General features: G+C 40.0%; 376 protein-coding genes, 23 tRNA genes, 6 rRNA genes, 2 other RNA genes, 15 pseudogenes and 1 riboswitch (1 of these 423 only partly in view). Of the genes and pseudogenes, 265 read left to right on the top strand and 157 right to left on the bottom strand.

The window, feature by feature from the left end; all coding sequences use genetic code 11:
- Together cysE and uvrD are read left to right on the top strand one after the other, a co-directional pair.
- A protein-coding gene (gene cysE / locus L0B53_RS06680; protein WP_235061369.1) for a serine O-acetyltransferase crosses the window boundary here: on the top strand, positions 1-246 show its 3' portion. Its footprint begins 579 nt before the window's first position; the window shows 246 of its 825 coding nt (coding positions 580-825); its start codon lies beyond the left edge, outside the window; the stop codon is at positions 244-246.
- A gap of 116 nt (positions 247-362) precedes the next feature.
- On the top strand, positions 363-2540 hold the full coding sequence (gene uvrD / locus L0B53_RS06675) for a DNA helicase II (protein WP_235061368.1): 2178 nt from the start codon (positions 363-365) through the stop codon (positions 2538-2540).
- A 75-nt stretch (positions 2541-2615) separates the two neighbouring features.
- Here uvrD and rarD read toward each other — a convergent pair whose 3' ends face one another.
- On the bottom strand, positions 2616-3530 hold the full coding sequence (gene rarD / locus L0B53_RS06670) for an EamA family transporter RarD (protein ID WP_235061367.1): 915 nt from the start codon (positions 3528-3530) through the stop codon (positions 2616-2618).
- 185 nt (positions 3531-3715) lie between these two features.
- Here rarD and recQ point away from each other — a divergent pair, with 185 nt between their 5' ends.
- A complete protein-coding gene (gene recQ, locus L0B53_RS06665; protein WP_235061366.1) occupies positions 3716-5560 on the top strand; it encodes an ATP-dependent DNA helicase RecQ in 1845 nt (614 codons plus the stop codon).
- Between the two features lie 92 nt (positions 5561-5652).
- Here recQ and L0B53_RS06660 read toward each other — a convergent pair whose 3' ends face one another.
- The 3 genes from L0B53_RS06660 to L0B53_RS06650 form a co-directional block, all read right to left on the bottom strand.
- A complete protein-coding gene (locus L0B53_RS06660) occupies positions 5653-6507 on the bottom strand; it encodes an ion transporter (protein WP_235061365.1) in 855 nt (284 codons plus the stop codon).
- Between the two features lie 157 nt (positions 6508-6664).
- Positions 6665-8170, bottom strand: a complete 1506-nt coding sequence (glpK, locus tag L0B53_RS06655; protein ID WP_235061364.1) for a glycerol kinase GlpK — start codon at positions 8168-8170, stop codon at positions 6665-6667.
- A 123-nt stretch (positions 8171-8293) separates the two neighbouring features.
- Positions 8294-9133, bottom strand: a complete 840-nt coding sequence (locus L0B53_RS06650; protein WP_235061363.1) for an MIP/aquaporin family protein — start codon at positions 9131-9133, stop codon at positions 8294-8296.
- A gap of 546 nt (positions 9134-9679) precedes the next feature.
- Between L0B53_RS06650 and zapB the strand changes: the two genes are divergently transcribed.
- Positions 9680-9922, top strand: a complete 243-nt coding sequence (zapB, locus tag L0B53_RS06645; protein WP_235061362.1) for a cell division protein ZapB — start codon at positions 9680-9682, stop codon at positions 9920-9922.
- 301 nt (positions 9923-10223) lie between these two features.
- Here the strand turns inward: zapB and rraA are convergent, their stop codons facing one another.
- From rraA to priA, 7 genes and pseudogenes are all read right to left on the bottom strand, one after another.
- Positions 10224-10739, bottom strand: coding sequence for a ribonuclease E activity regulator RraA (gene rraA / locus L0B53_RS06640; RefSeq protein ID WP_235061361.1), 516 nt, complete (start codon positions 10737-10739; stop codon positions 10224-10226).
- 234 nt (positions 10740-10973) lie between these two features.
- Entirely contained in the window at positions 10974-11879 is a 906-nt protein-coding gene (locus L0B53_RS06635) for a 1,4-dihydroxy-2-naphthoate polyprenyltransferase (RefSeq protein ID WP_235061360.1), read from the bottom strand.
- 302 nt (positions 11880-12181) lie between these two features.
- The gene (gene hslU, locus L0B53_RS06630) at positions 12182-13510 is read right to left on the bottom strand and encodes an HslU--HslV peptidase ATPase subunit (RefSeq protein WP_235061359.1); all 1329 of its coding nucleotides are present in this window, start codon (positions 13508-13510) and stop codon (positions 12182-12184) included.
- Positions 13511-13521: 11 nt separating this feature from the next.
- Positions 13522-14055 carry an ATP-dependent protease subunit HslV gene (hslV, locus tag L0B53_RS06625; RefSeq protein ID WP_235061358.1) on the bottom strand — a complete coding sequence of 178 codons (534 nt, stop codon included), beginning with the start codon at positions 14053-14055 and terminating at the stop codon, positions 13522-13524.
- Between the two features lie 174 nt (positions 14056-14229).
- Positions 14230-14655, bottom strand: coding sequence for an SPOR domain-containing protein (locus L0B53_RS06620; protein ID WP_235061357.1), 426 nt, complete (start codon positions 14653-14655; stop codon positions 14230-14232).
- A gap of 255 nt (positions 14656-14910) precedes the next feature.
- Positions 14911-15915, bottom strand: coding sequence for a DNA-binding transcriptional regulator CytR (gene cytR / locus L0B53_RS06615; protein WP_235061356.1), 1005 nt, complete (start codon positions 15913-15915; stop codon positions 14911-14913).
- A gap of 206 nt (positions 15916-16121) precedes the next feature.
- A pseudogene (gene priA / locus L0B53_RS06610) lies at positions 16122-18319 on the bottom strand (primosomal protein N').
- A 268-nt stretch (positions 18320-18587) separates the two neighbouring features.
- Between priA and rpmE the strand changes: the two are divergent.
- Positions 18588-18800 (top strand): 50S ribosomal protein L31, encoded by a 213-nt coding sequence (rpmE, locus tag L0B53_RS06605; protein ID WP_235061355.1) that lies wholly within the window; start codon positions 18588-18590, stop codon positions 18798-18800.
- A 102-nt stretch (positions 18801-18902) separates the two neighbouring features.
- Here rpmE and metJ read toward each other — a convergent pair whose 3' ends face one another.
- Positions 18903-19220, bottom strand: a complete 318-nt coding sequence (gene metJ / locus L0B53_RS06600; protein WP_235061354.1) for a met regulon transcriptional regulator MetJ — start codon at positions 19218-19220, stop codon at positions 18903-18905.
- Positions 19221-19452: 232 nt separating this feature from the next.
- Here metJ and L0B53_RS06595 point away from each other — a divergent pair, with 232 nt between their 5' ends.
- From L0B53_RS06595 to metF, 3 genes and pseudogenes are all read left to right on the top strand, one after another.
- The gene (locus tag L0B53_RS06595; protein ID WP_235061353.1) at positions 19453-20613 is read left to right on the top strand and encodes an O-succinylhomoserine (thiol)-lyase; all 1161 of its coding nucleotides are present in this window, start codon (positions 19453-19455) and stop codon (positions 20611-20613) included.
- A gap of 9 nt (positions 20614-20622) precedes the next feature.
- Positions 20623-22008, top strand: a complete 1386-nt coding sequence (locus tag L0B53_RS06590) for an aspartate kinase (RefSeq protein ID WP_235061352.1) — start codon at positions 20623-20625, stop codon at positions 22006-22008.
- A 209-nt stretch (positions 22009-22217) separates the two neighbouring features.
- Positions 22218-23155, top strand: a pseudogene (metF, locus tag L0B53_RS06585) (methylenetetrahydrofolate reductase).
- A 164-nt stretch (positions 23156-23319) separates the two neighbouring features.
- Here the strand turns inward: metF and L0B53_RS06580 are convergent.
- The 3 genes from L0B53_RS06580 to argE form a co-directional block, all read right to left on the bottom strand.
- Complete coding sequence (locus tag L0B53_RS06580; RefSeq protein ID WP_235061351.1) at positions 23320-23889, bottom strand: PadR family transcriptional regulator; 570 nt, start codon at positions 23887-23889, stop codon at positions 23320-23322.
- A 430-nt stretch (positions 23890-24319) separates the two neighbouring features.
- Positions 24320-26950, bottom strand: coding sequence for a phosphoenolpyruvate carboxylase (gene ppc / locus L0B53_RS06575; RefSeq protein WP_235061350.1), 2631 nt, complete (start codon positions 26948-26950; stop codon positions 24320-24322).
- A 196-nt stretch (positions 26951-27146) separates the two neighbouring features.
- The gene (argE, locus tag L0B53_RS06570; protein ID WP_235061349.1) at positions 27147-28286 is read right to left on the bottom strand and encodes an acetylornithine deacetylase; all 1140 of its coding nucleotides are present in this window, start codon (positions 28284-28286) and stop codon (positions 27147-27149) included.
- A 295-nt stretch (positions 28287-28581) separates the two neighbouring features.
- Here argE and argC point away from each other — a divergent pair, with 295 nt between their 5' ends.
- The 4 genes from argC to argH all read left to right on the top strand — a co-directional run bounded on the left by argC (position 28582) and on the right by argH (position 33650).
- Complete coding sequence (argC, locus tag L0B53_RS06565; RefSeq protein WP_235061348.1) at positions 28582-29586, top strand: N-acetyl-gamma-glutamyl-phosphate reductase; 1005 nt, start codon at positions 28582-28584, stop codon at positions 29584-29586.
- A 12-nt stretch (positions 29587-29598) separates the two neighbouring features.
- Positions 29599-30393 carry an acetylglutamate kinase gene (argB, locus tag L0B53_RS06560; RefSeq protein WP_311197315.1) on the top strand — a complete coding sequence of 265 codons (795 nt, stop codon included), beginning with the start codon at positions 29599-29601 and terminating at the stop codon, positions 30391-30393.
- Between the two features lie 98 nt (positions 30394-30491).
- Positions 30492-31706, top strand: a complete 1215-nt coding sequence (locus L0B53_RS06555) for an argininosuccinate synthase (RefSeq protein WP_235061346.1) — start codon at positions 30492-30494, stop codon at positions 31704-31706.
- A gap of 66 nt (positions 31707-31772) precedes the next feature.
- A complete protein-coding gene (gene argH, locus L0B53_RS06550; protein ID WP_235061345.1) occupies positions 31773-33650 on the top strand; it encodes an argininosuccinate lyase in 1878 nt (625 codons plus the stop codon).
- Positions 33651-33822: 172 nt separating this feature from the next.
- Here the strand turns inward: argH and L0B53_RS06545 are convergent, their stop codons facing one another.
- Positions 33823-35289, bottom strand: a complete 1467-nt coding sequence (locus L0B53_RS06545) for a dihydrolipoyl dehydrogenase (RefSeq protein WP_235061344.1) — start codon at positions 35287-35289, stop codon at positions 33823-33825.
- 123 nt (positions 35290-35412) lie between these two features.
- Positions 35413-36153, bottom strand: a complete 741-nt coding sequence (locus L0B53_RS06540) for a glutathione peroxidase (protein ID WP_235061343.1) — start codon at positions 36151-36153, stop codon at positions 35413-35415.
- Between the two features lie 199 nt (positions 36154-36352).
- On the opposite strand from L0B53_RS06540, the gene oxyR reads away from it, so the two are divergent.
- Positions 36353-37252, top strand: a complete 900-nt coding sequence (oxyR, locus tag L0B53_RS06535) for a DNA-binding transcriptional regulator OxyR (protein WP_235061342.1) — start codon at positions 36353-36355, stop codon at positions 37250-37252.
- A gap of 72 nt (positions 37253-37324) precedes the next feature.
- Here oxyR and L0B53_RS06530 read toward each other — a convergent pair whose 3' ends face one another.
- A complete protein-coding gene (locus tag L0B53_RS06530) occupies positions 37325-39949 on the bottom strand; it encodes a penicillin-binding protein 1A (RefSeq protein ID WP_235061341.1) in 2625 nt (874 codons plus the stop codon).
- A gap of 145 nt (positions 39950-40094) precedes the next feature.
- Between L0B53_RS06530 and L0B53_RS06525 the strand changes: the two genes are divergently transcribed.
- The 12 genes and pseudogenes from L0B53_RS06525 (at position 40095) to L0B53_RS06470 (ending at position 52199) form a co-directional block, all read left to right on the top strand.
- The gene (locus tag L0B53_RS06525; protein WP_235061340.1) at positions 40095-41603 is read left to right on the top strand and encodes a hypothetical protein; all 1509 of its coding nucleotides are present in this window, start codon (positions 40095-40097) and stop codon (positions 41601-41603) included.
- Positions 41604-41606: 3 nt separating this feature from the next.
- Positions 41607-42848, top strand: a complete 1242-nt coding sequence (locus L0B53_RS06520; RefSeq protein WP_235061339.1) for a hypothetical protein — start codon at positions 41607-41609, stop codon at positions 42846-42848.
- Complete coding sequence (gene pilQ / locus L0B53_RS06515) at positions 42845-44161, top strand: type IV pilus secretin PilQ (RefSeq protein WP_235061338.1); 1317 nt, start codon at positions 42845-42847, stop codon at positions 44159-44161. The genes L0B53_RS06520 and pilQ overlap by 4 nt, the downstream gene beginning before the upstream one ends.
- Before the next feature lie 204 nt (positions 44162-44365).
- A complete protein-coding gene (aroK, locus tag L0B53_RS06510; RefSeq protein ID WP_235061337.1) occupies positions 44366-44884 on the top strand; it encodes a shikimate kinase AroK in 519 nt (172 codons plus the stop codon).
- Positions 44885-44931: 47 nt separating this feature from the next.
- Positions 44932-46019 (top strand): annotated as a pseudogene (gene aroB / locus L0B53_RS06505) (3-dehydroquinate synthase).
- 137 nt (positions 46020-46156) lie between these two features.
- Positions 46157-46501 (top strand): hypothetical protein, encoded by a 345-nt coding sequence (locus L0B53_RS06500; RefSeq protein WP_235061336.1) that lies wholly within the window; start codon positions 46157-46159, stop codon positions 46499-46501.
- Positions 46502-46632: 131 nt separating this feature from the next.
- Entirely contained in the window at positions 46633-47466 is an 834-nt protein-coding gene (dam, locus tag L0B53_RS06495) for an adenine-specific DNA-methyltransferase (RefSeq protein ID WP_235061335.1), read from the top strand.
- 123 nt (positions 47467-47589) lie between these two features.
- Positions 47590-48264 carry a ribulose-phosphate 3-epimerase gene (gene rpe, locus L0B53_RS06490; protein ID WP_235061334.1) on the top strand — a complete coding sequence of 225 codons (675 nt, stop codon included), beginning with the start codon at positions 47590-47592 and terminating at the stop codon, positions 48262-48264.
- Between the two features lie 35 nt (positions 48265-48299).
- Entirely contained in the window at positions 48300-48977 is a 678-nt protein-coding gene (locus L0B53_RS06485) for a phosphoglycolate phosphatase (protein ID WP_235061333.1), read from the top strand.
- Positions 48978-49067: 90 nt separating this feature from the next.
- Complete coding sequence (gene trpS / locus L0B53_RS06480; RefSeq protein ID WP_235061332.1) at positions 49068-50075, top strand: tryptophan--tRNA ligase; 1008 nt, start codon at positions 49068-49070, stop codon at positions 50073-50075.
- 138 nt (positions 50076-50213) lie between these two features.
- Positions 50214-50792 carry an aminodeoxychorismate/anthranilate synthase component II gene (locus L0B53_RS06475; protein WP_235061331.1) on the top strand — a complete coding sequence of 193 codons (579 nt, stop codon included), beginning with the start codon at positions 50214-50216 and terminating at the stop codon, positions 50790-50792.
- Between the two features lie 168 nt (positions 50793-50960).
- Positions 50961-52199, top strand: coding sequence for an aspartate aminotransferase family protein (locus tag L0B53_RS06470; protein WP_235061330.1), 1239 nt, complete (start codon positions 50961-50963; stop codon positions 52197-52199).
- 111 nt (positions 52200-52310) lie between these two features.
- On the opposite strand, the gene L0B53_RS06465 is transcribed toward L0B53_RS06470, so the two are convergent.
- The 6 genes from L0B53_RS06465 to L0B53_RS06440 all read right to left on the bottom strand — a co-directional run bounded on the left by L0B53_RS06465 (position 52311) and on the right by L0B53_RS06440 (position 59076).
- Positions 52311-52997, bottom strand: a complete 687-nt coding sequence (locus tag L0B53_RS06465; RefSeq protein WP_235061329.1) for a DUF2057 family protein — start codon at positions 52995-52997, stop codon at positions 52311-52313.
- Positions 52998-53086: 89 nt separating this feature from the next.
- Positions 53087-54100: a porin gene (locus tag L0B53_RS06460; RefSeq protein WP_235061328.1), complete on the bottom strand. Its 1014-nt coding sequence runs from the start codon at positions 54098-54100 to the stop codon at positions 53087-53089.
- 597 nt (positions 54101-54697) lie between these two features.
- Positions 54698-55330 carry a cAMP-activated global transcriptional regulator CRP gene (gene crp, locus L0B53_RS06455; protein WP_235061327.1) on the bottom strand — a complete coding sequence of 211 codons (633 nt, stop codon included), beginning with the start codon at positions 55328-55330 and terminating at the stop codon, positions 54698-54700.
- A gap of 357 nt (positions 55331-55687) precedes the next feature.
- On the bottom strand, positions 55688-56560 hold the full coding sequence (locus L0B53_RS06450; protein ID WP_235061326.1) for a phosphoribulokinase: 873 nt from the start codon (positions 56558-56560) through the stop codon (positions 55688-55690).
- 280 nt (positions 56561-56840) lie between these two features.
- On the bottom strand, positions 56841-57080 hold the full coding sequence (locus L0B53_RS06445) for a YheU family protein (RefSeq protein WP_235061325.1): 240 nt from the start codon (positions 57078-57080) through the stop codon (positions 56841-56843).
- A 76-nt stretch (positions 57081-57156) separates the two neighbouring features.
- Entirely contained in the window at positions 57157-59076 is a 1920-nt protein-coding gene (locus tag L0B53_RS06440; protein WP_235061324.1) for an ABC transporter ATP-binding protein, read from the bottom strand.
- Between the two features lie 420 nt (positions 59077-59496).
- Here L0B53_RS06440 and kefG point away from each other — a divergent pair, with 420 nt between their 5' ends.
- The 4 genes from kefG (at position 59497) to slyD (ending at position 62891) form a co-directional block, all read left to right on the top strand.
- Positions 59497-60060: a glutathione-regulated potassium-efflux system ancillary protein KefG gene (kefG, locus tag L0B53_RS06435; RefSeq protein WP_235061323.1), complete on the top strand. Its 564-nt coding sequence runs from the start codon at positions 59497-59499 to the stop codon at positions 60058-60060.
- Positions 60057-61871 carry a glutathione-regulated potassium-efflux system protein KefB gene (kefB, locus tag L0B53_RS06430; RefSeq protein WP_235061322.1) on the top strand — a complete coding sequence of 605 codons (1815 nt, stop codon included), beginning with the start codon at positions 60057-60059 and terminating at the stop codon, positions 61869-61871. Before kefG ends, kefB begins: the two co-directional genes overlap by 4 nt.
- Before the next feature lie 22 nt (positions 61872-61893).
- Positions 61894-62100, top strand: coding sequence for a YheV family putative zinc ribbon protein (locus L0B53_RS06425; protein ID WP_235061321.1), 207 nt, complete (start codon positions 61894-61896; stop codon positions 62098-62100).
- A gap of 224 nt (positions 62101-62324) precedes the next feature.
- Positions 62325-62891: a peptidylprolyl isomerase gene (slyD, locus tag L0B53_RS06420; RefSeq protein ID WP_235061320.1), complete on the top strand. Its 567-nt coding sequence runs from the start codon at positions 62325-62327 to the stop codon at positions 62889-62891.
- Between the two features lie 121 nt (positions 62892-63012).
- Here slyD and L0B53_RS06415 read toward each other — a convergent pair whose 3' ends face one another.
- Positions 63013-63234, bottom strand: a complete 222-nt coding sequence (locus tag L0B53_RS06415) for a SlyX family protein (RefSeq protein ID WP_235061319.1) — start codon at positions 63232-63234, stop codon at positions 63013-63015.
- 568 nt (positions 63235-63802) lie between these two features.
- Between L0B53_RS06415 and fkpA the strand changes: the two genes are divergently transcribed.
- The 9 genes from fkpA to tuf (L0B53_RS06370) all read left to right on the top strand — a co-directional run bounded on the left by fkpA (position 63803) and on the right by tuf (L0B53_RS06370) (position 71393).
- Positions 63803-64615, top strand: coding sequence for an FKBP-type peptidyl-prolyl cis-trans isomerase (gene fkpA / locus L0B53_RS06410; RefSeq protein ID WP_235061318.1), 813 nt, complete (start codon positions 63803-63805; stop codon positions 64613-64615).
- Positions 64616-64844: 229 nt separating this feature from the next.
- The gene (locus L0B53_RS06405) at positions 64845-65570 is read left to right on the top strand and encodes a transcriptional regulator (protein ID WP_235061317.1); all 726 of its coding nucleotides are present in this window, start codon (positions 64845-64847) and stop codon (positions 65568-65570) included.
- A complete protein-coding gene (gene tusD / locus L0B53_RS06400) occupies positions 65567-65959 on the top strand; it encodes a sulfurtransferase complex subunit TusD (RefSeq protein WP_235061316.1) in 393 nt (130 codons plus the stop codon). Before L0B53_RS06405 ends, tusD begins: the two co-directional genes overlap by 4 nt.
- Positions 65960-66178: 219 nt before the next feature.
- On the top strand, positions 66179-66544 hold the full coding sequence (tusC, locus tag L0B53_RS06395) for a sulfurtransferase complex subunit TusC (protein WP_235061315.1): 366 nt from the start codon (positions 66179-66181) through the stop codon (positions 66542-66544).
- Positions 66545-66553: 9 nt separating this feature from the next.
- A complete protein-coding gene (gene tusB / locus L0B53_RS06390; protein ID WP_235061314.1) occupies positions 66554-66844 on the top strand; it encodes a sulfurtransferase complex subunit TusB in 291 nt (96 codons plus the stop codon).
- A 177-nt stretch (positions 66845-67021) separates the two neighbouring features.
- Positions 67022-67396: a 30S ribosomal protein S12 gene (gene rpsL, locus L0B53_RS06385; RefSeq protein WP_235061313.1), complete on the top strand. Its 375-nt coding sequence runs from the start codon at positions 67022-67024 to the stop codon at positions 67394-67396.
- 91 nt (positions 67397-67487) lie between these two features.
- Positions 67488-67958 (top strand): 30S ribosomal protein S7, encoded by a 471-nt coding sequence (rpsG, locus tag L0B53_RS06380; RefSeq protein WP_235061312.1) that lies wholly within the window; start codon positions 67488-67490, stop codon positions 67956-67958.
- Positions 67959-68042: 84 nt separating this feature from the next.
- Positions 68043-70145: an elongation factor G gene (gene fusA, locus L0B53_RS06375; protein ID WP_235061311.1), complete on the top strand. Its 2103-nt coding sequence runs from the start codon at positions 68043-68045 to the stop codon at positions 70143-70145.
- A gap of 63 nt (positions 70146-70208) precedes the next feature.
- Entirely contained in the window at positions 70209-71393 is a 1185-nt protein-coding gene (tuf, locus tag L0B53_RS06370) for an elongation factor Tu (protein ID WP_235061306.1), read from the top strand.
- Between the two features lie 179 nt (positions 71394-71572).
- Here tuf (L0B53_RS06370) and L0B53_RS06365 read toward each other — a convergent pair whose 3' ends face one another.
- Positions 71573-72016, bottom strand: a complete 444-nt coding sequence (locus tag L0B53_RS06365; protein WP_235061310.1) for a GNAT family N-acetyltransferase — start codon at positions 72014-72016, stop codon at positions 71573-71575.
- 73 nt (positions 72017-72089) lie between these two features.
- Between L0B53_RS06365 and murB the strand changes: the two genes are divergently transcribed.
- Positions 72090-73133 (top strand): UDP-N-acetylmuramate dehydrogenase, encoded by a 1044-nt coding sequence (gene murB / locus L0B53_RS06360; protein ID WP_235061309.1) that lies wholly within the window; start codon positions 72090-72092, stop codon positions 73131-73133.
- An 18-nt stretch (positions 73134-73151) separates the two neighbouring features.
- A complete protein-coding gene (birA, locus tag L0B53_RS06355; protein ID WP_235061308.1) occupies positions 73152-74120 on the top strand; it encodes a bifunctional biotin--[acetyl-CoA-carboxylase] ligase/biotin operon repressor BirA in 969 nt (322 codons plus the stop codon).
- A gap of 113 nt (positions 74121-74233) precedes the next feature.
- Here birA and coaA read toward each other — a convergent pair whose 3' ends face one another.
- Positions 74234-75178: a type I pantothenate kinase gene (gene coaA / locus L0B53_RS06350; RefSeq protein ID WP_235061307.1), complete on the bottom strand. Its 945-nt coding sequence runs from the start codon at positions 75176-75178 to the stop codon at positions 74234-74236.
- A gap of 193 nt (positions 75179-75371) precedes the next feature.
- Here coaA and L0B53_RS06345 point away from each other — a divergent pair.
- From L0B53_RS06345 to rpoC, 12 genes are all read left to right on the top strand, one after another.
- Positions 75372-75447: transfer RNA gene (locus L0B53_RS06345), tRNA-Thr, on the top strand.
- A 12-nt stretch (positions 75448-75459) separates the two neighbouring features.
- Positions 75460-75544, top strand: a tRNA-Tyr gene (locus tag L0B53_RS06340).
- 36 nt (positions 75545-75580) lie between these two features.
- A tRNA-Gly gene (locus L0B53_RS06335) sits at positions 75581-75655 on the top strand.
- A 192-nt stretch (positions 75656-75847) separates the two neighbouring features.
- Positions 75848-77032 carry an elongation factor Tu gene (gene tuf, locus L0B53_RS06330; protein WP_235061306.1) on the top strand — a complete coding sequence of 395 codons (1185 nt, stop codon included), beginning with the start codon at positions 75848-75850 and terminating at the stop codon, positions 77030-77032.
- A 231-nt stretch (positions 77033-77263) separates the two neighbouring features.
- Positions 77264-77641: a preprotein translocase subunit SecE gene (gene secE / locus L0B53_RS06325; protein WP_235061305.1), complete on the top strand. Its 378-nt coding sequence runs from the start codon at positions 77264-77266 to the stop codon at positions 77639-77641.
- Positions 77642-77652: 11 nt separating this feature from the next.
- Positions 77653-78198: a transcription termination/antitermination protein NusG gene (gene nusG / locus L0B53_RS06320; RefSeq protein ID WP_235061304.1), complete on the top strand. Its 546-nt coding sequence runs from the start codon at positions 77653-77655 to the stop codon at positions 78196-78198.
- A 128-nt stretch (positions 78199-78326) separates the two neighbouring features.
- On the top strand, positions 78327-78755 hold the full coding sequence (rplK, locus tag L0B53_RS06315; RefSeq protein ID WP_235061303.1) for a 50S ribosomal protein L11: 429 nt from the start codon (positions 78327-78329) through the stop codon (positions 78753-78755).
- Between the two features lie 4 nt (positions 78756-78759).
- Positions 78760-79464 (top strand): 50S ribosomal protein L1, encoded by a 705-nt coding sequence (rplA, locus tag L0B53_RS06310; RefSeq protein ID WP_235061302.1) that lies wholly within the window; start codon positions 78760-78762, stop codon positions 79462-79464.
- A gap of 240 nt (positions 79465-79704) precedes the next feature.
- Complete coding sequence (gene rplJ / locus L0B53_RS06305) at positions 79705-80199, top strand: 50S ribosomal protein L10 (RefSeq protein WP_235061301.1); 495 nt, start codon at positions 79705-79707, stop codon at positions 80197-80199.
- A gap of 54 nt (positions 80200-80253) precedes the next feature.
- Complete coding sequence (rplL, locus tag L0B53_RS06300; protein WP_235061300.1) at positions 80254-80616, top strand: 50S ribosomal protein L7/L12; 363 nt, start codon at positions 80254-80256, stop codon at positions 80614-80616.
- 248 nt (positions 80617-80864) lie between these two features.
- The gene (gene rpoB / locus L0B53_RS06295; protein ID WP_235061299.1) at positions 80865-84893 is read left to right on the top strand and encodes a DNA-directed RNA polymerase subunit beta; all 4029 of its coding nucleotides are present in this window, start codon (positions 80865-80867) and stop codon (positions 84891-84893) included.
- Positions 84894-84983: 90 nt separating this feature from the next.
- The gene (gene rpoC, locus L0B53_RS06290) at positions 84984-89195 is read left to right on the top strand and encodes a DNA-directed RNA polymerase subunit beta' (RefSeq protein WP_235061298.1); all 4212 of its coding nucleotides are present in this window, start codon (positions 84984-84986) and stop codon (positions 89193-89195) included.
- 308 nt (positions 89196-89503) lie between these two features.
- On the opposite strand, the gene L0B53_RS06285 is transcribed toward rpoC, so the two are convergent.
- Together L0B53_RS06285 and rsd are read right to left on the bottom strand one after the other, a co-directional pair.
- Positions 89504-90466 carry a transposase gene (locus L0B53_RS06285; protein WP_235061297.1) on the bottom strand — a complete coding sequence of 321 codons (963 nt, stop codon included), beginning with the start codon at positions 90464-90466 and terminating at the stop codon, positions 89504-89506.
- A gap of 482 nt (positions 90467-90948) precedes the next feature.
- Complete coding sequence (rsd, locus tag L0B53_RS06280) at positions 90949-91428, bottom strand: sigma D regulator (protein WP_235061296.1); 480 nt, start codon at positions 91426-91428, stop codon at positions 90949-90951.
- Positions 91429-91699: 271 nt separating this feature from the next.
- Here rsd and hemE point away from each other — a divergent pair, with 271 nt between their 5' ends.
- A complete protein-coding gene (gene hemE, locus L0B53_RS06275) occupies positions 91700-92767 on the top strand; it encodes a uroporphyrinogen decarboxylase (protein WP_235061295.1) in 1068 nt (355 codons plus the stop codon).
- 106 nt (positions 92768-92873) lie between these two features.
- Here hemE and L0B53_RS06270 read toward each other — a convergent pair whose 3' ends face one another.
- Positions 92874-93809: a D-2-hydroxyacid dehydrogenase gene (locus L0B53_RS06270; RefSeq protein WP_235061294.1), complete on the bottom strand. Its 936-nt coding sequence runs from the start codon at positions 93807-93809 to the stop codon at positions 92874-92876.
- A 77-nt stretch (positions 93810-93886) separates the two neighbouring features.
- Between L0B53_RS06270 and L0B53_RS06265 the strand changes: the two genes are divergently transcribed.
- From L0B53_RS06265 to L0B53_RS06255, 3 genes are all read left to right on the top strand, one after another.
- Positions 93887-94480: a YjaG family protein gene (locus L0B53_RS06265; RefSeq protein ID WP_235061293.1), complete on the top strand. Its 594-nt coding sequence runs from the start codon at positions 93887-93889 to the stop codon at positions 94478-94480.
- Between the two features lie 242 nt (positions 94481-94722).
- Positions 94723-94995, top strand: a complete 273-nt coding sequence (hupA, locus tag L0B53_RS06260) for a nucleoid-associated protein HU-alpha (RefSeq protein WP_235061292.1) — start codon at positions 94723-94725, stop codon at positions 94993-94995.
- A gap of 38 nt (positions 94996-95033) precedes the next feature.
- The gene (locus tag L0B53_RS06255; RefSeq protein ID WP_235061291.1) at positions 95034-95753 is read left to right on the top strand and encodes a DUF1481 domain-containing protein; all 720 of its coding nucleotides are present in this window, start codon (positions 95034-95036) and stop codon (positions 95751-95753) included.
- A gap of 254 nt (positions 95754-96007) precedes the next feature.
- Here L0B53_RS06255 and purD read toward each other — a convergent pair whose 3' ends face one another.
- Both purD and purH read right to left on the bottom strand, forming a co-directional pair.
- On the bottom strand, positions 96008-97324 hold the full coding sequence (purD, locus tag L0B53_RS06250) for a phosphoribosylamine--glycine ligase (protein ID WP_235061290.1): 1317 nt from the start codon (positions 97322-97324) through the stop codon (positions 96008-96010).
- 72 nt (positions 97325-97396) lie between these two features.
- Positions 97397-99030 (bottom strand): annotated as a pseudogene (gene purH / locus L0B53_RS06245) (bifunctional phosphoribosylaminoimidazolecarboxamide formyltransferase/IMP cyclohydrolase).
- A gap of 191 nt (positions 99031-99221) precedes the next feature.
- Here purH and zntR point away from each other — a divergent pair.
- Positions 99222-99628 (top strand): annotated as a pseudogene (gene zntR, locus L0B53_RS06240) (Zn(2+)-responsive transcriptional regulator).
- Positions 99629-99995: 367 nt separating this feature from the next.
- Here the strand turns inward: zntR and L0B53_RS06235 are convergent.
- Complete coding sequence (locus L0B53_RS06235; RefSeq protein WP_260115568.1) at positions 99996-100955, bottom strand: TDT family transporter; 960 nt, start codon at positions 100953-100955, stop codon at positions 99996-99998.
- Positions 100956-101530: 575 nt separating this feature from the next.
- Between L0B53_RS06235 and L0B53_RS06230 the strand changes: the two genes are divergently transcribed.
- The 3 genes from L0B53_RS06230 to L0B53_RS06220 all read left to right on the top strand — a co-directional run bounded on the left by L0B53_RS06230 (position 101531) and on the right by L0B53_RS06220 (position 104781).
- Entirely contained in the window at positions 101531-102130 is a 600-nt protein-coding gene (locus tag L0B53_RS06230; RefSeq protein ID WP_235061288.1) for a Crp/Fnr family transcriptional regulator, read from the top strand.
- Between the two features lie 655 nt (positions 102131-102785).
- Positions 102786-103025: a hypothetical protein gene (locus L0B53_RS06225; RefSeq protein WP_235061284.1), complete on the top strand. Its 240-nt coding sequence runs from the start codon at positions 102786-102788 to the stop codon at positions 103023-103025.
- Between the two features lie 817 nt (positions 103026-103842).
- Positions 103843-104781 carry a bile acid:sodium symporter family protein gene (locus L0B53_RS06220; RefSeq protein WP_235061282.1) on the top strand — a complete coding sequence of 313 codons (939 nt, stop codon included), beginning with the start codon at positions 103843-103845 and terminating at the stop codon, positions 104779-104781.
- A 113-nt stretch (positions 104782-104894) separates the two neighbouring features.
- On the opposite strand, the gene L0B53_RS06215 is transcribed toward L0B53_RS06220, so the two are convergent.
- Both L0B53_RS06215 and L0B53_RS06210 read right to left on the bottom strand, forming a co-directional pair.
- Positions 104895-105056, bottom strand: coding sequence for a hypothetical protein (locus tag L0B53_RS06215; RefSeq protein ID WP_235061280.1), 162 nt, complete (start codon positions 105054-105056; stop codon positions 104895-104897).
- Between the two features lie 352 nt (positions 105057-105408).
- Positions 105409-106086 (bottom strand): DUF3313 domain-containing protein, encoded by a 678-nt coding sequence (locus tag L0B53_RS06210; protein ID WP_235061279.1) that lies wholly within the window; start codon positions 106084-106086, stop codon positions 105409-105411.
- 133 nt (positions 106087-106219) lie between these two features.
- Here L0B53_RS06210 and L0B53_RS06205 point away from each other — a divergent pair, with 133 nt between their 5' ends.
- On the top strand, positions 106220-106690 hold the full coding sequence (locus L0B53_RS06205) for a TetR/AcrR family transcriptional regulator (RefSeq protein WP_235061278.1): 471 nt from the start codon (positions 106220-106222) through the stop codon (positions 106688-106690).
- Between the two features lie 158 nt (positions 106691-106848).
- On the opposite strand, the gene L0B53_RS06200 is transcribed toward L0B53_RS06205, so the two are convergent.
- The 12 genes from L0B53_RS06200 to galU all read right to left on the bottom strand — a co-directional run bounded on the left by L0B53_RS06200 (position 106849) and on the right by galU (position 117221).
- The gene (locus tag L0B53_RS06200; RefSeq protein WP_235061277.1) at positions 106849-107109 is read right to left on the bottom strand and encodes a hypothetical protein; all 261 of its coding nucleotides are present in this window, start codon (positions 107107-107109) and stop codon (positions 106849-106851) included.
- 484 nt (positions 107110-107593) lie between these two features.
- Positions 107594-107827 carry a hypothetical protein gene (locus L0B53_RS06195; protein ID WP_235061276.1) on the bottom strand — a complete coding sequence of 78 codons (234 nt, stop codon included), beginning with the start codon at positions 107825-107827 and terminating at the stop codon, positions 107594-107596.
- A 190-nt stretch (positions 107828-108017) separates the two neighbouring features.
- On the bottom strand, positions 108018-108179 hold the full coding sequence (locus tag L0B53_RS06190) for a hypothetical protein (protein ID WP_235061275.1): 162 nt from the start codon (positions 108177-108179) through the stop codon (positions 108018-108020).
- A gap of 324 nt (positions 108180-108503) precedes the next feature.
- Complete coding sequence (gene fis / locus L0B53_RS06185; protein ID WP_235061274.1) at positions 108504-108800, bottom strand: DNA-binding transcriptional regulator Fis; 297 nt, start codon at positions 108798-108800, stop codon at positions 108504-108506.
- Positions 108801-108823: 23 nt separating this feature from the next.
- Complete coding sequence (gene dusB, locus L0B53_RS06180; protein ID WP_235061273.1) at positions 108824-109789, bottom strand: tRNA dihydrouridine synthase DusB; 966 nt, start codon at positions 109787-109789, stop codon at positions 108824-108826.
- A 140-nt stretch (positions 109790-109929) separates the two neighbouring features.
- On the bottom strand, positions 109930-110820 hold the full coding sequence (gene prmA / locus L0B53_RS06175) for a 50S ribosomal protein L11 methyltransferase (RefSeq protein ID WP_235061272.1): 891 nt from the start codon (positions 110818-110820) through the stop codon (positions 109930-109932).
- Between the two features lie 280 nt (positions 110821-111100).
- On the bottom strand, positions 111101-112561 hold the full coding sequence (gene panF / locus L0B53_RS06170; RefSeq protein ID WP_235061271.1) for a sodium/pantothenate symporter: 1461 nt from the start codon (positions 112559-112561) through the stop codon (positions 111101-111103).
- The gene (locus tag L0B53_RS06165; RefSeq protein ID WP_235061270.1) at positions 112554-112877 is read right to left on the bottom strand and encodes a YhdT family protein; all 324 of its coding nucleotides are present in this window, start codon (positions 112875-112877) and stop codon (positions 112554-112556) included. Before L0B53_RS06165 ends, panF begins: the two co-directional genes overlap by 8 nt.
- A gap of 396 nt (positions 112878-113273) precedes the next feature.
- Positions 113274-114617: an acetyl-CoA carboxylase biotin carboxylase subunit gene (gene accC, locus L0B53_RS06160; RefSeq protein ID WP_235061269.1), complete on the bottom strand. Its 1344-nt coding sequence runs from the start codon at positions 114615-114617 to the stop codon at positions 113274-113276.
- 13 nt (positions 114618-114630) lie between these two features.
- Positions 114631-115074 carry an acetyl-CoA carboxylase biotin carboxyl carrier protein gene (accB, locus tag L0B53_RS06155; RefSeq protein ID WP_235061268.1) on the bottom strand — a complete coding sequence of 148 codons (444 nt, stop codon included), beginning with the start codon at positions 115072-115074 and terminating at the stop codon, positions 114631-114633.
- 706 nt (positions 115075-115780) lie between these two features.
- Entirely contained in the window at positions 115781-116071 is a 291-nt protein-coding gene (locus tag L0B53_RS06150) for a helix-turn-helix transcriptional regulator (RefSeq protein ID WP_235061267.1), read from the bottom strand.
- A gap of 280 nt (positions 116072-116351) precedes the next feature.
- Entirely contained in the window at positions 116352-117221 is an 870-nt protein-coding gene (gene galU, locus L0B53_RS06145) for a UTP--glucose-1-phosphate uridylyltransferase GalU (RefSeq protein WP_235061266.1), read from the bottom strand.
- A 228-nt stretch (positions 117222-117449) separates the two neighbouring features.
- Between galU and L0B53_RS06140 the strand changes: the two genes are divergently transcribed.
- Positions 117450-118490, top strand: coding sequence for an MFS transporter (locus L0B53_RS06140; RefSeq protein WP_235061265.1), 1041 nt, complete (start codon positions 117450-117452; stop codon positions 118488-118490).
- Between the two features lie 304 nt (positions 118491-118794).
- On the top strand, positions 118795-119361 hold the full coding sequence (locus L0B53_RS06135) for a single-stranded DNA-binding protein (RefSeq protein WP_235061264.1): 567 nt from the start codon (positions 118795-118797) through the stop codon (positions 119359-119361).
- A 123-nt stretch (positions 119362-119484) separates the two neighbouring features.
- On the opposite strand, the gene L0B53_RS06130 is transcribed toward L0B53_RS06135, so the two are convergent.
- Entirely contained in the window at positions 119485-120363 is an 879-nt protein-coding gene (locus L0B53_RS06130) for a DMT family transporter (RefSeq protein WP_235061263.1), read from the bottom strand.
- 376 nt (positions 120364-120739) lie between these two features.
- Between L0B53_RS06130 and csrD the strand changes: the two genes are divergently transcribed.
- From csrD to tldD, 9 genes are all read left to right on the top strand, one after another.
- Positions 120740-122707: an RNase E specificity factor CsrD gene (gene csrD / locus L0B53_RS06125; RefSeq protein WP_235061262.1), complete on the top strand. Its 1968-nt coding sequence runs from the start codon at positions 120740-120742 to the stop codon at positions 122705-122707.
- Positions 122708-122923: 216 nt separating this feature from the next.
- Complete coding sequence (locus L0B53_RS06120; protein WP_235061261.1) at positions 122924-123967, top strand: rod shape-determining protein; 1044 nt, start codon at positions 122924-122926, stop codon at positions 123965-123967.
- 226 nt (positions 123968-124193) lie between these two features.
- Positions 124194-125144, top strand: a complete 951-nt coding sequence (gene mreC / locus L0B53_RS06115) for a rod shape-determining protein MreC (RefSeq protein ID WP_235061260.1) — start codon at positions 124194-124196, stop codon at positions 125142-125144.
- Positions 125145-125633: a rod shape-determining protein MreD gene (gene mreD, locus L0B53_RS06110; RefSeq protein ID WP_235061259.1), complete on the top strand. Its 489-nt coding sequence runs from the start codon at positions 125145-125147 to the stop codon at positions 125631-125633.
- A gap of 2 nt (positions 125634-125635) precedes the next feature.
- Positions 125636-126217 carry a nucleoside triphosphate pyrophosphatase gene (locus tag L0B53_RS06105; protein WP_235061258.1) on the top strand — a complete coding sequence of 194 codons (582 nt, stop codon included), beginning with the start codon at positions 125636-125638 and terminating at the stop codon, positions 126215-126217.
- A gap of 93 nt (positions 126218-126310) precedes the next feature.
- Positions 126311-127780, top strand: coding sequence for a ribonuclease G (rng, locus tag L0B53_RS06100; protein ID WP_235061257.1), 1470 nt, complete (start codon positions 126311-126313; stop codon positions 127778-127780).
- A gap of 169 nt (positions 127781-127949) precedes the next feature.
- The gene (locus L0B53_RS06095) at positions 127950-131825 is read left to right on the top strand and encodes a YhdP family protein (protein ID WP_235061256.1); all 3876 of its coding nucleotides are present in this window, start codon (positions 127950-127952) and stop codon (positions 131823-131825) included.
- Positions 131826-131859: 34 nt separating this feature from the next.
- Entirely contained in the window at positions 131860-132672 is an 813-nt protein-coding gene (locus L0B53_RS06090; RefSeq protein WP_235062187.1) for a carbon-nitrogen hydrolase family protein, read from the top strand.
- Positions 132673-132806: 134 nt separating this feature from the next.
- Positions 132807-134255, top strand: a complete 1449-nt coding sequence (gene tldD, locus L0B53_RS06085; protein WP_235061255.1) for a metalloprotease TldD — start codon at positions 132807-132809, stop codon at positions 134253-134255.
- A 134-nt stretch (positions 134256-134389) separates the two neighbouring features.
- On the opposite strand, the gene thiQ is transcribed toward tldD, so the two are convergent.
- The 7 genes from thiQ to leuA form a co-directional block, all read right to left on the bottom strand.
- Positions 134390-135085, bottom strand: coding sequence for a thiamine ABC transporter ATP-binding protein (thiQ, locus tag L0B53_RS06080; RefSeq protein ID WP_235061254.1), 696 nt, complete (start codon positions 135083-135085; stop codon positions 134390-134392).
- A gap of 166 nt (positions 135086-135251) precedes the next feature.
- Positions 135252-136841, bottom strand: a complete 1590-nt coding sequence (gene thiP, locus L0B53_RS06075) for a thiamine/thiamine pyrophosphate ABC transporter permease (RefSeq protein ID WP_235061253.1) — start codon at positions 136839-136841, stop codon at positions 135252-135254.
- On the bottom strand, positions 136841-137863 hold the full coding sequence (gene thiB, locus L0B53_RS06070; protein WP_260115567.1) for a thiamine ABC transporter substrate binding subunit: 1023 nt from the start codon (positions 137861-137863) through the stop codon (positions 136841-136843). Before thiB ends, thiP begins: the two co-directional genes overlap by 1 nt.
- A gap of 126 nt (positions 137864-137989) precedes the next feature.
- Positions 137990-138088: riboswitch (TPP riboswitch) on the bottom strand.
- 140 nt (positions 138089-138228) lie between these two features.
- Positions 138229-138831, bottom strand: a complete 603-nt coding sequence (gene leuD / locus L0B53_RS06065; RefSeq protein WP_235062185.1) for a 3-isopropylmalate dehydratase small subunit — start codon at positions 138829-138831, stop codon at positions 138229-138231.
- 23 nt (positions 138832-138854) lie between these two features.
- Complete coding sequence (gene leuC, locus L0B53_RS06060) at positions 138855-140261, bottom strand: 3-isopropylmalate dehydratase large subunit (protein WP_235061252.1); 1407 nt, start codon at positions 140259-140261, stop codon at positions 138855-138857.
- Positions 140262-140385: 124 nt separating this feature from the next.
- On the bottom strand, positions 140386-141474 hold the full coding sequence (leuB, locus tag L0B53_RS06055; RefSeq protein WP_235061251.1) for a 3-isopropylmalate dehydrogenase: 1089 nt from the start codon (positions 141472-141474) through the stop codon (positions 140386-140388).
- Position 141475: 1 nt separating this feature from the next.
- Positions 141476-143047, bottom strand: coding sequence for a 2-isopropylmalate synthase (leuA, locus tag L0B53_RS06050; protein ID WP_235061250.1), 1572 nt, complete (start codon positions 143045-143047; stop codon positions 141476-141478).
- Positions 143048-143647: 600 nt separating this feature from the next.
- On the opposite strand from leuA, the gene L0B53_RS06045 reads away from it, so the two are divergent.
- From L0B53_RS06045 to ilvN, 3 genes are all read left to right on the top strand, one after another.
- The gene (locus L0B53_RS06045) at positions 143648-145477 is read left to right on the top strand and encodes a long-chain fatty acid--CoA ligase (RefSeq protein ID WP_235061249.1); all 1830 of its coding nucleotides are present in this window, start codon (positions 143648-143650) and stop codon (positions 145475-145477) included.
- Positions 145478-145851: 374 nt separating this feature from the next.
- Positions 145852-147573: an acetolactate synthase 3 large subunit gene (locus tag L0B53_RS06040; protein ID WP_235061248.1), complete on the top strand. Its 1722-nt coding sequence runs from the start codon at positions 145852-145854 to the stop codon at positions 147571-147573.
- A complete protein-coding gene (gene ilvN / locus L0B53_RS06035) occupies positions 147570-148064 on the top strand; it encodes an acetolactate synthase small subunit (protein WP_235061247.1) in 495 nt (164 codons plus the stop codon). The genes L0B53_RS06040 and ilvN overlap by 4 nt, the downstream gene beginning before the upstream one ends.
- Positions 148065-148345: 281 nt before the next feature.
- Here ilvN and pykF read toward each other — a convergent pair whose 3' ends face one another.
- Entirely contained in the window at positions 148346-149758 is a 1413-nt protein-coding gene (pykF, locus tag L0B53_RS06030; protein ID WP_235061246.1) for a pyruvate kinase PykF, read from the bottom strand.
- A gap of 539 nt (positions 149759-150297) precedes the next feature.
- Here pykF and L0B53_RS06025 point away from each other — a divergent pair.
- From L0B53_RS06025 to L0B53_RS06010, 4 genes are all read left to right on the top strand, one after another.
- Positions 150298-150438: a hypothetical protein gene (locus L0B53_RS06025; RefSeq protein ID WP_235061245.1), complete on the top strand. Its 141-nt coding sequence runs from the start codon at positions 150298-150300 to the stop codon at positions 150436-150438.
- Positions 150439-150513: 75 nt separating this feature from the next.
- The gene (gene tnaA, locus L0B53_RS06020; protein ID WP_235061244.1) at positions 150514-151932 is read left to right on the top strand and encodes a tryptophanase; all 1419 of its coding nucleotides are present in this window, start codon (positions 150514-150516) and stop codon (positions 151930-151932) included.
- 388 nt (positions 151933-152320) lie between these two features.
- Positions 152321-153538 (top strand): aromatic amino acid transporter, encoded by a 1218-nt coding sequence (locus tag L0B53_RS06015; protein WP_235061241.1) that lies wholly within the window; start codon positions 152321-152323, stop codon positions 153536-153538.
- 2174 nt (positions 153539-155712) lie between these two features.
- Entirely contained in the window at positions 155713-156948 is a 1236-nt protein-coding gene (locus tag L0B53_RS06010; RefSeq protein WP_235061239.1) for a site-specific integrase, read from the top strand.
- A 269-nt stretch (positions 156949-157217) separates the two neighbouring features.
- On the opposite strand, the gene L0B53_RS06005 is transcribed toward L0B53_RS06010, so the two are convergent.
- Positions 157218-157838: a hypothetical protein gene (locus tag L0B53_RS06005; RefSeq protein WP_235061238.1), complete on the bottom strand. Its 621-nt coding sequence runs from the start codon at positions 157836-157838 to the stop codon at positions 157218-157220.
- Between the two features lie 185 nt (positions 157839-158023).
- Between L0B53_RS06005 and L0B53_RS19500 the strand changes: the two are divergent.
- The 6 genes and pseudogenes from L0B53_RS19500 to L0B53_RS05980 form a co-directional block, all read left to right on the top strand.
- Positions 158024-158182 (top strand): annotated as a pseudogene (locus L0B53_RS19500) (tyrosine-type recombinase/integrase); the annotation flags it as partial.
- 250 nt (positions 158183-158432) lie between these two features.
- Positions 158433-159413, top strand: a complete 981-nt coding sequence (locus L0B53_RS06000; RefSeq protein WP_235061237.1) for a hypothetical protein — start codon at positions 158433-158435, stop codon at positions 159411-159413.
- A gap of 113 nt (positions 159414-159526) precedes the next feature.
- Positions 159527-160426, top strand: a complete 900-nt coding sequence (locus L0B53_RS05995) for a hypothetical protein (RefSeq protein ID WP_235061236.1) — start codon at positions 159527-159529, stop codon at positions 160424-160426.
- A 71-nt stretch (positions 160427-160497) separates the two neighbouring features.
- Positions 160498-160707, top strand: coding sequence for an AlpA family transcriptional regulator (locus L0B53_RS05990; RefSeq protein WP_235061235.1), 210 nt, complete (start codon positions 160498-160500; stop codon positions 160705-160707).
- 11 nt (positions 160708-160718) lie between these two features.
- Positions 160719-160979 carry a hypothetical protein gene (locus tag L0B53_RS05985; protein ID WP_235061234.1) on the top strand — a complete coding sequence of 87 codons (261 nt, stop codon included), beginning with the start codon at positions 160719-160721 and terminating at the stop codon, positions 160977-160979.
- Positions 160964-162523, top strand: coding sequence for a replication endonuclease (locus tag L0B53_RS05980; RefSeq protein ID WP_235061232.1), 1560 nt, complete (start codon positions 160964-160966; stop codon positions 162521-162523). The genes L0B53_RS05985 and L0B53_RS05980 overlap by 16 nt, the downstream gene beginning before the upstream one ends.
- 33 nt (positions 162524-162556) lie before the next feature.
- Here the strand turns inward: L0B53_RS05980 and L0B53_RS05975 are convergent, their stop codons facing one another.
- The 7 genes from L0B53_RS05975 to rpsU all read right to left on the bottom strand — a co-directional run bounded on the left by L0B53_RS05975 (position 162557) and on the right by rpsU (position 171050).
- Positions 162557-163012 carry a hypothetical protein gene (locus L0B53_RS05975; RefSeq protein ID WP_235061230.1) on the bottom strand — a complete coding sequence of 152 codons (456 nt, stop codon included), beginning with the start codon at positions 163010-163012 and terminating at the stop codon, positions 162557-162559.
- Positions 163013-163015: 3 nt separating this feature from the next.
- Positions 163016-166000 carry an RNA-directed DNA polymerase gene (locus L0B53_RS05970; protein ID WP_235061228.1) on the bottom strand — a complete coding sequence of 995 codons (2985 nt, stop codon included), beginning with the start codon at positions 165998-166000 and terminating at the stop codon, positions 163016-163018.
- Positions 166001-166186: 186 nt separating this feature from the next.
- Positions 166187-166262, bottom strand: a tRNA-Ile gene (locus tag L0B53_RS05965).
- 210 nt (positions 166263-166472) lie between these two features.
- Positions 166473-168365 (bottom strand): RNA polymerase sigma factor RpoD, encoded by a 1893-nt coding sequence (gene rpoD / locus L0B53_RS05960; protein ID WP_260115566.1) that lies wholly within the window; start codon positions 168363-168365, stop codon positions 166473-166475.
- A gap of 58 nt (positions 168366-168423) precedes the next feature.
- Positions 168424-170166: a DNA primase gene (dnaG, locus tag L0B53_RS05955; protein ID WP_235061220.1), complete on the bottom strand. Its 1743-nt coding sequence runs from the start codon at positions 170164-170166 to the stop codon at positions 168424-168426.
- A 185-nt stretch (positions 170167-170351) separates the two neighbouring features.
- On the bottom strand, positions 170352-170795 hold the full coding sequence (locus tag L0B53_RS05950; protein ID WP_235061218.1) for a GatB/YqeY domain-containing protein: 444 nt from the start codon (positions 170793-170795) through the stop codon (positions 170352-170354).
- 39 nt (positions 170796-170834) lie between these two features.
- Entirely contained in the window at positions 170835-171050 is a 216-nt protein-coding gene (gene rpsU, locus L0B53_RS05945; protein ID WP_235061216.1) for a 30S ribosomal protein S21, read from the bottom strand.
- Positions 171051-171231: 181 nt separating this feature from the next.
- On the opposite strand from rpsU, the gene tsaD reads away from it, so the two are divergent.
- Entirely contained in the window at positions 171232-172248 is a 1017-nt protein-coding gene (tsaD, locus tag L0B53_RS05940) for a tRNA (adenosine(37)-N6)-threonylcarbamoyltransferase complex transferase subunit TsaD (RefSeq protein ID WP_235061215.1), read from the top strand.
- A 108-nt stretch (positions 172249-172356) separates the two neighbouring features.
- Here the strand turns inward: tsaD and plsY are convergent, their stop codons facing one another.
- Positions 172357-172959, bottom strand: coding sequence for a glycerol-3-phosphate 1-O-acyltransferase PlsY (plsY, locus tag L0B53_RS05935; RefSeq protein WP_235061214.1), 603 nt, complete (start codon positions 172957-172959; stop codon positions 172357-172359).
- A gap of 206 nt (positions 172960-173165) precedes the next feature.
- On the opposite strand from plsY, the gene folB reads away from it, so the two are divergent.
- The 3 genes from folB (at position 173166) to L0B53_RS05920 (ending at position 174874) form a co-directional block, all read left to right on the top strand.
- Positions 173166-173519 carry a dihydroneopterin aldolase gene (folB, locus tag L0B53_RS05930; RefSeq protein WP_235061213.1) on the top strand — a complete coding sequence of 118 codons (354 nt, stop codon included), beginning with the start codon at positions 173166-173168 and terminating at the stop codon, positions 173517-173519.
- Complete coding sequence (gene folK / locus L0B53_RS05925; protein ID WP_235061212.1) at positions 173516-174004, top strand: 2-amino-4-hydroxy-6-hydroxymethyldihydropteridine diphosphokinase; 489 nt, start codon at positions 173516-173518, stop codon at positions 174002-174004. Before folB ends, folK begins: the two co-directional genes overlap by 4 nt.
- 66 nt (positions 174005-174070) lie before the next feature.
- Positions 174071-174874, top strand: a complete 804-nt coding sequence (locus L0B53_RS05920) for an undecaprenyl-diphosphate phosphatase (RefSeq protein WP_235061211.1) — start codon at positions 174071-174073, stop codon at positions 174872-174874.
- Positions 174875-175088: 214 nt separating this feature from the next.
- Here the strand turns inward: L0B53_RS05920 and cca are convergent, their stop codons facing one another.
- A complete protein-coding gene (cca, locus tag L0B53_RS05915) occupies positions 175089-176195 on the bottom strand; it encodes a multifunctional CCA tRNA nucleotidyl transferase/2'3'-cyclic phosphodiesterase/2'nucleotidase/phosphatase (RefSeq protein ID WP_235061210.1) in 1107 nt (368 codons plus the stop codon).
- An 89-nt stretch (positions 176196-176284) separates the two neighbouring features.
- Between cca and L0B53_RS05910 the strand changes: the two genes are divergently transcribed.
- Both L0B53_RS05910 and L0B53_RS05905 read left to right on the top strand, forming a co-directional pair.
- Positions 176285-178000 carry an AAA family ATPase gene (locus L0B53_RS05910; RefSeq protein ID WP_235061209.1) on the top strand — a complete coding sequence of 572 codons (1716 nt, stop codon included), beginning with the start codon at positions 176285-176287 and terminating at the stop codon, positions 177998-178000.
- A 5-nt stretch (positions 178001-178005) separates the two neighbouring features.
- The gene (locus L0B53_RS05905; RefSeq protein ID WP_235061208.1) at positions 178006-178845 is read left to right on the top strand and encodes a general secretion pathway protein GspB; all 840 of its coding nucleotides are present in this window, start codon (positions 178006-178008) and stop codon (positions 178843-178845) included.
- Between the two features lie 145 nt (positions 178846-178990).
- Here L0B53_RS05905 and L0B53_RS05900 read toward each other — a convergent pair whose 3' ends face one another.
- The 3 genes and pseudogenes from L0B53_RS05900 to L0B53_RS05890 form a co-directional block, all read right to left on the bottom strand.
- Complete coding sequence (locus L0B53_RS05900) at positions 178991-179599, bottom strand: TIGR04211 family SH3 domain-containing protein (protein ID WP_235061207.1); 609 nt, start codon at positions 179597-179599, stop codon at positions 178991-178993.
- A gap of 125 nt (positions 179600-179724) precedes the next feature.
- A complete protein-coding gene (locus L0B53_RS05895) occupies positions 179725-180993 on the bottom strand; it encodes an inorganic phosphate transporter (RefSeq protein ID WP_235061206.1) in 1269 nt (422 codons plus the stop codon).
- 33 nt (positions 180994-181026) lie between these two features.
- Positions 181027-181706, bottom strand: a pseudogene (locus tag L0B53_RS05890) (TIGR00153 family protein).
- Positions 181707-182153: 447 nt separating this feature from the next.
- On the opposite strand from L0B53_RS05890, the gene L0B53_RS05885 reads away from it, so the two are divergent.
- Positions 182154-183671: an inorganic triphosphatase gene (locus tag L0B53_RS05885; RefSeq protein ID WP_235061205.1), complete on the top strand. Its 1518-nt coding sequence runs from the start codon at positions 182154-182156 to the stop codon at positions 183669-183671.
- 61 nt (positions 183672-183732) lie between these two features.
- Here the strand turns inward: L0B53_RS05885 and L0B53_RS05880 are convergent, their stop codons facing one another.
- Entirely contained in the window at positions 183733-184521 is a 789-nt protein-coding gene (locus tag L0B53_RS05880; RefSeq protein ID WP_235061204.1) for a potassium channel family protein, read from the bottom strand.
- A gap of 231 nt (positions 184522-184752) precedes the next feature.
- Here L0B53_RS05880 and glnE point away from each other — a divergent pair, with 231 nt between their 5' ends.
- Positions 184753-187641: a bifunctional [glutamate--ammonia ligase]-adenylyl-L-tyrosine phosphorylase/[glutamate--ammonia-ligase] adenylyltransferase gene (glnE, locus tag L0B53_RS05875; protein WP_409202831.1), complete on the top strand. Its 2889-nt coding sequence runs from the start codon at positions 184753-184755 to the stop codon at positions 187639-187641.
- A gap of 68 nt (positions 187642-187709) precedes the next feature.
- Here the strand turns inward: glnE and lpxL are convergent, their stop codons facing one another.
- Both lpxL and tolC read right to left on the bottom strand, forming a co-directional pair.
- Entirely contained in the window at positions 187710-188681 is a 972-nt protein-coding gene (gene lpxL, locus L0B53_RS05870) for an LpxL/LpxP family Kdo(2)-lipid IV(A) lauroyl/palmitoleoyl acyltransferase (RefSeq protein ID WP_235061202.1), read from the bottom strand.
- 443 nt (positions 188682-189124) lie between these two features.
- Positions 189125-190419: pseudogene (gene tolC, locus L0B53_RS05865) on the bottom strand (outer membrane channel protein TolC).
- A gap of 144 nt (positions 190420-190563) precedes the next feature.
- On the opposite strand from tolC, the gene nudF reads away from it, so the two are divergent.
- From nudF to idi, 8 genes and pseudogenes are all read left to right on the top strand, one after another.
- The gene (gene nudF, locus L0B53_RS05860; protein WP_235061201.1) at positions 190564-191175 is read left to right on the top strand and encodes an ADP-ribose diphosphatase; all 612 of its coding nucleotides are present in this window, start codon (positions 190564-190566) and stop codon (positions 191173-191175) included.
- Positions 191176-191285: 110 nt separating this feature from the next.
- A pseudogene (locus L0B53_RS05855) lies at positions 191286-191692 on the top strand (DUF1249 domain-containing protein).
- 2 nt (positions 191693-191694) lie between these two features.
- Entirely contained in the window at positions 191695-192516 is an 822-nt protein-coding gene (gene cpdA, locus L0B53_RS05850; protein WP_235061200.1) for a 3',5'-cyclic-AMP phosphodiesterase, read from the top strand.
- Position 192517: 1 nt separating this feature from the next.
- Positions 192518-193096 (top strand): esterase YqiA, encoded by a 579-nt coding sequence (gene yqiA / locus L0B53_RS05845; protein ID WP_235061199.1) that lies wholly within the window; start codon positions 192518-192520, stop codon positions 193094-193096.
- 109 nt (positions 193097-193205) lie between these two features.
- Positions 193206-195089, top strand: a complete 1884-nt coding sequence (gene parE / locus L0B53_RS05840) for a DNA topoisomerase IV subunit B (protein ID WP_235061198.1) — start codon at positions 193206-193208, stop codon at positions 195087-195089.
- Between the two features lie 138 nt (positions 195090-195227).
- Entirely contained in the window at positions 195228-197489 is a 2262-nt protein-coding gene (gene parC / locus L0B53_RS05835; RefSeq protein ID WP_235061197.1) for a DNA topoisomerase IV subunit A, read from the top strand.
- Positions 197490-197664: 175 nt separating this feature from the next.
- Positions 197665-198390 carry a 1-acylglycerol-3-phosphate O-acyltransferase gene (locus L0B53_RS05830; RefSeq protein ID WP_235061196.1) on the top strand — a complete coding sequence of 242 codons (726 nt, stop codon included), beginning with the start codon at positions 197665-197667 and terminating at the stop codon, positions 198388-198390.
- Between the two features lie 72 nt (positions 198391-198462).
- Positions 198463-199005, top strand: coding sequence for an isopentenyl-diphosphate Delta-isomerase (gene idi / locus L0B53_RS05825; protein ID WP_235061195.1), 543 nt, complete (start codon positions 198463-198465; stop codon positions 199003-199005).
- Positions 199006-199081: 76 nt separating this feature from the next.
- Here the strand turns inward: idi and L0B53_RS05820 are convergent, their stop codons facing one another.
- The 4 genes from L0B53_RS05820 to argF all read right to left on the bottom strand — a co-directional run bounded on the left by L0B53_RS05820 (position 199082) and on the right by argF (position 202748).
- Positions 199082-199468, bottom strand: a complete 387-nt coding sequence (locus L0B53_RS05820; protein ID WP_235061194.1) for a RidA family protein — start codon at positions 199466-199468, stop codon at positions 199082-199084.
- Positions 199469-199815: 347 nt separating this feature from the next.
- Positions 199816-200283 carry an aspartate carbamoyltransferase regulatory subunit gene (gene pyrI, locus L0B53_RS05815; RefSeq protein ID WP_235061193.1) on the bottom strand — a complete coding sequence of 156 codons (468 nt, stop codon included), beginning with the start codon at positions 200281-200283 and terminating at the stop codon, positions 199816-199818.
- Between the two features lie 12 nt (positions 200284-200295).
- A complete protein-coding gene (gene pyrB / locus L0B53_RS05810; RefSeq protein WP_235061192.1) occupies positions 200296-201225 on the bottom strand; it encodes an aspartate carbamoyltransferase in 930 nt (309 codons plus the stop codon).
- A gap of 518 nt (positions 201226-201743) precedes the next feature.
- Complete coding sequence (gene argF / locus L0B53_RS05805) at positions 201744-202748, bottom strand: ornithine carbamoyltransferase (protein ID WP_235061191.1); 1005 nt, start codon at positions 202746-202748, stop codon at positions 201744-201746.
- Between the two features lie 292 nt (positions 202749-203040).
- On the opposite strand from argF, the gene rraB reads away from it, so the two are divergent.
- The gene (gene rraB / locus L0B53_RS05800; protein ID WP_235061190.1) at positions 203041-203475 is read left to right on the top strand and encodes a ribonuclease E inhibitor RraB; all 435 of its coding nucleotides are present in this window, start codon (positions 203041-203043) and stop codon (positions 203473-203475) included.
- Between the two features lie 127 nt (positions 203476-203602).
- Here the strand turns inward: rraB and degS are convergent, their stop codons facing one another.
- Together degS and zapG are read right to left on the bottom strand one after the other, a co-directional pair.
- On the bottom strand, positions 203603-204676 hold the full coding sequence (degS, locus tag L0B53_RS05795; protein WP_235061189.1) for an outer membrane-stress sensor serine endopeptidase DegS: 1074 nt from the start codon (positions 204674-204676) through the stop codon (positions 203603-203605).
- Positions 204677-204914: 238 nt separating this feature from the next.
- Positions 204915-205460 (bottom strand): Z-ring associated protein ZapG, encoded by a 546-nt coding sequence (zapG, locus tag L0B53_RS05790; RefSeq protein ID WP_235061188.1) that lies wholly within the window; start codon positions 205458-205460, stop codon positions 204915-204917.
- A 145-nt stretch (positions 205461-205605) separates the two neighbouring features.
- On the opposite strand from zapG, the gene zapE reads away from it, so the two are divergent.
- The 9 genes from zapE to sspB all read left to right on the top strand — a co-directional run bounded on the left by zapE (position 205606) and on the right by sspB (position 212832).
- Complete coding sequence (zapE, locus tag L0B53_RS05785) at positions 205606-206718, top strand: cell division protein ZapE (RefSeq protein WP_235061187.1); 1113 nt, start codon at positions 205606-205608, stop codon at positions 206716-206718.
- Between the two features lie 221 nt (positions 206719-206939).
- Positions 206940-207368 carry a 50S ribosomal protein L13 gene (gene rplM / locus L0B53_RS05780; protein WP_235061186.1) on the top strand — a complete coding sequence of 143 codons (429 nt, stop codon included), beginning with the start codon at positions 206940-206942 and terminating at the stop codon, positions 207366-207368.
- A gap of 16 nt (positions 207369-207384) precedes the next feature.
- Complete coding sequence (gene rpsI, locus L0B53_RS05775) at positions 207385-207777, top strand: 30S ribosomal protein S9 (protein WP_235061185.1); 393 nt, start codon at positions 207385-207387, stop codon at positions 207775-207777.
- A 406-nt stretch (positions 207778-208183) separates the two neighbouring features.
- Positions 208184-208681: a hypothetical protein gene (locus L0B53_RS05770; protein WP_235061184.1), complete on the top strand. Its 498-nt coding sequence runs from the start codon at positions 208184-208186 to the stop codon at positions 208679-208681.
- A gap of 371 nt (positions 208682-209052) precedes the next feature.
- A complete protein-coding gene (petA, locus tag L0B53_RS05765; RefSeq protein WP_235061183.1) occupies positions 209053-209643 on the top strand; it encodes a ubiquinol-cytochrome c reductase iron-sulfur subunit in 591 nt (196 codons plus the stop codon).
- The gene (locus tag L0B53_RS05760) at positions 209643-210857 is read left to right on the top strand and encodes a cytochrome bc complex cytochrome b subunit (RefSeq protein WP_235061182.1); all 1215 of its coding nucleotides are present in this window, start codon (positions 209643-209645) and stop codon (positions 210855-210857) included. Before petA ends, L0B53_RS05760 begins: the two co-directional genes overlap by 1 nt.
- The gene (locus tag L0B53_RS05755) at positions 210854-211591 is read left to right on the top strand and encodes a cytochrome c1 (RefSeq protein ID WP_235061181.1); all 738 of its coding nucleotides are present in this window, start codon (positions 210854-210856) and stop codon (positions 211589-211591) included. The genes L0B53_RS05760 and L0B53_RS05755 overlap by 4 nt, the downstream gene beginning before the upstream one ends.
- 105 nt (positions 211592-211696) lie before the next feature.
- The gene (sspA, locus tag L0B53_RS05750) at positions 211697-212335 is read left to right on the top strand and encodes a stringent starvation protein SspA (protein WP_235062184.1); all 639 of its coding nucleotides are present in this window, start codon (positions 211697-211699) and stop codon (positions 212333-212335) included.
- Entirely contained in the window at positions 212335-212832 is a 498-nt protein-coding gene (sspB, locus tag L0B53_RS05745) for a ClpXP protease specificity-enhancing factor (protein ID WP_235061180.1), read from the top strand. The genes sspA and sspB overlap by 1 nt, the downstream gene beginning before the upstream one ends.
- Before the next feature lie 112 nt (positions 212833-212944).
- On the opposite strand, the gene L0B53_RS05740 is transcribed toward sspB, so the two are convergent.
- The 4 genes from L0B53_RS05740 to L0B53_RS05725 are packed head-to-tail and all read right to left on the bottom strand — an operon-like array spanning position 212945 to position 216291.
- Entirely contained in the window at positions 212945-213511 is a 567-nt protein-coding gene (locus tag L0B53_RS05740) for a BON domain-containing protein (RefSeq protein ID WP_235061179.1), read from the bottom strand.
- Between the two features lie 3 nt (positions 213512-213514).
- Positions 213515-214108 (bottom strand): phosphoheptose isomerase, encoded by a 594-nt coding sequence (locus tag L0B53_RS05735; protein WP_235061178.1) that lies wholly within the window; start codon positions 214106-214108, stop codon positions 213515-213517.
- A gap of 4 nt (positions 214109-214112) precedes the next feature.
- Positions 214113-214481, bottom strand: a complete 369-nt coding sequence (locus tag L0B53_RS05730) for a YraN family protein (RefSeq protein ID WP_235061177.1) — start codon at positions 214479-214481, stop codon at positions 214113-214115.
- Positions 214459-216291 (bottom strand): penicillin-binding protein activator, encoded by a 1833-nt coding sequence (locus L0B53_RS05725; protein ID WP_235061176.1) that lies wholly within the window; start codon positions 216289-216291, stop codon positions 214459-214461. Before L0B53_RS05725 ends, L0B53_RS05730 begins: the two co-directional genes overlap by 23 nt.
- A 60-nt stretch (positions 216292-216351) precedes the next feature.
- Here L0B53_RS05725 and rsmI point away from each other — a divergent pair, with 60 nt between their 5' ends.
- Together rsmI and rnpB are read left to right on the top strand one after the other, a co-directional pair.
- Positions 216352-217212, top strand: a complete 861-nt coding sequence (gene rsmI, locus L0B53_RS05720; protein ID WP_235061175.1) for a 16S rRNA (cytidine(1402)-2'-O)-methyltransferase — start codon at positions 216352-216354, stop codon at positions 217210-217212.
- A gap of 91 nt (positions 217213-217303) precedes the next feature.
- Positions 217304-217689: RNase P RNA component class A (gene rnpB / locus L0B53_RS05715), an RNA gene on the top strand.
- Positions 217690-217788: 99 nt separating this feature from the next.
- On the opposite strand, the gene L0B53_RS05710 is transcribed toward rnpB, so the two are convergent.
- From L0B53_RS05710 to mutY, 15 genes are all read right to left on the bottom strand, one after another.
- A complete protein-coding gene (locus L0B53_RS05710) occupies positions 217789-218442 on the bottom strand; it encodes an isochorismatase family protein (RefSeq protein ID WP_235061174.1) in 654 nt (217 codons plus the stop codon).
- A 29-nt stretch (positions 218443-218471) separates the two neighbouring features.
- On the bottom strand, positions 218472-219821 hold the full coding sequence (gene pssA, locus L0B53_RS05705) for a CDP-diacylglycerol--serine O-phosphatidyltransferase (protein WP_235061173.1): 1350 nt from the start codon (positions 219819-219821) through the stop codon (positions 218472-218474).
- A 168-nt stretch (positions 219822-219989) separates the two neighbouring features.
- Positions 219990-221018, bottom strand: a complete 1029-nt coding sequence (gene rsmC / locus L0B53_RS05700; RefSeq protein WP_235061172.1) for a 16S rRNA (guanine(1207)-N(2))-methyltransferase RsmC — start codon at positions 221016-221018, stop codon at positions 219990-219992.
- A 222-nt stretch (positions 221019-221240) separates the two neighbouring features.
- Entirely contained in the window at positions 221241-222326 is a 1086-nt protein-coding gene (locus tag L0B53_RS05695; RefSeq protein ID WP_235061171.1) for an AI-2E family transporter, read from the bottom strand.
- A 609-nt stretch (positions 222327-222935) separates the two neighbouring features.
- Positions 222936-223011, bottom strand: a tRNA-Asn gene (locus L0B53_RS05690).
- Positions 223012-223017: 6 nt separating this feature from the next.
- Positions 223018-223093: transfer RNA gene (locus tag L0B53_RS05685), tRNA-Phe, on the bottom strand.
- 81 nt (positions 223094-223174) lie between these two features.
- Positions 223175-223250 (bottom strand) — tRNA-Thr (locus L0B53_RS05680).
- Positions 223251-223291: 41 nt separating this feature from the next.
- Positions 223292-223367 (bottom strand) — tRNA-Asn (locus L0B53_RS05675).
- A gap of 41 nt (positions 223368-223408) precedes the next feature.
- Positions 223409-223484, bottom strand: a tRNA-Phe gene (locus L0B53_RS05670).
- A gap of 81 nt (positions 223485-223565) precedes the next feature.
- Positions 223566-223641, bottom strand: a tRNA-Thr gene (locus L0B53_RS05665).
- Between the two features lie 41 nt (positions 223642-223682).
- Positions 223683-223758, bottom strand: a tRNA-Asn gene (locus tag L0B53_RS05660).
- 41 nt (positions 223759-223799) lie between these two features.
- Positions 223800-223875 (bottom strand) — tRNA-Phe (locus tag L0B53_RS05655).
- Positions 223876-224019: 144 nt separating this feature from the next.
- Positions 224020-225147, bottom strand: a complete 1128-nt coding sequence (gene mltC, locus L0B53_RS05650) for a membrane-bound lytic murein transglycosylase MltC (RefSeq protein WP_235061170.1) — start codon at positions 225145-225147, stop codon at positions 224020-224022.
- A gap of 44 nt (positions 225148-225191) precedes the next feature.
- Entirely contained in the window at positions 225192-225464 is a 273-nt protein-coding gene (locus L0B53_RS05645; RefSeq protein ID WP_235061169.1) for an oxidative damage protection protein, read from the bottom strand.
- Between the two features lie 207 nt (positions 225465-225671).
- A complete protein-coding gene (gene mutY / locus L0B53_RS05640; RefSeq protein WP_235061168.1) occupies positions 225672-226736 on the bottom strand; it encodes an A/G-specific adenine glycosylase in 1065 nt (354 codons plus the stop codon).
- Between the two features lie 147 nt (positions 226737-226883).
- On the opposite strand from mutY, the gene trmB reads away from it, so the two are divergent.
- Positions 226884-227600 carry a tRNA (guanosine(46)-N7)-methyltransferase TrmB gene (gene trmB, locus L0B53_RS05635; RefSeq protein WP_235061167.1) on the top strand — a complete coding sequence of 239 codons (717 nt, stop codon included), beginning with the start codon at positions 226884-226886 and terminating at the stop codon, positions 227598-227600.
- A 211-nt stretch (positions 227601-227811) separates the two neighbouring features.
- Positions 227812-228732, top strand: coding sequence for a glutaminase B (gene glsB, locus L0B53_RS05630; RefSeq protein ID WP_235061166.1), 921 nt, complete (start codon positions 227812-227814; stop codon positions 228730-228732).
- 164 nt (positions 228733-228896) lie between these two features.
- On the opposite strand, the gene hemW is transcribed toward glsB, so the two are convergent.
- From hemW to L0B53_RS05565, 13 genes are all read right to left on the bottom strand, one after another.
- Positions 228897-230060 (bottom strand): radical SAM family heme chaperone HemW, encoded by a 1164-nt coding sequence (gene hemW / locus L0B53_RS05625; protein ID WP_235061165.1) that lies wholly within the window; start codon positions 230058-230060, stop codon positions 228897-228899.
- On the bottom strand, positions 230057-230653 hold the full coding sequence (locus tag L0B53_RS05620) for an XTP/dITP diphosphatase (RefSeq protein WP_235061164.1): 597 nt from the start codon (positions 230651-230653) through the stop codon (positions 230057-230059). The genes hemW and L0B53_RS05620 overlap by 4 nt, the downstream gene beginning before the upstream one ends.
- Before the next feature lie 277 nt (positions 230654-230930).
- Positions 230931-231224 carry a DUF167 family protein YggU gene (yggU, locus tag L0B53_RS05615; protein ID WP_235061163.1) on the bottom strand — a complete coding sequence of 98 codons (294 nt, stop codon included), beginning with the start codon at positions 231222-231224 and terminating at the stop codon, positions 230931-230933.
- Positions 231224-231772, bottom strand: a complete 549-nt coding sequence (locus tag L0B53_RS05610) for a YggT family protein (protein WP_235061162.1) — start codon at positions 231770-231772, stop codon at positions 231224-231226. The genes yggU and L0B53_RS05610 overlap by 1 nt, the downstream gene beginning before the upstream one ends.
- 24 nt (positions 231773-231796) lie before the next feature.
- Positions 231797-232615: a pyrroline-5-carboxylate reductase gene (proC, locus tag L0B53_RS05605; protein WP_235061161.1), complete on the bottom strand. Its 819-nt coding sequence runs from the start codon at positions 232613-232615 to the stop codon at positions 231797-231799.
- A 143-nt stretch (positions 232616-232758) separates the two neighbouring features.
- Positions 232759-233472, bottom strand: coding sequence for a YggS family pyridoxal phosphate-dependent enzyme (locus tag L0B53_RS05600; protein WP_235061160.1), 714 nt, complete (start codon positions 233470-233472; stop codon positions 232759-232761).
- Positions 233473-233542: 70 nt separating this feature from the next.
- The gene (gene ruvX / locus L0B53_RS05595; protein WP_235061159.1) at positions 233543-233974 is read right to left on the bottom strand and encodes a Holliday junction resolvase RuvX; all 432 of its coding nucleotides are present in this window, start codon (positions 233972-233974) and stop codon (positions 233543-233545) included.
- Positions 233971-234534 carry a YqgE/AlgH family protein gene (locus L0B53_RS05590; protein WP_235061158.1) on the bottom strand — a complete coding sequence of 188 codons (564 nt, stop codon included), beginning with the start codon at positions 234532-234534 and terminating at the stop codon, positions 233971-233973. The genes ruvX and L0B53_RS05590 overlap by 4 nt, the downstream gene beginning before the upstream one ends.
- Positions 234535-234979: 445 nt before the next feature.
- Entirely contained in the window at positions 234980-235930 is a 951-nt protein-coding gene (gshB, locus tag L0B53_RS05585) for a glutathione synthase (RefSeq protein WP_235061157.1), read from the bottom strand.
- Positions 235931-235946: 16 nt separating this feature from the next.
- On the bottom strand, positions 235947-236678 hold the full coding sequence (rsmE, locus tag L0B53_RS05580; RefSeq protein WP_235061156.1) for a 16S rRNA (uracil(1498)-N(3))-methyltransferase: 732 nt from the start codon (positions 236676-236678) through the stop codon (positions 235947-235949).
- Positions 236679-236834: 156 nt separating this feature from the next.
- On the bottom strand, positions 236835-237554 hold the full coding sequence (gene endA, locus L0B53_RS05575) for a deoxyribonuclease I (protein ID WP_235061155.1): 720 nt from the start codon (positions 237552-237554) through the stop codon (positions 236835-236837).
- Between the two features lie 433 nt (positions 237555-237987).
- Positions 237988-238545 (bottom strand): DsbE family thiol:disulfide interchange protein, encoded by a 558-nt coding sequence (locus tag L0B53_RS05570; protein WP_235061154.1) that lies wholly within the window; start codon positions 238543-238545, stop codon positions 237988-237990.
- A 140-nt stretch (positions 238546-238685) separates the two neighbouring features.
- Positions 238686-239390: a multiheme c-type cytochrome gene (locus L0B53_RS05565; protein ID WP_235061153.1), complete on the bottom strand. Its 705-nt coding sequence runs from the start codon at positions 239388-239390 to the stop codon at positions 238686-238688.
- Between the two features lie 392 nt (positions 239391-239782).
- Here L0B53_RS05565 and nrfA point away from each other — a divergent pair, with 392 nt between their 5' ends.
- Positions 239783-241216 (top strand): ammonia-forming nitrite reductase cytochrome c552 subunit, encoded by a 1434-nt coding sequence (gene nrfA / locus L0B53_RS05560; protein WP_409202820.1) that lies wholly within the window; start codon positions 239783-239785, stop codon positions 241214-241216.
- A 93-nt stretch (positions 241217-241309) separates the two neighbouring features.
- Here nrfA and L0B53_RS05555 read toward each other — a convergent pair whose 3' ends face one another.
- From L0B53_RS05555 to metK, 3 genes are all read right to left on the bottom strand, one after another.
- Complete coding sequence (locus tag L0B53_RS05555; RefSeq protein ID WP_235061152.1) at positions 241310-241939, bottom strand: hypothetical protein; 630 nt, start codon at positions 241937-241939, stop codon at positions 241310-241312.
- A 110-nt stretch (positions 241940-242049) separates the two neighbouring features.
- Complete coding sequence (locus L0B53_RS05550; protein WP_235061151.1) at positions 242050-242583, bottom strand: SprT family zinc-dependent metalloprotease; 534 nt, start codon at positions 242581-242583, stop codon at positions 242050-242052.
- A gap of 385 nt (positions 242584-242968) precedes the next feature.
- Positions 242969-244120 (bottom strand): methionine adenosyltransferase, encoded by a 1152-nt coding sequence (gene metK, locus L0B53_RS05545; RefSeq protein ID WP_235061150.1) that lies wholly within the window; start codon positions 244118-244120, stop codon positions 242969-242971.
- A gap of 343 nt (positions 244121-244463) precedes the next feature.
- Here metK and tkt point away from each other — a divergent pair, with 343 nt between their 5' ends.
- The gene (gene tkt, locus L0B53_RS05540; protein WP_235061149.1) at positions 244464-246458 is read left to right on the top strand and encodes a transketolase; all 1995 of its coding nucleotides are present in this window, start codon (positions 244464-244466) and stop codon (positions 246456-246458) included.
- 132 nt (positions 246459-246590) lie between these two features.
- Here the strand turns inward: tkt and L0B53_RS05535 are convergent, their stop codons facing one another.
- Entirely contained in the window at positions 246591-247415 is an 825-nt protein-coding gene (locus L0B53_RS05535; protein ID WP_235061148.1) for a Cof-type HAD-IIB family hydrolase, read from the bottom strand.
- Positions 247416-248038: 623 nt separating this feature from the next.
- Here L0B53_RS05535 and L0B53_RS05530 point away from each other — a divergent pair.
- The 3 genes from L0B53_RS05530 (at position 248039) to L0B53_RS05520 (ending at position 251443) form a co-directional block, all read left to right on the top strand.
- Positions 248039-249202: a phosphoglycerate kinase gene (locus tag L0B53_RS05530; protein WP_235061147.1), complete on the top strand. Its 1164-nt coding sequence runs from the start codon at positions 248039-248041 to the stop codon at positions 249200-249202.
- A gap of 155 nt (positions 249203-249357) precedes the next feature.
- Positions 249358-250434 (top strand): class II fructose-bisphosphate aldolase, encoded by a 1077-nt coding sequence (fbaA, locus tag L0B53_RS05525; RefSeq protein ID WP_235061146.1) that lies wholly within the window; start codon positions 249358-249360, stop codon positions 250432-250434.
- A 301-nt stretch (positions 250435-250735) separates the two neighbouring features.
- Positions 250736-251443, top strand: coding sequence for an oxidative stress defense protein (locus tag L0B53_RS05520; protein WP_235061145.1), 708 nt, complete (start codon positions 250736-250738; stop codon positions 251441-251443).
- 125 nt (positions 251444-251568) lie between these two features.
- Here L0B53_RS05520 and serA read toward each other — a convergent pair whose 3' ends face one another.
- The 5 genes from serA to zapA form a co-directional block, all read right to left on the bottom strand.
- Positions 251569-252798 carry a phosphoglycerate dehydrogenase gene (gene serA / locus L0B53_RS05515; RefSeq protein WP_235061144.1) on the bottom strand — a complete coding sequence of 410 codons (1230 nt, stop codon included), beginning with the start codon at positions 252796-252798 and terminating at the stop codon, positions 251569-251571.
- Positions 252799-253078: 280 nt separating this feature from the next.
- Complete coding sequence (gene rpiA, locus L0B53_RS05510; protein WP_235061143.1) at positions 253079-253738, bottom strand: ribose-5-phosphate isomerase RpiA; 660 nt, start codon at positions 253736-253738, stop codon at positions 253079-253081.
- An 80-nt stretch (positions 253739-253818) separates the two neighbouring features.
- A complete protein-coding gene (locus tag L0B53_RS05505; protein ID WP_235061142.1) occupies positions 253819-254442 on the bottom strand; it encodes a 5-formyltetrahydrofolate cyclo-ligase in 624 nt (207 codons plus the stop codon).
- Positions 254443-254473: 31 nt separating this feature from the next.
- Positions 254474-254654, bottom strand: a non-coding RNA gene (ssrS, locus tag L0B53_RS05500) — 6S RNA.
- 275 nt (positions 254655-254929) lie between these two features.
- The gene (gene zapA, locus L0B53_RS05495) at positions 254930-255235 is read right to left on the bottom strand and encodes a cell division protein ZapA (protein ID WP_235061141.1); all 306 of its coding nucleotides are present in this window, start codon (positions 255233-255235) and stop codon (positions 254930-254932) included.
- Positions 255236-255621: 386 nt separating this feature from the next.
- Here zapA and L0B53_RS05490 point away from each other — a divergent pair, with 386 nt between their 5' ends.
- The 3 genes from L0B53_RS05490 (at position 255622) to L0B53_RS05480 (ending at position 258782) form a co-directional block, all read left to right on the top strand.
- Complete coding sequence (locus tag L0B53_RS05490) at positions 255622-256188, top strand: YecA family protein (RefSeq protein WP_235061140.1); 567 nt, start codon at positions 255622-255624, stop codon at positions 256186-256188.
- 189 nt (positions 256189-256377) lie between these two features.
- Complete coding sequence (gene ubiH / locus L0B53_RS05485) at positions 256378-257565, top strand: 2-octaprenyl-6-methoxyphenyl hydroxylase (protein WP_235061139.1); 1188 nt, start codon at positions 256378-256380, stop codon at positions 257563-257565.
- Positions 257566-257576: 11 nt separating this feature from the next.
- A complete protein-coding gene (locus tag L0B53_RS05480) occupies positions 257577-258782 on the top strand; it encodes an FAD-dependent 2-octaprenylphenol hydroxylase (RefSeq protein WP_235061138.1) in 1206 nt (401 codons plus the stop codon).
- A gap of 155 nt (positions 258783-258937) precedes the next feature.
- On the opposite strand, the gene L0B53_RS05475 is transcribed toward L0B53_RS05480, so the two are convergent.
- Both L0B53_RS05475 and ygfZ read right to left on the bottom strand, forming a co-directional pair.
- On the bottom strand, positions 258938-259138 hold the full coding sequence (locus L0B53_RS05475) for a DUF1107 family protein (RefSeq protein WP_235061137.1): 201 nt from the start codon (positions 259136-259138) through the stop codon (positions 258938-258940).
- A 343-nt stretch (positions 259139-259481) separates the two neighbouring features.
- Positions 259482-260345 carry a tRNA-modifying protein YgfZ gene (gene ygfZ, locus L0B53_RS05470; protein WP_235061136.1) on the bottom strand — a complete coding sequence of 288 codons (864 nt, stop codon included), beginning with the start codon at positions 260343-260345 and terminating at the stop codon, positions 259482-259484.
- 165 nt (positions 260346-260510) lie between these two features.
- On the opposite strand from ygfZ, the gene L0B53_RS05465 reads away from it, so the two are divergent.
- Together L0B53_RS05465 and L0B53_RS05460 are read left to right on the top strand one after the other, a co-directional pair.
- A complete protein-coding gene (locus tag L0B53_RS05465; protein WP_235062182.1) occupies positions 260511-260771 on the top strand; it encodes a succinate dehydrogenase assembly factor 2 in 261 nt (86 codons plus the stop codon).
- Positions 260731-261213 (top strand): protein YgfX, encoded by a 483-nt coding sequence (locus L0B53_RS05460; protein ID WP_311197307.1) that lies wholly within the window; start codon positions 260731-260733, stop codon positions 261211-261213. The genes L0B53_RS05465 and L0B53_RS05460 overlap by 41 nt, the downstream gene beginning before the upstream one ends.
- A 160-nt stretch (positions 261214-261373) precedes the next feature.
- Here L0B53_RS05460 and nadB read toward each other — a convergent pair whose 3' ends face one another.
- Positions 261374-262984 (bottom strand): L-aspartate oxidase, encoded by a 1611-nt coding sequence (gene nadB / locus L0B53_RS05455; protein ID WP_235061134.1) that lies wholly within the window; start codon positions 262982-262984, stop codon positions 261374-261376.
- Positions 262985-263379: 395 nt separating this feature from the next.
- Between nadB and rpoE the strand changes: the two genes are divergently transcribed.
- From rpoE to acpS, 10 genes and pseudogenes are all read left to right on the top strand, one after another.
- Positions 263380-263952 (top strand): RNA polymerase sigma factor RpoE, encoded by a 573-nt coding sequence (gene rpoE / locus L0B53_RS05450; RefSeq protein WP_235061133.1) that lies wholly within the window; start codon positions 263380-263382, stop codon positions 263950-263952.
- A 29-nt stretch (positions 263953-263981) separates the two neighbouring features.
- Positions 263982-264671 carry an RseA family anti-sigma factor gene (locus tag L0B53_RS05445; protein ID WP_235061132.1) on the top strand — a complete coding sequence of 230 codons (690 nt, stop codon included), beginning with the start codon at positions 263982-263984 and terminating at the stop codon, positions 264669-264671.
- A gap of 56 nt (positions 264672-264727) precedes the next feature.
- Positions 264728-265663, top strand: a complete 936-nt coding sequence (gene rseB / locus L0B53_RS05440) for a sigma-E factor regulatory protein RseB (RefSeq protein WP_409202830.1) — start codon at positions 264728-264730, stop codon at positions 265661-265663.
- A 34-nt stretch (positions 265664-265697) separates the two neighbouring features.
- Positions 265698-266183, top strand: coding sequence for a SoxR reducing system RseC family protein (locus L0B53_RS05435; RefSeq protein WP_235061130.1), 486 nt, complete (start codon positions 265698-265700; stop codon positions 266181-266183).
- A gap of 77 nt (positions 266184-266260) precedes the next feature.
- Positions 266261-268057, top strand: a complete 1797-nt coding sequence (gene lepA / locus L0B53_RS05430) for a translation elongation factor 4 (RefSeq protein WP_235061129.1) — start codon at positions 266261-266263, stop codon at positions 268055-268057.
- A gap of 34 nt (positions 268058-268091) precedes the next feature.
- Positions 268092-268988, top strand: coding sequence for a signal peptidase I (gene lepB, locus L0B53_RS05425; protein WP_235061128.1), 897 nt, complete (start codon positions 268092-268094; stop codon positions 268986-268988).
- Positions 268989-268998: 10 nt separating this feature from the next.
- Entirely contained in the window at positions 268999-269676 is a 678-nt protein-coding gene (gene rnc, locus L0B53_RS05420) for a ribonuclease III (RefSeq protein ID WP_235061127.1), read from the top strand.
- 17 nt (positions 269677-269693) lie between these two features.
- Positions 269694-270587: pseudogene (gene era / locus L0B53_RS05415) on the top strand (GTPase Era); the annotation flags it as partial.
- Between the two features lie 107 nt (positions 270588-270694).
- Positions 270695-271405 (top strand): DNA repair protein RecO, encoded by a 711-nt coding sequence (gene recO / locus L0B53_RS05410; RefSeq protein WP_235061125.1) that lies wholly within the window; start codon positions 270695-270697, stop codon positions 271403-271405.
- A gap of 28 nt (positions 271406-271433) precedes the next feature.
- On the top strand, positions 271434-271817 hold the full coding sequence (gene acpS, locus L0B53_RS05405) for a holo-ACP synthase (RefSeq protein ID WP_235061124.1): 384 nt from the start codon (positions 271434-271436) through the stop codon (positions 271815-271817).
- 7 nt (positions 271818-271824) lie between these two features.
- Here acpS and barA read toward each other — a convergent pair.
- Positions 271825-274610, bottom strand: a pseudogene (gene barA / locus L0B53_RS05400) (two-component sensor histidine kinase BarA).
- Positions 274611-274736: 126 nt separating this feature from the next.
- On the opposite strand from barA, the gene rlmD reads away from it, so the two are divergent.
- The 13 genes and pseudogenes from rlmD (at position 274737) to rpoS (ending at position 289063) form a co-directional block, all read left to right on the top strand.
- Positions 274737-276053, top strand: a complete 1317-nt coding sequence (gene rlmD, locus L0B53_RS05395; protein ID WP_235061123.1) for a 23S rRNA (uracil(1939)-C(5))-methyltransferase RlmD — start codon at positions 274737-274739, stop codon at positions 276051-276053.
- 372 nt (positions 276054-276425) lie between these two features.
- Positions 276426-278645 (top strand): GTP diphosphokinase, encoded by a 2220-nt coding sequence (relA, locus tag L0B53_RS05390; RefSeq protein WP_235061122.1) that lies wholly within the window; start codon positions 276426-276428, stop codon positions 278643-278645.
- Positions 278646-278808: 163 nt separating this feature from the next.
- Positions 278809-279612 carry a nucleoside triphosphate pyrophosphohydrolase gene (gene mazG / locus L0B53_RS05385; protein ID WP_235061121.1) on the top strand — a complete coding sequence of 268 codons (804 nt, stop codon included), beginning with the start codon at positions 278809-278811 and terminating at the stop codon, positions 279610-279612.
- Positions 279613-279721: 109 nt separating this feature from the next.
- Positions 279722-281362 (top strand): CTP synthase, encoded by a 1641-nt coding sequence (locus L0B53_RS05380; protein ID WP_235061120.1) that lies wholly within the window; start codon positions 279722-279724, stop codon positions 281360-281362.
- A 187-nt stretch (positions 281363-281549) separates the two neighbouring features.
- A complete protein-coding gene (gene eno / locus L0B53_RS05375) occupies positions 281550-282854 on the top strand; it encodes a phosphopyruvate hydratase (protein ID WP_235061119.1) in 1305 nt (434 codons plus the stop codon).
- Positions 282855-283134: 280 nt separating this feature from the next.
- On the top strand, positions 283135-283437 hold the full coding sequence (gene ftsB / locus L0B53_RS05370) for a cell division protein FtsB (protein WP_235061118.1): 303 nt from the start codon (positions 283135-283137) through the stop codon (positions 283435-283437).
- 123 nt (positions 283438-283560) lie between these two features.
- Positions 283561-284246: pseudogene (gene ispD / locus L0B53_RS05365) on the top strand (2-C-methyl-D-erythritol 4-phosphate cytidylyltransferase).
- A 12-nt stretch (positions 284247-284258) separates the two neighbouring features.
- On the top strand, positions 284259-284738 hold the full coding sequence (ispF, locus tag L0B53_RS05360; RefSeq protein ID WP_235061117.1) for a 2-C-methyl-D-erythritol 2,4-cyclodiphosphate synthase: 480 nt from the start codon (positions 284259-284261) through the stop codon (positions 284736-284738).
- Positions 284738-285784, top strand: a complete 1047-nt coding sequence (truD, locus tag L0B53_RS05355; protein ID WP_235061116.1) for a tRNA pseudouridine(13) synthase TruD — start codon at positions 284738-284740, stop codon at positions 285782-285784. Before ispF ends, truD begins: the two co-directional genes overlap by 1 nt.
- Positions 285785-285786: 2 nt before the next feature.
- On the top strand, positions 285787-286566 hold the full coding sequence (gene surE, locus L0B53_RS05350) for a 5'/3'-nucleotidase SurE (RefSeq protein WP_235061115.1): 780 nt from the start codon (positions 285787-285789) through the stop codon (positions 286564-286566).
- Positions 286554-287183: a protein-L-isoaspartate(D-aspartate) O-methyltransferase gene (locus tag L0B53_RS05345; RefSeq protein ID WP_235061112.1), complete on the top strand. Its 630-nt coding sequence runs from the start codon at positions 286554-286556 to the stop codon at positions 287181-287183. Before surE ends, L0B53_RS05345 begins: the two co-directional genes overlap by 13 nt.
- Positions 287184-287210: 27 nt before the next feature.
- On the top strand, positions 287211-288080 hold the full coding sequence (locus L0B53_RS05340) for a peptidoglycan DD-metalloendopeptidase family protein (protein WP_235061111.1): 870 nt from the start codon (positions 287211-287213) through the stop codon (positions 288078-288080).
- A 47-nt stretch (positions 288081-288127) separates the two neighbouring features.
- Entirely contained in the window at positions 288128-289063 is a 936-nt protein-coding gene (gene rpoS, locus L0B53_RS05335) for an RNA polymerase sigma factor RpoS (protein WP_235061110.1), read from the top strand.
- A gap of 227 nt (positions 289064-289290) precedes the next feature.
- Here the strand turns inward: rpoS and mutS are convergent.
- Positions 289291-291921: pseudogene (mutS, locus tag L0B53_RS05330) on the bottom strand (DNA mismatch repair protein MutS); the annotation flags it as partial.
- 345 nt (positions 291922-292266) lie between these two features.
- Here mutS and pncC point away from each other — a divergent pair.
- The 20 genes from pncC to luxS all read left to right on the top strand — a co-directional run bounded on the left by pncC (position 292267) and on the right by luxS (position 309138).
- Complete coding sequence (gene pncC, locus L0B53_RS05325) at positions 292267-292773, top strand: nicotinamide-nucleotide amidase (protein ID WP_235061109.1); 507 nt, start codon at positions 292267-292269, stop codon at positions 292771-292773.
- 183 nt (positions 292774-292956) lie between these two features.
- Positions 292957-294000: a recombinase RecA gene (gene recA / locus L0B53_RS05320; RefSeq protein ID WP_235061108.1), complete on the top strand. Its 1044-nt coding sequence runs from the start codon at positions 292957-292959 to the stop codon at positions 293998-294000.
- A 39-nt stretch (positions 294001-294039) separates the two neighbouring features.
- A complete protein-coding gene (gene recX, locus L0B53_RS05315) occupies positions 294040-294480 on the top strand; it encodes a recombination regulator RecX (RefSeq protein ID WP_235061107.1) in 441 nt (146 codons plus the stop codon).
- A 355-nt stretch (positions 294481-294835) separates the two neighbouring features.
- Positions 294836-297418 (top strand): alanine--tRNA ligase, encoded by a 2583-nt coding sequence (alaS, locus tag L0B53_RS05310; RefSeq protein WP_235061106.1) that lies wholly within the window; start codon positions 294836-294838, stop codon positions 297416-297418.
- 647 nt (positions 297419-298065) lie between these two features.
- A complete protein-coding gene (gene csrA, locus L0B53_RS05305; protein WP_235061105.1) occupies positions 298066-298263 on the top strand; it encodes a carbon storage regulator CsrA in 198 nt (65 codons plus the stop codon).
- A 511-nt stretch (positions 298264-298774) separates the two neighbouring features.
- A tRNA-Ser gene (locus L0B53_RS05300) sits at positions 298775-298867 on the top strand.
- A gap of 15 nt (positions 298868-298882) precedes the next feature.
- Positions 298883-298959 (top strand) — tRNA-Arg (locus L0B53_RS05295).
- A gap of 62 nt (positions 298960-299021) precedes the next feature.
- Positions 299022-299098: transfer RNA gene (locus L0B53_RS05290), tRNA-Arg, on the top strand.
- 8 nt (positions 299099-299106) lie between these two features.
- Positions 299107-299199: transfer RNA gene (locus tag L0B53_RS05285), tRNA-Ser, on the top strand.
- Between the two features lie 22 nt (positions 299200-299221).
- Positions 299222-299298, top strand: a tRNA-Arg gene (locus L0B53_RS05280).
- A gap of 91 nt (positions 299299-299389) precedes the next feature.
- Positions 299390-299466 (top strand) — tRNA-Arg (locus L0B53_RS05275).
- Positions 299467-299568: 102 nt separating this feature from the next.
- Positions 299569-299645 (top strand) — tRNA-Arg (locus tag L0B53_RS05270).
- 103 nt (positions 299646-299748) lie between these two features.
- Positions 299749-299825, top strand: a tRNA-Arg gene (locus L0B53_RS05265).
- Positions 299826-299994: 169 nt separating this feature from the next.
- On the top strand, positions 299995-300231 hold the full coding sequence (locus L0B53_RS05260) for an OadG family protein (protein WP_235061104.1): 237 nt from the start codon (positions 299995-299997) through the stop codon (positions 300229-300231).
- A 53-nt stretch (positions 300232-300284) separates the two neighbouring features.
- On the top strand, positions 300285-302111 hold the full coding sequence (gene oadA, locus L0B53_RS05255) for a sodium-extruding oxaloacetate decarboxylase subunit alpha (protein WP_235061103.1): 1827 nt from the start codon (positions 300285-300287) through the stop codon (positions 302109-302111).
- A 9-nt stretch (positions 302112-302120) separates the two neighbouring features.
- Complete coding sequence (locus tag L0B53_RS05250) at positions 302121-303251, top strand: sodium ion-translocating decarboxylase subunit beta (RefSeq protein ID WP_235061102.1); 1131 nt, start codon at positions 302121-302123, stop codon at positions 303249-303251.
- Between the two features lie 165 nt (positions 303252-303416).
- Positions 303417-303881, top strand: coding sequence for a YqaA family protein (locus L0B53_RS05245; protein ID WP_235061101.1), 465 nt, complete (start codon positions 303417-303419; stop codon positions 303879-303881).
- A gap of 9 nt (positions 303882-303890) precedes the next feature.
- The gene (locus L0B53_RS05240) at positions 303891-306770 is read left to right on the top strand and encodes a pitrilysin family protein (protein WP_235061100.1); all 2880 of its coding nucleotides are present in this window, start codon (positions 303891-303893) and stop codon (positions 306768-306770) included.
- 155 nt (positions 306771-306925) lie between these two features.
- Positions 306926-308503 carry a glutamate--cysteine ligase gene (gshA, locus tag L0B53_RS05235; RefSeq protein ID WP_235061099.1) on the top strand — a complete coding sequence of 526 codons (1578 nt, stop codon included), beginning with the start codon at positions 306926-306928 and terminating at the stop codon, positions 308501-308503.
- Positions 308504-308619: 116 nt separating this feature from the next.
- On the top strand, positions 308620-309138 hold the full coding sequence (luxS, locus tag L0B53_RS05230) for an S-ribosylhomocysteine lyase (RefSeq protein ID WP_235061098.1): 519 nt from the start codon (positions 308620-308622) through the stop codon (positions 309136-309138).
- Positions 309139-309303: 165 nt separating this feature from the next.
- On the opposite strand, the gene bamE is transcribed toward luxS, so the two are convergent.
- From bamE to nadK, 3 genes are all read right to left on the bottom strand, one after another.
- Positions 309304-309663 carry an outer membrane protein assembly factor BamE gene (bamE, locus tag L0B53_RS05225; protein ID WP_235061097.1) on the bottom strand — a complete coding sequence of 120 codons (360 nt, stop codon included), beginning with the start codon at positions 309661-309663 and terminating at the stop codon, positions 309304-309306.
- A 163-nt stretch (positions 309664-309826) separates the two neighbouring features.
- A complete protein-coding gene (gene recN / locus L0B53_RS05220) occupies positions 309827-311494 on the bottom strand; it encodes a DNA repair protein RecN (protein ID WP_235061096.1) in 1668 nt (555 codons plus the stop codon).
- 174 nt (positions 311495-311668) lie between these two features.
- Entirely contained in the window at positions 311669-312550 is an 882-nt protein-coding gene (gene nadK, locus L0B53_RS05215; protein ID WP_235061095.1) for an NAD(+) kinase, read from the bottom strand.
- 195 nt (positions 312551-312745) lie between these two features.
- On the opposite strand from nadK, the gene grpE reads away from it, so the two are divergent.
- The 11 genes from grpE to rrf (L0B53_RS05165) all read left to right on the top strand — a co-directional run bounded on the left by grpE (position 312746) and on the right by rrf (L0B53_RS05165) (position 325491).
- Positions 312746-313366 carry a nucleotide exchange factor GrpE gene (gene grpE / locus L0B53_RS05210; protein ID WP_235061094.1) on the top strand — a complete coding sequence of 207 codons (621 nt, stop codon included), beginning with the start codon at positions 312746-312748 and terminating at the stop codon, positions 313364-313366.
- A gap of 218 nt (positions 313367-313584) precedes the next feature.
- The gene (gene dnaK, locus L0B53_RS05205; protein ID WP_235061093.1) at positions 313585-315501 is read left to right on the top strand and encodes a molecular chaperone DnaK; all 1917 of its coding nucleotides are present in this window, start codon (positions 313585-313587) and stop codon (positions 315499-315501) included.
- A gap of 87 nt (positions 315502-315588) precedes the next feature.
- On the top strand, positions 315589-316731 hold the full coding sequence (gene dnaJ, locus L0B53_RS05200) for a molecular chaperone DnaJ (RefSeq protein WP_235061092.1): 1143 nt from the start codon (positions 315589-315591) through the stop codon (positions 316729-316731).
- Between the two features lie 206 nt (positions 316732-316937).
- The gene (locus L0B53_RS05195) at positions 316938-317735 is read left to right on the top strand and encodes a M48 family metallopeptidase (RefSeq protein WP_235061091.1); all 798 of its coding nucleotides are present in this window, start codon (positions 316938-316940) and stop codon (positions 317733-317735) included.
- Positions 317736-317979: 244 nt separating this feature from the next.
- Positions 317980-318537 carry a Tfp pilus assembly protein FimT/FimU gene (locus tag L0B53_RS05190; protein ID WP_235061090.1) on the top strand — a complete coding sequence of 186 codons (558 nt, stop codon included), beginning with the start codon at positions 317980-317982 and terminating at the stop codon, positions 318535-318537.
- A 69-nt stretch (positions 318538-318606) separates the two neighbouring features.
- Positions 318607-318930: a prepilin-type N-terminal cleavage/methylation domain-containing protein gene (locus tag L0B53_RS05185; protein WP_235061089.1), complete on the top strand. Its 324-nt coding sequence runs from the start codon at positions 318607-318609 to the stop codon at positions 318928-318930.
- A gap of 219 nt (positions 318931-319149) precedes the next feature.
- Positions 319150-319656 (top strand): hypothetical protein, encoded by a 507-nt coding sequence (locus L0B53_RS05180; RefSeq protein ID WP_235061088.1) that lies wholly within the window; start codon positions 319150-319152, stop codon positions 319654-319656.
- Positions 319657-319659: 3 nt separating this feature from the next.
- Positions 319660-320022, top strand: a complete 363-nt coding sequence (locus L0B53_RS19565; RefSeq protein ID WP_409202819.1) for a prepilin-type N-terminal cleavage/methylation domain-containing protein — start codon at positions 319660-319662, stop codon at positions 320020-320022.
- Positions 320023-320473: 451 nt separating this feature from the next.
- Positions 320474-322019 (top strand): 16S ribosomal RNA (locus tag L0B53_RS05175).
- A gap of 313 nt (positions 322020-322332) precedes the next feature.
- Positions 322333-325226: ribosomal RNA gene (locus tag L0B53_RS05170) — 23S ribosomal RNA — on the top strand.
- Positions 325227-325375: 149 nt separating this feature from the next.
- Positions 325376-325491 (top strand): 5S ribosomal RNA (gene rrf / locus L0B53_RS05165).
- Together the 16S, 23S and 5S rRNA genes form the textbook arrangement of a ribosomal RNA operon.
- A gap of 377 nt (positions 325492-325868) precedes the next feature.
- On the opposite strand, the gene L0B53_RS05160 is transcribed toward rrf (L0B53_RS05165), so the two are convergent.
- From L0B53_RS05160 to rdgC, 3 genes are all read right to left on the bottom strand, one after another.
- A complete protein-coding gene (locus tag L0B53_RS05160; protein WP_235061087.1) occupies positions 325869-326510 on the bottom strand; it encodes a YfaP family protein in 642 nt (213 codons plus the stop codon).
- A 474-nt stretch (positions 326511-326984) separates the two neighbouring features.
- Positions 326985-327524, bottom strand: coding sequence for a hypothetical protein (locus L0B53_RS05155; protein WP_235061086.1), 540 nt, complete (start codon positions 327522-327524; stop codon positions 326985-326987).
- 502 nt (positions 327525-328026) lie between these two features.
- The gene (rdgC, locus tag L0B53_RS05150; protein WP_235062180.1) at positions 328027-328932 is read right to left on the bottom strand and encodes a recombination-associated protein RdgC; all 906 of its coding nucleotides are present in this window, start codon (positions 328930-328932) and stop codon (positions 328027-328029) included.
- A gap of 119 nt (positions 328933-329051) precedes the next feature.
- On the opposite strand from rdgC, the gene L0B53_RS05145 reads away from it, so the two are divergent.
- From L0B53_RS05145 to phoU, 9 genes and pseudogenes are all read left to right on the top strand, one after another.
- Positions 329052-330293 carry an exonuclease SbcCD subunit D C-terminal domain-containing protein gene (locus L0B53_RS05145; RefSeq protein ID WP_235061085.1) on the top strand — a complete coding sequence of 414 codons (1242 nt, stop codon included), beginning with the start codon at positions 329052-329054 and terminating at the stop codon, positions 330291-330293.
- Positions 330290-334111 (top strand): AAA family ATPase, encoded by a 3822-nt coding sequence (locus L0B53_RS05140; protein ID WP_235061084.1) that lies wholly within the window; start codon positions 330290-330292, stop codon positions 334109-334111. The genes L0B53_RS05145 and L0B53_RS05140 overlap by 4 nt, the downstream gene beginning before the upstream one ends.
- 246 nt (positions 334112-334357) lie before the next feature.
- Positions 334358-335050: a phosphate regulon transcriptional regulator PhoB gene (gene phoB, locus L0B53_RS05135; RefSeq protein ID WP_235061083.1), complete on the top strand. Its 693-nt coding sequence runs from the start codon at positions 334358-334360 to the stop codon at positions 335048-335050.
- 63 nt (positions 335051-335113) lie between these two features.
- Positions 335114-336406 (top strand): annotated as a pseudogene (phoR, locus tag L0B53_RS05130) (phosphate regulon sensor histidine kinase PhoR); the annotation flags it as partial.
- A gap of 114 nt (positions 336407-336520) precedes the next feature.
- A complete protein-coding gene (locus L0B53_RS05125; RefSeq protein WP_235061082.1) occupies positions 336521-337522 on the top strand; it encodes a PstS family phosphate ABC transporter substrate-binding protein in 1002 nt (333 codons plus the stop codon).
- Positions 337523-337697: 175 nt separating this feature from the next.
- Positions 337698-340283, top strand: a complete 2586-nt coding sequence (locus L0B53_RS05120) for an ABC transporter permease subunit (protein ID WP_235061081.1) — start codon at positions 337698-337700, stop codon at positions 340281-340283.
- A gap of 92 nt (positions 340284-340375) precedes the next feature.
- Positions 340376-341908, top strand: coding sequence for a phosphate ABC transporter permease PstA (gene pstA / locus L0B53_RS05115; protein ID WP_235062179.1), 1533 nt, complete (start codon positions 340376-340378; stop codon positions 341906-341908).
- A gap of 13 nt (positions 341909-341921) precedes the next feature.
- Positions 341922-342743, top strand: a complete 822-nt coding sequence (pstB, locus tag L0B53_RS05110; protein WP_235061080.1) for a phosphate ABC transporter ATP-binding protein PstB — start codon at positions 341922-341924, stop codon at positions 342741-342743.
- A gap of 26 nt (positions 342744-342769) precedes the next feature.
- Positions 342770-343468 carry a phosphate signaling complex protein PhoU gene (phoU, locus tag L0B53_RS05105; RefSeq protein WP_235061079.1) on the top strand — a complete coding sequence of 233 codons (699 nt, stop codon included), beginning with the start codon at positions 342770-342772 and terminating at the stop codon, positions 343466-343468.
- 30 nt (positions 343469-343498) lie between these two features.
- Here phoU and L0B53_RS05100 read toward each other — a convergent pair whose 3' ends face one another.
- A complete protein-coding gene (locus tag L0B53_RS05100; protein ID WP_235061078.1) occupies positions 343499-343951 on the bottom strand; it encodes a methylated-DNA--[protein]-cysteine S-methyltransferase in 453 nt (150 codons plus the stop codon).
- A 120-nt stretch (positions 343952-344071) separates the two neighbouring features.
- Positions 344072-344674 carry a peroxiredoxin C gene (locus L0B53_RS05095; RefSeq protein ID WP_235061077.1) on the bottom strand — a complete coding sequence of 201 codons (603 nt, stop codon included), beginning with the start codon at positions 344672-344674 and terminating at the stop codon, positions 344072-344074.
- Positions 344675-344945: 271 nt separating this feature from the next.
- On the opposite strand from L0B53_RS05095, the gene L0B53_RS05090 reads away from it, so the two are divergent.
- Positions 344946-345842, top strand: a complete 897-nt coding sequence (locus L0B53_RS05090) for a hydrogen peroxide-inducible genes activator (RefSeq protein WP_235061076.1) — start codon at positions 344946-344948, stop codon at positions 345840-345842.
- A gap of 89 nt (positions 345843-345931) precedes the next feature.
- Here L0B53_RS05090 and L0B53_RS05085 read toward each other — a convergent pair whose 3' ends face one another.
- Positions 345932-346372 (bottom strand): CBS domain-containing protein, encoded by a 441-nt coding sequence (locus L0B53_RS05085; protein ID WP_235061075.1) that lies wholly within the window; start codon positions 346370-346372, stop codon positions 345932-345934.
- 190 nt (positions 346373-346562) lie between these two features.
- Between L0B53_RS05085 and L0B53_RS05080 the strand changes: the two genes are divergently transcribed.
- From L0B53_RS05080 to L0B53_RS05050, 7 genes are all read left to right on the top strand, one after another.
- Positions 346563-347585, top strand: a complete 1023-nt coding sequence (locus L0B53_RS05080; RefSeq protein WP_235061074.1) for a trypsin-like serine protease — start codon at positions 346563-346565, stop codon at positions 347583-347585.
- Positions 347586-347689: 104 nt separating this feature from the next.
- On the top strand, positions 347690-348751 hold the full coding sequence (queA, locus tag L0B53_RS05075; protein ID WP_235061073.1) for a tRNA preQ1(34) S-adenosylmethionine ribosyltransferase-isomerase QueA: 1062 nt from the start codon (positions 347690-347692) through the stop codon (positions 348749-348751).
- Between the two features lie 113 nt (positions 348752-348864).
- On the top strand, positions 348865-349992 hold the full coding sequence (gene tgt, locus L0B53_RS05070; RefSeq protein ID WP_235061072.1) for a tRNA guanosine(34) transglycosylase Tgt: 1128 nt from the start codon (positions 348865-348867) through the stop codon (positions 349990-349992).
- Between the two features lie 15 nt (positions 349993-350007).
- Entirely contained in the window at positions 350008-350340 is a 333-nt protein-coding gene (yajC, locus tag L0B53_RS05065) for a preprotein translocase subunit YajC (protein WP_235061071.1), read from the top strand.
- Between the two features lie 20 nt (positions 350341-350360).
- Positions 350361-352208 carry a protein translocase subunit SecD gene (secD, locus tag L0B53_RS05060; RefSeq protein ID WP_235061070.1) on the top strand — a complete coding sequence of 616 codons (1848 nt, stop codon included), beginning with the start codon at positions 350361-350363 and terminating at the stop codon, positions 352206-352208.
- Positions 352209-352219: 11 nt separating this feature from the next.
- Positions 352220-353167, top strand: coding sequence for a protein translocase subunit SecF (gene secF / locus L0B53_RS05055; RefSeq protein WP_235061069.1), 948 nt, complete (start codon positions 352220-352222; stop codon positions 353165-353167).
- Between the two features lie 138 nt (positions 353168-353305).
- Positions 353306-354997 (top strand): RluA family pseudouridine synthase, encoded by a 1692-nt coding sequence (locus L0B53_RS05050; protein WP_235061068.1) that lies wholly within the window; start codon positions 353306-353308, stop codon positions 354995-354997.
- 147 nt (positions 354998-355144) lie between these two features.
- Here L0B53_RS05050 and suhB read toward each other — a convergent pair whose 3' ends face one another.
- Positions 355145-355948 (bottom strand): inositol-1-monophosphatase, encoded by an 804-nt coding sequence (suhB, locus tag L0B53_RS05045; protein ID WP_235061067.1) that lies wholly within the window; start codon positions 355946-355948, stop codon positions 355145-355147.
- Positions 355949-356134: 186 nt separating this feature from the next.
- On the opposite strand from suhB, the gene trmJ reads away from it, so the two are divergent.
- From trmJ to L0B53_RS04940, 21 genes are all read left to right on the top strand, one after another.
- A complete protein-coding gene (trmJ, locus tag L0B53_RS05040; protein ID WP_235061066.1) occupies positions 356135-356857 on the top strand; it encodes a tRNA (cytosine(32)/uridine(32)-2'-O)-methyltransferase TrmJ in 723 nt (240 codons plus the stop codon).
- A 103-nt stretch (positions 356858-356960) separates the two neighbouring features.
- Positions 356961-357428, top strand: a complete 468-nt coding sequence (gene iscR, locus L0B53_RS05035; RefSeq protein ID WP_235061065.1) for a Fe-S cluster assembly transcriptional regulator IscR — start codon at positions 356961-356963, stop codon at positions 357426-357428.
- Between the two features lie 87 nt (positions 357429-357515).
- Positions 357516-358730, top strand: coding sequence for an IscS subfamily cysteine desulfurase (locus L0B53_RS05030; RefSeq protein ID WP_235061064.1), 1215 nt, complete (start codon positions 357516-357518; stop codon positions 358728-358730).
- An 88-nt stretch (positions 358731-358818) separates the two neighbouring features.
- On the top strand, positions 358819-359199 hold the full coding sequence (gene iscU / locus L0B53_RS05025) for a Fe-S cluster assembly scaffold IscU (protein WP_235061063.1): 381 nt from the start codon (positions 358819-358821) through the stop codon (positions 359197-359199).
- Between the two features lie 29 nt (positions 359200-359228).
- Complete coding sequence (iscA, locus tag L0B53_RS05020) at positions 359229-359552, top strand: iron-sulfur cluster assembly protein IscA (protein ID WP_235061062.1); 324 nt, start codon at positions 359229-359231, stop codon at positions 359550-359552.
- 34 nt (positions 359553-359586) lie between these two features.
- Positions 359587-360108, top strand: coding sequence for a co-chaperone HscB (gene hscB / locus L0B53_RS05015; protein WP_235061061.1), 522 nt, complete (start codon positions 359587-359589; stop codon positions 360106-360108).
- A gap of 55 nt (positions 360109-360163) precedes the next feature.
- Complete coding sequence (hscA, locus tag L0B53_RS05010) at positions 360164-362020, top strand: Fe-S protein assembly chaperone HscA (RefSeq protein ID WP_235061060.1); 1857 nt, start codon at positions 360164-360166, stop codon at positions 362018-362020.
- Between the two features lie 2 nt (positions 362021-362022).
- Positions 362023-362361, top strand: coding sequence for an ISC system 2Fe-2S type ferredoxin (fdx, locus tag L0B53_RS05005; RefSeq protein WP_235061059.1), 339 nt, complete (start codon positions 362023-362025; stop codon positions 362359-362361).
- 69 nt (positions 362362-362430) lie between these two features.
- On the top strand, positions 362431-362631 hold the full coding sequence (gene iscX / locus L0B53_RS05000) for a Fe-S cluster assembly protein IscX (RefSeq protein ID WP_235061058.1): 201 nt from the start codon (positions 362431-362433) through the stop codon (positions 362629-362631).
- A gap of 255 nt (positions 362632-362886) precedes the next feature.
- Positions 362887-364179, top strand: coding sequence for an aminopeptidase PepB (pepB, locus tag L0B53_RS04995; RefSeq protein ID WP_235061057.1), 1293 nt, complete (start codon positions 362887-362889; stop codon positions 364177-364179).
- 21 nt (positions 364180-364200) lie between these two features.
- Positions 364201-364632 (top strand): nucleoside-diphosphate kinase, encoded by a 432-nt coding sequence (gene ndk, locus L0B53_RS04990; RefSeq protein WP_235061056.1) that lies wholly within the window; start codon positions 364201-364203, stop codon positions 364630-364632.
- 284 nt (positions 364633-364916) lie between these two features.
- Complete coding sequence (locus L0B53_RS04985) at positions 364917-366035, top strand: bifunctional tRNA (adenosine(37)-C2)-methyltransferase TrmG/ribosomal RNA large subunit methyltransferase RlmN (protein ID WP_235061055.1); 1119 nt, start codon at positions 364917-364919, stop codon at positions 366033-366035.
- A 137-nt stretch (positions 366036-366172) separates the two neighbouring features.
- Complete coding sequence (pilW, locus tag L0B53_RS04980) at positions 366173-366724, top strand: type IV pilus biogenesis/stability protein PilW (protein WP_235061054.1); 552 nt, start codon at positions 366173-366175, stop codon at positions 366722-366724.
- Positions 366725-366825: 101 nt separating this feature from the next.
- Positions 366826-367863: a cytoskeleton protein RodZ gene (rodZ, locus tag L0B53_RS04975; RefSeq protein ID WP_235061053.1), complete on the top strand. Its 1038-nt coding sequence runs from the start codon at positions 366826-366828 to the stop codon at positions 367861-367863.
- Positions 367864-367878: 15 nt separating this feature from the next.
- Entirely contained in the window at positions 367879-369006 is a 1128-nt protein-coding gene (gene ispG / locus L0B53_RS04970) for a flavodoxin-dependent (E)-4-hydroxy-3-methylbut-2-enyl-diphosphate synthase (RefSeq protein WP_235061052.1), read from the top strand.
- Between the two features lie 202 nt (positions 369007-369208).
- Positions 369209-370477, top strand: coding sequence for a histidine--tRNA ligase (gene hisS / locus L0B53_RS04965; RefSeq protein WP_235061051.1), 1269 nt, complete (start codon positions 369209-369211; stop codon positions 370475-370477).
- 12 nt (positions 370478-370489) lie between these two features.
- Positions 370490-371101, top strand: a complete 612-nt coding sequence (locus L0B53_RS04960; protein ID WP_235061050.1) for a tetratricopeptide repeat protein — start codon at positions 370490-370492, stop codon at positions 371099-371101.
- A 106-nt stretch (positions 371102-371207) separates the two neighbouring features.
- The gene (gene bamB, locus L0B53_RS04955) at positions 371208-372359 is read left to right on the top strand and encodes an outer membrane protein assembly factor BamB (protein WP_235061049.1); all 1152 of its coding nucleotides are present in this window, start codon (positions 371208-371210) and stop codon (positions 372357-372359) included.
- 116 nt (positions 372360-372475) lie between these two features.
- Complete coding sequence (gene der, locus L0B53_RS04950) at positions 372476-373972, top strand: ribosome biogenesis GTPase Der (RefSeq protein ID WP_235061048.1); 1497 nt, start codon at positions 372476-372478, stop codon at positions 373970-373972.
- A gap of 167 nt (positions 373973-374139) precedes the next feature.
- The gene (locus L0B53_RS04945) at positions 374140-375036 is read left to right on the top strand and encodes an alanyl-tRNA editing protein (protein ID WP_235061047.1); all 897 of its coding nucleotides are present in this window, start codon (positions 374140-374142) and stop codon (positions 375034-375036) included.
- Positions 375037-375321: 285 nt separating this feature from the next.
- Positions 375322-375543, top strand: coding sequence for a zinc ribbon domain-containing protein (locus L0B53_RS04940; RefSeq protein WP_235061046.1), 222 nt, complete (start codon positions 375322-375324; stop codon positions 375541-375543).
- Between the two features lie 113 nt (positions 375544-375656).
- On the opposite strand, the gene xseA is transcribed toward L0B53_RS04940, so the two are convergent.
- Positions 375657-376988, bottom strand: a complete 1332-nt coding sequence (xseA, locus tag L0B53_RS04935) for an exodeoxyribonuclease VII large subunit (protein WP_235062178.1) — start codon at positions 376986-376988, stop codon at positions 375657-375659.
- Positions 376989-377154: 166 nt separating this feature from the next.
- Between xseA and guaB the strand changes: the two genes are divergently transcribed.
- Positions 377155-378624, top strand: coding sequence for an IMP dehydrogenase (gene guaB, locus L0B53_RS04930; RefSeq protein ID WP_235061045.1), 1470 nt, complete (start codon positions 377155-377157; stop codon positions 378622-378624).
- Positions 378625-378759: 135 nt separating this feature from the next.
- Here guaB and L0B53_RS04925 read toward each other — a convergent pair whose 3' ends face one another.
- Positions 378760-379218, bottom strand: coding sequence for an RNA methyltransferase (locus tag L0B53_RS04925; protein ID WP_235061044.1), 459 nt, complete (start codon positions 379216-379218; stop codon positions 378760-378762).
- A gap of 496 nt (positions 379219-379714) precedes the next feature.
- On the opposite strand from L0B53_RS04925, the gene tadA reads away from it, so the two are divergent.
- The gene (tadA, locus tag L0B53_RS04920; protein WP_235062177.1) at positions 379715-380203 is read left to right on the top strand and encodes a tRNA adenosine(34) deaminase TadA; all 489 of its coding nucleotides are present in this window, start codon (positions 379715-379717) and stop codon (positions 380201-380203) included.
- Positions 380204-380285: 82 nt separating this feature from the next.
- On the opposite strand, the gene L0B53_RS04915 is transcribed toward tadA, so the two are convergent.
- The gene (locus L0B53_RS04915) at positions 380286-380426 is read right to left on the bottom strand and encodes a hypothetical protein (RefSeq protein WP_235061043.1); all 141 of its coding nucleotides are present in this window, start codon (positions 380424-380426) and stop codon (positions 380286-380288) included.
- 392 nt (positions 380427-380818) lie between these two features.
- Positions 380819-382426 (bottom strand): membrane-bound lytic murein transglycosylase MltF, encoded by a 1608-nt coding sequence (mltF, locus tag L0B53_RS04910; RefSeq protein WP_235061042.1) that lies wholly within the window; start codon positions 382424-382426, stop codon positions 380819-380821.
- Between the two features lie 266 nt (positions 382427-382692).
- Here mltF and purL point away from each other — a divergent pair, with 266 nt between their 5' ends.
- Positions 382693-386601 carry a phosphoribosylformylglycinamidine synthase gene (gene purL / locus L0B53_RS04905; RefSeq protein ID WP_235062176.1) on the top strand — a complete coding sequence of 1303 codons (3909 nt, stop codon included), beginning with the start codon at positions 382693-382695 and terminating at the stop codon, positions 386599-386601.
- A 216-nt stretch (positions 386602-386817) separates the two neighbouring features.
- Here purL and L0B53_RS04900 read toward each other — a convergent pair whose 3' ends face one another.
- Entirely contained in the window at positions 386818-388080 is a 1263-nt protein-coding gene (locus L0B53_RS04900) for an HlyC/CorC family transporter (protein ID WP_235061041.1), read from the bottom strand.
- A 91-nt stretch (positions 388081-388171) separates the two neighbouring features.
- A pseudogene (locus L0B53_RS04895) lies at positions 388172-388968 on the bottom strand (inner membrane protein YpjD).
- A 133-nt stretch (positions 388969-389101) separates the two neighbouring features.
- On the opposite strand from L0B53_RS04895, the gene ffh reads away from it, so the two are divergent.
- The 7 genes from ffh (at position 389102) to tyrA (ending at position 395495) form a co-directional block, all read left to right on the top strand.
- Positions 389102-390481: a signal recognition particle protein gene (gene ffh, locus L0B53_RS04890; RefSeq protein ID WP_235061040.1), complete on the top strand. Its 1380-nt coding sequence runs from the start codon at positions 389102-389104 to the stop codon at positions 390479-390481.
- A gap of 188 nt (positions 390482-390669) precedes the next feature.
- A complete protein-coding gene (gene rpsP / locus L0B53_RS04885; protein WP_235061039.1) occupies positions 390670-390915 on the top strand; it encodes a 30S ribosomal protein S16 in 246 nt (81 codons plus the stop codon).
- Positions 390916-390931: 16 nt separating this feature from the next.
- Entirely contained in the window at positions 390932-391480 is a 549-nt protein-coding gene (rimM, locus tag L0B53_RS04880) for a ribosome maturation factor RimM (protein WP_235061038.1), read from the top strand.
- Positions 391481-391507: 27 nt separating this feature from the next.
- Positions 391508-392254 carry a tRNA (guanosine(37)-N1)-methyltransferase TrmD gene (gene trmD / locus L0B53_RS04875; protein WP_235061037.1) on the top strand — a complete coding sequence of 249 codons (747 nt, stop codon included), beginning with the start codon at positions 391508-391510 and terminating at the stop codon, positions 392252-392254.
- Between the two features lie 34 nt (positions 392255-392288).
- Entirely contained in the window at positions 392289-392636 is a 348-nt protein-coding gene (gene rplS, locus L0B53_RS04870; protein ID WP_235061036.1) for a 50S ribosomal protein L19, read from the top strand.
- A gap of 648 nt (positions 392637-393284) precedes the next feature.
- Positions 393285-394358, top strand: a complete 1074-nt coding sequence (locus L0B53_RS04865) for a 3-deoxy-7-phosphoheptulonate synthase (protein WP_235061035.1) — start codon at positions 393285-393287, stop codon at positions 394356-394358.
- Between the two features lie 9 nt (positions 394359-394367).
- Positions 394368-395495, top strand: coding sequence for a bifunctional chorismate mutase/prephenate dehydrogenase (tyrA, locus tag L0B53_RS04860; RefSeq protein ID WP_235061034.1), 1128 nt, complete (start codon positions 394368-394370; stop codon positions 395493-395495).
- Between the two features lie 267 nt (positions 395496-395762).
- On the opposite strand, the gene pheA is transcribed toward tyrA, so the two are convergent.
- The 3 genes from pheA to bamD form a co-directional block, all read right to left on the bottom strand.
- Complete coding sequence (gene pheA / locus L0B53_RS04855; RefSeq protein ID WP_235061033.1) at positions 395763-396941, bottom strand: prephenate dehydratase; 1179 nt, start codon at positions 396939-396941, stop codon at positions 395763-395765.
- 436 nt (positions 396942-397377) lie between these two features.
- Positions 397378-397719, bottom strand: a complete 342-nt coding sequence (hpf, locus tag L0B53_RS04850) for a ribosome hibernation-promoting factor, HPF/YfiA family (RefSeq protein WP_235061032.1) — start codon at positions 397717-397719, stop codon at positions 397378-397380.
- Between the two features lie 408 nt (positions 397720-398127).
- Positions 398128-398859, bottom strand: coding sequence for an outer membrane protein assembly factor BamD (gene bamD, locus L0B53_RS04845; protein ID WP_235062175.1), 732 nt, complete (start codon positions 398857-398859; stop codon positions 398128-398130).
- Between the two features lie 135 nt (positions 398860-398994).
- Between bamD and rluD the strand changes: the two genes are divergently transcribed.
- The 11 genes from rluD (at position 398995) to L0B53_RS04790 (ending at position 411693) form a co-directional block, all read left to right on the top strand.
- Positions 398995-399969, top strand: coding sequence for a 23S rRNA pseudouridine(1911/1915/1917) synthase RluD (gene rluD, locus L0B53_RS04840; protein WP_235061031.1), 975 nt, complete (start codon positions 398995-398997; stop codon positions 399967-399969).
- 32 nt (positions 399970-400001) lie between these two features.
- On the top strand, positions 400002-400814 hold the full coding sequence (pgeF, locus tag L0B53_RS04835) for a peptidoglycan editing factor PgeF (RefSeq protein WP_235061030.1): 813 nt from the start codon (positions 400002-400004) through the stop codon (positions 400812-400814).
- A 96-nt stretch (positions 400815-400910) separates the two neighbouring features.
- Entirely contained in the window at positions 400911-403484 is a 2574-nt protein-coding gene (gene clpB, locus L0B53_RS04830; protein ID WP_235061029.1) for an ATP-dependent chaperone ClpB, read from the top strand.
- Positions 403485-404050: 566 nt separating this feature from the next.
- A 16S ribosomal RNA gene (locus L0B53_RS04825) occupies positions 404051-405596 on the top strand.
- A 71-nt stretch (positions 405597-405667) separates the two neighbouring features.
- Positions 405668-405744 (top strand) — tRNA-Ile (locus L0B53_RS04820).
- Between the two features lie 44 nt (positions 405745-405788).
- Positions 405789-405864, top strand: a tRNA-Ala gene (locus L0B53_RS04815).
- A 331-nt stretch (positions 405865-406195) separates the two neighbouring features.
- Positions 406196-409091, top strand: a 23S ribosomal RNA gene (locus L0B53_RS04810).
- Positions 409092-409240: 149 nt separating this feature from the next.
- Positions 409241-409356: ribosomal RNA gene (gene rrf / locus L0B53_RS04805) — 5S ribosomal RNA — on the top strand.
- A 105-nt stretch (positions 409357-409461) separates the two neighbouring features.
- Positions 409462-409538, top strand: a tRNA-Asp gene (locus L0B53_RS04800).
- Positions 409539-409674: 136 nt separating this feature from the next.
- Positions 409675-410016, top strand: a complete 342-nt coding sequence (locus tag L0B53_RS04795; protein ID WP_235061028.1) for a hypothetical protein — start codon at positions 409675-409677, stop codon at positions 410014-410016.
- 480 nt (positions 410017-410496) lie between these two features.
- Positions 410497-411693 (top strand): MFS transporter, encoded by a 1197-nt coding sequence (locus L0B53_RS04790; RefSeq protein ID WP_235061027.1) that lies wholly within the window; start codon positions 410497-410499, stop codon positions 411691-411693.
- Positions 411694-411797: 104 nt separating this feature from the next.
- Here L0B53_RS04790 and dapD read toward each other — a convergent pair whose 3' ends face one another.
- From dapD to L0B53_RS04775, 3 genes are all read right to left on the bottom strand, one after another.
- Positions 411798-412829 (bottom strand): 2,3,4,5-tetrahydropyridine-2,6-dicarboxylate N-succinyltransferase, encoded by a 1032-nt coding sequence (dapD, locus tag L0B53_RS04785; RefSeq protein WP_235061026.1) that lies wholly within the window; start codon positions 412827-412829, stop codon positions 411798-411800.
- 304 nt (positions 412830-413133) lie between these two features.
- Positions 413134-413442, bottom strand: coding sequence for a YebG family protein (locus tag L0B53_RS04780; RefSeq protein ID WP_235061025.1), 309 nt, complete (start codon positions 413440-413442; stop codon positions 413134-413136).
- A 133-nt stretch (positions 413443-413575) separates the two neighbouring features.
- Positions 413576-414463 (bottom strand): LysR substrate-binding domain-containing protein, encoded by an 888-nt coding sequence (locus L0B53_RS04775; RefSeq protein WP_235061024.1) that lies wholly within the window; start codon positions 414461-414463, stop codon positions 413576-413578.
- 381 nt (positions 414464-414844) lie between these two features.
- On the opposite strand from L0B53_RS04775, the gene L0B53_RS04770 reads away from it, so the two are divergent.
- From L0B53_RS04770 to L0B53_RS04745, 6 genes are all read left to right on the top strand, one after another.
- Complete coding sequence (locus L0B53_RS04770) at positions 414845-415849, top strand: YeiH family protein (RefSeq protein ID WP_235061023.1); 1005 nt, start codon at positions 414845-414847, stop codon at positions 415847-415849.
- A gap of 23 nt (positions 415850-415872) precedes the next feature.
- Complete coding sequence (locus L0B53_RS04765; protein WP_235061022.1) at positions 415873-416301, top strand: universal stress protein; 429 nt, start codon at positions 415873-415875, stop codon at positions 416299-416301.
- Positions 416302-416525: 224 nt separating this feature from the next.
- Positions 416526-419963: an exodeoxyribonuclease V subunit gamma gene (recC, locus tag L0B53_RS04760; RefSeq protein WP_235061021.1), complete on the top strand. Its 3438-nt coding sequence runs from the start codon at positions 416526-416528 to the stop codon at positions 419961-419963.
- 172 nt (positions 419964-420135) lie between these two features.
- On the top strand, positions 420136-423813 hold the full coding sequence (gene recB / locus L0B53_RS04755) for an exodeoxyribonuclease V subunit beta (RefSeq protein ID WP_235061020.1): 3678 nt from the start codon (positions 420136-420138) through the stop codon (positions 423811-423813).
- On the top strand, positions 423813-426017 hold the full coding sequence (recD, locus tag L0B53_RS04750) for an exodeoxyribonuclease V subunit alpha (RefSeq protein ID WP_235061019.1): 2205 nt from the start codon (positions 423813-423815) through the stop codon (positions 426015-426017). The genes recB and recD overlap by 1 nt, the downstream gene beginning before the upstream one ends.
- Positions 426018-426084: 67 nt before the next feature.
- A complete protein-coding gene (locus L0B53_RS04745; protein WP_235061018.1) occupies positions 426085-426774 on the top strand; it encodes an HAD family phosphatase in 690 nt (229 codons plus the stop codon).
- On the opposite strand, the gene argA is transcribed toward L0B53_RS04745, so the two are convergent.
- The gene (argA, locus tag L0B53_RS04740; RefSeq protein WP_235061017.1) at positions 426771-428090 is read right to left on the bottom strand and encodes an amino-acid N-acetyltransferase; all 1320 of its coding nucleotides are present in this window, start codon (positions 428088-428090) and stop codon (positions 426771-426773) included. The two genes, L0B53_RS04745 and argA, sit on opposite strands and share 4 nt — an antisense overlap.
- A 277-nt stretch (positions 428091-428367) precedes the next feature.
- On the opposite strand from argA, the gene mltA reads away from it, so the two are divergent.
- Together mltA and tcdA are read left to right on the top strand one after the other, a co-directional pair.
- Positions 428368-429465 (top strand): murein transglycosylase A, encoded by a 1098-nt coding sequence (gene mltA, locus L0B53_RS04735; RefSeq protein WP_235061016.1) that lies wholly within the window; start codon positions 428368-428370, stop codon positions 429463-429465.
- Between the two features lie 149 nt (positions 429466-429614).
- A complete protein-coding gene (gene tcdA / locus L0B53_RS04730) occupies positions 429615-430433 on the top strand; it encodes a tRNA cyclic N6-threonylcarbamoyladenosine(37) synthase TcdA (protein ID WP_235061015.1) in 819 nt (272 codons plus the stop codon).
- Positions 430434-430467: 34 nt separating this feature from the next.
- Here tcdA and csdE read toward each other — a convergent pair whose 3' ends face one another.
- Together csdE and L0B53_RS04720 are read right to left on the bottom strand one after the other, a co-directional pair.
- Positions 430468-430902 (bottom strand): cysteine desulfurase sulfur acceptor subunit CsdE, encoded by a 435-nt coding sequence (csdE, locus tag L0B53_RS04725; RefSeq protein ID WP_235061014.1) that lies wholly within the window; start codon positions 430900-430902, stop codon positions 430468-430470.
- Between the two features lie 65 nt (positions 430903-430967).
- Positions 430968-432200, bottom strand: coding sequence for an aminotransferase class V-fold PLP-dependent enzyme (locus tag L0B53_RS04720; RefSeq protein ID WP_235061013.1), 1233 nt, complete (start codon positions 432198-432200; stop codon positions 430968-430970).
- A 499-nt stretch (positions 432201-432699) separates the two neighbouring features.
- Between L0B53_RS04720 and L0B53_RS04715 the strand changes: the two genes are divergently transcribed.
- The 3 genes from L0B53_RS04715 to rlmM are packed head-to-tail and all read left to right on the top strand — an operon-like array spanning position 432700 to position 435121.
- Entirely contained in the window at positions 432700-433605 is a 906-nt protein-coding gene (locus L0B53_RS04715) for a transcriptional regulator GcvA (RefSeq protein ID WP_235061012.1), read from the top strand.
- Positions 433606-433644: 39 nt separating this feature from the next.
- Positions 433645-434019, top strand: coding sequence for a DUF423 domain-containing protein (locus L0B53_RS04710; RefSeq protein ID WP_235061011.1), 375 nt, complete (start codon positions 433645-433647; stop codon positions 434017-434019).
- 28 nt (positions 434020-434047) lie between these two features.
- Positions 434048-435121 carry a 23S rRNA (cytidine(2498)-2'-O)-methyltransferase RlmM gene (gene rlmM / locus L0B53_RS04705; RefSeq protein WP_235061010.1) on the top strand — a complete coding sequence of 358 codons (1074 nt, stop codon included), beginning with the start codon at positions 434048-434050 and terminating at the stop codon, positions 435119-435121.
- Positions 435122-435207: 86 nt separating this feature from the next.
- Here rlmM and xni read toward each other — a convergent pair whose 3' ends face one another.
- From xni to L0B53_RS04690, 3 genes are all read right to left on the bottom strand, one after another.
- On the bottom strand, positions 435208-435978 hold the full coding sequence (gene xni / locus L0B53_RS04700) for a flap endonuclease Xni (protein WP_235061009.1): 771 nt from the start codon (positions 435976-435978) through the stop codon (positions 435208-435210).
- 257 nt (positions 435979-436235) lie between these two features.
- Positions 436236-437606 carry a nucleotide 5'-monophosphate nucleosidase PpnN gene (gene ppnN, locus L0B53_RS04695; protein WP_235061008.1) on the bottom strand — a complete coding sequence of 457 codons (1371 nt, stop codon included), beginning with the start codon at positions 437604-437606 and terminating at the stop codon, positions 436236-436238.
- Positions 437607-437703: 97 nt separating this feature from the next.
- The gene (locus L0B53_RS04690) at positions 437704-439980 is read right to left on the bottom strand and encodes a hypothetical protein (protein WP_235061007.1); all 2277 of its coding nucleotides are present in this window, start codon (positions 439978-439980) and stop codon (positions 437704-437706) included.
- A gap of 353 nt (positions 439981-440333) precedes the next feature.
- Here L0B53_RS04690 and syd point away from each other — a divergent pair, with 353 nt between their 5' ends.
- The gene (syd, locus tag L0B53_RS04685; RefSeq protein ID WP_235061006.1) at positions 440334-440891 is read left to right on the top strand and encodes a SecY-interacting protein; all 558 of its coding nucleotides are present in this window, start codon (positions 440334-440336) and stop codon (positions 440889-440891) included.
- A gap of 44 nt (positions 440892-440935) precedes the next feature.
- Complete coding sequence (locus L0B53_RS04680) at positions 440936-441709, top strand: Zn-ribbon-containing protein (protein WP_235061005.1); 774 nt, start codon at positions 440936-440938, stop codon at positions 441707-441709.
- 17 nt (positions 441710-441726) lie between these two features.
- Here L0B53_RS04680 and L0B53_RS04675 read toward each other — a convergent pair whose 3' ends face one another.
- Genes L0B53_RS04675 through L0B53_RS04665 form a run of 3 tightly spaced genes read right to left on the bottom strand, consistent with a single transcriptional unit; the run spans position 441727 to position 443456 of the window.
- Complete coding sequence (locus tag L0B53_RS04675; protein ID WP_235061004.1) at positions 441727-442002, bottom strand: hypothetical protein; 276 nt, start codon at positions 442000-442002, stop codon at positions 441727-441729.
- Positions 442003-442035: 33 nt separating this feature from the next.
- A complete protein-coding gene (locus L0B53_RS04670; protein ID WP_235061003.1) occupies positions 442036-442350 on the bottom strand; it encodes a DUF3301 domain-containing protein in 315 nt (104 codons plus the stop codon).
- 56 nt (positions 442351-442406) lie between these two features.
- Complete coding sequence (locus L0B53_RS04665; RefSeq protein WP_235061002.1) at positions 442407-443456, bottom strand: DUF3549 family protein; 1050 nt, start codon at positions 443454-443456, stop codon at positions 442407-442409.
- A gap of 249 nt (positions 443457-443705) precedes the next feature.
- Between L0B53_RS04665 and L0B53_RS04660 the strand changes: the two genes are divergently transcribed.
- The 3 genes from L0B53_RS04660 (at position 443706) to L0B53_RS04650 (ending at position 445401) form a co-directional block, all read left to right on the top strand.
- Positions 443706-444029 carry a YqcC family protein gene (locus L0B53_RS04660; RefSeq protein WP_235061001.1) on the top strand — a complete coding sequence of 108 codons (324 nt, stop codon included), beginning with the start codon at positions 443706-443708 and terminating at the stop codon, positions 444027-444029.
- Between the two features lie 78 nt (positions 444030-444107).
- Positions 444108-444842 carry a tRNA pseudouridine(65) synthase TruC gene (gene truC, locus L0B53_RS04655; protein ID WP_235062301.1) on the top strand — a complete coding sequence of 245 codons (735 nt, stop codon included), beginning with the start codon at positions 444108-444110 and terminating at the stop codon, positions 444840-444842.
- 109 nt (positions 444843-444951) lie between these two features.
- Positions 444952-445401, top strand: coding sequence for a flavodoxin (locus L0B53_RS04650; protein ID WP_235061000.1), 450 nt, complete (start codon positions 444952-444954; stop codon positions 445399-445401).
- Here the strand turns inward: L0B53_RS04650 and glnD are convergent.
- Positions 445398-448019: a bifunctional uridylyltransferase/uridylyl-removing protein GlnD gene (gene glnD, locus L0B53_RS04645; protein WP_235060999.1), complete on the bottom strand. Its 2622-nt coding sequence runs from the start codon at positions 448017-448019 to the stop codon at positions 445398-445400. The genes L0B53_RS04650 and glnD overlap by 4 nt on opposite strands.
- Positions 448020-448308: 289 nt before the next feature.
- Complete coding sequence (gene map / locus L0B53_RS04640) at positions 448309-449133, bottom strand: type I methionyl aminopeptidase (protein WP_235060998.1); 825 nt, start codon at positions 449131-449133, stop codon at positions 448309-448311.
- A gap of 397 nt (positions 449134-449530) precedes the next feature.
- Here map and rpsB point away from each other — a divergent pair, with 397 nt between their 5' ends.
- The 11 genes from rpsB (at position 449531) to lpxD (ending at position 461066) form a co-directional block, all read left to right on the top strand.
- On the top strand, positions 449531-450259 hold the full coding sequence (gene rpsB, locus L0B53_RS04635; RefSeq protein ID WP_235060997.1) for a 30S ribosomal protein S2: 729 nt from the start codon (positions 449531-449533) through the stop codon (positions 450257-450259).
- Positions 450260-450389: 130 nt separating this feature from the next.
- Positions 450390-451241, top strand: a complete 852-nt coding sequence (tsf, locus tag L0B53_RS04630; RefSeq protein WP_235060996.1) for a translation elongation factor Ts — start codon at positions 450390-450392, stop codon at positions 451239-451241.
- Between the two features lie 101 nt (positions 451242-451342).
- Positions 451343-452071 carry a UMP kinase gene (gene pyrH / locus L0B53_RS04625; protein ID WP_235060995.1) on the top strand — a complete coding sequence of 243 codons (729 nt, stop codon included), beginning with the start codon at positions 451343-451345 and terminating at the stop codon, positions 452069-452071.
- A gap of 119 nt (positions 452072-452190) precedes the next feature.
- Positions 452191-452748 carry a ribosome recycling factor gene (frr, locus tag L0B53_RS04620; protein WP_235060994.1) on the top strand — a complete coding sequence of 186 codons (558 nt, stop codon included), beginning with the start codon at positions 452191-452193 and terminating at the stop codon, positions 452746-452748.
- An 81-nt stretch (positions 452749-452829) separates the two neighbouring features.
- On the top strand, positions 452830-453591 hold the full coding sequence (locus L0B53_RS04615) for an isoprenyl transferase (RefSeq protein ID WP_235060993.1): 762 nt from the start codon (positions 452830-452832) through the stop codon (positions 453589-453591).
- Positions 453592-453617: 26 nt separating this feature from the next.
- A complete protein-coding gene (locus L0B53_RS04610; RefSeq protein ID WP_235060992.1) occupies positions 453618-454466 on the top strand; it encodes a phosphatidate cytidylyltransferase in 849 nt (282 codons plus the stop codon).
- Between the two features lie 3 nt (positions 454467-454469).
- Entirely contained in the window at positions 454470-455666 is a 1197-nt protein-coding gene (gene ispC, locus L0B53_RS04605; protein WP_235060991.1) for a 1-deoxy-D-xylulose-5-phosphate reductoisomerase, read from the top strand.
- Positions 455663-457015, top strand: a complete 1353-nt coding sequence (rseP, locus tag L0B53_RS04600; RefSeq protein WP_235060990.1) for a sigma E protease regulator RseP — start codon at positions 455663-455665, stop codon at positions 457013-457015. The genes ispC and rseP overlap by 4 nt, the downstream gene beginning before the upstream one ends.
- 32 nt (positions 457016-457047) lie before the next feature.
- Positions 457048-459486 carry an outer membrane protein assembly factor BamA gene (bamA, locus tag L0B53_RS04595; RefSeq protein WP_235060989.1) on the top strand — a complete coding sequence of 813 codons (2439 nt, stop codon included), beginning with the start codon at positions 457048-457050 and terminating at the stop codon, positions 459484-459486.
- Positions 459487-459502: 16 nt separating this feature from the next.
- Positions 459503-460012 (top strand): OmpH family outer membrane protein, encoded by a 510-nt coding sequence (locus tag L0B53_RS04590; protein ID WP_235060988.1) that lies wholly within the window; start codon positions 459503-459505, stop codon positions 460010-460012.
- 31 nt (positions 460013-460043) lie between these two features.
- Entirely contained in the window at positions 460044-461066 is a 1023-nt protein-coding gene (lpxD, locus tag L0B53_RS04585; RefSeq protein ID WP_235060987.1) for a UDP-3-O-(3-hydroxymyristoyl)glucosamine N-acyltransferase, read from the top strand.
- The last annotated feature ends 307 nt before the right edge of the window (positions 461067-461373 follow it).

The following is a 461373-nucleotide window of genomic DNA, read 5'->3' as shown; positions in this document are numbered from 1 at the left end:
CACCCTAAAATTCGTGAAGGCGTAATGATTGGAGCTGGGGCTAAAGTGTTGGGTAATATTGAAGTCGGTATCGGGGCTCAGATTGGATCTTGCTCTGTGGTTTTACAGCCTGTACCTGCTCACACCACGGTTGCTGGTGTTCCTGCCAAGATTATCGGTCGTCCAGATACTGAAAAGCCCTCTTTAGAGATGGATCAACAATTTAATCATCCTAATAACACCTTTTTTGGTGGTTCTGGTATCTAATATAATAAAACGATCGGGGTAAACCAGATTGTAATAGATAAGAATACCGCCTCCTACTCGCATCGCTAGGGGGTTTCGGTATATACTCACAATCATGTACAAATAACCAGTGAATAATGATGGACGTATCAAGCTTGCTTCACGGCCTTAATGATAAACAGCGCGAAGCTGTGGCCGCCTCTTTAGGAAATCATCTTGTTTTAGCCGGAGCCGGGAGTGGTAAAACTCGCGTCCTTGTCCATCGTATCGCTTGGTTACTTCAAGTTGAACAAGTGTCACCTTATGCAATCATGTCAGTGACCTTTACCAATAAAGCCGCTGCTGAAATGAAAGGGCGTATTGAAGAGTTGATGCGTGGCAGTGCAGCGGGGATGTGGAATGGCACTTTCCACGGTATTTGTCACCGAATTTTGCGTGCTCACTATTTGGATGCCAACCTTCCTGAAGATTTTCAAATACTAGACTCTGATGACCAGATGCGCTTATTACGTCGACTGATCAAAGCGCAAAATCTTGATGAGAAACATTGGCCAGCTAAGCAAGCTGCTTGGTACATTAATGAGAAGAAAGATGAAGGATTACGACCTCGTCATATCGACCCATATAATGATCCGGTGGCAAAAACGTGGTTACAAATTTATACCGCTTATCAAGAAGCGTGTGATCGTTCAGGGTTAGTGGATTTTGCGGAAATACTGCTACGGACTCATGAACTTTTACGTGATAAAAAGCATATTCGTGAACATTATCAATCTCGCTTCCAACATATTTTGGTGGATGAATTCCAAGATACCAACAATATTCAATACGCTTGGTTACGAATGATGGCAGGTAAAGACTGCTGTGTGATGATTGTTGGAGATGATGATCAGTCGATCTATGGCTGGCGTGGAGCAAAAATTGAAAATATTCAGAAATTTGTCACTGAATTCCATCAAGCTGAGACTATTTTCCTTGAGCAAAACTACCGCTCAACAGGTACCATTCTAAAAGCCTCTAATGAACTGATTGCTAATAATACCGAGCGAATGGGTAAAGAGCTTTGGACAGATGGCGTTGATGGTGATCCTATCTCACTTTACTCTGCATTTAATGAGTTAGATGAAGCCCGCTTTGTGGTGAGTAAAATTAAATCTCACTTTGATTCTGGTGGCACATTAACCGACTGTGCCATTCTCTATCGTAGTAATGCACAGTCACGTGTACTGGAAGAGGCTTTACTGCAACAGCGGTTACCATATCGAATTTATGGTGGCATGCGCTTCTTTGATCGTCAAGAAATCAAGGATACCCTCGCTTATCTTCGTTTAATCGGTAATCGCAATGATGATGCTGCCTTTGAGCGTATTGTGAATACTCCAACTCGTGGTTTAGGGGATCGTACCCTTGAGACGATTCGTAAAGCGGCTCGAGATCGTGGTGAAACCATGTGGCAGAGCTGTGTTGCTTTACTCAATGAACAAGTGTTAGCGGGACGTGCTGCAAACTCTCTGCGTCGTTTTATTGAATTGATTGATGCACTAGAAGATGACAGTCGAGAAATGGCTCTCTTCCAACAGACCGATTTAGTGATCCATAATTCGGGTCTTAAAGCGATGTATCAGCAAGAGAAGGGCGAGAAAGGCCAAGCTCGTATTGAAAACTTGGAAGAGCTGGTCACGGCAACTCGTCAGTTTGAAGTGCCAGAAGAGGCGGATGATATGAGTCCGTTATTGGCATTCTTATCTCATGCAGCTTTGGAAGCGGGTGAGGGGCAAGCGGATGCATTTGAAGATGCGGTACAGCTAATGACCCTCCATAGTGCAAAAGGGTTAGAGTTTCCACTGGTCTTTATGGTCGGTGTTGAAGAGGGAATGTTCCCAAGTCAAATGTCGGTTGAGCAAGCCGGACGTTTAGAAGAAGAGCGTCGTCTCTGTTATGTGGGGATGACCCGTGCGATGGAGAAACTTTACCTTACTTATGCTGAGATGCGCCGTCTTTATGGTAAAGAGATGTACCATAAGCCGTCACGCTTTATTAAAGAGATCCCTGAACACTTCGTTGAAGAAGTACGAATGAAGGCAAAGGTGAGTCGAACTCAATCGAGCGATAGCCGTTTTAGCAATACCAAACAGAACGCTAACTTTAACCAAACTGGATTCAATTTAGGACAAAGAGTGAGTCACGCTAAATTTGGTGAAGGTACCATTATCAACTTTGAAGGTACAGGCGCGCAGAGCCGTGTTCAAGTTGCATTTAATGGTGAAGGAATTAAGTGGTTAGTGACACAATACGCAAACCTTACACCGATGTAATGCTGTTCTTTATCGTTAAATAAAAAAGCACCGTAGGGTGCTTTTTTATTATTTGTGAAGATTTACATGTTTTCTCTAGCTTTCAGTTGCTGCTTTGATGTTTTTTCGATTTTTATGACCAATAATGCTGTCACTGGTAAAGACAACAAGTGCCGCGATAATAAAGATAAAGGTGATCCCTTTTTCTACGGTTAATGGCTCGTTATAAATTAGCGTTGCAAATAAGAACATCAAACTTGGACCAATGTATTGGAAGAAGCCTAGCGTTGATAGCTTTAAACGCGTCGCTGCAGCAGTGAAACAGAGTAAAGGCAAAGTGGTAACGACCCCTGCTGAAATCAATAAAATATTGAGCATCATCGGGTTTGCACTAAATTCAGAGGTTGATGAGTGAGCAAAAAAGAACAAATAAATACTGGCGACTGGCCATAAAATCATAGTTTCCAGCAGTAATCCACTTTTAGCATCAATATTGATTTTTTTACGTAGCAAACCATAAAAAGCAAAAGAGCAGGCTAACGTCAGGGCAACCCAAGGCAGTGAACCAAAGTTAATCAGCTCTATCGCCACGGCAATGACGGCTAATAATACCGCGAACCACTGTAATTTTCGTAACCTCTCTCCCAAGAAAATCATTCCTAATAACACATTGATTAATGGATTGATAAAGTAACCAAGGCTGGCATCTAGCATATGATTATTATTAACCGCCCAAATAAAGACTAACCAGTTAATGGCGATCAGAATTGATGAACAGAAAAGAAGCCCGACTTTTTTCGGCTGCTTAAAAACATTGGCAACATGGTGCCAATTTTTACCTATTGAGATAATTAAAATGAGGAAGAAAAAAGACCAGATAACTCGATGGCTTAAAATTTCTAATGCAGGGACTTCTGAGATCGCTTTGAAATAGATTGGCGCAATTCCCCACATTGTATAGGCGCCAAGTGCTAAAAATATCCCTTGTTTGGTTCTATCTTGTTGTTCCATCGTTAATAACTTACATAAAAATAATAGATTGCTAGTATATTGCGGTGTCGTGAAAATAGATAGCGATGAGATCTGACTTTAGGAAGATCTGAACTGTTACTTGGCGCAATAGCCGACTACCGTTACAATGGGCGGCTTATTTTTATTTGCTTACTCTTTTAAACTCTCTTTGATGGTATTTCACTTTGACGACTTCTGCTCTTGATTTAAATAGTACATCGGCGCCAACCAACCCAAGTTTAGATATCTTGCAGACCGTCTTTGGCTATCAAGCGTTTCGTGCAGGTCAACAAGATGCCATTGACCAAGTGACTAATGGCAAGGACAGTGTGGTCATCATGCCAACAGGAGGCGGTAAGTCTCTCTGTTATCAAGTTCCCGCACTGATGAATGATGGATTAACTTTAGTTATCTCACCATTGATCTCTTTGATGAAAGACCAAGTTGATCAACTTAATGCTGACGGTGTTGCTGCGGCGTGTATTAATTCAACCATTGATCGAGATAAGTTAATCGCGACCTATAATGCGATGCATCGTGGTGAATTAAAGCTAGTCTATGTCTCACCAGAACGTGTCTTGATGCGAGACTTTCTTGAGCGGTTAGAGTCCGTACATTTATCGTTAATTGCCATCGATGAAGCGCACTGTATTTCGCAATGGGGGCATGATTTTCGCCCTGAATATGCAGCATTAGGTGAGCTGAAAACCCTCTTTCCTGCTGTTCCGATGATGGCGTTAACCGCGACGGCTGATGATGCAACACGTAAAGATATTATCTCTCGCCTTAAATTGCATGCTCCGCATCTCTATTTAGGCAGTTTTGACCGTCCAAATATTCGCTATACCTTGATGGAAAAGCATAAGCCGATGGCTCAATTGCTCAATTACTTAAAAGGGCAGCGAGGACAAAGTGGGATCATCTATTGCAGTAGCCGTAAAAAAGTTGAACAGATCACCGCAAAGTTAAAAGATAACTATATTGCTGCGGGTGCTTATCATGCGGGATTTCCTGTCGAGGAACGTGCCAAAGTACAAGAGCAGTTCCAGCGTGATGACCTACAAATTGTGGTGGCGACAGTTGCGTTCGGTATGGGAATTAATAAACCCAATGTACGCTTTGTTATCCATAATGATATCCCTCGCAATATTGAATCCTATTATCAAGAGACGGGACGAGCAGGGCGAGATGGTCTGCCAGCTGAAGCAGTGATGCTTTATGATCCTTCGGATATTGGTTGGCTGCGTCGAATGTTAGACGAGAAAGAAGATGGGCCACAAAAGCAGATAGAGAACCATAAACTCAATGCAATGGGCGATTTTGCTGAAGCCCAAACTTGTCGTCGTCAGGTATTACTGAACTATTTTGGTGAATACCGCGAAAAGCCTTGCGGTAACTGCGATATCTGTCTTGATCCGCCACGGAAGTTTGATGCAACAGAACAGGCACAAAAGGCACTCTCTTGTGTCTATCGTGTCAATCAAGGTTTCGGGATTAATTATGTGGCTGAAGTGCTGCGAGGCATGAATAATCACCGTGTTCGCGAACTCGGACACGATAAACTCACCACTTATGGTATCGGCAAAGAGTATAGTCATGAGCATTGGGTGAGTATTTTACGTCAATTGGTTCACCGGGGCTTTTTAGGGCAAAACATCACGCGCAATTCAACTCTACAATTAACAGAAGAGGCTCGTCCTCTACTACGTGGTGAATTGGCATTAGAACTTGCTGTGCCAAGGTTAAGCGTGACGCCTCGTAGTAGTAAAGCCGATAAAATGGCCAATCGTCGCTATGACAAAAAGCTGTTTGCTAAATTACGTCAATTACGAAAAGCGATTGCTGATGAAGAAGATCTCCCACCGTATGTGGTCTTTAATGATGCAACCTTGATGGAGATGGCCGAGATGCTACCGATGTCTGAAGGCGAAATGTTAGCGGTTAATGGTGTAGGTGAACGAAAACTTGAACGTTTTGGTGGCCCTTTCCTTGATATGATTGAAGAGCATTTATTGGCGGGGCGTCAATAGCGTTCTATCCCTTCTTACTTGAAGTTGCTAGGTTGTTGGCTCCCTTCGTTTACCGACTAGCAACTCCAATTATTTTAACTAGAATTCAGCTTTTATTTCAAACTGTTATCCCCATCTATGACTCGGTTGTCTGGCTCAGCAAGTTCGCTACCACAAAATTTACAATAAATGGCATCTGATTCATGACCTGATTGATTACAATTGGGACACTTAACTAACTCTTTATGGACGTTCATCTCATTGTTTATCTGAGCCGTAATTATCCCCGTTGGTACGGCTAAAATGGAGTAACCCAGCAGCATAGTAAGCGATGCCAACCCTTTTCCTAGTGTCGTTTGTGGCACAATATCACCATAACCTACGGTGGTAATTGTCACTATTGCCCAGTAGATACTTTGAGGAATACTGGTAAAGCCATTCTCCGGCCCTTCTATAATAAAAATTAATGCACCAAAGATAGTGACTAAAATCCCAACGGTACTAAAAAAGATTAGAATTTTACGTCGAGCTAATAACAGTGAGCGTAGTAGGAGGTTTGAATCTTGTAGATAACGAACCAGCTTAAGAATTCGAAATATTCTCATGACTCGTAGCAGTCTGATGACGCCCATAAATGCGGCATCAGGGAAGATGATAGCGATATAAGTTGGAAGTATTGCGAGAAGATCAATCCCTCCGTAAAAGCTGGTGGCATAAGCTTTCGGTTTTGGTGAGCAGTAGAGTCTCAATAGATATTCAATGGTAAAGAGTGCAGTAAAAGTGTACTCAATATAGTGTAATTCGGTTGACCAATTAGCGACGACATTAGGTAGTGATTCTAGAATTAAAATCACTAAAGAGCTAACAATAGCGATAATTAAAGCGATATCAAAAATACGACCAGATCGAGTATGAGTACCGAAGATAATGACATAGAGTTGATGCTTTAAACGTTGATTTTTTAACATGAAGTATGGACTTTATAAGGGCAGCTATTTAATAGGATAGTAGAAGACGATTTTATTTCTTGTTCCAGAGTCGAAAAGAGGAGAGAACTAAGCATTTTAAATACTTATTCTCTCCGGTGTCGATTATGCTTTTCTTGATACTACCGCATACTTTGCTTTAAGATTTTTTAGACCAAGATTGAACAGCATTAACTGCACGAAGCCAGCCGTTATAGCGTTCTTGGCGTTTATCGTCATCTTCAACGGGAACAAATAAAGTATCAATTTCCGCATTATTCTTTAACTCATCTATATTTTGCCAAAAACCAACAGAGAGACCAGCAAGATAAGCGGCACCAAGAGCGGTTACTTCGGTGACTTTCGGACGAACAACTTCTGTTTTTAATAGATCTGATTGAAACTGCATTAAGAAGTTATTGGCAACGGCACCACCATCGACATTTAATTGGGTGAGTTGGATACCAGAGTCTGCCTGCATTGCATCAAGTACATCTCGAGTTTGATATGCAATACTCTCCAACGTTGCTCGAATAATATGGTTCGCATTTGATCCTCGTGTTAACCCTAAAATGGTTCCTCTGGCATAAGCATCCCAATAAGGCGCCCCTAATCCGGTAAAAGCGGGAACCACATAAACGCCATTCGAAGAGCTGACTTTATTGGCAAAGTATTCTGAATCTTTGGCATCAGTGATTAATTTCATCTCATCGCGCAACCATTGGATAGAAGCGCCACCCATAAACACCGCCCCTTCTAGAGCGTAAGCGACTTCACCTTTTTCATCGCAAGCCAGAGTGGTGAGTAATCCATTTTGCGAGGTGATTTTCTCCTTTCCGGTATTCATTAATAAGAAGCAACCCGTGCCGTAAGTGTTTTTTGCTTGTCCAGCCTCAACACACATTTGACCAAAGAGCGCCGCTTGTTGATCTCCCGCAATGCCTGAAATTGGGATTCGCGTGCCACCTTTGCCCCCAACATTGGTTTGACCGTAAACTTCAGAGGAGGATTTAACTTCTGGCATCATAGAGGGTGGAATGTTTAATGCGTCTAAGAGTTTTTGGTCCCATTGTAGGGTATTAATATTAAAGACCATGGTGCGAGAAGCATTGGTATAGTCGGTGACATGTACTCGCCCTTGGGTCATATTCCAGATTAACCAAGTATCGACAGTACCGAATAGCAAGTCACCTTTTTCTGCTTTATCGCGGGCACCTTCGACGTTATCTAAAATCCATTTTATTTTTGTTCCCGAGAAATAGGGGTCGACGACTAATCCAGTATTCTCTTGGATATAATTGGTTAATCCCTGTTTTTTTAGCTGCTCACAAGTTTCTGCGGTACGACGACACTGCCAAACAATCGCATTATAAATTGGTTTTCCTGTGGTTTTATCCCAAACAATTGTGGTCTCGCGTTGGTTGGTGATACCTATACCTGCAACTTGATAAGCTTCTATTCCTGCTTGTGCCATCGCCTCAATTAAGGTGGCACTTTGTGTTGCCCAAATCTCCATCGGGTCATGTTCAACCCAGCTTGCTGTTGGATAAATCTGAGTAAACTCACGCTGTGCTGTGGAAATGATATTGGCATCGTGATCGAGGATTACGGTGCGAGAACTGGTTGTTCCTTGGTCAAGTGCAATAATGTATCTTTTATCAGTCATAACAAAATCATCCTTTATAAAATTATGGATCTATCTCTAAATTGGTTTTTATCCCTTTGCTGCTCGAAGTCACTAGATTGTTGATTGCGTTTGTTCGCCGACGAGTTATTCCAAAGGCATAACTTATTGAGTGGCTTGTTGCTCATCACATTGATTAGGGATCGTGCACCCTCCTTTTTTAGGTTGATATTGACCAACAAACTTCGGATAAGCCCATGCTCCAAATGAGGCACCAGCGATAGGACCTAAAATTGGAATGATAAAGTAAGGGATCGATTTCCCACCACTTAATGCGCTGTCCCAGCCGGCAAAGAAAGCAAAAAGTTTAGGACCAAAATCACGAGCAGGATTCATGGCAAAGCCGGTTAGGGGCCCTAATGATCCGCCAATGACCGCAATAAGAATACCGATTAGTAATGGATTTAATGGGCCTCTAACTGCCCCATTATCATCATCACCTAAGGCTAAAATACCAAACATCAATACCATGGTGATCACAAATTCAACCGCAAAAGCCCCAAAAAGTGAAAGAGCTTGATGTGGATAGGTTGAGAAGATTCCAGCGGTAGCTAAACCGTCTATGCTGCCGCGAACAATATTTTCGGTGGCTTCAAATTCAGCAAAGAGAGAGCTATAAAGAGAGTAGATGAGTGCCGCAGAGCAGAAAGCGCCAAGTAGTTGCGAGCCAATATAAGGAAGGACTTTGTTACGATCAAAGCCATGAAATGCAGCTAACGCAATCGTGACGGCAGGATTGATATGTGCTCCTGAAACCCCAGCGGTACAATAAATGGCAATGGCGACACCAAGCCCCCAAATAATACTGACTTCCCATTGACCAAATTCAGCACCGGTTAATACCAGGGCAGCGACACAGCCAACGCCAAAAAATATTAATAATGCAGTGCCGATAAACTCGGCAATACACTCGCCAATAAGTGTTCTTTTCTCTATCTTATTCATATTAATTCCTTTAATTATTATAAATAAATATTATTAAATCAGTTGCTTATAATTCCATCTTGGCTAGGGTAGAGAAAAAGTGCGCGAACGAAATTGATCATCATCACTTTGCGAAAAATTTAAGATTAAAGGGAGGTGTTTATTTTTTCTTCTGTGAATGGTCTCGAGAAATAAGAACTTTTAATTAATCAATTGGGGCTAAATGAGGCGTGATTTAATATCAATATTTAAATAGAAAATAATAATTGAAAATTTGGTAATAGAAATGTCAGTAAATAGTCATTTTTATCTTAAAGAAAGTTCACTATCATTTAAATATTGGTAGTATACTTCAATGAGATAGATGCTTTTTGATGTTCACCTCTCTTTTAACAGGATGTATTGGTGAGCATATTAATTTATGTTTTCTTGATTGAAGGTTTCGCGGTGTTAGCCTCAACGATTCAGTCATTGAAGTCTAAGTTGAGTATTTATCTCGATGGTATTGAAGTGGGATTAATAAAAATCCTTTACTGTGAATTGTTGAAGTTATTCAGGTGATAGATTATGACTTTTGAAGTATTAGAAAAATTGGAAACAAAAGTGCAAATGGCAGTCGATACCATAGCACTACTACAAATGGAAATTGAAGAGCTCAAAAGTGCAAACGAAGAGTTAGTGCAAGAAGCTGGCGCGCTGCGTGAAAATAAAACTCACTTAGAGCAATCCAATGCAGAGATGCAACAAGAGCATGCAGCATGGCAAGATCGCTTACAAGGTTTGCTAGGTAAAATGGCTGACGTTGAATAAACAGACTCTTTTCACTTAAGAGTATAACGCTATCTCGTATTTAGAGGGCGTTACTCACTCTCTGGATGCGGAGTCGAAGTGCTCACTAAAGTCTGAGTGATACAAAAACGGAGCCAGTTGGCTCCGCTTGTTTATCTATACTTCCACACTTGAAGCTACTAGGTTGTTGACGTCTCTCGTTCGCCCCAATCATATAGTACACCTATACTAATAGAGTCGTACTCGCTTTCCGCCTACTAATAACTCCAATTGTTTTAAGTCTACTTACTTATCTATTTGTAATCAGTGGTACCAATGAAGATTATTCTTCTTCATCTGCAATGTTATCTTCTTCATCGCTATCTAGCGCATCAGGAGAGAGGATAATACCCGTGGAGTCCGCATAAATAAAATCTTCAGGAAGAAAGGTTACGCCACCGAAGTTAACGGGAACATCGACTTCACCGACACCATTTTGGTCTGCTCCTACCGGAATAGAAGTGAGTGCTTTAATGCCAATATCAAACTCGTCAATAAAATCAACTTCTCGAACACAGCCGTAAATCACCAGCCCTTCCCAATTATTGTCCATGGCTAACTGTGCTATATCAGCATCAACAAGTGCACGACGCAATGAACCACCGCCATCGACCAATAAAACACGCCCTTCACCATCTTGGTTTAAGGTTTCATTGAGTATGAGGTTATCTTCAAAGCATTTAATGGTGGTGATCTGTCCCCCAAAGGACGTTCGACCACCAAAAGAGCTAAACATGGGCTCAACCACATCAACTTGGTCAAGATAGATATCACAGAGTGCCGAGGTATTATATTCCATAAACTCACTTCTTATTGTTGCAAGAGAATGCGATGAATGTATATACCCTTCATACTTGAAGATGCTCGCTTGCTGACGGCTAGCAACGCCAATTATTTTAGGTATAGTAAAAGTATAACCTTGCTACTCTGCTTTTCAATGCAAACACTGTGGTTACTCTACATTAATCACATTGATTCTATTTGATGGTGCAATAATCGTTGAACTTTGGTGATCATTTCAGTGAAAAGAAGGTTAAATACTAAGAACCAGCCCGATAGAAAATAAGATATTAGTGATCAATGCACACTTTACAATGACTCCCATCATCGGTCGGATTGCTTCTCCGTTTGTTGATTGGTATACCGCTCGGCCATGCTTTATCAGCATTGGAATTGCAAAAATAAATAGCCAGCCAATCGGTGAATGGATCTCTATTATTGCAAATAAGGCCAAACAAATAACGGCAGTTGAGAGTAAAATAACGTGGTATTTACGTCCCCAGGTTGGCCCCATTCTGACGATTAAGGTCATTTTCCCACAGGTTTTATCGTTATCAATATCTCTTAAGTTATTGATGTTAAGTACTGCAACGGCTAATAATCCGCAAGCTGTCGCGGGTAAGATAACCGACATATCAACATAACCTGTGTGTAGGTAATAAGTCCCTGCAACACCAAGCCAGCCAAAGAATATCAGAACTGAAATATCCCCAAGCCCTCGATAGCCATAAGGTTTAGTCCCCATTGTGTAAGTGATGGAGGCGATAATGGCAAAAACCCCCAACAAGATAAAACCGAAGATATCTGTTGGATTAGAGAAGGCTAAGCTAATTAGATAGAGACCACTGATGATAGTCAGCACGATCGTAAAGGCAATGGCTTTTTTCATCGAAGTTTGAGTAATCAAGCCGGATTGAATTGCACGTTGTGGGCCTAGGCGATCATCATTATCAGTTCCTTGAACTGCATCGCCATAATCATTAGCTAAGTTTGAAAGGGTCTGGAGCAAAATTGCAGTAATCAGAGCCATGATTGCGATGGAAAGAGAGAAGTGAGCTTGCCAAGCAGCGATAGCACTGCCGGTAATAATTGAGGCAATTGCAAGAGGCAACGTTTTTGGTCTTGCGGCATCAAGCCAGATAGCGAATGTTGATTGCATAAGATCTTTTCTCAAAAAATTAATAGCGGGTATTATTGTTATTTTTGACCTAATGAGCAAATTTAGCGAGAAAATAACCCATTTTTATTGAAAAAAGTGATAAATAGTAAGAATTACAGGATAAATTAGTAAAAAATCATAATATTTCAGGACTTATTATGAAGTTAGGCGCATAAAAAAATGACATGTTTATGATCTATATCAATCATAACAACATGTCATTTTTATTAATCGTCCTTTTAAATGATAGTTAAGTGGTAAATCACCACTTAATTCAGTTAAAAAACCCCAATATAATTAAATTAAAGAATAAAGCGACTGAGATCCTCATCTTCAACTAATTCGCCAAGTTGCTTCTGAACATAAGCGGTATCGATAGTGATCGTTGAGCCACTTTGCTCTGTTGCATCGAAAGAGATCTCTTCCATTAGACGTTCCATCACAGTATGTAAACGACGAGCACCGATATTCTCTGTTTTCTCATTTACTTGCCAAGCGGCATTGGCTAAACGTTCAATGCCGTCTTGAGTAAATTCAATATCAACATTTTCAGTCTGCATTAGGGCTTGGTACTGCTCCGTTAGTGAAGCATTTGGTTCAGTTAAGATACGTTTAAAGTCGTTGCTGGTTAGTGCTTCTAACTCAACACGAATCGGTAAACGACCTTGTAATTCAGGAATTAAATCTGATGGCTTGGCAACTTGGAAAGCGCCTGAGGCGATAAACAAGATATGGTCTGTTTTCACCATGCCATGTTTTGTCGAAACGGTACAACCCTCAACAAGTGGCAATAAGTCGCGCTGCACACCTTCACGAGAAACATCACCGCTATTGTTCGATCCTTTACAGATCTTATCAACTTCATCCAAAAAGACGATACCGCTATTTTCTACTGCATCGATCGCTTTTTCTTTTAGCTCTTCTGGGTTGACTAATTTCGCAGCCTCTTCTTCTGTTGCCAGTTTCAACGCCTCTTTTACTTTTAGCTTACGTTTTTTAGTGGTATCGCCAGATAGGTTTTGGAACATCCCTTGAAGTTGGTTGGTCATCTCTTCCATACCAGGAGGCGCCATAATCTCAACACCGACTTGTGGTGCTGCGATGTCCATTTCGATCTCTTTATCGTCTAGTTGGTGCTCACGTAGCTTTTTACGGAATGCTTGACGAGTGGCAGAGTTAGTATCGCTTTTCTCATTCTTTCCCCATGCATCACGTGCTGGTGGAAGAAGCGCATCAAGAATACGCTCTTCGGCATTCTCTTCTGCGCGGAAGCTCATTTTATCCATCTCTTGTTGACGGATTAGTTTAATCGCTGAGTCGGTCAGATCACGAATAATCATCTCAACTTCTTTGCCGACATAACCGACTTCGGTAAATTTTGTCGCTTCTACTTTTATAAATGGTGCATTTGCTAATTTGGCTAAACGGCGAGCTATTTCAGTTTTACCCACACCGGTTGGACCGATCATTAAGATGTTTTTAGGGGTGACTTCTGCACGAAGTTCAACGGGTAATTGCATACGACGCCAACGGTTACGCAGCGCGATAGCAACGGAACGTTTAGCGTTTGCTTGACCAATAATATGACGATCAAGTTCGTGGACGATTTCTCTCGGAGTCATTGTAGACATATTGGTAAACCCTATTTTTGGTTGCTATCGAGTTCTTCGATAGTTTGAGTATGGTTAGTGAATACACAGATATCACCGGCAATTTTTAATGCTTTTTCTGCGATAACTCGCGCATCTAATTCGGTGTTTTCTAATAATGCCATTGCCGCTGCTTGGGCGTAATTACCACCTGAGCCAATCGCAATAAGATCGTGCTCTGGCTGAACAACATCGCCGTTACCTGTAATGATGAGAGAGGCCGTATGATCGGCAACCACTAACATCGCCTCTAGTTTACGAAGCATGCGGTCGGTTCGCCATTCTTTGGCGAGCTCAACCGCCGCTTTAGTTAGATGACCTTGATGCATCTCTAACTTGCGTTCAAATAGTTCGAATAAGGTAAATGCATCCGCTGTTCCGCCAGCGAATCCAGCTAATACTTTGTTGTTGTAGAGACGACGAACTTTACGCGCATTGCCTTTCATTACCGTGTTGCCAAGGGAAACTTGCCCATCACCTGCAATGACCACTTTGTCATTGCGACGTACAGATACAATAGTAGTCACGAAATAACCTCACTCTTTTTTCTGGTGGAATCCAGCTTTGTCTATAACTGTAAGATTGGGGCAATGTTGAATATTTCAATGGCAACAGAAAGGAGAAATAAAAAATGGAGCAATTAATGCTCCATTTATTCGCTTATTTAGTCAAACTAATCTTTATGGTGGTTCGATTTTGAGTTAATCCCATTCCCAATACCAAATAGCGCAGGGGGTGATTTTTGCTCGTTGCAGTGTGTGGCGATCCTGCTCAGCCTTACGCTTTTGTGGGTATGGCCCTAAAATAATACGATACCACGTTCCCTTTGTGCCAGTGCTGGCTTTAACTTGACTGTTTAATCCTTGGAAGGCGATCATTGCTTTACGTTGTTCGGCTTGATCTTTGGATTTATAAGCGCCGCATTGCATCAAATAACGATGGGTGGAGCCTGTCTTATCGACCGCTTCTACTGTCACTTCTTTGTTTTCTAATTCTTCAATGTAGCTCCACTTTTCAGTCGGCTTGGGTGGTAAATTGTCACTCTCTTGTCGGCTTGGTTTGGGTTTAGATACCTCTTTGACAGGAACAGGGGTATCCTCAATCTGTGGTGCTGGTGATTGAGTCAACGAATAGAGCCCATAACAAAAAAGGGAGAGGAGAATAACAGCGAAGAGAATAAATTTGATCGAGACTCGACGTTGTGTTGCGACTTGCTTCTTTTTAGCGCTACTTTTTTTGTGGTAGTTTTCTTTTTTGCACGACCACGACGTACATAATCTTTAGTTGCCACTCAGCTTTAACATATCTTATCGGTAGTGTGATTTATCTAATAATAGTCATTTATATCGATACTGACTAGTGCCGATATAAATTAAATATCATTAGCTTATCGGAGTTGATACACTTTCTCGAATCACTAATTGAGCATCTAATAAACGAGATCCTTTACTCACCTCTTTTCCTTGTAGGATATCCAGTAACATTAACATGGTTTCTCTACCGATATCGTATCGAGGTTGTGATACTGTTGTTAATGCTGGCTCGCAATACTCAGCAAAAGTAATGTCATCGAAGCCGATAATGGAAAGCTCTTCAGGAATTTTAATACCAAGTCTTTTTGCTTGCTGCATTGCACCAATGGCCATCATATCATTGTGACAAAATAGAGCGGTTGGTGGCTCGGGAAGTGTCAATAATGTTGATGCAGCGTGAGCACCTGAAGCAAAACTGAAATCACCTTCAAAAATATACTCTGGGTTTGGTGTAATACCGTAACGATGAAGTGCTTGCTCATACCCTTGATGACGGAAATGGGAAAGAGAGGCAGAAGATGCCCCCATAATCGTCGCAATACGTGTGTGACCTTTTTGAGTGAGATAATTAACAGCTTCAAATGCTGCGGTTAAATTATCGATATGAACGGTTGGGATCTCCAACTCTGGATTATATTCACAAGCCATCACCAGTGGTGGATAGTTTTTTTGCTCAGGCTTGCTAATGTCAAAAGGAAGATCTGAACCAAGAAGTAACATCCCATCAGCTTGTTTCGTATAAAAGAGATTTGCAAAGGCGTTATCTTTGGTGGTGTGTTGGCTACTGTCACCTAATAAGACTAAATAACCATGATCCATCGCTGCATCTTCAATACCACGAATAATCTCACTAAAGTAGGGATCACAGATGTCAGGGATAAGTGCAAGAATAGTTTTTGATTCATTACGGCGTAGGTTACGGGCTAATGAGCTAGGAGAATAACCCGTATTAATTACCGCTTGCTCTACTTTATGTCGGGTTGATGTTGAAACTTTATCTGGATCCATTAATGCTCTAGATACGGTTGCTGTTGACACGCCAGCTACCTGTGCAACATCCTTCATTGTCGCCATAATTATCATTCCTCTATATATAAACCTGCATAATAAGCCCACATTTAATATGGTTGTTTTATGTGCTATTGAAACACCATACTAACAATTGTCGATAATTCTAAACATGAATTGCTTAACATAACGTCAATTTTTGATGTGATCCCGATCTCGTTATAAAGAAATTATTAATTTTTTAATATGTGAAATATTTTATTTTCAGTAACTTAGCTCATATCTTGTGGATCGATATCAATCGTCCAGCGTACTTTTTTAGCTAAAGGAAGCAAACTAATCGCAGGCTTAGCGCTGGCAATGATTTGCTGCATTTTTGTTCTGTTAGGGGTTTGGAGGATCAGTTGCCAACGATATTTTCCTGCCCGACGCGCTAATGGGGCTGGAATTGGACCTAATACGGGCGTATTAACATCGTATAACGGGTGACTTTGAAAGATCCCTTTGATTTGCTGTAAGAGTTGCTCAACACTGTCACTGTCATTTGATTCTGCTCTAAAAAGTGCCAGTTGGACGTAAGGTGGCAGCATTGTCTGCTGTCTTTCTTGTAGCACGGTTTGGCTAAATGCAGGATAGCCTGACGTTAATAGTGTCTGTAATAATGGATGTTCAGGTTGATGAGTCTGCAGTAATACGGTTCCTGGTTTGCTGGCTCTTCCTGCACGACCGGCCACTTGAATAAAGAGTTGAGCTAATCTTTCTGGTGCTCTGAAATCGCTACTAAATAGCGCGCTATCTACATCAATTAAACCGACTAATGTAACGTTGGGAAAGTGGTGACCTTTTGCTAGCATTTGTGTACCAATCAGGATCTGATACTCATTATTATGAATCGCATTGAGATGGCTTTCTAACTCTCCTTTACGGCGAGTATTATCTCTGTCGATACGAATCGTTTTATATTCAGAGAAAAGCTCATTCAGTTGTTGTTCTAACTGCTCTGTCCCGACACCTACAGGCTGTAATTGTGTTGAACCACAGCTACCACACTGGTGCATAACAGGGCGTTGAATACCACAATGATGACAGCAGAGTTCACGATTATGTTGGTGATAAGTGTAGTGAGTATCGCAACGTGGACAATCTGCAATCCAACCACATTCATGACAGATAATCGTCGGTGAATAGCCTCGACGATTTAAGAACAACATCACTTGATTACCGGCATTAAGATGTTTTCTCATTTCAGCCAACATAGGTGCAGAAAGCCCAGCTTGAAGATAGAGACCTTTGACATCGATGATCTGATAAGTAGCAGCAATCGCATTTCCGGCGCGTTGTGATAAAACTAAGGAGTGATATTTACCTGTTTGAACATTATGTAAGGTTTCAATACTCGGCGTTGCTGAGCCTAAAATAATAGGAACTTTATGCTGGTTAGCCCGAAATACTGCCAGATCTCGAGCATGATAACGTAGGCTATCTTGTTGCTTGTAAGAGCTGTCATGTTCTTCATCGATAATGGCGATACCAAGGTCAGCAAAAGGAACAAAGAGGGCAGAGCGAGTACCTAATACTATTCCAACTTGATTATCTCTGGCATCTAACCAAGCTTGAAAACGTTCGGTATCATTTAAACCGGAGTGAATAACGGCAATTGGCACATTGAATCTGCGCTGAAAGCGACTAATGGTTTGCGGTGTTAAGCCTATCTCCGGGACTAATACTAACGCTTGTTGACCTTTTGCGAGCACAGACTCAATGACATTAAGATAAACCTCTGTTTTCCCTGAACCTGTCACACCATCTAATAGATAACAAGCAAAACTGTTTTGTGCATTGATGGTTGCGACCGCTAATGATTGCTCGTGGTTTAACCTTGGTTTCTCTTCTGTAACAGCAAGGTACTTATGCCATTGACAATCGCTAGCCGCTTCTGAAAAAGACTCAACCCATCCTTTTTTTCAACAGCCTTTAAAGTAGCGGTGCTGATCTCCTCTTCTATCAACTGTTGATGCTCAACGGGACGATTGGCCAAACGAGTTAAAATAGCCACTTGTTTTGGCGCTCTTTTTAGTGCGGTTAATGGTTGTTCTCTGCCTTGTTCTGTTAATCGCCATAAACGAAGCGAACTGCGTGTGGCAGGTTTCCCTTTTTTAAGATAACTCGGAAGTGCATTGGCAAAGGTTTCACCTAAAGGGTAGTGGTAATAATGACTTGCCCAACGCAAAAGAGAATAGAGCTTTTCTGGCCAAATAGGTTGTTGATCTAATGCGTCAATAATGGGTTTTAGCTTATCAAGGGAGAAATCACTTTTATCATCAACCGCAATGACAATACCAACCAACTTTTGTCGTCCAAATGGCACTAATACTCGTCCACCAATGACTGTAGAAAGATGTTGGGGAATTAAGTAATCAAAGTTGCGATCAAGAGGTACAGGTAGAGCAACATGGGCGATATTGGGCATAAAAAATATGGCTACCTAACAGTCAATAAAAGTGAAAAAAGTAGGGTATTGTATTATCTCTTTTATATTAACAGAGATAAATTAAGGTGAAACCGGTAAATAAGTCATTAATCGTTAAGATAGGGAAATAAAAAGCAGTAAAATAGTTGATCGAAATTGAGCAATTGATTACAATCCTGCGCCTTACATATTGTAAATTTTTTTAATGACGTACGGTGTCCGGCTTTGGATCGGAAGAGCGGTACGGCCTTTATATTGAGGTAACACCATGAAAACAGGTATCCATCCTGAGTACACTGCAGAAACTGCAAAATGTTCTTGCGGTAACACATTTGAATTCAACACTACTCTAGGTAAAAGCATCAACCTAGACGTATGTGACAAATGTCACCCATTCTACACTGGTAAGCAACGTGTTGTTGATACTGGTGGCCGTGTTGATCGCTTCAACAAGCGTTTCGGTATGGTTGGTAAAAAGTAATTTTACCCGAATACATAAAAAAAGGATGCTGATGCATCCTTTTTTTTATCTGTCATTTAAGCGTTGAGTCGTTAGTTGTTCAAGATCTGGTACTAAGACTAATTATTCGTTTGTATCTGTATCGAGTAATCCCATTTCATTCATCATATTTTTTGCTTCTGCTGGAAGGTCTTCAATACGATCTTTACGAATATCATTATCCGTTGGCAAAGGTTGTCCGGTGTAGGCGTGAAGAAAAGCTTCACAGAGCAGCTCGCTATTGGTTGCATGGCGTAAATTATTCACCTGACGACGTGTGCGCTCATCCGTTAATATCTTCAATACTTTTAATGGAATTGAAACAGTGACTTTTTTTACCTGCTCGTTTTTCTTTCCATGTTCCGCATACGGGCTAATATATTCGCCATTCCATTCAGCCATGTTACACCTTCTCTACAATCATTTGGGTTACTTGAGGCAATTTCGTCCAGATAACGATTGCCATTTTTTCGATATGATGAATTTTAACGGTATTTCTCGCTTTAAGCAAAGACATATAGACGTCTAGATTGTTGACGGTTTAAATAAAGCTGGTAATGTTATGTTTTACTCTTTAATTAGGGTAATTTATTTTGAGTATATTAATATTTTATTAATGAGGAAGGGATAACTCATGAAAGAGAAAAAACTAGCGACTATTGCCGTTCGAACCGGTATTGAATCTGATACGCAACATAACGCGGTTGTTCCACCTATTTACTTGAGCTCTAACTATAGTTTTCCTGAGTTTGGTTCTGTTCCTCAGTATGATTATTCACGCTCAGGTAATCCAACCCGTACCTTATTGGCTAAAACCTTAGCTGACCTTGAGCAAGGCGACGGTGCGGTTGTGACCAATTGTGGTATGTCTGCCGTTAACTTGGCAGCTTCGTTACTCTCTGTTGGCGATCTTATTATTGCGCCGCATGATTGTTATGGCGGAACTTATCGTCTGTTTGATGTCAGAGCAAGAAAGGGTGATTTTAAGGTTCTTTTTATCGATCAGAGTGATGAAGAGGCGTGGCAACAAGCATTGGCACAAAACCCAAAGATGATCTGGTTAGAAACGCCCTCAAACCCGCTGTTACGTGTTGTTGATATTGCTGATATCTGCCAAAAAGCGAAACAATTAACTGATTGCCGAGTGGTGGTTGATAACACGTTCCTCTCTCCGTTATTGCAACAGCCATTAACTTTAGGGGCGGATCTAGTTGTTCACTCCACAACAAAGTACATTAATGGTCATTCAGATGTCGTGGGTGGTGTGGTGGTTTCTAAAACGCCTGAAGATACTGAACAGCTAATTTTTATGGGTAACTGCATTGGCGCAACCAGTTCACCATTTGACTCATATTTGACACTACGTGGTATTCGAACCTTAGCCGTGAGAATGAGAGGTCATGAAGAGAATGCCGCTAAAGTTTTAACTTTGTTAGATCAACACGCTTTGGTCGAAAAAGTGTATCATCCAAGTATAGTGACGCATCCTGGCCATGAAATTGCGAAAAAACAACAAACGGGTTTTGGTTCAATGATAAGCTTTGAGCTTAATGGCAGCGAAACACAATTAAAAACATTTATCTCTGAGCTGAAATTATTTTCACTGGCTGAATCATTAGGTGGTGTTGAAAGTCTGATTGCTCATCCACGTACCATGACGCATCGTGCTATGTCAGATGAAGCTCAAGAAGAAGCTGGATTGTCACCAATGCTGCTACGCCTCTCTGTAGGTTTAGAAGATGGTGATGATTTAGTGGCAGATTTAACTCAAGCATTAAATAAAGCAATTCAATAGGACAAAACCATGCTAACTGAATCTACGATATTGTCTCAACCTACCGCAACCAGAGAGCTGCATAAGTTTGGTGGCAGTAGCCTTGCTGATCCTATCTGTTTTCAGCGTGTTATCTCTATCTTGACTGAGTTCTCGACTAGCGATGATCTTATCGTAGTTTCAGCTGCTGGTGACACCACTAATCGTCTGCTTGCATGGTTAGATACGCGTATTGAACACCCTGATCTTGCTGAGCAGCAATTAACTCAACTCTATGAATTCCAAAAGGGTTTAATTGAGCAGTTATTGCCGATTGAGCAAGCGAAAGATCTCACTACTCGACTACAGAGTGACATTACCGAACTGAAAAGTTATCAGAATCGCGCACTTTCTGAATCAAAAACCGCAACGATTATTGGGTTTGGTGAATGCTGGTCTGTTCGATTGTTGAGTGCATTACTTAATGTAAATCAACTTCCTGCGACGACGTTAGATTCACGACTCTTCTTACGTGCTGAGAAAGCGGTTCAGCCTGAGGTGAATCGTGGGTTATCTTGGCCTCTATTGATGGAGCAATTGACTCAGCATCATGGCCATCGAATTGTGATTACGGGCTTTATGGCGCAGAATCAAGCGGGAGAAACGGTACTTTTAGGACGTAATGGTTCTGATTACTCTGCTACGGTTATTGGTGCATTAGCTGAGGTCTTAAAAGTGACGATTTGGAGTGATGTTGCCGGCGTTTTCAGTGCCGATCCACGCAAAGTGAATGATGCTTGCCTATTACCGTTATTGCGATTGGATGAAGCGAATGAGTTAGCTCGCTTAGGCGCTCCTGTCCTTCATCATCGTACATTACAGCCTATTGCCCAAAGCACGACAGATTTAATGCTGCGCAGCAGTCATCGTCCTAATGTTGGCTCAACGAAGATTGAAAGAATATTAGCCAGTGGATGTGGGGCGAAAATAGTGACGGCATTAAATAATATTGCGGTGATCGATATTCAAATTCCTGAAAGTCACGATTTCGCCCATAATAAGATAGAACTAGAGCAGTTATTAGCTCACCATCAACTTTCTCCTTTAGTGCTGCATACCGATGAACAACAACAGGTTATCTCTGTCGCTTATAAGCAGGATTTAATGGCGAATGTGCACGATATTATCGTAAAAAGCAGTATTGATGGCGAAGTATCTATAAAAGAGCAGTGTGATCTTATTGCGATTGTTGGTGCGGGGGTGAGTAAGAATGAGCACCACTGCCACTTCTTTTATCAGCAGTTAGCCCAAGAGTCTGTCGACTTTATCGCGATGAGTGAAACTGAATTAAGTCTGATTGCCGTACTATCAACGAGTGATACCGATCGTTTAGTCTCTCATATTCATTCTGCGGTATTTCAAGCAACAGCAGACTAGTCGATCTTATTATTTAGGGTATCGACTACTGATGCTCTTTAATCGTAGTTTTAAAAACAGAGTGATTGTTAAGGATATTAATCATCTTTGTTATTTTTATTATCAATGAGCATTGACATCCTCTCTACATCGCGTAATGTTGTAGCCATATAGACGTCTAAAATGATTTGTAAGGACGTTGGCATTTCAATAAATTAAGGATGATCATTATGGCGTATTCACATGTAAGCCAATTAGATGCATTAAATCAGAATATCGCCGATCTTAATGGTGATATTAATGTTTCTTTTGAGTTTTTCCTCCAAGTAATGAAAAGATGGAGCAGACATTATGGCAATCTGTTCATCGGCTTAAATCTCTAAAACCTAAGTTTGTCTCGGTCACTTATGGTGCTAATTCTGGTGAGCGCGAAAGAACCCACTCGATTATTAAAGATATTAAATCTCAAACGGGGTTAATTGCCGCGCCTCACTTAACGTGCATTGATGCTTCAAAAGATGAATTAAGAACATTAGCGAAAGATTATTGGCAGAGTGGGATTCGTGATATTGTCGCACTTCGTGGCGATCTTCCGCAAAATAGTACTATTCCTGAGCTATATGCGTCAGATCTTGTTGCTCTACTTAAAGATATCGCTGATTTTGATATCTCGGTGGCGGCTTATCCTGAAGTTCACCCTGAAGCAAAAAGTGCCCAAGCAGATTTAATTAACTTAAAACGTAAAGTTGATGCTGGAGCAAATCGTGCGATTACTCAATTCTTCTTTGATATTGAAAGCTACTTACGGTTTAGAGATCGCTGTGTCACTGCAGGAATTGATGTGGAAATTATTCCGGGCATTTTACCTGTTTCTAATTTTAAGCAGTTACAGCGCTTTGCAGCAATGACTAATGTCAGAATTCCTGCATGGATGCAGACTCAGTTTAGTGGTTTAGATGATGATCCAACAACACGACAACTTGTTGGTGCTAATACGGCGATTGATATGGTCAAAGTGTTAAGTCGTGAAGGCGTGAAAGATTTCCATTTTTATACCTTAAACCGCTCTGAACTCACTTATGCTATCTGTCATATGTTAGGCGTGAGACCTGAGCTATCGCTTGAACCATCAGTCACTGAGACGCCAAAGATTATTACAACGGTTTAAGCTCATTAGTTCGGTATTATCCAATCAAGTGATATCAGAGTGGGTAAATACAAAAAAAGTCAGGTTAATCAATTCAATTGATCACCCTGACTTTTTTCATTTTTGACTGTTCATTGGCTCTAGCTTTTATTATTAATAATGAAAACGAGCGATGAAAAGTCAAATTATGCAACGTTAGCCGTGCTGTTTTCGTAGCTATCGATAGCACTAAGCTCTTCTAGAGACTCTTCTGCCCAGATGATCCACGATTGGTGTTGTAGAATACCACGGCGTAGTGTTAGACGATCTAAACGTGCTTGACGATCGAGCATTTTATAGTTGCTGTACTGACTCTCTTCGATCGCACGATATTGTGCAAGCGTTTGTGTTGATTCATTAATAAATTTCAGTAGATGCTTACGCATTGGTTCTGAATCATTAACGCTACAAGCCAATAATTTAGCGGATAGTTCATCACGAATCGTTGGGTAAGAGATTTCCTTTTTTAACCACTCCTGTAGATTCTGACGACCAAGTTCAGTAATTGAATAAACTTTGCGATCTGGCTTACCATCTTGTGGTTGTAGTTCGCAAGTTACCAGTCCTGATTTTGCCATTTTATTTAGCTCGCGATAAACCTGCTGGTGGCTCGCTTTCCAATATTCACCGATGTTCTGGCTAAATTGTTTAGTGATATCGTAGCCAGTAGAGGCATCTTTGCTGAGTGCTGTAAGTATTACGTGAGGTAGTGACATTTATCTATCATCCATAATTGATTTAAAGTTAAAAAGAAAATTTGAATAAAGGGGAATATTAAGAGAGTTCAAACTTTATATTTTTTAAGTTTTAGCTGTAAATCACTAAGGCCATCTACAAGATACATAGGCCTGAATCTTGGAAAGTTGGAGTAACAGGTGTGGTCAGTGATTAATCTAATTAATCTCATCGTTTACACTTGTTGCTATAACTTTTATAAGCAATCCTTGCTTTCTACTTTTTAATAATCCCTATAATAACAAGAAGATATATTACATTATATTTAAATGTAGTACATGAACTCTAGATGATATCGAGTAACTTTCTTCATAAAATGTGATATTTCGACAGTTTTCGATCAAAAAAATGGTCTTACCAATTGATAAGACCATTTTATGCGCTAGATTTCAGATTAAATTACTGGGTTTATTAGCCAGTGTTACGCATTCCTGCTGCAATTCCTGCAATTGTTACCATTAATGCCTCTTCCATCTCGTGAGATAGTTCATCCTGCTGTCGAGTACGGTAGAGTAATTCGGCCTGTAACATATTTAATGGCTTAGTATAGATATTACGTAGTCGGATTGATTCAGCACCCCAAGGGTTCTCTTCCATTAAGCTTGCTGTGTTTTCTATAGTTAATACTGCTTTAATATCTTTTGTTAGCTGCTCTCTTAAATTGACACCAAGTGGCAAGAACTGCGGTTCAACAAGACGCTCATCATAATAGCGAGCAATTTCGCTGTCAGTCTTGGTATAAACCATCTCTAGCATACCAAGGCGAGTTGAGAAGAATGGCCATTCACGACACATCTCTTCTAGTAACTGGCGGTGACCTTTATCAATTGAGTATTGAATCGCTTCACCAGCACCTAACCATGCAGGAAGAACTAAACGGTTCTGACTCCATGCAAAAATCCACGGAATTGCTCGTAAGCTCTCTACGCCACCGTTTGGATTACGTTTTGCAGGGCGAGAACCTAGTGGTAGTTTACCTAACTCTAATTCTGGGGTTGTTGCTCGGAAATAAGGCACAAAATCAGGTTCTTCTTGCACAACTTTTCGGTATGCTTCACAAGATATTGCGGAGAGTGATTCCATTAAATCACGCCACTCTTGCTTAGGTTCTGGTGGCGGGATTAAGTTGGCTTCAAGAATAGCGCTGGTGTAAAGGCATAGACTATTGATCGCAACATCAGGAAGACCTAACTTAAAGCGGATCATTTCACCTTGTTCTGTTACACGTAAACCACCTTTTAAGCTTCCTGGTGGTTGAGAAAGTAGTGCCGCATGAGCTGGTGCGCCACCACGACCAACCGTGCCACCACGACCGTGGAATAAAGTCAGTTTCACATTAGCTTCTTCACAAACCGTCACTAACTCTTCCATTGCACTATATTGTGCCCAACCCGCAGACATCACACCGGCATCTTTAGCTGAATCAGAGTAACCGATCATTACCATTTGGAAGTTTTTAATAAAACCACGATACCAATCGATGCTCAATAGTTGAGACATTACAGATTTCGCATTATTTAAATCATCTAATGTTTCAAATAACGGGCAAACATCCATACGGAAGTTACAACCCGCTTCTTGTAGTAACAGGTGAACGGCTAAGACATCTGATGCGGTTCTGGCCATTGAAATAACATAAGAGCCAAATGCTTCTCTTGGCTGTTTTGCCATAATCTTACAGGTGTCAAAAACTTCTTGAATGTCAGGTGATGGTTGCCAGTTTCTTGGTAGTAATGGCCGTTTTGATGAAAGTTCTTTAACAAGGAAAGCAATTTTATCTTGCTCACTCCATTGGTTGTAGTCACCAAGACCTAAATAGCGAGTTAGTTCTGCAATCGCATCTGAATGACGAGTACTTTCTTGGCGAACATCTAAACGAACCAGATTAATACCAAAGCAACGTACACGACGGATAATATCGAGTAACTGACCGTTAGCGATGATGCCTAAGCCGCTATCGTGCAGTGATTGATAACAGAGAGTAAGAGGTTCCCATAACTGCTCAACATGAGTAATCACTTCAAGATTAGGCGCATGTTCATTCTTTAGCTGAGCATTAATTACCGTTAAGGTGTTATTTAGCTGCGTGCGGAGTATTTTTAATACCGCACGGTAAGGTTCGTGTTGATTTTCACTGTAGTTTGCCAGTTCTTCATTACACTGAGTCATTGATAGCTCATCAATTAACTCTTGAATATCATTAAGGTATAACTCTGCGGCTTTCCAACGAGAGAGTAAGATAACTTCTTGGGTCACTTTTGACGTTACAAACGGGTTACCATCACGATCACCGCCCATCCAAGATGAGAAATGAACTGGGCGAGCATCGATTGGCAGCTTAATATCTAAACGTTCTGTTAATTTATCGTCAAGCTCACGAACAAACTCAGGAACGGCTTGCCATAATGAGTTTTCAATAACCGCAAATCCCCATTTTGCTTCATCAATGGGAGTTGGACGTTGTTTGCGAATAACATCAGAGTGCCAAGATTGATAAATTAACTGCTCAAGACGTAGCTCAGTTTTCTTGCGTTCTTTTGGAGATATTTCACTGAGCTCTAAGATAGAGAGACATTTGTTAATCTCAACCAGCTTATGGATCATCGTACGACGAGCGATCTCAGTTGGATGAGCGGTAAGAACTAACTCAATATCCAATTCATTAATCGCATTATGGATTTCGTTTTGAGTGATATTTTTGTGTTGCAGTTTACCGATGAGAGCATCAATGGAGTCTGGGCTGCAGATATTCTCTTCACAATGACGAGAGATAGTATGGTATTGCTCGGCTATGCTAGTTAGATTTAAGAATTGACTAAATGCACGAGCGACGGGAAGAAGTTGATCATCAGGAAGATCTCTTAACTCACCGACTAGTTGCTCTTGATCTTCAGGATTTCCAGGGCGAGCAGATTTAGAAAGTTTGCGGATTTTTTCTACTTTTTCAAGTAACTCTTTGCCATGAGCATCCTGAATTGTATTACCCAATAAATGGCCTAACATGCTGACATTGCTTTTTAGCGTTTCATACCTAGAATTCATATATCGTATCCATCTCGTAAATTAACTACAAATCAGTGAACTCCGTCACTGATTTTGGTATTTGATTACATCCTAGCCCATTTATTACATCAATTGTAAGAAAGAAACTACCACTTTATGATTATTATCAAACAAATAGAGTAATATTATGCAGATAATTGCTCTGGATCACTCTATTGTTGATTACTTTTTATACTTAGTTATAGCAATATTTACCTATCATTTGCTGTAAAACAGCAATTGTTGGTTGAATATACTTATGTTCTAAATATTCATTTGGTTGGTGGGCTTGGTTGATTGAACCAGGGCCAAGAACCAATGTTGGGCAGAGCTGTTGTAAGAAAGGTGCTTCGGTACAGTAGTTAACGGTCTCTGATTTTTGTTCAGTAATGATCTCTAAATCACGGATAAAAGTTTCTTCTCCAGCACATTCATAACCTGGGATTGGTTCATGGAGATGGGTAATCGAAAGTAAATTTGGCCATTTCTGTTCGATGTCAGCTAAAGATTGACGGATTTGATTCTCTAAACCGTCAATACTTAATCCTGGTAGTGGACGGAGATCAAAATGTAATTCACAACAACCACAGATTCGGTTTGGGCTATCTCCACCATGTATATGGCCTAAGTTTAGGGTTGGGTGTGGAATAGCAAATCCTGGATGATGATAGTCTTTGATTAGGCGCTGTTTTAATTGCATAAGGGCGAACATCACCTCGTTCATAATCTCAATCGCATTAATGCCATTAGCCGGATCTGATGAGTGACCTGATTTACCAGTGACACGAATAGATTGCGCAATATGACCTTTATGGCCATGGATAGGTTTTAAGCTTGTTGGTTCGCCAATAATACAATAATCAGGTTTGATGGTACTGCTCTCTGTGAAGTGGCGAGCACCAAGCATCGACGTCTCTTCATCACAGGTTGCCAAGACATAAAGCGGTTTGGTTTGACCAGAGAGATCAAACTCTTTGACTGCTTCAATAATAAAGGCAAAGAAACCTTTCATATCCGCAGTTCCTAAACCATAAAAGCGATCATGAGTTTCAGTTAACGCCAGTGGATCATAATCCCATCGCCCTTCATCGTAAGGAACAGTATCAGTGTGACCGGCTAATAGCAGTCCACCTGTACCTTCACCCTTCTTAGCTAGGAGGTTCATTTTGCCCTTTTCAACCTCTTCGATTTCAACCGCAAAGCCAAGATCTTCTAACCATTGGGCAAGATGAGTAATGACCTCTTGGTTTCCTTGATCCCAACGTTGGTCAGGAGAACTAATGGAAGAGGTAGAAATTAAGGTGTGGTAAATGTGGTTAAAAGTAGGAAATTGCATTTTTGTCTATATCCATAGTTGACAGCGGAACAAATAACAGGTAAAAACATAATAATTCAAGATCAATGAATAAAAAAGCATTATTCAGAGTCTGTTATTAAATTAGATTTCATATGAGTATAAAAGGATTTTGATTCTATGAACCAACTAAAGTGTATCTCTCACCTCTCTCTCCGACGATGATTGTTATCTATTACTTGGTGTAGTTATCGTGATTACTATATTCACAGTCCAAATCAAATAGTCAATAAAAAAGTCGCATTTAGAATAAAATTCACAACGGAATGATATCAATATGTTAAAAGCAGCAATTGTTGGAGCAAGTGGTTATACCGGAGCTGAGTTAGCAAAAATCGTTAACCGACATCCAAACCTGACACTTTCAGGGCTTTATGTTTCTCAGCAAAGTGTCGATAAAAATAAGTGCTTGTCAGAACTCTATCCTCAACTATCTGGCGTGGTAGAGCAACAAATTTTGCCATTAAATGATATTGCTGAAATTGCAGCAGATATTGATATCGTACTATTAGCAACTGAGCACAAAGTTAGTCATGATATTGCCGATCAATTTTTAGCGAAACAGTGTGTGGTTTTTGATCTCTCTGGCGCATTCCGAGTAAGAAGTGAATCTTTCTATCAAGAGTTTTATGGTTTTGAACACCAAGAATTAAATTGGTTGGAACAAGCGGTTTATGGTCTAGCCGAATGGAATCAAGAACAGATCAAAGAAGCTCAATTGATTGCTGTTCCAGGTTGTTATCCTACGGCATCACAACTACCTTTAAAACCGCTACTTGATGCAGGTTTAATTGATAAAAATCAATGGCCAGTGATTAATGCGGTGAGTGGTGTTTCAGGCGCTGGACGTAAAGCAGGGCTAAATAATAGTTTTTGCCAAGTCAGTTTACAACCTTATGGTATTTTTACTCACCGTCATCAGCCAGAAATTGCTGCACATTTGGATTGTGATGTGATCTTTACGCCTCATTTAGGTAATTTTAAACGTGGAATTCTGGCAACAACTAGCTGTAAGCTGAATAAAAATGTTACGATTGAACAAGTTTCTAACATTTTAACTGAAGCTTACCAAGATGCAGATTTAGTCCGTTTAAAAGGGCAACAAGCACCGGCTATCGACCACGTAGTAGATACACCCTATTGTGATATTGGCTGGCAGCAGAAAGGGGAACACCTGATTTTGGTTTCGGCAATTGATAATATTTTGAAAGGTGCAGCAGGGCAAGCAGTTCAGTGCATAAATATTCGATTTGGTTTTGAGCCAACTGCTGGGCTTTTATAAGGGAGATATATGATGAGTCATTTACCTTTAGTGATTAAATTAGGTGGCGCGGTCCTCTCTAACCAAGGGGTATTAGAACAGTTATTCTCTGCAATTAAAGATTATCAACAGCACTCTTCTCGTCCATTAGTTATCGTTCATGGTGGTGGTTATTTAGTTGATGACCTAATGAACAAGCTGTCTTTTGAGACGGTAAAAAAACAAGGGTTACGTGTAACGCCTGCGGAGCATATTCCTTATGTCACTGGTGCATTGGCGGGAACAGCAAATAAGTTACTGCAAGGTGTCGCGATTAAAAGTGGATTGTTGACCGTTGGTTTAGGTTTAGCGGATGGTGGGCTTTGTCAGGTTGAGCAGTTAGATCCTGAATTAGGTTCGGTAGGGAAAGTTTCTCCCGGTAACAGTGACGTCTTACAGCAACTTTTAACCACTGGCGTACTACCAATCATTAGTTCTATTGGTATCGATAGCCAAGGTGAGCTGATGAATGTGAATGCTGACCAAGCCGCGGTTGCTATCGCTGCAACACTGGATGCCGAGTTAGTTCTACTTTCGGATGTTCAGGGCGTGCTGGATGGTAATGGTGAGTTAATTCCATCGTTATCTCCCAATTACGCGAATGAATTAATTGAAAGTGGTGTGATTAGTGATGGCATGCTAGTTAAAGTGAAGGCGGCATTTGAGGCAAGTCATGCACTCGGTAAGCCGATAAAAATTGCAACGTGGCGTTATCCTGAAAAGTTAACGGCACTGTTTAAAGGTGAACAATTTCAGGGTGAAAATATAGGCACTCTGTTTTCTGCATAATTTAATCACTATTACCTCAATGGTATCAGTGAATAGCATATAAATATTTAGCCAGTACACGGACAGACCGTCATCATGGCATACAAGGAGAAGTAATAATGAGTTCAATTAAAAAAGTGGTATTAGCCTACTCTGGCGGTCTTGATACATCAGCGATCATTCCATGGTTAAAAGAGAACTATGATGGTTGTGAAGTGATTGCAATCGTGGCCGATGTAGGTCAAGGCGATGATGAATTATGTGGTATCGAAGAGAAGGCAATAGCATCAGGTGCATCATCTTGCTATGTCGCTGACCTAAAAGAAGAGATGGTTGCTGACTATATCTACCCAACGCTAAAAACTGGCGCTATCTATGAAGGTAAATATCTTTTAGGAACATCAATGGCACGTCCTATCATTGCTAAAGCGCAGGTTGATTTAGCCCTTGAATTAGGTGCGGATGCGGTTTGCCATGGTTGTACGGGTAAAGGTAATGATCAAGTTCGTTTCGAAAGCACTTATGCTGCACTTGCTCCACAGTTAACCGTTATTGCACCTTGGCGTGAATGGGATCTTCGTAGCCGTGAAGCACTGCTTGATTATCTTGCTGAACGTGAAATTCCAACAACAGCGACGCTTGAGAAAATCTATTCGCGTGATGCAAACGCATGGCACATCTCAACAGAAGGTGGTGTGTTAGAAGATACTTGGAATCAACCTAACGAGCTTTGTTGGGTATGGACTGTCGATCCAGAATTAGCGCCTAATGAGTCAGAAAGCGTGACGGTAACGGTAACTAAAGGTGCGGTAACTGCGATTGATGGTAAGCCGATGACCCCTTATGAGTCTTTAGTTTATCTCAATGATAAAGGTGTAAAACATGGTGTTGGCCGTATCGATATCGTAGAAAACCGTCTAGTGGGTATTAAATCTCGTGGTTGTTATGAAACTCCGGGTGGCACGATCATGATGGAAGCATTGCGTGCCGTTGAGCAGCTTGTTTTAGATAAAGATACTTATGAATTCCGTCAAGAATTAGGATTAAAAGCCTCTCATTTAGTTTATGATGGTCGTTGGTTCACACCACTATGTAAATCAATTCTTGCTGCGGCAGATGAGATTGCACAAGATGTTTCAGGTGAAGTGGTGATTAAGCTTTATAAAGGCCAAGCAACGGCAGTGCAGAAACGTTCAAACAACAGCTTATATAGCGAAGAGTTTGCAACATTTGGTGAAGACGATGTTTATGATCACAGCCATGCTGGTGGTTTTATCCGTCTTTATTCACTTGCTAGCCGTATCCGCGCATTGAATGAAACCAAAAATTCATAATTAGTGCGTCAACATACAAATAAAATAGATTACTAAGAAATAGTCAAAAGGACAGGAGCAGGGAATATGGCGCTATGGGGCGGACGTTTTAGTCAAGCAGCAGATATCCGATTTAAACAGTTTAACGATTCACTTCGTTTTGATTACCGTTTAGCGGAACAAGATATTGTTGGATCTATTGCATGGTCAAAGTCCCTACGTCAGGTTGGCGTGTTGACAGAAGATGAACAGCAGCAGTTAGAACTGGCATTAAATGAATTGAAATTGGCGGTGATGGAAGATCCAGAACAGATCTTACAATCAGGTGCAGAAGATATTCATAGCTGGGTCGAACAGCAGCTGATCAATCAAGTTGGGGATTTAGGTAAAAAGTTACATACTGGTCGTTCTCGTAACGATCAGGTCGCGACGGATCTAAAGCTCTGGTGTCGTCAACAAGGGCAACAACTGCTTCTGATGTTGAATAAGCTTCAGAGTCAATTAACCTCTGTTGCTCGTCAACATCAAACGACGGTGCTTCCTGGCTATACTCACTTACAGCGTGCGCAACCAGTGACGTTTGCTCATTGGTGTCTTGCGTATGTTGAGATGTTTGAGCGTGACTATTCACGTTTGGAAGATGCACTTCAGCGTTTAGATACCTGTCCATTAGGATCTGGTGCACTGGCAGGAACTGCCTATCCAATTGATCGTGAGCAGTTAGCGCAAAACTTAGGTTTCCATCGTGCGACTCGTAACAGTTTAGATTCTGTGTCTGATCGTGACCATGTCATGGAGCTGCTTTCTGTTGCCTCTATTTCGATGTTACACCTTTCGCGTCTTTCTGAAGATATGATTTTTTATAACTCGGGTGAGTCTAACTTTATTGAGTTGGCAGATACCGTAACGTCGGGTTCATCTTTGATGCCACAGAAGAAAAACCCTGATGCATTAGAGTTAATTCGTGGCAAATGTGGTCGTGTTTACGGCTCGATGACTGCGATGATGATGACGGTTAAAGCGCTTCCTTTAGCTTATAACAAAGACATGCAAGAGGATAAAGAAGGTCTATTTGATGCACTTGATACTTGGCATGAGTGTATGGAAATGGCCGCTCTCTGTTTCGATGGTATCAAAGTTAATAAAGAACGAACGTTAGAAGCGGCAATGCAAGGGTATGCCAATGCGACGGAGCTTGCTGATTACCTTGTTGCCAAAGGTATTCCGTTTAGAGAAGCACACCACATTGTTGGCGTTGCCGTTGTTACCGCCATTGAAAAAGGCTGTGCACTAGAAGAGCTTTCTTTGGCTGAGTTAAAAGAGTTCTCTCCTGTTATTGATAATGATGTTTACCCAATTCTGACGATTGAGTCTTGTCTTGAGAAGCGTAGCGCCTTGGGTGGTGTTGCACCAAATCAAGTCGATTATGCAGTAGAGCAAGCAGAAAAACGTATCGAAGCGCGTTACTCTTCAGAAGTGAAGATTCGTGGTGCGCGTCTTGATGATCTTAAAGCGATTGAGAGCATGGCGGCTTACTGGGCCGGAATGGGTGAAAACCTACCTTGGCAGCGTAATGAATTGGTGCGTGATATTGGTTCATTTGCAGTGGCAGAGAAGTATGGTCAAGTCACAGGTTGTGGTTCACTCTTTACTTATGATTCTGAGCTGGCTGAGATTCGTTCTTTAGGGGTTGAAGCGGGTTGGCAGAAGCAGTCTCAAGGGACTTCGATTGTTGAGCACTTATTATCGAAAGCTAAACAGCACGGTATTAAGAAGGTCTTTGTATTGACTCGTATTCCTGAGTTCTTTATGAAGCAAGGCTTCCAGTTGACGGCGAAATCACTACTACCTGAGAAGATTCTTGATGCATGTCAACAGTGCCCACACCTAAAAGTGTGTGATGAAGTGGCGTTAGAAATCTACCTTGATAATTCTGGTGTCGTGATTAAGCAGAATGTCGCTTAATATTTACTTGAAGTGAGTTTTGATCTGAACGTTGAAAGGCGTTTTGGTATAAGTTTTTCAATACGTTTTTTAATAAATTCGGATTAAGAAAAGTATAAAAAAAGCGCGGGTATGGTGGATATTGTTCCAACATATTCGCGCTTTTTTATTCAGTATGAACAGAGCGTTGTTCTTAACAGCCTGGGCCACAATCTAAACAGTGTTTAATCATCTCAGGGCCTAAATGAAGCTTAGCATTGAGATCTCGTAATGCCGTTCTGACACCTTCTTCAATTACTGGGTGATAAAAAGGCATATCTAACATCGCTGAAACCGTCATTTTCTGTTGATGAGCCCAAGCTAACAGGTGTGCTAAATGTTCTGCATCTGGACCTATCATTTCAGCACCAAGGAAGCGCCCCGTTCCTTGTTCACCATATAGATGAAGCATTCCCTTATTTTTTAGCATGACACGAGAACGACCTTGGTTTTCAAAGGAGACGACACCTGTCTCAAAGCAGCCACATGTATCAAGGCGAGTGGTGATCTCTTTGTAGCTTTCACCGACCATTGCAATCTGTGGGTCGGTAAATACGGCGGCAATTTTGCTGCGACGTAGTCCCGCTCTTATGGTTGGGAATTGTCCTGCGTTACTGCCCGCGATTCTTGCTTGATCAGCCGCTTCATGAAGGAGTGGAATCTGATTACTTGCATCACCAGCAATAAAAATGGAGTCAACACTTGTTTGCATTGTATATGGGTCAGCAGTGGGAACACCACGGTTATCAAGCTCTAATGAGGTATTTTCAATGTCTAATTTGTCAACATTGGGACGTCGTCCGGTTGCCGCTAAAACGTAATCGACTAACGCTAAACGAGATTCACCTTCTTTATCGATATAACTAATTTCTACGCCACTATCGGTTTTTACCATCGATTCAACATTCGCATTAGCATCAAGATAGAACTCTTGATTCATCGCTTTATCTGCATAAGCCATCACTTCAGGATCGGTTAATGGACCAACCTGACCGCCAACACCAAACATTAAGACATCAACACCTAGGCGATTTAATGCTTGCCCTAATTCTAAACCGATAACACCAGGACCAAATACGGCGACTGATTCAGGAAGGTCATCCCAATTAAAGACATCATCATTGATGATCAAGCGCTCTTCTAAGCTATTCCAAATTGCGGGCCATGCTGGGCGTGAACCGGTTGCGATCACAATACGTTTTGCTGTTATTTCATGCTGGGTTCCGGTTTTTTGATCATTAACAATAAGCTGATTATCGCTGACAAATTTAGCATAACCTTGAATCTTATCTGTTTCAGGGATCTCATCTACCCCTTCTAATACAAAGCCGACAAAACGGTCACGTTCACTTTTAACTCGTGCCATGACTTCTTTGCCATTGACGTCGATATCACCTTGAGGATAGACACCAAATCCTGGCGCTTTCTCTATCTGATGAACACTTTCAGCAGCAGCGATTAATAATTTTGACGGCATACAGCCAACACGAGCACAGGTTGTTCCATACTCACCACCTTCAATCATAACAACTGAATTGGAGTGCTCTTTTGCTGCACGATAAGCACCTAAACCTGCCGTTCCACCACCAATAATAGCAACATCTACATTATAACTTTTCATCTCTTTTTTTCCTTTGGGTTGTAAATAGGGTATTCAATGTGTCCCGGCAGAGTGATTATCAGCAGTTAATCTATTGTTTGAGACTAACTGCCGTAAAAAACAATTTAATCACTAAGAGATAAGTTATTTAGCTAGGTAGCTTTCTAAATCTTCGCTACCACCAATGTGTTGACCACCGATAAATACTTGAGGAACCGTTGTTCTTCCTGTTACTGCACGTAATGTGACTGTTGTTGCATCTTTACCTAATACCACTTCTTCATATTGAAGGTGAGCATCTGTTAGTGCTTGTTTGGCTTTTGCACAGAAAGGGCAGCCAGGCTTAGTGAATACAGTAATAGACTCTTGCGCTTTATGGTTTGGTGCAATGTGATTTAGCATCGTATCAGCGTCAGAAACTTTGAACGGGTCGCCTGGCTCTTGTGCTTCGATAAACATTTTTTCTACCACACCATCTTTAACTAACATGCTATAACGCCATGAACGGTCACCGAAACCTAAGTCGCTTTTATTAACTAGCATTCCCATGCCTTTTGTAAAGTCACCATTACCATCTGGAATGAAGGTGATATTTTCTGCTTCTTGGTCTTGTTTCCAAGCGTTCATCACGAAAGTATCGTTAACGGAAACACACAAAATATCGTCAACGCCGTACTTAGCAAATGTTGAAGCAAGTTCGTTATAACGAGGTAAATGGCTAGATGAACAAGTTGGGGTAAATGCGCCTGGTAAGCTAAATAAGATGACGGTCTTATTGGCAAAAAGCTCGTTAGTTGATAGGTCAACCCACTGATCGTCTTGGCGAGTGTGAAAAGTCACTTGTGGAACCGCTTGACCTTCTTTTGATACTAATTGTGTAGACATAATAGAACTCCATAAAATTTAAAATAATGTTTAATTTCAACGCATAGTCATTTTAAGTTTAGCTTTTAAATGACGATTAATACTCTCTATTTCTGTTTTGTTCTGCGTTGTTGATGGAGTTATTATCTATTAACTATTTCGATTGGGCTAATCGTTTGGTATTATTGATTCAATAGCTTAAATCTATGGAATGTAAATTATGAATATTAGGGATTTGGAATATCTTGTCGCTTTAGCGGAACAGCGGCATTTTAGAAAAGCGGCCGAGACGTGTTTCGTTAGTCAGCCAACCTTAAGCGGACAAATTAAAAAGCTCGAAGAGGAGTTGGGGGTTTCACTATTAGAGCGTACCAGTCGTAAAGTATTATTTACCGACAAGGGCTTGGAGTTAGTGGATCAGGCAAAGAATGTATTACGAGAGGTTTCCCTTTTCACCGAGATGGCAACTAAGCAAGGCAAGAGTATGAGTGGCCCAATCCATATTGGATTTATTCCTACCGTTGGTCCTTATCTACTTCCTTGGATTGTTCCTGTGATACGTGAACTGTACCCAGATTTAGAACTGTTTTTTCATGAAGAGCAGACTAATATGTTAGTGAAAAAATTGCACGAAGGTAAGCTCGATTGTCTGATTCTTGCAGCAGTAGAAGAGACCCAAGCTTTTATTGAAATTCCTCTTTATAATGAATCGATGGAATTGGCTGTTCCGAGTAATCATCAATGGGCAACAAATCAAGAAATTGATATGTGTGAGCTCAATGGAAAAACTGTTTTAATGTTAGGGGATGGCCATTGTCTTCGCGATCAGGCTTTAGGGTTTTGTTTTGCTGCAGGAGCAAAAGATGAACATAAGTTTAAGGCAACCAGCTTAGAGGCATTAAGAAATATGGTTGCAGCAGATGCAGGGATAACACTTCTTCCTAAACTGGCTGTAATGCAAGATCGATGTGGAGATAACATTCGTTATTTGAAAGCGGTCAACCCAACACCATCAAGATCAATAACGTTAGCTTATCGTCCAGGATCCCCTTTGAAAAGTCGTTATGAAAAGCTGGCAGAAACCATTGTTGATCAGATGAAAATCTTAAATATTGAGTGATTTAAATCAAAAAAAGAGCCACCCAAATTAATTGAGTGGCTCCTGTTTGATGATATGGATTAAAAAATCACTTTAGAATAACTCTTCAATTTCACCATCATCAGATTCAAAAACGTTACTGCTACCAAGGTCTTTAGTGACATACTCTGTTGGTTCAGTTCCTTTGATAAAATACTCAAAACGAGAGGTGCTATCACTGGCTTCAGTTAGTTTTCCTGTGGCTCTATCGATACGAACACGAACGATATTAGCAGGTAAATGTTTCTTCTCTGCAGGAACATCTTTTAACGCCACCTTCATAAAATCAATCCAAGCAGGCTCAGATGTTTTAGCTCCAGACTCGCCCCCATAGATTTGGTGTTTATCTAGGTTATTGTTGTAGCTTGAACGCCCTAATGCTTTATGACCATCAAAGCCAACCCAAGCTGTTGCAACAAGGTGGGGTGCAAAGCCGTTATACCAAGTATCTTTTGAATCGTTGGTGGTTCCTGTTTTTCCCCCAATATCGCGGCGTTTTAGAACTTGAGCTCGCCAACCTGTGCCATTCCAGCCTGTTCCTGCTCGCCAGTTACCGCCACCCCAAATATTGCTCTCCATCATTTCGCGAACTAGGAATGCATTTTGTGAACTAATAATACGTGGCGCGTAACGAGGCTGTTGCTCTGTTGCTGTCAGATCATCCGTGTTTGCGACTTGAGAGTTAGGAGCTTGAGTTGAAAGATCAGTCTCATTAAATGTCTTAACCTCAGTGTCAATTTCCGCTTTATCTTCAATACCTCGCTGATCACCATCGATCTTGCCATATTTATCGAGGTAATCTTGCTCAATCTGTTGACAATCAGTTTGACAGATGACTGTTGGATTTGCCTTATAAACCTCTTGATGATTAGCGTCGGTAATATGGTCGATATAGAACGGCTCTACAAGATAACCCCCATTTTTAAACGCCGCAAATCCTCGTGCAACTTCTAATGGTGTTAAGCTACCAGCTCCTAAGGCTAAAGAAAGCGCTTTAGGTAACTCATCTTTCTTAAAGCCAAAGCGGGTTAAATAATCAATGGCATTTTGGATCCCAACTTGTTCAAGAGTACGTACCGCCATGACGTTTTTAGATTGCGCTAAGCCGATACGGATACGTGTTGGACCATTATATTTTGGTGGTGAATTTTTTGGACGCCAAGTTGTTCCTTCACTCTTGTAGACTTTATTTATCGGGGCATCATTGATCAGCGTTGCCAATGTCATTCCCTGATCTAGTGCGGCAGAATAAAGGAACGGTTTGATACTAGAACCAACCTGACGAATTGATTGAGTGGCTCGGTTAAATTTATTGTGGGTGAAGTTAAATCCTCCCACCAATGCATCAACGGCACCATTTTCAGGATTAAGTGCAACAAAAGCGGTATTGGCATTTGGGACTTGGCTTAACTGCCAGTGACCATTAACTTCACGTACCCAGATTTGATCGCCGGGTTCAATGATTTCGGCGACAGTTTTTGGTGCGGGACCCTGTTTTTTATCGGTAATATAACGACGAGCCCATTTTAAACCATCCCAAGGGATCGTGATTTTATTGCCATCTTTAATGATAGCAGTCGCCGACTTTTCTTTTGGATCCTCAGCAACGACAACGGCGGGTTTTAATTCGCCGTAGCTTGGTTGTTTTCCAAGGAACTCGATAATATCTTCTTGGCTGAATGGCTTATCTTTTGCTTCCCAAACTCGACTGACTTCTCCTCTAAAACCATGACGCATATCATAGCTAAGCAGATTCTCTACCGCCGCTTTTTGAGCTGCGGCTTGTAGTTTTGAATCGATGGTGGTGTAGATGTTTTTACCTGAGGTATAAGCGGCTTCACCATAATTATCAATCGCCCATTGTCTTGCTAATTCTGCAACATAGGGAGCTTGTAGTTTGATCTCTGTTTCATGATAGCTAGCAACAATGGCTTCATTGTGGGCTTGATCGTATTGTGCCTGAGTAATGTATTTTTCATCTAGAAGACGGAATAACACCACATTACGACGTTCTGTTGCACGCTTTAATGAGTACAATGGGTTCATGGTTGAAGGGGCTTTAGGTAAGCCTGCAATGACGGCCATTTCACTCAAGGTTAATTGGTCAACATCCTTACCAAAGTAGACTTGTGCAGCGGCTCCAACACCATAAGCACGATAACCGAGATAAATCTTATTGAGGTAAAGTTCTAAAATCTCATTTTTTGATAAAACTTGTTCAATATGAAGCGCAATAAAGACTTCTTTGATTTTGCGCGTTAGCGTTCTTTCATTGGTCAAAAAGTAGTTACGAGCCAATTGCTGGGTAATGGTACTTGCCCCTTGTTTAACATGGCCAGATGTTCCAGCAACATAGATCGCACGAATAATACCGATGGGGTCGATGCCGATATGTTCATAAAAGCGACTGTCTTCAGTAGCAATAAAGGCGTGTTGCATCTCAAGAGGTATTTTATTTAAAGAGAGGGGGATGCGTCGCTTTTCGCCAAACTGCGAGATCAATACACCATCTTTGGTATAGATCTGCATAGGAGTATGCATTTCATCATTACGTAATTGTTCAATATCTACCGCGGTTGGCAAGCTAGGTTTTAGATAAAAATAGAGACCTATTATCGAGCCAACGCCCAAAATGGCGCAAATGATTGTAAAAATTATAAAGCGTTTTATGAACTTCACCGGAAATATCCCATTAATGTGTCGTGATCGGAGACGAATCTGTTATCAATCTACTTATTCTTTTCTCTTTTAATTTTACGTTATTTACCTGCTTTTATCTGTAAGTAATGTGAAAAATATTAAGGATGATCGGAGGAAATGGAAAATGAGAAAAAAACAGCGGATTTTTTTAACGCTCTTACCTGAAATTAATCAAATTAAAGTGATTGAAAATAGTGATGATAATATAAATGGCGGTTTTCATTTCGTTGATTTTAAAAGTGATTTGTTTGAATCGATTAGTTGTCACTTAAATAGTTATCTGAACAAGAAGATCAATGATTATCAAATATTATTATTTTTATCTGATCATCAAGTTATTAGTGTTCAACGTATTATCCCAACAATATTGACCGATGAACAACAATATAAATTGGCTCAACGTCAAGGCGATGAGTTAATCCCTAATGATGAGATAGTCACTGAATTTAGCCATTATCAAAATCAACAGCGTATACTTTTTGTTATTAAAGCTAAATGGTTTAAACGGTTATTAACTGCATTTAAAAGTGCAGGTTATAAGGTGGAGGCAATTGCTGTTCAACGTGATTTTTATCACTATTATTTACAACAAACGTATCGACAAAAAATCGTATTACAACAAGATAAAAGACCATCAGATATAAGGACAAAAGATAAAAAGCAACAAGAGGAGGGGGCGTTGTTATTTGTGATATTAAAAGATCAGATGTTATACCTTTATGTTGGTAATCAGAACAGTTGGTCATTTTATCACTATGAACCGTTGCCTGATTTACTCTCTTTAGATTTCGTTAATATTGGCAATGCAAAGCAGAAGAGTGACTGGCTGGCGAAAAAACTACAGATGCAATCACTTTATTTTAACGTTGATTTTTCTCTTTTGCCGATTTTTTGTCTTATTACTGATATTCATTGGCAGTCGATGACGGCTCAATTGTTGTCTACGTCAATTCCGCAAGTGACAGAAAACAAAATTACAATCTGGTATCAAGATAAGACCCCGCTATATTTATCCTCTTTTGTTGATGATGGCCTCTCATACACTATCTCTCAATCTCCGCAGTATTGTAATTTTATTAACTGGCGACAGCGGCAAATTATTTTTAAGCTTTATCGTCAGTTAATTCAATTTTTTATGATTATCAGTCTGTTATTGTTGTCTATTTTCCTCCTTGGTAATGAGTGGCGTCAAGAGGTTGCATATTTACAGCATCAACAACAAGCTGGAGATCCTCCTCAATATCAACAAGCGTACCAAGGATTGGTGAAACAACAGCAAGGATTAGATTTCCTAAATAGCCAGCTGATGATAGCGGATCAACATATCACATCAATACATCATCTTGAGCTTTTTTGGCGATGGCTTAATCGAGGTGGATATAAAGGTATAACAATTGAAAATTTAGTATTTTCTCGGCGAGATGAGCGAGTTTCAGAAGTGAAATTGACTCTACAGTTTAATCAAAAATACCCACTCTCTGATTTGATTGAAACGTTTGAGACGAGTCAGAGTATTAATCAAGTGAAGATAGATAAAGTGACTCAAAAAGATCAGACTGTTCGGGCTGAACTTTATTTTGAGATCCAATATTCTGAGGTTCAATACTCAGAAATAGTGTCGGAAGGTGGATAGCGGATGGTTAATCGACTGGACTCATTGGGATCGGCTTATTACCTTAAACTTCAACACGCTTTTATTGTGGCAAAAAAGCAGCTTTTGACGGCTTTCCAAGCGTGGTTGCAACTTAAGAGGCTCTATCGCGTTTTTATTTTGCTGTTCTTTTACCTGCTATTGAGTCTGGTTTTTATCTGGTTGTGGTTAAGTCCAGTTTTTCTCGAGCGACAGCAATTAAAACAACAGATCAGTCGACAGCAGGACCAGCAGATCTTGACGGAAAAGATGGTGCGACTAACTCAACAAATTAACGAAAAATATCAAGATATTGACGTAATTGAATTAGGTTTAATTGTTAATGAGCGACAAAATTTAATTTCCTCGACAATTCAGATGATGATGACTCAGTATGACTTAGTTGTTGTTGAACTAGGATGGTTAAACTGTAAAGCGAATAATGACTTATTTCAGCAGTGTAACTTACAACTATCATTGAGTGGCAAGTACCTAGATTTGAACCACTTTATGACTGAATTAAGTCAATATTTAAGTGAAAATAGTGGCTTGTCTATAATTGAACTCTCGTTGGTACCTAATCGCTTTGGAGATATTCACTTTAAAGTAACATTGAGTTTAATGGCGCGACTTCCAGACAAAAAGGTTGAACAAAATAGTTCACCTTCGATTTTATCTGATTTAGAAATAAAGCAGAAATATACCTTCTTAGATACGCTAAATAAGCAGTTGTTTGAGTATCAGGAGTTAAAAGTCAAGATAGACGCTAAAATGGCTATCGATATTGGAGAGGATCATTTTAAGGTGATAAATAATCCTTTTCTTTTTTATCCTGCCCGTAATATTGAAGATATGTCTAACCTTGGTGATTTTATGGAAAGCCAAAATAATGCAGTGATGAATAAGGCGAATTCGACAGAGGTTTGCCAGTCCATTTTAATACCTGAAGGTTGGCAGTACCGAGGATTTATTCATTTTAGTGCTCAAAACTACGCTTATTTAACTCATGATGAACAAGGAGCTTACTGGTTAAAACGACAAGATAAATTACCCTTAACAGAGTGGCAACTGAGTGAGTTGAATAAAAATCGGTTGATTTTTAAGTTTCAACAATCTTGCTTACAACCGCAGATTTTATATCGTGCAGGCTTCTATCAAAATGAAATTGATATCAATAGTCGAGATAAAAAAGAGGGCGAGACCAAGGAGAGTTCCAAGAACAGGTCCGATAAGGAGAGGTTAAAATGATTCGAATTACAGTGATATTGATAGTTATTTGTTGTTCTTTTGCTTTTAATTCTTATTTTTTTAACGTCTCTTTTTTTTATAATTCTATTTTAAATTCAGCATTGGCGAACGATGAGTTACCGTCGACAAATACACATATTTCCCTACAGTTTGATAATATCCCCATTCATCATGCGATTCAAAGCATTGCTGATAAAGGACGATTAAATATTATTATCAGTGATGATATTTCCGGTCGTATTACTTTAGATATTCGAGACCGCTCGCCGATAATGGCGCTAGATGCCATCTTGATATCTGCAAAATTAGCAAAAGTAGAACGCAATGGTATTTGGCATATTTATCCGTTGAATTCACCAATAATTAGTCACTCTGAAGTATTGAACCAACCTCAATCACAACAAAAGATCCGTCTAATCCCAATAAAATATAGTCTTGCTAATGAATTAAAGAAGGTCATTGCAGAAATGGCTATTCTTGGGGTTAACAGTAAAATGAGTGTTGATCAGCGAACAAATAGTCTGATTATACAATCCACACCTGAACATATTTTACGTGCTGAAAAACTGATAAAACAATTAGATATTGCAGTTAAACAGGTTGTTATTGATGCTCGAATTGTGATTGTCGATCAAGGCGTACTTGAAGAGTTTGGTGTTCGTTGGGGCCTTTCGGTTAAATCTCCTGTTGTTGCTATTTCTGGCGGTATTGAAGGTAATTATGCGAATCAATCGGGAAGTGATTTTGATCCTCAAAGCCATTTAAATGTCGATCTTAGTGCCAATAGCGGAAAGTCCTCATCAATTGCATTTCAGCTCGCTAGTCTTGGAAAACATGTACTTCTAGATTTAGAGCTTTCAGCCTTGGAGGCGGAGTCACGAGCTGAAATTATTTCTAGTCCTCGATTATTGGCCGCGAATAACCAAACCGCCACCATTGAACAAGGAACTGAAATTCCTTATCAAGAATCAACAGAAAGTGGCGCAACCAGCATTACTTTTCGAAAAGCCGTATTAAGCTTAGAGGTGACTCCGCGAGTGACATTTGATGGATATTTGTTATTAAATTTGGCAATTTCACAAGATCGGGTAGGGAATACCGTTAAAATTGGAACCGGTGAAGCGGTTTCTATCAACACTCAAAGGATCAATACCCAAGTTTTTGCTAAAGATCGAGAAACTATTATCCTAGGTGGTATTTATCAGCAACAGAGTTTGTCTGGTGTCGATAAAGTCCCTATATTGGCAGATATTCCTGCAGTTGGTGCTCTTTTTCAGCGAAAATATCAACAAAGTGAAAAAAAGAATTGCTGATTTTTATTACACCGACTATTGTGAAGCTAGGAAATTAGCATTGATTTAGACTATCTTGAGTAAATTACTTGCCAAGGTGGGTATAACCTTGAGATAATTTCTTGTCTTATCACAAGCAGTGTGAGGAATTTGGTACCTCGGGTATGTAAATCGTAAGATACCCTGGGGGTTTTTTGGCATTCCAAATATAATTGATGGCTGAAAATGGCTGAAAAAAGAAATATTTTCCTTGTTGGTCCAATGGGCGCCGGCAAAAGTACAATTGGTCGCCAGCTGGCACTACAACTACATATGGAGTTTTTAGACTCTGATAGTGTAATTGAAGAGCGTACTGGTGCAGATATTAACTGGGTTTTTGATGTTGAAGGTGAAGCGGGTTTCCGTATTCGCGAAGAAGGTGTCATTAACGACCTTACAGAACAACAAGGCATTGTTCTAGCAACAGGTGGCGGTTCAGTAATTAGTAAAGAGAACCGAAATCGTCTTTCTGCACGTGGTATTGTTGTCTATTTAGAAACAACCATTGAAAAGCAGTTAGCACGTACACAGCGTGATAAAAAGCGCCCGTTACTGCAAACTGATCAACCTCGCGAAGTTCTTGAAGCGTTAGCAGCTGAAAGAAACCCAATGTACGAAGATGTGGCAGATTATGTTGTCCGTACAGATGATCAGAGTGCAAAAGTAGTGGCAAACCAGATTATTAAGATGCTAGAAGAGCGTTAATTTGTTCTGTTAGTACGATATAAACTACCCAATGAGATAGGTAAATCATGGAAAAGATTAGTGTTAGCCTTGGAGATCGCAGCTATCCCATCTCAATAGACGCCGAGTTGTTAAGCAATTCGGCGTTGTTCTGTCACATTGATGCTAATGACCCCGTTGTTGTTGTCACCAATGAGACAGTCTCCCCCTTTATAGTCAGCAGCTAATTAAGACTTTGAATGAGCGTCAGTGTCAAGTCGCACTATTAGAGTTAGCTGATGGCGAGAAATACAAAACCCTAGAGACCTTTAATCAGATCATGACTTTCTTGTTAGAAGGAAATTATGGTCGAGATGTCACTTTAATTGCTTTAGGTGGTGGTGTGATTGGTGATCTTGTTGGTTTTGCTGCGGCAAGTTATCAGCGTGGTGTTAAGTTTATCCAAGTTCCAACAACCCTTCTTTCTCAAGTTGACTCTTCTGTTGGTGGAAAAACCGGTGTTAATCATCCATTGGGGAAAAATATGATAGGTGCGTTCTATCAGCCTCAAGCTGTGGTGATTGATATTGATAGCTTAACGACACTACCGCCGCGTGAATTCTCAGCAGGTATGGCTGAGGTTATTAAGTACGGAATTATTATTGATCAACCTTTCTTTCATTGGTTAGAGCAGAATTTGGATAAATTAATGAGTTTTGATAAAACGTCATTAAATTATGCAATTGCAAGATGCTGTCAAATTAAAGCGGATGTTGTTGCCGATGATGAGAAAGAGGCTGGCGTTCGTGCTTTATTGAACTTAGGTCATACTTTTGGTCATGCGATTGAAGCTGAGATGGGTTACGGTAATTGGCTTCATGGTGAGGCGGTTGCGGTTGGTATGGTGTTAGCTGCTGAAACATCTCAAGCATTAGGGCTGATTTCTGAATCTCAAACAGAGACAATGAAAGCACTGATCAAAGGTGCAAATCTACCGATAAAAGCACCCAAAGAAATGACTTATGAAAGCTTTATTAAGCATATGATGCGAGATAAGAAAGTGCTATCTGGGAAATTAAGATTAGTACTTCCTACATCGATTGGTTGCTCAAAAGTGGTTGATAATACGCCGAGTGAACTATTAAAGTCGGTGATTAATCGTCATCTTTCAGCATAATATTATTGATTAGTTGATTAGTTGAAATTTATTGCTCGATAAATATTTAGAAGCCAGAGCATCGTCAGCTAAAATGCGAATGCTTAATTGTTAGATATACTTATTAGTAAGCATGAATATTATTAAGAGAGGGTCAAATGAAACAGAAGCTATTATCAGTTATCGTATTGTTAATTATTGTTGTTTCAAGTTGGCTTGCTTTTAATGATGATGATTCGGCAGAGCCCGCAGTTTCTCAGTCCGAGATTAATACGACAGAGTCTGCGCTCAGCAGTACTCAAATAGTGCCAACATCTAATCTTGATGGTCAATCGACAACTTCAAACAAGCCAACGGTAGATACGGTTGAACAGCAATCTTTACCTCAAATGTTACCTGAGAAAGGGGTGACAATTGAGAGTAATCTTGAACATAGTCAGCGTATTGTCGTGCCTGATAAAGTGGTTGATGCGATGATGGATGAGCAACAAGTTAATAACTAATCATCCATTTTTTCTCTATCATTATTATTGGCTATAAATTTTTATAAAAAATATTCTGATTCACACAACAATCCCGTAAAATAGGGTACAATCCGCCCCCATTTATTAAATTAGAGATGAGTATAGACTGAATGAAAAAGCATCGTGCCTTTCTAAAATGGGCTGGAGGAAAATATTCCTTAGTCGAAGATATCAGTCATCATCTTCCTGCGGCTAAAAAGCTGGTTGAACCTTTTGTTGGTGCAGGCTCTGTTTTCCTTAATACCGATTATGATCACTATCTCCTTGCTGATATTAATCCTGATCTTATTAATCTCTATAATATTGTTAAGCAGCAACCTGAACAGTATATTTCGGACGCTAAAAAACTCTTTACCCCTGAATATAATCAGAAAGAGGTTTATTTAGCGCTGCGTGAAGAGTTTAACGCCACTAATAATCCTTATCGTCGTTCGATCCTTTTTCTCTATTTTAATCGTCATGGCTTCAATGGTTTATGTCGTTATAATAAGAAAGGCGGTTTTAACGTCCCATTTGGCTCTTATAAAAAACCCTATTTTCCAGAGAAAGAAATACTCTACTTTGCAGAAAAAGCCAAGAAAGCGACATTTGTCTGTGAAGGGTATGCCGAGACGTTTCGTCGAGCACGTAAAGGCGCGGTTGTTTATTGCGATCCTCCTTATGCGCCTCTTTCTAATACTGCAAATTTTACCAGTTATACCGGTAATGGCTTCTCATTAGATGACCAAGCTGCGCTTGCAGATATTGCAGAGAAAGCGGCAACGGTTCGTGGTATCCCTGTCTTAATTTCTAACCACGATACGACCTTAACTCGTCGCCTCTATCATGGTGCCGATCTCTCTGTGGTTAAAGTGAAGCGTACGATTAGTCGTAATGGTGGAAGCCGTAATAAAGTCAATGAGTTATTGGCACTGTTCCATGCGGATAAAACCGAAATCGTATAGATAACATCTTCTTCTTTGTAACTTCTGATCAGAATCAATAAATCCATTAAGACAGCGCAATCGATTTCGAGTAGAATTATTCTAATATTCACTCCGATAATATGTTTTGATTAGGGCTTAATTATGAAAGATTTTTTGATTGCACCATCAATTCTCTCCGCCGACTTCGCTCGTCTAGGTGACGATGTACAGAAAGTATTAGATTCAGGCGCGGACGTTGTTCATTTTGATGTAATGGATAACCATTATGTCCCTAACTTAACAATTGGCCCTATGGTGTGTCAGGCACTACGTGATTATGGTATTACTGCGCCTATCGATGTTCATTTAATGGTTAAGCCGGTTGATCGTATTATCCCAGATTTCGCCAAAGCCGGCGCCTCTATTATCACTTTCCATCCTGAAGCAACCGAACATTTAGATCGTTCTATCCAGTTGATTAAAGATCACGGCTGTAAAGCTGGGCTGGTGTTTAATCCTGCAACGCCTCTACATTATTTAGATTATGTACTTGATAAGATTGATGTCATTCTTCTGATGTCGGTTAATCCGGGCTTTGGTGGTCAATCCTTTATCCCTTCTACGCTTGATAAACTCCAAGAAGTTCGTGCGATTGTTGATGCAAGTGGTTACGATATTCGTATTGAAGTTGATGGTGGTGTTAAAGTCGATAATATCGGTGAGATTGCAGCCGCCGGCGCCGATATGTTTGTAGCAGGTTCTGCGATTTTCAATCAACCTGATTACAAAGCAGTGATTGATGAAATGCGTGTAGAGTTAGAAAACGCGACTAAATAGCGTTATAAAATAGATAACCTTGGATATTACCAATAATGAATAAACCTGAATTTATCGTTTTCGACCTTGATGGTACTTTGGTCGATAGCGTCCCTGATCTTGCTAATGCCGTTGATTTAGCGATGCAAGATATTGGTTATCCATCGGTAACCGTTGAACAGACGGCAACTTGGATTGGAAATGGTGCGGACTTATTGATTGCCCGCGCATTGAGCCAAAGTGTAACGCCAAATCCAGATATTGATCCTGAATTACAGAATAGAGCACGGGATCTTTTTAATGGTCATTATGGTGCCAGTGACCATAGTGCAACGACAGTTTACTCTGGAGTGATCGAAACCTTAACAACATTGAAAGCTCAAGGGATAAAAATTGCGCTATTGACCAATAAGCCATCACAATTTGTGGCTGCGGTGTTAGAAGAACAAGGGTTAGCGGACTTCTTTTGTCATGTTGTTGGTGGCGATGATTTCCCAGAGAAAAAACCAAGTCCAATGGCACTAAACTGGTTGATGGATGAGTTTAACTTTAAGCCTGAGCAAACGGTGATGGTAGGCGACTCTAAAAATGATATTTTAGCGGCACAGAATGCAAAATGTCGTTCAATTGGCGTCACTTATGGTTATAACTACGGTGTACCAATTGCGGAAAGTCAGCCAACCTTTGTTTGTGAACAATTTAATCAACTATTAGATGTTCTCAATCTCGGTTAATCGAGTTACAGTACTATCAATTAGACTATTTAAAACTTGCCGTTTACTTTATTAGTGGCGGCAATTATTTACCTTTAAGGAAACTTTATCATGAGTAAACCCATTGTATTGAGTGGCGTCCAGCCATCTGGTGAATTGAGTATTGGTAACTATATGGGCGCATTACGTCAATGGGAACAGATGCAGGATGATTACAATTGTCACTACTGTATTGTTGATCTACATGCCATTACGGTACGCCAAAAAGCCGAAGAGCTTCATGAAGCAACATTAGATGCATTAGCACTTTGTCTTGCTGTTGGTGTTGATCCAGAAAAGAGCACCTTGTTTATTCAGTCTCATGTTCCAGAGCATGCTCAGTTGAGTTGGTTATTGAACTGTTATACTCAAATGGGTGAACTAAACCGCATGACTCAGTTTAAAGATAAGTCTCAGCGTCATGCTGAAAATATCAATGCAGGTCTATTTAGCTACCCAGTTCTGATGGCGGCGGATATTTTACTTTATCAAGCGCAGCAAGTGCCTGTTGGACATGATCAGAAGCAACATTTAGAACTTTCTCGTGATATCGCTCATCGCTTCAATAATCTTTATGGTGAAACATTCCAAGTGCCAGAACCTTATATCCCAAGTGTTGGTGCGCGCGTAATGAGCCTACAAGATCCCCTAAAGAAAATGTCGAAATCCGATGATAACCGTAATAACGTGATAGGCTTGCTTGAAGATCCAAAAGCGATTGTGAAGAAGATTAAACGTGCGGTGACTGATTCAGAAGAGCCACCTCGTGTTCAATTTGATATTGCAAACAAACCGGGCGTTTCAAATCTGTTAGGGATTCTTTCTGGCGTGACAGGCAAAGATATCAAGTCATTAGAAGCAGAATACGAAGGTAAAATGTATGGTCATCTAAAAGGCGACACCGCTGATGCAGTTGTTGCGATGTTAGAGCCTTTACAGCAGCGTTATAAGCAGTTCCGTAATGACCGAGCTTTCCTTGATCAAGTGATGAAGTCAGGGGCAGAAAAAGCCTCAGCTCATGCCGCTATTACGTTAGAAAAAGCGTATAAAGCCGTTGGTTTTGTTGGCCGTCCTCGTTAATTTTTAATACGCAGCGGTATCTATTAAAGGTAACGACAAGCATATAATCAAGGTGAGTAAGAGCAATTTTACTTGCCTTTTTTATTGCCATTTTTTCCTGAGTGTTCAAATTTTATATTCAGAGTATTGAGATTTTTTATGTTATTGATAATCGACAATTATGACTCTTTTACTTATAACCTTTACCAATATTTTTGTCAGCTAGGTGCTGAGGTAAAAGTGATTCGCAATGATGAAATTGATTTAGCGGGTATCGCTGAACTAAATCCCACCCACCTAGTCATCTCTCCTGGACCTTGTTCACCCAATGAAGCTGGGATCTCTTTAGCGGCAATTAAAACCTTTGCAGGCAAGTTACCGATTCTTGGCGTCTGTTTAGGACACCAAGCAATGGCACAAACATTTGGTGCTAATATCATTCGAGCTAAAGAGGTAATGCATGGCAAAACCTCAACGATTCATCATGATCAACAAGGTGTATTTTCTGATTTACCAAATCCATTAACGGTGACTCGATATCACTCTTTAGTGATTGAAGAGCAATCTTTGCCGGATTGTTTTGAGATTACCGCGTGGAGCTATAACGCAAACAATGAACAAGATGAGATTATGGGAATTCGTCATAAAACCTTGGATTTAGAAGGGGTGCAATTTCACCCTGAAAGCATTAAGACAGAAAAGGGTTTAGCACTGTTAGCCAATTTTATTAATCGTTAGTATTTTAGATCTTTTTTATATAAAAAGTCATAAAATAAGCATAGATACTCATTTTTTGTTTATTTTCTCTCTTGTTTAGTTATTATGAATGAATAGTTTAGTTACGATGAACTAATATCAATAGAGAAGTAACTTTTGAGAATAAAAGCATAACTCAAGGAGAGAGAGATGGGACAGAGTGTTAAGCGTGCGGATTTTGATCAATACATGGTGCCATGTTATTCCCCAATGGCGATGATTTTGACCAAAGGTAAAGGCTCGTTGGTTTGGGATCAACAAGGAACCGAGTATATTGATTTTGCTGGCGGTATTGCGGTGAGCAGCTTAGGCCACTGTCATCCCGTGATGGTTAATGCATTGCAGCAGCAGTCACAAAAACTGTGGCATGTGAGTAATATTATGACTAACGAACCGGCATTACGTTTAGCCAAGCGACTGACAGAGCTCTCTTTTGCAGAAAAAGTCTTCTTTGCAAACTCTGGGGCTGAAGCCAATGAAGCGGCACTTAAATTAGCGCGTCGTTATGCACTAGAAAATTTCGGTGAGCAGAAGAATGAGATTATTGCCTTTAAACAAGGGTTTCATGGTCGTACTTTCTTTACTGTTACCGTGGGTGGACAGCCAAGTTATTCCGAAGGTTTTGGCCCTAAACCACAGGAGATCACTCACCTTCCTTATAATGATTTAGAGACACTTTCTCAACATATCTCAGATAAAACCTGTGCCGTTATGATGGAGCCATTGCAAGGCGAGGGCGGAATTATCGATGCGGAACCTCAGTTTTTAGCAGGCGTTAAAGCCTTGTGTGAACAGCATAATGCGCTACTTATTTTTGATGAGGTGCAGACAGGCAATGGCAGAACTGGCGCTTTTTATGCCTATCAAGCGTGTGGTGTGACGCCGGATATTTTAACCACCGCAAAATCATTAGGTGGTGGTTTCCCCATTGCCGCCATGATGACAACCTCGAATATCGCCAAACACTTAACTCCGGGAACTCATGGCACAACCTATGGTGGCAATGCATTGGCCTGTGCGGTTGCTGAAGCGGTTATTAATGAAACCTCCAAGCCTGAGGTACTATCTGGTGTAATGGTTCGTCAGCAGTGGTTTGAGCGTGAATTAGAAAAATTAAACAATCAATATCAACTGTTTGAAAACATTCGTGGTCGAGGGTTACTGTTAGGTGCGGTACTCAATGAGCAATGGCAAGGGCGTGCGGTTGATATTATGAATGCTGCCGCAGAACAAGGGGTGTTAATTTTAGTGGCAGGGTCGAATGTGTTACGTTTTACACCATCATTAATTATTGATGAGCAACAGATTATTAATGGTGTCGCTAAATTGGGTGATGCTATCGCTAAATTAATCGAAGTGGAGTCAGTGAAACACGCTGAGTCTGTATAGTTAATTAAATTTATAAAAATGGTCATTAACAAATAGGCCGCTAATGGTATTCCATCAGCGGCCTATTTTTTAACTCTTTTTTATGAGTGATTTTTATTTTTGAGTCAGAGATTAATCTTGATCGATCTGCCAGCGACGGAACTCCTTACGTTGCTCTGGTGTCGCTTTTAAATACCAAGCTTGTAGCTGTTTTAGTGCATTTTTGTCGGTATTTGGTGGCACTATTTTTTTCGCTGCCGTAGATTTGGCTGTAGCCGTTGTTGCTGTGATCGCTGCTGTCGTCGTCACTGCTGCAGTTGTCACTGCTGAAGTATCAATTGCTTGAGGCTCAACAAGCATTAAGCCATGCTTTTGATTATATTTAGTAATTAACTCTTCTAAATCATTGTAAGCCATAAAGCCACCTTTACTCGGCAGTACAGGAAGCTCAAGGGGCATTTTTTCGCCATCATTATGGCTAACGGCCCAGCCGACTTTATTGCCTGAGAATGCGCCTGCTGCAACGGTATAGTTAGCAAAGTATTTATGGCTAAGCTTGTAGCTACCTTCATTAACATCAATATTCCAAATTAATGGATCTGAAGTATAAGAAGACTTCGCTGAACCTCTCTTTAACGGTTGAGAGTATTCGATAATTAATTGATGACTACCCGCAGCTAAGTCAGCAAGCTGATCTTTATCTTTGAGTTTTTTGCCATCTAATGCCATTAAGTTAACACTATTTGGCAGAATGATTTCTGCAGCCATAGTGGAAACAGGCAGCATGATTAGCAGGGGTAGAATTATTTTTTTAAACATCCTGTTCTCCATTTTTTATCATGGCTAAAAAGCAAAAAGCCACTAATATATAGTGGCTTCAGTATATCATGTCATATGATAATTTATTATTAGAAGCTTACGCCCATACCAACAACATAGCCAGTATCTTCATCTTTAGCATCAGTAAAGCCAAGTTCTGCATAAGTCCAAACGTTTGAAGTCCAATTATATGTGGCATTGATATAGCCATTATTTTCTGTTGAATCTTCTGCGTCCATATCGTCACAATTAGTATCTCGGTAACCATAGCCAGCTGCAAATACAACTTTATCCATAGTATAAGTACCAGTTAAGCCGTACATATATACATCTTTAGACATTGAACCATCAGCATCAGTGTTTGAACCCGACGCTGTAGCAGCTAAACCTATGTTATCCATTAACTGGTAACGAACTTCAAGGTCATAGATTGTAATTTCAGCATTATCCATTTCACCTAGTTTTTTCTTCTCAGAGTAACCACCGTAAAGAGTTACATCTAATTTCTCCATACGGAAACCGATACGGCCATCAATATCGTAGTCGCCGTCAAAACCCTTATCTGCTTCATCTAATTCATTATTGCTAGTGCCGCCAGTACCATTTTGATAAGCATTATATGCTACTGCACCGTAGAACATGCCACCGTTGTCGTATACGTATTTTACAACTTGCTGACCATACATATTTTGGTCATCAACAAAACCAGCATAACCGAACTCGTAATCACCACCGATGCCAGAATCATCCAGTACTGTGTACTGCTCACCAAAAGTAAGAATACCGTAGTTAGTGAAGTGTAGGCCTACGAATGCTTCATCACGAACAAATTTGTTATCTTCGTTATCTGCATCGCCGTCGATACCTAATTTACCGCCAACAGCAAGCATGTCGTTTACTTGGTACTTAAGACCGAAACCGAAATCAGCATCATCAATACGGATTTCTGCATCTAAATCTTTATCTTTATCTTGGTAGTATTGAACGTCTAAATCACCGAAGATATCAACAGTTACGCCATCTTTGTTATAAATTTCTGCAGCGTTTACAGAGCCTGCCGCTAGAAGAGCTGGTACGGCTAGAGCTAAAAGAGTCTTTTTCATGAGTTTCCCATGCCTTTATTAGTTATCGGAATGTCAAAAGCTAAATCGCTAAATGAGCATTCGTTCCATTTCCCTGATAACGATTGTTTTGTAAAAAACAAAAAGTGTTTTACTAACCAAAACAATCACTTTGCAGCTATATTGTCTGGTGTTTATAAAAGTGTCAAATAGTTCAAAAAAAATAATAAAAAAACATAAATGAATATAAAACAAGGACTTATTGATGAAAAATGATGTCTGATAAGTTATTTTGTTATTTTGCTATATATTGTTCTTTTGTCTGTTTTCGATATTTTATACTGGTAATTTTACTGGTTTTGAATTTATATATTGCTAGTAATCCCATTTATGGGTTTTAAAGTTTCATAATTGAATCTAATAATTTTTTTTCATAATAATAAAAATATTGTGATCTTAGTCGAATATTCAGGTGGTCTTTAGGTTTTTTTATACTTTATAGTTTGATTATTAATCAGTTTCTGAAGAGGGGATACTTATTTATAGGCAATAAAAAACCGCAGGCTAAGCTGCGGTTTTTTATTTAGTGAGCAAGATCCAATCAGGAGATCGTTATCTCATCTCTTTCTGTTTTGTCGGTTAACGAGTGCCGTAAACAACAATCGTTTTACCATGAGCTGAAATTAAGTTCTGCTCTTCTAGCATCTTTAAGATACGACCCACTGTTTCACGAGAACAACCAACAATCTGTCCGATCTCTTGACGGGTGATCTTAATCTGCATGCCATCTGGGTGAGTCATCGCATCAGGTTGTTTTGCAAGATTCAATAGTGTCTGTGCAATTCGTCCTGTTACATCTAAGAATGCAAGATCACCGACTTTTTGGCTGGTTGTCTGAAGACGGCTTGCCATCTGCGCCGAGAGTCGCATCAAGATATCTGGATTAACTTGAATTAATTGACGGAACTTCTTGAATGAGATTTCAGCGACTTCACAAGGCGTTTTAGCTCGAACCCAAGCGGTACGTTCTGCGCCTTCTTCGAAGAGGCCAAGTTCGCCGATGAAATCCCCTTGATTAAGATAAGAAAGGATCATCTCTTTACCTTCTTCATCTTTAATCAAAACTGCAACTGAACCTTTTACAATGAAGTAAAGTGTTTCAGCTTTTTCGCCAGCATGGATCAATGTACTTTTTGACGGATACTTATGGATGTGACAGTGAGATAAAAACCACTCCAAAGTAGGGTCTGTCTGAGGTTTGCCTAAAACCATATCTATTTATTCCTCTACATGATTTGCTTCGTCATCTAGCTATAATTCGAATGTCACTTATATTTCCTCTATTCAGAGCTGAAAGTGATATTTATCGTTAATAAGGTAGATAGCAAGTGTGCTGATAATTTACCGTAAGATTCTATCCTTTTTTGTAAACTATTTCTTGATTTTAATACGGCATAACTGGTTATTAATGCGTCAAAAATGTGCGTGGGATCACGAAGATTCATTTAAGTTACATTCAGAAATGTGAAGCCTATTGAAATAGCGAGTAATATTGATTTGACGCTCATCATTTTGGCACGCTTAAATTGCATTAATATAGACTTAAAGTAAGAACGGTACACGATTTACTTATAAGTGAATACTGCCATGAGTGATTAGTTTCTCAATTAATGGGCGCATAATTAACTCCATCGCAAAGCTCATTTTGCCTCCTGGTACCACTAAGGTATCGTGACTTGAGACAAAAGAGCCTTCAATCATCGCTAACAGGTAAGGAAAATTGACCTGTTTTATTCCTCGAAAGCGGATTACCACAAAACTTTCATCAAGAGTTGGAATCGCAGTCGCATTAAGTGGATTAGAGGTATCAACGGTTGGAACCCGTTGGAAGTTGATGTGAGTTCTCGAAAACTGTGGCGTAATGTAGTTTAAGTAATCATCCATTGAACGAATAATCGAGTCTTGAACGGCTTCTGCAGAATGACCTCGTTCTCGAATATCTCGAACACTCTTTTGAATCCACTCTAAATTGACGATCGGAACCATGCCGATCAATAAGTCGACCTCTTTAGCGACATCGATATCATCGTGAACAATCCCACCGTGTAGACCTTCATAAAAAACTAAATCAGTCTCTTCTGGTAATTGCTGCCAAGGGGTGAAATTACCAGGAGTCAGTTGGTAAGGAACCGCTTCATCAAAGGTGTGGAGATATTTACGGTACTTTCCTGTACCATCTTCTCCGTATTGCTGAAAGAAGGTTTCTAATTGTCGAAAGTCATTGGCTTCAGGACCAAAATAACTGATATGGCGCCCCTGTGCTTTGGCTTTACGGATCTCATTATCCATCTCAGGGCGAGTAAATCGGTGGAAGCTATCGCCTTCTAACCATGCTGCGTTAATATCAAGGGCGGCAAACATTTTGCGGAAGGCTTCTTTGGTGGTGGTAGTTCCTGCGCCTGAAGAACCGGTTACGGCAATGATAGGATGCTTAGCTGACATGATAACTCCTTTAATCGATATGTTCTCTTATTCGTTGAGAGGTCTATACCCTTCATACTTGAAGTCGCTAGGTTGTTGGCTGTATTCGTTCGCCCCAATTATATCGTACATCTATACTCACGGGGCCTTACTCACTTGCCGCCTACTAGCAGCTTCTATTATTTTAGGTATATTTTCTTGCCGCATTTTTATAGCTTAATTTACTGACGAGGGATTGCTCTATAATGTTGAGAATCTTTGCAATCTTATGACATCGTGTTACTGATTATTACAATAACACTTAATAAGACTCATTATCTTCAGCATAATTCAATTCAGATTTAGGTTTAATGTTAATCTCTTGATGCAACTCAGAAAAAATAATAATGGCTTCCCCTGATTTTAGCTGGTTTTTGACTTGCGATACTTTATCTTTCAGAGATATTTCATTCTCACCGTAATCTGTCCCTTCACGAAGAACATATTGTTCAATAATGTTTTCTAATGTCTCTGGTTGAATATTTTGCCAAGGGATGATCATAGTAACTCCATAGTAAAAGTAGAGCCCATCATTAGATGAGCTCTATTCATGATAAATTTAACGTTAATCTTATTGCTTACTGATTGTTAGTGAACGCTTGTTCTTTCTCTTCTAATTCATCATGAAGATCGAGCCACTCCATTTCGCTCTCTTCTAGGGCAGATTTAATCTCTATCTGTTTGGCAAGTGCGGTGGTTAATTGGGCTTTATTCTCCGCTTGGTAAATATCGCTATCGGCAAGCATGGCTTCTATTTCAATTAATGCAGCAGCTTCTTTTTCAATCAATTTATCCAGTTGAGTAATACGCTTTCGCATTGGTGCTGTCTGCTTTCGAAATTCAGCGTCTAAACGTTTTTGCTCTTTTTTAGCCGCTGCACTATTCACTGACGACTTTTCTTTCGGTTGCGCTTCTTTTTTCTCTAAGCGTTGCTGTTCACCTAACCAAACGTGGTAATCATGAAGATCCCCATTAAATGGGACAACTTGTTTATCATGGACCAGATAGAGCTCATCCGTTGTTGCACGTAGTAAGTAACGATCGTGGCTGACAATCACCATCGCGCCTTCGAACAGTTGCAAAGCCATGGTTAGCGCTTGGCGCATATCAAGATCGAGGTGGTTGGTTGGTTCATCGAGTAGCAAGAGGTTCGGCTTATCCCAAACAATAATAGCTAAAACCAAACGTGCTTTTTCACCGCCAGAAAATGGAGCTACGGGTTCGAGGGCTTTATCCCCTAAAAAGCCAAAGCTGCCCAAGTAATCTCGAAGTTGTTGTTCTGTTGCTTTTGGCGCGACACGCATCATATGTTGAACAGGGGTATCTTCAGGACGTAATGTTTCTAATTGATGCTGGGCAAAGTAACCAATTTTCACCCCTTGCGAATAGTTAAACTCACCGCCTTGAGGTTTTAACTCATTAGAAAGCAATTTAACTAAGGTTGATTTACCTGCACCATTACGACCGAGTAGACCGATACGACTTCCCGGCACAAGGTTAAGACGGATTTTCTCTAAGATCGCGACATCATCGTAACCAATCGCCACATCGTCCATCATTAGAATTGGATTAGGTAGGGCATCCGGCTCTCTAAATTGAAAGTTAAATGGATTATCAAGCTGAGCTGGCAATACCTTTTCCATTCTCTCTAGCGCTTTTATTCGACTCTGTGCTTGGCGCGCTTTATTGGCTTGATAACGGAAACGGTCGATATAAGACTGCATATGCGTAATTTGGCGCTGCTGCTTCTGGAATTGTGCTTGCTGTAAAACGAGTTTTTCTGCACGCTGAGTTTCAAAAGAGGAGTAGTTACCGGTATATTCATTCAGATCTCCACCTTCAATATGAATAATCTTATTGACGATAGGATCTAAAAAATCTCGGTCATGAGAAATAAGTAGTAGTGTACCAGGGTACGTTTGCAGCCAGCGTTCTAGCCACATTACCGCGTCGAGATCCAAGTGGTTGGTGGGTTCATCAAGTAAAAGAAGGTCAGAGCGACAAAGTAGGGCTTGTGCTAAGTTCAGACGCATACGCCAACCACCAGAGAATTGGGTTAGATTCCAACTCATCTGCTCTTGAGAAAAACCGAGGCCATCTAATAGTTCTGCGGCTCGAGAACGAATGGTGTAGCCACCGATCGCATCAAGTTTGCCATGCAGCTCAGCAACCAGTGTGCCGTTATCTTTCTGTTCGGCAATGACAAGTTGCTCTTCTAAACCTCGATACTCTCTATCTCCATCGATAACGTACTCAATGGCCTGACGTTCAAGTGCCGGTGTTTCTTGGGCAACCCATGCTAATTGCCAATGGTGAGGTTGCTTCGCGGTTCCCGCATCAAGAGAAAGCTCTCCTTTTAACAGAGCAAAAAGAGATGATTTACCACACCCATTTTTACCGACTAAGCCGAGCTTATCGTTGGGTTGAATGACAGCGGATGCGTTATCCAGTAGCGGTTTTCCGCCTCGTAATAGCTGTATATTTGAAAAAGTGATCATACTCATCGACAGTTAAAGGAGAAGTTAGCTGCTGATTTTATACTAATCATGGCTCAGTGGCGATATTGATACTAATAGAAACTATACTCTTCTTATTTGTTGCTTAACTAAAGTTCCAATGAAATTGAGAATATCCCCTTCATACTTGAAGTTGCTAGGTTGTTAGCTGCACTCGCTCACCCCAATCATAGAGTACACCTATACTCATGGGGCCTCACTCACTTGCTGCCTACTAGCAACGCCAATTATTTTAGGCATAAAGAAAGAGTAAAATAGCGATAAATATGAATAAAAAGTAAAAATATCCAGACGAAAACGTAACATTTTTGTTAGAGTGTTTTCAGGCTTTGTGCTGCATAAGAAAAATGTAGAGCAGTAAAAAGACCGATTGGAGTTAAAGGCGTAATCAAAAGGATTTATATGAAAGGAAAGCCCAAACCGAAAGTTCTTGTTATCTATGTTCACCCCTACCCACAAGATTCTGTGGCGAATGCTGAGATGATTAAGCATATTTCAATGCTAGACCACGTTACCGTGCATGATCTTTATGCCGAGTACCCCAACTTTTTTATCGATACTGTCCGTGAGCAAGCATTAGTCAATGCTCACGATATTATTGTCTTTCAACATCCTCTTTATATGTACTCGTGTCCCGCATTAATGAAAGAATGGTTAGATGTGGTGCTTGGGCAAGGCTTTGCTTATGGAAAAAGTGGTGATGCACTAATGGGAAAATATTGGCGTTCAGTGATTACGACAGGCGGTGCAAAAACAGCATTTACTTCAAGTGGCTATAACCGTTACTCCCTCAATGAAATTTTACAGCCTTTCGAATTAACCGCCGCACTTTGTCGTATGGAGTGGTTACCGCCTCTTGTTCTCTATTGGGCGAGAAGTGTTGGTGAACAAGAGAGAAAAGCTCATTGTGACAGCTACTATCAATGGCTAGATAATCCGTTATTTATTGAAGGGGACTTATCATGAGTGAGAGTTTTCTTCATGCTACTGTGGTTTACCTCTCTGCTGCGGTGATTGCGGTTCCTATTGCTCAACGTTTAGGGCTTGGTTCTGTATTGGGTTATCTCATGGCAGGCATTGTCATTGGTCCTTGGGGGATGGGATTAATTGATGATGTTGATGCAGTTTTGCACTTTTCTGAATTTGGTGTGGTTCTGTTGCTATTTTTGATTGGTTTAGAGCTTGATCCTAAAACGCTTTGGAAGATGAGAAGCCCGATCCTGGGTTTAGGGGGAGGGCAAGTGGTGATATCTACGGTGTTGATTGCTATGATTGCAGTTGCAATTACCGTGGCTGCTGGGATGTTGTTAAGTTGGCAGCAAGCTCTGATCATCGGAATGGGACTTGCGCTCTCTTCAACAGCAATTGCGTTACGAATTATTGATGAACAAGGGTTAGGAGGCTCTGAATCGGGACAGTCTGGGTTTTCTATTCTCCTCTTTCAAGATATTGCGGTGATTCCAATGCTAGCTGTATTACCGATCCTTGCGGGTGGCAGTGGTGGTGATTGGATTGAATTTATCTGGACGCTTGCTGGCTTTTTAGGTTTGCTTGTTGCGGGTCATTATTTGCTGCGTCCGTTGTTTCGTTGGGTAGTATTAAGTGGCGTACGAGAACTGTTTAATGTCGCGGCTTTACTTTTGGTGATAGGCATTGCCCTTGCGATGGAACAATTAGGGCTTTCAATGGCGCTGGGGACTTTTCTTGCTGGGGTCTTATTGGCTGAAAGTGAATATCGCCATGAGCTTGAGATTGCGATTGAACCTTTTAAAGGGTTGCTGTTAGGTCTCTTTTTTATCTCAGTAGGAATGACGGTTAATTTAGAATTATTTGTTGAACAACCGTTGATTATTCTTGGCTGTGTTGCTGCGCTGATTGCCATTAAGATGGCGGTACTTTATGGACTTGCTCGCTTATGGAAAATTGGTTCTAAATCAAGAAGTCAATTATCGGTGATCTTAAGCCAAGGAGGTGAATTTGCGTTTGTCTTATTTACTGCAGCAAGAGCAGAGGGAGCGTTAGATGCTCAACTTCATAGCTTTTTATTAGTGGTTGTCAGTTTATCAATGGTAACGACACCGATTTTACTGTTATTACAAAACCGTTGGTTTGCTCGAGAACTCAATAGTGACGAAGTGCAGTCTCACGATAGCGACGTGGTTGGTCGCGAATCTCGGGTTATTATTGCGGGCTTTGGCCGTTTTGGTCAAATTATCGGACGTCTTCTTTATGCCAATAAAATTAAACTGACGATCTTGGAAAGGGATCCTAGTCAAATACAAATGCTAAGAAAATTTGGTTATAAAGTCTTTTATGGTGATGCGACTCAGCTTGATCTGTTACGTGCGGCAGGAGCGGATAAAGCAGAAGCTATCGTTATCTGTAGCGATAGCCCCGATGATGTGATGAAAATCGTTGAAATTTGTCAGCATTATTTTCCTCACCTTAAAATTCTGTCAAGAGCAAGAAGCCGGGTTGATGCGCATCAATTGTTAAATCATAATGTTGATGGCTATACTCGAGAAACCTTTTTAGGGGCGCTAGATTTAGGTCGAAAAACATTAACATCTTTAGGCATGCACCCTTATCGAGCAAAAAGAGCAGAGGAGCATTTTCATCGACTCGATTCTCAACTGTTACGTGAATTTACACCAGAGCATAATGAAGATGTTGCGTTAGCTTCTAGAACCAAAGAAGCAAGAAAAGAATTAGAAGAAATTTTTGATCGAGAAATGCGCAGTGATAAAGATAAATATCATCATTGGAATGTAGATTAAAAAATAAGCAAAGGAAGCTCTAATGGAAAGAAAAAGATTTATTGCAGGCGCAACATGCCCAGCGTGTCAAAAAGAAGACACATTACGTTGGTGGTCAATTGAAAATATTGAGCATATAGAGTGTGTTGCTTGTGAACATCAAGATCAGCGTTCAATGAAATCCACAATAAAAAGTAAGGAACCATCGACGGAAGTTTCCGATCAAGTTATCGGGATTTTTACGCCCTGATAGCATAGAGAGGTCGGATAGGATATTATTCTGCTATAAAGTGATATTATATCCTTGTTACTTGAAGTTGCTAGGCTAGGTTTATTGAAGTAGGGACTGCATCATTCCCCTACTAGTAACTCCCATTGTTTTAGGTATATATTTACTGACAATAGCGAAAATCAGCGATCAAAATAGATCGCTAATTTCGTTGTTACTGATTATTTATTCCAACTGGAGTCGACATGAAAATTACAAAAGATATGGTTGTAAGCCTTGCTTATGAAGTTAAAGGTGAAGATGGTTCACTTGTTGATCAATCAACAGCAGAAGCACCATTAGATTATATGCATGGTCATAACAACCTAATCTCTGGTCTAGAAAAAGCATTAGAAGGCCGTGAACAAGGTGATACTTTCTCTGTGACGGTTACTCCAGAAGAAGCGTATGGCGACTACCATGATGCGATGGTTCAGCGTGTTCCTGCTGAAGTATTTCAAGGTGTTGACACAATCGAAGTTGGTATGCGCTTTTTAGCTGATACTGACCAAGGTCCAATTCCAGTTGAAGTGACTGAAGTTGATGGTGATGAAGTGGTTGTTGATGGTAACCATATGCTAGCAGGACAAACACTATCATTTGACGTGAAAGTGATTGCGGTTCGTGCTGCGACGGAAGAAGAACTATCTCATGGCCATTCTCATAAAGAAGAAGGTGGTTGTTGTGGCGGTGGTGATCACGATCATGGTCACGAAGAGAAAGAAGGCTGCTGTGGTGGCGAAGGTAAAGGCGGTTGTGGCTGCAGTCACTAATCCTCTTTATCATCATTCACTTCATAAATAAGTGATTGATAAAAGTAATTAGCAAAAAGGAGACTAGCATGGTCTCCTTTTTTGTATCTGAATATTTAGTTTAGATTGATAAGGTTAGGCATTAATAGTGTGGAGGCGGTGTTTCATCTTTTGCTGATGCCATGTTTGATGGTTCCATCTCTTTTAGTTTATCAACCAAATATTTTAACTGAACCGCCATTTTATCAATTAATAGTTGCTGTTGAGTCAGCGCATCATTTAGCTCTTCAATGGTCTGCTCTTGAAAGGCAACTTTATATTCTAATGAATCAATTTGTTGGGAAAAGAGTGCGTCTTTATTCATTTTTATTTCCATTGAGTTAGCGACCATCGAGTTTAAGACTCATTTTTATGGCGATTGATTGTTTTAATCTTAGGTATCATAAAGGGTTTTTATGGATAAAAATAGCAAAAGCATTCACCTTTCATTGCTTCAGCTTTAAGATCTTAGCCAGTAAATTTACATATTTTAACCATAAAATGTTAATTCATTATGAGGTTTAGGGTATAACGGTTGAATCATCAGCAATTGTTGTTAAGGTATGCCTTAATCACGATTATTTACGATATTTTTAGTTAATATGATGGTATAAAGATAGAAATAAAATGCTATCTTTAGATGTAATACACTAAATACAATAATAAATAGATTAATAATGAACTCTTTGTTTTTATTGTTGACCAAGGGTATAAAATTATAGTTTATTTATGATGATGTTCTGTTTATTGCTGATTGTTATAAAAAACTATCAATGAGAAATAGATAGAACTAATTAAAATTCAATGCAAAAGTTGGCTACATTCAGGATTTATCCTATTAATGTGACCTCTTTGTATCTATTTTCGATGAAATAAAAGATCTGGAGAGTTTAATGAAACCTGTTCTAAAAATGACCCTTCTTGCAGCAACTGTTCTATTAGCGGTAGGTTGTAACGACGAGAAAGCACAAGAAGCGGCACCAGCACCAGCAGCAAAAGTTGAGCAGACAGCAGCTAAAACTACAGATGCAGCAAGTGCAGAAAAAGCAGCATTCGCATCAGAAGATGACCAAGCCGCTTATGCTATCGGTGCATCACTTGCTAAATATCTAAATGCAAACTTAGATAAGCAAGCTGAAATTGGTTTAGATCTTAAGAAAGAAATGGTGCTTGAAGGTGTTAAAGATGCATTCAACAACACAACGAAACTAACAGATCAAGAACTACAAGATACATTGAAATCACTAGATACTCGTGTTGCTAAGTTAGCACAAGAGAAAGCAGCAGCAGCAGCTCAAGCCGCAGTTAAAGCAGGCGATGATTTCCGTGCCGATTTTGCTAAGCAAGAAGGTGTAAAAACAACTGATTCTGGCTTAATGTACAAAGTTGAAACAATGGGTACAGGGGCTAAACCAAAAGCAACGGATACTGTTGAAGTTCATTACACGGGCACACTCATTGATGGTACTAAGTTTGATAGCTCGTATGATCGTAATCAACCAGCAACATTCCCATTAAATCGCGTTATTCCTGGTTGGACTGAAGGCGTTCAGTTAATGCCTGTCGGTTCTAAGTTTAAGTTTGTGATCCCACCACAACTTGCTTACGGCGAGCAAGATTCACCAGCAATCCCAGCAAACTCAACGTTAGTCTTTGAAGTGGAATTACTGAAAATTGGTCAGCCAGCACAAGCAGCAGCTAAATAATTAGCTCTCTTATTTAGTTGGCATATATACCTAAAGTCATTGGTGTTGCTAGTAGGCGAACAAGTACAGCCAACAACCTAGCGACTTCAAGTAAGAAGGGTATAGATAAATTATTTAAAGATTAAAAAGACCCAGTTTATACTGGGTCTTTTTTTTATCTCGCAGGAATATCTGATAGACTTACAGATAAATTTGAAAAATTATCATTTATTTGTAAGGGATAGTCATTATGTCTGAAATTGAAAACGATACAGATGCCATTTTTGAGCAAGAATTAGCTGAAGGGTTTGTTTTTAGTCAGCATGATTACCATCTATTACACTCCTATGAAGCCGTTGTTGATGGTCTCGCCGCTTTAATTGGTCCTTATTGTGAAATTGTTCTTCATTCTCTTGATGATTTAGATAAATCTGCAATTAAAATTGCCAATGGTGAAAACACCGGGCGTACGGTGGGATCTCCGATTACCGATCTTGCTTTACGTATGCTAAAAGATATTGAAGGATCTGAGCGTAACTTTTCTCGTGCTTATTTTACCCGAGCCAAAGGTGGGACAGGCACCTTAATGAAGTCGATCACTGTCGCGATCCGTAATGGTGATCAACGAATCATTGGCTTGCTTTGTATCAACGTTAATCTTGATGCGCCTTTCTCTCAAGTTCTCGCTGCATTTATGCCTAATGAAGAGGCAAGTAAAGCGGCTTCAACGGTTAATTTTGCTAGTGATGTTGATGAACTGGTGGATCAAACCGTCGAGCGAACGGTCGAAGATGTGACAGCAGATAAAGAGGTATCGAATAATATGAAGAACCGTCAAATAGTGATGGATCTGTATGAAAAAGGGATTTTTGATATCAAAGATGCGATTAATCGTGTAGCTGATCGCTTAGATATCTCCAAGCATACGGTTTATCTTTATATTCGTCAGCGAAAAACTGAGGATAGTGATAAGTGAGTTTACACTACGGGCTTGTGGTTAATGGCTCAGCCTATGGTTCTCAGCAAGCAAGAGCGGCCTATCAATTTGCTTTAGCGATCATTGAAGAAGGGCATCAATTAGATCGAATCTTCTTCTATCAAGATGGTGTTTATAATGGTTCGGAGTTTACGGCTCCTGCTAGTGATGAGTTTGATATTGTTGCTGGATGGCAAAAGCTTGCTTCTGAACATCAAGTTGAGTTACAAACCTGTGTTGCAGCAGCGCTTCGTCGAGGAATTTTAAGCGATGATGAAGCAAAGAGTCTTCATCAACCTCATGGCAATTTAGCGGAGCATTTTACTCAATCAGGTTTAGGCTCAATGGCTGAAATGCTTTTAAAATGCGATCGTGTGATCCAATTTTAATTGTAAATTTTTAGTCCAAGAATATTTATACTTAAGTTATCCATACCCAAAGTCATTGGAGCTGCTAGTAGATGGCAAGCAAGTGAGGCCTCATGAGTATAGGTGCGCTATATAATTGGGGCGAGCGAGCGTAGCCAACAACCTAGCAACTTCAAGTAAGAAGGGTATATACCTGAGTAGGTTAGCACCCTATATAGAACATAAATCGAGTTTAAAAGTATGACTACCCAGATTGATGTTGGTTTTATTTTCACTTCTGCCCCTCATGGTATAACAAGTGGTCGAGAAGGGTTAGATGCAGTTTTAGCGACTTCGGCGTACAGTGAAAATATTGGATTACTGTTTCTAGGTGATGGAATTTTCCAACTCCTAAAACAACAAGATCCTGAAAAGATCCTTTCTCGTGACTATATCTCGTTGTTTAAAATGCTAGAACTCTATGATGTAGAGCAGCTCTATGTTTGTCAGCAATCTTTAGATGAACGCGGGATAGATCAACAGGATCTTCTTGTCGATGTGATGACTTGTTCAATCGCCGAGATCGCGCTAAAATTAAACAGTTGTAAGCAATTACTGCGATTCTAAAGGAATATCATGTTACATCTGATAAAAAAATCACCATTTCAATCGCAATTAGTAAAGCAATGTTTACAATATAGCAGCAATCAGGATGCGATCCTGCTTTATCAAGACGGTATTTATGCTGGATTGAGCGGTTCTGAGTGCGCAACACTGCTAAAAAACAGCAATTTAGAAATATATATTTTAACCCCAGACCTAGAAGCACGAGGGCTAGAGGATAAAATTGAGCAAAGTTTTAAGCGTGTTGATTATAAAGGTTTTGTTGGGTTGACGGCTCGTTTTGATAAAACAGTAACTTGGTAAGTCAGTAATAAAAGAACAGAGCTTTTATACGGCTTATTAACAGAGTTATTCACAAAAATATTCAAAACATTATTGTATATTTCTTGACACCTTCCCCTTACAAGCCTAAAATTTCGCGTCCCTCTATTCAGGAGGGTATTTTCATGTGTTTATGACAGTACATCCAGGAGCTATTTGATGGCAACTATTAACCAGTTGGTACGTAAGCCACGTGCAAAGCAAGTTGTTAAAAGCAACGTGCCTGCACTAGCTGCGTGTCCACAAAAACGTGGAGTATGTACTCGTGTATATACTACCACTCCTAAGAAGCCGAACTCAGCATTACGTAAAGTATGTCGTGTTCGTCTAACTAACGGCTTTGAAGTTACTTCATACATCGGCGGTGAAGGTCACAACCTTCAGGAACACAGTGTTGTTCTAATCCGTGGTGGTCGTGTTAAAGATTTACCGGGTGTGCGTTACCACACCGTTCGTGGTGCACTTGACTGTGCAGGCGTAAATGACCGTAAGAAAGGTCGTTCTAAGTACGGTGTTAAGCGTCCTAAGTCTTAATGGTTTCCGTTAAGTAAGGCCAAACATTTAATTTAATTTGAAAAAACTGAAAAGTTTTGGATAACCTGAAGAAGACAACGGAGATATATCCATGCCACGTCGTCGCGTTATAGGCCAGCGTAAGATCCTTCCAGATCCTAAGTTCAAATCTGAACTGCTGGCAAAATTTGTCAACATTATTATGGTTGACGGTAAGAAATCGACTGCTGAAAAGATTGTATACGGCGCTTTAGACATCATTGCTGAGCGTTCTGGTAAAGAGCACCTAGCTGTATTCGAACAAGCACTTGAAAATATTCGCCCTGCGGTAGAGGTTAAATCTCGCCGTGTTGGTGGTTCTACTTACCAGGTTCCAGTAGAGGTTCGCCCTGTACGTCGTAATGCATTAGCTATGCGTTGGTTAGTAGAAGCTGCGCGTAAGCGTGGTGAGAAGTCAATGGCGCAACGCCTAGCAAATGAAATGCTAGACGCGTCTGACAACAAAGGTACTGCTGTTAAGAAACGTGAAGACGTTCACCGTATGGCAGACGCGAACAAAGCATTCGCACATTACCGCTGGTAATAACTACCAAGCACAGCCTATGTTACATAGGCTGTGCTTTTCTCGTATTTCTAAGGCTCATGCCTTGGTTAGAGGAATAAAATCGTGGCTCGTAAAACTCCTATTGAGCGCTACCGAAATATCGGTATCTGTGCGCACGTAGACGCCGGTAAAACCACAACTACCGAGCGAATCCTGTTCTACACTGGTCTTTCTCATAAGATTGGTGAAGTACATGACGGGGCTGCAACCATGGATTGGATGGAGCAGGAGCAAGAACGTGGTATTACTATCACTTCTGCTGCTACTACAACCTTTTGGCGTGGTATGGAAGCTCAGTTCACCGATCATCGCATTAACATCATTGATACTCCAGGGCACGTTGACTTCACGATTGAAGTAGAACGTTCATTGCGTGTGCTTGATGGCGCGGTTGTTGTATTCTGTGGCTCGTCAGGTGTTGAACCTCAGTCTGAGACTGTATGGCGTCAAGCTGATAAATACCAAGTCCCACGTATCGTATTCGTTAATAAAATGGATCGTACGGGTGCAGACTTCCTACGTGTAATAGACCAAATTAAGAATCGTCTGGGCGCAACACCTGTTCCAATTCAATTAAATATTGGTGAGGAAGACGAGTTCAAAGGGGTTGTTGACCTCATTAAGATGAAGGCAATTGACTGGAATGATGAAGATATGGGTACGACGTTTACCTATAAAGACATTCCTGAAGATATGCTTGATCTTGCTGAAGAGTGGCGTACGAATTTAATTGAGACAGCGGCTGAAGCATCTGAAGAGTTAATGGATAAGTACCTTGAAGGTGAAGATCTATCTGAAGATGAAATCAAGCAAGCTCTACGTACTCGTACATTGAATAATGAAATTGTCCTTGCAACCTGTGGTTCAGCGTTCAAGAACAAAGGAGTTCAAGCAGTACTAGACGCCGTTGTAGATTATCTTCCGTCACCGGTTGATGTTCCAGCTATTAAAGGCTTGGACGATCACGAAAAAGATATTGAGCGTAACGCTGACGATAATGAACCATTTGCAGCCCTCGCGTTTAAAATCGCTACAGACCCATTTGTTGGTACGCTAACATTTATGCGCGTCTACTCAGGTGTGGTAAACACCGGCGACACTGTCTATAATTCAGTGAAAATGAAACGTGAGCGCATTGGTCGTATTGTTCAGATGCACTCAAACAAGCGTGAAGAAGTTAAAGAAATTCGCGCGGGTGATATCGCAGCAGCAATTGGTCTCAAAGATGTGACCACAGGTGAAACCTTATGTGACCAGAATCATAAAGTGGTTCTTGAGCGTATGGAATTCCCTGAGCCTGTTATTCAGATTGCGGTAGAACCACGTTCTCAAGCTGATCAGGATAAGATGGGACTTGCACTAGGTAAACTAGCAGCAGAAGATCCATCTTTCCGTGTGGAAACTGACGATGAATCTGGTCAAACGTTAATTTCAGGTATGGGTGAACTGCACCTTGATATTATCGTTGATCGCATGCGTCGTGAGTTCAGTGTGGAATGTAATGTCGGTAAACCTCAGGTCGCGTATCGAGAAACGATTCGCGGAAACTCTGACGTTGAAGGCAAATTTGTTCGACAGTCTGGTGGTCGAGGCCAATATGGTCACGTGTTGGTTAAATTTGAACCATCCGAAAAAGACTCAGGCTTTGAATTTGTTGACGAAATTGTGGGTGGCTCAGTACCGAAAGAATTTATCAGTTCTGTCGCCAAAGGTATCGAAGAACAGATGGGCAATGGTGTGCTAGCTGGTTTCCCAGTACTAGACATTAAAGCGACACTGTACGACGGTTCTTACCATGATGTTGACTCATCAGAAATGGCGTTCAAAATTGCAGGTGCGATGGCATTTAAAAATGGTATGCTAGAAGCTGATCCTGTGATTCTTGAACCAATGATGAAAGTTGAAGTAACCACTCCTGAAGACTGGATGGGTGACGTTGTTGGTGATTTAAATCGCCGCCGTGGTATGATTGAAGGCATGGATGAAGGTCCAGCAGGCTTGAAAATCATACGAGCTCAAGTACCCTTATCTGAAATGTTTGGTTATGCAACCGACCTGCGTTCTGCAACTCAGGGTCGTGCCTCTTACTCTATGGAGTTTAGTGAGTACGCTGAAGTGCCTAAGAACGTTGCAGACAGGATTGTACAATCCCGCTCTGCATACTAATTTATTCTCTTTGGAAAGTTCGGCATTGGTGCCGGACATTCTTAACTAGGAAGGAACACGATCGTGTCTAAAGAAAAATTCGAACGTACGAAACCGCATGTTAACGTTGGTACAATTGGCCACGTTGACCACGGTAAAACTACTCTAACAGCTGCAATCTGTACTACTTTATCAAAAGTATACGGTGGTGAAGCTAAAGATTTCGCATCAATCGATAACGCTCCAGAAGAGCGCGAGCGCGGTATCACAATCGCAACTTCACACGTAGAGTACGATACTCCGTCTCGTCACTACGCACACGTTGACTGTCCAGGACACGCCGATTATGTTAAAAACATGATCACTGGTGCTGCTCAAATGGACGGTGGTATCCTAGTAGTAGCAGCGACTGATGGCCCAATGCCACAGACTCGTGAGCACATCCTACTTGGTCGCCAGGTTGGTATTCCTTACATCATCGTATTCATGAACAAATGTGACATGGTTGATGATGAAGAGCTTCTAGAGCTAGTAGAAATGGAAGTTCGTGAACTTCTATCTGAGTACGACTTCCCAGGTGATGATCTACCAGTAATCCAAGGTTCAGCTCTTGGCGCACTACAAGGCGAAAAGCAGTGGGAAGATAAGATCGTTGAGCTTGCAGAAGCACTAGATACTTATATCCCAGAGCCAGAGCGTGCAGTAGACCTACCGTTCCTACTACCAATTGAAGATGTATTCTCAATCCAGGGTCGTGGTACAGTAGTAACTGGTCGTATCGAACGTGGAATCCTAAACGTAGGTAACGAAGTAGAAATCGTAGGTATTAAAGAGACAGTAACTACGACTTGTACTGGTGTTGAAATGTTCCGTAAGCTTCTAGACGAAGGTCGTGCTGGTGAGAACGTTGGTGCACTTCTACGTGGTACTAAGCGTGAAGACGTTGAACGTGGTCAAGTACTAGCAGCGCCTGGTTCAATCCACCCACACACTAAGTTCGAATCAGAAGTATACGTACTTTCTAAAGATGAAGGCGGCCGTCATACTCCGTTCTTCAAAGGCTACCGTCCACAGTTCTACTTCCGTACAACTGACGTAACTGGTACTATCGAATTACCAGAAGGCGTAGAAATGGTTATGCCTGGTGATAACATCCAAATGGTTGTTACACTAATCGCTCCAATCGCAATGGACGAAGGTCTACGTTTCGCTATCCGTGAGGGTGGTCGTACTGTAGGTGCTGGTGTTGTTGCTAAAATCTTCGAATAATATCGACGATTTTTATACAGCGTAAAAAAGGGAGCTTCGGCTCCCTTTTTGTATTTTATTGACTAGAAAATGAAGAAATAGAAAAATACAAAAGCGCTAATAGACAAAAAGTCGCGACTCGTTCCTAACTTCCTTTCCTTTTTTCTTTCTTGTTTACTGCTATTTCTGTCATTCATTATTTAAGCTTGATAAATCATCGGCACTAAATCTTTGCCACTTTGACAGTATGAGTGAAAGCGTGACGCTAACTCTGGCGGCAATTGTTCAGCATTGATTTCAACAAACTGATGACGTTGATAAAGGGGAACTAAATAGCGATAAGCAAAGCAGTAACAGATTTTCTCTTCCGTTACGGACTTAGTGGCAATCAGCAGTTGATCAGCAACGCCTTCACCTCGCAATTCTGGTATAACCAACATTCCCGTTAATAGCTGAATAGAGTCGGTGACCCGTTTATAGCGAACCGCACTGACAATCCCTTTGTTAGACTCTCCTATCCAGATAGTTTCATCTTTTTTCGGCTTGCCAGCGGGGTAATGATTCTTATAGAGGCGAGTCACCAATGGGAAACGAAGAGGTTCAAGAAGATGAAAGCGATAATCTGAGAATTTATCATTAAACATAAGTCTGTTAACACTGCGAGAAATTGAAATATACGCTAGAATAATCTATCTGTTACTTTATCACTATTTTAAAATGAAAATTTTATCTGATACCGATCTAGCACCACATCATACATTTGGCATCTCTGCCCAAGCGGCGGCAATTGTTGAAGCAGAATCAATGGCTGATCTTCTGGCTATTTGGCACGCTGACGATTATAAAAATCAAATAAAGCTTTATATTGGTCAAGGAAGTAATCTGCTATTTACCCAAGATTACCGTGGTGTGGTTATTCTCAACCGTTTAAAAGGGATTAACGTCTCTGAGGATACTGATAACTGGTATCTAGAAGTACAAGCCGGTGAAGATTGGCATCAATTTGTTACATGGTGTGTCGAACATGGTTATAACGGTTTAGAAAATCTGGCATTAATTCCGGGTTGTGTTGGTTCTTCACCCATTCAAAATATCGGTGCTTATGGTGTTGAAATAAAAGATGTCTGCCATTATGTCGATCTTTTGGATCTAGATAGTCAGCAAGTGACTCGATTATCGAATGAAGATTGTCAGTTTGGTTATCGTGAGTCTCGATTTAAACAAGATAAACAGGGCAATAAAGTGATTGTCCAAGTCGGTTTTAAACTCGCTAAACAGTGGCAACCTACTCTCAACTATGCAGGGCTTAATCATTTTGATAACCAAGTTGTGACTGCAAAAGAGGTATTTAATGCCGTTTGCCAAGTCCGTCAAAGTAAATTACCTGATCCTAAACAGATCGGTAATGCGGGAAGCTTTTTTAAAAACCCAGTAATAACTCAAGCTCAATCTGATACACTATTGATTCATTACCCTACGATGCCACATCACTTTGTTACAGGTGGTGTTAAAGTCGCAGCAGGTTGGTTGATTGATCAAGCTGGTTTAAAAGGTAAACAGATTGGTGGTGCACAAGTTCACCCAAAACAAGCATTAGTACTGACCAATACAGGCACTGCGACAGCACAAGATATTATTGACCTTGCCAGCTTTGTGGTTGAGCAAGTGAAGACAAAATTTTCAATAGAATTAGAGCATGAAGTTCGCTTTATGGCTGCGGATCGTGAAACCTCACTGTCTGAGCTGTTAGCCAAAAAATAAAGGAAGAGTTAAAAGATTATGGCTGACCATACAACACGATTAAAGTTAATTGAGATATTGAGTGACGGTGAGTTTCATTCCGGTGAGAAAATTGGTGAAGTGGTTGGGATTAGCCGTGCAGCGATTGGTAAGCATATTCGGATCCTTGAAAGCTGGGGCATTGAGTTAGAACGAGTTCAAGGAAAGGGATATCGAGTTACTCAGCCAATTACCTTGTTAGACGGTGAAATTATAGCGAGATTAGCACCTCAATGTCCTCAGTTAACGCTTTCGCCTGTTATTGACTCTACTAATCAATATATGTTGGATAATATTGCAGAGAGTAAGAAGGGCGCAGTTTGTTTGGCTGAATATCAGCAGAGTGGTCGAGGGCGTCGAGGACGTCAATGGCTTTCACCTTTTGGTTCTAATTTATATATGTCGATGTACTGGCGTTTAGATCAAGGTATTGCCGCTGCAATGGGTTTAAGTTTGGTTGTTGGGATTGCGGTAACAGAGGCGATTCGTCAACTAGGGGCTAAAGATGTGATGGTCAAGTGGCCAAATGATATTTATCATCAAGATAAAAAATTAGCGGGGATTCTGGTTGAGTTACGAGGACAAACTGGTGATGCTGCGCATTTAGTTATCGGTTTAGGCTTGAATGTCTCAATGCCTGATACCGATCAGCAGAGTATCATCACCCAGCCATGGAGTAACTTGGTGGATGCTTGTGATACTCAAATTGACCGTAATCAATTAGCGGCGCATATCATTACCCATTTAACCGATTATCTTCAACGATATGAACGAGAAGGGCTGGCAGGTTTTACTGAGCAATGGAATCAACTTGATAACTTTAAAGGTCGAGAAGTGAAAATTGTGATGGGTCATCAAGAGGTCTTTGGTATTGCGCAAGGAATTAATGAGAGTGGGGCATTACTGCTTGAAACTGATGATGGCGTGAAAAGTTTCATTGGTGGTGAAATTTCCCTAAGAGGTTGTTAGCGGTTTTCTCAACGAGTTTGCTATTGAGTCGATGAGCTAGGAGAGATGTTAACTTTCCTAGCCTATTTTTTATGAGACTTATCTAGTCAAACTGTCTTAAAAGTAATTCAACTTTATTTGCGAAGTTTAACTTGTTGAATCGCGTGATGAGAACCTTTGGTTAGCACCAAATCTGCGCGTTCCTTGGTCGGTAAAATATTTTGCAGCAAGTTTTTACCGTTGATCTCTGCCCAGATTGATTTAGCTTTAGTTGTGGCTTCTATTTCCGTTAACTTTGTATAGTGGTGAAAATAGGCGTTTGGATCGGTAAATGCGCCCGCTCTAAACTTCATAAAGCGATCTACATACCATTTCTCTAATAGTTCGACCTCTGCATCCACATAGAGGGAGAAGTCTAAAAAGTCAGAGATAAAGACCCGGTGTGGATCATGAGGATAATCCATCCCACTTTGTAAGACGTTTAACCCTTCAATAATGAGAATGTCTGGTTGTTCAACTGTTTTAGTTTGGTCTGGAATAATGTCATAAACCAGATGAGAGTAAACTGGGGCGTGTACCTGTTCTTTTCCCGATTTTATATCACTAACAAATTTGACTAATTGATGCATGTTGTAAGATTCAGGAAAGCCTTTTTTCCCCATAATCCCTTGCTCTTCAAGTACCTTATTTGGCTTAAGAAAACCATCAGTGGTAATTAATTCTACCTTTGGATGCTCAGGCCAACGAGTTAATAGCGTCTGCAAAAGCCTTGCGGTGGTGCTTTTACCAACAGCAACACTGCCAGCAATACCGATTATGTAAGGAATTTTAGGTTCGCTAGTAGAAAGGAACTTTTCTTGAACTATTGTGCGGCGCTGCTTAGCTTGCACATAGAGGTTTAATAATCTAGATAGTGGGAGATAGATATCAACAACTTCATCAAGAGAAATACGATCGTTAATTCCTCTTAATGCATCAAGTTCTTCTTCAGTTAATGTCATTGGTACCGTGTTGCGAAGTTCTGCCCACTGCTGACGATTAAAAGAGAGGTATGGCGTTGTCATCATGTTATCAATCATTTATCGAAGTTATTAAAAAATAGGAGGGAGAATATACCATTTTGATCCTAATAAAAGTAATTAAATTGTATCAAATCAGTATATTTGCGAACTGGGTTGTATGAATATTGGGCGGCTGATGAGAAAAAATTGATTATTTATCAATAAATGCTTGCAAGGTAAAAACGGTTTTAATAGAATGCGCAGCAATTAAGCCGACTTAGCTCAGTAGGTAGAGCAACTGACTTGTAATCAGTAGGTCACCAGTTCGACTCCGGTAGTCGGCACCAAATTTTACTCGTGGAGGGGTTCCCGAGTGGCCAAAGGGATCAGACTGTAAATCTGACGGCTCCGCCTTCGAAGGTTCGAATCCTTCCCCCTCCACCATCTATTTTGTTTGAATAGCGCTACGAGTTTCGAGATGCGGGCATCGTATAATGGCTATTACCTCAGCCTTCCAAGCTGATGATGCGGGTTCGATTCCCGCTGCCCGCTCCACATCTTTTATAAGATGTGCTGATAGACCTCAAAACTTGAGCGTCCCCTTGACTAGAGGGAACTTATTTCGATTAAGGATCAGTACATCTCTAGCCTCAAGACAATTCAAACATTTTTAGTGTATACTCAAGAAACCTTAATTGGTCGTGTGGTCATAATGCCACCGATTTCCGTGCTTAGAAGGGACAAACCATGTCTAAAGAAAAATTTGAACGTACGAAACCGCACGTTAACGTAGGTACAATCGGCCACGTTGACCACGGTAAAACTACCCTAACAGCTGCAATCTGTACTACTTTATCAAAAGTATACGGTGGTGAAGCTAAAGATTTCGCATCAATCGATAACGCTCCAGAAGAGCGCGAGCGCGGTATCACAATCGCAACTTCACACGTAGAGTACGATACTCCGTCTCGTCACTACGCACACGTTGACTGTCCAGGACACGCCGATTATGTTAAAAACATGATCACTGGTGCTGCTCAAATGGACGGTGGTATCCTAGTAGTAGCAGCGACTGATGGCCCAATGCCACAGACTCGTGAGCACATCCTACTTGGTCGCCAGGTTGGTATTCCTTACATCATCGTATTCATGAACAAATGTGACATGGTTGATGATGAAGAGCTTCTAGAGCTAGTAGAAATGGAAGTTCGTGAACTTCTATCTGAGTACGACTTCCCAGGTGATGATCTACCAGTAATCCAAGGTTCAGCTCTTGGCGCACTACAAGGCGAAAAGCAGTGGGAAGATAAGATCGTTGAGCTTGCAGAAGCACTAGATACTTATATCCCAGAGCCAGAGCGTGCAGTAGATCTACCGTTCCTACTACCAATTGAAGATGTATTCTCAATCCAGGGTCGTGGTACAGTAGTAACTGGTCGTATCGAACGTGGTATCCTAAACGTAGGTAACGAAGTAGAAATCGTAGGTATTAAAGAGACAGTAACTACGACTTGTACTGGTGTTGAAATGTTCCGTAAGCTTCTAGACGAAGGTCGTGCTGGTGAGAACGTTGGTGCACTTCTACGTGGTACTAAGCGTGAAGACGTTGAACGTGGTCAAGTACTAGCAGCGCCTGGTTCAATCCACCCACATACTAAGTTCGAATCAGAAGTATACGTACTTTCTAAAGATGAAGGCGGCCGTCATACTCCGTTCTTCAAAGGCTACCGTCCACAGTTCTACTTCCGTACAACTGACGTAACTGGTACTATCGAATTACCAGAAGGCGTAGAAATGGTTATGCCTGGTGATAACATCCAAATGGTTGTTACACTAATCGCTCCAATCGCAATGGACGAAGGTCTACGTTTCGCTATCCGTGAGGGTGGTCGTACTGTAGGCGCTGGTGTTGTTGCTAAAATCTTCGAATAAGATTTGACTAAACACTAGAAAAAAGGGCATCATTTGATGCCCTTTTTCTGCGTTGTCTTTTATTTCTGTATAAAAACAGAACAAACAGCAACAAGAGCAAAGACATTGATTGACTAAAAACTCAACAGAATTAAAGTGTTAAGAACAATTTCGGGTTTTTTTTACAATTAATTTCGCGAGCGATGAAGCCTAGCTTTGTCATAATTTTTAGATTGGTTACAGGTTGGTTATATGAAATCGAATACCGAAACTCCAAGCGAAAGCGGCGCATTAAATGCCATTAAATGGCTAGTTGCTTTTGCGTTTGCTGGTGCAGCGGTAGTAGGTAATTACCTGTACAGTGATATGTCTGTTGTTATCCGTGTTGCTGGTGTAGTCGTGTTAATTGCACTAGCATTAGGTGTTGCAGCAACCACAATAAAAGGTAAAGCGACCATTGCATTTGCACATGAATCGCGCATGGAAGTTCGTAAAGTTGTTTGGCCTACCCGCCAAGAGACATTACAAACGACTCTTATTGTATTGGCAGTCACTGTTGTTATGGCGTTAGCCCTTTGGGGTATAGACGGCATCATGGTGCGTTTAATTCGCCTAATTACCGGCGTGTGAGGTAGAAACTGATGAGTGAAGCTCCGAAAAAAAGATGGTACGTTGTGCAGGCATTTTCTGGATTTGAAGGAAGAGTTGCACAATCGTTAAAAGAACATATCAAAATGCATGACATGGATCAGTACTTTGGTGAGGTACTTGTACCGACTGAAGAAGTTGTTGAAATGCGCGCAGGTCAACGCCGCAAGAGTGAACGTAAATTCTTCCCAGGCTATGTTCTTGTTCAAATGGTTATGAACGATGAGTCTTGGCACTTAGTACGTAGTATTCCACGTGTTATGGGCTTTATTGGTGGAACGTCTGACCGTCCAGCACCGATTTCAGATAGAGAAGCGGATGCTATTTTGAATCGTCTTAAGCAAGCGAGCGAATCTCCTCGTCCAAGAACTCTGTTTGAAGCGGGTGAAGTGGTTCGAGTTACTGATGGCCCATTCGCTGACTTCAACGGTACCGTTGAAGAAGTTGATTACGATAAGAGTCGCGTGAAAGTTTCTGTATCTATTTTTGGTCGTGCAACACCGGTTGAACTTGAGTTCAGCCAAGTTGAAAAGAACTGATCAAAAAAACAGCAATGACAGTATTGGCAAGAGTGTGAAATTAGCATATAATTTCGCGCCCTTTCGTTAGACGGGGAGCTAATCTATTAACGGATTAGCGTTCGAACCCAAATTTAGGTAAATATAAAATGGCTAAGAAAGTAGAAGCTTATATCAAGCTGCAAGTTGCAGCTGGTGCAGCAAACCCAAGTCCACCAGTTGGTCCAGCACTAGGTCAACACGGTGTTAACATCATGGAATTCTGTAAAGCGTTTAACGCAAAAACAGATTCTCTTGAGAAAGGTCTACCTACTCCAGTAATCATTACTGTATATAGTGACCGTTCTTTCACATTCATTACTAAGACTCCACCTGCTGCTGTTCTTCTTAAGAAAGCTGCTGGCGTTAAGTCTGGTTCTGGTCGTCCAAACACTGAAAAAGTGGGTACTGTAACTGACGCTCAAATCCAAGAGATTGCTGAGACTAAAGCTGCGGACATGACTGGCGCTGATGTTGAAGCGATGAAACGTTCTATTGCGGGTACTGCTCGTTCAATGGGCCTAGTGGTAGAGGGTTAATATAATGGCTAAACTAACTAAGCGTATGCGCGTAATCCGCGACAAAGTTGATGTTACTAAAGAGTATGAAATCAACGAAGCTATCGCACTTCTTAAAGAGCTAGCAACTGCTAAGTTCACTGAAAGTGTTGACGTTGCTGTAAACCTAGGCATCGATGCACGTAAATCAGACCAAAACGTACGTGGCGCAACTGTGCTACCACACGGTACTGGTCGTGATATCCGTGTTGCAGTATTCACTCAGGGTGCAAACGCTGAAGCTGCAAAAGAAGCTGGCGCAGACATCATCGGTATGGATGACCTAGCGGCACAAGTTAAGAAAGGCGAAATGAACTTTGACGTAGTTATCGCATCTCCAGATGCAATGCGCGTTGTAGGTCAGCTTGGTCAGATTCTTGGTCCACGTGGTCTTATGCCAAACCCGAAAGTTGGTACTGTAACTCCTAACGTTGCTGAAGCAGTTAAAAATGCTAAAGCTGGTCAGGTTCGTTACCGTAACGACAAGAACGGTATCATCCATACTACTATCGGTAAGGTTGATTTCGAAGCTGATAAGCTTCAAGCAAATTTAGAATCTCTACTTGTTGCACTGAAGAAAGCTAAGCCTTCTTCTGCAAAAGGTACTTTCATTAAGAAAGTAAGCATCTCTACCACTATGGGTGCAGGTGTTGCGTTAGATCAGACTGTTCTGAACACTACCGTACTATAATTTGCAAAGATCGCAAATTAGTGTATAATTTGCGACCTTATTTATGGCTGAAGCTGGTTTACTAGCTTCCGTCTAAGACCGTAGGCGTTCATTGAACTTAATATTACCTACGTAGACGGTGCCAGAACATGATTGATTTATCTCTATCTTGGATCTGCACCGTAAGTTCACTCTGACTAATTTTAGTTTTGAGTGGTGTAACTACCGGTTTTATCCGGAAAATCCAGGAGCAAAAATCCAATGGCTTTAAATCTTCAAGACAAGCAAGCAATTGTTGCTGAAGTTAACGAAGCAGCCAATGGTGCCCTGTCTGCAGTTGTTGCTGACTCTCGCGGTGTTGCTGTTGACGCAATGACTTCTCTACGTAAACAAGCTCGTGAAGCTGGTGTTTACATGAAAGTCGTTCGTAACACATTAGCACGTCGTGCAGTAGAAGGTACGGAATTCGAATGTCTTCAAGAGACTTTCGTAGGTCCATCTCTAATTGCATTCTCTAACGAGCACCCAGGTGCTGCAGCGCGTCTTTTTAAAGACTTCGCTAAAGAGAATGAGCACTTTGAGATCAAAAACGCTGCATTCGAAGGCGCTATTGCTGACGCTGAAATTCTAGCGACACTACCAACTTACGACGAAGCTATTGCACGCCTAATGATGTGCATGAAAGAAGCTTCAGCTGGCAAGCTGGTACGTACTATCGCTGCTGTTCGCGACCAAAAAGAAGAGACTGCGGCATAAGCCTGCACTTCTGGTTGCTAATTAAATTAATTGTTGACTTAAAAGAGAATTGTTATGTCTATTACACAAGATCAAATCCTAGACGCAGTTGCAGAAATGTCTGTAATGCAAGTTGTTGAACTAATCGAAGCAATGGAAGAGAAGTTCGGCGTAACTGCTGCTGCTGCTGTTGTTGCTGGCGGTGCTGCTGAAGCTGTTGAAGAGCAAACTGAATTCGACGTAATTCTAACTGCTGCTGGTCCTAACAAAGTATCTACTATCAAAGCTGTTCGCGGTGCGACTGGCCTTGGTCTTAAAGAAGCTAAAGGACTTGTTGACGGCGCACCTGCTGCTGTTAAAGAAGGCGTTGACAAAGCTGAAGCTGAAGCTCTTAAAGCACAGCTTGAAGAAGCTGGCGCTTCAGTTGAAGTTAAGTAATTATAGCTTAGCTTCCTAGCCCTTACCGGCTATGGCTGGTGGTTTATTAACCACCGGCCTTTTTGCGCTGTAGGACGATGTCATTTTTCACACTATTTTTAGTGGTGTCGTTCAGCAAAGATAGTATAAATTACTCTATACTATCCCTACACAAATAGTGTTGTTAGTCTACTATCCCGCTCTTTCTTGCTTTATGAAGAGAAATGAATGGATAGTTTGGGTCACTTATCAGCGAGCTGAGGAACCCTATGGTTTACTCTTATACCGAGAAAAAGCGTATCCGCAAGGATTTTGGTCAACGTCCACAAGTACTGGATGTACCATACCTGCTGTCTATCCAGCTTGACTCTTTCGAAAAGTTTATCGGGCAGGATCCGGAAGGCCAACATGGCTTTGAAGCAGCATTTCGTTCCGTATTCCCTATTCAAAGCTATAACGGTAACTCTGAGCTAAAATATGTTAGCTACCGTCTTGGCGAACCAGTATTTGATGTTAAAGAATGTCAGATCCGTGGTGTGACTTATTCTGCTTCACTGCGTGTGAAGTTGCAATTAGTGACATACGATAAAGACGCGCCATCTCAAACTGTTAAAGACATTAAAGAAGATGAAGTCTACATGGGTGAAATTCCACTCATGACAGACAACGGTACTTTTGTTATCAATGGTACTGAAAGGGTTATCGTTTCACAGCTACACCGTAGCCCTGGTGTATTTTTCGATAGCGATAAGGGTAAGACTCATTCCTCAGGGAAAGTGCTTTATAATGCACGAGTGATTCCTTACCGTGGTTCATGGTTAGACTTTGAATTCGATCCAAAAGATAACTTATTTGTACGTATTGACCGTCGTCGTAAATTACCGGCGTCTATCATGCTACGTGCACTTGGGTTTGAAAGAGATGAAGAGATCTTAGATCTGTTCTTCAAGCGTATCCAATTCCAAGTTACTGGCCAAGGCTTAGTCATGGAGCTTGTTCCTGAACGTCTACGTGGCGAAACAGCAACATTCGACATCAAAGCTAACGGTAAAACTTATGTAGAACAAGGTCGTCGTATTACCGCTCGCCATATTCGTCAATTGACGAAAGATGGTATCGAGAATATCGAAGTGCCTGTTGAATATGTTGTAGGCAAAGTATCTGCTCGTGACTATATCAATAAAGACACTGGCGAACTGATTGTTGCTGCAAACCAAGAATTAGGTTTAGAAAGCATTGCTAACCTGTCTCAAGCTGGATTTAAAGAGTTTGAAACACTGTTTACCAATGAACTAGACCAAGGTCCTTACATGTCAACGACATTGCGCGTTGATGATGCTAAAGACCGCATGGCTGCATTGTGGGAAATTTACCGCATGATGCGCCCAGGCGAGCCACCAACAAATGATGCAGCAGAGAAGTTGTTCCACGACCTGTTCTTCAGCGATGATCGTTATGATCTATCTGCTGTAGGTCGTATGAAGTTCAACCGCTCATTACTGCGTGATGAAGTGACAGGCCCTGGTATCTTAGATAAAAATGACATCATTGAAGTTATGCGCAAGCTAATCGATATCCGTAATGGTATCGGTGAAGTCGATGATATCGATCACCTTGGTAACCGTCGTATTCGTAGCGTTGGTGAGATGGCTGAAAACCAATTCCGTGTTGGCCTTGTTCGTGTAGAACGTGCCGTGCGTGAGCGTTTAAGTCTTGGTGATCTAGATGCAATTATGCCATCTGATCTAATTAATGCGAAGCCGATTTCGGCAGCAGTGAAAGAGTTCTTTGGCTCATCACAGCTTTCGCAGTTTATGGATCAGAACAACCCATTATCAGAAGTTACGCACAAACGTCGTATTTCTGCATTGGGTCCAGGTGGTTTAACACGTGAGCGTGCTGGTTTCGAAGTTCGAGACGTACACCCTACTCACTACGGTCGTCTATGTCCGATCGAAACACCTGAAGGACCGAACATCGGTCTAATTAACTCACTATCTGCATTCGCACAGTGTAATGATTATGGTTTCCTAGAGACGCCGTATCGCCGTGTTGTTGATGGTGTGGTTACAGCAGAAGTAGATTACTTATCTGCTATCGAAGAAGGCCAATATGTTATCGCTCAGGCGAACTCGGCACTTCTTGAAGATGGTACCTTTGATGAAGAGCTAGTAACTGCTCGTCAAAAAGGTGAGTCAGGATTACACCCTCGTGCAAATGTTCAGTATATGGATGTTGCAACAAACCAGGTTGTATCTGTAGCTGCATCGCTAATCCCGTTCCTAGAACACGATGATGCGAACCGTGCCTTAATGGGTGCGAACATGCAACGTCAGGCTGTTCCTACACTAAGAGCTGATAAGCCGCTAGTGGGTACAGGTATTGAACGTGCAGTAGCAATTGACTCAGGTGTAACTGCGGTTGCTAAACGTGGTGGTATTGTTGAATCTGTAGATGCATCTCGCATCGTTGTACGAGTTAACGAAGATGAGTTAATTCCTGGCGAAGCTGGCATCGACATCTATAATTTAACTAAGTACACCCGTTCAAACCAGAACACTTGTATTAACCAGCGTCCATGTGTGATGCCTGGTGAGCGTGTTGTGAAACGTGATGTTCTTGCTGATGGTCCTTCAACTGACCTTGGTGAATTGGCACTTGGCCAAAACATGCGTATCGCATTCATGCCTTGGAATGGTTATAACTTCGAGGATTCAATCCTTGTCTCTGAGCGTGTTGTTCAGGAAGACCGTTTCACAACTATCCACATTCAGGAGCTATCTTGTACTGCTCGTGATACTAAGTTGGGTAGTGAAGAAATTACAGCGGATATCCCTAACGTGGGTGAAGCTGCACTGTCTAAGCTTGATGAATCTGGTATCGTTTATATCGGTGCGGAAGTGAAAGGCGGTGATATTCTGGTTGGTAAAGTAACACCTAAAGGTGAAACTCAGCTAACACCAGAAGAGAAATTACTACGAGCTATCTTTGGTGAGAAAGCGTCTGATGTTAAAGACTCTTCTCTACGTGTTCCTAACAGTATTTCTGGTACGATCATTGACGTACAAGTATTTACTCGTGAAGGCGTTGAAAAAGATAAGCGCGCGCTTGAAATTGAAGCAATGCAGCTGAAAGAAGCGAAGAAAGATTTAACCGAAGAACATCAAATCTTCATCGGTGGTCTGAAAGCGCGTGCTGTATCTCTACTTCAAACAGCAGGTTACTCTGAAGAAAAACTAGCAAACATGGATTTAAACACCATGTTAGCTCAGACTCTACAAGACGAAGAGCAGCAAACGCAGCTAGAGCAACTTCATGAGCAACGTGAAGAACTTAACAAAGAGTTCGAAGAGAAGTTAGAGCACAAGCGTCGTAAGATTACTAAAGCTGATGATCTAGCACCTGGCGTATTGAAGAATGTTAAAGTTTACCTAGCGGTTAAGCGTCGCATTCAGCCTGGTGATAAGATGGCGGGACGTCACGGTAACAAAGGTGTAATCTCTAAGATTAACCCTGTTGAAGATATGCCGTACGACAAGACTGGTCAGACTGTTGATATCGTGTTGAACCCACTGGGTGTACCATCACGTATGAACATCGGTCAGATCCTTGAGACTCATATGGGTCTAGCCGCGAAAGGTATCGGTGACAAGATCAACAAGATGTTGAAACAGCAGCAAGAGCTTCACAAGTTCCGTGATCTATTGCAGCAAGTTTATAATCTTGGTGATACGCGTCAGAAGATCGATATCGCAGCATTATCTGATGATGAAGTTCATACACTGATTGGAAACCTTCGTGGTGGTCTACCAATTGCAACGCCAGTATTTGATGGCGCGCCAGAAGCTCAAATTAAAGAGCTACTGAAATTAGGTGACCTACCAGAATCTGGTCAGTTAGAGCTATTTGATGGTCGTACTGGTGATAAGTTTGAGCGTCCTGTAACTGTTGGTTACATGTACATGCTGAAACTGAACCACTTAGTTGACGATAAGATGCACGCCCGTTCAACTGGGTCGTACAGCTTAGTTACGCAGCAACCGTTGGGTGGTAAAGCTCAGTTCGGTGGACAGCGTTTCGGTGAGATGGAAGTGTGGGCACTTGAAGCATATGGTGCTGCATATACTCTACAGGAAATGCTAACCGTTAAGTCAGATGACGTAAACGGCCGTACTAAGATGTATAAAAATATCGTTGATGGCGATCATCGCATGGAACCAGGCATGCCGGAATCATTTAACGTACTGTTAAAAGAAATCCGCTCGTTAGGTATCAACATCGAGTTGGACGACGAATAAACCATTAGGTTTATTCTTCTCCGGTAGTAGTATGTAGGTGCTTGTTCACTACAAGCACCTTCATTCATGGGTTACCTCCAGGAGCCGAATGTGAAAGACTTACTCCAGTTTCTGAATAAGCAAAAGCAGACTGATGAATTTGATGCAATCAAAATCGGTCTAGCATCACCAGACGTGATTCGTTCATGGTCTTTTGGTGAAGTTAAAAAGCCAGAAACCATTAATTACCGTACTTTTAAACCAGAGCGTGACGGCCTTTTTTGTGCTCGTATCTTTGGTCCAGTTAAAGACTATGAATGTCTTTGTGGTAAGTACAAGCGCCTAAAACATCGCGGTGTTATCTGTGAAAAGTGTGGCGTAGAAGTAACTCAAACTAAAGTCCGTCGTGACCGTATGGGCCATATTGAGCTTGCATCTCCAGTGGCTCACATCTGGTTCCTGAAGTCACTGCCATCTCGTATCGGTCTGTTAATGGACATGCCGCTACGTGATATTGAGCGTGTACTTTATTTTGAATCATTTGTTGTTATCGATCCGGGCATGACCAATCTCGAGCGTAATCAAATGCTGACTGAAGAGCAGTATCTTGATTCACTTGAAGAGTGGGGCGATGAGTTCGATGCAAAAATGGGTGCTGAAGCGATCAATGCTCTGCTAGACAACATGGATCTAGCGCATGAAATCGAAGTGATGCGTGAAGAGTTAGAAGAGACAAACTCTGAAACTAAGCGTAAGAAAATCACTAAGCGTCTAAAACTTGTAGAAGCATTCTTACAATCAGGAAATAATCCAACATGGATGATCCTGAAAGTATTGCCTGTTCTACCACCTGATCTTCGTCCACTAGTTCCTCTAGACGGTGGCCGTTTCGCGACTTCAGATCTTAATGATCTTTACCGTCGTGTGATCAACCGTAACAACCGTTTGAAGCGTCTATTAGACCTAGCTGCTCCAGATATCATTGTTCGCAACGAAAAACGTATGCTGCAAGAGTCTGTTGATGCACTACTTGATAACGGTCGTCGTGGTAGAGCTATTACAGGTTCTAACAAGCGTCCTCTGAAATCTCTTGCTGATATGATCAAGGGTAAGCAAGGTCGTTTCCGTCAGAACTTACTTGGTAAGCGTGTAGACTACTCAGGCCGTTCGGTTATCACCGTTGGTCCATACCTACGTCTACATCAGTGTGGTCTTCCTAAGAAGATGGCACTTGAGCTATTCAAGCCATTTATTTACGGTAAGCTAGAGCTTCGTGGTCTTGCGACAACGATCAAAGCTGCTAAGAAAATGGTTGAACGTGAAGAACCGGTTGTTTGGGATATCCTAGACGAAGTGATTCGCGAACACCCAGTGATGCTTAACCGTGCACCAACACTTCACCGTCTTGGTATTCAGGCATTTGAACCTGTTCTTATCGAAGGTAAAGCGATTCAGCTTCACCCACTAGTTTGTGCGGCATATAACGCCGATTTCGATGGGGATCAGATGGCGGTACACGTACCTCTAACACTAGAAGCACAGTTAGAAGCACGTACCCTGATGATGTCTACAAACAACATTCTATCTCCAGCGTCCGGTGATCCAATCATCGTACCTTCTCAGGATGTTGTATTGGGTCTTTACTACATGACCCGTGAAAAGATTAATGCTAAAGGCGAGGGCATGTACCTTGCTGGCCCTGCAGAAGCAGAAAAAGCATATCGCACGAAGAACGTTGAACTACACTCACGCGTTAAGGTTCGTATTACTGAAACTATCCGTGATGAGCTAGGCAACGAAACAACTGAAACTAAGATGGTAGCAACCACTGCTGGTCGTGCAATGCTTTGGAGCATCGTGCCTAGAGGTTTACCATTTGAACTAGTTAACCAGAAACTTGGTAAGAAGCAGATTTCTAAACTTCTTAACGAGTGTTACCGTAAACTAGGTCTAAAAGATACAGTTGTATTTGCTGACCAGATTATGTACACAGGTTTTGCTTACGCGGCACTATCTGGTGCGTCTGTTGGTATCGACGACATGGTAATCCCAGCGGCGAAATATACTAAGATCGAAGAAGCTGAAGCAGAAGTTGCTGAAATTCAGGAACAGTTCCAGTCAGGTCTTGTAACAGCCGGTGAGCGTTATAACAAAGTTATCGATATCTGGGCTGCGACCAATGATCAGGTAGCAAAAGAGATGATGGATAATCTGTCTAAAGAGACAGTTATCAACCGTGATGGCGAAGAGGAAGAACAAGAGTCTTTCAACAGCGTTTACATGATGGCCGATTCAGGTGCTCGTGGTTCTGCTGCTCAGATTCGTCAGTTAGCGGGTATGCGTGGTCTGATGGCTAAGCCAGATGGCTCTATCATCGAAACGCCAATCACAGCGAACTTCCGTGAAGGTCTGAACGTACTACAGTACTTCATCTCTACTCACGGTGCTCGTAAAGGTCTTGCGGATACAGCACTTAAGACAGCAAACTCGGGTTACTTAACTCGTCGTCTAGTAGACGTTGCTCAAGATGTTGTTATCTCTGGTACTGAGTGTGGTACACATGAAGGCATGACAATGATGCCGTTAATCGAAGGTGGTGATGTTAAAGAACCGCTTCGTGAACGTGTATTAGGTCGTGTTGTTGCTGTTGACGTTCTACACCCATTATCTGGTGAAGTTATTGCGCCACGTAATACACTTCTTGATGAGAAATGGTGTGATGTTCTTGATGAGAACTCAGTTGACCAAGTTAAGGTTCGTTCTGTTGTAACGTGTGAAAATGACTTCGGTTGTTGTTCAAACTGTTACGGTCGTGACCTTGCTCGCGGTCACATGGTTAACCAAGGTGAAGCAGTTGGTGTTATCGCTGCACAGTCTATCGGTGAACCAGGTACACAGTTAACCATGCGTACGTTCCACATCGGTGGTGCGGCATCTCGTGCGGCTGCTGAAAACAGTATTCAGGTTAAGAACCCAGGTACGCTGAAACTTCACAATGCTAAGTTCGTTATTAACACAGAAGGTAAGCTAGTTATTACCTCTCGTGCAACAGAAATGACTATCATTGATGAGTTCGGTCGTACTAAAGAGAGCTATAAAGTTCCTTACGGTTCAACGCTAAGCTTCAGTGATGGCGATATGATTGCTTCTGGTGCTGTTGTTGCTAACTGGGATCCGCATACAATGCCGATCATCACAGAAGTGGCAGGTCGTATTCAGTTTGTTGATATGGTTGATGGTGTAACAGTACAGCGTCAAACTGATGAACTAACTGGTCTATCTTCAATGGTTGTTCTAGATGCAGCTGAGCGTGCTTCGGCAGGTAAAGATATGCGTCCAACTGTTAAGCTAGTTGATGCGAATGGTAATGATGTAATGATCCCTGGTACTGATATGCCAGCTCAATACTTCCTACCTGGTAAAGCACTTGTTCAACTTGAAGATGGTGCTGATGTTGGTGTGGGTGACACATTATCTCGTATCCCTCAAGAGAAGAGCGGTACAAAAGATATTACCGGTGGTCTACCTCGCGTTGCTGACTTGTTTGAAGCTCGTAAACCTAAAGAGCCAGCAATTCTTGCTGAGATCTCAGGTATGGTTTCATTCGGTAAAGAGACTAAAGGTAAGCGTCGCTTAGTAATCACACCTGCTGAAGGTGATGCATACGAAGAGATGATTCCGAAATGGCGCCAGCTAAACGTGTTCGAAGGTGAGCAGGTTGAGAAGGGTGACGTTATCTCTGATGGTCCAGAGACTCCACATGACATTCTACGTCTACGTGGTGTTAATGCGATGGCTGAATACATCACTAACGAAGTTCAGGAAGTTTACCGTCTACAGGGCGTTAAGATTAACGATAAGCACATTGAAACTATCGTTCGTCAGATGCTACGTAAGGTAACTATCGTGACTCCAGGTGATTCAACCTTCCTAGAAGGTGAGCAGCTAGAGTTTGCTCGTGTGAACATCGAAAACCGTAAGCTTGAAGCAGAAGGCAAAGCGCCTTGTACATTCAGCCGTGACCTATTAGGTATTACTAAAGCGTCACTTGCAACTGAATCGTTCATCTCGGCAGCTTCGTTCCAGGAAACGACTCGCGTATTAACAGAAGCAGCGGTTTCTGGTAAGCGTGATGATCTACGTGGTCTGAAAGAAAACGTAATCGTTGGTCGTCTAATTCCTGCTGGTACTGGTTTTGCGTACCACCAAGAGCGTAAGCGTAGCCAAGAAGCTGAAGTTGTTGTTGAACCACAAGTGGATCAAGAGCAAGCAGCACAAGACTTAGCTGCACTATTGAATGCTGGCCTAGGTGGCAATCAATAAGCTTATCTTTATCAGCGAAGCGATTCGTAGAGATAAATAGGTCGATTTAGTTATTCAATAATTTAATCGATATAGAAAGGGCACCAGAGATGGTGCCCTTTTTTTTGCTCTTTAAAAGTGTTTTCTTTTTAAGGGACAGTCCTACTTATCCTAATAACAAAGTTAGTTCTAGATGGATAAATTTGAGTTAATTAAATTAAAAATAATGTAAGTAATTTGAAAGGAAAGGAGGTTGAAGTTAGCTTAGCTCTAAAATAAAACTATTGTATATGTGTCATTTTGAACAATATAATGTTTTTTATGGAATGTTAATAATCGAGTTGGAGCAGGTTAATTCGCCGTTTTTGTAAATAAAGCTTCAATTTTTCTATATGCTTTGAACTTCCAACCGCTGTTGATTTAAATCGCTCTAATCGAGTTGAGACTTTTACCCATGCTTTTTCATTAATACCTAGTCGTTTCAATGGAGATGATTGCGGAGAAGAGGGTAAGGGAGTTTTTGTATTTTCCTGATGTCTGTTCCAGTCTAATAATTCAATGTAATCTATGAAGTTAAAAGGGATACCTTGGATATCTTTTTTAGTGATGGTTCCGACAAATGGATAAAGAAAGGATCTTGGCTTTAATGGACTTCTTTCTACCTCAAGCCTTAGTTTTATTGATGTGAATTCAGCCTCCTGATATTGATTGTTTACTCCAGCTCTTACTGGATTTAAATCGACATAAGCCATAGCGGCAATAAGCGCTTTTTCATCTAATAGGGCCTGACTTTTGAAACGACTTTCCCAAAAATGCCCTTTACAATCATCTTCTTTATTGGCTCTTAAGGCAATTTCATAGTTTAATTCACGCATAAACCAGCTTAAATTAACCAACCTTTCTCGCCATACTTGAATTAACGCCATGCATATTTCATTTTCAGATGGTGTAATCAATTGATATGCTAACCATCTTTCAACAATTCGTGGTAGATGATGTAGCTGTTGCCATCGTTCGACGACTTCGATATCAGACAATTTTACCGCTTTACTCTGATTTAAGTGTAAAACTAAATGGTAGTGATTACTCATAATTGCGTAAGCACAAATGTCGATACAATAAATCTGCGATAACTCACTGATTTTTCTTTCGATCCAATGACGACGATGTTCATAACTTTTTTGACTGAAATGATCAAAACCACATAAAAATGAACGGCGAACACATCGAGAAACACAATGATAATAAGGTGTTGCATCTATTGATACTAAATTACGTCTCGCTATTGTCATGACCAATAACCTCTATCATTAAACTATTTAAACATAAGGTAACGAATTAAAGAGAAAAGTAACTATCAACTATGTGAATATATGAATTGGATGCAAAATATATTTAAAGTTTACAATTGGTCAGAAAAATTTTTGGAATTGATTTCACACTATATATTAAGGACTGTCCTTAATAAAAAGTCTAAATAAGCTTAGGTAAATAACTGATTACTGGTGCCTGTCCTTTACTTCTGCTTCATTGAGTTAAAGGTGGTGCAATGACTTCATAAAATGGAAAAGGATGCACTTAGGCATCCTTTCGTTATTTACGGTGATATAATCACTCTATACCCTTCATACTTAAAGCGGCTAGGTTGTTGGCGTCGCTCGTTCGCCCTAATCATATAATACATCTATACTCATGAGGCCTCTCTTGCTACTGCTTACTAATAACACCAAGTATTTTAGCTGCATCCAATGATTATATGTTTGTATGAAGACGTTTACTTATTTTTTGGTAGGCTTGGCGCAATTAATCCTAATAGTGAGTCTTCTAAGCTAAAGCGTTCTTCAAGTAATTGACCAATATGAGAAATTTCAATATCAAAGTTCTCTAAGTTATCTTGAGAAGCGGCAACATATCGATCATTAAAGTTTAATAAAGGATCGGTAATCAGAGTAATGTCTGCATATATTTTAGAGATATCTTGGGTCGGGGTGAAACCAATTGTGTCCCAATGTGACATCACCATATCATAAATTTTAAAGTGCCCTGCTGAGATGTAATCAACTAACGATTGGCAAAATAACTGAATATCTTTTGCGCTAGGTAATTGCCCTTTAGCCGCTGCAAATGGTGGTAATCCAGCAATTTTACAGTACTCGATAAGTAATTCTTGACGTGATTCTAACCACTGGTCGATTACTTCATTATTTCCGCCCCATGTTTGCTGGGCTTGTTCGACTTTTTTTAGCATGACCATATCCTCATGACCAGATTACAAATATGAGATAGTCTACTTTAACATTTCATTAGCACTATCTTGACTATATCTTTAAGATTGCCAGTAAATTGGAACAACTGCAAGCCACGAATTATATCAATTATTACAGGATATGAATCAGAGTTTATTTGTTAGTCATATATGACATGCATCATAGTGCAGAAATATAATTTAATAATTCATCAGGATTTTATTACTTTCACTTTTCTGAGTGATATTATAACGAGATTAAATTGTATTGGAGTTTGCAATGTCTGAGTTGAAAAATGACCGTTATCTACGTGCGTTATTAAAAGAGCCAGTAGATTACACCCCTGTATGGATGATGCGCCAAGCGGGCCGTTACCTACCTGAGTATAAAGCAACAAGAGCAGAAGCTGGCGATTTCATGTCGCTATGTAAAAATGCTGAACTGGCGAGTGAAGTTACCTTACAGCCTTTACGTCGTTTTCCATTAGATGCTGCTATCCTATTTTCAGATATCTTAACCATTCCTGATGCGATGGGTCTTGGTCTTTATTTTGAAACTGGCGAAGGTCCTAAATTCGAACGTCCAATTACTTGTAAAGCTGATGTCGATAAGATTGGCATCCCAGATCCAGAAGGCGAGCTACAGTACGTAATGAATGCAGTACGTACCATTCGTAAAGACCTTAAGGGTGAAGTGCCTCTAATCGGTTTCTCTGGAAGCCCATGGACACTCGCAACGTATATGGTTGAGGGTGGCAGTTCTAAAGCATTCACTAAAATCAAAAAGATGATGTATGCAGATCCAGCGATCCTACACGCACTTCTTGATAAATTGGCAGACAGTGTTGTTAGCTACCTAAATGCTCAAATCAAAGCGGGTGCGCAATCTGTGATGGTTTTTGATACTTGGGGTGGCGTATTAACTCCTCGTGATTATAACGAGTTCTCCCTACGCTATATGCATAAAATTGTCGATGGGCTAATCCGTGAAAATGAAGGTCGTCGCGTACCTGTCACGCTATTTACTAAGAATGGTGGTATGTGGTTAGAGCAGATTGCAGCAACAGGTTGTGACGCTGTTGGCCTTGATTGGACAATTAATATCCAAGATGCAAAACGTCGTGTTGGTGACAAAGTTGCATTACAAGGCAATATGGATCCGTCTATGTTGTATGCTTCCCCTGAACGTATCCGTCAAGAAGTCGGTACTATCCTCGAAGGGTTTGGTGATGAAGGCACGGGGCATGTCTTTAACCTTGGTCACGGTATTCACCTAGATGTACCGCCAGAAAATGCCGGTGTATTTGTTGAAGCGGTACATGAATTATCGAAGCCTTATCATAAGTAAGCGTTGTTAATCGATTATACGATTAAAAGATTAGTACCGTTAAAATAAGCTCAGAGTTATCTCCTTTATTCTCAATAAATGGAAATACTCTGAGCTTTTTATTTTTCTAATACCCAGTCTTTAGGTCAATCACAAAATCTAACGGTTGATGTTGACACCATTTTAAATAATTTCGACTGAATATTTCAATGACCTGTTCAGGACTACTGATCGCTGCTATATGTGGTGTGATAGTGATCTTGGGGTGATGCCAAAAGGCGTGGTCTTCAGGTAGCGGCTCTTGCTTAAAGACATCTAAAATAGCATGTGAAATCTGTCCCTTTTTTATTGCAGTTAAAAGCGCGTCTTCAACAAGACTGTCCCCTCTACCGACATTAATAAAAATTGATTTCAGGCATGAAGAAAAGAAACTAGTATCAAAAATATCACGTGTTGCTAACGTTGATGGAAGCACCGAGACAATAATGTCTTGCGGTTTTAGCTGTTGAGTTAATTCAGAAAAAGGCAATATTTCGTCAAAGTAGGGATTAACATAAGCATCAATATCGAAGCCTGTCCTTGTTATGATCCCAGATCTATTTACTCCAACTACTGGCATATTAAATGCTTTTGCCACCTTGGCGATCTCTTGTCCAATAGTGCCTGTCCCTATTATGACCATACGGCGATCAGACAAAGTCTGATAAGAGTAACTTTGCCACAGCTGTTGATTTTGATTTTTTTTATACTCATTCTGGTGGCGAGTCAGGGAGAGCAGTTGTCCAAATACATATTCAGACATCGGTTGACCAAAGATCCCTTTTACGTTGGTCAAGGTGACGTGATTTGGTACTTCATTAAGGATGGCATCAATCCCGGCATAGGTTGATTGAATCCATGATAGCTTTGAGCAATGCGTTAGGGTGTTTTTTAATTGGGGAGGATCAGCTAGTATTATATTAGCGTCAGCGATTGACGTCGTAATCATTAACTCAGGCAGTGCTTTTTTGCTTAATAGATCATGATATTTGGAATTGTTTGATATTATTGCCACTTTGTTCATAAAGGTTCCTTTTTAGTGTGAGCGTTATCAAGTACACTGCATCATCCTGTTGATCCAGCCATATCGTAGAGTCATTTATGTTACAGAATCCAATCCACTTACGTATTGAAAAATTTGAACCTTGGCAGCATATCACTTTTATGGCATCGCTTTGTGAGCGTATGTATCCTAATTATGCGTTATTTTGCCAACAGACAGAATTTGCCGACAACCGCGCTTATCGGGTGATTTTAGATAGTGTTTGGGAGTTACTCACTGTTAAAAACGCAAAAATTAACTTTGAACGCCAATTAGAAAAATTAGAAGAGCTAGTACCAAGCCCTGATGATTTTGATTTCTACGGTGTCTACCCTGCGATTGATGCTTGTGTTGGGCTATCGACATTACTTCATGCGTTACTTGATCGTGATGATATGCTAGAACAAGTCATCGAAGTGAGCCAAATTTCAGCAGGAACCGTTGCGCAATTAGAGAGTATGCAAACGGGTATTGAAATCACTAATGATAATGCGAAAGAGAATGAAGCGGTTTGTGAAGAATGGGATATTCAGTGGGCTATTTATCGTCCATTGCGTGAAGCTGAGAGCCGAGATATTGAGCTAATCCGCTCGCTTCGCGATGAGTTACGTGCTGAAAATATTAGTAATATTGGAATTGAATTCCAAATTTAATTTTGATTTTATGCCATATTGTATAACGTAGCAGTGACAAAACCTCTCGTTTTCACTGTTACGATTGGTCTCGATATTGAGCATCATAAAGTGTGAAAATTGTTACATTATGAGATCTTCTTCACTTTGTGACGAAAAAAACGGCAATTAAATAGTTAAATAGTGACAAACCTTTGCCACATAGGCTTATTTTGGATTAGAGTGTTTTAGTCCATAAGAACAACCATAGTAAGGAAAAAACTATGAACAAGACTCAGTTAGTTGATCAAATTGCAGAAAAAGCAGATCTATCAAAAGTACAAGCAAAAGCTGCCCTAGAAGCAACACTTGAAGGTATTACCGAATCACTAAAAGATGGTGACCCAGTTCAGTTAATTGGATTTGGTACATTTAAAGTTAATCATCGTGCAGCTCGTACTGGACGTAATCCTCAAACGGGTAAAGAGATCCAAATTGCTGCTGCAAATGTTCCTGCATTTGTATCAGGTAAAGCACTGAAAGATGCGCTAAAATAATTTATACTCCGTCAGGTATTTACTTGGCGGAGCCTTCCATGAAAAAAATTCTCTCAATTTGCATTCTATTACTTCTTACTGGCTGTGCTTCATCAGGAGCTGATAAAATAAAAAAAGCCATAACGATTGTAGAAACGGCAGGCAAAAACTCTCATAGCGGTACTGATCTTTACTGGCTCGATAGTGAAAACAATAACCCTACTTACCTCTCTGTCAGTAAACATTCCATGGATTATAGTTATTCTGAAAGTAGCTATCGTTGGAAAGGCAAAGTTTTACGCGAAGTGAAGCAGAAAGGAGAAGTGATCAGCCATGGCCAGAGCCAACCGTTTTCTCTCCATGTTCGTTTTAATAATAAAAATCAACCAATCTACCAATTTTATCAGATTGGTGAATCTCGCTTACCTTTAGAAGCGACACAGTTTTCAAAAATTAAAAAAGATTATCAATATGCATTAGCGTTTATCGATAAAGAGCATAAGAAAAATCGCGCCATGTATCAGATTTTTTTCCATAATGGAGAGTTCTCAACTTGTGATGGAGAAGTCATCTCCGTTAGTTTTGAGAACTCAACGGTTGAAAATGAAGTAATGACACTTGAGGCGCAAAATAAACTCTATCATTTAGTGGTGATAGCAGACAAAAAACAGAAGTTAATTGAGTTGGGCAGTGACTTGAAAATAGAGCAACTTTTAGCGACTGATCACAGTGCAACCTGTATTGCTCGCCCAGAACTGGTTGAAAAGGAAGAGACTTAATCTCACTTTTTATCTTATTACGCTTAGGATATATACTTAAAATAATTGGAGTTGCTAGTAGGCGGTAAGTGAGTGAGAGATCATGATATCTGATCGGGGCGAATGAACGTAGTCCACAACATAGCAACTTCGAATCTGAAGAATATAAAGTGCGCCCCTTATTGAAGTTTTAACTCAAATAAGGGGCGCACTTGTATGGGTTGGCTCTCGTTTATGTTTGGTTTTGCTATAACTTAGCTTGAATCTCTGAGCTATTAAGCTGCAACTTCTCTCTCAATCGCCCTGTAACCTATATCTGAGCGATAAAAACTAGTTGGCCAACTCACATGGCTAATAACACGATATGCGTTGTATTGAGCCTCAGAGACATTTTTTCCAAGAGCGGTTACACAAAGAACGCGACCACCATTTGTGACAATATGACCATTAGATAGTTGAGTGCCTGCATGGAATACTTTGATATCATCGATGGAAACATCAGCAATAGACGTGATTCCATCGTCAATCGGTAGCGCAGAGATCAGGTCACCTTTAACATAACTACCTGGGTATCCCTTCGCCGCTAATACTACACCAATGGCTGGTCTTGAATCCCAGCGAGACTCTACGGTATTTAACTCCCCTTGAGCACCCGCTAAACAGAGTTCAACTATGTCTGATTGCATTCTCATCATAATTGGTTGGGTTTCTGGATCACCAAAGCGACAGTTATATTCGATAACCTTCGCAACCCCTGATGATGAAATCATTAGTCCGGCATAAAGAAAGCCTGTGTAAGGCATACCTTCTTTAGCCATCCCTTCAACGGTAGGTTTAATGATTTTATCCATCACTTGCTGGTGGATCTCAGGAGTAACAACAGGTGCAGGAGAATAGGCACCCATACCACCAGTATTCGGACCTGTATCACCGTCACCCACGCGTTTATGGTCTTGGCTTGTTGCCATTGGAAGAATATTTTCACCATCGACCATGACGATGAAACTCGCTTCCTCACCGGAAAGAAATTCTTCAATCACGACTCGGTGACCGGCATCACCAAAGAGGTTACTGGCCAAAATATCGTAGATAGTCGTTTCTGCTTCAGTAAGAGATTCTGCAATAATAACCCCTTTACCCGCAGCTAACCCATCGGCTTTGATAACGATTGGGAATGACTTATCTTGAAGGTAAGCAATCGCCGGTGCAATTTCAGTAAAATTCTGATAATCAGCTGTCGGGATTTGGTGACGAGCAAGAAAATCTTTAGCAAATGACTTTGACCCCTCTAATTGAGCCGCCGCTTGTGTTGGGCCAAAAATGACTAAGCCAGCGGCCTGAAATTGATCAACTACGCCGAGTACTAATGGAACCTCTGGGCCAACAATCGTTAAGCCAATATTTTTCTCTTTAGCAAATACAATTAATTGGTCAATATCTTCAACCGCAATGTCAACATTTTCAAGTTTAGATTCGAGGGCTGTCCCTGCATTTCCAGGTGCAACAAACACTGTTTCAACCAATGAGGATTGAGCCGCTTTCCAACCTAAAGCATGCTCTCTACCGCCACTTCCTATAATTAAAATATTCATTCATCTCTCCTGAGAGGTCGATCTGTTCAAATTAAATAAGGATTGTTCTTTATCATTGAATACGTTGAAATATTAGTGACGAAAATGACGCATACCCGTGAAAATCATGACCATATCATGCTCATCCGCCGCTTCAATCACTTCATTGTCACGCATTGAGCCACCAGGTTGGATAACACAGCTAATTCCCGCTTCTGCCGCTGCGTCAATACCATCTCTGAATGGGAAGAAAGCATCCGACGCCATAATAGATCCAGTAACTTCTAGCTTCTCATCTGCTGCTTTGATCCCTGCAATTTTTGCTGAGTAGACGCGACTCATTTGTCCTGCACCCACGCCGATGGTCATCTTATTTTTGCCATAAACAATCGCATTCGACTTAACAAATTTAGCCACTTTCCAGCAGAATAGCGCATCGCTTAACTCTTTTTCGGTCGGTTGACGACGACTCACCACTTTTAAATCATCCAGAGTCACCATGCCTTGGTCTCGGTCTTGGACCAGTAATCCACCATTAACGCGTTTGAACTCTTTCTCTGTCGTTGGATTATCCCATTGACCACAAACTAACAGACGAAGATTTTTTTGCTCTCAATGACTTTTGCCGCTTGCTCTGAAACCGTTGGGGCAATAATGACTTCTACAAACTGGCGGTCAACAATGGCTTGCGCTGTTTCTACGTCTAATTCACGGTTAAAGGCGATAATGCCACCAAATGCCGACGTAGGATCTGTCTGATAAGCACGATTATAAGCCGTTAAAATATCGTCAGCTAATGCCACACCACAAGGGTTGGCATGTTTTACAATCACACACGCTGGTTCGACAAACTCTTTCACACACTCTAATGCTGCATCGGTATCAGCTATGTTGTTATAAGAGAGTGCTTTGCCCTGTAATTGCGTCGCCGTCGCAACAGATGCCTCTTGCGGGTTAGCTTCTTGATAGAACGCGGCGTTCTGATGGCTATTTTCACCATAACGAAGATCTTGGCGTTTATGGAATTGCATATTTACAGTACGTGGGAAATATTTAGAGGAATAACGAGGACAGTCCTCATTATGTTCTGTTTTTTCAATATCTTGATTTTCGGCTTGATATTTTCTTTTTTCAATAATACTACCAAAATAGTTAGCAATCATGCCATCGTAAGCGGCGGTATGTTCAAAAGCAGCAACCGCTAAATCAAAGCGAGTCTCATCCGTCACTGAGCCGTTATTTTCTGACATTTCAGCAATAACACGCGGGTAATCTTGATGGTTAACGATAATCGTCACATCATTGTGGTTTTTGGCTGCGCTACGAACCATTGCAGGGCCACCGATATCAATATTCTCAATCGCATCTTTAAGAGGACAGTCCTTGTTAGCGACGGTGGCAGCAAAAGGGTAAAGGTTGACGACAACAAGATCGATAGGGGTAATTTGATGTTCTGCCATCACGGTATCATCTTTACCACGACGACCAAGAATTCCACCGTGAATCTTTGGATGTAGAGTCTTAACCCGCCCATCCATCATTTCGGGAAATAAAGTATGATCTGAGACTTCCGTGACAGCAATGTCATTTTCAAGTAATAAGCGAGCAGTGCCCCCAGTGGATAATATGTCTATATTTTGTTCGCGGAGTTGTTGGGCAAACTCAACAATCCCAGTTTTGTCTGATATGCTAATCAAAGCGCGGCGAATAGGGCGGTGGCTTTCCATAAATATAAGTTCCTTTTAACGATACTGTTAACTATATTTTTAACGATGTTTGATACTACTTATTACTTTACTGGTCACTCTATCATCTAACGGTTAGATGGTGCAGATTTTAAACATATCCTTATTCTAACTATAAATCCACAACACTCAAGCAAACGTTTGCTTTTTATTTTAACTTCTTTGGAGAGACGATGTATTTAATCGGAGAATTAGCGAAAAAATGTCATGTGAGTGCTGATACATTAAGGTTTTATGAGAAAAATAATCTACTAAAACCGAGTGCACGGAGCCAGAATGGTTACCGGCTTTACAGTGAAAATGATCTCGCGCGAATTCTATTTATTATTCGCGCTAAAAAGGTTGGTTTGAGTTTAGATGAAATTCGAGAATTGCTTGGGATTCAGCTGGAAGCGAGTCAGCATAGTTGTGCAGAAGTGAAAGCAATAACACAATCGAAGTTAGATACCATTGATGAGAAAATTACAGAGCTTACTAAGATCAAAATTGCTTTAAAAAAATCAATGATGCCTGCTGTGGGCAGGTCGATGAAGATGCAACAAACTGCTCGATCTTGACTGCACTGGGTGATCATAACTAGGTGTTATTACTTTTTATTTTCCACTCTTTATTTTCAGATTGTTATTCTGATTTGTTTTAATTCTTATTGGTTCTTTGCTTATCTCCAATGGTGCTCTTGTTAAGAGGGCTCTTATCTTTGAGCGACAAGTCTTGAAGCGTGTTTGTAGGGCATTGAATCTAAAGTTTTTCTAGTTCATATACCTCCCCATCTAATAGATTTAATCCGAATTGACGAATATCATGCCGAACAAGATAGAGGAGAGATGACTATTTTAAAGAGGGATAATATTGATTCTATCTAATAAATAGCGCTTTTCTGTATCATCTTTGCGAAAAGAGAGTACTTAATCGGGAAGTATCAGGTATGAAAAAAGCACAATTAAAGATTAACTGTGTTGAACTGCGTGCTTTTTTTTATTGTTAGGAAAGTAGAATTGGATATAGAGCCAACAAACCCAAAGCACCAAACCTGTCGCAATCATTAATTCAATAAAGCCTAAGCGATGTAGCCAAGTCCAATGAGAATGATATTGCGCAAACCATAAGGTGATTTGTCCCATCGCGACCGAACTGATTACAGACGGAAAAGTGATAGCTGCAATTGAAGGGTGGAAGCGTTGAGAAAGTAGGTAAAAATAGCAGAGATAAACCAATAGCGTCATGGTAATGGCGATTCCCGCTAATGCACCCACTAAAATAGGATCGGGAGAAGGATTGTTTACCATATAAGCTGTTAATGACAAGTTAACGGGTGCAGCCATAATTGCTAAGGTAGGTCGAGCGGGTCTAGGTAAGCGCCCCATAAAACAGAGGCGATGTAAAACAATCGGTAACATCACAAAGTAAGTTGAAATACAGAGATAAGTCATCAACTCCGTAAACTGATAATGGCCCAACTCTTGCCCTGCTAATGTGCCGCTGATTGCTCCGACAGGATAAAGAAACCAACTCGGTAACAGATTGGTTAAACGCAAATTCTTTAATTGATAATAGAAGAAATAAATCATCATTGAAATGTGTATCGTCATGGCGGGATACCAGATAAACCGAGCGACTAACGTATTCAATGACGTAAGGTAATCGGCTATCACCAATAAACACATCGTCATCGGTGCCATTAAACTCCCATTTAACGGGTGTCGAAGATCATTAAAGAATAAGCTTGGAAAGCGAAGGTATTTTCCTAATACAGGGGCCAAAAGAAATACCGCGATAATGGCGCAAAGAGGGCGCATTACGATAGCGGTAGATGGAAAATAGAGTGACCATGCAAGACCTAGTCCCATCACACCCATAGCAAGAGATGCTTGAGATGTAGGAATATGTTTTAGAGGATAAGTTAGCAAAATCCATTTACCTATTTATGGGTATCTTTTGGTGGCAATTATACATCTTATTGCTACTAACGTAAGGAATTTTCTTACGTTAACCCAATTTTAATTAATTGTTAATCATTCTTTTCCTTTATGTTGCCGTATGGGGGTTATTAATTTACCCAAGGAAAGTTTTAGACAGAAGAGAAGCAAGGAGAAATAAGGCAAAAAGAAGTGTGATGTAGCAAGTTTTTGAATCCAAAATTGTCAATAATATCGCATTTTAAAACAAAAGATTAAATCGTTAATAGACAATAGATAATCACAATTATACCTTAACAAGCATCAATATAAATTATAGAGAAAAGTACTTTACGATGAGGAATTATTTATTAATTAAATTAACCTAGTTAATTGAAATTTAATATCAAAATATTTAGTTAACTAAATTAATTTAATTTTTTTGTATGAAGATTGCACGGTAAAAAGTGTATTTTCATAAAAAATAACCATAAATAAATAGATTAGAGTGTCATCGTATCGTTTTTTGGTAATAGGCATTGTAATAATAACTTCAATGATAAAGCGGTAGCGATTGTAGGTGTGAAATGAATGCTTTATTAAGAAAGTGGATACAACTCGGTGAGACAAAAGAGTATAAACGAAATGATGTTATTCTCTCCGAAGGGGATAAAACCGATAGCCTTTATATTATCTACAAAGGGGCGGTTATTATCCAAAAAGAGCAAGAACGTGAAAAGCTTATCCTTGACGTTTTGAGTCATGGAGAACTTTTTTGTGAAGAAGCTTGTTTAGGTGTTAACGCTTATCCATTAGAAGTGAAAGCGATGAATGCCTGTACCATCGTCAAGCTCCCTATTGCACGTATAAAAGAAGATCCTGAGTTTCTCACCTTCCTTCTAACGACAGTGATTTATAAGAAACAAAGTCTATTTAACAAAGCGATTTCATACCGCTATGAGTCGACAAAACAACAGTTACTTGGAACTCTTATTTACCTTTCAAGAAAAAATTTAGCAATAACACACCCTGAGGGTCGAATCGTTAAAGTTTCTCGCATTACTCTCTCTGGTATTATATTAAGAAACAGAGAAACCGTCGGCCGTACACTTAAAGAACTAGAAGCCGAAGGATTGATAAAAGCGAATGGAATGGAGATTCTTCTTTATCATAACACATTGAAATAGTTATAAAGTACATTAGTTGATTATTGAGTATTGCTATATAACTTACATTTGAAGCTGTTAATTACAGGTCTTACTTATTTGCCATTGAGTAGAAACTTTGATTACTTTAAGTATAGTCAAGATTAAGGTGATGATTTTTTACTCTTATTATTTGTCAGTTGAGTGAAAAATAGATCTATTATTCAATGGATAGTTTATTAATATAGATACCTGAACTGCATTGATAATTATGGATGTTATTTAACCCACCATCTATATACGATCAATATTATTAACATCAATCCTCCCCTCATATACTTTTACAGGTTGAATTGAAACAACTTTGGCAAAGTATTAATACGATAATAAACTGTCCCCGACATTTCTTTTTATCGTATATTTTGTAATAAATATCATTATTTAACCGTCAGATGAGAAAGGCCACAGTTAAACCATGGTTAATTAGTGTGTGTATTTCTTGCTAGTTTAACCGCCTACTGGGTGGTTTTTTATTTCTAGATATTGATAACCCGATGATGCCCCTCTTTTTTTCTATTTTAATTTTCTCCCAATTTTACAAAGAAATAACACGATTTATCGCCGAGTGGTCTACATTAGCATTTAGGGGAATCGATTATGTTAGTCGTTATTTTGTTTGAGAATAGGAGTCGTGACTATGCTTAAAAAAACTGTTTCTACCGAATATTTAAAAAAGGTTGTTGTTTCTCGAATCAAGAGCTTTGGTTATGACCTGAATGCCGATAATTCGCCGTTAGTCAGTGAAGATATTTATTATGCGATCGAGAATGAAATTCAAGATATTGCCGAGATGGGGTATGGGCAAAGTTCGGTATCAAAAGAGCAAGTGACACACTTGAATCATTGGGTGAAAGAGTTAAGAAGAGGACGTGGTTAGTTTTATCCCCTTCTTACTTGAAGTTGCTAGGTTGTTGGCGTCGCTCATTCGTCCCAACCATATAGTATATCTATACTCATGGGGTCTCATTCACTTGCCGCTCACTAGAAACTCTAATGACTTTGGGTATATATGATGCGTATGTCTTATTGAGTTTAATGTTTTTTATTTGTTTTTTATTATCGTTTATTTTGTTGATCACGATCATCTTTGAAAAGAGATTTATAGGTAAAACAGGCGTATTCTTAATTAGGAAATAAAGGAAAGTTAAAATTTATTAAGGAGAATTTATGCTCAGTAATGTGAAAATTCATGCCATTAATACGATGTTTAAGATTGTTGCCGCGGCAAAGATTTGCTCTTCAATTTCAATCCTCTTTTTGAGCTTATACTTAATCGCTGAATAACCTTAAATTCAACACTTCCAAACCAAAGGTCACTTAAAATTCTACACAGTGACCTTTTTTGTGACTATTTTTTACTAATATGAAGCCTTAAATAATTGGATGAAGTGTCACCCTAACTTTAAATGAGTGACAATTTCAAAGTCGGTATAAAATAGAATAGGCTTTAATGACTACCTATATTGCCTAGTTGGATATTAATCAACTGTTAAGTTAAGAACTAACAACAAGAATATTATTAGCCTGAATGACTATGTGTAGTGATATATTCTGAATCTTCATAACTAAAATGAACTAAATTGAAATATATGTTGGCGATTGGTGGTAAACCTTGTTATGTTGGCAACTTGTTAAGGTTATAACGGTTTGTAGGTTGTAACCATGGAAGTTGTTATCACACGGATGTTCTACCTATGTTAGCTAAAATTATTACTTTGTTCCCTCTTTGGGCAATTCTTTGTTCGGGAATTGCTTTTTTTGTTCCAGCCCCTTTTTCTTCCCAAAGCGCGATGATTGTCCCTTTGTTGACGATTATCATGCTCGCGATGGGATTAACGCTCAAACCTACTGACTTTCTAGCTGCGATTAAAAATAAAAAAGCAGTCGGTTTAGGGTTAGTGCTGCAATTTACGGTAATGCCTGCTGCGGCCTTATTGATCAGTATAATGTTGAGTTTCTCTCCTGAACTAACATTAGGTATGGTCTTAGTGGGGACGGTTGCTGGTGGTACGTCATCAAATGTGATGTGTTACTTAGCAAAAGGGGACGTGGCTCTTTCTATTACTATGACAGCGCTATCAACGTTCTTGGGAGTTATTTTAACGCCATTTATTATTGAACTGATTATGGGGCAGAGTGTTGATATTCCAGTGATGGGAATGATCCTGAGTTTATTCAAAATTGTTTTTTTACCTGTCACAGTCGGTGTATTACTTAATCTCTTTTTCCATTCGGCAGTAAAGAGCATTGAGCCTTTGTTACCGCTTGTCTCGATGGTTGCGATTATTCTTGTTGTTGCCATTGTTGTGGCGCTAACTGGAAGTAAATTAGCAGCGGTTGGCCCTATCGTGATGCTTGCCGTTATCTTACATAATGGGTTTGGTCTCACGGCGGGTTACTTCATTTCTAAAGCTCTGGGTTTTGAAGAGAAGGTATGTCGTACTATTGCATTTGAAGTGGGATTACAGAACTCGGGTCTAGCAACGGCTTTAGCACTAAAGTTCTTTACGCCAGCGTCGGCAGTAGCGGGTTCTTTATTTTCGGTTTGGCACAATATTTCAGGCTCAATTGTGGCTGGGTATTTCTCAAAGAAACAATCTAAAGTCGAATTAAAACGATCAACGGTGTTATAATATTGATTTTATTGTAGATCTTAATGGAAATAATTGAGAGCGCCAATTTTAAGTATGACGTTGGCACTCTTTTTTTGGCATGCTTTGTGGTTGTAGTTAGATTTTTAGCCGGACTAAATAATGGCACGAACAATGCCCAGTTTAATGACTAAGCCGTGCCTTGCTGATCCCTCTTCAACCCAACATTCCACCTCTTTATTATGTAAGGCGCATGGGCGCAAGCAATCTTCGACAATACCAATTTCACCACTCTCTAGTATCACGATAACATCCATCTTCTTTCTCCTTATTTTATCGTTTCATCAAACTCATTGACTACTTGCTGATTGATTTAGTTTTAGATGCCAAAAGAAGTTTACTCTGGCTCTTGGTTTCCATTTTCGCTTCACTGTTGATCCTCTTTTGTTGCTTGCCTTCAATGACCTAGGTATAACAGTATTTAAGCGGAGTTTTATGACAAAATGATGGCAAAATTGAGTCAGTTTGATGAAAGATTTAGATCAACCTTACTTGAAGCTGCTAGGTTGTTGGCTACGCTCATTCGCCCCAATCATATCGTACACCTATACTCATGAGGCCTCATTCACTTGCCGCCTACAAGCAACTCCAATTACTTTGGGTATAGTTTTATTGATTTGCTTTTTCTCGTGCATTATCGAGAATGTCACCAAGTCGATCGATCCACCAATTAATAGCATCTTTTGCATCATCAAGAGAATCAATCATGGTTGAAAAGTCTTTATTACCGGCGCGGGAGTCGATAGCGGCGATGATAGGCTGATTGGTTGTTGAATCTGATACCATTAGTTCGATAGTTGCTTTACCTACGTTGGTGTGCTCCCCAGTGACAATTTTAGAGATGGTTGATATTCCTAAGCCAACAGGCATGACGCTACTGGTTACTGCGAGGATCGGATTTGGGGTCTCAATATTGCTCACTGCGATACTGACGCGTAGAGTAGTGGGGGATGGTGCATCAACCACTTTTTTATATTTAGACAATTTCTGAGCAAGGCGGTCTTGTAGATAAATACTGAGCTTTTTAATTTCATTATCGGTTAATTGGCTACCATCAACAACAACCCAAATTCGATCTAATAGAATCGAGTCGTATCTGCTAAATATGGCATGAAGTTGTTCGGCAGTTAAGATATCTTTACGAGACCAAACTAGATCAACACCGTTTTGGTCGCCGTCTCGGAAGTCATCATAGCTAGTGAAGTGTGCTTTTTTTACCGGTGGTGTTGTGGAGCAACCTACGATAAAAGATAGACTGAGCAAGGCGACAATTAACCTTTTATTCATTTCTTTTCCCTATTGTGATTCTGAATTTTTAGCATAGCCTATATAATTTCACTTTGAAGATACTTATCATTAAGTACTAGAACGTATAATGTATGTTACAATGCACTTACTTACCTTTCAATGGATTTATATAATGGCGAGAATTACAGCGGAAGAAAAAGCACAAAAGAAACAGCGAATGGATGATCGTATCTTCTCTATTTTTATGACAGAAGGGTGGGGAGCCGTGACTTATGATCGTTTAGCGAAAGAGTTCAATGTTCGTAAAAGCAGCATACAAGCTTACTATGCGAGTAATATTATGTTTGCAACGGCACTTCAAGGAAAGGTATTCCCTATGATTATGCCGTTGCTAGATTTTACTTCTAAACAAGGGTTTATTGACTCTTGGTTAAAAGCTTATCGTGATGAAGATAGTCACCTTTTTAAAGAAGTGGTCAAAATGCTGTTAGATAACATCCTTAAAGATGGCACAAACCCATATTCACGTGGTGCAGTCGTACGCCTTCAGCAATTGTTAGCGAAAAATATTGGTGAGGATGAGGCGCAGTCAGCGATTAAAAACGTTTTCGGTGAAATTATTTACAATAAGATGTTTGTTTAATAGGTAGAGACATCATACTCTTCATACTTGAAGTTGCTCGGTTGTTGGCTCCGCTCATTCGCCCCAATCATGTAGTACACCTATACTCATGAGGTCTTATTCACTTGCCGCCTACTAGCAACTCCAATTATCTTGAGGATATTGACTTATCTTTTAATTTACCAGAGTGCTGTTTTCAATCCTTGTTTTTTCGCACACTTTAAGATGTCTGTTTTTCCTTCTTTGTGGCTCCAGATAAACTTCATCACCTTGGGGTCATTTTCTCCTCTGCATGCTTTAGAGCGTGCTTGAGCTTCTTTCATCGTCATCCCGTCTTCTAATAATAAAATGAAAGCTGCTGATTGATAGACGTCTCGGTTCCAACAGCGATAAAGAAAATAAGCTCCTGCAGCTAAAATAATTAATTCATCTAAAATCATAATCATAATCCCCTAGATTTATTGTTCATTATTTAATCTATTTCGATTTTAGATTATGACCTTTTTTTAATGATGTAAATTATTTTTTATTAACATGGTTAAATATGAGATTTACATCACTTTTTCAGGAGGCGCTTTCGACGTCGATATTTTAGTCACTTCAAGTAAGATTTATTACTCAACTTGCAGAGGAATAGATTGGTATTGTGGATTGAAACTGGAATAAGAAGAGCTAAAAAGGCTACGGTTTAAGGTAGCCTTTTTATGTGAAACTAGAATGCGCTAACTTCGATAATCCATTAAAGAAGAAAGTAGGGATATGTTAACGTTTACCTATGTTTTTTTATTGACAGTGATCAATAAAATACAGGATTTTAATTTTTTATTATCAACCTAATAACATTGTATTGATAATTGTGATCTTGATCTTTTTTTAAAATCTTTTAAATCATTGCGTTAGGGTAATGATTTTTCATGGAAACAATTACAATAAGACGGATGCTTCAATTAAGAACTGAGCATCGCTATTATAACCAGGAAAAAAGGGGATTAATTTCGTGTATCGAGTATCAAGAGAGTCATCGCTATTGATTGATGAGAATGCTTGTAAGCTATCAGCTTGATGAGTGTTGATATACTCTTTTAATGGAGATAAATCGACATGATTGACTCTTTCGACTTTATTGATAATGCTTAATACCGATTCAATATTTTCCATAAAACGAAACCCAATAAATAATAAAGGATGCATTATATTCGACAATATTAATGAATTAATTGATATAGAGCAAAAAGAGGACGTTGTTAATATAAGACTATTATTAATAATGCACCATAATTATTAATAACTAGTGACAATCAATCAGAAGTCATCACAATACACTGATTTATTATAAAGCATATCTATTTTATTCAGAGGCTGTGTGTAACTGTGATGATTTATTTATCCCCTCTTGTGTTGATGAGCTTGATTTTTTTTTATACTCTTTTTTAGGGTTTTTTTCTAGTTCTCGCATAATGTTCCATGCTTTTAGTGTCATCTGTTCTAATTGTTCTTCAAATGAACGCATTTCAATTCTCCTTCTATAATCATTTCCATATATTAATATAGTTCAATAATTATCAAGTGCTATGAAACAGAGGCTGATTAATTTGAGCGCAGGTTACTGGATATTTTTAATTGAGAGTATAACTGGCTCTATATTTTGTACATTAATCATCCAATTCATGGTGATTAGGTCTATTTTTTATATCGGATTTAACATGTTGAAGAATGAGACCATTAAAGGTATTGGTGTTGTTAACGCTCTGTTAATCTCCGAGTTTAAATAACAAAAAAGGCTTTTCCCTAAAAGAGAAAAGCCTTTTTAAATTAATAGCTTAAGCTAAATGTATTAGTTCATGCCGTATTTTTTTAGCTTCTTACGAAGAGTACCACGGTTGATACCCATCATGTTTGCTGCGCGAGTTTGGTTACCGCGAGTGTACTGCATAATTGTGTCTAGAAGTGGTTGTTCTACTTCAGCTAATACCAACTCATAAAGCTCATTCACGTCCTGGCCATTTAACTGGGCTAGGTAATTTTTTAGTGATGCTTTAACAGAATCACGTAGCGGCTTTTGTGCTACTTGATCTTGTGAATTTACAGTTGCGACTGTTAATGGTTCAGAAGTTAAGTTTTGTTCGAACATATCTCTATTAGCTCATCTTATATTTATGCAACGTTTTCGAAGTATTCTTGTAATGCATCAAGCTGCTCGGAAGCATCTTCAATAACATTAAAAGTACGGCGAAAATTCCCGATCTGGTTTTGTTGTGATAAGTACCAACCCACGTGCTTACGCGCAATGCGAAGGCCCTTATAATCACCATAAAAATTATGCAGTGCTTTAACATGACCCAGTAAAATATCTCGTACCTCACCTAAAGGCATGGCAGGAAGTAATTCACCAGTAGTTAAATAGTGCTGGATTTCCCGGAAAATCCATGGGCGACCTTGTGCAGGACGTCCAATCATCAGAGCATCAGCGCCAGTGTAGTCTAAGACTTCACGAGCTTTTTGTGGAGAATCAATATCCCCATTGGCGATCACCGGGAGTGATATAGCCTGCTTTACTGCTCTAATGTAATCATATTCAGCTAAACCTTTGTACATACAAGTTCGTGTTCGCCCATGAAGTGCAAACGCCTGTATGCCACACTGTTCAGCTAGTTTTGCTATCTCTACGCAGTTTCGATTATCCTTATCCCAACCTGTGCGAGTTTTTAGTGTCACAGGGACATCTACTGAATCAACCACTGTTTTGAGGATTCGCTCAATCAGTTTGGGATCTTTTAATAACGCCGAACCAGCAAGCTTTTTATTCACTTTTTTGGCTGGGCATCCCATGTTGATATCAATAATCTGTGCACCATTTTCAACACAATACTGTGCCGCTAGAGCCATCTCAAGTGGATCAGAACCGGCAATTTGCACGGAACGAATCCCTGACTCATCTACATGAATCATTCGACTTTTCGATTTATCTGAGCGCCAGACGTCGGGATTAGACGACATCATTTCGCTAACGACCATTCCTGCACCGTACTGCATACAGAGATCCCTAAAGGGACGATCTGTGACACCAGCCATAGGAGCAAGAATCAAATTGTTATTTAGTTGATACGAACCGATTTTCAATTGTCATTACCGTACTGCTCAGTAAGGGCGCGCATTGTACGCATTTTTTAGCCAACTGAAAAGAACAATAAATGACCATTTTGCTAATTTTTTGTTTGACAGTATGAAAAACAAGCAATTATGAGGCTGTTTAATGAAAATTATTTTTCAGCTCGTTGCCCTGAAATTCGACACCATTCTTCGCGAGTTGCGACGGGATCTAAATTAATTTCATCGCGGTATTGTTCTGCAACACCTTCTGCTTGGCTCTCTAAAACGCCAGACATAGCAAGTGCACCTTGTGGCTTAATCAGACTCTTAATAACAGGCGCAAGCTCACGGAGAGGTCCTGAAAGAATATTTGCGACAACAACATCAGCTTGTAAATTTTCAGGTTGATCTTGAGGAAGGAAAAGTTCTAATTGATCAGCAACGCCGTTACGTTCTGCGTTATCTTTTGATGCAAGAATCGCTTGTGGATCGATATCAATACCGATCACTTTTTCTGCACCTAGTTTTATTGCGGCAATCGCTAAAATACCTGAGCCACAACCAAAGTCGATCACCGTTTTTCCGGTCAAATCTTGACCATCTAACCACTGTAGACAAAGAGCGGTTGTTGGATGAGTACCTGTACCAAATGCTAAACCAGGATCTAGCATGACATTAACGGCTTCAGGATCGGGTACTTCACGCCAGCTTGGACAAATCCATAGACGCTCACCAAATTGCATTGGGTGGAAGTTATCCATCCATTCGCGTTCCCAGTCTTTATCTTCTAGCTGTTCAATTTTATGAGCGAAGTTATCGTCAAGAAGTGGGCTATTTTTTAATGCTTCAACCACCCATGCCATGTCAGACTCTGCATCGTATAAGCCGACAATATCTGTATCGCCCCAAAGACGTGTTTCTCCCGGCATTGGTTCAAATACTGGGGTATCTTGTGCGTCTAAGAATGTAACAGAAAGTGCGCCAGTTTCTTCCATCAGGTAATCACCTAATGTTTCGGCATTTTCTGCTGTGGCGTTTAATTTTATCTGGATCCAAGGCATGGTTACTTGTCTCTCAAGTTGGTCAAAAAAAAGTTGGAGGGGATTCTAACAGATTTTAATCAATAAAGGGATAGTGCAATTCTTATTCAACTTTGCCTTGTTTATACCTATCATACTCGAAATGGCTTGGTTGTTGGTTGCACTCACTTGTCGTCAACTAGTAACGCCAATTATTTTAGGGGTATTGTGTTAATCGTGTTAATAAAAAAGAGCAGCTGACTTATCATCACCTGCTCTTCTTCTATCTTATAAAAAACGGTACAAGTACGCTAATTCTTTGTTACTTGGCGATAACTTCAACTTCTTTTACTTGATTGGGCTTAAAGTAAGAACCTGCAACAAAGAACAGTAAACTGATAATCAGTGATGGAACGACAATATGGACACCACCAAAGTCAGGCTTAATAATGGCAAATAGTGCATAACTGCCGAGACCGGTAATCATTGATAAGAAAGCCCCTGTTGCTGATGAACGCTGCCAATATAAACCTAATACCAGAGGCCATAAGAAGACAGCCTGCATACCACCAAATGCTAAGAGGTTAAGCCAGACAATCATATCCGGTGGATTGATTGCTGCTAAGAAGACCAATAGAGCAAAAATAGCGGTGACAAAGGTCGATAGCTTCGGTAGGCGTTTTTCTGCTAACTCGCCTTTTCCTGCTTCAGGGTTGATGTAGTTGATATAAAGATCTTTTAGTAACGTTGCAGAAGCTTGGATCAACATCGAGTCGATAGTCGACATCAATGCTGCCATTGGACCGGCTAAAAAGATCCCAGCAACGACAGGAGGAAGTACCGTTAGCATGAGTTGCGGCATGATCTGATCTGGGCTGCCAACTTCAGGAATAATCGCTCGGCCTAATGCTCCCGCAAAGTGAAGACCAAACATCAGAAGCGTAACAACAATCGTACTTAATACAATGGCTTTATGAAGTGATTTGGTATCGCGGTAGCTCATACAACGGATAGCTGCATGAGGAAGGCCGATAACACCAAAACAGACTAATACCCAAAAACTGAGCATAAAGGGCTGACTTAAAAATCCGTCGGGGCCTGTTGGAGTCACTAAATCAGGATCGATAGTATGAAGCTTTGTAACTAACTCACCAATACTGCCGCCAGCATGGATGATTCCAACTAATAAGGCGATCGTACCAAGGATCATCACAATCCCTTGAATGGTATCTGTCATTACAACGGCACGAAAACCACCAATAGAAGTGTAAAGTCCTACGGTGATCGCAAAGATCATTAAACCATGCATATAAGAGAGGCCGGTAATGGTCTGAAGTAGACGTGCGCCACCCACAAACTGCACCACCATGGTGCCGAAAAAGGCTAATAGCAGAGAGAGTGAAGCAAAGATCACAATGCCACGGTGCTGATAACGTGCATAGAGCATATCGTTGAGGGTTAGGGCGTTATGACGTCTTGCTTCAATCGCAAACTTTTTACCTAATACGCCAAGGGTTAACCATGCAGCTGGAACTTGAATCATCGCCAATAGTACCCAGCCGAGCCCCATTTTATAAGCAGCACCTGGACCACCAATAAATGAACCTGCACTGGTATAAGTCGCCGCAAGCGTCATGGCAAGCACAAAGCCTCCCATGGTGCGGTTTCCAATTAAGTACTCAGAAAGAAACCCCCCACTTTTTTGATGACGTTTGGTAATAAACGCGACCGAAAAAACGGCAAAAAGGTAGATAACTAAAGGGATAATAACGGCACTATTCATCTCTCTTCTCCATTTTCATTTCTGTTGCCTTGGTAATTGTTCTATTGTCATTGTCGAGAGGGGTTATTTCTAATGACATATCTTTAAAGATAAATTTCACCATGGCGATAGAGAGAAGGATAAAAACAATGGGGCCAATGATACATGCCATTAAAAACCAAAGTGGAACCCCCCAATATAGGGTTAAAGGATCGCCTGCTGCGGGTGCTAAACCATAGGCAGAGGCATACCACCAAACAAAATAACCAACAGCTAAGGCGACAGACCATAGTGCTTCTTTGTTGGCTTGACGATAACGAGCGTCTAACGTCTCCATTGTGAGTCTCCATTTTAACTAAATTATTGACGCGATGACGATTAAATATGATGAGTCAAACTCAACATATCAACTCTCACTCTTAGTAAACCGATGGATAAAAGAGAAATGATATTGAGTTGTCAATCAAAGAGATTTATAAAAGTTGACTAAAGTAGTCTAATTTTGATCGTATGTCGATAACAGAATGTAAAAAATATATTAGATATTTATCGGACAAATAGGGGGTTATTTAGTGAAACCCACTGAGAAAAATCCAGCATATTAGAATAAAAGATTGGGTGATCAGCCCTTAATTTTGGATAAAAAAATAGCGATAAAGTAGGTATTTCTACTGTTATCGCTATTTATCTTTCTAAAAAGAAATTTTGAATATGAACAAGCTAATAGGTTAACTTATTGAAGTCCAAGTTTCTTCTCTAGATAGTGAATGTTTGCGCCACCGTGTTGGAAGCTCTCATCATTCATGATATCCATCTGTAATGGTGTGTTGGTCTTAATACCATCAACAACGAGTTCGCCAAGGGCATTTTTCATGCGCGCAATCGCAACATCACGGTTTTCACCATAACAGATAAGTTTACCGATCATTGAATCATAATGCGGTGGTACTTTATAACCAGTGTAGATGTGTGATTCCCAACGTACACCTAAACCACCAGGGGCATGGAAACGTTTTATCTCACCTGGACACGGCATAAATGTCACTGGATCTTCTGCATTGATACGACACTCAATAGCATGACCTTGGATCTGGATGTCATCTTGAGTGAACGATAATGGTTGACCGGCTGCAATACGAAGTTGTTCTTTAATTAAGTCAACGCCAGTTACCATTTCAGTGACTGGATGCTCAACCTGAATACGGGTATTCATTTCAATGAAGTAGAACTCACCGTTTTCATATAGGAATTCGAAAGTACCTGCACCACGATAGCCGATTTCAACACAAGCACGGCAACAACGTTCACCAATATACTTACGCATATCTGCTGTAATACCTGGTGCTGGAGCTTCTTCAACAACCTTCTGGTGACGACGCTGCATAGAACAGTCACGCTCACCAAGATGGATTGCGCCACCTTGACCATCAGCAAGAACCTGAACTTCGATGTGACGAGGATTTTCTAGGAATTTTTCCATGTAAACCATATCATTATCGAAGAAGGATTTCGCTTCTGCTCGAGTCATTGCAACTGATTCAGCAAGATCTTTTTCGCTACGTACGACACGCATACCACGACCACCGCCGCCACCAGAGGCTTTGATGATGACTGGATAGCCAATACGTTTTGCAAATGCTTTATTTTTAGCTTCATCGTTACTTAATGGACCATCAGAGCCTGGTACACAAGGAACACCGGCTTTTTTCATGGCATTGATAGCAGAAACTTTGTCACCCATTAAACGGATAGTTTCCGCTTTAGGTCCCACAAAGATAAAGCCAGAGCGTTCAACTTGCTCAGCAAAATCTGCATTTTCTGAAAGGAAGCCATATCCAGGGTGAATTGCAACTGCGCCTGTAATTTCAGCAGCACTAATCAAACGAGGGATATTTAGATAGCTGTCAATACTACGAGCAGGACCGATGCAGATTGCTTCATCAGCAAGTAATACATGCTTTAAATCGCGGTCAGCAGTAGAATGAACAGCTACAGTTTTAATACCGAGCTCTTTACATGCACGTAAGATACGTAATGCAATTTCGCCTCGGTTAGCGATGACAATTTTATCTAACATAAGGTGCCTCTAATTATTCGATAATAACAAGTGCTTGATCGAATTCAATCGGCTGTCCATCTTCTGCAAGGATAGCTTTAACCACACCTGCTTTATCAGCTTCGATCTGGTTCATCATTTTCATGGCTTCAACAATACACAGAGTATCACCAACATTGACTTGCTGTCCTACTTCAACGAATGGCTTAGCTTCAGGTGTTGGCGCTCGGTAGAAACTACCGACCATTGGAGAGCGAACGCTGTGACCTGTTACTTCTGCTGGCGCTTCTTCAATTGCGGCAACAGGAGCAGCTGTTTGTGCAACTGGTGCTGCTGCAATAGCGACTGGAGCCGGTACTGCGATAGGTGCAGTTGCACGACAAATGCGTACTGACTCTTCACCTTCTGAAATTTCTAATTCAGCAATACCAGACTCTTCTACCAATTCGATTAGTTTCTTTATCTTACGAATATCCATCGTATCTACTCTTATCTATATTATGAGGATTAACTGATTGAAACGACGTGTCGCAACACTCAGTACAAATTCATCGCTATTTGTTTTAGCTTCTCGACTATTTTATCCGATAGTTGGGAAGAGAAAACAAAAGTTCTCGTGCGTGCACATTGACTAGCTGCACTTCTATAAATGGAATATCAACATCCAACGATTTTGCGAAGCTTCGTTGGCGTGAGTAAAAATGCATAGGTATTTATCATCTAAATGGCTCTACATTTTCTGAATTCTATTAATTAATATCTACATCAGCATCAGATTATTGAGCTAATGTTGCAAATTATTAACAAAAGCGATGAGTGCGATTTCTCTGTTATTACTGGAAGCTGATGAATTGTTTTCTTAAATTCCGCCAACTTAACCGCAATATTTGATGTTTTCGCTACATTTTTTCACGATTTTTGCTAGTGTTTGTCAATAACTTGCCAGTAAAAACTAAAATTAGCAAGTAAGACTTTTTGATGTAGATATTTTGTATTGTAGCTGACGATTATAGCGAATTAACAACAAATCGCAGCAAAATACTGGTCTTATCAGCTAAGATAGCTAAAAATATGATTTAATTTGGACTAAACTGGCAGCGCTTAGCGACCAGTTAGGTTGAAGAAGTGTGATCGAATTTAAGAAATTGAATTGAAACAGAGAGTTGTTTCATTTGCTGTGCTAGTTATTGATCTTTAATGCAGCACTCTTCTTGTAAAAAATCGATAACAGACTGTAAACAATCATATTCTGCAACACAGTATAAAACACGTCCCTCTCGACGTTGAGAGATAAGTCCAGCAGATATTAGACTCGAAATATGATGTGAAAGCGTGGACGCAGGAATACATAATTCTTCTTGAATTGAGCCAACAGGAGTGCCGTTGACACCTGCTTTAATCACATTTTTATATATATTTAAACGCGTAGCGTGGCCGAGTTCTTTAAAGGCTTTCGCCATGGTATCTATTTTCATAACAATCCTTCATTCAATCACACTATTTTGAATGTTATGACAACATCTTAAATAGTCAGTGAGTCATCTTTAGTTTGGAACAGTTTGTGATTTCTACTTTAAGCATCGCTAATATATTGCACCTTAAAGGTAAAATCCACCTATCGCGTCATACTTGAAGCTGCTAGGTTGCTGACATCGTTCATTCGCCCCAATTGTATAGTACACCTATACTCATGGGACCTCATTTACTTGTCGCCGACTACCAACTCCAATTACTTTAGATATACTCTTTTAACGATTATTTCTTTTCTTTAGTGCTTTTTTTCGCAAGTTCAGCATGCTTATCTTTAGAGTAGATATTCTCATAAGCAAAGTTAGTTGCCTCAATAAAGCCTTCAACACTACCGCAGTCAAAACGACGACCTTTAAACTTATATGCCAAGACACAGCCACTTTTAGCTTGTTCTAATAGTGCATCGGTAATTTGAACTTCACCATTTTTACCTGGAGGCGTATTTTCTAAAATATCAAAAATATCAGGTGTCAGAATGTAGCGACCAATAATCGCTAAGTTACTTGGTGCTGTGCCTGGTTCTGGTTTTTCAACCATGGTATCCACACGGAAGATATCATCACGGATCTCTTCGCCTGAGATAACACCGTATTTGTGAGTTTCCTCTGCTGGGACTTCTTCAACGGCTACAATAGAACAACGGAATTGCTTATATAAACCCACCATCTGCTCTAATACACCCCGCTCTTCATTGACGCAAAGGTCATCGGCAAGTACAACGGCGAAAGGTTCGTCACCAACAAGATCGCGTCCAGTTAAAATTGCATGACCTAAACCTTTCATTTCACGCTGGCGGATGTAAGTGTAACTTGCTGAGTCGATAAGGTGGCGAACATCATCAAGAAGGACTTCTTTATTGGTGCCGCTAATTTGGTGCTCTAGTTCGTAGTTTTTATCAAAGTGATCCATTAATGATTGTTTACCACGCCCTGTTACCACACACATACCGGTAATGCCCGCGTTGATCGCTTCTTCAACGCCATACTCAATAAGAGGTTTGTTGACGATCGGCATCATCTCTTTTGGCATTGATTTTGTTGCAGGAAGGAAGCGTGTTCCATAACCAGCAGCAGGGAAAAGACATTTTTTTATCATTTTATCTATCCATTAAAAAAATAAGGGTATCTGTTCAGTCAAAGAACTGTTATTTCTATAATATGACGGATTGACTTGATCATAAATAGAAAAATTAAATAAATGGATAACTTATCGTAGTGAGTGTGATTTAAGTTTATTGTTCAACATCAGCAAACGGATTAACAAATTTTTACAAAATAGGGTTAAGATAAGACGAGTACCTTATATTTTACTGGAGAAGTTCTTTTGAATCCGATTGAAGTTAGAGCCGCTACCTCGCTGGCTTCCGTATTTGTATTACGGATGTTGGGGTTATTTATGATTATGCCGGTTATCGCTATTTACGCCTCAGATTTACAAGGGGTCAGCCCAATGTGGATTGGTTTAGCCATTGGCGCATATGGGCTGACTCAAGCTGCTTTGCAGATCCCTGCAGGGCTATTATCTGATAAAATTGGTCGTAAACCAGTGATGGTTGCAGGGCTACTTCTTTTTGCATTAGGTAGTGTTATCGCTGGCTCTTCTGACTCGATTTACGGCGTGGTAATTGGCCGAGCTATTCAAGGGTGTGGGGCGATTGCTGCCGCTATTTTAGCTTTAGCTGGCGATTTAAGTCGAGAGTCTCAACGCACAAAAGTGATGGCAATCATTGGAATATCTATTGGCATGTCATTTGCTATTTCAATGATCGTTGGCCCACTTTTAGCGGCAAATTTTGGTTTAAGTGGTCTATTTTATACCATTGCCGCAATGGCGATTGCTGCAATTGCTGTGGTTTGCTGGTGGGTGCCAAAAGAACCCAAACAACACAAAGCGAGTAAAGTAAAGCAAGGGACATTAGGTGATGTTTTAAAAAACCGCTCATTACTTAAACTTGATTACGGCGTATTTGTTATCCACTTAATGATGACGGCACTATTTATTACGTTGCCTTTGCAGTTGGTGGATCACGGTTTAATCCCCGACCATCATTGGTTCTTTTATCTTCCTGTTTTTTTCTGTGCTTTGGCAGTACTTGGCCCATTAATGAAAATGGCAAAGAAAAACCAGAATAAAGCGAATCAAATTGCGTTAATTATGTTGCTCATTGGCTTAGTTATCTTGTTGTTTAACCCTTCATCTATTTGGCTATTGGGTGTGGCAGGATGGTTCTATTTTTCTGGCTTTAACTATTTAGAAGCATCAATGCCTTCATTACTCACAAAGTTAGCACCAGTTGGAGCCAAAGGCCGTGCATCCGGTGTGTACAGTACGAGTCAGTTTATCGGCGCTTTCTTGGGGGGGTGATTGGCGGTGCGTTGTATCAACAGTGGGGAAGTGTGGGAATTTATCTTTTATCTAGCTTATTAGTTCTTTCATTGTTGATCATTTGGAATAACTTAGCCAAGAAAGAACAAGCTTAGCCCTTGAATTGATAACACGTTTTAGTGAAACGTCTTGAAATCAAGTCGCCAAATTGTGTGATAGATGCAATTCTGATCGATTGTATCTCGATTTGATGGTGTTATTTTTAGTGGTTGTATGTAAAATATAACCAAGATTGCAAAGTAGAGATAATTTGCAATAGGATTGATTAATATTTGGAGCTGTTATGGCCAGTCGTGGTGTAAATAAAGTAATTCTAGTTGGTAACTTAGGGAATGATCCAGAAGTTCGTTATATGCCTAATGGTGGTGCGGTTGCAAATATTACCGTAGCAACCTCTGAAACATGGCGTGATAAGAACACCAACGAAATGCGTGAGCAAACAGAGTGGCACCGTGTCACTATGTATCGTCGTCTAGCTGAAATTGCTGGTGAGTACTTAAAAAAAGGTTCTAAGGTTTATCTAGAAGGTCGTTTACAGACACGTAAATGGCAAGATCAATCAGGCGCTGATCGCTATACAACAGAGATCATCGCGAATGAATTACAGATGTTAGATAGCCGTGGTGCAGGTCAAGGTGCTCCTCAAGGTGGCATGGGACAACAGCAGCAAGGAAATCAAGGTTGGGGACAACCACAACAGCCTTCAGCTCAACCACAGAGTCAAGGTTATGCCCCTCAGCAGCAACAGCAAAGCGCTCCAGCACCACAAAGTGCGCCGCAAAAGCCTCAATCTGCTCCTCAGCAGTACAATGAGCCACCAATGGATTTCGATGACGATATTCCATTTTAAGTAAAGACTTAAACCGATTTTAATAACGTGATGGGTTCAAATCAGAGGCTATACTCCAAGTAATACAGGTATAACGATTTGATTTGCCCAACACTAAGAACCCAGCCTAGTTGCTGGGTTTTTTTATCTCTTTTTTCGTTCGTACTGAGTAATAAACGCCACAGATATAATAATAATTGCAGCACCGAGCCATAATCTTCCCGGCGGAACCCAACCAAAAACCATCCAACCAGCTAAGACATTTAAGGGCAACTTTGCGTGATCAAATGGCTGAACAAATGATGCATCTGCAATCGAGTAAGCTTTGACAATTGACCATTGAGCAAGCGCCGTCATCGCACCCGCTGCCACAAGTATTAACCAAATCCCATCGCCTGTTGGCATACTCCAGTCAGGAATCGCTAAAAAGATATTAAATGGCGTGATTAGAATTAGTAGATAAACGACCATGGTTGATGGTGAATCATCCGCAGACATCTTCTTCACCATTAATGAATAACATGCCCAAAAGAATGCGGCGCCAACGGGAAGGAGTGTTGCCCAACTAAACCCATCAGACCATGGCTCTAAGATGATCATTGCGCCGATAAAGCCCATTAATGTTGCCCCCCAACGTGCTTTACCGACCTTCTCCTTTAAGAATAGCCCAGAGCCAATAGTGGCAAATAAAGGAGAGGTCATCAGTAATGCGATCCCTTGCCAAATAGGGATCGGGTAAGCGAGCGCCCAAAGCCAAAGTTGAATGCCGATAACTGAAAGGAACACACGGAATAAATGCATACCAAATTTTTGAGTTTTTAACGAGTTTCGGATCCCCAAGGTTCTCAGGTAAGGCAGAATAACGATAAGTGCGATGGCATATTGGATCAAACCGACCGTGGTAGATGAGACACCAAAATTGATGCTCGCGACTTGAACAAGACTATTGACGATGGCAAATGCTAATCCCGCGATTAACATCCAGCTTGCACCCATAACCGGGTGATGATTTGATTGAGGCATAATATTAAAATGATTAAAAAAAGAGTTTGATGAGTATACGTGTAGTCTGACAGGAGTTAAATTGTTGTTTATTAAATAAATCGCTTATATCACAACTATTTATTAGGTAGATGATAATTGAGTAATTTAAAGCCGTCGATAAAGGGCCTTGTAATATTTTTTAATTACTCAATAAATATGACTGACACAAGTGAAGTTAACAACATAGTCTCTTCAAGTATAAAGTAAGGGTATAGGCTTTCTTAAGTAGTGTTCCTTGCAATTGCAAGCTATATTATATAAGGAAAGTTTTGACAAAATATTGACATTAAGATCTTACTTACAAGGAGTGTAAAAAGATGTATTCACTAAAAATTCGATCAAAGGCTAATCATCTATGAGCCAAGTGGTCACTGTTACCCTCACTAATCGACTTGCCACTTTTGTTACTTTGATTGTTGTCGGCGCAATGCTGGTAATTTTTGTCGGTGGTGCCGTTGGTTTAGAAAAACTAGGGCAAAGTTACATCCACCATTTCCTTTCTGAGTTTGCATTGGTTGTTGATCAAGAGCTACAAAAACCCAATGGTTTGGCGCGATTAAATGAATGGATACCTCAATTTTTAGAGATTAATCGAATCACGAGTGTGGATATTCTTCGCGATGGTGAGGTGCTCTATCATGCTGAACATCAATTCAATATGGCGAGTGGCCATGAGTTTCACCAGCTTAACCAGCAGCTTGCTAATCATCCTGAATTGATACTCGAAGTTGGAACTTATCAATATTATGGCAAACTTGAATACTCGTTAAGTGCGATGTCTTATTGGACTGTGGGGATTTTAGTTATTTTAATCAGTCTATTTTGGGGGCTTAACTGGTTACGCAAGCAGTTAGTTGGCGCTGAAATTTTAGATCATCGTGGTCGTATGTTATTAGCGGGAAGAATTGATGGCTATGAAACTCGTGATGAGAGAGAGTGGCCAGAAACTGCCAGTCGAGCTCTGGATTACTATATTGCAGAGTTGAAAGATGCCAGAAAAGAGCGCAGCCGCTTTGATACTTTTATTCGTACCCAAACCTTTATGGATAAACTGACAGGCGCATCGAATCGAAGCCTTTTTGACAGTCAACTAAATACGATTCTGGAAGATGATGGTTGTTACGGTGCAGTGATTTTATTACGGATCACCGATTGGGCAGCCCTAGAGTTTGTGGATAATAAAACCGTTCAAGATTATTTCATTCAAAACTGCCATAAAACGCTATTAACGATTATTCATCGTTACCCTGAAGCGATTCTTTCTCGCTATGATGTGTCGCAATTTGCGATAATTATGCCGCAACATGCCACTAAAGAAGTGACTTTATTGATAAATCAGTTGATGACCTCTATTGACCGTTTAGATCCACCAAAACCGTTAAATCGAGATAACTGGTGCCATATTGGCGTGACCTATTATCAACATGGTGAGAGCCAAATTCAGTTAATGGAAGAGATTGAAATGGCGCTGCGTAGTGCCCAAACACAAGGGTCAAATAGTTGGTATGCCTTTAAAAAAGATCATGAACTAAAAGAGAGCCGAGGCAATGTCCGTTGGCGCACTTTGCTCGAAACGGTATTGGATAATCGCAGTCTATTCTTCCATAAACAAAAAGTATTGATTAATGACGGCACAGACCTGTTGCATTATGAGTTGTTAGCGAAAATTAAGGATGAAAAGGGTGAAATTATTCGTGCGGGTCATTTTCTCTCTTCATTAGAACAAGTGGGTTTAACGGCAAAATTCGATAAATTAGTATTAATTGAAGCGATTGGGATGCTAAAAGCGGAACCTAATGAAAACCTATCAGTCAATATGTCAGTTGAGACACTGATTAATCAAGATTTTGTTACTTGGCTACGAGATACGTTATTACAACTACCAAAAAGTGTTCGTTCACGTCTTCATATTGAGATGGCAGAAGGGAGCCTTTCTAATAAATTAGAAGCGGTTCGTCCGGCTACTCGTCTCATTGTTGGGCTTGGATGCAAATTACTGGTCGATCAAGCGGGTTGTATGATCGTAAATACGCAATATATTAAAGAACTTAAGGTCGATTATATTAAACTACATCGCAGTTTAGTTCGCCGTATTCATAAACGTCCAGAAAATCGCCTCTTTATTCGAAGTATGGTGGGTGCATGTAGTGACAGTAAAACCGAGGTTATTGCAGTTGGTGTTGAAACGGAAAAAGAGTGGTTAACCTTAAAATCTTTAGATGTTAAAGGGTTACAAGGTCATTACGTTGGGAAAGAAGTGGCTCTCTATGAACAGAAGCGTGCCGTGAAAAAGTTATCTCGTTCAAGATGGGGTAAAAAGTAGTTATATTTTAAAAGATGTTTGCGTGAAGTTGACAATTTTTACTCTGTTTTATGTTAACCTTACGATAGATTCAAGAATCTCGCTTTTTTTCGTTTTAGCGAGATATAATAACTCAAAAAACAGATTATCAACCATAGCATGATCAGTGATTCTGCTGTGGTTGATCTATTTATTTAAAATTATTCCGCCCATAACCAGCAGGATACATTCAGGATTATGTTTAAGAAACTTCGTGGTATGTTCTCTAACGATCTCTCTATCGATTTAGGAACTGCAAACACGTTAATTTATGTTAAAGGCCAAGGTATTGTACTTAACGAGCCTTCCGTTGTCGCTATTCGTCAAGATCGAGCTGGTACTCCAAAAAGTGTTGCGGCAGTTGGGCATGAAGCTAAGCAGATGTTAGGACGTACTCCTGGCAATATTGCAGCGATTCGTCCAATGAAAGATGGTGTTATCGCTGATTTTTATGTGACAGAAAAAATGCTACAACACTTCATTAAGCAAGTGCACGATAATAGTTTTCTTCGTCCAAGCCCTCGTGTTTTAGTTTGTGTACCTTGTGGTTCTACTCAGGTCGAACGTCGTGCCATTCGTGAATCTGCACAAGGCGCAGGTGCTAGAGAAGTTTATTTGATTGATGAACCAATGGCTGCTGCAATTGGTGCTGGTCTTCCAGTATCAGAAGCAACAGGCTCAATGGTGATCGATATCGGTGGTGGTACAACGGAAGTGGCGGTTATCTCGCTTAATGGTGTCGTTTATTCATCATCGGTTCGCATTGGTGGTGACCGTTTCGATGAAGCGATTATCAACTATGTTCGTCGTAATTATGGTAGCTTAATTGGTGAAGCAACGGCGGAACGTATTAAGCACGAAATTGGCTCGGCTTATCCGGGGGATGAAGTTCGCGAAATTGAAGTTCGTGGTCGTAATCTTGCCGAAGGTGTTCCACGTAGCTTTAATCTAAACTCAAATGAGATCTTAGAAGCGCTGCAAGAACCACTAACGGGTATTGTTTCTGCTGTGATGGTTGCCCTAGAGCAGAGCCCTCCAGAATTAGCCTCTGATGTTGCTGAACGTGGTATGGTTCTAACCGGTGGTGGTGCATTACTTCGAGATTTGGATCGTTTATTAACAGAAGAAACAGGTATTCCCGTTGTTGTTGCTGAAGAACCTTTAACCTGTGTTGCTCGTGGTGGCGGCAAAGCGTTAGAGATGATCGATATGCATGGTGGTGATCTCTTTACTGACGAATAAATCGCTCAGTATTATTCACTTGGTTTCTTTAAAATTAAGAACCAAGTGAATTGCATTATTTAAATAGTGATACCCTCTATATTTGAGGTTGTTAGGCTAGATTTATAAAAGTATGGGCTCTTCGTCCCTATTCTATCGAATATCTATACTCATGAGGCTAGACTCAATTGCGGCCGACTAACAACATCAATTATTTTGCGTATATAGACAAACAGGTATTTAACCAATGAAGCCGATTTTTGGTCGAGGTCCCTCTCTACAACTTCGTTTGTTCTTAGCTATATTACTGTCGGTCGGCTTAATGCTGGCCGATAGTCGTCTTAATGCTTTTGTTGGTATTCGTGTCTACCTCAATACCTTTGTTGCTCCTCTCCAATATATTGCCAATACTCCCCGAGCAACATTAGATGAACTCTCCAATCAATTGAGTACACATAAAAAGCTACTTGCTGAGAATCAAGCATTAAAAATTAAACTGTTAAAAGCTGACAGCGATATTCTGTTGCTAGACCAATTTAAACAAGAAAATAAACGATTACGAGACCTTCTAGACTCTCCCATTATCCGTGATGAGCGAAAAATGGTGGCTGAAGTGATGGCGGTGGATACTGACCCTTATCGTCGTTTAATTATGATCAACAAAGGTTATATTGATGATGTTTATGAAGGTCAGCCGGTTATCAATGAGAAAGGTGTCGTTGGTCAAGTCGTTAAAGTGGCAGCACACAATAGCCGAGTATTACTGATCACCGATAGCTCTCATGCTATTCCTGTTCAAATCGTTCGTAATGATATTCGAGTCATTGCTTCTGGGCGTGGTAATAGCGAAGAATTAGAACTTGAGCACATTCCGAGTAATGCCGATATTCTTGCTGGGGATAAATTAGTGACATCAGGGCTTGGCGGTACTTTCCCTGAAGGTTATCCCGTTGGTTCTGTTGCTTCATTCTCGTTTAATAGTTCTCAACCATTTGCAACAGTAAAAGCGGTTCCTGCGGTCAGCTTTGATCGGTTAAGGTACGTATTATTGGTTTGGTCTAAAGATAAAGATCAGCAAAGAGCAGAAAATAAGGTGACAAAAGAAGCTGTATCTTCAGAGGTGGGTTCTCAAAACACTCTTTCTCAAGTTAATCACACCACAGCAGTTCCAGATATCAATAAAAGTGAGAAACAATAAATGGCTAGAAGTGGGGCATATAATCAATTTATTATCTGGGTCTCTTTTTTTATTGCGCTAATTTTACAGATAATGCCATGGCCCGGCGTGTTAGAGAATTTCCGCCCATCTTGGGTCATGCTCATTATGTGTTATTGGGTAATGGCAACGCCTCATCGGATTAATATAGGCTCGGCACTGTTTCTTGGCTTGATTTGGGACCTTACTTTAGGTGCGACCATTGGTACAAGAGGCCTGACAATGGCTATTATTGCTTATATTGTCGCATTAAATTTTCAACTATTAAGAAATATGGCATTATGGCAACAAGCTTTTGTTATCGGACTATTGACCTTAGCCGGAAAAGTAATTGAGTTTTGGGCTGAGTATATGATGCAGAATATTCAATTTGATCCACAATCTCTTTGGGCTATCTTGATTAACTTCTTATTATGGCCTTGGGTATTTCTATTTCTTCGACGTATTCGTCGTAAATTTGGAGTGAAATAGTCATGACATTAGCAACGACGGAACTTTATTTAGCTTCTGGTTCACCAAGACGTAGTGAGTTATTAACTCAATTAGGTGTGGATTTTTCAGTGCTCCGTGTCGATGTGGAAGAGCAGCATCAAGAAAGTGAAACACCAACAGAATATGTAAAACGTCTATCTGTTGATAAAGCGGTAGCCGGATTAAACAGTTTACCTAAAACCAACACTATCCCTGTTTTAGGTGCTGATACCATTGTTGTTATCGACGATATAATTTTAGAGAAACCTCAAAATTTATCTGACGCAAAAAGAATGTTAGGACACTTATCATCAAGAGAACATCAAGTGCTAACGGCGGTGACGATTGTTAATCAACAACAGCAGCAAACTCAAGTAGTGACCACGAAAGTTTGGTTTCGATCACTGACAGAGAGTGAAATCGAAACGTATTGGGAAAGTGGAGAACCGCAAGATAAAGCGGGAAGTTATGCGATTCAAGGCATTGGTGGTAAATTTGTTGAACGCATTGACGGCAGTTTCTATGCAGTGATGGGTCTTCCTTTATTGGAAACCGATCAATTGCTTTCTAACTTTAAAGATTAAACTAAACAGCAGTGATAATCGTATAATTATGGCCTCATAGTTTTCAATTATTTACCTTTTTGGTAGGCAACTGTCAGTTTAGTGAGGTGAATTATGAACGCTGAATTACTAATAAATGTCACACCAAGTGAAACTCGGGTCGCGATGATTGAAGGTGGGATCTTGCAAGAGGTCCATGTCGAGCGAGAAGCGAAACGAGGTATCGTTGGCAATATTTATAAAGGGCGCGTGAGCCGTGTCCTACCTGGAATGCAGGCCGCTTTTATTGATATTGGTTTAGACAAAGCCGCTTTTCTCCATGCTTCAGATATTGTCCCTCATACAGAATGTGTTGCTGAAACAGAAAAGAAACAGTTCCAAGTCCGTGATATCAGTGAATTAGTTCGTCAAGGACAAGATATCGTGGTTCAAGTGGTTAAAGATCCCCTTGGTACAAAAGGCGCTCGCTTAACAACTGATATTACTCTTCCATCTCGTTATCTAGTCTTTATGCCGGGGGCGAGTCATGTCGGTGTCTCACAGCGTATTGCCAGTGAAGCTGAGCGTGGACGCTTAAAAAAAGTGGTTTCAACTTGTTGTGATGATCTCGGTGGCTTTATTATTCGTACTGCTGCAGAAGGTGCAACAGAGAAAGAGTTGATTCAAGATGCTGAATTTTTAAAGCGCCTCTGGAGTAAAGTGATTGAACGTCGTATTCGTTGTAAAACACGCAGTATGTTATATGGTGAAGTAGGGTTAGCTCAACGTATTTTACGTGACTTTGTCGGAACAGAGTTAGAGATGATCAGTGTCGATTCTCGTCTTGCATTTAATAGCATTAAAGAGTTTACCGAAGAGTTTGTTCCTGAGTTAAGTGATAAGCTAGAGTACTATGGTGGTGAACAACCTATCTTTGATATGTATGAGACAGAGAGTGAAATTCAACGTTCTCTTGATCGTAAAGTCACACTTAAATCTGGCGGTTATTTAATTATCGATCAAACTGAAGCGATGACGACAGTTGATATCAATACCGGTGCCTTTGTTGGTCGTCGAAATTTGGATGAGACGATTTTTAATACCAATATCGAAGCGACGCAAGCAATCGCTCGTCAACTTAGATTACGTAACTTAGGTGGCATTATCATTATTGATTTTATCGATATGGTAAGTGATGAACATCGCGAGCGAGTGATTCATTCCCTTGAAACTGCGTTAGCAAAAGATCGTGTTAAAACGAACATTAACGGTTTTACTCGTCTAGGCTTGGTTGAAATGACAAGAAAAAGAACTCGAGAGAGTCTTGAGCATATTCTGTGTGGTGATTGTCCCGCTTGTGATGGCCGAGGAACAGTAAAAACCATTGAAAGTGTCTGTTATGAAATATTACGCGAAGTCACTCGAGTAAATAAAGCTTACGATGCAGATCGCTTTTTAGTTTATACCTCAGCATCAGTTGCTGAAGCATTAAATGGTGAAGAGTCTCATGCATTGGCAGAGTTAAAGTTGTTTATTGATAAGGACGTTAAAATTCAAATTGAACCTCTCTATGTTCAAGAGCAGTTCGATGTTGTAATGATGTAATTAATGTTTTTGTCTCTATACTCAGATCACTAATTGTGCTCAGTTGATCTCTAAATATGCTGAATGATGTTCACTATGCTCATCGATTTTAGCCTTGTCGCTTTCGGTGAGATGAGTATAGTAATTTGCTTATTTTTAAGCTGTGATTTTTGGTGCGGAGCATCGTTTTTTGATAACACATATCTCTATTAAGTTAGTCAAAGTTATTGTTTGGCTAACTTTAATTCTCTTCTCCTTATCTGCTGTGGTTGTTACAACCTTACGCGTCGCACTACCTTATGTTTCAGAGCATAAGCAAGAGATTACCCAATGGACAGAAGATATTACAGGCTTCTCTCTCTCCATCGATCAGGTTAATGGTGAGTGGAAAGAGTTTGGCCCAGCTCTGGTGCTTAAAGGGATTGATGTTCATGAAAGTCATGCTACAACTTCGATAGCAAAAATTGATAGTGTTAGTTTAAAACTCGCATTTTGGCCGACAATTACCAATCTTTACCCTCGCTTTGATCTTGTTCGTTTAGAAGGCTTACATCTCGATTTAACGGCAATCCCAAAAAGAAAAAGCAAAAAGTCGAATGGCGATAATCAAGCGACCATTGATAAGCTACGTGAATTCTTTCTTGCACGAATGGGGAGCTTTTCATTAAAAGACTCCTCATTAACACTTCAAACCCCGAATGGTGAAGTGAGCACCATCAATATTCCTTCGTTGAGTTGGTTTAACCAATTTCAGCGTCATTTAGTCCAAGGACAAGTCAGTATTGCCGGCGCCCATGAAAATTTATTATCTGTTCGCGCTGACTTAAAAACCCCAGGTCGATTGCGTGATACTGACGGTAAAGTGTTTATTGAGGCTAATCATTTCTCTATTGAACCTTGGTTGTCGGCTCTGTTAAAAGATGATTCAGGTGTCAAGTTTGGCGATGCCAGTTTTAACTTATGGTTAGACTTGAAGCATGGACAGATCAAACAAGCACAAGTTAAATTAGAACCGAGTCGTTTGATATGGCAAGATTTTACTACTCATGATTTAACGATCGATGGCGGTACTTTATTACTCCGTCCAAAGGGCAATAAATGGCATTTACAGAGTGAAAATATACAGATAAAAACCGATGGTCAGTCTTGGCCGCAGCCTAAAATTAACCTTCTTTGGTCTAAGACTGAACAGAAATTAAATATTGCCGCGATTAATATGGATCGCGTATCGCCACTATTTAGCCTTTTACCGAATCAAAGCGATCTAAAATCGACGTTAAAATCCCTCGATATCAAAGGCGATATCAGTGATATTCGAGTTGATAATATCAAAGATAAAGCGCCTCACTTTTCATTAAATATCGATCGAGGTGGGATGAACCAATGGGGGTTACTCCCGGGGTTTAAACATCTTTCAGCTACAGTTAAAGGGACTCCAAATAGAGGGTTTGTTTCGTTGCATTTAGCGAATGATACACTTCCTTATGGTGATGTTTTTCAAGCTCCCCTTAATATTAAAAAAAGCGATGTGAAACTCCATTGGTATCATAATCAACAGCAAGGCTGGGGGTTATGGAGTGATCATGTTGCATTGAAAACCCCGGACCTTAACGTTAATGGTGAGTTTAAACTGGACTTTCCAACACAATCACCGGCAAAACTCTCTTTTTATGCCGAAGCTGATCTTAATGATGCAGGGCAGACATGGCGTTATTTACCCACTCGCGCCCTCGGACGGGGATTGACGAACTATTTATCAAAAGCGATCCAAGGCGGGAATGTTAAAACGGCTCAATTGCTTTGGTATGGTGATTTAAGTGATTTTCCGTATCAGAAGCATGATGGTATTTTTCAGGCAAAAGTGGGGTTAAAGCAGACTCAATTTGGTTTTGATACTGCTTGGCCAACACTGAATGATATGCAGCTCGATCTGTTATTCCAAAATAAGGCTCTCTATTTAGACAGCCACTACGCGAAATTACAAGATGTGACTGCGACTCGTATTCATGGTGAAATTCCAGCGCTTGCCGGTAATGGACACTTGCTGCTTAATGCCTCTGTTAAAGGTAAAGGGCGCGATGTTCATAGTTATATGATGTCAACACCATTAGTCGGCAGCGTGGGGGCAGCACTCACTCAAGTCGATGTTGTAGGGCTTGTAAATAGTCAATTTAAGTTAGATATTCCTTTTGATGGTAGTGCAGTCAGCGTAAAAGGGATGGCGAACCTACCAAGCAATAACGTGACTCTGCAAAGCCCTAGAATTGAGTTGAAAAATGTTGTGGGTCAACTGCATTTTGATGGCGGTAAAATATCCGCCAATAAGATGACAGGCAATTTGCTAAACCAACCCGTTGATTTCAATTTTACTGGAGATAGCGCTGATAAAGGGTATGACATTAATTTAAATTTTCATGGTGATTGGAATCTACCAAAATTAAATACCGTTTTAGATAACTATGTTTTTAGCCAATTTAGTGGTGATGCAGATTGGAAATTAGGTGTTGGTGTCCACCTAAGAGATATTGGTTTTACTTATGATCTGGATCTTGCTGCAGATACCACCAAAATGGGAAGTTCACTACCGTTACCACTGAATAAAACCATTGGTGATAAGCAGATGTTTAATGTCACTGTATCGGGTGACAGTGAGAATATTACCGCTCATGTCTCACAGCCGAATTTAAACTATTACGTTAATTATGATATTTCTCAGCCAAAAATTCGCGTTAATCACAGCTTATTAGTGGTCGGTGAGCCAGATGAAAAACCTAAAATGAATCATCAAGGTAATGACGTTATTATTGATACTCCCGAAATTTCGTTAGATGACTGGTGGCAAGTTGTAGGCCGAGATTTAGACCATTCAGGGCCTAAAGCCAGTAAGTCATTGATTACTTTACCAACCATCAATAATATCACACTGAATACAGAGCACCTTACTGCTGCGACTCTTGATTGGCATAATCTCAAAGGGGAAGCGACTGAAAGTAATGGTGATTGGGCTTTGCGTTTAAATGGTTCAGAAATCAAAGGTTTGGTGAATGTTTCTAAAAACAAACCCATTGATATCAAGTTATCGAAGTTATTTTTAATTCTTAAAGGCATTGAGGCGACTAGAGATAATGCCGAAGATAGTGGTCAAGATATTAACTTTAAAGAGTCAATATCTAATCCTAAAGCGACAGAGTTTGAAAAGATGTTAATGGCAAAATTACCCTCGATGAATATTCATATTCAAGATGCTTGGCTACAGGGCTATTTACTCGGTGATTTAAAAGCTAATTTAACTAATAAAAATAATCAATTAAGCTGGAGTGACGTTGTTATTAATAGCGGTACTACTAAGATTGAGTCTAATGGCCAGTGGATGATTAAGAATGGGATTAATAATACAAAATTAAATCTTAAATTTTCAGGAAAAGATAACTCTGAAGTGATGGAGAGATTTGGCATCTCAAGTGGTATTCAGAATGCACCCTTTAATATTAGCGCCAATACAGAATGGCAAGGAACACCTTGGGGAGTAGATGTCAAAACCTTAAATGGAGATGTTAAAACTGATATTGGTAAAGGTGTGATAACTAGTATCAGTGGGGCAGGAAACTTTTTAGGCGTTTTTAGTATCGACTCGATTGTTAGAAAACTGCAACTCGATTTCTCTGGTATTTTTGATAAGGGATTGGTGTTCTCTAGCATTAAAGGCACGGCTAAGATTGATAACGGTATTTTAACCAGTAATGATATAACAATGGATGCGCTAGCGGGTGAGATGACGATTAAGGGTAATGCGAATCTGAGTACACAATTGGTGGATGCTCGGGTGAATTTTGTTCCCGATTTAACATCAGGTATTCCCGTTCTGACCGCATTTGCGGTTACACCTACCACTGCGTTGGTTGTTTTTGCTGTTACCGCAGCCCTTGATCCTGTCTTAGATGTCTTTACTCAAGTGAATTATCAGATAAAAGGCCCATTTGATAATCCAGATGTTATAGAACTCTCAAGAAAACAGGCTAAAGTTAAATTACCTGCTTTAGAAAAAGAGAGTAAAGCAGAAAAATGACAGTAAAAATATATAGCTACAGAGGGAGGTGATGATGACAAAGGTAGGTGTAATTCAAATGAATTCAGGTGCAGATCCTGAGTTGAACTTATCGAATTTAAAGAAAGCCCTAAAAGGTGTTCAGTTACAAGGTGCTGAGCTTGTAGTGACACCTGAAAATTGCTTGGTTTTTGGTTCGAAAGAGGATTATCAAAAACATGCAGAGCCTTTAAATAATGGCCCTTTGCAGCAACAGTTATCGACTACGGTAAAACAACTCGGTATCTGGTTAGTGGTGGGTTCATTTCCTATTCGTCAGACAAATGGCGACATTACGTCTACCAGTTTATTATTTAACCCTGAAGGCATGTGTTCTCAACACTATAATAAAATTCACCTCTTTGATGTTGATATTGCCGATCAACATAATAACTATCGTGAGTCAGATACCTTCACTAAAGGGAATCAAGCCATTGTTGCGGATACTGACTTTGGTAAATTAGGCTTATCTATCTGTTATGATGTACGTTTTCCTCAGCTTTATAGTCTATTACGTGAAAAAAATGCAAAAATCATTACGATTCCGGCTGCTTTTACTCGAGTCACTGGACAAGCGCATTGGGAAACTTTATTAAGAGCGAGAGCCATTGAAACCCAGTGTTGGATTATTGCTGCTGCACAATGGGGAAATCATGGTGAAGGGCGGGATACTTGGGGGCATTCGATGATTGTCGATCCTTGGGGACGGATTGTTGCCTGCCAAGAGAGTGGCGTTGGTTCAATTATTACTGATATTGACTTAACGATGGTTGATACGATTCGATCTAATATGCCGATTCATCAACATAGCCACTTTCACTGTAAGTAAAACTTTTAGTGTTAATTAAAAAGATAACGAACATGGTCAGATATTCGGTATAGCTACCTTAGTTGGCTTATTCATCAAAAATATAAAAATATCGTTATGATGAAGCGTAACGGTAATGATAAAAAGAGAGCGTTATGAGTTTAGATAAAGTTGAACATACTCTGTTAGAACAGTCTGGCATGAGCCGAGATAGTTTGCAGCAGACATTAGGATTGATCGCTGAGCGTCATGTTGATTATGCTGATATCTATTTTCAATCGTGCTGGCATGAATCGCTCTCTTTAGAAGATAGCATTATTAAAGATGGCTCATTTAATATCGACCGTGGTGTTGGTGTTCGTGCTGTTTCTGGTGAGAAGACCGGTTTTGCCTACTCAGATCAAATTAATCAAACGGCCTTAAATCAGAGTGCAATTGCGGCTCGGGGTATTGCGCGTCAAGGACAACATGGTCGAGTACAAGCGTTTGCGCCTGTTACACCCTCCGGTATTTATGCGCCGATTGATCCATTAGGATCACTTAGCAAAGAAGATAAAATTGAACTGTTAAAACAAGTTGATCGTCATGCTAGAGCAAAAGATCCTCGTGTTAAAGAGGTAAATGCAAGTCTAAGTGGCGTGTATGAAGAGGTGCTTGTTGCAGCCCTTGATGGCACTTATGGCGCAGATATTCGTCCATTAGTTCGTATCTCAATCAGTGTATTGGTGGAACAAGATGGTGAACGTGAACGCGGCAGCTCGGGTGCAGGTGGTCGTTATGGTTATGAGCGTTTTCTTGCTATCGAAGAGAATGGTCAATCTATTGCTCTTAACTTAACCGAAGAAGCGGTTCGCCAAGCATTAGTAAACTTAGAAGCTGAAGCCGCGCCTGCGGGAACCATGCCGGTAATTCTAGGCTCGGGTTGGCCGGGTGTTTTATTGCATGAAGCCGTTGGTCATGGATTAGAAGGTGACTTTAACCGTAAAGGGTCATCAGCGTTCTCTGGTCGTGTCGGTGAGCAAGTGACCAACCCACTTTGTACTATTGTTGATGATGGTACCATGCAAGATCGTCGTGGCTCGATTAATATCGATGATGAAGGTGTGGTGGGTCAATATAATACTCTTATCGAGAATGGTGTCTTAAAGGGCTATATGCAAGATAAGCTGAATGCTCGCTTAATGGGTGTGAATCCAACGGGTAATGGTCGCCGTGAATCTTATGCTCATCTGCCAATGCCGCGTATGACCAATACGTATATGCTACCGGGTGAAAGTACACCAGAAGAGATGATCGCATCGGTTAAGCATGGTCTTTATGCACCAAATTTTGGTGGTGGTCAGGTTGATATAACGTCTGGTAAATTTGTCTTCTCTACCTCTGAAGCGTACCTAATTGAAGATGGCAAGATTACTCGTCCAGTCAAAGGGGCAACCTTAATTGGTAATGGACTTGAAGCGATGCAGCAAGTTTCTATGGTGGGTAATGACCTCTCTATCGACAAAGGCGTTGGTGTTTGCGGTAAAGCGGGACAGAGCGTACCTGTGGGCGTAGGTCAGCCAACACTGAAAGTTGATAACTTAACGGTTGGTGGCACTCAGTAACTTACTGTATCAGTAAAGAGAGCCAATAAATGAGTAAGCGATGATAATCAGCAAATTATCATCGCTTTTTTTATGGGTTCATTTTACGTATTAAGATAATACCGTTCTCAATCATGTCATACCAAAAGAATTGATTAGCCAAGATAGCGACGAATAAATTGATTATCTTGATCATTCAATAGATCTTCTGGTTTCCCTTCCATTGCAATTTTTCCATTATCAATCAATAAACAATGGCTCGCGACTTTCAATGCATCATCTGGCGAATGAGTCACCATTAATACCACCATCTTTTGCTGCTGTGCTAATTGGCGAACCAGAGATAGCATCTCATTACGTAACGCTGGGTCAAGGGCTGAGAATGGCTCATCTAATAATAGGAGAGGGCGTTGACGAAGAATGGCTCTCGCCAATGCAATACGTTGTTTTTGTCCTCCCGATAACTGTTCAGGTAAGCGTGAAATGTATTGCTCGATAGAGACACTTTCTGCGGCTTGTTTGACTAATTCGCACTGCGGCTCAGTCAATTTAAGGGTTGGGGAAATACCTAGGGCGATATTTTCAAACACCGTTAAATGGGGAAAAATATTGTGCTCTTGAAACAGAATAGATAAGGGTCTTTTATGAGGAGCTAAGGTTGAGAGCTCTCTATTTGAGACTTCTATTTTTCCTGAATCTGGCGCAATAAAACCTGATAGCAACCCTAATAAGGTACTTTTTCCTGCACCACTTGAGCCTAATATCGCAGTGATCTCACCACTTTTTGCTGTGAAGTCAAAATCGACAACAAAGTCATCATAACGGTAGTTGAGTTGTTTAACGGCTAACATTATTTTTTCCTGTATCACAAAGTTGTGTCATCTAAGTTTATATACCCTTCATACTTGATGTTGCTAGGTTGTTAGCTGCACTCACTCGCTCGATCCAATCATATAGTACACAATATACTTATGGAGCCTCACTCACTTGCCGCCTAGTAGCAACGCTATATATAGATTACGGTTTTTGTGGCTGAGTGAGTTGGTTCTCGATAAGTGAAAATATAGCCAATGAAACCAGTAATAAGAGTAATGCAACCACGGCAGCCCCCTCCATCTGATAACTGCCCATTAATTGATAAAGGTAGAGCGGCAAGGTGGTAAAGTCTTGACTACCAAATAGAGAAATTGCACTTAAATCCCCAAGGGAAAGGACAAAACTTAACGCAAAAGCATTGGCTATAGGGGCTTTTAGTGCTCGCCACTCAATCAAATACAGGCGTGTTAAACCAAATAACCCTAAACTTTCACATAATGGATTATATTGTTGAGCGATATGGAGCATCGACTGATTTAAGCTTTTTACAATATAAGGTAATGCCATCAATCCATTGACTAACACTACAATAGTAAACGCGTAACTAAATGGATCAGAAGAGAAAATATCACTAAAAGAGCGAATCAATAGGAATAACCCGGTACTGATCACCAAACCCGGTGTAACCAAAATTAAGGTCGCAGCAAGTTCGATACCATCAGCAAGTAAGTTTTTCTTCTGTAAGCGCCAATGTCGACTGGTCAATAGAATGGTAACGCCTGATACTAGAGCAAACAGTGCTGCACCGAAAGCAATGGTCAGAGAGTGATACACCGCAGACCAAAGTGCAGGTTGTTGTAGCTGCAGCCACAGTTGACTGTTTAGTCCACTGTAGACAATGGCGATTAGTGGAGGGAAGACTAAAATAGAGGCGATAATAATCCAGAATTTATCCCAGATCTTAAGTGTTGGACTATCAATAAAAGTGGGTTTTTCTAGGGCTTGCTGACTATCAATCGCTATCGATTTAGCAAAGCGGAGCGAGATAAGGACAACGGTTCCACAAAGTAGCATCTGCCAAATCGCCAACAGTGCGCCATAACCTAAATCAAAGTCATAGCGGATTGCTTGATAGATTGCCAACTCAACGGTGGTCGATTTTGGCCCTCCCCCCAAAGACATCACAGTGGCAAAGCTGGTAAAGCAGAGCATAAAAATCAAGCCGATAATATGAGGAAGTTGTTGTCTCATCACTGGCCACTCAACAAATTTAAATTTACTCCAACTGTTTAATCCAAGTTGAGATGCTAATTTGTGTTGTTGAGAGGGAATTGCATTTAAGCTTTGGATAAGCAGTCGAGCAGACAATGGCGCATTAAAAAAGACATGGGCTAATAAGATGCCACCTAAACCGTAAATATTAAACTTGCTGTCAAACAGTTTATTAATTAGCCCGCTATTACCATAAATCGCTAATAGACCAAAAACCGCCACTAAAACAGGTAACACTAAGGTCATCGCAAAAACACGTAATAACAGCTTTTTCGCAAAAAATTGACGACGATAAAGTGCGAGTGCAATAGGAATTGAGAGCAGTACGCTCAATAGCACCGATAACCCAGCTTGATAGAAACTGAATTGAGTGATGTGACGGATATAGGGATCTTGCCAGATCTGACTGATATCATTGAGAGAGCTATGGCTGAAAAGTAGCGTAATTGCAGCACCAATCAGCAATAGAATAAGCCCAGTAATGGTGATACCAGGCCAAATTTTACTATTAGAAACCACTACTGACTAACTGCCTGTTGCCATTGACGAACCCACTGTTTGCGACTGTTAGCAATTTTCTCTGAATCTAAAAGTAGCGGCTTAGATGGCGTGACTAATTGATCAAACTCTTTCGGCAGTGGCGCATCGGTTGCTGGGTACATCCAGTTACCTGTTGGAATATATTGTTGAAAATCGTTAGTGAGAACAAAATTGATAAATTGGTCAGCAAGCTTTGACTGTTTTGTTCCTGCCACTTTAGCAACCGTTTCAATCTGCATATAGTTACCTTCAGTAAAGGTCGTTTCTTTGTATTTATCGTCTTGTTCGTCAATGATATGGTAAGCCGGAGAGGTAGTATAAGAGAGAACAAAATCTGATTCTCCTTTTAGGAACATATTGTAGGCTTCACTCCACCCCTTGGTTACGGTCACCGTTTTATCGGCAATCTGTTGCCAAGCTTGTGGTGCTTGATCGCCATAGATCGACTCGATCCAAAGCAGTAGACCTTGCCCTACCGATGATGTTCTTGGATCTTGGTAGATAATCGAGTAATCATTATCTTTTGATAGTAGTTCTGCAAAGCTTGCTGGTGGTGTTTTCATTTTTTCGCTGTTATAGATAAATGAAAAATAGCCGTAATCGTAAGGAATAAAGGTCTGGTTATCCCATTTTATTGGTAAGTCTAACTTGGATAAATCGGCATGACTTGGCGTGAAGAGTCCGGTTTTTTCGGCTTCGGTGATCGAGTTATTATCTAAACCTAAAACGATATCAGCTTTGTTACTTTTACCTTCTAAACGCAGGCGGTTTAACATTGCCGCGCCACTATCGAGAGTGACATAGTTTAGAGTACAGCCGCCACACTGTTTTTCAAATTCAGCTTTAACTTTTGGGCCGGGTCCCCAACTTGCCGCGAAGGATTCATAAGTATAAACAGTGAGGGTCGGCTGCTCTGTTTCGGCCATTGCTGATGTTGTTAGTAAACAGGTGGTGGCAAGTAGAGTGCCTGTAACTATCTTATTAGTCAGTGCTTTATTCATTTTTTATCTTCCTCTGATTATTTAAATTGCCATTAAAACAGGACTTAAATTTAGAGGCATAGCGTTGAGCTTGAGGAGGGCAATGTGGATTTATGGTTTTATTTTCCTTACCATAAACAGTTGCGATTCAAGGTTAGTCTCAATTCCTACGCCAGCATTATCTGGTTCAGGTTCAATGGGTTCCGGTCTGTCCGATCTCAGCTTAAAGCCCCCCAATGAGAACATAATCAGTGTAAAGTTTCTCACGACTAAATACCAGTTTGAAGATAAGAATCATTCAATAAAAAAAGCCCTAATAGACGTTTTCTCGACTTTAAAATCAGAAAATGATCTATCAGGGCTGATTGTTTTTAAGCGACTTATTTTTAGCGTAAAAACTCAGGGATATTTTGCTCGAATGCAGCAATCTTCTCTTCATGCTGTAGAGTTAGACCGATGTTGTCTAAACCATTCAGCAAACAGTGACGACGGAATTCATCAATCTCAAATGAATACGTTTTTCCGTTAGCTTCGACAGTCATGCTCTCTAGGCTCACGGTGATCTCTGCACCCGGTGTTGAGTTAACAAAGTTGAATAACTCATCAACTTGCTCTTCTGTTAGGCGAACTGGCACCATTTGGTTATTGATTGAGTTGCCATAGAAAATATCGGCAAAGCTTGATGAGATCATCACTTTAATGCCGTAATCTGCTAATGCCCAAGGTGCGTGTTCACGAGATGAACCACAGCCGAAGTTCTCACGAGCCAATAGAATTGAAGCACCTTGATAACGCGCTTTATTCATTACAAACTCAGGATTGGCTTCTGTCCCTGCATCATCAAGAAAACGCCAATCATGGAATAAGTGCTGACCAAAACCTGTGCGTGTTACTTTTTGTAAGAACTGCTTAGGAATAATGGCATCAGTATCGATGTTTGCTGTATCCAAAGGAACAACTAAACCTGTGTGTTGTTTAAAACCGGTAATAGACATGGTAACTGCTCCTATCCTTAAGCTTCTTCTAATTCACGAATGTCAACAAAATGACCGGCAATTGCCGCTGCGGCTGCCATTGCTGGGCTCACTAAGTGAGTACGTCCATCTCGACCTTGACGGCCTTCAAAGTTACGGTTGCTGGTGGATGCACAACGCTCATGAGGACCTAATCGGTCATTATTCATCGCTAAGCACATTGAGCAACCCGGTAGACGCCATTCGAAACCAGCTTCAATAAATAGACGGTCTAAACCCTCTAATTCAGCTTGAGCTTTTACCTGTTCTGAACCTGGAACCACTAATGCTTGAACATGATTGGCAACCTTACCGCCTTTGATCATCGCCGCTGCTGCACGCATATCTTCAATACGAGAGTTAGTACAAGAGCCAATAAAGACTTTGTCGATCTTAACGTCAGTAAGTGATTGATCAGACTCCAATCCCATGTAGTTAAGCGCTTTGGTTGCTGAGGTTTGTTCCACAGGATCAGCGAAAGAGCTTGCCGTTGGGATTAATTGCGTGATTGAGATAACCTGACCAGGATTTGTTCCCCATGTAACTTGAGGCTCAATCTCTTTTGCATCAAGGGTAACAATGGCATCAAACTCTGCGTCATCATCACTTTTTAATGTTTTCCAGTAATCGACAGCTTGTAACCAGTTATCACCTGATGGCGAGAATTTGCGATTGTCTAAGTAATCGAATGTCGTTTGATCTGGTGCGATTAAGCCCGCTTTTGCGCCTAATTCGATCGCCATATTACAAACCGTCATACGACCTTCCATAGAAAGATCGGTAATGGCTTCACCACAGAATTCAACCACGTAACCTGTACCGCCAGCGTGACCGACTTTACCGATAATTGCTAGGATAATATCTTTGGCTGTGATGCCTTTAGCGACTTTACCTTGAACTTCGATCTTCATGGTTTTTGCTTTGGCTTGTTTTAGGGTTTGTGTGGCTAAAACGTGTTCAACTTCTGATGTGCCGATACCAAAAGCTAATGCACCAAATGCACCGTGGGTTGCGGTATGAGAATCACCACAAACAATAGTATTACCAGGAAGTGTAATCCCTAGCTCTGGCCCCATGACATGGACGATACCTTGGTAAGGGTGGTTTAGATCATAGAGCGTAACGCCAAATTCTTGACAGTTTTTTGCCAATGTTTCCATTTGGATTTGTGCCATTTCACCACTGGCAGAGATATCTTTTGTTTCCGTTGAAACATTGTGGTCCATGGTTGCAAATGTTTTGCTTGTTTGGCGAACTTGACGCCCTTTTTCACGTAGACCATCGAAAGCCTGTGGTGAAGTGACTTCATGAACTAAATGGCGGTCGATATATAAAATTGGATTTTCGCCCTCAGCTGCAACGGCAACATGAGAGTCATAAATTTTCTGGTATAAGGTAGAAGACATGTTGTTTCCTTAACTTTAATTTGTCGCTATTGCTGTGTGACTTTTTTCTATTTCTTATTATTTAAGCCATCGTCAACAGCGACAAATTATTTAAATGAATAGCGAGTTAATTGCTATTTTTCAATTAACAAGTACGAACATAATGCGCGATGCGATCACCCATTTCACTTGTTGATAGCGCTTGACGGTCACCAGCAAGATCGGCAGTACATTCGCCCGCTTCAAGTGCTGAAGAAACTGCTTGCTCAATTGTACGAGCCGCTTGTTCTTCACCTAAACTATAACGAAGCATCAGAGCTGCAGATAGGATTTGTGCCACAGGATTTGCAATACCTTTGCCCGCGATATCAGGAGCAGAACCGCCTGCTGGTTCGTATAGACCAAAGTTTTTCGCATTTAAGCTTGCAGACGGTAGCATTCCCATTGAGCCTGTAATCATCGCACACTCATCAGAGATAATGTCACCGAAGATGTTAGAACATAGCATCACATCGAACTGCGAAGGGTCTTTGATTAGCTGCATGGTCGCATTATCAATATAGATGTGGCTTAGCTCTACATCGCTGTACTCTGTTGCGATTTCTTCAACCACTTCACGCCATAAGATAGAGCTTTGAAGTACGTTCGCTTTATCGACAGAACAGACTTTTTTACCACGTAAACGAGCCGACTCAAATGCGATGCGAGCAATACGTTCAATTTCGTAGCGGTAATAAACTTCAGTATCAAATGCTTTTTCATTTGCGCCTTCGCCTTCGCGACCTTTTGGCTGACCAAAATAGATACCGCCAGTCAGTTCACGAACAACCACGATATCAAAACCACGCTCAGAAATATCTGCACGTAGTGGAGAGAAGCCTTCTAAACCGGTATGGATTTGTGCAGGACGCAGGTTACAAAATAGTTCGAAGTGCTTGCGAAGAGGAAGCAAGGCTCCACGCTCAGGTTGATCATTAGGTGCTAGGTGCTCCCATTTAGGGCCACCAACAGAACCAAATAGTACAGCATCTGATGCTTCACAACCTTCAATAGTTGTTTGAGGAAGTGGCGTGCCGTGGTTGTCGATAGCAATACCACCCACATCAAACTGGTTAGAAGTGAAAGTAAAATCAAACTTCTCTTCAATAGCGGTTAATACTTTTTGAGCTTCAACCATCACTTCTGGACCGATACCATCACCAGGTAGGATCGCAATATTGTAGTTCCTTGTCATTTTACACTGTCTCCGACTGAATTTTTTCTGCTTGTAATTTAATTTGTTTTTTCTCAGCAACTTGCTCGGCACGATGGATAGCATTGATAACATGCAGAAGTGCTTGGCCTGATGCTTCAACGATGTCTGTTGCTAAGCCTGTACCATGGTATTTACGGCCTTGGTAGTTGGCAATAATATCTGCTTGGCCTAGGCCATCTTCACCTTCACCTTTTGCGGTTAGATGGAATTTATCTAGTACGATTTCGTAACCCGTTAGGCGGTAAATACATTGATAAAGTGCATCAACAGGGCCATTGCCGACTGCGGCTTCACACTTCTCTTCATCACCACACTGTAGCTTAATGCTGGTGGTTGCCATCACGCTGCCAGACTGAACGCTTAAGTAGTTAATTTTGTAGAAATCATCTTCATCTTTTAAATTAGCGAAGAAAACTAACGACTCTAAATCATAATCAAAAACTTGGCCTTTACGATCCGCTAGCTTCAAGAAGTTATCGTATAACGTATTTAAATCGTAATCATTGTCTTTGTAGCCCATATCATCCATGTGCTGTTTAACCGCAGCTCGACCTGAACGACTGGTTAAGTTCAATGCTTGATGTTTTAGACCGATAGACTCAGGCGTCATGATCTCATAGGTGTTCTTATTTTTGATCATGCCATCTTGGTGAATACCTGAGGAGTGGCTAAATGCATTGCTGCCGACAATCGCTTTATTGGATTGGATTGGCATATTACATAGTTGGCTCACTAATTTACTGGTGCGGTGTAGTTGTTGATAATCTAAACCTGTTGTCACACCTAATAGATCGGCACGAGTTTTAATGATCATCGCAATTTCTTCTAGCGCACAGTTACCTGCTCGCTCACCGATACCATTAATCGTCCCTTCAATTTGACGAGCACCTGCTTGAACGGCTGAAATAGAGTTGGCTACTGACATGCCTAAATCGTCGTGACAATGAACAGAAATTACCGCTTGATCGATATTCGGTACGCGCTCAAATAGGTTGGTGATTATCGAACCAAACTCACCCGGTACGGTATAGCCCACGGTATCGGGAATATTAATTGTTTTAGCGCCTGCTTTGATTGATTCTTCAACCATACGACACAGGTTATCAATCGGAGTACGACCTGCATCTTCACATGAGAACTCAACATCATCGGTATAGCGACGAGCATGTTTGATTGCGGCGACACCCATTTCAACCACGTCATCATAGCTACGACGTAATTTATCTTGAACGTGAATGGTTGACGTTGAGATGAAGGTATGGATACGGAAAGCTTCAGCGACTTTTAATGCTTCTGCCGCGGCGTCGATATCTTTTGCGACTGCGCGAGATAAGCCACAAATACGGCTGTTTTTGATTTCTCGTGCAATTGTTTGAACGGATTCGAAATCACCGGGAGATGAAACAGGGAAACCCGCTTCAATCACGTCAACACCAAGACGCTCAAGGGCGAATGCAATTTGTAATTTCTCTTTTACCGTTAAGCTTGCAGATAGAGCTTGCTCTCCATCACGTAACGTTGTGTCGAAAATAATAACTTGGTCATTGTTCATGATTGATGTCCTTTTTGGCTTAGCTGTTACTCTATTCGCGCATCCATAACTCATAATGAGCTTTTTTCGCGAGCCTATATAAAAAAACCCGCGCTATTTGCGCGGGTTTTTTAGAATCTTTAGTGGTATATCCAACTTATGACCTATCCGCGCGAATTATTCACGATGAGGAGGAGAGGCTTGAGTAGAGCTGGAAAATTAGCAAACATGTTTAAAGTTCTATCCTGTCAGGTGAATGCCACGTAATAACACTAGGTATGGAGATAAAAACTACCGATATGCAATAAACTAGTCAAGCATTATTTAACGATTTGTTTACTACATGTTGCTTTTTACCACCTATTAGTGCTGTTTTTGTAATAAAAAGCTAGTGGTGCTGCATGCTCTTCAGACCAGTTTGCATCTGACTGGTTTAGCCAGATGTTTCATTAAAGTTATAATCTGCTGCTTTTTAGTTCAAACGAGGCTAATAATTGGGATCCTTTCTGCATTAACTAGGTTTAAGTGATATTTAACATTGCAATTATGAGAGTTAAATATTACCGTCATTGCATAGATAGCTTACATCTGTACGCTTAAAATTTTGAAGTAGAGTGACTTATGACTAATCTTGATTTCCACCTAGTAAACCGTATTAGAATTCAGACCAAGCAACAGGGAGAGCGTGATGCGTTACGCCATAATGTGCGCGGTAAATGGACAGGGATTACATGGACTCAATTTGGTCAGAAGATGGATGAGTTATCATTAGCTCTACTTTCTGTGGGCGTAAACCCACAAGATAAGGTGGCTATTTTTGCCAATAATATGCCGCAGTGGACAATCGCTGATTTTGCAGCACTTCAAGTCCGTGGCGTGACAGTACCTATCTATCCAACAAATACAACAGATCAAGCTGCGTTTATCATCAATAATGCTGATGCAAAAATATTATTTGTGGGTGACCAAACCCAATACGACCAAGCATTAGAGATGATTTCCCAGTGCCCGCAATTAGAATTAATTGTGGCGATGAAAGAGAACGTTGATCTTCGTAATTGTGAAATAGGGCGCTTATGGCAACCGTTTATCGAGCAAGTTTCTAGTGATGATCACGCGATTCGTCAAGCGTTCCAACAGCGTCTTGATGATATGAACAACGATGATCTATTAACCCTTATCTATACCTCTGGTACCACAGGAGAGCCGAAAGGGGTGATGCTAGATTACAGTAACTTTGCACATCAGCTGAAAAGTCACGATAAAACTTTAAAACTGCAGGAAGATGATGTTTCACTCTCTTTCTTACCGTTATCTCATGTTTTTGAACGTGCATGGACGGCTTATGTTCTTCACCGTGGTGCAACTAACTGTTACCTAGAGAATACGGCTCGTGTTCGTCAAGCATTAGAACAAGTACGTCCAACCGTGATGTGTGCGGTTCCTCGTTTCTATGAGAAAATTTATTCAGCGATTCATGACAAGGTTTCTAAAGCCCCATTTATTCGCAAAGCATTATTTACTTGGGCGGTAAATATGGGCGCGAAAGTGGCTGTGAGTCGTCAACAAGGTAAAAAACCGTCTTTACTACTGCAAAAAAGCTACGATCTTGCTGATAAGTTAGTTTTAGGTAAATTACGTGCGTTATTAGGTGGTAATATTCGCTTTATGCCATGTGGTGGTGCCAAGCTTGATCCTTCAATTGGTCGTTTTTTCCATGCGATTGGTATTAATGTCAAACTGGGGTACGGTATGACAGAAACAACCGCTACAGTTTCTTGTTGGTGTAATGAGAACTTCAATCCAGACTCCATCGGTTTAACAATGGATGGTGCTGAAGTTAAAATTGGTAAAGATAATGAGATTTTAGTTCGCGGTAACATGGTTATGCGCGGCTACTACAAAAGAGAACAAGAGACAGCTGAAACCTTTACTGCTGATGGTTTCTTAAAAACCGGAGATGCTGGCCACTTTGATGAAGATGGCAATTTATTCATTACTGATCGCATCAAAGAGTTAATGAAAACGTCTAATGGTAAGTATATTGCACCACAACTTATCGAAGGTAAAATTGGTAAAGATCACTTTATCGAGCAGATTGCTGTGATTGCGGATACCCGTAAATTTGTTTCTGCGTTAATTGTTCCTTGTTTTGATACATTAGAAGAGTACGCAAAAGAGTTAAACATTAAATATCATGACCGTATGGAGCTAGTTAAACATAGTCAAATTATTGAGATGTTTGAAAAGCGCGTTCATGAAATGCAAGGTGAATTAGCAAAATTTGAACAAGTTAAGAAATTTACCCTCTTAACGAAAGAGTTTTCGATGCACAAAGGTGAGTTAACACCAACACTTAAACTACGTCGTAAAGTGATTCATGATAAATACAAGCAGGTGATTGATGCAATGTACCATGATGATAAAGCTAAGAAAAAGAGCTATAGCTAAATAGCTGAAAGTAGAGACGAAGTATAGGATAAAAAAGAGCCCAATAGTGGCTCTTTTTTTCGTTTAAACTCTGCCTAGTTATCTCTGTTTCGTTATTTTTTATTTGAAAAAGTAACGAAATAAAAAGTAGAGAAAAGTGCGAGATTAAGAAAGGGAACGATGTTTAGCGAGAATTGATGATATTTTTGCCAAAAAAGCGCAATAACCGTAGACAAACAAAGCAGTAAAAAGTTACAGTAAATTAACTTTGTGTCTCTTGATAGTAACATTATTGAGGGGATTATTCAGAAATAAGGCGTTATCGCGTCTATATTGACTGAATATACGGAAAATGGCACTTAAGGTGCCACTATTTAGCTTGGAGGCAAATAATAATGGAAATGTTATCCGGCGCCGACATGGTTGTTCGCTCTTTGATCGACCAAGGTGTAAAACATATTTTTGGTTACCCTGGTGGTTCAGTACTCGACATCTATGATGCGCTTCATGAGAAGAGTGATATTGAACATATTTTAGTTCGTCATGAGCAAGCAGCTGTTCACATGGCGGATGGTTATGCTCGTGCAACAGGTGATGTTGGTGTGGTACTTGTGACTTCAGGTCCTGGTGCAACCAATGCGATTACCGGTATTGCGACCGCTTACATGGACTCTATCCCACTGGTTGTATTATCAGGACAAGTTCCGAGCTCATTAATCGGTAATGATGCATTCCAAGAGTGTGATATGGTGGGGATCTCTCGCCCAATCGTTAAACATAGCTTCTTAATACAAGATCCTAAAGATATTCCGAAAACCATTAAAAAAGCATTCTATCTCGCATCTACAGGTCGTCCTGGCCCTGTGGTTATCGATCTTCCAAAAGATATGCTGAATCCTACTTTAACTCATCCTTATCAGTATCCTGAAGAGATCAAAATGCGATCTTATAACCCGACGGTTAAAGGACATCGAGGCCAGATGAAGAAGGGAGTACAAGCGCTTCTTGCCGCTAAGCGACCAGTACTTTACGTTGGTGGCGGTGCAATTATTTCTGAGTGTGATAAGCAGATCTTACAACTTTCAGAATCATTAAATATTCCCGTTGTCAGCACATTAATGGGATTGGGTGCGTTTCCTGCCAGTCATAAAAATAGCTTAGGTATGTTAGGAATGCATGGCTGTTATGAAGCTAATATGGCAATGCATGAAGCGGATCTTATTTTTGGTATTGGTGTTCGTTTTGATGATCGAACCACCAATAACCTAGAAAAATATTGCCCAAATGCCAAGATCTTGCATATCGATATAGACCCATCTTCAATCTCGAAAACGGTTAATGCTGATATTCCGATAGTGGGTTCAGCTGATAAGGTACTGGATCACATGTTAACACTACTATCTGAGCAAGATGCCAGTAATGATAAAGAAGCGATAGCTCTATGGTGGTCAATGGTTGAAGGCTGGCGTCGTCGTGATAGTTTAAGTTATGAGAAGAGCAGTGAACGTATTAAACCGCAACAAGTTGTTGAGGTGCTGCACAAGCTGACGGGTGGTGATGCTTATGTTGCGTCAGATGTTGGTCAGCATCAAATGTTTGCTGCTCTCTATTACCCGTTTGATAAGCCACGTCGTTGGATCAATTCTGGTGGTTTAGGAACCATGGGCTTTGGTCTTCCTGCTGCAATGGGTGTTAAAATGGCATTGCCTGATGAAGTCGTGGTTTGTGTTACCGGTGATGGTAGTATTCAGATGAATATTCAAGAGCTATCAACAGCAATGCAATACGATATCCCTGTTAAGATCATAAACTTGAATAACCGTTTCTTAGGGATGGTAAAACAGTGGCAAGATATGATCTATCAAGGTCGCCACTCCTCCTCTTATATGGATTCTGTGCCTGATTTTGCTAAGATCGCAGAAGCCTATGGTCATGTTGGGATCCAGATTAGTGACCCAGCTAAGTTAGAATCTGAATTAGAACGCGCACTGTCAATGAAAGATCGTTTAGTCTTTGTTGATATTTCAGTGGATGAAACAGAACATGTCTACCCGATGCAGATTCGAGGTGGTGCAATGAGTGACATGTGGTTGAGTAAAACGGAGAAAACATCATGAGAAAGATCATTTCAGTTCTATTAGAAAATGAACCCGGTTCATTATCTGGTGTTGTTGGGCTTTTTTCTCAGCGTGGTTATAACATTGAATCACTAACGGTTGCGCCTACCGATGACCCTACGCTATCTCGTCTTAATATTACCACTGAAGGTGATGAGCGTGTTTTGGAGCAAGTAGAGAAGCACCTTCATAAGCTTATTGATGTCTTGAAAGTGAATGATATCACTGATAATGCGCATGTTGAGCGAGAATTGATGCTGATTAAATTGCGCGCTAGTGGCTTTGCTCGTGCAGAAGTGAAGCGTACTGCGGATATTTTCCGTGGCCAAATTGTCGATGTTACCAGCACTCAATATACGATTCAGCTGACAGGTAGTAGTGAAAAATTGGATGCATTTATTGATGCAGTAAAAGACCTTACGGATGTCATTGAAGTCGCACGAAGTGGGATTGTTGGTATGGCTCGTGGAGAGCGTTCGTTAAGACCCTAGAGCGTTTATTTAGAGCTTAGCACTCTTTTTATCGTGTTTATTATTTGGTTCTATACCTAAAATAATTGGAGTTGCTAGTAGGCGGCAAGTGAGTGAGGCCCCATGAGTATAGGTGTACTATATGATTGGGGCGAACGAATACAGCCAACAACCTAGCGACTTCAAGTATGAAGGGTATAAGTGATAAAAATCATAGCCAATAAAAAAGGAGCCAGAGGCTCCTTTTTTTATACGTTATTTCAATCTATATGAAATACATTAGTATTTGCACTTAATGAAAATTAAAGTACGTGTACAGAAGAGGTATTTGTTGTACCAGAGCTAACTAGCGCACCAGAAACCATAAGAACGATGTCGCCTTTCTTACCTAGGTTCTGCTCAAGAGCAATTTCTTGACCGCGGATGTAGAAGCTGTCTGAGTTTTCAAACTTCTCAACGATAACTGGCTTAACACCTTTAGTCAGAACAAGCTGTGCAGCTGTCTTCTGGTTAGTTGTTAACGCTAGGATATTTGCAGTTGGGAAGTACTTACGTACTGAACGTGCAGATTTACCGCCTTCTGTTGCAACGATGATAAGTGGAGCAGCTAGCTTCTCAGCTGTGTCTACTGCAGACTTACATACTGCTTCAGTGATACGTAAACGAGAGCTGTCTAAACGTGAACCTAGCTCTGCTTTTAGTGAACCATCAGTACGCTCAGCGATTTGCGCCATGATAGTTACTGCTTCTACTGGGTACTTACCTTTAGCGGTTTCACCAGAAAGCATAACCGCATCAGTACCATCCATGATTGCATTCGCAACGTCACCCGCTTCAGCACGAGTTGGACGTGGGTTGCTGATCATTGAATCAAGCATTTGAGTTGCAGTGATAACCATCTTACGTGCACGGTTACACTTCTCGATCATCATTTTTTGAGCGAAGATAACTTCTTCTGCTGGGATCTCAACACCTAGATCACCACGTGCAACCATGATGCCATCAGAAGCTTCAAGGATCTCATCAAAGTTATCAACACCTTCTTGGTTCTCAATTTTTGAGATGATGTGAATGCTTTCGCCACCGTTAGCATTTAGAAGCTCGCGGATTTCTTTAACGTCATCTTGCTTACGGATGAATGATGCAGCAACGAAGTCAACACCTTGCTCACAACCAAACTTAAGGTCAGCTTTATCTTTTTCAGATAATGCTGGAAGCTGAACAGATACGCCAGGAAGGTTAACACCTTTATTTTCGCCTAGTGCACCGTTGTTAAGCACTTTACACTTAACTTCAGTTTCAGTCGTTGCGATAACTTCCATTTCAAGTAGGCCGTCATCAACAAGAATTGTATTACCGGCTGTTAGGTCTTTAGCAAAACCAGCATAAGTTACAGCGACAACATCTTTATTACCAACAACAGACTCATCAGTTGTGAATGTGAATTCTTGACCAGCGACTAGATCAACGTCGTTACCACCTTCTAATTTGATAGTGCGGATCTCTGGACCTTTAGTATCAAGAAGGATAGCTAGTTGCTCACCTTTTTCTTCCATTACTTTACGGAAGTTCGCTATACGAGTGCCGTGCTCTGCGAAGTCACCGTGAGAGAAGTTTAAACGCATCACGTTCATACCAGCATTTACTAGTTCAGTTAGCTTCTCTACAGATTCAGTTTTAGGGCCAATCGTACATACGATTTTGGTCTTTTTCATTTGAGATATTCTCCGGACGATTTTATAACTAAGCGACGTTAGTCTGATAATAAATCTGAAACAATGATTGTAACAGTAAATTTTATACTGTGAATGGTATCACAATCTAGACTGTAAATCAGTCAAGATTCATCTTATATCTAACAGGGTATATAAAAATTTTTGCGTCATTATAGTGACAATAAATATTTTTATATTGATTTGTAACAGTAAAAATTGAGATAAGTCACATATTCACCTAAATGAATAACTTTAATTGGTAGATATTCATCATTTTTATAGTTGATCGTGAACTACATTTTGATTTCACATCAAACTTAAGAGCACCTTAAATTGTGATCATTTGACAAAATTAAGTCTGAGATAGGGCCGAAATTGTCTAGTAGGCCTCAAATTAACTCATTTTATGATGAAATATTGTGCAACTAGGCGTAATAATAGCAGAGCTAAACTGAACTTATTATTTATTGGTATATATATCGAATTTCTTTGGTATTCGTGTTGTAAACGTAATCACTATGGATGGTTTTAGCCCTATTATGACTGGGATATTATTACGAATTTTAGCAAATCAACAACCTTATTATTGGGGTAATCTTCCCTACCTGAAACGTTGGTTTAACGAAGATATTATCCTCACTTTCTTCTTTCCTCTGAACTCACTTGTTATTGATCCATAAGATTTTCATTTCAATTCATATTGGGATTGAAATGACATATTTAAATTGAATTAAAAACAGAGTGAGATTTTTATAATGGAAAACTTTAAACACCTACCTGAACCATTTCGTATCCGAGTTATTGAGCCGGTAAAACGAACAACGCGAGAATACCGTGAACAAGCGATTATAAAAGCGGGAATGAATCCATTTTTACTTGATAGTGACGATATTTTTATCGACCTTTTAACCGATAGCGGAACGGGGGCGGTAACTCAAAAGATGCAAGCGGCAATGTTTATGGGAGATGAAGCTTATAGTGGTAGTCGTAGTTACTATGCGTTGCAAAAAGCCGTTGAAGATATTTTTGGTTATCAATTAACAATTCCAACTCATCAAGGTCGAGGTGCAGAGCAGATTTACATCCCAACATTGATTGCAAAACGGGAAAAAGAGAAGGGGCTAGAACGAGATAAAATGGTGGCGTTATCAAATTACTTTTTTGATACCACCCAAGGTCACACTCAAATGAACTGCTGTGTTGCTAAGAATGTTTACACGGAAAATGCGTTTGATACTGCGATAAATGAAGACTTTAAAGGTAACTTTGATCTTGAGATATTAGAACAGGCGATTATCACCGCCGATCCTAAGAATGTTCCTTATATTGTTAGCACGATTACTTGTAACTCTTCGGGTGGTCAGCCAGTCTCTATTGCTAACCTTAAAGCGGTTTACCAAATTGCCCAACGGTACGATATTCCGGTGATTATGGATTCTGCTCGTTATGCTGAGAATGCCTACTTTATTCAACAGCGAGAAGTCGGTTATCAAGACTGGACCATTGAGCAGATCACCAAAGAGAGTTATCAATATGCTGATGGTTTAGCCATGTCTGCTAAAAAAGATGCCATGGTACAGATGGGGGGACTTCTCTGCTTCAAAGATCAGTCGATGTTTGATGTTTATACTGAGTGTCGAACTCTTTGTGTGGTGCAAGAAGGCTTTCCTACTTATGGCGGCCTAGAAGGTGGAGCAATGGAACGCTTGGCTGTGGGGCTTTATGATGGGATGAGGCAAGAGTGGTTAGCCTATCGAATTAGCCAGATTCAATACCTAGTTAATGGTTTAGAGGCGATTGGAATTATTTGCCAGCAAGCGGGTGGACATGCTGCTTTTGTTGATGCAGGCAAACTACTTCCACATATTCCTGCTGAGCAATTTCCCGCTCATGCTCTTGCGTGTGAACTTTATAAAGTTGCCGGCATTCGAGCGGTTGAGATAGGCTCTCTATTACTCGGACGAGATCCTGCTACGGGAGAGCAATACTCATCGCCAGCTGAGTTATTACGCTTAACCATTCCTCGCGCAACCTATACTCAAACTCATATGGATTTTATTATTGAAGCGTTTGAAAAGGTCAAAGAGAACACAGCTAACGTCAAAGGGCTAACATTTACCTATGAACCGTCTGTATTACGTCATTTTACGGCTCATTTAAAAGAAATTGATTAAATAATATTGTTAGAGATAAGTTCTCGATAGTATTCAAATTTTAATCGTTAGATGATTATCAGCAAGAACAATAATCGGGCAGTTTATTCTCTTCTTGATTGGAGTCGCTAGGTTGTTGGCTGTGTTCGTTCACCCTAATTATATAGAACAGCCATATGATTGGGGCGGCTCACTTGTCACCCTCTAGCAACCCCAATGACTTTAGATATAAGAGGAAGCATCTTCCTCTTAATACTGCCTACTTTCTATTATTTTTGGCACTTTTCGATCTTTTGTCGTTTTGTATCAGCTTAAATTTAAACAACATAAGAGATATCCATAGCCACTTGAGGTAGATAGCTTTAAGTAAGTCGGGGAACAGTGCCCTTATTGAGTTAAGTGAGTACTTATGGAAAAAGAACTATCTCCCTCAATTTTTGGTGGTGCTTGTATTATCGCGAGTGTCTGTGTTGGAGCTGGGATGTTGGGACTCCCTAGTGCAGGTGCTGGAGCTTGGGCTCTCTGGTCATTTTTCGCCATTACATTAACCATGATCATTATGACGTTCTCAGGCTGGATGCTTTTAGAAGTTTTCCAGCATTATAATTTAAGAGCCTCGTTTGATACCGTGACTCAAGATCTACTGGGTAAACCCATAAATCTGATCAATAACATTGCGGTCTATTTTGTCGGCGCAATTCTTCTTTATGCTTACATTACCTCCTCTGGTTTGATATTGGCTGAATTACTTGGTGTTGATCGACGATTAGCTTCAATATTGTTTGTTGCTCTATTCTCTCTCTTCGTGTGGCATTCAACACGTGCTGTTGATCGTATTGCCGTATTACTGATTATCTTTATGGTATTAAGTTTTATTTTTGGTATTTCAGGTTTGATGCTGGAAGTGAATTTAACCACACTGTTCGATTCTGCTGGGGTAGAGCAAAGTTATGCTCCTTACGTAATCGCCATGCTTCCTGTTGCGTTAACCTCATTTGGTTATCATCACTCTGTCAGTTCAATGCGCGCTTATTATCAAGATGAACACAAAGCCAGCTTAGCGATTTTATGGGGAACCGTTATCGCGTTATCCCACTATTCACTTTGGTTATTCAGTATTTTTGGTAATTTACCCAGAGTTGATTTTATCCCAGTCATTGCAGAAGGTGGCAATGTTGATGCATTGTTGAAAGCGTTAAGTGAGGTGATTGACTCTAAGTCTGTAGAAGCAGCGATTGATGCCTTCTCTATGGCGGCGATCTTGTCATCTTTTATCGGGGTAGGGTTAGGGTTGTTTGATTTTTTAGCCGACTATTTTAAGTTTGATAATAATAAGCAAGGTAGAGGTAAGAGTTGGGGGGTAACCTTTATACCTCCTTTGGTTATGTCATTGCTTTTCCCATTTGGTTTTGTTGTTGCTATTGGTTATGCCGGTGCAGTGGCAACTATTTGGACTTGTATTATTCCCGCTCTATTATTGATAAAGAGTCGACAACAACAATTTCCTAATAAAGGTTTTAAAGTTTGGGGTGGGAATGGATTAATTTACTTAGTCCTCTCTTTTGGTGTCGTGACTGCAGTTATTCATATATTAACGATTTTAAATGTAACACCTTCTTATGGGTAAGCATGAAATCAAGGTGATTATATTGATTTAGATCAATATAGTTAATAATATAAAACAAAATATATTGTATATATAAAATAAAAGCCTCGATTCATATTTGAATAGAGGCTTTTTTTAAGTTGTGAATAAAAATATTAAAAGGGTTTGTTATCAAATCAATTTATCAACTTGAAAACTTAAAGATATATTTTCTATTCTTACTTAAATGTTAATTAAAATAATGATTAATCTAGAATTGAAACTAGGCTCATGGTAAAGATTGATAGTGATGTACACACTTTAGCTGTTACGATTACGCCAAAAAGTGTTGATATAGCGCCGATTTTTGCATTTTTGTTCATGGTTAATACCTTAAGGTTAAGTTTGTTTAATATGGAATTTAATCTTTTATCGACTGTTTTTATCTATTCAGTTGATAAATCATATTTTCATATATTTGCTTACAATAATCAACGCTTATAAACTTAACAATAGACAGCTAGGTCACACTTTTAAAAACTAGATTATTTCTACCGATACCTTATTCTATTTGATTTATATGTTTGTTTTTAATTTGTTAACTTTATATTTCTCACTTGATCTCTGCTTTATGTTTTATCATTATTAGGACTTAAGTTATATTTTACGAATAAGGTTTAAAGTTAACTTAATATTTATCTGTTTAATTTTGATACTTCCGATGACGAAGTCGATATTTATAACTGAAATATGCCTTTACAACTAATAGTTACTTGGTCGCTAGCCAATAGGTATCTAATCATCCCTAAGATCAAGCTTATAGATAGTTACCATAATCTAGTTTGATACACTTAAATCCGCTCTAGTGCGTCGTAGTGGCATGTTTAGTGTAAATGAATAGTGATACCTATATGTGAGTAGTCTGTGGGTTGTTCTAGTTAAAGGAGGAGTGAGTAATTCTGTACATAGAGTTAGTATCGATTGTGCCGCATAGACACAGACCAGAAGATACAAATTATAAACAGCAGTCGATTTTCTCTCCTCATGCACTCAAAATATTTTATTTATAATGTTAAAAGAGATATTTTGAAATTTGATGTCTTAACTTGACGATGAAATGTTAAATTTCTTGACGTTGGGTCATCTGATTAACAAGGTATAAATGAGAAATCAGAATAGTAGGAAAAATAAGCAATGATGGCATCGGTTGCGGCTGTAAAAAAGACGAGTATTCTTAGTTCGTGTTGATGTAAATAAATACACTTAATTCTGAATGAATGAACGTTCATTCTTGGTTTTTTATAGTATAAATAGCTAGTTCATATTATAAGCAAGATGAATGGTCCAAAAGTCGTTATATCAGTTTTTTATAATGCGAATGTTGAATTGTAATTTTTGGTTTGGTTAGTTTGAGTTTTGAACTATTGATATTATTTTATAAACTTGAAAACATTCTAAAAAAGAGATTTATTTCTCATTTTATTAACAATTGTAATTTTATAGATAAGATTTTTTATTTTATTCATTAGATTTTCTTATGGTTTGTACGATGTTACTTTTAGATGGAGTGTAAATCCACACTAGTTACAGATCTGATTATGTTCATAATCTTCCATTGTCGATAAAAATCCGACGGCTCAGAGCTCTTTTAACATCGATGCTAAAAAGATTTTGATACTCGGATTGAATTTCCATTCAAATAGACTCTTCTATCTTCTATCTTCTATCTTCTATCTTCTTATTGATTGTTTGATTTAGTTAAAGCCTTTAATTGCTTGTATAAGCGTGGTTCGTTTGATTTTTCTTAGAGAAGGACATTATTAGAAGAAAAAGCCACTGTATCGCTCTCAGTTGGATTAAAGGAGTTGATTACGTAATATTAATATTTGAGAAGGGTGAGGGCTGTCAGTAATCTAGCAACTTCAATTACTTTGGGTATAGATGTATAGAAACGAAAAAAGCCTGATGAATCTCTTCATCAGGCTTTCTATATATGGTGGCCCCTCGCAGACTTGAACTGCGGACCAATCGATTATGAGTCTATATTTTAATGTCTTTTAATGAACAGCTATAAACAATGGTATATTAATAACACACTGTTTTGATTGGTTTTTATTTTTTATTTTTGTTTTTTATTGTTCTTTGAAGTTTGTAGTTATCTGATTGTTTTGCTATAAATATGCTATAAATGCAGCGGGGTGGAAAGATATATTATTATGGCAATAAAAAAGAAGATAACTAGCAGTGCATTAAAAGCTTTATCAGTTAGCGATAAAAGAATAAATGATACTGAGGTTTCTGGCTTTCATGCTTTGAAGTTTGAATCAGGAAAAGTTGTTTACTATGTTTACTACCGTTTAGATGGTAAGCAAGTAAATCATAAGCTTGGTTTAGCTTCTGATTTATCCCCTTCACAGGCAAGAGACTTGGCTAAAGTTAAGTTAGGCCAAGTTGCTCAAGGTAGTGATGTTCAAGAGCAAAGAAAAGAGGCAAGACAAGATAATAAAAGAAAATCATTTTTAAATTTTGACACCTTCCTTACTAAAAAGTATTTCCCTTACCTAGAAAGCCGTAACCCTAAAACATCAGCTAAAATTTTTAAACACTTACGAAGTCAATTCTCTCACCTATTACATAAAGACTTAGATCAAATTACAGCATGGGATATTGAAAAATGGAAATCTGAACGAGTAAAACTTGGTCGAGCTGCTTCAACTATTAACTACTCTATTAATACATTAAAAGGAGCTTTATCTCGTGCCGTTGATTGGGAGTTAATCGAATCCCATAATTTAAAAGCGGTCAAAGTGATTAAAGCTGATAATACTCGAATCCGATATCTTTCTTCGTTAGAAGAGAAACGTTTATTTGATGAAGTTAAATATAGAGATCAATCTATACGAGAAAAACGAGAGTCAGCAAATAAACATCGGGAAATTAGAGGTAATGTACTTTTTTCATCTTTTGATGGTGTCAGGTTTGTTGACTATGTTGAACCTATTATTATTACAGCGATCAACACAGGTTTGAGACGTGGAGAACTGCTTTCTTTGCTGTGGAGCGATATTTACTTTGAACAAAGGTACTTAAAAGTAAGGGCAACAAACTCCAAATCGAAAAAATCGAGAATTGTGCCATTAAATGACTCTGCTTTAGAGGCGTTAAGGTTGTGGAGACAACAAAACTCATATCATAAATTTGTTTTCATAGCACAAGAAGATAAACCATTAACGGATATAAAAAAGCCATGGTTGAAGCTAATTGAGAAAGCTGGCATTGATAATTTCAATTTTCATGACTTAAGGCATCACTTTGCTAGCAAGCTTGTAATGGCTGGCGTGGACTTAAATACGGTTAGAGAACTACTTGGTCATAGTGATTTGAAGATGACATTACGGTATGCCCACTTAGCGCCAGAGCATAAAGCAGCAGCCGTTAACTTAATCGGTTAACCTAATGAGTGGTTGAATATTAACCACAAGGAGGGTGGATTTAAGATGACTAAGGGATAATTTAGATGATATTGAAAGCGTATTTAGCTTAAACCATAGATAGCTGACTCACAGAAGCATTTGTGAGATTGATGATAGTAGACTTGTATTTTTATTGGTGATAATGATACTGCTTCATTAGGTAAAAAGAGTCTAAATATAGTTTAGACTCTTGGTGATAGATGCTCACGCAAAGTAACATATAGTACAAGTCGCGAGCTTTACTTATTTTATTGAAACTTCAATCGTACTTCAGCTAAGTAAGTGTTCGAATATAAATCACTGGCTTCTTGATATCTATAGCTTAACCCGAACCCTACTTTTTTATTAATATTGTAAATGAAACCAGCTTTAGCCTCATTAACATCATCATCAGCCCCAAGGTAATAGCCATAAGTTGCGTTAAGTTCTAATTTATTAATTGTTGATTTTAGACCAATATGTGGGCCATAAATAAAATCACTACTGTCGTCCTCATAAGAACTATGTTCCGCTTCAAATTTAGAGTAAACATAGCCAACTTTACCACCAAAGAATAAATCTAGATTAGAAGTCAACTCTGCTCGATAATCTAATCCCATTCTAATTAAATGTTGTTGAACATCATAGTTATCTTGATCAACAAAACTTCCTTCATAATCACCGGTAAAAATTAATTCTTTATTTAATAGTTTAGAACCCTGTACAAAAATGTCTGTTGCGTCTTCAGAGATATTATAATCTTCATGGCGAGCTTCGTAATAACCAGCAGCAAAGCTTACAAAGTTATAGTTGTTTGTTGTTGCTGAAGCTGTAGATGAGGCAAGAAGAGCAAGCAGTGAAATTGCTTTTAATGGAGTAAAACGGTTCATAGCTATAAAATCCTTTTTTATTATTAGAATAAATATTCGACGCGATTATATTGATTATTATCAAGTAGTTAAATATATATTTTTGATTTCTAATCTTTTTCTGACTTAAATGTGATTTAAGCTCTAAATTTAATCAAATGTTTGTTTTTATTGGATTATTTGTTAAAAGGTATTGTTGTGTTTCTCACAATTTAAAGCATTACTTTGCGAGTCAGTCAGTTATGACTGACATGGACTTGAATGCGGTTAGATAATTGCTTGGTCACTCAGACCTGAAAATGACTTTAAGGTATGCACACTTAGCGCCAGAACATAAAGCAGTAGCCGTTAATTTAATTGGATAATGTGACATGTGTCACGCTTTATGTTTTTTTCGCGTCCAGGTAAAAATATCGGTTTAATTGTTTGTTAACAATGATTTGCGTGTTATTTTGGAGGCTGTTTTTTGTTTAAGTTGTGTTTTGGTTGTTGACAGTTGTACTTTAAAGTACCTATTCTATTTGTGAAAACGTAAGGGGAGAGAGAACTCTCCCCTTATTGAGCACCCATACTAACCTATGCATGTTGGAGCATGCAGATAGAGAGGATTCTCCTATGATAGATCTAAATAAATATTCAGACAACTATATTTCAATGTACGATGAACTAAGTGGTATTTGGATATCTACTATGATTATGAAGACTCATGATTTTATAGAGATAACAAAAATTAATAGTGTTCAGCGATTTACTCAAGGACGCTTACAAAAAGCACTCAAAGAGCACTTAAATAAGCATTTTCCAACTCATTCTGTTGCTGCTGTAGCTATGTTACCAGATGGTGAGCTAGTTAAGGTTGATTGCCATACTAGAGCACAAGCATGGGGAGAAGGGCATCGAGATATGCCATCAACTTTGATGGTGACAGTTTTTCATATCGATGATGTGTTATTTAGTGAGCAATTATATAACGCTTTAGATAGTAGGCGCTCAGTCGAAACAACTACTGATCATGTGTATGGGTCTGCACGAGGCTCTCTTGGTTATGAACCTCAAAATTCTGGTTTATTTACAAAAAGAGGCATGAGAACAGCTTTAGAGGTTGCTATTAACAATGGTGGATCCATGAGTGATGAAACTTTTAGATCTCAGTTAAGAACTCCTGAATGCCAGCATATGGTTAGAGTTCTTGATGAATATAAGTTTAAACCGAGTTTGTTTAATGCTGGTTTCTTAGGTGCAATTATATTGTCTGTTCTGAGGGATGGTGAAACGGCGATGAAATTTTGGTTAGCTGTGGCCAATGGTGCAGGGACTAAGCAAAATGGACAGTTGGATGCAATTGAAATGGCATTTCAATTTAAGGCTGATATTGATCGTTTTAAAAGTGTTAAATCTGTATCAGGTCGCCCTAGAGATGTGCATAATGGTAGTTCTCGAGGTATTAATAATGATTACTGCTTAAGAGTATTACCTATCTATGATGCTTGGATTAAAGGCCGTGTTTATAAGCCTCATACTAACTCTGGAGGATGGACTACAAGATCTTATAAAAGTTATGAGTCAGCAGCTCATTTTTTAAGAAATAAGAAATAAACCTAATAGGTTATGTAACCATAATCATGTTAAACCTATAAAGAAAAATGATTAAACCAGGAAGCTCACTAAGTTAGTGAGCTTTTTTATTTCTATGGACTGTTATTATTTATATGAAAAGACGCTTTTTATACCTTGAAGAAATTGAACCTACAGTTGGCTTGAATCAATACGATATTCAAGATGCTGTATTACGAGGTAAGCTTAGGTTTTCAGCATTGATAAACGAGAGCTCTTTAGGGGCTTATTTTTCGGATAATAATGAAAAAAAGATAGGTGCTACTTTTGACTACAATGGCATTATTCGCTTATCTAATCAAGATTCCAAGTATTATGTTCAAAAAAATAATCCTCTAACAATCAGAACCTTTGTGATTCAAGAACCTGAAAATATCTTAAATTGGCAATCTATTACTGAGCAATTTGGGATTAATCCATTAACCAAGCTACAATTAACTCATAATAGTTCAGTTGTACCTCAAAAAGAATTCCTTGCTACTAGTAGCATTCAGTTTGGTCAAAATAATATCCAGAAGACAAAAAATCACGTTGTAAACTTCTTCTCTATGTGTAAGCAATTTGATGCGATGAGGGATGCTAAAGTTCATCCTGATTTTGTTAGGGATGATAAGGATTATGTTTATCAAGAACCACTGCATTTAAAGTGTGATCAGATTCGTATTGATATAGCTGAACTAAGAGCTGTTTTTAATATACCAAAAGCAACAAAACAATTTGTTAATGGAGATGTGGAAAGTATTGAAACTAACCCAATAATACAAATTATTGAGAGAGTCTTAATTTCATATCCTGATATCAATGCACCTAAGGCTTGGAATCTCCTTCGTAAAGACTTTAATTTTCAAGCCAAAGAGCTTGATATCGACTTAGTGATTTATGACATGAATGCTGATTTTATTACTTATTTTGGTTCTGGTGATGCAGTTATAACGCAAAAGAAATCAACGTTTTCTAACCATATTAGTAGGATAAGAAAAAAGCTTAATAGCTAGCTTCATAGTGAGCCTCATAGTAGGGTTTCATAGTGTTTAATACTCTCATTAGTCAACAATAGAGTATTACTATGCAAAGTAAACGAGCGTTAACAGAACAAGAAACCTCTACATATATCGGGATGAGCCGTTCTTTTCTTCGTCAATCCAGAATGGAAGGTAATAGAAAGAATCGAACGGTTGCTCCTCCATTCATTAAGATTGGTCGAGCAGTTAGGTATCTAAGAGAAGATTTAGATCTTTGGTTAGATAACCAAGCTAAGTTAACTCATTTGGGCTAGGAGGGCTTTAAATGAAGTTAACTAAAGATCAAAAAGCCTTAATGACTTGGTTTAATGAAAACAATACTGTTTCTCTCTATTCCGACTATTTTCCTAAAGATATAAAACTTACAACATCTAGTCGATCACCTATTCGAATATTTAAACCAACTATACAGAAGCTCTATAAATTAGGGCTTATTCAATATATGGCTATCTGTGATTATGGTATTCGGTGGGATCAGTTCTCTATATCAGCAAAAGGGCGGGAGTTGGTATGGAAGGGGTTATAAGTTCTGTTATCTGCCTCGATTCTATTGATAGGGATGATCAAAGCTTTGTCTTTAAATATTTAAAACCATTTCCGTTTAAGATCCAATCACTGCTACTTAATGAGTATTTAAGTAAGCATTCTAAGTTTGAGCGTAACTCTTTTTTGAGAGTGACAGTTAAAAATCTGACTGAGAAGTTATCTATTCCACTTAGGAATTTAGAGCTAAACCTACATGAAGATGATTTAAGAGAGAAAGCAAAAAATATTGCAAAGCAGTGTTTGAAGTTAAGAGAGATGTACTTAATAGACTCTATTGCTGTTGATAATATTCGTTTGATTCTTAAGGATCATGGTATCAGCTCAGTTGAAGATGTTTACTCTCTAGAAGGGGAGTTAGCAAGATACTGTGATCCTAAGTGGTGGTTAAGGCGATTAAGAAAATCTATGCGAAAAAATATCGAGATAGTTCTTCATCACTTAAACCAAGTAAATAAAAAGAAGAGTCTATATTGCTCAAATATCACACTTCAAGCTCGTATACGACAAAAGCAATATCAAGAACAGTACTTAGAAAATACCATTGCAACTAATCAGGATGGAGATAGCTTTACTTTATTAGAGCTATCCCAGAAAGGTGTGTCAGATCCCACAATAAGAAAGGGGGAGCTTATGATGCGAGCTAGAGGATTTGAAGATCTAGCTAAAGAGTTAGGGCATGAAGCTACCTTTTTAACTTTTACCTGTCCTTCAAAATATCATCGCAGTTATGCAAAGTCTGGTGATGTAAACCATAAATGGGGAGGATATACGCCACTAGATGGGCAGAAATATCTTAATAAGCAATGGCAATTAATTCGGGCTACATTAAATCGTCTTGATATTCGATTTTATGGTTTTCGTGTTGTTGAGCCTCAGCATGATGGAACTCCTCACTGGCACTTACTTCTTTTTGTTGAGAAAGAGCATTATGAAGAAATGGTATCAATAATGAGAGAGTACATTATGAAGGAAGATAGAGAGGAAAAAGGAGCTGAACAACACCGCTTTACTGAGGTGAAAATAGATCCTGCTAAAGGGTCTGCAACTGGTTATATTGCGAAATATATATCAAAAAATATTGATGGTAGTGATTTAGATACAGGTATTTATGGTGAAGACCCAACTGAAGCTGCTGCAAGAGTTGATGCTTGGGCATCATGTTGGGGGATTCGACAGTTTCAGCAATTAGGTGGTTGTTCGGTAACAGTATGGCGAGAGTTAAGACGCTTACAAAGTGCAATTAAGTTGCCAGAAAAGGCTAAGAAAATTTTCAAATCAGCAGATACAGGTAATTGGAAAGAATATTTACAACTTATGGGAGGGGTTTTCTGTGGAAGAAAAGATCAAGCGATTCAGCCTTATTATGAATGGGCTTACGATGCTGACACTGGTGTTATTAAAAGTGGTCAATATAGTGAAAATGAACTGGTTAAGACTTTAAAAGGGGTTTCTGCTTTTGGAAAAAACATCGAAACAAGGGTGAACAACTGGACACTAGAATCCAAGCTAAAGTTTGCTTTTTAACTTGGAGTTCTGTGAATAAGTGTATTTATCAGATTAGTTGATGGATTTTTTAATAAATTCTTTAAACTTTTTATCCCATTGATCTTCTTTCAATGAACTAGAACTTTTGATTGCTACTTTATGATATTGCAATTGATTTTCTAATGTTTTCAGCCACTGTGGATCACTTTTTTTTATTAAATAGACCTGCTCAAAACTATACAAGGTAGTATTAACGAACCATCGATACTGCTTGTAATCAGATGTCTTATATGGAGGTTTCTTCATGCCTTCTGCAAATTTGGGGTGTTGAACACAAAGTTCTAAATAACTTTGATAAATAGTCATAGCACTTTGATTCTGACTTTTTTTTAGTTGGTCGTAAGCAACTCCAACTGCAATAGCTGTAATTATTACTCCTGCTATTGTCATTCCTGTAGCTATACTTTCCCAAAAAGTAGGATCGAATATTGGTAATACTGATGTATTGAAGCAAATATCTGAGCTCATAACTTAATCTATGATTCCTCTTTCTTGTGATACTTCAAAACCAATTGGTTTTGGTTTAAATATGGTTTCAGTTTCAATATTATTGATGTCTCTGTGAAACTGTTTTAATGGAATAGTATCTAACTTAGCTATTACAAAATAATTTTGAATCCCACCTTTTAGTCGAACTGAGTCTCTTTGATATGTCTTTCGCATGGGGGTTCTAATTCGGCTATCTCCATATTCTCGATTATTAACATGGATAATGTTTGTATGAATGTCATGAGCAGCACTTTCTATTAAAAAACTAAATGTTTCTATATCTTGGTTCCATGATAAAACAAACAAAGAGTCTACTTTACCTTGATAATGAACTCTATTTATTGGATTTGTTAGATCGCTACAAATAATTAATCCAAAAAAATGATGACCATGTTTGTATATTGGATGAGTTTCTATAGGTAATGATGGTTTATATAGTTTTTTTTGTGCTTTTTCTAATTCAATAGCTTCCTTATGTGCTGGCATGCATTTATGTTGGGTAAAAGTAAAGTGAGAATTATAACCAGGCCAGTTTGTTGCAAGAGAAACTAAGCTGGCATTATGTACAACAAAATTATTTTTTTGATAGATCTCTAATCCACAAATTAAAGAAATATTATGATTTGATAAGTTTTTAGCTAGATTGAAGGCCCAGCGTCGAGGTATTGAGCACTCAGGAAAAACGACATAATCAATCTTTACCTTTTTTTCTGACTTTTCTTTTAATATTTTATTAATTAATGAATTTATTTCTTCAAAGCGCTCTATTGATCTATCAGGTAATCTTAATAATGCATTCCTATACTGATCATCTGTTACTTGAAAATTTGTTAATGCAATATGGATACATCCAGAATTATTATTAGGAATGTTAATTAATGGATCTTTATTCTGACTATAGCCTATTGGATTATGTTTCCAAACTCTAGCTCCTCGAAGAGCCATTATATAAGTGGGTAGTTTACCGTCTTTCTCCAATGCTAATGAACAGCTTTCAGCTATTTGTGGAACAGTTAATGGTCTTGTTGGGAATGCAAAAGCTTTCCAATTATGATCAACTTTTTTAGCATCAATGAGAAAGCTCTGTATTGCCGTTAATCTTAATGTATCGATAATATTGTGAGGTAAGTTTAATCGATATGGCGATGTATTTTCTTTTTGAGCTTGTTTAAACCATGTTTCTTTATAAGGGCTATAACCAAGGTCAGAATTTTTTAGTAAGGTTCTGATTTTATCTATTAGTTCTTTTTTTAGTACGGTCTTTTTATCAATCAGTTCGCTAGAGATGATACCGATGTTTCTTTGCAGGTGTACTGTTTCAGTGTAATTATTCTTGGTTAAGGATGATGTAAGAGCGGCTTCTAAGTGGGCATTTTTTAAGTAATACTTAAACTTGATAAATTTATTTTTATTATGGCCATTCATCATTGTTGTATTTTGAATTAGGGTTAAAGCTCTCTTCAAATTATAGATAAATGCTTGTGCTTCACTGTAGTCATTATTCCTAATCATTACACTATATACTTTGGGTAAATGCATATAGAAATCAAAAACACCTTGAGGTATGAGTAAGTACTTATTGATAAATTTATAGAACTCATATCTAGCTTTTTGCCATGCTTTTTTATTTAGATTCAATGTATATGTATCAATACACCTTAGTAAAAGAGAGAAATTGAACCTTTTCAATGATGTTGAATCAGCTTCTCGTAAAGCATCTGTGATGAGAATTGAGCTGTCAGATAATAAGTGTGTTTTTTTGGCCATTGATATAGCTGTTTTAGGAATTTCAGGTTGCAACCTAAATTCACTAGAATTAGCTTTTAGTGTTTCTTCTATTTGATTTACTAGCTCTAGTCCATGTTCTGAAGATAATGTGAAAATTTTTTGTTTCTCTGTTCTGAAGAAAAGGTCAGAATCTTGAGTATATGGGAATGAAATTTGTAGTTTTGTCCTTTCTTTGTTGAAGTGCATCGATGGTATTTTTTTTCTTATTTGAGACAATGCTTCTCCAGCACTTTTGTTTACGACATTACCTTTTTGTTCGAATACAATGAAAATATCATCGACATACCTTCCGTAGTAAGCAGGCTTAAATTGATTGTTAACTTGATTGTCAAATTCAAATAATACTATATTTGATATTACTTTTGATGCGGATAATCCTATAGGCAGAGCTCCTTGCTGTCTTTCTTGAAAGTCAGGAGTTGTTCTATACCAGTGTTCAATAGAATCAATGAATTTTTTCGTAAAACTGCTTTCTTCTGAAGTCAATGATACATCAATTTTCTTTAGAAAAGTCTTATGTAGAATGAATGTAGGAGATGTATTGTGATAAAAGCGAGTAAGATCCATTGTAATCGCAGTAACATTTTTTTTGTTAGATAACAGCTTTTTCATGGCATTAATACCATTTTGTTGCCATTTCTGATAGTTTTGAAAATATGGTTCAAATAGCCCTAGAGAGTCTAAATTAATAGCATATTTACCACTTTTTTGTGATTTTATTTTCTTTAATTTATTACCATATGTTGTTGAGTGATTGAGCTTTAGTTCAAATTTATAGCCAACTTTTATAATCCAAAGTGCAGATATTATCTGGTAGTTTACAGTGGCAGCAATAATCAACCTATATTCAGCATCTAGTTTTTTCCGTGATTTCGCGTATTGATTTTCCCAATCAGACATTGGGGATGAGGTATAAAAGTGTGATTGAGATATATCACCCCACTTATCTAATTTAATGCATTTAGGTACATATAAATATTTACCAATAAATTTAGAATCACTCCACCAATTGTCATCTTTATTGGTAATTCTATCAAAAAGGGATTGTAGGTTTTTTTCTAAAGCTTGCTCATAAATCGCGTACTTTATTGAATCATGATTCATTTTGTCATAAAAACTATCTTGTTTAGCTTTTCTATATGCGATATACAAATCATCCAATGAAATCATGTTATCCATAAATATTGATCAAACCTTTAAGTTGATAATAAATTAAAATTTAATCATATAGGAACATTTATATCAGTGTTGTAATTTACTTAAATTATGTGAGAAAGGTATAAAAGTTCAATTGCTATAAATATGCTATAAATACAGAAATGAAAAAAGGCGTCAGAAGAGAAACTCTTCTAACGCCTTGATATATGGTGGCCCCTCGCAGACTTGAACTGCGGACCAATCGATTATGAGTCGACTGCTCTGACCACTGAGCTAAGGGGCCATATATGGTCATAGATTATAGGGGATGAGATCTTGCTTGTCTACTATAAAAATCGCATCTATCGTTTACTTTTTATGCACTTATGGCTGTTTATATAAAAAAAGTGAATCGAGATTAAAATAATCGCAATAAAAATTGATATCATTGAAAAATAGGTAAAAAAAAACGAGCATTAAGCCCGTTTTTTATCGCCATTTAGTAGAGTAATTATTACTCGTCTAAGAAGCTACGTAGTACTTCAGAGCGGCTTGGGTGACGTAGTTTACGTAACGCCTTCGCTTCAATCTGACGGATACGCTCACGAGTAACGTCAAACTGCTTGCCCACTTCTTCTAACGTGTGGTCGGTATTCATATCGATACCAAAACGCATACGTAATACTTTCGCTTCACGAGGCGTTAAACCAGCAAGAACGTCATTGGTTGCCATTCTTAAGCTTGTCGCAGTTGCCGCATCGATTGGAAGATCCAGTGTTGTATCTTCAATAAAGTCACCTAGATGTGAATCTTCATCATCACCAATTGGCGTCTCCATTGAAATCGGTTCTTTTGCAATCTTTAAGACTTTACGGATCTTATCTTCTGGCATTAACATTCTTTCCGCAAGCTCTTCTGGAAGAGGCTCGCGACCCATCTCTTGCAACATCTGGCGAGAGATACGGTTTAGTTTGTTAATGGTCTCGATCATATGTACAGGGATACGGATCGTACGTGCTTGGTCGGCAATTGAACGTGTAATTGCCTGACGGATCCACCATGTAGCATAAGTTGAGAACTTATAACCACGACGATATTCAAACTTATCAACCGCTTTCATTAGACCGATGTTACCCTCTTGGATAAGATCTAAGAACTGTAAACCACGGTTGGTGTATTTTTTCGCGATTGAGATAACAAGACGTAAGTTTGCTTCAACCATCTCTTTTTTCGCACGACGAGCTTTTGCTTCACCGATAGACATGCGACGGTTGATATCTTTGATACGCTCAATAGGTAGACCAGTTTCTTCTTCGATCTGCTTTAATTTAGCGATACTACGTTTGATATCATCTTCAAATGTTGACATCTTATCAACAAATGGTTTGCCAGTTGCAACAGCAGCTTCATACCAATCTTCTGACGACTCATTACCTGCAAATAGGGTAACAAATGTTTTCTTTGGCATTTTACTGTGGTCGACACACATACGCATGATAAGACGTTCTTGAGTACGAACGCGATCCATCATAGTACGCATTGAACCAACAAGGTGGTCAAACTGTTTTGGAATTAGACGGAACTGTTTGAATACTTCTGCAAGTTCGGCAACTTTAGTTTCTGATTCTGGTGCAAAACGACCATTTTCAGAGATACTCAGTTGCATTTGATCATAAGCCGTACGAAGCTCTAAGAACTTTTCACGTGCTAATTCTGGATCAATTGAACCATCATCTTCTTCTTCGTCATCTTCACCATCTTCAAGATCACTATCTTCATCTTTAAGCTCTTCTTCGCTTAATTCAGAACCGATATGAGTTGCTGTTGGTGCGGTTGTCTCGTCCGAGTTAGGATCAACAAAACCTGAGATGATATCGGTAAGACGAGCTTCTTCAATTTCGACTTTATCAAATTGTTCTAGTAGGTGATAAATTGCACCTGGGTATTCTGCCACTGAGCACTGAACTTGGTTAATACCATCTTCAATGCGTTTCGCGATATCAATTTCGCCTTCGCGAGTAAGTAGCTCAACTGTTCCCATTTCACGCATATACATACGTACTGGGTCAGTTGTGCGACCAATTTCAGATTCAACGCTAGAAAGGGCTTGAGCTGCTGCTTCGGCTGCATCTTCATCTGCAACGCCTTCTGACATCATTAGATCATCGGCATCCGGTGCCTGTTCAACGACTTGGATACCCATGTCATTGATCATCTGAATGATGTCTTCTATTTGATCTGAATCTACGATGTCATCGGGTAAATGGTCGTTAACTTCAGCGAAGGTCAGATAGCCTTGCTCTTTACCTTTAGCTACAAGTAATTTGAGCTGCGACTGAGGATTTTGCTCCATAGACGATATCCAACTTCTGGTCTGGGTGAGGAATTTAGTATGCTGAAAACGCAAACCGCCAATAATAACAAATATTTCGCTTGCTGACTATATTTTAGTCGCGTCAGGTATTTTAGTCGAGATTGTTCAGTATTAGTAACTGTAACTCTCGCTTTTCTTCGGTTGATAAACCGACAGTTCTCTCTTTCGCTTGCAGCTGTGCTATCTGTTTTTCGACGCACTGGGCATAAACTTTGTCCAATGAGTCTGCAAATACTTCTGTAATATTACTCTTATTGATCAGCAAATCCCAGGCGGCTAATTTAGCGATTAGCGGCTCGTGAGAATCATCGCGCCAATACTCTAGGAGCTGACCTGTAGTAATATTGGGATGTTGGTGACACTTTTCAACTAGTGACGTTAATAATTGTATACCAGGAAAGTCTATTGTTATTAGTTCTTGAGGATCTAAATACTGACTTAATTCTGGGTTTTGTATCAATAATGCGATAACTTGACGCATCGGTGTTTTCTTTATTTCTGTCTTTTTAGGCAGTTGGCGCTGATTTGATGGTTGCTTATTAATTAATCGTTGTAACTGACTTTCATCAGGTAACCCTAATTTTTTTCCTAACATATCGCGCAAATAAAGTCTTAAAGTTCCACCGGGCACTTTATCGATCAAAGGAACAGCAAGCGTAGTTAACTTTGCTTGACCTTCTAAAGATGAGCTATCCACTTGTGTCATTAAACTATTAAAGAGAAATGTGGACAGTGGCATCGCACTACTGACTTGTTCTTCAAAGCTCGGTTTACCGTGTTGACGAATGTAACTGTCAGGATCTTCACCATCAGGTAAAAACATAAACTTCAGTTGTTTACCATCTTGTAGATAAGGTAGTGCATTTTCCATTGCACGCCATGCTGCTTCTCGTCCAGCTCTATCACCATCGTAACAACAAATAATAGTACTTGTTTGACGAAATAGTAACTGGATATGGTCACCCGTTGTCGATGTTCCCAATGATGCAACAGCATAATCAACGCCGAATTGATCGAGGGCGACAACATCCATATAACCTTCAACCACCAATAATTTTTCAGGTTCACGGCTAACTTGAAGGGCTTCATAAAGACCGTAAAGCTCTTTACCTTTATGGAAAACAGGGGTTTCTGGTGAGTTGAGATACTTTGGCGTTCCATCTCCAATGACACGACCACCAAACGCAATAACTCGTCCACGACGATCTCGGATCGGAAACATCACTCGACCACGGAAGCGGTCATAACGACGTCCTTGATCGTTTTCAATCAGTAAACCAGTATCAATGAGAGATTTTTGATTATCAGGAGTGGTACCAAATTTTGACAGTACCGTATCCCAACGATCAGCAATATAGCCAATGTTAAATTTATCAATACTACTCTGAGCCAGATCGCGCTCCGCTAAGTATTGTTGAGCGATTTGAGCGGCGGGTTGCTGAAGTTGTTGATGATAAAAATGGCTGACATCGCCTAATAACTGGTAAAGATCGCGTTTCTCTTGTGCTTTTGGTCCGCTATAACTGCCACCAGCTTCTCTTGGTACTTCAAGTCCAAGGGTATTTGCTATCTCTTCTACCGCCTCAACAAACTCAAGACGATCAAATTCCATAATAAAATCGAGAGCATTTCCGTGTACGCCACAACCAAAACAGTGATAAAACTGCTTCTCTTGGCTAACACTAAAAGAGGGGGTTTTTTCATTATGGAAAGGGCAGCAAGCACCAAAGTTTTTACCCTGTTTTTTTAGCTTAACTCGCGAATCTATTAGTTCAACGATATCGATTCTGGCAATAATATCATTGATAAATGTGCGAGGAATACGTCCTGCCATAATGGGGTTACCTACTATAAAGTGGTGATTAAAATGGAGGTGGTTATTTGATATCAATTACTTGATATTTAAGCTAAAAATGGATCTTTTTTATCTAAAAAAAGCGCTAGAAAAGCTTTTGTATAGATACAAACAAGCCGCGCATTCCAAAAAGGATAGCACGGCTTGTCGGCAGATGGATTAAGTTAGCCTAAATTAGCTTTTACAAGCTGACTAACTTTACCCATATCGGCACGGCCTTGAATCTTAGGCTTTAAGACGCCCATGATTTTACCCATGTCCTGCATTCCATTAGCTCCTGTTGAAGATATTGCATCTGCAATCAACTGGCTAACTTCTTCGTCAGTCAGTGCTTGAGGCAAGAATTCTTCAACAACAACAATTTCTGCTTTCTCAACATCGGCCAAATCATCACGACCTGCGGCAGTAAACTGCTCAACAGAATCACGACGTTGCTTAACCATCTTGGTTAAAACAGCAATAATCTCATCGTCAGAAAGGGTCTTTTGACCATCAACTTCTAACTGTTTGATTGCTGCTAACGCAAGACGAATTGTGCCAAGACGAGGTTTATCCTTCGCCTTCATTGCCGTTTTTTGTTCGTCTTTAAGACGCTCGATCAAAGCCATATCACGTTCTCTACTTTTAAAATTCTGAAAAATCAGAAATTAGTATAGACGTACGCGACGTGCGTTTTCGCGAGCTAATTTCTTTAGGTGACGCTTAACAGCGGCAGCTTTAGAGCGCTTACGTACTGTAGTTGGCTTCTCGTAGTGCTCACGACGACGAACTTCAGATAAGATACCTGCTTTCTCGCATGAACGTTTGAAGCGACGTAGCGCTACGTCAAATGGTTCGTTTTCACGTACTTTAATTACTGGCATGTGCCTTTCACCTCAGGGGTTGTTCGGTTAGTGCTGACGATCTAGTAGCCAGCTTGACTAAAAATGGTGCGGAATTTTAATCTGAATTAGGGGTATTTGTAAAGCTTTGTTGTAATCGAACTGGTTAATTTTTGTTTGTAGCGTTAATATTGGGGCAATTAATGCATATATTGAGGCGGTCATGCGAATTTTAGGCATCGAGACATCGTGCGATGAAACAGGTATTGCAATCTATGATGATGAACAAGGTTTATTGTCTCATCAACTTTACAGTCAGGTCAAACTTCATGCAGATTATGGTGGTGTTGTTCCTGAATTAGCATCAAGGGATCATGTTAAAAAAACCATTCCATTGATAAAAGAAACCTTAGCGGATGCGGGTTTAACTTCAGATGATATCGATGGTATTGCGTATACAGCGGGACCGGGTTTAATTGGAGCTCTTCTTGTTGGGGCGACGATTGGCCGTAGTTTAGCGTATGCATGGAATATTCCAGCGGTTGCTGTTCATCATATGGAAGGACACCTTTTAGCGCCCATGTTGGAAGAGACACCACCTGAATTTCCTTTTGTTGCATTGTTAGTTTCTGGTGGTCATACCATGTTGGTTCAAGTCAATCATATTGGCGATTATCAAATTTTAGGTGAGTCTGTCGACGATGCGGCAGGTGAAGCCTTCGATAAAACCGCAAAAATGTTGGGCTTAGACTACCCAGGAGGCCCTAGGTTATCAAAACTAGCTGAACAAGGTACTGCTGGTCGTTTTAAGTTCCCTCGTCCAATGACGGACCGCCCAGGGCTTGATTTTAGTTTTTCTGGTCTAAAAACATTTGCGGCCAATACAATTCGAGCAAATGATGATGATGATCAAACTCAAGCGGATATCGCTTTTGCTTTCCAGGAGGCTGTAGCAGACACATTAGCGATTAAGTGTCGTAGAGCATTAAAGCAGACAGGAATGAAGCGTCTGGTGGTTGCAGGGGGCGTGAGCGCGAACAAATACTTACGACAACAACTTGAAGCGATGACAACAAAATTAGGCGGTGCAGTTTTCTACCCGAGAACTGAGTTTTGTACCGATAATGGTGCGATGATTGCCTATGCTGGAATGCAACGTCTGAAAAATAGTGAAGTGACGGACTTAGCTGTAAAAGCATACCCACGTTGGCCGATTGATCAACTACAACCAATTAAATAACTATTTTAGAAGTTATTACTTGTATTTAAAAGAAAAAGAGGGTGATAGTAAGTAAATACTATCATCCTCTTTTTTATTATCATTATTGTCTTTTTTTGATGGTTTAAATTACTTCTTATCTGATTTTTTATGCAAGATTTTATCTTCTAAACCATCCCAAAGGCGACGAATATTATCTTGATGACGCCATAAAATAATGCAGGCTAACATCGCGACGGGCATGGTGTATTGAGGTTTGAAAAACCAAGTAAATAACGGTGCAAGAATTGCCGTGCCGATAGCGGCAAGAGATGAGAATCCACTTACTAAGGCAATCAATCCCCAACTCAACAACAGCAATCCTGATAGATCCCAACCGATTGGCGCTAACGAACCAAATGCCGTTGCCACACCTTTTCCACCACGAAAATGGAAGAAAATGGGATAAATATGTCCAAGTGTGGCAGCGATACCGATAATGCCGAGAATAAAAGGGTTCAAGTGAAGAAAATAGCCACCCCAAACAGGAATTAACCCTTTAAGTAGATCACAGACTAAAACGGAGGCGGCAGGCATTTTTCCACCTAAACGCAAGACATTGGTTGCACCTGGGTTTTTTGAACCATTATCTCTAGGGTCGGGCAATTTAAATAGGCGACAAATAAGTACTGCACTAGATATAGATCCCAATAGGTAAGCCGCGATTATCACGACGAGAGCCAGTGGTGTCATGGCATGTCCTGTTTAAAATAAAGAAGCTAAAATTATTTGTTCATTTGTTACAGCGTTTTAGTTTATATGCTCAATCATAATATACAATTATCCAATCTGAGAAATTTAATGTATATCTTAATGACTTTGAGTATATTAATGAGATTAATATACGCCCATTTAAATGAATAGGGTATCCGACCTGTAAACATTATGAGAAAGACAACATGGATAGAGTTTTTATTGAGGAATTAACGGCAATTTGTACTATTGGTGCTTATGACTGGGAACAGACCATTAAGCAAAAATTAGTGCTTGATATTGAGATGGCGCATGATAATCAGAAGCCGGGTTTGAGTGATAATGTTGAAGAAGCGCTAGATTATGCCAAAGTAAGTCAAGCCGTCACTCATCATCTAGAGAGTAAACCTATTTTGCTTGTTGAGCGTGTTGCAGAAGAAGTCGCCGATCTTATCCGCACTGAATTCTCGGTTCCTTGGGTGAAAATTAAAGTCAGTAAACCCGGCGCGGTTGTGAATGCAAAAGCTGTCGGTGTGGTGATTGAAAGAGGCCAAGAGTGAGCCAAGCATTTATTGCGATAGGTTCTAACTTCCAGCAAGAGTTCTACTTCTTAAGGGCTTTTTCAGCTCTAGAAGCATTAGGGGAGCAGCTTGTCTGCTCTTCTGTGTATGAGAGTATTGATCGTACACAAAAGAGTGCCAATTATTATAATGCGGTGATTGGTCTTAATACCACTCTTTCGATCTCAAAATTAAAACAAGAGTTAAAACAGATAGAAACTTTATGTGATCGTCAGCGTGATAACGATCATTGTAGTTTGGATCTTGATCTCCTGTTGTTTGATGATCTTGTCGATCCTCAGTTACCATTACCTCATCCTGATATTTTTAAATTTGCTTTTGTTTTAAAGCCACTTTCAGAACTGCAACCAGATCGGATTTTAAGTGCAAGAAATAACAATTTATCTGAAGAATGGCGCAATTTTCGCTTAGATAGTCGCACTTTTGAGTCATTAACTCTTGTTGATTTTTATTGGAAAAGGTAGATTAGCGGCGATTTCATTCTGTGGTAATGAAATCAATCATTATCTTACAAAATATAAGGATGTAACATGAGTTACTTTGAAGCTTTCTTTTTAGCTTTAATTCAAGGTTTGACTGAATTTCTTCCCATTTCTAGCTCCGCTCATTTAATTTTACCGTCAGAGGTTTTAGGCTGGGCAGATCAAGGGCTCTCTTTTGATGTTGCTGTTCATGTTGGAACCTTAGCCGCGGTTGTAATTTACTTCCGAAAAGAGGTTATCACCCTGTTATCTGCTTGGTTTGGATCCTTATTTAAAAAGCAACACAGTCGTGACTCTAAATTGGCGTGGATGATTATTATTGCCACCATTCCGGCCTGTTTATTAGGACTGTTTTTAAAAGATTTTATTGAACTTTATCTGCGTTCTGCTTATGTGATTGCAACAACAACCATTGTTTTTGGTGTATTACTTTGGCAAGTGGATAAGCATTCAACACAGGTAAATGATGAGTACCATGTGGGTTGGAAAGAGGCGTTATATATCGGGATAGCTCAAGCGATTGCATTGATTCCAGGTACTTCTCGCTCTGGTATTACGATTACTGCGGCTTTAAAAATGGGGTTAACTCGTGAAGCGGCTGCTCGTTTCTCTTTCTTGATGTCGATTCCAATTATTCTTGCGGCTGGCGGTTATTTAGGGTTAAAACTGGCCGTGAGTGATGTGGCGATTGAATGGAGTGGTTTAGCGTTAGGGATTGTGGTCTCTTTCTTATCGGCTTACGCCTGTATTCATCTCTTTTTGAAGTTTGTCACTAAAGTCGGCATGTACCCATTTGTGATTTATCGCTTAATTTTAGGTATTGGTCTATTTGCTTTTTTACTGACTCGTTAATCTGCTCTGCCTAGTCGATTCTAGTTAGGTAAAAAATCAAAAAAGGTCGGAGACTGAATGAGTTTTCGGCCTTTTTTATTATACTCTTTATACTTGAAGTCGCTAGGTTGTTGGCTACGCTCATTCGTCCCAATCATACAGTACACCTATACTCATGGAGCCTTATTCACTTGCCGCCGACTAGCAACGCCAATTACTTTGGATATAGTGCGGACTATTGATTCAGTTTTTTAGCGATGACGGCTATTCTCTGCTGTTGTAATTGCACTTTTATCTCTGGTCCACGGTATCCTGCCGCGATAATCGGCTGAACGGCAACTTGGTTTGCCTCATCAAGTAATTTGATTAATAATGACTCAGTGTTTGATTGCTTCGATGAGTTAATCGTTGCGATTAATTGACAACTTTTGGTAATCTCTTTCACCCTTTCTGGTTTTCGCCATCCATCAATTTGATTTAATAATTCGACAATAAGCTCCGCAGAAATATTTGGCAATTGATTAATCTGTTGATAATGGGCAGCCACAAGAAGCGCGAGATCTCGATATTCATTGGGAATTTTAACTCGTGAGCAAAGCGCTTTGATCTCAGACTCTGAACACTGATAGAGTTGAGTCGCTAGTACGATAGGAGATGACATCTTCTGTTTTGCCGCAAGTTGTGTCGTTTCTAGCTGTGCTGGCATTAATTTCAATTCAGGTAATACCACCGATAGCCCTTGAGTTTGCTCTAATAACCTAAGGAAAATATCGGGACGAGAATAGGTCAGTGATTTTTGCCACTCTTGCCAAACTCGCTCAGGGGTTAGGGCGGAAAGTTCTCCATTTTGAGACATCTCACTCATTAGTGTTAATGTTTCATCAGCCACGGTAAAGCCAAGATCGGCAAACCGAGCAGCAAATCGAGCAACTCGTAATACACGTAAAGGATCTTCAATAAATGCCGGAGAGACATGACGCAAAATTCGCTTTTCTAGATCAATTTGGCCATTAAGCGGGTCATGGATATTGCCTTTTTTATCTTCTGCGATGGCATTAATAGTGAGGTCTCGACGCAATAGATCTTCTTCTAATGTCACGTCAGGTGTGAAGTGACAGATAAACCCTGTATAGCCTGAGCCTGATTTTCGTTCTGTTCGTGCTAGTGCATGCTCTTCTTTAGTTTTAGGATGAAGAAAGACTGGAAAATCCTGACCCACTTGTTGATAGCCTAATGCCAGCATCTCTTCTGGGGTACTTCCAACAACCAACCAATCACGATCCTTGATGGGTAAATGAAGTAATTTATCGCGGACGGCGCCGCCAACAAGGTATATTTGCAAGGGAAATCACTCTAAATAAAGTAGGTTAACTTATCTCTACAGGGTACACTAATGTTCTGGTATTTCTCTAGGATAGTTAACCAAATTATATGTATAACCACTATTTTAATTTCGATGAAGCCCCTTTTTCAATCGTGCCAAGCGCTAAATTATTCTATTTAAGTGAGCGACATCAAGAGGCGTTAAATCATCTCACTCATGGATTGGCGCATAGTGGTGGTTTTGCCTTATTAACCGGAGAAGTGGGGACTGGAAAAACATCCGTCTCTCGTGCTCTTATCGCGCAATTTGATCAGAAGACCGAAGCGGCGCTCATTTTAAATCCAGCACTTTCTGTGATTGAAATATTACAAACAATTTGTGATGAGTATGGTCTTGAGGTTGAAAAAAATAGTGGCATTAAAACGTATAATGATGCGTTGTATCAGCACTTATTGAATAACCATCAAAAAGGGATCAAGAATATTTTGCTGGTAGATGAAGCTCAGCATTTAACGGCTGAAGCTTTAGAGCAGCTTAGACTCTTAACTAACTTTGAGACAGCAAGCCATAAGTTACTCAATGTGGTTCTTATTGGTCAGCCAGAGCTACAACAGTTATTACAACAGCCCAATTTACGTCAATTAGCCCAGAGGATCACCGTTCGCTATCACTTGATTCCATTGACTGAAAGTGAAGTCCGTCAGTATATCCAGTATCGATTAAGTCGAGTTGGTGGGGGGACGGATCTATTCAATCAGAGTGCCATTAAGCTCATTGCAAAATACACGGCGGGTGTGCCTCGTTTGATTAATCTTTGTTGTGATAAAGCGCTGATGCTTGCTTATCAACAAGGTGTAAAAGAGATTAATCGTGATTTTGCTGATAATGCCTGTCGTGATGTTTTGCAGTGGCAACAAGCGAGTGTGACGTCAGAGGTGATGGATAAAGTACAATATCGACCATTAAGCTTATCGGGTATCTTTGCTGCTTTACTATTGTCGGGAGTGGTCGCAGGGGGAAGTGGGTTACTCTTCTCTCAATCGGAGCGAACTTTGGACTTATTTAATGACAATAAAGGGGTAACGATAGATCAAACTGAGCATTTATCAACCGAAAAAATAGCGATGTTACCCTCTTCGAAACTACAGACGTCTGAATCTAAAGCTGAGCTTACAGCCAATCATCAACCACCCGAAAAAGATCGAGAGCCGGTGTTTAATGCTGCAATTAATCAAAATCGGTTTGTCCGTGATGGAATGAGAGATCTGTTTAGATTGTGGGGATTTGAACCGACACTTTCAGAGGCGACGTGTAATAACACCCAAAAAATTGGCTTAAGTTGTTATCAAACCGAATTAACATTTGAACAGCTAGCAAGATTAAATCGACCAATCATTGCGACGATTAATGATAATGATCAACAACCATTTTATGCGGTTGTTTACCAACTATCGAATCAAAGTGTAGAGTTGTTGTTGGCTGACCAACGATTTCAAATTGACTTAAACTGGTTCCAACAACATTGGACTGGTGAGGCTCAAGTATTTTGGCGATCGCCATTTGCACCGTTAAATTCTCTCCGTTATGGTCAACAAGGCGAAGGGGTACAGTGGCTTGATCAACATCTTATCGATCTCTTTGGTTTAGATGTAACCGCAAAGTCGCGCTTTAATCAACCGGTACTAGAAAGAGTAAAAGCTTTCCAGCGACTTTCACATCTTCCTGATGATGGAATTGCTGGGCCATTGACCCTAATGATGTTGGATTCTGCACTTGAATTGCCAGGACCAACATTAAACCCCATGATAATGGTTGAGGAGTAAGTAGGATGAGTCTGATTAATAAATTGAATATGAGTGAACGTCCTATTACTCAAGCTACGGCTTGGCAACAACAAACAGTAAAATATCGTCAACCGTGGGGTAAATATCTCCTGTTATTTATTTTATTACTTGTTTTAATGCTAGGGGGCGTTTTTCTACTCTTATCGTTTTCTCATCCTTTATCTTCACCTTTGTCGCCATCATCACGTTTAAAAAATCCAGAGGCGGTCGATTTAACTGCGATACAAACAGCTGAGAGAACAGGTCGTCATTTAGCGGGAGAAAATGTGGTATTGCCGATTGTTTTGGCTGTGAAGTCTTTTCCTAGCTTACAGACCGAACCCTTACCCATTCATGGTGGTGATTACCATCCTGAAGTTAAACATCCAGTTACAGAGCAAAATTCAGAGACAAAAAGAAGAGGTCAAGTTAGCTCTTCGGCTGATGAACCGTATATTTATCAAGATCAGCAATCAATCGAAAAGTCAGATCAGTTTAATTTAAACAACTTGGATTATTCAGAGCTTTCTCCAGAGTTGGCTGCACAAGTAAGAAAGGCAATGAGTAATAGTGATACGGATGTTGAGGAGGATCTGGTAGTGAAGCCGATATCTCAATTAAGTGAGGATACTAAAGCACAGCTTCCTAGCCTTAATCTACAAACTCATCTTTACGCTTCTGACGTTGACAATCGTTGGGTCAAAGTGAATGGGGTTGAACGACAGCAAGGGGATGTAATTGCATCAGGAGTCATCTTAGAGAGGATTGAACCACGGCAAGTGATTATTCGCTTTCAAGGCGAGTTAATTTCTATGGAAGCATTATCAGAGTGGCAGAGTTATTAAGGCAGATGCTATTTTACTTCTTGGGTACTTTAAATATCAGTCTCTTTGAACAAAACGCCCCAATATACTGTTAACTATTTAAAGTCACGTATATTGAGGCGCTTTTTAACTCGTAAGGAGGAGCTTAACTCGTTAACTTATTCGCTTACCAGCCGCCATTCTGTTTCTTTTTACGAGGGATAATGTGTGGTAGTAGTAATCCAAGAAGCAGACCAATACCCGCAACAATACCGCCGTAAGTAAACCAACGCATCAGCAGATCATCTTTTTGAGTGTCAAGGCGGGCTCGTAATTGACGCATCTCAACTTGAGCACTATTTAGTTGTTCATTGATAGAACGGTTAGTTTTTTCTAAATCATTAATTTGCTGTGTTTTTGATGCAACCATATCTTTCAAACCTTGCTGATCTGAAGTTGCAGTTGCTTGTGCATTATTTAATGCACTTTTAACCTGTGTTAGCTCTTTTTCAAGCTTAGGTAAGCGAATTTTTAAACTTGGGGTGACAGCGATAAAGTCAGACTTTACCCAGCCTGTACGGCCTTTGTTATCTGATACTTTGCTATAACCTGTTGCCTTATCCGCTTCTAGCATGTTGACCTTCTCACCAGAGTTAATACTGCCGATGATACGGTATTTATTACTTGGACCTGAATGCATATAAGTGAATAGGCTATCTGAGATATATCTTGTTTGTGCCTGTGCTGGCAAAACAACACTTATCGTTAATAGCAAAATAGTAAGTAGATACTTCACAACTTTATCCTTTGATAAAACGGTTGATGGAAATAGAGACTATCCTAAGGAGTTTTTCTCTGTTAAGCAACAAAGAGGGAGGCTAAGCCTCCCTCTTTGACAGTAATTTGACAACTTTTTACGGATTAAACACCAAAAGTAGCGCGCATACCATAGAAGAATATGATGGCTAACAATGCACCCGCAGGTAGCGTAATAATCCAAGATGCTACGATATTTCGAATAACACCTAGATTCAATGCGGCAATACCACGGGCAAAGCCAACACCTAATACTGCGCCAACAAGCGTTTGTGTTGTTGAGATAGGTAAGCCAGTACCTGATGCTAGAACAACTGTAGAGGCTGTCGCTAGCTGAGCAGCAAACCCACGACTTGGCGTTAATTCAGTAATACCTGTACCGACAGTTGCCATTACTTTATGACCCATTGTCGCAAGACCAACAACAATACCGATACCGCCGAGAGGTAAAATCCACCAAGCAATTGAACTTTTTGCAGCGATATCCCCCATATTTTCAATGGTAGAAACAACAGCAGAAAGTGGGCCAATCGCATTGGCTACGTCATTTGAGCCATGGGCAAACGCCATTGCACAAGCCGTCACAACCATTAATAAGCTAAAGACACGTTCAACACCGGCAAAACCATTGTTATCAACAGCAGAGTCATCTGCATATTTCTTGTTGATATAAATATAGCCAAAAATCATGATCATTAAAGATAAGGCTAAGGAAACAAAGAAGGTTTCTGTACCGTCAAGATTGATACCAACGTGCGTTAATCCTTTTTTGATTGTCACCAATGCAATCACCATCATGGTAATAAACATATAGATAGGTGCATAACGCTTGGCATTTTTGAGTGGATTTTCAGTATCAAATATTAGTCGTTGAGCACTAATAAATATCAGGTAAGCAAAGAGCCCTGAAATTGCAGGAGTGATTAACCAGCTACCAACAATACCTTGTACAGAGTGCCAATCAACAGCTTGAGGACCAACAGAGACACAAGCAAAGCCAATAATTGCACCAATAATAGAGTGAGTCGTTGATACTGGCCATCCCATATAAGAAGCAAGCAGTAACCAAGTACCCGCAGCAAGAAGTGCCGACATCATACCGTAAATAAGTATTTCAGGCGTTGCAGTGAAATAAGAGGTTTCAATTACCCCTTTACGAATTGTATCGGTTACTTCACCACCGGCAAGATACGCACCTGCAAACTCAAAGATCATGGCGATAATGATTGCTTGTTTTACAGTTAAAGCTTTAGAACCAACTGATGTACCCATCGCATTAGCAACATCATTTGCGCCAATACCGATTGCCATAAGGAAACCAAAAATACCTGCAACTATAATTAGAATAGTGCCGTAATTCGATATGATATCCATTATAATACCCTGTTTTATAAGACAATTTTTAGATTAAGATCGAGCTAACATCAACTCTAATCGAGAACCAACTCGAAGGGCTTGGTCTGCAATAGCACCCATGCTCTCCAATACTTTGTATAAAAAAATCACATCAACCGCATTGAGCTGATCTTCAATCATCATTAAATTTTGACAGAGATGACGAAGTAACTCATCGGTATCGTCCTCAATCACATCGACTTGATGAACAATCTTTTCAACTAATTCTACAGCGCGTCCAGAGAAGCCCATTTCTAGTAACTCGTCAAACTCATTAATTGCGAGTAAAGCTTGCTCTGAAGCATCAGTGCAGCGTTTTGCATAAGTCATAAAGTCATTAAATAATGGCTCAGGAATCTGTAATTCTCGACCTAATATTCGACCAGATATGTCTTTAGCAAGATTAGCAAGCTTATCTTGTTGACTTAAAAGGCTTAATATATCGGTTCGTTCAATAGGCATAAATAAACCTGTTGGCAGGTTTAATCTGATTTTGCGTTTTAACGCATCTGCATCATGCTCTAATTGAGTAATTTGTTCTCTTATTACAGCTGCTTCTTCCCATGAGCTATTTTTACAAGCTTGAAAAAAGGAATGAGCAATAGGCAGCACTGATTCACAGTGGCCATATGTTTTTGCAATGGTTTTATTGGTGACTTAGCAAAAAGTCCCATGATTGTATTTACAGGCATAGCTACCTACGTTGTTCTAGACAAAATACAGCAATGGTTGTAAGGACGCGCATACTAACGTATTCAATCAATCAAGGGAACAATTTTAGTGCAAACTATCTAATCGTTTTTGATGGTTCTTTGATCAGTATCGTCTTGTTGTTATTTTTTTATTACAGTGCCGTCAATAAGTATCAAGAATTATAGCTTATAGTTATATTTAGGTGCTGTTTTTGTTATTACCTTAACTGTATCAAATGTGTGGAAATTGAGGATTTATTCTTTTGAATCAAAAAAGATCGTAGATTTAAAAAAATAAAAAAAGTTTATTCTAATTCAAAGATTGATGATATCCAGTTAAATGTCCGTGCTACTCAGTTCAAATTTGTGGCAAAAAGAATCGACGAATACTTGCCGATATGGCGATGACATAATATGCTGGCGATATCACTAGTTATGGATACCATTATGGAAACCGAGATAGAACTTAAATTCTTCGTTTCACCTGATATTGCTGATAAGCTAATCGACAAAATTGCGGATGCTAAAATTTTAAAACAAAGCAGTCGCATGCTATCAAATACCTACTTTGATACAGATGATCACCAACTACGACGACATGATATTGGATTGCGTATTCGCCAGATTGACGAACGCTATATTCAGACTTTGAAAACGTCGGGTAGAGTGGTCGCTGGCTTACATCAACGACCAGAATATAATGATGATCTATCAAGTCATCAGTTAGATCTTTCACTAATCTCATCAGATGCATGGCCTCAATCCTTTGAGATTGAAAAGCTGCAAACGATGCTTTCTCCTCTCTTTACGACTAACTTTCAGCGTACTCAATGGTTGATTGAGATGGATGATGGAAGCACCATTGAGATGGCTTTTGATTTAGGTGAAGTTCGCAGTGGTGATAAGACCGATGATATCTCTGAAATTGAGCTTGAGTTGATCTCAGGACAAACTGATGCATTATTCTCTTTGGCTAATCAGATTTCTGAAAGTGGCGGTATGCGCTTAGGTAATTTGAGCAAAGCTGCCAGAGGTTACCGTTTAGCTTTTGCGACGAAACCTGAGGAAGTGAGTTTAATTCCCTTTGTGCCTCTTGATAACACGTTAAGTATCGAAGAGAGCTTTGTGAAAACCCTTGAGCATGCATTATCACATTGGCTTAAGCATGAGCAGATCTATTTTGAACAGCATGATCGTCAAGCGTTATATCAAATAGAGAACTCAATTAATTTTATTCTCCAAGCATATACCATTTTTGCTGATTTGATTCCTAACCGTTCTAGTTCGCTTATTCGTCAAGAATTACAGTGGTTGAAAGACGAGTTGTTCTGGTTGGATGAAGCATCACAGATTAACTTCTTGTTAGCAGAAAAAGGACAGCAATTAAAAAAACTGAACGGTCAGAAATTAATTGTTTCCAAACTTAAACAGCGACGTACTGCATTACCAACCGAAGAGCAAATTGCTTTGTTAATGACCTCAGGGCGTTACTGTGGCTTGATTTTAGATTTAAGCCGCTGGATTTTAACTCGTGATTGGCAACCGTTCATCGATAATAAAATTCGTCGTCAGCTTCAAACGTCAATTAAACCTTTCGCTGATAAGATGTTAGAGAAATCATGGTCACATCTGTTGAATGTTTTTTCTGATACAGAAACGATTGAGCGTGACGTCTATTTAGAGCAATGGAGCAAACTAGACCGTAATCTATTAACGGGGCTATTTTTTGCTAGGCTCTATCAAGATGATGAGCGCTCGCAATTCCGTCTACCATGGCTTGATGTGATGAAAGGAATGGATGATCTCACCTTTCTAGGATTACTTCATACCATCGCCAATGAACTCGATGATAAAGATGATTATCAGCAATTGATGAAATGGTTAAGTCGTAAAGAGGGGTATCTGCTTCATGCCCTTGATTTAAGCCGTTTAATTGGTATCGATCAGCAACCTTATTGGCATTAACCTTTCATTAATACACGTTTGTAGACTTAAGCCTGAATAATAATAGGATTATTCAGGCTTTTTATTGTCCATTATGACTCTGATTATTTTGATTATGCTCTTCTAATTTAGATAATAGACGATTTTGCCTTTCTACCATCTGTTGTTGCTGTTTTAGCATCTGCTGCTGCTGGCTAATCAGCTTTTTCAATGCTTCTTCTCGTTCATGATTGCTTTCTGATAGGTAGCTAGTGATTAAGCCTGAAACCATACCAAAAATACCTACACCGGCAATGATGATGATGACGGAAAAAATACGCCCTAGTGCACTTACCGGATAATAATCACCATAACCCACCGTTGATACCGTGACAAATGCCCACCACAATGCATCTCCTGCGGTTGTAATATTCGCACCATCGGTGTTGTGTTCAGCAAATAATACAAAACTAGATCCTAATGTAAGTAAGATCGTTAAGAGCAATAAAATACCGGCGAGAGTCGTCTCTCGTTTGAATTTGGCAAGATGAACCCAAATCCCTTTTGATGCTTTGATCAACTTGTAGATCCTTAAGATCTGAAAAACGCGAGCAAAACGGAATGCCTCTATGACAGGGATACTGGCGAGAAAATCAATCCAGTGGGTTTGCAAAAAATGCTTTTTATCGTCACTACGAATGAAATCAACAATTAATTGCAGCCAAAAGATGGCACAAATAATAGTATCGAAGAAAAGTAATAGGCGGTAAGAGGGGTTATCTCGTGGAATAAACAGTAACGAAATAACGATACCAATAGAAACGATCGAGAGAATAAAAACTAGAATGTTAAGAGGCCGCAGCCCTAGTTGTATAATGTTAACTTTTTTCATATCGGTATGGTTATATTAAGACTCAGTATTTGAGAAAGATAATCAGTAGTATATACCCTTCTTATTTGAAGTCGCTAGGTTGTTGGCTGTATTCGTTCGCCTACTCGCAACTCCAATGATTTTAGGTCTAGTAAATAATTGAGTTGATAACTTTTCTTTCTATTCCGAGCACTTAATAAACAGTTCGTGATAAGGTATGAGGATACTTTGTTGATTAAAGCAGGAGCTTAAATTATGTTATTTCCTTTGATTGTTAGTGCTACGGAAAAAGCGCTCAACCGTCTACCCTCTGAGTTGCAACAAACATTCACTGAGTCTATTCCTGAATTTGATCAACAGCTGAAACTCGCGTTAGGGATGAGTGATTTTATTGCTGATAGTTTAGTTCAAGATCCCGCTTTAGTTGAGTGGTTGAAACACCATTATGACGACACGACTCATCAAGACCATTACCGACAAATATTACGTGAACAATTAGCTCAGAGCCGTGATGAAAATGATCTTTTAAGACGATTACGTCGATTTAGACGTCAAGAGATGGTTTGGATTGGTTGGAAAGATATTCAACAAAATTGGAGTTTAGTTGAAAGTTTAAGTCATCTTTCAAAGCTCGCTGAAGCACTGATTATGGAAGCTTATCAATGGCTCTATCAACACTGTTGTCAACAATGGGGGACACCAAAAAACCAGCAAGGTGGACCATTACCTATGTTGATCCTTGGGATGGGAAAACTCGGTGGTGGTGAACTGAATTTCTCGTCTGATATCGATCTCATTTTTACTTATCCAGAAAATGGTGAAACTCAAGGATCTCGACGCTCCATTAGCCATGCTCAGTTTTTCACTCGATTGGGACAACGATTAATTAAAGCTTTAGATCAACAGACTTTTGATGGTTTCTGTTATCGTGTTGATATGCGACTGCGCCCTTTTGGTGAAAGTGGTCCCTTAGTGATGAGCTTTGCCGCATTAGAAGATTACTACCAAGAGCAAGGTCGCGAATGGGAACGTTATGCGATGATCAAAGCGCGAGTAATGGGCGATGAGACACAATATGCTTACCAAGAGTTACAAAGTATGTTGCGTCCTTTCGTCTTTCGCCGTTATATCGACTTTAGTGCCATTCAATCTCTACGTCGAATGAAATCGATGATCAGCAGTGAAGTGCGTCGTCGCAAACTTGATAATAATATTAAACTTGGCGCAGGCGGGATCCGAGAGATCGAGTTTATTGCTCAATCTTTCCAATTGATCCGTGGCGGTCGAGAACCTACCTTGAGAGGACGAAGCTTGCTTTCAACCCTTGATGCGGTCGAAAAGTTGCATTTGCTGGCGCCTTTACAGGTTGAGCAATTAAAAGCCGCTTACTGTTATTTGCGTCGCTTAGAGAATTTATTACAAGGGATTGATGACAAACAGAGTCAAACTTTACCGGATAATGAGCTTAACCAACAGCGTTTAGCTCAAGGAATGAATGAAACCGGTTGGAAAGGTCTTCGAGATAAGGTTCAGTATCATATGGATGCGGTTCACCAAGTTTTTGAAACGATTATCGGTAGCGAAGATGAGGACGATAACCATCATTACGATGTGATATATAATGAAATTTGGCAGCTAGCTGAGCAACCTGACCTACTCCAAAATGCCCTTTCTGAGCCACCATTATTGATAACCAGTCAACAAAGTGTCGAGCAATTGGCAACCTTGATCTTTGACTTTTACCTTGAATTAATTAAACGTACAGTCGGGCACCGTGGACGAGAAGTCCTTAATCGATTGATGCCGATGCTACTCTCTCAGGTTTTGCCACGAGAGGATCACTGCCAACTATTAAGCCAGCTAATTAAATTAGTGACGAATATTGCAACTCGAACCACGTATTTAGAGTTGTTAACTGAGCATCCTGCAGCACTTTCTCAGCTGGTGAAGCTGTGTTCTGCTAGTGAGATGATTGCCTCTCAGTTGACGAGATTTCCTGTTCTACTTGATGAGTTGCTTGATCCTAATCAGCTCTATAACCCTATCTCACCAACAGAGTATTCGCGATTATTAACCGAGTTTTTAACTCGAATACCTGAAGATGATATGGAACAGCAAATGGAAGGGGTTCGACAATTTAAGCAGATCCAATTATTGCGCATTGCGGCTGCGGATACCGTGGGCGCATTATCTTTGATGAAGGTAAGTGACCACTTAACCCTGTTAGCTGAAGCTATTATCAGTGCTGTGATTAATCAAGCTTGGTATCAAATGAAGTTTAAATATGGTGAGCCTAGTTACCTGCAATCATTAAGAGAGGGGGACGAAGGTAGTAATCGCGGCTTTGCAGTGATTGGCTATGGAAAAGTCGGGGGCTGGGAGCTTGGATATGGATCTGATTTAGATTTGGTCTTTCTTCATAATTGTCCTTCGCAAGATCAGACTGATGGTAAAAAGTCGATTGATAGCAAGCAGTTTTATCTTCGTCTCGCACAACGCATTATTCATCTTTTTTCTACTCGGACTAACAGCGGTATTTTATATGAAGTAGATATGAGGCTTCGTCCATCAGGTTCTTCTGGCCTATTAGTGAGTACGATGGATGCATTCTCTGAATATCAACAACAAGAAGCGTGGACATGGGAGCATCAAGCGCTGGTTCGAGCGAGGGTCGTTTATGGTAATCAACAATTAACTGAACAGTTTGCTGCGATTCGTCATCAAATATTATCTCGTCAAAGAGAGAATGGAGCGTTACAGCAACAAGTGATTGAGATGCGCGAAAAAATGCGAGGTCATCTAGATTCAAGCCATGAAGGTGAGTTTCACCTTAAACAGGGTGTAGGAGGGATTACCGATATCGAGTTTTTAACTCAATATCTTGTCTTGAATTATAGCCATCAATATCCTGACTTGACCCAATGGCAAGATAATATTCGTATTTTAGATGCAGTTGCTAAATGTAATCTATTAGATAAGGCGGATGTTAATCAATTACAAGAGAGTTATTGCTTATTACGAGATAAAATTCATCATCTTAATTTAAGAGGGGTGAAAGCGGTAGTTCAAGAGCCGGAGTTTGAACTGCAACGACAATCGATCTCTAAATTGTGGCTATCTTGGTTACAAAGTAAAAAGTAAAAAGTAATAAAATTAGTCCATAAAAAAAGAGCCAATCTTTCGCTGAAAACTGGCTCTTTTTTATACGGTTAAATACTCTTTTTCTTAGCTTTCTTCTTATCTTTTTTCTTTTTAGGATAAGAATGCTCTTCGCCTTCTGGACGGGTTTTAAAACGGCGGTGAAGCCACATATACTGCTCTGGGGCTCGTAGAATTGAACGTTCAATCGCTTGGTTAACTTGTGTCGCCGCTAATGTATCATCGTGACGAGGTAGCTTATCCAATGGTGGTTCAATTTCCATTGTGTAACCTTGACCATCTGGATTGCGTACAATGGTAAATGGCACTAGCGCACAGCGACTCGCGTTAGCTAACAAAGAGGTACCTGTTGTTGTACACGCTTTTTCTACGGCGAACAGTGGGGCAAAAGTACTGCGACGCGGACCATAGTCATGGTCTGGTGCATACCATAAGATATCCCCTTTACGTAATCCTCTGAGCATTCCTTTGACATCTTTACGGTCTAACATATATTTATTCGACCGCACACGACCAGAGAATTGAATCCAGTCATATAACGGGTTTTTATTTGCTCGATAAACGCCTACACCTGGATTTTTGATGCCAAATGCACGGGCACCAAACTCAAGATTTAAGGAATGAATGGCGATCAATAAGACGCCTTTTCCTTCATCTTGTAGAGCTTTTATGTGCTCTAAACCTTTGTAGGTCACATTGTTTTCAACGCGCCAGTCAGGCCAGAACCAAGCCATTGCCGTTTCAAATAGACCAAGACCTAAACTGCTAAAGTTATCTTTTACCATTTTCTCTTTTTCTTGTTCTGCCATTTCTGGAAAACAGAGTTCAAGATTAGTTCTGGCAATTGCGACTCGGCGAGGCATTAGTTTCATCATGACTTTGCCAAGTTGACGGCCTAAGTGATATTGAAAGCGATAAGGTAGTAGGCTAACCAGAAACATAAAACCAGCACCTAACCAGATGGGTAGATACTTGGGATGGAAGAAACTATAGGAGAATTTAGGGGGTTCTATCTGACTCATATTAATAATTAATAAAAAAATAATAACCAGATTGTATCGTAAACCTTTTCATATCCCAATAGGTATTGTTACGAGGTTGATGATAATTTGTTTTTTAATTTTGGTGTTGATTATAGGGTGTTCCTGGAAGGTAAAAGAAAAGATTATTAATTAAATCAATAATTTTTATCGATATCTCCTTTTTTATTGACGTTACTTTAAGTTGCTAGGTTGTTGGCTACGTTGACTTGCTCCAATCATATATACCCTTCATCCTTGAAGTTGCTAGGTTGTTGGCTGTATTCGTTCGCCCTAATCATAGAGTACAGCGATACTCATGGGGCCTCGCTCACTTGCCGCCTACTAGCAACTCCAATTATTTTGGGTATAGGACATCTATATTCATGGAGCCTCACTCACTTACGGCGACTAGCAACTCATAATCTGCCTTTTAAATTTAAACCTCACTGTAAGCCAGCGTTAATCATCATAATATCTTGTTCAGAAAGTTCGCCAATTGCTTCCTTTAAGGACAAAATATTTAGAATATAGTCATAGCGAGAATTAGAAAGTTTCCGATTAGCATCATAAAGGCTACGAGTCGCATCTAAGACATCAACAATCGTGCGCGTACCGACTTCAAACCCTACCTGTGTCGCTTCTAAAGCACTGGTTGCTGAGATCACTGACTGCTGATAAGCACGGATAGTACTAATGTTGGAGTTAATATTGTTATAGGCGGCTCGGATGTTTTTATTTACCGAACGGTATTGAGCTTCCAAATCTTCATTCACAGCAACATAGTTTAATTGCGCTTGCTTGACCTTTGAGTTGGTGGCCCCGCCGGTATAAACAGGAAGTGTTGCATTTACGCCTGCAGTGAGATTATGGTTGTCATTTGAATCTCTTGATTGATAATCGTAGTAACCATAATCATAACCAGCATTAAACGACAAGACGGGTAATCGTCCAGAGCTTGCCAATTCGATATTTTTTTTTGCTTGTTCTCGGGCTATTTTCGCGGCTAATAATGAGAGGTTTTCTTGTTCAGCCAGTGAAAGTAAAGTGGAGATTGAATCATTTTCTTGGCGAGTAGAAAAACGCGAAGTGTCGAGCAGGTTTATTTTCTTATATTCAATACCCGTTAATTCATGTAACCCTTCATAGCTATTAGTTAAGGTATTTTCTGCAATAATTTCATTGGCCAATACCGTGTCAAATTGTGCTTGAGCACTGTGGACATCTGTAATCGCTGATAAACCAACCTCAAATCGTTGTTTAGTTTGTTGTAATTGACGAGCGACTGCTTTTTTTCGGCTTGGATGAATGATAGATTATCCGTAGCTTGTAAAACAGCAAAGTAGGCATTGGCAACACGGAGGATTAGTTGCTGTTGGGTAACGGCATAAAGTGCATCACTATGTCGAGCATTGAGTTCAGTTAAATCTAAATTGATCCAATTTGCTTGATTATAGATCTGTTGATTTAAGCTAATGCCAGTGGTGAGATTTTGATTATTACTCATATCTGTATTGCTACGGAGAAAGTTCAGTCCAGCATTAAGGTTAATTTGTGGCAATAGCGCAGCACGAGACTCATTAATCGCTTCAAATGCCGTCTCTTTTTGAGCTGCAGCTTTTAATAGTACAGGATCACTATTTTTTGCTTGGTGATAAATAGTGGCAATATCGTCAGCAGAAACAGATAAAGAATTTAATGATAGGGTAATGAATAAAAAACAAGAGAGATAATTTCTCATAGAAACCTCTATATTTATAACTTGTTAATAAAATAAGAGATTTACTTTACTGGATGTCAATGAGAGATATTGTTCACTTTTTGAGATTAATGGTTTATAAGTAAGGGTACAGTAAATGTTACGGTGATTTTTGGAGAGAGCAGGATGAGTCAGTTATTAGATAGTGAGAGCTACGATAAGAATGATGTAGAAATATTGCGTAAAGAGGATCTCTATCAAGGATTCTTTAAAATGACTAAGTATGTATTTCGCCATCGTTTGTTTGCTGGTGGGTGGAGCGGCGAGGTAGAACGTGAGATGTTTTTGCGTGGCGATGCGGTAGCGCTCCTTCCTTACGATCCTGTTTTGGATAAAGTGGTTTTAGTGGAACAGTTTCGTACTGGTGCGCTTGAAGGTGAAAGGCCGTGGCAGTTTGAAATTGTTGCAGGCATGATTGAGCCTGGAGAATCAACAGAAGAAGTCGCGGCACGCGAATGCCAAGAAGAAGCTGGGATTGACGTTTCAGATTTAAAAAAAATCACTGAATATTACCCAAGTTCTGGCGGTTGTGATGAAAGAATTGCACTCTATATTGGAACCGTAGATAGCTCTATTGCGGGTGGAATCTTTGGTCTTGATGATGAAAATGAAGATATTCGAGTCCATGTTGTTGATCGAGAAGAAGCGTATCAATGGGTTATTTCTGGTAAGATAGACAATGCAGCATCGATTATTAGTCTGCAGTGGTTACAGCTCAATCACCACAATCAAGGTTAATAGCCTGTTTAACATTATGATGGGCAATTAGAACGGTTATACCTAATCGTCACATAAGGAGTCATAAATTGATCATAAAACGAGATTATCATGTCGATTTACCGGCATTGATGCGTTTGTATGAGACAAATTATGCAAAGTTGGTCAATTTATTGCAAAAAAAAGTGAACCTTCATCATGTTGTTATTATAAAGTCGAACAAAACTATTATATATTGACTATTATTGAAGTGACAAAATATACTACTTTAGTCAATATTTCGCCTTATCAAAGCGAAGTGAATTTAGAGTTACCTGGATTTTTAGTCCGACTTTATCATGATGCAAGAGTCGCGGAAGTTTGCTCTAGTCAGCAGTTACCAAGACTAAAACCAAGGTATGACTATCCAAATAAACAGATGTATCAACAAGATGAAAAGCAGCAAGTAAACCAGTTATTAGCTGATTGGTTAAGGCTGTATCTGCAACGAGGGACCCGTGCAGAATCATTGTTTAATTCAAAGAGTAAAGGTTGCTAGCATTGTCCGATTTTATATTGCCAAAAACAGCTGATGATATTGTTTTACTTCAGATTACAGATACCCATCTGTTTGAAGATAAGGCAGGTTCGTTATTGGGAGTCAAAACCCATGAAAGCTTCTATGCTGTATTAGATGCAATTGATGAAAGTCAGTGCCATTTTGATGCGATCCTCGCGACTGGGGATATCACCCAAGACCACTCGATTGTCTCCTATCAACATTTTTATCACGGACTTTCTCGCTGGAAAACGCCTTGTTTTTGGTTGCCAGGTAATCATGATTATCAGCCTTATATGAGACAAGTTTTAACCTCACCTTGTATTCATGATGAACGGCACTTTTTAGCGGGTGATAAATGGTTGGTGGTATTGTTAGATAGTCAGGTTGAAGGAACGCCACATGGTGAACTTTCTGATGAACAATTACGTTTTTTACGAAAAATATTGGCTCAGCACTCTGATCGTCATGCTTTCATCTCACTTCATCACCACCCTTTAGCTGCTGGAAGTGCTTGGCTTGATCAGCATCAATTGAAAAATAGTGATGCATTTTGGGATGTCGTAACTCAAGCTAATAATGTGAATACCGTTCTTTGTGGTCATATTCATCAAAAATTAGATTGTTACGTTAATGGCGTTCGAGTCCTTGCTTCACCCTCAACCTGTGTTCAATTTTTACCTGATTCGAATGACTTTGCATTAGATAATAAGAATCCTGGTTGGCGTATCATTAAGTTAAAATCAGATGGATCGATTCAAACGTCGGTAGAGCGATTGGAAGGTGATCAATTTAAACCCAACTTTCAATCATCAGGGTATTAATATGCCATCACTACTACTCTATATTCATGGTTTTAATAGTTCGCCACTTTCCCATAAAGCAAAAGTAATGACAGACTATTGCCAACAATATCACCCAGATATTGACGTCTGTGTACCTCAATTAGCCAGTTACCCTCAGCAAGCAGCAGAACAGTTAATTAAAATTATTGAACAGTATCGTTTCACTCATAAAATTGGTTTAGTTGGTAGCTCTCTTGGGGGGTTTTTAGCAACTTGGCTAAATGCCCATTATCAAATTCCAGTGGTGGTTATAAATCCTGCCGTACGTCCTTATGAGTTATTATCTGACTACTTAGGTGAGCAACAGAACCCGTATACTAATGAAATTTATACCTTAAAAACGGAACATATTGGCGAACTTCGTACACTTGATATTGGTGACATTGAGCAACCAGAGCAATTTTGGTTGTTGCAGCAAACGGAAGATGAAGTCCTCGATTATCGTCAAGCAGTTGAAAAATATGCAAAGTCCCGACAAACTGTAGAAGAGGGAGGAGACCACAGTTTTGTTAATTTTGAACGTTATCCTGCCAAAATCATTCAATTCCTTAGCTTATAACGATATTATACAGCTAATTTAAATATTCTTAGGCCTTGAGGTAAGACAGTAAATTCTGTTATCTCGAGTGTTATTGACTATATATCTAGATATAGTGACCAATTAAATTATGACAGAACAAAATTATAATGCAGGGGCCATTGAGGTTCTTAATGGCTTAGATCCTGTGCGTCGTCGTCCAGGGATGTATACAGACACTACTCGTCCTAACCATTTGGGACAAGAAGTGATCGATAACAGTGTCGATGAGGCTTTAGCTGGTTTTGCCAGCAAAGTTGAAGTTATTCTCCACAAAGATCAATCATTAGAAGTTATTGATGATGGGCGAGGAATGCCGGTTGATATTCATCCTGAAGAAGGGGTTTCTGGTGTTGAACTGATCTTATGTAAATTGCATGCGGGTGGTAAATTCTCTAACAGTAACTATCAGTTCTCTGGCGGTCTACATGGGGTTGGTATTTCCGTCGTTAACGCTCTTTCTGCACGAGTAGAAGTGACCGTTAAACGAGACGGCCAAGTTTATGATATTGCCTTTGAAGATGGCGAGAAAGTGAGTGATTTAACGATCACTGGAACTGTTGGCCGTAGAAATACAGGAACGCGCGTTCATTTTTGGCCAACGGCCAGTTACTTTGACTCTCCAAAATTCTCCGTACTTCGCTTAATGACGATTCTTAAAGCGAAAGCAGTTTTATGCCCGGGTTTAGAGATTGTTTTTACCGATAAAAATAGCGGTGATGTACACCGTTGGTGTTATCAAGATGGCTTAAAAGATTACCTAGCCAATGGTGTTAAGGGTTATACCTTATTACCAGAAGACCCATTTACCGGTGTATTTGCTACAGAAACAGAAGCGGCAGATTGGGCGGTGATTTGGTTGCCTGAAGGTGGTGAGCTGATCACTGAAAGTTACGTTAACTTGATCCCAACAGCACAAGGTGGTACTCACGTTAATGGTCTGCGCCAAGGCTTATTGGATGCAATGCGGGAGTTTTGTGAATTCAGAAACTTGCTACCTCGTGGTGTAAAGTTGACGGCTGACGACATTTGGGATCGTTGTGCTTACGTACTTTCCGTAAAGATGCAAGATCCTCAGTTTGCCGGTCAGACTAAAGAGCGCCTTTCGTCGCGTCAATGTGCAGCGTTTATCTCAGGTATTGTTAAAGATGCCTTTAGCTTATGGTTAAATGAAAAACCACAAATTGCAGAGCTATTAGCTGAAACCTGTATTGCTGCGGCACATCGTCGTATGAGAGCCAGCAAAAAAGTTGCACGAAAGAAAGTGACTTCAGGACCAGCACTTCCTGGTAAATTGACGGATTGTTCACAACAAGATTTATCTAAGACCGAGCTATTTTTAGTGGAAGGGGATTCGGCAGGCGGTTCAGCAAAACAGGCTCGTGACCGTGAATTCCAAGCGATTATGCCACTACGAGGAAAGATCTTAAATACATGGGAAGTCTCTGCTGATCAGGTCTTAGGATCTCAAGAAGTCCATGATGTTTCTGTTGCTCTTGGTATTGATCCTGATAATCCAGACTTAAGTGGGTTACGTTATGGCAAAGTCTGCATTCTTGCCGATGCGGATTCAGATGGGCTTCATATTGCAACACTGTTGTGTGCGTTATTCGTTCGTCACTTTAGAGCTTTAGTCGATAGCGGGCATGTTTATGTTGCGATGCCTCCACTTTATCGTATCGATTGTGGTAAAGAAGTTTTTTATGCCCTTGATGATGCAGAGAAAGATGGGGTATTAAAACGGTTGAGTGGTAAACGTGGCAAGATTAACGTGCAACGATTCAAAGGTCTGGGTGAGATGAATCCACTGCAGTTGCGTGAAACCACGATGGATCCAAATACTCGTCGCTTAGTGCAATTAACCGTTGATGATGAAGAGAAAACCATTGAAATGATGGATATGCTACTGGGTAAGAAAAGAGCAGAAGATCGTCGATATTGGTTACAAAGCAATGGTGATTTAGCACAGGTTTAATCAATGAAACCTTAAATTACTTATCAATTTTTTCACTCTTCTTGTTGGTTTTTCTTGGATACAATAAGCACATTATTTTGTCAGTGATGCTGTATAAAACCAACAAGTTGATTATTTAATTATGGAATTCGAGTCGAAATGTCAGAAATTTCAATGGATGGTGTAGAGCAGCTTCCGTTACGTAAGTTTACCGAAGATGCCTACCTTAATTATTCAATGTACGTCATTATGGATCGTGCATTGCCTCATATTGGAGATGGTTTAAAGCCAGTACAGCGTCGTATTATCTATGCGATGTCTGAGTTGGGGCTTTCTGCCACTGCGAAATATAAAAAATCAGCAAGAACCGTTGGTGACGTATTGGGTAAATATCATCCACATGGTGATTCAGCCTGTTATGAAGCGATGGTGTTAATGGCGCAGCCGTTCTCTTATCGTTATCCATTGGTCGATGGTCAAGGAAACTGGGGAGCCCCTGATGATCCAAAATCTTTTGCTGCCATGCGTTATACCGAATCAAGACTCTCTAAGTTCTCAGAAGTTCTTCTTAGTGAGCTAGGTCAAGGCACTGTCGATTGGAATCCAAACTTTGACGGCACCATGAAAGAGCCGCAAATGTTACCTGCACGTCTACCGCACATTCTGCTTAATGGCGTAACGGGAATTGCTGTGGGTATGGCGACAGATATTCCTCCACATAATGCGCGTGAAGTGGCTAATGCTGCGATCTCTCTGATTGATAAGCCGTCATCAACGCTTGAAGATTTAATGGAGTATGTTCAAGGCCCCGACTACCCAACTGAAGCTGAGATTATTACCCCAAAATCAGATCTAAAAAAGATCTACCAAAATGGTAAAGGCAGTATTCGAATGCGTGCGGTTTGGCATAAAGATAATGGTGATATCATCATTACTGCATTGCCTCATCAAGTATCTGGTGCAAAATTACTAGAACAGATCGCCAATCAAATGCGCGCGAAAAAGCTGCCGATGGTTGAAGATCTTCGTGATGAATCCGATCATGAAAATCCAACACGTATTGTGATCATTCCACGATCTAATCGTATTGATAGTGAACAGTTGATGAATCACCTTTTTGCTTCAACAGATTTAGAAAAAAGCTATCGCGTTAATATCAATATGATCGGCTTAGACAATCGTCCACAAGTGAAAGGCTTAGTGACGATCTTAACTGAATGGTTACAATATCGTCGTGAAACAGTGCGTCGTCGATTACAGTACCGCTTAGATAAAGTTTCAAGACGACTTCATATTTTGGATGGCCTATTAGCGGCTTTTCTGAATATCGATGAAGTGATTGATATTATCCGCAGTGAAGATGATCCAAAAGCCGAGTTAATGTCTCGTTTTGAGTTATCAGAAACGCAAGCAGAAGCAATTTTAGAGATTAAACTTCGTCAGTTAGCCAAACTCGAAGAAGTAAAGATCCGTGCTGAGCAAGATGAATTAAGTAAAGAGCGTGATTATCTTGAGAAGCTATTAGGTTCTGAGCGTCGAATGAATACGCTGCTAAAGAAAGAGCTAAAAGCCGATGCAGAAACTTACGGTGATGATCGCCGCTCTCCACTTGTTGAACGTGCGGAAGCGAAAGCATTAACAGAGCGAGATCTTGTCCCATCTGAAGCGATTACGGTTGTTCTATCAGATAAAGGCTGGATTCGTCACGCCAAAGGCCATGAAGTTGACCCAACAACATTAAGTTATAAGTCGGGTGATAAGTATCATGATCACGCTCGAGGTAAGAGTAACAATCCTGCGGTATTTGTTGGTAGTGATGGACGCAGTTATGCGTTGGAGTCGCACACTTTACCATCAGCGAGAAGTCAGGGGGAACCTGTTACGGGACGCTTAAAACTTACGGCTGGGTCAACCATCAAACATGTTGTTATGGGCGATGATGATCAACACTGGTTAATGGCATCTGATGCAGGTTATGGTTTTATCTGTAAACAAGGGGATTTGATCTCTAAAAATAAAAACGGTAAAGCCCTATTAACCGCCCCTGAAAATGCTGAAGTATTAGCGCCAACAAAAGTGAATGACATTAATAGTGATGATATATTAGTGATCACCAATGAAGGGCGAATGTTACTGTTCCCAATTAAAGATTTACCTCAACTCAGTAAAGGTAAAGGGAATAAGATCATTAACATTCCAGGTGCGAGATCGAAGAGTCGCGAAGAGTTCTTAACGCAACTATTGGTGTTACCAAAAGGGGCAACCTTGACTATCTATGCAGGTAAAAGAAAATTAGGTCTAAAACCGAGTGATCTTGATAACTTTAGAGGCGATCGAGGGCGTCGTGGAACTATGCTGCCAAGAGGCTTACAACGAGTTTCAAAGTTAGAGGTTGCTGATCCAGCTTCAAGCTCTGAATAGGTTAAAGTTACACCAATTAACATTTTTATTTTCAACCCTATTAATTGGACTAATAGGGTTTAATTTTATGAGCGATATTGATTCTTATCGACGATTGCTTATTAACAGGTTGAAGATTAATCGTTCAGCAAATATGCAGAGTGATAAAGAATTTCTCGACATTTAGGAGTTACAAATGATTTTAATATTACGCCTGATTGCCGTCGCTATTTTTGCGATCGTGACGTCTATATTTGGCACCTTATATTGTATGTTAAGCCCTCGAAATCCAAAACACGTTTTTACTTTTGGTCGTTGGTTTAGCAAGATGTCACGTGTATTTGGTATCAAGCTTGAGTTTCGTTTGCCCGAAGATGCATATAAGCGCTCACCAAGTATTTATGTTGGTAACCACCAAAATAACTGGGATCTATTTACTATATCAGGTGCTGTGGTACCAAAAGTCGTCACCGTCGGTAAGAAAAGCTTAGTTTGGTTGCCATTTTTTGGTGTTATCTATTGGATCACTGGGAATATTTTGATTGATCGTGCCAATCGAAGTAAAGCTGTAGGCACGATGGATCAGGTTGTTAAGCAGATCAAAGAAAAATCAATTTCAGTTTGGATGTTTCCAGAAGGGACTCGCTCTCGTGGACGAGGTCTATTACCATTTAAAACCGGGGCTTTTCATGCAGCGATTGCCGCTAAAATTCCATTGGTTCCAATTGTTTGTAGTTCTACTGACCATATCAATTTGAATCGCTGGGACAATGGCCATGTGATTGTTGAAATGATGCCAGAAATTGATAGCACTCAATATGAAAAGACAGAAGCAAGAGCCTTTGCAACTGAGTGTCGAGAGCAGATGGCAGCTAAGCTAGATGAACTGAATGAAGAAGTGAAAATTAGAAATAAGCGCTAATTTCATATAAAATTAAATAATATTATTGTTAAGGTATACACATTTGTATGCCTTTTTTATTACGAGCTAATTATGATAACCAAAGACAGAAGTCGAGTTGTTTTAGTAAAAACTGATGGATCAGTCATTGGCGATAAAGAGAAATTAGCGGCGCATCAAGATGGAGATCTCCACCTTGCTTTCTCTGTAATGCTCTACCGTTATCGACAAGGGAAGCGTCAATATCTTCTTCAACAGCGCGCGATAGAGAAGTATCACTGTGCGGAATTGTGGGCAAACAGTTGTTGTTCACACCCGCAATATCAAGAGTCTTTGCAAGAAGCGGGAGTGCAGCGTCTGTTTGATGAGTTAGGTATTAAGAAGCCGTTGCCATTAATCAATATTGGCCACTTTATCTATCGAGCAAAACTTGATAGCGGTTTGATTGAGCATGAATTAGATCATATCTTAATTGCCGACGGTGATAGCGTGGAGTTACAGCCCAATCCTCATGAAGTGATGAACTATTGCTGGTGGCAAGTTGATGAGTTGTTGGCAACACTAAAGAGTGAACCCCATAAATTCACACCCTGGTTAAGTCAAGTTGTTGATTTAACAGAACGTTATTTAGATTAATAATCGGGTTAATTGCTTTTATAGGAGAGAGCAGCCAAATAGAATTCATTTGGCTGCGACTCTAAATAAAAGTTAATTACTTACGTACCGCAATTGCTTCAATTTCAATTTTCACATCTTTTGGTAAACGTGCAACTTCAACACAAGAACGTGCTGGATAAGGTGCGTTGTGCTCATCAAAGAATTGACCATACACTTCATTGACAGTAGCAAAGTCGTTTAAATCCTTGACGAATACCGTCATTTTAACGATATCAGAAACTGTTAAACCTGAAGATTCAACCACGGCTTTGACATTGTCTAGAGATTGACGAGCTTGAGCAGCAATCGCTTCAGGCACTTCACCTGTTTCTGGATTCACTGGGATCTGACCTGAAGTCAAAATCATATTACCTAAATCAACACCTTGAACATAAGGGCCGATTGCTGCAGGAGCTTGTTCTGTATGAAGTACTTTGGTCATAACATTTCCTTTTTAAAATGAATAAGTGTTGGGTGAATAATCTATTTTATTATCAGTCAGAATAGTGTGCGACTAAATCGAAAAAAGATCAAAGGGCTATATCTCATAAATGGTCTTTAATTGACTTAACTATAAGATTTATATCAAAAAATATTATTATTGTAAATTGCCTTTAATTTAGATTTTGATGATATTGACTATTCATGATACTAAAGAGTACTAGGTGATAGTTGAGTGGTGACGAGCTGTTTTGTTTGTGGTAAGTCAGGCAGCCCAAACGATATGATGGCAAACATCAATGTCGATGGGCTGGTTGTTATCTAATCCAGGGAGTCTCAGAGCTTTAATTAAGAGCGTCTTTCCGTCATGATTTCACGAGAGAATACTTTCTCACAATATTTACATTTAAGCTGTGTGCTCTCTTTTTTTGTTAAGACATTAAAGCTGCTCTCTACGGGCTCACCATGAGTAATACAATTGGTATTTGGGCACTCAAAGACACCAACTACTTGTGGTGGCAAGTGAAGAGGAAGCTTTTTAACAACATTATAATTATCAATTTGGTTTACTGTTGCATCTGGCGCATAAAGAGCCAACTGATTAGCTTGAGCTTCGGTAATAAAAACATTCTCAATCTTGATAATATCTTTAGCGCCCAATGCGGAAGAGGGAAGATTTAAGCCAATGGTAATACGCTCATCACTCTTGTGGAGTTTGAATAACTTCAGGATTTTCACCCCAACATAAGCAGGAATATGGTCGATAACGGTGCCATTTTTGATTGCTTCGACTTGTAGTTTTTTTTCTTTTAACATGACTATTTCTCCTTAAAGATCTTGGTTTAATACTAATGCAAGTAAAGCTTCACGAGCGTAAACTCCATTTTCAGCTTGCTGGAAGTAGTAAGCGTAAGGCGTTTTATCAACGTCAACAGCTATCTCATCGACACGAGGAAGCGGGTGAAGGATCTTTAGGTTATCTTTTACTTCTTTTAGTGTATCTGTTGTCAAAATGAATGCTGATTTAATATGTGCATATTCTGATTCATCAAAACGTTCTTTTTGAACACGTGTCATATAAAGAATATCTAACTTGTGAGCAACCTCTTCCATGTTGCTATGCAGGCTATATTTGATGCCATGCTCATCCAGCTCTTCGCAGATATAATCTGGCATTGCAAGGACTTCAGGAGCAATAAAATAAAAGTTTACATTATCAAATTTAGCCAATGCTTGAGTCAGTGAGTGAACCGTACGTCCATATTTTAAATCACCGACAAATGCGACGTGAAGGTTATCTAATTGACCTTGGGTTTCATAAATACTAAATAGATCAAGTAGCGTTTGAGTAGGGTGTTGATTAGCACCATCTCCACCATTGATAACCGGCACTCCCTTTGAAAACTCAGAAGCAAGACGAGCTGCGCCTTCTTGAGGATGACGCATCACATAAGCATCGACATAGGAAGAGATAACTTGAACTGAATCTGACAGCGTTTCTCCTTTTTTTGCTAATGACGTATTTCCACCATTATCAAATCCAATCACAGTGCCACCTAAGCGTTGGATTGCGGTTTCAAATGAGAGGCGAGTTCGGGTTGATGGCTCAAAGAAACAGCTCGCAACGACTTTATTCTTAAGTAATGTTGGATTTGGTGTGCTCTTTAGCTCACCGGCTAACTGAACTATTTTTTCTAACTCCTGACGAGAAAGCTCAGGGATAGAGATAATATGCTTCTGATATAATGAATTACCCATAATGTTATCTTCTCCTTTATCTAAAAATTACATTCTTTAAGATGTCTGCGTGCTGTTTTTTAGGCAAAAAAAAACCTCCTGAAATAAGGAGGTTTATTTATCAAAAAAAGTCATCAAATGAGCTACTGAAAAGCAATAGACCATTGGCTGTGAATGCGCTGTGTTAAATTTACGGCGTAGCATTGTTGACTCTCTTTGTGAATTTTAAAAAATTATACGGATAAAATTGACGAAGGCAAGTTTTTGGATCGACTATTTATTTAATGGTGTTTGAAGTGAGACGCGCATATGAAGTATAAGCGAAATCGATTGCTATGCATGAAATTGAGTAAATTAGCTTTTATTGACGCTAATTTACTCGTTACCTTTTTTCGCGAATAAGTCTATCACCTTCTTACTTGAAGCTGCTAGGCTGTTGGCTATATTCATTCGCCCCAATCATATAGAAAATCTATACTCATGAGGCCTCACCCACTTGCCGACTATTAGCAACTGCAATTATTTTAGGTATAAATCGTTTAACTACCTAATGTCGCGACCATGACGGCTTTAATGGTGTGCATTCGATTCTCTGCTTGATCAAAAACAATCGATGACTCAGACTCAAAGACCTCATCGGTCACCTCTAAGCCATTCATGTTGTACTTTTCAGCCACTTCTGCACCGATGGTGGTTTGATCATTGTGGAATGCAGGTAGGCAGTGCATAAATTTAGCATCGGGGTTGTTGGTTGCCATCATTAACTCAGCATTGACTTGGAATGGTTTCATTAATGCGACTCGTTCATCCCAAGCACTTGCTGGCTCACCCATTGATACCCAAACGTCGGTATAGATAAAATCACAACCAGAAACACCTTCTTGAATATCGTCAGTTAAGGTGATTTTGGCATTAGTTTCTTGGGCAATATTTTTACATTCAGAGACCAGTTGATCATTAGGCCAAAATTGTTGAGGGGCGACCAATCGAATATCCATTCCCATTTTAGCGGCACCGACCATCAGAGAGTTTGCTACGTTATTGTTTGCATCACCTAAATAAGCAAATTTAATTTCATGGAGTTGTTTATCTTTACGATGTTCTAACATTGTTAAAAAATCAGCAAGAATTTGAGTGGGATGGAATTCAGTTGTTAAACCGTTCCAAACGGGGACGCCTGCATATTTACCGAGATCTTCAACGATATCTTGACCGAAGCCTCTATACTCAATGCCATCATACATACGACCGAGTACTCTGGCGGTATCTTTCATTGACTCTTTTGCTCCAATTTGTGAACCAGACGGGCCAATATAAGAGACTTGAGCACCTTGATCAAACGCGGCAACCTCAAAAGCACATCGTGTTCTTGTTGAACTTTTTTCAAAGATTAACGCGATATTTTTTCCTGTTAAGCATGGCTTTTCATAGCCATTATATTTTGCTTTTTTCAGTTCACCGGACATTTCAATCAAGTGTTGAATTTCTCTTGGTGTAAAGTCTAACAACTTTAAAAAATTACGATTTTTGAGGTTAAAAGCCATAGATATCTATCCTTATATCATTAAAATTAAGTCCGTAACGTAGTGAATATTTAATCGTTATTTATGAGATAATATTCTCTTGTTTTGCTTTTATCAATAGGCTAAGAGAGTTATTTGTTGAATTTATGTTATTTGTTTCATGTTCTTTTTCGATTATCTTATCTTGTTGAACTCGGTTGAATAGCAAGCAAATCGAGCTAAACTACTTTTCATCAGTAGCAATATTGCTCAATCCATGCGATATTGCTCGCCAGTTTACTTTTATGCTTGATATCTCACACTGGAGAAGACAATGTCAGAACATTTTGCAGATGATGAATTCATCACTTATGACGAACTACGTGAATTGCAGAAACAAGAAACGCGTGAAATTGTAGAAGCGTTACTTGAAGATGGAAGCGAGCCAGATGCGCTTTATCCGATTGAACATCACTTATCTGCTCTTGATTTCTCTGTGTTAGAAGATGCAGCGGTTGAAGCATTTAAACTTGGCTTTGAAGTTTTTGAAGCAGAAGAAGTTGAATTGGAAGATGGCAGCAAAGTACTTTGTTTTGATGCAACTATGGAGAGCCCACTTTCTATTGAGTTGATTGATAAACAAGTTGAGCAGTTAATTGACTTAGCTGAAAAGCTTGATATTGAATATGATGGTTGGGGTACTTACTTCGATGATGGTGAAGAAGCCGATGAAGAAGCTGACGCATCAGAAGATGAGCAACCAGAATAATCGTAATAATGATTGAAAAATGAGCGCCATATAAGGCGACTCATATTAAAAAGCCAGAATAAGTCTGCTTCTCTATTTTTCAATGAAGCACATTTAATCTGGTTTTTTTTATTTAATATTTCTTAATCTAACGTCTTGGATCTTCTTGAATCGGAACATTAATTTCCATCATTTTACCATCACGTATAAGAGATAACTTTGCGGTTGTTCCTGGGCGAAGTTCTGTTACCTTATCCATTCCATCATGCATCCCAGATATCGTTTTACCATTTATTTTTATCAAAATATCTTGAGGCTTTATGCCTGCTTTTTCTGCTGGACCATTGGGATCTACACGAGAAACAATGACACCTTGTACTTCTTGAATATCAAAAACTCGAGCCATAACAGGATTAATATCACGCCCTGTAATTCCAATATAACCACGGATCACTCGACCATCAGCGATAAGCAGTTTCATTATCTTGTTGGCTAGTTTGAATGGAATGGCAAAAGAGATACCGTAGGTTTCAGTATTATTAGTCTGTTGGAAAGACGCGGTATTAATGCCCACTAACTCACCTTGAGTATTGACTAACGCTCCCCCTGAATTCCCTTTATTTATCGCAGCATCTGTTTGTAAAAAGTCTTGCTGGCCAAAACTCAAGCCATTACGCCCTGTTGCCGAGATGATACCAAAGGTCGTTGTTTGTCCCAGGTTGTAGGGGTTACCGATGGCTAGCACAATATCGCCAATATTCGCTTGGTAATCATTATTAAGTGGAATGACTGGGAGATTATCCATCTGAATTTTGAGTACGGCTAAATCAGTGATTTTATCTTTACCAATTAATTGTGCTGTTGATACTCGTCCATCTTGTAATGCCACGATGATTTGATCAGCTTGAGCTATAACATGGTAGTTCGTCAGAATATAACCATTACTATTCATGATAACACCTGAACCTAGGCCTTCAGTCGTTAGCTTTAAACTGTTACTGCTGCTATAGCGACGACTGTAGATATTAACGACAGCTGGTGCGGCACGGCGTACACCATAATTGAGTGAGAGATAAAGAGGTTTATCTGAATCACGATGTAAAATAGGCTCTACGGTATGGGTCACTTTTGAAGCTGAGTAGCGAAGAGAAGGAAAAGCAAATAACAATATAGCGGCAGCAATAAGGCCGACGATCAATGTCTTAATGATATATTTCCACATTGTATATTTGCTCTATTTAAGGTTAATGTTTTTAATATGTTGTTAAAGGATAACATTGAAATAAAAAGAAGAGAAGAAAGCAAATTTTGACGGGCTTTCTGGGTGAGTTGATGGGTTGAGGTATGTTGGAAGAGAGAAAAATTTGAGGCTAAACAGCTTATGCCACAGTCTCAGCCATAAACTGAAATTGTGGCATGATTAAGATTAGAGGGGTTACTAGATAAGCACACATGGGCGATTAGCTAGATTTTGCCTCTTTTGGGATATTATTTTTTATTTCATCGCTGGGTGCTTGAACCGTCTCAGCTTCTTGCTGTTCTTTTTCAGTGTTTATTTTTGCAACGCTATTAATGTCAATAACTTCAGCGGGTTCATCTTTTAATAGACCGGTTGCACCTGCTGCATAATCCCTAGGAGCTTCATCTGTTTTTTTCTGTTCTTCAGGTGTCACATCAACGGACTTTTGCTGGCTTTCTGGAATTGGAGGGATACGGTCGATAAATGGATTATCTTGAGCCGGTAGGTTTGGCATTAAATCTTCAGACGTTTTAGCCATATGCTTATATAGTTTACTGTAATTCTTTGCGATGTTATCCATTAATTCTGCACTGTGAGAGAAGTGATCAACTAACTCTTGGCGATACTGTTCAAGTTCATATTGTGATTTATCAAGCTCTTTCTTTAGCTCTTTATGTTGAGCTGCGTTTTTGTTGGTAAGACGAGCAATGAGGAAGCCGAGTAATGCACCGACAACAAAAAAGATAAGACCATTAACCAAATCCATATGTTTCTCCTTAATTTAAGTAAAGATTGCATTTTTTTATGATTGAATTGTTTTGCCACTATACATGGAGATAGAAAATCTTAATACTATCCACTAGATTTAATTCACAATTCTCGCGATTAAGAATGAAAAGGATATTCACTTAATGACTCCCTTGCAACAATATCAACAAGATCTTTTACGTGATGATTTTTATTATGACGCAGCGCAAGAAAATGCCGTAAAAGCACTCGATAAACTGTATCAAAACATTATTAATTTTGAGCCAAAAGCCGAGAATAAAAAATTCATTCCACACTTATTAAATAGCTTATTTTTATCAAAAAAACAAACTGACAAAATAGTAAAGGGGCTCTATTTATATGGTGGCGTCGGTCAAGGTAAGACTTATATTGTTGATATTTTCTTTCACTCACTGCCGACGGAGAGAAAGCTAAGAATCCACTTTCATCGGTTTATGTTGATGATTCATCAAGAACTTAACCAACGGCAAGGGAGTATTGATCCCTTAGAGTCAGTGGCAGATGAATTTGCTAAACAATATGATGTGCTCTGTTTTGATGAATTTTTTGTTTCAGATATTACCGATGCGATGCTTCTAGGTACTTTACTTCAAGCACTTTTTTCTCGCGGTGTCATTCTGGTGGCTACTTCAAATATTGAACCGGACAATTTATACCGTAATGGATTACAACGAGCTCGTTTCCTTCCTGCTATCGCCGCGATTAATCATTATTGTGATGTACTGTCAGTGAATAGTGGGGTTGATCATCGTCTAGAGGTAGAAAAGTATCAACAGAGCTATTTTTCGCCATTAACTGACCATGTTGCGAATCAATTGGATGATTATTTTACTCAGATTATTATCGCTCCTGTTAATCCAATTAGTGAGATAAAGATTAATAATCGACAGATTAGAATTGAAAAAGAGAGCGATAGGGTTGCATTTTTTGATTTCTCAGCCCTTTGTGAGTCAGATAGAAGTGCCTTGGATTACATTGAAATCGCCTCGCGTTATCATTCGGTATTTTTAGCTAATGTAAAGATGATGGGAAGTGAAAATGATAGTGCTGCTCGACGATTCATTGCTTTAGTTGACGAATTTTATGAGCGTCGTGTAAATTTGATTATTTCTGCTGAAGTTAAATTAAATGATATTTATCAACAAGGTGGCTTGAGCTTTGAGTTTGATCGTTGTAAATCAAGGCTTTATGAGATGTCGAGTGAAGCTTATCTGCAGTCAGAACATTTGGCTTAATGATGATAAAAGAGAATTTTTGACGGTTTATGAAAAAAATTACTAAAAAAAGGTGATTTTTTCTTCACTCTTCCCTATAATCTCGCGACCCACCGTTACTGTGAAGGCAATATGCCGAGGGTACCACCACTCGAAGGGGTGTTGAATGGACCTTAAACAGTGGGGGCATTTAATGCTCCTTTAAAGTGAACTTTTTTTTGAATTATCGGGTAATTATTAGCATGAAAACATTCGTTGCTAAACCAGCAAGCGTAAAACGCGACTGGTATATCGTAGATGCTGAAGGCAAAACTCTAGGTCGTATCGCGACTGAGATTGCTTCACGCCTACGTGGTAAGCACAAGCCAGAATACACTCCGCACGTTGACACAGGTGATTACATTGTTGTTATCAACGCTGAAAAAGTTACTGTAACAGGTAACAAAGCGGCGAACAAAATGTACTACCGTCACTCGGAATTTCCTGGTGGTCTAAAATCAATCTCTTTTGAAAAGCTGATTGATCGTAAGCCAGAGATGGTTATTGAGCTAGCTGTTAAAGGCATGCTACCAAAAGGCCCTCTAGGTCGTGCTATGTACCGTAAGCTGAAAGTATATGCTGGCACTGAGCACAAGCATACCGCTCAACAACCGCAAGTACTAGACATCTAATCGGGGAATCATGGCAATGGCTGAAAATCAATACTACGGCACTGGTCGTCGCAAAAGCTCTGCTGCTCGTGTGTTTATCAAACCGGGAAGCGGCAACATCGTTATCAACAAGCGTACTCTAGAAGAGTATTTTGGTCGTGAAACTGCTCGTATGGTTGTTCGTCAACCACTTGAGTTAGTAGAAATGACTGAAAAGCTAGACCTATACATCACTGTTTCTGGTGGTGGTATCTCTGGTCAAGCTGGCGCTATCCGTCACGGCATCACTCGTGCATTGATGGAATATGATGAAACTCTACGTCCTGCTCTACGCGCAGCTGGCTACGTTACACGTGACGCACGTCGCGTTGAACGTAAGAAAGTTGGTCTACGTAAAGCACGTCGTCGTCCACAGTTCTCTAAGCGTTAATATTACGCACCAGTATTTTTTACTGGTTCTGTGGCATCAAAAAAGTCTGGCATTTATGTCAGACTTTTTTTATATCTGCGATATACCTTCTTTTTGTTCAGAATCTTCATTCTTGTCTTAATTTTAAATATAGATCTTCATACCATTAGCTTTGTTTATACCGCCTCTCTCATATTCATTTATTTTATATCTAATTGATTTACCAAAGAAGTTTTGTTTTATTTTTGTGATAAAGGTGAATTAAAATTGTGATAATTGTTAATTATTGACTTATACTCAAGTCATCAGGCTATCCAAGGAATAGATGCCAACCGAAATCACATAGTGGGTTGTATGATGACTTTAATGAGGATTTATTAAAGTGGTGATATAGAAAACTGACTATTTATATTTTAAGGCTCTGATGATGTTAAAGAAAATTATTACTGGTTTATTGATTACTGTTGCTTCGTTATCTGTTAATGCTTCAGATCGTCTAACAAGTGATTCCTCATGGGATGAAATTTTAAGTGCAAAGAATATTGAACTTGGAAACCAATGGGTGAAACTTGATAGCAGTTCAACGGATGTGTTCTCTGTAACGGCTAGCAATGGCAAATTAGTGACTAAGACAGCCACTGAAGATGGGTATTATACTCGTTCAGTCGGTATGAGTAATGATCGACCGCAGCAATTTGTTTCTACAGGTTTTTCTGTTAAAGAGGGCTCAATAGAGCAGACGGTATCTCTTTATGAAACTATCCATAGAGGCTCTGATGAAAAAACACGGTTGATTGGTCAACAACAGTATACTCAACCATTAACGCGTACTATTTCTGTTTATGAAGTGGTGAGCAGAGGTTCAAGTGATCGTCCAAATAAGCGACTTTTATTTCAGAAAGAGTATACAATCCAAACCAATTAGTGTTTTGCTTGTACAAAATCACCTCCTCTTAGTTCAATGATTATTGACTAGGAGTGGGGTGGTTTTTCACTATTCTCTCCCTACCTATTTCTATTTTTCCTTTCTTGATTTGTGAGTTATCCCTTCAAACTCTGCGGAATATTACGATATTGACGATTAGATTCTGTAAATGAATGATTAATAGCACGGATTTGTTGCAAAAAGGTAGCTTTACCTTGTCAAAAAGTAGCATTTTATTTATCATTCATTCAGAAAAACAACACTTACGTAACTGGATTTAGTGTTGTTTTCATTATCATAAGTTAGCCGTAAGCTCGTTAAATGCAAAGGAATGATATTTATCCACGCAGGAGCACATGGGAGAGAGTTGGATGAGCAGTACGCCAGTAAATAACGGTCGTCGTCGTTTTCTAACCGCAACAACTTCGGTTGTTGGTGGTATAGGGGCAGTGGCGGTTGCGGTTCCTTTTGTAAAATCTTGGAATCCAAGTGCCAAGGCAAAAGCCGCAGGGGCACCCGTTGAAGTTAATATTAGTAAATTAGAAGAAGGGCAGTTGATTCGCGTTGAATGGCGTGGCAAACCTGTTTGGGTCGTTCGTCGTACTCAAGTTGTCCTTGATCAATTAAAAGAACTAGAAAATCAGTTGCGAGATCCTGAATCACAAGAACCTCAACAACCTGATTATGCACAAAATATCTATCGTTCGATAAAGCCTGAAACATTTATTGCTGTTGGTATTTGTACCCACCTAGGTTGTTCTCCAACTTATTTGCCAGATACGTTTAGCCAACAAGTAACCGGTGTTAACTCAGGGTTTTTCTGTCCGTGTCATGGTTCTAAATTTGATATGGCAGGTCGAGTATTCCAAGGAGTACCAGCACCACTGAACTTAGTTGTGCCACCACATAGTTACCTTGATGAGAGTAATGTAATTATTGGTGTTGACGAGGGAGCGGCATAATGAGCAAGTTACTAGGATGGGTTAACGACAGGTTTCCGTTAACCGCAATGTACAATGACCACATGGCGAAATACCCAGCACCAAAGAACCTAAACTTCTGGTACTTCTTTGGTTCATTAGCGATGTTGGTATTAGTTAATCAGATCATTACGGGTATCTGGCTAACGATGAACTATAACCCTTCTGCGGAAGGTGCATTTGCCTCTATAGAATATATCATGCGAGATGTTGAGTATGGCTGGCTGTTGCGTTATATGCACTCCACTGGCGCATCTGCATTCTTTTTTGTTGTCTATTTACACATGTTCCGTGGTTTGATCTACGGCTCATACCAGAAACCTCGTGAGCTACTTTGGTTATTTGGTATGTTGATCTTCGTGATTCTGATGGCAGAAGCCTTTATGGGTTACCTACTTCCTTGGGGACAGATGTCTTATTGGGGTGCTCAGGTTATCATTTCACTCTTTGGTGCTATTCCCGTTATTGGTGATGATTTAACCCTTTGGATCCGCGGCGACTATGTTGTCTCTGGTGCGACATTAAACCGATTCTTTGCACTTCATGTTATCGCACTACCTCTTGTTCTTGTTATGCTTGTTGCCCTTCATATTTTAGCGTTACATGAAGTTGGCTCAAATAACCCTGATGGTATTGATATTAAGAAAGTTAAAGATGAGAACGGTTGGCCGAAAGATGCCATTGCATTCCATCCTTACTTTACTGTGAAGGATATGATCGGTGTTGCAGGCTTCTTAATTCTATTTAGTTATGTTCTGTTCTTTAACCCAGAAATGGGGGGATACTTCCTAGAAGGACCGAACTTTGAAGCCGCTAACCCACTGAAGACGCCTGACCATATCGCGCCAGTTTGGTACTTTACGCCATTCTACGCCATCTTACGTGCGGTACCTGATAAGTTATTAGGTGTTGCTGCGATGGGGGCTGCGATTGTCGTTCTGTTCCTTCTTCCTTGGCTTGATCGTTGTAAAGTGCGCTCTTTCCGTTACCGTAGCAAAATCCATCTAGCAAACATTGCTCAGTTTGTTGTGGCATTTATCGCGTTAGGTATTTTAGGTGCGTTACCTGCGACACCAGAGTACACCTTACTATCTCGTATCTTTAGTATTGCGTACTTTATGTTCTTCGTATTGCTGTTTATGTACAGTAAGAATGAAGCAACAAAACCACTTCCAGAGAGGGTTACATTCAAATGAAAAAAATAATTGTAATGTTGTTCGCTCTACTGCCGACACTTGTGTTTGCTGCTGGTGGTAGTCATGTACATCTTGACCAAGCTAATAATGATTTAACTGATAAAGCGTCGTTGCAACGTGGTGCAAAACTGTTTATGAACTACTGTTTTGCTTGTCACTCAACGCAATATCAGCGTTATGGACGTATTGCCGATGATTTAGATATTTCACCTAAATTGATGAAAGAAAATCTAATTTTTGATCAAAATGCGAAAATTGGTGATCTGATGGAAAATGCGATTCCAGATGAGATGGCTGCGAAGTGGTTTGGTACATTACCACCTGACTTAACATTAGTTGCACGAGTTCGTGGCGCTGATTGGTTATACACTTATTTACGCTCTTTCTACTCAGATCCAAGTCGTCCATTTGGTGTTAACAACACCTTGTTCCCAAATGTAGGGATGCCACATGCACTTGAAGAGTTACAAGGTGTTCCAACCTTAACTCATGACAAAGTGATGGTTGATGGTGTTGAAACAGAGGTAACTAAGATCACAACGGATGGTCGTGGTGAACTTAACCAAGAAGAGTACGATCAATCGGTTCGCGATATCGTTAACTTCTTAGAGTACTCTGGCGATCCTTCTCAGCTTGAACGTAACGCAATGGGTTGGTGGGTTTTAGGATTTTTAGCAATATTTTTCATCTTAACGGTATTACTTAAGAAAGAATATTGGCGTGATGTCCATTGATCGGTTAATCTTATAGGTTAGGGTCGCATAATGGAGACTTTATTGTCTCCATTATTTTTTGTTGACCATCTATTCGGTATTTTTGAGAGAAATTTGGAGGGGTTAATGGCTGTAGCTGCCAACAAACGCTCTGTAATGACTATGTTTTCAGATGCTTCTGATATCTATAGTCATCAGGTTCGTATCGTTCTAGCGGAGAAAGGGGTTAGTGTTGAGATCGAGATCGTCGATCCTAATAATCTACCTGCAGATTTAATTGCACTTAATCCGTATAAATCAGTTCCTACATTAGTAGATCGTGAGCTTGCACTTTATGAGTCTCGTATCATCATGGAATACCTTGATGAGCGTTTCCCTCATCCACCATTGATGCCTGTGTACCCTGTTGCTCGCGGTAATAGTCGTTTAATGATGTATCGCATCGAAAACAACTGGTACTCACTGGCTGAAAAAATTAAGAAAGGCAATGCAACTGAAGCAGAACAAGCGCGTAAACGTCTACGTGAAGAACTGCTTGCACTTGCTCCAATCTTTGCTGAGTTCACTTACTTTATGAGTGATGAGTTTAGCTTGGTTGACTGTTATTTGGCTCCACTACTATGGCGTCTACCTGACTACGGCGTTGAGCTAGTTGGTGCTGGTGCTAAAGAAGTGAAAGCGTATATGGCTCGCGTATTTGAACGTGACTCATTCTTAGCTTCACTAACTGAAGCTGAACGCGAAATGAGATTAGCTGGACAGTAATGGATATTGATAAAATGACTCCGCGCCGACCATATTTAGTGCGAGCTTTTTATGATTGGATTGTCGATAACGACTTAACACCACACCTTGTTGCTGATGCGACACTTCCGGGTGTTCAAGTTCCGATGGAATTTGTTAGCGATGGTCAAATTGTATTGAATATTGCACCAAGAGCGGTAGGTAATTTGCTTATCTCTGATGATGCAGTTCAATTCAACGCTCGCTTTAGCGGTCGTCCGCAGAATGTAATGGTGCCAATGTATGCCGTTATGGCTCTCTATGCACGAGAGAATGGTGCTGGGACGATGTTTGAACCAGAACCAGGCTATGAAGAGATTGATGTCAACTATGAGGAGCCTCAATCTGAAGCTCCAGTAAGTAGTGTTCATGTTGTTGAAGCGACAGAACTTGATGATAGTGATGAGGATGGTGACGATACACCACCACCACCACCTTCACCTCCTAAAGGACGTCCTTCACTTCGAGTCGTTAAGTAGCCGTCAATAAGTATTGCTAGCCTTAATGGTTATCGATATTAAAAATAAAAAACGCAGCCTAAAGAGCTGCGTTTTTTGTTTTTAGTTTCTTTTCATAAGACGATTTTGCTAATTATTGAATAATCGTAAAGGCATTAATCACCTGTTTTACTCCATCAACATTACGGGTAATTTCAATCGCTATTTTTGACTGAGGAGCAGTAATATCACCAATCAAGAAAACCTCTTGATCTTCTGTGACTACTTTTATTTTGATACTCTTTAGCTCTTCATTCGCTAAGAATTTACTTTTAATCTTGGTGGTGATCCATGAGTCTTGACTGATTTGAGCAATCGACACTGGCTTGGTATTCCGGATCTGATTATGGACAATGTTCACATGATCCATCCCTCTAACCTGACGTTCCACCTGCTGACTTAAGTTTTGGTGTACCGTTTGACCAAAGAGGTAGACGGTGCCGTTATAGCTGACACTGGTTACCCTTGCTTTATTTTGATACGGAGCCTTTGCCGTAAGACCAGTAATGTTGAATTCAATTTGTTGATCTTGTGTTTGGCGTTTCGTTGAACGGGGATCCGTCGCAATAACTGCAGTTGAGGTTGCTGCGCCTGCAACTAATACACCAACACACCCTTGTAATGTGGAGGCTAAAAGGACAATCGCAATGAGTTTCTTCACTCGTTACTCTCCATCGTGGGTTGGGAAGATAATTTGATCGATAAGATCACTGAGGCAATGAACAATAAGCATATGGCTCTCTTGAATACGAGATACACGGTGTGATGGAACGCGAATTTCAACATCTTGCTCCCCGAGTAACCCTGCCATCTCACCACCATCCATACCCGTCAGCGCGATAATTTTCATATCACGAGTTACTGCCGCTTCCATCGCTTTTAATACATCACGGCTATTACCGCTAGTTGAGATAGCAAGAAGAATATCGCCAGGGTGGCCTAATGCTCTCACCTGTTTGGCAAAAATCTCGTCGTAATTATAGTCATTAGCAACGGCAGTTAAGGTTACGGTATCGGCGGTGAGTGCCATTGCTGGTAGGCTTGGTCGTTCAGTTTCAAAACGATTAAGAAGGCAAGAAACAAATTGTTGAGCATTAGCAGCAGAACCACCGTTACCACAACAGATAATTTTATTACCATTTAGTAAGCTGGCGACCAGAACGTGAGTCGCTTTGGATAAAACATCAGGCAGTGCTTCGGCTGCAGATATTTGAGTTTGAATACTCTCTGTAAATGTTGCTTTAATGCTATCTAGCATGGACTTACCCTTCTATCATAATGTTTTGTAACCATGTTATTTTAGATGGATTTCCTTCAATAGCAACAAGATCGAAACGTAAGCTGCTATTTGTTGCAGAATAGCGATTTTTCTGCAGCCAATAGAGGGCGGTTTTATAGAGTTTTTTAAGTTTTGTCGGAGTCACTGATTCAAGGGCAGAACCATAGCGATTTGATTTGCGGTATTTAACTTCAATAAAGACTAACGTGTTATGGTGCTGACAAATAAGATCTATTTCGCCAAATCGGCTATGAAAATTTCGCTCAATAAAAATCAGCCCTTGAGACTGTAAGTATTCAAGGGCTTGTTGTTCATAGTGTTGACCGAGCTTACGGCTGTGCCATCGGAGCAATCGTTTCTCCAGTATATTGAACCCAACTCATTTGACGCTGAACGACACACTGATCATTGAGGGTGAGCTTCCCCGTCTCACCCGGTAATGTTAAATCGGGTGAAATTTTCATTTGACTAAGATGATTAGTCAGTAGGTAAGTATCCATCCCCATTGCACGTAGCCTTGCTAAGGCGATACTGGCATCACGCAATGGTGTCATATCTGTCACCGATTTAACGACTAATGGAATCTCAGTAAAGCTGACACCTGAAAGTTCTTTAATCTGCTCTGGTGATAGATTATTACTATAACCACGCGAGCTACTATAAAGTTTAGGCTTGGTAGCGTCAGGGCTAATTGCAACATCAATAAATGGTTTTAAAAGTGTTAGCTCTGAAGTTGTCGCTATCATATACACAGAGTCGGTATCACGACGGTTACGGGTTTCACTTTTTAACTCGATATCCATCAACTTTTTCATCTGTTCAATACGTGCTTCACTATCGGTTAAGCCGAGTGCTTTATTTACCTCTGTCTGTAAGGTTGATTTACTCGCAAAGTATTGAATAGTTGGTTCATGACCGGTTAACTGTTTCCATTCTGCAATAAAGGCGGTGGCTGTGCGTCGACCAAAGCCACTACTCGGTGCAAAGATCAGAGGGTATTGATTACCTGAAGTGAAAATATAGTTAGCCGCTTGCTTTGCTTCTTGTTCTGGTGAAAGCGAATAAAAACAGCTATTACTGGTATTAGCAGGCAGCTGGTTTGGTTTATTCAGCGCTAAAATAGGCAGTTGATTATCATTAATTTCAAGTAACTGAGAAACTTTAGACTTCAGAAGTGGACCGATAATAATATCTGTACCATCACTCTGTAGCTTTTGATAGAGGGTTGGAATATCCATCGCCGCTGAGTCATAAATTTCTAATTCAACCTCATCATCACGCTGGCTATCATCAATCATCGCAGCTAAGTAACCATCACGAAGAATGGTTCCTTGTTTCTCTAATTTACCCGATAAAGGAAGCAAAAGTGCAATGTGGGTTGGACGAGCAAGATCCAACGCCATTAAGCTTGCGAGTTGTGTTGGTAAGTGCTGATTAGCTGGGTGATAAGGAGAAGCTTGAAGCCACTCATCGACCGCTTTTTTCAAGCGAGCGGGACGAGTATTATACGTTTTTTCAAGAATGGCTAACTGTACCCAACCGCGAAGAACATCATCATTGGCACTAAAAGGAAAGGTTTGGAGTTCGTTGAGAGAGCGTGTAGAGAGAAGATCCCAAACATTTTGCCAATTTTGTTGTTTTTCAGTGTCAGGCAGATATAGATCGCTATCTGTTAATGCTTGGATCTGCCTGTTCGGTTGATTATTTAGCTTAAAAGCTGTCGCTTGAAGTTGATAGAAGCGAACATATTGGTTTGGTTGTAGTGAGCCATCACTTTTCAAGTTTAATAAGAAGAGTGCATGTTGAGGATCACTTTTAGCTAATGAGATCTGTGCGCTTGCCATTTGCCACTCAATACTTTGAGCGGGTGTTAATGGCTGCAGTTGGATCTGTTTTAATGCTTGTTCAGCTTGAGCGAGATCACCTTGAGCAATATAGGCTCGAGCGGCAAGAATCTGCCAATTAATTTTTTCAGTTCCTGTTGCGCCTTGTGCCTGCATGAGATAAACGTCTGCAGACTGATTAATCGGCGCAGAAATATCTGCAGTGGGTGATGTTGTTGAACTACATGCAGCTATACTAAGAGCGATAGCTACAGAAGTGGCAACTCGTGTTACACTTTTACCTTTCTTATGAAGGCAATTTAAAAGGGATTGGAGCATATGCTTTGGCTTACCTTAATAATTTGCACTCTATTTAACCTCTAGAGAGACCTTAAACAAATGAGCGATACTAGTTCTGGCGTAGTCGATACCGCAACATTGTACATTGTCCCAACGCCAATAGGTAATTTATCCGATATTACCCAGAGGGCTTTAACTATTTTAGCCCATGTTGACCTTATTGCAGCAGAGGACACTCGTCATAGTGGTCGATTACTTTCTCATTTTGGCATAAAAACACGTACATTTGCGCTACATGATCATAATGAACAGCATAAATCTGACATGGTTGTCTCAAAACTGAAAGAAGGTGCCTCTATTGCACTAATATCTGATGCTGGAACTCCATTAATTAGTGATCCTGGTTATCACTTAGTTAACCGTTGTCGTGATGCCGGAATTCGAGTTGTTCCTCTTCCCGGTCCTTGTGCTGTTATTACGGCATTAAGTGCGTCTGGGCTTCCCTCTGATCGTTTTAGCTTTGAAGGTTTCTTGCCGGGAAAAAGTAAAGGGCGTCGAGATGTGTTTGCTGCATTAGAAGCAGATCCGAGAACATTAATCTTTTATGAGTCACCACATCGTATTATGGACTCATTAGCAGATATGTTGTCAGTGTTAGGTGAAGAACGTGAAGTTTGCTTAGCGCGGGAGTTAACAAAAACCTTTGAAACTTTTCATAAAGCACCACTTGGCGAGCTAATTCCGTGGTTAGAGGAAGATGATAATCGTCAACGTGGAGAGATGGTATTGATGGTTGCAGGGTATCGTGAACAAGCCGAACAAGGTTTATCGGTAGATGCGATGAATACACTCAAGATTTTAGTTAAAGAGTTACCATTGAAAAAAGCAGCGGCATTAACGGCTGAAATCTATGGTGAGAAAAAGAATGCCCTTTATAAGTGGGGATTGGAGAATCTTTAATTGCTGAGTTATTCAACAGTTAGTTTTATTTCTGTTTGATCGCGGACAAATCATTGGATTCTCTCTTCTGCTTGTTATAGAATCCCTGCTTCGAGTTGACTGGATAGTCGCTGCTTTGTTGTGATCCTTTCGGGGATATTGACAGAGGGGAGGAAAGTCCGGGCTCCATAGGGCAGGGTGCCAGATAACGTCTGGGAGGCGTGAGCCTACGACCAGTGCAGCAGAGAGCAAACCGCCGATGACTCACTTTGGTGAGAACAGGTAAGGGTGAAAGGGTGCGGTAAGAGCGCACCGCGCGGCTAGTAATAGTTCGTGGCATGGTAAACTCCACCCGGAGCAAGACCAAATAGGTTCCTAATGGCGCGGCCCGCGTTGGGAACGGGTAGGTTGCTTGAGCCAGTGAGTGATTGCTGGCCTAGAGGAATGGCTATCACCGCGCAAGCGGAACAGAACCCGGCTCATAGGTCGACTCGAATCTATTCAAATAAAAAAAGCGCTGATTTATCAGCGCTTTTTTTGTCTCTAAATTTAGCGTTAGAGTGACATTTTGATTTTTTAAGCTTACTTACTTAAATATTAACTCTGATTAATCAATGCTTTAATCTCAGCGGTCTGTTTAACAATGATAATACCTGCTTGTTTCATCTCGTGAATCGCAGCTTCTACAGTTTCTGGTGCTAAACCACGGCTGGCTTCTAAATTCACAATTACTTGATTAAACTTAGCGGATCGCTGTAATTGTAGGGCGGTTGTTTTGACGCAATAATCAGTCGCTAAACCACCAACCAGAACAATCTCAACTTTTCGAATCTGTAACCATTCAATTAACCCAGTACTTAATTTCTCTTCAATATCATGATAACAAGCACCATAAGGATGAAGGTCGGCTTCAATACCCTTCCACACCACGTAATCGTATTCAGTCACAGCTGGAATATCTGCGATAGTCTCAAAACCGACAGTACCGGGAACGCCATGTGAAACCCAAGTTAGGTCAGCATTCTTATGGTCAAGAGGCTGTAGCATCTCTACAGGGCTATCTACTCGCCATATTGCCTCTTTAGGATGAGAGTCTTTACTTAGCACGCGTAGTTGCGCGAGATCAGCTTGAGCGTTGAGAGCTGCACCAATTAAGTCACCTTCAGGGACAGGCAACTCATTTGGGCATAATGGTGTGAAGGTTTTTTGTGGATCCACATCAATTGAAGCGATAAGTTTAGAATGTTGCATGATAAAAACTCCTTTTCTACAGTTTGTGACTACATTATCTGCTTCAATAATGCATCCGCTCTAAAGCGATGAATTCGCTTCAAGAGCTTCTGAACCGGCTCTGGGTAGGTGTTAATATCGGCAATTTTTTTATAGCTATTGAGGCGAGTAGTATGCGTCATAATACAATCAATCTCCTCTAGCTTTTGCTTTTCTAATAGATGGTTTTTATCATGCAGTAAAATAGCATTTTCAAGATCGAGTTTCCAAGCTCTAGGGTTTAAGTTATTACCCGTAATAAGCATATAACTGCGATCAACCCACACACCTTTAAGGTGGAAGCTATTAGCATCATGTTTCCATAAGTGGATATTTAACTGGCTACTTTGAATGGCTTTTTCATTAGCTTTAGCGAAGCGGCGTAGATAGACCTCATAAAGATAAGGAAGACCTGCAATCGTTTTAAATGGCTTGTCTGGTGAGATAAAGAAATCATTTGCCTCTTTGTCACCAATAATAAAGTCAATTTTCACACCACGTTTTAGCGCGTGTTTCACCTCTTTATTGATACTTTTTGGCAAGTTAAAATAAGGAGTACAAATGATTATTTCTTTCTGCGCACCGGCAATTAAATATTGAATATTATTATTTAATGTATTGCCGCGCTTACCGAGTCCAACCATAGGGGTTAAACCGACTTGGTCTTCTGCGATATCGTCAGCCATAAAATCATAGTGAGCACGAGATAGAGTCGCACTTAACTCTTTAATCGCGGGTTTTAAATCTTTAGTTAACGGTCGATCTGCTTGAGTTAAGCAATTAACCGCATTGCTGTTGACTAAAAGATCAGTAATAAAGTTTGCCATAGAGTCAGCAAGCTTAGGATTTTTAATGACATGATAGCGGTCATAACGATAACGATCTTTTTGTGCTAAATAGACATCATTAAGACTCGCGCCACTGTAGATAACAGTGCCATCAATAATAAAACCTTTCAGGTGCAAAACACCGAACACTTCTTTATTTTTAACAGGAACGCCTAAAATCTCAATTTGATGCTGAAATCTTTCTGCATATTCACGATAAAGCCCAGCATTACCATCTGACTTTTTATCTCCGATTAAACCACGTTGCGCACGGTGCCAATCAACAAGTACTTTTACATCAAGTTCAGGATTTTTCTGTTTAGCGTGGTACAGTGAATCAAGAATCGCGCGACCAGCTTCATCATCTTGTAGATAAAGTGCGACCAGATAAATACGCGTTTTAGCACTATTTATCTCTTTATGTAATCGTTCACGAAACGAGTTAGCGTCTAAGAGTGTTTCAAGATCTTCTGGGCGATGAGCAATACAAGGTAGCAGTTCAAGGCGTTGCTGATAAAGAAGAGCGGAATTCATTAAAACCTCTTTTACTTGACGTGAGTTCTATATTAAATAGTTTATCGATTTATAAGATAAAAAAATTTGGATATCGATTGTAGCAGATGTTAGGTGGAATTCTTAATTTTTACTACTTTCACGCCAGAATTTGGCGTGAAAATTTAATAATTGTTAATTACGTCTGCATCACCTAGCATTTTTGCTGGCTAAAATTCGGAATTTATTGGTCTTAGCTTGCTCATTACAGTGACCAAATGCCGATTCAAAAATAGGTGGGTATTGGAGAAAGTTATTTGCCACAATGATCATTTCACCACTTCGAGTTAACTTTTGAGGCGCGCTCTGAATTAAGGTTTCAGTTGCACGATAAAAGGTTTTTAAGCCGGCATGGAACGGCGGATTGCTGATAATAAAGCGGTAGTTTTTATCTGTATCTGAGTAGACATCCGAAGGGTAAACTTTTCCCTCTAAGCCATTTTCCTGTAGTGTTTTTTTCGCTGACTGAATAGCGAGCGCACTAATGTCTACCATTTCTAATTCAATACCCGGATTTTGACGTTTTAGCGCGGAACCAATCACGCCTGCTCCACAACCAAAATCGAGAACTTTACCGCTTAATTTCGGTACTGTATCGAGTAATAGTTCTGTCCCTAAATCTAAGCTACCGTGACTAAATACACCCGGCAGAGTACAGATAGTTAATGTTTCGCCAGCAATGGTAATTTGATACTCTTTAAACCACTGATCAAGATTGAATGGTTCAGGTTTTTGCTCTGATAGACCCCAATAGAAGCTACAACGACGTGCTGAGTCATACTTAGTGAGTGGGCCATACGGGGCAAATATCTTTTCTGCACTTTTTACACCGCTACGATTTTCACCAACAATGCAAACTTCAACGCCTAACTTTAACTTACTTAATAGCATTTGCAGTAAGTAGTCAGCTTCAGCTTTTGCTTTAGGCCAGTAGAGAAGAATAACGTCGATATCTAATGCTTCTTCGAGTTGGGCACCAAAATAGCAGTGAATTGTTGAGGAACTGCTGATCTCTTTATATTGCTTATAGTTAGTTGTAAACAGTGTGACAGAGTGGCAGTGCTTATCGAGTTCAAGAGCAAAGTCATCACCTATTTCACCAGCGATAAGAACTTTTTTATCATTAAAATACTCAATTTGACGCTCAACAATTTGGCTTGCAGGGGAATAGGTTGTCATTATTTTCTACATTATCGGGATGTTTGAAGGGGGATTTTTACCATATATAAACCATGATGTCAGCAGTTACTTCTATCCTTGCCATACTTGAAGTTGCTAGGTTGTTGGCTACGTTCATTCGCCCCATCATATAGAACAGCTATACTCATGGGGCCTAATTTACTTGCCGCCTACTAGCAACTCCAACTATTTTAAGTACTAAGGAGTAAAAATCAGAGTGGATTAAGATTTATCCTGCGAGACTAAGAAGTCATGAAACTCCGTTTCATAGAGTCTAAATAGAACTAAGGTCACGGCGAAAATAATTGGACCATAAATTAAGCCCAGTAAACCGTAAAGTTGAATCCCTCCCAATAATGAGAAAAAGATTAACAACGTACTCATTGAAGAGCTACCTTGCATTAGAAGAGGGCGGAGTAAGTTATCAATTGAACCAACAACCGCAATGCCCCAAATGACCATAAAGCCAGCCATCATCATTTGACCGGTTAATAACAAATAGATTGCTGCAGGCAGCCAAATCAATGCTGTCCCTACCAATGGAATAAATGAAGCAAAACCCATCATTGTTCCCCAGAATAGAGCAGGGAAGCCGGTAATCCCCATTGCGATACCTCCAGCAAACCCTTGCGCTAATGCGGTTAAAAAAGATCCGAGAACAGCTGATTTAGCGACACTCTCAATTTCCGTTAAGATGATATCTTCTTGTGAACGAGAAAGAGGAAGAACGTGGCGCATAGCATGAACAATTTTGTTGTGATCTCTTAATAAGAAGAAAAGAACAAATAACATTAAACCAAAGTTAGCAATAATTCCCGTCACGTCTCCAAGTAGGCGACCACTTAAGTTCAACATTTTTGCACCTAGCTGAGAAGCAAACTCTGCGACTCTTTGCACTATTTCTTGATTATTGATCGATTCAAAAGGAAGTTTATTATTAATGAAGGTCAAAGTTGAGTGAACATATGGGTGAGCAAGGATCTCTTTGACACCACCGGCTTTTGCCCAGAGGTAACTATCTTTTGAGAATGAGATACCTTGTTGCACAATGGCAGAAAATACAAACATCATCGGAATGACAATAATAAAAGTGAGTAGGATACAAGAGATAACCGAGGCAATGTTTGGCTTGTTAATCAGTTTCGTATTGATCACATCATGAATGGGTTGGAAAAGAATCGATATGATGAAGGCCAAAATAATGGAACCTAAATAAGGTGCGATTAGCTGATAACAGGCATAAGCGGCAATGGCTAATGCGGCAATAATTATCCAGTGTCTTGATTCTATTGTTAAAGGTTTAGACAAAATAGTTCCTTCCATATAAAAAGTGAGGTGTGAAGGTATCAATGATTTTTATTTAATTCACTATACCTTTCTTACTTGAAGCGGCTAGGTTGTTGACGGCGTTCATTCGCCCCAATCATATATACCCTTACCCTTGAAGTCGCTAGGTTGTTGGCTGCATTCGTTCGCCCTAATCATCTAATCATATAGTACACCTATACTCATGGGGTCTCATTCACTTGTCGCCTACTAGCAACTCCAATTACTTTGGGCATATGATAACCGAATTATAGTTGCGAATAGAGTTAATAGTTATTAAATGAGTTGAAATTATAAGGTTAACGGTATTATTCTTGTAGCATATAAAAACAGTGGGGTGAAATTATGGGGTGTTGTAAAAGTGGTGGCTGTAGCAGTAAAAAGTCATCGAAGATCACACCGTTGAGAATTTTAGTTATCGTACTTGCCTTATTAATCATCTATTTTTGGCAATAGCTAACTTTTCGAATAGCGAAAGAAGAGAGTCAAAGCAGAGAAGAGCAACGAGTCGGGAAGGGGAGATTTATTGTTTTGTGTGTCGTCGTAAAATTTAAGCAAAAAAAAGCCAATCCGAAGATTGGCTTTCTTAATTGGCTCCCCTTGCTGGACTTGAACCAGCGACATACGGATTAACAGTCCGCCGTTCTACCAACTGAACTAAAGGGGAATTATATGGTGCCTCGAGGCGGAATCGAACCACCGACACGGGGATTTTCAATCCCCTGCTCTACCGACTGAGCTATCGAGGCAAAAAGTAGATAATTAAATCTAACTTTTCGCAATGTTGTTTTATCGCTATAAATAGCAGTTCCACAACGTTTGCTAAAGAATGGTGCCGACTACCGGAGTCGAACTGGTGACCTACTGATTACAAGTCAGTTGCTCTACCTACTGAGCTAAGTCGGCACATATCTCTGATTACTAAGCATTAACTTAGCAACACTATTTGGCTCCCCTTGCTGGACTTGAACCAGCGACATACGGATTAACAGTCCGCCGTTCTACCAACTGAACTAAAGGGGAATTGTCCCAAGATATCTGATTTCCATCAAACACCTAAAATATGGTGCCTCGAGGCGGAATCGAACCACCGACACGGGGATTTTCAATCCCCTGCTCTACCGACTGAGCTATCGAGGCAAAAAGTAGATAATTAAATCTAACTTTTCGCAATGTTGTTTTATCACTATAAATAGTACTTCCACAACGTTTGCTAAAGAATGGTGCCGACTACCGGAGTCGAACTGGTGACCTACTGATTACAAGTCAGTTGCTCTACCTACTGAGCTAAGTCGGCACATATCTCTGATTACTAAGGGTTAACTTAGCAACACTATTTGGCTCCCCTTGCTGGACTTGAACCAGCGACATACGGATTAACAGTCCGCCGTTCTACCAACTGAACTAAAGGGGAATTATCCTAAGATGTCTGATTTTCATCAAGCACCTAAAATATGGTGCCCGGAGGCGGAATCGAACCACCGACACGGGGATTTTCAATCCCCTGCTCTACCGACTGAGCTATCCGGGCTAACGAGGCGCTATTAAACGGATTTTCTGGTTATTCGTCAACACTTTTCTTGTTTTTTTTTCATTTTTTATGTTGTTTGTTGCTTTTACATGCAAAAAGGGGAAAAAAGAACCATTTTCTCTCAATAATTTAGCTGATTTTGATTTAAAACTCTCGTTGATACTTTTTTACTTTTTGTAAATATCGACGAGATTCTGCCGATGGATGCTTTTTAGTGAGAGCCCAGTAGACCTGATTTGGTTGTAAACTGTTCAAATTGTTCATCGCACGAGATCGATTTGTTCGATGAAAGGTCTTTAATACATTACCTGCGCCGCCGTTATAAGCGGAAATCATGCTGTATTCGAGAGAAATAGGATCGCTAATCTTCTTTAAATAGCGATTTTTTAGGATGTAAAAGTAAGCGGTTCCGGTATCAATATTGTTAGCGGGGTCGAAAAGATATTGAGGAGAGGGTTGTCCTGAACGTTTTTTTACTAACTTAAAAACATCACGTCCAGCCGTTTTTGGTACCACTTGCATTAATCCATAAGCATTTGCATGGCTCACTGCATAAGGATTAAAGCTGCTTTCTGTTTTGATAATCGCATAGATGAGATCTTCAGCAATCCCATATTTTCTCGAAGCACTTTTGACAATGTTGGCATATTGATAGCGACGCTGATTGTAATGATCTTTAATCATCGGAATTTCAACATAGAAGGCTTTTTGATAACGAATTGCTTTAGTTTTGAGTTTATGACTTATTAAGTAATCAGCAAAGCGGGCAGCTCGCCAAGACCAAGTAATGGTTTTTCCATCTTGATCGACAACTTGCCCAAGTAAGAAAGGCGTCCCTTCTAATTTGATTGAAGATGCACTAAATAGATCAACGTCAGCAGGGTTGTACGGCGTGAGGAGGGTTGTGGCAATTGCTTGTTTTAAATGCTCTTTTGGCTCTGTTGTTGCGACGGTTTCAATAGTGATAACACCCCGTTCAAAGTCGACATGAGAGCGACTTTGGTAATCATCGGTATATTTTACATAGTCTCGTTTTCCTGCAATAAGGACATTATTATCACCCCAACGTTGACGGATCTCACCTGAAAAGGATTGAACTAAGCGGTCAAGAGCATCAAGATCTTTTTCATATTGTCCGGGAGGGGGAGTCGGAGCGAGGTTTTTAGCGAAGCGATTTGTTGGAGCGTAGTCAACGTCATAGAGGTTTGAAACGGTTTCTCGACTACAGCTATTGAGTAGTAGGATCGTTACTAGTAGTAATAATCTTCTCATAATATAAAACGGTTGCAGAACAACCGTTATTTCGTCCTTTCATCTTATTCAGATGGCGGAGTATAGCCATCAATTACGACATCCTGACCTTCGAAAAGATAACTCACCATTTCGGATTCTAATAGTTTACGATGCTCAGGATCCATCATATTTAATTTCTTTTCATTTATAAGCATAGTCTGTTTTTTCTGCCATTCAGCCCATGCTTCTTTAGAAATATTGTCATAAATACGTTTACCTAACTCGCCTGGATAAAGTTGAAAATCTAGACCGTCAGCATCTTTCTTTAAACGAGCACAAAAAACCGTGCGACTCATAATCTTTCTCCCAATTTGATTTTAACGTTTATTGATCCTTTGGATCCGAATGTTTCTAATAAATAATTTCAAGTATACCCAAAGTAATTGGAGTTGCTAGTAGGCGATAAGTGAAAGAGACCCCATGAGTATAGATGTTCTATATAATTGGGGCGAATGAACGCCGTCAACAACCTAGCAGCTTCAAGTAAGAAGGGGATAAACAGTTTAGTTCGACTCAAGTAGCAGAGAGGTTAATAACCGCTGTACTGGTGTAGCTAAGCCAATTTCTGGTGGTTGAGTTAAGTTATACCAAATCCCTACGTTGGCTTCCATCACTACTGACGGTTGTTGTTCCACTTCCACTAATATTGGTATGATATCGAGGTGGAAATGGCTAAAAGTATGTCTAAATGCAATCAACTGTTTTTTACTATAGTGAATATTTGAGCTAATTTTACGATTGATTAGCTGATCAACGTCTTTCTCCGTTTCAGGAAAGCACCATAATCCGCCCCATAAACCGACAGGAGGGCGCTGTTCTAACCAGACTTGATCTTGGTATTTTATAATTAAAAAGTATGCCTGTTTCTCGGGAGTGATTTTCTTGGGCTTTTTCCCCGGAAAATCTAATTGACGAGATTCTGCATTGGCTTGGCAAGTGGTAGCAATAGGGCAGAGCTGGCATTTAGGTTTCGATCGGGTACAGATCATCGCCCCCATATCCATCATTGCTTGATTATATTTTTCAACTTCAGTCTTTGGTGTTAACTCTTCAGCATGTTGCCATAATTGATTTTCAACCGCCTTTTTCCCCGGCCAACCCTCAACAGCAAAGTGACGCGCCAGCACCCGTTTTACATTGCCGTCTAAAATAGCATAAGGCTGCTTCTGAGAGAGAGATAAAATTGCCCCTGCCGTCGAACGCCCAATCCCTGATAATGCTAAAACCTGTTCAAAATCAGTGGGAAATAGTCCTTGATGTTGATCGCGGATCGTTATCGCTGTTTTATGGAGATTACGCGCTCTAGCATAATAACCAAGCCCAGTCCAAAGGTGTAAAACTTCGTCTTGATCCGCATTGGCCAGATCAGTAATCGTCGGGAATTTAGCAAGAAAGTTGTTAAAATAGGGGATAACGGTGGCGACTTGGGTCTGTTGCAACATCACCTCTGATAGCCATACATGATAAGAGGATTTCTCTTGCTGCCAAGGGAGGGTTTTTCGCCCATACTGCTCATACCAAGTTAAGATACGGTCTGAAAAACTGTTATTTTTTACTGTAGAATTCACTGCTTCCCACTATTATTAATAGTTATGATGGTATGATTGCAGCATAAAGCAGGCTTTTGAGCAATGCTAGGGTTGCACCTTTGACAAATTTTTGGATAATGCGCGATCTGCTTAGGTTTTCCTCTATTTTAAATGGGCAACAATTTTATGTCTGAAGTAACGAACAATGAAGTAACAGAAGAGGGTAAAGTAATACGTAAAATACGTAGCTTTGTCCGTCGTGAAGGTCGTCTAACCAAAGGCCAAGAACAAGCAATGAATGAGTGCTGGGATACAATGGGTCTTGATTACTCAGATCAGCGTTTAGATTGGAACTCGGTTTTTGGTAACAATAATCCAGTTGTTCTTGAAATTGGTTTTGGTATGGGTGCGTCTCTGGTTGAGATGGCAAAAAATAGCCCTGAGAAAAACTTTGTCGGTATCGAAGTTCATACACCGGGTGTAGGAGCTTGTCTAATGGCGGCTCGTGATGCGGGTGTGACTAATTTACGCGTGATGTGTCACGATGCTGTTGAAGTTTTCGAGAAGATGATTCCAGAACAGAGCCTAGCGACTTTACAACTGTTCTTCCCTGACCCATGGCATAAAAAGCGTCACCATAAGCGTCGTATCGTTCAAGCGCATTTTGCTGAGATGATCCGTTCAAAACTTGCCATTGGTGGTGTTTTCCATATGGCTACAGATTGGGAAAACTACGCCGAGCATATGATCGAAGTGATGAATGTTGCGCCGGGCTACCGTAATATTTCGACAGATGGTGACTATATCCCTCGTCCAGATGATCGTCCGTTGACTAAATTTGAACAGCGTGGACATCGTTTAGGTCATGGTGTTTGGGATATTAAATTTGCTCGAACAGAGTAAGACAAGACGGTAATCAAATAGCTAATTTAGCCACTCCAATTGTGATGAGTATGGGCTACAATTAGTTTACTGAGCATCAATATTAAGAGCCAGCATGACGCTGGCTTTTTTGTCTGACAAGATCATGATATAAATTTTTATACTTTTCATCTATTTAAATTCCTTTTTATATATCTGATATTAAAGCTATTGTCTCGCTAGAGGGTAGGAAATGAAATTAACATCTGAGTTGCTGCAAGAGATCGTCGATGAAGCTCGTCCTCTTATTGGTCAAGGGAAAGTCGCTGATTACATTCCCGCATTAGCTCAAGTTTCTGCGAATAAACTGGGTGTCGCCGTTTATACCAATGCCGGTGAACTCTTTGAAGCTGGAGACGCGAATGAACTATTTTCTATTCAATCGATATCTAAGGCATTAAGCTTAACTTTAGCGATGACTATTTATGAACCGGATGAAATCTGGAAACGAGTAGGAAAAGAACCATCTGGCCATGCCTTTAATTCTTTGATTCAGATTGAAATGGAGCGCGGGATCCCTCGAAACCCTTTTATCAATGCGGGTGCGTTGGTGGTGTGTGACTTATTACAAAGTCGACTAGCAGCCCCTAGACATATTATGCTTGAGTTGGTGCGTAAGTTAGCGCAAGATCCAAAAATTAGCTATGATCGTGTAGTTGCCGCTTCTGAAATGGAACACAGTGATCGTAATGCCTCTATTGCATATTTAATGCGATCTTTTGGTAATTTCAGTAATGAAGTGCTCCCTGTTTTACAAAATTATTTTCATTTTTGTGCGCTACGAATGAGCTGTACAGATTTAGCCAAAACCTTCTCTTATCTTGCTAATAAAGGCGTTTGTGTTGGTTCTGAAGAGAGAATGATATCAGCAACTCAAACTAAGCAGGTTAATGCACTATTGGCGACTTGTGGCTTGTATGATGGTGCTGGAGAGTTTGCTTATCGCGTCGGAATGCCGGGGAAATCTGGTGTCGGTGGCGGTATTATTGCGATTGTACCAGGAGAGATGACGATTGCAGTTTGGTCTCCGGAATTAGATCCTTCAGGAAACTCATTAGCCGGAACCATGATTTTAGAGAAACTGGCGCAGCGTATTGGGCGTTCTATTTTCTAAGTGTTTAATCTATACCTAAAGTCATTGGAGTTGCGAGTAGGCGGTAAGTAAGAAGGGTATATTTAAAAACATTGATCAAATCAGAAGATATAGAGTTAGTACTATTTACTTTATAGTGCCAACTCTATAAATTTCAAATAGAGAGAGAAACTCTTAGGTTATCTCTACTCTTCATCTGCTGCAAGAAACAGACTCAATAGGTCATTTAAAAACAGTTTTCCATGAGCGGTGATCTGCCAACTATCCCCTAAATCAGCAATTAATTTCTGCTCAATCGCTTGTTCGATTGCATCTTCCACCATGGTTAATGGTAAGCCCGTTGTTGCACTAAAATCAGCTTTGGGACAAGGTTCCAATAACCTAAAACGATTCATAAAGAACTCAAAAGGGCGTTCTTTATTCGCAACGTCATTTTGATGCGCTAAGTAAGCTTTATTTGGCTCAAGATAACCACGTGGATGTTTCACTTTTACCGTGCGGATGATCTCGCCATTAGCAAAACTAATCTTACCATGAGCACCACAACCGATCCCGAGGTAGTCACCAAAACGCCAGTAATTGAGATTATGGCGACATTGGTAACCGGGTTTACTATAACCTGAGGTTTCATACTGCTGATAGCCCGCATCAGTCAGTAACTTATCGCCTAATTCAAAGATATCCCATAGATCATCATCATCTGGCAAAGTGGGCGGCTTTGAATAGAATAGGGTGTTAGGCTCGATGGTTAGCTGGTACCAAGATAGGTGTGGAGGATTAAGATCTATTGCTTGTTGAAGATCAGAAAGCGCTTGTTTAGCACTCTGATTGGGTAAGCCATGCATCAGATCCAAGTTAAAGCTAGTTAGATCACCTTGATGAGCCAGTTTAGCTGCCTTGATCGCTTCCTCTGGGCCATGAATACGACCAAGGGCGGTTAATTTTTCTTGCTCAAAGCTTTGAACGCCAATAGAAATTCGTGTCACACCATGCTGTTGATAGCGATGAAAACGTTCGGCTTCAACTGTGCCGGGGTTTGCCTCCATGGTGATCTCGATATTATCTTCAAAAGGAATCAACGCTTCAATCCCTTTTAATAGACGACCAATCTCTTCAGGAGAGATCAAGCTTGGCGTTCCACCACCAATAAAGATCGAGTGAAGTAAGCGGTGATCGTCTTGTAAATCGTAACGAGTCAAATCTTGTTGGAGATCGTCGAGCAGCGCATCAATATAATCTAATTCAGGCAGATCACTCTTTAAAGCGTGAGAATTAAAGTCACAATAAGGGCACTTTTGCACACACCAAGGGATGTGAACATAGAGACTTAGCGGCGGTGGTTGAATCATAGCTTGCCCTTTAGGTGGCCAAATAATGTCTGCAGTGCCTGTCCTCGATGAGATAACTGTTTTTTGACTTCAGGGGGAAGTTGCGCAGAGCTACAGTGATGGCTTGCAACCCAAAAGACAGGATCATAACCAAAACCATTTTCACCATTGGGTTGTTCGGTAATAGCGCCTTCCCATACGCCATGGCAGACAATCGGTGTTGGATCGGCTGCATGTTCCATGTAAACCAGAACGCAATGGAAGCGTGCGGTACGTTGTTCAGCTGGAACGCCATGTAGTTCGGTTAATAGCTTCTCTAGATTTTCAAGATCACTGCTACCTTCACCAGCAAAGCGTGCAGAGTAAATTCCAGGGGCACCTTTTAAAAAATCAACTTCTAACCCTGAGTCATCTGCAATCGCTGCCAGTCCTGTCTCTTGAGCGGCATGGCGGGCTTTAATAATCGCATTTTCAATAAAGGTCGTGCCAGTCTCTTCGACTGATGAGACATTAAATTCACTTTGTGCAACCACATTAAGACCAAACTCAGAAAGCAAGTTTGCCATCTCTTTAACTTTACCTTGATTACCTGTTGCTAAGACTACTTGCGTCATGATGACTCCTTTATCCCCTTCTTACTTGAAGCTGCTGGTTAGGTTGATAACAGTAATTACTGTACTCGTTAGCCGACAAGCAACCCCAGTTACTTTGGGTATATACCCTTTTACTTGAGTGATGTTGGGGATATTGTTAATTAAAAACGCCATTAATTATCTGGGAAATGACTAAAATAATCACTGAGATAATTAATGGCAAAAGTGTGTCGATTGAATTTATCGTCAATGTACTGCTCTATTCCGAGTGGTCGCTTTTATTTCAAGAGTTGTCTCTTTATTCCGAAATATAAGCGGCAATCTCAGGAGGAATCCTTGGTGGATCGATAACTCGAATCTGTTTATGTCGACCCAGTTCGCCTTTTTCTATTACCAGTTTACTTTTGGCAACTTTGAACTGTTTCGCTAAAAATTTAGTTAAATGGCTATTCGCTTTCCCATCAATAGGAGGAGCGGTAATCGCCACTTTTATCTCATTGTTATGGAGACCTACGATCTTATCCCGACTTGCTTTCGGTTGAATATAGAGTCGTAATATAAGATCGTGATGATTCCGTGTGACCGCACTCATTACATCATGATCTGACCAAAGAGATCAGTGACTAAAATCTGTAAGAACTGAAGGACTAAAATAGCCACTAGAACAGAAAGATCTAAGCCACCTAATGATGGTAGTACGCGACGAATTGGACCTAAGAATGGTTCTGTTAGCTGGTGCATTACATATTCAATTGGGCTGCGACCTTGACTTACCCAGCTTAAAATTGCACGGATAATCAATACCCAAAAAATCATTTGGAAAATTTGTTTAATAACCGTTCCAAACGCGATAAAGCTCGCCATGGTAAACGGCACCACGTAATTTCCAGCAACCGCTTGAAGGAGATAGATTTTACCTAATGCAACCACAAAAGCTAAGACAAAGGTTGCGGTATCGAAACGTCCAATACTTGGAATAAAACGACGCATTGGCGCTAGAATAGGTTGAGTCACTTTAACAATCGATTGAGAGAAAGGATTATAGAAATCCGCTCTTGCAAACTGTAGCCATAAGCGAAGTAAAACCACTAAAAGATAGAGGTCAAATACAGTGTTAATTAGAAAAAATAGTGCGTTCATGTTCACCCTTTAAGGTATTTTTAATTAAAATAATTTTTCCATCTGCTCTGCACGAACAATGGCCGCTTGCATCGCTTCTGCTACAGTATCAGAAAGTTGATGTTGATTAAAAACTTCGATTGCTTCATGGGTCGCGCCACCTTTCGATGTCACTTGCTGGCGTAGTGTGCTGATCTCTAAATCTGGATTATGGATCACCATCTGAGCAGCCCCTAAAGCGGATTGTTGCACAAGAAGACGAGCTGTTTGTTGATCAAATCCTAATTTTTCAGCTTCCTTCTGCATTGCTTCCATAAACAAGAAAAAATATGCAGGAGAGCTGCCTGCCGCGGCAATAATATTATTAATCTCGCTCTCTTGTTCTACCCAGCAGCTTTTACCAACGGCATTTAATAGGTCTTCAGTATAAAGACGATCCGCTTTATTGACCTTTTCTGTTGCAAAAAGGCCACTCATACCTTCACCAAGTAATGATGGGGTATTGGGCATCACACGAACAAGATTTAAATCAGCTTTAAAGAGTTGATTAAAGCGGCCACAGCTGACACCCGCAGCAATAGAGATAATCAGTTTATTTCTCATATCAATGTTGGCGAAAGGTTGGCAAACGTCAGCCATCATTTGAGGTTTCACGGCAAGGACAACCACATCAGCCTCTAAGACCGCATCATGGTTATCATCAGTAGTATTAATACCAAACTGTTGCTGTAGTTGAGGATGATTCGCTCGATTAGGACTAGATGTCGTAATAAGTTGACTTGGATAACCGCTATTCACTAAACCTGAAATGATCGATTTAGCCATATTCCCTGCGCCAATAAAGGCAATTTTTCTCTGTTCCATGACTTTTCCTATAGTTTCTCTTGGGCTAGGCACCAAGGTTCATGACGGTTATTCGTCGCGTTATATCTTGTTACTTGATGTTATTAGAGGCTGGGCAATATTCACTTACCGCACTGACTAATAACTTCAACTATTTTAGGGGTTTATTTACTGTAATCTCGAGCACCAAAAATAGCTGTTCCAATTCTGACCATCGTCGTTCCTGTCTCTATGGCTGCTTCCATGTCGCCACTCATTCCCATTGAAAGAGTATCAATAGAAGGGTAGTGCTGTTGCAGTTCTGAAAATGCATTAGATAGAGCTAAAAACTGTTGATGTTGTTGCTGATAATCAGTGGTTGCTTGTGGAATCGCCATTAACCCTCGTAATTGAATATGAGGTAGTGTTGCAATCTCTTTGGCTAATTCAGGTATTTCATCAATGTGAATACCAGACTTTGACACTTCTTGACAGGTGTTAACCTGAATTAAGATATTTAATGCAGGCATTGACTCTGGACGTTGATCGCTAAGGCGTTTGGCAATTTTTAGTCGATCGACGGAATGAACCCAGTCAAAATTTTCTGCAATCGGCTTGGTTTTATTGGACTGAATAGGGCCAATAAAGTGCCAAGTTAATGGCTTTTTGGTGTTGTCAGTTATTACCGTCGTAAAATGGATAATTTTCTCTACGCCTTCTTGTACGTAGTTTTCCCCAAAGTGCTGCTGTCCAGCGTTAATCGCATCTTCAATCGCTGAGATAGGTTTGGTTTTACTGACCGCCAGAAGCTGAACAGAATTTACTGAACGTTGATACTTTTCACTCAATCGCTTAATTTCTGTAAGCGTGTTTGAGATGTTACTTTGAATAACTGACATAGGATTTAATCTAACTTTTTGTTGTATAGGTTTTATCTAGTGATGTAAATAAGCATTAATGAGAAGAAGTTTACTCTCCATACTGATTTTCAAACCAGCTTTCAATAATAATGACGGCTGATTGGCAATCAACATTGCCTTTACTTAACGCTTTGTAACCACCACGGTCAAAAAGTTCCGATCGAGCTTCTACGGTTGATAATCGTTCATCATGAAGTTCGACAGGAAAACCGAAACGACCAAATAGACGATTAGCAAATTTTTTAGCTCGTGGCGTAATGGTTTCAAGATCTTTACCGTGGAGATCGGTAGGTAAACCGACAACGATCAAATCTGGTTGCCACTCTTTTAATATTTGCTCGATCTGATCCCAATTTGGAATACCATCTCGTGCCTTGATCGCTTTTAATGGCGAAGCGGTGCCTGTTAACTCTTGCCCGACTGCAATACCAATACTTTTGGTGCCGTAATCGAATCCGATAATTGTTCTAGCTTGGCTCATGCATGCCCTACTTGAGATGATAAATTGACGGTATCTATGCCTAATTGACTCATGGCAACTTTCCATTTCTCCTCAATGGGAGTACTGAATAGAATATCAGGATCGGCGCTGATAGTTAACCAACTATTTGTTGCTAACTCTTGTTCTAATTGTCCAGCATCCCAACCCGAATAGCCCAATGCAACAATAAATTGAGTCGGTTGATCATTTGTCGTTAGAGTTTCTAAAATATCTTTTGAGGTAGTGACTGATATCGAAGAGGTAACTTTCATCGTTGAATCAAATCTATCAACGGCATTATGAATAATAAAACCTCGGTCTGAGGCGACAGGTCCGCCACTTAAAACGGATTGCTCTAGATTGTGACACGCTTCGTTATAGACAGGTTTACTGGTGGTGACTTGCTCTAACATATTACTGACGGAGATATTGATAGGGCGATTGATGGTGATCCCCATTGCGCCCTTTTCATCATGCTCACAAATATAAACCACGCTATTTTTAAATGCAGGATCTTCCATACTTGGCATGGCGATTAAGAAATGATTGGTTAAATTCATAACAGACTCCCTTGATGATTGAAAACAGGTTCTCCTGAACGGATATAAATGGCCTCTTTTTTATTTGTCGTTATCGCGTCAATATATTCTGGTGTTATGTTTAGCGACCATTTTTCAGTTCGATATCCCCTTCATACTTGAAGTTGCTAGGTTGTTGGCGATATTCATTCGCCCCAATCATATAGAAAATCTATACTCATGGGGCCTCATTCACTTGCCGCCTGCTAGCAACTCCAATTACTTTGGGTATAGTTAAAGTATGACTGAGTTTATTTGGTTTAGGGCGAATTGGAATAATTTACTTGAATTAGCGTGAAAAAGTGAGTTTAAAAGTCGGTAGGAGAGAAGAGAAGGGTGAAGAGAAGAGAGAGATTGCCCAAACAGCAGACGCTATTAGGGCAATTGAATAAATTTTCGCTAACTTGTTACTTATTGATCTTGTTCTTTATTGATTCGCAATGCGACGCTCAATGGCATCCATTAACTTCCCAGTAATGGAGATATCAAAAGCTGCTTCAATTTCACGGATACAAGTTGGACTCGTTACGTTGATTTCAGTGAGTTTATCGCCAATAACATCAAGACCGACAAAAATTAACCCTTTCTCTTTTAATACTGGGGCAACGGTTTCTGCAATTTTACGATCTGTTTCGCTGATTGGACGCGCTTCACCGCGACCACCTGCTGCTAAATTACCGCGAGTTTCTCCTTTCGCTGGAATACGAGCTAGGCAGTATGGCATTGGTTCGCCATCAACCACGAGGATACGCTTGTCACCGTTACTAATATCAGGAACAAACGTTTGTGCCATACAGTAGTTTTCACCCATTGCCGTTAGGGTTTCGATAATTACCGAGACATTTGGATCACCCTTCATCACGCGGAAGATCGATGAGCCACCCATGCCATCAAGGGGCTTTAAGATTATATCACCGTGTTGCTGGTGGAATGCTTTGATCTTGTCAGCACGACGAGAAACTAACGTCGTCGGAGTCAATTCTGGGAACCATGCGGTAAATAGTTTCTCGTTACAATCACGAAGACTTTGCGGCTTATTAACGATCAACGCACCTTCGATTTCAGCACGTTCAAGAATATAAGTTGCGTAGATATACTCAGTATCAAACGGAGGATCTTTACGCATTAATACGGCATCAAGATCAGAAAGTGCGATCTCTTGCTCTGAAGTGAATTCAAACCAGTTGTCAGGATCCTGTTTTAAAGTGACAGTGCGAGTGCGAGCGGTTGCCTTTCCTTGCTCTAGGGAGAGATCGCTCATCTCCATGTAGTGCACTTCCCAACCACGACTTTGCGCTTCTAGCATCATTGCAAAGCTTGAGTCTTTCTTGATATTGATCGATGAAATGGGATCCATCACGATACCGAGTTTGATCATTCTTGTTTCTCCTAAATTAACCTAAATCGCCAAAACGGACTTGTAGTGCGGTAATTGCTGTCATGGCGGCTGTTTCCGTTCGTAACACTCTTGGTCCTAATAAGGTCTCTTCAAACCGATACTGCTCAGTCATCGAGATCTCTTCGGCAGATAAACCACCTTCTGGGCCAATTAATAATCGGATCTTACCATCAGGGGAAGGTAAAGTATTGATCGAATATTTTGCTCTTGGATGTAAATTGAGCTTAAGTGCATCATCTTGTTCCGCACACCACTCCTCAAGTTTCATAATAGGACGAATTTCTGGCACAACATTACGGCCTGATTGTTCACAAGCAGCAATAGCAATTTTTTGCCATTGTTGTAATTTTTTCTCAAAACGTTCTGCGTTTAATTTCACGCCACAACGTTCAGAAATCAATGGAGTAATGGTATTGACGCCTAATTCAACACTTTTTTGGATTGTGAATTCCATCTTATCACCACGAGAAACAACTTGCCCTAAGTGGATATTAAGTGGCGATTCATTAAATGTCTCGACTGATTCTAGGATTTTTACGCTTACAGATTTCTTACTCACCGCGGTAATTATAGCGGGATATTGATAGTGGCTACCATCAAATAGCATAATTTGTTGTTCAACTTGCATACGGAGCACTCTGCCGACATGATTGGCAGCATCATCGCTTAATTGAACGTCAGTCTGATTTTTTAATGACTCTGGATGGTAAATTCTAGGCATTCGCATCGTTAATATCACTTTCTTGATAAGTCGCGGTTATTTCCCCTCATATACAAAGAGCGATTGGTGTTGCACTTACATACTGACTTGCAACGCCAAGCGCTTTGAGGGATAGGTTTTTAAGTGGTTTTCCACTTTTTAATTAGGAGCATTAAGATACCATTAATTGAAGCTTGATAAACCTGCTTTCTCACAAGCGGATAAAACAAAGGGATTATTGTTACCTTGAACTTTCTTAATTCTACGATCTCTTTCACACTCCCAAGCATCAACTGGGTAGGTTTTATCCCACGCATTCATTAATTGACGTTGAGCTTTAGATAATTGTAGGTCATATTGTTTGGCCATGTACAAATAAGTACGGGCAACCGCACCTCTTGCTCTTGCTGGTGGCTCGGCTTGACGGCGTTTAAAATCAACCTTCATTTCACATTGACCATAAAAGGCGCCTTTATTGCCACGCCATTGACTGAATCGATAGTTAGAACGATCCCCATTGACTTCACCAATTGTGGGTGTGAGATTGTGAAGGTCGGCTTCCATAAATTTAAATTGAGGATCGGTTTTGCCACAATTTTTTCGCCCACCATCTTGCCAGCATTGACGTTGATGACCAAATTGCCAAGCTGGCATCACATGTTCCCACTCAATACGGCTGGCACGCTTGAGTTGTTTACGAACTTCATAGCCACAACTGTCAAACTGTGGAACCCCTTTTTTACCGTGCCACTCAATATCACAACCACAATAAAAACTTATTGGGTGATCTTGATAGATCTTGATTGCAATCTTTTTGGCTTTACTGAAAGAGGAAGGTGGAGCGGCGACAGCTGAAAGCGAAGGGATCGCCAATAAAAGAGCTAAAATGGTTAAACGCATCATGCAATTCTCCTTAACTACAATAAGATTCAAGCCTAACATTTTCTTGAAATATTTGAACTTGATTCCAATATTACTTATGACAATAACTGTAAATCATTATGACTTTGGAAAGAGTTCACACAAAACCTTTCGAATTATAGTCTTTTAAGGATAAAGGTGACGAATTGTTTAATCGTTATTTATAATTAATAATATATACCTAAAATAATGGGCGTTACTAGTAGGCAGCAAGTGAGTGAGACACCATGAGTATAGCCGTATTGATAGGGGCGAATGAACGCAGTCAACAACCTAGTAGCTTCAAAGTCTCAAGGGGATATTTCTAGGGGGCTAAAGAAATTAACAACCTAGTAGCGGCAGGTTAAGAAGGGGACTCAAAAGTAAAAAGATAAAGAAAGTATCAAGGTTACAGCTAGGTAATATCATCAATAGTTTATTCTTGAGTTTGATCTTGAGAAGAGAAGTGAGGCAAAAAGTATTTGCGCCAAATCTTAGTATTAAGGAGACCTGAATGATGGTAAATAATCACGCCGTCAGGGTTGATCAAAAAATTTTCAGGGGTGCTGAAAACGCCAATTTTTTCTGTTAACTCCCTTTTTGGATCAAAGATGATCTCTTGATAAGGATTGCCAAATTGAATTAAAAACTGTCTTGCATCCATTTTCAGATCTTGATGATTAAGGCCAATAATAGGAATACCTTGTTGGCTTAATTCCATTAAAAAAGGGTGTTCTGCAATACAAGTAGAGCACCAAGATGCCCAGACATTGAGGAGTTGCCACTCTCCAATAAAAAGTGTGTTATCTAATGTATGACTATCTAATGTAGAATCATCTGATTGGTAGAGCGAGGTTAATTTAAAGTCAGGAATAGCAGTGCTTTGCTGAGGAGAAAGTTCTGGGCGATTTGAAATTACAAATATAATTAATAATAATAAAGAAATGATAATTGCAATAAGAAGAGGGATGGTTTTAATTAAGCTTTTATTCATGATTTTTTATCTCTTATTATTCTATACTCTTCATACTTGAAGTTGCTAGCTTGTCTTCTGGATTCGCTGAATATCAACGCCAATTATTTTAGATGTATGTATTTAAATGTTAAATACTAAGGATTAACCGGTAATCATCGTTAGTTTTTTAGATGACAAGCTTTACAACTCGCTATTTTTCCTTTTTTATTTAACTGTATTACTGGATCATCTTTAGGGTGTATCTTATGACAAGAGCTACAAGTTAAGTTATTACCATGAACATCATGGGTCCAGTTCGTTTTTTGTAATTGAAGTGGCTCATGACAATGAATACAACGGTCATTTTGTTTGAATATTTGAGACAATTTCTCATCGGATGCTGCTGAACCCTTTGCTTGATCTTTGAGTTGCTGTTGATTGAACTTGATAACGTTGGGTGATGAACGTCGATGAGTGGATATTTTTGTTGGCTTAGTGTGACAATCAATACAGTTCACACCTTTTTTAGTGGTTAACTGAAATGCATCTTTATGATTACCTTCTAATTTTCCACCTCCAGATTTCTTGTGGCAACGGACACATTTTGCCACTGATTTATTGGCTATATTTAGTGCTGTTCCTTTCTGTTTCTCTTCTGTTGATTGTGTTTTAGCTTGCTGTTTTTCAGTTATTTTTGAGTCGTGTTCTTGAGTTTCAATGCGATTGGTTTCAGGGGAAGTGCTTGTTGTTGAATTATTATTTATTATTGTTTCTTGAGGCTGAGTATTTGAGTTATCGGCAAATGAAGGAAGAGAGAAAAAGCTAAATATAAGAAATAAGATTAAATATATCGGTTTTTTTAATTCATTATTTATTATTATCATATTAATACCTTAGTCGGTGTGATTATATAATACGTATAAGAGCACTTTTGAAATTAGGCAAGAGAACGATATTCGATAAGTTATATTTTTATTACTAGTTTGTCACCATTAAATCGGCTTGTTTGTATTATTTATTGTTTGTTTTATTTATTCTTATTTCTTTTTAAATATAAAACATAAAAGCAAAATGATAATAATCAATGTTACTTTTGAAATTTAAATAATATGTTTTATCTTTTCTTGATTCAATATATAAATGATTGTGCGATTAAGTTATTTCTCAACCAGTATTTAAAAGTTTTTATAATATTACCCTTATCTTTTACCGCTCTTATTTGTTGGTTGTGAATTTTTAAAATTGTTTTTAATTAATAATATTAAAGGTGATGATTGTGACGATTAAATATAGAAAAAGTGCAGCTAGTCTGGTTGCTTTTTTCGCTGGCCTGTTAATTTCTGGAGCTGTTATGGCAAATAAACCAGCGATTGAGCCAAGAAACGAGCAATTTGCCGAGACACATGTTTCGCAATATCAGAGCTGGGATGCAACTAAAGAGAGTGAAAAGATAACGGATGCATTAGCGGAAAATCCGAATAATGTCATTATGTGGGCAGGTTATGGCTTTGCAAAAGATTACAATAAAGCACGAGGTCATGCCTACTCTATTGTCGATTTAAGGGAAACATTACGTACCGGTGGGCCAGTGGATAAAAATTCTGGACCCATGCCGATGGCGTGTTGGAGCTGTAAGAGCCCTGATGTCGCAAGAGTGATTGCTGAAAAAGGAGAAGATGGCTATTTTGCAGGTAAATGGGCAAGCCAAGGAGAAGAGATCGTTAACTCAATTGGTTGTTCTGATTGCCATAATACCGCCAGTGAAAAATTTGGTGACGAGCCTGAGTTAGCAATAAATCGTCCTTATGTTGAGCGTGCGTTTGAATCGATTGGTACACCATTTGATAAAGCTGATTTAGTTGCAAAAGGTGCGATGGTTTGTGCTCAATGTCATGTTGAATACTATTTTGAGAAAACGGACAAACGTAAGGGATTTGTTAAGTTTCCTTGGGACGAAGGTTTAACGGCTGAGGCGATGGAGAAGTATTATGACAATCTTGAATTCGCCGATTGGCAGCACAAAATCTCGAAAGCGCCAATGCTAAAAACCCAACATCCAGGGTATGAAACGTGGATATTTGGTAATCATGGTAAAAATGATGTGACCTGTATCGATTGTCATATGCCAAAAGAGGTCAATGACAAGGGGGATGAGTTTACTAATCATAAGATCATAGAAAACCCAATTGAAAACTTTGACAACACTTGTGCCAATTGTCATGACCAAGATCAGGAGTATATGCAAACAACGCTTAAAGAGAGAAAAGCACGTATTGCAGAGTTAAAAATGTTGGCTGAAAAGCAAATTATTGCAGCTCATTTTGAAGCAAAAGCCGCATGGGATGCTGGGGCAACTGAGGATGAGATGAGTCCGATTCTACAGGATATTCGTCATGCACAGTGGCGTTGGGACTATGCAACCGCCTCTCATGGTATCGCAATGCATGCTCCGCAAGTTGGATTGCAACTTCTAGGCACCGCTATTGATAAGGCGACAGATGCCAGAACATCGCTTATTCGTCTTTTAGCGACGAAAGGTGTGACGGGAGAAGTTGAAATTCCGGATATTTCTACCAAAGCGAAAGCGCAAGTTGTCGTTGGTTTAGATGTGGATAAACTGCAAAAAGAGAAAGACCTTTTCTTAAAAGAGATGGCGACTGAGTGGGATAAGCAAGCAAAAGAGCGTGAGGCAAGCTACCCAAATGAATAATGATGAGTAAATCGTTATTTGTTAACTAGAAATAGAGCCAGTTTGGGAGACCTCGAGTTGAGTCAAATTGGCTTTTTTATCTCAGATCTTTCACTACTGTTCTTGAACTGGGTGAGGAAACTCTGGTTGATCTATTAATTGAGACCATAACTCAATTGCCTCTTTATCATTCCCTTCTAGCATTAAAATTTTAGCTTTGAGTTGTAACGCGGCTGAATAGTTTGGGTTTAACGTTAATGCTCTATCTATTAATGTTTTTGCCAGTTGTTCACTATTCTGTTGCTGGTAGTAATAAATGTCCGCCATTAAGGTTAATGACTCCACTCTTTCTCCCGTGAGTTCTTGGCTCTGTTTTAATGACATCAAGGCACTATTAAATTGTTGATTATCATAATAGGCTCTGCCAAGTTTGCTCCAAGTCTCTCCATTATTTTGATCTTTCTGTAATTGCTGTTGAATCTCTTTAATATTTTGATTTTCACTATCAATGACGGTGATTTGTTGTACCTGAGGAGGAGATGAGACATCGATGGTTTGATTGAAGATAATCGATAAGCTATAGCAAGGTATTAGTAATATAAATAAGATTAATATTAAAAATTGCAACTTAGATAAAGGGTAACCCGCTATGTTTAATGGTTTTTGCTTGATGAATAAAACATAAACTGCAAACGTAATAACCGAAAATATAATAAAGAGTAAAAAAATCAGATCCCAATTCATCCATAACTCCCTTGTTAGATTTGTATTTCCTATTTTTATGTTGAAGCTAACGGTTAAGCCTAAAGGGTTGTCAGGTTTGTGCTGCTATTTTTTATTAGAAAATTAGATTATTAATTGATGATCTTATTTTTGAGCCATTGCAGTTCACAACCACATTGTCTGCATCGGTATTGACGTTGCTGCCGTTGGATAGAATTATGGCGACGGACAGTTAATTGGTGCTGTTGACATTGGCATTGATAATCAAAGAGCTTGCCTTGTAGCGAGGTAATATCAAAATTATGAGTAGTTTTAGGTTCAAGCTGAAAAATCTCGCGCATAATTGATTGCCACTGATGACCATGAGGACGAACTCGACCGTAAAGGTGAAAGGCGATGAGGTGGGCAATTTCATGAGGGATCACTTGTTTGATAAAATCAGTACTGTTTTCCGCTAATAAAATAGGATTGAGCCGGATTTCCCACTTTTGTAGATGAGCGGTGCCCGCGATCTTTCCTCTTTGATTAAATTGAACATTTGGCATAGGTAAAGACAAATTGAGTTTTTGATTAACCAGCCCCAGGCACTGTTCAACTTTTTGCAATGAATGCTGTTGATTGAGGGTTAGTGAATGGTCTATGAGGTGATTAGGAGACGATGGCATTATCTTAAATAAACTCTAATTTTTTATGCTTGAGGGGAGGATTATAGCGCCTATTTTATTTTCATTTTTGGTTATTGTGTTATCTGCCTTTTAGCGTTTATTTTTTAGCACTTTTTTTATTAACGAAAATAGACTTCAAATGCTTGGTGTTGTGAGAAAGACGGCAATTAAGATGGGAGACAAGCAGATATAAAAAAGGGCAGCCTAAGCCACCCTTAATACCCTTCATACTTGAAGTTGCTAGGTTGTTGGCTGCACTCGTTCGAGTACAGCTATACTCATGGGGCCTCACTTGCTTGCCGCCTACTAGCAACGCCAATTATTTTAGGTATATATCGATTTTTTGTCATTGAATATTAAATGATGAATGACAACTTACCGATAATTATAGACCAGCGAATGCACGTAGTGTCGCGGCTTTATCTGTCGCTTCCCAAGGGAACTCTTCGCGACCAAAGTGACCGTATGCAGCCGTCTTCTGGTAGATTGGTTGTAGAAGATTTAGCATCTCTTGTAGACCATATGGACGTAGATCAAAGTGCTGACGTACCGCTTCAATGATGATGTTGTGAGCAACTTTTTCAGTACCAAACGTTTCAATCATGATTGATGTTGGATCTGCAATGCCGATAGCGTAAGAAAGTTGGATTTCACAACGATCAGCTAGACCTGCTGCAACAATGTTCTTTGCAACATAACGTGCAGCATAAGCCGCTGAACGGTCAACTTTTGATGGATCTTTACCAGAGAATGCACCGCCACCGTGACGAGCTGCACCGCCGTAGGTATCAACGATAATCTTACGACCCGTTAGACCACAGTCACCCATTGGGCCACCGATAACAAAACGACCGGTTGGATTAATGAAGAATTTAGTCTCTTTCTTTAACCATTCTGATGGAAGTACTGGTTTGATGATCTCTTCCATTACCCCTTCTTTAAGGTCAGCAAGAGAAACAGATTCAGCATGTTGAGTTGATAAAACAACTGCATCGATACCTGCAATTTGGCCATTCTCATACGCAAACGTCACCTGACTTTTAGCATCTGGACGTAACCACTCTAAGGTACCGCTTTTACGAACTTCAGCTTGACGCTGTACAAGACGGTGAGAGTACGTAATTGGTGCAGGCATTAATACGTCAGTTTCGTTAGTCGCATAACCAAACATGATACCTTGGTCACCGGCACCCTGCTCTTTAGGATCTGCTTTATCAACACCTTGATTAATATCTGGAGACTGTTTACCAATTGTGTTTAATACGGCACAAGAGTTAGCATCAAAGCCCATATCTGAGTGAGTATAACCAATTTCAGCAACTGTTTTACGTGTTAGCTCTTCGATATCAACCCAAGCAGAGGTAGTGATTTCACCACCTACCATCACCATACCAGTTTTAACGTATGTCTCACACGCAACTCGTGCTTTTGGATCTTGTGCAATAATTGCGTCTAGTACTGCATCAGAGATCTGATCAGCGATTTTATCTGGATGGCCTTCTGATACTGATTCAGAAGTAAATAGATGATTAGCCATGAATAGCTCCACTATTAGAGTGCAAAAAATAAGGTCATTGTCAGAAACGTGATTTTTGGATGTTCTGACATCTAGACGTCTATTTTAACTCTGAATGTGAAAAAATCAAATTTTTTTGATCAATCACACATAAAAAATTGTAATGTTAGTTTGAGCTGTTATTTTCCATTTTCTTTTATATCAATGTGTTAGCTTTTTATTTGTTTAGCTGGTTAATCATTAAGCTATTGAGTTTATGAATGTTTATACGTAAAATAAAATATGAATAATTAAATACGAAGCTAATTATTTACATAAATATGTCATCAATTTTCTTTTTAGAGAGTTTTACTCAGGAGTAGACATGTCGTCTCGTAAGGTTTTAGCAAATGCAATCCGTGCACTAAGCATGGACGGAGTACAAAAAGCAAACTCTGGTCACCCAGGTGCACCAATGGGTATGGCTGATATCGCAGAAGTGTTATGGCGTAGCCACATGAACCATAACCCACAAAACCCGAACTGGGCTGATCGTGACCGTTTTATCCTATCTAACGGCCATGGCTCAATGTTGATTTACTCACTGCTTCATTTAACAGGCTACGAGCTATCAATTGATGACTTAAAGAATTTCCGTCAGCTACACTCAAAAACGCCGGGTCACCCAGAGTACGGTTATGCGCCAGGTGTTGAGACAACGACTGGCCCATTAGGTCAAGGTATTACTAATGCTGTGGGTATGGCAATTGCTGAACAAGCGATGGCAGATCAGTTTAACCGTGACGGTCATGATATCGTTGATCACTATACGTATACGTTCATGGGCGATGGCTGTTTGATGGAAGGTATCTCTCATGAAGCATGCTCACTGGCTGGGACGTTAGGTCTAGGCAAGTTAATTGCATTCTGGGATGACAATGGTATCTCTATCGATGGTGAAGTTGAAGGTTGGTTCTCTGACGACACCCCTAAGCGTTTTGAAGCTTACGGTTGGCACGTTATTCCAGCGGTTGATGGTCACGATAGCGATGCATTAAATGCAGCAATTGAAGCGGCAAAAGCTGACCCTCGTCCAACACTAATTTGTGCGAAAACGATCATCGGTTTTGGTTCACCAAATAAAGCTGGTACACACGATTGTCACGGCGCGCCACTTGGTGCGGATGAGATCGCGGCAACACGCAAAGCTCTAGGTTGGGAATACGGCCCATTTGAAATTCCTGCTGATATCTATAGCGAGTGGGATGCAAAAGTCGCAGGCGCAGCGAAAGAAGCCGCATGGGATGAGAAGTTTGCAGCGTATGCAGCCGCTTACCCAGCAGAAGCTGCTGAATTTAAGCGTCGTATAAATGGTGAGCTTCCTGCAGTTTGGGAAGAGAAAACGACACAAATCATTGCAGATCTTCAAGCAAACCCTGCGAATATCGCATCACGTAAAGCCTCACAAAATGCATTAGAAGCATTTGGTCAGATCTTACCTGAATTTATGGGTGGTTCTGCGGATTTAGCTCCATCAAACCTAACCATGTGGTCAGGTTCTAAATCACTTGAAGCGGGTGATTTCTCCGGTAACTATATCCACTACGGCGTACGTGAATTCGGTATGACGGCGATCATGAACGGTATTGCACTCCACGGTGGCTTTGTTCCTTACGGTGCAACATTCCTTATGTTTATGGAATATGCGCGTAATGCAATGCGTATGGCTGCCCTAATGAAGGTGCAGAACATTCAGGTTTACACCCATGACTCAATCGGTCTTGGTGAAGATGGTCCAACACACCAACCTGTAGAGCAAGTATCTTCACTGCGTTTAACGCCAAACATGAGCACATGGCGTCCATGTGATCAAGTTGAATCAGCCGTTGCTTGGAAATATGCAATTGAACGTAAAGATGGTCCAACATCATTGATCTTCTCTCGTCAAAATTTAGCACAGCAAGATCGTAATGCAGAGCAAGTAGCGAACATCACAAAGGGTGGTTACATCCTAAAAGATTGTGAAGGCAAGCCAGAGCTAATCTTGATTGCAACAGGTTCTGAAGTTGAGCTAGCAACAGAAGCATACGCACAATTAACGGCTGAAGGTCATAAAGTACGTGTGGTTTCAATGCCAGCAACAGAGTTATTTGATGCACAAGATGCTGCATACCGTGAATCAGTATTGCCTTCAGACGTAACAGCACGTGTTGCGATTGAAGCGGGTATTGCTGACTTCTGGTACAAGTATGTTGGTTTAGATGGTCGTATTATCGGCATGACAACATTTGGTGAGTCTGCACCCGCAGGTGAGCTATTCAAGATGTTTGGCTTCACAACAGAAAACGTTGTTGAGACAGCAAAAGAGCTATTAAGCTAATCGACTTAAAGATTAGTTAGCTGACCAAAACGACAATCACCACTTAATGATTTAAGCGGTGATGAAAAATAGAAGCTGAGTGGGTGATGATGAAATTATCCCTCAGCTTTTTTTGTATTTTGTAGGGACAATTTATGATACTAAAAATAACTCATCAAGAAGTAATGAGATCCCGTTACCATTTGAGTTGGTGGTACAAATGCGGTCTGCTTTCGATTTTACTTTATCATCAGCATTATTCATCGCAATGCCCATGCCGGCTAATTCAATCATAGATATGTCGTTATGGTTATCACCGATCGCCACAACTTCTGCAGCGGAGACTGATATCATATCGAGATATTGTTGCAATCTAACGCCTTTAGTATTCCCTTTTTTTGCAAAATCTACTCGATTGACCCAAGATCGTTCACCATTAAAATTCTCTTTAATAAAGTCTAGCTCTGAAAACTGATTGATCGCCTCTATATCACCCTCTGCAACAAACTTCCAAACATATTCAGCCGGTTCTATATTATCTCTTAATGAATCAACACGGATGACTTGTGGACGATCATTTTCAGGGTAGTTAAGCGCCCAGCCCTCAAGATAAGATAAAAAGTCGATAGGTTTAGATTTTAAATGCACCATTTCATTGGTGACATAGATAACAGAGTTAATATTATATTGGTCAGAAAGATCGAGAAACTTAAAGGCACTCTCTTTTTCAATCGCATTCGCAAATAGCACCTCATTTTTTGCAAAATCGTAAATATACGTTCCGTTACAGCAGATAATTGGTGTATCTAGCCCAAGTTCATCATGATAAGGCTTAGCAGAAGTGTGATGACGACCTGTGACTAGCATCACATGATAATGACGCTTTATCTTTTGAATTGCCTCTTTAAGTTCTGGGTTGATTTCATGTTTTGAATTCAGAACGGTTCCATCTAAATCTAATGCTAATACTTTATACATAGTCATTCCTTATTATCCTATTTTCACTTTAAGTCGCTAGGTTGTTGGCTATATTTGTTTGTCCGAATCATATAGTGCACTTATACTCATGAGGCATCATTCACTTGTCGTTTACTAGTAACTTTAATTATTTTAGGTATACATCGAGTTTTCTGGTTATTTATAGTTGAAAAATGCACTCTTATTTTACTTACATTTTCTATCTTTTGGTTTAAAATATGTAAGGAAGCAACAATCTTGCTGGTTTTTCAATAAAATGATCTGGATTTATCGCTGATTTTGAATTTGATATGTTATTTTTCATAAAAAAGTGAAACTTAATGACATAAATCAATCCCAATATAAGTGATAACAGTGTACATTATGCAGCGTTGTTTTTATTAACAAATTATTAAAGCTTTAAGAAGCAAATAAGTCATTTAAGATAATGTTTTTTTTATAGTGGAAATTGAGTTGGAAATAGTGTCAACCTCACTATAGACTTATTGAGCAAATAGATGAATATTGAGAAGTGGTTTGGTGATCAAACGGCTTCTATCATGAAATTGGTATGAGCTTAATCAGTATGTGATTATGCTCTAATGAAATTTTTATATTTAGCTAACTTTGGAAGAGGACTTACAATGTCTGTAATCAAAATGACTGACCTGGAACTAGCAGGTAAACGTGTATTTATTCGTGCTGACCTTAACGTACCCGTTAAAAATGGCAAAGTAACTTCTGATGCTCGTATTCTTGCATCAATCCCAACAATTAAGCACTGCCTAGCTGCTGGTGCAAAAGTAATGGTTACTTCTCACTTAGGTCGTCCGACTGAAGGTGAATACGCAGAAGAGTTCTCTTTAGCTCCAGTTGTTAACTACTTAAACGACGCACTAGATTGTGAAGTGAAGCTAGCAAAAGATTACCTTAATGGCCTAGAGCTAAATGCAGGTGAGCTTGTTGTTCTTGAAAATGTTCGTTTTAACAAAGGCGAGAAGAAGAACGACGAAGAGCTATCTAAGAAATATGCTGCGCTTTGTGATATTTTTGTGATGGATGCATTCGGTACAGCTCACCGTGCTCAAGCATCAACTCACGGTGTTGGTATGAACGCAGCTGTTGCTTGTGCGGGTCCTTTACTGGCTAACGAACTTGAAGCACTAGGTAAAGCAATGGACAACCCTGCTCGTCCATTAGTTGCTATCGTTGGTGGTTCAAAAGTATCAACTAAGCTACATGTGTTAGAGTCTCTATCTAAAGTCGCTGATCAGCTTGTTGTTGGTGGTGGTATTGCAAATACATTTATTGCAGCTGAAGGCCACAATGTTGGTAAATCACTATATGAAGCTGACTTAGTTGAAACTGCTCAAAAGCTAATGAAAGAGTGTGCAATCCCTGTTGCAACTGACGTAGCATGTGCAAAAGCATTCGATGAGAACGCAGAAGCTGAAATTAAGCACGTTTCTGAAGTTCAAGATGACGATATGATTTTTGACTTAGGTCCTGATTCAACTGCGGCATTAGCTGAAATCCTAAAAGGTGCTAAAACTATTCTTTGGAATGGCCCTGTTGGTGTTTTTGAATTTAAAAACTTTGAAGCCGGTACTAAAGGCATTTCTGAAGCGATCGCTGCTTCTGAAGGCTTCTCTGTTGCAGGTGGTGGTGACACATTAGCAGCTATCGACAAGTTCGGTATCAAGTCTGATGTTTCTTACATCTCTACTGGTGGTGGTGCATTCCTTGAGTTTGTTGAAGGTAAAGTACTTCCTGCCGTTGCAATGCTTGAAGAGCGTGCAAAAGCATAATGATTTTAAAAGGGTGAAATGATGACATTTCACCCTTTTTCGTTTGTTGTGGCATATTCGGTTTATTGCTAGAATCTAGAAGCTGCACACAAGCGTTTTGATTTTTAAACGTAAAGTTTCACTTTAAACGATAGAATTAAATAGGATTAATCCTCATGTCTAAGATCTTCGATTTTGTAAAACCTGGTGTTATTTCTGGCGATGACGTACAGAAAGTATTTGAAGTAGCTAAAGAAAACAACTTTGCACTTCCTGCTGTAAACGTAGTAAATACTGATACAATCAACGGTGTACTTGAAGCAGCTGCTAAAGTTAAATCTCCAGTTGTTGTTCAGTTCTCTAACGGCGGTGCTGGTTTCTTCGCTGGTAAAGGCGTTAAACTTGAAGGTCAAGGTGCACAAATCCTTGGCGCTGTAGCAGGTGCAAAATATGTACACGCTGTTGCTGAAAGCTATGGTATTCCAGTTATTCTGCATACTGACCACGCGGCTAAGAAACTTCTTCCTTGGATCGACGGTCTACTAGACGCGGGTGAAGAGTTCTTCGCACAAACTGGCAAGCCTTTATTCTCTTCACACATGATCGATCTTTCTGAAGAGTCTCTAGAAGATAACATCGCTATCTCTGGTAAGTACCTAGAGCGCATGGCGAAGATGAACATGACGCTAGAAATCGAATTAGGTTGTACTGGCGGTGAAGAAGACGGCGTTGATAACTCTCACATGGACGCATCTGAGCTTTATACTTCTCCTGAAGACGTTGCATACGCATATGAGAAACTAAACGCAATTAGCCCACGTTTCACTATCGCTGCATCTTTCGGTAACGTACACGGTGTTTACCAAGCTGGTAACGTTGTATTAACGCCAACTATCCTACGTGATTCTCAAGCATATTGTTCAGAGAAGTTTGGTCTACCAACTAACTCTCTAAACTTTGTATTCCACGGTGGTTCTGGTTCTTCTGAAGCTGAAATCCAAGAGTCTATCGGTTACGGTGTTATCAAAATGAACATCGATACTGATACACAGTGGGCAACTTGGGACGGTATCCGTACTTACGAAGCTGAAAACCATGACTTCCTACAAGGTCAAATCGGTAACCCAACGGGTGAAGCTGCGCCAAACAAAAAATACTACGATCCACGCGTATGGTTACGTGCTGGTCAAGCGTCTATGGTTGCACGTCTTGAAAAAGCATTCGCAGACCTTAACGCAATTGACGTACTATAATTGCTAAGATTTAATTACTAATACTTTAAATTTTAAAGCTTAGTCGATTAAATAGAAAGCCGGTAACTTGTTCCCTTTCAATTAGAAAGGGAGTGAGTTATCGGCTTTTTCTTTTTTTAATACACCTTAAAAGCGTGTTTCTATATACAATGAGATAACTACGTGTCAATAATGTACAGGCATTCAACCTCTAGCATCTAGTGACTAGGAGTAAATTTCTAGTATTAAATTCCTAGTATCAAAGAGACTGTTTAAATGCTAAATTATTTTAGATTCATATGATTATAAAAGGATTGTTTTCATGTATAAAAAACTCCTCTCATTAGTATTAGTTGCCACTCCGTTTATCTCTTTCTCTTCCTTTTCTGAACCTGCCCTGACTTTCCCTCATATTGAAACCGTGGGCGTCAGCTCTGTGAATGCTAAGCCTGATATGGCAGAGTTTGTTGTCACTGTGTTAGCAACGAAGAATAGTGCGACAGAGGCAAAAGATGCCGTTGATAGTGCGGTAACTGCATTTTCAATACGGATGGAAAAGTTAGGTTTAGCGAGAGATAAATATCAAACAGCCAACATCTCGTTACAGCCCCAATATAGCTATCCAAAAGATAAACCTCGACAACAAGAGGGTTATGTCGCCAGTCGAAAAATCACAGTCACAGTCAACGATTTAAACCAGCTTAATCCGTTAATTGATGGTGCACTAGGTGATGGAATTGATGAAATTAATCAAGTCACGTTAAAATCTAGCCAACGAGATAAGTTTGAAGAGCAAGCTCGTATGGCCGCTATTGCTGATGCGACGACAAAAGCACAAAGTATTGCAAAAGGATTTAATCTTGATCTTGATGGGGTATGGCAAGTTCGTTATCAAGTCAATAATATTCGCCCGATTATGTATCGCAGTGCAAAAGTAATGGAGATGTCAGCAGACAATAGCTATCAAGACTCGGTTATGACATTTGAGGATCGAATTGAGGTGATTTTTAAAGTTGAGAATCGCAAATAATTTTTAATTTTATATTAAAATTTAAATACAAAGGGTATATCTATCTTAATGGTAATTATCTGATGTAGAAAAAGGTAAGTTATTACAGAATAACTTACCTTTTTTATTACTCTAAATTGTTAATATTAATGAAGAACACGCGCACGGATTGTGCCATCAATCGTTTTGATCTTCGTTAATGCTTCATCTGATCTTTCAGTCTCAACATCAATAACCACATAACCAATATTTAGCCCTGTTTGTAGGTACTGAGCGGCAATGTTGATTTGCTCTTCAGCAAATATGGTATTGATCTGAGTTAGAATTCCGGGCTGATTTTTATGGATATGGAGTAGGCGAGAGCAGTTTTTATGTTGTGGTAGTGATACTTCTGGGAAATCGACAGCAGAAAGTGTTGAGCCATTGTCAGAGTATTTAACGAGCTTACCCGCGACTTCAATACCAATATTTTCTTGCGCTTCTTGGGTTGAACCACCGATATGTGGCGTTAATAATACATTATCGAATGGAATTAATGCTGATAAGAAAGGATCGTTGTTAGTTGATGGTTCTGTAGGGAATACGTCGACAGCGGCACCAGCAATATGTTTTGTTTCCAATGCATTGACCAGTGCGTCGATAACGACAACTGTGCCGCGAGCGGCATTAATGAAGATTGAGTTGGGCTTCATCATCTTAAATTGCGCTTCACCAAACATATCTTGAGTTTCTGCGGTTTCTGGAACATGAAGAGAAACGACATCAGATTGATTTAGAAGATCATTAAGACTATGGATTTGAGTCGCGTTCCCTAAAGAGAGTTTATTCTCAATATCGTAATAGATCACTTGCATACCTAGATTTTCAGCTAAAATCCCTAACTGTGTTCCGATATGACCATAACCGATAATCCCTAGCTTTTTTCCTCTCGCTTCATAAGAGTTAGAGGCAGATTTCATCCACTCACCACGATGAGCCTTGGCATTTTTTTCTGGGATACCACGTAATAATAGTAATATTTCACCTAAAACTAACTCAGCGACGCTTCGGGTATTGGAAAACGGAGCGTTAAAGACAGGGATCCCAAGTTTCGCTGCGGCACTTAAGTCGACTTGGTTTGTACCAATACAGAAACAACCAACCGCCATTAACTTAGGTGCCTTCTTTAATACACTTTCTGTTAATTGGGTACGTGAACGAATGCCGATAAAGTGGGCATCTTCAAGCGCACTCTCTAATTCAGCACCATTAAGAGCACCAGGGTAACTCTCAATATTCGTGTAACCTGCGTTATGGAGAACATCCAGAGATGAAGGATGAAGTCCTTCGAGAAGAACAATTTTTATCTTTTCTTTTTCGAGTGATACTTTAGACATGCTGTTTTTATCCTTAAAAACTCAATTATTACCACACCAAATCGCAACAGATTGCTTAATATGTGATTAACCTATCATCAATTTATCAAAAAAATGAGATCAAAGTAACAAAATAGTTGATAAATTATTGATTTTTTTAAGGTGACTCTAAATGTGAGATAAGCACGTGAGTAGGGGCGTTTTTTAACAAGATGAGAGAGAGAAGGTAGCATCGATACGAATAAGAGAATGAATATCGATACTACATTTTTAAGCTTTAAGCTTTAAGCTGGGGCTAGAATTATAGTGTTGACGTTTCAACGCCATTTGGTGTACCCACTAACAATACGTTAGCACCACGGTGAGCAAATAGACCATTGGTAACAACACCGGTGATATTGTTAATCTGCTGTTCTAATACTTTAGGCTCAGTAATCTGCATATCATGAACATCCAAGATAATATTACCATTATCTGTCATCACGCCTTCACGGTAGACTGGACGACCGCCTAATGCTGCTAACTCACGGCTTACTTGCTCTCTTGCCATTGGTATCACTTCAACAGGGAGAGGGAATTGACCTAATACGTCCACTTCTTTGGTGTTATCAACGATACATACAAACGTTGTAGAGATAGCCGCAACAATCTTTTCGCGGGTCAATGCAGCACCGCCGCCTTTGATCATATCAAATGCACGATTAATTTCATCAGCACCATCAACATAGATATCTAAACCAGTAATATCGTTGCAATCAAAAACAGGGATACCGATCTCTTTTAGACGCTCAGTTGATGCTATTGAGCTAGATACCGCGCCTTTGATTTGAGCTTTTTTTGTCGCAAGTGCATCAATAAAATGGTTAACGGTAGAGCCAGTACCGACACCGACAATACTGCCATCTTGAACATATTCTAATGCAGCCCAGCCAGCCAGTTTTTTCATTTCATCTTGAGTCATTGCAGATACCTATTTAATTGTCGTGGTTGATAGAGAATTAATGAGTTGATTATATACCGATTTTAAACGGAGATCTTTGATTACCATACCCAATGTTTATCTGGCGTCATAACTTCAGCCAAAGGGACATCCCAAGGCTCTGATGGTAATGAGTCAATGAGTTGTAGGTTATGGGCAATGCCAATGGGGATCGCACCGCTCTTATTTTTTAACCAAGGTGCTAATAAGCGATCATAATAACCACCGCCCATACCTAACCGTTCAGCTTTAGGTGAAAATGCCACAAGAGGTGTGATAACGATGTCTAATTGCTCAGCAGGGAATATGTCGTCAGATATCAATTTAGGCTCAAGAATTTGGTATTTATTCAAAATGAGTCTAGTTGCTGGCGTGTAGTGAAGAAAAAGGAGCTGATTGGGTTTATCAGGATTTAGAACCGGAAGATAAAGCTGCTTATTTTGTTGCCAGAGCCAAGTGATGATTGGAAGGGTGTCAAGTTCACCATCAACTGATAAATATATGGCAATATGCTTTGCTTGCTTGATATTCGGTGAAGATTGAAGTCGTTGAAGAACTAAATCACTGGCTTGTTGTTGTTGTTGAGAGGAGAGTTGTCGTCGTTGTTGACGAATTAGCTTTCTAATTGTTTGAGGTGTTGAACTTGGAGGAATGAACGGATTAACCTGTTCTAATGAAAAAGTCACCTATTCTCCTAAATAGAAGTGTCTAAAAAGGGATTGTTCCGGGATGCCGTTGAGGATCGTAGCCCTTGAACCATTAGGTTCAAGGCGGATTAGCAATGTTACCGTAGGCTTCTCAGCGGACTGAGCATGCTCAATAGTAACGAAGTACTAACCCTGGGTATATGATTATCGGCTCAGGGACATAAACCCACTGACGAACACCCCAGAAACAATTTTGTCGATGACGTTGGCACTCCAACGTTATCATCTATTCTATGTTAATCGAGCTAAAGTCTATTTTTAAGGCACTTTGAACTGCGACTAACTGAGTATTAATCTACTCGTATTATGTCAATTTTACTAGTGTTTCTTTAATTTTATCTGATATCTCTGACTTGATTTATTAGTTTATAAGCAAAATGGATATAAAATAGTCATTTTTATTTGTTTCATATAACTTAGTTAAGATGATTCGACAGCATTATTTTATAGTAATAATATAATGCAATTAATCTGCCTTGGTATGCTGTACTAAGGCTGTTTCGATAGTTTTTTGTAATAACTCAATACGAGTATTCATATTATGGTTAATAGCAGCATGCTCTGCTCGTAAATCTTGCAGTTCATGACAAATATTTAATGCAGCAAAGATCAATAATTGCTCACTATTCGACATCTTGGTTCGTTCGCTCAGTGTTTTTATGCGAGAATCAAACTCAGCGGCAGCATTTTGTAAGGCTTGCTCTTGCCCAGCAGGACAGTTAACTCGTAAAGAACGTCCCATTACTTCAATCTGAATTGCTTGAGTAGTCATGATTATTAAATGCTCCTTGGCTTAATACCCTTCAATTAATTTTCATCAATCTTGTTTAAACACCAGTAATGCGATTACATTCGTTGAATACAGAAGAGACAATAATTAATCGATTTATTTCTCTAAAAATAACCATCTGAATATTAATGATAATTGCCGAGTGATGACGTAACTATAGGAAAAGCGTTATTAACATGCAAGTCCCTAGAGAGATCTTAGCTTATTGTTGACGATTATCTGTTCAAAATAATGAGTTAAGCGGAAAGAGTCAGCAAATTTAGTGATTTAGTTCCACTCTACTATTTAGGTATTTTACCATAGTACGACCAAGTGATAGCATAGCGTGACTATTTTTATTTTATTATTGATCCTGAGGTTTATTTTTCATGAGCAAAACAACACTTCCAGAATACATCGCAGTGGAATCGGCATTAAAAACGGATGGATTAGCTGTCATGCCTGCAGAATTGCATGGTTTATTGACGGGGATGATTAGTGGTGGCTTACCACTAGATAACAGCTGGCAACCACTGTTAAATGATTATACTAATGAAGGTATGGCTTGGCCTCGTACAGCAAAGCAAGTTGCAACTGAGCTGTATCAAGCAACGGTAGATGAGCTTAATGAAGGTGAATTCTCATTAACACTGCTGCTTCCTACTGAAGAGGGTAATATGGAGCAGTTGGTCGACCAAGCGGAAGCATTAACTCAATGGGTCAATCATTTTATGTCGGGTATCGGCTTATCAGGATTAAAGTTAGATTCAGCACCGAATGAGATCAAAGAGATCTTTGCTGACCTGCAACAGATCGCACAATTAGGTATCGATGAAGAATCTGATTTGGAAGAGCAAGCAAACCTTCTTGAGCAGGTGATTGAGCATGTTCGCGTATGCGCCTTAACTTGTCATACTGAGTTTGGTCAAAAACGTTCTGAACAAGCGTCTGAATAGTCAGCGATTACTTTAAATATACCCAAAGTAATTGGCGTTGCTAGTCGGCGGCAAGTGAATGAGGCCTCATGAGTATAGGTGTACGATATGATTGGGGCGAATGAGCGTAGCCAACAACCTAGCAACTTCAAGTAAGAAGGGTATAGTGAAGACTTTTAATAACCATCGATCTTTTTAATAGGAGCAGAGATGTCGTCATTTGATATTATTATTTCAGGTGGTGCAATGGCTGGCGCTTCATTAGCTTTGGCGCTAGATAAGTTAAGTCAAGGACGTTTAACGATTGCGGTAATAGAAGCTAATGCCTATGATAAACATATGCTTGCAGGATTTGATAGCCGCTCTATCGCACTCTCGTATGGTTCCATAAAATTGTTGAAAAGAGTCGGTCTGTGGGGTGAATTAGATCCTTTTGCGACACCTATTCAAGATATCGATATTACCGATCGCCATCATCTTGGCCATGTTACTATCTCTGCGCAAGATCAGGGGGTTGATTCCCTTGGTTCGGTTATTGAGCTTCATGATGTTGGTCGCGTGTGTGTTAACCAGTTAACTGCCTCTGATAAGATCTCTCTTTTCTGTCCTGATCGGGTAGAAACAATTACGCGAGATAACACTTCAACGACGGTGACGCTTTATTCTGGTCAGCAATTAAAGAGTCGACTGTTTGTCGCTGCAGATGGTGCTTACTCTCAAACGACTCAACAATTAGGCATGACACGTTCAAGTTACGATTTTGGTCAGGTTGCAGTGATTGCGAATATTGAGACAGAGCTTCCTCATCAAGGACAGGCATTTGAGCGCTTTACCACTCATGGGCCTGTTGCACTCTTACCGATGTCTCAACAACGAAGCTCTTTGGTTTGGTGTTTCCCTCCTGAACAAGCTGAAAAAGTGATGAGTTGGAGTGATGAGGCATTTTTAAATCAACTACAAAAAACATTTGGTTGGCGACTCGGTAAATTAAAAAAAACAGGTCGTCGTGATGCTTATCCTCTGTTTTTAAACACCAATCAATCGACAATTACACATAGAGCTGTGGCAATAGGCAATGCTGCTCAAGCACTACACCCTATTGCAGGGCAGGGGTTTAATCTGGGCTTACGAGATGTGACAGACTTAGCTGACGTGATTGTCGAAGCGCTAAATCAGCAGCAAGATATTGGATGTCATCAAACCTTGCGTCAATATCGAGAGTGTCGTCAACGAGATAAAGAGGTCACCATTAATGGAACCTCAGGGTTAGTTCATCTCTTTGCAAATAATTATTGGCCATTAGTTGTTGGAAGAAACCTTGGACTAATGGCAATGGAGAGCTGTTCAACATTAAAACAGCCACTAATAAAACAAGCGATGGGTTTGGTCTCATCATAAATGGAAAATATATGTTGAATGTAGATATCGCCATTATTGGTGGCGGCATGGCGGGTCTTGTTGTTGCGGCGGGGCTAAAAGATAGTTCACTTCGTATTGCCGTTATTGAAGGATATCAGCCAGAAAGTAAAATAGAACCTGAGTTTGATACCCGAGTGTCAGCGTTAAGCCATAGTAGCCAACGCATTTTAGAGAATGTAGGAGCATGGCAAGGTATTGTCGATCGTCGAAGCTCGGCTTATCAAGGAATGGAAGTTTGGGAGCAAGATAGTTTTGCCAAGATTAATTTTGATGCCGAAGCAGTTAACCATCGAAATTTAGGACATATTGTTGAAAACCGTATTGTCCAATTGGCGCTCCTTGATGTGGTTAAAAAACAGAGTAATGTCACATTACTGATGCCGACAAAATGTCAAACCATTGCCTTTGGTGAAAATGAAGCTTGGTTAACGTTAGATAATGGTTCTGCGCTTACCGCTAAATTGGTTATTGGTGCTGATGGTGCAAACTCTTGGCTCCGTAATCAGTGTGATATTCCAGTTACCGAGCGTGATTATGGCCACAGTGCGATTGTGGCGACGATTGAAACTTCTGAACCTCATGACGGTATTGCTCGTCAAATATTTCGTCCTGATGGACCATTAGCATTTTTACCATTAAGTCACTCAAATCAATCGTCTATTGTTTGGTCTACCTCTCCCCTACAAGCGGAAATGCTGGTTGATTTAGAAGACCATGAGTTTAATAAATACTTAACCGCAGCTTTTGATCATCGCTTAGGGTTGTGTCATGTGGTAAGTCAACGTGAAGTTTTTCCTCTAAAGATGCGCTATGCCCAAGATTTTGTGAAATCACGTGTTGCATTAGTGGGGGATGCTGCTCATACCATTCACCCATTAGCAGGGCAAGGGGCTAATTTAGGTCTACTCGATGCAGCTTCCTTAGTTCAAGAAATTGAGAAGATTTGGCAAGCCGGAGAAGATATTGGCAGCCAAGAACAACTTCGTTTTTATGAACGTTGGCGTAAAAGTGAAGCTGCGGATATGATTGTGGCAATGGAGAGCTTTAAAACGTTATTTTCGGGTGATAATCCCGTGGCTAAGTTGATTCGAGGCGTGGGTTTAACGGTGACGGATAAAGCGGTACCAGTCAAATATGGGTTGTTAAGACGAGCATTGGGAGAAAAAGGTGAGTTGCCTATTTTAGCTAAAAAGTGATACTTGCTAAAAGAGATACTTACTGACGACTTTTATTGATAGAGCAAGTATTGATACTTTACTTGCTCTATTTTTTCATCTTAATTCTGTACAGTCTATGGATCATGCTTAGAGAAGCTTAAACCTTGTCAGTATTAGGGTGACTTCTGTAGATATTAGTGCGAACGCAATCTATCTATCTCTTGATTGACCTCTTTAACAGTGAGGTAATGATGCTCTTTAGGGTTTGCTGGGATCTGGAGTTGACCATGATTAAATTCATAGCCCCCTCTACCATCTATATATAATCTACCTTTAAATAATCGACTGATATGTTTTGCAACAGAACTAGGAATATATTGTTTAAACATTCTCACTTTATTGTCCTTTAGGTTGTCAATTTTCGTCAGGATCATACAAGAATGGTGATTAAGGTGCTGTGATGAGGTTGGCATTATTTACTGATAAAAAAGATAACGATTAACGATAATTTTTTTAAGGATGAGAATGGAAGTTAATTATGTTATTAGTGTAGACGTTTCCACTATTTTATACGAATAAGAGTGAAGGGATGACAACACTCTTATTTCATAAATAATGATTAATCAGAAGTTTGATTGTATGGTAAAGATTGTAACTGAAGTTCGTGACTATCGTTTTCGTTTAAACGGAACTTCGTTTCAGGCTCGATCTCTTTAGGTAAAACAGCTAAAAGTAGAGTTAAACCGTCATTAAAATGATAGCTTGCGACAATATCCCCCCTTTTCGCCAGTTTTCTCCGACGCTGCGTTGAATCGTTGTTCCAATAACAGGAGATTGTGTCGTTGTTCCCATCAATAAATACATCGCACGCTTGTTGGCTCCTCGAAACTTAGCTCTAGCTACCATTTCTTGTCCGGTATAACATCCTTTTTCATATGAGATGCCACCTAACTGTTCAAGGTTTAATGCTTGAGGGAGATATTCCGCACTGGTTGATGCTTCTATTTGAGGGATACCCGCTTGGATCTCGAGTAATTGCCACAAATCGGGAGAACTCACGGTGCCAGTATCCAGACTATTGATTAATGTCAGTGCTTCCCTTTCTGGGAGTGCGACAAGATAGCGAGTTGCATCTATTTTTACAATGACACCGCTTTGATAAGGTGTCACATCGTGCTCTGAAATATGATCATTCAATGCAACTTTGGCTTGTGATCCTGCGATCGAGAACAGTTTTATCTCTTCATTATGCTCAATGGCGATCTTAGAAAATACGGCATATTTTTTTAGTTCGGTTAACTGCTTTTCAGCCACTGAGCGATGCAGTATATAAGCTAAGCCATCGTTAAAATGAAACAGTCTGAAATTGGACCACATCTTTCCTTTTGGATCACAGTGTGCGGCTTGCGTGACAGATCCTTTTTCAATACTTGTTACATCACAAGTTACCTGTCCTTGTAAGTAAGAGACGGTATCATCACCGACTAAAGTTGTTAGAACCAAATCTGGTAATGGGATAATTGCCAGCTCTGGAATCGCGTCTGTGCTTAACATCTTACATTGTGACGCGGTATTAAGGAGTTCCGCCCAATTTTTCATCATCTGCTCTCTTTCCGTTAGCTATTTTTTATCATGTTAATACGTCATCATGAATTTGTCAGTAATAGTGATAACTGTCTCGTAATATTTAGTATTGCAGATGCGAGATAATAGTTTCGTGATATTATGTCCAACAGGCAAGATTTTATTATTAATGAGAGAAAAACAATGATTACAGCAGAACAGAGAGCGCGAATTAAATGGGCTTGTCGTCGTGGCATGTTAGAGCTAGATGTGATTATTATGCCGTTTTTTGATGAGCGTTTTGATTCACTGACAGAACAACACCAACAAGATTTTGTGAAGCTTTTAGAGTGTGATGATCCTGATCTTTTTACGTGGTGCATGAAGCATGGACGTAGTGAAGATCCTGCTTTAGCAAATATGGTTGATCAAATTATTGCTCACAACGAAAGCAAGTTACGTTAGGTTTCACCTTCAGCCATCAAGTTATGCGCAATGGCTAACGTTGGGCGTATATAGTGGAGTGATCTTTGTGATTGCTCTACTGCCTTTTCCATTATTTATCCCTCCTGTATCAGAAATACAGCCACTATTTTTTCAACTCTTTAAGGAGAGTGTTTTACTCGGTATTCATAGCTTTAAAGGTATTGTAATATTACTGGCTGTAAATGAAGGCTACACCTGTTATCTACAACAACGAGATCGACAAGAATCTCTTTTATTAACTTTAATAGGAGAATTACAATGGAATTATCGTTGGTATCAGGTGAAACCCGTTTTTATCAGTTCATTACTTATTATTGTAAGAGTGGATGATAATAAAAAGCCTTACCTGATTATCTGGCAAGATAGTTGTGATACAGCGAGTTATCGACATGTAAGATTACTTTGTCGGTATCTATCATAATCAATCTTAATCTACCGATCTTATTTGACCGTGATAGGTTATTGGCTATACTTGTTCGCCCCAATCATATAGTTAATCAATACTCATGGGGGCCTCATTTATTTCCCGCCTACTAGCTATTCTCCGCCTACTAGCAATATTTATGACTCTAAGGTCAGCGTTACTGAGCGACGTAATTATCTGGCGTTAAAACCGTTGGTTTTGGATCGTCTAGTTTATTCAGGTGATCCAAATTGTAGTGCAGCCCACGACTCTCTTTACGTGACATCGCACTACGGACAATCAATTCAGCCACTTGTAATAGATTTCTTAATTCCAATAGGTTGTTAGAAACTCTAAAGTAACTGTAGTAATCAAAGACTTCTTTATTGAGCATGTCGATACGTCGCATTGCGCGCTCTAAACGTTTATCGGTACGAACAATCCCAACGTAATCCCACATGAAGAGTCTCAATTCATGCCAATTGTGCTGGATAACAACTTCTTCATCGGAACTTTGAACTTGAGTTTCATCCCAAGTCGGGATTCCTGTAGGCATCTTAATATTAGGCAGTAACTCTTTTAGCTTCTCTGCTGCAGAGTGAGCGTAAACGACACATTCTAGCAGTGAGTTTGATGCCATTCGATTGGCACCATGAAGACCGGTGTAGCTTACTTCTCCAATAGCAAACAGACCCGGAATATCCGTTTCACCTTGTTGATTTACCATTACACCACCACAAGTATAGTGAGCCGCGGGAACGATTGGAATCGGCTCCTTGGTCATATCAATACCCAGGGTTAATAATTTTTCATAGATGGTTGGAAAGTGATGCGTAATAAACTCAGGATTTTTATGACTAATGTCTAAAAACATGCAGTCAGCCCCTAAACGCTTCATTTCAAAATCGATGGCGCGAGCGACAATATCTCGCGGTGCTAATTCGGCACGATCATCAAACTCGGGCATAAAGCGAGAACCATCAGGGCGTCTTAAGTATGCGCCTTCTCCACGAAGTGCTTCGGTTAATAAGAAATTTCTCGCATCAGGGTGGAACAGGCAAGTGGGATGAAATTGATTAAATTCAAGGTTGGCAACTCGGCAACCTGCACGCCATGCCATTGCAATACCATCACCAGACGATACATCAGGATTTGAGGTGTACTGGTAAACTTTTGAGGCTCCGCCTGTCGCTAAAATAACCGTCTTACAATGGACGGTTTCAACTTTTTCTTGGCTTCTATTCCAAACATAAGCCCCGATAACGCGTTTATTTTTATCGTCACTACAGATAACATCAAGGGCATTACAGCTCTCAAAAACCTGAATGTTCGGATGATTGTGTACGTTATCTTGTAGGGAGTTTTGCATCGCCATACCGGTTGCATCCGCAGCATGGAGAATTCGACGATGACTATGTCCGCCCTCTTGGGTTAGGTGGTATTTAGGATTGCTCTGAGTGTATTTATCATCTTTATCGAAAGGTACGCCACCATCAATTAACCATTGAACTGATTGTTTAGCATTTTCTGCAATAAATTTAACGGTTTCAGTTTCACACAATCCTGCTCCTGCAATTTTAGTATCTTCAATATGGGAAGTGACGCTATCAGTCTCATCGAATACAGCTGCAATACCGCCTTGAGCGTAATAAGTTGATCCTTCACTCTTTTTCTGTTTACTAATAACAATGACTTTCGCAGAGTCAGCAATTTGTAGTGCTAGAGAGAGACCCGCAGCTCCACTACCAACGATAAGGGCATCGCATTGATATTCTTGATAATCTTTCATTGTTAAATCATTCCTTCGAGTAACAACGGCAATAGTTGTTACTAATAAAGCACAAAAATCGAGTAATGTGATACTCTAACTTGGTTTATTTTTTATTGTTTTACTATTTTTTTGCATAGAATGCAGCCAAATGATAAAGCTTTCTGCCTAATAGTACCAAATTATCAGGTTGTTAGAGCCAAACATCTATTTTTTTTGTTGAATTGTTGAACTAAATGACAACTGACTAGTCTTATTTTGTGTTTCGCTCAAGGTACAATTGATTAATCAACACACTATTTATTACTCAACGTGATAATAATTTACCAAAGTACGATGATACGATGAATAGTTAGTTTGTGTTTTTTATTGAGAGTTTTATAAATCATCACCATTTTTTAGGAGTAGGTGCTCGAATGAGCGAGCAAGTAACGGATCAAGCATTAGTTGAGCGAGTGCAAAACGGAGACAAACAGGCTTTTAATCTTTTGGTAATAAAATATCAAAATAAGGTCTGCAATCTAGTGTCCCGTTATGTCAATAATCAAGGTGATATTCCAGATATAGCACAAGAAGCCTTTATTAAAGCCTACCGCGCATTGCCGGGCTTTAGAGGTGAAAGTGCATTTTATACTTGGCTTTATCGAATTGCTGTTAATACGGCGAAGAATTACTTGGTTGCTCAAGGACGCCGACCGCCAAGCAGTGATATTGATGCTGAAGACGCTGAATATTATGAAGGAAGTCACGCTTTAAAAGAAATATCGAACCCTGAGAACTCTATGTTGTCAGAACAATTAAGAAAAGCGGTCTTCAATGCGATCGATGCACTTCCAGAGGATCTGAAAACGGCAATTACTTTACGAGAGCTTGAAGGCTTAAGTTATGAGGAGATTGCGGTCATTATGGATTGCCCTGTTGGAACTGTCCGATCACGAATATTTCGAGCTAGAGAGAGTGTAGATAAAAAAATACACGCCTTAATGTAACAATAAAGATTGTATATATGGTGCATATCATGTCAGGAAATAAACAGACAACCACAAATAGCGAAGCGCTATCTGCAATGGTAGATGGCGAATGCCTCGACTCAGTCTTAATTGAGACGTTGAAGCAAGATGATGCGTTAAAAGCTCGTTGGCATAATTACCATTTAATTGGTGATGTGATGCGTAACGAAGATCCTGTTCAAGTTAATCAGGATTTTGCTAACAATATCGCACTTTTATTAGATGATGAGCCTGCTCATACGCTTAATCAAGTCGATGACAAAACGGTAATGCCATTGTTTTCTGAAAACAATCCGTTTACTGAAAATAAAACAGTTTATGCTCAACAAGGATTGGAAGAGCAACCGCAGCCACAGAAAGCAAAGTGGAGCCGACCAGCTTGGTTTGCTCAATTGACTCAAGTGGGTATTGCGGCATGTGTTTCAATGGCTGTTATTGTTGGAGTTCAACAATATAATAGTGTCGATGGAACAATTGCAACTGCTCAACCACCCGTTTTAAATACAATTCCTTTAGTTGGTAATGCAGAACCCGTTAGCTTAACGCGTAGTGATACGCTTAATCACTCTCCATCAGAAGAGCAAAAAATGGAGCAGCGTCAACGTATTAATGCCCTGTTGCAAGATTACGAATTACAACTACGATTAAATAATCAACAACAGTCAGATGTAAGCCCATTATCGACTACGGTTCCGTAATGAAAAAAAGATTCTTAGGTACATTTGCTCTTATTGGTGGAATAGTTTTTGCACCAATGGCAATGGCAGAACAAGCGCCACCACAACAAGTGGCTGCACCTGTTGTTAAAGAGACGCCTCAAGCTGTGTTAGAAAAAGCGGAAGTGGCAGGTAAAGAGCTCAATTATGAGATCTCCTATATCTTAGTGAAAAAACAGGGTGTAGAGCCTGTTCGTTACCGTCATGCAGTGGAGACAGGTAAACAATTAGCTCATTTAGTTTACCTGTCTGGTCCTCCCCGAGAGGCCATTCAGCGTGGTAGTGAGGTGAGTTACTTCGAGCCAGGAACGGAGCCTTTTACCATCGAAAGTTCATCAATGACGGGAGCGACTCCGACATTGTTGAATACTAATATTGCCGAGATAAGTCAACATTATGAATTTATCTCAATGGGACGTTCTCGAGAAGCGGGTTCAACATGTCGAGTTATTCGCATAGCCCCAAAAGATGGGATGCGTTACTCCTACATTGTTTGGATTGATGAGACGTCGAATTTAGTACTTAGAGCCGATCTTTTGGCTCGTGATGGCGAACCGCTAGAACAGTATCGTGTGGTTTCTTATGCGATTAGCCCTAAAGTAATTAATATTCTTTCTGGTTTAGAGAAAGTTAAATTCCCTCCAGCAATGAAAGCACCTAAAGTTGAGAAGTCTGATCTTAACTGGCACGTTTCTTGGGTACCTAAAGGTTTTAATAGCGTCGCTAACAATCGTCATCGTTTGATGGGAAGTTCTCGTCAAGTCGAAAGTATGATGTTTAATGATGGTCTTTTTAGTTTCTCAGTCTATGTTGCACCAGCCGATAACTTATCGATGAAAAACAAATTACTTCGAGAAGGTCGTCGAACACTACAAAGTATTGAGAAAGAAGGGCAGGAAGTCATTGTTGTTGGCGATCTTCCACCAATGACAGCTCAACGAATCGCAAACTCTGTTATATTTAGTGCTCAATAGATAAGTTAGATCGAGATATAAAATGATTACTGCGATGGCAACTGTCATAAATACCTACTCAAATCGTATCGAAGTGAGCTGCCAACAGAAAACAAGTTGTGGCAGCTGTGCTTCGCAAAATAGTTGTGGAACCGGTATTGTCTCTAAGGTTGTTTCTGGTCGACAACATATCCTACAAATAGAAACAAAACAGAAAGTTAAGATTGGTGACTTAGTCGAGATTGGACTTTCTGAACGCAGTATGATCAATTCTGCGCTACTCTTATATTTAGTTCCCCTGTTCTCATTAATTCTCGGTACTGCGATTGGTCAATGGCTATTTGTGCATTTATTGGGACATGGTGAGGGTTTTGTTATATTATTAGCAGCTCTAGGTTTGGGAGTTGGCCTATGGTTCGCGCGTTTATTTGCTCGTCGTCAAGAATCGTTAAATCACTATAAACCACAGTTAATTCGTATCATGGGTGAACCCATTGAGCTTTGCTCAGTAACGAAAACTGAAAGTGATGATAGCGAGTAGCAGACAAATCCGCTAGAATCCGTCAACTTGATCTAATAACAGCTTTTTATCAACTTACGGGTTAGTCACATCTATTCATGAAGCATATTCGCAACTTTTCAATTATTGCCCATATCGATCACGGCAAATCGACACTATCCGACCGATTAATTCAGGTATGCGGCGGTTTATCCGATCGTGAAATGGACGTTCAGGTTCTTGACTCTATGGATTTAGAGCGAGAGCGCGGGATCACTATCAAAGCACAAAGTGTTACCCTTGACTATAAAGCAAATGATGGCGAACACTATCAATTAAACTTTATCGATACTCCTGGACATGTAGATTTCTCTTATGAAGTTTCTCGTTCGCTAGCTGCTTGTGAAGGCGCGCTGCTGGTGGTTGATGCTGGTCAGGGTGTTGAAGCACAAACGCTAGCAAACTGTTATACCGCTATCGGAATGGATCTTGAGGTTGTGCCAATCTTAAATAAGATCGATTTACCGGCGGCAGAGCCAGAGCGTGTAGCAGAAGAGATTGAAGACATTGTTGGTATTGATGCTATTGATGCTGTTCGCTGTAGTGCGAAAACAGGCGTTGGTGTTGATGATGTGCTTGAAAAAATTGTAGAAGCTGTACCTGCTCCAGAGGGCGATCCTGACGCTCCTCTTCAAGCACTAATTATTGATTCTTGGTTTGATAACTACTTAGGTGTTGTCTCATTAGTACGTATTAAAAATGGCGTATTAAAGAAAAATGACAAAATCAAAGTAATGAGTACGGACCAAGTTTGGGGTGTTGACCGTATTGGTATCTTCACACCAAAACAGATTGATACACAACAATTAAATACTGGCGAAGTAGGCTGGGTAGTCTGTGGTATCAAAGATATTTTAGGTGCACCAGTGGGTGATACCTTAACGCATGCTAAAAATGGCAGTGAAGAAGCATTACCTGGCTTTGAAAAAGTGAAGCCTCAGGTTTATGCGGGTTTATTCCCAGTCTCTTCTGATGACTATGAAAACTTCCGTGATGCATTGGGTAAACTAAGCCTAAATGATGCGTCACTGTTTTATGAGCCAGAGAGCTCTGCAGCACTTGGTTTTGGTTTCCGTTGTGGCTTCTTAGGCATGCTACACATGGAGATTATCCAAGAGCGTTTAGAGCGTGAATATAATATTGACCTTATTACCACTGCGCCAACCGTAGTTTATGAGGTAAAGCGCACAACGGGTGAAGTCTTCTACGTCGATAGCCCTGCAAAACTGCCTGCGGTTAATGATATTGAGACGATTGGTGAGCCAATTTCTCGTTGTCATATCCTTGTTCCGTCTGAGTACTTAGGTAATGTTATTACCCTTTGTATTGAGAAACGTGGTACTCAGGTTGATATGGTCTATCACGGAAACCAAGTTGCATTAACGTATGATATTCCTATGGCGGAAGTGGTTCTTGATTTCTTTGACCGTTTGAAATCAACATCACGTGGTTATGCATCGTTAGATTATAACTTCCATCATTATGAAATATCAGACATGACACGTGTTGATATTTTACTTAATGGTGATCGTGTTGATGCGCTAGCAATTATTACTCACCGTTCAAATGCTCAAGGGCGTGGACGTGGCGTGGTTGAGAAGATGAAAGAGTTCATTCCTCGTCAACAGTTTGATATTGCGATTCAAGCTGCGATTGGTAACCAAGTTATTGCTCGTTCAACCGTTAAACAGCTCCGTAAAAACGTAACGGCAAAATGTTACGGTGGTGATATTAGCCGTAAGAAAAAACTACTACAGAAGCAGAAAGATGGTAAGAAACGAATGAAGCAGATCGGTAACGTTGAGCTGCCTCAAGAAGCGTTCTTAGCGATCCTTCATGTTGGTAAAGATAAGTAAATTTTTGCAATAAAAAAGAAAAAAGGGAACAGCAATGTCTAATAACTTTTCACTGATTTTGGTGATTATTACAGTAATAACCGGAATTATTTGGGCGCTAGATAAGTTTTCTTGGGCTCCAAAGCGCAAAGCCAAAATTGACGCTGCGCGTGAGAAGTCAGGGGGTCAGGTTGATGATAGAACATTATCAACCGTTGCCCCTCAACCGGGATGGGTCGAAACATCGAGTTCGGTGTTTCCTGTTATCGCGTTTGTATTGATATTGCGTTCTTTTATTTATGAGCCGTTCCAGATCCCATCCGGTTCGATGATGCCAACATTATTGGTTGGTGATTTCATCTTGGTTGAGAAGTTTTCTTATGGTATTCATGATCCCGTTTTCCGTTCGACATTAGTTGAAACTGGAAAGCCTGAACGAGGAGATGTTGCGGTATTTAAATACCCACCAAATCCTAAAATTGACTATATTAAACGTGTGGTCGGTCTTCCTGGCGATACAATTGTTTATGCAAATAAGCAGATTTGTATTAAAAAACCAGGAGAGAAAGCCTGTACTAAAGTGGCCATCTCTGATGTTAAAGAGAGCCAGTTTTCTGATGGTATGACGCGTTTAATTAGTGCAAAAGAGCAGTTGGGTGATGTGCCACACCAAATTCTTGTTAATCCACGTCGTGGTGACCGTACTTCAATGTACCAACCACGACCAGGTGTCAACGAATGGGTTGTTCCTCAAGGCGAGTACTTTATGATGGGTGATAACCGTGATAATAGTGCTGATAGTCGTTATTGGGGATTTGTTCCTGAAGCTAACTTTGTTGGTAAAGCGGTCGGGATCTGGATCAGTTTTGAATTTGACCGAGCTCAAGATAGTGCATTGCCATCATGGGTTCCTACTGGTGTAAGATTTAATCGCATCGGTGGTATTGAATAATCGAGATAAAATGAAATCTCTTAAAACAGAAAAATTACAACGTCAGATAGGTTATGAATTTAATGACCTATCTCGCTTAAAATTAGCACTGACACACCGTAGTGCTAACAGTAAACATAATGAAAGATTGGAGTTCTTAGGCGATTCTATCTTAAGTTTTGTGGTTGCTGATGAGTTATATCACCGTTTTCCTAAAGTGAATGAAGGTGATATGAGTCGTATGCGTGCAACACTCGTTCGTGGCCATACACTGGCTGAATTAGCGCGTGAGTTTGATCTTGGCGATCATCTATTGCTAGGGCCTGGAGAGTTAAAAAGTGGCGGTTTCCGTCGTGATTCAATTCTTGCCGATGCAGTCGAAGCGATTATTGGTGCCGTCTATTTAGACAGTGATGTTGAGATCGTTCGTAAAGTCGTCTTAGCTTGGTATCACTCTCGTTTAGAGCAGATACAGCCTGGAATTAACCAAAAAGATCCAAAAACGCGCCTGCAAGAGTGTTTGCAAGGCCGCCGTTTACCGCTTCCAAGTTATGAAGTGACCAAAGTAAAAGGTGAGGCACATAATCAATTATTTACCGTTATGTGTGAGATTTCAGGTTTGGATAAACCTGTAGTTGGTGAAGGCAGTAGTCGACGCAAGGCTGAGCAGGCTGCAGCAGAAACAGCATTAAAACAGTTGGAATCATGACAGTAGAAGAGCATCCGCAACACTGTGGCTTTATCGCCATTGTTGGTCGACCAAATGTTGGTAAATCAACCCTGCTGAACCGTATTTTAGGTCAGAAAATTTCAATCACATCGCGTAAGCCTCAAACCACTCGTCACCGTATTATGGGTGTTGATACTGAAGGGGATTATCAAGCGATTTATATTGATACACCAGGTCTTCATATTGAAGAGAAGCGAGCGATCAACCGTTTGATGAACCGAGCGGCAAACAGCTCATTAAGTGATGTGAATTTGGTTCTATTTTTAGTCGACGGTACTATCTGGACTGACGATGATGAAATGGTGCTTAATAAACTAATTAAGAGTGAATTGCCAACCGTATTATTGGTTAACAAAGTTGATAATGTTCGTGAGAAAGAGATCCTTTTCCCTCATTTACAACATCTGGCTGATAAGATGGACTTTGTTGATGTTGTGCCTGTTTCAGCGAAACATGGAACTAACTTTGATGTCGTTCAGAAATTGGTGAGAGAGCATCTTCCTGTTGCTGTTCATCACTTCCCAGAAGAGTATGTGACAAACCGTTCACAACGCTTTATGGCATCTGAGATCATCCGTGAAAAGCTAATGCGTTTTACCGGTGATGAACTACCTTACTCGGTGACGGTTGAGATCGAACGTTTCGATTACAACCCAGGGACTGACGGCTTTGATATTAATGGTCTAATTCTTGTTGAACGTAAAGGTCAGAAGAAGATGGTTATTGGTACTAAAGGCGAAAAAATTAAGACGATTGGCCGTGAAGCACGTCTTGATATGGAAGAGTTATTCGATCGCAAAGTTTACTTAGAACTTTGGGTTAAAGTGAAGTCGGGTTGGGCTGATGATGAACGCGCACTGCGTAGTCTCGGTTATATCGACGATCTTTAAATAAAAAATAGGGTGCTGGGAGTAATTCCAACACCCTTTTTTCTTTTATACCTAAAGCAATAAAGGTATAGATACTTAACGACTTATAGCGTAATCAAAGAGAGACAATGGAAGGACTACAACGTTGCTTTGTGCTCCATCGACGCCCTTATAGTGAAACCAGTTTAATCCTCGATATTTTTAGTGAAGAGCATGGTCGAGTGTCAATTCTCGCCAAAGGTGCTCGCGCTAAACGTTCTAACCTAAAAGGGGCTCTACAACCCTTTACTCCTCTGTTGATGAAATGGTCGGGAAAAGGTTCAATGCGCACTTTACGGCATGCTGAACCTATTAGTCTTGCGATCCCACTCTCGGGTCTAAATCTCTACTCTGCACTTTATGTTAACGAAGTGATTAGTCGGGTGATCAGAGGTGAAACAGGTTACCCAGACCTCTTTCTTAATTATCTCGATGTGTTAAAAGAGTTGGCACAATCAACCAACCCTGAACCCGCATTAAGACGTTTTGAGCTCGCCTTATTACAACACCTTGGTTATGGCATTGATTTTCTTCACTGCGCCGCTACAGGCGATCCTATTGATGATAAAATGAAGTACCTGTATCGTGAACAACACGGTTTTATTGCTTCACTCAAAGCGAGTAATTTGAGCTTTACTGGGGAAGATTTAAGGGCTATTTCTAATCGACAATTTATGACATCAGGCCAGTTAAAAGCCGCAAAACGTTTTACTCGAATTGCACTAAAACCTTACTTAGGTTCAAAGCCATTGAAGAGTCGAGAACTCTTTTTGCCGCTATTACGTAAAAACCGTCGTTAAGATATTTGAAAGTACCTTAGGAGAAGTTATGGCACTGATAGGTTTAGGGACAGATATTGTTGAAATATCCCGAATAGAAAAAGTATTAAGGCGACAAAAAGATGATAGCTTTGCGGAGCGAATCCTTCATCCGAATGAACGTGCTAGGTTTAAAGAGACTCATTTTCCTGCTCGTTATTTAGCTAAGCGCTTTGCAGTGAAAGAGGCAGCATCGAAAGCATTAGGAACCGGCATTGCTTGTGGTGTGACTTTTCAAGACTTTCAAGTCAACCATGATGAGTTGGGTAAGCCTTTATTAATACTAAGCGATAAAGCACTTGAGTTGTTTCAGCAACGCCAAGGTAAGCATTGTCACTTGACGATTGCTGATGAAAAACAGTATGCCGTTGCGACGGTTATTTTAGAGAGTTAAAGATAAATTAAAGTAAGTATTTTTTTGCTTCTTGAGTGATTTTATAACTCTCATCTAAAATCTCAAGTAATTCAGGTTCAATGTCTGAGGCTGTTTCTTGTTGCCTTAGGGCTTTTTCTACATCAAAGCAGAGTTTTTGTAAGCGAGGTACGCCACAATAAGCAGAGCTACCATGAAGTTTATGAATAACAGCAAGTAACTCGACTTCATCCCCCTCTAAATAAAGCTCAATTTTTTGCTCGACCTCGGGTAAGAAATCTGTGAGCATTTGCAACATATCTTTCGCTAAATTCGGTTTATTTGCTGATTTTTTAAGTGCTGCTGCCCAGTCAATGACCGTCGGATTATTTGTCTCACTCTTGATATTTTGTTGAGTGGTTAAATTGACTTTGGATTCGAGCAGTTTTGATTGTGGATTGATCTCACTGTTATTTGCTGTCCACTTTAAGATCATCGCTTCTAAAATATGTTCATCGATTGGCTTAGCGAGGTAATCATCCATACCTGCCTCTATTAAACGTTCCTTTTCACCATCGATAGCATGTGCTGTGACGGCAATAATTGGCGTTTCTTGCTTTCCTTCTAACGCTTTAATTCGGTTACATGCTGTCACGCCATCCATCTCTGGCATTTGGATATCCATAAGGATAAGGTCAAATAATTGATCTTTTGCATAATTGATGGCTTTTTGACCGCGATCACAAGTCGTAATGTTGTCTACTAAATCACTTAACAGTGCTTCAATTAATTTAAGGTTTGCAGGGTTATCATCGACAGCCATAATTGAAATAGGTAACTTAGGTGTTTGACGACCCTGAGAATTAGTCTCCAATTTACTCTCTTCAGATATCGTTAATAGTAGCGGTTCTTCAAGGGATTCAAGTAGGCGACGTTCAGCTATCGGCTTAGTAATACAATGATTAACGCCTTCTTTAAGTAGTTGGTCATAAAGAGAGAGCGCATTACTTGGTACTGCAACCACCAGATTAGAACTAATTAATTTGAGTTGTTTGATATCTTGCTGTAGCTGTTCGTACTCTATCTCATCTTTTGAGTTAATGCCTAGAATAGCATGATGATGATACTCAAGAGGTTCAACTAATTGTGAGCGATAAGTCACTTGCATGCCAAGACGATAAAGCTGTTGTTGGATAATGGCTGCAGTTTGATAATTAGGTTCAATGAGTAAGATTTTTTTCCTTTGAATTGCTCGCGATTAATGGGATTAACATCGGGTACTTCTGTTTCGATAAGAGAAACGGTAAACCAGAAAGTCGAACCTTGGTGTAATCGACTTTTAAGTCCGATTTCTCCACCCATTTCGGCAACAATTTTTTGGGTGATAACGAGACCTAAACCCGTTCCACCATAACGACGAGAGATACTGGTATCTGCTTGCCTAAATGCTTGGAACAATTCAGTCTGTTGGCGTTCAGAAATCCCAATTCCACTATCTTTGATCACAAATTGTAGGGTAATGTTTTTATCCATAATTTGCTTACAAATAATGGAAATATCAATGTTACCGCTTTCGGTGAATTTAATCGCATTACCGATAATATTAGTGAGAACTTGTTGGATTCTGAATGGATCACCAATCACCCCTTGAGGTATTTTAGGATCGATATTAACTGTTAACTCGAGCCCTTTATCATGGGCAGCGGGTGCAAGCAGTCGAGTCACCTCCTCAAGGGTTTCTTGGAAGTTAAAAGGCAGACTTTCTAACAATAGTTTTCCTGCTTCTAACTTCGAGAAGTCTAAAATATCATTAATAATATGCAGTAGATTGGTTGATGATTTATCGATAGTCTGCAAATAGTCGTATTGACTTGGATTGAGCGATGTCTTTAATATTTGACGGGTAAAACCAATAATTCCATTTAGTGGCGTTCTTAATTCATGGGACATATTGGCTAAGAATTCAGACTTAATTCTAGCGGCTTCTTGGGCACGTTTTTTAGCAATATCAAGTTCTATATTTTGTATTTCAAGCTGTTCTAAGGTTTCACGGAGATCTGAGGTCGCTTGATCGATACTTTGCTGCATTTCTAAATGGTATTCAGAGAGCGAAATTGCCATCGCATTGATCCCCTTCTTGAGGGAATCAAGTTCACCGGGAAGCTCGCCTTCTATCCGAACATTGATATGACCTCGACGAATGCGATCGATGGCATTGCTCATATTGGTTATTGGCGTGCTGACATCTCGCATTAATCGATAGGCAAAGAATCCAGAGAGAATAAAACCAACTAATAAAACAGAAAGTGCAATAAAGATTTCTTTATACTGTTGAATCTTAACACTCGACAGATCGAGCTCTAATGCAACATAACCTAATACTTTTCCTGTTGCTTTGGCACGAGGGTTTGATAGCGTCGCTTCTGCTAAAATCGGGGCTCTAAGGATCATGGTGTCATTAACTTGCGAGATATTGACAAAACTGGGGATATCTTGAATATCTGGCACCATTAAGGCTTCAAAATTACGGTGGAAGTTAGAGGTAACAAAGAGCTTGTTGTTACTATCAAACACCGCAATACTTCGGACTAATTCGGAATGCTTTCGGTGAACGTAGCTAATTAATTTGCGAACCGACTCGCGATTTTGAGTTGAGATACCATACTCTGTAGACATGGCTAAAGGCTCAACAATACTGGTACCCGTTGAAATAAGTTGCTGCTCCAAATCTTGATAGCGATTTAAAGTAAAAAAGATGCTCAGAAACAGCCCAATGATCAATGTTGGCGCTAAAGTTAAAGTAATAACTCGCGCTCTTAGTCCGTATTTAGTCATGTTTGATTACAAAATAATAAATATATGGGAAAATATAGCCTGATTTAGAGTATCAGCTTAAAGAATTTACTGACATTCGACAATCAAACATGCTCAATCAACCTAAATTTAATGAGAATCGACATCATGGCACGCTTTTTTAAGCCTCAAAAAACAAAGAAGATAGATACAAAACATAAACCCATCATGATTGAACGTCTTGATCATCAAGGGATTGGCATTGGTCGTCTTAATAAAAAAGCGGTATTTGTTGAAGGAGCACTGCCTACAGAAGAAGTACTTATTCAGTTAGTTGAAGAAAAGAAACAGTACGCCAAAGCAAAATTAATTAAAGTGTTAACTCCGAGCGAGCAACGCGTACCAGCAGGTTGTCAATATTATGGCGAGTGTGGTGGTTGTAACTTGCAGCACTTTGAGCATCAAGCCCAAGTTGCCAGTAAACAGCAGAGCCTTGTACAGCTGATCTCGAAACTGACTCAGCAACAATTGGATGTCGAGACGATTCTTTCAGAGCCTGTCATGAGTGACTCATGGCATTATCGTCGTAGTGCTCGAATCAGTATCTACAAAGGAAAAGTAGGTTATCGCCAACGAAAGAGCAATCAAATTGTCGATATTACTCATTGCCCAGTACTCGCTTTATCGTTGGAGACATTGATTGAGCCATTAAAAGAGCAATTAAAACAATTAAAAGGTTATCGAGATCTTGGGCATATGGAACTTGTGGCGGCTGATAATGTCAATATTATGTTATTACGTCATTTAGTCCCATTATCTGAGGATGATAAAGCTGAACTTATTCGTTTCTCAACGCGGCATAATTTGACGATTTACCTTTCTGCTGAGAGTGGACAAGTGGAACATTTAGTGGGGGATCGTCCTTATTATCGAATTTCCGATTGTCAGATAGACTTTGAGCCACAAGATTTCATTCAGGTTAATAAAGTCGTCAATGATCAAATGGTTGAACAAGCCTTAAATTGGCTGGCGGTTTCAGAACAAGATCGTGTTTTAGATCTATTCTGTGGTTTAGGTAATTTTAGCCTACCTATCGCTAAGCGTGCTGAGTTAGTGGTTGGTATCGAGGGTGTGCCTGAAATGGTAAACCGCGCGCAAAAAAATGCTGCAATTAACGGATTAACCAATTGTCATTTTTATCATACCGATTTAGATCAGCAATTCTTACCAGCAGAACAGCTAGAGACCAAGTTTAATAAAGTCCTTTTAGATCCAGCAAGAGCAGGAGCTGCAGGGGTAATGTCTCATATTGTTGAATTAAAACCTGAGAAAATTGTCTATGTGTCTTGTAATCCAGCCACATTAGCAAGAGATAGCCAGTTACTATTAACAGCAGGTTATCAAATCAGCCAATTAGGTATGCTAGATATGTTCCCTCAGACTGGGCATTTAGAGTCGATGGCACTATTTACAAAAAAGCGATAAAAAATAGTAAATTAAAATTATTACCCTAAAATTAAGGAAGTACATATTAGGATAATAATCTTGAAGTCGCTACCCATAAGATATACTCATCATTGGCGTAGCTAGTCGGCGACAAGTACTCGAGAGCAGATGAGTATAACTGCACTAGATGATTGGGGCGAATGAAGCTAGCGGTAACTGTTATCAATCTGGCCTAACATACTTCAAGTATCAAGCGTAACGCTATTTTAAGTTAGAAAGATACTGATTAAATAATAACGAGTAATGAGATTAACATTACCGATTGATAAATGATTTGCTGGTGGAGTGATAGCTATCCTAAAAGTAAGATGGGTATCGCTCTCTAGTTCGAGTTGAGAGACAGGAAAGGATATGGTTGCAGTTCGAAGCGCACATTTACAAGAGAGCGAAACATTTGAATTATCAAGTTGGATTGAGACGCTTCAACAAGATAAGAAAGTCGCGAATGCCTTAGTAAAGACTTATAAACAATGTTTGACGTTAGTTGATGATGATCAACAAGGTGCCTTGCTATTATGGCGAGGCAGGGAAATGGTTGAGATTCTTGTTACATTAAGTATGGACAGAGCAACCCTTGTTTCTGCACTGTTGTTTCCATTCTTCGATGCTAAAATGATCGATGAAGAGTGGGTCAATGAGCATTATGGTAAGAAAATCACCAAAATGCTGGATGGTGTCGAAGTGATGGCCGCTATTCGTCAACTGAATGCGACTCAAGATGAGTCATCGTCTTCCACTCAAGTTGATAACATCCGGCGGATGCTACTTTCCATGGTAGAAGACTTTCGCTGTGTGATAATTAAACTCTCTGAGCGCATCTGTCATCTTCGCGAAGTCAAAGATGCGGATAATGATGTTCGTCAAGCTGCCGCTAAAGAGTGTGCCAATATTTACGCGCCATTAGCTAACCGTCTTGGTATTGGTCAGTTAAAATGGGAAATTGAAGATTACACCTTCCGTTATCAACACCCAAATACCTATAAACAGATCGCAAAGCAACTGTCTGAACGTCGAATCGATCGAGAAGGATATATTGATAACTTTGTCTCCGCATTATCAAAAGAGATGAAGAAACTCGATATTCGTGCAGAGGTTTGTGGCCGGCCAAAACATATTTACAGTATCTGGCGCAAGATGCAGAAAAAGAATCTTGCTTTTGATGAGTTATTTGATGTGCGAGCGGTACGTATTATCGCGGATCGTTTACAAGATTGTTATGCAGCTCTTGGTGCCGTTCATACTCATTACCGTCATTTACCAAATGAATTTGATGATTATGTCGCAAATCCAAAGCCCAATGGCTATCAATCTATTCATACGGTTGTTTTAGGTCCGGGTGGTCAATCGATTGAAATTCAGATTCGTACTCGACAGATGCACGAAGATTCTGAATTAGGGGTTGCTGCCCACTGGAAATATAAAGAAGGCTCAACAGGTGGACGCAGTGGTTATGATGAGAAAATCATCTGGCTACGAAAACTTTTAGACTGGCAAGAAGAGATGTCAGACAGTGGTGAAGTGTTAGATGAATTACGAAGCCAAGTGTTTGATGATCGCGTTTATGCATTCACACCAAAAGGGGACGTCATTGATCTTCCTACAGGCGCGACCCCATTAGATTTTGCTTATCATATTCATTCTGAAGTGGGGCATCGCTGTATTGGTGCAAAAGTTGGAGGACGTATTGTTCCCTACACATACCAACTCAGTATGGGCGATCAAGTTGATATTATTACTCAAAAAGAACCCAACCCATCTCGTGACTGGTTGAACCCAAGTTTAGGATTTGTCCACTCAAGTCGCTCTCGTTCTAAAATTCATGCGTGGTTTCGTAAGCAAGGTCGTGATAAAAATATCATTGCCGGTAAAGAGATCTTAGAAACTGAGCTGTCAAAAATAAATGGCACCATGAAGGATGTCGAACAAAACTCACTGAAGCGATTTAATGTTAATAGTTTAGAAGAGTTCTTTGCTGGGATTGGTAGTGGTGATTTACGAATTAATCAGGTCATTAATCACTTAAATTCTTTGATTAATAAGCCAACCGCTGAAGAAGAAGATAAAAAGCTGTTGGAACAATTACAAGAGAGTGATCTGAAAACCCTCTCTCCCAAAAAGCCTCATAAAGATGCTGTTGTGGTCGAAGGGGTGGATAACCTGATGAACCACTTAGCGCGTTGCTGTCAGCCGATACCGGGAGATGATATCTGTGGTTATGTCACTCAAGGTCGAGGAATATCGGTACACCGTCGTGATTGTGAGCAGTTAAATGAACTGCGTCATCATGCACCCGAGCGAATTATTGATACAGTGTGGGGCAGCAGTCATGGTAGTTACCATATTACTTTGCGCGTAATCGCTAATGAGCGTAATGGTTTATTGAAAGATCTCACCACACTCTTCGGTAATGAAAAAGTGAAAGTCGCAGGAATGAAGAGTCGAGTTGATTATCGTCAACGGGTTTCGATTTTTGATTTTGATTTAGAACTGCCCAATATTGAAGTGTTAGGTCGAGTGATTAATCGAGTGGAGAATATCAATGATATTGCAGAAGCGTATCGTCTTCATTAACTGTTCAATCGATTATTAATCTTCTTGCATGCTATTTAAATGATTCAGAGCCAAAGTTAATCGATATAAGATTAGGTCACTATCATATGATAACAGTGGCCTATTTTTTTATGAAAATTAAATCATGATGATGTATCGCCTATACACATAAAGAGGATTTGTAATGAGTGATAACCGAGACCAGTTAGATAAGTTATTAGCGTTGATGTCACAACTACGAGATGCAAAAACAGGTTGCCCGTGGGATCAACAGCAGACCTTTGATTCTCTGGTCCCTTATACCATCGAAGAGAGCTATGAAGTGGCAGATGCGATCTCTCGTCAAAATTGGGGGGATGTAAAAGATGAGCTTGGCGATCTACTTTATCAAATTATCTTTTATAGCCAGATCGGTAAAGAAGAGGGTAAATTCGAATTTAACGATATTGCTGAAGCTATTAATAGTAAATTAATTCGTCACCATCCTCATGTGTTCAAAGATAAAAATGATCAAGTAATCGAGCCAAAAAATGTAGATTGGGAACAACTAAAAAGCCAAGAGCGTCAAGAAAAAGGATTGACCAGTATTTTAGATGATATATCTGCTTCACTGCCCGCTATGATGCGAGCAGAGAAACTTCAGAAGCGTTGTTCAAAGTATGGTTTTGATTGGGATCATCTCGAACCTGTGGTCGCTAAAGTCCATGAAGAGATCGACGAGGTGATGGAAGAGGCAGAAGCTGAAACCCTGAATCAGATTCGAATTGAAGAAGAGATGGGCGATTTACTCTTTGCTGTTGTGAATATGTCTCGCCACTTAAACGTCAACCCCGAACAAGCATTATTGAAGGCTAATCGTAAATTTGAACAACGCTTTCGATTTGTGGAACAAGCCATTAACGAAAAAGGTTCATCATTACAACAAAGTAGCCTACAAGAGATGGATTTGGAGTGGGAACGGGTTAAACAAAATGAGCGGAAAGTATGAAAAAGGTCACATTTCCGTTGTGTGATATCGAGGGTTCCAGTATACTAATCACCCGTCCAATTGTTTCAAAAAACAAACCTTCTTTCATTCGCCAAACTTCAGGTTAGACATGACAACGAATTATATTTTTGTAACTGGTGGGGTTGTATCCTCTCTAGGTAAAGGTATTGCTGCTGCTTCATTAGCTGCGATTTTAGAAGCACGTGGCTTAAATGTCACGATGATGAAGCTTGACCCATATATTAATGTTGACCCCGGCACAATGAGCCCAACTCAACACGGTGAAGTATTCGTTACGGAAGATGGCGCAGAGACGGATTTAGATTTAGGCCACTATGAGCGTTTCATTCGTACCAAGATGACTAAGCGTAATAACTTTACGGCTGGTCGTGTCTACGCAGATGTTCTTCGTAAAGAGCGTCGTGGTGACTACCTAGGTGCAACTATTCAGGTTATCCCTCATATTACGAATGCAATCAAAGAGCGAGTTATTTCCGGTGCTGCTGGTCATGATATTGCGATTGTAGAAGTCGGTGGTACGGTTGGTGATATCGAATCACTGCCATTTATGGAAGCTATTCGTCAATTAGCGGTTGAGATCGGCCGTGAAAATACGATGTTTATGCACTTAACTCTCGTTCCTTATTTAGCTGCAGCGGGTGAAGTGAAAACGAAGCCGACTCAGCACTCTGTAAAAGAGTTACTTTCTATTGGTATCCAGCCTGACGTTTTAGTTTGTCGTTCAGACCGTATTATTCCGGCTAATGAGCGCGCTAAAATAGCTCTGTTCTGTAACGTTCAAGAACGTGCGGTTATCTCTATGAAAGACGTAGATTCTATCTACAAAATCCCACAGTTGATTAAAGCACAGGGCCTTGATGATTTAGTTTGTCAGCGTTTTGGTATTTCAGCCCCTGATGCTGATCTTTCTGAGTGGGAACAAGTTATCTATGAAGAAGCTAACCCAACAGGTGAAGTCACGATTGGTATGGTCGGTAAATATATTGAATTACCTGATGCATACAAATCTGTTAATGAAGCTCTAAAACACGCAGGATTAAAAAATCGTTTAAATGTGACGATCAAGTATGTTGATTCGCAAGATGTTGAGTCAAAAGGTACTGATGTACTGCATGGTTTGGACGCAATTCTTGTTCCTGGTGGTTTTGGTGATCGTGGTGTTGAGGGTAAAATTCTTGCCGCACAATACGCTCGTGAGAACAATGTTCCATATTTAGGTATATGCTTAGGGATGCAGGTTGCTCTGATTGAGTTTGCACGTAATGTTGCACACTTAAATGGCGCACACTCTTCTGAGTTTTCTAAAGATACAGAATACCCAGTTGTAGGATTGATTACAGAGTGGGTTGATGGCGAAGGTCAAGTAGAACAACGTACTGAGAAGTCTGATCTTGGTGGTACAATGCGTCTTGGGTCACAACTTTGTCACTTAGCTGAAGGCTCAAAAGTTAGAGCGCTATATAATGCGCCAACGATCCATGAGCGTCACCGTCACCGTTATGAAGTAAACAATAACCTTTTACCGAAGGTTACTGATGCAGGTTTAATGGTGTCAGGTTTATCTGCTGACAAGAAATTAGTGGAAATTATTGAGATCCCGAACCACCCATGGTTTGTGGCTTGTCAATTCCACCCAGAATTTACTTCTACTCCTCGCGATGGTCATCCATTGTTTGAAGGTTTTGTAGAAGCGGCTGGTAAATACCAGCGTAAAGAGATTAATAAATAATAGACTCAAAATAATTGGAGTTGTTAGTCGGTGAGCGAATACAGCCAACAACCTAGCAGCTTCAAGTGTGAAGAGTATAAACGTTATAAATAGATTTCTTTGAGAGTGTGGTAGCCAAGGATAGTGATATTAGGCAACCATACTCTTTAATAAACTTTGGATATATACATAATAAAGAGGATATAAAATGTCTAAGATCGTTAAAGTTTTAGGTCGTGAAATCATCGATTCACGTGGTAACCCAACTGTAGAAGCTGAAGTTCACCTAGAAGGTGGTTTCGTTGGTATGGCTGCGGCTCCATCTGGTGCATCAACGGGTTCACGTGAAGCTTTAGAACTACGTGATGGCGATAAGTCTCGTTTCTTAGGTAAAGGTGTACTAAAAGCAGTTGGTGCTATCAATGGTCCAATCGCTGGTGCGCTTGTTGGTAAAGACGCAACTGCACAAGCTGATGTTGATCAGGTAATGATCGATTTAGATGGTACAGAAAACAAATCAAACTTTGGTGCTAATGCAATCCTAGCTGTTTCTCTAGCAGCAGCGAAAGCGGCAGCAGCATCTAAAGGTATGGCTCTTTTTGCTCATATCGCAGAATTAAACGGTACTGCTGGTCAGTACTCTATGCCTCTTCCAATGATGAACATCATCAATGGTGGTGAGCATGCAGATAACACTGTTGATATTCAAGAATTCATGATTCAGCCAGTTGGCGCTGCTTCAATCAAAGAAGCTGTTCGCATGGGTTCTGAAGTATTCCACAGCCTAGCTAAAGTACTTAAGTCTAAAGGCATGAGCACTGCAGTTGGTGATGAAGGTGGTTTCGCTCCTAACCTTGAGTCAAACGAAGCGGCTCTAGAAGCAATCAAAGAAGCGGTAGAAGCTGCTGGTTACGTTCTAGGTAAAGACATCACTCTTGCTATGGACTGTGCTGCTTCTGAGTTCTACAACAAAGAAGAAGGTATCTACGACCTTAAAGGCGAAGGTAAGAAGTTCGACTCTAAAGGTTTCAACCACTTCCTAGAAGACCTAGTTGCTAAGTACCCAGCAATCGTTTCTATCGAAGATGGTCTTGATGAGTCAGATTGGGATGGTTTCAAACACCAGACTGAACTACTTGGCGACAAAATTCAGCTTGTTGGTGACGATCTATTCGTTACAAACACTAAGATCTTTGCTGAAGGTATTGAGAAAGACATCACTAACTCAATCCTAATCAAACTTAACCAAATCGGTTCTTTAACTGAAACTTTAGCTGCAATTAAGATGGCTAAAGATGCTGGTTATACGGCTGTTATCTCTCACCGTTCGGGTGAAACTGAAGATGCAACTATCGCTGATTTAGCGGTAGGTACTGCTGCAGGTCAAATCAAAACTGGTTCTATGAGCCGTTCTGATCGTGTTGCTAAGTACAACCAACTTATCCGTATCGAAGAAGCGTTAGGTGGTGCAGTACCATTTAACGGTCTTAAAGAAGTTAAAGGCCAAGCTTAATTTTTAACGCTTAAGTCTGAATAAGAGAGCCACTCAATCGAGTGGCTTTTTTTTGTCTCTATTTTTGTCTCTATTTTAAAGTACCATGCTCATGTTTGACGGTGAGAAGGTCGTAACTTATTTGGTTCGCTGTCTCAAAAAGTACTCAATACTCAACTATCATTCATTAAGCTTAATAATTTGTTTCTAATGACAAAACAAAAGAAGCAAATGCTAAAGTAGTATAAAATGTCATGTTATAAAAAGGGCGTCTGAATTTGATGAAAATTGGTGGTAAATTATGCGGTTATTGAATTTATTTTTACTTATTATCGTCGGTTGGCTTGTCGCGACACTCATTTATGGTAAAAATGGCATTTCAGATTACTTTGCAGTACAAAATGATGTGGTAAGAGAAACTTCCGCCAATGAGTTATTAAAACAACGTAATCAACAGATGTTTGCCGAAATTAAAGATCTCCGTTCTGGCGATGAAGCGATTGAAGAACGAGCGCGTAATCAGCTTGGATTAATTAAAAAAGATGAAGTTTTCTACCGTATTATTTCAGATAAGAACTCAACTTGGTTTGATAAAGAACGGTAAGCTAAATTGATAAAACGTCTCTCATCATTAGCCATTATACTAAGCAGTTTCAAGTCAGAAGGGTATACCGAGAGTTAATCATCATTTGTACTTAATATTATTTTAGATAAACAGTTGCCTCACATGAATAATAAAACCCAAATAACCGCCGTAGTTCCTGCAGCAGGGATTGGCAGTAGAATGAAAGCTGAGAAGCCAAAGCAATACTTAACGATTAACGAGAAAACTATCTTGCAGCATACTGTCGATAAGCTGCTCACACACCCTCAAATTGATCGAGTTATTATCTCTATTAGCGCAGATGATCCCCATTACATTGGTCTTCCGTTAAAAGACTATGCCAATGTTAAAACTGTCATTGGCGGTAAAGAGCGAGCAGACTCCGTATTGGCCGGTTTATATCAAGTGAAAACAGATTGGGTTATGGTGCATGATGCCGCTCGTCCTTGTGTTCGTCTTTCGGATATTGACCATTTAATTGAGGAAGCAGGCTCTCACTCAGCGGGGGGATTCTGGCTTATCCTGTGCGTGATACCATGAAACGAGGTGATCAAGATAGGATTTCAACCACGATTGATCGTGTTGATCTTTGGCACGCTTTAACTCCACAGATGTTTCCAGTGAAAAAATTGATTAACGCATTAGAGCTGGCGATGGAAAAAGGGACGATAATTACTGATGAAGCTTCTGCGATTGAATCGATAGGTGAGGCTCCGAAATTGGTTAAAGGCTATAGTGATAATATTAAAATAACGGAACCGGAAGATTTAGCATTAGCAACCTTCTTTCTATCTCAAAATATTAAATAATAAGGCAGTAAAATGATTCGTATAGGTCATGGTTTTGATGTCCATAAGTTTGGTGGTGAAGGTCCGGTTATTATCGGTGGTGTTGCTATTCCTTATTCACAAGGTCTTATTGCGCACTCTGATGGTGATGTCGCGCTTCATGCACTTTGTGATGCGTTATTAGGCGCGATTGCCGCCGGAGATATTGGTAAACATTTTCCTGATACAGATGAGAAATGGAAAGGTGCAAATAGCCGAGATCTATTAAAGTCGGTGTTTAATTCAGTGAAAGATAAAGGTTATAAAGTTGGCAATGTCGATGTCACTATTATTGCTCAGGCTCCGAAAATGGCTCCTTACATTGAATCAATGCGTCAAGCCATAGCGACTGATTTGATGACCGATATGGATAATGTTAATGTGAAAGCGACCACTACTGAACGTTTAGGCTTTACTGGCCGCAAAGAAGGAATCGCCTGTGAAGCGGTTGCTCTGATTTGTAAGGATAATTAATGACTATTTCATTTGATAATTTTGCTTTTATGTTAGGTAAGCCTGTTGCGGCTGGGTTAATTAAACAGTTGCCTGAACACTTTGTAGTAAAAGAGCAATTAGGTTTTGAATTTGCCAACCGAGGTGAACACTTTATGGTGAAGATCCGTAAAGTAGGAGAAAATACCAAGTACGTGGTTAATGAACTCGGTAAATTTTGTGGCGTCAAATCGAGAGATGTCAGCTGGGCTGGTCTTAAAGATCGCCATGCCGTCACTGAACAGTGGTTAAGTGTGCATTTGCCGGGTAAAGATGATCCTGATTTGACAGAGTTTGTCGCCACACACCCCGGAATTGAAGTATTAGAAACTGCCCGTCATGACAAAAAACTTCGCCCAGGGGATTTAGTCGGAAATAGTTTTGAACTTCATTTGACTCAAGTCGATAAAATTGAAGATATTATCCAACGTGTTGAGCAAGTAAAAGAGCGTGGAGTCCCTAACTATTTTGGTGAACAGCGTTTTGGTCATCAAGGTAATAATGTGGTTCAAGCACGTCGTTGGGGCAGTAAAGAAATTAATATTCGAGATAAAAGTAAGCGAAGTTTCTACCTTTCTGCTGCTCGATCTTGGATCTTTAATCAGATTCTTTCTCAACGCCTAACCGATGATACAGTAGAACAAGTGTTATTGGGGGATCTATTACAATCGGAAACCGATCATCGTGGAACATTAGCAACCGCGGAGAATCTAGATTGTCTACAAACTCAAGTCAATAATAATACGGCTGACATTACAGGTCCTTTAACGGGTGATAATCAGTTACCGACTAAAGATGATGCTGAAAAGTTAGAGTTATCGATCATTGAGCAGGAACCCGAGTTATTGGCTTTAATCCGTGATAACCGTATGCGTCAAGAGCGCAGAGAGTTGTTGCTACAATTGCAAGAGTTAAGTTGGACACAGCATGGAGATGATTGTTTACAACTAAACTTTTCTCTTCCAGCTGGCTCGTTTGCAACGTCTGTTGTTCGCGAGCTGATGTTGATTAAAGAGACTGAGGAATAAGTTTGAAGATCTTATTAAGTAATGATGATGGTGTGTTTTCTGTAGGAATAAATACTTTAGCCGCCGCACTTTCAGATATTGCTGATGTGACGATTGTAGCTCCCGATCGTAATAAAAGTGGCGTTTCTAACTCGTTAACGTTAGAAATGCCTTTAAAAGCTCGTCAGATCGAAGATAAGATCTATTCTGTTCAAGGGAATCCTGCAGACTGTATTCATTTTGCTCTTAATGAAGTCTTTGAAAATAAACCTGATCTATTGATTTCTGGCATTAATCATGGCGCGAATTTAGGGGATGACATGATCTATTCCGGTACGGTTGCCGCGGCCACAGAAGGGTATCTTTTTGGTGTCCCTTCGATAGCTGTCTCTTTGGTTGGACGAGGTAACTTTTCTGATGCGGCGAACTATATTCGAGAATTGGTGTTAAATATTCAATCTACTCCCTTGCCAACGGATAGAATTTTAAATATTAATATTCCTAGTTGTCCACGTTCTGAATGGGCAGGAGTGAAAGTTACTCATCAAGGTCAAAGAGAACATATTTTGAATATGGTGAAGCAGCGAGATCCTCGTGGTGAAGACGCTTACTGGATTGGTGCTGCTGGTAAAGGTATTACTGTTCAGATTAATAAAGAACAGGCGAATAGTGACTTTACTGCGATAGAGAATAATTATGTTTCTATTACCCCGATAAAGATAGATTTAACGGCATATGAAGATATAGCGAAAGTGGCACAGTGGTTAGAGAGTAAGGAGAATCAATTATCATGCAAGCAGTGAGTGCAATGGACACATTAGTGTCCTTTTTGCAACAACAAGGCATCACTGATATTCAGGTGTTACGGGCAGTGGCGACAGTACCTCGACATCAATTTGTTGAACCTGCATTTGCTCATCAAGCCTATGATAATAATGCCTTACCGATCAGCTCAGGTCAGACGATATCACAGCCCTATATTGTGGCAAAAATGACTGAGTTGCTTGATCTTACCCCAAAAACGAAATTGCTGGAGATTGGAACTGGTTCGGGTTATCAAACTGCGATTCTTGCTCAACTTGTTGAGCATGTTTATTCGGTAGAGCGAATTAAAACCTTACAAATGGTCGCTAAACGCCGGCTTAAACAGCTTGATATCTACAATGTTTCAACTCGTCATGCTGATGGTTGGGAAGGGTGGCGCAGTAAAGGTGCGTTTGATGCGATTATCGTAACGGCAGCCGCAGCCACAATTCCATTAGCTTTGCTTGAGCAGCTCAATGATGGTGGCCGTTTAATTATTCCCGTTGGCAATGATCAACAGGTATTAAAAAAGATCACTAGGAAAGGTGAGCGTTTTCTATCGGAAGATATCGAAGATGTTCGCTTTGTGCCTCTAGTGGCTGGTGAGTTAGCTTAAGGTTTTATGATGAGAGCAGGAAACAGAATGAAATATCTTTTTCTCAGTTGCAGTTTGCTGCTGCTGGGAGGTTGTAGTTCTAGTGGTCCTGCTCCTGTTTCTGGTATTGGTCCTGATTATGGCCAAATTCAAAAAGGAAGTTATCGAGGCAGTTATTATCAAGTTAAAAAAGGCGAAACCCTCTACTTTATTAGTTATGTGACAGGTAAGAGTGTTCAACAAATTGTCAGTTATAATCGACTAAGATCGCCCTATACAATCTATCCTGGAGACAAGCTTAAACTCTGGGCTCCTCGTCCTGCTAAGCCTTATGTAAAGCCTAGACCTAAGCCAAAAAGCCAACCGAAATCTAAGCCTGTCATTGTTGTTAAAGCTCCGACAACCAAACCTGTTGCAGTGAAACCAGTGCAAAAAGATCAGAAAAAAGTTGATCCTAATCAAGCAAAAGAGTACGCTCAACAAAGCAAACAAAATGTTAACAAGTCGGTAACTAAGCCTATTGACCCTGTTGTGACAACCAAGTCAGGCAAAGTTGATAAATGGGTTTGGCCGACAACCGGTAAGATTATTGCTCGTTTCTCTTCATCAGAGCAGGGCAATAAAGGCATTGATATAACAGGCAGACGTGGGCAAGCGATAAATGCGGCTGCTGCCGGTAAAGTTGTTTATGCAGGTAATGCACTAAGGGGATATGGAAACCTAATCATCATTAAGCATAATGAAGATTACCTTACAGCTTATGCTCATAATGAGCGGATCTTGGTTAAGGAAAATCAGTCAATTAAAGCCGGTCAAAAGATCGGATTAATGGGTCGTAGCGGAACAACTGATATTCGATTACATTTTGAAATTCGATATAAAGGTAAGTCAGTCAATCCAACGAGGTATTTACCCTAGGATCGGCTGATTAGATGGGTTAGGTAACTTGAAAGAGGGATCCACTTATGCGCCGTACCAATACAGCTACTTCAACTGATAATCAATTTGATCAATCTCTGAAAGGTTCAAAGTCAGGATCTGACAGCTTTACAACGAACTCTTCTATCGCCTCTGATCCAACCAAACTTTATCTTAGTGAAATTGGCTTTACACCTCTGCTTTCTGCCGATGAAGAGGTGCTTTATGCCCGTCGTGCCTTACGAGGAGATAAAGCCGCTCGCCAACGTATGATCGAAAGTAATCTCCGTTTAGTTGTCAAAATCTCTCGTCGTTATCATCATCGAGGTTTAGCGCTACTAGATTTAATCGAAGAGGGAAATATTGGTTTAATTCGTGCGGTTGAAAAGTTTGATCCGGAACGGGGCTTTCGATTTTCAACTTACGCAACATGGTGGATCCGACAAACCATTGAGCGGGCGATCATGAATCAAAGTCGCACCATTCGTCTTCCTATCCATGTCGTAAAAGAGCTGAATGTTTATCTTCGCACTGCACGGGAACTTTCTCAAAAATTGGATCATAGTCCTACCGCGAAAGAGATCGCCACCCAACTAGATAAACCGGTTGATGAAGTCTCCCATTTACTAAAACTCAATGAACGTATCAGCTCTGTCGATAGCGCTGTCAGTAGTGAAAATGAGACCGGTCTGCTCGATGTTATTGCGGATGATCGTCATGTTGGCCCTGAGGGATGTACCCAAGATGATGATATTAAAGCCTCGATTATTGATTGGCTATCAGAATTAAATCCAAAACAGAAAGAAGTACTTGCTCGTCGATTTGGCTTGTTAGGTTATGAAGCAACCACCTTAGAACGAATTGGTGAAGAGATCGGTTTGACTCGAGAACGAGTACGTCAGATCCAAGTTGAAGGTTTGAAGCAGTTAAAAGGGATCCTGACTAAGCAAGGGTTAAGTATTGAGACGCTTTTTGAAGAGTAAGATAAAGCTCAACTTAAAATACCATTAAAAAAGGATTGATCTTAGATCAATCCTTTTCAGTTTTTATCGACACTCTTATTCGTTTATTTTATATATACCTAAAATAATTGGAGTTGCTAGTAGGCAGCAAGCAAGTGAGGCCCCATGAGTATAGGTGTATTATATGATTGGGGCGAACGAGTACAGCCAACAACCTAGCGACTTCAAGTATGAAGGGTATATAGGCTCTATTTACCTAGTAATGCCTTTAAACGGTATAGCTCATTAAGGGCATCTCTCGGTGTCATCTCATCAGGGTTGACACTTCGAAGCGCATCTTCAACATCACTGTGATAAAGACTAAGTAGATCGAGTTGGTTACTTGGATCGACACTTTTACTGCCCATTTTAGTATTTGAGTCTTGTGCTTTTTTTGTCTTAGTTTTGGCTTTATTTGCTACTGCCTTATCTTGTTCTTCGATAGTGCCATGAGACTCTAATTGCGCTAATTTATTTTTTGCTTTACTAATGACCTGCTTGGGAACACCGGCAAGACTTGCAACCGCTAAGCCATACGATTTACTCGCTGCTCCCTCTTGGACGGTATGCATAAAGGCAATTTCATCGTTATGCTCTAAAGCATCTAAATGAACATTGGCTAACCCATCAATACTTTGTGGTAGCTCAGTTAACTCAAAATAATGAGTCGCAAATAAGGTTAATGCTTGAATTTTTTCAGCTAACCATTCAGCACTGGCCCACGCGAGAGATAATCCATCATAAGTACTGGTTCCTCGTCCGATCTCATCCATTAGCACTAAGCTTTTCGATGTCGCATTATGAAGAATATTCGCCGTTTCAGTCATCTCAACCATAAACGTTGAACGACCCGATGCCAGATCATCTGATGCACCAATTCGAGTAAATATACGATCAATTGAGCCGATAGATACAGAATCAGCAGGGACAAATGAGCCAATGTGAGCCATTAAAGCGATCAGGGCTGTCTGTCTCATATACGTTGATTTACCCCCCATATTTGGACCGGTAATAATCAACATACGTCGTTTAGGAGAGAGATCTATTGGGTTGGCAATAAAGGGATCATTCATGACCTGCTCAACCACTGGGTGACGACCCGCCACAATCTTGATCCCCGTCTCTTCAGTAAACGTTGGACGACAATACTGCAGGCTTTCTGCACGTTCAGCCAGATTGGTTAACACATCTAATTCCGATAAAGCTGCGGCAGCCAATTGTAGTTCAGCTAAGTGAGGAAGTAGTTGATCAAAAAGATCTTCCCAAAGCTGTTTTTCTAAGGCCAGTGCTTTAGATTTAGATTGCAGAACTTTATCTTCATGTTCTTTTAGCTCAGGGATAATGTAACGTTCGGCATTTTTCAATGTTTGACGACGAACATAGTGTGCGGGAGCTTGATGACTTTGACCACGGCTAATTTGAATAAAATAACCATGAACATTGTTGTAACCCACTTTGAGGCTATCAATACCGGTCTGCTCACGCTCCCTTATTTCAAGCTCATCAAGGTAATCTGTTGCACCTTGTGCCAGTGCTCGCCACTGATCCAGTTCGGCATTATAGTGTTCAGCAATGACGCCACCATCACGAAGCACCACTGGCGGATTCTCTTTAACAGCATTAACCAATAATTGGCACAGTGAATCCATTGGCGCAGCGTCAACAGCTAACTGTTTGAGGTGAGAGTGAGAGAACTCAGATAACAGAGTTTGTAGCTCAGGTAACTGTTGCAATGCATTACGGAGACGAGCAAGATCTCGAGGTCGAGCTGAGCGCAAAGCAAGACGCGCTAAGATCCGCTCAATATCGCCAATTTGACGAAGTACGGCAGCAATCTCGCTAAATAGCATCTGTTGTTGCAGCTCTTCAATAACATCTAAACGTTGATTTAACTGATGATGATCACGAATAGGGCGATGGATCCAACGCTTTAATAATCGGCTTCCCATCGAGGTAACAGTATGGTCTAGGATCTCAGCAAGGGTGTTATCGTAGGTTCCCGCGAGATTGATGGTTAATTCCAAATTACGGCGTGTAGCAGCATCCAAAATAACCGTATTATCTTGCTTATCCATGGTAATCGAACGGATATGTGGAAGAGCTGTACGCTGAGTATCTTTGACATACTGTATTAAACACCCTGCTGCGGCTAAACCCAGATCTGCATCCTCAACACCAAAACCGACTAGATCACGAGTGCCAAACTGCTGAGTTAACTGTTTCTTTGCGGTGGCTATATCAAATTCCCATTCTGGGCGTCGTCGATTACCCACACGACTCTCAAGTAATTGGATCTCAGTAAACTCTTCAGGAAATAACAGTTCAACAGGGGATGTTCGCTGTAATTCCGCTAACATCGCTTCTTGATCTTTCGGTTCTGAAAGCTGAAAACGACCGGATGTAATATCTAGTGTCGCATAACCGAATCGCCCTTTTTGGTGATAAATTGCCGCAAGTAAGTTATCTTGTTTTTCTGGTAATAGCGCTTCATCACTGACCGTACCAGGGGTAATAATTCGGACTACTTTACGCTCAACAGGGCCTTTGCTGGTGGCAGGATCACCAATCTGCTCACAGATCGCGACAGACTCGCCCATCTGTACCAACTTGGCTAAATAGCCTTCAACGGCATGATAAGGAACCCCTGCCATAGGAATTGGCTCACCGTTAGTTTTACCGCGCTTAGTTAATGAAATCTCTAATAATTGAGAAGCACGTCTCGCATCGTCAAAAAAGAGCTCATAAAAATCACCCATACGATAAAACATCAACACGTCAGGGTGCGGGGCTTTAAGTTTCAGGTACTGTTGCATCATCGGAGTATGTTGTGCGAGAGATTGAGCGGTCAAAGTATTGGGCCTATTTATTGCAAGGAGTTAATAAATAATCAACAAAGAATCAATAAAGCGTTGAAGGTTGATATCTTACCAAAAACGGCAAGGTTAAGGATACGTTTTTGTGCTCTGATAGCAAGCAACAAAATCAATCGTGTGTGATAAGATCAGGCAGAGAAAGGTAAGTAAGATATTTCTTATACCCAAAGTAATTGGAGTTGCTAGTAGGCGGCAAGTGAATGAGGCCCCATGAGTCTAGGTTTTCTATATGATTGGGGCGAATGAATATAGCCAACAACCAAGCAACTTCAAGTAAGAAGGATATATATACTGTGATGAAATAGGAGATAAATGATGAGTGATTATCAACAACAAATTGAGCAAGCGAGTGAACATTTAGGAAAATATTTAGCGCAACATCATTTGGTTGCTGTAACGGCAGAGTCTTGCACTGGCGGTGGGGTTGCTTCTGCTATTACGGATATCTCGGGGAGTTCTGCTTGGTTCGATCGTAGCTTTGTCACTTATACTAACCAAGCAAAAGAGCAGATGCTTGGCGTACAACATCAAACATTAGTTGACCATGGAGCCGTGAGTCAGTCGGTTGTTGAAGAGATGGCGATAGGAGCACTCCGTCACTCTAATGGTGATATATCGGTAGCAATTAGTGGTATTGCTGGTCCTGGTGGTGGTACAGAGAATAAGCCTGTAGGAACAGTCTGGTTTGCTTGGGCAGCACGAAATGGTCAAGTCATTAGTCGCTGTTTATTGCTCGAAGGTGATCGGAAAGTGGTACGTTATCAGGCGGTAGTCGAAGCATTAAATGGGCTGGTGGTTATCAGTGAGTCAATGAGTTAAATCTTATAAAATCAATTGATTAAAAATTATAATTTAAATTTTTAACTATAATAAAAGTCATTTACAAACTATTATTAATTCAGTTAATCGTTAAAAAAATTGATTTAACACTAGACACTGTATGAATAGACAGTATACTTCAATTAACTGTCAGAATATTTAAGTTTCTCATTGGAGCATCACATGGATAGCAATAAGCAAAAAGCGTTAGACGCAGCACTTAGCCAAATTGAAAAACAGTTTGGTAAAGGCTCGATTATGAAGTTGGGTGACAACCGTACTATGGATATTGAAACTGTATCAACAGGCTCTTTATCTCTAGATATCGCACTGGGTGCGGGTGGTCTTCCAATGGGACGTATTGTTGAAATCTATGGTCCAGAATCTTCAGGTAAAACAACATTAACTTTAGAAGTTATTGCTGCCGCTCAGCGTTCAGGTAAAACCTGTGCTTTTATCGATGCTGAGCATGCCCTTGATCCTATCTATGCAAAAAAACTGGGTGTGGATGTTGATACTTTATTAGTTTCTCAGCCTGATACCGGTGAACAAGCACTAGAGATTTGTGATGCTTTAGCTCGTTCTGGTGCTGTTGATGTCATGGTTATCGATTCCGTTGCGGCATTAACACCCAAAGCTGAAATTGAAGGTGAGATGGGTGATAGCCATATGGGTCTTCAGGCTCGTATGTTAAGTCAGGCAATGCGTAAATTAACCGGTAACCTAAAACAATCAAACTGTATGTGTATCTTCATCAACCAGATCCGTATGAAGATTGGTGTGATGTTTGGTAATCCAGAAACAACAACAGGTGGTAATGCGCTTAAATTCTATGCTTCTGTTCGTTTAGATATCCGTCGTACAGGTGCAGTGAAGAGCGGCGATGAAGTTGTGGGCAACGAAACACGTATTAAAGTGGTTAAAAACAAGATTGCCGCACCATTTAGACAGGCTGAAACACAAATCTTATATGGTCAAGGCTTTAACCGTTACGGTGAGCTGGTTGACCTTGGCGTCAAAGAGAAACTAGTTGAAAAAGCAGGTGCATGGTACTCATATAAAGGCGATAAGATTGGTCAAGGTAAAGCCAATGCTTCTCAGTTTTTAAAAGACCACCCTGAAATTGCCAATGAAATTGATACAACACTACGAGCGAACTTATTGACTAAGCCAGTAGAAGAGAGCGCTGATGATAAAGCAGCAGCAAAAGATGGTGAAGCATTTTAAATCTATCTTGTCGCTTTAGCGCTTTAAGTTCAGAGTAATATGGTTAAGCTGACAGCTAAACAGGTCGCGGTGAATATTTTATCTCGCCGTGACCACAGTGAGTACGAACTTAGAACTAAGCTTCAAACTCGTGATTTCGCTTCATCAGAGATTGATGAGGCGATTTTGTTCTGTTTTGAGCATCGTTGGCTTGATGATGGTCGCTATAGTGAGTTAGTTGTACGATCAGGGATTAGCAAAGGCCATGGTTTATATCGTATCAAACAGACCTTAAAACAGAAAGGCGTTGAAAACCAGATCATAGAAATAGCGACACAAGAGAATGATCAAGACTGGTTTGAGTTAGCCAAAGAGACTTTAGCGCGTCGATTTAGTCGCGAAATTGACTCAGATAAAGAGAAAGCTCGTCGGATCCGCTTTTTACAATCGAGAGGATTCAACTTTGATCAAATCAATTATGCTTTAAATGGCGAAGATTAACGGATAATTGCCCTAATTATTCCGCTTTTGCCGTTAAATTTGATTTTTATTTCGATAAACACTCCCCCTTACTGCCTAGTTATTTTACAATTAGCGCCAGAAAATTTATCTTACTTATATTCTTCATATTTGAAGTTGCTAGGTTGTTGGCTGCACTCGTTCGTCCCAATCATATAGTATATCTATACACGTGGGGACTCATTCACTTGTCACCGACTAATAACTCCAATTATCTTGAGTATATAATTTGTCATAGAATCATCGCGATTAAGCCAACAATGGCGTATCGATGAGTTGTGGCGGGAATGCCCACCACATTTAATAGATTAAACACGAGCAGAGTCAGGAATAGCCAATGTACATGACCACAGAAGAGATCCGTCGCGCATTTCTAGAATTCTTTGAGAGTAAGGGACATCAGATTGTTCCTAGTTCTTCACTGGTTCCAGCTAATGATCCAACATTACTGTTTACTAATGCGGGAATGAACCAGTTTAAAGATGTTTTTCTTGGCATTGAAAAACGCAATTATAACCGTGCAACTACGGCTCAGCGCTGTGTTCGTGCTGGTGGTAAGCATAACGATTTAGAAAACGTTGGTTTTACTGCTCGTCACCACACATTTTTTGAAATGCTTGGTAACTTTAGCTTTGGAGACTACTTCAAGCAAGATGCGATTAAATTTGCATGGGAATTTTTAACTGAAACCCTAAAGCTGCCACAAGAGCGTCTATTAGTGACGATCTATCAAACTGATGATGAAGCGTTTGAAATTTGGAATAAAGAAATGGGTATTCCAGCTGATCGTATCATCCGTATTGGAGATAAAGAGGGTGGTAAACCTTTTGAATCTGATAACTTCTGGCAGATGGGTGATACAGGCCCTTGTGGTCCATGTTCTGAGATTTTCTATGATCATGGTGATCACATTTGGGGTGGACGTCCAGGTACACCAGAAGAAGATGGTGACCGTTTCATCGAAATCTGGAACAACGTATTTATGCAGTTCAATCGTCAATCTGACGGTACAATGGAGCCGCTACCTAAGCCATCTGTTGATACAGGGATGGGAATTGAGCGTATCTCTGCAATTATGCAAAATGTTCACTCAAATTACGAAATCGATGTCTTCCAAACATTGATCAAAGCGGCTGCTAAAGTGATTGGTACTGACGATCTAGACAATCAATCTTTACGCGTTGTGGCTGACCATATTCGCTCATGTGCATTTTTAATCGTTGATGGTGTTATGCCGTCAAACGAAGGCCGTGGCTATGTATTACGTCGTATTATTCGCCGTGCGGTTCGTCATGGTAATAAATTAGGCGCAACGGATGCATTCTTCTATAAGCTTGTGGGCACTCTTGCTGAAGTGATGGGCACTGCCGGTACTGAGCTTAAGAAGCAACAAGAGTTAGTTGAAAAAGTTCTGAAAATTGAAGAAGAAAATTTCAGCCGAACACTTGATCGAGGAATGGCGATTCTTGCTGATGCATTAGAGAAAGTTGACGGTAAAGTGCTTGATGGTGAAACGGTATTTAAACTTTATGATACTTACGGTTTCCCTGCTGATTTAACCAATGATGTTGCTCGTGAGCGCGGCTTTACTATTGATGAAGATGGCTTTGAAGCAGCAATGACAGCGCAGCGTGAACGTGCTCGTCAAGCAGGTAACTTTGGGACTGATTACAATGAAGCACTAAAAGTTGAGACTGAGTCTGAGTTTACGGGTTACACCCAAGAGTCTGATAAAGTAACGGTGGCTGAGCTTTACCTTAATGGTGAAAAAGTAGACCAATTAAACGAAGGTGAAGAGGGCGTAGTCGTTCTTACTTCAACGCCATTCTATGCTGAGTCAGGCGGTCAGGTTGGTGATGCTGGTACGATTTCTGCTGCGGGTGGCGAGTTTATTGTCACTGATACTCAGAAGCTCGGTAACGGTATTATTCATAAGGGTTCAGTTGCTCAAGGTTCATTACTAACAAATAGCGAAGTAGAAGCTTCTGTTGATTCTGTACGTCGTCATAACAGTGCATTGAATCACTCTGCCACTCACCTATTACATGAAGCACTACAGCAAGTTCTTGGTGAGCATGTGACGCAGAAAGGGTCTTTGGTTAAGGCTGAAGGCTTACGTTTTGACTTCTCTAACCTTGAAGCCGTTAAGCCAGAAGAGTTATCGCAAGTAGAGCGTATTGTTAACGATCAAATTCGCTTGAACAATGCAATAACGACTGAGGTCATGGACATTGAAGCGGCAAAAGCGAAAGGTGCAATGGCACTGTTTGGCGAAAAATACGACGATCAAGTTCGTGTGTTATCAATGGGTGATTTCTCTACGGAACTTTGTGGTGGTATCCACGCAACTCGTACTGGTGATATCGGTCTCTTTAAGATTGTATCTGAAGGCGGTATTGCTGCAGGTATCCGTCGAATTGAAGCCGTCACAGCTGATGCGGCAATTTCTGCATTCTATCAACAACAAGCTCAAACCGAGAGTAAAGTTGATGAGATGCAACAGAAAGCGAAGTCATTAGAAAAAGAGATCAAACAGCTTAAAGATAAGTTAGCGGCTCAAGAGAGTGCGGGACTTATCAATAAAAAAGTGGAAATTAATGGTGTTAATGTCCTTATCGCTAAGCTTGATGGTGCTGATAATAAGGCGCTACGTGGCATGGTTGATGATTTAAAGAATCAATTGGGTTCAGGCATCGTAGTGTTGGGCAATAACGCGGATGGTAAAGTAGGTTTGATTGCTGGTGTAACCAAAGATCTTATCGGCAAAGTGAAAGCCGGAGAGCTTGTTAACATGGTAGCTCAACAAGTCGGTGGTAAAGGTGGTGGTCGTCCAGATATGGCACAAGCTGGCGGTACAAACCCTGACGCATTACCAACAGCATTAGAGAGTGTGACGCCTTGGTTAGCAGAAAAGCTATAATCAAGAGAAAGTGCAAGAAAAGGTAGTAAAAAGTGAACTGACTGCTCTATATTTGGTTGAAGTTTAACCTGTGGAGGGGGCAGCTAACTGCTTGGATAACCAAGCTAATATAATAAAAATTAGAGATAAATTGCAAATCAATAGTAAAAACTATAGAAGGTTATGATAATCAGACCTATATTATTGTTATGGTAACTTGGTAATGATTCTTCTGTGATGTATAAGTAGAATCAAAATATGACCTATACTACTGAATAGGTCTTATTTGAACTGATTGAAATTTGCTAAGTAAGATATGAGTATGCCACGATATCGATCGTCAAATTGACAGTTGATTGAGAGGAATATGAAATGGATTTCATCCTAGCTTATTTTATTAACTAGCTAAAAATATTTTAATCCACCATATGTCGAGATGAAATAAACGTTTAAGCAATATCAATGATTAGTTAAGCAATCTTAATTATTAAAAATTATGAATAAAATATTTGTGATTTTTAGCGTTTTTTCAGATAATGCGCGACTTCTCGCTGTTTCTTGAGCGGAGAAATTTACAGATATATGTAACTTATCGAAATATGCACCTATTGCATTTCGGTAATAATTGGAATCTTATTAATTCGAGAATTAACTCAAGGAGCACTAGAATGCTAATTCTAACCCGACGTGTCGGTGAAACATTAATGATTGGTGATGAAGTAACTGTCACTGTACTTGGCGTAAAAGGCAATCAGGTACGTATCGGTGTAAATGCACCAAAAGAGGTTTCTGTACACCGTGAAGAAATCTACATGCGTATACAAGCAGAAAAAAATGGTAATCCACCTGTTTCAGGTAATTACTAAACGCTGAGGCCAATCTTATGATTGGCCTTTTGTTTTTATAAGCCGTTATCCCCTTCATACTTGAAGTCGCTAAGTTGTTGGCTGTATTCATTCACCCCAATCATATAGAAAACCTATACTCATGGGGCCTCACTCACTTGCCGCCTACTAGCAACGCCAATTATTTTAGGTATAAGTTTTATATTTTCTTCATTTGAGGTGGAGATTTCGTTGGATCCAATTCCACCCGATCTAACTTTTCAAGTCTGTTTATATCTTAAATTAAGGTAATCGATAGTTTTTTACAATTTCAGTTTATCGAAAAGTAATTAAATATTTTTCACATTACAGATTAACAATAAATGATTTTTCGATAATGAGTTAGATGATAATTATCTCGTTATGAATGAAAATTTGTGTAAATAACTCGCGCTTTGATTGTTTAATGCGCATGTAAGCTTAATATCTCTTTTTTTTACTAAAAAGTGTTTGACTTATTTTCAGCTAACAGTAATATGTGCCTCCGCAAGACGGTGAGGTGGCCGAGAGGCTGAAGGCGCTCCCCTGCTAAGGGAGTATACGGTTTGTAGCCGTATCGAGGGTTCGAATCCCTCCTTCACCGCCATTTCTTGCAACTTGTGCGTCCTTAGCTCAGCTGGATAGAGTACCTGGCTACGAACCAGGCGGTCGGAGGTTCGAATCCTCCAGGACGCGCCACAATTTAGAATAAAGAGTTTTCTTAGTTAGCAACTAACTGAACTTTTTATATAGCAAAATATGCGTCCTTAGCTCAGCTGGATAGAGTACCTGGCTACGAACCAGGCGGTCGGAGGTTCGAATCCTCCAGGACGCGCCATATTTTGCGGTGAGGTGGCCGAGAGGCTGAAGGCGCTCCCCTGCTAAGGGAGTATACGGTTTGTAGCCGTATCGAGGGTTCGAATCCCTCCTTCACCGCCATTATTTAAAAGTAACACCCTGCGCGTCCTTAGCTCAGCTGGATAGAGTACCTGGCTACGAACCAGGCGGTCGGAGGTTCGAATCCTCCAGGACGCGCCATATTTTTAAAATTAGATAATATCTTTAAAGTATCTATCTTTTTAGATGGAGGCTTTTTTGTTTCTAACCGTTATCTAAAGTAACACCTTGTGCGTCCTTAGCTCAGCTGGATAGAGTACCTGGCTACGAACCAGGCGGTCGGAGGTTCGAATCCTCCAGGACGCGCCACTATTTAAAAATTAGAGAGACAAAGAGTTATCAAACAAGAGGTTGATACTAGTTGTTAGGTTCTTAGTTAATATAACTGTCTGTTTAATTGAAACATCTTGTGCGTCCTTAGCTCAGCTGGATAGAGTACCTGGCTACGAACCAGGCGGTCGGAGGTTCGAATCCTCCAGGACGCGCCACTATTTAAAATTAGATAGATAATCATTTATTGAAATAAGAAGTTAATGTAAATCATTAGATTTTTAGTTTAAGTCACTATCTGTTTAATCGTAATACCTTTTTGCGTCCTTAGCTCAGCTGGATAGAGTACCTGGCTACGAACCAGGCGGTCGGAGGTTCGAATCCTCCAGGACGCGCCATATTAAGAAACCCAATCTAACGATTGGGTTTTTTTTTGCCTGAAATTCCATTTTTGCTCTTTTTATAATCATTATTGTATTTTTTTTTGAATTATTAAAATTGACTTGTAAATATCATCATGATAGTTATGTATAAAATGTAATCAATGTGAGCAAGTAAGGATACAATATGGCAACGTTGTTATTAGACGCTCTAAGTTTAATGCTTATTGGCATGAGTGTTGTTTTTTTATTTTTAGCACTATTAATTGTTATTTTAAGAGTTCAAACAAAAATAATCACCTCTAAAATTGGAGAGCTACAACCGATACCGGTTAATTCGTCCTCTCCAACTCAATCTGAGCTTTCTCCTGATGTGGTTGCAGCTATTAGTGTTGCAGTGAAACAGTATAGAAATAACAGATAAAAAAGTAGTTAGTCGCGATAGAACCACTAATTTTATAAAAGGAGTTTAAAATTATGTCTCTGCACAATAATATCTCAAATACCCCGAAGCAACTGTCAATTACCGATGTGGTATTAAGGGATGCACATCAATCCTTGTTTGCAACTCGGATGCGAATTGAAGATATGTTACCGATAGCCGAGAAGTTAGACAATATTGGCTACTGGTCTTTAGAGACTTGGGGTGGGGCAACATTTGATGCCTGTATTCGCTATTTAGGTGAAGATCCATGGGAGCGTCTTCGTTTACTGAAAAAAGCGATGCCAAAAACGCCAATGCAGATGTTACTGCGTGGACAAAACTTATTAGGTTATCGACATTATGGTGATGATGTCGTCACTAAGTTTGTTGAGCGAGCGCACCATAATGGCATGGATATATTCCGTATTTTTGATGCCATGAATGATGTGCGAAATTTTCAAACCTCAGTACAAGCGGTGAGAGACGTGGGTGCTCATGCACAAGGTGCGATTTCATATACCACAAGTCCGGTACATACCTTAGATAGCTGGGTCGATCTTGCTAAACAGCTAGAAGATCTGGGCTGTGACTCTCTCTGTATTAAAGATATGTCTGGTCTATTGAAACCTTATGAAGCTGAGGCGTTAATTGGAAAAATTAAAGCCAGTTGTGATATTCCGTTGGCGCTTCATTGCCATGCGACGACTGGGCTTTCGATGGCAACGGCAATTAAGGCCGTTGAAGCTGGGGTTGATATCCTTGATACCGCTATTTCCTCAATGAGTCAGACTTATGGCCATGCAGCGACAGAGAGTGTCGTCGCAATGTTAGATCAAACACCTCGCTCTACTCAATTAAACCTCAATGCTCTGGAACCTATTGCTGACTATTTCAGGGAAGTCCGTAAGAAATATCATCAATTTGAAGGACAACTAAAGGGAATCGACTCACGGATTCTAATCGCCCAAGTTCCAGGGGGGATGTTGACCAATATGGAAAGTCAGTTAAAAGAGCAGGGTGCGGCTGATAAGATGGATCAAGTATTGGCTGAAATCCCCAAAGTTCGCCAAGATTTAGGTTTTATCCCTTTAGTGACACCAACCTCTCAGATCGTGGGAACTCAAGCGGTAATTAATGTCCTTTCTGGCGAGCGCTATAAGAGCATCACGAAAGAGACAGCTGGAATTTTGAAAGGGGAGTATGGTCGAGCACCGGCTGAATTAAACCCTGAATTGCAAAAACGTGTATTAGCAGGAGAAGAGGAGATTACTTGTCGTCCTGCTGATTTGATTGCTGATGAACTTGAAACTCTCACTGCCGAGCTGAAAGAGAAATCGAAGACGGAGTCAGTATCTTTAGCTGATAATGAAATTGATGATGTATTAACCTATGCACTCTTCCCACAAGTCGGGCTTAACTTTCTTAATCATCGCCATAATCCTGATTTTTTTGAACCAAAACCTGTTGCCTTAAATGATAAAACAGCGCCTAGTACTAAAGCTACCCCTGTTAATATTGATACTTCAGTTGAGCAAGGCATTGAAAATTACAGCGTGAAAGTGAATGGACAGCTATTTAATGTTGAAATTGGACCTCAAGGTGCAATCAATGAGATAACCGAAGCGCCAACAGTCACTAAAAAAGTTCACCCCAATGCAATCCATGATGCAGAACCTGTTTTAGCACCACTAACCGGCAGTATTTTCAAGGTGATGGTTGAACCCCAACAGCATGTCGCTGAGGGCGAAGTTCTATTGATTCTTGAAGCGATGAAAATGGAAACTGAGGTGAGGGCGGCTCATGCAGGTGTAGTTCAACAATTACATATTAAGGAAGGAGAGAGCGTTTCTGTCGGTTCTCCACTTCTTACAATCACATAAGGGTATAACATGGATGGATTATATATCTTATGGAGTGAAACAGGGTTAGCTAACTTTACTCTTGGTCAGTTGTTGATGACCACTGTTGGATGCGGGTTATTATTTTTAGCCATTCGCAAAGGTTTTGAACCATTACTGTTATTACCGATTGGTTTTGGCGCAATTCTCGCGAATATTCCAGGTGGCGGCTTTACTGATGAAGGGGGATTACTCTACTACATCTATTATGCGGGGATCGAAACGGGTATTTTTCCGTTGTTGATTTTTATGGGTGTTGGCGCGATGACCGACTTTGGTGCATTGATTGCCAATCCGAAAACACTGCTACTTGGTGCGGCTGCTCAAGTCGGAATTTTTGCCACGCTATTTGGTGCAATTCTATTAAATGCGATTCCTGGTATGGAGTTTACTCTTGCGGATGCATCATCGATTGCCATTATAGGTGGTGCAGATGGCCCAACCGCTATATTTTTAGCCAGTCAGTTATCACCGGATCTTTTAGGTGCTGTCGCCGTTGCTGCTTATAGCTACATGGCGTTAGTCCCTATCATTCAACCACCAATCATGAAAGCATTAACAACAGAAGCTGAACGAAAGATTGAGATGCGGCAGTTGCGACATGTCCACAAATCAGAAAAAATCTTTTTTCCATTAGTGGTGCTGCTCTTGACGATCTTCTTCTTACCCGCAGCAACGCCATTGGTTGGAATGTTTTGCTTCGGGAACTTGATGCAAGAGTGTGGGGTAGTTGATCGACTTTCTAGTACGGCAAAAAATGAGTTAATTAATATTGTAACCATCTTTTTAGGCTTGGGGGTGGGTTCAAAATTACAGGCTGAGCAGTTTTTGCAATTTGAAACTCTAGGTATTTTATTATTAGGTGCTGCGGCATTTAGTATTGGTACTGCGGGTGGACTATTAATGGCTAAATTGCTGGCAAAATACAGTGATGAGCCAATCAATCCATTAATCGGTGCAGCTGGCGTTTCTGCTGTACCGATGGCGGCTCGAGTGGTTAATAAAGTCGGTTTAGAGGCGAATCCACAGAACTTTCTCTTAATGCATGCAATGGGGCCAAACGTTGCTGGAGTGCTTGGTTCTGCTGTTGCAGCTGGTGTTCTATTGGCATTAGTCGGGTAAGCTAATCGAATTTACTCCATACTTAATACGATAATGAGAGCTTAACTTTGCTATTTTTGAAAATAGTCGAGTTGAGCTTTGTTTATTTAATTTGAAAGAATTCATTGAACTGATCCTATGATATAAACTCTTACTTCAACGAATAAGGGAGTATCGATTTTTTTTATGTTTGATTGGTTATTAACTGATGGGGGGCTTTGGGCGCTTTTCTCTACTGGGTTCTTGAGTGCAACATTGCTCCCTGGTGGTTCTGAAGCACTGCTTATTGCACTCCTGTCACAACAGACATTTTCACCATTGATCTTAATTCTAGTGGCAACATTAGGCAATACATTGGGTGGTCAAACTAACTACTGGCTGGGCCGGTTGATCCCTAATAAAGAGCAATTTCAAGATCAAAACTCTTCAAATAGCAGTAAAAAATCCAAGTTGAGTAAAAAGTCACTGCAATGGCTACATAAATATGGCTATTGGGCACTATTATTAAGTTGGCTACCAATCATTGGTGATCCACTCTGTGTTGCTGCGGGTTGGCTACGAATGAATCATTGGTTGGTATTATTACTGATCTTTATTGGTAAATTACTGCGCTATAGTTTTATTGGGTTAATTATTTTAGGAATACTTTAGGAGTCTCATGTGAGCCATAGATGGAAAAGCACTAAACAGATCTGCCTACTTCTTTTTTCAGCTCTTATTTTAAGTGGCTGTAACCTTCTCTCTCAAGGTAATGATAAACAGCCGTTACCACCAGGAGTGAAATTACTTGAAACGGTCACTGCAAATGATAGCAATCAGATTGTTATTCCTTATTCTAAATATCAATTGGAGAATGGTTTAACGGTTGTTCTTGCACAGGATCACTCTGATCCTCTTGTTCATGTTGATATGACTTATCATGTTGGTTCTGCCCGTGAAGAGGTAGGGAAATCGGGCTTTGCTCACTTCTTTGAACATATGATGTTTCAAGGATCGGAACATGTCGGCGATCAACAACATTTTAAAATCATTACCGAATCGGGCGGAACGCTGAACGGTAGCACGAATCGCGATCGCACTAACTACTATGAAACGATTCCAGCGAATCAATTAGAAAAAGTGCTGTGGCTAGAGTCGGACAGAATGGGCTTTCTACTTGAAGCTGTTTCTCAGAAAAAGTTTGAAATTCAACGTGCCACGGTAAAAAATGAACGAGCACAACGTTACGATAATCGACCTTATGGCTTAGTGTATGAGAAGATTGGAGAAGCGCTATACCCATTAAATCATCCATACTCTTGGCAGACGATTGGTTACGTACAAGACCTAGATCGGGTTAATGTTAACGATCTTAAAGCCTTTTTCCTTCATTGGTATGGTCCAAATAATGCGACATTAACCATTGGTGGTGACTTTGATAATGCGAAAACACTGGCTTGGATTAATCAGTACTTTGGTTCTATTCCTAAAGGACCTGAAGTGAATAATGCACCAAAACAACCGGTCTTACTTGAAAGTAATCGCTTTATCACGTTAGAAGATCGTATTCGTCAACCAATGCTAATGATGGCATTCCCAACCACGTTTATGGGTGATAAAGATCAATCAAGCTTAGATATGCTAGCAGCATTGTTAGGCGGCAGTAAAAGTAGTTTGTTGTATCAAAATCTAGTGAAGACTGGTGATGCGATTGATGCGGGGGCTTACAGTGATTGCGGCGAATTATCATGTACTTTCTATGTTTATGCGATGGGAGACAGTAGCGAAAAAGGAAATTTAAAACGATTACGCAGTAAAGTGATGGAAACATTGGTTGAATTTCAAAAACAAGGTACAACAATTGAAGCCCTGAATCGAGTCAAAGGGGAAGCTGAAGCCTCTGCTATTTATGGGCTACAAAGCGTCAGTGGAAAAGTATCTCAATTGGCGGCTTATCAAACCTTCTTTGGTAATCCTAACCATTTAGCAACAGAGTTAAGTGAGCTTAAAGCTGTTCATGTTGAGGATATTAATCGTGTTTTTAATCAATATATTGCGGATAAACCTGCGGTTAACTTGAGCGTAGTACCAAAAGGAAAATTAAACCTTGTTGCCGCGCCACAAAACTTTGAGCCACCAAAACGTATTCTTCCTGATTATAAAAAACTCGATGCTAAGAGTATTGTATTACGTGAACCCGTTGATAACTTTGATCGCTCAGTGATGCCAAAAGCCAGTGGCCCGGTCAATATTACAATGCCTGAATTATGGCGTGCAGAGTTAGCCAATAAAATTAAAGTTCTAGGCACGGAATCTAAAGAGGTTCCTATCGTAAGCTTTCAGCTTTCTCTTCCCGCAGGGCATCGTTACGAATCGCCAGAGCAGGCTGGTTTAGCACAACTGACCGCCGCAATGATGGATGAGGCGACAAAAAATTATTCGGCAGAAGATATTTCAGCACAACTTGAAGAGCTGGGAAGTAGTATCTCATTTTCAACGGGTAACTATACAACTGTGATGAGTGTTTCCACTCTCGCTGTTAATCTTGATAAAACCTTAACATTAGTGAAAGAGCGCTTGTTTGAACCGGCAATGAGTCAGTCTGATTTTGATTTTGTTAAGAAGCAAGCATTGGATGGCATTGAATACCAACAGCAGAAACCAACGTGGAAAGCGAGCCAAGCAACCCGCGAACTGCTCTTTGGTCAATCAATTCTAGGGCAACCTGTTGATGGTTATAAATCGACGATAAGTCAATTAACTCTTGATGATGTGAAGCAGTTCTATCAACAACACTATACCCCTGTTGGGGCAACGATTGTTGCTGTCGGGGATATTACAGAATCAGAACTCTTGCCTAAGTTGGCCTTTATCTCTGATTGGCAAGGTAAAGCCGTTGCGTTGCCAAAGTTAGGGAAGTTGGCTGATAAAAAAACACAATCGATTTGGTTAATTGATAAGCCGAATGCTTCTCAGAGTGTGGTTCGTTTGGTGAGACGAGGATTACCTTATGATGCAACGGGAGAGTTGTATCAAATCCAGTTAGCTAATTTTGTCCTTGGTGGTAACTTTAATAGCCGTATCAACCTAAATCTGAGAGAAGACAAAGGTTATACTTATGGTGCAGGAAGTTATATTTCAGGAAGCAAAGAGGTTGGTGCGATTGTCTTTGATGCTCAAGTAAAAGCCGATGCAACCGCTGCGTCTATTGAAGAGTTTATCAATGAGATGAATGAGATCTCAATTAGTGGTGAAACTGAAAAAGAACTCGACTTTATGCGCATGGCAGTCGGTCAAAAAGAGGCGTTAAAATATGAGACGCCAAGTCAGAAAGCCGCTCTATTAAGTCGAATTCAAACTTATCAACTTGCAGATAATTATGTTGAAGTTCAGAATAAGATTGTTGCAACTATCACATTGGATAAAATTAACCAATTAGCAACAAAATGGTTTAAACCGGAAGATTATCAAATCATCGTTGTTGGCGATAAGGAAAGATTATTGCCACAGTTGAAACCGTTAGAATTACCGGTTGAAGTGATAACTATTGATAAACCATAGCGCAAAATAGCAACAAAAAGAGTGCAATAGCGTTCACTCTACAGACAAAAAAACTGAGTTTAATTTATAATTAACTCGGTTTTTTTCTTTTATAATGGATTTAGTGTTGATAACCCTTTATCCTTATTTCATTAATTAAGTATTAACAAAGAGATATGGCTGTGACTGATTTTGCTTACAAGCTACAACAAGTAGCGCACAATTCAGACTTATTGAGTAAAATCGGACGTGGGCTCGAAAGAGAAGCGTTACGAATTAATAGTGAAGGTGATATCTCTAATCTCCCTCATCCGACTCCATTAGGTTCTGCTTTTACTAATCGCTGGATTACCACTGATTATGCAGAGTCATTATTAGAATTTATTACTCCTGTTAGTTCTAGTGTTGACACACTCCTTAATCAGTTAATGGATATTCATAAATACACTGTCGATAATTTAGCTGACGAAAAGTTATGGCCGCTTTCGATGCCTTGTTACATTGGCAATGAAGATGATATTACGTTAGCGCAGTATGGCTCTTCAAATAGCGGTAAGATGAAGACTCTTTATCGTGAAGGGTTAAAACGCCGTTACGGCAGTGCGATGCAGATTATTTCTGGTGTCCATTTTAATTTTTCTTTCCCTGAGCAGTTGTGGGATGTGCTTTATGGTGAGCAGAATGAAGAGGAACGAAAAGCCTCTCGATCAGATGCTTATTTTTCTGTTATTCGTAATTATTACCGTTTTGGCTGGTTAATTCCTTATTTCTTTGGTGCATCTCCAGTACTTTGTCCCTCTTTTATTAAAGAAGAGGAGAGTCAGCATCAATTCAGCAAAACCCAAAGTGGCGCTTATTATTTGCCTTATGCGACAGCACTTCGCTTAAGTGATTTAGGCTATACCAATAGTGCGCAAAGTGAGCTTAATATTGGCTTTAATAGCATTGAACAGTACATTGATGGCGTTAAGCGTGCGATTAAAATGCCATCGGCTGAATTTGCGAAATTAGGTGTTAAAGAGAATGGCGAATATCGTCAACTTAACAGCAATATTCTTCAAATTGAGAATGAACTGTATGCGCCTGTTCGTCCAAAGCGTGTTACTAATGCCGATGAAAAGCCTTCTGACGCACTGCAACGAGCTGGGGTTGAATATATTGAGGTTCGCTCACTCGATGTCGATCCATTTAGCCCGATTGGAATCTCTGAGCAGCAAGTCTGTTTCTTAGATCTTTTCCTATTCTGGTGCTTATTGACGCCATCTGATGACATGGATAGTGTAGAGCTTGAGTGTTGGGGTAAAAATTGGAACAAGATTATTCTAGAAGGGCGTAAACCTGGCTTAGAGTTAAATATTGGTTGTAATCAAGAGTCCTTGACTCAACAGCAGTGGGGCAAGAATGTCATGGCTGAGTTACAACAACTTGCAACGCTATTTGATCAAGTTAATCAAAATACCCAATATAGTGATGTTTGTAATCAACTAAATGAAATGCTTGATCATCCAGAGTTAACTCGTTCAGGTCAATTACTTGCTGAGGTCATAGATAAAGGTGGGATTCGTGGTGCCGTTTCACCATTAGCCGCGAAACATAAAGAGAAATTAAATCAGCATCAATATGCCTTTTATAGTCAACAGCAGTTTGTCGATGAAGCTAAGTTTTCCGTGGTTAAACAACAAGAGATTGAACAGCAAGACAGTGTCGATTTTGATCAATTCTTAACAGATTATTTTGCATATCTATCAGAGTAACTGTCGGTTAACGAGTCAATATGGCTCAAATAGAGTACGCTTAAAAAGTAAGTAATTTCAGTGGCAGACTTAAATCACTTATTATCAAAAATAACAAAGGGCAAGGGAGAACATTAATGCCATTATTAGACAGCTTTACCGTTGATCATACAAAAATGATTGCACCTGCAGTACGTGTTGCAAAGATCATGCAAACGCCAAAAGGCGATACGATTACGGTATTTGATTTGCGTTACACAAAGCCGAATGAAGATCTGTTAACCGAGCGTGGTATTCATACCCTTGAGCATCTTTATGCTGGTTTTATGCGTAATCATTTAAATTCTGATAACGTTGAGATTATTGATATATCACCAATGGGTTGTCGTACTGGTTTCTACATGAGCCTAGTAGGAACGCCCTCAGCAGAGTCTGTTGCTGAGGCGTGGAAGTTATCAATGGAAGATGTGCTTAATGTTGAGTCTCAAGATAATATTCCAGAGCTTAATGAGTATCAGTGTGGTACTTATAATATGCACTCCCTTTTTGAAGCGAAAGTGATTGCTGAGGTGGTATTAAAGGCGGGTATTGGTATTAACCAGAATGATACATTATCGCTTTCTGAAGAGCAGTTAAAGTCTTTGGCTACTCACTAATAATAGCTTTAAGATAATAAAAGAGGCGCTTGATTATCAAGCGCCTCTTTTTTAATCCAGCGTATATTTATACTCAAAGCTATTGTTGTCGCTCGACTGCGAACGAACGCAGTCAACAACCTAGCAGCTTCAAGTATGAACGATATAACTGATGTATCTCAGAGGTTACTGTTCCAGTGGAGTAGCAAAGCTATCGCTAATTGGGTAATCACCAGTAAGAGTCATTAGTTTATTTTGATCATTAAAAGTCGCAATTAGATTTTTCTGTACTGGCTTATTATGGCCTGGCTTATGGTAATAAACATAATACCAAGTATTAGGGTCACTCTGTTCAATCAACATTGGGGTTCCCAATACAAAGCGCACTTGCTCCTTTGTCATCCCTACATGCAAAGTATCAATACTCTTTTGTTCAACAAAGTTTCCTTGGTTGATATCAATCTTATAAACCAGTCTTTCAATAACCGAACAGCCACTCAATAGCGCTAATGCCATTGTCATTGCGGCAACATTTTTTAAACGCATAGCATCCCAGCAATCATGAATAGTAATAGTAGAGATAATAAACAAGCTTGAGACAGAAGTAAAAGCAACCAGAGTAACTTTTTTGATATTCAGTACGATAAGTTGAACCGTTACTCTTTTTTCTTAATTAAATACGATTTACCCGGCTCTCTATTGCTTCAAGTTAAGCCGCCACTAATAACTCTTTGGCATTGGCTAAGGTAGTTTCTGTAATTTTATCTCCAGCGAGTAAACGAGCTAACTCTTTTACTCGTGCCTTTTCAGTCAGCAAATTCATGGTGGTCTCTGTCGATTTATTATCACTCTTTTTTGCCACAAAGAGTTGTTGATGCCCTGAACCTGCTACTTGAGGTAGATGTGTGACGCAGATAACTTGTGTCGATTTCCCTAGAGTTCTTAACATTCGTCCGACGACCGCGGCTGTTGGGCCACTGATACCAACATCTACTTCATCAAAGATTAAGCTTGGAGTTTCAACTTTCTGTGCAGTAATAACTTGAATAGCAAGAGATATACGAGAAAGCTCACCACCCGATGCGACTTTTGCTAAACATTGAAGAGGTTGCCCCGGGTTAGTTGAAACCTGAAATTCAATTAAATCGATCCCTAAAGGTGTAGCATGATGTTCTGGATCTGAAGTGATTTCGATATTGAATTGACCATTTTCCATACTTAAATCGTGCATGCTGGCCGAAATATATTCGTTTAATTCTGTCGCGTAGCGTCGACGACTTTTAGTTAACTTTTCTGCACATTTGAGATAAGAAGCCCATTGTGTTTCAAGATTTTCTTTTAATTCATCGAGGGCTTCATCACCATTGTCTAAACTTTCTAGTTGTTGAGACAAATCTTGATGATGTTGAAATAACTCAACGGGTTGAACTTGATGTTTTCGAGCCAATGACATCACCTTACCTATTCGCTCTTCAACATAACTTAATCTTTCTGGATCAAGTTCGATATTATTGAAGTAACGTTGCAGGTTCTGTCCAACTTCTTCTATTTGAATCACTGCATCATTGACCATGGTATTGAACTCTTCCGTTGAACTGTCTAACTCATTCAGTTCGCCAAGATGGTTAGTTGCGCGTTGAAGAAGCCCCAATGCATTTTCTTCCTCTGATTCATAAAGAACATTAAGTAGGGTTTGGGTTAAAGAGACAAGTTGTCCGCTATTTGACAGCAAGATATGTTCTGACTCTAACTCTTGATATTCACCATCGATTAAGCCTAATTCATTAAGTTCTATTACTTGATAGCTAATTAATTGACGTTGAGCTTCATTTTCTTCACGATTTTGTTGGCGCTTTTTGAGTTCATTTTTTATCTGACGCCATAATTGGTACTCTTTACGGCAACGGTTCAATAGTTGATGATGACCTGCATATTGATCAAGCATGCTTAATTGATACTCTTTTTTCATCAACTGCTGGTGGGCATGTTGGCCATGAATATTAATTAACTGCTGACCAAGGATTTTTAGTTGAGATGCTGGCACAGGGCTGCCATTGATATAACCGCGAGAACGACCTTCTTTAGTGACAATGCGACGTAGTAGACACTCATCACCATCGGCTAAATCATTTTCGATTAACCAATTTCTCGCTGTTAAATTATCTTTTAATGAAAAACTGGCGGTAAGTTCAGCCTTATCTTCATTTGGGCGAACCACCGAAGATTCACAACGATCCCCTAAACAAAGACCTAATGCATCAATGGCAATAGATTTACCTGCACCTGTCTCACCTGTAATAGTTGTCATACCATTATTGAGTTCTAGATCCAGTGATTTAACGATAGCAAAATTTGAGATAGTCAGATTCGTTAACATAATTACACCCTGTTTAAATCAACACCTGATTTTATATACAGTATAAACTCAATTTGTATTCAGTAAATATTAAATCGTCATTTTTTTTGTTGAAATTGACAAAAAAGGCTAAAAAAGTCGATCGAAATCACTTTTTTAGCCTTAAGAGGGTAAGATTTGATGATGCGTGGATAATTAGAATAGCTTACTTGACCAACCTAGCTTGCTTCTTAACACATTGTAATAATTATAATCTTTTGGGTGGAGCAGGTTTAACGTTGCATCACTTTGGTAAATATGGATTTCATCACCTGGGGAGACGGGAAGTGATACTTGTCCATCACAACTGACTTCTAGTGTGCCGCGGTTATTGGGAGAAACCACTAATTTAATTTTCTGCTCACCAGAGATAACAAGAGGTCGACTAGATAAGGTATGTGGAAACATTGGGACTAAATTAATCGCATTAAGGTGAGGTGCTAAAATACTCCCACCACCAGAAAGTGAATAAGCGGTGGAACCTGTTTGAGTCGAGATAATCAAGCCATCAGATCGTTGTGAAAAAGCAAAATGATTATCGATATAAACCTCAAACTCAATCATACAAGCGATTTTACAAGGGTGTAAAACGACTTCATTAAGCGCAGAATTTTGACTTTTTATTTGATTATGGCGATGGATCTCACATTCAAGCAAATAACGATGATCAACAAGGCAGTCACCAGTTAATACTTCTTGCAGTGGTTCTTTAAAATTATCAGGGGCTAGATCGGTCAAAAAACCTAAGTTGCCACGATTAACTCCAATCACGTAAATTTCAAAGCGAGAAAGAACTCGGGCTGCCCCTAGCATGTTTCCATCACCACCAATAACGATGGCAAGATCGGCTTTTTGACCAATCTCAATTAAAGACGCTAATTCTGAAGACTCAAATTCAAAGCAGTCAATTAATCGATCTTCGACTAAAATCTCAGTCCCTTGTTGCTTTAACCAATTGTAGATTTGTTGGTGAGTGGTGGTTGCACTTGGATCCCTAGGGCGACCAACCAACGCTACAGTTTTGAATTTTTGAGCCATAATTTATGTTCCAATCTCAACATTTTTTCCAAGTATAACGATCAATAACGCAATTTGTTGCTTTTTGTTCCTCTTCTCGGCTTGATTCGGCGGAGAACGTCCCCATAATAATCGCTAAGAGTTTTTGATTCCTACTTGTTATTCGTATTTGTGATACCTAGCAGGAATTTTTGTATCGATTTTTTTGGAGTTACCATGAGCACTGAAGATAAAAAAGTAGCAGAAGAGCAAGCAGCACAAGACCTACAGAATGCACAGCCAGAAGTTGAAGTGGTTGAAGAAGAATTTATATCTGAGGAAAGTTCTGAGGAGCAAGCTGAAATAGAAAATGAAGAGCTTGATTCTCGTCTTGCCACTTTAGAAGCTGCACTTGAGCAAAGTGAAAATCGTATTCATGAACAACGTGACTCTGTACTTCGTGCAAAAGCAGACGTAGAAAATATGCGTCGTCGTAGCACGCAAGAAGTAGATAAAGCACGTAAATTTGCTTTAGAGCGCATCCTTAATGACCTACTTCCTGTTATTGATAATATGGAACGTGCCATTGAAGCTTCCGATAAAGAGAACGAAGCAACCAAAGCGATTGTTGAAGGTGTAGAACTAACATTAAGTTCACTACTATCAACGGTCGATAAAAACGGTCTTAAAGTGATAGCTCCTGAAGTTGGTGATGGTTTTAACCCAGAATTACATCAAGCGATGTCTATTCAAGAAAATCCAGACCTTGCACCGAACAGTGTCATGCTTGTAATGCAAAAGGGTTATGAGCTAAATGGACGTATCATTCGTCCTGCAATGGTTATGGTTTCTAAGTAACTAATAATCAATTGAAATATTAAGTGAATATAAATGAATGATAAAAAACCTGCACTTTTTTGTAGGTTTTTTTATTTTTCCCCTTGAAAAGCAAAACAACGCCCTCATTTATATTCCATACGAGATTGAACGCGAGTCAATCTAGCCTTGAAGAACGAAGAGCGCATCCAAAATAGAGTTGGTATCGCGTTATAAATAATTTATTTGGAGAAAACCTGATGGGTAAGATCATTGGTATTGATTTAGGTACAACTAACTCTTGTGTTGCAGTTTTAGATGGCGATCAGCCTCGTGTTATTGAGAATGCTGAAGGTGAACGCACAACCGCTTCTATCATCGCATATACGCAAGATGGCGAAACATTAGTTGGTCAACCAGCAAAACGCCAAGCAGTGACTAACCCAGAAAACACACTGTTTGCAATTAAGCGTCTTATTGGTCGTCGTTTTGAAGATGAAGAAGTACAGCGTGATTTAGAAATCATGCCATACAAAATTGTTAAAGCAGACAATGGTGATGCTTGGGTTGAAGCGAAAGGCGAAAAAATGGCCGCTCCTCAAGTTTCTGCTGAAGTACTTAAGAAGATGAAGAAGACTGCTGAGGATTTCCTTGGTGAGAAAGTAACCGGTGCTGTAATCACTGTTCCTGCTTACTTCAACGATGCACAACGTCAAGCAACCAAAGATGCTGGTCGTATCGCAGGTCTAGAAGTTAAGCGTATCATCAACGAACCAACTGCAGCGGCACTTGCTTACGGTTTAGATAAAACAGGTGGCGATCGCACTATCGCAGTTTATGACCTTGGTGGTGGTACATTTGATATCTCTATCATCGAAATTGATGAAGTTGATGGCGAGAAAACATTTGAAGTTCTTGCAACAAACGGTGACACCCACTTAGGTGGTGAAGATTTCGATAACCGTATGATCAACTACTTAGTTGACGAGTTCAAGAAAGAGCAGAGTATCGATCTTCGTAACGATCCTCTAGCTATGCAGCGTCTAAAAGAAGCAGCAGAAAAAGCAAAAATTGAGCTATCTTCTGCACAACAAACTGACGTGAACCTGCCTTACATCACTGCTGATGCAACAGGTCCTAAGCACATGAACATCAAAGTAACACGTGCAAAACTTGAGTCTCTAGTTGAAGACCTAGTTGAGCGCTCTCTTGAGCCACTACGTGTAGCACTTAAAGATGCAGAGCTTTCTGTTAATGATGTAAACGACATCATCGTTGTTGGTGGTCAGACTCGTATGCCTTTAGTTCAAGCTAAAGTAACTGAGTTCTTCGGTAAAGAGCCACGCCGTGACGTGAATGCTGATGAAGCTGTTGCACTAGGTGCAGCTGTTCAAGGTGGTGTACTTGCTGGTGACGTTAAAGATGTACTTCTATTAGACGTAACGCCTCTATCTCTAGGTATTGAGACTATGGGTGGCGTAATGACTAAGCTAATCGAGAAAAACACAACGATTCCAACAAAAGCGAATCAAGTATTCTCAACAGCAGAAGACAACCAGAACGCAGTAACTATTCATGTTATCCAAGGTGAGCGTAAGCGTGCACTAGATAACAAATCTCTAGGTCAATTTAACCTAGAAGGTATCCAAGCAGCACAACGTGGTACGCCACAAATCGAAGTAACATTCGACCTTGATGCTGATGGTATCCTACACGTATCTGCAAAAGATAAGAGCACAGGTAAAGAACAGAAGATCACTATCCAAGCTTCTGGCGGCCTAAGTGATGCAGATATCGAGCAAATGGTTCAAGATGCTGCTGCAAACGAAGAAGCGGATAAGAAATTTGAAGAGCTAGTTGCAGCACGCAACCAAGCTGATCAACTTGTTCACGGTACGCGTAAGCAGATCACTGAAGCAGGCGAAGCATTACCCGCTGAAGAGAAAACTAAGATCGAAGCAGCTGTTACTGAACTAGAAGAAGCATCAAAAGGCGAAGATAAAGAAACGATTGATGCTAAAGTTCAAGCGCTTATCGAAGCGTCTAAAACGCTAATGGAGATGGCACAACAACAAGCTCAAGCACAGCAGGCTCAACCTGAAGGTGCAGAGCAGTCAGCTAAGCAAGATGACGTTGTCGATGCAGAATTCGAAGAAGTAAAAGACGAGAAAAAATAAGCCGCATTAAGTTGTGATTATTAGTACTGCGGGCGTTTGAGGAGACTCATGCGCCCGCGGTTATATCTAGAATAGGTAATACTCCCGATGTCTAAACGTGATTATTATGAAGTGCTTGGTGTAGAAAAATCTGCGACCGAGAGAGAGATAAAAAAGGCTTATAAACGCCTAGCGATGAAGTTTCACCCTGACCGTACAGGTGGTGATGAAGAATCAGCTGAAAAGTTTAAAGAAGTAAAAGAAGCTTACGAAATATTAACTGATGAGCAAAAGCGTTCAGCTTATGACCAATATGGTCATGCCGCATTTGAACAAGGTGGCATGGGCGGAGGCGGTGGCTTCGGTGGCGGTGCTGACTTTGGTGATATCTTCGGTGATGTATTTGGTGATATGTTTGGCGGTGGGCGTCGAGGTGGTCAATCAAGAGCGCAACGCGGTTCAGATTTACGCTATAACATGGAACTCACTTTAGAAGAAGCTGTGGGTGGTTGCTCTAAAGAGATCGAAGTTCCAACGCTAGTTGGTTGTGAACCTTGTGACGGTTCAGGTGCTAAGAAAGGCACATCTGCATCAACCTGTCCTACCTGTCATGGTAGCGGTCAAGTTCAAATGCGCCAAGGTTTCTTTGCTGTTCAACAAGCTTGTCCACAATGTCATGGCCGCGGTAAGATCATCTCTGATCCTTGTACTAGCTGTCATGGTGAAGGACGAGTCGAACAGACTAAGACCCTTTCTGTGAAAATTCCAGCTGGTGTTGATACTGGTGATCGCATTCGTCTTTCTGGTGAAGGTGAAGCAGGAGAACATGGTGCGCCCGCTGGTGATCTATACGTTCAAGTTCATGTTAAAGAACATCCAATTTTTGAACGTGATGGAAATAATCTTTATTGTGAAGTGCCGATTAGCTTTACGATGGCAGCATTAGGTGGGGAAGTTGAAGTTCCAACCCTAAATGGTCGAGTCAGCTTAAAAGTACCTAAAGAGACACAAACTGGTCGTATGTTCAGAATGCGTGGTAAAGGCGTGAAATCTGTTCGTGGCGGTGGTGTAGGTGACTTAATCTGTAAGTTAGTGGTTGAAACGCCTGTTCATTTAAGTAACAAACAGAAAGCGTTACTGAAAGAGCTTGAAAAATCATTTGACGGTAGTGCTGCATCGAAAAAGCATAAGCCAAAATCTGAAGGTTTCTTCGACGGTGTGAAAAAGTTTTTTGATGACCTAACCAGTTAATCTTAAAATTACAACAAATTAGTATTTATTAAGAACCAATGATTATCTTGCATATGTAAGGTCATCATTGGTTTTTTTATAGTTAAAAATTAGCGTATATTGAAAAGTGATAAATAATCAATAAAGTTAGCGAATTAAACCTAAAGGAAAGAATATACCTAAAGTAAGAAGGGTATATATCTACACTATTGTAAGGAGACAATCATATGAGAAAATTAAGATCATCCTTGGCGCTTATCTCTACATTTATTGCATCATCTGTCCTTGTTGGTTGTGAATCATCACCGACAGGACGAAATCAAGTGTTACTTTTCTCAGGCTCTGAAATGTCACAGCTCGGTGCTCAATCATTTGAAGAGTTAAAAAAGAACACCAAAATCAGTCAAGACCCCAAGGTTAATCGTTATGTGCAATGTGTTGCTAAATCGATTACAGATAGCATCCCTAAACAATCAGATTTTGATGCTTGGGAAGTGGTGGTATTTGATAGTGAACAAGTTAATGCATTTGCTCTCCCAGGCGGTAAAATAGGTGTTTATACTGGGCTTCTTAATGTGGCGAAAACGCAAGATCAACTGGCGACTGTTATTGGTCATGAAATAGCGCATGTCTTAGCTGAACATAGTAATGAGCGAGTCTCTCAATCGCAGTTAACCAATATGGGATTACAAATTACGAGTGTGGTCTTACAAACTACAGAGTATTCTCAGTATCATGATATGACAATGGGGGCACTGGGGCTTGGTATGCAGTATGGCGTACTTTTGCCTTATGGTAGAACTCAAGAATCTGAAGCTGATATTGTCGGATTAGAGATCATGAGTAAAGCCGGTTATAACCCTCAGGCAAGTATCTATTTATGGCAAAATATGGCAAAAGCCGCTGGAGGGAATCAACCACCAGAGCTGCTATCTACCCATCCTTCTCATGACACTCGGATTAGAGATCTCGCTGAAAAAATTAAAACACTCCCTCAATCACCAACGGCAAAACCTCGCTGTTAAAGATAAAGCTAACATTTTTGTAATTATCTTTGTATTCAATAAAGCGAAGATAATTACTTCCTTGGTGAATAGCAGTAATAATAAAACTAAGATTTACCGCCCCAGTTCCTGATTTCGAACATTATCTTGTATCTCTTACAGCTTGTTTTGAGTGTTCGATCGCAAAGATATTGTTACTTCTCGCGGCAAGTAAGGTAAATCAACACACTAGTTATCTACTTTTTCTAATAACGAGAATGAAGGTATGTTAAATAGAGATGCGATAAATCAAAAGGGTTTTACTCTATTAGAGCTTATTGTTGTGACAACGATTTTATCAATGATGATGTTACTCAGTTGGAGTCAAATTAATACCGTGTTACAACAACAAAAACTTTATCTTTTAGCTATTCAGCTCAAAGCGTTTATTCAACATCAACGTCGACAAGCGATACTACTGAAGCAGCCGCGTTACATCCTCTTTTTGCAATCTAGCGAATCTTCTTGTTTATTAAGCTCACCAAAGCCAGATTTATTAATAAATAATTGCCAATCAAACGACCGGGTTAAACAAAGAGATATTCTAGATCTCGTTGTTACATCATCATTGAGTCTTTCTCGCTATACCGAAAATGATAAACGTCCATTAACACCGGGCTTATTATTTTACTTCTATCGTCATGCTGGAGATAGTAGTCAAAATTATAGACTCGTCTTCCAATTAAACAATCAACCTAACATTAATGCCGGAATCAGGATCACCCATAATGGAAAAGTTCGACTCTGCTCTTCAATGAAAAATTATTCAATGGAAATATGTTAATAACTTAAAGTTAGAGATAGAGGGATATTTTGATATTAGAATGGAGTAATGAATAAATAAAACATGAGAATGACCAGCAAAAATCAACACGGTTTTACACTTTATGAGCTTTTGCTTACGACAGTATTGCTCTCTCTCTTTATTGGAATGTTTTTTACTACCTTACAGTCTCAATCTAAATTTAACTCAAAATTAATGATGCGGCTAAATATGCAGGCTGAAATAGTGACATTATTGGCATTAATGAAGCACGATATGACTCAAACAGGCTTTAAGCTGCAATATAATGATCAACCGACCATCATTAACTCTCATTGCATTCTTTTTAGTTATCGACAACAGCAACAGCTTATAAAAGGGGGTATCGATGGGATGAGAAAAACCAAACACTAGAACGCTATCGACCTTATGGTACGTTAAATAATTGGCGTTGCGATGGTGCATATTGGTTAGATCTTAACTCAAGTCAATTTTCAGTTTCTAATTTAAATTTCAAGCAGAAAAATAAAGTTATTATGATAAATCTAGAGTTAAAAAAAGATAAATTCACAATATCTCAAGCAACAACACTCTATTTAGTCAATAAAATAAACTAAAAATGGAGGGATATGTGTGTATTTTAATGATCGACATTTTAAAGAGCAGTACCTCCTGAGTAAATGTGCAATTAGAAAGAAAAAAGAGACAGGAGCGACTATTTTATTGATGAGTTTAATGCTTTCACTGTTTCTTACTTACTCTATTATTAAGATCACTGCTGTTCAAATTAACGAACAACAGGCTATTTCACTTTACCGTCAAGGATTAACTCAATATTGGCAGCAAATAGGAGAGATTAATTGCATTCAGAAACAACTTAGAAATTGGTGGGATGAACAACAAATGAATGTTGATCTTCTTCGTCAAAATTCTAATTCCAATCACCAACAAATTTATAGTTTGCTATCTTCTCTCTCTTTTTCTTTGTGTGGGGTTCGACAGAGTTCTTGGAGCAGCTCTGGAAAGAATGACGGTGAGTTGCATTTTGAGGGTAAATTTACCTTAAGTGATAAGCAAGTTATGGATGCAAACCTTAAATTAAAAGAATTACAGATATTAAAGATGAGTTTCTATTGGTGATATATGAGGACGAATATAAAGCATTTTAAGCAACAAGGAGCATCGCTGTTAGAATTAATAATAAGTATCACGATTCTATTGATTATTATTTCTAGCTTATTAAGAGTATCGAGCCAAATGATAAACATAGAGAAACGATTTAAAGACGAGTTGTTAGTTATTCATTATGTAGATAAAGGGATGTATGAACTCATTGATAATCAGACTCATTGCCATATAACAAAAAATAGCGCTATAAATAAAGGTGTTAATTTAGAATGTTCCTTAACGTTTGATCAAAATGGCTTGTTGTTCTTAAGAATAGAAGGAGTAAGTCGGAGAGATAAAACGATAAAATTTAAGTTAAGTAGTAAAATAATCGAATGATTTGATGTTTTTTGTTGTAAAAAACAGCGTTACGCCCCTTTTTTAACCGCTTGATTAAAAAAGTGTGATTTATTTCAAAAAAGCCCTTGCCAACTGATCAGAACTCCCTATAATGCACATCCATCGACACGGAGCACAACGCAAACAACGGTTAGCGAAGTGACCGAGAGTTAGTTAGAAGCTAACCTTTATTGTCGATATGCTCTTTAAAAATTTAAAACTTATGAAATCTGTGTGGGCACTCGTTATCGAGAATCAACAAAAAGATTACTCAATGAACTGAGTGACCAATACAGTGTAAAACATAATTTATTATGGATTATACTGGCACAGTCAATTCACTATCATTCTGTTGGAATGATAGTAGCTTTAAGATTACATTCTTTATTTATAAAGAATTAGTTTTGAAGTCAGTATTCGTTGAGCCGTTTCGAAAGAAACAACAAAACTTTAATTGAAGAGTTTGATCATGGCTCAGATTGAACGCTGGCGGCAGGCCTAACACATGCAAGTCGAGCGGTAACAGAGAGTAGCTTGCTACTCTGCTGACGAGCGGCGGACGGGTGAGTAATGCTTGGGAAGTTGCCTTAATGAGGGGGATAACTATTGGAAACGATAGCTAATACCGCATAATTCTCTACGGAGCAAAGCAGGGGACCTTCGGGCCTTGCGCATTAAGATACGCCCAAGTGGGATTAGCTAGTTGGTGAGGTAATGGCTCACCAAGGCGACGATCCCTAGCTGGTCTGAGAGGATGATCAGCCACACTGGAACTGAGACACGGTCCAGACTCCTACGGGAGGCAGCAGTGGGGAATATTGCACAATGGGCGAAAGCCTGATGCAGCCATGCCGCGTGTATGAAGAAGGCCTTAGGGTTGTAAAGTACTTTCAGCAGTGAGGAAGGTGGTAAGCTTAATACGCTTGCCACTTGACGTTAGCTGCAGAAGAAGCACCGGCTAACTCCGTGCCAGCAGCCGCGGTAATACGGAGGGTGCGAGCGTTAATCGGAATTACTGGGCGTAAAGCGCATGCAGGCGGCCTATTAAGTCAGATGTGAAAGCCCGGAGCTCAACTCCGGAAGGTCATTTGAAACTGGTAGGCTAGAGTCTTGTAGAGGGGGGTAGAATTTCAGGTGTAGCGGTGAAATGCGTAGAGATCTGAAGGAATACCAGTGGCGAAGGCGGCCCCCTGGACAAAGACTGACGCTCAGATGCGAAAGCGTGGGTAGCAAACGGGATTAGATACCCCGGTAGTCCACGCCGTAAACGATGTCTACTTGAAGGTTGTGGCCTTGAGCCGTGGCTTTCGGAGCTAACGCGTTAAGTAGACCGCCTGGGGAGTACGGTCGCAAGATTAAAACTCAAATGAATTGACGGGGGCCCGCACAAGCGGTGGAGCATGTGGTTTAATTCGATGCAACGCGAAGAACCTTACCTACTCTTGACATCTACAGAAGCCAGCGGAGACGCAGGTGTGCCTTCGGGAACTGTAAGACAGGTGCTGCATGGCTGTCGTCAGCTCGTGTTGTGAAATGTTGGGTTAAGTCCCGCAACGAGCGCAACCCTTATCCTTGTTTGCCAGCACGTAATGGTGGGAACTCCAGGGAGACTGCCGGTGATAAACCGGAGGAAGGTGGGGACGACGTCAAGTCATCATGGCCCTTACGAGTAGGGCTACACACGTGCTACAATGGCGCATACAGAGGGCTGCAAGCTAGCGATAGTGAGCGAATCCCAAAAAGTGCGTCGTAGTCCGGATTGGAGTCTGCAACTCGACTCCATGAAGTCGGAATCGCTAGTAATCGTGGATCAGAATGCCACGGTGAATACGTTCCCGGGCCTTGTACACACCGCCCGTCACACCATGGGAGTGGGCTGCACCAGAAGTAGATAGCTTAACCTTTCGGGGAGGGCGTTTACCACGGTGTGGTTCATGACTGGGGTGAAGTCGTAACAAGGTAGCCCTAGGGGAACCTGGGGCTGGATCACCTCCTTAACGATTTGATATTTCGTGATGAGTACCCACACAGATAACATAAGTTTTAGCTCTTTAACAATTTGGAAAGCTGACTAGTAAACTCGTTAGTGATTTTTTAATCATTAATAAGTTGAAAAGTAATAATTGTTTATTCGAAAGAATAAACGAGTTCTCAACACAATACACATTCAAGTGTCTTGTATTCAAATTAACATCATTGATGTTAATTCTATATTGAGTCCGGCAAACGATAATCAACATTACCCTGTTGATTATCAACAATCAAAAACCTTGGTTGTTTGAACATACATAAGACTCTTTCGGGTTGTATGGTTAAGTGACTAAGCGTATACGGTGGATGCCTTGGCAGTCAGAGGCGATGAAGGACGTGCTAACCTGCGAAAAGGGTTGGTGAGCTGGTAAGAAGCGTTATTAACCAACCATGTCCGAATGGGGAAACCCACTTAGCATAAGCTAGGTATCCTATAGTGAATTCATAGCTATAGGAGGCAAACTCGGGGAACTGAAACATCTAAGTACCCGAAGGAAAAGAAATCAATTGAGATTCCGACAGTAGCGGCGAGCGAACTCGGATTAGCCCTTAAGCATAGTTAGAGTTAGGTGAACACGCTGGAAAGCGTGGCGATAGAGGGTGATAGCCCCGTAGCCGAAGAGTCTAATTAAGTGAAATCGAGTAGGACGGGACACGTGGTATCCTGTCTGAACATGGGGGGACCATCCTCCAAGGCTAAATACTCCTGACTGACCGATAGTGAACCAGTACCGTGAGGGAAAGGCGAAAAGAACCCCTGTGAGGGGAGTGAAATAGAACCTGAAACCGTATACGTACAAGCAGTGGGAGCCTCTTTTATGGGGTGACTGCGTACCTTTTGTATAATGGGTCAGCGACTTATATTCAGTGGCAAGGTTAACCGTTTAGGGGAGCCGTAGGGAAACCGAGTCTTAACTGGGCGACACAGTCTCTGGATATAGACCCGAAACCGAGTGATCTAGCCATGGGCAGGTTGAAGGTTGAGTAACATCAACTGGAGGACCGAACCGACTAATGTTGAAAAATTAGCGGATGACTTGTGGCTAGGGGTGAAAGGCCAATCAAACTCGGAGATAGCTGGTTCTCCCCGAAAGCTATTTAGGTAGCGCCTCGGACGAATACTACTGGGGGTAGAGCACTGTTAAGGCTAGGGGGTCATCCCGACTTACCAACCCTTTGCAAACTCCGAATACCAGTAAGTAATATCCGGGAGACACACGGCGGGTGCTAACGTCCGTCGTGGAGAGGGAAACAACCCAGACCGTCAGCTAAGGTCCCAAAGTTGTGATTAAGTGGGAAACGATGTGGGAAGGCTCAGACAGCCAGGATGTTGGCTTAGAAGCAGCCATCATTTAAAGAAAGCGTAATAGCTCACTGGTCGAGTCGGCCTGCGCGGAAGATGTAACGGGGCTAAATCACACACCGAAGCTACGGCAATATAGCTTGCTATATTGGGTAGGGGAGCGTTCTGTAAGCGGTTGAAGGTGTATCGAGAGGTATGCTGGACGTATCAGAAGTGCGAATGCTGACATGAGTAACGATAAAGGGGGTGAAAAGCCCCCTCGCCGGAAGACCAAGGGTTCCTGTCCAACGTTAATCGGGGCAGGGTGAGTCGACCCCTAAGATGAGGCTGAGAAGCGTAATCGATGGGAAACGGGTTAATATTCCCGTACTTTTTACGACTGCGATGGGGGGACGGAGAAGGCTAGGTGGGCCTGGTGATGGTTATCCAGGTTCAAGTGCGTAGGCGGAAGGTTTAGGTAAATCCGGACTTTCTTAACGCTGAGACACGATGTCGAGCTACTAAGGTAGTGAAGTCATTGATGCCATGCTTCCAGGAAAAGCCTCTAAGCTTCAGGTCGTAAGAAATCGTACCCCAAACCGACACAGGTGGTCGGGTAGAGAATACCAAGGCGCTTGAGAGAACTCGGGTGAAGGAACTAGGCAAAATGGTACCGTAACTTCGGGAGAAGGTACGCTGCCGGCGGTGATGGGACTTGCTCCCTAAGCTGCTGGCAGTCGCAGATACCAGGTGGCTGCAACTGTTTATTAAAAACACAGCACTGTGCAAAATCGAAAGATGACGTATACGGTGTGACGCCTGCCCGGTGCCGGAAGGTTAATTGATGGGGTTATCTTCGGAGAAGCTCTTGATCGAAGCCCCGGTAAACGGCGGCCGTAACTATAACGGTCCTAAGGTAGCGAAATTCCTTGTCGGGTAAGTTCCGACCTGCACGAATGGCGTAATGATGGCCACGCTGTCTCCACCCGAGACTCAGTGAAATTGAAATCGCAGTGAAGATGCTGTGTACCCGCGGCTAGACGGAAAGACCCCGTGAACCTTTACTACAGCTTGGCACTGAACATTGACCCTACATGTGTAGGATAGGTGGGAGACTTTGAAACCGCGTCGCCAGATGCGGTGGAGTCAACCTTGAAATACCACCCTTGTATGCTTGATGTTCTAACGTTGGTCCCTAATCGGGATTGCGGACAGTGCCTGGTGGGTAGTTTGACTGGGGCGGTCTCCTCCCAAAGAGTAACGGAGGAGCACGAAGGTGGGCTAATCACGGTCGGACATCGTGAGGTTAGTGCAATGGCATAAGCCCGCTTGACTGCGAGAATGACAATTCGAGCAGGTGCGAAAGCAGGTCATAGTGATCCGGTGGTTCTGAATGGAAGGGCCATCGCTCAACGGATAAAAGGTACTCCGGGGATAACAGGCTGATACCGCCCAAGAGTTCATATCGACGGCGGTGTTTGGCACCTCGATGTCGGCTCATCACATCCTGGGGCTGAAGTCGGTCCCAAGGGTATGGCTGTTCGCCATTTAAAGTGGTACGCGAGCTGGGTTTAGAACGTCGTGAGACAGTTCGGTCCCTATCTGCCGTGGGCGTTGGAAGATTGAAGGGGGCTGCTCCTAGTACGAGAGGACCGGAGTGGACGAACCACTGGTGTTCGGGTTGTCATGCCAATGGCATTGCCCGGTAGCTAAGTTCGGAATCGATAACCGCTGAAAGCATCTAAGCGGGAAGCGAGCCCTGAGATGAGTCTTCCCTGGCACTATAAGTGTCCTAAAGGGTTGTTCGAGACTAGAACGTTGATAGGCAGGGTGTGTAAGCGTAGCGATACGTTGAGCTAACCTGTACTAATTGCCCGTGAGGCTTAACCATACAACACCCAAAGGGTTTTGATGGGCTCAAAAGAATACGACTCGACGAGTCAAAAGATACTTGAATGAAGTATTGAGAATATTATTACGAATTATCAGACTTTCCAAATTTCGTTAAACGCGAATATTCGCGGTTAACAACAAAATTTGCTTGGCGACCATAGCATTGTGGACCCACCTGACTCCATTCCGAACTCAGAAGTGAAACACAATCGCGCCGATGGTAGTGTGGGGTCTCCCCATGTGAGAGTAGGTCATCGCCAGGCTTCAAATTCTCTGCTTATGCAGACAGTAAAAAACCCAGCCTTTGGCTGGGTTTTTTGCGTTTGGTTTTTTAAATATTTCAGCATTGCTATTTAAGGCTACTTTTAAGGTTATTGTTATAGGAAGAAATAAATAATTTATCATCCTAGTTGGTGCTTCATGATATATAACTGTTTTTATGTAGATTTATCTTTGTAACTTGATGGTGCTAGTTGAGGGTTTTCACTGCTATTTTCATCTTCACTGTTACCTTCTTGGATAAAATAGCCTGAAATATTAGCCGTACCATCCGTATTTTCAGTGACGACTATCTCAATAAGTTTTTTAAAATTTCGTCCTACATTACCTTTTTCTTGATCAAGCGTAATATTATTTTTACCTATGTAGAAACACCTTCTGCATTATCGAGTTTTATCTGCAATTCTGCTGTTTCTTTTTTATTTCCCTTAAAGTAATTAACCCCAAAAACGTACTTTCCGGGTAGCAGTGAGTCACAGCGAGCATAATAGTGTTCAGGACCATAACTTGAGGTATCATCAACATCTAGTTCACCGACATCTCCTACTCTATTGCCATAAAAAACCATATTACCCATTGGCTCAATCACATGGAGATCGACATCAGGTTCTTCTCCCCAAGTAAGAGTTGCGGTGATCAAACCATCTTTAACTTGTGGTTCAGGATGAGTCGTTTCTTCTATAGCCTTCCAAAAAAAATAATCAATATTTTTTCTAGATGGTAATGGAAAACGGAAATATCCTATATCAAAATTGTGGTTCAAAGTATCTCTATAATCATAAAGAGGAAGAAGATCATTTTCGATATTACTTTCTCTTGCTCCTAAATTAGATCTTAAATAGTTAATAACTCTATCATCATGAGCTGTTTGATAAGGAGTATCTATTCTTATATCATTAGAGGCAGAGGCAACGCCAATAACAGAAAGACTATTATTATATATATTGGTTAATGTTTTATATGCTTGGTCAGCAAAAATATTCCCTTGACTATGAGCAATCATAACCGTTTTAGCACCTTCCAATAAAGAAGTTTCAACTATTCGGGTTATATTAGTATTTGTATTAAATAGCCTTATATACCTGGCTTTAATTGAAGCTAAATTGTTAATTATTTCTAAATCATACTCACTTCCATTGTTTTGAGTTTTTTATTTTGAATATATTTTTCATATAAACTATCTGATGTAACATTAATTAAATTTAATTCTTGAGATTTTTGTATAAATACTTCTTCAATATCCTCATTTAAACCAAAACTATGATTATAAGCTAAAGAAAAATGAATGTTTTCTGAACTATAATCTAATTTAAATTTGTTAAAATACTCACGGTAAAGGAGGTGCCTAGATCTTTCAGCTTTTTTAAATGAGTTATTAACGCCATTAATAAATATAATATTAGTAACTTTATTGTTTTTACATGGATTACTATTAAGAGCATTAGCTCCTAAAGAGTTACAAAAAATATTAAACTTATTAGTAATGTATACTTTGCTTGATAATATCGCATGCGTTCTCCTTAGCAATATGCCCTATTTGCAACCCGTGAACTAATTCTCCAAATTCATCAAGAGCTTTTCGACGTTGATAAGTATTATAATTTATTTTTTCTATGTGATTACTAAAATCAATATAATCCATATTATTAACTTTTATATTTTTAAAGTTGAATATTCTTTTATCAAAGCAAAATGATGCATGAGAAAGAAGTGTTGTTATTTGATATGTTTTATTATAATTCTTTGAATTTCCAACTAACATAATTTGCGTATCAACAAAAGCCATTAAGTTAATTGCTTCTTGTTTATCTGGATCATTAGGAAAAAGTCGGTAAGCTTCACGCTCAACATCATCACGAAATCCATTTTTATTGCTATCTATTCCCTCCAATGTCAGTTTACCTTCACCACCAGGATCAGGGGGAATATGAGGAGGGTAATAACCATAGCTTGAACTATCACGACAGCCAGTCATAGCAATGAGCAAACATAATGGAATTAAGTAGGTTATTTTCATTTTCGTTACTCCTTAAATAAGAACTATTATTAAAGATTATTTATATTTAAAAATTAACTTGTACAACATGATTAAATATTTAATTATTATTTTGATTTGAACACTTTATTAATAATAAACAGAGTAACAGTCACAGGATATTTAATGATAGTTAACTATCAATAATAGATTTAATAATATTTTTAATTTGTAGGTTATAAGCTGAGATCTGATTGATTGTATATGTCAGGTGTTTTTTGTTAGTAATTTATAATTACATGAGTAAGTGGCTAAGTTAAAGAGAAATGAAAACTGCCCATTTAAATTGAATAACTAGTATCCATTTAAACGGGCAGTTTATACCCTTCATACTTGAAGTCGCTAGGTTGTTGGCTGTATTCGTTCGCCCCAATCATAGAGTACACCTATACTCATGGGGCCTCACTCACTTGCCGCCTACTAGCAACTCCAATTATTTTAGGTATATATCTTTATTTATTTCTAAATTTCACAAAATAGATAATTAAGCGTGAACACCACCTAATTGATCAAATAAATTAGGTAAAAAAGCACTTAATTCGCCACACATTAATGACATGTCTGCATCAATACGTTGTGCGATATCTTCTTTATCAATATCACTGTTTTGATCTTGTAGTTCATCATCAAACTTAATCCGCTTGATAGAGAGGTCTTCAGCTAAAATAAAGTTCATTCTATTTTGCCAATTAAGCTCAAGTTTAGTGACATACTTATCTGCGTCGATATGAACTTTAATCTCATCGCTAGTAAGATCTTGTTGCTTACAACGGATCACACCACCTTCTTCAAGGAGAGATTTAAATTCCGCTTCTCCACCAAGTTCAAAACCTGCAGGAGCATGACCCTCCTTAATCCATTCTGTTAATACGGTATCCGCTGGATTTTTAGTTTCAACCGGTGACACAGGTAAGCTACCGATAGACTTTCTTAACAATGCGAGAAGATCTTCCGCTTTTTTATGGCTACTCGCATCGACTAAAATTAACTGCAATTTGGGTAAAATAAGTGCATAAGTTTTTTGGCTACGGCTAAAAGCACGAGGAAGTAACTCCATGACCACATCATCTTTAATGGTCTCTTTTTCCGTTTTCTTTAGAGGACGACCTTGGTCAATTTCTAGCTTTTCGACACGTTGATCAAATGAGTCTTTAATGACCGCAGGAGGCAGAATCTTCTCTTCTTTTTTTGCACAAACTAAAAGATTACCTTCACAAGTATGAGTGAGTGCATCGCCATGCTTCCCTAACGCTTGCGTCCAGCCAAACTTCTGACGATCCTGACTACCACAAGGGTGGAATTGAAATTCGTTAAGCTGACTTTCTAGTTGTTCAACATCAAATTGAGTCTCTTTTGTAAAACGGTAAATCAGTAAGTTTTTAAACCAAATCATCGAGCCTTTCGCCTATATTTTAAATCAGAAGATAATCTTATGATATTAGCACTGGTTTGTCGCTGATTTCAGGTACAATCTTTAATATTGCATGAGAAGAGAGAGCATTTAGGACAATGAAGATTATTCATACTTCAGATTGGCATTTAGGGCATCAATTACATGGGTTTTCTCGAGAATATGAGCATCAATGTTTTTTAGATAAGTTAATTGAGCTACTCAAACAACATCAGTCGGATGCTCTACTTGTTGCGGGTGATATTTTTGATAGCGCGAATCCGCCAGCCAGCGCATGGCAAATGTTATATCGTTTTCTTGCTCGTCTCGCTAAAGAGTTACCAAAATTGAATGTTGTGATGATTGGCGGTAACCATGACTCGCCAAGTAAGCTAGATGCACCCCATGAACTACTAAAAGCGTTTGATCTCCATGTGATTGGTGGTATTAATCGAGACAATGAGGGTGAATTGGACTTTTCTCGTTATCTGATCCCACTGACCAATAAAGATGATCAAGTCGCAGCTTGGGTTGCCGCGGTGCCTTTTTTACGTTCTGCTGATTTAAGAAATGAAGAGCTAACTTCAGATCAAGACCGTTTGATTGCAGGAGTGGATCGTCTCTATCAGCAAGTTATCGATTATGGGCAAACTATCGCTAAACCAGATCAAGCCTTAATCGGGATGGGACATCTCTATATGGCCTCTTCTCAACTTTCAGAAATGTCCGAGCGTCGAATTCTCGGGGGCAATCAACATGCATTGCCTGCATCTATCTTTCCTGATTGTTTAAGCTATGTGGCATTAGGACATCTTCACCTTCCTCAAGTGGTCGCAAAACAGGATCGTATTCGCTATTGCGGTTCACCGATCCCACTCTCTTTGGCTGAGCGTAACTATAAACATCAAGTGCTTGCTGTTGAATTAAAAGAGAATCAATTATTAAAGATCGAGCCGATTTTATTAGATCGTGTTGTCGATCTATTAAAAGTACCAACCAAAGCAGCGCCTTTAGATGAGGTACTACAACAGCTAAATGAGCTGACACTGCCAGAGCTACCGCTTCATCAACAACCCTTTTTAGAAGTGGCTATTTTACTTGATCAACCGCAAACCTTAATTAGAGAAAAGATCCAAAAAGCACTAGAAGGGAAGTCAGTTCGACTGGCTAAGATCACCACTCATTATCAACGACAAGAAGCAGTGACCTTCTCGGCAAAACAGTTATCAGAGGTCTCACCGAGTGATGTCTTTAGTTATGCTTGGCAACAGAAATTTGAAGGTGATATCAGTCCTGAGTTGTCTCAAGCTTTTGCCGAAATCGAGAGTCAAGTTCAACAACAAGATGAGGAGAAATCGTGAAGATATTAGCATTACGTGGTCAGAATTTAGCAAGTTTACAAGATACTTTTGCGATTGATTTTGCCCATTCTATTTTAGGTGATGCGGGTTTATTTGCGATTACCGGTAAAACAGGGTCTGGGAAATCAACCTTATTGGATGCGATCTGTCTAGCACTGTTTGATCGAATGCCAAGATTACAGGCGAGTAAAAAGAATGATGCTGAAATTGTTGGCACCAAAGCGAATGATGTTCGAAGTATTCTTTCTCGAGGTCAATCTGAAGGTTTCGCTGAAGTCGACTTTATTGCCAATGATGGCACAAAATGGCGCGCGCACTGGCAAGTTCGTCGAGCGAGAAATAGAGCCGATGGACGATTACAAAATGTTGAACACTGGTTAGAAAATATCGAAACTGAGCAGCGATTTGCAGGTAAAAAGCAAGAAGTTCAAAGTAAATTAGAAACTTTAATCGGATTGAACTACGAACAGTTTCGTCGTGCCGTGATCTTACCTCAAGGTGAATTTGCTGCTTTTTTAAAAGCCAGTGCAGATGAACGAGCGACGCTGCTAGAAAGAATGACCGGTGGTGAAATTTATGGTCGGATCTCCGCGGCAGCCTATCAAAGAGCACAGCAAGAAAAAGTAAAGTTAGCGGAATTAATCAAGCAGTGTGACGGGGTTGAATTATTGACACCAGAACAACTTGAAGTGATAAAAAAGAACCTTGTTGAGTTAAAAAGTTTACGAGATAAAAATCAGAAGCTTATTGCCCAATCAACAGAGTATAAAGCGTTATTTAGCCATCAAGTCGAGTTACAACAAGGGATTGAAACGTTACAGGTTGCATTAGTTAACGCTGAAAACAGTGAAAAACAAGCGGAACCATTAAGAGAGAAGCTGACACACATTGAAGCCGCTCAAGACGCTAAATTAGTTCAGACTCAACGTGATCAACAACAAAAGACAACCTTAAGTCTAGTTGCTCAGCAGACGGAGCAGCAGCTAATTATTGAACAAGCAACAACGAATAAATCTCAAGCTCAAGGCAGAGTTGATAAGATAATGACAAACCTTGTTGAGACTGACTCCTCTTGGTTGCAGATAAAACCCAAGTTAGAACAAGGTATTTTATTACAGCAGCAAGCAGAACAAGTACAAAAGCTTGGAGAAGAGTCAAAACAGCAAGGAAATGCACTACAAAACAAAATAGAAGAGTATAAAAAACAGCTCCACGCTTTAGAGCAGAGTAAACAACTGAGTAAAAAGTGTTTAGCTGAAAGTCAGCGCTATTTAGTCAATAATCAGATGTTCGCGCCTATTGTCGAGCAGTTCAGTGCATTTAAGGATAATCTACAGCAATACAACCAAATTGATCAACAGCAGCGACAGTTACAGAATCAGACTAAACAGCTTAATCAGCAACAGCCAGAATTAGAGCGCAGCATTTTTGACTCTCAACAAAAAAGTAGCCAACTACAGACAGAGATTACTGACGTAAACCAACAGTTGGCTGAGCTTAATCAAACCGTTCTTTTGCAACAGCAGAGTCAATTACAACAACAGATCCAACAATGGAATCAACAAGAGAAACAGTGGCAGCAGGTTCTACAAATAGGCGAACGTTGGTTAACTACTACTGAACATATCGAAGAGTTAAATCTTGAACTGGCGAAAAATAGCAGTCAATTAGCAGAAACCCATCAGCAAGTTGAAGAAAAAAAGCCTTTAACAGCTAAGTTAACGATCCAGCTGGAAGAGGCAAAGTTAACCCAAACTAAATTATTTGCGAATGCAAAAGTTGAGCAGTACCGTTATCTATTAGAAGAGGATCAGCCTTGCCCGCTATGTGGTTCATTAACGCACCCTGTTAGCGATCAAGAGCAGTTGATCAGTGATCTTTTACAACAGCAGCAACAGCGAGTTACTGATCTCGAGCAACAACTTCAGCAAGAGGGTCAACAGCAGCAAACCCTTGAGTTAACGATTCAACAATTAATCGCTCAACAGTACTCATTACAAAAACGATTAACTTCACTAAAATTGTCAAATAAAGAGCTAATATTGTCGCTAATTGATGTGATCTCTAAAGTTAATCCAGATGCAGAATTGACGAATGATGTCACGATTATTGAGTACCAAAGTTCAAAAATAGAACAGCAGTTAATCGATTGGAAGGCTTCTTTAACGGATATTTTGCAGCAATTAACCCAAGGTCAACAAGGATTACAGCAGGTTCAGCAACAGTTACAACAAGGGCGAGAGCTGCAAAATCGTTGGCAACAATTGACGCAAGCTGAACAGAAATTAACGGCTAATTTAAACCAGCAGCAACAAGCTTTACTGACTAATCAAAGTGAATTAAAACGTCTGGCAGAACAGCAGCAAGGCTACCTTGAACAATTATCACACCGCCAACAGCTCATTTCACAACTTATTCCTGAGCAAAAGAGCTCTGAACAAGAAATTACAGAGCAAGAGGGCACAGAACAAAAGCGTCAACAACATTGGATCGAACAGCTACGACAGTTGGGTTATGAATCGATGATTGCTCAATACCAACAGCAAGTCACAAGTTACCAACAGCGGTTGAGCAATGAAGTTAACACTCTTGAGCAGTTAAACCAGTTGCAACTAAAAATAGCCGAGTTAACCACACATCTAACGCTTTTAGCCGAAGATCAAGCGAAACAGTTACAAAAACACCAAACTCTACAGAGTGAATGGCAACAGCTGAAACAGCAACGTATAGCGTTAGTCGGCGAAGACGATCCACAACAACAGAGCGATCAATGGGCAGCCAAATTGACGCAGTTGAGAACAGAGCAACAGACGGCCGATAAACAGTTACAACAACAGAGCGAAACATTAAGTGCGGAGTTAGCCAAAACGACCGCATTAGCTAAGCAACACCAGCAAAGTGTTGAGCAAGAAAGTCTGTATCAACAACAGTGGCAACAGTGGCTTCAAGGTTTAGCAATTAATGATGTTCAACTAACGGCTCGCTTGCAATACAGTTCCCAATGGATAGAAGAACAAAGAAAGACATTGCAAGATTTAACTCAACAGCGATTAAATGTATTAGCGAAATTAGCTGAGCGTGAACAGTTACTAAATGATTATCAGCCTAAATTGTTAGTGGCAAATCAATGGCTGATTGAACATCACTTAACAACAGATAAAATACCTGATCAGCAACAAACATGGCAGCATCAGCAACAAATATTAGATGAACAGAACATTACCTTACGTCAACAGTTAGACAATGCTGAACAAGCAATAGCTCAGAGTCAATCTTTGGTGGCTGAGGTGAATAAACAGCAGCAGCAGAGTGAAACGTGGTTACAATTAAGTGATCTGATAGGCTCGGCATCAGGCAATAAATTTAGAAATATCGCTCAAGGGTTAACGTTACGTCAATTAACCTTGATTGCGAATGAACACTTAACTCAATTAGCTCCCCGTTATGGATTACAACCTGTCGAAAACTCACCGCTCTCTCTACAGGTGATTGATTATGATATGGGGGATGAGTATCGCAGTGTGGAGTCGCTTTCTGGGGGAGAAAGTTTCTTAGTCTCACTCTCTTTAGCCTTGGCCTTGGCATCATTAGCGACGGATACTAAACAACTTGGTTCTCTCTTTATTGATGAAGGGTTTGGTACACTCGATCCCGATAGCTTAGAGATGGCGATCTCCTGTTTAGATACTTTACAAGCGGAAGGACGACAGATTGGTGTGATTTCTCATGTAACCACCTTGGTCGAGCGAATTGGTACTCAAGTTGCGATAGAAGCCCAAGGTGGTGGTCGAAGTCGAGTGGTTATTAAAAGTAGTTAGGCAATGTGGTCAATGAAATGAATGGATAAATTGTTTAATTTTGCATTTTTTTGATGAGTTGAATATGATTTGATGGTTAATAATTTATTTTATATGCCTTTCTTACTTGCAACCGGTAAGGTGTTAACGTTGAACATTCGCCGATTAGCCATTTCAATTACTTTGGGTATCGTCATCTTAATGTAACAATTGATACTAATAATATCGAAAGACATCCAATGATTAAAAATAGACAGAGTAAATAATATGGCGATAAAAGCACTGATTGTCGAAGATGAAGCCGCAATTCGCGAAATGTTAAGCTTTATTCTTCAACAGAAAGGATACGAAACCATTGAAGCTGAAGATTATCAAGATGGCTTAGATAAAATTGCTGAACCTTATCCTGATATTATTCTATTAGATTGGATGCTTCCTGGTGGCTCAGGTATTCAGATTCTGAAACACCTAAAGCGGGATGAGATGACGCGAAAGATCCCAGTAGTGATGCTGACTGCTCGTGGTGAAGAAGAGGATAAAGTCAAAGGACTAGAAGTTGGCGCTGATGATTACATCACTAAGCCTTTTTCTCCTAAAGAGTTACTGGCGCGCTTAACTGCTGTTATTCGTCGTGTTTCTCCGACAGTTTTGGAAGAGACAGTTGATGTCCAAGGGTTAAGTTTAGATCCTAGTTCTCATCGTGTTTTTGCCCATGGTGAACCTTTAGATATGGGGCCTACTGAGTTTAAGTTACTTCATTTCTTTATGACGCATCAAGAGCGAGTTTACAGCCGGGAACAGTTGCTTAATAATGTATGGGGAACGAATGTTTATGTTGAAGATCGAACCGTTGATGTTCATATTCGTCGAGTAAGAAAAGCGATTGAAAAAGGCGGGTTTGATAAGATGATCCAAACTGTTCGTGGTGCCGGTTATCGTTTTTCCACCAAACAGTCATAAGCAATCATTAAAGTTATCTTCATAAAGCAATTAAAGTCGTGACGAATAAAGCGGAGTAGTTAAATGGGTAGACGGTTATCATGGCAACGATTGCTAAAAGAGTTAATTATCTTTTATCTGCCTTGGTTCTTTTTAAGTCTATTTGTTGGTTATCTACCTTGGTTACTGCTCATTGCGACTTGGATCCAATTGATCTGGTATATGTATAACCAGCTTAAATTATCAAACTGGTTATGGAGTAATAAAGATCGCTCGATCCCCGTAGGAATGGGGTCATGGCAACCGATCTTTAATGGTGTTTATCGGCTTCAACGCCATCACCGTGGACGCAGAAAAGAGCTGTCTAGCTTAGTTCGACGTTTTAGAAATGGTGGCGAATCTCTTCCTGATGCAGTGATCGTTTTTGATGGCAATAATCAAGTTATTTGGTGTAATAAATTGGCCCAAGAACTATTAGGTTTCCGCTGGCCGGGAGACTCTGGACAACACATTGGTAATTTAATTCGTCAGCCTAAATTTATTAAATACCTCACTAAAAGAGATTTCAGTTCACCTTTAGATATCATTTCTCCTATCAACGAACATCGCAATTTAGAGTTACGTACTATGCCTTATAGTAAAGGTGAGTATTTAATGGTGGTGCGTGATGTCACCCAGATCAAACAGCTGGAAGGAATGCGCAAAAATTTCTTTGCTAATGTGTCTCATGAATTAAGAACACCAATGACGGTATTGCAAGGGTATTTAGAGATGTCTAAAGATCCTGAGATGCTGGTGGGGCCAATGTGGGATAAGGCGCATGGTGTGATGACTGAGCAGCTTAGTCGTATGAGTGGTTTGGTACAGCAACTTTTAACCCTTTCAAAAATTGAAGCCTCGCCACAACTAGAACTTGATGAAGAGATAAAAATTCCACAGATATTAGCGATTTTAGAGAAAGAGGCGAATTCTTTAAGTGGTGAAAATAATCACCAAATTACCTTCAATGTTGATCAAACGCTCTCAGTGCTTGGTGATGATGATCAATTGCGCAGTGCAATCTCTAATTTAGTCTATAACGCCGTAAAACATACAGCCCAAGGAGCGAGTATTGAGGTTCGTTGGTATTTGACTGATCAAGGAGCATGTTTTGAGGTGCAAGATCGTGGACAGGGGATTGAGCTTCAACATATTGATCGTTTAACTGAACGTTTCTATCGAGTCGATAAAGCGCGTTCAAGAGAAACTGGGGGCAGTGGTTTAGGGTTAGCGATAGTTAAACATGCTCTTGAGCATCATGATTCGCATTTAGATATTGAGAGTAAAGTGGGGGAAGGAAGTCTATTTTCTTTTACCTTACCGATGCGTTTAGTCTTGGTTAATAGCAAAAATCTGATGAATGGAGATAAAACACGATTTCTTGCTGATAATTTGGTTAATGTTACTGAAAGTTTTATTCATCAATCAGATAAAACCGGTGCGAGTGAGTAGATGAAATTGATCAAGTTAACTCATTTTTTTCGTTTGTTATCTTTAACTTTATTATTTTCAATTCTATTATCAACAAAAGTTACCTATGCCGAGAATCAAAAGCATTCCGTCGATATTGAAGTGCTGCCCTCAGGTCAAATAGGATTAGTTAAAGGCAATTTATCCTCCATTGGTTCTGATACCTTAGCAAATATGATGGCATTGTGGGGAGAAGGCTTTGAAGAGCGTTATCCTGCGGTGAATATCCAGATCCAAGCCGCCGGCTCTTCTACTGCACCTCCTGCCCTAATGGAGCAGACAGCACAATTTGCACCGATGAGTCGAAAGATGAAGCGCAAAGAGATTGCCGCATTCACAACTCGTTATGGTTATCCTCCTACAGAAATAAAAGTCGCCATTGATGCATTAGCGGTATTTGTTAATCGAGATAATCCAATTCAAGGGATTAACCTTCAACAATTAGATGGTATTTTTTCTATTACTCTACAGTGTGGGTTAAATGATAAGATTACCCGCTGGGGTGGCCTTGGTTTAAAAGGTCAATGGGCGAAGCGAGACTTCCAGATCTTTGGTCGTAATTCAGCTTCAGGAACTTATGGTTATTTTAAACAAAATGTACTCTGTCATGGTGATTTTGCGAATAATGTAAATGAACAACCTGGTTCGGCATCGGTTGTTCAATCGGTCTCATCCTCGCTTAATGGGATCGGTTACTCAGGTTTTGGTTATCGAACCTCAATGGTGAAAATGCTGCCAATAGCAAAACAGGGGCGAGACTATATTGCACCGACAATGGAAAATGTCACAGACGGTAAGTACCCACTTTCACGTTATCTTTATATTTATATTAATAAAAAGCCTCATATACCTCTTCCTGAATTAGATACTAAATTCTTACAGTATGTTCTTTCAACTGAAGGGCAACAAGTTGTCGTTAAAGATGGTTATATACCTCTTTCTGATGCGATGCTAAAGCAACAACGGACTAATTTAGGTTTTTAATTTCTGAGCGGTAATATGTCATATTTCTGTCATATAAACTTGGTAGGCTAAAGTTGGCGAGATCTTTGAATCGGTTTTTACAATGATGTAGAGTTATTACTTTATAAAAATCTCAACGCCGTTATGTGTTAAACTATATCAAAATAAGTGAGTTAATAAGAGGTTGGTGTCGAGTATGAAAGGGAGCCGTGATAGGCTGCAACATATTAATAAAAAAAGACAACTGATTAATCTCTTAACTACAAAAAGTGTCTCTGCTGGAGGTAATCTAGTCTTGCTGACACTACTACTGATATTCTTCTATCTACTTTATGTTGTCACTCCTATTTTTACCTCTGCCACGATGACACCTGCAGAGCGATTTTCTGTTTCTGATAACCCACTATTATCTCAGCACTTGTCCTCTTCTTTTCAGTCAAACATTACACAGATTGATAATAGTGGACGTTATGGCTATCAACTGAATCACGCTGGTGAGATAATTTATTTTAAATTACCTTCTTTAAATTTAGATCTTGATGCCAATATAGAATCAAATCATGCTAAAGATTCTGATTTTACTTTAGGGCAAGTTGATAATGTATTGACCCTAAAAGTGACAGCTCAAACAACAGCTATTGCCAGTAATAGCTATGTCCAAGGAAGCACTCATTTTGCTATTGCCAATGAAGTCACAACTAGTGAGTACAGAGCGAAGGAAAAAGTTGGTAATAAAGATAACCATGTCGATATGATATTGTCTGACAATGAAGCTGCTCAACGTCTTGGGGTTGCGAGTCTTGATGGCTCAATTACCCTTTTTTCCCCACAGTTAGAAAAATTCATCTATTTATCGAGTCAAACTAAATTACGTTCTACAGGTAAAGGTACTAAAAATAAAGAACCAGGAAGTAAGCGACCACTAACTTCAAGTGCTGAGATATTAAAGAATAAAATTGATAAGGATACAAAACGACAAACGATACAGATTGCGCCCCCAGGTGTTGCGATTGAGCAGTGGCAATTTAGCCAAAGCCTTAACTCCTTGGTTGTTGTCGCTCAAACCTCTGACAAGCAGTTATTACTTTATAGAAGTAAGGTTTATAAGAATAAGGCGGATAAAAAGGATATAACGAGAGAGCAGGTAACCGCGAGTAAAATATTAGATCTTTCTCAGCAACTTAAGCTGCCACAACAAATTAAAACATTACTGTTAGATCCGAATGGTGAGACACTTTATCTTCTTTCTGGTCATCAACTCTATATCGTCGATTTAAGTCAACAACCTACTATACAAGATGTTCTTGACCTGACAAAAAACAACAGTGAACCAAGTTCCATATCACTCCTTTCTGGGGCTAGTTCTCTTTTAGTGACTCATGAGAGTGAAATGGTTTCGCAGTGGTTCTATCGGTTGAAGAATGGAGAGCGTAAATTGACGTTTATTCGTGATTTTAGCTCGTCACAGTACACTTCCTCTTCTCAGCAAGTGGTGGCACAAGCATCGCAAGTTAGTACCGTTTTGCCAGAGACACAACGTAAAGGCTTTTATCTTCTGCAAGATAATGGATTGTTTACAGGTTTTTATACTACAAATCATCACGCTTTATTAGAACGTCAGCTTTTTTCTTTATCTAATGATACGAGAAAAGATAGAGCTCAGGCAGCGCTGTCGCCATCAGGTGAGCGTTTACTATTGATGAGAGGTAGTGAATGGCAGTTATTTGATATTAATAATAAATACCCAGAAATATCATTAAGCTCGTTATGGAGTAAAGTATGGTATGAAAACTACCCTGAGCCGGATTATGTTTGGCAATCCTCTTCGAGTGACAGTAATTTTGAGGCTAAGTTTAGTTTAACACCACTGGTTTGGGGAACATTAAAAGGTGCGTTGTATGCGCTATTTTTCGCTATTCCTGTTGGTGTGTTAGGAGCGGTTTATACTGGCTATTTTATGACGGACAGTGTGCGCCGTTATATCAAACCCACCATTGAGATCATGGAAGCGATTCCAACGGTTATTCTCGGTTTTTTAGCCGGATTATGGCTTGCACCTCATGTTGAAAATAATTTACCGGCAGTCGTTATTCTCGTGTTGACTCTACCGCTATTTTTTATGGTTATTGGTGGTTTTTGGCATCTTGTTAAACGAGTCATTAAGATTAATATTCCTTTAGGCTTTGAGTTTATTGTGCTGCTGTTATTTATCTTATTGTGGGGATGGAGTGCTTTTTCTTTGAGTCCGTGGATTGAAAGCTATTTCTTTGCTGGTGATCTTAGAATGTTTATCACCAATGAGCTAGGTTTCTCGTTTGATCAGCGTAATGCATTAATTGTCGGTTTTGCGATGGGGTTTGCTGTCACACCAACCATATTTACCATTGCAGAAGATGCGATCTATTCGGTACCAAAACACTTGAGTAATGGCTCATTAGCTTTAGGGGCGACGCAATGGCAGACGTTAACGAAAGTTGTTTTGTTAACCGCTAGCCCTGGGATTTTCTCGGCTATTATGATGGGGTTTGGCCGTGCGGTAGGTGAAACCATGATTGTGTTAATGGCGTCAGGTAATACGCCAGTTATGGACAGTCATCTCTTTTCTGGGTTACGTTCATTAGCGGCCAATATTGCAATTGAAAGCCCAGAATCTGAAGTTGGTAGTCCTCATTATCGGGTGCTATTTTTAGCGGCATTATTACTGTTTATTTTTACTTTTGTCTTTAATACGATTGCTGAAATGGTGAGGTTACGTTTACGTGAAAAATATCGCTCACTTTAATCCCCACTTTTTCTTTGACGTTTTGAAGGTGTTGGATATGTTCGTTTATTTACCTACAACACCCATGGTGAATGATGTCATTAGGAGTCATGATGATTAAGTGGTTCCGTTCTGGTGATCCTTGGATTTGGCTGACTGCAGGAATGATCTCAACTAGCTTGATTGCAGTGTTTGGTCTGTTGCTATTGATTGCGACAAAAGGACTTAGTTACTTCTGGCCTGCTGATATTTATCAGATCACGGTAGATCAACAGGGACAATCAAAGCAAATTGTCGGTGAGATCTTTAAACGACAAGATATCTCTAAGCAACGACTTTTAGAGGCGGGTTACTCAGTTGAAAATATTAAAGGCTTAGAAGATCAACGGTTATTAATTCGAATTGGACATCGTGAGTTAAGTAGTATCAATTTTGATGTTATTTTACAAAGTGAGATTCAAAAGCAGACTCAACCTAAAGATATCGCAACGATTACCCGAACAAAAAATGGCCCTGTTTACGCCTTCCCAGAAACTGTGACTCATCAAGGTGAATCCGTCACGGTAGAAAATATTGAACAACAAGTTGCGAGTAAAATTGCGCTTTATCAAGAATATCGTCAGCAGTATCGTCAACTAGTGGCTGAAAACCGAACTCATATGAGTCCTGAGTTGATCCGTCAGTTAACGGATATCAAAGCGAAAATGAAACAAGATAGTTTGATAGTTCAAGATATCAATGGTCAAACAATTAAGCTGCCATTTTCTGAGATCCTTGATTTTTGGTATCCGAATCAACTTTCACTATTCGGGAAGCTATCGATTTGGGGACATCAATTAATTCATTTTCTAGTTGATAATCCGAGAGAGGCGAATACCGAAGGTGGAGTCTTTCCTGCGATATTTGGCACGGTATTTATGGTGATCTTAATGTCTATTATCGTGATGCCGTTAGGGGTCTTAGCGGCTGTTTATCTTCATGAGTATGCCAAAGATAATACCTTCACTCGAATCATTCGTATCTCGGTGGTCAATTTAGCCGGCGTCCCCTCCATAGTGTACGGTATTTTTGGTCTAGGCTTTTTTGTTTATACCATTGGTGGCACGATGGATCAGCTTTTCTATTCCGAACAATTGCCAGCGCCGACGTTTGGGACACCGGGGATCTTATGGTCAGCTTTAACCTTGGCAATCTTAACTTTGCCTGTGGTCATTGTGACGACTGAAGAGGGGTTAACTCGAATTCCTTCTGCAATCCGTTATGGTTCATTAGCGCTAGGGGCAACAAAAGCGGAAACCTTATGGCGTATTGTATTACCGATGGCGACACCTGCTATGATGACAGGATTGATCTTAGCGATTGCACGAGCTGCGGGGGAAGTCGCGCCATTAATGTTAGTGGGAGCGGTAAAAATGGCGCCAACACTTCCTGTCGATAGTACTTTCCCTTTTGTTCATTTAGATCGAAAATTTATGCATTTGGGTTCTCATATTTATGATGTTGGTTTTCAAAGCCCCAATGTTGAGTCTGCACGACCTTTAGTTTATGCCACCTCGTTATTACTGATCACTGTTGTTGTGGGGTTAAATCTCACTGCCATCATGATCCGCAGTAAACTTCGTGACCGTTTTCAATTATATAGTTAGGTAGAATATTGCTATGAAACGACCATTTTTCTCTTTTGAAATCGGTGAGAAATCATTAGATGTCAATCAGCTATTGGCGAAAGATACCGCAATAGAGATTGAGGGATTGAATTTATCTTATGGTTCAAAGCAGGTTCTGTTTGATATCAATATGAAGATTCCAAAGCATCGAGTCACCGCATTTATTGGTCCTTCTGGTTGTGGAAAGTCGACATTGTTACGTTGTTTGAATCGAATGAATGAGCTGGTGGATAGTTGTAAAACCCAAGGTAAGGTCTTAGTTGATGAAGATAATATTTACCGCCCTAATTTAGATGTTGCCACTTTACGTCGTCGAGTTGGAATGGTTTTTCAGACGCCAAATCCATTTCCAAAATCGATTTATGAAAATGTGGTTTATGGATTGCGCCTTCAAGGTATAAGAGATCCTCGTCAATTGGATGAGGTTGTTGAATGTTCTCTAAAGGGGGCAGCATTGTGGGATGAAGTCAAAGATCGTCTTAATGAAAATGCGTTTAGTTTGTCGGGTGGGCAGCAGCAAAGGTTAGTGATCGCTCGTGCGATTGCCATTGAGCCTGAAGTTCTGTTATTAGATGAACCAACATCTGCGTTAGATCCAACAGCAACATTAACCATTGAAGAATTAATCTCTGACTTAAAACTGAAATATACTATTGTTATAGTAACTCATAATATGCAGCAAGCGGCGCGCGTTTCAGATCACACTGCCTTTATGAGTATGGGGAAAGTCATCGAATATGATGATACAGATACCATTTTTACCGCTCCGACTCATAAGCAGACTGAAGACTATATTACTGGTCGCTACGGATAACAAGAATAATAGAGAGAAGGTTCTAGGTGGATAATTTATTGATCAATCGACATATTTCTGGACAGTTTAATGCAGAGCTAGAAAGCCTTCGTAGCCATGTTTTGGTGATGGGTGGGCTGGTTGAAAAGCAATTTGATGATGCATTAAAAGCGATGAATCAGAAAGATATTGAATTGGCTCAGCGTGTTCACCGTAAAGATCAGAGAGTCAATGAGATGGAAGTTGCCATTGATGAAGCTTGTACTCGAATTATTGCCAAACGTCAGCCAACCGCCAGTGATCTGCGTTTAATTATGTCAATTATTAAAACCGTCGCTGATCTCGAACGGATTGGTGATGCTTCGGTTAAGATTGCTAAAATGGCGTCAGACCAAACGATTCATCAACAACAAGATATGATCGTTTCGCTTTTTCATCTAGGGAAGTTAGCGCTCTCTATGCTGCATCAAGTACTTGATGCTTTCGCTCGTATGGATGACAAGGCGGCGATTGAACTTTACCAACTTGATAATCAAATTAATAAAAAACATCGTGAAGTCTTAGGGTTATTGACTGACAAGATGCAAGCAAACCCCGCACTGATCCCTATGTTATTAACGCTCGTTCATAGCATTAATGATATTGAAAGAGTGGGTGATCGTTGCCAGAATATCTGTGAATATATTATCTATTTTGTGACGGGAAATGATGTGCGTCATACTGGACTAAAGCAGCTAATTGAATAAAGGATTTAGTCGAGTCATTTGAACCTCATGTTACTTTTCAAAGTCTAATAGCCACTCCTTACGATCCAATCCGCCAGCATATCCGGTTAGTTTGCCATTTTTACCAATGACACGGTGACAGGGGATAATAATACTGATTGGATTTTTTCCATTGGCTGCACCAACTGCCCTTACTGCTTTTGGATTTTCCATCCGATTTGCCTGCTCACCGTAACTGATCGTCTCACCAAATGGGATACTCTGAAGCGCTTTCCAAGTACTTAACTGGAAAGGTGTACCTTGTAGGTCGATCGGAAGATCGAATTCGGTTCTCTGGCCTTTGAAATACTGATCTAATTGCTGATAAGCTTGTTGGCAGATCTCATCATCATTAATTTCTTGATCTGTTGAGTGGATATGATCAACGCGAATAAGGGCTTCACCATTGCTGACAATAAGAAGATCACCAATAGGGGCTGAGTAAATTAATTGATAATGAGGCATAGAAACGACCTATATTTTTGAGTAGATAGATGTGAAAAATCAATCATACCGCAGATAAGCAAAAAGGCCTGAGAAAATCTCAAGCCTTTTGGTCTATAAAGCGTAACAGAGTGTTAGCTATTATAGGTCATCTGAATGCTCAGATAGGAATGCAGCAACACCTTTTGGTGATGCATCCATACCCGCTTTACCAGCTTCCCACTGTGCAGGACAAACTTCACCGTGCTCTTGGTGGAAGTTTAATGCGTCAACCATACGTAGCATTTCGTCGATGTTACGGCCTAGTGGAAGGTCGTTAACGACTTGGTGACGAACCATACCGTCTTCATCGATTAGGAAAGAACCACGGAAAGCAACACCAGCTTCTGGATGCTCAACATCGTATGCTTTACAGATTTCGTGTTTGATATCAGCAACTAATGGGTACTTAACTTGACCAATGCCGCCATCTTCGATAGCAGTGTTACGCCATGCGTTGTGAGAGAACTCTGAATCGATTGAGATACCGATAACTTCAGCACCTTTTGCTTGGAAGTCAGCTAGACGCTTATCAAAAGCGATTAACTCAGATGGGCAAACAAAAGTAAAATCTAGTGGGTAAAAGAAAACAACCGCTTTTTTACCTTTTGTGAACTCTGCGAAGTTGAAGTTATCAACAATGTCACCGTTACCAAGAACTGCTGAAGCTGTAAAATCAGGGGCTTGACGACCTACTAGAACCATTTTGAACTCCTAAAAAAATTAAATGCTAGCTCGTATAAGCTAGTCTCTTTCTCAATTGCGTTTACTATAACGTACTCCTCTCATAGGAAAAAGAAGAATAAACAGATTGTAGCAATCGAAAAAATCGATTAAGTTATTCCTTTAGCCTTCTTTATTATAAGTTGGCATCCTGTTTGATATCTGTTGCTTATATCTTATTTGATGTTAACAACAGGTTGTCTCATTATTGCAGAATATATATCCAATTGGAATGGATGAGGAACTCAAATTTATGAATAAGTGGCCTTCCCTCAAACAGTTACGCTATTTAATTAAGCTCCACGAGTTACGTCATTTTGGCGATGCGGCAAAAGCCTGCTTTGTAAGTCAATCGACGCTAAGTTCAGGGATTCAAAATTTAGAAGAGCTTTTAGAGTGTCAATTAATTGAACGAGATAACCGTCATTTAGTTTTTTCTCCGATGGGAGAAGAGGTGGTCATACGGAGTCGAGAGCTATTAGCGCGTAGTCAGGATTTGATGGAGATAGCAAGAAGCCAAGGGGAGATGATGGAAGGGAAGTTACGGCTTGGCTGTATTCCGACTATTGCGCCTTTTTTATTGGGCGATCTGGTTCAAGAGGTTAACCGACAATATCCAAAGCTCGACTTATTACTGCGAGAAGATACGACGGATAATTTACTCTCTGCTCTTCGTCATGGTGAGATTGACGTATTGATCTTAGCTTTGCCTATCGATATTCATGGTATGGAGAGTCAAATTGTGGGGCGAGATCCTTTTAAAATGGTGATTAGCAGCCAGCAAGTAAATTCAATTTCTGTGCCGATCCATTATGATAATTTACCGGATGAGTCGGTATTCTTATTGGAAAAAGTCCACTGCTTAACGGATCATGCGGTATCAGCGTGTCAGTTAACGACAAAAGATAAAATCAATCCTTTTACCGCAACCAGTTTACACACCTTAGTTCAGATGGTCGCCAATGGTTTAGGAACGACCTTTATTCCACAGATGGCGATTGAACATGGACTGCTCGATAATCAAAATTTATTGGTCTTCGATCCACCAGGAACCGACGCCTATCGAGAGATCGGATTGGTTTGGCGCCCAACATCTAACCGTACTGCTCAGTTTAAGAAGATCGCGACGTTAGTGGAAGAGTTGCTTTAGCCATTATTTAAGCGTTTTTATACTTGAGTGCTATATCAATGGCTGTTTAACCTTATTCAGCCAGTTTTACTTGTCTAATTTTATGCGCTTTACTCATCATAGGCTAAAGGCTCACTCTCTTCCTGTAACTCAAGTAGATTAATAGCGATACCTACAAAATCTGTATCGGTAATAATACCAATAATTTGCTTTCCTTCAACGACAGGAAGGCAACCATATTTGTGTTTCTGCATATAAAGAGCGGCTTCTTTTAATCCGGCTTTAGGCGTCACAGTCGCTACTTTTTCTAACATGATATCTGCCATGGTAATCATTAAATCTTGTTCAGGATTGACAGATTGCTGCAAGCTCGACTCTTGAGCGGCTAAAATATTACGCTGAGTGACCAGTCCAATTAACTCTTTTTTCTTATTGATAATTGGAATGTGGCGGATCCCAGATTTTGCCATCAATTGCTTTGCATCACTGATTGGGCGCTCTAGGGTGAGTGTGTGGGGGTGCGGAGTCATCATATCTTCAACGGTAAACATATAAACCACCTATACTGAAATGTTAGTAAGATTTTTGATGTCAATTTTTCTTCAATGATATTACTAATATTAGCAGATAAAACAGATGATTAATGTCATGTTTTGTTACTTTCGTTAAGGTTCGGTAAATACTTTTTAATTAAAAGGTATGTGACTAAATAAATTATTTTTGTTGTTGAGGTGCGGTTTTATGGTGGGAGTTTCGCGTTTTTTTCAATTTATTTTTGCAGCTACTTTTCTATTTAGCTCACTCTCTAATGCGATGATTAGTCCAAGAATTGTCGGTGGAAATGATACCACCATTGAAGCACATCCATGGCAAATTTGGTTGAGTAACGCTCAAACAAATACCTATTGCGGCGGTGTGATTATCGCTGAACAATGGGTGTTGACTGCGGCTCATTGTGTGAGTGAAGTAAATAACATTTTAATGACGCCTGCTTCTGCAGAACAAATTGAAGTTTATTATGGTGAAACTGAGTTCTCTTACTCTTCTCCGTCTCAATACGGTGAATTACTCTATGTTCATCAAGATTACTATTCTTCTAGTAGCCAAATCATTAATGATATCGCACTCATTTATCTTTCTTCTCCTTTAGTCTTTAGTGATTCAGTGGCTGCGATTGATCTTGCAACGACATCCGTTGACTCTACGATCTCTCAATTACGCTCAATAGATCGCGCTTTAGTTGTTACCGGGTGGGGACGAACGACAAATAACTCGAATAGCGGGAGCGATACTTTACAAGAAGTCTCATTAAGTTATGTTTCTGATTCCAGTTGCCGCGCGAGTTGGTCAAACCTAGATAATTCCTCTCAGCTATGTGCTAGTACTGATAATGGACAAGATAGTTGTAATGGGGATTCCGGTGGCCCTCTCTCCTATAATCTAAATGGTATTGATTATCTTGTTGGTTTAGTCAGTTATGGCGATGGAAATGGTTGTGCTTCTGGTGTGCCAGGTGTGTATAGCCAAATCTCTTATTTTGTGGATTGGATAGATCAAGTACAAGCGGGAGATATTGAACCAACGAGTGAAGCGCGAGTCGTAACAAGTGATAGTAGCGGTGGAGGCGGTGGTGGTAGCATTGGATTTATTATGATGCTTTCTCTTTTCTCTTTAATGGTTTGTCGTTTACAAAGGCCAGCGCTTTGTTACAAAAAGTCACTTTTTTACGATCTAGGGATAAGATTATTGCTGAATAAAAATTAATAATGAAATTAGATAGGAATTATTCACTGACATTTGCGCTGGAAACTTGATCTTGCGAGTGGTCAGCCCTAGACTAGCCGCTTGCATAATTCGAGGTGTTTATAATGCGAGTTTCAGATTTTAGTTTTGATTTACCTGATGAGCTTATTGCTCGTTACCCACAACCCGATCGTACGGCAAGTCGTCTACTTCAATTAGATGGCAATTCAGGCACATTAGTGGATGGGCAATTTACTAATGTACTTGATTTAGTTGAGCCCGGTGATCTTTTAGTTTTCAACAATACGCGTGTGATTCCTGCTCGTATGTTTGGTCGTAAAGCATCGGGTGGTAAAATTGAAGTGTTGGTGGAACGCGTACTCGATAATAAGCGCATCTTAGCGCATGTCCGCTCATCAAAATCACCGAAACCTGGTGCGCCATTGATTCTTGGTGATAATAGTGATTATGAAGTTGAGGCGACGATGGTTGCTCGTCATGATGCACTGTTTGAAATCCAGTTTGAAAATGAGTTAACGGTACTTGAGACTCTTGATAAAATTGGACACATGCCGTTACCTCCTTACATTGACCGTCCGGATGAAGATTCAGATAAAGAGCGTTATCAAACGGTTTATAATGAGAAACCAGGGGCAGTCGCTGCGCCAACAGCGGGGTTGCATTTTGATGATGCAATTTTAGCTGCTCTTAAAGAGAAAGGGGTAGAAACGGCATTTGTTACCTTGCATGTTGGTGCAGGAACATTCCAGCCTGTGCGTGTTGATGATATCAATGATCATGTGATGCATTCTGAGTACGCGGAAGTACCTCAAGAGGTTGTTGACGCCATTAATGCCACAAAAGCACGTAATGGTCGAGTCATTGCGGTTGGAACGACATCGGTTCGTTCTTTAGAGAGTGCCGCTCAATCTGCTTTAAAACAGGGAACTCCACTCGTTCCGTTTTTCTCAGATACTGATATTTTTATCTACCCTGGATATGAATTCCAATTGATTGACGTGATGATCACCAATTTCCACTTACCAGAATCGACTCTGATTATGTTGGTAAGTGCTTTTGCTGGTTTTGATAATACGATAAAAGCTTATCATCATGCAGTAGCCGAAAAATATCGCTTTTTTAGTTACGGAGATGCCATGTTTATCTCAGCGAAGACAAAATCTTAATACTTTATGAGAACTTGCTCATAAATTGAATGAATCAGGGGTATCTATATCATGGTATAGTGACCTCCGAACCCTAGCAGCGTTAGACTGTTTATCTAGCATCTGGAGATATTGTGAAGTACGAATTAATTAAAAAAGAGGGACGAGCCCGTCGCGGTCGTTTAACTTTTGAACGTGGTGAAGTAGAAACACCTGCATTTATGCCTGTTGGTACCTATGGGACTGTAAAAGGCATGACACCTGAAGAAGTGAAAGCAACGGGTGCTCAGATCCTTCTAGGTAATACGTTCCACCTATGGTTGCGTCCTGGTCAAGAAATCATGCGTCAACATGGCGATCTACATGACTTTATGAATTGGCAAGGTCCGATTTTAACCGATTCAGGCGGTTTCCAAGTATTTAGTTTGGGTGATATCCGTAAGATCACAGAAGAGGGTGTACATTTCCGTAACCCTGTTAATGGTGACAAGATCTTTATGGATGCTGAAAAGTCGATGGAAATTCAATACGACTTAGGCTCAGATATTGTGATGATTTTTGATGAGTGTACACCATACCCAGCCACTCATGAAGAAGCTAAAAAGTCGATGGAGATGTCACTACGTTGGGCTAAACGTAGTCGTAACCATTTTGATAAACAAGGCAATAAGAACGCCCTTTTTGGTATTGTTCAAGGTTCTGTTTATGAAGATTTACGCGATATCTCAGCGGCAGGATTAACCGATATCGGTTTTGATGGTTATGCGGTTGGTGGTCTTGCGGTTGGTGAGCCGAAAGATGATATGCACCGTATACTAGAACATACTTGTCCGCAACTTCCAGAAGATAAGCCTCGTTATCTAATGGGTGTTGGTAAGCCTGAAGATTTAGTTGAAGGCGTACGTCGTGGTATTGATATGTTTGACTGTGTTATGCCAACGCGTAATGCACGTAACGGACACCTATTTGTTACTGGCGGTGTGGTTAAAATCCGTAACGCTAAACATAAAACAGATACGGGTCCATTAGATCCAGAATGTGATTGTTACACTTGTAAGAATTACAGTAAATCTTACCTACATCATCTTGATCGCTGTAATGAGATCCTAGGCGCACGCCTGAATACCGTCCATAATTTACGTTATTATCAACGTTTAATGGAAGGTTTGCGTAATGCGTTAGATGAAGGTAGATTAGACGCTTTCGTTGAAGAGTTTTATGCTCGTCGTGAAAAACCCGTACCACCATTAGATAATTTATAATAAAAGGATATATCAATGAGTTTAATCTCTAATGCATACGCAGCTGGCCCCGCTTCTACTGGCGGAGAAACTACGCAGTTACTTATCATGCTTGGCCTGTTTGCTGTTATTTTTTACTTTATGATCTACCGCCCGCAGTCTAAGCGTGTGAAAGAACATAAAAACCTAATGGCTTCTATGGGTAAAGGCGATGAAGTATTATCAAGTGGTGGTCTAGTAGGTAAAATTACTAAGATCTCTGATGATAGTGACTATATCGTTATCGCTTTAGGCGCTGGCACTGAAGTAACAATTAAGAAAGATTTTGTTACTGCAGTACTGCCAAAAGGTACTATTCAATCTCTATAACCTCCTAAAGGATCATAACAGTGTTAAACCGTTATCCTTTGTGGAAGTATATTATGTTAGCGCTGATCATTGCGATCGGCGCTCTATATGCTCTCCCAAATATCTACGGTGAAGATCCAGCGGTTCAAGTTACAGGTGCACGTGGTGTATCAGCTGATTTGCAAACCTTGGATTCTGTCACCGATGCTTTAAAAAGCAATGACATCGACTACAAATCTATCTCTCTTGAAAAGGGTACGGTACTCGCTCGTTTTTCTGACACCGATACCCAAATTAGTGCTCGCGATATTATTAAATCCGCTTTAGATAAACAGTATATCGTCGCCTTAAACCTTGCACCTGCTACGCCAAAATGGCTAGAGTCCGTCGGTGCAACACCAATGAAACTTGGTCTTGATCTACGTGGTGGTGTTCACTTCTTGATGGAAGTGGATATGGATGCTGCGATGGATAAGTTGATGGGCCAACAAGAAGATGTATTCCGAACTGAATTGCGTGAAGCACGTCTTCGCTATAGTGCTATTCATAAGAAACAAGATTCTGTTGACGTTCGTATGCGTAGTGCAGCTGATTTAGATAAAGCTAAATCCCTACTTGCTGAAAAACATCAAGATATGGTGTTTACCGTTGATGAAAGCACTTCAACACTTAAAGCCGTTTATACCGAAGCTCGTTTAAAAGAGATTCGTGACTATGCCGTTGATCAGAATATTACCATTTTACGTAACCGTGTGAATGCTTTAGGTGTTGCTGAGCCATTAGTTCAACGTCAAGGTGCATCACGCATTGTTGTTGAGCTACCTGGTGTACAAGATACAGCTCGTGCAAAAGAGATCTTAGGTGCAACGGCAACGTTAGAATTCCGTACGGTTGATACTGCGGTTGATCGTCAAGCTGCAGCAAGTGGTCGAGTACCTGGTTCTAGTGAAGTGAAATATACGCGTGATGGTGCACCGGTTGTACTTAAAAAGCGTGTTATTCTAACCGGTGATCATATTACCGATGCAAGTTCTAGCGCTGATGAATATGGCCGTCCACAAGTTAACATCTCACTAGATAGTGAAGGTGGTAGCAAAATGTCAGCATTTACCAAAGATAATATTGGTAAATTAATGGCAACGGTTTTCTCTGAGTATAAAGATACAGGTAAACGTGATAGCAAAGGCAATGTTGTTTTAGCTAAACATGAAGAAGTCATTAACCAAGCGACGATTCAGTCTCGTTTAGGTAATAGCTTCCGTATTACGGGTATTGATAGCCAAGCTGAAGCGCACAACTTAGCCCTTCTTCTTCGTGCCGGTGCGTTAATTGCGCCAATTTCGATTGTTGAAGAGCGTACCATTGGTCCATCAATGGGGCAGCAGAATATCGATATGGGTGTTCAAGCTTGTGTGTGGGGCTTAATCGCCGTTATGCTATTCACCGCTATTTATTACCGTAAATTTGGCCTGATTGCTAACTTAGCTTTAGTGATGAACTTGGTTCTTATTATCGGTATTATGTCGTTGATCCCAGGTGCTACCATGACCTTGCCAGGTATCGCAGGTATCGTATTAACGGTCGGTATGGCGGTTGATGCCAATGTACTGATATTTGAGCGTATCCGTGAAGAGTTGCGAGAAGGGCGTAGTCCTCAACAAGCGATTCATCAAGGTTATGCTAATGCTTTTAGTACCATTGCCGATGCTAACATCACTACCTTAATTACAGCGATTATCTTATTTGCTGTAGGTACCGGTGCGATTAAAGGCTTCGCCGTGACACTATCTATTGGTATTTTAACTTCAATGTTTACTGCAATTGTTGGTACCCGTGCGGTCGTCAACTTATTGTATGGCGGTAAACGTGTTAAAAAGCTATCAATCTAAGGGGCGCTTAAATGTTTGAAATTTTAAGAACGAATAAAACGTTCAACTTTATGCGCTGGTCTAAAGTGGCTTTCATCTTCTCTATTTTGATGATTGGGGCTGCTATCGGTACTCTTTCAACTAAATGGTTGAATTGGGGCTTAGACTTTACTGGTGGTACGTTAATTGAAGTTGGTTTTCAACAGCCTGCAGATCTTGAAAAGGTACGTGCCTCTTTAGATACCGCCGGTTTTGGTGATGCCGTTGTTCAAAACTTTGGTACAGCAAGAGATGTGATGGTTCGCCTGCGTCCTCGTGATGATCTCAAAGGTGAGCAATTAGGTTCACAAGTTATCAATGCCATCCAACAAGGTACTGGCGAAAGCGTAGAGATGCGCCGAGTTGAGTTTGTTGGTCCGAACGTCGGTGATGAATTAGCTGAAGCGGGTGGTCTTGCGATTATTGCTTCATTAATCTGTATCCTTCTTTACGTTTCAATGCGTTTTGAGTGGCGTTTGGCAGCGGGTGCAGTATTGTCTCTTGCTCACGATGTAACGATTACTTTAGGTATCTTCTCGTTACTTCAAGTTGAAGTTGACTTGACCATTGTGGCAGCACTACTGACGGTGGTGGGTTACTCGCTCAATGATACCATCGTGGTATATGACCGAGTACGTGAGAATTTCCGTCGTGAACGTAAAGGTTCGCCAACGGAGATTATCAATGGTGCTATTACTCAGACATTGAGTCGTACGTTGATTACTTCTGGTACAACATTATTCGTGGTTATTGCCCTATTCACTCAAGGTGGCGCTAATATTCATGGCTTTGCATTAGCACTATTGATCGGTATTACTGTAGGTACTTATTCATCGATCTATGTTGCATCTGCACTTGCTCTGAAACTTGGTATTACTCGTGAACACTTAATGCCTGTGAAAGTTGAGAAAGAAGGTGAAGAGTTTGACAATATGCCTTAACGGCTAATTCATAACGTTACCTGAATTAAATCCAGTTAATTCTCTGTTTATCTTAATGAAAGAACAGAAAATTAGCTGGATTTTTTTTATATGCTAAAATAGTCACTTACTTTTCTTCTTTTCTGCGTGATTATCATTATGCCATCATCTCTATTTACTCCCTTTAAATCCTCAATCTCTGCGCTAACGCCTCCTGATAAATTCACTTTTCCTTTCTATTATCAACCTCATCCGCTAGCAGTTGTGGCCACGCAAGAGTTACAAGAACACTTAGAAATACAGCAGATTTGGCAACATGACTTTGGTTTGCAAGGTGAAAGTGTTTTTCCAATTGGTAAGATGTTTGGTGTGTTAGTGGTAGAGAATCAACAAGGGGAGTTAGGTTATTTATCTGCATTTTCAGGTAAGTTAGCTGAACAAAATAACCTCCCTTATTTTGTGCCGCCTGTGTTTGATATGCTGGTGGAAGATAACTTTTTTCTTACCGAGCAGAAAGTGATTAATCAAGTTACTGCTCAGTTAGAGACGTTGCAGCAGAGTCCTAAGTTGGCTGAGCTAAAAGCCGCAAGTATTGATATAGCACAACAGCAGCAACAAGCGCTTTCTCAACATCGAGATCAGATGATTGAAGGGCGACGAGTGAGGAAGTTGGCGCGAGCTGAGGTAGAACAGCAATTCCAAGAGGGAGCCATTGATGAAGTTCAGTTAAAACCTTTGATGGTTGAGCTGTCTCGACAAAGTGTAACGGAGAAAAATCAGTTAAAAGCCTTAAAGCAGCGTTGGCAACAGAGAATCGATGAGGTTGAACAAGAAATTACTCAATTTGAAGACGAGATTAAAAACAGAAAGCAACAGCGTAAAACCTTATCGAATGCACTGCAATATCAACTATTTGAACAGTATAGCTTTTTGAATCAACAAGCTGAAAGCCAAACGTTAAATCAGATATTTAAAGAGACAGTAACGCCAATTCCACCGGCAGGTGCGGGAGAGTGTGCAGCACCCAAGTTGCTGCAATATGCGTTTAAAAATCAGTTGAAGCCAATTGCTCTAGCGGAATTTTGGTGGGGGAGTTCACCTAAATCGGAAGTCAGAAAGCACAAAAATTACTATCCCTCTTGTCAAAGTAAATGTTTGCCGATTCTAACTCATATGTTAAAAGGCATGGATGTTGATGATAACCCTTTATTGGTTAATCCCGCCGAAGGAAAAACGTTACCGATTATTTATCAAGATGAAGCCTTGTTGATTGTCAATAAACCCGCTGAATTTCTTTCAGTTCCTGGTAAGCAGATCAATGATTCGGTTTATCATCGAATTAAAATACAATTTCCTGAGGCGACCGGACCATTGATTGTCCACCGTTTAGATATGTCGACATCCGGATTGATGGTGCTGGCACTGACGAAAGAGAGCCATAAAAATCTTCAGCAACAGTTTATTAAACGGACGGTAGAGAAGCGTTATTTAGCGAGATTAGAAGGTACGATCATCCAGAGTGAAGGTTATATCTCTTTACCATTGCGTGTTGATTTAGAAGATAGACCAAAGCAGTTAGTTTGTTATCAACATGGACGACAGGCTGAAACATATTGGCAAGTGAAAGGGATTGTTGATGGTAAAACTGATATCTACCTTTATCCAAAAACAGGAAGAACCCATCAGTTAAGAGTCCATTGTGCTCACCAGTTAGGATTAAATACCCCGATTATTGGTGATGATCTGTATGGGACTCGGGAACGTCGTCTTCATCTGCATGCTGAATCTCTGAGTTTTGATCATCCAGAATCTAAACAGCGAATGGATTTCCAAGTTGATGCTGATTTTTAGTTATCCCCTCCTTACTTGAAGTTGCTAGTAGGCGAACACAAGTGACGAGCTATTTTAAATAAGAAGGCGATATAAAACAAAAAAGACCACCTGTGATTAACAGATGGTCTTTTTATAAAACGGATATAAACGAAATTTAAGTATTGATTACTTAAGTAGCGCTTCTTTATCGTTGTTACGGATGGCTGTTAGTAAGCCTTTTACTACGCGAGCATTACCAGAAACGATGTTTCCAGATGTCATGTAGTTGCTGCCACCTGCAAAGTCAGTACAAAGTGCACCAGCTTCACGAGCAATTAATTCACCAGCAGCGATATCCCATGGCTTAAGAGCAAGCTCGAAATAACCATCAACACGGCCAGAAGCAACATAACAAAGGTCTAGTGCAGCAGAACCAGTGCGACGGAAGTCAGAACAATCAGTAAATAACTCAGTCATGATCTTCATGTAGCTTTCAGAGTGCTGTTTCGCTTTATGCGGGAAAGCTGTCGCTAGAATAGTACCATCTAGGTCTTTAGCTTTAGTTACACGGATACGTTGGTTATTTAGTTTAGCGCCAGCACCACGTTGAGCAGAGAAAAGCTCATTACGGATTGGATCGTAAACGATAGCGACTTCTGTACGTCCCTTAATGCGTAATGCAATAGAAACAGAAAAGTGAGGTAAGCCTCGAATGAAGTTAGTTGTGCCATCCAGTGGGTCGATGATCCATTGATAGTCCTTATCTTTACCTTCGTGTGTACCGCTCTCTTCAGCCACGATAGAGTGGTCAGGATAAGAGGTACGGATCACTTCGATGATAATCTCTTCAGCTTGTTGATCTACGTTAGTGTAGAAATCATTCACCCCTTTTGGGCTAGCTTCTACTGAATCTAAGTTTTCGAAAGATTTTGCGATATAATTGCCAGCTTTGCGCGCAGCGCGCACGCCGATATTTAGCATTGGATGCATACGATATTCCCAAGGATGTTAAAGAACTAAAAAAGCGGCGGCGAGTATACCAAAATTGAGATAAAAAGAAAGCGGTTATTTTTTGTTCTCTGCTTTTATCTAAGAGCGCAATAAGATCAAAAGGACAGATCTCTTTACTTTATGATAATATTATCCCCCCAAATTATTAAGCAGTATTATTTATCTATGTTAGATCAAGTGAAAATTGTTCTCGTTAATACCTCCCACTCCGGTAATATTGGCTCGGCTGCCCGTGCGATGAAAGTGATGGGTTTAAGTCGACTTGTTTTAGTTGATCCTGCATGTGAGATTGACGGCAAAGCGGTTGCGATGTCTGCGGGAGCAAGTGATATTATGAATAACGCGACCGTTGTCTCTACATTAGAAGAAGCCATTGCTGATTGTCAGTTAGTAGTAGGGAGTAGCGCTCGTCCTCGCCACTTGCAATGGCCACAACTTGACCCTCGAGAAGCGGGCACTAAATTAATCGCAGAAAGTCAAAGTAGTAAAGTGGCAATTATTTTTGGTCGTGAGCGTACCGGTTTGACCAATGATGAACTGCAAAAGTGTCACTACCATGTCAATATTCCTGCCAATCCGGAATACAGCTCCTTGAACTTAGCGATGGCCGTCCAAACATTATCTTATGAAGTAAGAACTGCTTGGTTAGAGTCGCAAGCTTATCAAGGTGAAAAGGGTGAAGAGGCGTATCCTCTTTCTGAAGATTTAGAGCTTTTTTATCGGCATTTAGAAAATACGCTTTATGATTCAGGATTTATTAATCAAGCTCATCCCGGCGCTGTAATGAACAAATTGCGACGTTTATTTAACCGTGCGCGACCAGAAAGACAAGAGTTGAATATTCTACGAGGTGCATTAACTTCGTTTGAGCGAGAAATGAAAAAATAGATTCTAATAATAGTTGACTAAATTACAGGGTTAAATACTTGACTGTTTTAGTCGGGTATGGCAATCTTAGCTCATTATTGACGAATGTGAGCTTGAATTTGCTATGAAATTGACTTCAAAAGGTAGATACGCAGTAACCGCAATGCTTGATGTTGCGTTACATGCGCAAGAGAATCCAGTGCCTTTGGCTGATATTTCTGAGCGTCAAGAGATTTCTTTATCGTACCTTGAACAATTATTCTCTCGTTTACGTAAAGCGGGTTTAGTCTCAAGTGTACGAGGACCAGGTGGTGGTTATCGCTTAGGATTAGATCCTAATGAAATTGCGGTAAGCATGGTGATAGCAGCCGTTGATGAATCGGTTGATGCAACCAAGTGTCATGGTGCTGGTGGATGTCAAGGCGGCTCCCGTTGCCTAACTCACTCTTTATGGCGAGACCTTAGTGCGCGAATCAGTGGTTTTCTAGATGGAATTACACTGGGTGAACTAATGGACGACAATGAAATTCAATTTGTTTCTAATCGTCAAGATGAAAAAATATTGTCGAGTTTTAGTAATAAAACTCTTTAATTAAAGCAATTAATGATAGATCAAGTGATATAAAAACTATATTTATCTATATACTTACGTTACATGAGTATATTCGCGGAGAAAAAAATGAAACTGCCTATTTATTTAGATTATTCAGCAACATGCCCAGTGGACCCACGTGTTGCAGAAAAGATGGTTGAGTGTTTAACCTTAGACGGAAATTTTGGTAACCCAGCATCTCGCTCGCACCGTTATGGTTGGCAGGCGGAAGAAGCAGTCGATACCGCGAGAGAGCAAATTGCCGATGTGCTAAATGCAGATCCACGTGAAATTGTTTTTACTTCTGGCGCAACTGAGTCAGACAATCTAGCAATTAAAGGTATTGCGCACTTCTATGGTAAGAAGGGCAAGCATATCATCACTTGCAAAACTGAACATAAAGCAGTACTTGACCCATGTCGTCAATTAGAGCGTGAAGGTTTTGAAGTGACTTATCTTGAGCCAGAAGCAAATGGCTTAATTGATTTGAACAAATTACAAGCAGCAATGCGTGATGATACAATTCTTGTTTCTATCATGCATGTAAATAACGAAATTGGTGTTATTCAAGATATTACTGCGATTGGTGAGCTGTGTCGTGAACGTAAGATTTACTTCCACGTTGATGCAGCACAATCTGCGGGTAAACTGCCAATTGATGTTAAAGAGATGAAAGTTGATCTGATCTCTATCTCTGGTCATAAAATTTATGGACCAAAAGGTATCGGTGCTCTTTATGTGCGTCGTAAGCCTCGTATTCGTCTTGAATCGCAAATGCATGGCGGCGGTCATGAGCGTGGTATGCGTTCAGGAACACTTCCTACGCACCAGATCGTTGGCTTAGGTGAAGCGATGCGTATCGCTAAAGAAGAGATGACTAAAGACTATCAACATTCTTTAGATCTACGTCAACGTTTTCTTGATGGAATCAAGGATATGGAAGCTGTTTATGTAAATGGTGACCTAGAGCAACGCGTTGCGAACAATTTAAATGTAAGCTTTGCATTTGTTGAGGGAGAGTCATTACTCATGGCTCTAAAAGATCTTGCAGTATCATCAGGTTCCGCTTGTACTTCAGCAAGTTTAGAACCTTCGTATGTATTGCGAGCACTCGGCTTAGATGATGAGTTAGCACACAGCTCAATTCGCTTCTCTTTTGGTCGCTTCACTACAGAAGAAGAAATTGACCACGCAATTAGTTGTGTACGTCAAGCTGTAGGAAAACTTCGTGAGATGTCACCTCTTTGGGATATGTACAAAGAAGGGATTGATTTAAACACAGTTGAGTGGGCACACCACTAATTTAACCGATAACCAAATTGATTAATCGCGAAATTAGTTGATACAACATACTGTTTCACGGAATTAGACAAATATTAGGAGAGATATCATGGCTTATAGCGAAAAAGTAATCGACCATTATGAAAACCCACGTAACGTTGGTGGTTTTGATAAAAACGATCCAAATATCGGTAGTGGTATGGTTGGCGCACCCGCTTGTGGTGACGTAATGAAACTACAAATCAAAGTAAGTGACGAAGGCGTTATCGAAGATGCTAAGTTTAAAACTTACGGCTGTGGTTCAGCAATTGCATCTAGCTCCCTCATTACTGAGTGGGTAAAAGGTAAAACACTTGATGAAGCTGCTGCGATTAAAAATGCAGAAATTGCTGAAGAGTTAGCATTACCGCCAGTAAAAGTTCACTGTTCTATTTTAGCTGAAGATGCAATCAAAGCTGCAGTTAGCGATTATAAGAACAAACATAAATAATTAATTAACTTTTAGGGGTTGTTGGACAGATGGCCATCACTATGACAGAAGCGGCAGCAGGCCGCGTTCGTACTTTTCTTGAGAATCGTGGTAAAGGCATCGGCCTGAGACTAGGAGTTCGTACTTCTGGCTGTTCGGGCATGGCTTACGTCATTGAGTTCGTTGATGAGCTTAATGAAGAAGATGAAGTTTTTAAAATTGATGATATTAATCTTATTGTCGATGCAAAAAGTTTGCTTTATCTCGATGGAACAGAGTTAGACTTTGCCAAAGAAGGTCTAAACGAAGGCTTTCAGTTCAATAACCCAAATGTCTCTAGTGAGTGTGGTTGTGGCGAAAGCTTCAACGTTTAACTTTCAAGCTAAAAGGTTTTAATACTAAAAGCCTATGAATCACTTTGAACTATTAGGGCTACCATTTCAATTTGACGTTGATGGTAGTCTTCTTTCTCTAAAATACAGAGAATTACAGCGCCATTTTCACCCTGATAATTTTGCAACCTCCTCCGAGCGTGATCGATTATTAGCGGTACAAAAAGCTGCACAAATCAACGACGCATTTCAGATCTTAAAGGATCCTGTTTTACGTGCTGAATATATTCTTGCTGAAAAGGGTGAAGATATTCGAGGCGAACAGGTGACCATGCAAGATCCAATGTTCTTAATGCAACAGATGGAACTGCGTGAATCTTTAGAAGATATCCCATCAACGGAAAATCCTGATGAAGCATTAGCCAAATTTGGACAAGAAGTGAAAGGGATTTATCAAACCTACCTCGACGAACTACGTCAACTTCTGGATGAAAAAGCATGGTCCAATGCGACTATTGTGGTACGAAAGCTGAAGTTTATCGTTAAATTACAAGTAGAAATTGATAACATGGAAGAACGTCTACTTGATCTTTGGTAATATCTTTCATCGTTGAAAATCCCATAAACCTAAGAATCCAAAATAAGGTATAACAATGGCATTATTACAGATTGCTGAACCAGGACAGAGCGCAGCACCTCATCAACATAAATTAGCTGTCGGTATTGATTTAGGGACAACTAATTCCTTAGTTGCAGCAGTACGTAGTGGTCAATCAAGTTGTTTAGTCGATGAACAAGATCATTCGATCATGCCATCGGTTGTTCATTATGGTGAAAATGAGCAGATCACGACAGGAATTGCAGCGCGAGCATTAGCGCAACAAGATCCTGAAAATACCGTGATTTCAGTTAAGCGATTAATTGGTCGTTCACTCAATGATATTCAACAACGTTATTCTAATTTGCCTTATCAATTTGTTGCCTCTGATAACGGTCTTCCTCAGATTGCTACCCGTCAAGGTGTAGTGAATCCAATTGCCGTTTCTAGTGAAATACTTAAGTCACTTTCTAAACGTGCAGAACAAGTATTAGGTGGCGATCTTGAAGGTGTCGTGATTACGGTTCCTGCTTATTTTGATGATGCTCAACGTGCAGGCACAAAAGATGCAGCTAAGCTCGCAGGTCTTAATGTTCTTCGCTTGTTGAATGAACCCACGGCAGCTGCTATTGCTTATGGTTTAGATTCAGGTCAAGAAGGTGTCATTGCCGTTTATGATTTAGGTGGCGGGACTTTTGATATCTCAATACTTCGTCTTTCTAAAGGTGTATTTGAAGTTCTGGCTACAGGTGGTGATTCTGCTTTAGGTGGCGATGACTTTGACCAAGTGATTGTTGACTGGATTTTAGCGGAGGCTGGAATTTCAGACGAGCTTTCAGCGATGGATTCCCGTGCAGTTATTGATGCCGCAACGGATGCAAAAATTACACTGTCTGCGGAACCACAAGCGAATATTGATATTTTAGGTTGGCAAGGTACATTAACCAAAGATACCTTTGAGCAGCTAATTACGCCATTAATTAAAAAGACCTTGTTGTCATGTCGTCGTGCAATTAAAGATGCGGACATCACAACTGATGAGGTACTTGAAGTTGTCATGGTTGGTGGTTCAACGCGTGTTCCTTCTGTTCGTGAAATGGTTGGACGCTTCTTTGATAAAGAGCCATTAACGTCAATTGACCCTGATAGTGTGGTCGCTTTAGGTGCATCAATCCAAGCCAATATTTTAGTGGGTAACAAATCAGATGATGAGTTACTGCTTCTTGATATTACCCCGCTTTCATTAGGTATTGAGACAATGGGGGGCTTGGTAGAGAAGATCATTCCACGTAATACCGCGATTCCGGTAGCAAGAGCGCAAGAGTTTACCACTTTTAAAGATGGCCAAACTGCAATGATGGTGCATGTGGTACAAGGTGAGCGAGAGATGGTTGATGACTGTCGTTCACTCGCTCGTTTTACTCTTCGTGATATTCCGCCTATGGCGGCAGGTGCTGCCCATATTCGAGTGACTTATCAAGTTGATGCTGATGGTTTACTTTCTGTTACCGCGATGGAGAAAGGCACTGGCGTTCAGGCTGAAATTCAAGTGAAACCGTCTTATGGTTTAAGTGATAATGAAGTGGCTTCAATGATCCAAGATTCAATGAAGTTTGCGAAAGATGATCTTGATGCAAGAAAACTAGCCGAACAGCAAGTTGAAGCGGATCGTGTTATCGAAGGGTTAGTGGCAGCGCTAGATGCTGATGGTGATGCATTGCTTACCCTTGAAGAGAGAAAAGAAATTGAAGATGCAATTGCTAAACTTGCCGAATTACGACAAGGAACCAGTGTGTTAGCGATTGAAGATGGAATTAAAAACGCTGATAAAGTGAGCCAAGAGTTCGCATCTCGTCGAATGGATCAATCTATTCGTCGAGCATTGGCTGGTCAATCAATAGATGAGATTTAAAAATGCCTAAAATTGTAGTACTTCCTCATGAAGAGTTATGCCCTGAAGGCATGGTATTAGATGCAACAACAGGTGAAACTGTTTTAGATGTTGCACTAAAAAATGGAATCCATATTGAACATGCATGTGAAAAATCGTGTGCATGTACAACTTGTCACGTTATTGTTCGTGAAGGCTTTGATTCATTGGATGAAAGTGATGAGTTAGAAGATGATATGTTAGATAAAGCATGGGGATTAGAACCAGAGTCTCGTTTGGGTTGCCAAGCGAAAGTTGAAGATGAAGACCTCGTTATCGAAATTCCTCGCTATACTATTAACATGGTTTCTGAAAAGAACTAATTTATACCCTTCTTATTTGAAGAGATGGTATATATTAGAAACTAGTATTATGACAAAGAGGTGGACAATATGAGTTTAAAATGGATTGATTCTCGAGATATTGCGATTGAGTTAGTAGATACTTATCCTGATATTGACCCTCAAACCGTACGCTTTACTGATCTTTACCAATGGGTTCTCGACCTTGAAGAGTTTGATGATGATCCTAAACACTCTAATGAACGTGTATTAGAAGCTATTGTTGCTTGTTGGCTAGAAGAGATGGATTAAGGTGCTGAGCGATAATTAAGGACTGACTCCTTAAATTAGCAATAATGTTGTAATACTAAAAAGGTAGACTGTTAACAGTTTGCCTTTTTTGTTTAATTGGAGTTAATATATTGAATTTATTCAGATTGCAGTGCACTCTATAATGAGTTATCAAATAATTTAAATGAATAGAGTCAATTCACTAGCAAAACCATAATAAATGATAAGTCTGTCTTATCGTGTCCATTATTTAGTTTTCACTCAAGGAGAGGATATATGTCAACTCATATGCCTGTTGTTATCTCGCTTCAAGCTGCTGAAGAGCAGTGGGGGGCGAATGCATTAGTATCGTTCAATAACGGTGGTGCCACAATCCATTTAACCGAAAATAGCAATGAAGATGTTGTTCAAAAAGCGGCGAGAAAGATTGCTAATCAAGGAATTAAATCCGTTGAGTTAGCGGGTGATAAATGGACTTTAGAACAGTGTTGGGTATTTGCTCAAGGCTTTCGCTCTCCACTTGGTGAACTTGACATTGTTTGGCCTACCTCTCTCTCTGAGCAAGATGAATCTCAACTTGATGCACGTTTAGTAGCTGTTAATTGGGCTAGAGATATTACTAATTTGACTGGCGAACAGTTGAGCCCTGAACGTTTAGCTTCTCGCGCTGCTGAGTTTCTAAAAGGGCTTGATCCTGAATCAGTTAAATTCAAGATGGTTAAAGGCAATGATCTATTAGAAGAAGGCTGGACTGGAACCTATACCGTCGGTCGTGGTTCTGCGCGTAAACCGGTGATGTTAAGGCTGGATTACAATCCAACTAAAGATCCTGAGGCTCCGGTACATACTGTGATTGTTGGTAAAGGTATTACCTTTGACTCCGGCGGCTATAGCTTAAAACCGTCTGGCTTTATGAATTCCATGAAAGCCGACATGGGAGGATCTGCAATTGCAACTGCAGCCCTAGCTTTAGCGATTATGAATGGAGTCGATTACCGTATTAAATTGGTACTATGCTGTGCAGAAAATATGGTATCCAGTAAAGCTTATAAATTGGGCGATATTATCACTTATAAAAATGGTAAAACGGTTGAAGTGATGAATACCGATGCTGAAGGGCGTTTGGTGATGGCGGATGGCTTGATTTATGCGAGCAGTCATAATCCGCAACGTATTATTGACTGTGCAACATTAACTGGAGCAGCAAAAGCAGCACTAGGTAATGATTATCATGCTCTGTTTAGTTTTGATCAGGCTCTAGCGAATAAAGCCCTAAAAGCCGCGGATCAAGTCAATGAAGGATTATGGCAACTTCCTTTGGCCGATATGCATCGTCATATGCTGCCATCAGATTTTGCTGACCTATCTAATATTAGTTCTGGGCAATACTCTCCAGGCGCAAGTACTGCTGCTGGTTTCTTATCTCATTTTGTTGAAGATTATAAGAAAGGCTGGTTACATTTCGATTGTAGTGCGGCTTATCGTAAAACAGCGAGTAACAAGTGGGCTGTCGGTGGCACAGGTCAAGGCGTTCGAACTCTCGCTCAGCTACTACTAAATAAAAAATAAAAAATAATAAAGGATTTAATCATGACGATTGAACAAACACTTTCTATTGTAAAACCCGATGCAACAAGACGTAATCTAATCGGTACTATCTACCAACGAATTGAAAATGCAGGCCTACATATTGCCGCAGCAAAAATGATTCATATGTCAAAAGAACAGGCGGAAGGTTTCTATGCAGAACATAAAGGTAAGCCTTTCTTTGATGATCTTGTGGCTTTCATGATCTCTGAGCCGGTTATGGTTCAAGTGTTAGAAGCTGAAAATGCAATTACTGATTACCGTGAATTGATGGGGAAAACCAACCCAGAAGAGGCAGCATGTGGCACGATTCGTCACGACTTTGCTGAAAGTATGCGTTATAACTCAGTACATGGTTCAGATAGCCCAACATCTGCTGAACGTGAAATTAACTACTTCTTTAAGCCAGAAGAAATTTTCTCTCAGCGTAAATAAACCTTATAATCAATAGGTTATGGTGTTATTTGTATGAATTTTTTAACGCTATAAACTGTTTGATTGAGTCATTAATTCAATATAAATGATAAGAGCCTAACTAGGCTCTTTTTTTTGTTCAAAAAATCACCAATGAATTCACCCTAATTCTGGCATCAAAGAGATAAATTATGTACAATCTCGCGCCTTGAGTTATTGAGTAGCAGTAACTTCTCATGTCGAAGATGTTATCTTACCCAATATTCATCGATATTTTCTATCTTATCAGTTTAATGAGGCCTTCAATGACCACTAAAAAAGTCAATTTACTTGATTTAAATCGCAAAGCAATGAAAGAGTTTTTTGCTGAAATTGGTGATAAACCTTTCCGTGTCGAGCAAGTCATGAAATGGATCTATCATTATGGCTGTGATGATTTTGATCAAATGACTAACTTAAATAAAAAGCTGCGTGAAAAATTAAAGCATGTTGCTGAAATCAAAGCACCTGAAGTGGGGAATGCTCAGTATTCTACTGATGGTACCATTAAGTGGGCAATGAAAGTTGGCGATCAAGATGTTGAAACCGTTTATATCCCAGAAGGCGACCGTGCGACACTCTGCGTCTCTTCTCAAGTAGGTTGTGCATTAGACTGCAAATTCTGCTCAACAGGCCAACAAGGCTTTAACCGTAACTTAACGGTATCTGAAATTATTGGTCAGGTTTGGCGTGCAGCCAAAGAAGTGGGTATTGAAAAAGAGACGGGCCGTCGTCCCATTACTAATGTTGTTATGATGGGAATGGGGGAACCGCTACTTAACTTAAAGAACTTAGTTCCAGCTCTGGAACTGATGTTAGATGATCTTGGCTATGGTCTATCTAAGCGTCGTGTGACGGTTTCTACTTCAGGTGTTGTTCCTGGACTCGATCAGTTAGGTGATCAAATTGATGTTGCACTCGCGATCTCTCTTCATGCGCCTGAAGATGCGCTACGTAGCGAAATCATGCCGATTAATGACAAATATAATATCGAAAGCTTTTTACAATCGGTACAGGGTTATATCTCTAAATCCAATGCAAACCGAGGTCGCGTGACGGTTGAGTACATTCTGCTTGATCATGTCAATGACAATATGGATGACGCTCATCGTTTAGCTAAGTTATTAGAGAATACCCCGTCTAAGATTAATTTAATTCCATTTAATCCATATCCTGGATCGCCTTATAATAAGCCAAGTAACTCTCGTATTGATCGTTTCTCGAAAGTATTAATGGAGTATGGTTTTACGGTTATTGTTCGTAAAACTCGTGGTGATGATATTGATGCAGCCTGTGGACAGCTAGTCGGTGACGTTATTGATAGAACAAAGCGTACCCAAGCAAAAAGAGCTAAAGGTGAACCAATTGCGGTAAAAACTGTCTAGTAAAGTATCATGCCAAGGAGTAGGCGAAAGTTAAATGATACTGATATCGATAATAACCAAGTCGATGATTAAACAGATAATGATTCAAAAAATGAAACCAATAATTAAACGGCTCACGACTCGAACTATAATACGAGATGCTAGGGCAGTTTACTTATTGGTTCTTTTTTATATTATTAGCGGGCTGCTCGACAATTAATGCGCCAGCAACGGATAATTTAAAGCTAAGAGATGCGGCAGATGCTAGAATTGACTTAGGTTTAGGTTATCTAACCACTGCTCAACCTCAAAGTGCTGAAAAAAATCTACGTCTAGCACTAGAATATCAACCAAAATACTCGCGTGCAGTTGCTGCTATGGCATACTATTATAGTTATATTGGAGAGGTTGAGTTAGCTTGGCAACAATATCAACAAGCCTTAACGCTAAAACCCCTCTCAGGTAAGATATTTAATAATTATGGTGTTTTTTTATGTCAGCAGCAGGCATTTACAGAGGCTATGATTTATTTTGAAAAGGCGGTATTAGATGAGAGATACCAAAATAAAGCGGAAAGTCTTGAAAATGCAGGTGTTTGCAGTTTGAAAGCTGGTAATATGGCTTCGGCAACGCACTTTTTTCAGCGGGCATTACGTCGAGAACCGCATTTGGTTGTTGCTAAAAAACAGTTAGCATTAATAGAACAATAGATAGCAAAGCACTTGGCAATGTCACCAATATAACTGCACTTTTGTATGAAGGTGATAGTCAATAATAAGACCGAGATTCTTAATAAAGGTTATAAATAAAAATGACAATAGAAGATAAGAATATCAGTAATGAACCGTTAACAGAGCAAAACACCCAAAAGCCAGGTGAGATATTGAGATTTGCTCGTGAAAAATTAGGTTTATCCCAACAAGAGATAGCGACACAACTGCGTCTAAATATTTCTGTCGTAAAACATATCGAAAATGATGAATTTAATAAGATGCCAGTCGCGACCTTTACTCGTGGCTATTTGCGCTCTTATGCTAAACTGGTAAATGTTGAGACGGATGATGTATTAAAAGCTTTTGATGCCTCAGGTGCTGAACCCGTTAAAATTCAAGAGATGCAAAGTTTTTCGAAAAAACGAAGCCGTGATAGCCATGATAGTCGAGTTATGGGGATCACATGGGTCTTGGTCATTATTGTTGTCGGTATTACAGCAACATGGTGGTGGCAAAATAAAGATGGTTCATTAAGTGAATCGATTAGTGAAACACAACAACTTGTTGAAGCGCAATCTGCAACATCAACTGAATCCATCTCTGAGTCAGAAAAAGTTAATGCTGATGACGAATCTGTTGTTAGCCAAGAGCAACAGCAGTTGGGTGACTACCCTGTCGCAACTAATAATGATGCAGCAAAAGCGGTAGAAAAGCACCAAGAAGAATCCACACTACCTGAAGTGACGACTTCTGAAGTTAACTCATCAATAGTTGTCGATCAAAAAGCAACCGCTTCAACAGCCGTTACTGCTGAAGCCACAACGCCAGAAACGATTGTTCCTGATACAACGGCAGAAGATCATGCGATAGCATCCCAAGTCGCGGAAGTTGCATCTGTTTCTGATATACAGATGACGTTTAGCAATGATTGCTGGGTACAGATTACAGATGCTTCAGGGAAGAATTTAGTCAATGGCATTAAAAAGCAAGGTGATACCATTGATCTTTCTGGAAATGCGCCTTATAAGATTGTACTCGGTGCACCTAACCATGTAGAGTTAACCTACAAAGGTGATAAGTTTGATTTAAGTCGCTATGCTAGCGGTAAAGTCGCCCGTTTTAAGCTTTCAAATTAAAGAGTAGATAGTTTCATGCATAATCATTCTCCTATTAAACGTCGTCAATCAACCCGTATTTATGTTGGGAATGTCCCTGTGGGTGACGGCGCACCAATCGCTGTTCAATCAATGACTAACACGCTTACAACAGATGTTGCAGCCACTGTTGCTCAAATCTCTGCACTTGAAAAAGTCGGTGCTGATATTGTTCGTGTTTCAGTACCAACAATGGATGCGGCTGAAGCTTTTAAGCAAATCAAACAGCAAAGTAATATTCCTTTGATTGCTGATATTCATTTTGATTATCGTATTGCTCTTAAGGTTGCAGAATATGGCGTAGATTGCCTACGTATTAACCCAGGTAATATTGGTAATGAGCAACGAATTCGTTCAGTTGTTGATTGTGCAAAAGATATGAATATTCCCATTCGTATTGGTGTTAACGGCGGTTCATTAGAGAAAGATATTCAACAGAAATATGGTGAGCCGACAGCTGCTGCTTTAGTTGAATCAGCAATGCGTCATGTTGATATTCTTGATCGTTTAAACTTTGATCAATTTAAAGTAAGTGTAAAAGCTTCCGATGTTTTTTTAGCGGTTGAGTCTTACCGTTTATTAGCTAAAGAAATTGTCCAGCCACTACATTTAGGGATCACAGAGGCGGGTGGTGCTCGAGCAGGATCGGTTAAATCGGCTGTCGGCTTAGGTATGTTACTCTCTGAAGGTATTGGTGATACATTACGTGTTTCATTGGCGGCTGATCCTGTTGAAGAAGTGAAAGTTGGCTTTGATATCTTAAAGTCCCTGCGTATTCGTTCTCGTGGTATTAATTTTATTGCTTGTCCAACTTGTTCTCGTCAAGAATTTGATGTTATTGGAACGGTTAATGAATTAGAGCAACGTTTAGAAGATATTGTTCTACCAATGGATGTTTCTATTATCGGTTGTGTCGTTAATGGCCCCGGTGAGGCTGAAGTCTCTCATTTAGGTGTCGCAGGCGGTAATAAACGCAGCGCATTCTATCAAGATGGAAAGCGTCAAAAAGATCGCTTTGATAATGATAACTTGATTGATCAACTAGAGAGTCGTATTCGTGCAAAAGCCTCGATTCTTGATCAAGAAAATCGAATTAAAACTCAGACTATAGAAGATTCTGAGTAACATACCTAAAATAATTGGCGTTGCTAGTCGGCGGAAAATGAGTGAGGCCCCATGAGTATAGGTGTACTCTATGATTGGGACGAGCAAGTGCAGCCAACAACCTCGCGGCTTCAAGTATGAAGGGTATAAAAGTTAAAGGTAAACAGCAGAGTGGAATACTGTGCTGCAATAATATTTATCCACTGATTAATGAGACATAAACGTGGCAAAGACAATTCAAGCAATTCGCGGTATGAATGACTGCTTACCAACAAGTACCCCTCTTTGGCAGAAAGTTGAAGATACCGTTAAAAATGTAGTGAGTGCTTACGGCTACAGTGAAATTAGAATGCCTATCGTAGAAGTGACGCATCTTTTCAAACGTGCAATTGGTGAAGTCACCGACGTTGTTGAAAAAGAGATGTACACTTTTGATGATCGTAATGGAGAGAGTCTTTCTCTACGTCCAGAAGGAACGGCAAGTTGTGTTCGTGCTGGGATTGAAAATGGTCTGTTATATAATCAAGAACAACGTTTATGGTATATGGGACCCATGTTCCGTCACGAGCGTCCACAAAAAGGTCGTTACCGTCAATTCCATCAAGTCGGTGTTGAAGTCTTTGGCTTGAATGGCCCTGATGTTGATGCTGAACTAATTATGATGACTGCGCGTCTTTGGCGTGAATTAGGTATTCATGAACATGTGCGTTTAGAATTGAATTCGATTGGTTCTTTAGAGGCACGTGCTAGCTACCGCACAGCATTAATTGCGCACCTAGAACAACATATTGATGTATTAGATGAAGATAGCTTACGTCGTATGCATACTAATCCATTACGTGTACTAGATAGTAAAAATCCAGATATTCAAGCAATCCTAACCGATGCTCCTGAACTTGTTGATTACCTTGATGAAGAGTCAAAAGCGCACTTTGCTGGTCTTTGTGAACTACTTGATGCTGCTGGAATCCAATATACGATTAATCAACGTTTAGTCCGTGGTTTAGATTATTATAACCGTACTGTTTTTGAGTGGATTACTGAAAGTTTAGGCGCACAAGGAACGGTTTGTGGTGGTGGACGCTATGATGGTCTTGTTGAACAGTTAGGCGGAAAATCAACACCGGCTGTTGGCTTTGCTATGGGACTTGAGCGTTTAGTCTTACTAATGGAAGCATTAGAGTTAAATCAAGTTCGTCGTACTGTTGACGTCTATATTGTTACCGCAGGTGAAGGTACAATGGCTGCTGGTATGAAATTAGCTGAATCATTACGTGAAAATATTGATGGAATTCGTGTGATGAACCACTTTGGCGGCGGCGGCTTTAAAAAGCAATTTAAGCGAGCTGATAAAGTGGGCGCAAAAGTCGCTTTAGTTTTAGGCGAAGATGAAGTTGCTAATCATCAAGTAACATTTAAAGATCTGCAGGGCGGAGAGCAAGTAACAGTTGCTCAAGATAGCGTTGCAACAAAAATTGCTGAAGTGATGTAAGAGGATTATTTAGTGGACGTTTACTCTACGGAAGAACAACAAGTTGAAGCTATCAAAAGTTGGTGGCAAAAAAATGGAAAATCAGTCGTTATTGGTACGGTTGTAGGATTAGCTGCACTTGCAGGTTGGCGCTATTATCAAGCTGAGACGCTAAGAGCAAATGAGCAAAGTTCTCAGGCTTATCATCAAGTTGTGACCGAGTTAACCGCAAATAGTAATGATAGTATTGCCGATGCAAAAGCATTTATTGCTGAAGATAACAGTAGCCATTATGCGGTATTAACATCATTACAATTGGCTAAAAATTACGTAGAAAATGGCGATTTAGCGGGTGCAAAACAAGTTTTAGTTGACGTACAAGCTTCAAATAAAGATGCGTCTTTAACACCATTAATTTTAACGCGCCTTGCTCGTATTTATGCTGAAGATGAAAATTACACACAAGCGAATGCTGAACTAGCAAAAATTACTGATGAAAGCTGGAAAGGTCGCGTTGAAGAGTTAAAAGGTGATTTCTTTGCTCGTCAAGGTAAAAGCAGTGAAGCGCTTCAGGCTTACAATCAAGCTCAAGAGTTTGGTGTAACAGGTGTGATTCAGATGAAAATTGATGATTTAGCTCAATAACCATTGAATTTATACGAAATGATTTAAAAGTATTAATTTTATTATTATACCTCTAATTCATTAACGTATAGCTTAGTACACAATCACGAGAGAAAAGGTTATACACATGGGGTGGAAAAAAACCGTAATGGCATTAGCCTTTCTAACTGGTCTTGCAGGATGTGCCAGTGAGGAAGCGGCAGTTAAGATCTCGCCTTTACCTAAAGTTGATAGTCAGTTCACACCTAAAAAAGTGTGGAGTAAGAGTGTAGGTAATGGTATTGAAGATTACTACTCAACACTTAAGCCGGTTGTAGAGTACGGTAAAGTTTATGCTGCTGATCGTAAAGGTTATGTTGTTGCACTCGATGAAGAGAGTGGCAAAGAACAGTGGAGCAATGATTTAGAAGATGATAACTCAGCTCGCCTTTCTGGTGGTATTGTGGCGAGTTACGGTAAGATCTTTATCGGTACTGAAAATGCAGAAGTCATTGCATTAAATAGTGATACTGGTGATGAGGAGTGGCGTTCAGAAGTTGATGGTGAAGTATTAGCAACACCATTGGTTGATGAAGGTTTAGTTATCGTTAATACCAGTAAAGGTACGTTAGAGGCTCTCGATTCTGAAACAGGTGAAGAGAAGTGGAAGTTAAATAATGACATTCCATCACTCTCTCTACGTGGTGATAGTTCAGCAGTGACGGTTTCTGGTGGTGTTTTCTGGGGAATGGCAAATGGTCGACTAGGTGCTGCATTTATTAAAAATGGCAATTATATCTGGCAACAACCGATTGGTAACCCAAAAGGCGCAACAGAAATTGATCGATTAGTTGATGTTGATGCTACGCCTGTTATAGTAGGCGACCGTTTAATTACTGTCGGTTATAATGGTAGTTTAATGGCGATTGATCTGCGTTCAGGCCAATCTGTTTGGCGTCGAACTTACTCTTCAGCAAAAGATCTTGCTGTTGATAGTGATCATGTTTACCTAATAACAGATAAAGATCATATTGTTGCTGTAGATCTACGAAGTGGTACAGAGATTTGGCAAAACCAAGATCTTGCTTACCGAAATGTAACGGCACCAAGAGTTATTGATAACAAAGTTGTTGTCGGTGATCAGGAAGGATATCTTCACTGGTTAGATCCGGATTCAGGTAATTTTGTTGCACAGCAAGATGTTGGTGGGGATGGAATTGCTGTTCCTCCGGTTGCTGTATCAAATGGATACTTACTTCAAACCCGTAATGGTGACTTGAAGTTAATGCAATTACCATAAAGGTTTTTGTGATAGTTAATTATTAGGCTCTTGGCTGGAACCAGTCAAGAGCCGTTTGTTGTTTAGATATATACTAAATTGATAGTAACAACAAATAGACTGAGAATGAGGTTTTTATGATTCCTGTTGTAGCTCTAGTTGGGCGCCCCAACGTAGGAAAATCTACGCTTTTTAACCGTTTAACTAGGTCAAGAGATGCACTCGTTGCAGACTTTCCTGGCTTAACAAGGGATCGTAAGTACGGTAAAGCACAGTTAGAAGAACATGAGTTTATCGTGATTGACACCGGTGGTATCGATGGAACCGAAGATGGTGTTGAAACACACATGGCTGACCAATCATTAGCTGCAATTGAAGAAGCTGATGTTATTTTATTTATGGTTGATGGCCGTGCCGGTCTAACTGTTTCAGATGAAGCGATTGCAAAGCATCTTCGTCAGCGAGAAAAGCCAACATTTTTAGTGGTTAATAAAATTGATGGTGTTGACCCAGATATGGCAAGTGCTGAGTTTTGGCAGTTAGGTATGGATAATATGTACCAAATTGCGGCTTCTCATGGACGTGGTGTTGCTGCATTAATTGATCTTGCACTAACGCCATTTGCAGAGTCCATGCAAGAATTTGATGAAAATGGTGAGATTATCGATCTGACTGAGTTTGAAGATGAAGAGGTTGATATTACAACCATGACGGAAGAGCAAGCAGAAGCTTCTTATATCCGCCTTCAAAATCAACCAATTAAGTTAGGTATCATTGGTCGTCCTAACGTAGGTAAATCAACATTAACTAACCGTATTCTTGGTGAAGAACGCGTTGTTGTTTATGATATGCCTGGTACAACTCGTGACTCCATCTATATCCCAATGGAGCGTGATGGACGCGAATATGTTCTGATCGATACAGCGGGTGTTCGTCGTCGCAAAAATATTAATGAGACGGTAGAGAAATTCTCCGTTGTTAAAACATTGAAAGCGATCGAAGATGCTAACGTTGTATTGTTAGTGATTGATGCTCGTGAAAATATTTCTGATCAAGATCTTAGCTTATTAGGTTTCGCACTAAATGCTGGGCGTTCGATCGTTATTGCCATTAATAAATGGGATGGTTTAACCTCTGAAGTGAAAGAGCGTGTTAAATCGGAACTAGATCGCCGTTTAGGTTTTGTTGATTTTGCACGAATTCACTTTATTTCTGCATTGCACGGAACCGGTGTTGGTCACCTGTTTGAGTCGGTACAAGAAGCTTATAATTCTGCAACTAAGCGCATTAGCACATCAATGCTAACGCGTATTATGCAGATGGCTCAAGATGATCATCAGCCACCAATGGTTCGTGGTCGTCGTGTGAAGCTTAAATATGCCCATGCTGGTGGTTATAACCCACCAATTGTTGTGATTCACGGTAACTTAGTTAATGAATTACCAGGTGCTTACAAGCGTTATTTGATCAATTACTATCGTAAGACATTGAATATGATGGGAACTCCCGTCAGAGTTCAGTTCCAGAGTAGCGATAACCCATTTGAGACTAACAAAAATAAATTAACCATGTCTCAAGAGCGAAAACGAACTCGCTTAATGAAAATGGTGAAAAATCGTAACACTAAAAAATAAAAATAAGCCCCTCACCATGAGGGGCTTTTTATTAGAAAACATTCAGAATTAATACCTAAAGTAATTGAAGTTGCTAGTCGGCGGAAGATGTATGAGATCCCATGAGTTGCGAAATCTAGCCTAGCAACTTCAGTCTGAACGGTATATAGCTTTAGGAGCAAGTCATTATGCCATTTACCCCAACCAAAATACTTTTTTGTCATCCAGATCCTGCAGTCAGAGCAACGGCACAAGCTGAAGTTCAGTTAGTTAAACAGCAAGATAATAAAACCTATATTGTGACAGATAAAACGCCTTTTCATCCAGTTAGTCATATTTGGCCTGATCATCCTTCTGATCAAGGAACGATTGAGGTAGGTGACAATCTCTATTCAGTTGAGATCGCATTAACGGGGGCGATCGAGTTAGCGACTGGCGAATTATATGTTGATCAAGCGATTCCTGTAAAACGTGATCAACAGGGATGGATCTTTGTGGTGGTGCATGTTGTTGATCAATGGCTAGATATCAATACTCAACAGCAGATTACTCTAAATGTAGATCTGGACTATCAACATCAACTAAGTTGTGGACATAGTGCAGGACATTTGGCTTCACTAGCATTAAATAAAGTATTAGATGCTGATTATTGGCGTAAAGATGCACCACGTGTGGATGAGTTAGGTCATCATGATTTTAATGGCTATGCCCAAGAGAAAAGTAGTGTGGCACCCACGTGTTGTACTGATGATTATCGCTTAGGGAAAACATTGCGTAAGCGTGGTTTAAATAGTACAGAGATAATTGAAAATATAAAACAAGTTGAAAGTGATGTAAATCAGCAGCTTATATTGTGGTTGGCACTTGAATCTAATGTACTTATTGAGTCTGAAGGGGATACATTGACTGATTCACGTTATTGGGTTTGTCAATTAGGTGACGAAGGTGTTGTGAAGATGCCGTGTGGCGGAACGCATATTAACCATTTTTCTCAACTACCTTCACTTGAGGTCAGTTTAAATGTTATCAATAACCAAGCAATTGTTATGAAAACATCGGTTAATTTAACAATTCAGATGAAATAATTGAGAAAACTACTATTTTATATTATCTCGTTAATGATGCTTTAAATGTTATTAAGTGAAATATTATGCTTCTTTAAATTGAAATACAGCACATGTAACTTATGCTTTCGGGAAGTGTATTTATATTCATTCTGTATAGTTGAAAAAGGTGATCATCTTATAATTAGCAGAAGATCCTTAAATAGGATCATGATCATCCTTGACGTCTATGAGTAAAGTTAAAAGATAACGTTTGTCAGAAAAATGAATCAATTTAAAATAGATCAAAGAGAATAGAGGTTATAAATGGGTCAATGTCCAATGTGTGAGCAAGAGTTAACGTGGCAAGGTGATGGGTACTACTGCCAATCTTGTCAGGATCATTTTAATAAGGTGGCGTTTTGTCCTAAATGTGATCAACAGGTCGAGAAGTTAAAGGCTTGCGGTGCCGTGAGTTACTTCTGCAATCATTGTAACGAGCTACAATCAAAGTCAAAAGTTAGAATTGAATTTCAGAAAAAGTCATAATATTTAGCGACACATTTAACTTTGTAAGTAAATTTGTTGATTGTGTCGCTAAAATAGATGATTTCACTGGAAAATTAATCTATCTATTCGTTGTTTTTCTTAGTTAGTTTCGATTATTGAACGATTGATGTTATTTTACCACTAGCTAATGTTGTTGTTAATTGCTCTCCAGGTTTAACGTCATTAGCGTTATTAATGACTTTTCCTTGCTCATTACGAGTAATCGTATAGCCGCGAGCTAGGGTTGCTAATGGGCTGACAGTATTTAATTTATCTGCTTGTGCAGCGAGATTTGTCTTATTGATCTCTAATCGATGGCTGATCAATGTTTTCAATTGACGGCTTAAGGATTCAATATGCTTAGTATGATCTTGGATCGATTGCTGTGGATTAGTATTGTTTAATCGATACTCGATCTCTCTGTAATCATGTTTGAGTTGTTGGATCATTTTCGGAGCATAGTTCCGTAATCTCTGGTTAAGATCATCAAAATACTGTTGCTGCTGTTGTAACTTCTGCTGTGGGTGTTGTTTCTCTAATCCGTATTGCAGTTGTTTAATTTGTTGGTTATTTTGCTGAGAAAAGTGACGCCAACTGTAAATCAACTGACTTCTTAGCTGATTAATTTTTTCATGTTGTTGAGATAGATCTCGGCTAACAAGTTCTGCTGCTGCTGATGGGGTTGGTGCGCGAACATCGGCAACAAAATCGGCAATTGTTACATCAACTTCATGCCCAACAGCACTAATAATTGGAATTAGACTCGCAGCAATTGTTCTGGCAACAATCTCTTGGTTAAAACACCAGAGATCTTCCAGTGAACCACCACCGCGACCAACAATCAAAACATCACACTCTTCTCGGGCATTGGCACAGCCAATAGCTTGAGCAATTTGAATCGCTGCACTTTCTCCTTGGACTAAAGTTGGATAGATGATGACATTCAATCCTGGATCGCGACGTTTTAAGACATTTAAGATATCAAATAATGCAGCACCCGTTTTAGAAGTAATAATACCGACAGATTTTGGATGCAGTGGGAGTGTTTTTTTACGCTGCTCTGAGAATAAACCTTCACCCGCTAACTGCATTTTGAGTTGATCAAATTGCTGTTGTAGCAACCCATCTCCTGCAGGTTGCATAGAATCAATAATGAGTTGGTAATCACCACGCGGTTCATAAAGTGAAAGGCGAGCACGAACAAGGACTTGATTGCCATGCTCGGGACGAAATGTCACACGACGATTATTCCCTTTAAACATGGCACATTTTACTTGAGCACGGGCATCTTTTAAGGAGAAATACCAATGGCCGGAAACCGGAATTGAGAGGTTAGATATCTCGCCTAATAACCAGACAACACCCATCTCATTTTCTAATAAGGAACGAACCTCTGCATTTAAACGAGAGACGGTATAAATATTATCATTCGTATGACTATTCACCATTAAGCTCTTAATATTTAATTAACTTAATAGCAAAGATATCACTATTTCCCCTTGATGTTATAAAAAATCAGATAAAATCACTAGCCAATCGTTTGCGTTGCCCGTATACTCCCTCTGCAATATTTTATCTTAACTTAAACCTTAAACTTAGTGAGATGTTGCAATGTTACGAATCGCCAAAGAAGCCCTAACTTTCGATGATGTTCTATTAGTTCCAGCCCATTCAACCGTTCTGCCAAATACCGCGAACCTTCAAACGCGCTTAACCAAAAGTATCTCTCTAAATATTCCCATGTTATCCGCTGCAATGGATACTGTGACTGAAGCTCGCTTGGCAATAGCTTTGGCTCAAGAGGGTGGGATTGGTTTTGTCCATAAAAATATGTCAATTGAACAGCAAGCGGAACAAGTTCGCCTTGTTAAGCAGTTCGAAGCGGGTGTGGTCTCTAATCCTGTGACAGTTCAACCTACCGCTACGATTACCGAAGTAAAACAGCTAACTCAACATCATGGCTTTGCAGGTTTTCCTGTGGTTGATGTTGATGATCAACTAGTCGGGATTATTACCGGTCGCGATGTACGCTTTGTTACTGATTTATCAAAAACGGTTGCCGAAGTGATGACTCCAAAATCTCGTCTTGCAACGGTTAAAGAGGGGGCTTCTCACCAAGAAGTTCAGGAGTTAATGCAACAACACCGCATTGAAAAAGTATTGGTTGTCGATGATAACTATTGCTTAAGTGGGATGATTACTGCCAAAGATTTCCAAAAAGCCGAACGTAAACCGAATGCTTGTAAAGATAATTTAGGTCGCTTGCGTGTTGGTGCAGCTGTTGGTGCTGGCGCAGGAAATGAAGAACGTATAGCAGCATTGGTTGCAGCTGATGTAGATGTATTACTGATAGACTCTTCTCATGGTCACTCTGAAGGTGTTCTACAACGAATTCGTGAAACTCGTGCAGCGTTCCCTGAACTACAAATTATTGGCGGTAATGTTGCTACCGCTGCGGGAGCTCGTGCTCTAATTGAAGCCGGTGTTGATGCCGTTAAGGTTGGCATTGGCCCAGGTTCTATCTGTACTACTCGTATCGTTACGGGTGTTGGTGTTCCTCAAATTACGGCGATTTCTGATGCAGCTGAAGCGGCGGCAGAGTTTGGTGTACCAATTATTGCCGATGGGGGGATTCGTTATTCAGGAGATCTTTGTAAAGCAATCGTTGCGGGTGCATCTTGTGTGATGGTTGGTTCTATGTTTGCGGGTACTGATGAAGCTCCAGGTGAGATTGAGTTGTATCAAGGTCGTGCTTATAAATCTTATCGTGGCATGGGATCATTAGGTGCAATGTCTCAAACTCAGGGTTCATCTGATCGCTATTTCCAAATGGATAATGCGGCAGATAAGTTAGTTCCTGAAGGTATTGAAGGCCGTGTTGCTTATAAAGGGCATGTCAAAGAGATTATTCATCAGCAAATGGGCGGTTTGCGCTCAAGTATGGGGCTGACGGGCTCTCCTGATGTTGAGACGTTAAGAACCAAAGCTGAGTTCGTTCGTATCTCGGGTGCAGGTATTAAAGAATCACATGTTCATGATGTGACGATTACTAAAGAAGCGCCGAATTACCGTTTAGGCTAATGTTTTAGGTTAAAGAATAAAAGAGCGTGAATAAGGGTTTTATTCACGCTCTCTCATCTTTATCTAATTTGACCATCATCTATTTTTTATTAAAAATAAATCTAGATGGGATATACCTTTTTTGCTTGAGGTATATTATTTGTTATCAGAAAAATTCTCGCCTTTTGCCATCCGATCATAAAGTATCACATTGACTGCGGCAGCTAAATTCATGCAACCCTCGGTAGGGACATAAATGGTCTCACGACAGAAGTCTGTAATCTCTTTTTTAAGAGTGCCATCTTCAGGGCCAAAAATATAAAAAGCGCGTGTCGGGTGTTTAAAGCTAGGTAGAGGTTTTGCCCCTTCGATAAGATCAACCGCGACAGGAACACAATCATGAGGAATGATATCTTTCAGGTCTTCTACACCTATTAATGGGATATCTAGATGTTTCTTTTGCGTCACAGTACAGAATTTAGCCGCAAGATCATACCTTATTCCAGTATAATAAACGGAGTTAGCTTGATAACAGCTCGCTGCTCGTAATACTGAACCAACATTTTCTGGTGTTTTCGGGTTCACTAACCCAATGCATGCATAACCTTTCGTCATCTTCTTTTCTATCAATTAACCACAATTGGCGCGGATTATACCAATAATTTTTCTTAAGAGTAGTTTTGATTGGTACAGTTCACCTGCGCTAAGCTACAATATGTAAAAGCTACAATATGTAAAGCTATCCCCTTCTTACTTGAAGTTGCTAGGTTGTTGGCTACACTCGTTTGCCCCAATTATATCGAATACCTATACACATGGGGTCTCACTCGCTTGACGCCTACTAGCAACGCCAATGACTTTAGGGGTACAATCTATAAACTCATACTTTATAAAGCGACCATTTGAAAACCATCGAGCTAGAGCACCTAAGATGACCAATAAGCTAGATCCCAATGACCCTATCGTAGCAATCTCTTGTCGTGAACAAATGACGTCAGAGATTAGAAACCAACAACAAGATAATCAAGCCGAAGATAAAAGTAGTTGTATTTCTGAGGCCCTTGGCGCGACGCCTGAACCCATTAGCTTCACACCTGAGCAACACGGATTTATGACTAGAGCGATGGAGTTAGCTGATCGCGCTGAACAACAAGGAGAAGTGCCAGTTGGTGCTGTTATTGTTTATCAAGGCCAAATTGTTGGTGAAGGTTGGAATCAGACGATCTCCAATCATGATGCGACGGCTCATGCGGAGATTCAGGCCTTAAGAGAAGCCGGGAAAGTTCTTTCTAATTACCGTTTATTAGAGACAACCTTATATGTCACCTTAGAGCCTTGCCCTATGTGTGCTGGCGCGATGGTTCATAGTCGGGTTGGTGAAGTGATTTACGCAACGGATGATCTTAAAACGGGTGCGGCTGGAAGTGTGATGAACCTTCTTAGTTATGAGGGTGTTAATCATCATGTGAAAATTCAAGCTGGGTTATTAAAAAGCGAATGTAAAGCGCAATTACAAGCCTTTTTCCGTCGTCGTCGTAAAGAGAAAAAGGAACAGAAAAAAGCGGCAAAAAAACACCAGAACCTTAATCATCGACAATGATCGCTCTAGAGCCTGTGTTTACTCTATTGAGTAACTTTCAGGTCAACTCATTATTATATTTGTTTGATTAAATAATGATGAATTAATCAACACTATCTAAACGAAGCAAAACATACGCTCGATGACGCCATAAAACTTTTAGATGATTATTACGTTTCTTTCTACGTTGTTGGCGTGCCATACTTGAAATGTTATTTTTAATACTTCTGCGAGTGTTACGCATCGAGATATCCACTCCTATTAATTATGGTTATTAATTATGATGACTATACCCTTCTTACTTGAAGTTGCTAGGTTGTTGGCTACGCTCTCTCGCCTCAATCATAGAGTACACTTATACTCATGAGGCCTCATACACTTGCCGCCTACTCGCAACTCCAATTACTTTGGGTTATAACGACGACTATCGATTTCAGTTGTTGTTAATCTCTGATACCAATCTTACTGGACACGGCTAGGCTGTTCACTTATTTCCAATGAGATAGAACTTCTATAATCATGGAGACTCACTCACTTGTCGCCTATTAGCAACATCAATGACTTTAGGTACAGTGACTTTTTCATTTGACGTCACTGTAAATATAGATCTTAATTGGTCAATTTTACATCAATTAACTATTTTTTTTCATCTGTAGCTGTTGGTGATATTTTAGTCGAAGTTTTATTCTTTTCACTTTTATTGGAATCAACTTGCTGTTGGTTGTCTTCGCGATTGGTTTTTAAAGATGACGTCATATTTTCTGCTGTTAATTCTTCTTGTTGAGTCATTTGAGGCTCATCAGGTAGTTTAACATTGATCGTTTGTAACTCATCGACATTACTCTCTGATTGTTGGATATTGGCATTTTCACGTTCATTTTGCCATCCCGTAATGCTGTGGTAATAGCGACGAATATTCTCGACATAATTGACCGCTTCACGACCTCGGGCATAACCGTAACGAGTCTGTTTATAATATTTGGCTTGATGAAGAAGTGGAAAGCGCTCTTTGACATCACTCCAGCGATCAGGATTACCACCTTGTGCTTTTGTCAAGCGCCTAGCATCCATCATATGACCAAAACCGATATTATAAGAGGCAAGAGCAAACCAGATCTTTTCATGTTCTTCAATACTTTCAGGTACGCGTTTTAATACTTTCTCTAAATAAGTGGCACCACCACGAATACTTTGTTCAGGATCGAGTCTATTTTTTACACCCACTGACTTTGCGGTAGGGCGGGTTAACATCATCATTCCTCGGACACCGGTTGGTGAAACTGCGCGAGGGTTCCAATGAGACTCTTGGTAAGAGACCGCGGCAATTAATCGCCAATCAAAGTCACCAGCATATTTTTCAAATAGAGGTTGCCACTTAGGAAGTTTGTTATCTAATGCGCGAATAAAGGCACGGGTATCGACAAAATCAAAGCTATTAACATAGCCAAAATATTTCTCTTCTAATTTTGCTAGACGATCATTTTCATTCATTTCGCCAAAAAATTCGATAATCAGCGAGTAAAGGCTGCTATCACGCTGCTGTTTGGTAAACCATGAAACGGCTTGATCGTCTGTTATATCAAAGGCTACTGCAAGAACAGGTGTGACTCGTTGTGCTAAGGCTATATCAACGGAGTCAGCAATAGTAAAATCCAACTCTTTATTGGCAACGGCTTTGAGTAAAGCATCATAATCTTGATTATCGACACTTTTCCATGTTAGTTCTGGGTACTTTTTTTGTAGATTAATTAATGTATTTTCATGGCTCGAACCTTTGACCACTGACAAGGTATACGGTTTTTTTAATAGGGCTTTAATATTTTTGGGTGGGCGAGTACCTTGACGATAAATCAATTGTTCTGAGGTGTAGTAATAGATCGGTCCTGCTCGATAATGGTTTCGGCGGTTTTCTGTGACGGTCAGCCCAGCTGCAATAAGATCGACATCACCACGTTTTAGGGCTGGGAATAGATCTGATGTGGTATAAAACGGCACCATTTCTAGCTTTACATTGAGCTTTTTAGCAAATAATTTCGCTAACTCATAATCTAACCCTGTAGGGCCATCAACACCAATAAAATAGGAGAGTTGATTATTTAAGGTCCCCACTCGTAATACTCCACGATCTTGAATTTTTTCTAAATCAGATTTAGGTGCAGAGAATTGATCACAGCCAGCAATAAACAAGAGTGAACTGAGAATAAGAAGAAAGTGGCTGATGATTTTTTTCTGTTTTATTAACATAGCGGTCCATCTTGTGACGCAGAAGAGTGAGGGTAGTTATATCAAAGCTTTTACATAGAAGAAACTAATTATCTCCAATTCATCTTAAACTCTTTTTAATCTGTCTTAAAATCCAGTTATTTGAGGATTTTATTGAAAATATATCGTCTCTCTTCGTGCTCAATATATTTTCTCACAAAAACACGCAAACGTTTGCTTTTTCTGTTACATCTCTTTTGATTTTACTTTATAATAACATTTCAATTGTTAATGAGAGACGTATGTACATGGATATTCTGCGTGGTTCCCCTGCACTTTCTGAGTTTCGAGTTCATAAGCTGTTAAAGTGCTGCCATCAATTACAGTTACCGATAACCAATATTTCAGTTGAGTTTATTCACCTTATCGATAGTTCTACACCTTTAGTCCCTACGGATAGGGCTAAGTTGGAACAACTTCTTAATTATGGCCCAAATGATAAACAACAATCCCATTTTGGAATGACATTATTTGTCGCGCCAAGGGTTGGAACTATCTCTCCTTGGTCATCAAAGGCCACTGATATCGCTCATCATTGTGGATTAGCCATGATTAATCGTATCGAGCGTGGTCGACAATATTGGATTGATAGTGAAGAGCCTCTCACCTCAAAGCAATTAACGGATTTACAATCTCTTCTTTACGATAAAATGATGGAGCAGATCTGTTTCGACTCAGCAGAACTTGCCGCTATTTTCTTACAGTCATCACCAAAATTGATGCAATATATCGACATTCTTGGTGCTGGGTGTAAAGCATTGGAACAAGCCAATATTGAATTAGGTTTGGCACTCGCGGAAGATGAGATTGATTATCTCATGGAAAACTTCATTAAACTTGAACGTAACCCAACCGATATTGAATTAATGATGTTTGCTCAAGCTAACTCTGAGCACTGTCGTCATAAAGTCTTTAATGCCGATTGGATCATCGATGGTCAAAAACAAGATAAATCACTGTTCCAGATGATCCGTAATACGCACAAAGTAACGCAAGAGCATGTGTTATCTGCTTATAAAGATAATGCAGCCGTGATGACAGGATCGAAAGTGGGGCGTTTTTATCCTGATCCGAACTCTCGTCAATATGGTTACCATCAGCAAGATAATCAGATCTTAATGAAAGTTGAAACCCATAATCACCCTACTGCAATCTCGCCTTGGCCGGGCGCTGCCACAGGGTCTGGTGGCGAAATTCGTGATGAAGGCGCAACAGGAATTGGTGGTAAGCCAAAAGCGGGTTTGGTTGGATTTACCGTCTCGAACCTTAAAATTCCAAATTTTGTTCAGCCTTGGGAGCAGGAGTTTGGTAAACCTGATCGCATTGTCAGCGCGTTAGATATTATGTTGGAAGGCCCATTAGGCGGTGCGGCATTTAATAATGAGTTTGGTCGCCCTAATCTATTAGGTTATTTCCGAACCTATGAACAGCAAGTTAACTCTCATAATGGGCTCGAAGTTCGAGGTTATCATAAACCAATTATGTTGGCGGGTGGCTTAGGGAATATCTCTGATCAGCATGTTGAGAAAAAAGAGATCCCTGTTGGTGCAAAATTGATTGTTCTTGGCGGTCCGGCGATGAATATTGGATTGGGCGGTGGTGCAGCCTCTTCGATGAACTCTGGAGCATCTAGTGAAGATCTTGACTTTGCCTCAGTTCAACGTGAAAACCCAGAGATGGAACGCCGTTGCCAAGAGGTCATTGATGGTTGTTGGCAGTTAGGCGAAGAAAATCCTATTGCATTTATTCATGATGTTGGAGCTGGTGGAATATCAAACGCACTTCCAGAGTTGGTGGACGATGGTGAACGTGGGGGGCGGTTCCAACTTCGTGATGTACCGAATGATGAGCAAGGGATGTCTCCGCTAGAGATTTGGTGTAATGAATCACAGGAACGTTATGTTCTGGCTGTCGCAACAGAGAATATGTCGTTATTTGATCAGATCTGCCAGCGAGAACGTGCACCTTACGCCGTTGTTGGAGAAGCGACAGAAGAACGACATCTTCAACTTGATGATAGCCATTTTGATAATCGTCCAATCGATCTACCGATGGATGTATTATTAGGAAAAACACCGAAAATGGAGCGAGATGCGATTAGCTTACAAGCGGAAGGAATTGCATTAGATCGCAGTAATATCACCCTTGATGATGCGATTGATCGCGTCCTTAAATTGCCTGCTGTTGCCGATAAAAGTTTCTTAATTACGATTGGTGATCGTTCAGTGAGTGGTTTGGTTGCTCGTGATCAAATGGTGGGTCCTTGGCAAGTACCTGTTGCAAACTGCGCCGTCACTGCGGCAAGTTACGATTCGTATCACGGTGAAGCGATGTCAATGGGAGAGAGAACACCAGTTGCTCTGCTTGACTTTGCTGCATCTGCACGTTTAGCTGTCGGTGAAGCAATCACTAATATTGCAGCAACCGATATTGGCGATATTAAACATATTAAACTCTCCGCGAACTGGATGTCTGCAATTGGTCATCCTGGAGAAGATGCTGGACTTTATGACGCGGTAAAAGCGATAGGAGAAGAGCTCTGTCCTACATTAGGGCTGACGATTCCGGTCGGAAAAGATTCAATGTCGATGAAAACAGCATGGCAAGATGAAAAAGGTAATCATCAAGTTACGTCACCGCTTTCGCTGATTATTACTGCTTTTGCTCGAGTTGATGATATTCGCAATACGGTTACGCCACAATTACGCACTGATAAAGGCGAAACGAACCTGATCTATATCGACTTAGGAGAAGGACGTAATCGTTTAGGGGCAACGGCATTAAGTCAAGTTTATCAGCAATTGGGTGATAAACCCGCCGATATTAACAATCCGGCTCTTCTTAAAAACTTCTATCTTGCTATCCAGCAATTAATTAAAGATCACTCTCTGCTTGCCTATCATGACAAAGGGGATGGTGGACTATTTACGACATTGGCAGAGATGGCATTTGCTGGAAATTGTGGCTTTGATATTGATCTTTCCCATCTTGGAGAGGATAACTTAGCGATCCTCTTTAATGAAGAGCTAGGTGCGGTGATTCAGGTTAGAGATAGCGATCTTGATCATGTTATTACGTTACTTGCTGGCCATAGTTTGACTGAGCATTGCCATATTCTTGGCAGTGTTAGTCAATGTGATTCTTTAATTATTCGTCGAAATGAACAAGTCATTATTGAACGTTCTCGTTCTGAGTTACGGGGTATATGGTCAGAAACCAGTTATCAAATGCAAGCACTTCGAGACAACCCTATTTGTGCGGAACAGGAGTTTAAACTCAAGCAGCAAGCTGATGATCCTGGGCTGAATTGCCAGCTCACTTTTGATCCTAGTTTTGATATAGCTTCGCCACAAGTGAGTGCCGCGATGGTTAATCGAAATCTAAAGCCCAAAATAGCCATTTTACGCGAACAAGGGGTGAACTCTCATGTTGAAATGGCGGCTGCATTTGATCGTGCTGGATTTGAGGCGGTAGATACCCACATGAGTGAATTAATCACTGGTGATGCTGCGTTGAGTGAATACCAAGGGCTAGTGGCATGTGGCGGGTTCTCATACGGGGATGTATTAGGCGCAGGTGAAGGGTGGGCAAAATCAATACTCTTTAACACTCAATTAAGAGAGCAATTCTCAGCCTTCTTTGATAATCCTGATTCGATCGCTTTAGGTGTTTGTAATGGTTGTCAGATGTTATCTAATCTTCAATCCTTGATTCCAGGATCTGATCTTTGGCCGCGGTTTGTTCGCAACCATTCTGAACAATTTGAAGCCCGTTTTAGTCTGGTTGAGATCCAAAAGTCCAATTCACTGTTCTTAAATCAAATGACAGGCTCTCGTTTACCAATTGCTGTATCTCATGGTGAAGGGCGGGTTGAAGTGAGAAATCCACAGCATCTTGCTCAACTTGAAGAGAGTGGATTAGTTTCACTACGTTATGTCGATAACCAAGGTTCAGTGACAGAGAATTATCCGAGTAATCCAAATGGTTCGCCAAATGGGATGACAGGATTAACTAATGAAGATGGTCGTGTCACTATCATGATGCCGCATCCAGAACGTGTCTTTAGAACGGTTGCTAATTCATGGCACCCTGAAGAGTGGGGCGAAGATAGTCCATGGATGAGAATGTTCCGTAACGCACGGGTTAATTTTAGTTAATCTATTTGAATCGTATTGGCGATAGAATAAATTGAATCAGTGATAAAAAAAGCGGATGAGATTTAACAATAACTGTTAAAGCTCATCCGCTTTTTTGTATTCTTTTTATTTGTTGTCTATTTCAGACTAACCATATCTATCCCCTCATACTTGAAGCTGCTAGGTGTTAGCTTCGCTCGCCTGCTAGCAGCTCCAATGATTTTAGGTATATTACTTCTAAGAGTCGGGTATGACTTTAATTGATTTGATCATATTGTCAGAGATATGAACTAACTCTAAACGATGTTCATGAAGAATCATGCATTGCTTGCTTTCTGGGATATATTCAAGCTTTTCAATGATTAAGCCATTTAAAGTTTTAGGGCCATCAGTCGGTAAGTTCCAATTTAAGCTTTTATTAACATCACGGATGCTAACCGAACCATCAATTAAGTAACTACCATCAGGCTGTAAGCTCACTTCATCCGCTAAACTTGGTGAGATAGAGGTTGTAAACTCACCAACAATCTCTTCCAGAATATCTTCTAAAGTCACTAAGCCTTGAATATCACCATACTCATCAACAATTAGACCTACGCGTTCTTTATTACGCTGGAACTTAAGTAATTGGATATTGAGCGGGGTTCCTTCAGGAATAAAGTAGACTTCATCAGCAGCTCTTAGCATAGTCTCTTTATTAAACTCTTTTTTCTCCATCATGATACGGTAAGCTTCTCTTACACGTAGCATGCCAACGACTTCATCAATTTGGTCTCGATACAGAACAATACGACCGTGAGCGGAGTGAGTTAACTGACGGACAATCGACTTCCAATCATCATTAACATTGATTCCTGCAATCTCATTGCGGGGGATCATGATCTCTTCAACCGTTACATTCTCTAAATCTAAAATTGAGATCAGCATATCTTGGTGACGACGAGGAATTAATCCTCCAGCCTCATTTACAACAGTTCGAAGTTCATCAGAACTTAGATGATCAGCATCGTCAGAAGGTTTTTTTAACCCTAAAATACGGAGGAATGTATTAGTAATAAAGTTAATCATTAGAACCAACGGAGCGAGTAGCTTCATTAGGACTTGTAGGATTAAACTACTACCATAAGCAACACGTTCTGGATGCATAGCTGCTAAGGTTTTTGGTGTTACCTCAGCAAAAACTAATATCACAATCGTTAGAACACCCGTTGCGATACCCACACCGACATCACCATAGAGACGCATGCCTATAATTGTTGCAAGCGCTGAAGCAACAATGTTAACTAAATTGTTACCAATTAAAATGAGCCCAATCAGACGATCAGGACGATTAAGTAACTTCTCAACTCGCTTCGCTCCTTTATGCCCTTGACTAGCCAAGTGCTTAAGTCGATAGCGATTTAATGACATCATGCCTGTCTCAGAGCCAGAAAAATAGCCCGAAACAATAATAAGTAATACCAGGATAGAGAGTAAAATCTCTGTCGATATGGTGTCCAAAAGGTGTCCTTTATAGTTAATTAAAAATAGCGGTTAAGGTTGTACGATACCCTTCTTACTTGACGAGTATATTAACCGCGGTTGATAAAGCTTAATGTAAGATAATCTCACTCACAAAGCGAGAGCCGAAGTAACCAAGTGTTAACAGGATCGCACCAATAATATTTAGCCAGATCACTTTTTTCCTCGCCAGCCCTGACGATGATGCCCCCATAAGACTAAATTATAGATGCACCAAGCTAAAAATGAGAAGACCACTTTATGAGTCTGCCCTTGTGCTACCATGTCATAGATAAAAAAGCTGCCCGTGATCAATGTGAGTGTTAAAAAGCTATTTCCAATCAGGATGATTTTAAACAGTTGTCGTTCAACCATCATTAACGGAGGTAAATTTGGATTTATCGTCAATCCTTTCTTAGATCGCAACTTATTATCAAGGTAAGCAAGTTGGATACTATAGAGTGTCGCTAAAATTAATATCGCATACGAGAATAACGCTAATGAAATATGTAGTAACAATAGTGGTTGAGTTTGTAAGTGTGTTAAAAATACACCTGGCATAAAGGTTGCTGCAGAGGCATTTAGTGCAGCAAAGCTATAAATGATGGGTAATAAAAACCACATTTTTATGCGAGTTAATATGGCCGTGCTTAATATTGCTAAAATGAAACTCATCAATGAAGCCACGTTGAGCATGCTCAAATTTTGATCTGTATGGCTAAAGAAAATAAGATCTTTTAGTAAAATAAGGTGACTAATAAGCGCACATATGGCAAAAATAAGCACATACTTCTTATTGATCCCTTGGTTCTGTGTTAAACCAGGGATAATGAAGCTTAATGCTAAAATGTAGAAGGTGGCGGTTGATATCGCTAACAATAATTCCATAAATCAATCGACTTTTTACTAAAATGAGCCTTCAGTATACCTTGCAGAGTAAAGAGTAGCTATCTGAAGATTAAAGTGTTGTTAAAATTGCGGTATACTCTACACAATTACCGCATAGTGAGCGAACTATAATATGTTTGAAAATTTATCGGATCGTCTATCCAAAACGTTAAAGAACATCAGTGGTCGAGGCCGATTAACTGATGACAATATTAAAGATACCATGCGTGAAGTGCGTATGGCTCTACTTGAAGCTGATGTAGCACTACCTGTTGTTCGTGACTTCGTTAAGAATGTCAAAGAGCGTGCGGTAGGGCATGAAGTATCAAAAAGCTTATCTCCAGGTCAAGAGTTCATCAAAATAGTTCAAGCTGAACTTGAAGCTGTGATGGGTGCTTCGAATGAAGATCTAGATTTAAGCGCACAACCACCTGCTGTTATCTTAATGGCTGGTTTACAAGGTGCTGGTAAAACAACCAGTGTAGGTAAACTAGGTAAAATGCTTAAAGAGCGTCACAAGAAGAAAGTCTTAGTTGTTTCCGCCGATGTTTATCGTCCGGCCGCAATCAAGCAGCTTGAGACTTTAGCAGAAGATATCGGTATCGACTTCTTCCCATCAACTGCCGATCAGAAGCCCGTCGATATTGCGAATGATGCTGTTGCGCATGGTAAACTGAAATTCTACGATGTCGTGATTGTCGATACCGCAGGTCGTTTACACGTTGATGAAGAGATGATGGGTGAAATCATCGATGTCCACAGCGCAGTCACGCCAGTTGAAACACTGTTTGTTGTCGATGCGATGACAGGGCAAGATGCGGCGAATACCGCTAAAGCCTTTAATGAAGCACTACCATTAACCGGTGTTATCTTAACAAAAGTTGATGGTGATGCTCGTGGTGGTGCAGCGCTTTCTGTTCGTCACATTACAGGCAAGCCAATTAAATTCTTAGGTGTTGGTGAAAAAACTGATGCATTAGAAGCTTTCCACCCCGATCGTATTGCCTCTCGTATCTTAGGTATGGGTGATGTTCTTTCTCTTATTGAAGATTTAGAGCGAAACGTTGACCAAGATAAAGCGCAGAAGTTAGCGAAGAAATTTAAAGCCAAGAAAGGTTTTGACCTAGAAGACTTTAGAGATCAGCTACAACAAATGGGTGGTATGGGCGGTATGGCGGGTATGTTAGATAAACTGCCAGGCATGTCTCAACTTCCTGATAATGTAAAAGGCCAAGTTGACGACAAGATGTTTGGTCAGATGGAAGCCATTATTAACTCAATGACACGTAAAGAGCGTGCTCGCCCTGAGTTAATTAAAGGCTCTCGTAAAAAACGTATTGCCGCAGGTTCTGGTACTCAGGTACAAGATGTCAATAAACTATTAAAACAGTTTACCCAAATGCAGAAGATGATGAAAAAAATGCAGAAGGGCGGCATGAAAAACATGATGCGTAATATGAAAGGCATGATGGGCGGAATGGGTGGTATGGGCGGCGGTTTTCCTGGTCGTTAAGTATTAGTTTTAATAATTTTTCGCAGTAACTTGGTGATAACTAAAGTATATGCAATAAAAATTGTCAGAATTCGACGAATTAAGTTGCAATTGATGCTGTAAATAGTAAAATCCCCGAGCTTTATTTTTCAGTACTGGCTCCGATATAAATTGGAGCCAATTTATTTTAGTAATGCAAAGAGGACGATATGGTAACCATTCGTTTGGCACGTCATGGCGCTAAAAAACGCCCATTTTATCAAGTAGTTGTAACAGATAGCCGCAGCGCACGCAACGGCCGTTACATCGAAAACATTGGTTTCTTCAACCCAGTTGCTCAAGGCTCTGCTGAGAAGTGTCGTATTGATCTTGACCGTGTAGCACACTGGCAAGGTCTAGGCGCATCTGTTTCAGATCGTGTAGCTAAACTAATTAAAGACGCTTCTGCGGCTTAATTTAGAGAGTAATACAATGGGTGTAGAAACAAACAAACAGCAAGATGACAAAATTATTGTTGTCGGAAAACTAGGGGCGTCGTACGGCATCCGTGGTTGGCTAAAAGTTTTTTCGTACACTGAAGTTCCTGAGAGTATCTTCTCTTACAAACCTTGGCTGTTAAAAGTTAAAGGTGAGTGGATTGAGTTTCCAGTTGAAGATTGGAAGCGTCACAATCAAGGACATGTCTGTAAATTGCAATCGGTAGGTATTAGAGAGGAAGCGCAAGCTTACGCTAATGTCGAGATTGGTGTTTATGGCGATCAGTTGCCGAATCTACCAGAAGAAGAATTCTACTGGAAAGATCTTTTCGGTATGAGTGTTGTTACAACCAAAGGTTACGACCTAGGTAAAGTTGACGATATCTTTGAAACTGGTTCTAACGATGTTTTAGTTGTGAAAGCAAACCTCAAAGATGCTTTTGGGAAAAAGGAACGATTAGTCCCGTTCCTCGAAGAGCAGGTTATCAAGCATATTGATGCCGAAGCTCGACGGATCGAAGTTGACTGGGATCCTGGTTTTTAATCTATTAATTAGTAAGAGGTAAGCATCATGTGGGTTGGCATAATTAGCCTGTTTCCAGAGATGTTCCGCTCGATTACTGATTTTGGAGTAACTGGCCAGGCGGTAAAGAAAGGTCTTTTATCTGTAGAGTGTTGGAATCCTCGTGATTTCACTACAGATAGACATCGTACGGTTGATGATCGACCTTATGGTGGTGGTCCTGGTATGTTGATGATGGTGCAGCCTTTGCGCGACGCTATCACCGCAGCTAAAGAGACCGCAGGCAATGAGGCTAAAGTAATCTACCTTTCTCCACAAGGCCGAAAGCTTGATCAGGCTGGTGTTGAGGAGTTGGCTAACAATGAAAAGTTAATCTTGATTTGTGGTCGATATGAAGGTGTAGATGAGCGCATAATACAAACTGAAGTCGACGAAGAGTGGTCTATCGGTGATTTTGTGCTCAGTGGTGGTGAACTACCCGCTATGACGCTAGTTGATTCCGTTGCTCGGTTTATTCCGGGTGTGCTGGGAGATTTTGCGTCAGCAGAAGAAGATTCTTTTGCAAATGGTTTGTTAGATTGCCCTCATTATACTCGTCCTGAATGTTTAGATGGTGTTGAAGTACCGAGTGTACTGAAGTCCGGAAATCATCAGGCAATTAGTCGCTGGCGAATGAAACAGTCGCTGGGCCGCACTTGGCTAAGAAGACCAGAGCTTCTGGAAAACCTAGCTCTGACTGACGATCAGGAATTATTACTTGCCGAATTTATACGTGAGTATCAATCGAGCAAGTAGATACATTAGTTTCAGTTTATTCTAGGGTATATACATGAGTAATATCATTAAACAGCTCGAACAAGAGCAAATGAAAAAAGACGTACCTGCATTCGGCCCAGGTGACACTGTGGTTGTTCAGGTTAAAGTAGTAGAAGGCACTCGTAGCCGTCTACAGGCATACGAAGGTGTTGTTATCGCTAAGCGTAACCGTGGCCTTCACTCTGCATTCACTGTTCGTAAGATTTCAAACGGTGAAGGCGTTGAGCGTGTGTTCCAAACTCACTCTCCACAAATTGACAGCATCACTGTTAAGCGTCGCGGTGCAGTTCGTCGTGCTAAGCTTTACTACTTACGTGAGCGTTCTGGTAAGTCTGCACGTATTAAAGAGCGTTTAGGCTAAGCCACTAACAGCTTATGTTAGAACATCGTGAAAAATAAAGCCTGAGGCTCGCATTTATGCGGGCCTTTAGTCTATCTGGCTTTGATTTTTTATTGATCCAATTGATTAATACCTAGATCTATTCTTAAGACGACTTTTTATCCCGACGACACTCTGACTTTCCACTTCTTGTTTTTATCTTCTATCTTCTATCTTCTATCTTCTATTTTCTACCTTCTACCTTCTACCTTCTACCTCATTATCATTGATTGCTCACGTCTGAATGCTCGATCATCACTTTGTTTTTCATTATTTTCTCTGTTCCTCTCTATTGTTAATGTTGGTTTTAGATGGTGTAAAACAGCATTTAGATTTCTAATGATTGGTTGATATAAGTATGTAACATTAACTTTACAGTTATTGGTTGGAAAAAATATTTATATATAATATTGAATATTTATTTCTTGTAAGTCAGTAAATACAAAGCTTAACCTCTTTATTCCTAAAGTTAGATAAACACACTAAGTGTAATTAAATATTTACAGTAGGTAATTATAACTTTACAAAAGGGTATTGAGTTATCTATAGGAGTTGTTAGGATAATCATCATTGTATAAACACCAACACTTTTTCGATAAGAAATACGGCACTCAATAGGGAATAACTATCATGGAACAAGATACGCTTAATAATATCCACATCAGCGACGAACAAGTCTTAATCACACCGCAACAATTGAAAGTAGAACTTCCTTTGAGTGATAAAGGTCAGCAGTTTATTGCTGACTCTCGTCAAACGATTGCTAATATTTTAGAAAAGAAAGATCCGCGTTTATTAGTTGTTTGTGGACCATGTTCAATCCATGATCTTGATGCGGCAAAAGAATACGCCCGTGAAATTAAAAAACTCTCTGCAGAGTTAAGCGATCAACTGTATATCGTGATGCGTGTTTATTTCGAAAAGCCAAGAACCACGGTAGGTTGGAAAGGATTAATTAATGATCCTCAGTTAGATGGCTCATTTAATATTACAGAAGGTCTTCATATTGGTCGTCAGCTTCTTCTTGATCTGACAGAAATGGAGATCCCACTGGCAACTGAAGCTCTTGATCCAATTAGCCCTCAATATATTGGCGATCTGTTTAGTTGGGCTGCGATTGGTGCGCGTACGACTGAATCTCAAACCCATCGTGAAATGGCAAGCGGTCTTTCAATGCCTATCGGTTTTAAAAATGGGACAGATGGTAGCTTAGCAACAGCGATTAATGCGATGGAAGCGGCGGCATCAGGACATCGTTTTATGGGGATTAATCAAGATGGTCAAGTCGCTTTATTAAATACTAAAGGTAATCCAGACGGTCATGTGATTCTTCGTGGTGGTAAGCAAACTAACTATGATTCAGTCTCTGTTAAAGAGTGTGAGCAAGAGATGGAATCTGCAGGTTTAAATTCAGCAATAATGATAGACTGTAGTCACGCTAATTCACGTAAAGATTTCCGCAGACAACCATTAGTTGCAGAAGATGCGATTAAGCAGATCCGTGAAGGTAATCGATCAATCATTGGTTTGATGCTAGAGAGCCATATTAATGAAGGGAATCAATCTGCGGATCTTAAGCGTGATGAGATGGCATACGGAGTTTCAATCACTGATGCTTGTATTAATTGGCAGGATACTGAAACCTTGCTACGCCATGCTCATCAAGAGTTAGTGCCATTTTTGTCAGATCGCTGTAAAGGATAATAGAGTAGTATGGCTGTAGAATTAGATCATTTAAGAAATCAAATCGATCAGGTAGATAGTGCACTGATCGATCTGTTAGTCCGTCGTTTAGCCTTAGTTGCTGAGGTAGGAGAGGTGAAAAGTCAACATGGTTTGCCAATCTATGTTCCTTCTCGTGAAGCATCAATGTTACAAGCTCGTCGTGAAGACGCGGAGAAACAAGGTGTCCCTGCGGATCTGATCGAAGATATTTTACGCCGTATTATGCGAGAATCTTATACCAGTGAGAAGGATTCAGGTTTTAAATGTCTGAATCCTGAGTTGAGACCGATTACGATTATTGGTGGTCAGGGTCAATTAGGCCAACTATTTGCTCGTATGTTTGAGTTGTCTGGTTATCAAGTTCGTATATTAGAGCAAGGTGATTGGCATCGAGCAGATGAATTACTTAATGACGCTGGGATGGTGGTAGTTTCTGTTCCGATTAACACCACTGAAGCCGTTATTGATAAGTTAAGTAATTTGCCAAAAGATTGTATTATTGCCGACTTAACCTCAGTGAAAACCAAGCCATTACAAGCCATGTTAGCGGCACACCAAGGCCCGGTTGTCGGACTTCATCCTATGTTTGGTCCTGATGTGGCGAGTTTAGCTAAACAAGTTATCGTCTATTGTGATGGTCGCCAACCAGAAGCCTACCAATGGCTATTGGATCAGTTCAGAATTTGGGGAGCATCGGTTAATGGCATCTCTGCACCAGAACATGATCACGGAATGACGCTAATTCAAGCATTGCGCCACTTTACCACTTTTGCTTATGGTTCACATTTAGTGGAAGAGAATCCAAAGCTAGATCAACTGGTAACATTAAGTTCGCCTATTTATCGATTGGAACTTGCCATGGTTGGAAGACTCTTTGCTCAAGACTCAGCACTTTATGCGGATATCATTATGTCATCTCCCGATAACTTAGCGATGATCAAACGCTTCCATCAACGTTTCGGTGATGCTATTGAATTAGTTGAACAACAAGATCGTCAAAAATTTATTAATGAGTTTAATGAAGTTGGCGATTGGTTTGGTGACTATGCTGAAAAATTCTTAATAGAAAGTCAGTCTCTTTTACAGCAAGCGAATGATTCGGTTCATCGTCAGTAAATATTTAATGCCTAGTTGTTGGGTTGTTGATTAAGGCGATTAAATAACTAAGTTGAAATTTTAGCAATAAAGAAGCCGTTATGATGATTTCAGGAGAGGTTATCATAACGGCTTTTTTAATGTGTATACAACCTTCATACTTGAAGCTGTTAGGTTGTTGACTGCGTTCATTCGCCCCAATCATATAGAACATCTATACTCATGGATCCTCATTTACTTGCCTACTAGCAACGCCAATTATTTTAGGTAAACGTCTTTTATTAAGCGTTAAATCTCAACAGGAATCACATTCTCTATTGGGTAACAACCGAGCACTTTGACAAAAGGTGCGACGTTATTTAACTCTTTTAATGCTATCTGCATTCTTTGATCATGCAGGTTGATCTCTGTATCGACGTAGAACATTTCTTCCCACGGGTTACCCATTACCGGACGAGATTCTAATTTTGTCATGTTAATTTCATGATTACGGAAAACCATTAATGCCTCAACCAATGATCCCGGCTTTTGACCTGTCGACATAATCAATGTGGTTTTCGCAGGAATGAGAGGAGTCACATCTACAGGTTTTCTTGCCACAATGATAAAACGGGTAAAGTTATCATTTTGATTTGAGATCTCTTTTTGTAGCGGCGTTAATCCATATAACTCACCACTGGTTGCATTACCAATCGCCGCGACTTCTAGAGAGTTTAAATGTTTAACATGCTCCATCGCTTCAGCAGTACTTGGACAATATTCTAATTTAATATTACCTAACGTACTGATAAATTCACTACATTGTTGATGAGGTTGGGGGTGAGAATAGAGCGTCTTAATTCGATTAAGAGTCGTTTCTCCTGTCGTTAATAGACAGTGATCAATCGGTTGAGTGATTTCTCCAACAATTGAAAGCGATGTATGTTGCAGAACATCATAAACTTCATTGATTGAACCAGAGCTGGTATTTTCGATGGGAAGTACACCGTAATCTGCATTACCTTCTTCAACAGTACGAATAATCTTCTTAAAAGAAGGGCAACTTAATTCAATTAATTGAGTCTGCTTACGGCTAAAATAGCTACGACTTGCAAGGTTTGAATATGAACCTTGAGAACCAAGGAAAGCAACACGCGTGGTTGGCATTTGATTATCAGGGTTTTCTGTCTGTTGCAGAAATGATTGCTGATATAGAACAGAGTCAGCAATGATCGCATTAAATATTTGAGTTACATAAACCTTATCTAAGCCTAGATCTTCACCACTTTTAATGAGTCTTAATAATAGATCATGCTCTCTTGCGACATCACGAACTTTCTTCTGGGTCTGAATCTTACTTTTAGCTACATCAAGACTAATTTGACGACGTTCAGCTAATAAAGTTAAGATCTGTTGGTCAACCTCACTGACACGTTGACGTATATCATTAAGTGATAAGCTGGGCTCTAATTGTTGTTCTGTCGTCATAATCATTTCCTTGGCGTCCTGCCTAATTCAATTTTAATCTCAATGGTTAATTGTCTATTGCGATGCGGGTTTGACTTGTTGCCTTTGAGTACAATTAACAATATGAGTATACCCTTCATACTTGAAGTCGCTAGGTTGTTGGCTGTACTCGTTCGCCTATTAGCGACTCCAATTATTTTAGATATATATAAAAAAGCCCCCTACTAAAGGAGGCTACGGCTTTGATTTAATCTCTGATTCAAGCGCACGCCTCTCTACCAATTACGGGTAAAAAAAGGGATAAAAGAGAGTAAATCGAAACAGTTTCAGCATTACTTATTGTCTTAGTATTTATCATAAAAAAAGGTTAATAGTACGCTATTAACCTTATGAGGGATTTTGATTGTTGTCAATAGATTAAGTGACGAGTTCAGTCATACACTAAAATTAATAGCCTCTACTCGACCACTTCCTCTTGATAGAGAGCTTCTTTATTACAATGACTTGCTCGACGAGCTTCTGACTTGTGTTGACTCTTATTTAATTGACGTTCTAACTTATGGTAAGTTTCATTAATCGCTGCATACATATCCGTATCAGTCGTTGATGCGAATAATTTACCATTTGGCGTAGAGACAGAAGCTTCAATCTTAAAGCAATTACTAGGAGCAATGCTTAGCACTGCGAGGGAGTTGATAAAAGGAACTTGCCACTTTGCTAGTTTTTCAAAACGAGCATCAATGCGATCACGAATAGCAGCAGTAATTTCAATGTTTTTACCAGTAATATCTACTTTCATAAATTATTCCTCTTCTATCTATTTTTGACGATTTATCTATCTTTTTTCCTTAACTTGATACTTTCAGATTAACGGTTTTTTCAGAAAAAAACGAGATCAAGATCACACTATAAGATGTTGATGTAAACATAGTTTTATCGAATCGTTATCAGTTAAGAGATGACTGTGTTGAGGAGGCATTAATTGGTGTTATCAATTTATCCCCTTCTTACTTGAAGTTGCTCGGTTGTTGGCTACGCTCATTCGCCCCAATCATATAATACACCTATACTCATGAGGCCTCATTCACTTGCCGCCGACTAGCAACTCCAATGACTTTGGGTATAGAGGATGGGAAATAAAAAACCGTAAATTGATTATTAACCCAAAAGAGAAAATACCAAATTTACGGTTTTAATTGTTGGTTAATTATTTAACTGAGTTTAACTGCATTAATTCTTTAGTATGAGCGAGAGGTTTAGTTAAATTTAACTCCTTATAACCTCGTTCCATCACTAAAAGAGATTTACGGGCTGCTTGAGTGTCTGGGAAATCTCGTTGGATTTTCTCTGCACGATCAATAGCAGCAATCCATGCGCCTCGTTTTATGTAAAACTGAGCAGTGGCTAAGTCATAATCAGCTAAACGATTTTTTAAGAAGATCATTCGAAGTTTTGCATCTGCACCATAAGGGCTATCTGGGAAGCGTTTTTGTAGACGTTTAAAGTCATTGAATGCAGCACGTGCAGGTTCTGGATCGCGGTCTGAACGATCAATTCGGAAAAGATCATGTAAGAAGTTGCGATCTTGCGCCATACTCGTTAAACCACGCATATAGAGTACCCAGTCCAGTTGCTCATGGGTTGGATTTAAACGAATAAAGCGATCAATGGTTGCCTGCCCTAGTGCTAACTCATCACTTTTATAATATGCATAGATAAGATCAAGTTGAACTTGGTTTGCATAAGGACCGAAAGGGTAGCGAGAATCTAACGCTTCTAATTGCGTAACAGCCTCAGACCAGTTACCATTCTGCAATTCAACCTGAGCTTTAGTATAAAGTTCAGACGGTGGTACATCTGGCACTATTACTTTGTCTGTAGAGGAACACCCTGCAAGTAAAAGTAGGGTAAGTAGAGGAATAAATTTCAGGTGTTTCATCACAGCATCAGTATCCTTGAAAAAAAATCTTAAGTCATCCATTACGGTTTATACCATTAACGGATACAATGACAATAATTGGTTATTTTACTCAGGCGTGATTATTAGTCACTCCGTTTTTAAAAAAGTTCTCTTATGGCACAGCAAATCGAATTAACAAATACTGTCAAAGACAGTCAACTAGGGCAACGAATAGATCAAGCCGTTGCTGAACTTTTTCCTGATTTCTCACGATCTCGTATTAAAGATTGGATTTTAGCAGGAAAGATTAGCATTAACAGTGAAATTATAACACGTCCTAGAACGAAAGTGATGGGGGGAGAGATTATTACTGTTAAGGCAGAGTTAGAAGATGAACAACGTTGGCTAGCTCAAGATATTCCTTTAGATATTGTTTATGAAGATGATGATATCTTAGTGATTAACAAGCCTAGAGGTTTAGTTGTTCATCCAGGAGCCGGTACGCCAGATGGCACGGTATTGAATGGCTTGTTGCATCACTACCCCGAGATTGCAGAAGTTCCTCGTGCTGGTATTGTTCATCGTCTAGATAAAGATACTACGGGCTTGATGGTTGTGGCAAAAACTGTTCCAGCTCAGACTCGACTGGTTCGTGCGTTACAGAAACGTAAAATCACTCGTGAATATGAAGCGATTGCCAATGGTCAAATGACCGCTGGTGGTACCGTTGAGAAGCCGATTGGTCGTCATCCAACTAAACGTACCCATATGGCGGTTCATGAATTAGGTAAACCTGCAATTACTCACTACCGAGTTGCAGAGCGTTTCCGTAATCATACACGTTTGCGTTTGCGTCTTGAAACTGGGCGTACTCACCAGATCCGTGTACATATGGCTTATTTATCGCACCCATTAGTGGGTGATCAAACTTATGGTGGTCGTCCTCGTCCACCAAAAGGGTCATCAGAGATCTTAACCCAAGCGTTACGTCAGTTTGATCGTCAAGCTCTGCATGCAGTAATGCTAAAACTTAATCATCCAATTACAGGTGAAACCATGTCTTGGCATGCACCGGTACCTGATGATATGGTGTCATTGGCAGCGATTTTACGACAAGATACTAAAGATAATCCAGACGATATCTATTAATTTGTCATGGATACAATAAGAAGAGTGTGAAAATGAAGTGGATTACTCCTAACTGGCCAGCACCATCTAATGTCAACGCATTGATGACCACTCGTCAAGATGGAGTTAGTCTTGCTCCTTTTCACTCTTTCAATCTTGGTGCTCATGTTGGAGATAATCTAGAACATGTCACTGAGAATAGAGAGCAGTTAATTAACCTTGCTACTCTTCCTACCCCTCCGCGTTGGTTAAATCAAACTCATTCTACAACGGTGATCAATTTAGATCTGCCAACCGATACCGATCTTCCAAATGGTGACGCCTCTTTTACGAAGCAGAAAAATGTCGTGAGCACCATTATGACTGCCGATTGTCTTCCATTGTTAATTTGTAATAAACAAGGTACTCAAGTTGCCGCCGTTCATGCAGGGTGGCGAGGTTTAGTCGATGGTGTTATCGAAGAGACAATCGCTACTTTTGATGTTGAGCCTTCTGAATTGATGGTTTGGTTAGGTGCTGCAATTGGTTCTGAAGCATTTGAAGTGGGCAATGATGTTCGAGATGCTTTTATTACATCAGATCCGAAGGCTGCTGCCGGATTTACGATGAAAGCTTCCACTGAGTCTTTATCTCAAGAAAATAGCATATCAAAAATGTTAAAGCACGAAGATGATTTGATAGATTCCGCCAATCAAAAGTGGTTTTCTGATATTTATTTTTTAGCTGAATTGCGGTTAAATCATCTCGGAATTCACGATATCTATGGCGGTGAATTTTGTACCTATAAACAAAAAGATAGCTTTTTTTCTTATCGCCGAGATGGTCAAACTGGACGAATGGCAAGCCTCATTTGGCTAACCAAATAGCACAGACTTCCACAATCAAAGCTTGAAAATCGCCAAGAGCACTCCCATATTAGTTAACAGCGAAAGCACTTTATTAACAAATATTAAGAGGATCATATGCGATTAGATCGATTTACCAATAAATTTCAAGTTGCGATTTCAGATGCTCAATCATTAGGTTTAGGTCGAGATCATCAATACATAGAACCAGTTCATTTGCTGGTCGCTCTCCTGAATCAAGATGGCAGCACGATTCGTCCTCTTTTAAACATTACAGATACCAATACGGCGACATTACGCGCAAAACTAACTGAATTATTAGATAAACAACCAAAAGTCACCGGTATTGGTGGTGAAGTTCAGTTATCCAACAAGACAATTTCACTACTGAATCTCTGTGACAAGTTAGCGCAGAAACGTAAGGATGCTTTTATCTCCTCTGAGCTTTTCATCTTAGCAGCAACAGAAGACAAAGGTGATTTGGGTAAAGTTTTACGTGAGCTTGGATTAACTAACAAAGTCGTTGAAGTTGCAATTGACCAAATTCGTGGTGGTGAAAGTGTCAATGATCAAAATGCAGAAGATAGTCGTCAAGCATTAGATAAGTACACCATCGATTTAACTGAACGTGCAGAACAAGGTCGATTAGATCCGGTGATTGGCCGAGATGATGAGATCCGTCGAACCATTCAAGTTCTTCAACGTCGTACTAAAAATAACCCAGTGATCATTGGTGAGCCAGGAGTTGGTAAAACCGCGATTGTTGAAGGGTTAGCTCAACGTGTGGTTAATGGTGAAGTACCAGAAGGTCTAAAAAATAAACGTGTTCTCTCTTTAGATATGGGAGCATTAATTGCTGGTGCGAAATATCGTGGTGAATTTGAAGAGCGTCTAAAAGCGGTACTCAATGAGCTAAGTAAAGAAGAAGGTCGAATCATTCTATTTATTGATGAGATCCATACCATGGTTGGAGCGGGTAAAACCGAAGGCTCTATGGATGCAGGAAATATGTTAAAACCTGCATTGGCCCGTGGAGAGCTTCACTGTGTTGGCGCAACGACTTTAGATGAATATCGAAAATATGTAGAAAAAGATGCAGCATTAGAGCGTCGTTTTCAAAAAGTGTTGGTAGATGAACCAACCGTTGAAGATACCGTGGCGATTCTACGTGGCTTAAAAGAGCGTTATGAACTTCATCATCATGTTGAGATCACCGATCCTGCAATTGTAGCCGCGGCGACATTGTCTCATCGTTATGTGTCAGATCGTCAGTTACCGGATAAAGCCATTGATTTGATCGATGAAGCAGCATCAAGTATTCGTATGGAGATTGACTCTAAGCCTGAATCTCTCGATAAATTAGAACGCAGAATTATTCAACTTAAAATTGAGCAGCAAGCACTAATTCAAGAAGATGATCAAGCGAGTCAAAAGCGTCTTGACATTTTGCAAACCGAGCTTGATGAAAAAGAGCGTCAATATGCTGAGCTTGATGAAGTATGGAAGGCAGAAAAAGCCATACTATCGGGTACTCAACACATTAAGGCCGAAATCGAACAAGCTAAAACTGATTTAGAGATAGCTCGACGCGCTGGTAATTTAAACTTAATGTCTGAATTACAGTACGGAAAAATACCAGAGTTAGAGAAACAGTTAGTGTTAGCGACAGAAGCGGAAAGTCAAGAGATGACTTTACTACGCAATCGAGTGACTGATACCGAGATAGCTGCTGTACTTTCGCGCCAAACGGGTATTCCAGTCGCGAAAATGCTAGAGAGTGAAAAATCGAAACTTTTAGAGATGGAAGGTAACCTTCATCAACGAGTAATTGGTCAATCAGAGGCGGTAACTGCAGTATCGAATGCAATTCGTCGCAGTCGAGCTGGACTCGCGGATCCGAATAAGCCGATCGGCTCCTTCCTATTTTTAGGGCCGACTGGGGTTGGTAAGACAGAACTTTGTAAAGCACTTGCTCAGTTTATGTTTGATAGTGATGATGCAATGGTGCGAATTGATATGTCTGAGTTTATGGAGAAACATTCAGTTGCTCGTCTTGTAGGTGCACCTCCCGGTTATGTTGGTTATGAAGAGGGAGGTTATTTAACAGAAGCTGTTCGTCGTCGTCCTTACTCTGTAATTTTATTGGATGAAGTTGAAAAAGCGCACCCTGATGTCTTTAACTTACTACTGCAAGTTCTCGATGATGGACGTTTAACCGATGGGCAAGGTCGAACTGTAGACTTTAGAAACACGGTTGTCATTATGACTTCAAACTTAGGCTCTGAGTTAATCCAAGATAATATTGGTAGGTCATCCTATATCGAAATAAAAAGCATGGTCATGGACGTGGTATCTCAACACTTTAGACCTGAGTTTATTAACCGTGTTGATGAAAGTGTGGTCTTTCACTCTCTTGATAAGGGTAACATTAAGAAGATTGCTGATTTACAGCTTGGCCAATTACGCTCTCGTTTAGAAGCGATTAACTATAAGCTTGAAGTTAGTGAAGAAGCTCTATCTTTTATTGCAGATGCAGGTTTTGATCCAGTTTATGGTGCCCGTCCATTGAAGCGAGCAATCCAACAAGGGGTTGAAAATCATCTAGCACAAGATCTGTTAGGCGGTAAGTTACTACCAAACAAACCGATTAAGCTAATTGTTGAAGATGGTAAATTATTAGCTATCCAATAATTGATTAAGTAAGATATTTGAGCCCTTAGTTATTATTTTATCACTAAGAGCTCTTTTTATTCGTATAAAAAACCACTTTTTGTCTGTTATTTAGACTGAAATAAGGTTTTCATTATTAATTAGTTTAAAAAAAGAGCAGTCAGATTTTTTCTTAATAAAAAGACTTGCCAAGATGAAATCAATCTCTATAATGCGTCCTCGTTGTCACGGGGAACCTCGCTGATAACACATTGATTAAGAAACTTTTAAAAAGTTCTTGACTCAATGCGGAAATTGAGTAAAATCCTTTTCCCGCTAGCCAAGCTAGCAAGCTCTTTAACAATTTAACTTATTCAATCTGTGTGGGCACTCGTTATCGAGAATCAACAAAAAGATTACTCAATGAACTGAGTGACCAATACAGTGTAAGACATAATTTATTATGAATTATACTGGCACAGTCAATTCACTATCATTCTGTTGGAATGGTAGTAGCTTTAAGATTACAGTCTAACTTTATTTATAAGGTTGGATTTAGTTTTGAAGTCAGTATTCGTTGAGCCGTTTCGAAAGAAACAACAAAACTTTAATTGAAGAGTTTGATCATGGCTCAGATTGAACGCTGGCGGCAGGCCTAACACATGCAAGTCGAGCGGTAACAGAGAGTAGCTTGCTACTCTGCTGACGAGCGGCGGACGGGTGAGTAATGCTTGGGAAGTTGCCTTAATGAGGGGGATAACTATTGGAAACGATAGCTAATACCGCATAATTCTCTACGGAGCAAAGCAGGGGACCTTCGGGCCTTGCGCATTAAGATACGCCCAAGTGGGATTAGCTAGTTGGTGAGGTAATGGCTCACCAAGGCGACGATCCCTAGCTGGTCTGAGAGGATGATCAGCCACACTGGAACTGAGACACGGTCCAGACTCCTACGGGAGGCAGCAGTGGGGAATATTGCACAATGGGCGAAAGCCTGATGCAGCCATGCCGCGTGTATGAAGAAGGCCTTAGGGTTGTAAAGTACTTTCAGCAGTGAGGAAGGTGGTAAGCTTAATACGCTTGCCACTTGACGTTAGCTGCAGAAGAAGCACCGGCTAACTCCGTGCCAGCAGCCGCGGTAATACGGAGGGTGCGAGCGTTAATCGGAATTACTGGGCGTAAAGCGCATGCAGGCGGCCTATTAAGTCAGATGTGAAAGCCCGGAGCTCAACTCCGGAAGGTCATTTGAAACTGGTAGGCTAGAGTCTTGTAGAGGGGGGTAGAATTTCAGGTGTAGCGGTGAAATGCGTAGAGATCTGAAGGAATACCAGTGGCGAAGGCGGCCCCCTGGACAAAGACTGACGCTCAGATGCGAAAGCGTGGGTAGCAAACGGGATTAGATACCCCGGTAGTCCACGCCGTAAACGATGTCTACTTGAAGGTTGTGGCCTTGAGCCGTGGCTTTCGGAGCTAACGCGTTAAGTAGACCGCCTGGGGAGTACGGTCGCAAGATTAAAACTCAAATGAATTGACGGGGGCCCGCACAAGCGGTGGAGCATGTGGTTTAATTCGATGCAACGCGAAGAACCTTACCTACTCTTGACATCTACAGAAGCCAGCGGAGACGCAGGTGTGCCTTCGGGAACTGTAAGACAGGTGCTGCATGGCTGTCGTCAGCTCGTGTTGTGAAATGTTGGGTTAAGTCCCGCAACGAGCGCAACCCTTATCCTTGTTTGCCAGCACGTAATGGTGGGAACTCCAGGGAGACTGCCGGTGATAAACCGGAGGAAGGTGGGGACGACGTCAAGTCATCATGGCCCTTACGAGTAGGGCTACACACGTGCTACAATGGCGCATACAGAGGGCTGCAAGCTAGCGATAGTAAGCGAATCCCAAAAAGTGCGTCGTAGTCCGGATTGGAGTCTGCAACTCGACTCCATGAAGTCGGAATCGCTAGTAATCGTGGATCAGAATGCCACGGTGAATACGTTCCCGGGCCTTGTACACACCGCCCGTCACACCATGGGAGTGGGCTGCACCAGAAGTAGATAGCTTAACCTTTCGGGGAGGGCGTTTACCACGGTGTGGTTCATGACTGGGGTGAAGTCGTAACAAGGTAGCCCTAGGGGAACCTGGGGCTGGATCACCTCCTTAACGATTTGATATTTCGTGATGAGTACCCACACAGATTGAATTAAGTTAATAAAGTAAAGAGAGCATCTAATGGGTCTGTAGCTCAGGTGGTTAGAGCGCACCCCTGATAAGGGTGAGGTCGGTGGTTCGAGTCCACTCAGACCCACCACTTCTTCTTGAAGTGGTAGCAGTTAGATGAAAGCAATACTAGATGGGGCTATAGCTCAGCTGGGAGAGCGCCTGCCTTGCACGCAGGAGGTCTGCGGTTCGATCCCGCATAGCTCCACCACTTTTTAAGTGTTTTATCTAGAATATTTAAAAAGTGGTGTTTACCATCACTCGTCTTGAAAAAGACATGCTCTTTAACAATTTGGAAAGCTGACTAGTAAACTCGTTAGTGATTTTTAATCATTAATAAGTTGAAAAGTAATAATTGTTTATTCGAAAGAATAAACGAGTTCTCAACACAATACACATTCAAGTGTCTTGTATTCAAATTAACATCATTGATGTTAATTCTATATTGAGTCCGGCAAACGATAATTAACATTACCCTGTTGATTATCAACAATCAAAAACCTTGGTTGTTTGAACATACATAAGACCCTTTCGGGTTGTATGGTTAAGTGACTAAGCGTATACGGTGGATGCCTTGGCAGTCAGAGGCGATGAAGGACGTGCTAACCTGCGAAAAGGGTTGGTGAGCTGGTAAGAAGCGTTATTAACCAACCATGTCCGAATGGGGAAACCCACTTAGCATAAGCTAGGTATCCTATAGTGAATTCATAGCTATAGGAGGCAAACTCGGGGAACTGAAACATCTAAGTACCCGAAGGAAAAGAAATCAATTGAGATTCCGACAGTAGCGGCGAGCGAACTCGGATTAGCCCTTAAGCATAGTTAGAGTTAGGTGAACACGCTGGAAAGCGTGGCGATAGAGGGTGATAGCCCCGTAGCCGAAGAGTCTAATTAAGTGAAATCGAGTAGGACGGGACACGTGGTATCCTGTCTGAACATGGGGGGACCATCCTCCAAGGCTAAATACTCCTGACTGACCGATAGTGAACCAGTACCGTGAGGGAAAGGCGAAAAGAACCCCTGTGAGGGGAGTGAAATAGAACCTGAAACCGTATACGTACAAGCAGTGGGAGCCTCTTTTATGGGGTGACTGCGTACCTTTTGTATAATGGGTCAGCGACTTATATTCAGTGGCAAGGTTAACCGTTTAGGGGAGCCGTAGGGAAACCGAGTCTTAACTGGGCGACACAGTCTCTGGATATAGACCCGAAACCGAGTGATCTAGCCATGGGCAGGTTGAAGGTTGAGTAACATCAACTGGAGGACCGAACCGACTAATGTTGAAAAATTAGCGGATGACTTGTGGCTAGGGGTGAAAGGCCAATCAAACTCGGAGATAGCTGGTTCTCCCCGAAAGCTATTTAGGTAGCGCCTCGGACGAATACTACTGGGGGTAGAGCACTGTTAAGGCTAGGGGGTCATCCCGACTTACCAACCCTTTGCAAACTCCGAATACCAGTAAGTAATATCCGGGAGACACACGGCGGGTGCTAACGTCCGTCGTGGAGAGGGAAACAACCCAGACCGTCAGCTAAGGTCCCAAAGTTGTGATTAAGTGGGAAACGATGTGGGAAGGCTCAGACAGCCAGGATGTTGGCTTAGAAGCAGCCATCATTTAAAGAAAGCGTAATAGCTCACTGGTCGAGTCGGCCTGCGCGGAAGATGTAACGGGGCTAAATCACACACCGAAGCTACGGCAATATAGCTTTGCTATATTGGGTAGGGGAGCGTTCTGTAAGCGGTTGAAGGTGTATCGAGAGGTATGCTGGACGTATCAGAAGTGCGAATGCTGACATGAGTAACGATAAAGGGGGTGAAAAGCCCCCTCGCCGGAAGACCAAGGGTTCCTGTCCAACGTTAATCGGGGCAGGGTGAGTCGACCCCTAAGATGAGGCTGAGAAGCGTAATCGATGGGAAACGGGTTAATATTCCCGTACTTTTTACGACTGCGATGGGGGGACGGAGAAGGCTAGGTGGGCCTGGTGATGGTTATCCAGGTTCAAGTGCGTAGGCGGAAGGTTTAGGTAAATCCGGACCTTTTTTAACGCTGAGACACGATGTCGAGCTACCAAGGTAGTGAAGTCATTGATGCCATGCTTCCAGGAAAAGCCTCTAAGCTTCAGGTCGTAAGAAATCGTACCCCAAACCGACACAGGTGGTCGGGTAGAGAATACCAAGGCGCTTGAGAGAACTCGGGTGAAGGAACTAGGCAAAATGGTACCGTAACTTCGGGAGAAGGTACGCTGCCGGCGGTGATGGGACTTGCTCCCTAAGCTGCTGGCAGTCGCAGATACCAGGTGGCTGCAACTGTTTATTAAAAACACAGCACTGTGCAAAATCGAAAGATGACGTATACGGTGTGACGCCTGCCCGGTGCCGGAAGGTTAATTGATGGGGTTATCTTCGGAGAAGCTCTTGATCGAAGCCCCGGTAAACGGCGGCCGTAACTATAACGGTCCTAAGGTAGCGAAATTCCTTGTCGGGTAAGTTCCGACCTGCACGAATGGCGTAATGATGGCCACGCTGTCTCCACCCGAGACTCAGTGAAATTGAAATCGCAGTGAAGATGCTGTGTACCCGCGGCTAGACGGAAAGACCCCGTGAACCTTTACTACAGCTTGGCACTGAACATTGACCCTACATGTGTAGGATAGGTGGGAGACTTTGAAACCGCGTCGCCAGATGCGGTGGAGTCAACCTTGAAATACCACCCTTGTATGCTTGATGTTCTAACGTTGGTCCCTAATCGGGATTGCGGACAGTGCCTGGTGGGTAGTTTGACTGGGGCGGTCTCCTCCCAAAGAGTAACGGAGGAGCACGAAGGTGGGCTAATCACGGTCGGACATCGTGAGGTTAGTGCAATGGCATAAGCCCGCTTGACTGCGAGAATGACAATTCGAGCAGGTGCGAAAGCAGGTCATAGTGATCCGGTGGTTCTGAATGGAAGGGCCATCGCTCAACGGATAAAAGGTACTCCGGGGATAACAGGCTGATACCGCCCAAGAGTTCATATCGACGGCGGTGTTTGGCACCTCGATGTCGGCTCATCACATCCTGGGGCTGAAGTCGGTCCCAAGGGTATGGCTGTTCGCCATTTAAAGTGGTACGCGAGCTGGGTTTAGAACGTCGTGAGACAGTTCGGTCCCTATCTGCCGTGGGCGTTGGAAGATTGAAGGGGGCTGCTCCTAGTACGAGAGGACCGGAGTGGACGAACCACTGGTGTTCGGGTTGTCATGCCAATGGCATTGCCCGGTAGCTAAGTTCGGAATCGATAACCGCTGAAAGCATCTAAGCGGGAAGCGAGCCCTGAGATGAGTCTTCCCTGGCACTATAAGTGTCCTAAAGGGTTGTTCGAGACTAGAACGTTGATAGGCAGGGTGTGTAAGCGTAGCGATACGTTGAGCTAACCTGTACTAATTGCCCGTGAGGCTTAACCATACAACACCCAAAGGGTTTTGATGGACTCAAAAGAATACGACTCGACGAGTCAAAAGATACTTGAATGAAGTATTAAGAACATTATTACGAATTATCAGACTTTCCAAATTTCGTTAAACGCGAATATTCGCGGTTAACAACAAAATTTGCTTGGCGACCATAGCATTGTGGACCCACCTGATTCCATTCCGAACTCAGAAGTGAAACACAATCGCGCCGATGGTAGTGTGGGGTCTCCCCATGTGAGAGTAGGTCATCGCCAGGCTTCAAATTTATGCTTTAGATTGAAAAATCTAAACGCACGTCTTCTAACTTTGACACGTTAGCGACGATAAAAGTATTTAGCATCATGCGTAAGCACTTTGCTAAAGGAGCGGTAGTTCAGTTGGTTAGAATACCGGCCTGTCACGCCGGGGGTCGCGGGTTCGAGTCCCGTCCGCTCCGCCACTACACTAAGCCCAAGTCTCACGACTTGGGCTTTTTTACGTCTGTAGAAAAGCGAATACTCAGACTGTTTTGACTTTTAATCAATTTGTATTAAAGTGTTTTGATGACTTATTAACTGAAAGATTCTCTATATCCCATGCGTACTTTTCTTTTTCTTTTATCTCTTCTTATCGCCAACTCTAGCTATGCTGATTCTGCTAGCTATTATTGTGATATTTATCAAAAAAAGAGTAATAATCTAATATATTCTGGATCTTGCCAGTTCTCACAACGACAAGGCTATATCTCTATTTTTATTAAGAATAAGAAGTTTGAATCTAATTATAATTTTTCTCCAATCCAGGGTCTTGGTAATTATATGGATAATGTACATCAAGCTGTCTATCGAAATAAAGGCGCTGTTGTATCTGGAATGAGTTTTACCCTATCGAAACAGGTTATCTATTTACGTCCGTTATTTAACCAATATTTGGAATAAAGTGGAAAGCCATTAATAGTTTAGAGACTATACCCTTCATACTTTAAGTCGTTAGGTTGTTGGCTGTACTCGTTCGCCCCAATCATAGAATACATCTATACTCACGGGGCCTCACTCACTTGCCGCCTACTAGCAACTCCAATTATTTTAGGTATATAATCGTCATACCTATTAATGAACCGATCAGTAATCCAACCTTGCCATCTATCACTTGATAAAGCGTATTATCTTTAATGCTTTGATTTTCTTTTATTTAATAAACTATCGCGACAGGAATCAATATTGCTAATATCACCAGAACAATAGTTGCATAACCTAACGTCATATTTCTTCCTTGTGTGAAGATAATTATTTAAAGTGACAGCTTTAAAAGAAATTTAAATATTGGATATGAGTTTTATTGGATAAATAGAAATAATATCTTGATAGTAAGACACTCTTTACTGTTATCAGGCATAATAGAAGAGAGAGGATTATCACATGAATAATAATAATAAATTTAATATAAGAACGGTATTAATTGCCTGCTTAATTGTGAGTATTGGACAATTTAGTGTTGGCCTAGTTTTTCCTGCCCTCCCTTGGATCGCTGATAGTTTTCATTTAGGAACAGAAGACGTACAAGGTATAGTGTCTGTCTATCTATTAGGTTTTGGTCCTTCACAACTACTTTATGGTCCTATATCTGATGCTATTGGTCGAAAGCCAATACTTATTAGCGGTCTCGCTCTCTCTATTCTCGGTGTCATATTTATTGTCTTTGGTGCTCATCACTTTGAATTGGTACTGATCGGGCGGTTTATTCAGGGAGTTGGAGCTGGGTGTGTTGCCGTATTAGCTCGTGCATGTATCCGAGACAGTTATAGTGGGAGTGAGTTAGCTAATGCAATGGGATGGCTGACCATTGTTGCTTCTTTTACCCCTATTGTTGCACCTGTTTTTGGTGGGTTAATTAATCATTATTTTGGTTGGATTGCTATTTTTATCGGGTTACTCTCTTATATGACCATTATTTGGTTATTAATGTTAATCTATTTTAAAGAGACATTAACTAAGCCGGTGACTAATTTATCATTAAAAAATAGTTTGATAACTTATCGTTCTTTTGCCTTATCTCGTCATTTTCTCTCTTTTGCTACGATTGGTTGGTTAAACTATCTATTAGTTGTGATCGCGATTTCAGTTATTCCTTTTGTTATGCAGCGTCAGATTGGTATGGATTCAGAGCAGTATGCCATCTGGTCGATTTTTCCAGCTTTTGGTTTGATGTTTGGTGGTGTAATTAGTAATCGTTTTCGACCTAAAATTGGTATGAAGAGAATGATGTTACTTTCACCTATTGTGCAATTAAGTGCTGGGGTTTGGCTATTTGTCGCGCCATTAGATCCTGTTTTTGTCATTAGCGGTCACTTTTTTCTAGCGATGGCGAATGGGATTGCATTTCCATGTGCACAGACGATGTTATTACTTCCTTATGGTAAAAATGCAGGGAGTGCCGCAGCGCTTTCAGGGGCTTGTCAAATGTTGCTTGCTGCACTCTTAAGTACTCTTCTTGTTCATCTTGGTGTAAGTGAAAGTTGGCATTTAGGTGCGATGATGATCTTAGTATCAGTTCTGGGTTTGATCTTAATTTTATGGGGATTTAAAGGCAAAGAAGCACAAGAATTGATTGTTTAGGTGTTTTAAAATATTAAAAAAGCCGTATTCTAAGCATTAAGAATACGGCCTTTATTTTTGATTAAAATGATATTGATTTCTTACTTAATCAACTTAGCAATCAATTAGTTATTGCTATGAAGTTCACTGTTTAGTTCAACGGCACTTTTATTACTTAGACACTCAATTTGACCCGTTACCGAATTTCTGCGGAATAATAAGTCTGATTTACCCGCAAGATCACGTGCTTTAACAACATCAACCTCTTGTCCAAAGTTATCAAGCATACGTACTTTTGAGCCAGCAGTAACATAAAGACCAGACTCGATAGTACAACGGTCACCAAGTGGGAAGCCTAAGCCAGCATTTGCACCTAATAGGCTGTTCTCACCAATAGAAACAACCACGGTACCACCACCACTCAAGGTTCCCATGATTGATGCACCACCACCGATATCACTACCCTCGCCAACAACAACACCCGCTGAGATACGTCCTTCAACCATGCTGACACCTTTTGTTCCAGCGTTAAAGTTGATGAAGCCTTCGTGCATAACCGTTGTACCATTACCAACATGAGCACCTAAACGTACGCGAGAAGTATCAGCAATACGAACGCCGGTTGGAACGATATAATCGACCATTTTAGGGAACTTATCTACACAATCAACGCTAATCGTCTCACCATTTAGACGAGCTTCAATTTGACGCTCTTCAAGTTCAGGTAAATCAATTGCACCTTTATTTGTCCAAGCGATATTATGAAGTAGACCAAAAACACCATCAAGAGAGATTTGATGAGGTTGTACTAAGCGATGAGAGATTAACTGTAGCTTTAAGAATGCTTCTGAAACCGACGTTGGTTTCTCATCTGTCGCCAGAATAACCATCACTAATGGTTGGGTTGATTTTGCTGCTAATTGAGCAAATTTAGCACTCTTTTCATCACCAGCTTGAGAAAAAGAAGCGGCGATAGCCTCACACTGTTGATGATCCACTTCAATCGCTTCATTACCGGCTGTATAACCTACAACTTCTTGTAGTGAGCTAATTAGTGCTGCATCTGGATTTAATTGAGGGTGTGGGAAGAAAGCTTCGATGATTTTGCCATCACGATTTTTTGTCGCAGTACCAAAAGCAAGAGAAAAGGTAGCCATTATTTGAGTATCTCCGTATTTAATAATTCGATATCACCTTTTAAGTTGAAGCTGTTGTATTGTGTATCACAACTCCAATAATTGTATTGGGTATCGTTTAAATTTATTGATAAAACAGGTAAGCACTCATCATAGCTAGTGTCTGGTTATTATTGAAGAGTTATTATTAGAAAGAGAGGAGTTTTTTTGTAAATGGAAGGTTTTTATAATGTGAAATTAATGAGAGATACGATCTTACTGTCAAACCTTAGAAATCTAAACAGTAAGATCGATGAGGTATTAATAATTAATTGAGAATTAACAATTAAGCAGCTTGCTCTGACTCTGAATCATCGGCATTCTTTACTGCTTTTACCTCTTTAGGTACTTTTTTTGCAATAGGCTTACGTTTTACACCCATTGCCGCTAGTACGTCATCTTTGTGTTTTGCTAAATAAAGAGAAAGTTCTTCTTGTGTTGCTTCACTTTCAACTAATTTACTCTCTTGAATAACAGTAAATAGTTCATCAGCAATATCTAACATTTTGTCATAAGCGTCTGCTTCTGCTTTCGAAGTAAAAGTCATCTTTTCTTCTCCATTGCGTTCAACGACGTATTTGATGATAACAGCCATGATCACCCTCTAATAGTTAATTTACTGGCTTTTTATACAGTAGATGAGATGTGTTGTCTAGTGCTCTATCAGACAAAAGAGAGAGAACTTGAATTAGATATTTTAATTCATTTAAAACAATCCATTAATAGTGCTATTTAAGATCCCATCTCTCACAATACTCAATAAATGCTTGAATCAACGGGCTTTGGTATTTCTCTTTATGGTAAACAAGTGAATATTGACGAGAGATCTCTAGTGGAACGGATAATGAAACCACTCGACCATCATCAATCGCATGTTTTGCTGAATGGTAAGAGAGTAAAGCTAAGCCTAAATTACAAGAGACAAAATTAATTAATGCTTGAGTATTTGTTAGTTCAAAGGCAATTGACCATTTGTGTAATTTGGGTGTTAAATTATTCATAAAATAGTCACGAGTTCCTGAACCGGACTCACGTAAAATCCAAGAGTGCTCTTCAATATCATTGAGAGTCATACTCTTTAATTTACTTAATGGATGCTCAGGGTGGCAAATAATACACATATCATCGGTTAACCAAGGAATGGTCATTAATTGGTTATTAGATACCGCTCCTTCAACTAAGCCTATATCCAATTTAAATTCACTAATATCTTGGCAGATGGCAGCGGTATTATTGATGATCACATCTTGATTTACGTGTCCCGTTTCAGAACGAAAATTTTGCAATAGATAAGGGATGATTTGATTGCCGATTGTATCACTGCAACCAATGTTTAATTTACCGACCAATTTATCTTGATCTAAAAAGAGAGATTCAATATCTAATGTTCGCTTTAGAAGCTCATCAGCCAAAGGCAATAATCGCTTACCATGGTGATTGATCAATAAACGGTTATTGTGACGATCAAAGAGCTTATGACCAATGTTTTTTTCTAGCTCGGTTAATGCCATGCTTACTGCTGGTTTTGAAAGGAAAAGCTTCTCTGATGCGGCGGTAATCGTCTTCTCTTTTGCTACCATGACAAAGACTTTAAGCTGTTTTAAGGCAATATTCATCGATTATCCCTATATATCCTTCAATAATTTTTAACTATAAGAAAGGACTGAACTTAATAATGTAATTAAACGTTAATATAGAAAGTATACCCTTCTTACTTGAAGTTGCTAGGTTGTTGGCGATATTCATTCGCCCCAATCATATAGAAAACCTACACTCATGGGGCCTCATTCATTTACCGCCTGCTAACAACGCTAATTATTTTAGGTATATATCCAAATTAATTGGAATTACAGCGACTATCTGTTCATATTTAGGTTAAATTTTCTTTAAAAGCTAATTACAAAGAAGTGAATATCGCTGAACGTTTTTCGAGCATAGAATACCCTCATTGAAGAAACAAACCCCCTTTTACTTAGAGCTTATTGAGGTTTCTTATTATGAAATATCTTAGCGGTATATTAATTACTTTCGTGATGGCATTAGCATCATCACAAATTTCACAAATTCCTATTTTTAAAGAGTATCAAATCAGTTCACTGGTTATCTGTATTATCATCGGTATGGTTATCGGTAATGTGTTTCCTAAAGCACTACCAAAAACTAGTCAAGTTGGTATCAAATTTAGCCAAGCAAAACTATTACGTTTAGGTATTATTCTTTATGGATTCTTTATCACTTTCCAACAAATTGTAGCGGTTGGCCTTTCTGGTTTAGTGGTAGATATCTTAATTATTTTGACAACCTTTATTGGTGGTACTTGGTTAGGTATGAAGGTCTTCAAATTAGACAGAGAAACCAGTATGTTAACGTCTGCAGGATCAGCAATTTGTGGTGCAGCAGCAATTTTAGCCGCAGAACCAATTTTAAAATCTAAGCCACACCAAACAGCCGTTGCCGTCGCAACTGTAGTTATCTTTGGTACCATTGCTATGTTTATCTACCCTGTGATTTATCATGCATTTGCAATTCCAGATGACACCATGGGGATCTTTACTGGTGCAACGATTCATGAAGTTGCGCAGGTCGTTGCAGCGGGTAACTCAATTAATCAAGATGTTGGTGTGACTTCAGTGATTGTCAAACTGACTCGCGTTATGTTACTGGCTCCGTTCTTAATTGGTTTAAGTGCTTACTTAGCGAAAAAATCACCAAATAGTGATGGAACTAAAGGTAAAATTACGATTCCTTGGTTTGCGGTATTCTTTGTTGTTGTTGCCGGTATTAATTCATTCAGTGTGATTCCACAGCCTATCGTTGATGTGCTAACAAAATGTTCAGTGTTCTTCCTAACCATGGCAATGGGCGCATTAGGTATCGACACTAATTTCAATAAAATTCGTGGTGTAGGTATTAAACCAATTTTACTGGCAATCATCCTATTTGCTTGGTTAATTTTTGGTGGCTACGGTCTAACTATCGGTGTTCAAAGTATCTTTGCTTAATATTTACTTAAGAGGAAATAATTATGTCGTATAAACATGTAATGGTTGCCATTGATTTAGGTAAACATGCGGAAGAGCTACTAAATAAAGCTGCAAATATAGCTAAAAATGAAAATGCACTATTGAGCGTTATCTATGTCGATTTAGACGTTGCTAACTTTTACTCTGGTCTATCAGATATTGATTTATCAAAGCGTGAAGATAATGTACATCATGAACTTATTAGTGAAATGCAAAGCTATATTATTGAGTTAGATTATCCTCTTTACCAACAAAAAATCGCTAAAGGTGATGTCGACAGTGAGTTGGAAAATGCAATAAAAGAGAATAATGTCGATATGTTAGTGATTGGTCACCATAAATCAAACATGCTGCATCAAATGTTTATTTCAGCGACTGAGCCTTTAATTCGAGATATGCCGTGTGATATCAGTTTAATTAAAGTGAACTAAAAGAGAAAGCACACAAAAATCAACACATTTAGATAACTTAGAATTCAATGATTTACCCTTTTGCCTCAACGTTTTCGTGTTTCATATGCTGGATATGACGCATGATTTCTTTGGGGCTTTTTTTATGTCTATTCATTTCATCTTTATTGATCTCATTAAGTTATTTACAGTCATTCCTCCTTGATAGACAATCTATACTCATATTTGAACGCCAAGGTGATGACGTGTTTTCTATTTATCATTCAAATCAATTAGATCTATTAAAATCCCTGCTTATAGAACTTATCCGTAGAGAACCGTTATCTCACCCGTTAGGTAATGAAGTTATTCTTGTTCAAAGCCCCGGTATGGCGCAGTGGTTGAAATTAGCATTAGCCAAAGAAATGGGGATTGCGGCCAATATTGAGTTTCCTCTCCCTGCCACCTTTATCTGGAATATGTTCACCGAAGTTTTACCTGAGATCCCAGAACGGAGTTTCTTTAATAAAGAATCGATGACCTGGAAATTAATGGAGATATTACCTAAATATTTAGAACAGCCTGAATTTGTTGCCTTGGCTAACTATCTTCATGATGCCGATGATGATGCAAAGCGTTATCAGTTGGCAGAGCAAATTGCCGATATTTTTGACCAATATTTAGTTTATCGTCCTGAATGGATTGATAATTGGGAACAGCAACATCCAGAACAACTGCCGTTAGATCTCGAAGCTGAGCAGCAGTGGCAGCCGATCCTTTGGCACGCACTTTATCAATATACTGATACCCTCGGACAGAAATTGGATCACCGTGCCAATCTTTACCAAAACTTTATTGATCAGTTGATGTTAAAACGTGATCATGGTGAAACGCTTCCTGAACGAATTTTTATCTTTGGTATCTCAGCGCTTCCTCCTCGTTATCTTGATGCACTAAAAGCATTGGGAGAGTGCATTGATGTTCATTTAATGTTTACTAACCCTTGTCGCTATTATTGGGGGGACATTAGAGACCAAAAGTATTTAGATAAATTGGCGGCAAAAGCGCGGAAAAAAGTGGTTTGGCAAGATAATCAAAGCCAGATAATCGGTTCAGAACCACAGTTAAAGAAGGGAGATAACCAAGTTGATCTCCATAATCAGCAAAGTGAACTGATTGGCAATAGTCTTTTAGCCTCGATGGGAAAATTAGGGCGAGATAACATTCAGCTTCTTTCTGAACTCGATGCTCAAGAGTTAGATGCGTTTGTTGATATTGAACAGAACTCGCTACTACACTCGATCCATTACGATATTTTAAATCTACAAGATCCCCCATCAATCAATGCCGCTTTGCAAACCGGTAATCAGGCATTATTAAGACGTGAAATAGTTAAAAATGATCGCTCGATCCAGATCCATCAATGCCACAGTCCAATGCGAGAAGTTGAAGTGTTGTACGACAATTTATTGGCACTGTTAGACAGTAATCCGGAGATAGAGCCTCGCGATATTTTGGTGATGGTAGCGAATATCGATCACTATAGTCCTGCGATCAGAGCGGTATTTTCGAATGCACCAAGTCACCGTTATATCCCTTTTGCCATTTCAGATCAGACCACCGAAGCCAGTAATCCGCTGTTAATCGCCTTTTTTAAACTACTAAATTTACCGAACCTGCGTTGTAGTGCACCAGAGTTATTGGAGCTATTAGAAGTGCCTGCGGTGATGGCGAAATTTAACTTTAGTGAAACTGAGTTTGTTAAAGCGCGAGAGTGGGTAGAGCAAGCTGGGATTCGTTGGGGACTTGATCAAGGGACTGCGGAGAGTTTTGATCTTCCAGCTCAAAAGCAGAATAGTTGGTTATTTGGCTTACAACGAATGTTATTGGGTTATGCATTACCGCAAGAGATTGGCTTATATCAAGGAATGAGCAGTTTTGAATCGGTACAGGGGTTGGATGCCGAAATTGCCGGAAAGTTAGCGGATTTTATTGAACAATTAATGACTAGCCGCGAAACTCTCGCAACAAAAATGAGCGCGAAACAGTGGCAAAGTGCGATTAATAATATGCTTGATCAGATGTTATTGGTGGATGGTGATGATGAATCGCTGTTATTTACGATTCGAGAAAAACTCCATCAGCTGGCTGAAACTATTACTGGTTCTGGTTACCAACAATCGATCTCTTTACCGATTATTCTTGATTACTTCCACGGAAAACTTGGACAAGCTAAAGTGAGCCAACGCTTCTTAGCAGGGCAGATAAATTTCTGTACCTTGATGCCGATGCGTTCTATTCCTTTTAAAGCGGTCTGTTTATTAGGAATGAATGATGGTGTGTATCCTCGAACCGTTGCCCCTGTTGGGTTTGATTTGATGGTGAATCGAGGGAAAGCCGGCGATCGCTCTCGTCGAGATGACGACCGTTATCTGTTTTTAGAAGCGATGTTAGCGGCACAAGACTATTTCTATATTAGTTATATTGGTCGTTCAATCCAAGATAACAGCGAAAAAGTCCCATCAGTATTGGTGACAGAGTTATTAGAATACTGCCAACATTCATTTTATCTTCAAGGCGATCGAGAGTTAGAGATTGAACAAGCGGGTGATAAATTATTGGATGAGATCTCAACCAGCCATAGTTTAACCCCTTACAGTCGAGACTCTTTTTTGCACGGCAGTTATGCACAAGAGTGGTTGCCTGTCGCTTTAGGTGAAGGCGAGCAATCCGATCCTTTTTATCACAGTGCACTATCACAACAAGAGCTCAATTTTGAGACGATCGATTTGGTCGAGCTACAACGTTTTTGGCGCTTACCCGTACAGTATTTTTTTAATCGTCGTTTAAAGATCTATTTTGATAATCAACAGAATGAATTGATAGACGCTGAACCTTTTTCTCTCGATCAGTTAGAAGGTTACTGGCTTCGTAATGAGTTGTTAGTTTCCCTTTTAGGACAAAAAGATCGTATCAAGATTGAAAATGATATTTACCAGCAACATGTCGCTGCAGGCACGTTACCTATTGGCTCATTTTCACAACTCGCTCTGGAACAGGAGTTGAAAAAAGTGTCGCCTCTACTTGAGCGATTAGAGCCTCTTTGTCACTCTCCAAAAGAGGATTTAGAAGTGAGGGTTGAACTGCAAATAGAACATGATGATCAAATCCAACTCGTTACCTTAGAAGGCTGGTTAACTGGGCATTTTTCCGATGGTTTAGTACGTTCTCGAGTCGGGAATATTCGCGGTCAAGATCTGTTATCTGGCTGGATTGATCACTTAATGCTTTACGCTTGTTATTCTGAAAGTGAATTAGCAACCCGAGTGATAGGTAAAGACAAGTGTTACCGTTTCGATCCTATTGGCTCTGAACAAGCTAAATCGATATTAACTGAGTTAGTGACCGAAATGATTAAAGGTCATTCAGCGCCACTCGCTTACTTGCCAAAAACCGCTTTTGCTGGAATAACACAACATTATGATAAGCATGGAAATTGGTTAGATGATGAAAAGACGATCATCAAGGTACAAAAGAAGATGCAAGATACCTTTAATCCGAGCTATTTGTCAGAGGGTGAAGGAAGTAATAGCTATATCCAACGTGTGTGGCCAGAGTTTGATCAAAGTTGTTATCAGCAAGTATTAGCGTATGGTATTACGCTAATCAAACCGATGTATGAGTGGGCGAAGCTAGAGAAATAATTGCTCTTTATACCCTTCTTACTTGAAGTTGCTAGGTTGTTGGCTACGCTCATTCGCCCCAATCATATAGTACATCTATACTCATGGGGCCTCATTCACTTGCCGCCGACTAGCAACGCCAATTACTTTGGGTATAGATTCCCATTGTTTATTTAAATTTAAGGAGATATAGATGACCCCAACTCAACTTAATCCAATGACTTTTCCTCTTTATGGTACCCGTTTAATTGAAGCATCTGCGGGAACGGGAAAAACCTTTACTATCGCCAGCCTCTATCTTCGCCTGTTATTGGGACATGGTGATCCTATTGCTGAAGAAGATACTAAACATCAGGTTCCTTTAACGGTTGATCAAATTCTGGTTGTGACCTTTACCGAAGCGGCAACCGAAGAGTTAAGGGATCGTATTCGTGCTCGTATTCATCAAATGCGAATTGCACTGCAGAAGCAATCGAGTCACGATGGTCTCATTACTCAGTTGATGGGGTTAATTGATGATCCCAAAGAGGCTATTTCGATTCTGTTACAAGCTGAACGTCAAATGGATGAGGCTGCGATTTATACCATTCACGGCTTTTGTCAGCGAATGTTAACTCAGAATGCATTTGAGTCAGGAAGCCTATTTAATAATGAGTTTATTACCGATGAGTTGCAAATTCGTCAATTAGTTGCCGCGGATTATTGGCGAAAAAATTTCTATGAACTCTCTCCTGATATAGCGCGTTTAGTGACTCAATGTTGGCAGCACCCCAATGCACTGTTAGCGGATATTAATCGTTATATTTCAGGCGCAGAAATAGCGGTCAAAGCCCCTAGTTTAGATCAAGGATTAACTGCTTTTGTCGCTGAGCAACTCAAAAAAATAACGCAATTAAAGCAGCAATGGAAACAAGCTAGAGGTGAGTTTGTTGATCTATTTGCGGACTCAAAAATTAATCGCCGAAGCTATAGTAAAACCACGCTACCAAAATGGTTAACCGCAGTTGATGAGTGGGCAGACGAAGAGACAGTTAACTTTCAACTTCCCGATAAGTTAGCTAAGTTTGGTCAAGATGAGTTGCGAGAGAAATCAGACTTTGATGCCGCGCCTGAACACACTGTTTTTCAAAAAATTGATCAGTTATATAAAGAACCCCCAGAAATTAAGTCTGCGCTACAAGCCGATGCGATCGCTCAATGTCGTCAACAGTTAATTAAAGCCAAGCAACGTCAAGGTTGGCTCTCCTTTGATGATTTACTGACTCAGTTATCTTGCGCCTTATTACAAGACAGTGATGATCTACTCGCTAATAAGATCCGAGAGCTATTTCCTGTTGCGATGATCGATGAATTCCAAGATACCGATCCAATGCAGTACGCGATTTTTAGTACTATTTATCAGGGGAGTAGTGAGTCTGGACTATTTATGATCGGTGATCCAAAACAAGCGATTTATGGCTTCCGAGGTGCAGATATTTTTACCTATATGGCCGCTAGAAACAGTGTTGCAGCTCATTACACATTAGGAACCAATTGGCGTTCCAGTGAAGATATGGTCAATGCGGTCAATGCATTGTTTCAATTTGCCGATTCTCCTTTTATCTATGATCAAGATATTCCTTTTTATCCTGTTAATCCTAACCCAAAAGCAAATGGCCTATCATGGGCGCTCGATGGTCAAAGGCAACCGGCATTAACCTTATGGCATGATGATCGACAACAAGATCTGATTAGCAAAGGGGATTATCAGGTTATCATGGCCAATGCTACAGTCTCTAAAATCCAGCAGTTATTAGAAAAATCAGAGCAAGGTGAAGCTTATTTAGCGAAACAGAAAGAGGATGGCGAACAACGAACCAAAATTGAGCCGAGTAATATCGCAGTCTTAGTTCGAACCGGCAGCGAAGGGCAGTTAATTAAACGCTTATTAGCGAAGCAGGGAGTGGCCAGTGTCTATCTATCTAACCGTGAGAGTGTCTTTTCACAACCTATTGCTCAAGATCTCTATCGTCTATTGATGGCGGTGATGACACCAGAAAATGAACGATTATTGCGAAGTGCTTTAGCTTCAACGCTGTTTGGACTCTCAGCGGAGCAGCTCGATCAACTTAATATCGATGAATTTAAGTGGGAGTTGGTGGTTGCCGAGTTTAATGATTACCAACAGTTACTGCAAAAGCGTGGTGTGATGCCAATGTTGCGTGCAGTATTAGCACGTCGCGAAATTGCAGAGCGCTTATTGATGGAGACATCAGGTGAACGTATTGTGACCGATTTGCTTCATGTCGGAGAACTATTACAGCAGGCGAGCCAAGAACTTGATAGCCATTTAGCGTTAGTTCGTTGGTTAAGTGAAAAAATCAGCACTCCAAATGGTAATGCAGAAGATCAGCAAGTACGTTTAGAGTCTGAGCGTAATCTGGTACAAATTGTCACTATCCATAAATCGAAAGGGTTAGAGTATGACTTAGTCTTCTTGCCTTTTGCTTGTAATGCGAGAAAGAGTGAAACACCGCTTTATCACAATCCAAATGAAGGGACAGTCCTTGATTATATCCAGCAAGATGATGCCTTAGTTGCAGCAGAAAGGGAACGATTAGCTGAAGATCTCCGTTTGATTTATGTGGCGTTAACCCGTGCAGTTTATGGTTGTTTTATTGGTATGGCACCGATTCGAGATGGCAGGAAAGCCAAAGGTGATAGCGGCGTCCACCTTTCTGCGATGGGGTGGTTAATTCAAAATGGTGAAGCGGGTGATGCGGCACTACTTTCTAGTCGATTAAACAAGTTCGTTTCTGAACACTCTCAAGTTGCAATATCTCAACCAGAACAAGTGATTGAACGTATCTATTGTGAGCCAGAAATGGAGAGTGAACCTATTTCGGCACTCTCTTTACAACGTCAGATCGCTAATAACTGGTGGATTACGAGTTACAGTGGATTAGTTAAGCAAGGACACAATAAAGATGCCTCTTTTGAAATTGGTAAGTTAGATATTGAAGATCAAAGTAATGATGCTGCACTTCAGTCGAAAAATACAGATCCAGCGAACCTTGATCAAAGCCATGTTGATCAAAATAACGAACTGTCGATTTTCACCTTTCCAAAAGGGGCAAAGCCGGGAACCTTTTTACATTCACTATTCGAAGAGATCGAGTTCACCGACAGTGAGCACCATCAAGATATTATCGCCAATTTAATGGAACGAGATAATATTGACCCAAAGTGGCTGCCAATTTTAGTGCAACTGGTTAGTGATACCTTAGCAAAATCTCTCGATGGAGAGGCGTTAACTCTCTCTTCGATTGGTAAAAAGCAACGTTTGACTGAAATGGAGTTTGTTTTTCCAATTAGCCAACTGTCATCTTCGATGCTCAATAAGGTGATTGCAGAGCATGATCCGTTATCAAGAGGGGCTGGAGAGTTAAAGTTTCATTTGGTGAGTGGGATGCTGAAAGGTTTTATCGATCTGATCTTTGAGTATCAAGGTCGTTATTATATTCTTGATTGGAAGTCGAACTGGTTAGGTGAAGAAAAAGCGGATTATAGCCAGCAAGCAATGAGAGCCGCCATGAGCGATCACCGTTACGATTTTCAATATCAGATTTATGCATTGGCACTGCATCGCTTCTTACAACAACGAATTAAAAATTACGACTATCAGCAACATTTTGGTGGTGTTTACTATCTATTCTTACGTGGTATTGAGCAGCAGAGTGACAACGGAATTTTTTATACTAAACCTTCTTTTGAGCTGCTTGAAAAACTCGATCAAGTGATGTCTGGACAACATTATCCTAATGACTTAGCGACTCAACAATCACGTTCTACAAAGCAAGATAACAATACAATTCAACAGGGAGAGTCATAATGAGAGAGTTAATTAAGTTATGGCATCAATATCAAATGATTCGTCCATTGGATTATCAGTTTAGCCAATTTATTGCTCAAACTGTTGAGAATGAATCTAAAAAAAATCGAGATATTGTCGCTCTCTGTTCGATGTTAGTCAGTGTTGAGTTGGGTGGCGGACATGTCTGCTTAGAGTTAGCGAACTTACTCCAGCATCCACTATTGCAACCCGTCGCCTTAGATCGATTAGCTGAACAAGATGGCTTATTTGCTAATGATTGTTCTGACATTAACGAAAGTAAAAATGGCGAGCCAGCAGAGCAGATTAACCCACTTAAACAGCAATTAAACTATTTGGCCTATGATGATCTAATTGCTTGTTTAACCTCGAGCGCCGCAGTGAGTGATGGTTCTCAAGCGACACCGTTAGTCCTTAGAGCTGGAAAGTTATACCTTTATCGTTATTGGCTTTATGAACAGCAAGTGGCAGAAAAACTCAATAGTATGAGTCAACCTCAAACTATTACCGCTTCAGCAAGAGCTCGTTTAGATCAGCTATTTGCTCGTCAATATAACTACCTGCTTTCTGCTTTAGAGAGGAGTGTTAAAGACGCTGAGCCGGATATAACCACAGAAAAGGTGGCTTTATCCCATCAGGCGATTGTTTGCGATCTTTTAGATATTACTCAACCTGATGCCATTGATTGGCAAGCGGTCAATCAAGCTTTATTGGCCGCAGAAACAGCGTCAGATTTAGCGGTTTTAGATCAGTTAATCCCTCTTGAATATTGTTTGAACTGGCAGAAAACCGCGGCTGCGGTGGCGCTCTCTCGTCAATTTTCAGTGATATCTGGTGGCCCGGGAACAGGCAAAACAACCACGGTTGCCAAGTTACTGGCAGCATTGGTGACACAAGCTGAAGAACAGCATCAGCGTCTATTAATTAAGCTGGTGGCTCCAACAGGAAAAGCGGCGGCTAGATTGACAGAGTCGATCGGTAGTGCGATTCATTCTTTAGCCATTGATGATGAGATCAAACAGTTAATTCCGACTCAAGCCAGTACATTACATCGTCTGTTAGGGGCAATTCCTGGGCAAGTTGATTTTCGTCATAATCAACATAATCCGTTACATTTGGATCTGCTTATTGTCGATGAGGCATCGATGATTGATCTGCCTATGATGACCCGATTACTGCTCGCTATGCCTTCTGATGCGAAATTGATTTTATTGGGCGATCGAGATCAGTTAGCCTCCGTTGAGGCAGGAGCCGTACTCGGTGATATTTGTGCTTTTATTGCTGAAAGCTATAGTTTGGAACAACGGAAGACGTTACAGCAGTTAACTGGATTCAATTATGATGATTCAATTGAGCAACAACAGAAAAAATCACCAACATTAAAGCAACCTGAAGGTAGCTTAACTAGCTTAACGGAAAATGCAGCGATTAGAGATAGCTTATGTCTATTACGTAAAAGCTATCGTTTTCATGCCAATTCGGGTGTTGGGTCGTTAGCGAGAGCGATTAACAGTGGTCGAGTATCAGAAGTAAAAAGAGTCTGGTTACAAGGCTTTAAAGATATTGAGCTACACCCATTAAGTGATGAGAATTATCAACAATTACTGATACAGGCAGCGGATCTCTATCAAAATTATCTCACTTTAATTCAACAACAGGCTCAACCGGCAGCGATTCTTAAATCTTTTGCTGAACAGCGTGTCTTATGTGCGGTACGTGAAGGGGATTTTGGTGTTGATGGAATCAATCATAAAGTTGAAAAAGAGCTGATAAAACGGAAACTAATTGAGCGAGATCCTGCTACTTGGTATCAAGGACGCCCTATTATGATCACCAAAAATGATCACGGTTTAGGACTTTATAATGGCGATATTGGGATTACTTTTCTCGATCCAAATACTCAGCGTTTACGGGTGTTTTTTGATCTGCCAGATGGATCGATTCGTGCGGTATTACCGAGCCGACTTCCTGAGCATCAAACCGTATTTGCTATGACGATCCACAAATCTCAAGGTTCTGAGTTTGATAATACCTTAATGCTACTACCGCCTACGTATTTGCCTGTGATTACACGAGAGTTAATTTATACGGGTGTAACTCGTGCGAAATTCCGTTTAGATCTTTATGGACATCAACCTGTGATTGAACGTGGTGTAAAAAATCAAACCCAAAGGGCAAGTGGTTTGGTTGAGCTATTAATTTAAATATAACCCATTATACTTGAGGCGACTAAACTATTGGCTATACAAGAGAAGTTAGGATTTTTATAGAATGTTTGTGACTAAAGAAAAAAGAGAGATTAAAGCGGCCATTTTTGATATGGATGGCTTGCTGCTTGATACAGAACGACTCTGTAAAGAAATTTTTGCTCAAGCGTGTGAAGCGATAAATATTCCTTTTTTAGAAGAGGTTTATCTCAGTATCATTGGTAAGAATGGCCAAGGGGTGAAAGAGGGCTTAATTGCAGGTTATCAAGCTCAATATCGTCAAGATTTTGATTACCAAGAAATTCATTTAGAGTGGGAGAAGCGTTACCATAGTGTGACTCATCATCAAGCCATCGATGTTAAAGAGGGGGTTGTTGAGTTGTTAGAATGGTTACAGTCTCAAGATATACGTCTTGCTGTTGCGACTTCTTCCCCTAAGAAGACGGCTCAGATCAAGTTAGAGTTGTCAGGATTAGCAGGCTATTTTGATGTGTTAACAACAGGAGATGAAGTCACTCATAGTAAACCTAATCCTGAGATCTATTTATTAGCTGCATCGCGTCTTAATATTGATCCGCAGTATTGTATTGCATTTGAAGACTCAAATAATGGCATCAGATCGTGTGTAGCAGCACAAATGGATGCTTATCAGATCCCTGATTTGGTTTCTCCAACGGAAGAGATTAAGCAGTTAGGGCACCATATTTACCCTTCACTGCATCAAGTTTTACAGAGTTTTAAATTAGTCAATTAAACAGCAAGTGCGAGCAACTTTGAGCGGCGTTGATAATTATACATCTGCTGCTTTTGCGCGGGTAATTGCTCAACATTGATCTCTTGGAACCCTTGCTCTCTAAACCAATGGATCGTCTGGGTGGTTAACACAAATATCTTATGAACACCTTGCGATTTCGCTTGTTGCCTTAAACGTTCAAGTAAGATCACACCGCGATCGGCATCTCGGTAATCGGGGTGTACAGCAACACATGCCATCTCTGCCATTTTTTCATCATGGAAGTAATGCAGAGTGGCACAGCCGATGATCAAACCATCTTTCTCTATTATTGTAAATTTAGGGATCTCTTGTTCAAGCTGTTCACGAGAGCGGCGAACAAGAATACCTTGTTGCTCTAATGGCTGGATTAGACTCAATATTCCACCCACATCATTGATATTGGCAGCACGAACCTGTTCGGCACTCTCCATAACCACTTGAGTACCAATCCCTTCATAACTGAATAGCTCTTGGATTATTGCTCCATCAATTTTGTAACTTAATAGGTGACAACGAGGAACCCCAGCACGACAGGCTGCAATCGCACCACGAAGAAAACGGCTGGTGGTTGAATACTCAGCTTGATTAAGCTGAAATAGTAACTGCTCAGCTTCATGGGGTAGTAGTTCTGAGTGAAGTTGTTTCTCATGATCGAGAACCCCTTGTTCTGCACAAAAGCCGATAATTTTATCTGCTTTAAGTTTAATGGCGAGCTGGGTGGCAATCTCTTCGGAGGTTAAATTAAAACATTCACCGGTGACAGAGCTGGCTATCGGTCCTAATAATACAATTGCTTGCTGCTCTAATTGACGATTGATCCCTTCAATATCAATGCGACGAATCCGTCCACTATGGCAAAAATCAACCCCATCACTGATACCTAATGGCTGAGCAATGATAAAGTTACCACTAATAACATTAATTTGAGATCCTGCTGTAGAGGTGTTGTTTAAGCCCATTGATAGTCGGGCAGTGATGTCTAGCTGAAGTTGACCTGCAGCTTGTTTTGCTAACTCAAGTGCATAACTATCTGTTACACGAATACCACGATGATACGGTGTTTCATGATTGTGTCTCACTAAGTTTTGATTGATCTGTGGTCGTGCACCATAAACCAAAACCAGACGAATCCCTAAACTATTTAAGATAGATATATCATTAATAATTCGGCTAAAATTACTATCGCTAGTTAACTCACCATCTAAGATAATAATAAATGTTTTATCTCTATGAGCATTTAGGTAAGGGGTTGATTGGCGAAATCCCTTCACTAAGGCTGTACTACGCAGTCTCAAATCAACATCTCCTGTTTTGTTTTAACTTACAATAATTGTGACTAAATATTCCTTTATATTGACTAATTATTCCAAGTTTTTCAATAGTTATATTCTTTATCTTTGACATTTTTTTAACATAGGGCTGAAACTTTCATTTTAGATGGGTGTATTATTATTGAGTAAGGTCTAATTAGAGTGTGTTGTTATCAGGTAACTCATTGCGATTACAGGGTTTATCTGCCACTCTTACGACTATTAAACGACAGTTGTCGAGCAAATGGATTAATAAAATTAAATGATAAAAACAGTAAAAAAAGGAGTAATAATCTCCTTAATTTTAACACTTTTTGGTTGTAGTCACCCAACAGAACAAGGGCAGCAATACCAAGATGGTCAATTTGATGATGATTTGAATCAGGTTGAACTTGTTAAAACTAATACGCCGCTAAACAGTGGCTTTTTCTCTGAGCAGGTGAAACAGGTACTTGATAAGTCCCCTTCTATGTCTGAGCGTTATCAAAATCTTTACCAGTTGTTAGAGATGTGGAAAAAAGAGAGCGGAGATCCTGCAACGTTAAGTCAGTATGGGATTGAGATTGCTCAAATGGGTGGTGCCGATCGCTATGGCAATGTGCTTTATACAGGCTATTTCTCTCCGGTGATTGAAATTCGGGCTAAAGCCGATGAGCAGTACCGTTATCCACTTTATGGTAACCCTAACTGTGGCGATACCTGTCCAACGCGTGAGGAGATTTACGATGGAGCATTAGATAATCAAGGCTTAATCTTGGGGTATAGTGACTCGTTAATTGATAACTTTATGATGGAAGTTCAGGGTAGTGGCTTTGTTCATTACGGTGATACCGATAAGCTTGAATACTTTGCTTATAATGGAAAAAATAATAAAGCTTATGTCAGCATTGGCAGAATTTTGATTGAGCGTGATGAGGTGGCAAAAGAGGATATGTCATTAAAGGCGATTAAAGATTGGGTTAAGTTACAAGATGAAGAGACGGTATTTGAACTTTTAGAACAGAATCCTTCGTTTGTCTTTTTTGCCGCAAAAGATGCTTCACCCGTCGTTGGTACCGCAGGGATCCCATTAGTGGCTGGCGCTTCTGTTGCTGGGGATCGTTCATTGCTTCCAATGGGGACGCCAATTCTAGCGGAAGTTCCACAAATAGACCTTCAAGGAAAATGGAACGGTAAATATGAGCTGAAATTAATGCTAGTCCTTGATACCGGCGGAGCTGTTAAGAAAGGGCATTTTGATCTCTATTATGGGATTGGTGAACAAGCTGGTGTGGAAGCTGGACATAATAAATATTTTGGTCGAGCTTGGAAGTTGGGGTTATCCGGCAGTGATACCGAACAACCTTGGTTAGTTAACTAAATTGATCCATTTATGAAATCGGTGATTTAAAAGCAAAATTCGTCTCTTACTTCAGAAGACGATTTTAATTCAAATCAGATCGAGATAGACAAACCCAAAGAGAGAAGGTATAAACGCCCTCTCTTTTTTTGTTTATGAGCACGAATATTATGCGTCAGATTGATACTCCAGCATCGGATAGTTACCAACAACGGTTTGGTGGAACGCGTCGCCTGTATGGGACCAATGAGATTGAAATTTTACGTCGTGCTCATATCTGTGTTATCGGGATTGGTGGGGTCGGCTCTTGGGCCGCCGAAGCATTAGCGCGTACCGGTGTTGGTGAGATCACTTTAATTGATATGGATGATATCTGTGTCACTAATATTAATCGTCAGATCCATGCGATGAGTGGAACCGTTGGACAGAGCAAAATTGAGGTGATGGCGGAGCGAATTAAGTTGATCAATCCTGAGTGCAAAATTAACTTGGTTGATGACTTTATTACCCTAGATAATATCTCTGAGTACATCACTAAAGAGTTTGATTATGTGTTAGATGCGATAGACAGCATTAAGCCTAAAGCGGCGCTACTGGCTTATTGTAAGCGTAATAAAATTAAAGTTATCACGACAGGTGGTGCTGGTGGACAGATTGATCCGACTCAAATTCAAGTTGCTGATCTAGCCCGTACCATTCAAGATCCCTTAGCCTCTAAACTACGTAATTTATTGCGAAAAGAGTATAACTTTAGCAAAAACCCTCAGCGTAAATTTAGTATTGAATGTGTATTTTCAACGGAACACTTGAAGTACCCACAAGCTGATGGTTCGGTTTGTAGTACAAAAGCAACTGCCGAAGGAAGCAAGCGAATGGATTGTGCTAATGGTTTTGGTGCTGCCACGATGGTGACAGCAACATTTGGCTTTGTTGCTGTCTCTCGAATTATCAGTAAGTTATTAGATAAATATCAAGATCAGCAGTTTTAACGATTAATTTATATTTTAATTATTAATCTATGTTTTAATTATTAACCAAGCTTTTAATGGTCTGAATAATTGCATTTAGACCATTTCCTCGAGTGGGGCTTAAATGGTTAATCAAATCTAATTGTGCAAAATAGCCATCAAGATCAAACTCAGTAATTTGTTGTGCGGTTTTATTATTCAATGCCGCCATAACAACTGCAATTAAACCTCGAACAATCCTCGCATCTGAATCGGCACAGAAAATAAACTTATCATCCATCATTTGATGGGTCATCCAAACTTGACTCTCACAACCAGAAATAAGCAACTGCTGTTGTTTTAACGCTTCAGGCATTTTTGGTAATTTTTTACTGAGCATCACTACTTCACGATAACGCGCTTCCCAACCTTGGCATTGAGCAAATTTAGCTATCACTGCTTGATGATCGATAGTGGTACCAAAAGGATTTTCAGGGAAGAGTTGCGACATGTTTAGACCTTGTTGAGTGAATATAAAAAAGAGCACTTAATATTAAGCACTCTTTAGCGATATTTCTACAAAATTGATAGTGCTTTTTCTAATGCGGTCACAAACTGTTCAACATCATCTTGGTTATTATAGATTGCAAAAGAGACTCGGATAGTCCCTTTGATATTTAAAGCGTGCATCATTGGGTGAGCACAGTGATGGCCAACGCGTAAAGCAATACCTTGTTGATCGAGTAACGTCGCAATATCTTGATTGCTCACATCCTCAATAATAAATGAGAAAAGACAACTATTTGGTTGTAGGCCAATAATCTTCATGCCGTCAATATCTTTTACGCGTTCCAGAGCTCTATCTCGAAGTTGATTAATATGCGCTTCCGCCCCTTGGCGATCTAAAGATTCCAACCAATTAATCGCTGTAGCTAATGCCAAAGCACCTGCAACGTTTGGGGTTCCTGCTTCGAATTTAGCGGGTAAAGGGGCATAAATGGTCTCTTCAAATGAGACTGAGTCCACCATTTTACCACCGCCATGCCAAGGTGGCATCGCTTCAAGTAGTTCTTGCTTGCCGTACAGTACTCCTGTACCGGTTGGAGCAAAAATCTTATGACCAGAGAAAAGATAAAAATCAGCATCAAGAGCTTGAACATCAACATGGTGATGAGCCACTGCTTGAGCGCCATCGATTACCGCAATCGCTCCGACGTTATGAGCTGCATCAATGATTTCTTTGATTGGATTTTCTGTTGCAGTGACATTACTGACATGCCCAACCGCGACGATTTTAGTTTTATTGTTTAATCGTTGATAGAATGCATCCATATCTAAGGTGCAGTTTTCCAGCATCGGAATTTTGATGACTACAGCGCCTGTCTGTTGAGCGACTTGTTGCCATGGAACAATATTAGCATGATGCTCTAATTCACTCACTAGGATTTCATCACCCGCTTTTAGTGTTGAGCGTCCATAGGATTGTGCGACAAGATTAATTGCTTCTGTTGCACCACGAGTCCAGATCACCTCTTTATTGCTACTGGCATTAATAAACTGGCGGACTGTTTCTCTTGCCCCTTCAAAATCGGTTGTTGCTTTGGCGGCTAAATAGTGGCTTCCGCGATGAACACTGGCATTTTGACCAGAATAGTAACGAGTTATAGCATCTAAAACGACTTGAGGCTTTTGGGTTGTTGCTGCACTGTCTAAATAAACTAATGGATTATCATGAATTTTTTGTGAAAGTGCAGGGAATTGATTGCGAATAATAGTGCAATCAAAAGGAGTAACAGTCGAGTTAGGCATAATGATTTTCTTTTTTGTAATTAAAACGATGAATTCGATCATGCGCGTTATTCACAAGAAGAGCAATCATTAGGATAAAAAATCTTTAATTTGAGAGCTGCTATACTCATGGAGTCTCACTCACTTGCCGCCGACTCGCAATGCCAATTACTTTGGGTATATTAAAGATCAATTTCTTAAGGCTGGAAAGAGAAAAAGAAGAGATAAAGTGGAGACGAAAAAAAGCATCAAGAAGACTTGATGCCATAATAAATTTAGATCTTACTTAAATTTTTTGAAGGTAGTAAACGCTACCAGTTCAGCAAAAGGCCAAACAAACATACAAACACAACATGTGCCCATCAAAGCAAAAGAAGGGAGATACTACTATCTTCACTACGAATCGTCTTGGGAGCGGGATGAAATATAGAGTTTATGTGGCATAAGAGCAATGGACAATTTATAATGATAAGCATAAGAAAAACTAATCAATAAAAATTAGACTAGAAGTGAACACAATATGTCCCGAAGATTACCACCGTTAAACTCATTAAAAGTATTCGAAGCTGCGGCTCGGCACTTAAGTTTTACTCGCGCAGCTGAAGAACTCTTTGTTACTCAAGCGGCAGTAAGTCACCAAATTAAGGTTTTAGAAGAGTTTTTAGGACTTAAGTTATTTCGTCGACGAAATCGCTCACTTCTTCTCACTGAAGAGGGACAGGGTTTCTTTTTAGATCTAAAAGATATTTTCACCTCAATGGCAGAGGCTACCGATAAAGTGTTAGCTCGAAGTGCGAAAGGTGCATTAACGGTGAGTCTTACCCCAAGTTTTGCTATTCAATGGTTAGTTCCTCGTCTGGCTGGCTTTAATGAGTTAGAGCCGGATATCGATGTTCGTATTAAAGCTGTTGATATGGATGACGGCTCTTTAACAGATGATGTTGATATTGCTATCTATTATGGCCGAGGTAACTGGCCAGGATTACGTGTAGATAAACTGTATTCTGAGTATTTACTGCCTGTCTGTTCACCTCGTTTATTGACTGGACCTAAACCATTAAGAGAAGTGTCTGATCTAAGCAAACATATTTTACTTCATGATACTTCACGTAAAGATTGGAAAGCGTATGCTAAGCAGAATGAAGTACAAGATCTTCATGTCAATCAAGGTCCTATTTTTAGTCACTCCGCCATGGTGTTACAAGCCGCTATTCATGGCCAAGGTGTGGCGCTTGCCAATAATGTTTTAGCTCAACCTGAATTAGATGCCGGGCGCTTAGTTTGTCCATTTGATGAGATGTTGGTCAGCAAAAACGCTTTTTATGTCGTTTGCCAGGAAAAACAGTCTGATACAGGGCGAATAGCTGCTTTTCGTCAGTGGCTCTTAGCGAAAGCGGCAAGTGAAGAAGAGATGTTGATCAACTAGCAACTTTAAGTATGAAGGGTATAAGTATTAAGGTTTACTATGAAAACAAAATGGATTCTATTTTCTGCTTGTCTGTTTGGCTTTAGCAGTGTAGCTTTAGGCGCCTTCGCCGCACACGGCTTAAAAAGTCAATTATCACCTTATTTAATCGGTGTGTTTAATACTGGGGTTGAATACCAAATGTGGCACAGCTTAGCGTTATTAGCGATTGGGGTTTGGTTGAAATTCTCCCCATCTAAGCTGGTGGCGAGAGCTGGACTATTTTTTATTCTAGGTATTCTCTGTTTCAGTGGTAGTCTTTATGCTTTAGCACTGACTGGTATCAAATGGTTTGGCCCTATTACCCCATTGGGTGGCTTCTGTTTCTTGATCGGCTGGGCAACATTAATGGTTGCTGCATGGCGCTCAGAGTAATCAATTTATTATTTATTAAGTGAACAAAATGAATCATCTACTATTATATTGTCGTCCCGGTTTTGAGAAAGAGTGTGGCGCAGAAGTGCAAGATAAAGCGACTAAGCTTGAAGTTTTTGGTTTTCCTCGTTTAAAAGTAAATACTGGCTATGTTGTTTTTGAGTGTTATCAAGATGGCGATGCCGATAAACTGGTTAAAAAATTAAACTTTAAAGAGTTAATTTTTGCTCGTCAGATGGTTGCAGTCTCTCCGCTTCTTGAAGATCTTGATCCAGAAGATCGGATTTCACCTTTAATGGAATATGCAGATAAACTGCCGTTATGTGGTGATTTGCGTGTTGAAATGCCAGATACCAATGATGCAAAAGAGCTTTCAAAGTTTTGTCGTAAGTTTACTGTTCCCTTGCGTCAAGCACTGCGTAAGAAAGGGGTATTATTAGCAAAAGAGCATAAGAAGAAGCCTGTGGCTCATGTCTGTTTTGTTTCTCCGGGGTGTTGTTTTATCGGTTATTCATTACCGAATAATAATTCTTCTTTCTTTATGGGAATCCCTCGTCTGCGTTTTCCTGCGGATGCCCCAAGTCGTTCAACGCTTAAGTTGGAAGAGGCATTTCATGTCTTTATTCCAAAAGCAGAATGGGAAGAGCGTTTAGCGCCAGGGATGTGGGCTGTTGATTTAGGTGCTTGCCCTGGGGGGTGGACGTATCAACTAGTACAACGATCAATGTTTGTTCACGCGATTGATAATGGCCAAATGGCACAAAGCTTGATGGATACTGGACAAGTTAAGCATCATGAAGTCGATGGGTTTAAGTTTGAGCCACCACGTAAAAACATCTCTTGGTTAGTCTGTGACATGATTGAGAAGCCTGCTCGTGTTTCTCAATTGATGGGCCAGTGGTTGATTGCAGGTTGGACTAAAGAGACCATCTTTAACCTTAAATTACCAATGAACCGTCGTTATGAAGAGGTCAAAGAAGACATTGCTAATCTTAAACAGTTCTTATTTGATAATGGGGTTAAGTTTGAGCTGCAAGCTAAGCATCTTTACCATGATCGTGAAGAGGTAACGGTACATATTCGTCGTACCAACGGTAATTAATTTTATTGTCACCAATGTTGTTTAAAGTTGCAGCCCAAATCGCTGCAACTTTAATTGCACTATTCTTTATTAAAATAAGCTATGGATTATTGTGATTGGTAGCGAATATCTTTCAAGTTAAAACCTAGTACAATATCGGTTTTTAATGACGATACCTGCTTACAAATTCTTGCCTGTTCTATATGCTCATCTAACTTGGTTCGATACTTTTTTACCAAGTCATCAGCTTGATAGATCGATTCAATATTGGGGTAAAGCCCAAGTAGCTCTTTTGCGGCTTTTGGTCCAACTCCAGGAATACCTGAAATCTTGCTTGAACTAATGCCGGCTAATCCCCAATACTCTGTTAGCTGCTCCACTTTAACGCCATACTCTTGTTCGACAAAAGGGATATCTAACCAACGCTGTTGGAAATAATCTCTGACTCTTAATGTCGGAGAGAGTAACTGACAATAGCCTTTATCAGTCGAAATAATAGTGACTTGGCTGCCTTGGTTAGCTACCTTTAACCCGATTGTTGCAATTAGATCATCGGCCTCATCACCTTCTGAAAGCAGCGAGTCGATACCCAATTGCCAAAACTCATCTTGGATCTGATCCATTCCTCGCATTAACTCCTCAGGCATCGGTTTTCTTCCTTCTTTGTAGTGGGGAAGTAACTCTGTACGCCAGCCTCGATTATTAATATCTGTTTGATCAAATACCGCGACGATATGAGTAGGCTGAGTTTGATTGATGATCTTTTCTAATGCTTGACGACATACCTTGATAGTCTGTTCAATTTGACTATTTTGTTGTACCGCATGAACTCGACGAATCAAATTTAAGGCATCAATAATAACGAGGTGAATGGACATAATCTCATGTTCTTCAGTGAATAAATATCAGATCGTTAAGGATCGGTTAAGGTTAATTAGGATACCACTATTCCCTATGATTACATAGTGTCGGGAATAGTATGATCTGGTTAATGCTTACTATCATTTATCCCCTTCTTACTTGAAGTTGCTAGGTTGTTGGCAACGCTCATTCGCCCCAATCATATAGTACATTGATACTCATGGGGCCTCATTCACTTGCCGCCGACTAGCAACTCCAATGACTTTGAGTATAATCATTGATGAATGATCTGATAACAAGGGGTATAAGTACTACCGGGAAGTTTCATTCTTCCTTGATCGACGAAGCTTTGTAATAATATGTCCATCTTTTTCATTAACTCAGGATCACCAGATAGTTGGTAAGGGCCATGTTTTTCTATTTCAGCTATCCCTTCTTCTTTCACATTGCCTGCAACAATACCTGAAAAAGCCCGACGTAATTGAGCTGCTAATTTGGCTGGTGGTTGATCTCGATGAAGATCTAATTCAGCCATATTTTGATGTGTTGGCTCAAAGGGGTGTTGGAACTCTTCTTCAATTTTAATTGACCAATTGAAAGTATAAGCGTCCGCACTTTGCTGGCGTTGATTTTTGACTTCCCCCATTCGGTGCTTCATGATTTGAGCAACTTTATTCGGATCATCAATAATAATCTGATAATGCTTTTTAGCGGCATCGCCTAATGTTTCTGAAATAAATTGATCTAAAGCTAAGAAGTAATTTTCACTCTCTTTTGATCCAGTCAATATTAGAGGGAATACTTGATGCTGATTTTTCTCATTCATTAATATTCCGAGAATAAAGAGCAGCTCTTCCGCGGTGCCAGGTCCCCCCGGAAAGATAATGATGCCATGACCAATGCGGATAAAGGCTTCTAATCGTTTTTCGATATCAGGCATGATCACCAGTTCATTGACGATTGGATTAGGTGGCTCGGCGGCAATAATGGAAGGTTCAGTCATTCCTAAGTAGCGCCCATTATGGATATGTTGTTTTGCATGGCCAACTGCGGCGCCTTTCATGGGGCCTTCCATCGCTCCGGGACCACAACCGGTACAGATATTTAAACCACGAAGCCCAAGCTCATTGCCGACTTCTCTCGTGTACTGGTATTCAGATTCCGAGATTGAATGCCCGCCCCAACAGATGACTAGATTGGGATCCTGTCCTGGTCTTAATGCTTTTGCGTTTCTTAAAATATTAAAAATAGTCGTTGTTGTATCAGACGAGCTGGAAGATTTTGTTTGAATCAGTGTTGTCGAGATTGGATTGAGATGAATATTAACATAAATAATGTCGCGTAAAACGGCAAACATATTGTACTGAATACTCTTAATCATCTCACCATCAACAAAGGCATGTTGAGGTGGATTAATCAATTCTAACTTAATGCCTCTAGGCTGCTGTAGAACATTAATATCAAATGATTGATACTTTGTGAGCAACTCTTTTGAGTTATCTGTTTGGCTTCCAGAGTTTAACACCGCCAATGAACAGTTACGATAAAGACGATAAATATCGGTAATGGTCGTGCACTGAAGCTGACTCACTTCTTGTTGAGAGAGCAGATCCATTGTACCAACTGGGCTTATTAAGTAGTTCATATCTATCCTTATTCAAATAGTATCACTACTGATAAGTATACTCTTGTTACTTAAAATTGCTGCTTTCAGGCTATTTTCTTATCGAGGACGGGTAATTTTATTGATTTTCGTCGTTAATAAGGTAATCGGAACGAGTTGGCCACATTATCTTCTCATTACTAGAGCATTGAATCTTGATGAACCCTTTATCAATCGCAGATAGACAAGCATCTCGTGTTTGCGTTTGTGAAAAAATCGCTGCTGGAGTTGCATCTATCGCAGTCAGTCTGATCCATTGATTCTGTTTGGTTTTTTTAGTTAATGTTTGAGCACTTTCCATTGCTAACAAGAGTATATCAATTAATTGCTGATCATTTATTGCAGTGTAAGCGCGCGGAAGGAAAGGATACTCCGCTAAACCGACGCTTACCTTTCGGTTGAGATAAAGGTTGGGTTCAAAATTATTTATAGCATGAGTGAGTCTATTACTAACGTTATTTTTATTGATATTGCTTGGCTCAACATAGAGGAGTAACGTATCTGAAATATGATAAATACGAGCCGGTTGTTGTATTTCTTTTAATAAGTAAGCACCAAATTTTTCTTCTATTTTTAATGCTTCCTCATAGCCATAATCAAGATAGATCTGTTTAAGAAACTCGATATTGACCAAAGCAAAATTTAACTTATCTTTATTGGGTTCTTGAATTAACTCCCCTAAATGCCATTGTTCAAAGTTGGCACTGCTTTTTTTCAGAGATGCAGGTAATTTTTCACTTAAAAAGCGTAGATTATTTAAGCTGCTTCTTGGGTGCGTATAGAGATCTTTGGTGATGAGTTTAAGCTCTTTATGTAAATTTTGATTCGCTCGGTAACGATTTATAATGGCTCCTACCAATAGGATAATGAGCGCAACCAGTGTGATAATAATGTTTTTATAGTATTCAAGTTGTAGCGTTAATTGGTGGTTTTGTTGCTCTGTTTTTTTAATATAGAGATCTTGAGTCAGCATCGCGTTCTGTTTTTTGAAGATGGTCAGTTGCTCGCTCTTCAATAAATCACTCTGTTCGGTAATATGTTGAATGTAGTCTCTGGATATAGCGAATGCGTTATCGAACTCTTTCTCTGACTCATAGGTTAGGATTAGCTGCTCTTCAATATTGATAATGAGGTTTTTTGCATTCACTTGATTTGCCATTGTTAATGCACTTTTTAGCTGTTTTATCGCTTGTTGTGGCTTTTGTGTTGCGAGCAATACTCCGGCATACACATAATGAGATTGGGCTAATAATTTGTCATTATGACTATTTTTCGTTAGTTCAATGGCATTAGTTATATAACGTTCACTCAAGGTATAGTTATAGAGTTGGAGATAAACTTTAGCGATTCGAATTTTTAACGAGAGGATTTGATCATTTGATTTTGATTGATCAAGTAGATCGATTGCATTCAAATAGTGAACTAGAGCAAAGTTTAATCGTCCTTGATGTTGATAGATATCAGCGAGTAAGGTCAAGGTTTTGCTTAATTTATAGGTTAAGTTTTGTTGCTCATAATAACTGGCGGCTTTAATGGCATGTGCAATCGCTTCAGGTAATATTTGCTGCTTTTTATACAGCGTAGAAAGGGCAACATTGATATTGGCCAGTTGGTAATTATTACGTTCTTTTATCGCTATTTGGTAAGCCGTTAATAATTTTTCTGTTGCCAGTAAATATTGCTGGTTTGAGGTGTAAGTAATCCCTTGAGAAAGGGCAATACGTAACTGGAGTTGGTGTGAAATATCACTGTTTATATATGGATTTAACTGTTGGTAGAGTGACTCTGTTCTTGTGTAATCTTTTAATTTAAACGCGATTTGTGATTCAATTAATAAACTATAACTTTTGAATTCATCCCTCTCTTTTTTTGTGCCAATTAATTCAATATTTGTATTAGCACTGCTGATAATTTGCATTGCGAGAGGGATATTGTCTTGATAAAGACCAATAATTCGCGCTTTAATCAACAATGAGCAGATCTTTTGATGCGATAATGTTTTATTGTTAGCAAAAATAAGTGCTTGATCGATGACGTGTAATGCAGCATTAGGATGAGAAAGTTGAAGTAGTGCTTTTGCCTTTAAATTGAAGCCTTGAAGGGTTTCAACAGGCGTACGAATGCGACGGCTACCATCAGAACGGAAACTCGCCGCAAGTTGATTAAGATTATTACTAGGTGTTAAATTGGCGAAAAATTCATCAACTAATTGAACGGTATTCTGTGGGTCAGTATACAGTGTTGACTCTGCTTCATTTAATAACATGACAGTATGAGCATTATGGTCGGCACTGACGGGTAATGAATAACCTAGGGCAAGAATCAGCAGCAATTTAAAACTAAGTAGATATTTCATAATTAGGTATCAGCAAAAGGAATCTATTTAGTTTACCCTTTGTTCCTTATAAGAGCCAGATTATCGATGTGTTAGCGATTAGAAATGAGACAATAATGGTGTAATTTATTGTAGCTTAAATGTTAAAAAGTTATTTTTGCTGAATTTCATCTATATTAATCTTGGAAAATATAAGCTTTAATTGTGAAAAATACCGTATTTTATTAAGAATAGTGGAATAAAGTAACCTATAAAAAATAGCCTTATTAAGGATATTTTTCATGGGTACTTTCTATTACAATAGAGAGCATTTTTAATCGTCAGACCTTGTATTTTGACGGGTTAATTGGTTCTCATTATAGATAAGGTAAGTCATGGATAACTTAAGATCGACAGAATTAATTGCATTAAGCCAACAATATGTTGAATTATGGCAACAACAACGTGAAACGTTACCCTATAATCGAGATGTACTTGGTATGGCTTCGCCTTGTTTAGTAAAAGAAGATGATGACGGCGTATTTTGGCAGCCCGTTACTCGAGAGATTTCTGCAGATTTTAGTAATGTTGAACGGGGAATTGAATTAACACTCCATAATGACATCAAAAGTTTTTATGGCGGACTCTACAGTGCGGAAATTCAAGTGCAATTTTCTTCTGCCGAGCATTCTCAACAGTGTGAACTCATTCAAATCTGGAGTGAGGATGATTTTATACGTCTACAAGAGAATATTTTGGGTCACCTTGTGATGCAGCGTCGATTGAAGATCAGTCCTACCGTTTTTATTGCAGCAACGGATGATGAGTTTGAGATTATTTCTATCTGTAATCAATCGGGTGAAATTCTCCTAGAAACAGTTGGGACTAAAAAACGTCAAGTATTAGCGGACAATCTATCGCAATTTATTTCTCAGCTAACTCCTGTTGTTTAATCTATCTTTCGTCATGCACCTATTATTTGACTCCAAGGAACACTATGTATATCACTGAATTGGATTTTGAAATCTATTGTGACACTTCATTAGGTGAAGTCGAAAAAGCGATTAATTTTGTTCTCGATTGCCTACGTTATAATGGCCAAGTTCTCGGGCGGGAATTACCCATTGTGATGAATGGAAGTAATTTTATCGCTCGAGTTATTTCACCAGAGCAAAATAGTCTGCATCCCAAAAATCATAGTCCACAAGTGAAACGAGCACTAAAATTACTGAGTGATTCAGGGCTATTACAACCTAAAATCACTATTGTTGGGCAGGATATGAACTCGGATCCCAGTGATCAATGTGAAGCACCTAGCTGGCAAATCTTATTTACTAGTCATTTGCACACTTGTTCTCCAATTCGTTGTGGTGAAGACTTTGAACCGATCCCGCTTTACCGTTTGCCTCCGGTTGCCAATGGTGACCAAAAGCAATTGATTAAATGGCAAGAGGATTGGAGTGCATGTGATCAGCTGCAGATGAATGGTTCTGTGGTTGAGCATCCTTCTCTTTTTGAAATGAGTTCACCACAGAGTGTCTTATTTCGCCGTGGTTGGGATCTATGTCGTCGAATGGCTGTTGTTAGTAAAACGCCGACATATCTTTACCTATATCGAGTGGGTGGGGAGAGCAAAGAAGCAGAGCAACAAAGACGCTGCCCTGTTTGTGATGGAGAATGGGCATTAGATGCGCCAATTCATGGTATTTTTGATTTTAAATGCGATCAATGTTTATTAGTGAGTAATCTATCTTGGGACTTTAAAGACTAAGTCTCTACTTAATATCACTATTTTTCACGATTAATTTCAAGCTGTTCAATACGAGCAACAAGGCTTTTAACCTGTTGCTCTAAAATTTCAATTCGCTCAGCCGATGTCAGTTCTTTTTCTTTTTTCACTTCTGTTTTTATTGTTGCGCCACTTTTCGCGTGTTGAATCGCTTGGATAATCTCAGGCATGGTGACTGATTTTGGTAATAAGCCTTTTAAACGTGCGACTGAAGGTGATAATCCTTTACTTTGTAAGTGGCTTAGTGCATCTATTATCAATGTTGAGTGGCTCATATTGATCCTATTTTATTGAGTTAACTGATTTTATTAATGGTCGACTTCATCAGGCATGCGGTGAGGTGGTGTGTATAACTGCACCACTTTAAAACCTTTCATCATCAATTTTCCGTTATACAGATCTTGACCATTTACGGAAAACTCAAAACAAAATTCAGAGTGCCAATTAAAGCGTCTGTGTTGATCAAAAAAGTGGCGACGGCCAAATGCGATACTAATGACTTGCAACTGCATTTTTTTACAGTGCTGTTGGATGATCTGTCGAGCATATTCAGATTGACGACGTTGCTGCCAGAAAATCATCGCAATAAAAAGGATGATAATCATACCCCATACATTTTCCATAATGTGGTGCCTTATAAAGTGATATATCTTGTTCTTAAAATTCAGGGTGAGATGAATTATTGCTTACCACTCTCTGTGGCGATTTTTTGTAGATTTTTAATTGCTGCGATTAATTCAGGGTTAGGTTGATGATTAACTAAAGAGAGTAATAACATTCTTAGTTCAGGAAGCATGACAAGGTCAGTAAATAGTTGATTAAATAAGTTTTGATTACCACTTTGAGCCAGCTTAATTAAGAATTGAGAGGCAACTTTTGACTCATTTAAACCAAGCCATGCACGGCCAGAAATGGCAATGAACATCTCTTGATGACAAAGCTGTGGCGTATTTAGGATTTGTAAGATCAAAGGCTGTAAGTAGTTAGCTTTTGCACTGCCTAATGCGCGAACATAAGCCGTTAATAAGAAAATATCGGGCTCTGGCTGCTGCAGTTGTTGATCAAACAGCTCTGTTAACCTAACGGCAAGCTTATCAGGGATAGTGATATGCTCTAAACAACCCAGTAACGCATAACGAGGTTCATTTGGTAGGTGTGATAGTGCTTTTCTGACCGATGTTGCATTGTTATCTTGATTAAGACGAGCGCAAACATCTGCAAATCCTTGTAAGCCAATATTTTGCCATTGTTGCCAATCGACTTCACCTGATAAATACTGTCTTGCTGCTGGATAAAATTGACTTGGTTCTTGGTTTAGTTGTTGATTTAATAAAGCATTAAACATCGCTAACTTGTCGTCAGAGGGTTTAAATGTGTAAGGATTATTCGCTAGCTGCTCTTTAACCTCTTCTGACGGTTCTTTGCTTAAATCTGTTCCCATCGCAGCCATCACGTAATTCAAAAAATCACCGGTTAATGCTTGATTGAGTAATCCACGTTCATCTAAAGGAAAACGTAAGAACCAGATCCAGGGCGTTTCACCTTGATTCCAAAATGCCAGTGCAAATTGGGCATGACGCTGAATTGGATACGGATAAGGGATCTTATTTTGTTCAATTGCAGTCAGTTGCTCATGATTAATTGGCGTGATCTTTCGACCAAAATCAAAAAGGGTAAATTGGCAGTTAGCCTGAGTAAGAAGAGAGCTAAAACTATTTATAGTATCCATTTTTCCAATCATATCATCAACAAAATTTTTTCAATTATACCTAAAGTAATCGGAGTTGCTAGTCGGTGATAAGTGAGGAGCCATGAGTATAGGTATTTTATATGATTGAGACGAATGAATATACTCAACAACCTAGCGACTTCAAAATAAGAAAGGGATAACAGCTTCAACGATGAAAAGGATATAGTCATTTTTTTTGTTAGATAGCGTATGATATTAAGCAGTATGATTAGATAACTAGAGTATGCGATGTTACAGAGAGATGCTTGTCAGCAGCAGTTAGCTCATCTAGAGCAATTATTAAAGCGCCATGACTTATGGTCGTTACAGCAACCTTCAATTGAGGCTTTATCAAGTGTCGAGCCTTTTTGTATTGATACTTTAACACCGATTGAATGGCTACAATGGGTATTAATTCCAAAATTAAATTTTATGTTACAACACGATCATCCATTACCAACAGCATTTGATATTTCCCCTTATTTTTCTGAAGCATTAAAAGCGCATCAGTATCAAGTGGTGATTGTTGAGCACCTTCAAGAATTAGATCAATTATTTAAAGGCGAGGTATAGCCAATGAGCGAAGAGATTAATCAATCATCAATAGATATGACAAATAATGGAGATGAGCTACAAGATACTCACTCTGTTATTGAGTTAGAGATTATTTATCAAGATGAATGGCTGGTGGCGGTCAATAAACCATCAGGGATGCTCGTTCATCGTTCTTGGCTCGATAGTGAAGAGACCGTATTTGTGATGCAAACATTACGCAACCAAATTGGTCAGCATGTGTTCCCGTTACACCGTTTAGATAAACCAACTTCTGGCGTATTGTTATTTGCACTTTCAAGTGAAATCGCGAATCAGATGCAGCAGCAGTTTGTTGAACATACGATTGAAAAATTTTATCACGCTTTAGTACGAGGTTGGGTGAAAGAGGCGGCGGTTCTTGATTATCCTTTGGTAAAGGAACGAGATAAAATTGCCAATAAACATGCTTCCGAAGAGAAAGAGTACCAATCTGCGATTACGGAATATTGGCCAATTGCTGAAATTGAGCTTCCATTTGCTGTCAGTCGTTATCCGACAAGCCGTTATGGATTAGTTGGACTAAAACCAAAGACGGGAAGAAAGCATCAACTTCGCCGCCATTTGCACCATCTTCACCATCATATTGTCGGAGATACTAAACATGGAGAAGGGAGACATAATCGATTTTTCCGTGAAAATTATCAATGTCATCGTTTAATGTTACATGCAAGCCGTCTTATATTCTCTCATCCTATCACTGATGAAAGGATAATATTGGATGCGGGAATTGATGAAACTTGGTTGCATGTGATGAAAAGTTTTGATTGGGAGCTATCTTTGTTAGATTTGTAGGTCTATGTTTATAAAAGAACTTTATTTTATTAGCCGAATTAATTATTTGGTTATGTTTGAGTTTATAAGAATGTAAGTAAAAAATAATATGTAATGAACGGAGTAATTTATGTCTAGGATTGGAATTTTTGTTGGTTCAGTATTTGGTAATGCTGAAAATTTAGCGTGTGATGTTGAGCAAACATTAACAAGTAAAGGGCATCAAGTGACGCTTTACGATAACGCTGAACTTACAGATATTGTAGATGGAAATAATGATACCGTTCTGATTGTGACATCGACCACGGGACAAGGTGAGTTACCTGATACATTGGCAAACTTGCATCAACAACTTAATGATACATTACCACAGTTGCCACAACTCTCTTATGGCTTAATTACTTTAGGGGATTCAAGTTATCAAAACTTTTGTGGTGCCGGTGACAAGGTTGAAGCGTTATTTCAACAGATGGCCATGGTTGAGCTTTATCCAAGACTGAATATTGATGCTGGGGTTGACTTCGATCCTCAACCGCCAGCTTTGGATTGGTTAGAAAAATTGAATACTAAGCTGATTTAATGGCAATTCTCACTGGTAATCTTTTGTAGTTTATCGGTGAGTTGCTCTTGCTGTTCAATGGTGAGGGCATGCCCTTCTTCATTGGTTAAAATAAAGAAATCCTCTGCCCGTTCACCAATAGTGGTGATTTTTGCTGAATGTAAGGTTAGCTTTTGTTCCGCAAAGACTGAACCCACCTTGGCAAGTAGTCCTGGCGTATCAAGCGCAATTAATTCCATCATCGAACGTTTTCTATTTTTTGATAGGATAAAACTGGTTTGAGTTGGGACATTAAAGTGGGATAGCTTCTTCGGTATTTTTTTACTCTTAATTTTATTCGGTTTATTGGTCAGAGCATTGCCAATCGCCTTGATGATCGCAATATGACGATCTTCTGCAATCGCTTGTCCACTCTGATCAAGCACTAAAAAAGTATCAAGAGCAAAATGATCTTTACTCGACATGACCTGCGCATCATGAACACTCAAATTCTTTTTATCTAGAATAGATACAACCGTAGCAAATAAGCTTGGTCGATCAGCAGCATGAATAAATATTTCTGTTCCACCACTAAATTGAGTGTGACTAACCAGAATGAGTGGCTGCTCATTATCATGTTGTAATAAGTGCTCGCCATGCCAAGCGATTTGTTGGTAGTTATGCCGTAAAAAGTAGTCAGCTTTAAATCTCAACCAAAGCTGTTGAATCGCTGATTTATCAAACCCTTTTTCAATCAATAAGGCTGAGGCTTGAGTTTGATTATGTCTAATTCGTTCACGCATATCTGGCGGGTTTTCTAATCCACGGCGTAGGGCTTTTTGAGTTGAATAGAAAAGTTGCGTTAATAGACTCGCTTTCCAACTGTTCCAAAGATCGGAGTTAGTGGCACAAATATCAGCAACAGTCAGACAAAGTAGGTAACTTAATCGTTCTTCATCACGAACTTTTTTAGCAAATTCAGTGATCACGTCAGGATCGTAAATATCTCGTCTTTGTGCCGTCACTGACATTAATAGATGTTGTTCTACCAACCAGGAGACTAATTTTGCTTCAGGACGAGATAGCCCATGATCGAGGCAGAATTGATAACTCTCTATTGCGCCAATTTCTGAATGGTCTCCGCCTCGGCCTTTACCGATATCATGGAAAATCGCGGCCAGATAAAGTAACTCTTTTTTCGCTAAACTCGGGAATATACGACAACTTATGGGGTGGCGTTCTCTGTTCTCTTCTAAATTAAATTTATTGATGTTTTTTAATACTCGAATGGTATGTTCATCAACCGTGTAGACATGGAAAAGGTCGAACTGCATCTGACCAACAATCTGACTCCACTGTGGAAGGTAGGCAGAAAAGACACCATGAAGATGCATTAATGGTACCGCTTTATCCAATACGTTGGGGTGACGCAATAGGGCCATAAACTTTTCTCGAGCTTCTGGAAGTTCGCATAAGCTAATATTTAGACGGCGTTTTGCGGTTCTTAATTGACGTAATGTTGGGGCGCTAATACCACTAATATTGGGGTTATGGGTAATATGAAGAAACAGATCAAGAATAGTTTCAGGACGGGCTTGAAAAAGAACGGGTTTTCTTGCTTCAATCAACGAGCCTTGCATCTGAAAATCATCATCAAGAATTGTGATATATTCATTGTCGTGATTTTCCAAAATAGCCTGTTCAAAGAGTTGCAATAACATCTTATTCAATTCAGAAACTCGGCGTAGAGTACGAAAGAAAGACTTCATCATCTTTTCAACCGCTTGGTTTCCTTCACCGTGATAGCCTAAGCTTTCTGCAACAGTAGCTTGATGAGCAAAGGTGAGTCGATTGTCATAACGTTTTAGTTGCAGGTGGAGAGCGAAACGGACATGCCAAAGAAAAGCCTGACATTCAGCCAATTCTCGATATTCGGCATCGGTAAGAAATCCATATCGACTCATCTCAAAAAGACTCGTTGCACCAAAATGGCGACGGGCAATCCAAGCTAGGGTGTGGATATCTCGCAGTCCACCTGGACTGGTTTTAATATCGGGCTCTAAGTTGTAAGTCGTATCGTGATAGCGAGCATGTCGTTGACGTTGCTCTTCTAATTTAGCTTGGAAAAATGTTTCACTTGGCCAAAAGTGTTCACTGTGGATATAAGTAATAAGCTGTTCAAAGTTATTTTTCTCTCCTGTAATTAATCGTGACTCTTGCAAGTTAGTCGCAATGGTTAAGTCATTGGCACCCTGCTGATAACATTCGTCTAGTGTGCGCACACTATGCCCAACCTCTAATTTCAGATCCCACAGCAGAGTTAAAAACTGACTGACTTGCTGTTCTTCATCTGAAGTTAACGAGTGCGTGGCTAATATTAGGATATCAACATCAGAAAGAGGGTGTAGCTCTCCTCGACCATAACCACCAACGGCAATTAAAGAGAGATTTGTTGATTGGCTTAATTGAAAGTAATCCCATAAACGACAAAGCAGTTGATCGATATAATGAGAACGGGCATGAACTAAATCGGAAACATCACAGCCGGTAAAAAACTGAGCTTGTTGCCAGCGCCAAAATTGTTCGAGCAACTGCTTGAGATTGTCACAATTAAGCTCTTGGTCATTTAATGTAGTCGGGATTTTAGGAGAGCTTGGCATTATCGTTCCTTGATAAAATAACAGCTAAAAATAATTTCTTAAGAAAAGTATATACCGAAAGCAATTGGAGTTGCTAGTCGTGGGTAAAGAAGAGATATTTTATAGGCCAGTGATCTCATTGGTCGCGACTTCAAGTGAAAAGGGGGATAAATATCATCAATGATAAGCAGGGAATAATAATAAAAAGCGAATATAAAAAAGCCGACAAAAGGTCGGCTTAATCTGAATAATCATCTCAATAGTGTGTTTCATGAAGATTTATTTAACTGATTGAGTGGCTATTTATTCATTACTTAAAGAAACGAGGAAGCGTCTCATCATCACGTAATGTTAGGACTTCACAACCTTGCTCTGTCACCAGTATCGTGTGTTCCCACTGAGCTGACTTTTTGTTATCGGCAGTGTAAACCGTCCAGTTATCATCACTATCTAACATAGATACATGCTTACCCGCATTAATCATTGGTTCGATGGTGAAGCACATTCCCGCTTTTAATACAGTATTGTCGCCATTTTTATAATGAACGACTTGTGGTTCTTCGTGGAAGCCTGCACCGATACCATGACCACAATAATCTTTTACAATGGTGTAACGGCTATTGCCTTTTTTGATGAATTTTTGAATCGTTGTACCGATCTCACCCAGTTTCGCACCGGGTTTAACTTTTTCAATCGCTTGATACAAGCTTTCTTGAGCGACACGACACAATCGTTTATCTTCAAGAGAGACATCACCAACAAGGAACATCTTTGAAGTATCACCATGATAACCATCTTTAATGACCGTAATATCGATATTTAAGATATCCCCGTCTTTTAGAAGGCCCGGTTTTTCATATTTTCCAGCGTAAACTGTATCTTCAGTACTTGGGATACCATGACAGATAACGTGGTTGATTGAAGTACAAATTGACTTCGGGAAGCCGTGGTAATTTAATGGAGCGGGAATCGCGCCTTGTTCATTGACAATATAATCATGACAAATGCGATCTAACTCTTCGGTAGTTACGCCAGGTTTGATATAAGGTTCTATCATCATTAATACGTCGGCAGCTAAACGACCCGCTACACGCATTTTTTCAATTTCGTCTTCAGTTTTTATTTTGATACTCATTTTTGGCGTCTCTATAAATATTGATTCGGAGGCATAATATCAGTGTGATCTTTAAGATGAAACAATAAGCTTGCTTAATTGTTAAATTATTATAGATGAATATGAGAATGATACCCAAAATAATTGGTGTTGAGAATAGACAACAACTAAGTAGATTATTGCTCTTAAATAGTGATTTTCGCATTTCTTACTGGTATTTCACTCCTGTTTTATGGTATAAAGCGCGCCGGAATAGGTGATTGTTGGTATGTTTTTTCAGACCGCATCATTTAGTTCTAACTCAAAATTATTTTAAATCACACACATATCGACACATGTACCGGGGTGCCTCAATGTTAAATGACATTGGGTCGGATATATGGGATATGTGGAGGCCTAACCCCAAGAGGAATTTATAATGGCTACTGTATCAATGCGCGACATGCTTAAAGCTGGTGTTCACTTCGGTCACCAAACTCGTTACTGGAACCCAAAGATGAAGCCGTTCATCTTCGGTGCTCGTAACAATGTTCATATCATCAACCTTGAGCAAACTGTACCAATGTTCAACGATGCACTAGCGCAGCTAGGCAAAATCGCTGAGCGTAAAGGCAAAATCCTTTTCGTTGGTACTAAGCGTGCAGCAAGCGAATCAATTAAAGAGAACGCGATCAGCTGTGATCAGTTCTACGTAAACAACCGCTGGTTAGGTGGTATGCTTACTAACTTTAAAACTGTTCGCCAATCTATCAAGCGTCTTAAAGAGCTAGAAGTTCAGTCTACTGACGGTACTTTCGAAAAGCTTACTAAGAAAGAAGCGCTTATGCGTACTCGTGAGATGGATAAACTAGAGAAGTCTCTAGGCGGTATCAAAAACATGGGTGGTTTACCTGACGCAATCTTCGTAATCGATGCAGATCACGAGCACATTGCTGTTAAAGAAGCAAACAACCTAGGTATCCCTGTATTCGCAGTAGTTGATACTAACTCTAACCCAGACGGCGTTGATTACGTTGTTCCTGGTAACGATGATGCAATCCGTGCAATCAACCTTTACCTTGGCGCTGTAGCTCAAGCTGTAACTGAAGGTCGCAACCAAGACATCGTTGTTCAAGCTGAGCAAGACGGTTTCGTAGAAGCTGAATAATAGCCTGCTCGTTTGAGTATCTTAGTTAATGGTAATCATATTGCCCTAATGATTAACTAAGTATGGTAAACAGGGGGCCAATATTGGCCCCTGATTTTTAATTTCTTCTGTTTAATAAAGAGGTTCAACCATGGCAACCGTAACTGCGGCCCTAGTTAAAGAACTGCGCGAACGTACAAGCGCAGGCATGATGGAATGTAAAAAAGCATTAGTTGAAGCAAATGCTGATATCGAATTAGCAATTGAGAACATGCGTAAAAGCGGCGCAGCTAAAGCAGCTAAAAAAGCTGGTCGTGTTGCAGCGGAAGGCGTTATCTTAGTTAAAGCTGACGAAGCAAGCAAAACAGCAGTTATCCTAGAAGTAAACTGTGAAACTGATTTCGTTGCTAAAGATGCTGGTTTCACTGCATTCGCAAACGAAGTTGCTGACGTAGCACTTGCAAACCGTTCTGATGTTGCTGCACTTAAAGAGCAGTTCGAAGAGCAACGCGCAACTTTAGTCACTAAAGTTGGCGAAAACATGGACATCCGTCGTGTAGATTACTTAGACGGTGATCTTGTAGGTTCTTACCTACACGGTGCACGTATCGGTGTTATCGTTAGCGCAACTGGTGCTGACGCTGAGCTTATCAAGCACATTGCAATGCATGTTGCTGCATCTAAGCCTGAGTACGTTAACCCTGAAGATGTACCAGCTGACGTTGTTGAAAAAGAAAAACAAATTCAAGTTGATATCGCAATTCAATCTGGTAAGCCAGCTGAAATTGCAGAAAAAATGGTTGTTGGTCGCATGAAGAAGTTTACTGGTGAGGTTTCTCTTACTGGTCAAGCTTTCGTTATGGACCCATCTAAAACTGTTGGCCAACTTCTAAAAGAGAAAGGCGCAACAGTAACTAACTTCATTCGTTTTGAAGTTGGTGAAGGTATCGAAAAAGAAGAAGTAGATTTCGCTGCAGAAGTAGCTGCTGTATCTAAAGGTTAATCCTTCTGATTTACATGCTATAATATTAAGGACCGTGAGTGAATACTCGCGGTCTTTTCATAACTCCCATCCAGTAATCTGAGTCCTGAAGGTATATAAAAATGACAACGAATCCTAAACCAGCTTATCAGCGTATTTTACTAAAGTTAAGTGGTGAAGCACTACAAGGCCAAGAAGGCTTTGGTATTGACGCAGCTGTTCTTGAAAGAATGGCTCAAGAGATCAAAGAGCTTGTTGAGCTTGGTGTTCAAGTTGGTATGGTCATCGGCGGCGGTAACTTATTCCGTGGTGCAGGTCTTGCTGAAGCTGGTATGAATCGAGTTGTGGGCGACCACATGGGTATGCTAGCAACCGTCATGAACGGCCTTGCAATGCGTGATGCACTACACCGTGCCTATGTGAACGCAAAATTAATGTCTGCAATCCCTCTAAACGGCGTATGTGATGACTACAATTGGGCTGACGGTATCCGTTTACTACGTCAAGGCCAAGTGGTTATTTTCTCTGCAGGTACAGGTAACCCATTCTTTACTACTGATTCTGCTGCATGCCTACGTGGTATTGAAATCGAAGCCGATATTGTCCTAAAAGCAACGAAAGTTGATGGCGTATTCAGCGAAGATCCAGTGAAAAACCCTGACGCAGAACTTTATACTCAGCTTAGCTACCAAGATGTTCTTGAGCGTGAACTTAAAGTGATGGATCTTGCTGCTTTCACATTAGCAAGAGACCACGCAATGCCGGTTCGTGTCTTCAATATGAATAAGCCAGGTGCGCTGCGTCGTGTTGTGATGGGCGAGCCAGAAGGTACTTTAATCAGCCATAACTAATTGGAAGCCTGTTTAAGGTAACATTTCAGTTAGATTATCAATAATTAAAGCGATTATTTAGAGACTAATTCTACTCATTTGGTAGAATAAGATAAATACCAGATTAATAGGTCACCCTAATGATTAATGAAATTAAAGTTGATGCAAAGCAACGCATGGAAAAAAGCGTTGAAGCACTTAAAAATCAATTAGCAAAAGTTCGAACAGGCCGTGCACACCCGAGCCTACTTGATGGTATCAATGTTGAATATTATGGTTCAGCGACACCACTTAAGCAGCTAGCTTCAATTATTACTGAAGATGCACGTACTTTAGCAATTACAGTATTTGATAAGAGCCTGACTCAAGCCGTAGAAAAAGCGATCATGAAGTCAGATCTTGGTCTTAACCCATCATCTGCAGGTACCGTTATCCGTGTACCACTTCCACCACTAACTGAAGAGCGTCGTCGTGACCTTATCAAGGTTGTGCGTGCGGAAGCTGAAGGTGGCAAAGTGGCTATCCGTAATATCCGTCGTGATGCGAATGGTGATATTAAAGCACTATTGAAAGAAAAAGAGATTTCTGAAGATGACGATCGTCGTGCTCAAGATGAAATCCAAAAAATCACCGATACTGCAATCAAGATGGTTGATGAAGTATTAGAAGTGAAAGAAAAAGATCTACTAGAGATTTAATCTCTCCCTTGATCTAATTATAGAAGCGCTGAGCTGCATCACTTACAGCCGGCGCTTTTTAGTTTTATTTAGGTAAATATTATGGCTGATAGTGTCGCTTTAGATTCAATTGAACAGGATCAACTTCCTCAACATATTGCTGTGATTATGGATGGTAATGGCCGTTGGGCAAAAGAGCGCGGTAAAGCTCGAGTCTTTGGTCATAAAGCTGGAGTTAAAGCTGTCAGGCAAACTGTCTCAACTGCTGCTAGACTAGGTGTTAAAGCCTTAACCTTATTTGCTTTCAGCAGTGAAAATTGGCAACGACCAGAGAAAGAAGTCAATATATTGATGGATCTCTTCCTTGCTGTATTAGGACGTGAAGTTAAAAAGTTAGATAAAAATGGCATTCAACTTAGAGTCATTGGTGAGACTTCTCGGTTTAGTGCTAAGTTACAAGAAAAGATAAAATCAGCAGAGCAATTGACGGCAAGTAATAATGGGATGGTACTCAATATTGCAGCAAATTACGGTGGTCAATGGGATATTCTACAGGCGACAAAGGCGCTGGCTGAAAAAGTAGAAAATAATCAGCTAAAAGCATCGGATATTACCGAAAAGATGCTGGCAGAAAATTTGACAATGTCAGATCTGCCTGATGTTGATTTAATGATTAGAACCAGTGGTGAACGTAGAATTAGTAACTTTATGTTATGGCAGATGGCTTATGCTGAATTCTATTTTACTGAGCAATATTGGCCTGATTTTGATCAACAGAGTTTTGTTAATGCGGTTTCTTGGTATCTAAACCGAGAGCGCCGTTTTGGTTGCACAAGTGAACAGATAGAAGCGCTGTTAAAATAGTCACTAGTATAATTTAAGGATGCATTTTGCTTAAACAACGAATCATTACCGCTTTAATCCTTGCTCCATTGGTGATTGCCGGTATCTTTTTACTGCCACTCAATGCTTTTATTATTGCAATCGCAGCGATTACCTTAATTGGTTGCTGGGAATGGACCCAATTTATAGATGCACCTTCACGTATTCAATCGATGATTATCCCTGTTGTCGCATTGGTCCTCTCTTTTTTCATCCTCCCTTTTGATGCACCATCACTGTTAACCGTTACTGCCTCTCATTATGTTATGTTAGCAATCGGTGGTTTTTGGTGGATTATCGTCTCTCTATTGGTTATCGGTTATCCAGATTCGCAACGTTATTGGATAAAAAGTAACTTGCTCCGTCAACTGATGGGCTTACTGACTATGCTTCCTTTCTTATGGAGTATGTTACTGCTACGGAGTATGGGTGGAGAAGAGCAGCCTTATTTAGGTGCCAAAGTTGTATTATTAGTCTGTTTGCTGGTCTGGTCGGCAGATAGCGGTGCTTATTTTAGCGGTAAACGTTTTGGTAAAAATAAAATGGCACCAAAAGTGAGCCCGAATAAAACACTGGAAGGTCTGCTAGGTGGTACTATTGCCGCTATTTTAGTGACTTGGATTGGCGCTCATCTCATGAATATTCCATTTTCAAATTTAGGCATGATGTTTGTTATCGCTGCGATCACTGTTGTTGCTTCAGTGATGGGAGATTTAGCGGAAAGTATGTTTAAGCGTGTTTCTGGTATTAAAGATAGTGGAACAATCTTACCTGGTCACGGTGGTATCTTAGATCGTATTGATAGTTTAACGGCTGCAATTCCTGTTTTTGCTTTGCTCTATTTTTGGTTGGGATAAGTTATGCGTTATTTAACGATTTTAGGTGCAACTGGCTCTATTGGTGCAAGCACATTGTCAGTTGTAGAGAAAAACCCTGAACAGTATCAAGTTGTTGCATTAAGTGCAGGAACAAATGTTGAAAAGATGCTGGTGTTATGTCGTCAATGGAAGCCAAAGTTTGCTGCCATGGCGGATGATTTATCTGCTCAACAATTAAAAAAACAACTCGATAGTGAGAATATCAAAACGGAAGTGTTGTCTGGTATTCAAGGTCAGTGTCATATTGCCGAGTTACCAGAAGTTGATACGGTAATGGCGGCAATTGTTGGTGCTGCTGGGTTACTGCCAACGATGGCGGCGGTTAATGCAGGGAAACGAATTTTATTAGCCAATAAAGAAGCGTTAGTGATGTCAGGGCAATTTTTTATTGATGCCGCTCAAAAAAGTGGTGCTGAAATTCTTCCTGTCGATAGTGAACACAATGCGATATTTCAATGTTTACCAAGAGAAGTTCAACAACAAGTTGGTGTTTGTGATTTAGCTGAAAATGGCATATCTAAAATTTTACTGACTGGATCAGGTGGTCCATTTCGTTACAGTGAGTTAGATACGTTGTACAAAGTGACCCCAGAGCAAGCAATCGCTCATCCTAATTGGTCGATGGGGCCAAAAATTTCGGTAGATTCAGCTACCATGATGAATAAAGGGTTAGAGTATATTGAAGCGCGTTGGTTGTTTAATGCGAGTCGAGATCAGTTAAGTGTCATTATTCATCCCCAATCTGTTATTCACTCAATGGTGCAATATAAGGATGGTTCGGTGCTAGCACAGATGGGCTTACCCGATATGAGAACGCCAATAGCTTGTACAATGGCTTACCCTGATCGTGTTGAAGCAAATGTTGCACCATTAGATTTTAGTCAAGTCGGTGAATTTACCTTCTTACAGCCTGACTATAACCGTTATCCATGTTTAAAATTAGCTATTGATGCGTGTTATCAAGGGCAAGCTGCCACTACCACGCTTAATGCGGCAAATGAAATTGCGGTTCAGGCATTTTTAGATAAAAAGATCGGCTTCATGGATATCAGTCGCATAAATGCTCAAGTATTAGAAAAATCAGATTTTATCGAACCAACTAGCTTAGATTCTTTATTAGAGAGTGATAATATTGCTCGTCAAATTGCTCAACAGGAAGTTAAAAAGGTAACTGGATGACCGATATTTTATGGAACTTTGCCTCATTCATTATTGCTATCGGTGTGTTAGTTACCGTTCATGAATTTGGTCATTTTTGGGTAGCGCGTAAATGCGGAGTTATTGTTGAGCGCTTCTCGATAGGTTTTGGAAAAGCCATTTTTAATTATCAAGGTAAAGACGGTACCGTTTATACTTTAGCGATGATCCCCCTTGGTGGCTATGTCAAAATGCTTGATGAGCGTATTGATACCGTTGAAGAAGATAAAAAGCCGTTTGCGTTTAATAACCGCCCCCTTTGGCAACGTAGTGCGATTGTTGCAGCAGGACCATTAGCTAACTTCATTTTTGCTATTGCCGCTTACTGGATCGTATTTATCATTGGTGTGCCGACGGTTAAGCCTGTGATTGGTGAAGTTGCACCGACCTCAATTGCTCAACAAGCTGGGATTGAGTCTGGGATGGAACTAAAAGCGATTGATGGTATCAAAACCTCAAATTGGCAGTCTGTCAATATGGCGGTGATTGGTGCAATTGGTGATGATCGTATGACCATTACGGTTTCACCTGAAAACAATAATTACCAGATTGATAAAGAGTTAGATTTATCGAACTGGAGCTTTGATCCTGAAACTGAATCAGGTTTAATTAAATTAGGTATCACACCTTATAGCCCTAAAATCTCGACAGAGCTAGCTCAAGTGATTGATGGTGGAGCGGCAAAAGAAGCCGGTTTTCAGTCGGGTGATAAATTATTAAAACTCAATGGTGAATCTATTGAGAGCTGGATGGGGTTTGTCTCTGTGGTGAAACAGAGTGCTGGGATCCCACTTCCTATTTTAGTTGAACGTAACGGTCGTGAATTACAGTTAAATTTAACACCGAAAACAAAAAATATTAACGGTCAAACTATCGGCTATATTGGGGTTTCTCCAAAAGTTGAACCATGGCCTGAAGAATATAAAATAGACCAGAAATATGGTGTATTTGCTGCATTGGGCCAAGCTGTTGATAAAACAGGTCAACTTATTAATTTAACCTTTAGTATGGTTAAAAAATTGATCACTGGCGATGTGGCATTAGATAACTTAAGTGGACCTATTTCAATTGCCAAAGGTGCCGGAATGACTGCCGAATTTGGTTTGGTACATTTCCTTGGCTTTTTGGCTTTGATTAGTGTTAACTTAGGTATTATCAACTTATTACCTCTTCCCGTACTGGATGGCGGACATCTACTCTTTTTTGCTGTAGAAGCTATTATTCGCCGCCCAGTCCCAGAAAAAATACAAGAAGTAGGTTATCGTGTGGGTTCAGTATTGCTAATGGCAATGATGGCCATTGCATTATTTAATGACTTTACCCGTCTTTAGGCGGTTTTGAGCAAGGACTAATCAGACCAACAATGACGATGAAAAAATTACTAGTAGCTTCACTTTTATTTGGTAGTGCAGTTGCTCAAGGTGCTGAAGATTTCAAAGTTACTGATATTCGATTCGATGGATTGCAACGCGTGCCTTTGGGGTCTGCGTTATTAAAAATGCCTATTCGAGTTGGAGATGAAGTTTCTGAAGAAGATATTTCAAATGCGATTCGTGCATTATTCTCTTCTGGCAACTTTGAAAACATCCAAATGAGCCAAGATAATGGACGATTGATCGTGACGGTTCGTGAGCGAGCAACGATTGCTGACATCTCATTTTCTGGCAATAAAGCGCTAAAAGAAGAACAGTTACAACAAAACTTAGACGCTTCCGATATGCAAGTGGGTGAGAGTTTAGATCGCACGAAACTAAGCCAAATTGAGAAAGGTCTTGAAGACTTCTATTATAGTGTTGGTAAATATAATGCGAGTGTAAAAGCAGTTGTGACGCCTCTGCCGCGAAATCGTGTTGATATCAAATTTGTATTTACTGAAGGCTTATCAGCAAAAATTCAGCAAATTAACTTTGTTGGCAATACCGTGTTTAGTGATGAAGAGTTAGCGGGTAAATTTCAACTTCGTTCAGATATCCCGTGGTGGAACTTTATGGCCTCTGATAAATATCAGAAGCAGGTTCTGTCTGGTGATTTAGAAACCCTTCGCAGCTATTATTTAAATCGTGGTTACCTAAAGTTTAAAGTTGTTTCGACGAACGTATCAATTTCACCGGATAAGCGTGGCGTTTACATTACGCTAAACATCTCTGAAGGGAAACCGTATACCGTTTCAGATATTAAGCTACGTGGTGAACTTGCTGGGAAAGAAGATGAGTTTGACTCATTAGTTAACTTTAAACCGAATGAAATTTATAACGCGGCAAAAGTCACCTCTCTTGAAGATAAAGTGAAAAAAGTATTAGGTGAAGCTGGTTACGCCTATCCAAAAGTACAAACGATTCCGACCTTCAATGATGTCAAACAGAGTGTTGAGTTAACCGTTAATGTTGATCCTGGTCAGCGTGTTTATGTTCGTAATATCAAATTTAGCGGCAATACGACCACTAAAGATGTGGTGCTTCGTCGTGAAATGCGTCAAATGGAAGGGGCATGGCTAAACTCTAAAGCATTAGAGCAAAGCAAATCCCGCCTTAACCGTTTAGGTTTCTTTGAAACTGTTGATATGAAAACGGTACGAGTTCCAGGCAGTAGCGATCAAGTTGATGTTATCTATAACGTTAAAGAAGCCAATGCTGGTAGTGTCAACTTTGGTGTCGGTTATGGTACTGAATCAGGGATTAGCTTCCAGTTAGGTCTACAGCAAGATAACTTCTTAGGTTCTGGTAATAAAGTTGGTATTAATGCGATGACCAATGATTACCAACAAAATATTACCTTAGAATATAAAGACCCTTATTTTACCATTGATGGTATTAGTTTAGGTGGTAAGGTTTTCTATAATCAGTTTGAAGCCTCAGATGCTAACATTGTTGACTATACGAACAAAACCTATGGTGCGTCATTAACTTGGGGTTTCCCGTTTAATGAATTGAACTACTTTGACTTTAGTGTGGGGTATACCCATAACCGAATCTCCAATCTACCAGAATATGATCAGGTACAAGAGTTTAAAACTACTCAACAAGGAAATTTAAGCGATAATGGTCAAACATTAATCGTTGATGATTATGATTGGACGGTTTCTTGGACGCGTAACAACTTGAATAAGGGCTACTTCCCAACGGCAGGTAACTATCAACGTGCTTATTTCAAGATGACGGTACCAGGCTCGGATACCCAATACTTCAAGACTCAATATGATGTTCGACAATACTTCCCGCTGACGGAAGCACATAGCTTTAGCTTATTGATGCGTGGACGCTTAGGTTACGGTAATGGTTATGGTGAAATTGATGGTAATGACAATTTATTACCATTCTATGAGAACTTTTATGCGGGTGGCTACTCTACACTACGTGGTTTCCGTTCAAATACTGCAGGACCAAAAGCAGTATATAGCCAAGGTCAACCAATGCCCGGTGGAATTGCTGGTAATAACTCGGATATTTATGCAACAGATGATTCTACTGGCGGAAACGCGATTGCGTTAGCGAGTATGGAATTGTTCTTCCCATTACCATTTGTGGCAGACGATTATCGTAATCAGATCCGTACCAGTGTCTTTGTTGATGCGGCTTCAGTTTGGGATACCGAGTTTGATTACAAATCGAATGGTAATGTCGTAACTGGCGAAGATGATTATTATGATTATTCTGATCCAACGAATTTCCGAGCATCTGTTGGTATTGCATTGCAGTGGATGTCCCCAATGGGACCTTTAGTCTTCTCCGTTGCTGAGCCAATTAAGTCTTATGATGGCGATGATGAAGAGTTCTTTACATTTACAATTGGTAAAACATTTTAATAATTAGGAGATTACCTTGAATAAATTTTTAAAAGCAGCAAGTGTTGGGTTAATTATTTTATCAGCTTCAGCATACGCAAATGCGGCAGAAGCAGCGCAAAAAGTGGGCTATGTCAATATTCAAGCTGTTTTCCAGCAGTTGCCTCAACGTGAAGCTGTGTCTAAAAAACTACGTGCTGAGTTTAAAGATCGTATTGATGAACTAAAACGCATGGAAACAGACATCAAAGGTAAGGTTGATAAACTAAAACGTGATGGTCAGTTAATGAGTGCCACCGACCGCACTAATGCACAGCGTGCTATTGTCTCTCTTGAGTCTGATTATAAACTGAAAGCAAAAGCTTTAGATGAAGATAACCGTCGTCGTCAAAATGAAGAGCGTCAGAAGCTACTCATGGAAATTCAGACTGCAGTGGGTAAAGTTGCTCAACAAGATGGTTATGATCTAGTGGTTGATGCACAAACAGTGCTATACGCAAAACCTGCGGATGATCTTTCTAAGAAAGTTATCGAAGAAGTTAAGTAATTAAGTCATATAAAAAGAATAAAGGTTAATCATGGTTGATATCACATTAGCAGCATTGGCAGAAACAATTGGCGCTGAGCTACGTGGCGACGGTTCCGTTGTTGTTGGTTCACTTGCTGGTACAGATAAAGCACAAGCTGGACAAATTACATTTCTCTCAAGCAGTAAATATCGAGAGAAACTATCTGAATGTAAAGCTTCGGCGATCATCTTGAAACCAGCAGATGCTGAGTTTTTTGCTGGTAATGTGTTAATCATGAATGACCCTTATTTAGGTTATGCATTGACGGCTCAAGCATTAGACACTACGCCAAAACCTGCTCAAGATATCGCACCTTCTGCGGTTATCGCTGAAGATGCAACGTTGGGTGAAAATGTTTCAATTGGTGCGAATGCTGTGATTGAATCTGGTGCCGTACTGGGTGATGACGTGATTGTCGGAGCGGGTTGTTTTATTGGTCAGAATGCACAACTGGGTGCGAGAACCAAATTATGGGCAAACGTCTCTGTTTATCACAACGTGGTGTTAGGCAGTGACTGTTTAGTACAATCGAGCACAGTATTGGGTGCTGATGGTTTTGGTTATGCTAATAATCGTGGTAAGTGGGTTAAAATTCCACAACTTGGAACGGTTAGAATTGGTAATAATGTCGAAATTGGTGCCAGTACAACCATTGACCGTGGCGCATTAGATGACACGATTATTGCTGATAACGTTATTATCGATAATCAGTGCCAAATTGCCCATAATGTAAATATTGGTCAAGGTACTGCAGTGGCGGGATCGACGGTAATGGCTGGCAGTTTAACCGTAGGACAACACTGTTTTATTGGTGGAGCTAGTGTCTTTAATGGTCATATGTCGATTGCCGATGGTGTCACGGTTACAGGTATGGCGATGGTGATGCGTCCAATCACTGAACCGGGTGTATACTCTTCGGGCATTCCATTACAAACTAATAAAGAGTGGCGTAAAACAGCGGCGCGCGTGTTGAAGATTGATGATATGCATAAGCGTCTTAAACGTGTTGAAAAACAGCTCGATAATGATTAATTGTTAGCTTAATATGCAATAAAATACGTTGAGGTGGTTTGACCACGGCATGATTTTAGCTAGATTTAGTGATTAGATTTTTGTGATAATGATCAATACTGTTATTCTATGACTTAAGTTAATTAGTGTTATTGCCTATTAGCGATAATACTAAGTAAGAAGAGAATACGACCATTAATTGAGTTACTGATAATTGATATATTATTAGATTAAGGCTCTATAAATATAGGATGATTGCTTTGAGTCGCGAAAATAAAACACTGAATATTAATCAAGTCAAAGAACTGCTACCTCACCGTTACCCGTT

Source organism: Vibrio sp. SS-MA-C1-2 (assembly GCF_021513135.1).
In the GTDB taxonomy this organism is placed as follows: domain Bacteria; phylum Pseudomonadota; class Gammaproteobacteria; order Enterobacterales; family Vibrionaceae.
The sequence above is the reverse complement of the archived record's forward strand: the minus strand, read 5'-3'. Positions and strand labels throughout refer to the sequence as shown.

What these genes read in the sequence shown, in the direction of transcription:
- uvrD (WP_235061368.1), top strand. Translation starts at nt 363, where the DNA reads ATGATGGACGTATCAAGCTTGCTTCACGGCCTTAATGATAAACAGCGC.
- rarD (WP_235061367.1), bottom strand. Translation starts at nt 3,530, where the DNA reads ATGGAACAACAAGATAGAACCAAACAAGGGATATTTTTAGCACTTGGC.
- L0B53_RS06660 (WP_235061365.1), bottom strand. Translation starts at nt 6,507, where the DNA reads ATGTTAAAAAATCAACGTTTAAAGCATCAACTCTATGTCATTATCTTC.
- glpK (WP_235061364.1), bottom strand. Translation starts at nt 8,170, where the DNA reads ATGACTGATAAAAGATACATTATTGCACTTGACCAAGGAACAACCAGT.
- L0B53_RS06650 (WP_235061363.1), bottom strand. Translation starts at nt 9,133, where the DNA reads ATGAATAAGATAGAGAAAAGAACACTTATTGGCGAGTGTATTGCCGAG.
- zapB (WP_235061362.1), top strand. Translation starts at nt 9,680, where the DNA reads ATGACTTTTGAAGTATTAGAAAAATTGGAAACAAAAGTGCAAATGGCA.
- rraA (WP_235061361.1), bottom strand. Translation starts at nt 10,739, where the DNA reads ATGGAATATAATACCTCGGCACTCTGTGATATCTATCTTGACCAAGTT.
- L0B53_RS06635 (WP_235061360.1), bottom strand. Translation starts at nt 11,879, where the DNA reads ATGCAATCAACATTCGCTATCTGGCTTGATGCCGCAAGACCAAAAACG.
- hslU (WP_235061359.1), bottom strand. Translation starts at nt 13,510, where the DNA reads ATGTCTACAATGACTCCGAGAGAAATCGTCCACGAACTTGATCGTCAT.
- cytR (WP_235061356.1), bottom strand. Translation starts at nt 15,915, where the DNA reads ATGGCGACAATGAAGGATGTTGCACAGGTAGCTGGCGTGTCAACAGCA.
- rpmE (WP_235061355.1), top strand. Translation starts at nt 18,588, where the DNA reads ATGAAAACAGGTATCCATCCTGAGTACACTGCAGAAACTGCAAAATGT.
- metJ (WP_235061354.1), bottom strand. Translation starts at nt 19,220, where the DNA reads ATGGCTGAATGGAATGGCGAATATATTAGCCCGTATGCGGAACATGGA.
- L0B53_RS06595 (WP_235061353.1), top strand. Translation starts at nt 19,453, where the DNA reads ATGAAAGAGAAAAAACTAGCGACTATTGCCGTTCGAACCGGTATTGAA.
- L0B53_RS06590 (WP_235061352.1), top strand. Translation starts at nt 20,623, where the DNA reads ATGCTAACTGAATCTACGATATTGTCTCAACCTACCGCAACCAGAGAG.
- L0B53_RS06580 (WP_235061351.1), bottom strand. Translation starts at nt 23,889, where the DNA reads ATGTCACTACCTCACGTAATACTTACAGCACTCAGCAAAGATGCCTCT.
- ppc (WP_235061350.1), bottom strand. Translation starts at nt 26,950, where the DNA reads ATGAATTCTAGGTATGAAACGCTAAAAAGCAATGTCAGCATGTTAGGC.
- argE (WP_235061349.1), bottom strand. Translation starts at nt 28,286, where the DNA reads ATGCAATTTCCTACTTTTAACCACATTTACCACACCTTAATTTCTACC.
- argC (WP_235061348.1), top strand. Translation starts at nt 28,582, where the DNA reads ATGTTAAAAGCAGCAATTGTTGGAGCAAGTGGTTATACCGGAGCTGAG.
- argB (WP_311197315.1), top strand. Translation starts at nt 29,599, where the DNA reads ATGAGTCATTTACCTTTAGTGATTAAATTAGGTGGCGCGGTCCTCTCT.
- L0B53_RS06555 (WP_235061346.1), top strand. Translation starts at nt 30,492, where the DNA reads ATGAGTTCAATTAAAAAAGTGGTATTAGCCTACTCTGGCGGTCTTGAT.
- argH (WP_235061345.1), top strand. Translation starts at nt 31,773, where the DNA reads ATGGCGCTATGGGGCGGACGTTTTAGTCAAGCAGCAGATATCCGATTT.
- L0B53_RS06545 (WP_235061344.1), bottom strand. Translation starts at nt 35,289, where the DNA reads ATGAAAAGTTATAATGTAGATGTTGCTATTATTGGTGGTGGAACGGCA.
- L0B53_RS06540 (WP_235061343.1), bottom strand. Translation starts at nt 36,153, where the DNA reads ATGTCTACACAATTAGTATCAAAAGAAGGTCAAGCGGTTCCACAAGTG.
- oxyR (WP_235061342.1), top strand. Translation starts at nt 36,353, where the DNA reads ATGAATATTAGGGATTTGGAATATCTTGTCGCTTTAGCGGAACAGCGG.
- L0B53_RS06525 (WP_235061340.1), top strand. Translation starts at nt 40,095, where the DNA reads ATGAGAAAAAAACAGCGGATTTTTTTAACGCTCTTACCTGAAATTAAT.
- L0B53_RS06520 (WP_235061339.1), top strand. Translation starts at nt 41,607, where the DNA reads ATGGTTAATCGACTGGACTCATTGGGATCGGCTTATTACCTTAAACTT.
- pilQ (WP_235061338.1), top strand. Translation starts at nt 42,845, where the DNA reads ATGATTCGAATTACAGTGATATTGATAGTTATTTGTTGTTCTTTTGCT.
- aroK (WP_235061337.1), top strand. Translation starts at nt 44,366, where the DNA reads ATGGCTGAAAAAAGAAATATTTTCCTTGTTGGTCCAATGGGCGCCGGC.
- L0B53_RS06500 (WP_235061336.1), top strand. Translation starts at nt 46,157, where the DNA reads ATGAAACAGAAGCTATTATCAGTTATCGTATTGTTAATTATTGTTGTT.
- dam (WP_235061335.1), top strand. Translation starts at nt 46,633, where the DNA reads ATGAAAAAGCATCGTGCCTTTCTAAAATGGGCTGGAGGAAAATATTCC.
- rpe (WP_235061334.1), top strand. Translation starts at nt 47,590, where the DNA reads ATGAAAGATTTTTTGATTGCACCATCAATTCTCTCCGCCGACTTCGCT.
- L0B53_RS06485 (WP_235061333.1), top strand. Translation starts at nt 48,300, where the DNA reads ATGAATAAACCTGAATTTATCGTTTTCGACCTTGATGGTACTTTGGTC.
- trpS (WP_235061332.1), top strand. Translation starts at nt 49,068, where the DNA reads ATGAGTAAACCCATTGTATTGAGTGGCGTCCAGCCATCTGGTGAATTG.
- L0B53_RS06475 (WP_235061331.1), top strand. Translation starts at nt 50,214, where the DNA reads ATGTTATTGATAATCGACAATTATGACTCTTTTACTTATAACCTTTAC.
- L0B53_RS06470 (WP_235061330.1), top strand. Translation starts at nt 50,961, where the DNA reads ATGGGACAGAGTGTTAAGCGTGCGGATTTTGATCAATACATGGTGCCA.
- L0B53_RS06465 (WP_235061329.1), bottom strand. Translation starts at nt 52,997, where the DNA reads ATGTTTAAAAAAATAATTCTACCCCTGCTAATCATGCTGCCTGTTTCC.
- L0B53_RS06460 (WP_235061328.1), bottom strand. Translation starts at nt 54,100, where the DNA reads ATGAAAAAGACTCTTTTAGCTCTAGCCGTACCAGCTCTTCTAGCGGCA.
- crp (WP_235061327.1), bottom strand. Translation starts at nt 55,330, where the DNA reads ATGGTTTTAGGCAAACCTCAGACAGACCCTACTTTGGAGTGGTTTTTA.
- L0B53_RS06450 (WP_235061326.1), bottom strand. Translation starts at nt 56,560, where the DNA reads ATGTCAGCTAAGCATCCTATCATTGCCGTAACCGGTTCTTCAGGCGCA.
- L0B53_RS06445 (WP_235061325.1), bottom strand. Translation starts at nt 57,080, where the DNA reads ATGATCATCCCTTGGCAAAATATTCAACCAGAGACATTAGAAAACATT.
- L0B53_RS06440 (WP_235061324.1), bottom strand. Translation starts at nt 59,076, where the DNA reads ATGATCACTTTTTCAAATATACAGCTATTACGAGGCGGAAAACCGCTA.
- kefG (WP_235061323.1), top strand. Translation starts at nt 59,497, where the DNA reads ATGAAAGGAAAGCCCAAACCGAAAGTTCTTGTTATCTATGTTCACCCC.
- kefB (WP_235061322.1), top strand. Translation starts at nt 60,057, where the DNA reads ATGAGTGAGAGTTTTCTTCATGCTACTGTGGTTTACCTCTCTGCTGCG.
- L0B53_RS06425 (WP_235061321.1), top strand. Translation starts at nt 61,894, where the DNA reads ATGGAAAGAAAAAGATTTATTGCAGGCGCAACATGCCCAGCGTGTCAA.
- slyD (WP_235061320.1), top strand. Translation starts at nt 62,325, where the DNA reads ATGAAAATTACAAAAGATATGGTTGTAAGCCTTGCTTATGAAGTTAAA.
- L0B53_RS06415 (WP_235061319.1), bottom strand. Translation starts at nt 63,234, where the DNA reads ATGAATAAAGACGCACTCTTTTCCCAACAAATTGATTCATTAGAATAT.
- fkpA (WP_235061318.1), top strand. Translation starts at nt 63,803, where the DNA reads ATGAAACCTGTTCTAAAAATGACCCTTCTTGCAGCAACTGTTCTATTA.
- L0B53_RS06405 (WP_235061317.1), top strand. Translation starts at nt 64,845, where the DNA reads ATGTCTGAAATTGAAAACGATACAGATGCCATTTTTGAGCAAGAATTA.
- tusC (WP_235061315.1), top strand. Translation starts at nt 66,179, where the DNA reads ATGACTACCCAGATTGATGTTGGTTTTATTTTCACTTCTGCCCCTCAT.
- tusB (WP_235061314.1), top strand. Translation starts at nt 66,554, where the DNA reads ATGTTACATCTGATAAAAAAATCACCATTTCAATCGCAATTAGTAAAG.
- rpsL (WP_235061313.1), top strand. Translation starts at nt 67,022, where the DNA reads ATGGCAACTATTAACCAGTTGGTACGTAAGCCACGTGCAAAGCAAGTT.
- rpsG (WP_235061312.1), top strand. Translation starts at nt 67,488, where the DNA reads ATGCCACGTCGTCGCGTTATAGGCCAGCGTAAGATCCTTCCAGATCCT.
- L0B53_RS06365 (WP_235061310.1), bottom strand. Translation starts at nt 72,016, where the DNA reads ATGTTTAATGATAAATTCTCAGATTATCGCTTTCATCTTCTTGAACCT.
- murB (WP_235061309.1), top strand. Translation starts at nt 72,090, where the DNA reads ATGAAAATTTTATCTGATACCGATCTAGCACCACATCATACATTTGGC.
- birA (WP_235061308.1), top strand. Translation starts at nt 73,152, where the DNA reads ATGGCTGACCATACAACACGATTAAAGTTAATTGAGATATTGAGTGAC.
- coaA (WP_235061307.1), bottom strand. Translation starts at nt 75,178, where the DNA reads ATGATTGATAACATGATGACAACGCCATACCTCTCTTTTAATCGTCAG.
- tuf (WP_235061306.1), top strand. Translation starts at nt 75,848, where the DNA reads ATGTCTAAAGAAAAATTTGAACGTACGAAACCGCACGTTAACGTAGGT.
- secE (WP_235061305.1), top strand. Translation starts at nt 77,264, where the DNA reads ATGAAATCGAATACCGAAACTCCAAGCGAAAGCGGCGCATTAAATGCC.
- nusG (WP_235061304.1), top strand. Translation starts at nt 77,653, where the DNA reads ATGAGTGAAGCTCCGAAAAAAAGATGGTACGTTGTGCAGGCATTTTCT.
- rplK (WP_235061303.1), top strand. Translation starts at nt 78,327, where the DNA reads ATGGCTAAGAAAGTAGAAGCTTATATCAAGCTGCAAGTTGCAGCTGGT.
- rplA (WP_235061302.1), top strand. Translation starts at nt 78,760, where the DNA reads ATGGCTAAACTAACTAAGCGTATGCGCGTAATCCGCGACAAAGTTGAT.
- rplJ (WP_235061301.1), top strand. Translation starts at nt 79,705, where the DNA reads ATGGCTTTAAATCTTCAAGACAAGCAAGCAATTGTTGCTGAAGTTAAC.
- rplL (WP_235061300.1), top strand. Translation starts at nt 80,254, where the DNA reads ATGTCTATTACACAAGATCAAATCCTAGACGCAGTTGCAGAAATGTCT.
- rpoB (WP_235061299.1), top strand. Translation starts at nt 80,865, where the DNA reads ATGGTTTACTCTTATACCGAGAAAAAGCGTATCCGCAAGGATTTTGGT.
- L0B53_RS06285 (WP_235061297.1), bottom strand. Translation starts at nt 90,466, where the DNA reads ATGACAATAGCGAGACGTAATTTAGTATCAATAGATGCAACACCTTAT.
- rsd (WP_235061296.1), bottom strand. Translation starts at nt 91,428, where the DNA reads ATGGTCATGCTAAAAAAAGTCGAACAAGCCCAGCAAACATGGGGCGGA.
- hemE (WP_235061295.1), top strand. Translation starts at nt 91,700, where the DNA reads ATGTCTGAGTTGAAAAATGACCGTTATCTACGTGCGTTATTAAAAGAG.
- L0B53_RS06270 (WP_235061294.1), bottom strand. Translation starts at nt 93,809, where the DNA reads ATGAACAAAGTGGCAATAATATCAAACAATTCCAAATATCATGATCTA.
- L0B53_RS06265 (WP_235061293.1), top strand. Translation starts at nt 93,887, where the DNA reads ATGTTACAGAATCCAATCCACTTACGTATTGAAAAATTTGAACCTTGG.
- hupA (WP_235061292.1), top strand. Translation starts at nt 94,723, where the DNA reads ATGAACAAGACTCAGTTAGTTGATCAAATTGCAGAAAAAGCAGATCTA.
- L0B53_RS06255 (WP_235061291.1), top strand. Translation starts at nt 95,034, where the DNA reads ATGAAAAAAATTCTCTCAATTTGCATTCTATTACTTCTTACTGGCTGT.
- purD (WP_235061290.1), bottom strand. Translation starts at nt 97,324, where the DNA reads ATGAATATTTTAATTATAGGAAGTGGCGGTAGAGAGCATGCTTTAGGT.
- L0B53_RS06230 (WP_235061288.1), top strand. Translation starts at nt 101,531, where the DNA reads ATGAATGCTTTATTAAGAAAGTGGATACAACTCGGTGAGACAAAAGAG.
- L0B53_RS06225 (WP_235061284.1), top strand. Translation starts at nt 102,786, where the DNA reads ATGCTTAAAAAAACTGTTTCTACCGAATATTTAAAAAAGGTTGTTGTT.
- L0B53_RS06220 (WP_235061282.1), top strand. Translation starts at nt 103,843, where the DNA reads ATGTTAGCTAAAATTATTACTTTGTTCCCTCTTTGGGCAATTCTTTGT.
- L0B53_RS06215 (WP_235061280.1), bottom strand. Translation starts at nt 105,056, where the DNA reads ATGGATGTTATCGTGATACTAGAGAGTGGTGAAATTGGTATTGTCGAA.
- L0B53_RS06210 (WP_235061279.1), bottom strand. Translation starts at nt 106,086, where the DNA reads ATGAATAAAAGGTTAATTGTCGCCTTGCTCAGTCTATCTTTTATCGTA.
- L0B53_RS06205 (WP_235061278.1), top strand. Translation starts at nt 106,220, where the DNA reads ATGGCGAGAATTACAGCGGAAGAAAAAGCACAAAAGAAACAGCGAATG.
- L0B53_RS06200 (WP_235061277.1), bottom strand. Translation starts at nt 107,109, where the DNA reads ATGATTTTAGATGAATTAATTATTTTAGCTGCAGGAGCTTATTTTCTT.
- L0B53_RS06195 (WP_235061276.1), bottom strand. Translation starts at nt 107,827, where the DNA reads ATGGAAAATATTGAATCGGTATTAAGCATTATCAATAAAGTCGAAAGA.
- L0B53_RS06190 (WP_235061275.1), bottom strand. Translation starts at nt 108,179, where the DNA reads ATGCGTTCATTTGAAGAACAATTAGAACAGATGACACTAAAAGCATGG.
- fis (WP_235061274.1), bottom strand. Translation starts at nt 108,800, where the DNA reads ATGTTCGAACAAAACTTAACTTCTGAACCATTAACAGTCGCAACTGTA.
- prmA (WP_235061272.1), bottom strand. Translation starts at nt 110,820, where the DNA reads ATGCCTTGGATCCAGATAAAATTAAACGCCACAGCAGAAAATGCCGAA.
- panF (WP_235061271.1), bottom strand. Translation starts at nt 112,561, where the DNA reads ATGAATAGTGCCGTTATTATCCCTTTAGTTATCTACCTTTTTGCCGTT.
- L0B53_RS06165 (WP_235061270.1), bottom strand. Translation starts at nt 112,877, where the DNA reads ATGGAGACGTTAGACGCTCGTTATCGTCAAGCCAACAAAGAAGCACTA.
- accC (WP_235061269.1), bottom strand. Translation starts at nt 114,617, where the DNA reads ATGTTAGATAAAATTGTCATCGCTAACCGAGGCGAAATTGCATTACGT.
- accB (WP_235061268.1), bottom strand. Translation starts at nt 115,074, where the DNA reads ATGGATATTCGTAAGATAAAGAAACTAATCGAATTGGTAGAAGAGTCT.
- L0B53_RS06150 (WP_235061267.1), bottom strand. Translation starts at nt 116,071, where the DNA reads ATGAAAATAGATACCATGGCGAAAGCCTTTAAAGAACTCGGCCACGCT.
- galU (WP_235061266.1), bottom strand. Translation starts at nt 117,221, where the DNA reads ATGATAAAAAAATGTCTTTTCCCTGCTGCTGGTTATGGAACACGCTTC.
- L0B53_RS06135 (WP_235061264.1), top strand. Translation starts at nt 118,795, where the DNA reads ATGGCCAGTCGTGGTGTAAATAAAGTAATTCTAGTTGGTAACTTAGGG.
- L0B53_RS06130 (WP_235061263.1), bottom strand. Translation starts at nt 120,363, where the DNA reads ATGCCTCAATCAAATCATCACCCGGTTATGGGTGCAAGCTGGATGTTA.
- csrD (WP_235061262.1), top strand. Translation starts at nt 120,740, where the DNA reads ATGAGCCAAGTGGTCACTGTTACCCTCACTAATCGACTTGCCACTTTT.
- L0B53_RS06120 (WP_235061261.1), top strand. Translation starts at nt 122,924, where the DNA reads ATGTTTAAGAAACTTCGTGGTATGTTCTCTAACGATCTCTCTATCGAT.
- mreC (WP_235061260.1), top strand. Translation starts at nt 124,194, where the DNA reads ATGAAGCCGATTTTTGGTCGAGGTCCCTCTCTACAACTTCGTTTGTTC.
- mreD (WP_235061259.1), top strand. Translation starts at nt 125,145, where the DNA reads ATGGCTAGAAGTGGGGCATATAATCAATTTATTATCTGGGTCTCTTTT.
- L0B53_RS06105 (WP_235061258.1), top strand. Translation starts at nt 125,636, where the DNA reads ATGACATTAGCAACGACGGAACTTTATTTAGCTTCTGGTTCACCAAGA.
- rng (WP_235061257.1), top strand. Translation starts at nt 126,311, where the DNA reads ATGAACGCTGAATTACTAATAAATGTCACACCAAGTGAAACTCGGGTC.
- L0B53_RS06090 (WP_235062187.1), top strand. Translation starts at nt 131,860, where the DNA reads ATGACAAAGGTAGGTGTAATTCAAATGAATTCAGGTGCAGATCCTGAG.
- tldD (WP_235061255.1), top strand. Translation starts at nt 132,807, where the DNA reads ATGAGTTTAGATAAAGTTGAACATACTCTGTTAGAACAGTCTGGCATG.
- thiQ (WP_235061254.1), bottom strand. Translation starts at nt 135,085, where the DNA reads ATGTTAGCCGTTAAACAACTCAACTACCGTTATGATGACTTTGTTGTC.
- thiB (WP_260115567.1), bottom strand. Translation starts at nt 137,863, where the DNA reads ATGAATAAAGCACTGACTAATAAGATAGTTACAGGCACTCTACTTGCC.
- leuC (WP_235061252.1), bottom strand. Translation starts at nt 140,261, where the DNA reads ATGTCTTCTACCTTATACCAGAAAATTTATGACTCTCATGTTGCCGTT.
- leuB (WP_235061251.1), bottom strand. Translation starts at nt 141,474, where the DNA reads ATGACAAGGAACTACAATATTGCGATCCTACCTGGTGATGGTATCGGT.
- leuA (WP_235061250.1), bottom strand. Translation starts at nt 143,047, where the DNA reads ATGAACAATGACCAAGTTATTATTTTCGACACAACGTTACGTGATGGA.
- L0B53_RS06045 (WP_235061249.1), top strand. Translation starts at nt 143,648, where the DNA reads ATGACTAATCTTGATTTCCACCTAGTAAACCGTATTAGAATTCAGACC.
- L0B53_RS06040 (WP_235061248.1), top strand. Translation starts at nt 145,852, where the DNA reads ATGGAAATGTTATCCGGCGCCGACATGGTTGTTCGCTCTTTGATCGAC.
- ilvN (WP_235061247.1), top strand. Translation starts at nt 147,570, where the DNA reads ATGAGAAAGATCATTTCAGTTCTATTAGAAAATGAACCCGGTTCATTA.
- pykF (WP_235061246.1), bottom strand. Translation starts at nt 149,758, where the DNA reads ATGAAAAAGACCAAAATCGTATGTACGATTGGCCCTAAAACTGAATCT.
- L0B53_RS06025 (WP_235061245.1), top strand. Translation starts at nt 150,298, where the DNA reads ATGACTGGGATATTATTACGAATTTTAGCAAATCAACAACCTTATTAT.
- tnaA (WP_235061244.1), top strand. Translation starts at nt 150,514, where the DNA reads ATGGAAAACTTTAAACACCTACCTGAACCATTTCGTATCCGAGTTATT.
- L0B53_RS06015 (WP_235061241.1), top strand. Translation starts at nt 152,321, where the DNA reads ATGGAAAAAGAACTATCTCCCTCAATTTTTGGTGGTGCTTGTATTATC.
- L0B53_RS06010 (WP_235061239.1), top strand. Translation starts at nt 155,713, where the DNA reads ATGGCAATAAAAAAGAAGATAACTAGCAGTGCATTAAAAGCTTTATCA.
- L0B53_RS06005 (WP_235061238.1), bottom strand. Translation starts at nt 157,838, where the DNA reads ATGAACCGTTTTACTCCATTAAAAGCAATTTCACTGCTTGCTCTTCTT.
- L0B53_RS06000 (WP_235061237.1), top strand. Translation starts at nt 158,433, where the DNA reads ATGATAGATCTAAATAAATATTCAGACAACTATATTTCAATGTACGAT.
- L0B53_RS05995 (WP_235061236.1), top strand. Translation starts at nt 159,527, where the DNA reads ATGAAAAGACGCTTTTTATACCTTGAAGAAATTGAACCTACAGTTGGC.
- L0B53_RS05990 (WP_235061235.1), top strand. Translation starts at nt 160,498, where the DNA reads ATGCAAAGTAAACGAGCGTTAACAGAACAAGAAACCTCTACATATATC.
- L0B53_RS05985 (WP_235061234.1), top strand. Translation starts at nt 160,719, where the DNA reads ATGAAGTTAACTAAAGATCAAAAAGCCTTAATGACTTGGTTTAATGAA.
- L0B53_RS05980 (WP_235061232.1), top strand. Translation starts at nt 160,964, where the DNA reads ATGGAAGGGGTTATAAGTTCTGTTATCTGCCTCGATTCTATTGATAGG.
- L0B53_RS05975 (WP_235061230.1), bottom strand. Translation starts at nt 163,012, where the DNA reads ATGAGCTCAGATATTTGCTTCAATACATCAGTATTACCAATATTCGAT.
- L0B53_RS05970 (WP_235061228.1), bottom strand. Translation starts at nt 166,000, where the DNA reads ATGGATAACATGATTTCATTGGATGATTTGTATATCGCATATAGAAAA.
- dnaG (WP_235061220.1), bottom strand. Translation starts at nt 170,166, where the DNA reads ATGGCAGGACGTATTCCTCGCACATTTATCAATGATATTATTGCCAGA.
- L0B53_RS05950 (WP_235061218.1), bottom strand. Translation starts at nt 170,795, where the DNA reads ATGGCTTTGATCGAGCGTCTTAAAGACGAACAAAAAACGGCAATGAAG.
- rpsU (WP_235061216.1), bottom strand. Translation starts at nt 171,050, where the DNA reads ATGCCAGTAATTAAAGTACGTGAAAACGAACCATTTGACGTAGCGCTA.
- tsaD (WP_235061215.1), top strand. Translation starts at nt 171,232, where the DNA reads ATGCGAATTTTAGGCATCGAGACATCGTGCGATGAAACAGGTATTGCA.
- plsY (WP_235061214.1), bottom strand. Translation starts at nt 172,959, where the DNA reads ATGACACCACTGGCTCTCGTCGTGATAATCGCGGCTTACCTATTGGGA.
- folB (WP_235061213.1), top strand. Translation starts at nt 173,166, where the DNA reads ATGGATAGAGTTTTTATTGAGGAATTAACGGCAATTTGTACTATTGGT.
- L0B53_RS05920 (WP_235061211.1), top strand. Translation starts at nt 174,071, where the DNA reads ATGAGTTACTTTGAAGCTTTCTTTTTAGCTTTAATTCAAGGTTTGACT.
- L0B53_RS05910 (WP_235061209.1), top strand. Translation starts at nt 176,285, where the DNA reads ATGTATAACCACTATTTTAATTTCGATGAAGCCCCTTTTTCAATCGTG.
- L0B53_RS05905 (WP_235061208.1), top strand. Translation starts at nt 178,006, where the DNA reads ATGAGTCTGATTAATAAATTGAATATGAGTGAACGTCCTATTACTCAA.
- L0B53_RS05895 (WP_235061206.1), bottom strand. Translation starts at nt 180,993, where the DNA reads ATGGATATCATATCGAATTACGGCACTATTCTAATTATAGTTGCAGGT.
- L0B53_RS05885 (WP_235061205.1), top strand. Translation starts at nt 182,154, where the DNA reads ATGGAAACCGAGATAGAACTTAAATTCTTCGTTTCACCTGATATTGCT.
- L0B53_RS05880 (WP_235061204.1), bottom strand. Translation starts at nt 184,521, where the DNA reads ATGAAAAAAGTTAACATTATACAACTAGGGCTGCGGCCTCTTAACATT.
- lpxL (WP_235061202.1), bottom strand. Translation starts at nt 188,681, where the DNA reads ATGAGTCAGATAGAACCCCCTAAATTCTCCTATAGTTTCTTCCATCCC.
- nudF (WP_235061201.1), top strand. Translation starts at nt 190,564, where the DNA reads ATGAGTCAGTTATTAGATAGTGAGAGCTACGATAAGAATGATGTAGAA.
- yqiA (WP_235061199.1), top strand. Translation starts at nt 192,518, where the DNA reads ATGCCATCACTACTACTCTATATTCATGGTTTTAATAGTTCGCCACTT.
- parE (WP_235061198.1), top strand. Translation starts at nt 193,206, where the DNA reads ATGACAGAACAAAATTATAATGCAGGGGCCATTGAGGTTCTTAATGGC.
- parC (WP_235061197.1), top strand. Translation starts at nt 195,228, where the DNA reads ATGTCAGAAATTTCAATGGATGGTGTAGAGCAGCTTCCGTTACGTAAG.
- L0B53_RS05830 (WP_235061196.1), top strand. Translation starts at nt 197,665, where the DNA reads ATGATTTTAATATTACGCCTGATTGCCGTCGCTATTTTTGCGATCGTG.
- idi (WP_235061195.1), top strand. Translation starts at nt 198,463, where the DNA reads ATGATAACCAAAGACAGAAGTCGAGTTGTTTTAGTAAAAACTGATGGA.
- L0B53_RS05820 (WP_235061194.1), bottom strand. Translation starts at nt 199,468, where the DNA reads ATGACCAAAGTACTTCATACAGAACAAGCTCCTGCAGCAATCGGCCCT.
- pyrI (WP_235061193.1), bottom strand. Translation starts at nt 200,283, where the DNA reads ATGTTAAAAGAAAAAAAACTACAAGTCGAAGCAATCAAAAATGGCACC.
- pyrB (WP_235061192.1), bottom strand. Translation starts at nt 201,225, where the DNA reads ATGGGTAATTCATTATATCAGAAGCATATTATCTCTATCCCTGAGCTT.
- argF (WP_235061191.1), bottom strand. Translation starts at nt 202,748, where the DNA reads ATGGCTTTTAACCTCAAAAATCGTAATTTTTTAAAGTTGTTAGACTTT.
- rraB (WP_235061190.1), top strand. Translation starts at nt 203,041, where the DNA reads ATGTCAGAACATTTTGCAGATGATGAATTCATCACTTATGACGAACTA.
- degS (WP_235061189.1), bottom strand. Translation starts at nt 204,676, where the DNA reads ATGTGGAAATATATCATTAAGACATTGATCGTCGGCCTTATTGCTGCC.
- zapG (WP_235061188.1), bottom strand. Translation starts at nt 205,460, where the DNA reads ATGGATTTGGTTAATGGTCTTATCTTTTTTGTTGTCGGTGCATTACTC.
- zapE (WP_235061187.1), top strand. Translation starts at nt 205,606, where the DNA reads ATGACTCCCTTGCAACAATATCAACAAGATCTTTTACGTGATGATTTT.
- rplM (WP_235061186.1), top strand. Translation starts at nt 206,940, where the DNA reads ATGAAAACATTCGTTGCTAAACCAGCAAGCGTAAAACGCGACTGGTAT.
- rpsI (WP_235061185.1), top strand. Translation starts at nt 207,385, where the DNA reads ATGGCTGAAAATCAATACTACGGCACTGGTCGTCGCAAAAGCTCTGCT.
- L0B53_RS05770 (WP_235061184.1), top strand. Translation starts at nt 208,184, where the DNA reads ATGTTAAAGAAAATTATTACTGGTTTATTGATTACTGTTGCTTCGTTA.
- petA (WP_235061183.1), top strand. Translation starts at nt 209,053, where the DNA reads ATGAGCAGTACGCCAGTAAATAACGGTCGTCGTCGTTTTCTAACCGCA.
- L0B53_RS05760 (WP_235061182.1), top strand. Translation starts at nt 209,643, where the DNA reads ATGAGCAAGTTACTAGGATGGGTTAACGACAGGTTTCCGTTAACCGCA.
- L0B53_RS05755 (WP_235061181.1), top strand. Translation starts at nt 210,854, where the DNA reads ATGAAAAAAATAATTGTAATGTTGTTCGCTCTACTGCCGACACTTGTG.
- sspA (WP_235062184.1), top strand. Translation starts at nt 211,697, where the DNA reads ATGGCTGTAGCTGCCAACAAACGCTCTGTAATGACTATGTTTTCAGAT.
- sspB (WP_235061180.1), top strand. Translation starts at nt 212,335, where the DNA reads ATGGATATTGATAAAATGACTCCGCGCCGACCATATTTAGTGCGAGCT.
- L0B53_RS05735 (WP_235061178.1), bottom strand. Translation starts at nt 214,108, where the DNA reads ATGCTAGATAGCATTAAAGCAACATTTACAGAGAGTATTCAAACTCAA.
- L0B53_RS05725 (WP_235061176.1), bottom strand. Translation starts at nt 216,291, where the DNA reads ATGCTCCAATCCCTTTTAAATTGCCTTCATAAGAAAGGTAAAAGTGTA.
- rsmI (WP_235061175.1), top strand. Translation starts at nt 216,352, where the DNA reads ATGAGCGATACTAGTTCTGGCGTAGTCGATACCGCAACATTGTACATT.
- L0B53_RS05710 (WP_235061174.1), bottom strand. Translation starts at nt 218,442, where the DNA reads ATGCAACATTCTAAACTTATCGCTTCAATTGATGTGGATCCACAAAAA.
- pssA (WP_235061173.1), bottom strand. Translation starts at nt 219,821, where the DNA reads ATGAATTCCGCTCTTCTTTATCAGCAACGCCTTGAACTGCTACCTTGT.
- rsmC (WP_235061172.1), bottom strand. Translation starts at nt 221,018, where the DNA reads ATGACAACCTATTCCCCTGCAAGCCAAATTGTTGAGCGTCAAATTGAG.
- mltC (WP_235061170.1), bottom strand. Translation starts at nt 225,147, where the DNA reads ATGAGAAGATTATTACTACTAGTAACGATCCTACTACTCAATAGCTGT.
- L0B53_RS05645 (WP_235061169.1), bottom strand. Translation starts at nt 225,464, where the DNA reads ATGAGTCGCACGGTTTTTTGTGCTCGTTTAAAGAAAGATGCTGACGGT.
- trmB (WP_235061167.1), top strand. Translation starts at nt 226,884, where the DNA reads ATGTCTGAAGTAACGAACAATGAAGTAACAGAAGAGGGTAAAGTAATA.
- glsB (WP_235061166.1), top strand. Translation starts at nt 227,812, where the DNA reads ATGAAATTAACATCTGAGTTGCTGCAAGAGATCGTCGATGAAGCTCGT.
- hemW (WP_235061165.1), bottom strand. Translation starts at nt 230,060, where the DNA reads ATGATTCAACCACCGCCGCTAAGTCTCTATGTTCACATCCCTTGGTGT.
- L0B53_RS05620 (WP_235061164.1), bottom strand. Translation starts at nt 230,653, where the DNA reads ATGACGCAAGTAGTCTTAGCAACAGGTAATCAAGGTAAAGTTAAAGAG.
- yggU (WP_235061163.1), bottom strand. Translation starts at nt 231,224, where the DNA reads ATGAGTGCGGTCACACGGAATCATCACGATCTTATATTACGACTCTAT.
- L0B53_RS05610 (WP_235061162.1), bottom strand. Translation starts at nt 231,772, where the DNA reads ATGAACGCACTATTTTTTCTAATTAACACTGTATTTGACCTCTATCTT.
- proC (WP_235061161.1), bottom strand. Translation starts at nt 232,615, where the DNA reads ATGGAACAGAGAAAAATTGCCTTTATTGGCGCAGGGAATATGGCTAAA.
- L0B53_RS05600 (WP_235061160.1), bottom strand. Translation starts at nt 233,472, where the DNA reads ATGTCAGTTATTCAAAGTAACATCTCAAACACGCTTACAGAAATTAAG.
- ruvX (WP_235061159.1), bottom strand. Translation starts at nt 233,974, where the DNA reads ATGAGCCAAGCTAGAACAATTATCGGATTCGATTACGGCACCAAAAGT.
- L0B53_RS05590 (WP_235061158.1), bottom strand. Translation starts at nt 234,534, where the DNA reads ATGAATTTAACCAATCATTTCTTAATCGCCATGCCAAGTATGGAAGAT.
- gshB (WP_235061157.1), bottom strand. Translation starts at nt 235,930, where the DNA reads ATGATCAAACTCGGTATCGTGATGGATCCCATTTCATCGATCAATATC.
- rsmE (WP_235061156.1), bottom strand. Translation starts at nt 236,678, where the DNA reads ATGCGAATGCCTAGAATTTACCATCCAGAGTCATTAAAAAATCAGACT.
- endA (WP_235061155.1), bottom strand. Translation starts at nt 237,554, where the DNA reads ATGATGCGTTTAACCATTTTAGCTCTTTTATTGGCGATCCCTTCGCTT.
- L0B53_RS05570 (WP_235061154.1), bottom strand. Translation starts at nt 238,545, where the DNA reads ATGAATAAAAGCTTAATTAAAACCATCCCTCTTCTTATTGCAATTATC.
- L0B53_RS05565 (WP_235061153.1), bottom strand. Translation starts at nt 239,390, where the DNA reads ATGATAATAATAAATAATGAATTAAAAAAACCGATATATTTAATCTTA.
- L0B53_RS05555 (WP_235061152.1), bottom strand. Translation starts at nt 241,939, where the DNA reads ATGAATTGGGATCTGATTTTTTTACTCTTTATTATATTTTCGGTTATT.
- L0B53_RS05550 (WP_235061151.1), bottom strand. Translation starts at nt 242,583, where the DNA reads ATGCCATCGTCTCCTAATCACCTCATAGACCATTCACTAACCCTCAAT.
- metK (WP_235061150.1), bottom strand. Translation starts at nt 244,120, where the DNA reads ATGGCTAATCATCTATTTACTTCTGAATCAGTATCAGAAGGCCATCCA.
- tkt (WP_235061149.1), top strand. Translation starts at nt 244,464, where the DNA reads ATGTCGTCTCGTAAGGTTTTAGCAAATGCAATCCGTGCACTAAGCATG.
- L0B53_RS05535 (WP_235061148.1), bottom strand. Translation starts at nt 247,415, where the DNA reads ATGTATAAAGTATTAGCATTAGATTTAGATGGAACCGTTCTGAATTCA.
- L0B53_RS05530 (WP_235061147.1), top strand. Translation starts at nt 248,039, where the DNA reads ATGTCTGTAATCAAAATGACTGACCTGGAACTAGCAGGTAAACGTGTA.
- fbaA (WP_235061146.1), top strand. Translation starts at nt 249,358, where the DNA reads ATGTCTAAGATCTTCGATTTTGTAAAACCTGGTGTTATTTCTGGCGAT.
- L0B53_RS05520 (WP_235061145.1), top strand. Translation starts at nt 250,736, where the DNA reads ATGTATAAAAAACTCCTCTCATTAGTATTAGTTGCCACTCCGTTTATC.
- serA (WP_235061144.1), bottom strand. Translation starts at nt 252,798, where the DNA reads ATGTCTAAAGTATCACTCGAAAAAGAAAAGATAAAAATTGTTCTTCTC.
- rpiA (WP_235061143.1), bottom strand. Translation starts at nt 253,738, where the DNA reads ATGACTCAAGATGAAATGAAAAAACTGGCTGGCTGGGCTGCATTAGAA.
- zapA (WP_235061141.1), bottom strand. Translation starts at nt 255,235, where the DNA reads ATGACTACTCAAGCAATTCAGATTGAAGTAATGGGACGTTCTTTACGA.
- L0B53_RS05490 (WP_235061140.1), top strand. Translation starts at nt 255,622, where the DNA reads ATGAGCAAAACAACACTTCCAGAATACATCGCAGTGGAATCGGCATTA.
- ubiH (WP_235061139.1), top strand. Translation starts at nt 256,378, where the DNA reads ATGTCGTCATTTGATATTATTATTTCAGGTGGTGCAATGGCTGGCGCT.
- L0B53_RS05480 (WP_235061138.1), top strand. Translation starts at nt 257,577, where the DNA reads ATGTTGAATGTAGATATCGCCATTATTGGTGGCGGCATGGCGGGTCTT.
- ygfZ (WP_235061136.1), bottom strand. Translation starts at nt 260,345, where the DNA reads ATGATGAAAAATTGGGCGGAACTCCTTAATACCGCGTCACAATGTAAG.
- L0B53_RS05465 (WP_235062182.1), top strand. Translation starts at nt 260,511, where the DNA reads ATGATTACAGCAGAACAGAGAGCGCGAATTAAATGGGCTTGTCGTCGT.
- nadB (WP_235061134.1), bottom strand. Translation starts at nt 262,984, where the DNA reads ATGAAAGATTATCAAGAATATCAATGCGATGCCCTTATCGTTGGTAGT.
- rpoE (WP_235061133.1), top strand. Translation starts at nt 263,380, where the DNA reads ATGAGCGAGCAAGTAACGGATCAAGCATTAGTTGAGCGAGTGCAAAAC.
- L0B53_RS05445 (WP_235061132.1), top strand. Translation starts at nt 263,982, where the DNA reads ATGTCAGGAAATAAACAGACAACCACAAATAGCGAAGCGCTATCTGCA.
- rseB (WP_409202830.1), top strand. Translation starts at nt 264,728, where the DNA reads ATGGCAATGGCAGAACAAGCGCCACCACAACAAGTGGCTGCACCTGTT.
- L0B53_RS05435 (WP_235061130.1), top strand. Translation starts at nt 265,698, where the DNA reads ATGGCAACTGTCATAAATACCTACTCAAATCGTATCGAAGTGAGCTGC.
- lepA (WP_235061129.1), top strand. Translation starts at nt 266,261, where the DNA reads ATGAAGCATATTCGCAACTTTTCAATTATTGCCCATATCGATCACGGC.
- lepB (WP_235061128.1), top strand. Translation starts at nt 268,092, where the DNA reads ATGTCTAATAACTTTTCACTGATTTTGGTGATTATTACAGTAATAACC.
- rnc (WP_235061127.1), top strand. Translation starts at nt 268,999, where the DNA reads ATGAAATCTCTTAAAACAGAAAAATTACAACGTCAGATAGGTTATGAA.
- recO (WP_235061125.1), top strand. Translation starts at nt 270,695, where the DNA reads ATGGAAGGACTACAACGTTGCTTTGTGCTCCATCGACGCCCTTATAGT.
- acpS (WP_235061124.1), top strand. Translation starts at nt 271,434, where the DNA reads ATGGCACTGATAGGTTTAGGGACAGATATTGTTGAAATATCCCGAATA.
- rlmD (WP_235061123.1), top strand. Translation starts at nt 274,737, where the DNA reads ATGGCACGCTTTTTTAAGCCTCAAAAAACAAAGAAGATAGATACAAAA.
- relA (WP_235061122.1), top strand. Translation starts at nt 276,426, where the DNA reads ATGGTTGCAGTTCGAAGCGCACATTTACAAGAGAGCGAAACATTTGAA.
- mazG (WP_235061121.1), top strand. Translation starts at nt 278,809, where the DNA reads ATGAGTGATAACCGAGACCAGTTAGATAAGTTATTAGCGTTGATGTCA.
- L0B53_RS05380 (WP_235061120.1), top strand. Translation starts at nt 279,722, where the DNA reads ATGACAACGAATTATATTTTTGTAACTGGTGGGGTTGTATCCTCTCTA.
- eno (WP_235061119.1), top strand. Translation starts at nt 281,550, where the DNA reads ATGTCTAAGATCGTTAAAGTTTTAGGTCGTGAAATCATCGATTCACGT.
- ftsB (WP_235061118.1), top strand. Translation starts at nt 283,135, where the DNA reads ATGCGGTTATTGAATTTATTTTTACTTATTATCGTCGGTTGGCTTGTC.
- ispF (WP_235061117.1), top strand. Translation starts at nt 284,259, where the DNA reads ATGATTCGTATAGGTCATGGTTTTGATGTCCATAAGTTTGGTGGTGAA.
- truD (WP_235061116.1), top strand. Translation starts at nt 284,738, where the DNA reads ATGACTATTTCATTTGATAATTTTGCTTTTATGTTAGGTAAGCCTGTT.
- L0B53_RS05345 (WP_235061112.1), top strand. Translation starts at nt 286,554, where the DNA reads ATGCAAGCAGTGAGTGCAATGGACACATTAGTGTCCTTTTTGCAACAA.
- L0B53_RS05340 (WP_235061111.1), top strand. Translation starts at nt 287,211, where the DNA reads ATGAAATATCTTTTTCTCAGTTGCAGTTTGCTGCTGCTGGGAGGTTGT.
- rpoS (WP_235061110.1), top strand. Translation starts at nt 288,128, where the DNA reads ATGCGCCGTACCAATACAGCTACTTCAACTGATAATCAATTTGATCAA.
- pncC (WP_235061109.1), top strand. Translation starts at nt 292,267, where the DNA reads ATGATGAGTGATTATCAACAACAAATTGAGCAAGCGAGTGAACATTTA.
- recA (WP_235061108.1), top strand. Translation starts at nt 292,957, where the DNA reads ATGGATAGCAATAAGCAAAAAGCGTTAGACGCAGCACTTAGCCAAATT.
- recX (WP_235061107.1), top strand. Translation starts at nt 294,040, where the DNA reads ATGGTTAAGCTGACAGCTAAACAGGTCGCGGTGAATATTTTATCTCGC.
- alaS (WP_235061106.1), top strand. Translation starts at nt 294,836, where the DNA reads ATGTACATGACCACAGAAGAGATCCGTCGCGCATTTCTAGAATTCTTT.
- csrA (WP_235061105.1), top strand. Translation starts at nt 298,066, where the DNA reads ATGCTAATTCTAACCCGACGTGTCGGTGAAACATTAATGATTGGTGAT.
- L0B53_RS05260 (WP_235061104.1), top strand. Translation starts at nt 299,995, where the DNA reads ATGGCAACGTTGTTATTAGACGCTCTAAGTTTAATGCTTATTGGCATG.
- oadA (WP_235061103.1), top strand. Translation starts at nt 300,285, where the DNA reads ATGTCTCTGCACAATAATATCTCAAATACCCCGAAGCAACTGTCAATT.
- L0B53_RS05250 (WP_235061102.1), top strand. Translation starts at nt 302,121, where the DNA reads ATGGATGGATTATATATCTTATGGAGTGAAACAGGGTTAGCTAACTTT.
- L0B53_RS05245 (WP_235061101.1), top strand. Translation starts at nt 303,417, where the DNA reads ATGTTTGATTGGTTATTAACTGATGGGGGGCTTTGGGCGCTTTTCTCT.
- gshA (WP_235061099.1), top strand. Translation starts at nt 306,926, where the DNA reads ATGGCTGTGACTGATTTTGCTTACAAGCTACAACAAGTAGCGCACAAT.
- luxS (WP_235061098.1), top strand. Translation starts at nt 308,620, where the DNA reads ATGCCATTATTAGACAGCTTTACCGTTGATCATACAAAAATGATTGCA.
- bamE (WP_235061097.1), bottom strand. Translation starts at nt 309,663, where the DNA reads ATGCGTTTAAAAAATGTTGCCGCAATGACAATGGCATTAGCGCTATTG.
- recN (WP_235061096.1), bottom strand. Translation starts at nt 311,494, where the DNA reads ATGTTAACGAATCTGACTATCTCAAATTTTGCTATCGTTAAATCACTG.
- nadK (WP_235061095.1), bottom strand. Translation starts at nt 312,550, where the DNA reads ATGGCTCAAAAATTCAAAACTGTAGCGTTGGTTGGTCGCCCTAGGGAT.
- grpE (WP_235061094.1), top strand. Translation starts at nt 312,746, where the DNA reads ATGAGCACTGAAGATAAAAAAGTAGCAGAAGAGCAAGCAGCACAAGAC.
- dnaK (WP_235061093.1), top strand. Translation starts at nt 313,585, where the DNA reads ATGGGTAAGATCATTGGTATTGATTTAGGTACAACTAACTCTTGTGTT.
- dnaJ (WP_235061092.1), top strand. Translation starts at nt 315,589, where the DNA reads ATGTCTAAACGTGATTATTATGAAGTGCTTGGTGTAGAAAAATCTGCG.
- L0B53_RS05195 (WP_235061091.1), top strand. Translation starts at nt 316,938, where the DNA reads ATGAGAAAATTAAGATCATCCTTGGCGCTTATCTCTACATTTATTGCA.
- L0B53_RS05190 (WP_235061090.1), top strand. Translation starts at nt 317,980, where the DNA reads ATGTTAAATAGAGATGCGATAAATCAAAAGGGTTTTACTCTATTAGAG.
- L0B53_RS05185 (WP_235061089.1), top strand. Translation starts at nt 318,607, where the DNA reads ATGACCAGCAAAAATCAACACGGTTTTACACTTTATGAGCTTTTGCTT.
- L0B53_RS19565 (WP_409202819.1), top strand. Translation starts at nt 319,660, where the DNA reads ATGAGGACGAATATAAAGCATTTTAAGCAACAAGGAGCATCGCTGTTA.
- L0B53_RS05160 (WP_235061087.1), bottom strand. Translation starts at nt 326,510, where the DNA reads ATGATTGCTCATAGTCAAGGGAATATTTTTGCTGACCAAGCATATAAA.
- L0B53_RS05155 (WP_235061086.1), bottom strand. Translation starts at nt 327,524, where the DNA reads ATGAAAATAACCTACTTAATTCCATTATGTTTGCTCATTGCTATGACT.
- L0B53_RS05145 (WP_235061085.1), top strand. Translation starts at nt 329,052, where the DNA reads ATGAAGATTATTCATACTTCAGATTGGCATTTAGGGCATCAATTACAT.
- phoB (WP_235061083.1), top strand. Translation starts at nt 334,358, where the DNA reads ATGGCGATAAAAGCACTGATTGTCGAAGATGAAGCCGCAATTCGCGAA.
- L0B53_RS05125 (WP_235061082.1), top strand. Translation starts at nt 336,521, where the DNA reads ATGAAATTGATCAAGTTAACTCATTTTTTTCGTTTGTTATCTTTAACT.
- L0B53_RS05120 (WP_235061081.1), top strand. Translation starts at nt 337,698, where the DNA reads ATGAAAGGGAGCCGTGATAGGCTGCAACATATTAATAAAAAAAGACAA.
- pstA (WP_235062179.1), top strand. Translation starts at nt 340,376, where the DNA reads ATGATTAAGTGGTTCCGTTCTGGTGATCCTTGGATTTGGCTGACTGCA.
- pstB (WP_235061080.1), top strand. Translation starts at nt 341,922, where the DNA reads ATGAAACGACCATTTTTCTCTTTTGAAATCGGTGAGAAATCATTAGAT.
- L0B53_RS05100 (WP_235061078.1), bottom strand. Translation starts at nt 343,951, where the DNA reads ATGCCTCATTATCAATTAATTTACTCAGCCCCTATTGGTGATCTTCTT.
- L0B53_RS05095 (WP_235061077.1), bottom strand. Translation starts at nt 344,674, where the DNA reads ATGGTTCTAGTAGGTCGTCAAGCCCCTGATTTTACAGCTTCAGCAGTT.
- L0B53_RS05090 (WP_235061076.1), top strand. Translation starts at nt 344,946, where the DNA reads ATGAATAAGTGGCCTTCCCTCAAACAGTTACGCTATTTAATTAAGCTC.
- L0B53_RS05085 (WP_235061075.1), bottom strand. Translation starts at nt 346,372, where the DNA reads ATGTTTACCGTTGAAGATATGATGACTCCGCACCCCCACACACTCACC.
- L0B53_RS05080 (WP_235061074.1), top strand. Translation starts at nt 346,563, where the DNA reads ATGGTGGGAGTTTCGCGTTTTTTTCAATTTATTTTTGCAGCTACTTTT.
- queA (WP_235061073.1), top strand. Translation starts at nt 347,690, where the DNA reads ATGCGAGTTTCAGATTTTAGTTTTGATTTACCTGATGAGCTTATTGCT.
- yajC (WP_235061071.1), top strand. Translation starts at nt 350,008, where the DNA reads ATGAGTTTAATCTCTAATGCATACGCAGCTGGCCCCGCTTCTACTGGC.
- secF (WP_235061069.1), top strand. Translation starts at nt 352,220, where the DNA reads ATGTTTGAAATTTTAAGAACGAATAAAACGTTCAACTTTATGCGCTGG.
- L0B53_RS05050 (WP_235061068.1), top strand. Translation starts at nt 353,306, where the DNA reads ATGCCATCATCTCTATTTACTCCCTTTAAATCCTCAATCTCTGCGCTA.
- suhB (WP_235061067.1), bottom strand. Translation starts at nt 355,948, where the DNA reads ATGCATCCAATGCTAAATATCGGCGTGCGCGCTGCGCGCAAAGCTGGC.
- trmJ (WP_235061066.1), top strand. Translation starts at nt 356,135, where the DNA reads ATGTTAGATCAAGTGAAAATTGTTCTCGTTAATACCTCCCACTCCGGT.
- iscR (WP_235061065.1), top strand. Translation starts at nt 356,961, where the DNA reads ATGAAATTGACTTCAAAAGGTAGATACGCAGTAACCGCAATGCTTGAT.
- L0B53_RS05030 (WP_235061064.1), top strand. Translation starts at nt 357,516, where the DNA reads ATGAAACTGCCTATTTATTTAGATTATTCAGCAACATGCCCAGTGGAC.
- iscU (WP_235061063.1), top strand. Translation starts at nt 358,819, where the DNA reads ATGGCTTATAGCGAAAAAGTAATCGACCATTATGAAAACCCACGTAAC.
- iscA (WP_235061062.1), top strand. Translation starts at nt 359,229, where the DNA reads ATGGCCATCACTATGACAGAAGCGGCAGCAGGCCGCGTTCGTACTTTT.
- hscB (WP_235061061.1), top strand. Translation starts at nt 359,587, where the DNA reads ATGAATCACTTTGAACTATTAGGGCTACCATTTCAATTTGACGTTGAT.
- hscA (WP_235061060.1), top strand. Translation starts at nt 360,164, where the DNA reads ATGGCATTATTACAGATTGCTGAACCAGGACAGAGCGCAGCACCTCAT.
- fdx (WP_235061059.1), top strand. Translation starts at nt 362,023, where the DNA reads ATGCCTAAAATTGTAGTACTTCCTCATGAAGAGTTATGCCCTGAAGGC.
- iscX (WP_235061058.1), top strand. Translation starts at nt 362,431, where the DNA reads ATGAGTTTAAAATGGATTGATTCTCGAGATATTGCGATTGAGTTAGTA.
- pepB (WP_235061057.1), top strand. Translation starts at nt 362,887, where the DNA reads ATGTCAACTCATATGCCTGTTGTTATCTCGCTTCAAGCTGCTGAAGAG.
- ndk (WP_235061056.1), top strand. Translation starts at nt 364,201, where the DNA reads ATGACGATTGAACAAACACTTTCTATTGTAAAACCCGATGCAACAAGA.
- L0B53_RS04985 (WP_235061055.1), top strand. Translation starts at nt 364,917, where the DNA reads ATGACCACTAAAAAAGTCAATTTACTTGATTTAAATCGCAAAGCAATG.
- pilW (WP_235061054.1), top strand. Translation starts at nt 366,173, where the DNA reads ATGCTAGGGCAGTTTACTTATTGGTTCTTTTTTATATTATTAGCGGGC.
- rodZ (WP_235061053.1), top strand. Translation starts at nt 366,826, where the DNA reads ATGACAATAGAAGATAAGAATATCAGTAATGAACCGTTAACAGAGCAA.
- ispG (WP_235061052.1), top strand. Translation starts at nt 367,879, where the DNA reads ATGCATAATCATTCTCCTATTAAACGTCGTCAATCAACCCGTATTTAT.
- bamB (WP_235061049.1), top strand. Translation starts at nt 371,208, where the DNA reads ATGGGGTGGAAAAAAACCGTAATGGCATTAGCCTTTCTAACTGGTCTT.
- der (WP_235061048.1), top strand. Translation starts at nt 372,476, where the DNA reads ATGATTCCTGTTGTAGCTCTAGTTGGGCGCCCCAACGTAGGAAAATCT.
- L0B53_RS04945 (WP_235061047.1), top strand. Translation starts at nt 374,140, where the DNA reads ATGCCATTTACCCCAACCAAAATACTTTTTTGTCATCCAGATCCTGCA.
- L0B53_RS04940 (WP_235061046.1), top strand. Translation starts at nt 375,322, where the DNA reads ATGGGTCAATGTCCAATGTGTGAGCAAGAGTTAACGTGGCAAGGTGAT.
- guaB (WP_235061045.1), top strand. Translation starts at nt 377,155, where the DNA reads ATGTTACGAATCGCCAAAGAAGCCCTAACTTTCGATGATGTTCTATTA.
- L0B53_RS04925 (WP_235061044.1), bottom strand. Translation starts at nt 379,218, where the DNA reads ATGACGAAAGGTTATGCATGCATTGGGTTAGTGAACCCGAAAACACCA.
- tadA (WP_235062177.1), top strand. Translation starts at nt 379,715, where the DNA reads ATGACTAGAGCGATGGAGTTAGCTGATCGCGCTGAACAACAAGGAGAA.
- L0B53_RS04915 (WP_235061043.1), bottom strand. Translation starts at nt 380,426, where the DNA reads ATGCGTAACACTCGCAGAAGTATTAAAAATAACATTTCAAGTATGGCA.
- mltF (WP_235061042.1), bottom strand. Translation starts at nt 382,426, where the DNA reads ATGTTAATAAAACAGAAAAAAATCATCAGCCACTTTCTTCTTATTCTC.
- purL (WP_235062176.1), top strand. Translation starts at nt 382,693, where the DNA reads ATGGATATTCTGCGTGGTTCCCCTGCACTTTCTGAGTTTCGAGTTCAT.
- ffh (WP_235061040.1), top strand. Translation starts at nt 389,102, where the DNA reads ATGTTTGAAAATTTATCGGATCGTCTATCCAAAACGTTAAAGAACATC.
- rpsP (WP_235061039.1), top strand. Translation starts at nt 390,670, where the DNA reads ATGGTAACCATTCGTTTGGCACGTCATGGCGCTAAAAAACGCCCATTT.
- rimM (WP_235061038.1), top strand. Translation starts at nt 390,932, where the DNA reads ATGGGTGTAGAAACAAACAAACAGCAAGATGACAAAATTATTGTTGTC.
- trmD (WP_235061037.1), top strand. Translation starts at nt 391,508, where the DNA reads ATGTGGGTTGGCATAATTAGCCTGTTTCCAGAGATGTTCCGCTCGATT.
- rplS (WP_235061036.1), top strand. Translation starts at nt 392,289, where the DNA reads ATGAGTAATATCATTAAACAGCTCGAACAAGAGCAAATGAAAAAAGAC.
- L0B53_RS04865 (WP_235061035.1), top strand. Translation starts at nt 393,285, where the DNA reads ATGGAACAAGATACGCTTAATAATATCCACATCAGCGACGAACAAGTC.
- tyrA (WP_235061034.1), top strand. Translation starts at nt 394,368, where the DNA reads ATGGCTGTAGAATTAGATCATTTAAGAAATCAAATCGATCAGGTAGAT.
- pheA (WP_235061033.1), bottom strand. Translation starts at nt 396,941, where the DNA reads ATGACGACAGAACAACAATTAGAGCCCAGCTTATCACTTAATGATATA.
- hpf (WP_235061032.1), bottom strand. Translation starts at nt 397,719, where the DNA reads ATGAAAGTAGATATTACTGGTAAAAACATTGAAATTACTGCTGCTATT.
- bamD (WP_235062175.1), bottom strand. Translation starts at nt 398,859, where the DNA reads ATGAAACACCTGAAATTTATTCCTCTACTTACCCTACTTTTACTTGCA.
- rluD (WP_235061031.1), top strand. Translation starts at nt 398,995, where the DNA reads ATGGCACAGCAAATCGAATTAACAAATACTGTCAAAGACAGTCAACTA.
- pgeF (WP_235061030.1), top strand. Translation starts at nt 400,002, where the DNA reads ATGAAGTGGATTACTCCTAACTGGCCAGCACCATCTAATGTCAACGCA.
- clpB (WP_235061029.1), top strand. Translation starts at nt 400,911, where the DNA reads ATGCGATTAGATCGATTTACCAATAAATTTCAAGTTGCGATTTCAGAT.
- L0B53_RS04795 (WP_235061028.1), top strand. Translation starts at nt 409,675, where the DNA reads ATGCGTACTTTTCTTTTTCTTTTATCTCTTCTTATCGCCAACTCTAGC.
- L0B53_RS04790 (WP_235061027.1), top strand. Translation starts at nt 410,497, where the DNA reads ATGAATAATAATAATAAATTTAATATAAGAACGGTATTAATTGCCTGC.
- dapD (WP_235061026.1), bottom strand. Translation starts at nt 412,829, where the DNA reads ATGGCTACCTTTTCTCTTGCTTTTGGTACTGCGACAAAAAATCGTGAT.
- L0B53_RS04780 (WP_235061025.1), bottom strand. Translation starts at nt 413,442, where the DNA reads ATGGCTGTTATCATCAAATACGTCGTTGAACGCAATGGAGAAGAAAAG.
- L0B53_RS04775 (WP_235061024.1), bottom strand. Translation starts at nt 414,463, where the DNA reads ATGAATATTGCCTTAAAACAGCTTAAAGTCTTTGTCATGGTAGCAAAA.
- L0B53_RS04770 (WP_235061023.1), top strand. Translation starts at nt 414,845, where the DNA reads ATGAAATATCTTAGCGGTATATTAATTACTTTCGTGATGGCATTAGCA.
- L0B53_RS04765 (WP_235061022.1), top strand. Translation starts at nt 415,873, where the DNA reads ATGTCGTATAAACATGTAATGGTTGCCATTGATTTAGGTAAACATGCG.
- recB (WP_235061020.1), top strand. Translation starts at nt 420,136, where the DNA reads ATGACCCCAACTCAACTTAATCCAATGACTTTTCCTCTTTATGGTACC.
- recD (WP_235061019.1), top strand. Translation starts at nt 423,813, where the DNA reads ATGAGAGAGTTAATTAAGTTATGGCATCAATATCAAATGATTCGTCCA.
- L0B53_RS04745 (WP_235061018.1), top strand. Translation starts at nt 426,085, where the DNA reads ATGTTTGTGACTAAAGAAAAAAGAGAGATTAAAGCGGCCATTTTTGAT.
- mltA (WP_235061016.1), top strand. Translation starts at nt 428,368, where the DNA reads ATGATAAAAACAGTAAAAAAAGGAGTAATAATCTCCTTAATTTTAACA.
- tcdA (WP_235061015.1), top strand. Translation starts at nt 429,615, where the DNA reads ATGCGTCAGATTGATACTCCAGCATCGGATAGTTACCAACAACGGTTT.
- csdE (WP_235061014.1), bottom strand. Translation starts at nt 430,902, where the DNA reads ATGTCGCAACTCTTCCCTGAAAATCCTTTTGGTACCACTATCGATCAT.
- L0B53_RS04720 (WP_235061013.1), bottom strand. Translation starts at nt 432,200, where the DNA reads ATGCCTAACTCGACTGTTACTCCTTTTGATTGCACTATTATTCGCAAT.
- L0B53_RS04715 (WP_235061012.1), top strand. Translation starts at nt 432,700, where the DNA reads ATGTCCCGAAGATTACCACCGTTAAACTCATTAAAAGTATTCGAAGCT.
- L0B53_RS04710 (WP_235061011.1), top strand. Translation starts at nt 433,645, where the DNA reads ATGAAAACAAAATGGATTCTATTTTCTGCTTGTCTGTTTGGCTTTAGC.
- rlmM (WP_235061010.1), top strand. Translation starts at nt 434,048, where the DNA reads ATGAATCATCTACTATTATATTGTCGTCCCGGTTTTGAGAAAGAGTGT.
- xni (WP_235061009.1), bottom strand. Translation starts at nt 435,978, where the DNA reads ATGTCCATTCACCTCGTTATTATTGATGCCTTAAATTTGATTCGTCGA.
- ppnN (WP_235061008.1), bottom strand. Translation starts at nt 437,606, where the DNA reads ATGAACTACTTAATAAGCCCAGTTGGTACAATGGATCTGCTCTCTCAA.
- L0B53_RS04690 (WP_235061007.1), bottom strand. Translation starts at nt 439,980, where the DNA reads ATGAAATATCTACTTAGTTTTAAATTGCTGCTGATTCTTGCCCTAGGT.
- syd (WP_235061006.1), top strand. Translation starts at nt 440,334, where the DNA reads ATGGATAACTTAAGATCGACAGAATTAATTGCATTAAGCCAACAATAT.
- L0B53_RS04680 (WP_235061005.1), top strand. Translation starts at nt 440,936, where the DNA reads ATGTATATCACTGAATTGGATTTTGAAATCTATTGTGACACTTCATTA.
- L0B53_RS04675 (WP_235061004.1), bottom strand. Translation starts at nt 442,002, where the DNA reads ATGAGCCACTCAACATTGATAATAGATGCACTAAGCCACTTACAAAGT.
- L0B53_RS04670 (WP_235061003.1), bottom strand. Translation starts at nt 442,350, where the DNA reads ATGGAAAATGTATGGGGTATGATTATCATCCTTTTTATTGCGATGATT.
- L0B53_RS04665 (WP_235061002.1), bottom strand. Translation starts at nt 443,456, where the DNA reads ATGGATACTATAAATAGTTTTAGCTCTCTTCTTACTCAGGCTAACTGC.
- L0B53_RS04660 (WP_235061001.1), top strand. Translation starts at nt 443,706, where the DNA reads ATGTTACAGAGAGATGCTTGTCAGCAGCAGTTAGCTCATCTAGAGCAA.
- L0B53_RS04650 (WP_235061000.1), top strand. Translation starts at nt 444,952, where the DNA reads ATGTCTAGGATTGGAATTTTTGTTGGTTCAGTATTTGGTAATGCTGAA.
- glnD (WP_235060999.1), bottom strand. Translation starts at nt 448,019, where the DNA reads ATGCCAAGCTCTCCTAAAATCCCGACTACATTAAATGACCAAGAGCTT.
- map (WP_235060998.1), bottom strand. Translation starts at nt 449,133, where the DNA reads ATGAGTATCAAAATAAAAACTGAAGACGAAATTGAAAAAATGCGTGTA.
- rpsB (WP_235060997.1), top strand. Translation starts at nt 449,531, where the DNA reads ATGGCTACTGTATCAATGCGCGACATGCTTAAAGCTGGTGTTCACTTC.
- tsf (WP_235060996.1), top strand. Translation starts at nt 450,390, where the DNA reads ATGGCAACCGTAACTGCGGCCCTAGTTAAAGAACTGCGCGAACGTACA.
- pyrH (WP_235060995.1), top strand. Translation starts at nt 451,343, where the DNA reads ATGACAACGAATCCTAAACCAGCTTATCAGCGTATTTTACTAAAGTTA.
- frr (WP_235060994.1), top strand. Translation starts at nt 452,191, where the DNA reads ATGATTAATGAAATTAAAGTTGATGCAAAGCAACGCATGGAAAAAAGC.
- L0B53_RS04615 (WP_235060993.1), top strand. Translation starts at nt 452,830, where the DNA reads ATGGCTGATAGTGTCGCTTTAGATTCAATTGAACAGGATCAACTTCCT.
- ispC (WP_235060991.1), top strand. Translation starts at nt 454,470, where the DNA reads ATGCGTTATTTAACGATTTTAGGTGCAACTGGCTCTATTGGTGCAAGC.
- rseP (WP_235060990.1), top strand. Translation starts at nt 455,663, where the DNA reads ATGACCGATATTTTATGGAACTTTGCCTCATTCATTATTGCTATCGGT.
- bamA (WP_235060989.1), top strand. Translation starts at nt 457,048, where the DNA reads ATGACGATGAAAAAATTACTAGTAGCTTCACTTTTATTTGGTAGTGCA.
- lpxD (WP_235060987.1), top strand. Translation starts at nt 460,044, where the DNA reads ATGGTTGATATCACATTAGCAGCATTGGCAGAAACAATTGGCGCTGAG.